404 protein-coding genes, 1 tRNA gene, 4 pseudogenes and 2 riboswitches (1 of these 411 only partly in view) are annotated in these 461,373 nt (G+C 45.6%); of the genes and pseudogenes, 214 read left to right on the top strand and 195 right to left on the bottom strand.

Going from position 1 to position 461,373, the window contains the following annotated elements; translation table 11 throughout:
• Nucleotides 1-456, bottom strand: the 5' portion of a protein-coding gene (locus ACF8EG_RS04545; protein ID WP_005481513.1) for a VirK/YbjX family protein. 453 nt of this gene lie to the left of the window's left edge; 456 of the gene's 909 nt are visible here — the first part of the coding sequence; it begins with the start codon at nt 454-456; the stop codon falls past the left edge of the window.
• 425 nt (nt 457-881) lie between these two features.
• Between ACF8EG_RS04545 and ACF8EG_RS04540 the strand changes: the two genes are divergently transcribed.
• The 6 genes from ACF8EG_RS04540 to ACF8EG_RS04515 all read left to right on the top strand — a co-directional run bounded on the left by ACF8EG_RS04540 (nt 882) and on the right by ACF8EG_RS04515 (nt 7,561).
• Nucleotides 882-1,241 (top strand): DUF3316 domain-containing protein, encoded by a 360-nt coding sequence (locus ACF8EG_RS04540; protein WP_020841762.1) that lies wholly within the window; start codon nt 882-884, stop codon nt 1,239-1,241.
• 233 nt (nt 1,242-1,474) lie between these two features.
• Complete coding sequence (locus ACF8EG_RS04535) at nt 1,475-2,875, top strand: FAD-dependent oxidoreductase (RefSeq protein WP_069504951.1); 1,401 nt, start codon at nt 1,475-1,477, stop codon at nt 2,873-2,875.
• 113 nt (nt 2,876-2,988) lie between these two features.
• Nucleotides 2,989-4,113 (top strand): M14-type cytosolic carboxypeptidase, encoded by a 1,125-nt coding sequence (locus ACF8EG_RS04530; protein ID WP_025535929.1) that lies wholly within the window; start codon nt 2,989-2,991, stop codon nt 4,111-4,113.
• A gap of 454 nt (nt 4,114-4,567) precedes the next feature.
• Nucleotides 4,568-5,545 (top strand): OmpA family protein, encoded by a 978-nt coding sequence (locus tag ACF8EG_RS04525; RefSeq protein ID WP_065764459.1) that lies wholly within the window; start codon nt 4,568-4,570, stop codon nt 5,543-5,545.
• Nucleotides 5,546-5,746: 201 nt separating this feature from the next.
• Complete coding sequence (locus ACF8EG_RS04520) at nt 5,747-6,616, top strand: LysR substrate-binding domain-containing protein (protein WP_065764458.1); 870 nt, start codon at nt 5,747-5,749, stop codon at nt 6,614-6,616.
• 165 nt (nt 6,617-6,781) lie between these two features.
• Nucleotides 6,782-7,561, top strand: a complete 780-nt coding sequence (locus ACF8EG_RS04515; RefSeq protein ID WP_065969861.1) for a phosphotransferase enzyme family protein — start codon at nt 6,782-6,784, stop codon at nt 7,559-7,561.
• Here ACF8EG_RS04515 and ACF8EG_RS04510 read toward each other — a convergent pair.
• The gene (locus tag ACF8EG_RS04510) at nt 7,558-8,433 is read right to left on the bottom strand and encodes a LysR family transcriptional regulator (protein ID WP_020841765.1); all 876 of its coding nucleotides are present in this window, start codon (nt 8,431-8,433) and stop codon (nt 7,558-7,560) included. The genes ACF8EG_RS04515 and ACF8EG_RS04510 overlap by 4 nt on opposite strands.
• Nucleotides 8,434-8,640: 207 nt before the next feature.
• On the opposite strand from ACF8EG_RS04510, the gene ACF8EG_RS04505 reads away from it, so the two are divergent.
• Complete coding sequence (locus tag ACF8EG_RS04505) at nt 8,641-8,877, top strand: hypothetical protein (protein ID WP_005464033.1); 237 nt, start codon at nt 8,641-8,643, stop codon at nt 8,875-8,877.
• Between the two features lie 93 nt (nt 8,878-8,970).
• Here the strand turns inward: ACF8EG_RS04505 and ACF8EG_RS04500 are convergent, their stop codons facing one another.
• Both ACF8EG_RS04500 and ACF8EG_RS04495 read right to left on the bottom strand, forming a co-directional pair.
• Entirely contained in the window at nt 8,971-10,467 is a 1,497-nt protein-coding gene (locus tag ACF8EG_RS04500) for a peptide MFS transporter (protein ID WP_069504949.1), read from the bottom strand.
• A 460-nt stretch (nt 10,468-10,927) separates the two neighbouring features.
• Nucleotides 10,928-11,179, bottom strand: a complete 252-nt coding sequence (locus ACF8EG_RS04495) for a hypothetical protein (protein ID WP_206926005.1) — start codon at nt 11,177-11,179, stop codon at nt 10,928-10,930.
• 238 nt (nt 11,180-11,417) lie between these two features.
• Here ACF8EG_RS04495 and ACF8EG_RS04490 point away from each other — a divergent pair, with 238 nt between their 5' ends.
• Nucleotides 11,418-12,980, top strand: coding sequence for a hypothetical protein (locus ACF8EG_RS04490; protein WP_206974077.1), 1,563 nt, complete (start codon nt 11,418-11,420; stop codon nt 12,978-12,980).
• Nucleotides 12,981-13,140: 160 nt separating this feature from the next.
• On the opposite strand, the gene ACF8EG_RS04485 is transcribed toward ACF8EG_RS04490, so the two are convergent.
• Both ACF8EG_RS04485 and ACF8EG_RS04480 read right to left on the bottom strand, forming a co-directional pair.
• A complete protein-coding gene (locus ACF8EG_RS04485) occupies nt 13,141-13,707 on the bottom strand; it encodes a BRCT domain-containing protein (protein WP_206926008.1) in 567 nt (188 codons plus the stop codon).
• Nucleotides 13,708-13,709: 2 nt separating this feature from the next.
• Complete coding sequence (locus tag ACF8EG_RS04480; protein ID WP_206926009.1) at nt 13,710-14,207, bottom strand: hypothetical protein; 498 nt, start codon at nt 14,205-14,207, stop codon at nt 13,710-13,712.
• A gap of 1,069 nt (nt 14,208-15,276) precedes the next feature.
• Between ACF8EG_RS04480 and ACF8EG_RS04475 the strand changes: the two genes are divergently transcribed.
• Entirely contained in the window at nt 15,277-15,579 is a 303-nt protein-coding gene (locus ACF8EG_RS04475; RefSeq protein WP_053542281.1) for a hypothetical protein, read from the top strand.
• Nucleotides 15,580-15,721: 142 nt separating this feature from the next.
• Here ACF8EG_RS04475 and ACF8EG_RS04470 read toward each other — a convergent pair whose 3' ends face one another.
• Both ACF8EG_RS04470 and ACF8EG_RS04465 read right to left on the bottom strand, forming a co-directional pair.
• Nucleotides 15,722-17,521: a recombinase family protein gene (locus ACF8EG_RS04470; RefSeq protein ID WP_206948633.1), complete on the bottom strand. Its 1,800-nt coding sequence runs from the start codon at nt 17,519-17,521 to the stop codon at nt 15,722-15,724.
• A 33-nt stretch (nt 17,522-17,554) separates the two neighbouring features.
• Complete coding sequence (locus ACF8EG_RS04465; RefSeq protein WP_206926011.1) at nt 17,555-18,913, bottom strand: L-serine ammonia-lyase; 1,359 nt, start codon at nt 18,911-18,913, stop codon at nt 17,555-17,557.
• A gap of 158 nt (nt 18,914-19,071) precedes the next feature.
• Between ACF8EG_RS04465 and ACF8EG_RS04460 the strand changes: the two genes are divergently transcribed.
• Nucleotides 19,072-19,914: a YdcF family protein gene (locus ACF8EG_RS04460; protein WP_045546300.1), complete on the top strand. Its 843-nt coding sequence runs from the start codon at nt 19,072-19,074 to the stop codon at nt 19,912-19,914.
• On the opposite strand, the gene ACF8EG_RS04455 is transcribed toward ACF8EG_RS04460, so the two are convergent.
• Entirely contained in the window at nt 19,904-20,560 is a 657-nt protein-coding gene (locus tag ACF8EG_RS04455) for a hypothetical protein (protein WP_025794648.1), read from the bottom strand. The genes ACF8EG_RS04460 and ACF8EG_RS04455 overlap by 11 nt on opposite strands.
• Nucleotides 20,561-20,811: 251 nt before the next feature.
• Nucleotides 20,812-21,072 carry a DUF333 domain-containing protein gene (locus ACF8EG_RS04450; RefSeq protein ID WP_005463993.1) on the bottom strand — a complete coding sequence of 87 codons (261 nt, stop codon included), beginning with the start codon at nt 21,070-21,072 and terminating at the stop codon, nt 20,812-20,814.
• Between the two features lie 334 nt (nt 21,073-21,406).
• Between ACF8EG_RS04450 and ACF8EG_RS04445 the strand changes: the two genes are divergently transcribed.
• The gene (locus tag ACF8EG_RS04445; RefSeq protein WP_005497962.1) at nt 21,407-21,925 is read left to right on the top strand and encodes an NUDIX hydrolase; all 519 of its coding nucleotides are present in this window, start codon (nt 21,407-21,409) and stop codon (nt 21,923-21,925) included.
• 501 nt (nt 21,926-22,426) lie between these two features.
• Here the strand turns inward: ACF8EG_RS04445 and ACF8EG_RS04440 are convergent.
• From ACF8EG_RS04440 to flgA, 4 genes are all read right to left on the bottom strand, one after another.
• Nucleotides 22,427-23,173 carry a lytic transglycosylase domain-containing protein gene (locus ACF8EG_RS04440; protein WP_005481481.1) on the bottom strand — a complete coding sequence of 249 codons (747 nt, stop codon included), beginning with the start codon at nt 23,171-23,173 and terminating at the stop codon, nt 22,427-22,429.
• On the bottom strand, nt 23,154-23,591 hold the full coding sequence (gene flgN, locus ACF8EG_RS04435) for a flagellar export chaperone FlgN (RefSeq protein WP_005463929.1): 438 nt from the start codon (nt 23,589-23,591) through the stop codon (nt 23,154-23,156). The genes ACF8EG_RS04440 and flgN overlap by 20 nt, the downstream gene beginning before the upstream one ends.
• Before the next feature lie 23 nt (nt 23,592-23,614).
• Complete coding sequence (gene flgM, locus ACF8EG_RS04430; protein ID WP_069504947.1) at nt 23,615-23,896, bottom strand: flagellar biosynthesis anti-sigma factor FlgM; 282 nt, start codon at nt 23,894-23,896, stop codon at nt 23,615-23,617.
• A 135-nt stretch (nt 23,897-24,031) separates the two neighbouring features.
• On the bottom strand, nt 24,032-24,829 hold the full coding sequence (flgA, locus tag ACF8EG_RS04425) for a flagellar basal body P-ring formation chaperone FlgA (protein WP_079855986.1): 798 nt from the start codon (nt 24,827-24,829) through the stop codon (nt 24,032-24,034).
• Between the two features lie 78 nt (nt 24,830-24,907).
• Between flgA and flgB the strand changes: the two genes are divergently transcribed.
• Genes flgB through ACF8EG_RS04365 form a run of 12 tightly spaced genes read left to right on the top strand, consistent with a single transcriptional unit; the run spans nt 24,908 to nt 34,886 of the window.
• The gene (flgB, locus tag ACF8EG_RS04420; protein ID WP_025526793.1) at nt 24,908-25,270 is read left to right on the top strand and encodes a flagellar basal body rod protein FlgB; all 363 of its coding nucleotides are present in this window, start codon (nt 24,908-24,910) and stop codon (nt 25,268-25,270) included.
• Nucleotides 25,271-25,272: 2 nt separating this feature from the next.
• Complete coding sequence (gene flgC / locus ACF8EG_RS04415; RefSeq protein ID WP_005464013.1) at nt 25,273-25,707, top strand: flagellar basal body rod protein FlgC; 435 nt, start codon at nt 25,273-25,275, stop codon at nt 25,705-25,707.
• Entirely contained in the window at nt 25,707-26,390 is a 684-nt protein-coding gene (gene flgD / locus ACF8EG_RS04410) for a flagellar hook assembly protein FlgD (RefSeq protein ID WP_005463939.1), read from the top strand. Before flgC ends, flgD begins: the two co-directional genes overlap by 1 nt.
• 26 nt (nt 26,391-26,416) lie before the next feature.
• The gene (gene flgE / locus ACF8EG_RS04405; RefSeq protein WP_005463978.1) at nt 26,417-27,613 is read left to right on the top strand and encodes a flagellar hook protein FlgE; all 1,197 of its coding nucleotides are present in this window, start codon (nt 26,417-26,419) and stop codon (nt 27,611-27,613) included.
• Nucleotides 27,614-27,625: 12 nt separating this feature from the next.
• On the top strand, nt 27,626-28,357 hold the full coding sequence (locus ACF8EG_RS04400; RefSeq protein WP_005464045.1) for a flagellar basal body rod protein FlgF: 732 nt from the start codon (nt 27,626-27,628) through the stop codon (nt 28,355-28,357).
• Between the two features lie 25 nt (nt 28,358-28,382).
• The gene (gene flgG / locus ACF8EG_RS04395; protein WP_025794653.1) at nt 28,383-29,168 is read left to right on the top strand and encodes a flagellar basal-body rod protein FlgG; all 786 of its coding nucleotides are present in this window, start codon (nt 28,383-28,385) and stop codon (nt 29,166-29,168) included.
• A gap of 32 nt (nt 29,169-29,200) precedes the next feature.
• Nucleotides 29,201-29,872 (top strand): flagellar basal body L-ring protein FlgH, encoded by a 672-nt coding sequence (flgH, locus tag ACF8EG_RS04390; RefSeq protein ID WP_011106240.1) that lies wholly within the window; start codon nt 29,201-29,203, stop codon nt 29,870-29,872.
• On the top strand, nt 29,872-30,993 hold the full coding sequence (locus ACF8EG_RS04385) for a flagellar basal body P-ring protein FlgI (RefSeq protein WP_029862961.1): 1,122 nt from the start codon (nt 29,872-29,874) through the stop codon (nt 30,991-30,993). Before flgH ends, ACF8EG_RS04385 begins: the two co-directional genes overlap by 1 nt.
• A gap of 10 nt (nt 30,994-31,003) precedes the next feature.
• The gene (locus ACF8EG_RS04380) at nt 31,004-31,543 is read left to right on the top strand and encodes a rod-binding protein (protein ID WP_025545871.1); all 540 of its coding nucleotides are present in this window, start codon (nt 31,004-31,006) and stop codon (nt 31,541-31,543) included.
• Entirely contained in the window at nt 31,544-32,917 is a 1,374-nt protein-coding gene (flgK, locus tag ACF8EG_RS04375; RefSeq protein WP_005497979.1) for a flagellar hook-associated protein FlgK, read from the top strand.
• 11 nt (nt 32,918-32,928) lie between these two features.
• Entirely contained in the window at nt 32,929-33,828 is a 900-nt protein-coding gene (gene flgL, locus ACF8EG_RS04370) for a flagellar hook-associated protein FlgL (protein WP_005497981.1), read from the top strand.
• A 17-nt stretch (nt 33,829-33,845) separates the two neighbouring features.
• Nucleotides 33,846-34,886, top strand: a complete 1,041-nt coding sequence (locus tag ACF8EG_RS04365) for a flagellin (RefSeq protein WP_005497983.1) — start codon at nt 33,846-33,848, stop codon at nt 34,884-34,886.
• 124 nt (nt 34,887-35,010) lie between these two features.
• Here the strand turns inward: ACF8EG_RS04365 and ACF8EG_RS04360 are convergent, their stop codons facing one another.
• Nucleotides 35,011-37,725 carry a DUF2339 domain-containing protein gene (locus ACF8EG_RS04360; RefSeq protein ID WP_069504944.1) on the bottom strand — a complete coding sequence of 905 codons (2,715 nt, stop codon included), beginning with the start codon at nt 37,723-37,725 and terminating at the stop codon, nt 35,011-35,013.
• Nucleotides 37,726-38,039: 314 nt separating this feature from the next.
• Here ACF8EG_RS04360 and ACF8EG_RS04355 point away from each other — a divergent pair, with 314 nt between their 5' ends.
• The 4 genes from ACF8EG_RS04355 (at nt 38,040) to ACF8EG_RS04340 (ending at nt 42,160) form a co-directional block, all read left to right on the top strand.
• A complete protein-coding gene (locus ACF8EG_RS04355; protein ID WP_031850123.1) occupies nt 38,040-39,839 on the top strand; it encodes a sodium:proton antiporter in 1,800 nt (599 codons plus the stop codon).
• A gap of 243 nt (nt 39,840-40,082) precedes the next feature.
• The gene (gene fni / locus ACF8EG_RS04350) at nt 40,083-41,102 is read left to right on the top strand and encodes a type 2 isopentenyl-diphosphate Delta-isomerase (RefSeq protein ID WP_069504942.1); all 1,020 of its coding nucleotides are present in this window, start codon (nt 40,083-40,085) and stop codon (nt 41,100-41,102) included.
• A 160-nt stretch (nt 41,103-41,262) separates the two neighbouring features.
• The gene (locus tag ACF8EG_RS04345) at nt 41,263-41,526 is read left to right on the top strand and encodes a DUF3012 domain-containing protein (RefSeq protein ID WP_005481466.1); all 264 of its coding nucleotides are present in this window, start codon (nt 41,263-41,265) and stop codon (nt 41,524-41,526) included.
• A 235-nt stretch (nt 41,527-41,761) separates the two neighbouring features.
• Nucleotides 41,762-42,160 carry a GFA family protein gene (locus ACF8EG_RS04340; RefSeq protein ID WP_031817484.1) on the top strand — a complete coding sequence of 133 codons (399 nt, stop codon included), beginning with the start codon at nt 41,762-41,764 and terminating at the stop codon, nt 42,158-42,160.
• Between the two features lie 108 nt (nt 42,161-42,268).
• Here the strand turns inward: ACF8EG_RS04340 and ACF8EG_RS04335 are convergent, their stop codons facing one another.
• On the bottom strand, nt 42,269-42,619 hold the full coding sequence (locus ACF8EG_RS04335) for a rhodanese-like domain-containing protein (protein WP_025508552.1): 351 nt from the start codon (nt 42,617-42,619) through the stop codon (nt 42,269-42,271).
• Between the two features lie 258 nt (nt 42,620-42,877).
• Here ACF8EG_RS04335 and ACF8EG_RS04330 point away from each other — a divergent pair, with 258 nt between their 5' ends.
• From ACF8EG_RS04330 to ACF8EG_RS04315, 4 genes are all read left to right on the top strand, one after another.
• On the top strand, nt 42,878-43,168 hold the full coding sequence (locus ACF8EG_RS04330; protein WP_025508554.1) for a co-chaperone GroES: 291 nt from the start codon (nt 42,878-42,880) through the stop codon (nt 43,166-43,168).
• Nucleotides 43,169-43,201: 33 nt separating this feature from the next.
• Nucleotides 43,202-44,800, top strand: a complete 1,599-nt coding sequence (groL, locus tag ACF8EG_RS04325; RefSeq protein ID WP_005463958.1) for a chaperonin GroEL — start codon at nt 43,202-43,204, stop codon at nt 44,798-44,800.
• 105 nt (nt 44,801-44,905) lie between these two features.
• Nucleotides 44,906-45,115, top strand: coding sequence for a hypothetical protein (locus ACF8EG_RS04320; protein ID WP_005464025.1), 210 nt, complete (start codon nt 44,906-44,908; stop codon nt 45,113-45,115).
• Between the two features lie 155 nt (nt 45,116-45,270).
• Nucleotides 45,271-46,242, top strand: coding sequence for a hemolysin (locus ACF8EG_RS04315; protein ID WP_069504940.1), 972 nt, complete (start codon nt 45,271-45,273; stop codon nt 46,240-46,242).
• 89 nt (nt 46,243-46,331) lie between these two features.
• Here ACF8EG_RS04315 and ACF8EG_RS04310 read toward each other — a convergent pair whose 3' ends face one another.
• Complete coding sequence (locus tag ACF8EG_RS04310; protein ID WP_005463897.1) at nt 46,332-46,943, bottom strand: LysE family translocator; 612 nt, start codon at nt 46,941-46,943, stop codon at nt 46,332-46,334.
• A gap of 109 nt (nt 46,944-47,052) precedes the next feature.
• Between ACF8EG_RS04310 and ACF8EG_RS04305 the strand changes: the two genes are divergently transcribed.
• Nucleotides 47,053-47,943: a LysR family transcriptional regulator gene (locus tag ACF8EG_RS04305; RefSeq protein WP_069504938.1), complete on the top strand. Its 891-nt coding sequence runs from the start codon at nt 47,053-47,055 to the stop codon at nt 47,941-47,943.
• A 59-nt stretch (nt 47,944-48,002) separates the two neighbouring features.
• Nucleotides 48,003-48,374, top strand: a complete 372-nt coding sequence (locus ACF8EG_RS04300) for a VOC family protein (RefSeq protein ID WP_005395273.1) — start codon at nt 48,003-48,005, stop codon at nt 48,372-48,374.
• A gap of 101 nt (nt 48,375-48,475) precedes the next feature.
• On the opposite strand, the gene ACF8EG_RS04295 is transcribed toward ACF8EG_RS04300, so the two are convergent.
• A complete protein-coding gene (locus ACF8EG_RS04295; RefSeq protein ID WP_005481464.1) occupies nt 48,476-48,697 on the bottom strand; it encodes a hypothetical protein in 222 nt (73 codons plus the stop codon).
• Between the two features lie 125 nt (nt 48,698-48,822).
• Here ACF8EG_RS04295 and ACF8EG_RS04290 point away from each other — a divergent pair, with 125 nt between their 5' ends.
• Entirely contained in the window at nt 48,823-49,359 is a 537-nt protein-coding gene (locus ACF8EG_RS04290; RefSeq protein ID WP_065764454.1) for a TetR/AcrR family transcriptional regulator, read from the top strand.
• Between the two features lie 73 nt (nt 49,360-49,432).
• Here ACF8EG_RS04290 and ACF8EG_RS04285 read toward each other — a convergent pair whose 3' ends face one another.
• Both ACF8EG_RS04285 and ACF8EG_RS04280 read right to left on the bottom strand, forming a co-directional pair.
• Nucleotides 49,433-49,801: a hypothetical protein gene (locus ACF8EG_RS04285; protein WP_175423246.1), complete on the bottom strand. Its 369-nt coding sequence runs from the start codon at nt 49,799-49,801 to the stop codon at nt 49,433-49,435.
• Nucleotides 49,802-50,674: 873 nt separating this feature from the next.
• Nucleotides 50,675-51,052, bottom strand: a pseudogene (locus tag ACF8EG_RS04280) (metallophosphoesterase); the annotation flags it as partial.
• Nucleotides 51,053-51,330: 278 nt separating this feature from the next.
• On the opposite strand from ACF8EG_RS04280, the gene ACF8EG_RS04275 reads away from it, so the two are divergent.
• Complete coding sequence (locus ACF8EG_RS04275) at nt 51,331-52,401, top strand: nitronate monooxygenase family protein (RefSeq protein WP_069504936.1); 1,071 nt, start codon at nt 51,331-51,333, stop codon at nt 52,399-52,401.
• Between the two features lie 31 nt (nt 52,402-52,432).
• On the opposite strand, the gene ACF8EG_RS04270 is transcribed toward ACF8EG_RS04275, so the two are convergent.
• From ACF8EG_RS04270 to ACF8EG_RS04235, 8 genes are all read right to left on the bottom strand, one after another.
• Entirely contained in the window at nt 52,433-54,913 is a 2,481-nt protein-coding gene (locus ACF8EG_RS04270) for a GH92 family glycosyl hydrolase (protein WP_069504934.1), read from the bottom strand.
• A gap of 89 nt (nt 54,914-55,002) precedes the next feature.
• A complete protein-coding gene (locus tag ACF8EG_RS04265) occupies nt 55,003-57,459 on the bottom strand; it encodes a GH92 family glycosyl hydrolase (RefSeq protein ID WP_069504932.1) in 2,457 nt (818 codons plus the stop codon).
• Between the two features lie 72 nt (nt 57,460-57,531).
• Nucleotides 57,532-60,237: a GH92 family glycosyl hydrolase gene (locus tag ACF8EG_RS04260; protein WP_069504927.1), complete on the bottom strand. Its 2,706-nt coding sequence runs from the start codon at nt 60,235-60,237 to the stop codon at nt 57,532-57,534.
• A 47-nt stretch (nt 60,238-60,284) separates the two neighbouring features.
• Entirely contained in the window at nt 60,285-62,705 is a 2,421-nt protein-coding gene (locus tag ACF8EG_RS04255; RefSeq protein WP_069504924.1) for a GH92 family glycosyl hydrolase, read from the bottom strand.
• A 133-nt stretch (nt 62,706-62,838) separates the two neighbouring features.
• On the bottom strand, nt 62,839-65,670 hold the full coding sequence (locus ACF8EG_RS04250; protein WP_025526150.1) for a GH92 family glycosyl hydrolase: 2,832 nt from the start codon (nt 65,668-65,670) through the stop codon (nt 62,839-62,841).
• A gap of 121 nt (nt 65,671-65,791) precedes the next feature.
• Complete coding sequence (locus ACF8EG_RS04245) at nt 65,792-67,189, bottom strand: fructose-specific PTS transporter subunit EIIC (RefSeq protein ID WP_069504922.1); 1,398 nt, start codon at nt 67,187-67,189, stop codon at nt 65,792-65,794.
• Nucleotides 67,190-67,200: 11 nt separating this feature from the next.
• Nucleotides 67,201-67,641 carry a PTS sugar transporter subunit IIA gene (locus ACF8EG_RS04240; RefSeq protein WP_069504920.1) on the bottom strand — a complete coding sequence of 147 codons (441 nt, stop codon included), beginning with the start codon at nt 67,639-67,641 and terminating at the stop codon, nt 67,201-67,203.
• A gap of 552 nt (nt 67,642-68,193) precedes the next feature.
• Entirely contained in the window at nt 68,194-68,673 is a 480-nt protein-coding gene (locus ACF8EG_RS04235) for a peptide-methionine (S)-S-oxide reductase (RefSeq protein ID WP_043038581.1), read from the bottom strand.
• 181 nt (nt 68,674-68,854) lie between these two features.
• On the opposite strand from ACF8EG_RS04235, the gene ACF8EG_RS04230 reads away from it, so the two are divergent.
• Nucleotides 68,855-69,244 carry a VOC family protein gene (locus ACF8EG_RS04230; RefSeq protein WP_069504918.1) on the top strand — a complete coding sequence of 130 codons (390 nt, stop codon included), beginning with the start codon at nt 68,855-68,857 and terminating at the stop codon, nt 69,242-69,244.
• 91 nt (nt 69,245-69,335) lie between these two features.
• A complete protein-coding gene (locus ACF8EG_RS04225) occupies nt 69,336-70,076 on the top strand; it encodes a DNA-binding transcriptional regulator YciT (RefSeq protein WP_005463954.1) in 741 nt (246 codons plus the stop codon).
• Nucleotides 70,077-70,094: 18 nt separating this feature from the next.
• Here ACF8EG_RS04225 and ACF8EG_RS04220 read toward each other — a convergent pair whose 3' ends face one another.
• On the bottom strand, nt 70,095-70,451 hold the full coding sequence (locus tag ACF8EG_RS04220) for a VOC family protein (protein WP_005463914.1): 357 nt from the start codon (nt 70,449-70,451) through the stop codon (nt 70,095-70,097).
• Between the two features lie 256 nt (nt 70,452-70,707).
• Here ACF8EG_RS04220 and ACF8EG_RS04215 point away from each other — a divergent pair, with 256 nt between their 5' ends.
• Both ACF8EG_RS04215 and ACF8EG_RS04210 read left to right on the top strand, forming a co-directional pair.
• Nucleotides 70,708-72,222, top strand: coding sequence for a catalase (locus ACF8EG_RS04215; protein WP_069504916.1), 1,515 nt, complete (start codon nt 70,708-70,710; stop codon nt 72,220-72,222).
• Nucleotides 72,223-72,323: 101 nt separating this feature from the next.
• Nucleotides 72,324-72,791: an ankyrin repeat domain-containing protein gene (locus ACF8EG_RS04210; RefSeq protein WP_005490844.1), complete on the top strand. Its 468-nt coding sequence runs from the start codon at nt 72,324-72,326 to the stop codon at nt 72,789-72,791.
• A 118-nt stretch (nt 72,792-72,909) separates the two neighbouring features.
• Here the strand turns inward: ACF8EG_RS04210 and ACF8EG_RS04205 are convergent, their stop codons facing one another.
• Together ACF8EG_RS04205 and ACF8EG_RS04200 are read right to left on the bottom strand one after the other, a co-directional pair.
• A complete protein-coding gene (locus ACF8EG_RS04205) occupies nt 72,910-73,563 on the bottom strand; it encodes a nicotinamidase (protein WP_025527183.1) in 654 nt (217 codons plus the stop codon).
• A gap of 32 nt (nt 73,564-73,595) precedes the next feature.
• On the bottom strand, nt 73,596-74,321 hold the full coding sequence (locus ACF8EG_RS04200) for an NUDIX domain-containing protein (protein ID WP_005463941.1): 726 nt from the start codon (nt 74,319-74,321) through the stop codon (nt 73,596-73,598).
• A gap of 299 nt (nt 74,322-74,620) precedes the next feature.
• Between ACF8EG_RS04200 and pncB the strand changes: the two genes are divergently transcribed.
• The 4 genes from pncB (at nt 74,621) to ACF8EG_RS04180 (ending at nt 78,305) form a co-directional block, all read left to right on the top strand.
• Nucleotides 74,621-75,931: a nicotinate phosphoribosyltransferase gene (gene pncB / locus ACF8EG_RS04195; RefSeq protein WP_069504914.1), complete on the top strand. Its 1,311-nt coding sequence runs from the start codon at nt 74,621-74,623 to the stop codon at nt 75,929-75,931.
• A gap of 293 nt (nt 75,932-76,224) precedes the next feature.
• Complete coding sequence (locus ACF8EG_RS04190) at nt 76,225-76,584, top strand: hypothetical protein (protein WP_005479882.1); 360 nt, start codon at nt 76,225-76,227, stop codon at nt 76,582-76,584.
• A gap of 252 nt (nt 76,585-76,836) precedes the next feature.
• The gene (locus ACF8EG_RS04185) at nt 76,837-77,355 is read left to right on the top strand and encodes a glycine zipper 2TM domain-containing protein (RefSeq protein WP_069504912.1); all 519 of its coding nucleotides are present in this window, start codon (nt 76,837-76,839) and stop codon (nt 77,353-77,355) included.
• A gap of 170 nt (nt 77,356-77,525) precedes the next feature.
• Nucleotides 77,526-78,305: a methyltransferase domain-containing protein gene (locus ACF8EG_RS04180; RefSeq protein WP_069504910.1), complete on the top strand. Its 780-nt coding sequence runs from the start codon at nt 77,526-77,528 to the stop codon at nt 78,303-78,305.
• A 72-nt stretch (nt 78,306-78,377) separates the two neighbouring features.
• Here ACF8EG_RS04180 and ACF8EG_RS04175 read toward each other — a convergent pair whose 3' ends face one another.
• Complete coding sequence (locus ACF8EG_RS04175; RefSeq protein ID WP_017447972.1) at nt 78,378-79,286, bottom strand: DMT family transporter; 909 nt, start codon at nt 79,284-79,286, stop codon at nt 78,378-78,380.
• A 91-nt stretch (nt 79,287-79,377) separates the two neighbouring features.
• On the opposite strand from ACF8EG_RS04175, the gene ACF8EG_RS04170 reads away from it, so the two are divergent.
• The 3 genes from ACF8EG_RS04170 to ACF8EG_RS04160 all read left to right on the top strand — a co-directional run bounded on the left by ACF8EG_RS04170 (nt 79,378) and on the right by ACF8EG_RS04160 (nt 82,876).
• Nucleotides 79,378-80,262, top strand: coding sequence for a LysR family transcriptional regulator (locus ACF8EG_RS04170; RefSeq protein ID WP_005464181.1), 885 nt, complete (start codon nt 79,378-79,380; stop codon nt 80,260-80,262).
• A gap of 182 nt (nt 80,263-80,444) precedes the next feature.
• The gene (locus ACF8EG_RS04165; protein WP_005464189.1) at nt 80,445-81,059 is read left to right on the top strand and encodes an outer membrane beta-barrel protein; all 615 of its coding nucleotides are present in this window, start codon (nt 80,445-80,447) and stop codon (nt 81,057-81,059) included.
• Nucleotides 81,060-81,217: 158 nt separating this feature from the next.
• Nucleotides 81,218-82,876 carry an ABC transporter substrate-binding protein gene (locus ACF8EG_RS04160; protein ID WP_031851125.1) on the top strand — a complete coding sequence of 553 codons (1,659 nt, stop codon included), beginning with the start codon at nt 81,218-81,220 and terminating at the stop codon, nt 82,874-82,876.
• An 89-nt stretch (nt 82,877-82,965) separates the two neighbouring features.
• On the opposite strand, the gene ompV is transcribed toward ACF8EG_RS04160, so the two are convergent.
• Together ompV and ACF8EG_RS04150 are read right to left on the bottom strand one after the other, a co-directional pair.
• Complete coding sequence (gene ompV / locus ACF8EG_RS04155; protein ID WP_005464165.1) at nt 82,966-83,742, bottom strand: outer membrane protein OmpV; 777 nt, start codon at nt 83,740-83,742, stop codon at nt 82,966-82,968.
• Between the two features lie 216 nt (nt 83,743-83,958).
• The gene (locus ACF8EG_RS04150) at nt 83,959-84,483 is read right to left on the bottom strand and encodes a copper resistance protein NlpE (RefSeq protein ID WP_020834930.1); all 525 of its coding nucleotides are present in this window, start codon (nt 84,481-84,483) and stop codon (nt 83,959-83,961) included.
• A gap of 376 nt (nt 84,484-84,859) precedes the next feature.
• Between ACF8EG_RS04150 and ACF8EG_RS04145 the strand changes: the two genes are divergently transcribed.
• Genes ACF8EG_RS04145 through nqrM form a run of 3 tightly spaced genes read left to right on the top strand, consistent with a single transcriptional unit; the run spans nt 84,860 to nt 85,858 of the window.
• Nucleotides 84,860-85,150: a DUF134 domain-containing protein gene (locus ACF8EG_RS04145; RefSeq protein WP_005464150.1), complete on the top strand. Its 291-nt coding sequence runs from the start codon at nt 84,860-84,862 to the stop codon at nt 85,148-85,150.
• Nucleotides 85,147-85,647 (top strand): NifB/NifX family molybdenum-iron cluster-binding protein, encoded by a 501-nt coding sequence (locus ACF8EG_RS04140; RefSeq protein WP_005479888.1) that lies wholly within the window; start codon nt 85,147-85,149, stop codon nt 85,645-85,647. Before ACF8EG_RS04145 ends, ACF8EG_RS04140 begins: the two co-directional genes overlap by 4 nt.
• 1 nt (nt 85,648) lies before the next feature.
• Nucleotides 85,649-85,858, top strand: coding sequence for a (Na+)-NQR maturation NqrM (nqrM, locus tag ACF8EG_RS04135; RefSeq protein WP_005464141.1), 210 nt, complete (start codon nt 85,649-85,651; stop codon nt 85,856-85,858).
• Here the strand turns inward: nqrM and ACF8EG_RS04130 are convergent.
• Nucleotides 85,836-86,648 (bottom strand): aminoglycoside phosphotransferase family protein, encoded by an 813-nt coding sequence (locus tag ACF8EG_RS04130; RefSeq protein ID WP_069504908.1) that lies wholly within the window; start codon nt 86,646-86,648, stop codon nt 85,836-85,838. The genes nqrM and ACF8EG_RS04130 overlap by 23 nt on opposite strands.
• 187 nt (nt 86,649-86,835) lie before the next feature.
• Here ACF8EG_RS04130 and ACF8EG_RS04125 point away from each other — a divergent pair, with 187 nt between their 5' ends.
• Nucleotides 86,836-87,030, top strand: a complete 195-nt coding sequence (locus ACF8EG_RS04125) for a hypothetical protein (protein ID WP_005373920.1) — start codon at nt 86,836-86,838, stop codon at nt 87,028-87,030.
• Between the two features lie 75 nt (nt 87,031-87,105).
• On the opposite strand, the gene fusA is transcribed toward ACF8EG_RS04125, so the two are convergent.
• From fusA to ACF8EG_RS04100, 5 genes are all read right to left on the bottom strand, one after another.
• The gene (gene fusA, locus ACF8EG_RS04120) at nt 87,106-89,130 is read right to left on the bottom strand and encodes an elongation factor G (RefSeq protein ID WP_069504906.1); all 2,025 of its coding nucleotides are present in this window, start codon (nt 89,128-89,130) and stop codon (nt 87,106-87,108) included.
• A 293-nt stretch (nt 89,131-89,423) separates the two neighbouring features.
• Nucleotides 89,424-90,416, bottom strand: a complete 993-nt coding sequence (gene dgcA, locus ACF8EG_RS04115) for an N-acetyl-D-Glu racemase DgcA (protein ID WP_069504904.1) — start codon at nt 90,414-90,416, stop codon at nt 89,424-89,426.
• Between the two features lie 50 nt (nt 90,417-90,466).
• Nucleotides 90,467-91,471, bottom strand: coding sequence for an N-acetyltransferase DgcN (gene dgcN, locus ACF8EG_RS04110; RefSeq protein ID WP_069504996.1), 1,005 nt, complete (start codon nt 91,469-91,471; stop codon nt 90,467-90,469).
• Nucleotides 91,472-91,572: 101 nt separating this feature from the next.
• Entirely contained in the window at nt 91,573-92,454 is an 882-nt protein-coding gene (locus ACF8EG_RS04105; protein ID WP_069504902.1) for a LysR family transcriptional regulator, read from the bottom strand.
• Nucleotides 92,455-92,608: 154 nt separating this feature from the next.
• Entirely contained in the window at nt 92,609-93,817 is a 1,209-nt protein-coding gene (locus ACF8EG_RS04100; RefSeq protein ID WP_069504900.1) for an MFS transporter, read from the bottom strand.
• Nucleotides 93,818-94,017: 200 nt separating this feature from the next.
• Between ACF8EG_RS04100 and soxR the strand changes: the two genes are divergently transcribed.
• Complete coding sequence (gene soxR, locus ACF8EG_RS04095) at nt 94,018-94,449, top strand: redox-sensitive transcriptional activator SoxR (protein ID WP_006741357.1); 432 nt, start codon at nt 94,018-94,020, stop codon at nt 94,447-94,449.
• 9 nt (nt 94,450-94,458) lie between these two features.
• On the opposite strand, the gene ACF8EG_RS04090 is transcribed toward soxR, so the two are convergent.
• Both ACF8EG_RS04090 and ACF8EG_RS04085 read right to left on the bottom strand, forming a co-directional pair.
• On the bottom strand, nt 94,459-94,854 hold the full coding sequence (locus tag ACF8EG_RS04090) for a DUF2391 family protein (RefSeq protein ID WP_005464146.1): 396 nt from the start codon (nt 94,852-94,854) through the stop codon (nt 94,459-94,461).
• A 13-nt stretch (nt 94,855-94,867) separates the two neighbouring features.
• Entirely contained in the window at nt 94,868-95,719 is an 852-nt protein-coding gene (locus tag ACF8EG_RS04085) for a tetratricopeptide repeat protein (protein WP_069504898.1), read from the bottom strand.
• Nucleotides 95,720-95,957: 238 nt separating this feature from the next.
• Here ACF8EG_RS04085 and ACF8EG_RS04080 point away from each other — a divergent pair, with 238 nt between their 5' ends.
• Entirely contained in the window at nt 95,958-96,428 is a 471-nt protein-coding gene (locus ACF8EG_RS04080) for an ASCH domain-containing protein (RefSeq protein ID WP_069504896.1), read from the top strand.
• 68 nt (nt 96,429-96,496) lie between these two features.
• On the opposite strand, the gene ACF8EG_RS04075 is transcribed toward ACF8EG_RS04080, so the two are convergent.
• Nucleotides 96,497-97,084 carry a trans-aconitate 2-methyltransferase gene (locus tag ACF8EG_RS04075; protein ID WP_069504894.1) on the bottom strand — a complete coding sequence of 196 codons (588 nt, stop codon included), beginning with the start codon at nt 97,082-97,084 and terminating at the stop codon, nt 96,497-96,499.
• Nucleotides 97,085-97,207: 123 nt separating this feature from the next.
• The gene (locus tag ACF8EG_RS04070; protein WP_024103818.1) at nt 97,208-98,725 is read right to left on the bottom strand and encodes a phospholipase D family protein; all 1,518 of its coding nucleotides are present in this window, start codon (nt 98,723-98,725) and stop codon (nt 97,208-97,210) included.
• 741 nt (nt 98,726-99,466) lie between these two features.
• Between ACF8EG_RS04070 and ACF8EG_RS04065 the strand changes: the two genes are divergently transcribed.
• The 3 genes from ACF8EG_RS04065 to ACF8EG_RS04055 all read left to right on the top strand — a co-directional run bounded on the left by ACF8EG_RS04065 (nt 99,467) and on the right by ACF8EG_RS04055 (nt 104,399).
• The gene (locus tag ACF8EG_RS04065; RefSeq protein ID WP_053319468.1) at nt 99,467-100,624 is read left to right on the top strand and encodes an efflux RND transporter periplasmic adaptor subunit; all 1,158 of its coding nucleotides are present in this window, start codon (nt 99,467-99,469) and stop codon (nt 100,622-100,624) included.
• A 13-nt stretch (nt 100,625-100,637) separates the two neighbouring features.
• Nucleotides 100,638-103,796: an efflux RND transporter permease subunit gene (locus ACF8EG_RS04060; protein ID WP_025505147.1), complete on the top strand. Its 3,159-nt coding sequence runs from the start codon at nt 100,638-100,640 to the stop codon at nt 103,794-103,796.
• A 336-nt stretch (nt 103,797-104,132) separates the two neighbouring features.
• Nucleotides 104,133-104,399: a hypothetical protein gene (locus ACF8EG_RS04055; RefSeq protein WP_069504892.1), complete on the top strand. Its 267-nt coding sequence runs from the start codon at nt 104,133-104,135 to the stop codon at nt 104,397-104,399.
• A gap of 26 nt (nt 104,400-104,425) precedes the next feature.
• Here the strand turns inward: ACF8EG_RS04055 and ACF8EG_RS04050 are convergent, their stop codons facing one another.
• The 7 genes from ACF8EG_RS04050 to ACF8EG_RS04020 all read right to left on the bottom strand — a co-directional run bounded on the left by ACF8EG_RS04050 (nt 104,426) and on the right by ACF8EG_RS04020 (nt 110,397).
• Complete coding sequence (locus ACF8EG_RS04050; RefSeq protein WP_005464162.1) at nt 104,426-104,569, bottom strand: hypothetical protein; 144 nt, start codon at nt 104,567-104,569, stop codon at nt 104,426-104,428.
• Nucleotides 104,570-105,094: 525 nt separating this feature from the next.
• Entirely contained in the window at nt 105,095-105,754 is a 660-nt protein-coding gene (locus tag ACF8EG_RS04045) for an HAD family phosphatase (RefSeq protein ID WP_069504890.1), read from the bottom strand.
• A gap of 1 nt (nt 105,755) precedes the next feature.
• Entirely contained in the window at nt 105,756-106,775 is a 1,020-nt protein-coding gene (locus ACF8EG_RS04040) for an ABC transporter ATP-binding protein (RefSeq protein ID WP_069504888.1), read from the bottom strand.
• Nucleotides 106,775-107,560: an ABC transporter permease gene (locus tag ACF8EG_RS04035; protein ID WP_069504886.1), complete on the bottom strand. Its 786-nt coding sequence runs from the start codon at nt 107,558-107,560 to the stop codon at nt 106,775-106,777. The genes ACF8EG_RS04040 and ACF8EG_RS04035 overlap by 1 nt, the downstream gene beginning before the upstream one ends.
• A gap of 3 nt (nt 107,561-107,563) precedes the next feature.
• On the bottom strand, nt 107,564-108,463 hold the full coding sequence (locus tag ACF8EG_RS04030; RefSeq protein WP_031850913.1) for an ABC transporter permease subunit: 900 nt from the start codon (nt 108,461-108,463) through the stop codon (nt 107,564-107,566).
• A complete protein-coding gene (locus tag ACF8EG_RS04025; protein ID WP_069494287.1) occupies nt 108,460-109,284 on the bottom strand; it encodes an alkaline phosphatase family protein in 825 nt (274 codons plus the stop codon). The genes ACF8EG_RS04030 and ACF8EG_RS04025 overlap by 4 nt, the downstream gene beginning before the upstream one ends.
• Nucleotides 109,285-109,314: 30 nt before the next feature.
• Entirely contained in the window at nt 109,315-110,397 is a 1,083-nt protein-coding gene (locus tag ACF8EG_RS04020; protein WP_005464148.1) for an ABC transporter substrate-binding protein, read from the bottom strand.
• 209 nt (nt 110,398-110,606) lie between these two features.
• On the opposite strand from ACF8EG_RS04020, the gene ACF8EG_RS04015 reads away from it, so the two are divergent.
• Nucleotides 110,607-111,335, top strand: coding sequence for a UTRA domain-containing protein (locus tag ACF8EG_RS04015; RefSeq protein WP_069504884.1), 729 nt, complete (start codon nt 110,607-110,609; stop codon nt 111,333-111,335).
• Between the two features lie 69 nt (nt 111,336-111,404).
• On the opposite strand, the gene ACF8EG_RS04010 is transcribed toward ACF8EG_RS04015, so the two are convergent.
• Complete coding sequence (locus tag ACF8EG_RS04010) at nt 111,405-112,988, bottom strand: BCCT family transporter (protein ID WP_005483978.1); 1,584 nt, start codon at nt 112,986-112,988, stop codon at nt 111,405-111,407.
• 303 nt (nt 112,989-113,291) lie between these two features.
• Between ACF8EG_RS04010 and ACF8EG_RS04005 the strand changes: the two genes are divergently transcribed.
• Nucleotides 113,292-115,700: a glycoside hydrolase family 2 protein gene (locus tag ACF8EG_RS04005; protein ID WP_069504883.1), complete on the top strand. Its 2,409-nt coding sequence runs from the start codon at nt 113,292-113,294 to the stop codon at nt 115,698-115,700.
• A gap of 52 nt (nt 115,701-115,752) precedes the next feature.
• On the opposite strand, the gene ACF8EG_RS04000 is transcribed toward ACF8EG_RS04005, so the two are convergent.
• From ACF8EG_RS04000 to ACF8EG_RS03965, 8 genes are all read right to left on the bottom strand, one after another.
• Nucleotides 115,753-116,406, bottom strand: coding sequence for a LuxR C-terminal-related transcriptional regulator (locus ACF8EG_RS04000; RefSeq protein ID WP_069504881.1), 654 nt, complete (start codon nt 116,404-116,406; stop codon nt 115,753-115,755).
• Complete coding sequence (locus ACF8EG_RS03995) at nt 116,406-117,221, bottom strand: helix-turn-helix domain-containing protein (RefSeq protein ID WP_005479824.1); 816 nt, start codon at nt 117,219-117,221, stop codon at nt 116,406-116,408. The genes ACF8EG_RS04000 and ACF8EG_RS03995 overlap by 1 nt, the downstream gene beginning before the upstream one ends.
• A 65-nt stretch (nt 117,222-117,286) precedes the next feature.
• Nucleotides 117,287-118,303, bottom strand: a complete 1,017-nt coding sequence (locus tag ACF8EG_RS03990) for a GGDEF domain-containing protein (protein ID WP_017447948.1) — start codon at nt 118,301-118,303, stop codon at nt 117,287-117,289.
• A 371-nt stretch (nt 118,304-118,674) separates the two neighbouring features.
• Nucleotides 118,675-118,929 carry a hypothetical protein gene (locus tag ACF8EG_RS03985; protein ID WP_011106259.1) on the bottom strand — a complete coding sequence of 85 codons (255 nt, stop codon included), beginning with the start codon at nt 118,927-118,929 and terminating at the stop codon, nt 118,675-118,677.
• A gap of 173 nt (nt 118,930-119,102) precedes the next feature.
• A complete protein-coding gene (locus ACF8EG_RS03980) occupies nt 119,103-120,605 on the bottom strand; it encodes an efflux transporter outer membrane subunit (RefSeq protein WP_069504879.1) in 1,503 nt (500 codons plus the stop codon).
• Nucleotides 120,587-123,664 (bottom strand): efflux RND transporter permease subunit, encoded by a 3,078-nt coding sequence (locus ACF8EG_RS03975; protein ID WP_069504877.1) that lies wholly within the window; start codon nt 123,662-123,664, stop codon nt 120,587-120,589. Before ACF8EG_RS03975 ends, ACF8EG_RS03980 begins: the two co-directional genes overlap by 19 nt.
• 10 nt (nt 123,665-123,674) lie before the next feature.
• Nucleotides 123,675-124,757 carry an efflux RND transporter periplasmic adaptor subunit gene (locus tag ACF8EG_RS03970; protein WP_005464114.1) on the bottom strand — a complete coding sequence of 361 codons (1,083 nt, stop codon included), beginning with the start codon at nt 124,755-124,757 and terminating at the stop codon, nt 123,675-123,677.
• A gap of 104 nt (nt 124,758-124,861) precedes the next feature.
• Nucleotides 124,862-125,743 carry a LysR family transcriptional regulator gene (locus ACF8EG_RS03965; RefSeq protein ID WP_025577376.1) on the bottom strand — a complete coding sequence of 294 codons (882 nt, stop codon included), beginning with the start codon at nt 125,741-125,743 and terminating at the stop codon, nt 124,862-124,864.
• A gap of 112 nt (nt 125,744-125,855) precedes the next feature.
• Here ACF8EG_RS03965 and ACF8EG_RS03960 point away from each other — a divergent pair, with 112 nt between their 5' ends.
• Entirely contained in the window at nt 125,856-126,215 is a 360-nt protein-coding gene (locus tag ACF8EG_RS03960; protein ID WP_025554572.1) for a DUF6559 family protein, read from the top strand.
• Between the two features lie 137 nt (nt 126,216-126,352).
• Complete coding sequence (locus tag ACF8EG_RS03955) at nt 126,353-127,387, top strand: PotD/PotF family extracellular solute-binding protein (RefSeq protein ID WP_065764427.1); 1,035 nt, start codon at nt 126,353-126,355, stop codon at nt 127,385-127,387.
• 105 nt (nt 127,388-127,492) lie between these two features.
• Here the strand turns inward: ACF8EG_RS03955 and tyrS are convergent, their stop codons facing one another.
• The 4 genes from tyrS to ppsA all read right to left on the bottom strand — a co-directional run bounded on the left by tyrS (nt 127,493) and on the right by ppsA (nt 133,234).
• Nucleotides 127,493-128,752 carry a tyrosine--tRNA ligase gene (gene tyrS / locus ACF8EG_RS03950; protein WP_069504875.1) on the bottom strand — a complete coding sequence of 420 codons (1,260 nt, stop codon included), beginning with the start codon at nt 128,750-128,752 and terminating at the stop codon, nt 127,493-127,495.
• 82 nt (nt 128,753-128,834) lie between these two features.
• The gene (locus tag ACF8EG_RS03945; protein WP_005498115.1) at nt 128,835-129,641 is read right to left on the bottom strand and encodes a helix-turn-helix transcriptional regulator; all 807 of its coding nucleotides are present in this window, start codon (nt 129,639-129,641) and stop codon (nt 128,835-128,837) included.
• A 224-nt stretch (nt 129,642-129,865) separates the two neighbouring features.
• Nucleotides 129,866-130,645, bottom strand: a complete 780-nt coding sequence (locus ACF8EG_RS03940; protein WP_005464130.1) for a hypothetical protein — start codon at nt 130,643-130,645, stop codon at nt 129,866-129,868.
• 219 nt (nt 130,646-130,864) lie between these two features.
• The gene (gene ppsA, locus ACF8EG_RS03935) at nt 130,865-133,234 is read right to left on the bottom strand and encodes a phosphoenolpyruvate synthase (RefSeq protein ID WP_005479906.1); all 2,370 of its coding nucleotides are present in this window, start codon (nt 133,232-133,234) and stop codon (nt 130,865-130,867) included.
• 216 nt (nt 133,235-133,450) lie between these two features.
• On the opposite strand from ppsA, the gene ACF8EG_RS03930 reads away from it, so the two are divergent.
• On the top strand, nt 133,451-134,287 hold the full coding sequence (locus ACF8EG_RS03930) for a pyruvate, water dikinase regulatory protein (RefSeq protein ID WP_069504873.1): 837 nt from the start codon (nt 133,451-133,453) through the stop codon (nt 134,285-134,287).
• Between the two features lie 81 nt (nt 134,288-134,368).
• Here the strand turns inward: ACF8EG_RS03930 and ansB are convergent, their stop codons facing one another.
• Both ansB and ACF8EG_RS03920 read right to left on the bottom strand, forming a co-directional pair.
• Nucleotides 134,369-135,433 (bottom strand): L-asparaginase 2, encoded by a 1,065-nt coding sequence (gene ansB / locus ACF8EG_RS03925; protein WP_005479812.1) that lies wholly within the window; start codon nt 135,431-135,433, stop codon nt 134,369-134,371.
• A 413-nt stretch (nt 135,434-135,846) separates the two neighbouring features.
• Nucleotides 135,847-137,103 (bottom strand): adenylosuccinate synthase, encoded by a 1,257-nt coding sequence (locus ACF8EG_RS03920; RefSeq protein ID WP_392419347.1) that lies wholly within the window; start codon nt 137,101-137,103, stop codon nt 135,847-135,849.
• Between the two features lie 105 nt (nt 137,104-137,208).
• On the opposite strand from ACF8EG_RS03920, the gene ACF8EG_RS03915 reads away from it, so the two are divergent.
• From ACF8EG_RS03915 to ACF8EG_RS03905, 3 genes are all read left to right on the top strand, one after another.
• Complete coding sequence (locus ACF8EG_RS03915) at nt 137,209-138,078, top strand: LysR family transcriptional regulator (RefSeq protein ID WP_005373812.1); 870 nt, start codon at nt 137,209-137,211, stop codon at nt 138,076-138,078.
• A 4-nt stretch (nt 138,079-138,082) separates the two neighbouring features.
• Nucleotides 138,083-138,490: a ribosome recycling factor family protein gene (locus tag ACF8EG_RS03910; RefSeq protein WP_242536672.1), complete on the top strand. Its 408-nt coding sequence runs from the start codon at nt 138,083-138,085 to the stop codon at nt 138,488-138,490.
• A 77-nt stretch (nt 138,491-138,567) separates the two neighbouring features.
• Nucleotides 138,568-139,182 (top strand): LysE family translocator, encoded by a 615-nt coding sequence (locus ACF8EG_RS03905; protein WP_069504871.1) that lies wholly within the window; start codon nt 138,568-138,570, stop codon nt 139,180-139,182.
• A 98-nt stretch (nt 139,183-139,280) separates the two neighbouring features.
• Here ACF8EG_RS03905 and ACF8EG_RS03900 read toward each other — a convergent pair whose 3' ends face one another.
• The gene (locus tag ACF8EG_RS03900; RefSeq protein WP_069504869.1) at nt 139,281-139,802 is read right to left on the bottom strand and encodes a DUF2058 domain-containing protein; all 522 of its coding nucleotides are present in this window, start codon (nt 139,800-139,802) and stop codon (nt 139,281-139,283) included.
• Nucleotides 139,803-139,937: 135 nt separating this feature from the next.
• Nucleotides 139,938-140,942, bottom strand: coding sequence for an AraC family transcriptional regulator (locus ACF8EG_RS03895; RefSeq protein WP_029840355.1), 1,005 nt, complete (start codon nt 140,940-140,942; stop codon nt 139,938-139,940).
• 131 nt (nt 140,943-141,073) lie between these two features.
• Between ACF8EG_RS03895 and ACF8EG_RS03890 the strand changes: the two genes are divergently transcribed.
• From ACF8EG_RS03890 to ACF8EG_RS03880, 3 genes are read left to right on the top strand one after another with little or no spacing between them, the layout of a single operon-like run.
• A complete protein-coding gene (locus tag ACF8EG_RS03890) occupies nt 141,074-141,835 on the top strand; it encodes an SDR family NAD(P)-dependent oxidoreductase (RefSeq protein WP_392419346.1) in 762 nt (253 codons plus the stop codon).
• Between the two features lie 40 nt (nt 141,836-141,875).
• Nucleotides 141,876-142,388, top strand: coding sequence for a 2,4'-dihydroxyacetophenone dioxygenase family protein (locus ACF8EG_RS03885; RefSeq protein WP_031813273.1), 513 nt, complete (start codon nt 141,876-141,878; stop codon nt 142,386-142,388).
• 4 nt (nt 142,389-142,392) lie between these two features.
• The gene (locus tag ACF8EG_RS03880; RefSeq protein ID WP_069504867.1) at nt 142,393-143,451 is read left to right on the top strand and encodes a zinc-binding dehydrogenase; all 1,059 of its coding nucleotides are present in this window, start codon (nt 142,393-142,395) and stop codon (nt 143,449-143,451) included.
• 83 nt (nt 143,452-143,534) lie between these two features.
• Here the strand turns inward: ACF8EG_RS03880 and ACF8EG_RS03875 are convergent, their stop codons facing one another.
• Nucleotides 143,535-144,659, bottom strand: coding sequence for an alkene reductase (locus ACF8EG_RS03875; RefSeq protein WP_005387029.1), 1,125 nt, complete (start codon nt 144,657-144,659; stop codon nt 143,535-143,537).
• 10 nt (nt 144,660-144,669) lie between these two features.
• Entirely contained in the window at nt 144,670-145,299 is a 630-nt protein-coding gene (gene grxB, locus ACF8EG_RS03870; RefSeq protein WP_069504865.1) for a glutaredoxin 2, read from the bottom strand.
• 199 nt (nt 145,300-145,498) lie between these two features.
• On the opposite strand from grxB, the gene ACF8EG_RS03865 reads away from it, so the two are divergent.
• Nucleotides 145,499-146,434: a LysR family transcriptional regulator gene (locus ACF8EG_RS03865; RefSeq protein WP_069504863.1), complete on the top strand. Its 936-nt coding sequence runs from the start codon at nt 145,499-145,501 to the stop codon at nt 146,432-146,434.
• Here the strand turns inward: ACF8EG_RS03865 and ACF8EG_RS03860 are convergent.
• Nucleotides 146,387-147,298, bottom strand: a complete 912-nt coding sequence (locus tag ACF8EG_RS03860) for a LysR family transcriptional regulator (protein ID WP_069504861.1) — start codon at nt 147,296-147,298, stop codon at nt 146,387-146,389. The genes ACF8EG_RS03865 and ACF8EG_RS03860 overlap by 48 nt on opposite strands.
• Before the next feature lie 220 nt (nt 147,299-147,518).
• Between ACF8EG_RS03860 and ACF8EG_RS03855 the strand changes: the two genes are divergently transcribed.
• Nucleotides 147,519-150,398, top strand: a complete 2,880-nt coding sequence (locus tag ACF8EG_RS03855; RefSeq protein ID WP_069504859.1) for an amylo-alpha-1,6-glucosidase — start codon at nt 147,519-147,521, stop codon at nt 150,396-150,398.
• Nucleotides 150,399-150,504: 106 nt separating this feature from the next.
• Here ACF8EG_RS03855 and ACF8EG_RS03850 read toward each other — a convergent pair whose 3' ends face one another.
• Nucleotides 150,505-152,073 carry a DEAD/DEAH box helicase gene (locus ACF8EG_RS03850; protein WP_069504857.1) on the bottom strand — a complete coding sequence of 523 codons (1,569 nt, stop codon included), beginning with the start codon at nt 152,071-152,073 and terminating at the stop codon, nt 150,505-150,507.
• Between the two features lie 233 nt (nt 152,074-152,306).
• Here ACF8EG_RS03850 and ACF8EG_RS03845 point away from each other — a divergent pair, with 233 nt between their 5' ends.
• Nucleotides 152,307-152,735, top strand: a complete 429-nt coding sequence (locus ACF8EG_RS03845) for a VOC family protein (RefSeq protein WP_021484233.1) — start codon at nt 152,307-152,309, stop codon at nt 152,733-152,735.
• Between the two features lie 41 nt (nt 152,736-152,776).
• Here the strand turns inward: ACF8EG_RS03845 and ACF8EG_RS03840 are convergent, their stop codons facing one another.
• On the bottom strand, nt 152,777-153,487 hold the full coding sequence (locus tag ACF8EG_RS03840) for a lipoate--protein ligase (protein ID WP_069504855.1): 711 nt from the start codon (nt 153,485-153,487) through the stop codon (nt 152,777-152,779).
• A 224-nt stretch (nt 153,488-153,711) separates the two neighbouring features.
• Here ACF8EG_RS03840 and ACF8EG_RS03835 point away from each other — a divergent pair, with 224 nt between their 5' ends.
• Complete coding sequence (locus tag ACF8EG_RS03835) at nt 153,712-154,038, top strand: DUF4156 domain-containing protein (RefSeq protein WP_017447924.1); 327 nt, start codon at nt 153,712-153,714, stop codon at nt 154,036-154,038.
• A gap of 95 nt (nt 154,039-154,133) precedes the next feature.
• Here ACF8EG_RS03835 and ACF8EG_RS03830 read toward each other — a convergent pair whose 3' ends face one another.
• On the bottom strand, nt 154,134-155,162 hold the full coding sequence (locus tag ACF8EG_RS03830; RefSeq protein WP_069504853.1) for a hypothetical protein: 1,029 nt from the start codon (nt 155,160-155,162) through the stop codon (nt 154,134-154,136).
• A 414-nt stretch (nt 155,163-155,576) separates the two neighbouring features.
• Complete coding sequence (locus ACF8EG_RS03825) at nt 155,577-156,725, bottom strand: PLP-dependent aminotransferase family protein (protein ID WP_006741414.1); 1,149 nt, start codon at nt 156,723-156,725, stop codon at nt 155,577-155,579.
• Between the two features lie 125 nt (nt 156,726-156,850).
• Here ACF8EG_RS03825 and ACF8EG_RS03820 point away from each other — a divergent pair, with 125 nt between their 5' ends.
• Nucleotides 156,851-157,720: a GyrI-like domain-containing protein gene (locus ACF8EG_RS03820; protein WP_021484368.1), complete on the top strand. Its 870-nt coding sequence runs from the start codon at nt 156,851-156,853 to the stop codon at nt 157,718-157,720.
• 107 nt (nt 157,721-157,827) lie between these two features.
• Here the strand turns inward: ACF8EG_RS03820 and ACF8EG_RS03815 are convergent, their stop codons facing one another.
• Nucleotides 157,828-158,865, bottom strand: coding sequence for a DUF4382 domain-containing protein (locus tag ACF8EG_RS03815; protein ID WP_069504852.1), 1,038 nt, complete (start codon nt 158,863-158,865; stop codon nt 157,828-157,830).
• Nucleotides 158,866-159,097: 232 nt separating this feature from the next.
• Between ACF8EG_RS03815 and ACF8EG_RS03810 the strand changes: the two genes are divergently transcribed.
• Complete coding sequence (locus ACF8EG_RS03810; protein WP_005479911.1) at nt 159,098-159,337, top strand: YdcH family protein; 240 nt, start codon at nt 159,098-159,100, stop codon at nt 159,335-159,337.
• A gap of 77 nt (nt 159,338-159,414) precedes the next feature.
• Here the strand turns inward: ACF8EG_RS03810 and ACF8EG_RS03805 are convergent, their stop codons facing one another.
• Complete coding sequence (locus ACF8EG_RS03805; protein ID WP_025525337.1) at nt 159,415-160,071, bottom strand: cupin domain-containing protein; 657 nt, start codon at nt 160,069-160,071, stop codon at nt 159,415-159,417.
• 206 nt (nt 160,072-160,277) lie between these two features.
• On the opposite strand from ACF8EG_RS03805, the gene ACF8EG_RS03800 reads away from it, so the two are divergent.
• The 6 genes from ACF8EG_RS03800 to ACF8EG_RS03775 all read left to right on the top strand — a co-directional run bounded on the left by ACF8EG_RS03800 (nt 160,278) and on the right by ACF8EG_RS03775 (nt 167,068).
• The gene (locus ACF8EG_RS03800; protein ID WP_069504851.1) at nt 160,278-161,420 is read left to right on the top strand and encodes a hypothetical protein; all 1,143 of its coding nucleotides are present in this window, start codon (nt 160,278-160,280) and stop codon (nt 161,418-161,420) included.
• A complete protein-coding gene (locus ACF8EG_RS03795; RefSeq protein WP_069504849.1) occupies nt 161,410-162,339 on the top strand; it encodes a metal ABC transporter solute-binding protein, Zn/Mn family in 930 nt (309 codons plus the stop codon). The genes ACF8EG_RS03800 and ACF8EG_RS03795 overlap by 11 nt, the downstream gene beginning before the upstream one ends.
• Nucleotides 162,340-162,341: 2 nt before the next feature.
• Complete coding sequence (locus ACF8EG_RS03790; RefSeq protein ID WP_069504847.1) at nt 162,342-163,145, top strand: metal ABC transporter permease; 804 nt, start codon at nt 162,342-162,344, stop codon at nt 163,143-163,145.
• A 267-nt stretch (nt 163,146-163,412) separates the two neighbouring features.
• Complete coding sequence (locus ACF8EG_RS03785; RefSeq protein ID WP_069504845.1) at nt 163,413-164,132, top strand: beta-ketoacyl-ACP reductase; 720 nt, start codon at nt 163,413-163,415, stop codon at nt 164,130-164,132.
• A 296-nt stretch (nt 164,133-164,428) separates the two neighbouring features.
• Nucleotides 164,429-165,160, top strand: a complete 732-nt coding sequence (locus tag ACF8EG_RS03780; protein ID WP_025796074.1) for a hypothetical protein — start codon at nt 164,429-164,431, stop codon at nt 165,158-165,160.
• A 534-nt stretch (nt 165,161-165,694) separates the two neighbouring features.
• Entirely contained in the window at nt 165,695-167,068 is a 1,374-nt protein-coding gene (locus ACF8EG_RS03775; RefSeq protein ID WP_069504842.1) for a carbohydrate porin, read from the top strand.
• A 63-nt stretch (nt 167,069-167,131) separates the two neighbouring features.
• Here ACF8EG_RS03775 and ACF8EG_RS03770 read toward each other — a convergent pair whose 3' ends face one another.
• Nucleotides 167,132-168,118 carry a LacI family DNA-binding transcriptional regulator gene (locus ACF8EG_RS03770; RefSeq protein ID WP_045546242.1) on the bottom strand — a complete coding sequence of 329 codons (987 nt, stop codon included), beginning with the start codon at nt 168,116-168,118 and terminating at the stop codon, nt 167,132-167,134.
• Between the two features lie 235 nt (nt 168,119-168,353).
• Between ACF8EG_RS03770 and ACF8EG_RS03765 the strand changes: the two genes are divergently transcribed.
• The 3 genes from ACF8EG_RS03765 (at nt 168,354) to ACF8EG_RS03755 (ending at nt 172,368) form a co-directional block, all read left to right on the top strand.
• Nucleotides 168,354-169,793, top strand: coding sequence for a sucrose-specific PTS transporter subunit IIBC (locus tag ACF8EG_RS03765; RefSeq protein ID WP_025796071.1), 1,440 nt, complete (start codon nt 168,354-168,356; stop codon nt 169,791-169,793).
• Between the two features lie 165 nt (nt 169,794-169,958).
• A complete protein-coding gene (locus tag ACF8EG_RS03760) occupies nt 169,959-170,882 on the top strand; it encodes an aminoimidazole riboside kinase (RefSeq protein ID WP_069504840.1) in 924 nt (307 codons plus the stop codon).
• Nucleotides 170,883-170,913: 31 nt separating this feature from the next.
• A complete protein-coding gene (locus ACF8EG_RS03755) occupies nt 170,914-172,368 on the top strand; it encodes a sucrose-6-phosphate hydrolase (protein WP_045546239.1) in 1,455 nt (484 codons plus the stop codon).
• Nucleotides 172,369-172,447: 79 nt separating this feature from the next.
• Here the strand turns inward: ACF8EG_RS03755 and ACF8EG_RS03750 are convergent.
• Nucleotides 172,448-172,558, bottom strand: a pseudogene (locus ACF8EG_RS03750) (dihydrofolate reductase); the annotation flags it as partial.
• A 252-nt stretch (nt 172,559-172,810) separates the two neighbouring features.
• Between ACF8EG_RS03750 and yghU the strand changes: the two are divergent.
• From yghU to ACF8EG_RS03735, 3 genes are all read left to right on the top strand, one after another.
• The gene (gene yghU, locus ACF8EG_RS03745; protein WP_045546238.1) at nt 172,811-173,668 is read left to right on the top strand and encodes a glutathione-dependent disulfide-bond oxidoreductase; all 858 of its coding nucleotides are present in this window, start codon (nt 172,811-172,813) and stop codon (nt 173,666-173,668) included.
• Between the two features lie 1,427 nt (nt 173,669-175,095).
• Nucleotides 175,096-176,265 (top strand): D-alanyl-D-alanine carboxypeptidase family protein, encoded by a 1,170-nt coding sequence (locus ACF8EG_RS03740; protein ID WP_005463363.1) that lies wholly within the window; start codon nt 175,096-175,098, stop codon nt 176,263-176,265.
• 286 nt (nt 176,266-176,551) lie between these two features.
• Entirely contained in the window at nt 176,552-176,956 is a 405-nt protein-coding gene (locus ACF8EG_RS03735) for an SPOR domain-containing protein (protein ID WP_069504838.1), read from the top strand.
• A 44-nt stretch (nt 176,957-177,000) separates the two neighbouring features.
• On the opposite strand, the gene ACF8EG_RS03730 is transcribed toward ACF8EG_RS03735, so the two are convergent.
• From ACF8EG_RS03730 to ACF8EG_RS03710, 5 genes are all read right to left on the bottom strand, one after another.
• Complete coding sequence (locus ACF8EG_RS03730) at nt 177,001-177,474, bottom strand: peroxiredoxin (RefSeq protein ID WP_005477269.1); 474 nt, start codon at nt 177,472-177,474, stop codon at nt 177,001-177,003.
• A 94-nt stretch (nt 177,475-177,568) separates the two neighbouring features.
• Complete coding sequence (locus ACF8EG_RS03725) at nt 177,569-178,582, bottom strand: adenosine deaminase (protein ID WP_069504836.1); 1,014 nt, start codon at nt 178,580-178,582, stop codon at nt 177,569-177,571.
• A gap of 89 nt (nt 178,583-178,671) precedes the next feature.
• Nucleotides 178,672-178,771, bottom strand: a riboswitch (purine riboswitch).
• Nucleotides 178,772-179,067: 296 nt separating this feature from the next.
• Nucleotides 179,068-179,208 carry a PA3496 family putative envelope integrity protein gene (locus tag ACF8EG_RS03720; RefSeq protein WP_005463370.1) on the bottom strand — a complete coding sequence of 47 codons (141 nt, stop codon included), beginning with the start codon at nt 179,206-179,208 and terminating at the stop codon, nt 179,068-179,070.
• 50 nt (nt 179,209-179,258) lie between these two features.
• Nucleotides 179,259-179,468: a hypothetical protein gene (locus ACF8EG_RS03715; protein ID WP_021484467.1), complete on the bottom strand. Its 210-nt coding sequence runs from the start codon at nt 179,466-179,468 to the stop codon at nt 179,259-179,261.
• A 241-nt stretch (nt 179,469-179,709) separates the two neighbouring features.
• Complete coding sequence (locus ACF8EG_RS03710; RefSeq protein ID WP_069504832.1) at nt 179,710-179,922, bottom strand: cold-shock protein; 213 nt, start codon at nt 179,920-179,922, stop codon at nt 179,710-179,712.
• A 460-nt stretch (nt 179,923-180,382) separates the two neighbouring features.
• On the opposite strand from ACF8EG_RS03710, the gene ACF8EG_RS03705 reads away from it, so the two are divergent.
• On the top strand, nt 180,383-181,231 hold the full coding sequence (locus ACF8EG_RS03705; protein ID WP_005463372.1) for a pirin family protein: 849 nt from the start codon (nt 180,383-180,385) through the stop codon (nt 181,229-181,231).
• A 166-nt stretch (nt 181,232-181,397) separates the two neighbouring features.
• Here the strand turns inward: ACF8EG_RS03705 and ACF8EG_RS03700 are convergent, their stop codons facing one another.
• The gene (locus ACF8EG_RS03700) at nt 181,398-182,246 is read right to left on the bottom strand and encodes a patatin family protein (RefSeq protein ID WP_069504831.1); all 849 of its coding nucleotides are present in this window, start codon (nt 182,244-182,246) and stop codon (nt 181,398-181,400) included.
• A 235-nt stretch (nt 182,247-182,481) separates the two neighbouring features.
• Between ACF8EG_RS03700 and dmeF the strand changes: the two genes are divergently transcribed.
• Both dmeF and ACF8EG_RS03690 read left to right on the top strand, forming a co-directional pair.
• Nucleotides 182,482-183,390 carry a CDF family Co(II)/Ni(II) efflux transporter DmeF gene (gene dmeF, locus ACF8EG_RS03695; RefSeq protein WP_069504830.1) on the top strand — a complete coding sequence of 303 codons (909 nt, stop codon included), beginning with the start codon at nt 182,482-182,484 and terminating at the stop codon, nt 183,388-183,390.
• A 2-nt stretch (nt 183,391-183,392) separates the two neighbouring features.
• Complete coding sequence (locus tag ACF8EG_RS03690) at nt 183,393-183,809, top strand: MarR family winged helix-turn-helix transcriptional regulator (protein ID WP_005463375.1); 417 nt, start codon at nt 183,393-183,395, stop codon at nt 183,807-183,809.
• 69 nt (nt 183,810-183,878) lie between these two features.
• On the opposite strand, the gene ACF8EG_RS03685 is transcribed toward ACF8EG_RS03690, so the two are convergent.
• The 13 genes from ACF8EG_RS03685 to ACF8EG_RS03625 all read right to left on the bottom strand — a co-directional run bounded on the left by ACF8EG_RS03685 (nt 183,879) and on the right by ACF8EG_RS03625 (nt 194,445).
• On the bottom strand, nt 183,879-184,007 hold the full coding sequence (locus tag ACF8EG_RS03685) for a hypothetical protein (RefSeq protein WP_276427408.1): 129 nt from the start codon (nt 184,005-184,007) through the stop codon (nt 183,879-183,881).
• A 36-nt stretch (nt 184,008-184,043) separates the two neighbouring features.
• A complete protein-coding gene (locus ACF8EG_RS03680; protein ID WP_005485142.1) occupies nt 184,044-184,385 on the bottom strand; it encodes a hypothetical protein in 342 nt (113 codons plus the stop codon).
• 648 nt (nt 184,386-185,033) lie between these two features.
• On the bottom strand, nt 185,034-185,465 hold the full coding sequence (locus tag ACF8EG_RS03675) for a YccF domain-containing protein (RefSeq protein WP_005485025.1): 432 nt from the start codon (nt 185,463-185,465) through the stop codon (nt 185,034-185,036).
• 186 nt (nt 185,466-185,651) lie between these two features.
• Nucleotides 185,652-186,866, bottom strand: a complete 1,215-nt coding sequence (locus ACF8EG_RS03670) for an MFS transporter (protein WP_069504828.1) — start codon at nt 186,864-186,866, stop codon at nt 185,652-185,654.
• Nucleotides 186,867-186,878: 12 nt separating this feature from the next.
• Nucleotides 186,879-187,028 carry a hypothetical protein gene (locus tag ACF8EG_RS03665; RefSeq protein WP_175423247.1) on the bottom strand — a complete coding sequence of 50 codons (150 nt, stop codon included), beginning with the start codon at nt 187,026-187,028 and terminating at the stop codon, nt 186,879-186,881.
• A gap of 154 nt (nt 187,029-187,182) precedes the next feature.
• Entirely contained in the window at nt 187,183-188,118 is a 936-nt protein-coding gene (locus ACF8EG_RS03660) for a Gfo/Idh/MocA family protein (protein WP_069504826.1), read from the bottom strand.
• 121 nt (nt 188,119-188,239) lie between these two features.
• Nucleotides 188,240-189,895: a phosphoethanolamine transferase gene (locus ACF8EG_RS03655; protein ID WP_005463391.1), complete on the bottom strand. Its 1,656-nt coding sequence runs from the start codon at nt 189,893-189,895 to the stop codon at nt 188,240-188,242.
• 21 nt (nt 189,896-189,916) lie between these two features.
• Nucleotides 189,917-190,273 carry a diacylglycerol kinase gene (locus ACF8EG_RS03650; protein WP_005463392.1) on the bottom strand — a complete coding sequence of 119 codons (357 nt, stop codon included), beginning with the start codon at nt 190,271-190,273 and terminating at the stop codon, nt 189,917-189,919.
• Nucleotides 190,274-190,450: 177 nt separating this feature from the next.
• Nucleotides 190,451-190,840: a hypothetical protein gene (locus tag ACF8EG_RS03645; protein ID WP_031851054.1), complete on the bottom strand. Its 390-nt coding sequence runs from the start codon at nt 190,838-190,840 to the stop codon at nt 190,451-190,453.
• Between the two features lie 172 nt (nt 190,841-191,012).
• Complete coding sequence (locus tag ACF8EG_RS03640; RefSeq protein WP_053319445.1) at nt 191,013-192,299, bottom strand: ATP-binding protein; 1,287 nt, start codon at nt 192,297-192,299, stop codon at nt 191,013-191,015.
• A complete protein-coding gene (locus tag ACF8EG_RS03635; protein WP_005463399.1) occupies nt 192,300-193,013 on the bottom strand; it encodes a response regulator in 714 nt (237 codons plus the stop codon).
• A gap of 176 nt (nt 193,014-193,189) precedes the next feature.
• Nucleotides 193,190-193,909 (bottom strand): SDR family oxidoreductase, encoded by a 720-nt coding sequence (locus tag ACF8EG_RS03630; RefSeq protein ID WP_005485124.1) that lies wholly within the window; start codon nt 193,907-193,909, stop codon nt 193,190-193,192.
• Between the two features lie 239 nt (nt 193,910-194,148).
• Complete coding sequence (locus ACF8EG_RS03625) at nt 194,149-194,445, bottom strand: isoamylase early set domain-containing protein (RefSeq protein ID WP_005477072.1); 297 nt, start codon at nt 194,443-194,445, stop codon at nt 194,149-194,151.
• A gap of 182 nt (nt 194,446-194,627) precedes the next feature.
• Between ACF8EG_RS03625 and ACF8EG_RS03620 the strand changes: the two genes are divergently transcribed.
• Both ACF8EG_RS03620 and ACF8EG_RS03615 read left to right on the top strand, forming a co-directional pair.
• Nucleotides 194,628-195,002, top strand: coding sequence for a hypothetical protein (locus ACF8EG_RS03620; RefSeq protein WP_015313451.1), 375 nt, complete (start codon nt 194,628-194,630; stop codon nt 195,000-195,002).
• Between the two features lie 82 nt (nt 195,003-195,084).
• A complete protein-coding gene (locus tag ACF8EG_RS03615; protein ID WP_020841867.1) occupies nt 195,085-195,684 on the top strand; it encodes a thiol:disulfide interchange protein DsbA/DsbL in 600 nt (199 codons plus the stop codon).
• Nucleotides 195,685-195,736: 52 nt separating this feature from the next.
• Here the strand turns inward: ACF8EG_RS03615 and ACF8EG_RS03610 are convergent, their stop codons facing one another.
• From ACF8EG_RS03610 to ACF8EG_RS03575, 8 genes are all read right to left on the bottom strand, one after another.
• Nucleotides 195,737-195,982, bottom strand: a complete 246-nt coding sequence (locus ACF8EG_RS03610) for a hypothetical protein (RefSeq protein ID WP_005463406.1) — start codon at nt 195,980-195,982, stop codon at nt 195,737-195,739.
• Between the two features lie 153 nt (nt 195,983-196,135).
• A complete protein-coding gene (locus ACF8EG_RS03605; protein WP_069490569.1) occupies nt 196,136-196,582 on the bottom strand; it encodes a DUF3429 domain-containing protein in 447 nt (148 codons plus the stop codon).
• A gap of 10 nt (nt 196,583-196,592) precedes the next feature.
• The gene (locus ACF8EG_RS03600; RefSeq protein ID WP_069490567.1) at nt 196,593-197,138 is read right to left on the bottom strand and encodes a glutathione peroxidase; all 546 of its coding nucleotides are present in this window, start codon (nt 197,136-197,138) and stop codon (nt 196,593-196,595) included.
• A 105-nt stretch (nt 197,139-197,243) separates the two neighbouring features.
• Entirely contained in the window at nt 197,244-197,900 is a 657-nt protein-coding gene (gene ribB, locus ACF8EG_RS03595) for a 3,4-dihydroxy-2-butanone-4-phosphate synthase (RefSeq protein ID WP_005463409.1), read from the bottom strand.
• A 113-nt stretch (nt 197,901-198,013) separates the two neighbouring features.
• Nucleotides 198,014-198,154, bottom strand: a riboswitch (FMN riboswitch).
• Nucleotides 198,155-198,257: 103 nt separating this feature from the next.
• Nucleotides 198,258-198,875, bottom strand: coding sequence for a hypothetical protein (locus ACF8EG_RS03590; protein WP_015313450.1), 618 nt, complete (start codon nt 198,873-198,875; stop codon nt 198,258-198,260).
• 117 nt (nt 198,876-198,992) lie between these two features.
• Nucleotides 198,993-200,846 (bottom strand): MFS transporter, encoded by a 1,854-nt coding sequence (locus tag ACF8EG_RS03585; protein ID WP_062854632.1) that lies wholly within the window; start codon nt 200,844-200,846, stop codon nt 198,993-198,995.
• Nucleotides 200,847-200,992: 146 nt separating this feature from the next.
• On the bottom strand, nt 200,993-201,751 hold the full coding sequence (locus ACF8EG_RS03580) for a helix-turn-helix transcriptional regulator (protein WP_021484176.1): 759 nt from the start codon (nt 201,749-201,751) through the stop codon (nt 200,993-200,995).
• A complete protein-coding gene (locus tag ACF8EG_RS03575) occupies nt 201,752-202,390 on the bottom strand; it encodes an HD domain-containing protein (RefSeq protein ID WP_021449427.1) in 639 nt (212 codons plus the stop codon).
• A 433-nt stretch (nt 202,391-202,823) separates the two neighbouring features.
• On the opposite strand from ACF8EG_RS03575, the gene ACF8EG_RS03570 reads away from it, so the two are divergent.
• Complete coding sequence (locus tag ACF8EG_RS03570; RefSeq protein ID WP_005463425.1) at nt 202,824-203,006, top strand: hypothetical protein; 183 nt, start codon at nt 202,824-202,826, stop codon at nt 203,004-203,006.
• 59 nt (nt 203,007-203,065) lie between these two features.
• Here the strand turns inward: ACF8EG_RS03570 and ACF8EG_RS03565 are convergent, their stop codons facing one another.
• The 5 genes from ACF8EG_RS03565 to ACF8EG_RS03545 all read right to left on the bottom strand — a co-directional run bounded on the left by ACF8EG_RS03565 (nt 203,066) and on the right by ACF8EG_RS03545 (nt 210,085).
• On the bottom strand, nt 203,066-204,343 hold the full coding sequence (locus ACF8EG_RS03565) for a cytosine deaminase (RefSeq protein WP_069504824.1): 1,278 nt from the start codon (nt 204,341-204,343) through the stop codon (nt 203,066-203,068).
• Between the two features lie 9 nt (nt 204,344-204,352).
• On the bottom strand, nt 204,353-205,591 hold the full coding sequence (codB, locus tag ACF8EG_RS03560) for a cytosine permease (protein ID WP_069504823.1): 1,239 nt from the start codon (nt 205,589-205,591) through the stop codon (nt 204,353-204,355).
• 807 nt (nt 205,592-206,398) lie between these two features.
• Complete coding sequence (locus ACF8EG_RS03555; RefSeq protein WP_005477172.1) at nt 206,399-207,745, bottom strand: magnesium transporter; 1,347 nt, start codon at nt 207,743-207,745, stop codon at nt 206,399-206,401.
• Nucleotides 207,746-207,931: 186 nt separating this feature from the next.
• Nucleotides 207,932-209,254, bottom strand: a complete 1,323-nt coding sequence (locus ACF8EG_RS03550; protein ID WP_069504821.1) for an AarF/ABC1/UbiB kinase family protein — start codon at nt 209,252-209,254, stop codon at nt 207,932-207,934.
• 159 nt (nt 209,255-209,413) lie between these two features.
• A complete protein-coding gene (locus ACF8EG_RS03545) occupies nt 209,414-210,085 on the bottom strand; it encodes a pyridoxamine 5'-phosphate oxidase family protein (RefSeq protein WP_069504819.1) in 672 nt (223 codons plus the stop codon).
• Nucleotides 210,086-210,195: 110 nt separating this feature from the next.
• Here ACF8EG_RS03545 and ACF8EG_RS03540 point away from each other — a divergent pair, with 110 nt between their 5' ends.
• A complete protein-coding gene (locus ACF8EG_RS03540; RefSeq protein ID WP_069504817.1) occupies nt 210,196-211,632 on the top strand; it encodes a PLP-dependent aminotransferase family protein in 1,437 nt (478 codons plus the stop codon).
• Nucleotides 211,633-211,634: 2 nt separating this feature from the next.
• Here ACF8EG_RS03540 and yjeH read toward each other — a convergent pair whose 3' ends face one another.
• Entirely contained in the window at nt 211,635-212,897 is a 1,263-nt protein-coding gene (gene yjeH, locus ACF8EG_RS03535; protein ID WP_046268770.1) for an L-methionine/branched-chain amino acid transporter, read from the bottom strand.
• A gap of 212 nt (nt 212,898-213,109) precedes the next feature.
• Between yjeH and ACF8EG_RS03530 the strand changes: the two genes are divergently transcribed.
• From ACF8EG_RS03530 to ACF8EG_RS03515, 4 genes are all read left to right on the top strand, one after another.
• Nucleotides 213,110-213,565, top strand: coding sequence for an Lrp/AsnC family transcriptional regulator (locus ACF8EG_RS03530; RefSeq protein WP_005463448.1), 456 nt, complete (start codon nt 213,110-213,112; stop codon nt 213,563-213,565).
• 19 nt (nt 213,566-213,584) lie between these two features.
• Nucleotides 213,585-214,499 (top strand): LysR family transcriptional regulator, encoded by a 915-nt coding sequence (locus ACF8EG_RS03525; protein WP_024700036.1) that lies wholly within the window; start codon nt 213,585-213,587, stop codon nt 214,497-214,499.
• A 93-nt stretch (nt 214,500-214,592) separates the two neighbouring features.
• Nucleotides 214,593-215,207 (top strand): LysE family translocator, encoded by a 615-nt coding sequence (locus ACF8EG_RS03520; protein ID WP_005463452.1) that lies wholly within the window; start codon nt 214,593-214,595, stop codon nt 215,205-215,207.
• A 347-nt stretch (nt 215,208-215,554) separates the two neighbouring features.
• Nucleotides 215,555-215,896, top strand: coding sequence for a hypothetical protein (locus ACF8EG_RS03515; protein ID WP_049877971.1), 342 nt, complete (start codon nt 215,555-215,557; stop codon nt 215,894-215,896).
• Between the two features lie 119 nt (nt 215,897-216,015).
• Here the strand turns inward: ACF8EG_RS03515 and ACF8EG_RS03510 are convergent, their stop codons facing one another.
• Together ACF8EG_RS03510 and ACF8EG_RS03505 are read right to left on the bottom strand one after the other, a co-directional pair.
• Complete coding sequence (locus ACF8EG_RS03510; protein ID WP_029559601.1) at nt 216,016-216,243, bottom strand: hypothetical protein; 228 nt, start codon at nt 216,241-216,243, stop codon at nt 216,016-216,018.
• A gap of 235 nt (nt 216,244-216,478) precedes the next feature.
• The gene (locus ACF8EG_RS03505) at nt 216,479-217,912 is read right to left on the bottom strand and encodes a glyceraldehyde-3-phosphate dehydrogenase (protein WP_069494249.1); all 1,434 of its coding nucleotides are present in this window, start codon (nt 217,910-217,912) and stop codon (nt 216,479-216,481) included.
• A gap of 613 nt (nt 217,913-218,525) precedes the next feature.
• Here ACF8EG_RS03505 and ACF8EG_RS03500 point away from each other — a divergent pair.
• Nucleotides 218,526-221,162, top strand: coding sequence for an ATP-binding protein (locus ACF8EG_RS03500; protein ID WP_069504814.1), 2,637 nt, complete (start codon nt 218,526-218,528; stop codon nt 221,160-221,162).
• A 58-nt stretch (nt 221,163-221,220) separates the two neighbouring features.
• Nucleotides 221,221-222,198, top strand: a complete 978-nt coding sequence (locus tag ACF8EG_RS03495; RefSeq protein WP_069504812.1) for a Gfo/Idh/MocA family protein — start codon at nt 221,221-221,223, stop codon at nt 222,196-222,198.
• Nucleotides 222,199-222,271: 73 nt separating this feature from the next.
• Here the strand turns inward: ACF8EG_RS03495 and ACF8EG_RS03490 are convergent, their stop codons facing one another.
• Both ACF8EG_RS03490 and ACF8EG_RS03485 read right to left on the bottom strand, forming a co-directional pair.
• A complete protein-coding gene (locus ACF8EG_RS03490) occupies nt 222,272-223,609 on the bottom strand; it encodes an MATE family efflux transporter (RefSeq protein ID WP_025524743.1) in 1,338 nt (445 codons plus the stop codon).
• Nucleotides 223,610-223,731: 122 nt separating this feature from the next.
• On the bottom strand, nt 223,732-224,046 hold the full coding sequence (locus tag ACF8EG_RS03485; RefSeq protein WP_005453573.1) for a DUF496 family protein: 315 nt from the start codon (nt 224,044-224,046) through the stop codon (nt 223,732-223,734).
• 326 nt (nt 224,047-224,372) lie between these two features.
• Here ACF8EG_RS03485 and ACF8EG_RS03480 point away from each other — a divergent pair, with 326 nt between their 5' ends.
• The 8 genes from ACF8EG_RS03480 (at nt 224,373) to ACF8EG_RS03445 (ending at nt 232,567) form a co-directional block, all read left to right on the top strand.
• Nucleotides 224,373-224,588, top strand: coding sequence for a hypothetical protein (locus ACF8EG_RS03480; protein ID WP_005477197.1), 216 nt, complete (start codon nt 224,373-224,375; stop codon nt 224,586-224,588).
• A gap of 176 nt (nt 224,589-224,764) precedes the next feature.
• On the top strand, nt 224,765-225,415 hold the full coding sequence (locus tag ACF8EG_RS03475; RefSeq protein ID WP_045606632.1) for a YceH family protein: 651 nt from the start codon (nt 224,765-224,767) through the stop codon (nt 225,413-225,415).
• A complete protein-coding gene (locus ACF8EG_RS03470; protein WP_005463466.1) occupies nt 225,412-225,732 on the top strand; it encodes a GIY-YIG nuclease family protein in 321 nt (106 codons plus the stop codon). Before ACF8EG_RS03475 ends, ACF8EG_RS03470 begins: the two co-directional genes overlap by 4 nt.
• A gap of 351 nt (nt 225,733-226,083) precedes the next feature.
• Nucleotides 226,084-227,181, top strand: coding sequence for an autoinducer 2-binding periplasmic protein LuxP (locus ACF8EG_RS03465; RefSeq protein WP_005463467.1), 1,098 nt, complete (start codon nt 226,084-226,086; stop codon nt 227,179-227,181).
• Nucleotides 227,181-229,757, top strand: coding sequence for a quorum-sensing autoinducer 2 sensor kinase/phosphatase LuxQ (gene luxQ / locus ACF8EG_RS03460; protein WP_069504810.1), 2,577 nt, complete (start codon nt 227,181-227,183; stop codon nt 229,755-229,757). Before ACF8EG_RS03465 ends, luxQ begins: the two co-directional genes overlap by 1 nt.
• Nucleotides 229,758-229,968: 211 nt before the next feature.
• Nucleotides 229,969-230,424 (top strand): MarR family transcriptional regulator, encoded by a 456-nt coding sequence (locus ACF8EG_RS03455; protein WP_005477342.1) that lies wholly within the window; start codon nt 229,969-229,971, stop codon nt 230,422-230,424.
• Nucleotides 230,425-230,461: 37 nt separating this feature from the next.
• Nucleotides 230,462-231,517: an HlyD family secretion protein gene (locus ACF8EG_RS03450; protein ID WP_069504808.1), complete on the top strand. Its 1,056-nt coding sequence runs from the start codon at nt 230,462-230,464 to the stop codon at nt 231,515-231,517.
• Nucleotides 231,518-231,529: 12 nt separating this feature from the next.
• The gene (locus tag ACF8EG_RS03445; protein ID WP_069504806.1) at nt 231,530-232,567 is read left to right on the top strand and encodes a DUF2955 domain-containing protein; all 1,038 of its coding nucleotides are present in this window, start codon (nt 231,530-231,532) and stop codon (nt 232,565-232,567) included.
• Between the two features lie 25 nt (nt 232,568-232,592).
• Here the strand turns inward: ACF8EG_RS03445 and ACF8EG_RS03440 are convergent, their stop codons facing one another.
• A complete protein-coding gene (locus ACF8EG_RS03440) occupies nt 232,593-233,255 on the bottom strand; it encodes a flagellar brake protein (protein WP_029822301.1) in 663 nt (220 codons plus the stop codon).
• A gap of 95 nt (nt 233,256-233,350) precedes the next feature.
• On the bottom strand, nt 233,351-234,277 hold the full coding sequence (locus tag ACF8EG_RS03435; protein ID WP_024700028.1) for a DMT family transporter: 927 nt from the start codon (nt 234,275-234,277) through the stop codon (nt 233,351-233,353).
• A 149-nt stretch (nt 234,278-234,426) separates the two neighbouring features.
• Between ACF8EG_RS03435 and ACF8EG_RS03430 the strand changes: the two genes are divergently transcribed.
• A complete protein-coding gene (locus ACF8EG_RS03430) occupies nt 234,427-234,876 on the top strand; it encodes an Lrp/AsnC family transcriptional regulator (RefSeq protein WP_005485150.1) in 450 nt (149 codons plus the stop codon).
• 39 nt (nt 234,877-234,915) lie between these two features.
• Nucleotides 234,916-235,539, top strand: coding sequence for a bifunctional 2-polyprenyl-6-hydroxyphenol methylase/3-demethylubiquinol 3-O-methyltransferase UbiG (locus ACF8EG_RS03425; RefSeq protein WP_065969250.1), 624 nt, complete (start codon nt 234,916-234,918; stop codon nt 235,537-235,539).
• A gap of 24 nt (nt 235,540-235,563) precedes the next feature.
• Here ACF8EG_RS03425 and ACF8EG_RS03420 read toward each other — a convergent pair whose 3' ends face one another.
• Nucleotides 235,564-235,794, bottom strand: coding sequence for a hypothetical protein (locus ACF8EG_RS03420; protein WP_025621960.1), 231 nt, complete (start codon nt 235,792-235,794; stop codon nt 235,564-235,566).
• 176 nt (nt 235,795-235,970) lie between these two features.
• The gene (locus ACF8EG_RS03415) at nt 235,971-236,519 is read right to left on the bottom strand and encodes a hypothetical protein (protein ID WP_015313424.1); all 549 of its coding nucleotides are present in this window, start codon (nt 236,517-236,519) and stop codon (nt 235,971-235,973) included.
• Nucleotides 236,520-236,595: 76 nt separating this feature from the next.
• Between ACF8EG_RS03415 and ACF8EG_RS03410 the strand changes: the two genes are divergently transcribed.
• The 4 genes from ACF8EG_RS03410 to secF all read left to right on the top strand — a co-directional run bounded on the left by ACF8EG_RS03410 (nt 236,596) and on the right by secF (nt 240,823).
• The gene (locus ACF8EG_RS03410) at nt 236,596-237,267 is read left to right on the top strand and encodes an SH3 domain-containing protein (protein WP_005477076.1); all 672 of its coding nucleotides are present in this window, start codon (nt 236,596-236,598) and stop codon (nt 237,265-237,267) included.
• Between the two features lie 168 nt (nt 237,268-237,435).
• A complete protein-coding gene (locus tag ACF8EG_RS03405) occupies nt 237,436-237,915 on the top strand; it encodes a hypothetical protein (protein WP_065764397.1) in 480 nt (159 codons plus the stop codon).
• A gap of 164 nt (nt 237,916-238,079) precedes the next feature.
• Nucleotides 238,080-239,918 carry a protein translocase subunit SecD gene (gene secD, locus ACF8EG_RS03400; RefSeq protein ID WP_065969252.1) on the top strand — a complete coding sequence of 613 codons (1,839 nt, stop codon included), beginning with the start codon at nt 238,080-238,082 and terminating at the stop codon, nt 239,916-239,918.
• A gap of 2 nt (nt 239,919-239,920) precedes the next feature.
• Nucleotides 239,921-240,823, top strand: a complete 903-nt coding sequence (gene secF / locus ACF8EG_RS03395; RefSeq protein WP_005463489.1) for a protein translocase subunit SecF — start codon at nt 239,921-239,923, stop codon at nt 240,821-240,823.
• 61 nt (nt 240,824-240,884) lie between these two features.
• On the opposite strand, the gene ACF8EG_RS03390 is transcribed toward secF, so the two are convergent.
• Nucleotides 240,885-241,151: a hypothetical protein gene (locus ACF8EG_RS03390; protein WP_005485023.1), complete on the bottom strand. Its 267-nt coding sequence runs from the start codon at nt 241,149-241,151 to the stop codon at nt 240,885-240,887.
• A 16-nt stretch (nt 241,152-241,167) separates the two neighbouring features.
• A complete protein-coding gene (locus ACF8EG_RS03385) occupies nt 241,168-241,788 on the bottom strand; it encodes a LysE family translocator (protein WP_057653132.1) in 621 nt (206 codons plus the stop codon).
• A 739-nt stretch (nt 241,789-242,527) separates the two neighbouring features.
• On the opposite strand from ACF8EG_RS03385, the gene ACF8EG_RS03380 reads away from it, so the two are divergent.
• From ACF8EG_RS03380 to phaC, 4 genes are all read left to right on the top strand, one after another.
• Nucleotides 242,528-243,268 carry an SDR family oxidoreductase gene (locus ACF8EG_RS03380; protein WP_005477336.1) on the top strand — a complete coding sequence of 247 codons (741 nt, stop codon included), beginning with the start codon at nt 242,528-242,530 and terminating at the stop codon, nt 243,266-243,268.
• A 12-nt stretch (nt 243,269-243,280) separates the two neighbouring features.
• On the top strand, nt 243,281-244,489 hold the full coding sequence (locus tag ACF8EG_RS03375) for an acetyl-CoA C-acetyltransferase (RefSeq protein ID WP_011106441.1): 1,209 nt from the start codon (nt 243,281-243,283) through the stop codon (nt 244,487-244,489).
• A 44-nt stretch (nt 244,490-244,533) separates the two neighbouring features.
• On the top strand, nt 244,534-244,881 hold the full coding sequence (locus ACF8EG_RS03370) for a phasin family protein (RefSeq protein WP_005398278.1): 348 nt from the start codon (nt 244,534-244,536) through the stop codon (nt 244,879-244,881).
• Between the two features lie 66 nt (nt 244,882-244,947).
• Nucleotides 244,948-246,723 (top strand): class I poly(R)-hydroxyalkanoic acid synthase, encoded by a 1,776-nt coding sequence (gene phaC, locus ACF8EG_RS03365; protein WP_069504804.1) that lies wholly within the window; start codon nt 244,948-244,950, stop codon nt 246,721-246,723.
• A 167-nt stretch (nt 246,724-246,890) separates the two neighbouring features.
• Here phaC and ACF8EG_RS03360 read toward each other — a convergent pair whose 3' ends face one another.
• The 6 genes from ACF8EG_RS03360 to napF form a co-directional block, all read right to left on the bottom strand.
• Nucleotides 246,891-247,025: a TIGR02808 family protein gene (locus tag ACF8EG_RS03360; RefSeq protein ID WP_005463497.1), complete on the bottom strand. Its 135-nt coding sequence runs from the start codon at nt 247,023-247,025 to the stop codon at nt 246,891-246,893.
• 11 nt (nt 247,026-247,036) lie between these two features.
• Nucleotides 247,037-247,615, bottom strand: a complete 579-nt coding sequence (locus ACF8EG_RS03355) for a NapC/NirT family cytochrome c (protein WP_005463498.1) — start codon at nt 247,613-247,615, stop codon at nt 247,037-247,039.
• 28 nt (nt 247,616-247,643) lie between these two features.
• Nucleotides 247,644-248,099, bottom strand: a complete 456-nt coding sequence (locus ACF8EG_RS03350) for a nitrate reductase cytochrome c-type subunit (RefSeq protein WP_011106440.1) — start codon at nt 248,097-248,099, stop codon at nt 247,644-247,646.
• A 78-nt stretch (nt 248,100-248,177) separates the two neighbouring features.
• Nucleotides 248,178-250,667: a periplasmic nitrate reductase subunit alpha gene (gene napA, locus ACF8EG_RS03345; protein WP_069504802.1), complete on the bottom strand. Its 2,490-nt coding sequence runs from the start codon at nt 250,665-250,667 to the stop codon at nt 248,178-248,180.
• The gene (locus tag ACF8EG_RS03340) at nt 250,664-250,972 is read right to left on the bottom strand and encodes a chaperone NapD (protein ID WP_005463501.1); all 309 of its coding nucleotides are present in this window, start codon (nt 250,970-250,972) and stop codon (nt 250,664-250,666) included. Before ACF8EG_RS03340 ends, napA begins: the two co-directional genes overlap by 4 nt.
• 39 nt (nt 250,973-251,011) lie before the next feature.
• Nucleotides 251,012-251,497: a ferredoxin-type protein NapF gene (napF, locus tag ACF8EG_RS03335; protein ID WP_005499272.1), complete on the bottom strand. Its 486-nt coding sequence runs from the start codon at nt 251,495-251,497 to the stop codon at nt 251,012-251,014.
• A gap of 247 nt (nt 251,498-251,744) precedes the next feature.
• On the opposite strand from napF, the gene narQ reads away from it, so the two are divergent.
• Together narQ and ACF8EG_RS03325 are read left to right on the top strand one after the other, a co-directional pair.
• Nucleotides 251,745-253,481 (top strand): nitrate/nitrite two-component system sensor histidine kinase NarQ, encoded by a 1,737-nt coding sequence (gene narQ / locus ACF8EG_RS03330; RefSeq protein ID WP_069504800.1) that lies wholly within the window; start codon nt 251,745-251,747, stop codon nt 253,479-253,481.
• On the top strand, nt 253,468-254,106 hold the full coding sequence (locus ACF8EG_RS03325; RefSeq protein ID WP_005463504.1) for a response regulator: 639 nt from the start codon (nt 253,468-253,470) through the stop codon (nt 254,104-254,106). The genes narQ and ACF8EG_RS03325 overlap by 14 nt, the downstream gene beginning before the upstream one ends.
• A 95-nt stretch (nt 254,107-254,201) precedes the next feature.
• Here ACF8EG_RS03325 and ACF8EG_RS03320 read toward each other — a convergent pair whose 3' ends face one another.
• Nucleotides 254,202-254,375: a hypothetical protein gene (locus ACF8EG_RS03320; RefSeq protein ID WP_005463506.1), complete on the bottom strand. Its 174-nt coding sequence runs from the start codon at nt 254,373-254,375 to the stop codon at nt 254,202-254,204.
• Between the two features lie 261 nt (nt 254,376-254,636).
• Between ACF8EG_RS03320 and ACF8EG_RS03315 the strand changes: the two genes are divergently transcribed.
• Both ACF8EG_RS03315 and pepT read left to right on the top strand, forming a co-directional pair.
• Nucleotides 254,637-255,500 (top strand): DUF6279 family lipoprotein, encoded by an 864-nt coding sequence (locus tag ACF8EG_RS03315; protein ID WP_078534111.1) that lies wholly within the window; start codon nt 254,637-254,639, stop codon nt 255,498-255,500.
• Nucleotides 255,501-255,791: 291 nt separating this feature from the next.
• Nucleotides 255,792-257,021: a peptidase T gene (pepT, locus tag ACF8EG_RS03310; RefSeq protein ID WP_020841896.1), complete on the top strand. Its 1,230-nt coding sequence runs from the start codon at nt 255,792-255,794 to the stop codon at nt 257,019-257,021.
• Nucleotides 257,022-257,124: 103 nt separating this feature from the next.
• Here the strand turns inward: pepT and ACF8EG_RS03305 are convergent, their stop codons facing one another.
• Nucleotides 257,125-257,589 (bottom strand): dCMP deaminase family protein, encoded by a 465-nt coding sequence (locus ACF8EG_RS03305; RefSeq protein WP_005485131.1) that lies wholly within the window; start codon nt 257,587-257,589, stop codon nt 257,125-257,127.
• 404 nt (nt 257,590-257,993) lie between these two features.
• On the opposite strand from ACF8EG_RS03305, the gene vmeY reads away from it, so the two are divergent.
• Together vmeY and vmeZ are read left to right on the top strand one after the other, a co-directional pair.
• Complete coding sequence (vmeY, locus tag ACF8EG_RS03300; RefSeq protein WP_005485167.1) at nt 257,994-259,121, top strand: multidrug efflux RND transporter periplasmic adaptor subunit VmeY; 1,128 nt, start codon at nt 257,994-257,996, stop codon at nt 259,119-259,121.
• A gap of 8 nt (nt 259,122-259,129) precedes the next feature.
• Nucleotides 259,130-262,282, top strand: coding sequence for a multidrug efflux RND transporter permease subunit VmeZ (gene vmeZ, locus ACF8EG_RS03295; protein ID WP_069504798.1), 3,153 nt, complete (start codon nt 259,130-259,132; stop codon nt 262,280-262,282).
• 111 nt (nt 262,283-262,393) lie between these two features.
• Here vmeZ and ACF8EG_RS03290 read toward each other — a convergent pair whose 3' ends face one another.
• Together ACF8EG_RS03290 and arfB are read right to left on the bottom strand one after the other, a co-directional pair.
• On the bottom strand, nt 262,394-264,163 hold the full coding sequence (locus ACF8EG_RS03290; RefSeq protein WP_031854565.1) for a methyl-accepting chemotaxis protein: 1,770 nt from the start codon (nt 264,161-264,163) through the stop codon (nt 262,394-262,396).
• Nucleotides 264,164-264,264: 101 nt separating this feature from the next.
• A complete protein-coding gene (arfB, locus tag ACF8EG_RS03285) occupies nt 264,265-264,678 on the bottom strand; it encodes an alternative ribosome rescue aminoacyl-tRNA hydrolase ArfB (protein WP_005463517.1) in 414 nt (137 codons plus the stop codon).
• A 76-nt stretch (nt 264,679-264,754) separates the two neighbouring features.
• Between arfB and ACF8EG_RS03280 the strand changes: the two genes are divergently transcribed.
• Entirely contained in the window at nt 264,755-265,357 is a 603-nt protein-coding gene (locus ACF8EG_RS03280) for a beta-phosphoglucomutase family hydrolase (protein WP_025522855.1), read from the top strand.
• Nucleotides 265,358-265,490: 133 nt separating this feature from the next.
• On the opposite strand, the gene ACF8EG_RS03275 is transcribed toward ACF8EG_RS03280, so the two are convergent.
• Nucleotides 265,491-266,480 carry an OmpA family protein gene (locus ACF8EG_RS03275; protein ID WP_005463527.1) on the bottom strand — a complete coding sequence of 330 codons (990 nt, stop codon included), beginning with the start codon at nt 266,478-266,480 and terminating at the stop codon, nt 265,491-265,493.
• Nucleotides 266,481-266,941: 461 nt separating this feature from the next.
• On the opposite strand from ACF8EG_RS03275, the gene aroG reads away from it, so the two are divergent.
• The 3 genes from aroG (at nt 266,942) to ACF8EG_RS03260 (ending at nt 271,108) form a co-directional block, all read left to right on the top strand.
• On the top strand, nt 266,942-267,994 hold the full coding sequence (gene aroG, locus ACF8EG_RS03270; RefSeq protein WP_005463529.1) for a 3-deoxy-7-phosphoheptulonate synthase AroG: 1,053 nt from the start codon (nt 266,942-266,944) through the stop codon (nt 267,992-267,994).
• Nucleotides 267,995-268,148: 154 nt separating this feature from the next.
• Nucleotides 268,149-269,321: an MFS transporter gene (locus ACF8EG_RS03265; RefSeq protein ID WP_025505912.1), complete on the top strand. Its 1,173-nt coding sequence runs from the start codon at nt 268,149-268,151 to the stop codon at nt 269,319-269,321.
• Between the two features lie 218 nt (nt 269,322-269,539).
• On the top strand, nt 269,540-271,108 hold the full coding sequence (locus ACF8EG_RS03260) for a PAS domain-containing methyl-accepting chemotaxis protein (protein WP_031853686.1): 1,569 nt from the start codon (nt 269,540-269,542) through the stop codon (nt 271,106-271,108).
• 125 nt (nt 271,109-271,233) lie between these two features.
• Here ACF8EG_RS03260 and tkt read toward each other — a convergent pair whose 3' ends face one another.
• Both tkt and tal read right to left on the bottom strand, forming a co-directional pair.
• A complete protein-coding gene (gene tkt, locus ACF8EG_RS03255; protein WP_015313413.1) occupies nt 271,234-273,225 on the bottom strand; it encodes a transketolase in 1,992 nt (663 codons plus the stop codon).
• 123 nt (nt 273,226-273,348) lie between these two features.
• Nucleotides 273,349-274,299, bottom strand: a complete 951-nt coding sequence (gene tal / locus ACF8EG_RS03250) for a transaldolase (protein ID WP_005463537.1) — start codon at nt 274,297-274,299, stop codon at nt 273,349-273,351.
• Nucleotides 274,300-274,765: 466 nt separating this feature from the next.
• On the opposite strand from tal, the gene ACF8EG_RS03245 reads away from it, so the two are divergent.
• Nucleotides 274,766-275,767, top strand: coding sequence for a sugar-binding transcriptional regulator (locus ACF8EG_RS03245; protein WP_005463541.1), 1,002 nt, complete (start codon nt 274,766-274,768; stop codon nt 275,765-275,767).
• A 131-nt stretch (nt 275,768-275,898) separates the two neighbouring features.
• Nucleotides 275,899-277,191 (top strand): glycoside hydrolase family 18 protein, encoded by a 1,293-nt coding sequence (locus ACF8EG_RS03240; protein ID WP_031853991.1) that lies wholly within the window; start codon nt 275,899-275,901, stop codon nt 277,189-277,191.
• A 41-nt stretch (nt 277,192-277,232) separates the two neighbouring features.
• Here the strand turns inward: ACF8EG_RS03240 and ACF8EG_RS03235 are convergent, their stop codons facing one another.
• The 7 genes from ACF8EG_RS03235 to moeA form a co-directional block, all read right to left on the bottom strand.
• Nucleotides 277,233-279,524, bottom strand: a complete 2,292-nt coding sequence (locus tag ACF8EG_RS03235; RefSeq protein ID WP_069506237.1) for an EAL domain-containing protein — start codon at nt 279,522-279,524, stop codon at nt 277,233-277,235.
• Nucleotides 279,525-279,545: 21 nt separating this feature from the next.
• Complete coding sequence (locus ACF8EG_RS03230) at nt 279,546-280,376, bottom strand: sulfurtransferase (protein WP_020841903.1); 831 nt, start codon at nt 280,374-280,376, stop codon at nt 279,546-279,548.
• 36 nt (nt 280,377-280,412) lie between these two features.
• A complete protein-coding gene (locus ACF8EG_RS03225; RefSeq protein WP_031853989.1) occupies nt 280,413-280,709 on the bottom strand; it encodes a hypothetical protein in 297 nt (98 codons plus the stop codon).
• Nucleotides 280,710-280,850: 141 nt separating this feature from the next.
• Nucleotides 280,851-281,303: a hypothetical protein gene (locus ACF8EG_RS03220; RefSeq protein WP_017447385.1), complete on the bottom strand. Its 453-nt coding sequence runs from the start codon at nt 281,301-281,303 to the stop codon at nt 280,851-280,853.
• A gap of 11 nt (nt 281,304-281,314) precedes the next feature.
• Nucleotides 281,315-283,426 (bottom strand): LruC domain-containing protein, encoded by a 2,112-nt coding sequence (locus ACF8EG_RS03215; RefSeq protein ID WP_069506236.1) that lies wholly within the window; start codon nt 283,424-283,426, stop codon nt 281,315-281,317.
• Nucleotides 283,427-283,613: 187 nt separating this feature from the next.
• Complete coding sequence (gene moeB, locus ACF8EG_RS03210) at nt 283,614-284,363, bottom strand: molybdopterin-synthase adenylyltransferase MoeB (protein WP_025632481.1); 750 nt, start codon at nt 284,361-284,363, stop codon at nt 283,614-283,616.
• 9 nt (nt 284,364-284,372) lie between these two features.
• Complete coding sequence (gene moeA, locus ACF8EG_RS03205) at nt 284,373-285,608, bottom strand: molybdopterin molybdotransferase MoeA (RefSeq protein ID WP_065764387.1); 1,236 nt, start codon at nt 285,606-285,608, stop codon at nt 284,373-284,375.
• Nucleotides 285,609-285,896: 288 nt separating this feature from the next.
• On the opposite strand from moeA, the gene folE reads away from it, so the two are divergent.
• Both folE and ACF8EG_RS03195 read left to right on the top strand, forming a co-directional pair.
• The gene (gene folE, locus ACF8EG_RS03200; RefSeq protein ID WP_005477356.1) at nt 285,897-286,550 is read left to right on the top strand and encodes a GTP cyclohydrolase I FolE; all 654 of its coding nucleotides are present in this window, start codon (nt 285,897-285,899) and stop codon (nt 286,548-286,550) included.
• Nucleotides 286,551-286,817: 267 nt separating this feature from the next.
• Nucleotides 286,818-288,056 (top strand): NRAMP family divalent metal transporter, encoded by a 1,239-nt coding sequence (locus tag ACF8EG_RS03195; RefSeq protein ID WP_021821828.1) that lies wholly within the window; start codon nt 286,818-286,820, stop codon nt 288,054-288,056.
• Nucleotides 288,057-288,103: 47 nt separating this feature from the next.
• Here the strand turns inward: ACF8EG_RS03195 and ACF8EG_RS03190 are convergent, their stop codons facing one another.
• Entirely contained in the window at nt 288,104-289,051 is a 948-nt protein-coding gene (locus ACF8EG_RS03190) for a TDT family transporter (RefSeq protein ID WP_005499251.1), read from the bottom strand.
• Nucleotides 289,052-289,494: 443 nt separating this feature from the next.
• Nucleotides 289,495-290,898: a H(+)/Cl(-) exchange transporter ClcA gene (clcA, locus tag ACF8EG_RS03185; RefSeq protein ID WP_005463563.1), complete on the bottom strand. Its 1,404-nt coding sequence runs from the start codon at nt 290,896-290,898 to the stop codon at nt 289,495-289,497.
• A gap of 502 nt (nt 290,899-291,400) precedes the next feature.
• Between clcA and ACF8EG_RS03180 the strand changes: the two genes are divergently transcribed.
• Entirely contained in the window at nt 291,401-291,979 is a 579-nt protein-coding gene (locus tag ACF8EG_RS03180; protein WP_069506232.1) for a hypothetical protein, read from the top strand.
• Here the strand turns inward: ACF8EG_RS03180 and ACF8EG_RS03175 are convergent.
• Entirely contained in the window at nt 291,966-292,373 is a 408-nt protein-coding gene (locus ACF8EG_RS03175; RefSeq protein WP_023584812.1) for a helix-turn-helix transcriptional regulator, read from the bottom strand. The two genes, ACF8EG_RS03180 and ACF8EG_RS03175, sit on opposite strands and share 14 nt — an antisense overlap.
• 95 nt (nt 292,374-292,468) lie before the next feature.
• Here ACF8EG_RS03175 and ACF8EG_RS03170 point away from each other — a divergent pair, with 95 nt between their 5' ends.
• The 5 genes from ACF8EG_RS03170 to ACF8EG_RS03150 all read left to right on the top strand — a co-directional run bounded on the left by ACF8EG_RS03170 (nt 292,469) and on the right by ACF8EG_RS03150 (nt 298,284).
• Nucleotides 292,469-293,377 (top strand): aldo/keto reductase family oxidoreductase, encoded by a 909-nt coding sequence (locus tag ACF8EG_RS03170; protein WP_025817402.1) that lies wholly within the window; start codon nt 292,469-292,471, stop codon nt 293,375-293,377.
• 354 nt (nt 293,378-293,731) lie between these two features.
• A complete protein-coding gene (locus ACF8EG_RS03165) occupies nt 293,732-294,736 on the top strand; it encodes a response regulator (protein ID WP_005463571.1) in 1,005 nt (334 codons plus the stop codon).
• A complete protein-coding gene (locus tag ACF8EG_RS03160) occupies nt 294,736-295,173 on the top strand; it encodes a PAS domain-containing protein (protein ID WP_005463573.1) in 438 nt (145 codons plus the stop codon). The genes ACF8EG_RS03165 and ACF8EG_RS03160 overlap by 1 nt, the downstream gene beginning before the upstream one ends.
• Before the next feature lie 89 nt (nt 295,174-295,262).
• Nucleotides 295,263-296,804, top strand: coding sequence for a bifunctional ADP-dependent NAD(P)H-hydrate dehydratase/NAD(P)H-hydrate epimerase (locus ACF8EG_RS03155; protein WP_069506229.1), 1,542 nt, complete (start codon nt 295,263-295,265; stop codon nt 296,802-296,804).
• Between the two features lie 433 nt (nt 296,805-297,237).
• Entirely contained in the window at nt 297,238-298,284 is a 1,047-nt protein-coding gene (locus ACF8EG_RS03150) for a GMP reductase (protein WP_015313401.1), read from the top strand.
• Between the two features lie 52 nt (nt 298,285-298,336).
• Here ACF8EG_RS03150 and ACF8EG_RS03145 read toward each other — a convergent pair whose 3' ends face one another.
• The 3 genes from ACF8EG_RS03145 to ACF8EG_RS03135 all read right to left on the bottom strand — a co-directional run bounded on the left by ACF8EG_RS03145 (nt 298,337) and on the right by ACF8EG_RS03135 (nt 302,129).
• Nucleotides 298,337-300,370 (bottom strand): acetoacetate--CoA ligase, encoded by a 2,034-nt coding sequence (locus tag ACF8EG_RS03145; RefSeq protein WP_069506226.1) that lies wholly within the window; start codon nt 300,368-300,370, stop codon nt 298,337-298,339.
• Nucleotides 300,371-300,453: 83 nt separating this feature from the next.
• Complete coding sequence (locus ACF8EG_RS03140) at nt 300,454-301,380, bottom strand: electron transfer flavoprotein subunit alpha/FixB family protein (protein WP_029837244.1); 927 nt, start codon at nt 301,378-301,380, stop codon at nt 300,454-300,456.
• A complete protein-coding gene (locus ACF8EG_RS03135) occupies nt 301,377-302,129 on the bottom strand; it encodes an electron transfer flavoprotein subunit beta/FixA family protein (RefSeq protein WP_017447395.1) in 753 nt (250 codons plus the stop codon). The genes ACF8EG_RS03140 and ACF8EG_RS03135 overlap by 4 nt, the downstream gene beginning before the upstream one ends.
• Before the next feature lie 138 nt (nt 302,130-302,267).
• Between ACF8EG_RS03135 and ACF8EG_RS03130 the strand changes: the two genes are divergently transcribed.
• The 9 genes from ACF8EG_RS03130 to ACF8EG_RS03090 all read left to right on the top strand — a co-directional run bounded on the left by ACF8EG_RS03130 (nt 302,268) and on the right by ACF8EG_RS03090 (nt 312,994).
• Nucleotides 302,268-303,905: an electron transfer flavoprotein-ubiquinone oxidoreductase gene (locus tag ACF8EG_RS03130; protein WP_029837243.1), complete on the top strand. Its 1,638-nt coding sequence runs from the start codon at nt 302,268-302,270 to the stop codon at nt 303,903-303,905.
• A 242-nt stretch (nt 303,906-304,147) separates the two neighbouring features.
• Nucleotides 304,148-304,948, top strand: coding sequence for an ABC transporter ATP-binding protein (locus ACF8EG_RS03125; protein ID WP_005463591.1), 801 nt, complete (start codon nt 304,148-304,150; stop codon nt 304,946-304,948).
• Nucleotides 304,948-306,900, top strand: a complete 1,953-nt coding sequence (locus ACF8EG_RS03120) for a long-chain fatty acid--CoA ligase (protein ID WP_069506223.1) — start codon at nt 304,948-304,950, stop codon at nt 306,898-306,900. Before ACF8EG_RS03125 ends, ACF8EG_RS03120 begins: the two co-directional genes overlap by 1 nt.
• Nucleotides 306,900-307,793 (top strand): branched-chain amino acid ABC transporter permease, encoded by an 894-nt coding sequence (locus ACF8EG_RS03115; protein WP_005463595.1) that lies wholly within the window; start codon nt 306,900-306,902, stop codon nt 307,791-307,793. The genes ACF8EG_RS03120 and ACF8EG_RS03115 overlap by 1 nt, the downstream gene beginning before the upstream one ends.
• Nucleotides 307,794-307,804: 11 nt before the next feature.
• Nucleotides 307,805-308,872 (top strand): branched-chain amino acid ABC transporter permease, encoded by a 1,068-nt coding sequence (locus tag ACF8EG_RS03110; RefSeq protein WP_005463596.1) that lies wholly within the window; start codon nt 307,805-307,807, stop codon nt 308,870-308,872.
• A gap of 54 nt (nt 308,873-308,926) precedes the next feature.
• Nucleotides 308,927-310,171: an ABC transporter substrate-binding protein gene (locus ACF8EG_RS03105; protein WP_005499215.1), complete on the top strand. Its 1,245-nt coding sequence runs from the start codon at nt 308,927-308,929 to the stop codon at nt 310,169-310,171.
• Between the two features lie 68 nt (nt 310,172-310,239).
• The gene (locus ACF8EG_RS03100; protein ID WP_392419345.1) at nt 310,240-311,061 is read left to right on the top strand and encodes an ABC transporter ATP-binding protein; all 822 of its coding nucleotides are present in this window, start codon (nt 310,240-310,242) and stop codon (nt 311,059-311,061) included.
• Between the two features lie 9 nt (nt 311,062-311,070).
• The gene (locus ACF8EG_RS03095) at nt 311,071-312,273 is read left to right on the top strand and encodes a phenylacetate--CoA ligase family protein (protein ID WP_069506217.1); all 1,203 of its coding nucleotides are present in this window, start codon (nt 311,071-311,073) and stop codon (nt 312,271-312,273) included.
• A 124-nt stretch (nt 312,274-312,397) separates the two neighbouring features.
• Nucleotides 312,398-312,994: a methyltransferase domain-containing protein gene (locus tag ACF8EG_RS03090; RefSeq protein WP_025500951.1), complete on the top strand. Its 597-nt coding sequence runs from the start codon at nt 312,398-312,400 to the stop codon at nt 312,992-312,994.
• Here the strand turns inward: ACF8EG_RS03090 and ACF8EG_RS03085 are convergent.
• From ACF8EG_RS03085 to ACF8EG_RS03075, 3 genes are all read right to left on the bottom strand, one after another.
• A complete protein-coding gene (locus ACF8EG_RS03085) occupies nt 312,991-313,473 on the bottom strand; it encodes a hypothetical protein (RefSeq protein WP_025500950.1) in 483 nt (160 codons plus the stop codon). The two genes, ACF8EG_RS03090 and ACF8EG_RS03085, sit on opposite strands and share 4 nt — an antisense overlap.
• Before the next feature lie 130 nt (nt 313,474-313,603).
• Entirely contained in the window at nt 313,604-314,266 is a 663-nt protein-coding gene (locus ACF8EG_RS03080; protein WP_069506214.1) for a c-type cytochrome, read from the bottom strand.
• A gap of 43 nt (nt 314,267-314,309) precedes the next feature.
• On the bottom strand, nt 314,310-315,623 hold the full coding sequence (locus ACF8EG_RS03075; protein WP_029837233.1) for a molybdopterin-dependent oxidoreductase: 1,314 nt from the start codon (nt 315,621-315,623) through the stop codon (nt 314,310-314,312).
• Between the two features lie 234 nt (nt 315,624-315,857).
• Here ACF8EG_RS03075 and ACF8EG_RS03070 point away from each other — a divergent pair, with 234 nt between their 5' ends.
• The 3 genes and pseudogenes from ACF8EG_RS03070 to ACF8EG_RS03060 all read left to right on the top strand — a co-directional run.
• Nucleotides 315,858-316,214 (top strand): MerR family transcriptional regulator, encoded by a 357-nt coding sequence (locus ACF8EG_RS03070; protein ID WP_017447404.1) that lies wholly within the window; start codon nt 315,858-315,860, stop codon nt 316,212-316,214.
• Nucleotides 316,215-316,272: 58 nt separating this feature from the next.
• Nucleotides 316,273-316,650, top strand: coding sequence for a carboxymuconolactone decarboxylase family protein (locus tag ACF8EG_RS03065; protein ID WP_005463606.1), 378 nt, complete (start codon nt 316,273-316,275; stop codon nt 316,648-316,650).
• A 13-nt stretch (nt 316,651-316,663) separates the two neighbouring features.
• A pseudogene (locus tag ACF8EG_RS03060) lies at nt 316,664-316,831 on the top strand (PhzF family phenazine biosynthesis protein); the annotation flags it as partial.
• A 68-nt stretch (nt 316,832-316,899) separates the two neighbouring features.
• On the opposite strand, the gene ACF8EG_RS03055 reads toward ACF8EG_RS03060, so the two are convergent.
• The 3 genes from ACF8EG_RS03055 to ACF8EG_RS03045 are packed head-to-tail and all read right to left on the bottom strand — an operon-like array spanning nt 316,900 to nt 319,449.
• The gene (locus ACF8EG_RS03055; protein ID WP_079749834.1) at nt 316,900-317,028 is read right to left on the bottom strand and encodes a DUF2474 domain-containing protein; all 129 of its coding nucleotides are present in this window, start codon (nt 317,026-317,028) and stop codon (nt 316,900-316,902) included.
• A 20-nt stretch (nt 317,029-317,048) separates the two neighbouring features.
• Nucleotides 317,049-318,056 carry a cytochrome d ubiquinol oxidase subunit II gene (gene cydB, locus ACF8EG_RS03050; protein ID WP_069506212.1) on the bottom strand — a complete coding sequence of 336 codons (1,008 nt, stop codon included), beginning with the start codon at nt 318,054-318,056 and terminating at the stop codon, nt 317,049-317,051.
• A gap of 28 nt (nt 318,057-318,084) precedes the next feature.
• Nucleotides 318,085-319,449 (bottom strand): cytochrome ubiquinol oxidase subunit I, encoded by a 1,365-nt coding sequence (locus tag ACF8EG_RS03045; RefSeq protein WP_069506207.1) that lies wholly within the window; start codon nt 319,447-319,449, stop codon nt 318,085-318,087.
• Nucleotides 319,450-319,603: 154 nt separating this feature from the next.
• Here ACF8EG_RS03045 and ACF8EG_RS03040 point away from each other — a divergent pair, with 154 nt between their 5' ends.
• A complete protein-coding gene (locus ACF8EG_RS03040) occupies nt 319,604-321,019 on the top strand; it encodes a PLP-dependent aminotransferase family protein (protein WP_041170781.1) in 1,416 nt (471 codons plus the stop codon).
• Nucleotides 321,020-321,028: 9 nt separating this feature from the next.
• Here the strand turns inward: ACF8EG_RS03040 and ACF8EG_RS03035 are convergent, their stop codons facing one another.
• Nucleotides 321,029-321,577 carry a sugar O-acetyltransferase gene (locus ACF8EG_RS03035; protein WP_020841928.1) on the bottom strand — a complete coding sequence of 183 codons (549 nt, stop codon included), beginning with the start codon at nt 321,575-321,577 and terminating at the stop codon, nt 321,029-321,031.
• Nucleotides 321,578-321,820: 243 nt separating this feature from the next.
• Nucleotides 321,821-322,141, bottom strand: coding sequence for a DUF1840 domain-containing protein (locus ACF8EG_RS03030; RefSeq protein WP_005392576.1), 321 nt, complete (start codon nt 322,139-322,141; stop codon nt 321,821-321,823).
• A gap of 132 nt (nt 322,142-322,273) precedes the next feature.
• Between ACF8EG_RS03030 and ACF8EG_RS03025 the strand changes: the two genes are divergently transcribed.
• Nucleotides 322,274-323,110 carry a phosphate/phosphite/phosphonate ABC transporter substrate-binding protein gene (locus ACF8EG_RS03025; protein WP_175423235.1) on the top strand — a complete coding sequence of 279 codons (837 nt, stop codon included), beginning with the start codon at nt 322,274-322,276 and terminating at the stop codon, nt 323,108-323,110.
• 11 nt (nt 323,111-323,121) lie between these two features.
• Complete coding sequence (locus ACF8EG_RS03020) at nt 323,122-325,743, top strand: ATP-binding protein (RefSeq protein WP_069506201.1); 2,622 nt, start codon at nt 323,122-323,124, stop codon at nt 325,741-325,743.
• Nucleotides 325,744-325,837: 94 nt separating this feature from the next.
• On the opposite strand, the gene ACF8EG_RS03015 is transcribed toward ACF8EG_RS03020, so the two are convergent.
• The 6 genes from ACF8EG_RS03015 to ACF8EG_RS02990 all read right to left on the bottom strand — a co-directional run bounded on the left by ACF8EG_RS03015 (nt 325,838) and on the right by ACF8EG_RS02990 (nt 332,957).
• Nucleotides 325,838-326,740 (bottom strand): hydroxymethylglutaryl-CoA lyase, encoded by a 903-nt coding sequence (locus tag ACF8EG_RS03015; RefSeq protein WP_069506198.1) that lies wholly within the window; start codon nt 326,738-326,740, stop codon nt 325,838-325,840.
• Entirely contained in the window at nt 326,721-328,769 is a 2,049-nt protein-coding gene (locus ACF8EG_RS03010; RefSeq protein WP_065764377.1) for an acetyl/propionyl/methylcrotonyl-CoA carboxylase subunit alpha, read from the bottom strand. The genes ACF8EG_RS03015 and ACF8EG_RS03010 overlap by 20 nt, the downstream gene beginning before the upstream one ends.
• Nucleotides 328,762-329,544, bottom strand: a complete 783-nt coding sequence (locus ACF8EG_RS03005; RefSeq protein ID WP_069506188.1) for an enoyl-CoA hydratase-related protein — start codon at nt 329,542-329,544, stop codon at nt 328,762-328,764. The genes ACF8EG_RS03010 and ACF8EG_RS03005 overlap by 8 nt, the downstream gene beginning before the upstream one ends.
• Before the next feature lie 105 nt (nt 329,545-329,649).
• Nucleotides 329,650-331,257, bottom strand: a complete 1,608-nt coding sequence (locus tag ACF8EG_RS03000) for a carboxyl transferase domain-containing protein (protein WP_069506167.1) — start codon at nt 331,255-331,257, stop codon at nt 329,650-329,652.
• Between the two features lie 98 nt (nt 331,258-331,355).
• Nucleotides 331,356-332,525 carry an isovaleryl-CoA dehydrogenase gene (locus ACF8EG_RS02995; protein ID WP_069506155.1) on the bottom strand — a complete coding sequence of 390 codons (1,170 nt, stop codon included), beginning with the start codon at nt 332,523-332,525 and terminating at the stop codon, nt 331,356-331,358.
• A 45-nt stretch (nt 332,526-332,570) separates the two neighbouring features.
• A complete protein-coding gene (locus tag ACF8EG_RS02990; RefSeq protein WP_005373242.1) occupies nt 332,571-332,957 on the bottom strand; it encodes a MerR family DNA-binding transcriptional regulator in 387 nt (128 codons plus the stop codon).
• Nucleotides 332,958-333,166: 209 nt separating this feature from the next.
• On the opposite strand from ACF8EG_RS02990, the gene ACF8EG_RS02985 reads away from it, so the two are divergent.
• The 14 genes from ACF8EG_RS02985 to choV all read left to right on the top strand — a co-directional run bounded on the left by ACF8EG_RS02985 (nt 333,167) and on the right by choV (nt 350,806).
• A complete protein-coding gene (locus ACF8EG_RS02985; protein ID WP_069506140.1) occupies nt 333,167-334,345 on the top strand; it encodes a thiolase family protein in 1,179 nt (392 codons plus the stop codon).
• A gap of 63 nt (nt 334,346-334,408) precedes the next feature.
• Nucleotides 334,409-335,902: a CoA-acylating methylmalonate-semialdehyde dehydrogenase gene (locus tag ACF8EG_RS02980; RefSeq protein WP_069506137.1), complete on the top strand. Its 1,494-nt coding sequence runs from the start codon at nt 334,409-334,411 to the stop codon at nt 335,900-335,902.
• Between the two features lie 88 nt (nt 335,903-335,990).
• Nucleotides 335,991-337,145 (top strand): acyl-CoA dehydrogenase family protein, encoded by a 1,155-nt coding sequence (locus tag ACF8EG_RS02975; RefSeq protein ID WP_065764372.1) that lies wholly within the window; start codon nt 335,991-335,993, stop codon nt 337,143-337,145.
• Nucleotides 337,146-337,194: 49 nt separating this feature from the next.
• Entirely contained in the window at nt 337,195-337,971 is a 777-nt protein-coding gene (locus ACF8EG_RS02970; protein ID WP_069506131.1) for an enoyl-CoA hydratase, read from the top strand.
• 10 nt (nt 337,972-337,981) lie between these two features.
• Entirely contained in the window at nt 337,982-339,112 is a 1,131-nt protein-coding gene (locus tag ACF8EG_RS02965; protein ID WP_025631014.1) for an enoyl-CoA hydratase/isomerase family protein, read from the top strand.
• A gap of 18 nt (nt 339,113-339,130) precedes the next feature.
• Entirely contained in the window at nt 339,131-340,027 is an 897-nt protein-coding gene (mmsB, locus tag ACF8EG_RS02960) for a 3-hydroxyisobutyrate dehydrogenase (RefSeq protein WP_069506128.1), read from the top strand.
• Nucleotides 340,028-340,036: 9 nt separating this feature from the next.
• Nucleotides 340,037-340,795, top strand: a complete 759-nt coding sequence (locus ACF8EG_RS02955; protein WP_069506125.1) for an SDR family oxidoreductase — start codon at nt 340,037-340,039, stop codon at nt 340,793-340,795.
• Between the two features lie 454 nt (nt 340,796-341,249).
• A complete protein-coding gene (locus ACF8EG_RS02950; RefSeq protein WP_069506122.1) occupies nt 341,250-343,298 on the top strand; it encodes a GGDEF domain-containing protein in 2,049 nt (682 codons plus the stop codon).
• A 592-nt stretch (nt 343,299-343,890) separates the two neighbouring features.
• Complete coding sequence (gene betI / locus ACF8EG_RS02945; protein WP_020841944.1) at nt 343,891-344,490, top strand: transcriptional regulator BetI; 600 nt, start codon at nt 343,891-343,893, stop codon at nt 344,488-344,490.
• A gap of 18 nt (nt 344,491-344,508) precedes the next feature.
• A complete protein-coding gene (gene betB, locus ACF8EG_RS02940) occupies nt 344,509-345,969 on the top strand; it encodes a betaine-aldehyde dehydrogenase (RefSeq protein WP_020841945.1) in 1,461 nt (486 codons plus the stop codon).
• 20 nt (nt 345,970-345,989) lie between these two features.
• Nucleotides 345,990-347,735 carry a choline dehydrogenase gene (gene betA, locus ACF8EG_RS02935; RefSeq protein ID WP_069506119.1) on the top strand — a complete coding sequence of 582 codons (1,746 nt, stop codon included), beginning with the start codon at nt 345,990-345,992 and terminating at the stop codon, nt 347,733-347,735.
• Between the two features lie 48 nt (nt 347,736-347,783).
• The gene (locus tag ACF8EG_RS02930) at nt 347,784-348,722 is read left to right on the top strand and encodes a choline ABC transporter substrate-binding protein (protein WP_029828612.1); all 939 of its coding nucleotides are present in this window, start codon (nt 347,784-347,786) and stop codon (nt 348,720-348,722) included.
• A gap of 54 nt (nt 348,723-348,776) precedes the next feature.
• A complete protein-coding gene (gene choW / locus ACF8EG_RS02925; RefSeq protein ID WP_005487988.1) occupies nt 348,777-349,619 on the top strand; it encodes a choline ABC transporter permease subunit in 843 nt (280 codons plus the stop codon).
• A gap of 2 nt (nt 349,620-349,621) precedes the next feature.
• Nucleotides 349,622-350,806, top strand: a complete 1,185-nt coding sequence (gene choV / locus ACF8EG_RS02920) for a choline ABC transporter ATP-binding protein (protein ID WP_069506116.1) — start codon at nt 349,622-349,624, stop codon at nt 350,804-350,806.
• 114 nt (nt 350,807-350,920) lie between these two features.
• On the opposite strand, the gene ACF8EG_RS02915 is transcribed toward choV, so the two are convergent.
• Entirely contained in the window at nt 350,921-351,577 is a 657-nt protein-coding gene (locus ACF8EG_RS02915) for an NAD(P)H-dependent oxidoreductase (protein ID WP_005499154.1), read from the bottom strand.
• Nucleotides 351,578-351,891: 314 nt separating this feature from the next.
• Here ACF8EG_RS02915 and ACF8EG_RS02910 point away from each other — a divergent pair, with 314 nt between their 5' ends.
• Complete coding sequence (locus ACF8EG_RS02910; RefSeq protein WP_029844176.1) at nt 351,892-352,320, top strand: globin; 429 nt, start codon at nt 351,892-351,894, stop codon at nt 352,318-352,320.
• A gap of 127 nt (nt 352,321-352,447) precedes the next feature.
• Here ACF8EG_RS02910 and ACF8EG_RS02905 read toward each other — a convergent pair whose 3' ends face one another.
• From ACF8EG_RS02905 to ACF8EG_RS02895, 3 genes are all read right to left on the bottom strand, one after another.
• Nucleotides 352,448-353,233 (bottom strand): slipin family protein, encoded by a 786-nt coding sequence (locus ACF8EG_RS02905; RefSeq protein ID WP_005463674.1) that lies wholly within the window; start codon nt 353,231-353,233, stop codon nt 352,448-352,450.
• Between the two features lie 9 nt (nt 353,234-353,242).
• Complete coding sequence (locus ACF8EG_RS02900) at nt 353,243-354,622, bottom strand: nodulation protein NfeD (protein ID WP_069506113.1); 1,380 nt, start codon at nt 354,620-354,622, stop codon at nt 353,243-353,245.
• Nucleotides 354,623-354,821: 199 nt separating this feature from the next.
• Nucleotides 354,822-357,545 carry an EAL domain-containing protein gene (locus ACF8EG_RS02895; RefSeq protein ID WP_069506111.1) on the bottom strand — a complete coding sequence of 908 codons (2,724 nt, stop codon included), beginning with the start codon at nt 357,543-357,545 and terminating at the stop codon, nt 354,822-354,824.
• A 319-nt stretch (nt 357,546-357,864) separates the two neighbouring features.
• Here ACF8EG_RS02895 and ACF8EG_RS02890 point away from each other — a divergent pair, with 319 nt between their 5' ends.
• The 6 genes from ACF8EG_RS02890 to ACF8EG_RS02865 all read left to right on the top strand — a co-directional run bounded on the left by ACF8EG_RS02890 (nt 357,865) and on the right by ACF8EG_RS02865 (nt 364,102).
• Nucleotides 357,865-357,987 (top strand): hypothetical protein, encoded by a 123-nt coding sequence (locus ACF8EG_RS02890; protein WP_017447435.1) that lies wholly within the window; start codon nt 357,865-357,867, stop codon nt 357,985-357,987.
• Between the two features lie 183 nt (nt 357,988-358,170).
• Entirely contained in the window at nt 358,171-359,133 is a 963-nt protein-coding gene (locus ACF8EG_RS02885; RefSeq protein ID WP_029865317.1) for a cytochrome-c peroxidase, read from the top strand.
• Complete coding sequence (locus tag ACF8EG_RS02880) at nt 359,126-361,483, top strand: ATP-binding protein (RefSeq protein WP_069506108.1); 2,358 nt, start codon at nt 359,126-359,128, stop codon at nt 361,481-361,483. Before ACF8EG_RS02885 ends, ACF8EG_RS02880 begins: the two co-directional genes overlap by 8 nt.
• 89 nt (nt 361,484-361,572) lie before the next feature.
• Nucleotides 361,573-362,046 (top strand): OsmC family protein, encoded by a 474-nt coding sequence (locus ACF8EG_RS02875; RefSeq protein ID WP_024702041.1) that lies wholly within the window; start codon nt 361,573-361,575, stop codon nt 362,044-362,046.
• 179 nt (nt 362,047-362,225) lie between these two features.
• Nucleotides 362,226-363,236, top strand: a complete 1,011-nt coding sequence (locus tag ACF8EG_RS02870; RefSeq protein ID WP_025794452.1) for a DUF2804 domain-containing protein — start codon at nt 362,226-362,228, stop codon at nt 363,234-363,236.
• Nucleotides 363,237-363,244: 8 nt separating this feature from the next.
• Nucleotides 363,245-364,102 (top strand): sterol desaturase family protein, encoded by an 858-nt coding sequence (locus ACF8EG_RS02865; RefSeq protein WP_069506278.1) that lies wholly within the window; start codon nt 363,245-363,247, stop codon nt 364,100-364,102.
• Between the two features lie 30 nt (nt 364,103-364,132).
• On the opposite strand, the gene ACF8EG_RS02860 is transcribed toward ACF8EG_RS02865, so the two are convergent.
• Nucleotides 364,133-364,207: transfer RNA gene (locus ACF8EG_RS02860), tRNA-Gly, on the bottom strand.
• Nucleotides 364,208-364,521: 314 nt separating this feature from the next.
• On the opposite strand from ACF8EG_RS02860, the gene ACF8EG_RS02855 reads away from it, so the two are divergent.
• The 3 genes from ACF8EG_RS02855 to ACF8EG_RS02845 all read left to right on the top strand — a co-directional run bounded on the left by ACF8EG_RS02855 (nt 364,522) and on the right by ACF8EG_RS02845 (nt 366,294).
• A complete protein-coding gene (locus ACF8EG_RS02855) occupies nt 364,522-365,040 on the top strand; it encodes a DUF4136 domain-containing protein (protein ID WP_053339828.1) in 519 nt (172 codons plus the stop codon).
• A 110-nt stretch (nt 365,041-365,150) separates the two neighbouring features.
• Nucleotides 365,151-365,567, top strand: a complete 417-nt coding sequence (locus tag ACF8EG_RS02850; protein WP_069506105.1) for a hypothetical protein — start codon at nt 365,151-365,153, stop codon at nt 365,565-365,567.
• 49 nt (nt 365,568-365,616) lie between these two features.
• The gene (locus ACF8EG_RS02845) at nt 365,617-366,294 is read left to right on the top strand and encodes a DedA family protein (RefSeq protein WP_025586989.1); all 678 of its coding nucleotides are present in this window, start codon (nt 365,617-365,619) and stop codon (nt 366,292-366,294) included.
• A gap of 113 nt (nt 366,295-366,407) precedes the next feature.
• On the opposite strand, the gene ACF8EG_RS02840 is transcribed toward ACF8EG_RS02845, so the two are convergent.
• The 3 genes from ACF8EG_RS02840 to ACF8EG_RS02830 form a co-directional block, all read right to left on the bottom strand.
• Nucleotides 366,408-366,731 carry a hypothetical protein gene (locus ACF8EG_RS02840; RefSeq protein ID WP_025509265.1) on the bottom strand — a complete coding sequence of 108 codons (324 nt, stop codon included), beginning with the start codon at nt 366,729-366,731 and terminating at the stop codon, nt 366,408-366,410.
• Nucleotides 366,732-366,812: 81 nt separating this feature from the next.
• Nucleotides 366,813-367,283, bottom strand: coding sequence for a hypothetical protein (locus ACF8EG_RS02835; RefSeq protein ID WP_017447441.1), 471 nt, complete (start codon nt 367,281-367,283; stop codon nt 366,813-366,815).
• A gap of 285 nt (nt 367,284-367,568) precedes the next feature.
• Nucleotides 367,569-368,210, bottom strand: a complete 642-nt coding sequence (locus ACF8EG_RS02830) for a murein L,D-transpeptidase catalytic domain family protein (protein WP_005499139.1) — start codon at nt 368,208-368,210, stop codon at nt 367,569-367,571.
• Nucleotides 368,211-369,492: 1,282 nt separating this feature from the next.
• On the opposite strand from ACF8EG_RS02830, the gene ACF8EG_RS02825 reads away from it, so the two are divergent.
• Nucleotides 369,493-370,251 (top strand): 5'-methylthioadenosine/adenosylhomocysteine nucleosidase, encoded by a 759-nt coding sequence (locus ACF8EG_RS02825; protein WP_025794441.1) that lies wholly within the window; start codon nt 369,493-369,495, stop codon nt 370,249-370,251.
• Between the two features lie 79 nt (nt 370,252-370,330).
• Here the strand turns inward: ACF8EG_RS02825 and ACF8EG_RS02820 are convergent, their stop codons facing one another.
• A complete protein-coding gene (locus ACF8EG_RS02820; RefSeq protein WP_069506102.1) occupies nt 370,331-372,694 on the bottom strand; it encodes an EAL domain-containing protein in 2,364 nt (787 codons plus the stop codon).
• 475 nt (nt 372,695-373,169) lie between these two features.
• On the opposite strand from ACF8EG_RS02820, the gene rbsD reads away from it, so the two are divergent.
• The 14 genes from rbsD (at nt 373,170) to vctC (ending at nt 385,873) form a co-directional block, all read left to right on the top strand.
• Entirely contained in the window at nt 373,170-373,589 is a 420-nt protein-coding gene (gene rbsD / locus ACF8EG_RS02815) for a D-ribose pyranase (protein WP_015313345.1), read from the top strand.
• A 22-nt stretch (nt 373,590-373,611) separates the two neighbouring features.
• On the top strand, nt 373,612-375,117 hold the full coding sequence (gene rbsA, locus ACF8EG_RS02810; protein WP_021449517.1) for a ribose ABC transporter ATP-binding protein RbsA: 1,506 nt from the start codon (nt 373,612-373,614) through the stop codon (nt 375,115-375,117).
• A complete protein-coding gene (gene rbsC, locus ACF8EG_RS02805) occupies nt 375,114-376,097 on the top strand; it encodes a ribose ABC transporter permease (RefSeq protein WP_065787799.1) in 984 nt (327 codons plus the stop codon). The genes rbsA and rbsC overlap by 4 nt, the downstream gene beginning before the upstream one ends.
• Before the next feature lie 85 nt (nt 376,098-376,182).
• The gene (gene rbsB, locus ACF8EG_RS02800) at nt 376,183-377,061 is read left to right on the top strand and encodes a ribose ABC transporter substrate-binding protein RbsB (protein ID WP_005463703.1); all 879 of its coding nucleotides are present in this window, start codon (nt 376,183-376,185) and stop codon (nt 377,059-377,061) included.
• A gap of 228 nt (nt 377,062-377,289) precedes the next feature.
• Entirely contained in the window at nt 377,290-378,207 is a 918-nt protein-coding gene (rbsK, locus tag ACF8EG_RS02795; protein WP_069506099.1) for a ribokinase, read from the top strand.
• Between the two features lie 35 nt (nt 378,208-378,242).
• Nucleotides 378,243-379,253, top strand: coding sequence for a substrate-binding domain-containing protein (locus ACF8EG_RS02790; protein WP_069506096.1), 1,011 nt, complete (start codon nt 378,243-378,245; stop codon nt 379,251-379,253).
• A 152-nt stretch (nt 379,254-379,405) separates the two neighbouring features.
• Nucleotides 379,406-379,624, top strand: a complete 219-nt coding sequence (locus tag ACF8EG_RS02785) for a hypothetical protein (RefSeq protein ID WP_025794438.1) — start codon at nt 379,406-379,408, stop codon at nt 379,622-379,624.
• Between the two features lie 160 nt (nt 379,625-379,784).
• Nucleotides 379,785-380,516, top strand: coding sequence for a nicotinamide riboside transporter PnuC (gene pnuC, locus ACF8EG_RS02780; protein ID WP_024702031.1), 732 nt, complete (start codon nt 379,785-379,787; stop codon nt 380,514-380,516).
• Nucleotides 380,517-380,527: 11 nt separating this feature from the next.
• A complete protein-coding gene (locus ACF8EG_RS02775; RefSeq protein ID WP_029851891.1) occupies nt 380,528-381,259 on the top strand; it encodes a nucleoside phosphorylase in 732 nt (243 codons plus the stop codon).
• 202 nt (nt 381,260-381,461) lie between these two features.
• Nucleotides 381,462-382,142: a Crp/Fnr family transcriptional regulator gene (locus ACF8EG_RS02770; protein WP_005489362.1), complete on the top strand. Its 681-nt coding sequence runs from the start codon at nt 381,462-381,464 to the stop codon at nt 382,140-382,142.
• Nucleotides 382,143-382,305: 163 nt separating this feature from the next.
• A complete protein-coding gene (locus ACF8EG_RS02765; RefSeq protein WP_025591285.1) occupies nt 382,306-383,214 on the top strand; it encodes a siderophore ABC transporter substrate-binding protein in 909 nt (302 codons plus the stop codon).
• A gap of 22 nt (nt 383,215-383,236) precedes the next feature.
• The gene (gene vctD, locus ACF8EG_RS02760; RefSeq protein ID WP_065769200.1) at nt 383,237-384,172 is read left to right on the top strand and encodes an iron chelate uptake ABC transporter permease subunit VctD; all 936 of its coding nucleotides are present in this window, start codon (nt 383,237-383,239) and stop codon (nt 384,170-384,172) included.
• Nucleotides 384,165-385,115, top strand: a complete 951-nt coding sequence (gene vctG, locus ACF8EG_RS02755; protein ID WP_005482136.1) for an iron chelate uptake ABC transporter permease subunit VctG — start codon at nt 384,165-384,167, stop codon at nt 385,113-385,115. The genes vctD and vctG overlap by 8 nt, the downstream gene beginning before the upstream one ends.
• A gap of 2 nt (nt 385,116-385,117) precedes the next feature.
• A complete protein-coding gene (gene vctC / locus ACF8EG_RS02750; protein WP_015313103.1) occupies nt 385,118-385,873 on the top strand; it encodes an iron chelate ABC transporter ATP-binding protein VctC in 756 nt (251 codons plus the stop codon).
• Nucleotides 385,874-385,920: 47 nt separating this feature from the next.
• Here vctC and cueR read toward each other — a convergent pair whose 3' ends face one another.
• The gene (cueR, locus tag ACF8EG_RS02745) at nt 385,921-386,307 is read right to left on the bottom strand and encodes a Cu(I)-responsive transcriptional regulator (protein ID WP_005486235.1); all 387 of its coding nucleotides are present in this window, start codon (nt 386,305-386,307) and stop codon (nt 385,921-385,923) included.
• A gap of 207 nt (nt 386,308-386,514) precedes the next feature.
• Nucleotides 386,515-387,501, bottom strand: coding sequence for a helix-turn-helix domain-containing protein (locus ACF8EG_RS02740; protein ID WP_069506093.1), 987 nt, complete (start codon nt 387,499-387,501; stop codon nt 386,515-386,517).
• A 116-nt stretch (nt 387,502-387,617) separates the two neighbouring features.
• Between ACF8EG_RS02740 and ACF8EG_RS02735 the strand changes: the two genes are divergently transcribed.
• Both ACF8EG_RS02735 and ACF8EG_RS02730 read left to right on the top strand, forming a co-directional pair.
• On the top strand, nt 387,618-389,624 hold the full coding sequence (locus ACF8EG_RS02735; protein WP_069506090.1) for a TonB-dependent siderophore receptor: 2,007 nt from the start codon (nt 387,618-387,620) through the stop codon (nt 389,622-389,624).
• Nucleotides 389,625-389,683: 59 nt separating this feature from the next.
• The gene (locus tag ACF8EG_RS02730; RefSeq protein WP_069506074.1) at nt 389,684-389,965 is read left to right on the top strand and encodes a DUF2218 domain-containing protein; all 282 of its coding nucleotides are present in this window, start codon (nt 389,684-389,686) and stop codon (nt 389,963-389,965) included.
• 65 nt (nt 389,966-390,030) lie between these two features.
• Here ACF8EG_RS02730 and ACF8EG_RS02725 read toward each other — a convergent pair whose 3' ends face one another.
• Nucleotides 390,031-390,282 (bottom strand): YgjV family protein, encoded by a 252-nt coding sequence (locus ACF8EG_RS02725; RefSeq protein WP_005454365.1) that lies wholly within the window; start codon nt 390,280-390,282, stop codon nt 390,031-390,033.
• A gap of 867 nt (nt 390,283-391,149) precedes the next feature.
• Between ACF8EG_RS02725 and ACF8EG_RS02720 the strand changes: the two genes are divergently transcribed.
• Complete coding sequence (locus tag ACF8EG_RS02720; RefSeq protein WP_392419344.1) at nt 391,150-406,833, top strand: retention module-containing protein; 15,684 nt, start codon at nt 391,150-391,152, stop codon at nt 406,831-406,833.
• A 115-nt stretch (nt 406,834-406,948) separates the two neighbouring features.
• On the opposite strand, the gene ACF8EG_RS02715 is transcribed toward ACF8EG_RS02720, so the two are convergent.
• The 3 genes from ACF8EG_RS02715 to yccS form a co-directional block, all read right to left on the bottom strand.
• On the bottom strand, nt 406,949-407,248 hold the full coding sequence (locus ACF8EG_RS02715; protein WP_069506070.1) for a hypothetical protein: 300 nt from the start codon (nt 407,246-407,248) through the stop codon (nt 406,949-406,951).
• Between the two features lie 81 nt (nt 407,249-407,329).
• Nucleotides 407,330-407,527, bottom strand: coding sequence for a hypothetical protein (locus ACF8EG_RS02710; protein ID WP_045626526.1), 198 nt, complete (start codon nt 407,525-407,527; stop codon nt 407,330-407,332).
• Between the two features lie 253 nt (nt 407,528-407,780).
• Entirely contained in the window at nt 407,781-409,934 is a 2,154-nt protein-coding gene (yccS, locus tag ACF8EG_RS02705) for a YccS family putative transporter (protein WP_005454352.1), read from the bottom strand.
• A 458-nt stretch (nt 409,935-410,392) separates the two neighbouring features.
• Between yccS and helD the strand changes: the two genes are divergently transcribed.
• Nucleotides 410,393-412,462 carry a DNA helicase IV gene (gene helD / locus ACF8EG_RS02700; protein ID WP_015313109.1) on the top strand — a complete coding sequence of 690 codons (2,070 nt, stop codon included), beginning with the start codon at nt 410,393-410,395 and terminating at the stop codon, nt 412,460-412,462.
• 78 nt (nt 412,463-412,540) lie between these two features.
• Here the strand turns inward: helD and ACF8EG_RS02695 are convergent, their stop codons facing one another.
• Nucleotides 412,541-412,996 carry a methylglyoxal synthase gene (locus ACF8EG_RS02695; RefSeq protein WP_005454351.1) on the bottom strand — a complete coding sequence of 152 codons (456 nt, stop codon included), beginning with the start codon at nt 412,994-412,996 and terminating at the stop codon, nt 412,541-412,543.
• A 63-nt stretch (nt 412,997-413,059) separates the two neighbouring features.
• Nucleotides 413,060-414,109: a TMAO reductase system periplasmic protein TorT gene (gene torT / locus ACF8EG_RS02690; RefSeq protein ID WP_228750870.1), complete on the bottom strand. Its 1,050-nt coding sequence runs from the start codon at nt 414,107-414,109 to the stop codon at nt 413,060-413,062.
• Nucleotides 414,110-414,152: 43 nt separating this feature from the next.
• Here torT and torS point away from each other — a divergent pair, with 43 nt between their 5' ends.
• Complete coding sequence (gene torS, locus ACF8EG_RS02685) at nt 414,153-417,119, top strand: TMAO reductase system sensor histidine kinase/response regulator TorS (protein ID WP_069506067.1); 2,967 nt, start codon at nt 414,153-414,155, stop codon at nt 417,117-417,119.
• A 68-nt stretch (nt 417,120-417,187) separates the two neighbouring features.
• On the opposite strand, the gene ACF8EG_RS02680 is transcribed toward torS, so the two are convergent.
• The 3 genes from ACF8EG_RS02680 to ACF8EG_RS02670 form a co-directional block, all read right to left on the bottom strand.
• Nucleotides 417,188-417,379 carry a hypothetical protein gene (locus ACF8EG_RS02680; RefSeq protein ID WP_005454225.1) on the bottom strand — a complete coding sequence of 64 codons (192 nt, stop codon included), beginning with the start codon at nt 417,377-417,379 and terminating at the stop codon, nt 417,188-417,190.
• An 18-nt stretch (nt 417,380-417,397) separates the two neighbouring features.
• The gene (locus tag ACF8EG_RS02675) at nt 417,398-419,752 is read right to left on the bottom strand and encodes a fatty acid cis/trans isomerase (protein WP_206926021.1); all 2,355 of its coding nucleotides are present in this window, start codon (nt 419,750-419,752) and stop codon (nt 417,398-417,400) included.
• An 89-nt stretch (nt 419,753-419,841) separates the two neighbouring features.
• Complete coding sequence (locus ACF8EG_RS02670; RefSeq protein WP_079400723.1) at nt 419,842-420,228, bottom strand: winged helix-turn-helix domain-containing protein; 387 nt, start codon at nt 420,226-420,228, stop codon at nt 419,842-419,844.
• A gap of 280 nt (nt 420,229-420,508) precedes the next feature.
• Between ACF8EG_RS02670 and ACF8EG_RS02665 the strand changes: the two genes are divergently transcribed.
• The 3 genes from ACF8EG_RS02665 (at nt 420,509) to ACF8EG_RS02655 (ending at nt 426,355) form a co-directional block, all read left to right on the top strand.
• Nucleotides 420,509-422,023 carry an arylsulfatase gene (locus ACF8EG_RS02665; RefSeq protein ID WP_069512066.1) on the top strand — a complete coding sequence of 505 codons (1,515 nt, stop codon included), beginning with the start codon at nt 420,509-420,511 and terminating at the stop codon, nt 422,021-422,023.
• Nucleotides 422,024-422,332: 309 nt separating this feature from the next.
• Nucleotides 422,333-423,880: an arylsulfatase gene (locus ACF8EG_RS02660; RefSeq protein ID WP_025794426.1), complete on the top strand. Its 1,548-nt coding sequence runs from the start codon at nt 422,333-422,335 to the stop codon at nt 423,878-423,880.
• A 159-nt stretch (nt 423,881-424,039) separates the two neighbouring features.
• Entirely contained in the window at nt 424,040-426,355 is a 2,316-nt protein-coding gene (locus ACF8EG_RS02655; RefSeq protein WP_069506064.1) for a tetratricopeptide repeat protein, read from the top strand.
• Here ACF8EG_RS02655 and ACF8EG_RS02650 read toward each other — a convergent pair.
• On the bottom strand, nt 426,342-427,199 hold the full coding sequence (locus tag ACF8EG_RS02650; RefSeq protein ID WP_392419343.1) for a LysR family transcriptional regulator: 858 nt from the start codon (nt 427,197-427,199) through the stop codon (nt 426,342-426,344). The two genes, ACF8EG_RS02655 and ACF8EG_RS02650, sit on opposite strands and share 14 nt — an antisense overlap.
• Nucleotides 427,200-427,340: 141 nt before the next feature.
• Here ACF8EG_RS02650 and ACF8EG_RS02645 point away from each other — a divergent pair, with 141 nt between their 5' ends.
• The 11 genes from ACF8EG_RS02645 to yegS all read left to right on the top strand — a co-directional run bounded on the left by ACF8EG_RS02645 (nt 427,341) and on the right by yegS (nt 439,468).
• Nucleotides 427,341-428,867 (top strand): arylsulfatase, encoded by a 1,527-nt coding sequence (locus ACF8EG_RS02645; protein WP_069506060.1) that lies wholly within the window; start codon nt 427,341-427,343, stop codon nt 428,865-428,867.
• A 114-nt stretch (nt 428,868-428,981) separates the two neighbouring features.
• Complete coding sequence (locus ACF8EG_RS02640) at nt 428,982-430,283, top strand: anaerobic sulfatase maturase (protein ID WP_053318799.1); 1,302 nt, start codon at nt 428,982-428,984, stop codon at nt 430,281-430,283.
• 85 nt (nt 430,284-430,368) lie between these two features.
• On the top strand, nt 430,369-431,352 hold the full coding sequence (locus ACF8EG_RS02635; protein WP_005376549.1) for a MoxR family ATPase: 984 nt from the start codon (nt 430,369-430,371) through the stop codon (nt 431,350-431,352).
• A gap of 12 nt (nt 431,353-431,364) precedes the next feature.
• Nucleotides 431,365-432,327, top strand: coding sequence for a DUF58 domain-containing protein (locus tag ACF8EG_RS02630; RefSeq protein WP_015313118.1), 963 nt, complete (start codon nt 431,365-431,367; stop codon nt 432,325-432,327).
• On the top strand, nt 432,328-432,906 hold the full coding sequence (locus ACF8EG_RS02625) for a DUF4381 domain-containing protein (RefSeq protein WP_069506057.1): 579 nt from the start codon (nt 432,328-432,330) through the stop codon (nt 432,904-432,906).
• Complete coding sequence (locus ACF8EG_RS02620) at nt 432,899-433,969, top strand: VWA domain-containing protein (protein WP_069492152.1); 1,071 nt, start codon at nt 432,899-432,901, stop codon at nt 433,967-433,969. Before ACF8EG_RS02625 ends, ACF8EG_RS02620 begins: the two co-directional genes overlap by 8 nt.
• Complete coding sequence (locus ACF8EG_RS02615; protein WP_206926022.1) at nt 433,962-435,692, top strand: VWA domain-containing protein; 1,731 nt, start codon at nt 433,962-433,964, stop codon at nt 435,690-435,692. The genes ACF8EG_RS02620 and ACF8EG_RS02615 overlap by 8 nt, the downstream gene beginning before the upstream one ends.
• Entirely contained in the window at nt 435,689-437,005 is a 1,317-nt protein-coding gene (locus ACF8EG_RS02610; protein ID WP_079858918.1) for a BatD family protein, read from the top strand. The genes ACF8EG_RS02615 and ACF8EG_RS02610 overlap by 4 nt, the downstream gene beginning before the upstream one ends.
• Nucleotides 437,006-437,054: 49 nt before the next feature.
• Nucleotides 437,055-437,480 (top strand): bifunctional diaminohydroxyphosphoribosylaminopyrimidine deaminase/5-amino-6-(5-phosphoribosylamino)uracil reductase RibD, encoded by a 426-nt coding sequence (locus tag ACF8EG_RS02605; RefSeq protein WP_005454234.1) that lies wholly within the window; start codon nt 437,055-437,057, stop codon nt 437,478-437,480.
• A 173-nt stretch (nt 437,481-437,653) separates the two neighbouring features.
• Complete coding sequence (locus ACF8EG_RS02600) at nt 437,654-438,559, top strand: LysR family transcriptional regulator (RefSeq protein ID WP_025794418.1); 906 nt, start codon at nt 437,654-437,656, stop codon at nt 438,557-438,559.
• 9 nt (nt 438,560-438,568) lie between these two features.
• Nucleotides 438,569-439,468, top strand: a complete 900-nt coding sequence (gene yegS, locus ACF8EG_RS02595) for a lipid kinase YegS (RefSeq protein ID WP_005454287.1) — start codon at nt 438,569-438,571, stop codon at nt 439,466-439,468.
• 120 nt (nt 439,469-439,588) lie between these two features.
• On the opposite strand, the gene ACF8EG_RS02590 is transcribed toward yegS, so the two are convergent.
• From ACF8EG_RS02590 to ACF8EG_RS02580, 3 genes are all read right to left on the bottom strand, one after another.
• Nucleotides 439,589-439,924: a YgiW/YdeI family stress tolerance OB fold protein gene (locus ACF8EG_RS02590; protein ID WP_031817320.1), complete on the bottom strand. Its 336-nt coding sequence runs from the start codon at nt 439,922-439,924 to the stop codon at nt 439,589-439,591.
• Nucleotides 439,925-439,939: 15 nt separating this feature from the next.
• The gene (locus ACF8EG_RS02585) at nt 439,940-440,587 is read right to left on the bottom strand and encodes an AcfA family outer membrane beta-barrel protein (protein ID WP_069506050.1); all 648 of its coding nucleotides are present in this window, start codon (nt 440,585-440,587) and stop codon (nt 439,940-439,942) included.
• A 177-nt stretch (nt 440,588-440,764) separates the two neighbouring features.
• Nucleotides 440,765-441,748: an HAD family phosphatase gene (locus tag ACF8EG_RS02580; RefSeq protein WP_031817321.1), complete on the bottom strand. Its 984-nt coding sequence runs from the start codon at nt 441,746-441,748 to the stop codon at nt 440,765-440,767.
• Nucleotides 441,749-442,126: 378 nt separating this feature from the next.
• On the opposite strand from ACF8EG_RS02580, the gene ACF8EG_RS02575 reads away from it, so the two are divergent.
• Together ACF8EG_RS02575 and ACF8EG_RS02570 are read left to right on the top strand one after the other, a co-directional pair.
• Nucleotides 442,127-443,449: an anaerobic sulfatase maturase gene (locus ACF8EG_RS02575; RefSeq protein WP_029799185.1), complete on the top strand. Its 1,323-nt coding sequence runs from the start codon at nt 442,127-442,129 to the stop codon at nt 443,447-443,449.
• Between the two features lie 9 nt (nt 443,450-443,458).
• Entirely contained in the window at nt 443,459-444,586 is a 1,128-nt protein-coding gene (locus ACF8EG_RS02570; RefSeq protein ID WP_079858917.1) for a tetratricopeptide repeat protein, read from the top strand.
• Here ACF8EG_RS02570 and ACF8EG_RS02565 read toward each other — a convergent pair.
• Nucleotides 444,583-446,220 carry a VRR-NUC domain-containing protein gene (locus ACF8EG_RS02565; protein WP_069506047.1) on the bottom strand — a complete coding sequence of 546 codons (1,638 nt, stop codon included), beginning with the start codon at nt 446,218-446,220 and terminating at the stop codon, nt 444,583-444,585. The two genes, ACF8EG_RS02570 and ACF8EG_RS02565, sit on opposite strands and share 4 nt — an antisense overlap.
• Nucleotides 446,221-446,287: 67 nt before the next feature.
• Entirely contained in the window at nt 446,288-447,520 is a 1,233-nt protein-coding gene (locus tag ACF8EG_RS02560) for an OFA family MFS transporter (protein ID WP_069506044.1), read from the bottom strand.
• A gap of 575 nt (nt 447,521-448,095) precedes the next feature.
• On the opposite strand from ACF8EG_RS02560, the gene ACF8EG_RS02555 reads away from it, so the two are divergent.
• Nucleotides 448,096-448,452 carry an NADH:ubiquinone oxidoreductase gene (locus ACF8EG_RS02555; protein WP_069506041.1) on the top strand — a complete coding sequence of 119 codons (357 nt, stop codon included), beginning with the start codon at nt 448,096-448,098 and terminating at the stop codon, nt 448,450-448,452.
• A 154-nt stretch (nt 448,453-448,606) separates the two neighbouring features.
• Here ACF8EG_RS02555 and ACF8EG_RS02550 read toward each other — a convergent pair whose 3' ends face one another.
• From ACF8EG_RS02550 to ACF8EG_RS02535, 4 genes are all read right to left on the bottom strand, one after another.
• Complete coding sequence (locus tag ACF8EG_RS02550) at nt 448,607-450,460, bottom strand: M48 family metallopeptidase (protein ID WP_069506037.1); 1,854 nt, start codon at nt 450,458-450,460, stop codon at nt 448,607-448,609.
• On the bottom strand, nt 450,460-451,050 hold the full coding sequence (locus ACF8EG_RS02545) for a LemA family protein (protein WP_005486526.1): 591 nt from the start codon (nt 451,048-451,050) through the stop codon (nt 450,460-450,462). The genes ACF8EG_RS02550 and ACF8EG_RS02545 overlap by 1 nt, the downstream gene beginning before the upstream one ends.
• Before the next feature lie 229 nt (nt 451,051-451,279).
• The gene (gene dcuC, locus ACF8EG_RS02540; protein ID WP_069506034.1) at nt 451,280-452,647 is read right to left on the bottom strand and encodes an anaerobic C4-dicarboxylate transporter DcuC; all 1,368 of its coding nucleotides are present in this window, start codon (nt 452,645-452,647) and stop codon (nt 451,280-451,282) included.
• Between the two features lie 353 nt (nt 452,648-453,000).
• Nucleotides 453,001-454,125 (bottom strand): fatty acid desaturase, encoded by a 1,125-nt coding sequence (locus ACF8EG_RS02535; RefSeq protein ID WP_025540548.1) that lies wholly within the window; start codon nt 454,123-454,125, stop codon nt 453,001-453,003.
• A 271-nt stretch (nt 454,126-454,396) separates the two neighbouring features.
• Here ACF8EG_RS02535 and ACF8EG_RS02530 point away from each other — a divergent pair, with 271 nt between their 5' ends.
• Nucleotides 454,397-454,945 (top strand): GNAT family N-acetyltransferase, encoded by a 549-nt coding sequence (locus tag ACF8EG_RS02530; RefSeq protein ID WP_005481267.1) that lies wholly within the window; start codon nt 454,397-454,399, stop codon nt 454,943-454,945.
• A gap of 86 nt (nt 454,946-455,031) precedes the next feature.
• Here ACF8EG_RS02530 and ACF8EG_RS02525 read toward each other — a convergent pair whose 3' ends face one another.
• A complete protein-coding gene (locus tag ACF8EG_RS02525; RefSeq protein WP_025632561.1) occupies nt 455,032-455,649 on the bottom strand; it encodes an HAD family phosphatase in 618 nt (205 codons plus the stop codon).
• A 319-nt stretch (nt 455,650-455,968) separates the two neighbouring features.
• Between ACF8EG_RS02525 and ACF8EG_RS02520 the strand changes: the two genes are divergently transcribed.
• A complete protein-coding gene (locus ACF8EG_RS02520) occupies nt 455,969-458,017 on the top strand; it encodes a response regulator (protein WP_069506031.1) in 2,049 nt (682 codons plus the stop codon).
• 76 nt (nt 458,018-458,093) lie between these two features.
• Here ACF8EG_RS02520 and cqsA read toward each other — a convergent pair whose 3' ends face one another.
• A complete protein-coding gene (gene cqsA, locus ACF8EG_RS02515) occupies nt 458,094-459,275 on the bottom strand; it encodes an alpha-hydroxyketone-type quorum-sensing autoinducer synthase (protein ID WP_069506028.1) in 1,182 nt (393 codons plus the stop codon).
• A gap of 355 nt (nt 459,276-459,630) precedes the next feature.
• Complete coding sequence (gene ylqF, locus ACF8EG_RS02510) at nt 459,631-460,575, bottom strand: ribosome biogenesis GTPase YlqF (protein WP_017448150.1); 945 nt, start codon at nt 460,573-460,575, stop codon at nt 459,631-459,633.
• 259 nt (nt 460,576-460,834) lie between these two features.
• Here ylqF and ACF8EG_RS02505 point away from each other — a divergent pair.
• Nucleotides 460,835-461,373 (top strand): annotated as a pseudogene (locus ACF8EG_RS02505) (transposase); the annotation flags it as partial.

Here is a 461,373-nt window from a genome sequence, read left to right as displayed (position 1 = left end):
CCCGTCTTCAGCGCTGTGCAGCACAAGGCTCATGTCGCCTTCTTTTTGGTAACGCGCTTCGTAAACCAATCGAACCGAGTACTCGATGTCATCGATTTCAAATGAGGTCAGCGTTAAGCCTTTTGAATCGGTGTAAATCTCGGCAATGGTCTCTTTAGAAAGCAGTTCTGAAATCGTTTTGTAGTGATCAACCACCAAGTTGGAGCGATCAAAAGCAGAGTTATTCTTAATGATGTACGGGCGAAACGGTTTTTCTAGGAATCGGTGTGTACGCGTACAAAGCATGTCTAACAAAGACGATTCAATGTTGTTCGCAAGGTGTTTGAATGCTCGTTTGTAGTAAAGCGCACGCATGATGAACTTCATTCTATATACCCAAATAGGGTTATAGGTGTTGGCGTACTCATCAGCATAGATCACTTTGGTATGATCAAAAATGGATTTATTTGCAGTCATTTTCACTCCCGACTCACTTAAGAGCTTGTCTTAACTGGGGTTCTGTTTTAACAGCACGAGAAATAACAGCGAGGAACACGAAAATGGAGAGATGCACAAGGCATAAATAGGAGGTGTGTTCTTGCTGATTCCAACGTACTCAACATTAATTTTGAACAGTGTTCGTTTGTTCGGAATTCTAAGAGAAAAACCGCGGCAGGTATTGTATGAGTGAGTAAGGAAGTGTCAGGGATAGGTCTTTGCTAGAGCATATTTCAAGTTTGAAAAAGATCGAATTGGGTCATAAACAAAAGCATGCACAGAACCAAATTGAACAAAAAATGAACATAATTTGAAATTAATTTGACGTGCTACAGGTCTTTATACGTAACTTATAGGTATCGAACCAATGCAGGTTCGATAGTAAGGAAGTAAAGGAGAGGTTTATGAAACGCTTAATTACTTTAGCAAGTCTTCTCGCTCTGACTACTGCACCTTCTGTTGTATTTGCTGGTGGCTATCAGTGGACGAACAATACGCAAACTATTCACGGTGCTGTCGTGGATAGTAAAGAAGCGGCTTACGATATGGGGCGAGTTATGCTCCAAGATTACCAGAACAAATCGTCTGGCCAGCTTAGAGACGAATTTACTCGTAAGTCTGAGTTTGTGGATCGTCAGTCATTTTCGATTACCGATTCAAAAGTGACGGTCGATGAATTTATGGAAAGTAATGGTCAGGTGACTTACCAGCCAGTAGTAAATGTTACATACGAATACCGTATGCGCGAGCCTGGTAGGTACTAACTGACGCTATTCCCCTTAATCTATCCCTAATAGTTAATATCATTGCATTTTTTGGAGGAGCCACGCTCCTCCTTTTTTGTGCTTTTCGGTTCTTTAAAATCTCCCGTCACTTTGCCGCGTGGCGTCATTTTTTCTTACGCGCAGCGATAGTTTTTCTTGCTCGTTGAAACCGTGCATCGTTTGTACAGTGAGCTTCTCGAAAACAAGTTCATGAATGACACGAAGGAAAAACAATGGCACACCTATCTTACTGGTTTAAGCAAGCGCTTGAACTTGAACGACCTCAGCCGGCTAAGCCACTGAATGAAGATATCAACGCTGATGTCGCGATTATTGGTGGTGGTTACACCGGACTTTGGACCGCCATTATGATCAAACAGCAAGCACCGAAAAAGCATGTTGTTGTGATAGAAAAGGGGCTGTGCGGTAGTGGCGCGTCTGGAGCGAATGGTGGTTGCATGCTGACTTGGTCGACAAAGTTTCCGACCTTAAAACGTTTGTTTGGTGAAGCTCAGGCTGCTTGGTTAGTCAAAGAGTCCGAACAAGCCGTGCTTGAAATTGACGCGTTTTGTAAACAGCACCATATTGATGCTCAGTTGTCGCTTAAAGGCGTGTATTACACGGCAACAAATCACGCGCAAGCGGGCTGCATGCAACCTGTCGTCGATGAGCTTTCACGTTTAGGCGTCAATAGTTGGCGTCGCTGCAAAGAAGATGAGCTGCACGCAAATACAGGCTCGCCCCGTCATCTTGAAGGTTTCCATTCTTCGGTTGCTGCTAGCGTCCAGCCCGCCTTGTTGGCTAGAGGTTTGCGCCGAGTCGCATTAGAAATGGGGATCGAAATCTTCGAAAACACACCAATGACCAAATTGGATTTTGGCCAACCAGCTACCGTGTACACTCCTGACGCACAAATACAAGCAAAGCAGGTTGTGCTGGCATTAAACGCATGGATGGTGGAGCACTTTACACAGTTCAAAAACAGTATCGTGGTGGTTTCTTCCGACATGGTCATCACCAAACCGCTTGGTGAGTCGTTACGAAAAACGGGCTGGCAAGCGGGAACGAGCGTGTTAGATTCGCGTATTTTTGTTCATTATTACCGCGATACGCCAGATGGTCGCCTCATGTTAGGCAAGGGAGGCAATCAGTTCTCTTTCAACAACCAAGTGGACGTGATGTTCAATAAACCAACTCGTTATCAAAATCTTCTAAGGAAGTCATTCGATAAACTTTTCCCGAGTTTGAAAGAGGCGGAGTTTGAATACTCATGGACAGGAGGATCCGATCGCTCAACCTCCGGCTTTCCATTTTTTGGGAAGTTGAACGAGCAACGTAATGTCTTTTATGGTTTTGGCTATTCAGGTAATGGTGTTGCGCAGACTCGCATGGGCGGAAAAATCCTCTCTTCTATGGTGTTAGGGTTGGATAACGAATGGACTCGAAGTGGCTTAGTCAAAGGACCATTGGGGCATTTCCCTCCAGAGCCGTTTCGCTGGATTGGCGCAATGACGGTGCGTAATGCGGTACGCCGAAAAGAAGAGGCAGAAGATTGTGGTCAAAAGCCATTTATCTGGGATAAGTGGCTGGCAAAACTTGCAGGGCCAGCAGGCAAAGCGGATAAGCTCGACTAAACTGAAGACTTTAGCCACAAACGAGACAGTTTGCAGTGAAAGTCGTTGGGGCGGACTTTCGCCTTGTGTTAGCCTCTCTCTTTCAAGCTCAGATTCAAAAGGTGAGTAACAGAATGAAAATATTCAGCAACTTCGACAGCGGTAGCATCCATGTCGTTAAAGCGGATGATAAAAATGACATCCAACTGAAAATCCCTAACGACAACATGTCGGAATTCTACCAATGGTTCCACTTCCGCTTAGAAACTGAAGCAGAGCAGTCACACACCATCAAACTGCTCGATCTAGCGAAGTCAGCATACCCTGAAGGTTGGCAAGGTTACGACGTTGTTGCGTCTTATGACCGTGAAGAATGGTTCCGTATTCCTGCTGAATTTGATGGTGACACATTAACGTTTACTGTGATCCCAGAGCGCAGCTCTATCTATTTCGCATACTTTGCACCGTACACTTATGATCGCCATCTCGATCTACTGCACATGGCGCAAAGCGCGCACCACTGCAAGCTAGATACACTGGGTCATACCCTAGATGGTAACGACATGAGCCTACTGACTTTTGGTGAGCCAGAAGAAGGCAAAAAGAAAATCTGGATGATCGCGCGTCAGCATCCGGGCGAAACCATGGCCGAGTGGTTTATGGAAGGTATGATTCAGCGTCTGCTGGATGAAAACGATACGGTTGCCCGTGCATTACTTGAGAAAGCAGTGCTTTACGTTGTACCTAACATGAACCCAGATGGTGGTATTCGTGGTCACCTACGCACGAATGCGGTTGGTGTAAACCTAAACCGTGAATGGCAAACGCCTTCAATGGAGAAAAGCCCAGAGGTGTTCCTTGTTCGTGAACGCATGCTCGAAACGGGCGTGGATATGTTCTTAGATGTTCATGGTGATGAAGCGATCCCATACAACTTTGTTGCAGGCTCTGAAGGCATCCCATCGTACGATGAAAACTTAGCGGCGCTGGAAGATGCATTCAAACAAGCACTGTTGACAATTACGCCAGAGTTCCAAGATGAAATTGGCTACGACAAAGACGAACCAGGCAAGGCAAACCTGACGGTTGGTTCAAACTGGGTTGCCGAGCAATTTAAGTGCTTATCGTACACAATTGAGATGCCATTCAAAGACAATAACAACCACCCTGATCCGTTGTACGGTTGGTCTCCTGAGCGCAGCGTGATGTTTGGGCAAGATGTGCTTGCAGCAACACTTGCGGTGACTGACAAAATTTAAATGCAATAGTTCCACAGCATTGATTCATTACCGAACAGCTCATCTTTGATGGGCTGTTTTCTTTCCTGTTATTCGCATTTCTTATTGTAAAAATTAGTTGCCATTCATCCATTTACTGAGTTCTTCTCAAGTTTGAGAAACTGCAAAAATAGGGTGATTTGCATCACAGAAAAGTGCTAAGAGTGTGATATTCTCCGCAACGAATTGACTATGGCTAAACCAATGTCGTTGGATTTTCTCCTCAAATGAGAGCCCACGTTTAGATAATTAACGTGTGATCGAGAGGTGGTGTTATCCGTGTTACATCATTGGCGTTCGAATATCATTTTTTGATTCCTTCCTACGAAATTTAGCTGTTTCTATTCAACTAAAAAGAGAAAGTTGCGGCTTCACATGATAAGCAGCGACTTGCTTAATTTGTGTTGCTTTGTGTACAAGAAAAAGGAAAAAAATAATGAAAAAAATCGCTATTGCAGTGGCTACTGTACTTGCTGGTGGTGTGATCTCTAACGTTGCACTTGCTGACACTTACATTGGCGGTAAAGTAGGTTACAACGCTCTAAACGATGCATGTTACCTAAACGAACCTTGTGACGACGACAGCTTTGCAGCTGGTATGCACATTGGTTACAACTTCAACGAATACGTTGCTGCAGAATACGGTGTTGATTACCTAGGTGATTTCACGGCTAACTTCAAAAAGCCTGGTCTAAACACAGTTGATGGTGACCTTTGGGCGTTGACTCTAGCTCCTAAATTCAACCTACCTCTAACAGATTCTTGGAACCTGTTCGCTAAAGTAGGTGCGGCATACATGATGGCTGGTGACGAGAAAGACTTCGTTCCAACTGGCTCTCTAGGTGCTGAGTACAAAATCAACTACAACTGGAGCCTACGTGCTGAATACCAACGTTACCAAGACATGTCTGACGACATCATTGATGACATGGATTCTGACTTCTTCGGTATCGGCTTCAACTATAAGTTTGGTTCTGAGCCAGTGGTTCAAGAAGAAGCAGTTGAAGAAGTGGTAGAAACACGTCCATCTACTCGTATCGTTGAGCACGTGTACCCAGCTCAAACAGCAACAGTACAATTCGGCCTAGAAAGCGCAGAAGTGAAAGATGCATCAGCACTTTCTGGTACAGTTGATCTAATGAACACTTACCCACAAGCTAAAGTTGAGATCACTGGTTACAGTGACACAACGGGTTCTGCTCAGTACAACCAACAGCTAACTGAAAAACGTGCTAAAGCGGTTGCTAATGAGTTTGAAGCGAAAGGTATCGCTGCTGACCGTATGACAGTTAAAGGCATGGGTGAAGCAAACCCAGTTGCTAGCAACGAAACTCGTCAAGGTCGCGAAGCGAACCGTCGTGTGGAAGTGGTTGTTCCTGCGTTTGAATACCAAACGACTGAACAAGCTCAATAATTTGTTGCTATAGCCAACAAAGCAAAAAGCCAGCGTTTATCGCTGGCTTTTTTGATCTTGTCTTCAAACTTATGCTTGGATGGAACCGAGACGGTTGTTGGGCTGTATATTGAAATGACGGCGGCGTGCGCTTTGCTTGTTGTTCATCATTCTGTCATCACAGATTCATAATATCGTTGCTCCGTTTAGTAGGAGAGCATGATGCAAAACCTCCCTCCACTTAATGCCCTGAAAGCCTTTGAAGCAACAGCCCGTTTGCGAAGCTTTACAAAAGCTGCAAAAGAGCTAAATGTCACTCGCGCGGCGGTTAGTCAGCAAGTTAAATCGTTGGAACTTCAGTTAAACGCGATACTTTTTGAGCGCAATGGTGCGCAGCTTTTGTTAACACAAGCTGCCCAAGCCTACTTGCCTGTTGTTAGCCAGACTTTGCAGATGCTATCTGTAGCAACTCAACACCTTTTTGCTCGCCAGAAAAACACTCAACTGACGCTTCATGTCGCTCACAGCTTTTGTTCTCAATGGTTAATGCCGCGCTTGGCTGATTTTCATCGTCAGCACCCTGATGTCGTGATAAAAATTTCAACGACTGCCAACACGGTGCCGAATGCTAGTGCCATTGCGGATGTGGAGATCATCAACGGTTATGGAGAGTGGCAATCAGAACAGGCTGTTCAACTTACCCAAGAAAACTGGATAGTAGTGGCGAGTCCTGGTTTTTTAAATCTTAATTCGGTCATTCATCTTACCGATATCGCGCTAGCGCCAAAACTGTGCACGGGCGGATACCATGAATCGTGGCAAGCTTGGCTGCGTTTTCAGGGCTATGAAGGCAAAGTGAGTAAACCTATCGCCGAGTTTGAACATTCCTTACTAGCCATTCAAGCGGCGGTGAATCAGTTAGGTATACTGCTTGTTAGGGACTTTTTAGTGGAGGATGAGCTACAACAAGGACTTTTGATTCCGATTGGTGGATGGTCAATGCCAAGCGCCAGCGCGCATCATATGGTGGTAAGGGAAAGCGATAAATCGCAAGTTGAGGCTTTTACTCATTGGGTCATGCAAAGTCTATAAGCTTAAAAGTCCAGCATCTTCGAATAAGTGAAAGTGGTTTCCTGCGATTGAGCTAACAAAGTTGGGTGCTTTTTGGTCGGTAGTTAAAACAAGATTCGTTACTTAAGGTATAAAATGACGCTTGTTTCAATCGTCGCCCCAAATCTGATCGAACAAGGAAAAGTCATGGAAATGCTACAAGGTGGTCGGGATAATGCCATTTATCGTACTGGTGATCGCGTTAGTCGTCCGGCAAGCTCTTGGACGATGACCGTCCACCAGTTGTTAAATCACCTTCATTCCAATGGATTCACGCAATGCCCCAAAGTGATTGGGATTGAGGGTGGTAAAGAGTGGTTGAGCTTTGTGGAAGGAGATACCTTCAACTATCCACTGCAAGGTTCTATTGCTTCTGTTACTGCACTTTTATCCGCGGCCAAAATGTTGCGTAGAATGCATGATGCTTCAGAAGATTTTCTCATTTCACATCAAAGCGAAGTGTGTCATTGGATGTTACCTGATCGAGTCCCCCAAGAGGTGATTTGTCATGGGGATTTTATGCCATACAATGTTGCACTAAATGGTGAAACCGTGGTTGGTGTATTCGATTTTGATACCGCACATCCTGCTCCTCGTTTATGGGACGTTGCTTTTTCCATTTACGGTTGGGCTCCTTTTAAAACGGATGAAAATGACCGAATGGGCAACTTGGAACAGCAAATTCAACGCGCCAAGCTGTTTTGTGACGCGTATGGCTGCTCGAAATTAGAGCGAGAAAATCTGGTGGATGTGATGACGTTAAGGCTCACGGCTTTGGTTGATTACATGAGACTGATGGCAAGCTGTAGGGATGAGAGATTTCAAGCTAATTTGGAAGAGGAACATCACATCGCGTATTTGCAAGATATCGATTATCTGCGTCAACATCACCAAGCGATTACTTTGGGCATACTAAAAGAACGTTAGTTTGCAATCACGTGTTTAATCTTATCAAATAACCATAGATTTAATGGTGCGTGTTGCTGTGAACGCCGACAACTCATCACGTAGCTGACATTCAATTCTAAGCGGTTCGGTAGTGCGATACTTCTGCATCCCTGCGGGACATGGTCACTCATCGTGATACCGAAATGATCGGTTTGAAGGATGATTTTGTGGATCATCGCAGGGTGTTCTATTTCCACTTTTGGCGATGCATTAAAGCCAATGTTCTTCAAGCGTTCCAACAGAGGGTATCGGTAGTCATTCCATCCTGGTGTTTTGAAGAGTAAAAAGGGGTAGAGCTGCAAGTCATCAAAATCTTGCGCTGGATGCTCTTTGCGAACAAAAAAGACGGCCTTTCCTTTTCCCAACTCTTTTTGTGCGACCGATTGAGGTAAGTCCTCATCAAAGTAGTGGATTGCGACCGCATTTTCACCATCTATTAAACGGTTTTTAGCTTCGTTTCCCCAGCGCAGAAACGAAAATTTGGCTCGAGGTGCTTGTTTTAGCAGGCTCAGGTAAAGCTCATCGCCGAAGTAATCCCAAAATAGCGTGTTGGCATAAATCGACAGTTGCCCATCAAAGCTCTCTGGGGAAAAGTTTTGCGGCTTAATGGAGTCCACACTCATCAGAATCTGTTCGAAGTGTGCCATGTTTGTTTCGACAAACGTCGTCGGCTCAAAGCCATGTTTTGTTTGCACAAACAGAGGATCATCGAACTGGGTTTTCATCTTGGTGAGGTTTTTACTGATGGCTCCGGATGTTTTTCCTAACGACTCTGCGACTAACCGAACATTGCGCAGCTCATACATGCGCTTCAGCACAAGAATGTTTTGAATATCCAGATTAATCGCCATTCTTTACTCCAACAATTCGGCTCGCTTCACATCATAGCGTTGAGCTGATCATCCAAAGACAGCAAACGGTCAATTTTCTTGAGGCATCTATCGGAGGTGAAGAAAGGGGATTTCCATTTGGTAAATCAGGAGTTTCCTCGTCTCATCCCCTTTGCGTTGATACAGTTTCTACATCGACACAGGTACAGACAATAACAGAGGTGATGTATGAAAAAACTAATCGCATTAGGCTTGATGGTTTGCTCAGCGAATGTGGCATTTGCTGCGGATGGTTCATACACAGGTACCATTGACATGACAATGAGTAATACGAACCAAGTGGATGTTGAACGCGCAAACTCGCAACTTACGTTGAAAGGCCGTAATGAAGCGATGTACGGTGGCGTGATGATTCAAACCGATGCATCTACCCAACCCATTGAACTTCGTGGCCGCCGCGATTAATCGGTCACGTTGTCATTACGAAAATGCCGCGATGAATTCGCGGCATTTTTGTTTGTTGATTGCGTATGTAATCAAGTGGCGGTGCGAAAGCGATTAGCTCTGTACCTCGACACCCGCTTCAATCTCGACAGGTTGCGCTTGTGCTTCGCTTTCTTTTGCCGCATCCAGCATTTTGCGAATAACAACCGATGTTGCCATAGCAATCGCCACCATCACAACCGCTAGTACAGTAAGCAGTTGGAAGTAATCACCGTATACCGTTTGTACGATTTCTTGAGTGATCTCTTGGCCTTTTTCCATCGCAATTGACGTTGAGAAAGCGGCGCCAACGATACCACTCAGTGCGATAGCAACGGAGAATAGACTAACCGAGAAGTTCTCGATATGTTTTGGTGCTACAGACAGAATGAATGCTACTACCATTGAGCCAACGATAACTTCCGCAATGGCTTGGAAGAAGTGAATCGCCAAGAAGATTTCAGGCATGATCACCACATCTTTACCAACGGTTGTGACTGCAAACGTTAGGATGCCAAATGCAATTGCAGTGAGTACAAACGCCATCGCGATTTTAGTTGCTGTCGAAAGGTGGACGTCGCGTTTTTCAAGCATACCGAAGAAGCCCGCAACAATAGGGCCACCAACCATACACCAAAGTGGGTTCATTGCCATTGCTGCTTCTGGCTCAAGTGGGATAAAGCCAAACAGTGAGCCTTTCAAAGTATTGATTGCCACCATGTTCATTGACGTCATCATTTGTCCGTAGTAGACGAAGAAACACGTAGTCAAGAAGGTCACAATGAGGATGGTGCCCATCTTCAATGACTCAGCTTTGCTGGCTTTCAGCATTAAAGAGACGAAGTAAAGAATCGCAGCGCCACCGATGGCATAAACGATGTTTTGACCAATATCCATGTTTGAGAACATGAAGAACACCAACGCGATCATGGCGACGGAAATCAGTGCGAAGAATACCCAGTTTTTCAAGCTTACCGCTTTTTGGTCAAGTTCAGCAGCTACACCAGTTAGGCCCTTTCTGAACATCAATAACATCACAAGTGCAGCGCCTGCCATGACGGCAGAGATGGTAAAGCCGCCGTTAAAGCCAATTACCAGCACGATCATCGGGAACAGGTACTGGCCTAAAAAAGCGCCGACATTGTTCACTGAATAGTTGATTGGGTAACCTTTTTCGAAATCTTCTTGTGATTTAAAAGTGCGTTTGTAAAGACTTGGGTAAGAAGGTGACATCAAACCACGGCCGTAGCTTGCTAGAGCGATACCACACATCGATAAAGGAACGTTTGTCGCCGAAGCACCAAGTACCAGCAAAACGTAACCCGCAGCGAACGCCAGAAAGGCGATGGACAGAGAGCGGTAAGCTCCTAAAAACTTATCCGCAATAAATCCGCCAGCGATGGCAAACAATGGCCCAATGGCAGAAAAAGCGCCCACGATCATCATCGTATCGGCTTCGTTGTAATTTAGATCTTCTAGAAAAAAGCGAGTTAAGCTCACTAGCACGCCATAAAATGATAAGCCAAACATCATTTGGCAGAACATCATAGATTTGTTTAGTTTATTCCACATAATTTTGTACTCACATTAGCGGAGAAAGATAGTGATTATTTCTGTTAAATGTTACTTAAACGAGATATTGAGTATTGAAATAATTGTCGCATAACTAACAAAATGCGCACTATATTTTCTAATGTGAAGTTTGTTATTTGCTTATCCGTTGTTCTAGATCAAGTTGAAAAATGCAGTTATAAAAACCAATTTATAAATTTTTATCAAAATAAAATGCTAATAACGAATTTAATGTATTGAAAAATAAATGATGGAAAGCAGACGAGTATTGATACAAGGAAGGGAAGAAATCGCACTGTTGATGCTGAGTGCCACCAACAATGCGATGTGTAAAGAAAGATGCAAATTATGCGTACTTATTATTCACATGGTGGTGCCATATGGATAAACTTGTGTCAATAACACTACTATAGATTTGAGAACAAAAAAGAGACACTCTACAGTGTCTCTGTCTTCCCTATCAGTAATGTGATTTCCTCTCCTTTCTCAATCCAACCAGCAGCTTTCTTAGCGAACGACAAAAATTTGGATAGCTTTGTGAGAAAGCATAACCTTTCGCTATCTCATCATAGTTTGTAGCGTTGACTAACACAGAACTCTTGTTTTGTTTTTTAACATGGTCAACAAGTATTATGTAGGCTTCCAAATCTTTCTTTGTAATTTTTGAACAAATGTAATTTACGATAATTTTATTTGCATCATAACAAATCATTTTTTTCTCCTTGTTTATTGTCATTGTTGATAATTTTCCATTTAAATTAAAGTTGTCAACTTTGACAATAACGAAACTTAAGTTATAACTTTTTAATAAAGCGAACGAAGTGAGTTTATTACAATAACCATTTATAGTCCTTGACCCCGATTTTTGTCCTTCGGCCAAATAATCGTATTCAAGGTAAATGGTAAACTTGCAGTTTAATCGCTAAAAGACAAAAACGGAGAATAATAAAATGTCTACCTTACTATTTAAAAATAACAGAATAAGAGCAAAGCACACAACTCGTTTGAAAAATCTAATTAGGCATCTAATTAGAAATTACAAACCTGAAACACGACAAGCAAAAGAAGATTTCAATCTGAATGAAATCCACAATAATTTTATCATTGATGCAGATTTCAAACTGTCAAAATTTGGACCTGACTGGCTTGATGGAAAGGTGGCAGATGAGAAGAACCTTATCAACTCTCTGATTGAAAATGTTGTTTCGAAGTCGAACGAACACATTCAAACAGAGCTTGAAAAAGCTGATATCCTCACAGTTAAAGAAAAAAAAGCTGTTAGAAAATCAATCGATTACTACGCAAGGATTAATCCTGAATCGATGAGCGACAAGGAAAGAAATGCACTGCAGCCGTTAATTGAAGAATGTAAAACCATCAAAGAGCAAGGCAAGTCAAACAAAAACTATGACATATCAGAACAGGCGATCGTTAGGGCGAAATTATTCTTTGATGAATTAACTCCTGATACAAAAGTTAAATCGTTAAACGCTAAGAAAAACAATCTTATGAAAATTAAAGATGGCATTTCTGGTATGCAGTTAAATACCAATAATATAAAAAATACTGAATTAAAACCTAATTCAATTATCGTAGAAGAAAGGCTATTTAAAATCCCTAAACACAATAAAAAAGGCTTAACTCCTGAAATTATGACAGAAATTATGCAGAGTTTTCACGAGGAATACTTCAGTGATTACGATGTTTTGAGAGGATATATTCATCTGGATGAGCGAACATCAAAAGGAAATGAAGTAGATGATCACGTTCATTTTATAGTTAGTGGATATAATAATGAAACTAAAAAGTTTGATATTACTGAACGCAGTCATAATCTTGGATTAAAAATAGCACAAAAGACTCATCTAAAAAAAGATAGATCTGGCGTTAAAATTGATGTTGAAGAAGCATTAAAGAAGCCTTACAACAAAGCAACAGATGAAGAACGAACACTTTCTGGTGAAATGATACAAGAAGCTTTTTACAGAAAAGCAAATAAGATTTTGAAAAAACACAACATCGATATTAAGTTTGAAAAAAAAGAACTTACAGATGAAGAGAAAGAATTGAGAACATTTTTAGCAAGTCAAAGTAATTTACCAAAGACTGAAAGAGTTGGAAATATGGTTAATTACATGTCGGAGAAATCCAAGAAAACAGCTAAAAAAATAAATGATTATAAAGAAAAAAATAAGGGATTAATCAAAGAAAGAAATGATCTAATTGTTGAAAAAGGAAAATTGGAAGTAGAAGTTGAAGAACTTCAAGAAAATATGAAAACTTTATCACAAAGATTTAAGGATTTTATAAATCAAGCTTGGGAATGGATAAACAACAATAAAAAGGAAAGCTTGAAAAATGCAGCGGTTGCGTACAATGATATTGAAGATATTGGTGATGAGTATGCCACTCAACAGGCATACGAAATCAAGGAGTCTATCAAGGGTGATGATCAGGCTATCGATACAGAAATCAAAAAAGAAAGAAGAAAGCGTAGTGGTTTGAGGCGTTAACAGATTTAGATACATTAAACAATGAAGATGTCAAAGTTCAATTACTTTTATAAAGGTTCGTTTTTTCTGTCGTTTTATCTAAGTATATGAAGAAACAATTAATAAATTTAATACCATTAAACGACAGAATTTTTTAATGTTGTTATTAAAAGTGATGTATTTATAAAGTTATTATTTTTACACCTAAGTCATGAGCTTTTTGCATTTTACTTGTTATCTCATACTTACCTGTATTTCCCATAAACAAAAATGAAGTATTTCGGCTTACAGAGCCTACAACGGTTGCACCTTTACTTTCAAGTAACGCTCTTACTTCACTACGTGGCAGTGGAAGAGTTCCAGTTATAGCAACTTTTAAATTACTAACGTTGATTGAATCCAAGACTTCATTTATTGTAGCGTACTCTCGTTCAATATCTTCAAGATTTATATTTTCCTTAGCTTCTTTTTGTATGTCTTTCCGTGAGTTCCACTCATTAATTTTCTTGGATATATATGGAATATCTTGAAGGGATATTATTTCGCCATTAGACATAAAAATATCCCAATCACCACCAACGTAGCGAATATCACCATAGCGGCAGTCTATAGATCGGATAGAAATACCATTTCGAGATAAAGACAGTGGAATAACTTCTCTCGGACCATTACCTGACCATGGGTTATCAACAGTTATAGCATCACCAGAATTAATACCTAAAAGCTCAAAAACTGAAATATCCTCCATAGTTATCCCTCGATTAGTAATTTTAAAAAGTCTAATTGTGTTAAGCTTTTAGTTTCAGATATACCTGTTGATGAATCTACATCGATAAAAGTAACACTACCGTAAAACATTTCCTGCTTGGCTTCATCCCAACCCATAGGCGATGCATACTTCACTTGTACATATCGCTTCCCATCCTTAGAGTTAATAAGATCACCTTCCTGAAAAGATAGAATGCAGCCTTGAGTCCATAAGTTGACTTTCCTTTTGTCCCTGGTTCTTTCCATAAAAATGAGATCAAGCGCTTCTCTAAAGGCATAGCCAACTTTAAAGTACCAGTGTTCATTGTTCAACGAGCCAACTCTATTAGTGTTATCCCATGTTACAGAGGGCACAACGAAAGGGACGTTTTTGTCTTCATCCAAACGTTGAAAAGTTGACTTCCCACTCTGAATCCGTGTATCAACTATGTACTGAATGGCGTCCACACCTGCACCATAACATTGCTTTTCTAACAGCATTTATTACTTTTTAACCTAATACTCGTTTAACTTAATGACAATATATGCAAACTAAAGAGAAAAACCAATAGTCGATATGTGATCCAAGTCAAAACCCAAATTAATGACAATTCTGTTATTAATTTACCTCGTATTATTAAAAATATTCACAATTAAAAATAAGAATATTGATATATGAGTGGAAAAAAGTGAGTTAATATTTTTATTAAACATAAATCACCATTAATTATTCAACTTCAACTAATTGACAATTAAAATATACATGATAGCCTTATTATTAGAAGTAAAAAGGGCTTCGAAATAAACGAAGCCCTTTTTAAGATTGTTGAATGTTTGGCGACAGCTCGATAATCTCATTTATTGTTTTACCACGTCTCTCAAAACTTGCAAGACACAATAGTAAAAAAATGAGATTATTTATAAATCTGGCCAGCATAATTCAACAAGAGTTATGCTTTTTTTGTTTTAACTCTTGTAAAAATCAGCAATACGGTTCATTTTGGAAATAAAGATGTTTTGGGATGAACTGCTTTAGTCTATAACAAGGATTACCGTCAATAGACAACCTACGAGGACACTCGTTTTAATTAGAAAAAAGCAAAGAGGCGAGAGGTGTACTACCCAGATGCTCGACTTTAAAAGTAGTCATAAACAGGGTTAATTAAAACAATATGAGTGGTTGGAAAGGGTGCGGTGGCAGACAAAGCTAAGTCTGAATAGTTTCCAATGTTTTAACGTTTAGCAAATGATTAAGACCTGCGAAGGGCCCAAGAGTGACCTGAAGCTGCAATCCGACATGTGCAAATCACTACTAAAATTATATATTTTTTTAGTGAAATGCATAGGGACTCGGTTTGCTGCATCGGGTCCCCAATAGAATGCTAAAGCATTCCCTTAAATATAAATCTTAAGATCTTTTCTTATAATACTGTAGTTCAATTATATTATAGAAAAAATCACTTACACAGATGCTTGTTATCAATTTTGGTCCGTTCGAACCTTTTTTTGTTATCTATATTGATAACTTATTTTTTTGTGTTATATTATTCTCATAGACAAAGGAGAAAATATGCAAAATCAAAATATACAAATAGAAGATTTATTAGGCATGATGGAAGAGTTTTTTATGTGTGATATTTCAAAAAGTGATTTATTTGTTTATTACACATTGTTAAAACAAAAAGAAGAATACAGCAATAGCGTATCTTTCACCAAATATTCAGATATTGAGCATCTATTTAACGGAATGAATAAAACAAATTTTTCACGATGCTTAAAAAAACTCAAAGAAGCGAAGTTTGTTGATTTCGAAAGGAAGACAAAAGAAACTAATAAGACGAAAATAACATTCTTGCCATTAGCTCCCTTTTAAGTTGTCATTTTTGATAACTTAATTTAAAGAAATAAAGACAATAATATATGTTACATTGTTTTCTAACAACGTCCTACAAGGTTTTCGAAGGTTCTTGCGGGACAGGTGCGGGGATTTTTAAAAAGACAACTAATTAAAGTTGTCAATTTTGATAACTTTTTTCAATCGAGGTATTCAAAAAAGAATTAAACTCAGATATTAGCTCTTTATTTTTATTATCCATAATAAACTTACTCATCAATAGACTTATTTTCCTTATTATTTTATTTAGTTCCTCATTTTCCTCATCAATACCATTGATAAAATCAATTGCATTACCAAACATTTTCCAAATCATTTCATCAATAGCCTCTATTTCTTCACCATTTAGCCTTATTAGCTTGTCTTTTTCATTAGGCAAGGAACAGCCCCCAAAATTATAACGCTCGTCTAAAACAAGCACATGGACGCTCTTGTTATTCATTTTAAACGCTATACAAGGAAATAAACCAATTGAATACAGGTAAGCACTATCTATTTTTTTTCGTAGATAGCTATTAAACATGGATCTATTTGAGAATTTTTTGAGTAGATCGCTTTCTAAAACAGCGTCATGATACAGATCTTCATATGTATAATCAGGCTTTATAGATAGTAATTTATCTTCAATTTCAGCTATTTGATAACTATATTGTTCTACATCATTTGTTAATTCTTCGATTTTTTCCAGTATGATAGGTGCAGTAAAGTTTTTTTCAAGCAGCACAGAAAGCTTTTCATTTGCTTGTTCTTTCTTTTCTTTTATGATTTCTAATTGTTGTTCTAAATCACTTGGTTTTTCAGGTTTTGGAAGGAAACCGTTAGCGGTAGATAAATGAATTAACATATGCTCTAACGGCAAATAACGATAGTGCTTTGAGTGATTACAGTCACCGCCACGCTTTGCATTACTACAAGTCAAATACAGCGTAGAGGCTTGTTTAGCGGCTTTGTTGACATATTCAACAGGCGAATCACAATGACCACAACGTAAAAAACCACGAAAAATATTTGAAAAAGAATCCGCTTTTACTTTTCCCGCTCCGATCTTTCGTGATTTTAGTGAAATTTGCGCATTAACAAACGTCTTTTCGTCAATGACTTGTGGAAAATAGTCTTTGATCGGCTCTCCAACAGGCTCACGCTTGGCGTGATGCCCCTTGTAAAGTTGGTGTTCCCCTAATAATCGTCGATCAGACAACAACCGTTTTACGGTTGATCTAACCCAAAACTCTTTTTTTTGTGATGGTGGTGGGTATCTCTCAATATTTTGGTTCAAAGTACGGACTATTTGAGTAGCCCCAAGTCCGTTTATGCACATATCAAGCATATCTTTGATGATTTGCGCCCGATCTTCTTTGACGAAAAACTCGGTTTTATCGTCAGATCTCACTAACCAATGAGGATAACAACCGCTCATTTTGACTTTATGAGCGTTTTTTCTTTGGTTTGCCCAAGATTCTTTTAATCTTTTTTGCTTTGTAAGGCTTTCTTCGTGCGCGCGCGACATGATGATAAGGCTTGTCATTATGTCTAATAGTTGGTTTTCACTATCTCGCCCGTCATTGTTCGAATAGTGCTTCTTGTCTTGTAAGGTGTAAATATCAACGTATTCGAGAAGACTCAGAAATTGTCGCATAGCGACATTAATCGCTTGTCGAGAAAGCCGATCAAGGTTTTCGACTACAAGCAAGCTCCCTTTCTTAACCTTTCCCGTTTCACAATCATTGATAAATTGCTTTAAATGCTCTTGGTCGCCCTTGAATCCACTTACACCAAGTTCTTTGTAAATGGATAGCTCAGTATCAAGCTCGTAGCCATTGGCATCACAATAGGCTTGTGTAGCCGCCAGTTGGCGGCGATAGCTATCACCGCTTGCTTGTTGAGGGGAAGAGTAACGTATGTATGAGTATGCTTTTTTCATATCACTACCATAAAATCCATTTGAGTAGTGATATTAACATATGTTTATGATTGCCAAACCACCTAGAGATGTCTCGCGATATTTCTTATTCATATCTTTACCAGTTTGGTACATGGTTTCGATAACTTTATCTAATGAAATAAGACATTTGCTAGTGCGCTTTAGTGCCATTCGTGATGCGTTAATCGCTTTTACTGCGCCCATCGCATTGCGTTCAATACAAGGCACTTGAACCAGTCCCCCTATTGGGTCGCAGGTCATACCGAGAGAGTGTTCCATTGCAATTTCAGCTGCGATACAAATTTGCTCGTTGCTGCCTCCTCGCAAGGCGGTTAGGCCAGCCGCAGCCATAGAAGAGGAAACTCCCACCTCACCTTGACAGCCGACTTCCGCCCCAGAAATGGACGCGTTGGTTTTGTATAAAATACCAATCGCTCCAGCAACGGCGAGAAAGTCTTTTAGTTGCTTAAGGTCCAGCTCTTTGATGAATCGATGGTAGTACATCAATACTGCTGGGATAACACCTGCGGCACCGTTAGTTGGTGATGTGACGACTTGCCCGCCTGCCGCGTTCTCTTCGCTGACCGCAAAGGCAAACAAGTTAATCCAGTCCATGATCTCCATTGGATCATTTTCTACTGCTGCATTCGCTTCTAGTTTTTTCAACAGATTCGGAGCTCGGCGAGTGACGTTCAAGCCCCCTTCAAGGATCCCTTCAGTATCGAAACCACGCTGCATACACAGTGACATCACTTTCCAAATTTGTTCAGCTCTTTGGTCAATTTCTTCTTGCTCTCGAAATGCCAGCTCATTTTGCAGGATCATGCCACCAAGGCTGAGGCCATTTTTCTCTGCTTTTTCCAACATTTCGTCTGCGGATGAAAAAGGGAAAGGTACTTCTGCGCTGGCTTGTTGGCCGCCATGTTCGAGCTCTGCCGCTGTCGCAATAAAACCACCACCGATAGAGTAGTACGTCTCAAAGGCGACTTGAGCTCCTGCGGCATCGAGCGCGGTGATCGTCATACCATTTTCATGCAGCGGCAGGTTGTCGCTGTGAAATACAATGTCGTGGTCGTAGCTAAACTCAATTTGATGAGAGCCAGCTAACGATAATGTATGGTTTTCGATGGTGTGTTGCAGTGCACTTTTGGCACTGGTCATTTTGATGGTATCGGGCTTATTGCCCATCAACCCTAGCACCGTGGCTCGGTCGGTGTGGTGTCCTCTACCAGTCAGTGATAAAGAGCCATATAAGTCAACTTGCACCCGACGTACTTTCGCCATAGAGTCGCTAAGTAGTTGAGTGAAATGGAATCCGGCGAGCATAGGACCGTTAGTGTGGGAGCTGGATGGCCCAACACCGACCTTAAAAATATCGAAAATCGACAGCATAATTGACTTCCTTCAGCAATGAACCTTTCATAGGTCTCTAGAACAATATTGTTAACTAGATGTTAATGCCAGTAAGGCGGTTGGCAAAGAAGATTTTTGTAACTATGCCAAAGACCACACAACAGTGACTTTGTCGCAGGGGAAATTGAGAGAGAAGTATGAAGTTAGGTAACGTGGTCATCGTACTAGGTAAGCGATTGGTTAATAACCAATTGAGTGCCGAAGGCATCTCGAGAGTCGAAGCACTAGCCGCTAAGATCCTCGAAATGCCAATGGAGAATACTGCTCTTGTATTTTGTGGTGGAAAAACGCAAGGACAAAGCATTTCGGAAGCAGACGCTATGTATGCATATTTTCAGACCCTGAATACGTCGCTGGCCAAGCCTTTTCCGACAAGCCAAATTCTGCTTGAAAATCGCTCTTTGAATACGTTTGAAAACATGCGAAATGCAGCGAAAGTTCTGTGTGAAAGCGGTTTATTTCCGTTACCGTCCCAAGCGGCAGTTGAGGTCATTTTGCTATCAAACGCCTATCATCTTGAGCGCATATTAGAAATTCAAACGCTAATGGATGAGCAAGGCTTACTGCGCGTGCTCAAATCTCAATGCACGTCCGTGGGTTTAGACTTACACATTTCTCTAGATATTCAGAAGCACATTAGCGTGCCATACCCACATCAAGGACCACAGGCAGAAGCGTTTCTTTTACTTGATGAACTGACGACGTATCGAGTGTATCTGGAGGGCGTTAAAAGTGGGGCATTTCAACGAGATTTAACTAGCGTTCGAGCGCAGCCTTTGCTGCGGGCTAAACAAGCAATAAATCAACTTCGCGCTTTACCGTTAGAAATGGATGTTTTGCAGCAAATTGCGGAAATGAAAAAGGCCATCGAAATGACGGCCTTTGATGAGTCGGTTGCAACAGCAGAGCGAGCATTGGAAGTGTTTCATCCCATTTTAACTGCGCTCAATCGCCGTTTAGATCCCGAGTCTATTCAGTGATTTCGCGTCGCATACGAACAGCACTCAACGCAATCAGACAGTAGCAAAGCAGCTCCATGCCTTCTTCCGAAATGTTCTTAACATCGCGGATGTAGCTTTCATTCATGACTTGCTGCCAGAAGCTTCCCATGCCGTAAAGGCGAGAGAAAACAAGCAGTAGAACGACGGCACCAATCAAGAGCTTCATGTGCGGAACTTGTAGAATACGTGCCATTTCGTTCACTGTACCTTTACCACCTTGGTAAGCTTTTGCGCAAGCCAGAGCAGTGATGGTTAACGCAGGGAATACCCACGATCCGTGACGGATCATATCCATCCAGTAGTCCAGTTCGCGAATGATCAACACAGCGAAGAAGCCGGAAATCAAAATAGCGGCGTGTTTAACTTGTTCTTCTTGCTTAGAAAGCTGGAAGAACGACCATGAAGCAATCGCCAGCATGATCACCTGTAAGGTTTCAGTGATAGAGACTTCACCCAAACTTGATCCCAATACTACGTAATCAAGACGAATACTCAGATTGACGAGAATACTGATCGCAACAATCATCAATGCGCTTAAACACGATTTGTAGATGATGCGTTTTGACTCATCAGTAATCACGTTGTTTTGTGCCGTTTCGGCTTGTTTAACTATTTGTGTTTTCATCCTGACCACCTGTTTCCAGAAAAATGTGGAAGAAATGTGAATTTGTGTGATGTTTGGCATGATTTTATTGACCAAGTGGAAAGTATTGTCAGAGAAATGTCAGGAATAGAACGCTGTTCGATATTATATTTGCATACGGTAAAGTCAGAGTAGTGTGAAGTTCATGTAGGAAAATGCGGATACCAAAGAACAAAAAGGAGCCGATTGGCTCCTTAGTTATTGAATAATATTACTATTTATTAGATTCGAGTTTATTGCTCGTCACTCTCTTTGTGGTTGTTACGGTAGTATTCCCACTGTTCAACACGTTCATCGTCAGAAAGCACACAGTAAGTTACACGCTCACCATTCTCTGACACAGTGTCCAGTTCGCCACCTTGTTGTACACAGTAAACGGCCGCCGGATTGGCAACAGAGGTGTACTCTGTTGAGCGAGTTGCGCCGTCATAGGTTGAACAACCAGCAAGTACCATTGTCCCTGCCATAGCCATCATTAAACTTGTTTTTTTCATCTTTATCTCCGCATGGGATAGGCGAGTATTGCCTTGATTATAGGCAACTTTCGTCAATTATTGTCTTATCGATGTTAAAAGTAAGAAGGGCGTAGACATATTTAGAAGAATTTTAGACATTTCTCATAAAGAGCTTGCTAGTACGTCACATCTGTTGCGGATACATGGTGAATGTACCGAGCGTAAGCCGCTCAACAAAACGCGATCTCGTGAACGGTTTAGTACACTTTAATTGGGTTAGGTATCGCTACTTTGGCTTGCTTATTAACACAACGATGATTTAAAGAGTGAACTCCGGTAGTATGCGCGCATCATATTTACGGCGGTATTTTCGATGAGACATTTACAATCGACCATTCATCCAGAACTCGACCATCTGGACGATAAAATTATCTTTCAGCGTAATGCAGCGCGTGCCATTGTACTTGATGGTGAAGATGTGTTGTTGCTCTACACAGAGCGTTATCACGATTACACGCTACCTGGTGGCGGAATTGATGAAGGTGAGGATGTGATTGCAGGGCTAGTCCGTGAACTCGAAGAAGAAACGGGGGCGCAAAATATTCATAGCATCAAACCATTCGGCATTTTTGAAGAGTTTCGTCCTTGGTACAAAGACGATGCCGACGTGATGCACATGATTTCGTTCTGTTACACATGCAAAATCGATCGTGAGCTGGGCGAGACAGCGTATGAAGATTACGAAGTGAAGAATGGCATGCGTCCAGTTTGGATGAATGTCCATGAAGCGATAGCACATAACGAAAAGACGATGGCAGAAAGCCCGAAGAAAGGAATGAGTATCGAACGTGAAACGTTCTTACTTCACCTGATCGCTAAAGAGTTGCTTTAGCTGTCACCAGAGTGCCGAAGACTGAGCTCATACCTATTGAATGGGAATGAGCTTCAGTAAGCGTTGTTTAGAAGTGGTTAGGAAGATGTGTTTAGGGATTTCATCATTCACTTCTTTACGCAATTAAGCGCAATAAAAAAGTCCGAGCTCCCCCCCGGAACCCGGACTTATTCCAGACGCGCAAGCGAAGCGTCATCTCGATATTCTGAGTTTTGTTTCAAACTATGAAAACAATAGCCGTTTTATATTTAGTGTGTAAATAATTAATAGGTCCAACCATTGGTTTTCATCTTTTTTGCACACGTAATGTGATGCATATCTATCCAATAAACAAGTGCAAATTGGACTATTATCAGTAAACCACTGCTCTTTCTTATTCTTGAGATACATTACCTTAACTTTTTTGCACACGTTTGCATCGAGATCACGAGTTTTTAAATTAGCAGAACAGGATCTTGTAATTTTACGTTCTTCTGACATTCGTTGTTTTGGTGATTATTATCACAAATTAACGAGTGGAGGAAGTCGACTAAAGTCGATCAGAGGCTGTGATGGTGCCGCAGATTCAGCAGCAAATAGAAGCAATGGCTGAAAAGAAGAGTGTTGTAACTGCCCGATATCTATCAGTTTTTCCAAGGCGAAGAAACGACTGACGTACTGATGTGTTTCTTTTGGCAGAGTGAGCTGTTGGAAGTCATCGGTGCCCGCTTTCTTTATAGCGCGAGCAATTCGGCCTTCTCCTGCATTATAGGCCGCCAGCGTTAATGCGAGGTTTTGATCAAACTTGTTGTATAAAAACGCCAGATAGTCCAATGCAGCTTTCGTGCTGGCTTGGGTATCGAAACGCTCATCCACATTCGAATCAACCGTTAAACCAAAGCGCATCGCTGTTGCAGGAATCAATTGCCATAATCCCGCGGCGTTGGCGTGAGAAACGGCTTTTGCGTTGTAAGAAGATTCTAGCATTGGCACCAAAACGAGACTTTTGGGCAGTGACTTGCTTTTGAGTTGCTTAAAGATGTGGTCGAGAAGTGGATTGACGGAAGTGAGACGTTGGTCGATTTGTAATTTGTAAGGCGCGAGAACCTGATACTGCTGCTCTATATCAGTAGTATTGGGTTTTGCCTGGCAAAGAAAAGAAGTACTGAACAACAAACAGGCAGAAATAAAAAGGCCTACAGTATCCAGCCGAGATGGCGGCTGAATCTGTAGGCAAGACGACCATCGTTTAAAACGATTTATCTTCATAAGTGTGTTGCACAGGTTGTTTGAGTTGACTGACTAACTCATGGAACGCAGCAGAGCTTTGGCCATTGCTCTGGTTGTATTGTTGGCACTGCTTGATGAGTGTCTCCAATAACGTCCACTGTTTTCTCGCTTGCGCACCAATCTTGGCAGGCAAAGCGTTGAAAATTCTTGTTACGCTGGAGTCATTACACGGTAACCCCAGCTCACGCATGCATTGGCTTCTTTCATTGGAAGAGCGGCTCAGTTTATTGAGTATTGGTGTTTGTTGTTGAACGTTGGTGTTCAGTGCTTCACCATCAAACTTCAAATACAACGCCTTTTGTTGTTGAAGTAGGGTCAATAATTGCTGATACAGTTTGATGTCTTCAGAAATTGAACGAACAAAATACTGAATTCGCTGCGATGCCGCGCTTGCCATGGTGTATTCCTAATGCTGTGCTTTTACTCGTGACCAGTATGGAATTGCATAATTGCCTTAGATAGCGCTTTTGTATCTAGGCTCAATTCGCCGCGTGCTAGCGCGTTACGAACTTGCTCAACTTTTTCCATATCGACGTCTGGTAGCGATTTCATTTCTGCTTGGGCACGATCAATTGCTGCTGTGTTTACTTGAAACGCAGGCTCGCTTACTTTGGTTTGTTCCATTGTTTCAACAGGCTTTTTGCTTGCTTGTTGGAAATTTGTTTGTGGGACATGACCGCCCGCGACTTTGTCGATTTTCATGCTGTGGTCCTCATCATCATGTTCTAAATCCAATAGGCGACAAGGATGTGGTGAACATTAAATTTTATTTTTGTACTCGATACTCACGTGATGTGACGAGAGGCAAAATTGAAAAATGTTACGTTGAGTCCAAAATCAAAACTGAGTATGAACTTGGTTTCTTCCTGTCACAACCGCTCGAATGACTCTTCCAGAACTGAGGTTTTCTACCTCAATCTGTTGGCCTTGCGCTCCATCTTCTAAGGCGACACCTTTGGTGCTTGCACTAAATCCATCTTTGCTAGCAATGATGATGATTTCATTGCCTTTCTCAATCAAAGCGGGGGCACTTAAGTTGGTTGGATCGACGACTTGTCCGGCGCGGAGTCGACGCGTGGTTTCCAAGCCGATGGCGCGTTTAGGATCGGTGTAGAAATCGTCTGAGCGCGAAATGGTTCGAGTTTCCAATTTCAGATGATTGGCTGTCACCACTTCACTGCGACCTACAGTCGTCGCCGCAACCACCACTGGCAGTGTGACCGAGGATTTGATCGTGACATTGATTCGCCAAGGAGCAGTAAGGTCTTCGCAACTGACGGAACGCTTTAAGTTACCGACTGGCAAAGGTTGGTTATCGCGACCCGTGATCACCAATTTGGCATCGCATTTGGGTAAATGGTTGGCAGAACCTGGCACCCACAAATCGTACTCCAGTTGATACTCGCCCCACTGGTTAGACTTGGCTACGCGGTCTACTTCTTGTTCAAAATGTTTCGCGACAACGGCCTTTAGCTCCTCCGATGAGAAGGTGGTTTGGTCCGGACTGGCGAAAGTTTGTCCTGTCGAAAGAATTCCTAATAACAGTATCCACTTTGAGGAAATTAGAGTTTTCCCCCTAATTTTTTTGCTTTCCGTAAACCGGAAGTTTGGTTTCCACTCTTGCTTGTAAGTCATTGATAAATATAAATAAATTTTATGGCACGTATCTTGTTTGTATCTTGGCGTATTCGAGCCGACTGTAAGGAAAGATGCATGGCGATCACATTTGAAAATGCTTTAGGTGTACATCCAGATGCACTCAATTTTCGCGTTCAGCGTACCAAAGTCCTCGCCAGTAACCTAGCAAATGTTGACACCCCTGGGTACTTGGCGAAAGACCTAAGTTTCACCACTGTTATGAACCAGATGTCGACAAACGGTGTGAGTAATTCTGTACCTAAGCTGCAGGTTCAGGCCCAGTATTCGGTGCCGTACCAAAACAGTAAAGATGGCAACACTGTGGAACTTGGTGTTGAACAAGCGAAATTCACCCAAAACAACATGGACTTTCAAACCAGCCTGACGTTTCTGAACATGAAATTTAACGGCTTGGCGAAAGCGATTGAGGGACGTTAATTATGTCATTCACTGATATTTATTCGATTACTGGCTCTGCGATGACGGCACAAACCGTTCGCCTAAACACGGTTGCCAGTAACCTTGCGAACGCGGATGCGGTGTCTGCAAACCCAGATGATGCTTACAAAGCACTTAAACCTGTGTTCGCTACCGTGTATCAAAAAACGCAAATGACGACAGAAAACGGCATTTACCCAAATGCTGAAGTGCGTATTGTCGATGTGGTGCAAAACAAAGGTCAGGCGGAAAAACGCTTTGAGCCAAATAACCCACTCGCTAACGGCGAAGGTTATGTTTACTACCCAGACATCGACGTGGTTGCGGAAATGGCGGACATGATGTCAGCGACTCGCAGCTTCGAAACGAACGTGGAAGTGTTGGCAAATGTGAAAAGCATGCAGCAAGGCTTGCTTCGTTTAGGGCAGGGTAGCTAATGAGTCTTGCACAGTACACGGCATTATCGTCGGACGCTCCAGTTAAAGCGGCAGCAAAAGAAAACAGTGGCATTGCGCCAAACCCAACGGATAAGAACAGCGCGTCTTCACTTCAAAATGAGTTCATCTCTTTGATGGTGGCGCAAATTCAAAACCAAGATCCGTTAAACCCGTTAGATGGCACAGAGTACGTCGGTCAGTTGGCGCAGTTCTCTCAAGTTCAAAGTACCGAGAACATGTCGAAGGTCATGCAAAACAGCATGGTGCTACTCGACAACATGCAAGTGCTATCGACCGCCGGTTTGGTTGGTCAAACGGTTTACGTGAATTCAAAAGAATTCGAACTGGGTGATGGTGCGCAAAACGGCAAAATCGAACTGAGTCATGGTTCAAACCAAGTGACTTTAGTTGTGAAAGATCAGTTCGGTCAGAAGACGAACGTACCACTTGGCGCTCACGGCGCTGGTGACGTTGAGTTCTCAATCAATCCAGAAGAGCTTGGCTTAAAGCCGGGCAAATACACGGTATCTGTAGAAGTTCAAGAAGGCCAAGCGAGCCCGAATGTTCTACTGGCTGGCACTGTTGAACAGGTTCGTATTCCGAGTTCAGGTGGCGCAGCATTGGTCAATGTTAATGGCGTTGGCAACGTTCCTTTCTATCAAATCACTCAGTTTGGTGCTTAACCAAATAAGCAAATCAGAGGTCTTTTATGAGTTTTAACATCGCACTTAGTGGTCTGGACGCGACCAACACAGAGCTAAACACGATCAGCCACAACATTGCCAACGCTTCAACGTATGGTTTTAAAGGTGCGCGCACAGAGTTCGCAGCGGTATACAACGGCATGCAACCTGGCGGCGTAGAAGTTGCGTCTATTTCGCAAAACTTCGATAAAAACGGTTCAATCACGGGTACTGGTCGTTCAATGGACTTGGCGATCAACGGCAGCGGCTTCTTTGTGACAAAAGATCACATGGGTCAAACGCTTTACACTCGTTCTGGCGTATTTGGTACGGATAAGAGCAACTTTGTAACAGCGAACAATGGCGCGAAGTTGCAAGGTTACAGCGTAGATAGCAACAACAACTTGATGACGGGTTCTGTAGGTAACATCCAAGTATCAACATCGTCACTCAACGCGAAAGCGACAGATAAGCTTGATTTTGTTGCGAACTTCGATGCAAGTGCAAAAGCGATTGATAAAGCGGTAACGCCGTTCGATCCAGCGGATCCAACCTCGTTCAACTCTTCTTACACGACACAGGTGTACGATTCACTTGGCAACTCTCACACCGTGACGCAGTACTTCACTAAAACGGCAGACAACGCATGGGAAGTGAACGTGCAAGTCGACGGTGGTAAAACTCCTGTTTCAACCATTCCAGTGACGTTTAATAAAGACGGTACGTTAGCGGCGCCAACAGGCTCTTTCAATGTGGCATTCCCAGCTGCGGGCGCAAACGCAATGAGCGTTGATATCAACCTAAAAGGTAGCACGCAATTTGGTGCCGCGTTTGGTGTGAGCACAAACAGCCCAAACGGTTACACATCTGGTGAGCTTGCAGGTGTGCGCGTAGAAGACAACGGCATGGTTTACGCAACTTACACTAACGGTCAATCACAGCTTCAAGGCCAAGTGGTTCTGGCTGATTTTGCTAATACGCAAGGTCTCGCAAAAGTGAGCGGCACTGCTTGGACACAAAGCTTTAGCTCTGGTGCGCCGATCATGGGCGTTCCGGGTTCTGGCACGCTGGGTAACTTGACTCCAGGTGCATTAGAGGGCTCAAACGTCGACCTAACCAGTGAGCTTGTGGCACTGATGACAGCACAACGTAACTACCAAGCGAACGCAAAAACGATTTCGACCAGCGACAAGCTCACTCAAGCCTTGTTCAACGCGGTGTAATAGGAGTTCTGCATGGATAGCTTGTTATTTACAGCAACCTCCGGTGCAAGCCGAGTTCTTAAAGCGCAACACGTTCGTTCGAATAACTTGTCGAACGCGGATACCGCAGGTTTCCGTGCGGATATGGAACGTGTTCGTAGCGTGGAGTTACAAGGCCCGGGCTTTGATGGCCGAACCATGGTGGTCACAAACTCTGCATCAACGCGTTTTGATTCTGGCGACGTTGTGAAAACAGGTCGTGCGCTCGACGTTGCCGTCATGGGTGAAGGTTATCTTGCGGTAGAAACGCCAGCGGGTAACGAGGCTTACACGCGTGCCGGTAACATTCAAATCGATACCTTTGGCGCAATGTCTATCAACGGATTCCCGGTTGTGGGTGAAAACGGTCCGTTGGTGGTGCCTGATTATCAAAAAATCGAAATCAGTGAGCGTGGCCTTGTCTCGGTCATTCCACCTGGTGGCGGTGCAGAAATCGCAGTCGGCACATTGAAACTGGTGAAGCCAGAAATCAATCAGCTGCAAAAAGAGAGCGACAGCTTGCTTCACAGTGTTGATGGTGTGCCATTCGCAGCGGATGAAACCGTGCAATTGGCACCAGAACACATCGAAGGCAGTAACGTATCGGCGATCGATGAGCTGATCGGCGTGATGTCGCTAACGCGTAACTTCGAGATGCAAGTACGCATGATGAAAACTGCAGAAACGTTGGCGCAAGCCGGTAACAAATTAATGGCGGCGAGATAAGTCTCGCCCCAAAAGGAGATAACCAATGCATTCGGCATTATGGGTAAGTAAGACAGGTATGGCAGCGCAGGACACGAAGATGACTGCCATTTCCAACAACTTAGCAAACGTAAACACCGTCGGCTTTAAGCGCGACCGCGTTGTATTTGAAGACTTGTTCTACAGCATTCAGCGTCAGCCTGGTGCACAGGTGGATCAGGTAAACGAGCTGCCTAGCGGTGTTCAACTGGGTAGTGGTGTGCGCGTTGTCGGCACGCAAAAAGTGTTCACGCAAGGTAACACACAAAACACGACTCAAGACCTAGATCTAGCGGTAATGGGGCAAGGCTTCTTCCAGATTGAAAACTCTGACGGTCAGATTATGTACACGCGTAATGGTCAGTTCCACATCAACTCAGAAGGTTTGATGGTGAACAGTCAAGGTCTACCGCTTGAGCCACAAATTCAAATTCCTGACAACGCGATCTCTTTCTCGGTTGGCGTAGATGGCACAGTGACAACAACAACGGCAGACGATCCAACACCTCAGCAGCTTGGTCAAATCACACTAGCAAAATTCATCAACCCAGCCGGTCTTGAAGCCGTTGGCGGTAACTTGTTCCGCGAGACGGAAGCGAGTGGCCCAGCCGATGAGCTGATTGCTGGCGCAGATGGTGCAGGCAGTATCAAGCAAGGCGCGCTAGAAGGCTCTAACGTGCAAGTTGTGGAAGAAATGGTCGACATGATCACGACTCAACGTGCTTACGAGATGAATGCCAAAGTCGTATCAGCAGCAGATGACATGCTGAAGTTTGTCTCGCAATCGATGTAATGATGAAGTTGGTGATGATGAAGGAAAAAGCAATGAAATGGCTTTCTAAGAGTTGGGCAGTAGCCGTCGTGTTGCTGGTGGGATGTGCCGGACGTCAGGAGTTTATTCCGCCTCAGCCAAATGCTGAGGAGTATGCGCCGCCGAAGTTGGATTACACCTTACCAGACGCTCAATCTGGTAGCCTTTATCGTCACCAATACACGATGACTTTGTTCCAAGATCGTCGTGCGTACCGAGTCGGTGATGTGCTAACCGTGGTGCTTTCTGAAGAGACTTCTTCAAGCAAAAAAGCCGGAACCAAATTTGGTAAGAGCTCAGCGGTGAACTTTGCTGCGCCAACCATCGGCACTAAAAAGTTTGATGAACTTGGTGTGAGCATTGACGGCAGCCGAAATTTCGATGGCAGCGCGTCTAGCTCGCAAGGCAACAAGCTCCAAGGTGCTATCACGGTCACGGTGCATGACGTGTTGCCAAATGGCGTATTGCGCATCAGTGGCGAAAAGTGGCTGCGCCTAAATCAAGGTGATGAATTCATCCGTTTGACGGGCATTGTTCGCGTCGATGACATCACTCGCAATAACCAAGTTTCTTCTCAACGAATTGCGGATGCTCGCATCACTTACGCTGGTCGTGGCGCGTTGGCAGACAGCAACGCTGCTGGGTGGCTGACTCAGTTCTTTAACAGCCCATGGGTACCATTCTAATGAAGCCAATCAATACCTTATTTTCGTCTTTCCTACTGGCATTGACCTTAGGGCTTCCTGCGACTTCACAGGCTGAAGTGGAAATTCCTATTATGGATTTGGTGGATGTTCGAGGCATCCGCGAAAATCAATTAGTCGGTTACGGTTTGGTGGTTGGTCTTGCCGGCCAAGGTGACCGCAACCAAGTAAAATTTACCTCACAATCCATCACCAACATGTTGCGCCAATTTGGTGTTCAGATTGATGACAGCATGGACCCTAAACTGCGTAACGTAGCATCGGTAAGCGTGACGGCATCGGTAGACCCTATGGCAGGGCCGGGCCAAACCTTAGATGTGGTCGTGTCATCCATTGGTGATGCGAAAAGCTTGCGCGGCGGTACGCTGCTTCTTACGCCGCTACGCGGTATCGATGGTGAAGTGTACGCCATCGCGCAAGGTAGCGTTGTTGTGGGCGGTTTATCTGCTGAAGGTAAAAGTGGTTCGAAAGTCGAAGTGAATACGCCAACAGCGGGTCGTGTGCCGAATGGTGCGACGCTAGAGCGCGAAATCAAAACAGACTTCAACCAGCGCGATGAAATCACGCTGAACTTGCGCAAACCAAGTTTCACCACTGCAAAAAACATCGCACGTGAGATCAACAATACGTTTGGTCCGAACGTGGCTGTTGCGATCAACAAAGCACGCGTGGATATGCGAGCGCCGAAAGACACGCAACAACGCGTGATCATGATGTCGATGCTGGAAGAGATGAGCGTCGTGGAAGGTCGTAAGCCTGCACGTATCGTCTTTAACTCCCGTACAGGCACCGTGGTGATTGGCAAGAATGTCAAAGTTGGCGAAGCGGCAGTAAGCCACGGCAACTTGACGGTGCGAATTTCAGAATCAGAAAAAGTCAGCCAACCGAATGCGTTTGCTGATGGCGAGACAAAAGTCGTGAATCAAACGGATATTGATGTAAACGAAGAGCTCGCTCAAATGGTGATTTGGCCTCCGGGCACTGAGCTCAATACCATTGTCGATGCGGTCAACAGCTTAGGCGCAACCCCAACCGATTTGATGTCTATTCTTCAGGCACTAAATGAAGCGGGCGCGTTGAATGCTGAACTGGTCGTGATTTAAGGAGTGAACGATGAAACTAGACGGTAGCAGCGATCAAGCTCAATTGAACTCAATGCTTTATCACGACAACAGTGCGTTGGCGAACATCAAGCACAGTCGTGATCAAGAAGGCGCGCTCGAAATGGTGGCGGGTCAGTTTGAAGCTATGTTCTTACAACTGGTGCTGCGTCAAATGCGCAGTAGCAGCGACGTGTTAGCGGACAAAGACAGCCCATTTTCAAGCAAACAACAAGGCGTTTTTCGCGACATGTACGATGGCCAGTTGGCGATGGAGTTGGCGAAAAAACAAAGCTCTGGCATCGCCAATATGCTGATTCAGCAGTTGAGCCCTTCAATGCGCGAAGTGGCCTTCGATTCGGCGCGCAATGTGTCTTCTGCAAATGACGGTAAACCGGTCGATTCTGAATCGATATCACAGCTTGAACTCGAAGAAATTGCCGACCCATTTAACTCAACGGCTCAAGCGGTCGCCTCAGTTAAACAAGTGCTTGGAGAAGCCGGCATGACGACCGCTTTTTCTCAGCCGCTGATCAGGAAAATGGAGCTGTAAATGAACCTAGTTAATATCGCCCTCTCAGGTTTAAACGCAAACCGCGTTGCACTTGACGTGACGGCGCAAAACGTTGCGAGCGTCAATACGCCAGGATACAGCCGTCAACAAGCGTTGATGGCGACAGTTGGTGATGGTAAGTCCAACCGCTTAAGCTCTGGTATGGGTGTGGAAGTGACCAGCATCCGCCGTGTAACTGATCAGTTCTTGGTTAAACAAACTTGGTCTACCAATAGTTTGGCGGCTTACGCGGCTGGTTACACCAGCAGCATGAGCCAACTAGAAAACACCCTGGGTGCAGACGGATTTAGTATCTCTGCTGGCTTAGATTCGCTTAACGCCGCGCTTAACGACGCGACAGTGAAGCCAGAATCGATGCCTTACCGCCAGCAAATCATCAATGAATCAGAAGCGTTGGCTCGACGCTTCAACACACTAACTCAGTCTTTGCACAACCAACATAAAGACATGAATGATCAGCGCAGTGCTGCGCTGACTCATGCAAACAGTCTGATGTCGAACATCGCTCACGTGAACAAGCAAATCGTTGAAATGCAAGGTACAGGCGGTAACCCTGCTCAATTGATGGACAAGCGTGAAAATCTGATCGGTGAGCTGTCACAAGTGATCGAAGTGAAAACAACCGATCAACCGGATGGCAGCATGCAGGTGACGTTGGTTTCTGGTCAGCCGTTAGTCATGGGCTCGGACTTTGGTCAACTGTCTGCGATTCCTGATCCAAGCGATCCGTATCTTGCGGATCTGCACGTGAATTTTGCTAATCAAAGCTTCGCTATTGGCGATTCGGTCGGGGGTAAGTTGGGTGCCATCAACGATTACCAAACCGACGTTCTAAAGCCAAACCAAGTGGCGCTTGATGACATGGCAAAAGCTCTGGCAGATGAGTACAACGCGGTACTTGCTACAGGTAAAGACTTGAAAGGCAATGCTGGCAAACCACTGTTTAACTACGACCCTGACAACCCAGCGGCAAGTTTAACCATCACAGATTTGAGCGCGGAAGAATTGGCGTTTTCAAGCGATGGTACGCCGGGTAACGCGAATGTTCTTAAATCTCTGATTGATTTGAGTAACAAACCGGTTGCGGTAACGGGCTACGGCTCAGTGAGCTTGAACGATGCCTTTACTTCAATGGTTGGCCAAACGGCGATCAAGGCGCGTCAGGCCGATGCGGATTACCAAGCAAAACTGGCAATGAGTAAGCAAGCGCATACCGCTCGCGACAATGTAAGTGCAGTGAACAGCGATGAAGAAGCCGCGAACTTGATGACGTTTGCTAACGCGCACAATGCCAACATGAAAGTGATCAGTACGGCGAACCAGCTGTTCGACTCTGTATTGCAGTTATTCTAGAGGAAACCCAGATGCGAATCAGTGATAACCAATTCAGCCAAATGATGCTGCAAAGCCTGCAGAGCAACAGCGCAGGCCTTGGGAAAGTACTTCAACAAATGTCGACACGTGAGCGACTGACTAAGCTGTCTGATGATCCAATGGCGTCTATCAAGCTGCTTAACTTGGAACGCGAAAACAGCGCGATTGCTCAATACCAAAGCAACATCGCAAACCTGAAAACAACGCTTTCAAGCCAAGAGACACACCTAGACTCAGTGAGCGAAAGTTTGAAAAGCATGCGTGACATTGTTCTTTGGGGCGCGAACGGTTCGTTAACGGATCAAGACCGTAGCGGCATGATCACCGAACTGAAAAGCTACCGTGACTCCATCGAATCGTCTTTCAATGCGCAAGATGAAGAAGGCCACTTTCTGTTTTCGGGCACAAAAACCGATACCGCGGCTCTGAATAAATCAAGTGGCGCTTATGTGGTCGAAGGCAACAGCGATGTTCGTGTGGTGACGGTGGCAAAAGGCGTGACCATGGATTCGAACATGACCGCACAAGAGATCCTAGATATTGGTGGCGGCAAGAACGTTCTTAACCAAATTGATGCTTTGATTGCAGAATTTGAGAAGCCGAGTCCGAATTTTCAAGCCGAAGTGGACGCTAGCCTAAACGCCATCGATGATACGATGGCAAACGTACTAGGCGCGATGACGGAAATCGGTGGTCGCCATAACAACCTAGATTTGATGGATGGCGCACACAGCGAAAATAAGTTGTTTGTCGACAAAGTCTCTGGTGACTTATCTGCATTGGACTACGGTGAAGCTTCGGTACGTTTAAGCAACTACATGGCTGCTCTGCAAGCTACGCAGGCGAGCTACGTGAAGATCAACGATCTTTCATTGTTTGACCGTATTTAAGGTTAGGAAGTTCTTTTATGGTAATGAGTACAGTAGAGGTTAGAGCTCATAGCATACGCTTGGGTGGCCAAGAACAAGCCTCTATCATGCCAACCCGCTCTGCGGATTCAAGCAGTACGATCAAACCGCGTCCAATTCAAGTTCAGGCTGACACCGCGTCAGCCTATTCTGTTTCAGGCATTCAACTGACTCAGGGACAGCAACAAGCAACAGCGGTCCAAATTGCTTCAAAATCACTGCAAACCATTGGTAAAGAGTTAACGCACATTAAGCGTGGGTTAACTCAAGCCGTTACGCAAGGCACACAAAATGTGCCGGGGTTGCAAGATACGCTTGTGCGCTCTAAAGCGAACATTCAACGTGTTGTGGAACAAGCACGCTTTGATGGCCAGAAGGTGATTGATAACGAGTTGCATCTCAAGTTGGATAAGGCCGATATTCGTCGCTTCTCTATCCCAGGTTTGAATGTGCATCGTCTCAGTGACCGAGCGGAACAAATTCGTTTGGATTTCCCTCAGGGCCAAGCGGTGATGATTCAGTTTGACGGTCAATCGGACGGCGCACGCACGGTGAAAATGCTCGACCGCAGTTTAATTGCAATGGGCATGCGCGCATCATTGGCTGAAGACGGCACCATTTTGTTTGAAGCGCGCGATAACGCTTATCAACAAATGCAGCAGAAGGTTTTGGTCACGGGCGAAGGGCATCGCTTCCCAGCTGGCCAGCCAAATGTGCTGAACTTGAAATCTGAGCCGGACGGCATTGCAGAGCTGAGTTTTGATTTAGGCTCTCGTGATGGCATCAAACAGACCATCTCGAAAGTCAATCAGCACTTAAGACAAGTGCAAACCAGCTTAGAAGAAGCGAAAGCTTTTCATGGCGAGTTGAACACGCAGATGCGCTCAATCCAAAGCAAAAGTCATCAACTTTCGGTAGATGAAGTGAACGCAAAACTGGATGGTTTTATGGAGACGTCTGGTCAGTTTACCTCGACGTTCCAAGCGTTAAATGCGCAAGCGAATGTTCGTCGCCATACGGTGGTTGCATTGTTGAAATAACGCCGTTTCAAAGAACACTCCAATGATTCCCGGCTTTACATTTTTGCTGCCCCCCAATAACGGCGAAAATGCATTGTCGGGAATCTCTCTTTTCCGCTTATCTTTTTGTGTTGAAGAACGTCGATTATGGCTCAGAGGTCTGAGTGACTGAGCGATGCAGTTTTTGAAAGAGCCACCCCAAAGCAATAAGTGATGCCCCCAAGCCTAAGAAGCTGATGGCGCGCCAGAACCCGTCCAAAGAGCTTACATCCCACAAGAAGACTTTCAATGCCACAAAGGCCAATATAATTAAGCCGATGCGTTGCATCATCATTGCCTTGTGAGTGACGCCACGCCAAGTTAAAGCGCCACCAACCATTAATCCTGCCACTGAGTAGCTAAACAATTCCGCCATACTGGTCGGCTGAAACAGCGTCATTGACGTGGTTTGCCAGAACTGTCGAATCGACATCCCTAGCCAAATGGCCGCTAATGCAAAGCCAAGACATGCGACCGCTAATCGGTGTACACGCAGCGTATTCCAGCGTCTAACGACCGCAGCAATGAGAATGCACGCTGGCAGAAGCCAACCTAAACTCAGCATGTTGAACACAGGCATGGCTAGTGCCGATATGTTGTTGCTGATGAGTGGCGATTCAACGCTGTTCAGCCATACCGTCAATAGCGCGAATACGCCCCACAATAAGTAGCTGTAGGCTTGATAAACAAGGGTGAGCTGTTGAGCAAATTGGCTGCGATAACTGTAAACCAAGCCCATAACCAGTGCTTGGTTGGCAAAGACCACGGCACTTGTGAAATCGATGTGCCCCAAATAGCCGTATTGTCCTGTTAACCAGTAGTTGGTTTGGGTGAACAACGCCATTAAGAACACATGCAAAAACGCCCCTTCGAACCAGTTGGTCAGTTCGGAATCTTGTTTCGCTAGCACGCCTCGGGCATAGGCTAAGATAGCCAATGACGGCACGTAACTAAGAATGACCCAAGCCCAATGCCCACTCTCAACCGGCTGCCATTGTGGAATAAATGGCAGCAACGTGAGACGAACCACCAAAATACCCATCACGATTTTGACCGCCCAACTTGCTGGGCGAAAGAACCCGGCTTGGATTTGCAGTGCCATCACCGCGACTTGTATCGAAATGGCAGTGGTGAGCCAAGTGTCGCTTAACCAAACGAAAGCGACGCCAGAAATCAGAGCGTGAACGACCGCTGAACATTCAAGTGCAAGAGAGCGAAGGCGCTGGCTAAGGAACGCATAATAGGCTGCGATGAGCGCGCAGAACAACGTCCAGTACAGGGCGTAACCGTGCATGAATTCGTCAGCATAAAACAACGTGACCAAACCCATCGTTGGTGCTAGCACCAACAAAAGCACGTTGCTGATTTGCGAACGGTCACTCAAAGATTGGCAATAGGCTCTAAAGCCAATCAGTGCAATACTCACCGCCAATGCGAATAGGATGCTGGCTTCTCTGTCTAACATATACAGCGCATCAAACGCGATGGTGAGAACAATCAGCGCGGTTGCCGAGACGAGTATGGATGGCAAAAATACACGTAACGACCAGCCTGTACGCAGTGCAGGTAGCCAGATGATCGCCAAAAGCAGCGTATAACAGTACGCCATTTGTAGAGTGTTCAGTTCCGGCATTCTGGTGATAGCAGAAAAGGTCAATAACGCTACTGCAAGAGAGGTCGCGGTTGGTTGATTTGTCCACTTGCTTTGATAGTGGCGAAAACGAGGATTGAGCATCCAACCCATTCTCGGAACCGCGAAAATGAGATACAAAGTGATGGAGAGATAAATCGCGAGCCACGAGAACAGCAGTTCAGTTGGAATACTCTCAATCAACAGCAGCATCCAAATGACATGCGGAACGGCGATGCTTGGCGCAATCCATGCCCGATGCACTTTTTGCATCAATAAGGTCGCCGCGAACGAAATCGCGCAGATGTATCCGGCTAACAAAAAGTAGTTCGGTTCATTACCTCCAATCCAAAGTGGAGCTGTGTAGCCACCGATTAAACCGAGCACCGCCATTAACGGCCCTTGTCGCAATGACAACGCTAAACTGCAAAATGCCGCCGCAGCCAAGATGATCAACGAGACACTTGGCGTCAGCATTTGATAAACCACAAAAGCAAAAATGACGGTGCAGTAAATGCCCGTTAGCCCCGTTCCGGTGACAGCAGCAGGCACATAGGTAAAGCCTTGAGCGCGTGCGGCGCGATCCGGGTTGTTTTGCTCTTTTCGATGGAACCACTCGCCAGCGAGTACCATAAGTAACGAGAGTGAAAAGGCAAAAGAAACACGCATAAGTGGCGAAAACTCAATATGGCTACCAATCACTTGTACCAGATAGCCGCCACCGATCAACATGGCTAATGCGCCGACCCAAACTAGCCAGTTCTCTTGGAAGTTAGCAATGAGTTTTTGCGCGTGCTTCTGGATTAGTGGGTCTTCTTGCTCAGTAAACGTCGCCAACTGAACTTGTGTTTGCTGGCTTTGGTTGAGTTCGGTTTGCTCTTGCTCGCTATGGTGCTGCTGAGTTGCAAGGTATGAAGGCTCAAATTCAGGCTCGATATTGCTTGGAGCGCTTAACGCCGAGTCGCCAGAATCTGAACGCATCGAAGAGGCCGCTCCAAGGCTGGATTCCGATGTGTCAGGCTCTGGTTGGGAGGCTTCGAGTTTCGAATCGCGACGCGTGCTGACGCGAAGAGAGGCAACTTCTTTCTGTAATTTCGACAGCTCTTTTTCCAGCAACGATATCCGACTGGCGGCTTTCAAACCGATCAATATGGCAAAAAAAGCCGTGATCAGTGCAAGTGTCGTAAACAATCTATTTCTCCCTATCCTTGGTCGTTTGTCTCACACGATAGATGATTCTTAACTTTGAGCACGTACACTAAAGCTTAGTTCATGCTCTATGCCTGAGCGTTTTATGATGCTAGGTTCCGCGTGAAATTTTGTACCCACTTTACCTTGCTCTGAGGGGAACTGCGAGAATGACGCAAGTCTTGATGCAGTTTCTGGACGACTTTTCGGCACACATCGCCGCTAAGTCACTGGGTATAAACTATATTCATAATTCTAAGGGTCAACGCATCCTAGCGCTGTGACGCTAAAACAACGATAAAAATAGGTGACGATAGATGCAAGTGGGTAATGAAGCGCTGGTGCTGTCAGCGGTAGGGGTCATTGGTTTGGGCTGTCAGTGGTTAGCTTGGCGGCTGCGCTTGCCAGCCATTTTGTTTTTGCTGTTGGCTGGCCTCATCGTCGGGCCATTTATGCAATGGCTCAAACCCGATGAAATTTTGGGAAATTTGCTCTTTCCGTTGGTCTCATTAGCGGTGGCAGTCATTTTATTTGAAGGCAGTTTGACCTTAAATTTTAAAGAAATTCGTGGCGTGAGTGGGTCGGTATGGAGCATTGTTTCCATCGGGGCGATCATCTCGTGGGCGGCAACCAGTGTTGCGACACACTATTTCCTTGGTTTTACTTGGGAGCTCGCCATGTTGTTCGGCAGCTTAACCGTCGTCACGGGGCCGACAGTTATCGTGCCGCTGCTTCGGACGGTAAGGCCTAACAGTACACTTGCCAATATTTTGCGCTGGGAAGGGATCTTAATCGACCCTCTTGGTGCGCTATTTGTGGTGATGGTGTATGAGTTTATCGTGTCACACAGCGCCGTAAACAGCATGGAAGTCTTTGGCACCATCATTGCCGTAGGTGTCATTTTAGGTGTGGCGTCTGGTGCAGCAGTGGCGACGGTATTGCGTCGAGCGTGGTTGCCGGAATACTTGCAGCCTTTTGCGGTTTTAATGGTGGTACTGGGCGTATTTTCGGTCTCTAACCACATCGAATCAGAAGCAGGGTTATTAACCGTTACTGTGATGGGCATGTGGCTTGCCAACGCGAAAGACATCAACATTCAGCAAATTCTGCATTTTAAAGAGCACTTGACCATTTTGTTGATCACTGGCTTGTTCATCTTCCTTGCGGCTCGAATCAGCTTGGATGATTTTGCAGCGCTGGGTAGTGGTGCATTGCTGCTGTTTGTCTTTATGCAGTTGGTGTCGCGCCCGTTATCGATTTTTCTTTCTACGATGCGCAGCAACTTGAACCTTAAAGACAAGCTCTTTTTGTCTTGGGTTGCACCACGCGGTATTGTTGCTGCGTCGATTTCGTCTCTGTTTGCGATTAAGTTGACCGAATACGGAGTTGACGGAGCAAGCTTGCTGGTACCAATGACCTTTATGGTGATCATCGGTACGGTGGTATTACAAAGTGCCACTGCTCGGCCTATGGCGATTGCATTGGGTGTCGCTGAACCTGCGCCGAGAGGCTTCCTACTTATTGGGGCGAACCGAGTCGCACGTGAAATTGGCCAAGCGTTAGCGCGTTATGATCGACGTGTATTGATGACGGACTCGAACTGGGAGTACATCAGCCAAGTTCGTATGATGGGCCTGGATTATTATTACGGTAACCCAATTTCTAGCCATGCGGATGACAACCTGAACATGATTGGCATTGGTCAAGTGGTCGCACTCACGCCAGATCAACACTTCAACATCATGGCTTGTATGCAATTTGTCGACGAGTTCGGCGAAGATAAAGTACATTGTCTGCAAAAAGCGAAGACGAATGGAAACGGCAGTGAGAAGCACTCTGTTGCTCAGGAGTATCACGGCAAGCTGTTGATGGGGGGCAATGTTAGTTACACCCAGTTAGCGAGCCTGTTAAGCCGAGGCGCGGAAATCAAGCACACTAAACTGAGTGAGAACTTCACTTACCAAGATTATTTGGAACATCACAAGACCAATTTGGTGATCCCGCTGTTTAATGTCGAAGACAAAGGCAAAATCCAATTCTGTGATGATCCGGATCAGTTTGTGCCAAGTACGACAAGTACTATTGTGTCGCTAATTCTGCCTGAAAGCGCACAATAGAACGTAAAACATCTATTTCACCGCCTTTAAGTTGGCATCCTGTCCGTTTGTTTTCCAAGCTTAGGGAGCAACTCGCCGTTATCGTTTTAAACGAGAGGGTGGGTTTCTCTTCCTATAATTTCAGAGTAAATAACGATTCATTGCTGGTTTCGGAAATGCAATGCGCCTATTTCAGAAAATTCGCATTGACGTTACTGATAAGGATGGCAATACTGCGCGACTGTTTTACTTTAGGGTGACATTATGGCTCCGCAAACTAACCGAAAAGACTTACATTTAGACGCTGTTTTACATCATGACATGAGCATGAAAAAGAAAACGGTGGGTTTTGAGTCTGTCGAGTTTGAACATTGTGCGCTGCCAGAATGTGACTTCAACACTATCGATTTATCGACTGAGTTTCTTGGCCATCGATTGGCGCTGCCGTTTTTGATCAGCTCCATGACGGGGGGAGCGAGAGACGCCGAAACGATCAACTGCCGCTTAGCTGAAGCCGCAAGCGAGTTAGGTATCGCGATGGGTGTGGGCTCTCAGCGGATCAGCTTAGAAGAAAGCCAGCACTCTGGCTTGGGTAAAACCATCCGTGAACTCGCAAAAGGTGTGCCGCTGTACTCAAACTTAGGAGCTGCTCAACTGCGTGACAAAGGCAAATTGGATAACGCGCAACGTGCGGTTGAGGCGATTCAAGCAGATGCCTTGTTTGTGCACGTTAATCCGATGCAAGAAGCGTTTCAGAAAAACGGCGATCACAATTGGATTGGTGTATTGCACGCTATTGAGCAACTAAAGCCGCGCGTTAACGTGCCTATCATCATCAAAGAAGTGGGTTTTGGTATTAGCGGTGACGTGGCGCAGCGACTGGTTGATGCGGGCGTGGACGCGATTGACGTCGCGGGCGCTGGTGGCACAAGTTGGAGTGCGGTTGAAGGGTATTGCCAAGACAACCCTCACATGCAGCGTGCAGCCGAGCTTTTCCGTGATTGGGGTATTCCGACGGCAACGTGTTTGGCTCAAATACGTGCGCAGCATCCTAAATTGCCTTTGATCGCCTCTGGTGGTATCCACAATGGACTTGAGGCGGCGAAAGCGATTCATTTAGGCGCGAACCTCGTAGGTCAAGCTGGTGCAGTATTGAAAGCCGCAACCATCAGCACGCAGTTGGTGGTCGATCATTTTGAACAAATGGCGTTAGAGCTGCGTTTGGCCTGCTTTGGCACTGGATCGGCGAAGGTGAACGCGTTAACTAAAGCACGTCGTCTGTAAGACCAGATATGGTGTGATTATCACAGCGTCGCTCAATAAATTTTCGGTGTCTTAACACGTAGACTGATAATTTCGTTATAGTTGATACAAAAGTCACTTTGATGAACAACGCTTGTTGAAGTGATGGGTATTTAATTGTTTGCAACTGGAACCTGAATTTATGAAAAAACTAGTCATGCTGATGTTAGCTGTGTCTGCTTTAACTGCTTGTAGCGATGAAGTGGGCACCGAAGGCTGGTGTAACGACATGCGCGATAAGCCAAAAACAGAATGGACAGCAGACAATGCCGTCGATTTTGCAAAGCACTGTGTTCTTCAAGATGGTGTTGGCAGCGAGCAATGGTGTGAGAGCTTGAAAGACAAGCCAAAAGGTGACTGGACAGCAAACGAAGCAACCAGCTTTACTAAGCACTGCATTTTCTAAGCACTGAACTTGCTTAACACGATGTCTCTTATAAAGAGCGATGGCGTGGTTAAACAAAATATTAAGAAAACACCAAGCATCTTGCTTGGTGTTTTTGTATCCGAAAAGCCCGTTTTACATTTTCGTTTCATTTTTGAAAACCTGCGTTACCCGTCTTTAATTTGTCGTCTTGTGGTGGCATGGTGAAGAGACCATCACCAACCTCACGTAGGTTCATAATAAAAAAGGGACTCAAATGGAAGTACTCAAAGGCTCATGTCTGTGTGGCAAGGTAAAACTCGAAGTGGCGGATGAATTCAAATACATGGGCAACTGCCATTGCTCTGAATGTCGAAAATTTACTGGCTCTGACTATTCATCGGCGGGCGGCATTGCTCTGGATAAGTTGCTTGTTATCCAAGGGAAAGAGGATATTCAAACTTATCAGAAAAGTGAAAATACCGAGCTATGTTTTTGTCGCCATTGCGGCTCAAGTTTGTATTCGAAAAAGAATAACGGAATCGTCAATATTCGCTTAGGTGTGTTGGATGATGCCCCATCTCACAAACCAAGTTTTCATATTTTCGTGGCGTCAAAAGCGCCGTGGTTAGAAATAACCGACAACCTGACCCAGTTTGAGGCAGGGCCAAAGTAGTGATGTGACAGAAGTTAAGTATTAAACAGTAGAGCACGTTGCCGCTAATCAGCAACGCGCTCTGTTTTTCCAGATGAAAAACGAGTCATGTAGTAACAAAACGAGGGATTATTGGGCGTTTTGCAACTCTTCCAGGCCGCCTGCATTGTGCAGATTTGTGAACCCTTGCGATTGCAAATATTGATAGGCTTGGCCCGAGCGGTTACCACTGCGACAATACAGCACAATCAATTGATCTTTTTTGACGTCTTTAAAATGTTTATCAAGCTCAGATAGAGGGAAATTCACCGCATTGTCTAAATGCCCCTCAGAGAACTCTTGCGGAGTGCGCACATCGACGAGCATTGCGCCTTGCTCTATCAGTTGCCATCCTTGTTCCGCGCGTTCAGAAGCCGCTACATTAGGAGCGAGCAACCCTAAGCTCAGCGTTGCAAGAAACAGAGAAATTGCCTTTTTCATTCTTTCGTCATCCTTATCAAACTATGTGTACCACTGCGTAAAATAGCCTCCATCATAGACTCATTATGACGGATGGTGAATGAGAATGTTTGATAGAGAATTTTATTTAGTTCGATAAAAAATTTTTATTAAATTTCCCCCTTGAACTCCAATTTTTCGACCTTATTATTTTCATCGAAACGAGCAGACGACTCGTTAATCCATCTTTATGTTCAAACTATGTCTTTTATTTTTGGTTCTAAGTAGGAGGCACTTCAAATGAAAATTCGTCCTTTAAATGACAAGCTAATTGTTGAAAGACAAGAGGTGGAAAATAAATCTGAAGGGGGAATCGTTTTAACTTCTCAGTCGGTTAAAAAATCAAACCGCGGGAAAGTCATTGCTGTTGGTTTAGGTAAACGCCTTGAAAATGGCGAACGCGCTGCGATGGAAGTCCAAGTGGGCGACCAAATCATTTTCAATGACGGTTACGGCGTGAAAACCGAGAAAATTGACGGCGCAGAATACTTGATTCTGTCCGAATCTGATGTGTTAGCAATCGTTGAGTAATTATTTTTGTAGTAGTTTTTTGAGGAGATAATTATGGCTGCAAAAGACGTATTATTTGCTAATGACGCACGTCAAAAAATGCTGAAAGGTGTGAACTTACTGGCGGACGCAGTAAAAGTGACACTAGGCCCTAAAGGCCGCAACGTTGTGCTTGATAAATCTTACGGCGCGCCAACGATCACTAAAGATGGTGTGTCTGTAGCGAAAGAAATCGAACTGAAAGACAAGTTCGAAAACATGGGCGCACAAATGGTGAAACAAGTGGCGTCCAAAGCGAATGATGAAGCGGGTGACGGTACAACGACGGCTACTGTACTGGCACAATCTTTCATCAATGAAGGTCTTAAAGCGGTAGCTTCTGGCATGAACCCAATGGACCTAAAACGTGGTATCGACAAAGCCACTGAAGCGGCGGTTGAGAAACTACGTGAAATGTCTAAGCCATGCAGCGACAAAGAATCCATCACCCAAGTGGGTAGCATTTCTGCAAACAGCGATCGCGCGATCGGTGAAATTATTGCAGAAGCGATGGAAAAAGTGGGTCGCAATGGCGTGATTACGGTGGAAGAAGGCCAAGGTCTAGACAACGAATTGTCTGTGGTTGAAGGTATGCAATTCGACCGCGGTTACTTGTCGCCATACTTCATCACTAACCAAGAAAATGGCAGCGTAGAGCTAGACAACCCTTACATCCTATTGGTGGACAAAAAAGTCAGCAGCATCCGCGAGCTATTGCCAGTGCTAGAAGAAGTGGCGAAATCTTCTCGCTCGCTATTGATCATTGCTGAAGACATCGAAGGTGAAGCGCTAGCGACATTGGTTGTGAACAACATGCGCGGCATCGTGCGTGCGACGGCGGTGAAAGCACCTGGTTTTGGTGACAACCGTAAAGCGATGATGGAAGACATTGCGGTACTAACCGCAGGTACGGTCATCTCTGAAGAAATCGGCCTAGAGCTTGAAAAAGCAACGCTAGAGCAACTAGGTAGTGCGAAGAAAGTGACCATCACCAAAGACACAACAACCATCGTGGGTGGTGCAGCAGAAGCAAGCGCGATTGCTGATCGTGTGGCTTCGATTGAAAAACAAATCGAAACAACCACTTCTCAATACGATAAAGACAAGCTTCAACAACGTGTTGCGAAGCTTTCTGGCGGCGTAGCGGTGATCAAGATCGGCGCTGCAACCGAAGTTGAGATGAAAGAGAAGAAAGACCGCGTGGACGATGCGCTACACGCTACACGCGCCGCGGTTGAAGAAGGTATTGTCGCTGGTGGTGGTGTTGCCCTAACTAAGATCGCGAAAGAATTAGCGGATCTAAAAGGTGACAACGATGACCAAAACGTGGGTATCCGAGTTGCGCTACGTGCAATGGAAGAGCCTCTTCGTCAAATCGCAACCAACGCAGGTGACGAAGCTTCAGTTGTGGCGAATGCTGTCAAAGCGGGTGATGCCGATTACGGTTACAACGCTGCGACAGGTGAATACGGCAACATGATCGAAATGGGTATCTTGGACCCTGCGAAAGTAACACGCTCAGCGCTTCAATTCGCAGCGTCTGTTGCTGGCTTGATGATCACCACTGAAGCGATGATCACCAACCACGTTGAAGACAAAGAACTTGATATCTAACGTTATCAATCGTTAGTGATTAAGTAAGCGTTAAAACAACAATAACATTGCAAAACCTAAGCGGGCTCGCTTGAGCCCGCGAATCAGTCATTTGAGGTAAGTGTTATGACCCGTTTGCCTGCGTTTTCTTTCTCAATATCTGAGCCGGGCGGTAATGAAGCTTCGTCAACGTGGCCGACTGCTATTCACTTCCCCCTCGTTCCAGCTGGGCCAGAGTTTTCGATCGAAAATGCTCTGCCTAAACGTCCGACAGTGACGATATTCACTATCGATCTGTCTCAGTTACTTAAAGGGGACGCTCGGGTCATTCATTAACTGCATCGAAACAGCCAGCGTAAGTTGGCTGTTTTTTTTTCATTTCTGAGTGTAGATCAAACTATTGATAATGTGAATCGTTTTCGTCACGTTGATGCAGTGTATTCAATATGTTAGCTTGATTTGGGACTGTTCCCAAGTAAGGTAATAAAATAATGAATAAGAAAATACTGCTTCCCCTAATGTTAGGGATTTCCGCTACTGCTGCTGCTTCTGATAACAAGGTTGTAGAAAGTGTCTTGATTGATAACATCGCGCTAGAAGGTTACGTGAAGAAAAGTTATGAGGTCGTGATGCAAAGCGAGCCTGAGCTTTTCCCGTACGAGTTTCGTGGTAGCCGTGTGCAGATGAAGTTACTGGTTGAGTTATTCCATAACTCAAAGAATGACAAAAAAGCGGCTCGCGTGATCACTCTAGGGAATGGTTATGTACCAGGTAAGCCGGGTGTAAAACACACTTTTGATGCAGCGATTGTTGACCGTTTTACTCAAAACTACCCAGTTGCGTTCGATTACAGCATCTATCAAGCTGGTGGCACGCCTGTATTTAGTGAGGATTACTCACCGCAAAACGAAGCCAATGATGTTTCGATATCGACAACCACGGTTGCACCGTCTATCGGCTTAACCGCGACTGCAACACCGGGCTCGGCACCAAGTTTTTCTGGCTCGTTGACGACCGACCTAGGTGTGGCTTATACGTCTCGTTACTCGAGTAAGGATTACGTCACCGCAGCCAAGCCAAAAGCTTCCATGGAACGCGGTATGGGCGTTAAGTGGACCACCTCTCTTAGCCAAATTTACACCAACGACTACCAGTATTACGGTAAATGGGCGGGTGTTTACCACTACACAGGTTGTTCAAACGAAAACCTATTACCAGAAGAGAACTTGCCGCGTTTGATCTACGGTTTCAAACCGAAATTCCAGTACGTGTTCACACCAGAATTTGAGCGCGGAGAAGAGCCCAAAACGGAGATGATTGCACGAGCGGGCATGAAAGAAGTTGACGAAGGTTTCTCTCGCAATGCGTGTAACTGGTACGATCAAGGCACAACGAGCCATTACACTGAAGCGCAAATTCGCTTCACGATTGATTGGGATAAGCTCACCGTTATCACTCAATAAACGTTTCACTTACCAGACCTAAGGTTTGTGGATTGTAATGCGGCTCCAGTAGCCGCATTTTCTGTGTTCAAAATCTGACCGCAAACGTATTAAGCCTTTAAGCCCAGCATCGCGCCGAAAATGACCAAACCCGCTCCACATGCTTGATTGAGTCGATGCTTAATCTTCAACAAGAAGGCTTGTAATTGGGGGGACGTGAATAAAACAGCAACGATAGAAAACCAAATACCGTGCAGCGCAATCATATAAATCCCGTAAAACAAGGCGATATGTTGCTGACTAGAATCGGGAGAAATCACTTGGCTAAAAATACTCAGAAAAAACAGCATCGTCTTAGGATTGAGTAAATTACACAGAAATCCCTGCATGAAAAATCGCCACATTGAATACTCGCTCTGTTGAATGGTTTCTGAGTTTGACGCAGGCTGCGAGGAGAATATTCCTTTAATCCCAAGGTAGACAAGATAAGCAGCCCCAAGATAGCGCACGAGATTAAACAACCATTCATTTTGTGAAATTAAGTAACTGATCCCCAGCATGGAGTAAGCGATGTGGATGCTTATCGCCATGCTGATACCAATCGCACTGTACACGCCAGCTTCTCGTCCTTGATTTAAGCTGTTTCTTAATACCAAAACAAAGTCTGCGCCAGGGCTAATAACAATAAGTACCCCCAATAGCGCAAGAGTTACAAATTCCATATCGGTTTCCTGTTTGAATGATGAAGTCTGTGATGTAGCGGAATTGTAAGCGTCTTTGTTACTGACTATAATCGAAAAATATTCCCATATTTGTGAGAAAAACTCACAAATGCGTCACCTAAAATCTTTCTATGTCTTCCACGTTGCGGCGAGCTCTTCAAGCTACACTGAAGCGGCTGACAAACTGAATATCACCCACGGAGCCGTGAGTAAGCAGATCAAGCAACTTGAGCAATATCTGTCGCAACCTTTGTTTTTGAAAGAGGGCAGGAAATCCGTGTTGACGGCAGAAGGTGAATTACTCAAGACATACACAAAAACGGCATTCCAAACGCTAGAAACAGGCGTGAATACACTCATTCAAGAAAAACATCAGCATCTTGAAGTGTCTTGTGAACCGACATTAACCATGCGTTGGTTGATGCCAAGGCTTGCTGCGTTTAATGATGAACACCGTGCTGATGTTCGTTTGTCGACGGCGGGAGGCCCGGTAACATTAGGATCAACAGGGCTTTCGATGGCGGTTCGTCGAGACGATTTTGCTCAGCAGCACGATTACAACAAAACCATTCTTGTTGAAGAGTGGGTGGGGCCAGTATTTTCTCCTGAGTATTGGCAATCCATTCAAGACGATTTGGATGCAGTTCGATTGTTGAATAGCCAAACTAGACCGCATGCTTGGGCGGATTGGCAGCTATCAACACGTTGTGAAACCTTCAACGGCAACACTCAGCAATCATTTGCGCATTTTTATTTTTGCATACAAGCCGCGGTGGATGGCTTAGGCGCGGCGATGGGATCGTATCCTTTTGTTATGGACGATATTAAGCGCGGTAATTTGGTCGCGCCATTTGGTTTTGTGCTATCAGGTTGCAATTATGTTTTATTGAGCCAAGATAAAAAGCGTACAGAACTCGAACATAAATTCATCACGTGGTTACAAACGCAAATGGTAGAGTGTGTTCCACTACCATCGCAGCAAAATACGCAAGGCGAATAGAAGGCGTAGAGCGTGATTACGTCAGTCAGTTTGATGGAAAAGGGCTTAGGAAATTGGAAATGGAAAACCTCAATATTGTTGAAATCAAATCATTTGTTCCAGCGAAAGATTACGCGCTCTCAAAACGTTTTTATGAGGCGATAGGCTTTGATATGGCGTCAGACTTCGGTGATGTGGCGTACTTCTCTCAAGGCAGTTGCGCGTTTCTTTTACAGAATTTTTATGAGCCAGAACACGGCAACAACTTCATGATGCACTTGCTCGTAGAAGACGCAGAAAGCTGGCATCAGCACTTGTCCAAAGTGGGTCATGAAGAATTTGGTTCGCGTTTAACTGAGCTGGTCGAGCAACCTTGGGGTATGCGCGAATGTTGTTTGTTTGACCCTAGTGGCGTTTTATGGCGAATCGGTCAGAACATGAATACTGATTAACGCCAGTCCTCTTTTCACCACATTTATATCGCGCAGGTATTGAGATCTCGATACTTGCGCGTTTTGTTTTTTGCTTAACCTTGCCAACGTTTCTCGCGCACTCACGCCTTTTTCGAGGTGGTGTGTGATGGACTGACCCCAAAAAGCTCCTCAAGCAACATGGCTTTGAGTTCTGCTCTGACTTCTGCCCCACCGATTAACGCCAAAAGTGCGAGTCCACCTGGTATGAGAATCACCATCAATATTGGTCTTAAAATATAAGAAAAGCAGAATATGGTCGGCAAGAAAATCAATCCTTGGCCTAGTTTGTTTAATACGTACATGAGCGATTCCTTTTGTTTTTATATAAAAATTGAGCGTGCTCATTTTTTATAATTGAGCGCGCTCAATTTGTCAATGTCAGCCGCTCAAGGTATGATCCTTTCAGGCTCATTAAGCAGATACATCAATGACGAAGCGACAACAAACCAGAGACAAAATCCTAAAAGCCGCGTGGGCATCTTTTGCTCAGAATGGCTATGACATGACGACCACAAGGCAGATTGCGAGAGAAGCAGGAGTCGCCGATGGTACGGTGTTCAGCCACTTCCCGACCAAACTGTCGATTTTGCGCGAAGGGATGCTGACGCAACTGCAACAGATCAGCCAAGAGACGCTAGTCAGTGTGGAAGGTAAGACAGATATAGACATTGGTTTGGCGCTGACGGAGAAATACTATCGCTACTATTTTGCGAACGTCGAGTTGAGCCGAGCCTTGTTGAAAGAGGTGATTTGGGATTTGGATTATTACCAGTCGTTTAACCAAGCTTTGTTTCAATCTGCGAGCGTAAGTTCTGTTCTTGAAGACAAAATGCCGTTGATTTTTGACTGCTACTTCATGACGCTAATCGCACATTTAAGCCGAGCAGAACCAGATGTTGAAGCTGCGCTTACAGATCTTCATGCTAAGTTTCAGCAAATCATTCCCATTAAATCACTTGGCTAATGGCTAAAAGTCGAATCTTAGATCCAGCATTTCAAACAATATCGGTTTTGATGAAGCCTTCTTGTTCGAGCGTTCAAAGGTGTACAGGAGCGTTTACCGAGCGGTTGATTGATTCGGCTATGCTATCGACGCGAGACAGGTCGATCTCATCCACCCCAACTTTTGGTGGTGACTGCATGGCTGAGTAGTTATAGAGAAATCGATAAATCGCTTGCCACTGTTTGATGCGCTGCAAACTCAAGTGGGCAGCGTAGCTTGGTGGTAACCATTGGGTATAACGGTTCCAAAACTCGCTGTTCCAATTCGGGTGTGTCGGGATTAATTCGTCTATCGATTCCGATGGTCTTGCGCTTTTTGGAGTCAGCCAACCCATCCCCACTTGCCAACTCCCATATTGATTTTGGATGTTTCCACGACGCCACGTTTCATCCCACCAACTCATCTTTTACTTTGCATGATTTAAGCTCAGGTTTTCCTCACTTTGTCCAATATGGCAATAACAGAGTTGCGTCGTGCCCCGCTTAATGGCGGAGGTAAAAGCGGTGATCGTTGCCCCTCGTAAAAAGCTTTCATGTTCGAGGACAAAGCGTTTCGGCACTTTGTTAGCAAAGTATTTCGCCAAGTTTTGCATGTGCGCGTGTGCGGCAAAAACAGGGCGAGTGAGTAGCACTTCTTTTGATTTCGCGTGCGAACCATCGCAGTAAGCGAGTTGGTCAAATTGGCTGCGGCTAAGAATTTTGTCGTAAGTGCGCTGTGCTTGGAGAAATACATCTGATTCGTTTGGCATTTCTTCTTGCTGCGTTAATTGGTAACGGCTTTGCTCCCAAAGCGGTTGAGGAATGATGTGCTCTGACATCTCTGTCTGAGGAAACCAAGCGTTGTCACTGAGCAAAAGCACGTAACCCTTTTGGGCATCGGCGCTGCATAGTGTCCAAACATGCGCTGCACGTTGTTCTCGGCCATGGTGGCGAAAACCAGAGCGCGCCACTTGAACAAAGGAGCGAGTTTGGATATTCGAGAACGATAAGTGACGTTCGTATAAGCGACTAAAAGTGTCCAGCATACTTGCTAAACGCTCAAGAGATTGTGAAAAACGGCGATGATTTAAGCCCAGTTTATACTGTAAATCTTTAGGTGAAACCTCGGCCAATAGAGCATCAAGCAGTGGTTGGAGTGAGTGGGATTCTTTGTTCGGGTTCAGCAGCGTTGCGGTTTTTTGACAGCAGCGACACTTTACTCTTGGGCTACCGACGGCGGTTCTCCCGTAACGTTGCCAAGCAGGTAATCGGCATTCGCAATGAGGCAATAGCTTCAACTCAAAGGTTTGCCAGCCGTATTCAAATTCGTGGTTACCGAGCGTTATCGCGTCGTAGCCCATCGCGCTGTACAAATCGAAAGAGAGCTTGCCTTGCGTTTTTTTCGCGAGTGACCCAGTGAAAATGTCCCCCGCATCGAACAAGAAACTGGTCTCCTCTTGCGCGCGGGTTTGTTTGATCAGTGTGGCAAGGTAAGGAATACCGCCAATGCGGCAAATGTCTGGATTCCAAAATGCGTCAACGGGCTCATAAACGCTTTCAATGTCATTGGTGTGCAGCAACGTGACGTTGCGAATTTCCGCAAAGGAAGAAAATGACACGCCGATAGAGAACGCCGCTAACGCATACAGCAACGGCTTTTTAGAAAATGTCTTCATAGTTGATCCGGTAAAAGTTGAGTAAGAAGTAAGGTTTCGCGAAACAGAGCAACTTTAAAAAAGCACGTAACTCAGGCGATTGAATTGGATCACATAAATTCATGTCAGTAATCGCTAATTGACGCGGAATGTCATTTTGAGTGGGCGTTGAGTGCACAGAAATAACAACGCAGTTGGGTGAAAATTAGCCGATATGAGATAGTGGACATATTGATGCGTATCAGTGAAAACGCGCATAAAACAACAAAAACTCAGTTGGATGAACTCAAGGAAGAACGATGAAAAACAACGCATTTAATGCACTTTTGGGGACAGAGTTACCGATTATTCAAGCCCCAATGGCTGGCGTGCAAGATAGCCAAATGGCCATTGCTGTGAGTAATGTTGGCGGGCTTGGCTCGTTACCTTGTGGAATGCTGAATAAAGACGCCATCGTTAAAGAACTTCAACTTATTCAACAGGCGACCAATCGACCGTTCAACCTCAACTTCTTTTGCCATGAAATGCCGAAATACGACGCTAACAAGCACGAAGAGTGGCAACAAACGCTGCAACCGTATTTTGCTGAAGTTGGTGCAACCGTACAGGCTCAGCCAAACGCTCCGACAAGGATGCCTTTCAATCATGATATTGCTGACGCGATTGAACCATTTGCACCGCCAGTGATCAGTTTCCACTTTGGTTTGCCTACCGATGACTTGTTAGCGCGAATTAGAGGCTGGGGAGGGAAGATCCTTTCGACAGCGACCACTGTGGATGAAGCTCTGTGGCTGGAAGCAAAAGGCGTTGACGGCATTATTGCTCAAGGCTTGGAGGCTGGTGGACACCGAGGCATGTTTTTATCGGATGATTTATCTACTCAATTAGGCTTGATGGCGTTGTTACCGCAAATCGTCAAGCGCGTGAATTTACCTGTTATTGCAGCAGGAGGAGTTGCCGATAGAAACGGTGTTGAAGCCGCACTGAAGTTAGGAGCAAGTGCCGTGCAGGTTGGCAGCGCCTATTTGTTGTGTGATGAGGCAAAAACCTCGTCTTTACATCGATATGCGATTGCCAGTGAGCGCGCGCAGCATACGGCGGTGACTAATGTTTTCTCGGGCAGGCCAGCACGAGGCATTGTGAATCGCGCGATGTCGGAGCTAGGCTACATCTGTGAGTCTGCGCCGAAATTCCCATATGCTTCCATTGAAATGACTCAGTTAAGAGCGCTTATGGAGAAGCAAAACCGAGATGAATTTACGCCGTTGTGGTGCGGACAAAATTCGTCGGGTTGCAAAGAAGTTTCGGCAGCAGAAATGACACTGTCATTAGTGGAAGGGATTGATTTGAGTTTATGTTCCTCAGACTGATTTGGCCTGAGGAACACATTTCAAGTGAAGGTTATTGAGGCGCTTTCATCGCTTCTGATTGATCGCCCGTCATCACGAAGTGCAACTCACCACCCGGTTTGAACTCGGAATGGTCGAAGAAGAAACCGTTATCCAAAGCTTTGCCATTGATGGTGACAGACTTGATGTACATGTTGTCATCGGCGTTGTTCTCTGTGGTTATGGTGAACGTGCCGCCTTTCACCGGAATCACCGCTTTGTCGAATAGCGGACGACCCACAGTGTAAATAGGTTCTGCTGCGTTCACTTGGTAGAAGCCTAATGCAGACATCACATACCAAGCGGACATTGCGCCCACGTCTTCGTTACCAACTACGCCTTCTGGGGCAGCGAAATACATGTCATCAAGAATGTGGTCGACGACTTGTTGCGTCTTCCATGGTTCTGCGGTCCAGTTGAATAGGTAAGGAATGTGGTGTGAAGGCTCGTTACCAAACGCAACTTGACCAATCAAACCAGACATATCCGGTGTTTCAGTGCCTTGGCTTTCTGCGGTGAAGGTTGCTTCTAGGTTCTTCTGGAACTCAGCATCGCCACCCATGATGGTCTTCAAGCCCGCGATGTCGTGCGGTACAAACCAAGTCCACTGCCACGCGTTACCTTCGGTGTAGTTGCCTGTCTCGTGTTCTGTGCCGTATGGGTCGAATGGCGTCATGAAGGTTTCATCAATCATCACTGGGCGCATAAAGCCCGTCACACCATGCTCTGCGTATTCCGTTGGGTTGTAATCGAAGTACTTTTTGTAGCCTTTCGAGCGTTCAAGGTATTGTTCTTCCGCTTGAGTATCACCGGCTGCTTTGGCGATTTGCGCGATAGCCCAATCGTAGAACGCGTTTTCCAGACCGTAAGAAACAGACTCAACCGTGTAGTCTTCAAATACTGGTTCACCATCGACACGTTGGATGGCAGGCGTGAAGCCGTTTTTCTCAATGTAATCGATGTGCTTGGTTAAAGTGCGATCCAATACGCCTTGATCCCAATCGGCTTGCAGTGCCGGGTAGTTGTCGTAAGTCGAAGAGTCGATCGCGGCTTTCAGCGCCAGCTCTTTCTCTTGTTGAGTAAACTCTTCTGGGAATTTGGTCATCGCATCCGCAATCACTGCTGCCGCTGGGTAGCCAACCATGGTGCCTGTTTCGTCACCTAAGTGCTCCCATTTCGGCAGCAAGCCGCTTTCAGTGTACTTCTGAACTAGGTTCTTCGCGTACTGCACCGCGCGGGTTGGCTCTGTGATGGTTTTTAGTGGGTGCAACGCACGTTGGGTATCCCATAGAGAGTAAACCGAGAAGTTTGGCTGTTCTTCCGTTGCTTGACCGTAAGCGATGGAGTATTCCCCTTCGCCTTCACGAATTGAGCCTTTGCCCATGCCACGGAATCGACCGTCTACATCTTGATGCACCATAGGTGCAATTTTGGTGTGGTAAAGCGCAGTGTAGAAGATCTCTTTCTGATCTTCTGTGCCCCCTTCAATTGAGAAGTTGAGTGCTTTTGCCCATTTCTCACGCGCGTTGTTGCGCGCAGTATCGAAAGAGACATTCGCTTCGGCATCGTAGTTGTTTTCTGCACCTTGAGGGTCAACCGCAGATAACGCCACTTGCGCATTCAACTCTTGTGAGCCTTCATCTTCAAATTCGATGTAGGCAGTGACGTCCGCTTTGACACGTTTGATAGCATTGCCTTGGTCATCGTAAATCAATTCAGAAACGTGCTCTGCCGTTAGGCCGTCAACAGGCTCACCATTGGCAAGGATGTAGACGTCTTTGATCTTCTTATCGAAAGTCGCATAGAAGAAGATTTTTTGGTTTTTTGCCCAGCCAGAGAAGTGTGCTGCATCGCGCTCGCCCGTGATGGTATGACCGTCTTCGCTAACCGTCAGTTTGTTGCGCAGAGAGGTCGAACCCCAGTCGCTGTTAAGGATGGAGTTGAGGTCAATCTTCAAACGTTGTGGTTGACCTTGCGGGTAGGTGTAACGATGGAACCCGACACGTTCAGAAGCCGTAAGCTCAGCTTTGATACCGTTCTCTGCAATTTTCACCGAGTAGTAACCCGCTTCTGCCACTTCTGAGGTTTTGTCCATCTTGACCGAAATCGCTTCGCGGTAGTCGTCGCTGTCTTCGATGTATTTAGCTTTATCTTCGGTAAACGGCAGGAACAGAATGTCACCTAAACCGCCCATGCCCGTGCCAGAAAGGTGAGTGTGGGAGAAGCCAAATAGGGTCTTTTTATCGAAGTGGTAACCTGATGAAGAGTGCCAGCCGATCAGCTCGGTATCTGGAGAAAGTTGCACCATGCCTTCTGGCACAACAGGACCCGGGAAGGTGTGTCCGTTAAAGCCGGTACCAATGAATGGGTCGACGTATTTTAGGTTGGAAGTATCGACGCTTGGTGAGGTGTTATCGTCGTCATCGTTGCAGCCAGCCAAACCAATAACACTTGCAATCACAGCGGTGGCGATAGCGGTTTTCGTAAAGTTCATAATCTTGATTCCTTAGGCAGGAAGCGCGTCACTTCCTGCCACTGAGTTAATCTATCTGCTTATTCTTTAAACACGAATTACATAAAACGTTACTGAGCTTGAAGCGCTTCTTGCTTGTCACCCGTCATGACGAAGTGAAGCTCACCGCCCGCTTTGATTTCGCTGTGTTTGAAGGTGAAGTTGGCATCTAGCGGTTTGCCGTTGATGGTTACGGACTTCACGTACTTGTTGTGTGGGCTGTTGTTGTCTGCGATGACTGTGAACTCGCCGCCTTCCACTGGAATGGTGATTTCATCAAACATAGGACGACCGATGGTGTAGACCGGATCCGCAGGCGTCACTTGGTAGAAGCCCATTGCCGACATCAAGTACCAAGAGCTCATCTGACCCACGTCTTCGTTGCCAATCAAGCCAGTTGGCTCGCTGGTGTACATCTCTGACATGATGCGGTCTAGGTACTCTTGCGCTTTCCATGGCTCATCCGTTAGCGCATATAGGTAAGGAATGTGGTGCGATGGCTCGTTACCGTGCATGTACTGACCGATGTAACCCGTTAGGTCTGGTAGCTCTTCGCCTGTGTTTGAAGAACGCGCATTGAATAGCTCGTCCAAGTCTTCACGGAAGGCTTTCTCTGGCGTGGTGTCTTTGCCTTGCGCCAAGTCTGCTTGGTAGATTTCTTGTTTCAGGCGATTGAAATCGTGCATTGGTTGGAACTTCCATTGCCACGCGTTCCCTTCGGTGTAGGCAAACTCGTCCACGTAGTAAGGGTCGAATGGTAGCAGTGGGCATTTCTCTTTCATCACACCTGAGCCTTCAGGCCATTCAACCATTTCACACTCATCCAAACGCTCTTCATCAATCGGTTGGTTGAACTCCAAAGGCGGTTTGTTTGGTGATGAGCTCAGCGGGTGGTTTTTCGGGCGTAAAAAGCCCGTCTCTGCATCCCAATGGTTAAGCCAGTTGTCGGCACGAGTCATAAATTCTTCTTGCAGTTTTACATCGCCAGCCATGCGCGCGATTTCTGCCATTGCCCAATCGCCATATGCAAACTCAAGCGTGTAAGACGCACTGTTCCAGTAGCCGTGATGAACAAAGCCGTTTTCTTCGTACACCTTCACTTGCACAACGTTTGCGGCGCCGATGTTGTTGTCTTCCGTCCAATCTGGGAACTCAGAAGCCTCGTGGTAGCGCACCGTAAACTCAGCCGCGTCTTTGGCAAGTTGTGGGTCGATGTCTAAGCCTTTCGCCATCGCGTCAGCAATGATAGAGACAGCAGGGAAGCCGATCATAGTGCCCGTGTAATGGCTGTGCAGTTCCCATTTCGGCAAGATGCCACCGTCTTCGTATTTACGAATTAAGTCGTTGGCAAACTCTTCGGCACGTTCTGGGTCGATGATGGTTTTCAGTGGATGCGCAGCGCGGAAAGTATCCCACATGGAATACACGGAGTAGTTTGGTGTGTCGCCCGCGTCTTTTTGAATGCGAGTACGCATCGCTGGGTATTGACCGTCGACATCTTGGAAAATCATTGGCGCGATAGAAGCGTGGTAAAGCGCGGTGTAGAAGATCTCTTTTTGATCTTCCGTGCCGCCAGATACCATCATGCGGCTGAGCTCTTGGTGCCATGCATCGTTGGCTTGAGCGCGCGCAGTATCAAATGACACACCTTTCGCTTCTGCTTCTAAGTTCTTCTCCGCACCTTCTGTGCCTGTTGGTGACAAGCCTACTTGGATTTCTAGCGGTGTTGATGATGGTGCGAATTCTAGGTAAGCGATGGTTTTCACTGCGTCGATGTTGTCGTTGTTTACATCGATTTCCGTTTCTGCGCCGTCAACTAGAGCAATGGCTTTGACGATAGGTTGGTTGAAGGTGGCGTAGAAGTACACGTGTTGGTTGTTCGCCCAGCCGTTTGAGCTACGTAAACCGCGGATGGTGTAAGCGTCGATGAACTCCAAATCGCCCTTCATGGTGCGGTTGTTGAAGTGACCTTTGTTGAGGGTGTGGTCTAAATCGAACTTGATGTGTGGCGTTGTGCCTTCTTTGAAGGTGTAGCGGTGGAAGCCAACACGTTGCGTGGTGGTTAGCTCGGCTTTGATTTCGCCTTTGTTCAGTTCAACCGCGTAGTAGCCCGCTTCTGCAGTTTCGTTGTCTTTATCGAACGTGTTGAAAACGGCGTTTTCTTTCTTCGTAAAAGGCAGAACTAAGATGTCACCAAGGTCAGTAATGCCTGTGCCAGAAAGGTGAGTGTGGGAGAAGCCATACACTGGGATTTCAGTCAGCTTGCCGTGGTCGAAGTAACCGGCGGCAGAGCCCCAGCCTTCCATTTCGGTATCAGGAGAAAGTTGTACCAAACCGTAAGGCACAACCGCCCCTGGGAAGGTGTGACCATCTGCGCCTGTACCAATCAATGGATTGACGTATTGAGTTAGTGTGGTGTCGAGGGATGGAGTGCCAGAGTTGCTGTTGTCGTCATCGCTGTTACAACCAGCAAGACCAAACATGGCAGCGAGTATAGCGGTAGAGATAAGGGTTCTTTTTAGTTTCATTTTTATGGTTCCACTGAAGTGAAGTTTTTTAGGGGGCTAGGTGCCCCCTTTCGTTATTTGGATAGGTATCGGTTACTGCGCTTTCATCGCTTCAGATTTGTCTGAAGTCATAACGAAATGCAGCTCACCACCGTCTTTCAAATCGCTGTGCGCGAAGCTGAAGTGGTCACTCAATTGTTTGCCGTTGATGGTCACCGACTTCACGTAGATGCTCTCTTGGCTGTTGTTTTCTGAGGTGATGGTGAATTTACCGTCCGCGACTGGAATCACGGCTTTGTCGAACAGAGGACGACCGATGGTGTAACTTGCTTCGCCCGGTGTGACTTGGTAGAAGCCCAATGCAGACATCACGTACCACGCAGACATTTGACCGACGTCTTCGTTACCAATCAGACCTTCATGCGTTGGGTGGTAGAACTCGTTCATCGCTTGGTCGACAATTTCTTGTGTCTTCCAAGGTTCCGCCGTCCAGTTGTATAGGTAAGGAACGTGGTGATCAGGCTCGTTACCCATCACGAATTGACCGATGTAGCCAGACATGTCGTGTGATTGGCTCGTATCGGCGTTGGAGTCCGCATTAAACAGCGCATTCAAGTTAGCGAGGAATGCCGCTTTGCCTTGTTCGGTTATGTCTTCAGGAAGAGAAAAGTCAGTGCGGTCGATGTGCTCGCCACCCATCACGTTAGCCAGACCGTTCAAGTTGTGCGGTGCAAACCATGTCCATTGCCATGTATTGCCTTCGGTGAAGTCTTCACCACGGTGCTCGGCGCGGTAAGGCCAGAACACGTCACTTTCGTTGAGTGCTTTGCGGTCTTTACACGCGTTGTAGTCCATACCGTCTGGGATAGACAGCGCCATGTTCTCGTCCAAACATTCGGCTTTCAGGTTGTTCGCCCAAACCTTGCTGCCGCTGTTCATGTAAGCCGGACGCATAAAGCCCGTCGCACCCAATGCGTTGCCTTTGGTGTCTTGCAACTTGCCGTATTGCTCTGGGTTGTAATCGAAGTAGTTCTTGAACGATTCAGAACGTGCCATGTAGCGGTCGTACTGCTGGTCGTTGCCCGCAAGTTTAGCGATCTGAGCGATACACCAGTCGTAGTAAGCGTTCTCAAGACCGTAAGACACCGACTCGTTCACGAGCTCGTCGTACTTATCGACTTTCAAGCCTTCTACGTAACCCGGTTTGTCACCAGAATCCGGCGCCCATTTGGTGTTAGCTGGAATAAAGCCGACGTCTTCTTGGTAGTCGTTGTGACGCGTCATGATCGTGAAGCGTTTGTCACCGTTCCAAGCATCTTGGTAAGGCACCCAGCTCTCTGTTTTATCAAGGTTGAAGTTGACTGTTTCGTCAGCAGCTTTTAACGCCAAATCAAACTCAGCGGCAGTAAAGGCTTCTGGGTGTTTAACCATGATATCGGCGATAACCGAGACCGCAGGATGACCGACCATTTCACCGGTGTAATCCGAGTGCAGTTCCCATTTTGGCAACACGCCGCCCGTTTGGTATTTGTTCAATAGATCGCGTGCGTGTTCAATCGCGCGGTCTTTATCGATGATGGTTTTCAGTGGGTGTGCGGCGCGGAAGGTATCCCACATTGAGTACACAGAGTAGTTCACTAAGCCATCTTCTGCTTGGTGCACTTTGCCATCCATGCCACGGTATTTGCCATCCACGTCTTGGTATAGGAATGGGGCAACAAACGTACGGTAGAGCGAGGTGTAGAACATGGTTTTGTCAGCTTTGTTGCCGCCTTCCAGTTCAAACTCGCCAAGGATGTTTTCCCAAGCCACGCGGTTTTGTTGTACGACGTTGTCGAAATCCCAGCCGTTGGTGTCTGCTTCTAGGTTTTTCAGTGCGCCGTCAACGCCAGTGCCAGAAATCGCTACTTTGACCACCAATGGCTCATCGCTCTTACCAAAGTTCAAATGCGTCAGGACATCGTTTGCGCGTTTTGCCAAACGTTCTGGGTCAGGTTCTGGTTCGCCTGGCATTGGTTTGTGCTCTGCGTAACCACGGTAATCTTCCAAGCCGACTTCCGTAGCGTCGGTTGGAGTCAGTTTGCTTTCAGAAGCCAGCTTGGTGTACAAGTTCTCTTCAATGATTGGATCAGAGAATTCTGCCGCGAAGAACACGGTTTGCCATTGACCCCATTCGTTTGAGGTACGCGCGCCTACGACTGTAGTGTCGTTAACGCGTTTGTAGTAAATGCTGCGAGAGTGGTTGCCGTATTGCTCCAACAGTTCGTGTTGCAGGTCGATACGTACTTTGCGGTCTTCACCCGGTTTGAAGGTGTAACGTTGGAACGCCACGCGGTCGGTTGCAGACAGTTCAGCTTTTACGCCAGTTTCCACCAAGTCAACCGAGTAGTAACCAACCTCCGCGACTTCCGAGCTTTTATCCATGGTCACGGCATCGGTATTGAAGCCTGTGTATGGCAAGAAAGCGAAGTCGTTTAAATCGCCTTTACCTGCGCCAGAGATATGGGTCATTGAGAAGCCAGAAAGCAGGCTGTGCACAGGATCGTATTCGACAGGTGAGCCTTTGCCATTCCAACCGTTTGGATCGAAGTTATCTGGTGAAGGTTGAATCATACCTTCTGGCATAACTGGAGATGGGTTTACGTTGCCAAGACCTTTAGTGCCGATCAAGGTATCAACGAATTCCAAAGTAGGGGTAGAGATAACCGGAGTTTCTGGGTCAGAGTCGCTGCCACAACCAGCAAGACCAAGCATGGCGGTTAACACTGCGGTAGAGAGTAGGGTTCTTTTTAGTTTCATTGTTTTTATTCCACGAGAAAAGGGGACACGAGGTCCCCTCAAAATCATTATTCGCCAAGGTTGGCTTGCATTGCTTCAGACTTGTCAGCTGTCATCACGAAGTGCAGTTCGCCGCCTGCTTTGAATTCGCTGTGCTGGAAGGTGTTGTACACATCCAGAGGCTTACCGTTGATGGTCACTTCTTTGATGTACATGTTGTCTGGACCGTTGTTTTCAGCCGTTACCGTGAAGGTGCCAGAGCCAATGTCTACCGTCGCTTTGTCGAAGATTGGACGACCGATGCTGTAGGTTGGATCGGTTGGCGAAATTTGGTAGAAGCCCAGTGCTGACATCAAGTACCACGCGGACATTTGACCTACGTCTTCGTTACCGATGATGCCGTCTGGCGTCGGTTTGTAGAACTGGTCGTAAACTTGGTCTAGGTATTCCTGCGCCTTGTAAGACTCTTCAGTACGGTTGTACAAGTAGATGACGTGGTGCGAAGGCTCGTTACCATGAATGTACTGACCTATGTAACCTGTCATGTCTTGGTGCGCTTCGCCGCCATTTGGATCGGCAGTAAATAGGTTGTTCAGCTTGTCGTTCAGACCTTGCGTGCCGCCCATGATTTCAGTCAGCTTGTCTAAGTCTTGCATGAACGCCCATTGCCATTGCCACGCGTTACCTTCTGTGTAGTAGAACGCGTCAGACTTGTAAGGGTCGAAGTCAGTTGAAGCGTATTTCAGTGCACATGGGTCACCTTCTTTCAGTTCGGTCGGTACAAAGAAGCCCGTGCCGTCTGCGTTGCCTGCTTTCGCATCCCAGTGTTTCAATGAGTTGTAAGAACGGGCTTTGAACTCTTCATACGCGTCCATATCACCAGCGGCTTTTGCCATTTCTGCGATCGTCCAATCGTAGAATGAGAATTCCAACGAGTACGACACTGAGTTCCAGTTCGGGTAACGAACACACTGTTCTTTCTCGTGGTAGTTCAACTGACCTGCCATGAGTGAGCTTAGGATGTCGTCATGAATCTGTGGGTATTCATGCGGTGTGTAGCGAGCTGATTTCACTGATGCGGTGTAAGCCTGCTCGGCATCAATCAAGCCTTTGGTTACCGCATCGCCTAGAATCGCTGCCGATGGGTAGCCGATCATGGTGCCGGTTTCTGAGCCATGTCCTTCCCATTTCGGCAATAAACCAAACTCGTCGTTAGATTTACGAATCAAGTCTTTAACGTATAGCGTTGCTTGATCTGGGTCGATGATGGTCCACATTGGGTGAACCGCGCGGAACGTATCCCACGTTGAGTAAATCGAGTAGTTTGGTGTGTCGCCATCTTTCAGTGTGCGCACTGTGCCAAGCATATCCACGTATTGACCATCCACATCATAGAACTCGATTGGCGCGATCATCATGTGGTACATGCCAGTGTAGAAGTTGGTTTTCTCTGCGTTTGTGCCGCCTTCGACTTTGATTTTTGCTAGCTTTTCAGCCCATGCGTATTCCGCGTCTTCTTTCACTTGTGCTAGGTCGAAACTTGGTGCTTCCGCTTCTAAGTTTTTCTGTGCACCTTGCCAGCTAACTGGAGAGATACCGACGCGGATTTCAATTGGCTCTTCGCCTGTGCCGAAATTTAAGTAAGCGGTAAGATCATCGCCTGAGTAAACCGCACCATTACGCATTTCGCGCGTTGGTTCTAGGTCTTGTTCACCCAAAAGTGCTTTGGCGATTGGTTGGTTGAATTTCGCGTAGAAGAAGATGTCTTGACCTTGGTGATCTTGTCCTTGGAACCAGCCTGTTGATGTTTTACGACCGCGAATGGTGTATTCGTCCACCACTTCTACTTTGTTCTTCAAAGATTTGCCGTTGTTGTTCATTAGGGTATGACCCAAATCGAACTTCACGTTACGGTCCGCGCCATCAGCAAAGGTGTATTTGTGCAAACCAACGCGTTTGGTCGCGCTCAGTTCTACTTCGATTTGACCTTGGTTTAGTTTGGTTTTGTAGTAGCCTGCACTTGCTTCTTCATTGGCTTTGTCGAAAGAGTTCAGTTGTGTGTTCGCCATGTCTGCGTATGGCAGAACCAAGATGTCGCCTAAGTCCGTTGCGCCTGTACCTGAAAGGTGAGTATGTGAGAAGCCGTACAGCGGAACGTCAGTGTTAACCACTTCGCCAGTTTCGTAGTTGGATGAATCCCAGTAGCCAGATGCCGAGTGCCAAGGGTTAAGTCCTGATTCATGGTCTGTGTTAGAACCGATGAAAGTATCTGGAGACAGTTGAACCATACCTGCCGGTACCGTCGCGCCCGGGAATGTATGACCAGAAGCTGCTGTGCCGATCATAGGATCGACGTATTTCAACACCGCAAGATCAACAATTGGATCGCCCGGCAGTGAAGAGGAAGAATCGTTGTCGCTGTTACAGCCAGCCAAGCCACCCGTCAGACCAACCAGGATAGCCAAAGAGATAAGATTACGTTTAAACATGTGCATACCGTTTTGTCGTTATTCGTATATAAAAAGTGTTTATAAGAGACTGTTTATAAAGGACTGCTTATAAAATTTGCTTGTAGGGATAGCCGGGAGATGCGCTCCCCCGGCTGAGTTGTCACTATTGGGATTAACGAGAACCTGCTGGCATCTCGTCTTCATGCAAGAACTCACCGATGCCTTGTGCTGGTGGAAGATCTTGCTCTAAAGAACCCCAACGTTGATTTGGTTTGTCGCCCATCACGAACTCCAATTCACCGCCGTACATGATTTCGTCATGAGTCAAGTAAGTACGGTTGAAGTCTTTGCCGTTGTAGCGAGCCGATTGAATGAAGATGTTTTCGCGGCTAACGTTCTTCGCGGTCACCGTGAACTTCTGGTTGTTGCCGACATCGATAGACGCGCTTTCAAACAGCGGAGTACCGATTTCGTAGATGCCAGAAGAAGCATTCACTGGGTAGAAGCCAAGCGCACGGAACACGAACCACGCAGAGAGCGTACCGAAGTCGTCGTTACCACAAATGCCGTCAGCGGTGTTCTTGTAGCAAATGTTGGTTGCTGCGGCGATAGCTGCCTGACCTTTCCAAGGTTGACCTACGTAGTTGTACAAGTAAGGCACGTGGATATCTGGTTCGTTGCCTTGAACGTGCTGACCAACGTTACCTGTGTTGAACACTGGGAATTGGTTGTCGCCTGCATTGCGGTCTGGGTAGGTTGACCAGTACTCATCCAAGCGCGCTGCGAACAAGTCACCGCGTTCTGCTTCAGGGTTTTGTGTCTTGTCGAAGCGTGTCATCAGGTCAATCAAGCCATGAATGTCGTGCTGAACACTGAACGAGTATTGCCAGCCGTTCGACTCAGAGAATGACCAGTTGAACATGTCTGGACGCCAGTCTTTACCCACCGCGCGACCGGTGATTGGGTCTACCCAACCTGCATCGATAAACTCGCCATCGTAGTCACGGGCTTTGAACCAACCTTGGTATTGCTTACCACCGAAGTCGAATTGCGCTTGCCAGTTTTTAGAACGGTTAGCGAACTCGGTGTAGCGTGGATCTTCTTCACCAAATACTTCTTTGATCGATTGTGCGATTGCCCAGTCGTTCATTGAGTATTCAAGCGAGTAAGATGCTGTCCAAGAGTCTTTAAATGGTGAGTGACCGCCGTAAGAATCTGGTGGAGTGTCGTGCAATTGCGCTGGCACGTAACCTTGTTCTTCGTACTCTTTGATCCATGCTACGCCTTGGCTCGTTGCAGCGCGCGCGTCAGTGATCATTGCTTCAACTAAGCGTTCTTTAACGTCTTTGCGCTCTGCTTCTGTGAAGCCAAGGTCGATCATGCGTTTTTCTAGTGAGCCTTTCGACAACACATCATGAATCACAGGCGTTGAGTGCATGCCCATCATCATGCCTGTTTCGTTGCCTTTGAATGTCCACTCAGGCAGACGACCTTTGCGCACGTTGCCTTTGTCATCCACCCATTCTTCTTCTGCGTAAGACAACATAGACAGCACCACGTCGGCTAAGCGGTCTGGCTCAAGAATCGAAGACAGCGGTTGAACTGCGCGGTAGGTATCCCACAAAGAGAAAGTGTCGTAGCGCGTGAAGTCTGCTTTGCCATCTTTGTTAGCATCGGCTGTGCGGATTGACTCTTTTAGCGTATCAATCTTATCGCCCCAAGGGGTGTTGCCATCTGGGTAAGCGTTGCGACCTTGGTGAACTTGGCGGTAGCGACCATCTAAGTCAGAGTGAATGGTTTGACCTAGGTACGAGTGGTACATCGCGGTGTAGAACGTCTGTTTGTAATCTTCGTCGCCAGAGACTTGGATCTTGCCGAGTTCGTCTTCCCATTTCTTCGTTGCCGCTTCGCGTACTTGGTCGAAGTTCATGCCAGCAACTTCTGTCATGTTAAGAGAAGCACCTGATTTACCGTTCTCGCCAATCTCAACGTTTGATAGCGCCAATTTTGCTTCAACCGTTAAGCCGTCCTTTGAGGTGTCGAACTCAACGTAAGCGCGCGCGTATTGGTACTTGCCGCGTGTTTCGTTACCGATTTCTGTAATGCCTTCTGGCACGTCCATGTAACGACCTTGCTCTTTATCGTAGTAAGCAAAGCGAACGTTTTTGATTGGTTGGTCGAATTCCATCACGAAGAATTCTTTTTGGCTTGGTGCCCAACCATCAGAGAAACGGTGACCTTCAAGACGGTTATTGTCTTTGTCCCATTTCAAGTAAGAATCTGAGGTGTAGTCCCAGTTAATTTTGAAGCCAGTGTTCACGATGATTTCTGACTTCTCATCACGAGGGAAGGTGTAGCGGTGTACACCAACGCGATCAGACGCCGTCAACTCGGCTTTGATGTCGTAATCCAATAGATCGACTTTGTAGTAGCCTGCCGTCGCTTGCTCGTCACGATGTTGGAAGCGAGACGCTTCTAGGTTTAGCGTTGCCGAACCTTCATCAATCATGTAGTCCGAACGCGAGTTGATTGGCATGACGAGAATGTCGTTCAAGTCGCCAGCACCTGCTCCGGAAAGGTGGGTATGAGAGAAACCGGAAGTACGTGCGTCGTGGTAGTAGTAGCCTGAAATGTATTCCCAGCCGTTAGAACCGTTGTTTGGAGAAAGCTGCACCATGCCGTGTGGTGTGGTTGCACCAGGGTAGGTGTTGCCTAGGTTACCTGTGCCGATGAATGGGTTGACGTAGCGTGTTACGTCCATATCGGCGAAATCTACCGGGATATGAACGCCCATGTCGATTTCAGGTGTTTCTGGGTTTGGCTTGTCATCACAGTCGCCATCGCCAACTGGAGGACATACTGGCTTGCCGCCGTCAGGAATATCCGGTAGTGCAGGGTTGGTATCACCGCCTTCATAAATGTTGGTTGTGTCGTCGTTACAGCCAGTCAGACCGACTAGACCACTGAGAACTGCGCAAGCGAGTAGGGAAGGTTTGAATTTCATTTTTAAAGCCTTGTAAATTGTAGGGTAATATAGTTAAAAAAATCAGGGGTATTACTAAAACTTAAAAACTTGAAATAGAGCCCTTTGGGGGAAAGGGCTCTTAGGGGGAGGAGCTTAAGGTTTAAGCTTTCACAAGAGTCGCTGCGTTACGCATCGCTTCTTTCGTTGAACACTCAACAACGTTTGCTTTTGCAAAGCGGTGAGCGTCTTTTACTTGGATATCGTGAGCTAGAATAACCAGCTTCGCGTTTGCTACATCTAGGTCAGTGATGCGGTTCTGGATACCGTTTTGACCTTGAGTTTCTACTTTGATTTTCAGACCAGCTGCTGCACCTGCTTTCTCTAGTGCTTTCGCTGCCATGAATGTGTGTGCTACGCCAGATGGGCAACATGTTACTGCTACGATGTCGTACTCGCCTTCGCCTGCTGCTGGAGTCGCTTGAGCTTGTGCAGGTGCTGCTTCAACGATTTCGTCTTCTTCTTCTTCAGCAACTGGTTTCCAGAAGCCAACGATAACTGCTGTTGTTAGTGAGCCTAGTGCGATACCTACAACGTACATTGGGATGTTGCTTGATACAGGTGCTGTGATTAGACCGCCCCATGGTGCGTGTAGTAGTACGTCTGTTAGGAAGCCGAACACACAGCCAACGATACCACCAGCAACGATTGAAGGAAGAACGCGTACAGGGTCGTTTGCTGCGAATGGGATAGCACCTTCAGAGATACCGATAGAACCCATGATTGCTGCTGCTTTACCTGCTTCTTGCTCTTGCTTAGTGAACTTCTTCTTGAATAGGAATGTTGCTAGTGCCATACCTAGAGGAGGCGTACAGATTGCAATACCAACACCACCCATTAGCCATGGTTGTGTATCAACTTGAGTTTGAGCGAATAGCGTTGCTACTTTGTTGATTGGACCGCCCATATCGAATGCCGTCATACCACCAAGAATCGTACCTAGAACCACTTTAGAAGCGCCAGCCATAGAAGCTAGGAATTCGTTCATAGAAGCCATGAAGATCTTGATTGGCTCACCGATACCCCATAGAACGATACCTGCAGAGATAAGCGTACCAACAAGTGGGTAGATGAAGTAAGCGCCCAACGCAGTCATGTTAGCAGAAAGAGGGATCTTCTTAAGTTGGAATACCACACCACCAGCGATGAAGCCCGCTACGATACAACCAAGGAAGCCGCCGCCCATGTCAGCCATGATGCCAGAAGAGATCATCGCTGGAGCAAGTGCCGGTTTGTCTGCAATTGAATAACCAATGAAGCCACCAAGAATAATTGGGAACAGCACCAGACCTTTAATACCGATATTAGAAATATCCGCCAATAAACCGTCCGCAGGAACCGCACCTTTACCTGATGCCATTACCGCCAGCGCCAGTAGTACACCACCCGCAACGATAAATGGAAGCATGTGAGAAGTACCGAATAAAAGGTGACCTTTCATGGTACTGAGTAGTTTTTTGAAATCGCTATTATTAGTAGCTTGAGCTGTGATTGTACTCATAATTTCACGCCTTATGAATTAATTAAAATATTTAGTATTTGGTTTTCGTCTTTTGCGTTATGAATATCTTCAATAAACTCTTCGCTAAATTTTCCGAATAATTCTTGAAGAACATAAATATGGTGGTCGGCACCGTTATCTGGTGAAGCAATCATGAAGAATACGGTCGGTTTGACTCCCTCTTCGTCGCCATACTCGATGCCTTCGCGCTTTACGCCAACAGCGATTGCAGGCTCTGTGACCGCTTTGCTTTTTGCGTGTGGGTAGGCGATGCCGTCCATTGAAGTCACGCTTAATGTTTCACGTGCTTCTATGTCGGTTAAAAAAGCCTCTTTGCTGCTGATTCGATTATTTTCGAATAGCATTTGCACTAGCTCTTCAAAGACTTCTTTTTTATTATTTGCTTGAAGGTTGCCTTTAATTAAATTGACGTTTGTTAGTTCTGTAATCATTTTGTGACTCATTGGTACTGAAGTAATGAGTCAAATTTAATTAATGAAGTGGTTTTGGGAAATAGTAAAAAAAATACAATAACTATACTTTTGTATCACCCAAGCTTAAGTGTGATTGCCGTCATTAATAACGCTGAATATTATAAAATTTATTATGTGATTTATATTCCAGTTATTTTGAAATTAATAATGAAGCTTGAAAATAAACGAGAAGGGAATCAAATATGATTCAATTTTGCTATAAAAAAGAGGCTTTGTGCTAAATCTCCTCCAATAACCCTTTTAATAGCTCTATTTTCTATCTCTTTAAGAAAAGACATAAAGCGAGCAGCACTCTTGTTTTGAGCGCTTGTCGGGTTCAATGGTACAGGTTGCTCGTTGGCAATAGATTTATCACCACGCTCTTTCGTCGCGGAGCGGAGTGATGGCTTAGGAGAACTGATAGTGAACTCAGCTAGTTCCTCCCCTTGATACACATTGGTTAATGTAAGCTCCGAACTAGAAGCCAAGGGGAGGTTAGGGAGGGTTGTTACGCTGAATTTGATTAATCCATTAAGACGGATTTTTGTACTTATGCAGCAAATCTAACGGGATGTGGCAGTAATCGTTTGGGAAACGAGTGAGCCTATCTTGATGCTCTTCGTCGCTTGGAACGTAGTTTTTTAGTGGTAAGACTTCAACCGCAATCTTATCGGCATCGTATCTTGTTGCTATAAACGATTTGGCGATTTCAAGGTGCTTGGTATCACGGCTGTATACGCCGGTACGGTACTTTTCACCAACATCGTCCCCTTGCTTGTTGATGCTATATGGGTCGATGATTTCAAAGAAATAGCCCATTAAGGTTTCAAGCGACACTTGGCTTGGATCAAACTCGGTGCGAACGCATTCTGCGTAGCCATCGTATTCAGATTGAGTGTTATCCGTCTTGCCATTTGCGCGTCCAGCTTCGGTGCTGATTACGCCCGGCAGGTGGCGCATAAATTCTTGAACACCCCAAAGGCAGCCGCCTGCGAAGTACATCTCTTCCATCATTTTATCCTGTAAAACTTTGCGCCATTATGGACAACACCGTCATGCAAACACAACTCCTACCATAAAACAGGAACAAGGTTGCAGTGATTTGCTCTCTTTTTCATTCAAGTCGTCCTCGTTAGATTTGATGCCAATGCCAGCAATTATTGAATCACAAATACTTACGAAGAGAGCCAATATGAAAATTGAACATATCGCGATTTGGACAGAGCGTTTGGAAGAGCTAAAAGGCTTTTATGAGAAATATTTTAACGCCGTATCCAACGATAAATACCACAATCCAAAGAGGCACTTTTCGTCTTACTTTCTTTCGTTTGAAAGTGGTGCTCGATTGGAGTTGATGTCGATGGAGGGTGTGACCGCTTGTGAAAACTTTCACTCGATGCAGGTAACAGGGTTGGCACACTTTGCCTTCGCATTAGGATCAGAGCAGGCAGTTGACCAAATAACCAAAACCTTGGTGGAAGATGGTTATCGAAGGATTGACGGGCCGAGATACACTGGCGATGGTTATTACGAGAGCTGCGTATTAGATCCAGATGGCAACCGTATTGAGCTTACCGTTTAACGCGACTTAGCTTATTGACCCTGTTCACAGGCTGCTTTCATATGAAAGTGTTCGGGCGTATACTGCAAGCTCATCAATAAGGAGTGAGCCTGTGAACCCAAGACAAAATGAAATCCTGCAATTAGTGAATGACCGTAAACGCGTTCAAGTCACGGAGCTTTCTGACATCATCGGCGTGTCGGGCGTGACCATCAGGCAGGATTTGAATTTTCTTGAGCAACAGGGCTACTTAAAGCGTGTTCACGGCGCTGCTACCGCACTGCAAAGTGATGATATAGATACCCGCTTAGAAGTGCGTTTTGATATTAAACAAACACTTGCTAACAAAGCCGCGGATTTGGTCGCACCGAATGAGACGGTGCTGATTGAAGGTGGCAGTGCAAATGCGCTATTGGCTCGTACGTTAGCCGAGCGTGGCGACGTGACCATCATTACGCCATCGGCCTATATTGCGCATCTTATCCGCAATACATCGGCCAACATTATCTTGTTGGGTGGCGTGTATCAGCACCAAGGCGAAAGCCTCGTTGGCCCGCTCACCAAACTCTGTATTGAAAACATTCATTTCAGCACGGCTTTCTTAGGCATTGATGGATTTCACCAAGACACAGGTTTTACTAGCCGAGACATGATGCGTGCCGACATTGCAGAGGCCATTCTGGCAAAGAAAAGACGCAATATCGTACTGACGGATTCCAGCAAATTTGGTCAGATTTATCCTTCGTCGATTGGCAAGACAAACGAAATCTCAGTGTTGTTAACTGACAAAGCCGCTCCGAAAAGCGACCTCGAACAGTTGAAAAAACTCGGCGTTGAAGTGGTGTTGGGTTAACAACACAATACCGCTGAATCAGTGACTCTCTGACCACACTGCAAACTCGTTTCCGCTTGGCTCAGTGAAGTGGAAACGACATCCGCCCGGAAACTCGAAAATAGGGCGGATGATTTGTCCGCCAAACTTCGCTACTTTTTCTAACGTGGCATGAATATCAGAGCTATAGAACACCAATAGTGCTGCGCCGTTTGAGGTTTGACTGACTTGTTCTGCCGAATAAAATCCACCATCCAAACCTTGGCCAGAAAAGGCCGCGTAGTCAGGGCCGTAGTCGACAAATTGCCAACCAAAAACGTGCTCAAAAAACGCCTTAGTGGCACCGATGTTGGGCGTACCAAATTCAACGTAGTTCAATTTTTCATGTTGATGCATGCGATATCCTTTCTGCTTGGTGATGTTTATTCAGTGTAATCACTCTCGCCACGAGATTCTCATGCTTTTGGTTTGTTTTTTAATCTAAATAGATGAAAAACGAAAACTTTCATCGTTTATCCCTATCAAATCTATCGCCAATTCCCATTAAACAAATGGAATCTTTGAAGATATATTCTTCGTGGGCAGAAAAGAGCTTTTGAATATCCATTTACCACTCGTGGACTAAATGGTTAGCACGCATTGGAGAGCAACCATGCAGATGTCAAAAAGCTTTTTATTAATTACAGTTGGCTTAGCCAGCACATCTCTACAGGCGCAACCCCTGACAAGAGATAACGGTGCACCAGTCGGTGACAACCAAAATTCAATCACAGCAGGTGAAAACGGCAGCGTATTGCTGCAAGACGTTCACCTGATCCAAAAATTGCAACGTTTTGCCAGAGAACGTATTCCTGAGCGAGTTGTACACGCTCGTGGCACGGGTGCGCACGGTGAATTTGTTGCGTCTGGCGATTTTAGTGATTTAACGGTATCCGCTCCTTTCACTGAAAAGGGAAAGGTGACTCCTGTTTTCGTTCGTTTTTCGACCGTTATTCACTCAAAAGGATCGCCAGAGACGCTGCGTGATCCACGAGGTTTTGCAACTAAATTTTATACTGAACAGGGTAACTGGGATCTGGTAGGGAACAACCTGCCTGTGTTCTTCATCCGTGATTCGATCAAGTTTCCGGATATGGTGCACTCTCTAAAACCATCTCCTGTTACCAACGTTCAGGATCCAAACCGATTCTTTGACTTTTTTAGTCATGAACCAAGTGCGACTCACATGCTGACTTGGGTGTACAGCAATCTTGGCACGCCAGCGAGCTATCGCACAATGGATGGCTTTGGCGTTCACGCTTACAAGTGGATCAACCAACAAGGTGATGTGAACTATGTGAAGTTCCAATGGAAGAGCCAACAAGGCATTAAGAGTCTTCGTCCTAATGAAGTGACGGAAATGCAGGGTAAAGACTTCAATCACCTTACGAATGATTTGTATGCCGAAATTGGTCGCGGAAACTACCCTAAGTGGGATCTGTACGTGAAGGTGTTATCGCCAGAAGCGTTAAGCAAGTTGGATTACAACGGCCTTGATGCAACCAAAGTGTGGTTGAATGTACCGGATCGTAAAGTGGGCACCATGACGCTTAATCGTCTGCCGGAAAACTTCTTTTTAGACACCGAACAGTCGGCATTCGCACCTTCAAACCTGATCCCAGGTATTGAGCCATCGGAAGACCGTTTGTTGCAAGGCCGTGTGTTTGCTTACGCCGATACTCAGCTTTACCGCTTAGGCGCGAACTTGTTCCAGCTGCCAGTGAATCGTCCGTTAACGTCTGTTAGTAATCACAATCAAAATGGTTTGAGCAATAACGCGCAGCTGAGCAATGGGGACGTAAATTATGAACCAAGCCGCAAGCTTAACTTGGCTGAAGACAATCAGTTTAAAGCGGTAGAAACCAAGCTCGTCGGTACGGTTCAGCAAAAAGCGATCAGTAAACCACGAGATTTCTACCAAGCTGGCGTGTTGTACCGCAGCATGAATGAACAAGACAGAAGCGATCTGATTGCTAACCTAGCGGGCGACCTGAATAAGGTAATGGATAAAGACATCAAAGCGACGATGGTGATCTATTTCTATCGTGCCGACAAAGAATACGGTTCGCGTCTTGCTGAAGCGACCGATACCAATCTCTCGCAAGTGAAAAACAAAGCGATGATGTAAGGCGTAAAGTTTTGGCCTGCGGGAGAAGTATCTGCTCTTTTCTGCCCGAAAATCAGGGCTCCCGTAGGCCATTTTCTGTCATTTTTAATGAGGATGGGTGAATGAAAAACGTATTCTTGCTCAGCTCTGTACTATTTTCTTTGGGTTTATCTTTTAGCTTGTTTGCCTCTCAAGACAAACTAGAAACTCAATATCAATCCTTAGTAGAGCTCTTTTTTGATGCTGCGCGCATTGGTAACAATGAAGTGGTTGAAACCTTTGTATCGCAAGGTTTCCCGATTGATCAGCGCAACAACGAAAGTTACACCGCGCTAATGGTGGCGGCATATCAGGGTAATAAAGACACGGTACGGTTACTGCTCGACTCTGGAGCGAATGCCTGTTTACAAGACAAGCGTGGTAACACGGCCCTGATGGGGGCGCTGATTAAGCGCGAAATTAGTATAGCGAAAGACTTGTATCAAGCGGAATGTTCGCCCGATTTGCGCAACAAAGCCGGACTCGACTTGAAGACGTTTGCAGAGATTTATGGCCAGTCGGAAGTGTTGAAATCTCTTCAGAATAAATAGAGCAAAAACAGATCAAGAAAAACCAAGCAAGCAAATGATGAGTAAGACGCGATCCCAAAATAAGCAAATAAAAACGGCTCAGAAATCTGGGCCGTTTTTACACAAGGAAAGCAGTTAATTACGCGAAGCGCTCAACAATAATTTCATCGGCATTTGCAACAAACAGTGCGCCTTTTTCTTTCATCTCTGCGATCACGCTGTCGACCGTATCTGGCAGAACGGCGCGAGTTGCAGCTAGATTCACAATCACCTTAAAGCCGAGATCTAACGCTTGCATAACGGATTTCTTGACGCAGAAATCGAGCGCTAGTCCACCAACTACGACGGTATCTATTTTATTGCATTTCAGAAACTCATTTGCGCCCGTAGTTTTGGTGTCAGCCACGTCATGGAAGAAGATACCGTAAGGATGCGCGTCCGGATCCATCCCTTTATTGACTTGGAAATCGTAGTCAAGCACTGGAGGTAACCCATCCAGAAGCTCTACGCCTGTTGTGCCAAGCACACAGTGGCGATTCCATTTTACGTCGACATTTGGCAAGCCAACGGGCTCTAGCATGTTCGCGGGCGTTTCTGCATCCCAAGCGGCTTTTGGTGGGTGCAAGTCACGGCTTACTAGCTTCAAGCGACCTTTCGCATGGTTTTTTAGTAGCTCCGGCACGATGTCCAATGCGCCTGCTACAGGTAATTCATCTGGACAAAGCTCACTAAAGCCTTTCTCTGGATCAACGTCGATCACGGCTGTAGTTTGATAGTTAACTCGAACAGTCATGGCAGACTCCTTGCCTGTCTGATTGTTTGCGTTTAGCCACGCAAACAGTTTTGAAAAAAGGTCACTTCATCGCTTGTCAGCGTGTACACCATGGCTGGCTTACCGCCTTTGCCTTTGTTGGTGGACGCGACTTTGTTGGTCGGCTTCAACACACCTGAGTCGATCAAACGGCGTTTAATGGTCATGCGGCTGATGTCGATACCAAATTCTTGATATGCAGAAATGATGTCTGCGACCAAAAATTCTTTATCGAGTGCGAACAGCAGCACTGATGTGTACTCAATCGAAGCACGCAGTTTCTGCCATGCTTTTTCGATGGTTTTTTGGTGGTCAAATGCTAGGGTTTCTTCTCCATTGAGGATCGCCTGCAATGGGAACCATTTGAGCTGACACTCGGGCACGCCAGCATTGTTGATTTGCTCGACGTTGTTGCGGTCAACTAATGCGTAATGGGTGATGTTTAAGCTCCAATCTTCTGGATCGCGCTTAGGATCACCGTCGATAAACGCTTCGCTGAAGTGACGAGGATAGGTATGAATCTTCTCGCGGCAAATGCGTCGGCGCGCCGCTTCAAAGTTTTCATCTGCCGGACGCCCGCCTTCGCTGGTCAAGTCTTTATCAAAGACAAACCCGCCCGGTAATGCCCAGACACCATGGTAAGGCCGATTCGGATTTGAACGTTTAATCAGCAACACTTCCAATCCTTTATCGGCACAGCCAGATAGCCTGAATGGAATAATGTCGACAGTTACGATCATGGTTGGGTCCTAATATTGATTTGTAAGTAATCTAGCGCATAACAAGTGGTCAATCAATGGGTAAGTAACGAGTTGTTAGAAACATTGTCGACGCTGTTAACGAAATCGATTGAGCATAACAATGCGTATAAATCTGACTTATTCACAATCAATGCTGAATTTTTAAACGGAAAAACCATATAAAAAAGAGTGGTTAGTAACAAAAGTTGACAAACTAAAGATGGGTGTTTATTGTTTACGCAAATTAGTTAGTAACAAAAAGTTATATACCCACGGAAGGGCATGTAGAAGGGCTCCGAATGACGACCACACTATTTTCTTCTCGCATCATTCAAAGTGCATTGGACTTTGATGTGTACAAAGTAAACATGATGAGTGCAGTTGCCGCACTTTATCCTGATGCGATGGTGTCATACAAATTCATCGTGCGTAGCGAAGAAGATCTGTCGGAATTGCTGCCAGAGGTAAAGGCAGAAGTTCTTAAACTTCAAGATGTTCGCTTTACTGAAGATGAAATTGCGTACATGAAGCGCGTTGCGCCGTACCTAAAGCCCGAGTTTGTCGAAGCGTTACGTCACTTCCGTTTTAACCCGCAAAGCGATGTCTCTTTCCATAACAAAACCATGTCGGATGGCTCAAGCCAGTTACGCATTACAATCAATGGCTTGTGGAAGGAAACCATTCTGTACGAAACCATCATCATGAGCATTGTGTCGGAAGTTCGCAGCCGTCAACGTTGGTCAGATATCCCGTTCGAGCAGTTCCAAACCGTATTGGAAGACAAAGTTTGCTATTTGAAAGCCGAACTAGAACGTCGCAACATTACTAACTTCAAATTCGCAGATATGTCGACGCGTCGCCGTTTCTCTTTTCAAGCGCAGCGCACCATGTTGGAGTACTTAAGCAAGGAATTGCCACAATGCTTGACGGGAACCAGTAACTACCATTTGGCGAGAGAGTTAGATCTTACCCCAATTGGCACGGTTGCTCACGAGTGGTTTATGGGCCATCAAGCGTTAGTAAACGTGCGTGATTCGCAGAAAATTGCCCTGCAACGTTGGCAAAAAATGTTTAATGGCGCACTGGGTATCGCACTGACGGATACCATCGGAATCGATGCATTTCTCAAAGACTTCGATGAAGAGTTGAGTCATGCGTACGTTGGCGTTCGTCACGACAGCGGTTGCCCATTCACTTGGGGCGAAAAGATGATTGCGCACTATGAGTCGCTTGGCATCGACCCGATGACGAAGACGCTAGTCTTTACGGATGGTTTGAACTTCGAGCAAGCGCTAGACATTTGTGAGCATTTCCAAGGCCGTGTGCAAGTGAGCTTCGGTATCGGTACGTCGCTGGCAAATGACATGGGCAATTACGTTAACGATCAAGGCGAGGCGTATCAGCCGCTTTCCATCGTGATTAAAATGGTGACCTGTAATGGCTCTCCAGTCGCTAAAATCAGTGACGAGCCAGAAAAGGCAATGTGTGAAGACATTTTCTTTTTGATGAATCTTAAACGTCGTTTTGAACAACCGCTTGATTTAAATGAATGTCGTAAGCTTATTGATCGCCTCGAAAGCGAAGGGCAGAACTACCTTATTGATGCGTAAATACCGCTCTTTTTAGCTCCTTTCTTGATAATCACCCTCTATCGTTTCGATAAATTTATATCGGTAAACGAAGAGGGTGATTTCGTTATAGTAAGTCTTATATCAATCTTTGCTCCCTTGCGTTTTTTGACTCGCTAGAGACTATGATTGATAGATACTCCCAACGTTGCGGCATTGTGGAAAGTGTTCTTTCGCAGAGCACTCACTTAGCCTGATCACATAGTTTATCTATGCGTTTATCTGCTTTTTCATGACTTTGGGCTTCACGTAATAGCTTGAATCAGGAGTCAAAAATGAATTTAGTTGTACATTTGCAAAAGAAAGCGATAAGAAAACACGGCTATGAGATGGCAACACGCCAAGCCTGGAAATGCGGTATAAAAGCGAACCTCGTGCGACGTGTCATTGGCTTGTTTAAAGGCCAAATCGTCTGTGTGGTAGAAGGGTGCCGCGCCGAGTTATCTTCAGTTGTTAACAATCAACTGCATGATGAAGAGAAGCAAGGCCGCTACGTATTTGTCGGCGGTGTGTGCTGGGAACCAAACAACATCATCGCCCCTGGTTTTCCGGATTTTATGTTCATGCATGTTCGCAATTTGAGTCATCGTCATAAGTACCTCACAGACGACGAGCTGTTTTTGAGTTTGGCGTAACTCAAATGTCTTTAGTGATGGTTTTGCCCAAGTGCAAACCATCACCTCCCACAGTGAATAGCGCAAAACAATAAACTTCAGTGATGTGAATTGGCCTCAATTAACCTCTCGCTGAGATTGTTCTGATGCTCTCTTTATAAAACACCGTTTTTTTACTCCGTAATGACAGAGGCTTTGTTTTCGCCTGATGTGAATTTCTCTTCGCGATTTACTATACCGTTCATCAAAGCAAACCATACTGGGATGTAAATCATGAATATGAAATCTATCGCAATTGCAACGGCAGTTGTTGCTGTACTAGCTGGCTGTAGAGACAAAACGCCACCAGCGCCAACTCAAGCAAACATTACTTTGGTGGAAGCGGTCACTGAAACTGTGAAAAATCCTCACCAAGTATGTAAAGACGTGGTAGTGACTCAGCAAGTTGAGCCAACAGATGACAACAAAATCATCGGTACGGTAGGCGGCGCGGCAGCTGGTGCAGCACTAGGCAACCAAATTGGTGGTGGCTCTGGTAAAGTCATCGCAACCGCAGCAGGCACGATCGCAGGTGCATTGACGGGTCGTAAGATTCAAGAAAATGTGCAGAAGGGCGATGTGATTACGACCACGAAGAAGCAGTGTCACACCGAATACACGACTTCTGAGAAGGTGGTAGGTTACGACGTAACGTATGAAGTGGCTGGTGCACCAACCACAATTCGTATGGCAAGCAAACCTGCGACGAAAACTTTCCCAATTCAAGATGGCAAAGTGGTTCTGCCACAATAATCTACGCTTGAATTGAGTGATAAAGACAAGCCCTTTGGTCTGATAGACGAAAGGGCTTTTTTGCATTCATCGTATTTTCATTTTTTTGCTCGCAAGAATGTGTAGCTAGAACCCGCTTAAATTTCTCTGCTCGATACAATAGAACCTTTGAAAATACACACGGAATCAGCATGGAAGATTTTTACCTAAACAGTCGAGGTTTGGCGGGTTATTTTGAGGCACAATGGTTCGATAAATTTGTGGAAGATAAGCAGATTGATGCGATCACCAGTGAGTCGAAACTTGTTCCACTTTCTTTTGCTAAATCATCCCATTGTTCGCAAGTGGCGGATTTTATTACTCAAGCGGTATCGAAGAATGGAAAACCGCCTCATGCTTTGCTTGAGGTTGGCGCTGCGTTAGGTAGAAACTATTATGAGTTAGTTCAGCGATTAGATAGCCTAAAACAAGCAACGCTTGTTGAGCCGTCAGGTATGTTGTTGAATGGATTGAAACAGTTGTTGGTGGAAGAACAACAGGTCGAGCTGACTTATATTCATGGGCTCAACACGTTCAAAACTGTTGAGGTAGATAATCGAGAGTTAGTGCAAAATTGCGCGCACGTCGATTTAGAGTTGATTAATCAACCGTTAGAGAAAGACACAGTCTCTAAGTTTTACGACTTGGTGGTGTGTTTAAACGTGCTGGATCAGTGTGAATCGCCATTAAGACTTATTAACGCGTTGAAACAAGCGACGCAAATCGGTGGCGTACTTGTTGTTTCCTGCACATATCAATGGAATGCTAAGCATATTAAGGATCGGGCAGAAGCAGTCGATGACATCAAAGCGTATTTTGGTGAAGACTGGCGTTTTGTTTCTGAAGCCGAGCACGAATATAGAATGCGATTCAATGAACGTTATGCCATGCAGTTTTTATCTCACGTGGTTGCCTACGTAAGAACAACCTAGCGGCTTATTCGATTCTCGATACCAACAAAAAAACCGAGCACAGAAAGCTCGGTTTTTGTTTTGTAGGCTTTATTAAGCAACGTGTGCTTGTTGCTGCTCGTGCTCCTTTTGAGCCTGAAGCTGAGCATGTTCTTTCTGCTTGCGACGCTCGCGTTTCGATAGCCAGATCAGTGGCACCACGATCATCACCGTACCGATGGCCATGAAAATATCTGGTATTTCACCAAACCAAATAAAGCCAACGACAACCGCACCAATCAAACCGCTGTATTCTGCACTCGCGATTTTGTTGCTATCGATAGAACGGTACGCCAGCACACAAGTCGCCGCATAGATCATAATGAACAAACTTGACCCTGCCGCGACAGGAAACGCGTCCCATTGCCAAGGTTGATCCTCTATGAGCACCAACAGCAACGCAACCGGAATACCGGCCAAGTTGGTCATCAGCAAGGTTTGCATCACTGATTGGTTTTTTGGCAACTTACGAATCAACAGATTGTTAATGGCTAACGTTAACGCGACTACAAACGCTGAGATTGCTGCCCAATCAATTTGATCTGGGCGAATAATCACCAAAACCCCTGCAAATCCCATTACCGCCGCTGCGACCGATTGTTTAGATAGCTGTTCACCGAAAAAAATCGCAGCGAGAGGGAGCATGATTAATGGCGCGGCATAAAAGATCGCGTTCGCAGTTGCGAGCGGCAAAGATGAGATCGCCATGACCATAAATACCGCGCCCAACAGCCACACGTGAGCACGAACCGCATGCCATTTAAATCCTTCCATAAAGTTGGTTTGTTTTGCTAACAAACAGACAGGAAGGAGAAACATAACCGCTGATATTTGTCGAAAAAAGACAAACTGAAACATCGGCACTTCATTCGCGACACTTTTGATCAAAGAGTCCGAAAGCACCGCAATAAGATTCCCGACAATTAATAGCAGCATTGCTGCCCCGACAGATGTGACTTTCACATTTTTCTCCTCATTCTTTGCCAAAGATTAGGTGATGTCATAGGATGAAGTGAAGTGATATTTATTAGTTTAAGTATGAGATTTTTAGATAATGAAATTGCCACCATTGCGAGCGGTTCACTGTTTTGAAGTTGTTGCGAGAAATCTGAGTTTCTCCCTTGCTGCCGAGGAGCTTAATGTGACGCAAAGTGCGGTGAGCCATCAGATTCGTTTACTTGAAGATTATTTGGGCGAATCGCTTTTTATTCGCCAAGGTCGCAAGCTTTCACTATCGGATACGGGCGCGCGGTATTTAGAAGACATCAGCCCGGCTATTAGTTCAATTGCTATGGCGAGCCAAAAGGTGCGAGAAGGGGATAAAGGCAGTATTCGCCTAGCGATTTACAGCTCGTTGGCGGTGAAGTGGTTGATCCCACGTTTGGCAGACTTTAAGCGCTTGTATCCTGAAATCGACCTCACACTCAATATGGTCGCGGGCGATCCAGAGCAAACGGACAGCGTGGGCGACTGCTTTATTACTGTGCAAAAACCGAAACGAAACTATATGGCGGTTAAGCTTTATGCTGAAACGCTGTACCCAGTTTGTAGCCATAAAATTTGGAAAGAAATCCAAGACCAATCTATCCCCGACGCACTGTGGCAATATCCCATTCTCTCTACAGATTCTATCTATCGTGAACGAGGGAAAGATTGGGCCGAATGGTGCAAAGCAGGTGGTTACACGTTACCAAATGATGTCGATGTTCAGCATTTTAGCCACATGCTCTTGGCGATCGAGGCTGCAAGGTACGATCAAGGCATCGCGTTTGCCAATGACTTCATGTTGAACGAGCGAGATAAAGCACAAGACTTGGTTTACATCCCATCTCATGGTTTAGAAACCGGCGACAGTTTTTATTTTGTGCACAAGAAGAACCGAGCAAAGCAGGCCGAGATCGTCAAACTGACCAACTGGTTAAAGCAGCAGTGTCTGTAATTAAGACTAAATATTCTTAATTAAGAAGGAAAATAGAAAAGTTGCGTCTAATTATTACGTGTTTTATTGAGTTTTTATTCACTAACATCTCGCTCGGTTTAACGCCAAGCGAGATGGATAACGCGACATGCTTAAGGAAGGGCGATACACAAACTCAATAATAAAACAGGCAGTGAAATACAATGTTAAAGAAAACATGGCTAACAGCAGCCCTTCTAGCAACTTGTTCTATGGCAAACGCCGCTCCTTACATTGGTGCATCGATCGGTAAAGCAACGTTTGATGATATCAGTGGTTCAATCAAATCAAATACCTACAACGCAAGCGAGAAACTTGAAGTTAAAGACAACGAAAGTCTGTCTGGCAAAGTTTTTGGTGGTTACACATTCAACGAGTATATCTCTCTTGAAGGTGCGATCGGTGGTTACGACGCTCTAGACGGCTCTGTCGTTACCGTTGGTGACATGAAGTTTTTGGCTATCCAACCTAAATTAACGCTGCCAATCGGTGACCGTTTCAATCTTTTCGCGAAAGCGGGTCTTTCTTACTTCAACGCGGAATTTAAAGTAAGCAATTCTGTGCTAACTGGTGACGAAGGCCACACGACGTTTTCTGAAACGACAGTAACCGGACTTTACGGCTTAGGTGCTGAGTTCGCGATCACAAAAAATCTAGCACTACAGGTTGAATGGGAATACATGAAACCTGAGTTAGACGTAGCGAAACTCGGCAGTGAAAAAGTCACCGTTGAAGCAGAAATCAGCGCGTTCTCTGTTGGTATGAGCTACCGTTTCTAAGCATTTTTATTCAAGTTCTTTGGGCTTAACCCAAGCGGTGTGCTGTTGTTTGTTCAGTTAAGCCCTCAGTTTGAATTCATATAGATATGACACAGGAAGTTTGGTCACTAAGCTTCCTGTGTTATTTTTGGTTTTTAGAAAAACGCTCAGGAAGCACTGTGAACGATGTAAATCTTAGATATTTAGATTTTCTGCTCAAACATTTTGAACCGCATAAGCATCATTTAGTGACGCTTAGCGAACTCGAATCTGTGATTTGCACGTCCAGACGTAACGTTTCCATTGTGATGAAAAAGCTGGCGGCTTACGGTTGGGTGGATTGGCAACCGGCGATTGGGCGAAGCAACCCAAGCCGCTTGAGTATCACCATTACTTTGCAACAAGCGATGACCGAGTTTTTGGTGGAAGAGCTTGCTAGGGGCAGAATGAATTCGATAACAAAGCTTATCGATTGGTTCGGCCAAACGGCGGTTCGTTCGCTTACGATTGCATCGGAAAAAGTGAACGAGCTGAATGAGTCTAAAAACGCCATTCTTATTTCTTCTTATCCCTGGGTTTCAAATATCGATCCCGCAGAGACCTTCCGTCATACCGAATTACACGTAGTCAAAAGTGTTTATGATGGGCTGCTAACACAAAACTCCAATGGTGGCATTGAGCCCGCTTTAGCGCATGAATGGAAAATGGAAGAAAACGTCATGACGTTATGGTTAAGGCCGGGCATTTTTCGTCATGATGGTGAGCTTCTGAGTATAGACGACGTGGTTTGGAGTTTAGAAAGACTCAAGCAAATTAAAGGGCCGGTTCATGAGCTTTGGCAATGCATTGAAACCGTCACAGCCGAAACTCCGAACTGCTTGAAGATAGTGCTCAAACGCGCAAACCAATTCTTTCCATACATGTTAGCCACGCCACATGCCTCAATATTGTGTCGAGACACGGCCTCTTTTGGCTCGGGTTATTCATATCATATCGGTACTGGGCCATTTCGAATCAGCAGTTGGAACAAAGAGAGCATCACGCTGCAAGCGCACAAAGAGTATTTTTCTGCACGCGCGCTTTTGGATCAAATTACGCTTTCTCACGGCGATGTTCAAAACTTGAATATGCTGAGTTTCAATCAAGTCTCAGACCATGTTGAGATTGAAAAAATCAGCGCACTTTCCTATCTCACCTATCGTGAGAGGCGAGATTCGCAACTGACGAAACAAGAGTGGCGCCAGCTTGCCAACTATATTAATCAGCAGAAGCGGCACCATGAGCCACAAAGTGCCGTCGACAGTATTCAGTTATCGCCTCTTGAGCCAGGTTGTAGCGCTGAGACAGCGCCAACGCTACAAGGCAAAGTCGTGCTTGCTGAACCGATATGGACTATCCCGAACTTGATGCGACATTCTGAATGGTTGCATGAGGTGATTCGTAGCACGGGGCTAGAGTTAGAGGTCATCAAAGTGGAAGACATTAGTTTTCCCGAGTCAGTTTCACACTTGGCGGATTTATTGTTCATTGAAGAGGTCATGGAAGCGCCATTTGAATATGGGGTATTTGAATGGCTATCGGTGGCGACTGGCTTACGTTTTAGTTTCGAACAAAACCAGATGGAGCGTCACCGCGAGCAGCTTCAAGAAGCCATTGCCTATGAACAACCGATTTCTCATTTGCTGGGTATTGAAGAAGCGCTGCGCGCGCAATATGTCTATTTGCCTTTGTTCATTGGCTACGAAGAAGTGACAAAAACTCAACAAGTTCGGGGCGTGCAAGTTAAGAATACAGGCTATAGCGACTTACACCGACTTTGGCTTGCTCACAGTAGTTAGCCCGTTTGATGCCAATCGCATCATCATATCCTAGAAAGAAAAAAGCCATCAGTACGATGGCTTTTTTAGATTTTAAATTAAAATCTGAGTTAGAAGTTGTAAGACACGCTTGCGCCAACAACCCATTGGTTTGCGCTATCTACAACAGATGAATCACTGATACCACTGCCTAGACGAGTGTATTGAGTTGTTTGGTTAATTTGCCAGTTGTCATTAATTGGCATAACCAGCTTGTAGCCCAGACCGTAGCTTACCGTTGCATCACCTTTGTATGCTTTGCGGTTTGCCGTCGCTTCACGATCTTTGATGCCAAAGTAGTAATCTACGTAGTCTTCACTTTGATAAGTTAGGTTAGCAAAAGGAACAAAATCAACACTACCGAAGTTCATGATGTGGAAGTACGTTGCGCCCGCTAAGTAACCTTTGTATGCGCCGCTGATGTCGTGTTGTAGGTATGTCGAGATGACGTTGTGCTCATCTAGAGTGAAATCGGTATTTAGACCTAAATCAACCGCTAAACGACGTTTTTGTGTGCCTTTCAAGCTCTTTGCTACATCGCCATCACGAATAATGCCGCTGCCTACCACGTATGCGCTCATGTTGATCAGATCGTTGGTTTCACCCAAGAAGCGGTAGTTGATGCCGCCCAAATCTGCGTTGAAGTCTTCACCGTGGTAACCACCGTTTAGAATTGGTGCAGTATTGTGTTTTTGATCTTTAAATAGGTCACTACCTTGAGCTACGCCCACTTCCGCAACCCAACCACCTTGGTTGTTGTAGATGTTGCCGTTACGGATGTATGTGTCACCTGCCGTTGCGGTGCCAGCTGCTGCCAAAGTTAGTAGTGCGATAAGTGTCTTGTTCATTTGTATTTCCTGTACCGTTTATTTTATTTTGAACAGCGTACAAAATGGTGTTGTAAGCCTCTATCAGCAAAGCGTATGGAAATGTATGGCTTTCGGTGATTTCGCTTTTTGCGTAATGACAAAACAGTATGGTTGGGGGAAGGGAAGATTAGGGAAGACAAAAAAACCGAGCTTGGGGAGGCTCGGTTTTCAACATCTATCAGGTCAGAGTGACGATTATTGTTGCTTTGTTAGGTTGTAAAACGAAGCTAATTCGCCAGTTGCTTTCTCACCGTTCATGTCTAGCATCATAAGCATGTTCTCGCCTACGAAGTATTGGTTTGGTGCGTCTTCGTCGGTCAGCGTTACGATGCTGCCGTTTTCATCCCAAGTGAAGTGCCCTTCTGATTTGAACTTGCCATCTTCTTTGTCTTGGTAGTTTTGCTCAAGCACGTAGCTGCCATCTTGATTTAGCGTCAGAGTCACGTCGATGCCCGCGCAATCAGCACATGGTAGTGTGCCTTTGTAAACGCCATTCCAATCTAGCGCGTTTTTCGCGTTGTGCTCTGAGTCTACAAACGTTTCTGTGGTGATCACTTGTTCTTCTTCCACAGGTACTGCATCGACAGGCAATTCAGTGTCAGTGACTTCCATTTCTACTGCTTGAGGAGCTTCAACTGCACTTGTTTCTACTGGTTTCTCGTCTTGACAGCCTGCAAGAATAATTACCGCACCAGTTAACGCCAACATTGTCTTTTTCATTTTATCCCTCTTTAAATCAAGATTTTGTATGCCGTTAATATTAGCCCTGTTTCCGACGTTTACGTCATAACAAAGCAATAGAATGATCTATCTGTGTCAATAAAACCGGTGTTTTTGGCGCTATCCAAGCGTCGCGCCATGACTTGGAGACAAAGTAGTCAGAATCATCAAACGCATGTAAATGCTTGAATTGTAGGACTGAGTATTGAGCTGGCTTTAAGCAAGTGGCTATTGAAGATGCGTTGTGGTGTGAAAACAGTCAGCATCTTATTAAATACGATTTTTGCAAACTTAGATTATTAGCATATGCCAAAAATGTTATTGGCATATGCCATAATTTGGGCGTAACGTAGCACAGTGTTTGAGAGGGACGATAATGGCAAGACCAAAAATAGAAAGAAGAATATGCGGCCGTGCAGCGCACCATTGTTTCAAGCCCAATGGCGTGCCATTCCATCAGTTGGAGCAAGTCGCCATATTGCCAGAAGAACTTGAAGCACTGCGCTTGGCTGATTTAGAGGGACTCAGCCAACAACAAGCCGCAGATCAAATGGGCATATCTAGACAAACTTTTGGCAACACAGTAAAAAGTGCGCGGTTCAAGGTCGCAAAAAGTTTAGTTGAAGGTCATGCATTAGTTTTTCCGAATGAGGAGTCAAACTTATGATTTATGCTATTCCTAATGATGGTGAGCGGGTGGCAAACCATTTTGTCAAAGCGCCTTACATCGCTATTTATTCTGATACTGACGGAATGCTTAAAAACCTAGCAAACATCGCTGCAATGCCCCAAGCTGGCTGCAAAGCGAAGTCCCAGCTTATCCAATCTTTACAAGACTACAATGTAGAAGCTGTGCTGGTGCGCAACATCGGCGAGCGCGCATTAGAAAAGCTTTTGCACAGTGGCAAACAAGTGTTCAGACTTTCAACGCGCAGCTCATTGGAAGATGTACTTGCCGTTCCGAGAGAGCCACTGACAGACGCATCGCAAGGTCGTCCATCAACCAATCATCAGAAAAAAGGTGGGTGCGGATCATGTGGCTGCGGCGGTAAAAAAGCCAAACCTTCGTTGCTAGCACGTCCTAAACAGGCTGCTGCATTATTCGCCGCAAAATCGAGCCCAGCTATACTTAGCGTAAAGGCGTCGATTAAAAAGGCAGGTTAGTATGGTTTGGTTGTTTACCTTTCTTGGTTTTCTCGCGATTATTTTGTTGATGTCGCTTGGGGTTATCTTTCATAACAAGCGTATTCAAGGAAGTTGCGGCGGTTTAAACAACGTCGGTGTCGACAAAGTATGCAACTGCGAAACCACATGCGCAGAGCCTGAGCGTCACTTGTATCAAATCTCAGAGCCTAACTCATCACCTGAGCGCTAAGGTTTTTGGCCCATTGCGGCAAGGTTTGTCGAAACCAGTCCAAATATTTGCTGGTCTGCGGATTTTTTCTGGAGACCAGTATGTTGACTACCTCGACGACGATCCACGCTTTTGCTATCCCGATATCGCGCGCCAATTCTGTTGTTTCACCTTTCTCGGCGAACTTTATATATCTGCCTGCCACCTTCAAGTAATCATCAAATGTGCCCATGCCTTCGATGAGCGGCGCTAAATCTATCGCGACATGCCCTGTAGAAAAGCGTTCCCAGTCGAACAGCACTAGCTCACCATTTTCGCGCTGTCCCCAGTTTCCTGCATTCGAGTCTCCGGAGATCAAGTTCTGCCCATCGAAAAGGTGCGCCGATCGTTGTTGGAGGTTGTGGAAGAACTGTTCTGTCTCTGAGCCCAGTTTAAGTGTAGTGAGTGCTTGTTGGGTCGCTTGTGGTGTCCACTGATGGCGGTGATAAACACCATCTGATGTTGGTGGAAGTTGGTGCAGTTTGACGAGTTGTTCAATGACTCGACCATCTTCAAGTAAGAATGCTTGCTCGACTGCGTGGGGAACGTATTCAATGTGCAGAACGTTTTTCTGGTCGTCTAATTGAATCAAGCGCGGTACGTGTATTCCAAGCGCGTTAAACTGTTCGGCATAGCGTTGATAAAACGCCACTTCTATTTGAGTAGGGTTACGTTTTTCTATTACTTGGACTCCATCTTTTTCGATGAGAAAAACTTTGGCACTGCCCATTTGGTTGAGTTCTTGTTGCGACACCGGACTTCCTGTCTTCATGTAGAGAAATCTCACCTTAATCGCTGTACTCACGTTTGCCAATAGCCACGACAAAGTGCCTCAAAAATATTAAATGCAACTGTTTAAATATGATTTTGTCGTTGGTGTCTAAATTTTACACAGTTACGCCTGTACTCCGATAAATTCGTTCTACGCTTACTATTCGTCTTAATAAAGGAGAACCAAAATGGCTGTAATGAAGCAGGATATTCCAAATCGTGTAACGGTTTACCATGACAATATCGACCAAGAACAAGAGCTGAAAAATGCGATGCTGCCAGAGAAACCGCGCTACTTTAACGGTGCTCCGACTTACAAAGCGAACAGCATCGAAGAGTTTGAAAGCAAAATCAGTCAGATAGGTTTGTCTCTCGATAAATAATTTTTCTTTTACCTAAAAGCGCCCTCAAAATGAGGGCGCTTTTTTATTTATATGATTGATTTGAATCGTAAGGAATTAACCTTGTTGTGTACTGCCTTGGCAGACTTGTTTCTGCACTGCTGGTGGCGCGGGCTCGTAATGGCTTAAGGTCATACTAAAGCTGCCTTCACCACCAGTGATGGAGCGTAATCGACGAGCGTAATCTTGCAGCTCATTTACTGGTGACTTGGCTCTGAGTAAGGTGAAGCTGCTGTCGATTGGCTCGGTGCCTTCGATCAAGCCTCGGTTTCCAGATAAATCACCAGAAACATCGCCAACGTTCGCGGTTGGGATGTGCAGTTCCATCTGGACAATGGGTTCTAGCACAATAGGATCTGCGTTGTTAATCGCATCTAAAAAGGCTTTCTTACCTGCGATGACAAACGCAATTTCTTTCGAATCGACGGAGTGATATTTACCGTCATAAACGGTGACTTCCACATCCTTAATTGGGTTGCCAGAAATCGCGCCTTCCTCTAACGCTTGCAAAATACCTTTTTCTACAGCAGGAATGAGCGCGGTTGGAATGGCGCCACCCACCACTTTGTTGATGAACTTAAATCCGGCACCACGTTCGAGTGGACGAACTTTCAATTGCACTTCACCAAACTGGCCTGCACCGCCACTTTGTTTTTTGTGTCGATAATGCCCTTCGGCAGGTTTGGTGATGGTTTCAAAGTATTCGACGCTTGGTTGGCAGGTTTCGACGTCCAGTTTGTACACGTTCGCCATCTTTTCTAATGCGACTTTGAGGTGAAACTCCCCTTGGCCGCTGATGATGGTTTCGTTGGTGCGAGCGCGATGTTCGATGCGCAGCGAAGGATCTTCACTGGCAATTTTATTCAGCACATCTCCTAATTTTTGCTCATCTCCACGCTTAAGAGGCTTCAAGCACAAAGAATACATGGAGTCAGGAAGGTCCAACGTTTTGAGTTGAACACCATCTTCTTCGTGAGAGTCATGAACGATTGAATCGAATTCGAGATCATCCACTTTGGCTAAAACGCAGAAGTCGCCCGCAAGCGCACGAGGGATCTCGGTTCTATCTTTGCCCTGCAGTTGATATAAGTGCCCAACTTTAAATGCCTTGTTGCTTTCGCCAATATAAAGCTGGCTGCCCGCATTGATTTCACCCTGATACACACGTAAGTAGGCAAGTTTTCCCATATATGGGTCGACGCTGACTTTGTACACGTGTGCGACGGTGTGCTCTAAGGTTTCGCAATTTACTTTGATTTTTTTGCCGTTCTTTTCCAGTAGAGGAGGGTTACCCTCGTTTGGCATGGGCATGATCTCCGCCAAGGTTCGTAGCAGCAGCTCGACGCCCGCACCGGTTTGTGCTGAGACAAAACAGACCGGAATCACATGTCCAGTTCTCAGTGCTTCTTCAAACGGATCATGCAGTTGCTCTGCGGTGAGTTCGGAGCCTTGTTCCAGATACAGTTCCATCAGTTCTTCATCGACTTCGATAACTTGGTCAATTAAGGTCTCATGAGTTTCATCTACCGTCGAAAGTAAGGTTTCTCGTCCCAATTCTGGTTCGAAATAGCAGTCAACTACAGATTCCCCGTCAGCCGAAGGTAAGTTGATCGGCAAGCAGTGGTCCCCAAAATGCTCAACGATGTTCTCCATCAATCTTTCTAACTGATTACCGTGGTTATCGAGCTTATTGATGATGATCATCTGACATTTTTGCTGCTCTTTTGCAAAGGTGAATAAGCGATCGGAAGTTTGGTTAAGTGGGGTTTGAGGGTCGATGACAAGGGCGGATGTTTCAACGGCAGGAAAAACGCTGATCGTACGGCCAAGTAACTCGTTTTGTCCCGGAGTGTCGATGATATTGAGCCGGTGTTTATTCCAGCGCAGTGCGACTGGCGTTGCTTCAATACTGTGTTGATATTGGATGGATTGAGGGTCGAAGTCGGTAACGGTATCGCCTTTTTCTACGCTGCCTAAATGGTGCGTGGCATCGCAGGTGAAGAGCAGTTTTTCTATCAGCGTGGTTTTACCGGTCCCGGTTTGGCCGACAAAAGCGATATTGCGTATTTTGTTTATAGGCATAGAGCCTCCTTGCAAGATGGCGTGAAAAACCTACGAATTGCTAGGAAGTGGGTCGCTATAGAAACCCACGCACTGCATTGGAGTAGGGCGGGATTACCGCCTATTCGTCTTCCATGTCATTTTCCGGATGACTCGATGCATAAGACCACCTTCTTGGACTACTGTAATCTTAGCATGCCGTAATAACCGTATAATTTATGTGACTTATTTCATGATGGGGCTGATTGTTTTTTAATCGAGATCATAAACTCAGAGGTTCTGACTTTTCGATCAAAACCTCGGGATTGTTTAGGCTACTTGGAAAGAACGATTTCGCCGTCGCTATAAACTAAGCTAGGCGTTACATCTTGTCCGAGCAACACCGGGCCATCAAGATCGACAACGCTTGCCTGAGCAGCAATGGGTAACGCAGCACGCATCGCAAGCGACGTCCCCAACATACAACCGGACATGAGGCTAAAACCGAGTTTTTTTGCATCGTCGGCCAGCAATAATGCTTCACTGAGCCCGCCCGTTTTATCTAGCTTAATATTCACCATCTCGTATTTTCCAAGCAGTTGATGCAATTGCTCTCTGGTGTGACAACTTTCATCGGCGCAAAGTGGAATGGGGTGCGGAATGCTGGCGAGTACGTCATCACAGCCTTGTGGCAACGGTTGCTCGATCATGCTGATATTAAACGGTTCGAGTTGATCAAATACCGTCGCGAGATCGAGGTTTTGCCATGCTTCATTCGCATCTAAGACAATTTGCGCGTGCGGCGCGGCATCGCGTACTGCTGCAACGCGCTCAATCACGTTTTCACCATCCAGTTTTACCTTTAGCAGTTTTACGCCTTGGCTAAGGTAAGCTTGCGCCTGTTTGGCCATTGCTTGCGGCGTGTCGATAGAAACCGTCATCGCCGTCACAATCGCCTCGGGTAACGTAAAGAGGTCGTGAACCTGCTGCTTGTGGCTCAAAAGCGCGCGAAGATGCCAAAGGGCGCAATCCAATGCATTTCTTGCCGCCCCTGCGGGCAATAACGATTGAAGCTGGCTTTTGAGAGCCATCACATCCGCATCACCTTTGGCATACAAACTTTGCAGTTCATGCGCGGCGTGAGAAATCGCCTTAATCACCGATTCAACCGATTCACCATAACGTGGGTATGGTGTGCATTCTCCTTGGGCGATCATGCCTAGATGTTCAATTGTCACGCGGACTACGTGGCACTCTGTCCGACTGCCGCGAGAGATGCGAAATGGTGTCGCCATAGCAATCGTGACAGGTTCTACATGAATTTTCATCTCACTAGTTTTCCCTAAACCGCAGTTATTTTCTAAACCGTAAATGTTTCCTAAATCGTAAGAAGCCTGTCTGCAACCGCATCAACGCCAAAACGCACAGGGTCGGTGACGGGCACCTGATATTTGTCGCTCCAATCCTGGCATAACTGGGCAGCATCTTCTTCGCTGATCGCCGAAGTGTTTAAGCAAATACCCACTAATTGAGCTTTTGGATTTGTTAGGCGAGCAGCGGCCAGATTTGCTTCTATCGTTTGTTCAATGGTTGGCAAGCTCGCATGTGGTAAGTTGCGGATGTGCGGGCGACCAATCTCATGGCACAGTACCAGAGCGTCCGCTTGTGCGCCGTGAAGTAAGCCCAAACTTACGCCAGCAAACGAAGGGTTAAATAACGAACCTTGCCCTTCGATGATGTCCCAATCGTGGTCAGTGAAGTCGGGGCTGATCGTTTCTACTGCGCCGGAGATAAAATCGGCAACTACGGCATCAATTGAAATGCCACTGCCTGCGATGAGAATTCCAGTTTGACCCGTTGCTTTGAACTTTGCGCGACAGTTTTTACGCTTTAATGCATGCTCAATGGCAAGGGCAGAGTACATTTTGCCAACGGAGCAATCTGTTCCTACAGTAAGTACTCGCTTGCCTGCGCGTGCTTTGCCATTGCCGACCTTGAGCGGGGCCTCATAATGGCGAACATCATACAGTTTGGTTAATCCGCGTTGTTCTAGATCGGCAAGAGGAGCAAATTCCGACAGACGTTGGTGCATGCCCGATGCAATTTCAAATCCCATTTCTGCCGCTTCAAGTAAGGTTGCTTGCCAAGCTTCGGGAATGATGCCTCCTGGATTTGCTGTGCCAAGCACCAACGTTTTTGCTCCTTGCTGCTGCGCTTGTTGTAGTGTCATGTCGGTTAAACCAAGCGAGACGGTTTCTGGCGTCAGGCGGATTTGGCCAAGACAAATCTCAGGTCGCCATTGATAAATGCCACGCGCAGTTTTTGCTGCGAGTGGATCGGTTACATAGCCAAGAAAGAGTAGGTAAGGTTGAGCAATTTGCATGATGGTTCCCTTCGTCATCGTTATTGCTCATTAATGTAGCCAGACTGATTTAGGAAACCGAATGCTTATTTGTTAGGCAGGTATAACTTCAAGTTATACCTTTAAACCATCTGTTGTTTTAGGGCGGTGATAAATTGCTTTGTCGCAATGGATTGAGGCGTGTGCTCTGCGAATAAAATAGAGACAGAGAAGGACATGTTTGGCTCCAAAGCATGCACGGAGACGGCATTATCTTGGCGATATTGTTTTGCAGTCCATGGGTCTACAATGGCGAACCCTGCTTGGTGTTTCACCAGTTCAGCCGCTGCAGAGTAGCTGCGCACGGTGATGGCATGTTGATAATGCTCGTCACGCGCCGATAAGGTTTGATGCAGCAATAAGCCCAGAGGGTCTCGGCTATCTAAACCGATAATGGATAAATCGTCACTGATGAGTTCTTCTAAAATGACGGTTTTTTCTGCGGGTATCGCTGCGCTTTTAGGAGCGATCAGTGCTAAGTTTTCTTTCAATAACACGTGCCCCATGATCGCTGGTGGTGTTTCTTCACCGAACGCAATGGCGAGATCCAATTCATGTTTCAGTAATCCTGAGCACAGCTCATCGCGATTGGCCGTTAAGAGCTCAAAGGAGATGCCGTGCTCTTTCGACAACAACGCGACAGTCGGTGCTAACAAGTGTACGGCCAAAACAGGCGGGGCACCGACTCGTAAATGTTGAGTTCCCTGTTTGACTTTGTTGGTCAGGGAACGAAATTGTCCGAGTTGTTGATAGACCTTTTCTGCCTCTGGCAATAAGGCTTTGGCTTCTTGAGTGGGAACGAGACGCCCCTTTACACGCTCAAATAAAGCGAAGCTCAGTTGTTGTTCTGTATGGGCGAGAACTCGAGTGACATTGGGCTGGGAAACGTGCAGTAAGCGAGCAGCACCAGACACCGTTCCAGCTTGCATAATGGCGTAAAAGACTTCCAATTGTCTTAAGTTCACTGCGATTTCCCTCTGCTCATGTTGGTCTCCTCAGAATACCCAACCTTGCTGATGAGCGATAGAGGCAAAAGTGCTGGTGTAAAAAATAGGAAGACGATGTTGGTTGCCTTCCTATCTCGCTTTTTCAATTTCTCAACTTCTCAATTTCTATGCTTCACTTTGCTGCTGCATGAAGGGGCAGGTCGTTAAACGGCTCGACGTCTCGGCTGAGTAATCCCATCAAAACCACTGCTAACACCATGACAACAGCTGCTATTGCAAAACCGTATTGTGTTAGCTCGTAATGACTCAACATCGCGATTAACACGTAACTGAGAGATTGAATGGTGGTGGCAAACATGCTGATGCCGCCATCGACGCGACCTCGTTGATGAACCGTTACGGTGTGATGCATCCAGTTGACTCTCGCAATGCGATTTAGCGCGTTAAACACACCAAACAGCGCCGTAAACAATAAGATGGTCAGCGGGCTTATCGCAAAACTCATTCCGATAAACGCTAGAGATACCATGACCATCGAAGCAAACATAATGTGGCTATGGGAGGCGCGACTCAGCACTTTGGTGACAATGAAACCTGTTAGTAACGAGCCGAGACCAAAACTGATGTTGAACCCTGCAAACCAATCGCCAGAGATGCCTTGTTCAGAAAACCAAATCGGCACCAATTTGCTCAAATACGTCAATGCAGGATAAGAGAGGCAAGAGAGCAGAATAAAGCCATAAAAGCGGGGTTCGAGACGGAATATTTGTTTGCTCTCTTTGAGCTGTGCGATGAAAGCAACGGACTTTGATACCCTCAATTGTTGGGTGTACGGCGTCAGAATATAGAACATCGCCGCTAAAGCGGATGCGCTGGCCGCAAACAAAGCAAACTCTTTCATGCCCCACATTTCAAGCAAAACAATACCCAACGCTCCAGCGCCGAGGGTCGTGGATTGCATTACAATTTCTTGCTGCCCCGAAATTTTTGCGTATTCGTGATGCTGATAATTTTCTTGAGTGAAGGCGTTGTTGGTCGTCCATGCAAAGTTACTCGAAACCCAATACACCAATTGCGCAAAAGCCAACAGCCAGTGGGACTCAAACCCTAACCAATAAGCAATGAACACCACCAAAGCCATGCCCGATTGAATCCATTGATTGAGCACGAGGAGTGCTTTTCGTGAGTGTCGGTCCACTAAAGTGGAAAAGAAAGGCGTTGTCAGAAAAGAAATCGCGGTGCAGCTCAGAGAAACTAAAGCGACGAATGTGCCCATTTTGGGCTCGGAAAGCATGACCCATGGCTGTGCCATCATGAACAAGCCAGAGGATATACTGTCGAAGAAGCGGCCTGCTAAGTACGGCTGAGTTTTATTTTTCATTATGTTTGCCTCAAATTCCCAATGGATTTCAAAACGTTGGCTTCTAGCGGTGCTGTGTTTGTCAACCAAGTTATGCGTCCTGAACGCAATATTTCGAGACCGTCTGGGTTTAGCGTTATTTAAGATGGTGTAACTTTAGAGCCTCAAGTAAACTTGAGGTAAAGCTTTTTTTAACAAAATAGAAACACGGGAAGTCAAGGATGGAAATCAGCGTAGGAGAAGTGGCAAAACGTTCCGGAGTGAAAGTCTCTGCCCTGCATTTTTATGAACAAAAAGGACTGATTTCGAGTTGGAGAAATCAAGGCAATCAGCGCCGCTACCACCGTAGCGTTTTGCGCCGTGTCGCGGTGATTAAAGCGGCTCAGCAAGTTGGGTTATCGTTAGAAGAAATCAAACATGCGCTAGATGAGCTGCCGAAACACCAAGCTCCGAACAAAGATCAATGGGAAGTCATGGCGAGCCATTGGCATGAACAGTTAGAACAAAAGATTCAAAAACTCAAAGCCTTACAAAACGATTTGGGTGGATGCATTGGCTGCGGATGTTTGTCGTTAGAAACCTGCGCACTGCGAAACCCAGAAGATGTGTTGGGCAAAGATCATTCAGGTTCGAATTTAACCTTAGAAGAATAGGCGTAAGCGTTATTCTTTGTCGAAACTGTCCACCACAATCGCGCCCATCGACGCTGGCATTGTGATGACGATAACGCGTTTTATCGCAACGATCGGGTCAGTAAATAGCGGCAACTTGTCGAGACAAAATAGCACCAAAGCCACCACGATAGCGGCGATGGAATAGGCGATCACAACGCGAAACACAAAGATGGGAATACGCTTTCTAATGTGGCTTTGAAATACGCTTTGATAAGCGAAAAAGCTGAGAAAAATCACAGAAAGGCTTAACAACATGAGTAGGTTTATCATGGGTAAGCTTTCACCCAATCGCCATGCTTCTTCTGAAAAAGAGATAGGCACAGCAAGGGCAAAAGCGCCAACTAACACTTGGCTGGCATCTTCGAGATTAAAGTGGCTGCTCATGTTGTAGGTTCCGTTATTCGTTGTTATTGCTCAGCTGCAACAGCTTCTCGAATCGCTCGTTACCGTGCAGCAATTCAAGATCGCGTTCTTCTGCCAACAAATCGCGAATTGAAGGGCTGTAGTCAATGGCGCGTTCCAGATCTTCAATCGCTTGTTCCTCAATCCCTAATCGAGAGTACGCACAAGCGCGTTGGTAAAGCGCAGGGCCATTGGTGTAATCTACTTCGAGCACTCGGTTACATATGCTTAGCGCCCAATGGTATTCGTTTATTTCCATGGCCGCATCGGCTTTGTAAGTCAATGCTTCAAGGTCACCAGGTCGAATTACCAAGATTTCGTCATAAATCTCAATACGTTGTTCCGGCGTTTGCGAACTTTGAGCACGTAACCACAAGTTGTGGATTTCGTTGATCTTTTCAATCTCTTTGTTGTTTTCACTGATGATGCGAGTTTTGCGTTTTAAATCTCGCTCCAGCGCAACAAATTTCTTTTCATATTCTTGAGCGATTTTTTCCAATCGCTTGTCCGCCATTTCTTTTGTGTTGTGTTTAAACTCGCGCAGCGACTGCCAACCTACAAAGGCGATCAATGATGCCACGCCCGCGATGATGTAGAAGAAGTACGTTACCGTCACATTTGCGTAGTTCAGCGATTTATCCGCCACCGTTAATTCACGATCGGTGATTTCGGTGATCATTTGCTTTTCAAGGCTTTGGTAATCCTGACGTAAGGATTTAAGTTCATCTAAAATATAGCGTTCCATTAACGGTCTATCTAATAGATCTGATTCAGAATATTTTTCTTCGGATGCCAGAGTCGGGAGAGAAAGAATCAGGGAGAAGAAGAGGGCAATAAATAAGCGCATAAAACGTCCTTTTGCGTGAAGAGTACAGATAGACCCTGCAACCATAGCAAATCGAACAAACGTTTAGCAAAGTTATTACAAAAGAAATGCTTGTCACGCTTTTGCGCAACTTTTATGGCTCAAGACAAAAGTGGAAGCAGAAAGACGGGTTTGTGAACGGTAAATTCTTTGGTCAGTTGTTCTTTGTTTTACAACTGGTTATGCTCGTCCTTAATTCTTTCTCAAGTGTGATAAGTGCATGGACGCAAAAGCAAAAAACTACTTAAATCGGTATCTTGATTCGCTCTCCCCAGAGCAGAAAAGTGCTATTCCATCAGTCAGTGCTGACTACTATTGTGCCGATGAATACAACGCGAATGTGTGCGCCGAACTCGTTCGTATTGGGCAGAAAACGGCATCGTGCAGTATGGAGTTGTGGTACAGCGAGCACGGGGAGCCGATGCCAGAGGTCGGGCATTTGCAAGTCGTCACCAATTGGGACGGTGAGCCTGTTTGTGTAATTCAAATGACGGACGTGAGCACTTGTCGATATGATGAAGTCTCCGCAGAGTTTGCCTACGCAGAAGGCGAAGGTGATAGAACCTTGAACTGGTGGCGTGACGCACATGCTGCATTTTTTAAAGCCGAGTGCGATGAGTTGAACATCGATTGGCATGAGCAACGTTTGCTGGTTCTAGAACGCTTTAAAGTGGTGTATCCATTTGAATAATCAGCGTTGAGTGACTAAAAAACAGCACCGAGTTTGGTGCTGTTTTTGTTTTTATTCCTGCGCTCAGATTAACGTTTCACTGCCGTGACGCTGAATACATGCCAATGTTTAGGCGTCCCGACTATGGTGGTGCCATCTTCATCTCTTTCATGCATGGAGACGATGTCATAGCCTTCAAAACATTGCTCGACTTGCTGGCGAGTGAGTGAGGTTAGATGAGCATGCGAGTTTGAATTGACCCAAGAGTCGTTCACGCCTAAAAAGTCTCCGCAGAAAACACCACCTGATGGCAAAGAAGAATCGATTTGATTCCACACGTTTTCAAAGTGCGCTTTTGGACAAAAGAACAGGCTGGCGCTAGCAATAAATAGGGTGCACTTAGGGTAATCAAAATCGCTGAAACACGCTTGCGAGATGGAGAAATTCGACTGTTCAGAAAAACGCGTCTCACAGGTTTTTATTGCATCAGAGTTGTTGTCGAATGCGTGAACACGAAAGCCTTGTGCGAGAAGAAAATTGGAGTCTCTCCCTGTACCGCAGCCAGCGTCAACGGCAATTTTCTCTGCTAATGTGTGAAATTGTAGGGCTTTCTCTACATTGATCCTGTGTGGTTGTTGAGCGACTTTTTGATAGTACGGATCCCATGAAACTGACATTGAATTTCCTTTTCGTTATAAAAAACGCCATTCAAATTTGAATAGCGTTTTTGCTGTCCTTGAAGCTAGCCTACACAACTCTATTTTTTGCGGCGCTAACGAAATGCAGAGAATGTGACCAAGTTAAAGTTGATCTTCTATTGGTAAAATGCCGGAGAACCAAGCGCCTAATCGGCGAAAAACGCCTGCTTCGGGTTCCGAATCATATTCTTCACCAGTTTTGGTGTTTGTCCAAACAATGTCTCCGTCACGTAGAGTGAGTCGATAAGCGTTGTCTTTCAGTTGGCTGGGTAATTTTGCCAAAAACGTTTGCACGTATTCCGGTTGTTCAATCACAACGGCCATTTCGGTATTCAAAGCCGCAGATCGAGGATCCCAGTTCATAGAGCCGACGAACAGTGTTTTGTCATCAATCGTCATTGCCTTTGCGTGCAAGCTCGCACGGCTACTGCCCGTTAAGCTCCATTTACTCTTGAGCTTCGCGCTGGATTTCACTTCCCAAAGTTTGATGCCGGATTCGAGCAAATCTTCACGATATTTGGCGTACCAGCCATGAACGGCAAAGACGTCATTCGACGCAAGGCTGTTGGTTACGATGGTGATGTCGACACCTCGCTTAGCTGCATTCGTCAGAGCTTTTGTGCCAGCTTCTGTTGGGATGAAATAAGGCGAGATGAGCACGAAAGAGTGCTCAACACTTTTTAGTAGCTCGGTTAAGTTTCCGACTAATTGGCTATCGTGTGTCGTGACTTTATCTGGCAAATCGAACCAAACTTGTCCATCACCCCAGTACAAGTTCAGTTTGCCTTGTTTGAGGTCTTGATACATATCCAAGGCGGTAAAATCGTATCGGCCAGAAGAGAATTTCTCTTGCAAGTTCAGTTTGGTGACTTGTTTTTGAATCGCGGCATCGGAGACGCTTTGAGATTCTGGCGATATCCACTCCATCGGCACGGCGTGTACGCTGTTCCAATAAAGATCAAACTGATCCGCCGTTTGCTGCACGGCTTCCCCGTAGAGCAGTAAATCGAAGTCGCCGAACTCTACTTCTGATTCAAAAGAGAAATACTCGTTACCAATATTTCGTCCACCGACAATCGCAGAGACACTGTCAGCAATCAGCGATTTATTGTGCATTCGGCGGTTCAGACGTTCGAAGTCACTGGTTAACGCAAAGATTCGTGCAGAGCGGTATTGATGAGGATTGAACAGGCGTATTTCAATATTGGGGTGCGCATTTAGAGCTGCCATGACGTTGTCGTTACGTTTTTGCATGTCATCAAGCAGCAGTCGGATTCTGACGCCTCGTTTGGCTGCTTCGTACAAACGCCAAGTGATCAGCTGGCTGGTTTCGTCACCGCGATAAATATAGTACTGAAGATCCAAGCTTTTTTGTGCGGACTCGATGAGAGAAGTACGAGCAAGAAGGGCATCGTGTCCTTGGTTGAGCGGGTAAAAGCCAGTGATGGTTTTAGGATCTTCGCCATAAGCTTCAAAGTAATGAGCCAGAACCGAATCTTGTTGATAGCCGAAATGGAAAGTGGTGGATTTCTCACTTGGCTGATTTGATTCGATTGATGAGCATGCCGAGAGCACTGAGAACATGGATGCGAAAATGAATTTGGAGAGCGTATGTAACAATGCACATTTCCTTGTCTTACAAAACCTTACTGTATTGAAGTATAGACATAAGTGCTTTCAACGTGCAGTTATCGCGGCTAAAGAACGAGTGTTTAGTCAAGTAAATCCATGAAGTGAGATCATACTGCGGGAAGAAAGCGGTATTGGGCGCGTTTTTCTCCTAATTTCAGTTTATTTTTATGGCGCACAAAATCATTTATTTTACTTATGTTTCTTGTTGTATTGGTCATTATCACTAATATCTGGCGATAATAACCAATAGCGCTCTGTAATAAATCAATTGAAATATATAACCATATGAATTTATTGAGGTAAATGTTTGGCACAGCGTTTGCCTAGAGACAAAAGAAGTAAGTCAGCATAACTTGCGGATCTGGTTAATTTTTTGTTAATTTTATTAACTTTGAATAGATAGTTATTTGTGGCTAGTCACCACAGAAAAACGCAGCTCTCTTACTTTACTTGAAATTGGCCTCAGCAAGCAGGCAACGAACACGGGTTCCTAGCCTTGAACTGCATGATTTCGTTTCAAGTTAGTTGAATGATGTAACGGCCACACACCATGTTGTTAGTCGCTACAGAAGTACAAATATCTTCGTCTATTTCAGATGCAATGAACTCACCGATTGCTCATAGGGAGTACTTGCTAACTCATTGAGCATTATGCTTTTTGATGTCGCATTTAGGTTGAAAAACCAACACGAGCATTCGGCTGAATACAACAATAAAAAAGGATTTTTGATGTTAGCAAAACCCATAGTACGTTGGCTTTTACCTTTCGTTGTCGTCGGCGGATCTTACGCTGGATATGCTGCGATTGCAGCGACAGCACCGGAGAAAGAGTCAACAAAAGAAACCATAACCGAACCCACAGTTCGAGCCTCTTCTCTTTTCCCTACTGACCATAAAGTCGTGATTACCAGCCATGGCGAATTGGTTCCATTTGAAAAAACACACCTTTCTGCTCAAGTCAGCGGTGAAGTGATCAGTTGGCACCCTAATTTTGTAACCGGTGGCATCGTGAAGCGTGGGGAAGTGCTATTTACGATAGAAAGCGATAATTATGAAGCGGCCGTACTTCAAGCTGAAGCGGGTCTGGCTAGCGCTCGTGCATCGTTAATTGAAGAACAAGCAAAAGCGGAAGTGGCGAAACGCCAAGCGAAGAAACTTAGCGACAAGCAAGTTACCGATCTGTACTTGCGTAAACCTCAGTTGCTTAGCGCGCAAGCGCAAGTGAAGTCTGCTCAAGCCGCTCTCAAACGTGCAAATCGCGACTTGGAAAACTGCCGAGTGGTTGCGCCATACGATGCTTTAGTGGTCGAGCGTGATGTCGGTGTGGGTCAGTTTGTGACGTCGGGATCTCGTGTCGCAACTTTGAATAACATCGAAGTGGCGGAAGTGCATGTTCCAATTGCTGGTTTTGATAGTGCGTTTTTGCCGGAGTCAATCAAAGAGCTGACAGCAACCGTAACTCAGCAAGGCATTCTCTCGACCACACGTGAAGGTAAAGTCGTTCGCGATTTGGGAATGATTGATAGCGCCACACGCATGATCAATATGGTGATTCAGGTTGAAGACCCTTATGGCATCGATAACCAGCAACCGCCAATCAAATTTGGTTCTTACGTAGAAGTCAGCTTTACGGGCAAAGAGCTCAAGCACATCTATCGTCTTCCACAAGAATTAGTGAAAAACCGCACGGTTTGGGTCGTCAACGATGAAAATCAACTTCAGCCTCGCACTGTCACAGTGTTAAGAGCGGAGGGAGAATTCATGTTGGTAGGTGAAGGTTTGGAACAAAGTGACCAATTGGTTCTGACTCTTCCTGAATACCCGCAAAAAGGCATGGCGGTTCAAATTGCAAAAAAGAATGACGACTCCGAAACCGTCGTACAGTAAGTAGGAGTTTGTCATGGAAGATACGAATCAAAAGGGCATCATTGCCTATTTTGCCAATAATCCTGTGGCTGCCAACCTGTTGATGGTGTTTATCATCATCATGGGTATCGTGAGTTACATGTTTATCCAGCGTCAGATGTTCCCGAATATCGAAGTGAACTACATCGACGTTCGCGCGACTTATCCAGGTGCCTCTCCTCAAGAAATTGAAGAGAGTATTTTGGTCAAAGTGGAAGAGTCGATCAAAGACGTTACTGGCATTAAAAAAGTGGTGTCACGAGCTTCTCGTGGCAGTGCATATATTTCTATCGAAGTTGATGTCAACGCGGATATCAAGCGAGTGCTTGATGATGTGAATCAGCGCATCGATACTATTTCTAACCTGCCTCTTGGCATGGAGCCCATCAATGTCTATCAGGTTGAATGGCGACAAGACGTGATAGAAATGGGGCTGGTGGGGGACAGGCCTCTTGAAGAGCTTAAGCCGATTGCGAAGCAGATTGAAGATGAGCTTCTGCAGCTTAATAACGTCATGTTGGTGTATTTAAGTGCGCCAGAGGAAGAGATTGCGATTGAAGTCGATCCCCTCGTGTTGCGTAAGTATGACCTAACGTTGAATGACGTAAGCAATGCCATTCGTCGTTACTCGGCAAACTTCTCGGCGGGCGAAGTCAAAACAAACTCTGGGATGATTGCGGTTCGAATTGAGAACCAATATTACCGTGGAGATGAGTTTAGAAATATTCCCGTGAAGCTAGGTGCCAATGGTGCCAAGGTATTGTTGCAAGACATTGCTACCATCAAAGATGGCTTTACCGAAGAAGAGCGCTACTTCGAGTATTCAGGTCAAAATGCTATCTACATGTCAGTCGAAGCGACGCGCGATCAAAACATCATTCCGGTTGCTCAGTCAGTTCGTGACTACATCGAAGCCAAAAACAAAACCTTGCCGAGCGATGTTCAGCTAAAAATTCTGGTCGACATGACGTACTACCTAAATGGTCGTCTCGACATGATGCTGAAAAACTTGCTGCAAGGCGCGGTGCTTGTTGCGATCATGTTGACGATTTTCCTACGTTTCCGTTTGGCGATGTGGGTAATGATCGGCTTACCAGTGTGTTTCCTTGGTGCGGTGATGATGATGCCAGCTTTGGGTATTACAGTGAACATCGTCTCGCTGTTCGCTTTCATCATGGTGCTCGGAATTGTGGTGGATGACGCCATCGTCATGGGAGAAAGTGCGTACAGTGAAATCGAAGAAAAGGGCGGCGGTGTCGAGAACGTGGTACGCGGTGTCAAACGCGTTGCTACGCCAGCGACATTTGGTGTTCTGACAACGATTGCTGTATTCGCACCATTCTTGCTTTCGAGTGGTATTGATAGTGCTTTCTTTTACGGCATTGCCGGTGTCGTGATTCTGTGTTTGATCTTCAGTTTGATTGAATCAAAGTTAATCCTACCAGCGCACTTGGCGCATACCCATTTTAAACCAGTCAAACCTGGTGGATGGCGAGATCGTTTCAACCAACGTTTCTTCGGCTTTGTAAACGGCACTTATCGTAACTTCGTGAAAGCCTGTACGCATTGGCGTTGGACTGTATTTGCTGTGTTCTGTGGTTTATTGCTGATCAGTGCTGCATTGGTTAAATCCAACTATGTGCGTGTTATCCCTAACCCGAAAGTACCGACGGATTACCCTGCGATTACTATCGAGATGAATGACACGGTTTCCAGTGAGCAAACCATTGAAGCGTTAAAAACCATCGAGCGTGTCATGCAAGAGGTCGAGTCTCAAACTATTGCTGATCATGGGCAAGGTATGATTCGCGATGTGCTTTCTTACAATAGAAGCCGCACCGAAGGACGAGTGTTAGTGCCGCTTGTCGATGAGGAAATTCGTCCGTTCAATACCTTTGAACTTGCTCGACGCTGGCGTGAGGCGATGCCTGTTATTCCGGGGATGAAGAGTATCAAGATCCGCGAACAAAGTGCCGGTGGTGGCGATCGTGATGAGTTTGGTTACTTACTGTTTGGCTCCAACATCAATGAACTTAATCAAGCAGGACGTTACTTGATTGAACGTTTGCAGCAAGAAGAAGGGTTGTACGATATCTCGTCATCCATTGATTCAGGCAGCAAAGAAGTGCTTCTTTCTCTTGCGCCTGTTGCGTACGATCTCGGTCTTGACTTGACCATGATTGCGCAACAAGTCGGCGGCAGTTTTTACGGTGGAGAAGCACAGCGTTTGATTCGCGACGGTGAAGAGATCAAAGTCATGGTTCGCTATCCTCAACTGACTCGTGAAGCGTTTTCTTCATTACGTTACGCCGTCATTACTACGCCAGCAGGCAAGAAAGTGATGCTGGGCGATGTAGTGAATATCAGTGAGCAGCCTGGGGTTAGCACAATTCGTCGTGAAGGTGGTTATCAAACCGTTTATGTGTACGGCTCTATTGATGAAGAACTCGTTGAGCCACAAGAAATTGTGAAAATCATCGACGATAGTATTTTGCCTGATATGAAGAAGCTGCACCCAAGTGTTAAAACAGAGCTGGGTGGTGACATCGAAGAGCAAGCCGCGCAACGCAACGAACAAATCATGTTCTTTGTGGCAGGGATGATCATTGTTTATATCTTGCTTGCCGTACCATTGAAGAGCTATACCCAGCCTCTTATCGTGATGTCTGTTATCCCGTTTAGTTTAACAGGGGCGATTTGGGGACATTTCTGGTTGGGGCTAGACATTAGCATGATGTCGACATTCGGTTTGATCGCAGCCGCAGGTGTGGTGATCAACGACTCGTTGGTGATGACAGATTATGTGAACCAAGTCCGAGAGAAAGGAATGAGCATCAAGCAGGCGGTGGTTGAGGCTGGTTGCGCGCGTTTCCGAGCGATTACGCTGACATCCATCACGACCTTTGCGGGTGTATTGCCTATTATGTTCGAAACCAGTCTACAAGCACGTTTCGTAATACCAATGGCCGTCGCTTTGGGCTTTGCTGTGCTGTATGCCACAGTCCTGACGTTGGTGTTAGTACCTTGTCTGTATCTAATGCTTGAAGATATTAAAAACATCTTTCGAGCGATTAAGCGCTTCTTCCAGCGTGTCATTGGTCGTTTTAGAAAATCGTCAGTATCTTCAGATATTTCTGCGAATACATCGAACTAGCATCTCTTGTCTTAATAAAAAAGCAGCCTTCGGGCTGCTTTTTTTATGCCGAGGATTTAGGCCTGAATGACTTTAGATGAATGTTTGAGGCGCACGTTTTGAGCCGATAACTGTGAGGAGAAATGGCGCTCTATACTATAGATTAACTGAATGAAATTGGCTGTTGGATTTGCTTGGTTAATTTAACACTTGGGGTGCGAAATTTACCATGCTGATATAAATATAAAAACGAACGTTTAATTAAGTTGTTGAATTTAAAGGATTAAAAAGTTGGCATCGTATGTGCAATATATAAATTGTAACCAAAATGAACTGCTAATCCTCAAGGAGCTTATTATGAAAAGCGTAATTCTATCTACTCTAGGTCTTATTGTTGTAACTTCATCGCCAATCGCTGCTGCTAACACTTTAGACAGAGAAGAGTGGAGCTCAGATTTACGTCAGGACTTTTCTGAAATGAAGCATGAAGCTGTAGCAGATATTCAGCAAATGAACATAGACGCAATTGATGCGCGTGATGCTCGAATCGTGAAAAACATCAAAGATGAGCAGGCTCAGCTGGTAAAGGTGAAGTGCCGCAAAGGCGAAGCGAGCAAGTCATAACCTCCGATTGTGAACAATCAATAAAATTAAAATGATGTATCCAATACGAGTTCGACGCTAGTTAGCAGTAGGCGTTGACCTTGTTGCTCTACTTGCCAGCCTTTCAGGCTGGCCTTTTTGTATTTACCGCCTAATAAATGGCCGCCAGACAGAAAGAAAAAAGCCCGCAAAGAATTTCCTCTGCGGGCGTAAAAAGGGCACCAAATTGGGTGTCTATTCATTTTGGAGGTGGTCGAACGTCCATATAAAACTGACAATAGGCTTGGTGAAAGGCTTACCACCAGCGCGACCAACGGAGCTAAAGTTAACATTGTTGTAATCATTGTTAAAATGTTAATTCTTCAATCAATGATTTCATTATCGTTAGTCTGGATTGTGAATATGTTGTTCGACTGTACGCGCAGTGTGCATAAACTCAGTTTTTGATAACCAATTGACTCATAAATTGAGTTTTGCTTATTTGTTTTTGTTATATAAATTCGCTCTCAGTATGTTCTCAATCTTTCATATCTCAGATTAAGGTGACATAAAGTCCTTGCGTTTGTTAATGATGTGTTTTGTTTTTGCGCGAGAGCAGCAGCGTGTTTGAGTGGTAGGTTATGCTCTTAGGTGCGATGGAAATTAAAGCCAAGAAAGTAAAAGAGCAGCCTATTTCGCTCTTTTACTTTGTTAAGATTCGCTTGAGATGTTGATGGCTAATCCCAAGACAAAACCGTCCAATTGGCGTTATCTGCGCGTGCTTTTAATTGAGGGCATGGATTCACCAAATATGCGTAATCTGCGTATTCGCATAAAGGTAAATCATTGATGGAGTCGGTGTAAAAATGGACTTCAGAATAAGATTCTGGCTGAGAATCTAACCATGCTTTCAAGCGTATAACTTTGCCTTCTCGATAACTCGGAACGCCTGCAATTTCAGCGCTGTAGCTGCCGTGCTTCTCAACCAAATCAATTCCTAATGCGACGGGAATTCCTAATCGACGGCTGACCGCTTCGACTAAGAATGTCACGCTCGCAGAGATGATAACCATATCGATGTCATCGCGATCCAACTGTGCTATCAACGTTTTGGATTGCTCAAACTGCTTAGGCAGGATGTGGTGCTCTACACACTCTTCTACCAACGTATGGACGTGTGCAACGGGCATGTCAGCCAATGGCGCCATACAGAATTCTAGGTAGTCCTCCATGTCCATTTTGCCTTCTGCGTACAAGGCCATTAAACGCTGATCTTCCTCTATGAAGTTTGATTGCGTTGCTATGCCTTTTTCAACCAAAAACACATTCCAAATCATCGCACAGTCGGCGTTGATTAGAGTTTCGTCCATATCAAAGACGTACAAAGGTTTGGACATGTTAGGCTCTCACTGGTTGAATTTCATTAAGGTTAAACAGCAGCTCTAGTTGACTGCCGTTAGCTAGCAAGCGTTCGGATGAACGGTTGAGCAAATCGACCGTAAGATCGCACTCTTCGACGCACACTTGGTAGCGAATTACATTACCAAGCAGTTGGTGGTTTTTGATGGTTACCATCTGCGGTGCAGAAATATGGTTTCCGTATTGGCGACCATGCTCTTTCACGTAGATGGACTCTGGACGAATTGCCACCTTCCATTCGGTATCGATATTAAAGAGTTGTTTGGCTTTGTTAGCATCGACCAAATTGTAATGCCCCATAAACCCAGCCACAAATTCATTGGCTGGGTGAGTGTAGATCGCTTCTGGTGTGCCGGCTTGAACAATTTCCCCTTTGTTCATCAAAAAGATTCGATCAGACATGATCATCGCTTCTTCTTGGTCATGAGTCACAAAGATGGTAGTTAGGTTCATCTCTTTTTGTATATCGCGGATCTGTTGGCGAAGATGCTTACGGATCTTTGCATCCAGTGCCGAAAGCGGCTCATCAAGTAAAAGAATACGAGGTTTAACCACGAGCGCTCGGGCTAACGCCACACGCTGACGTTGGCCTCCAGAAAGTTGGTGGGGGTAGTATTTTTCTTTGCCTTTTAAGTCAACTAACGCTATGACTTTTGTCACTTCGCGTTGAATTTCATCAGAGGCGAGTTTCTTCATTTTCAAGCCAAAGGCGATGTTGCCCTCAACCGTCATGTTTGGAAAGAGCGCGTAAGACTGAAAAACCATACCGATGCCTCTTTCTTGTGGCACTTGGTGGGTGATCTCTTCGCCATTTACCCAAATTTCACCACCATCAACCGGATTTAAACCCGCAAGACTGCGAAGTAGGGTGGATTTACCACAGCCGCTAGGCCCTAAAAGCGTGATGAACTCGCCTTGTTCGGTAGCGAATTGAATGTCTTCAAATACCGTATTGTCACCAAAACGTTTGGTAAGGTTTTTTGCGGTTACGTAACTCATTATTTGACTCCTCGGCTGAAACGACTTGCCAACCAAGTCAGTAAGAAAATAAACAGGAAATAGGTCATCACGAGCGCAGATGTGAAGTGGCCGCTGGTTTGACGCATGTTGTACAAGTAGATTTGTAGGGTTTCGTAGCGAGTGCCAACCAAAATATTGGCGAACACGAACTCTCCTAGTAAGAATGAGAAGGAGAGGAACAACGATGCCATTAAACCTTTCTTTAAATTGGGCAAAATGATCAACAAAAAAGCTTTGGTCGTACTTGCGCCAAGCAAGTGCGCGGCGTCCATCAAATCATGTAAATTGATGGCTTCAAAGCTGTTGGAAATGGCGCGATACATAAATGGCAATGCGATGGTGAAGTAAGTGCCCACTAAAATCCAAGGTGTGCCTATGAGGGAGATTTCACTGTCGGCATAGAGTTGAAGAAGGCCCACAGACGAAACCACAGGTGGTACTGCAAATGGCAGCAAAATCAGGATATTCATCAGCTTGTCGAGTTTCGGAAAGTAGTAAAACACCACGAAAATCGCAGGCAGTATGAGAACAACACTCAGTGCTAGTGCTGAAAGGCCAATAAAGAGCGAGCGACCAAACGCCTGTAAGAAGCGAGGATCCGTAAGCAGTTTAATGTACCAGTCAAAAGTGAAACCATCAGGCAGAATCGTTGCGCCCCAGCGAGAAGAAATCGAGTAAATGAACGTCGCTAGAATCGGGATCAGCATGATTACGACGATGGTGTAAACGACGCTTTTATGGAATCGAGAATTTACGTCTTGCATGGTTTACTTCCTGCTTTTCTTAGCTGCGTAACTTTTGGCAATCAGCCACTGGTTAATCACCGTAATAAACGCCAACAGCGCCATTAAGATGACCGAGATGGCGGCTGCTAAATTTGGCTCTAGGAACAAATCACCAGACACCAAACTAGCTATACGAATGGTAATGACGTTGTAGTTACCAGAAGTGAGCGCATAAACGCTGGCATACGCACCGATCGCATTGGCGATCAAAATAATGAAAGTGCCAAACAGGGCAGGAGAAAGCACAGGCAAAGCCACTTTCGCCCAATATTGCGCAGTTCTTGCCCCCAACAGTGCAGCCGCCGCTTGCCAATCATCGCTCAGCGCATCAAAAGCGGGATAAAGCAGTAAAACCGCCAGTGGGATTTGGAAGTAGATGTAAATCGCCAGCAAGCCCCATTTGCCGTACAAGTCAAAATCACCGAGCAAACCATATTGTTTGAGCAACAACGTAATCGCGCCGTTTGTGCCTAAGATGATGATGAAGGCAAACGACAGAGGTACGCCTGCAAAGTTGCTGCTCATGTTGGTGAAGGCAATCACGGCGTCTCTTAGCTTACTGTTTACTCGGCGTAAGGAAGAAACCAACAGCATCGCAATGGCGAGCCCGAAAATGCTCGACCAAACGGACAGCCATAAACTGTTTCCGAATGCTTGCAGCATGAACGCAGAATCGAGTACTTCGATGTAGTTATCGAGAGCGCACTCTCCATCGTAGATAAAGCTGTTAAACAGCACCCACATCATGGGCGCGAGTTGAAATAGGTAGAAAAAAAGCGCAAAGGGAACCAGCCAGATTGCGGGTTTGATGCGCTTGAGCCAAACGCTTGTCGTTGGTTTCGCCGCGCGGCTCGCGCTTGGTGATAAAACAGAACTGCTCATAGTGCTAACAACGCTTGCGTGTAAGGTTTATTGTGGTCAAGGTTTAACAACTGACAAACCGTGCCACAAATCTCGGTTTGTTTAACGTGACACTCTTGATGTGTGAACTTGTCGCCAATCACAAACATCGGGACTTCACGCTCTTCAGGGAGAATACCGCCGTGAGAAAGATCGTTGTTCATGCCATGGTCACTGGTGACGATGATCTGATAGCCATCGGCCAACCATTGCACGATGTAATTGGAGAGAATGATGTCTGCACCACGTGCTGAGTTGCGGTATTGGCGAGAATCCAATCCGTGCTTGTGACCCATGTCATCAATGTTCATTGGGTGGATTAGTAAAAAATCAGGCTGGTGAGTGCGACGCAAATGTTCCGCGTCTATGAAAAGCGCTTCATCAGGATAATGATCCCAATGATAGAAACAGCCGTGCTGAATATTCATTGTTTCATCGTTCGTAAAACGATCGCGAATCGGCTCAAATGGGGCGCGGTTATAGAGCTCGCTCACCCAGTGGTAAGCCGCCGCCGCCGTCACTTTGCCTTGCGATTTTGCCAAACTAAAGATGGAATCATGATTCGACAGACGAACGATATTGTTGTTCACAATGCCGCTTTCTACGGGGCGAACCCCAGTTAAAATGCACTCATACAGTGGGCGCGACATTGAAGGGAGTTCACATTGCACGGAGTAAAGCGTGGCGCGCATTTCTGGTCGTGAGTGACCATGTTCTAGTAGACCGTTTAGGTAGCCCATACAATTGAGGGCTACCTGATAGTTCAGTCCATCTAGAACAACAAGGATAACCTTATTGCTCATGATAAATTCTCAATACTTCTTGGAGGGAGGTTACTGTTGGTGAATCAACACACTTTCTTGCCATTGACGCGGCAGCTTACGTGCTGATTTTTCCCATGCAGAGAAGTCGGTCACTGGGTGAACGTTGCTGTACTGGTCATTTGCAATCAGCTTGTCTTGCACAGATTTTGGCAGAGTAATACTGGTGCGAATTGGACGTGCGTAACCTTCTGCTAGGTTGATTTGGCCTTGGTCACTAAAGATGTACTCACGAGCCAATTTGGCTGCGTTTGGATTTTTCGCGTATTTGTTGATGATGGTTGTGTAACCAGAAATCACGGAACCATCTTGTGGAATCGTGACAGTAAAGCGCTCGCGGTCAATCTTGTCGCGGTAGTTCAGCGCGTTGAAGTCCCACATGATCGCCACTTCAACTTCGCCTTTTTCTAGGTTGGCGATGTTCGGATCGGTAAACGACAAGCGACCTTGTTTCGCCAGTTCAGCAAAGAACTTGATTGCTGGTTTAAGGTTCGATTCGTCACCACCGTTGGCAAAAGCGGCTGCCAAAACCGCGTTGTTCGCTTGCGCCGCAACGCCTACGTCTCCAACCGTCACTTTGTAGTCACCTTTGAGTAAGTCACCCCAAGTTTTTGGTGCGTCTTTGACTAGGTTGTTGTTTGAGATAAAAGAGATAGTGCCGGTGTATGCCAGCGCCCAGTGGCCATCTTTATCTTTCGCCCAATCGGGAATGTCATTCCAAGTGGTCGGTTTATACGGTTGAGTTACGCCTTTTTTCACGGCAACTCGCGCAAATGCAAAACCGACGTCACCGATATCTGCGGTTGCATTTTTCTTCTCTGCTTCGAATTTCGCGATTTCTTGTGCAGAGCTCATGTCAGTATCTTGATGTTTCAAACCGTAGTTTGATTGCAAATCAGCCCACGTGTCTTTCCAGTTTGCCCAACTGTCTGGCATGCCCACACTGTAAACCGAGCCTTCTTTTTGAGCGGCTTTTACTAGGGATTCTACATTGGCATCCGCTGAAAAAGCAGGCGCCGATAATGTTGCTGTAATTGCGGTGGCTGCAAGCAGTTTGGCAGGCACGGCAGTGGAACGGCTAAGCAAAGTTTTCATTGTCTCTATCCTTCTGGACTAGGTCAGTAAGTTCGCTTTTTATCCTATGGGTGGAATGTGACGGTTTGGTGCAGATAATTTGACAGTTATGATTCACTTCTGTGGCGTTTGTATTTCATTTGATGAAGAAGTGAGCAGTTTGACTTGTCATATTTCTGTTACTTAAGCCTCTTATCTTGTTGAGAAAATATCTATTGGACTAGGTCAGAATGAAAACAACAGGTGCGGGCCAGTTAGGGACGCAGTTAGGAAAAATTAAAACCAGCTTGAGACAGCAAATTCACACTGGCGTGGTTTCTCAAGGGCAAAAACTGCCTTCAGAAAGAGAGTTAAGTGAGCTGTTTTCTACCACCCGAATCACGATTAAAGATGCGTTAGTCTCGTTGGAAACTGAAGGGCTGATTTATCGAGAAGAACGCCGTGGTTGGTACGTGTCTCCTGAGCGAATCTGCTACAACCCGTTGTCGCGTTCTCACTTTCATCAAATGATTCGTGAGCAGCATCGGATTGCAGCCACCCAACTGGTCAGTGTGCGCAGTGAAATGGCGGCAGGGGATTACGCCAAAGCGCTTGATATTGAGCAGATGACGCCAATCCACATCATTGAGCGTTTGCGTTGTATTGATGGACGAGCCGTGCTGTTTGTTGAAAACGTTCTAAAAGCGAGTTTGTTCGATGGTATTTTGGCAGAGAATCTGACTATGTCGCTGACGGGCATTTTCCGTGAGAAATATGGCTACGAGACAATGCGCTCTCGATTCGATGTCATTCCAACTTCAGCGCCCGCACATGTGGCGAAAGCATTGAATCTGGCTGAAGGACAACCTGTACTGAAAATTTGTCGCGTGAACTACAAGCAAGATGGCGAGCTAATGGATTGCGAGTTGGAATACTGGCGACCTGACGCGGTGATGATTCGCATAGACAGCGTGGGATAAACAGCAGAATTAAAAAGAGCCCAATTAAGGGCTCTTTGCATTTTATGGGGTTGGATATCTAAACCAGACTTAAACCAAACCTTGATCCTTCGCCATTTGATTGGCAATGCCCGGTGCTTTCAAAATACTAGGTAGCAAAATGAAAGATACAGGAACTGCGGTAATCACAATGAAGGATTGCAGCGCAGTGATGCCGCCAGAACCCATAGAAATCAGCGCGATAGCCACAACGCCCATCATCAATCCCCAAAACGAGCGAATCACTGCGTTTGGCTCGGCAGAACCTGTCATTACCACACTGATGGTGTAGGTCATCGAGTCACCAGTCGTAACGATGAAGGTGGTGGTCAAAATCAAGAACAGCACCGAAATGATCATTGGAAATGGCAGTTCACCAGTGATTGCAAGCAATACGGCTGGAAGGTTGAAGCCTTCAAAAGCGGAAGAGATCAATCCCGGATTAGCGAGCTCGAAAGCTAAACCGCTACCGCCCACGATGCTGAACCAAAAACAGGTGATCAGCGGTGCAGCAATACTGATGGACAAAATCAATTGGCGAATTGTACGGCCACGCGAAATACGTGCGATGAAGATTGCCATCATTGGCCCGTAACCAATAAACCAACCCCAGAAGAACACCGTCCACCAGCTTAACCAGCCAGTGTCACCGCGATAAAGCGCCATCGGGAAAAAGTTATCAACCATGCGGCCTACGCCTTGCACATAGCCATCAATAATAAAGCTCGTTGGGCCAAAGAACAGGATGTAACCGATCAGCAGTACCGACAGGATGATGTTGTAACGGCTCACAAGTTGGATGCCTTTGCTTACGCCACTTAGCGCCGAAAGCGTGTACATCACGATGGCAGCGACAATCACCATGCTTTGGGTGATGAAGTTATCTGGGAAACCAAATAATGAGTTCAGCGCGTAGCTGATTTGCAAACCAAGAAAGCCAATAGGGCCGATAGTACCAGCGGCAACGGCGATGATGCTGCACGCATCCGCCAGGTTACCAATCCAGCCATGAATCGCTTTGTCGCCAAAGATTGGGTAAAGCAACGTGCGTGGTTTAAGTGGCAAGCCTTTGTCGTAGTGCAGGTGCATCAAGACGATGGATGAAAGGCAACCGAGAATCGCCCAAGCCAAAAATCCCCAGTGCATAAACGACTGAGATAACGCATTGATTGCAGAAGTTTTTGGTGAAGCTTCACCATACAAAGGTGGCGCTGTAACAAAGTGAGCAATTGGCTCGGCAGCAGCCCAAAAAACACCACCACCAGCGAGTAGGGTGCACAGTACAATCGACAGCCATTTAAATGTGTCGATGTCTGGTTTCGCTAAGCCGCCCAAACGTACATACCCTGTACGACCAAACGCGAGAGCCAAACCGATAAGGAAATTGAGAAGAAGCAATACTTGCCAGTAAGCTCCGAAATATTTTGTCGCAAACCCAAAGCCTGCGTTAACCATTGCGGTTAGAGATTCGGTGTTCGTCAATGCAAGCAGAACGAACAAACTGAGGAAGCTACCACTCAACCAGAATACTGGATTGGTGAGTTCGAGGCGTTTCAGTAGGGAAGGGGGATGAATGGCAGAATAGTCTGCTTCCTGAATAGGAGTATGGGGGGCGGCATTCGTCATATTTGACATAATTACTTCGCTTTTTAGGGCTCGGAAGCCGTGCATTTCCCCTCACATCAAGTCGATGAAAAGTGTGAGGATGTTCAAAAAGCCGCTGATGGTAACATGTCGAGATAGCGAATATAACCGTAGATTTAGATTAATTTTTAACACTTTAGCCAAGCCTCTGATTTTTTGCAGAGATTTTGACTGAAATTTTAGCGTGAAGTGCGCCGCATTTCGTTTGTAAATGACATTCCCCTTATTCTTGTAGGGACTCATCAGAATTACATTGAGCCAACCTGTTCTAATAAAAATTAAAGGTCTTACCCTATGGCTCAAATTGAACTCAACGGGACGTGGCAACTTACCTCACCACAGCGTCCAGATATCGATATTCCTATGAATTTGCCCGGCGATAATGTCTCGGCATTATTGCAAGCAGAGCTCATTCCCAATCCTTATTTTGCTGATAACGAAGCCAAAGTCCGCTGGATCGAAGCGTGTGATTGGCATATTGAACGACAGTTTGAAGTGGGCGACTCCACGCTGTGCGCTTCTCATATTTGGATGACGCTGACTCGCGTTGACACTTTGGCTCAGTTCTTTATCAATGGTGAGCGAGTACTAACTAGCAGCAATATGTTTGCCCAGCAACGTGTAGATATTAACCCGTATTTAAAACAAGGTACTAACACAATTCGGGTTGAGTTTGCGCGGGTGGATTTAGAAGGTATCACAAGAGCAAAAAAACTGCCATTTCCTATTCCATCGGCAATGGGCAACAACCAAATTCCACACATGAATTTGATCCGCAAAACACAATGCCATTCCGGATGGGATTGGGGCATTTGTTTGATGGTATCGGGTATTTACGACCCAATCCAAATCGATGTAGTGACCGACATTTGGTTAAAAAATGTCTCAACCGAGCAGCAATGGCAAGCCGATGGCAGTGTGATTTTAGACGTGCTGGTGGAAGTGCAAACCGACAATCAAAGCCATCATGTTGTCGTCGAATTTGATGGCGAAGTTCAATTCATTCAAACCGAAGGAAGTGGTCACTATCACTGCCAGTTCCATGTTCAAAAGCCGCAACTCTGGTGGCCAGCAGGTTACGGCGACGCGCATCTGTACACCATTTCGGTTGGTTGTCGTGAGCAAACGCTGTCGCGCAAGATTGGACTTCGTCAGTTGAGCTTAAATAGTCAGGCAGATGAACATGGCTCTGCGATGGAATTTATCGTCAATGGCACGCCTATTAATGCCAAAGGTGCGAACTGGATTCCTGTCGATGCGATGCCGGGGCGAGAATGTGAACGCCGTTATCGAGACCTACTGCAAAGTGCGGTTGATGTCAACATGAACATGATTCGCGTGTGGGGCGGCGGTCAGTACGAGAGTGAAACCTTTTATAACCTTTGCGATGAACTCGGTTTGCTGGTGTGGCAAGACATGATGTTCGCCTGCTCGTTGTACCCATCAAACGACGAGTTTTTAAAAGACGTAGAAGAAGAACTTCGATTCCAAATTCCGCGCCTTAAAGCGCATCCTTCCATTGCACTTTGGTGTGGCGATAACGAAGTGATTGGTGCCATTGGTTGGTATGACGAATCTAAGCACAACAAAGTGAAATACACCGTCAATTATGACCGCCTCAATCGCATGATTGAACAAGTGATTACTCAGCAAGATGATTCGCGCCGCTTTTGGCCGAGCTCTCCCTGCAATGGCGAGTTGGATTTTGGTGACGCATGGCACGATGATAGCAAAGGCGACATGCACTTTTGGGATGTATGGCATTCGGGTAAATCATTTAGCGCGTATCTAAACATTAATCCTCGTTTTTGCTCTGAATTTGGCTTCCAATCTTGGCCGTCTTTTGCGGAGGTGAAGCAGTTTGTACCCGAGCGAGACTGGAACATCACTTCACCAACGTTCGAGCAACACCAAAAGAATCCTCGTGGTAACAGCATCATCACTGAGATGTTTACTCGTTACTTCCGTTTTCCATCGGGCTTTGAGCAGATGTTGTATTTGAGCCAGGTGCAACAAGCGATCGCCATCAAAACCGCGTGTGATCACTGGCGCGCGATTTCTCCAATTTGTCGAGGCATGCTGTATTGGCAGCTCAATGACAACTGGCCCGTCAGTTCTTGGTCAAGCTTGGAGTACAGTGGCCGTTGGAAGCAGTTGCACTACCATGCGAAGCGATTTTTTGCGCCGCAGTATTTGGTATTTTCCGAGCATACAGGCAAGTTGAGCCTGCATTTACTCAATGATGCCAAAGAGCCAGCAAGCGTCAATGCTCAGCTCAAGTGGGTAGATTGGCAAGGGGAAGAAAAGCAATGTTGGCGCTTAGAACAAACGGTCATAGCAGACAGTAATACGATTTTGTGGCAATTGGATGAATCGTTTGAGAAGGATGAACTTACGTCAGGCTTCTTCTATGTTGAAGCGCAAATCGGTGAAGACAGAATAAGCAACACATGGTTTTGCACTCATGAGCTGAAAACGTTGCCGATGGCGAAAGCCAATATTGATGTCTCGATTGAGGGCAGCCAAATTACATTGGTTGCGGGTAAGCCTGCTTTCTTTGTGCATGTAGAGTGTGATACCCAAGGTCGTTTTAGTGATTCCAGCCTCACTCTTCTGGCGAACCAGCCTGTAACGATTGAGTTTTTGGGAGACGATCTGGCCGCGATGTCGGCATCATTACGGGTTTACCATTTGATGCAGTAAACACAAACTCAACGTTGTAAGGGGGCTTCCATGCTCCCTTTGTTGTTTCACACTAGAGCAAATTACGTTTTGCCCACGTGATGGCCTGCATGCGGTTTTTGACTTCGAGCTTACGGAAAATACTATAGAGGTGCGACTTTACCGTGTGCTCACTGACAAAGAGCGAGTCGGCAATATCAAGGTTTGAGCCACCCTGACACAGTGCGGAGAGCACTTGCAGCTCACGACGGGTCAGTTCCATTTCGAGTTTCGTTTCTAGCTCACCGACGGTATTATTTAGGCTCAATAGGTAGCCAATCAGTTGATTGAGAATATCGCGAGAGAGCCAATTCTCTCCGTTCAAAATGCCTTTTAGCCCCATCATTACCTTGTCGAAATCATCCTCAAAATAGAACAAACCTTTCAAGTTTGACCAAGTGAGTAAGCTCTCGATCCGCAGATTCGGTTCTGCGTTGACCAATACGGTCGCATCTACGTGCTCTAACTCACTGAGTGTTTGTTTGACCTCCGGCAATTCAGGGAGAGAGCTATCGACTATCGCTACATAGTGTTCATCGCGGGTGCTAGGTAAATTGACGTCAGCGCCTCGGGTTAAAAGTACGGGTTTTTCTAGGTTCTGTTCAATAGCGGTTTGCAAGCCGCGACCTTGAATGTTGTTGAAGGTGAACAATAAGACGGTGTTGTTGGTTGTGTTGGTATTCATCATCAATGAACCTCCTGTCGAGACTGCATAAACTCATTTCCTACTTGATGAAAGCGATAGAGCACCAGGTCTAACAGCCCATCAAAGCAATATTTCACCATGGGGTTTCCGAAGATTTGTGTGGCGGGGGCTCTAAAGAACGTAACTCGCCGATGTTGATAGAAGTCCCGAATAAAAATGTCGAAGAGAAGTTGTTTAATCACGGGCTCATGAACCGGGAAATGGATGATCGTATTTCCCATGACTTGGAGAATGTCGGTGACTAAGTACTTCAGTATCGAGCGCCCTAAATGCCAAAAGCTGAGAATCCTAAATTCAGACCTCAGCTCTTGATAAATCAAATGGCCAACCAACATGCCTTCACAGTAGTAGAGGCGGGCCTTGCTGGGGGATTCATTGAATTGATTGAGCGTGTCTTCTATTCCGCCGGGCGTGATCAGTTGTTTGTGCACGGCGTTAATTTGCTCATACTCCGTCAAACTGATTTGGCTAAGGGCGCAATTTTTCACATCGGTTACACGGTATTCGTAAACAATGTCTTTAAAGCTCAAATAGATGCTTTTGCTTTGTGAAGCTTTGACCCGTTTGTATTCGCTGGAGGTGTATTGATACTGCTTGCCGATGTAGTGAGCGAAAGCAAGCCGCTTGAGCAAACTGGGCGTTACTTTACCGCTTTCCCACTGGCTTAGTGTGGGTTGATTTAAGCTTTCAAAAGCGCTGTAACTTCGGGCTAGCTCATCCGCTAATTGGCCTTGAGTTAACCCCCTTTCCTTTCGAATAGCAGCCACTGCATGCGAAAATTCTAACTTACTAACCATATATCTACGTCCTGAAATTATTATATTTTTGAGTGCTTCTCAGCGGCTCGGACCGAGCCAAAACTTTATGTTCTTGATCTTTTAGTGAGGTACATCATTTGGTCAGCATGTTGAATTAAGGAATCGCTACAGCTTCCTTCATGAGGAAAGCGAGCCATACCAACACTTAAACCGATGTGAACGTTTTGAAAATGGATAAAAATGGGTGCACTGCATGCGTGATGCAGCAAAGACTGAAATTGTTCTAACTCCTTGGTGTCTTCGATGTTTGGCAGGCACAGAATAAACTCATCGCCTCCGATGCGTGTCGCGAACTGGCCGTCGTCTAACAGATGCAAAATACGTTGGGCGGTGATCTGCAACACCTTATCTCCGGCGTCGTGACCAAATTCATCATTCACGGCTTTAAAGCCATCAAGATCGATGTACAACAGAGTAAACGGTTGGGCACGTTGAATCTGTTGTTCGATCAGTTGATTGCCTTTAAAGCGGGAATAGCACCCAGTGAGCTCGTCGATTTCGAGCAATCGTTCAAGCTTTTCCACCTGTTCATATTGTGTTTGCCAAATGCCATGCCAATAACACTCGATAGAGCGTAGCCCTTTGTAAATAAACAGGTTGAACAAAAATAAAAACGTACTTTGAATGAAAAATTCTTTTAAAGCGTGGAGTTTAAAAGGGTCATTCCCTGCCGTTATCAAATCAATGTAAAAGCAAAAAGTCATTGATAAGGCGTAGGTAAAGAACGACCAAAAAACACCGAACTCAACCATGGTCAAAAGTAGGTTGATTGTCACCAACGACGAAAAAAGAAAATGCCCGCCTAAGAAAAAGTACAGGTAAAAAGTGAGGGTGTAACCGAGGATTAGGGCAATGACGACAGATTGATGTTTTTGCTCGAGCGTGAAAGTTCGACTTGCCCAAAGGTAAGTAAAACAAGTGCTCGCGGATAACACGTAAGGAAGGTATACAACAAGATTAACCCCTCTGATTGCACAAGCGAATAGGGTAAAAATAATCCCCAAACTTGTAGAGCGCATGTAGTAGCGCGTAAAAATTTTGGTGAACTGCGTTCTGTCCATCGTTATGTCTCTTAGGAACAGCAAATAATGAGCAGTCAGGGAGAGAAGTCTGTATGGACTGAGTGTGAATGGAGGACGGGAGAAACACAGAAAGTGCGCCGCTTAGGTTGGGAAATGCTGGGCGCATATGCTTTCTCGGGCGTTGTTCTCGTCTGCATGCGACACTGCATTTCATAAAGTTGCTCGATACCTACTGCCGTTTTTATAAACTATTCTATGAGGCAGCATGGCATAAAACTATACGGTTTTCGGGAAAATGCTCCGATCTCAATATGTCCGCATAAAAAGTAGGTTAAAAGCCAATTTATTGAATAAAAGCTAAAACTTAAGTGTTAGGTGGGTTGAGATAAATGGTTTTAAAGTTAAGGTTTCTACCTAAGCTTTTGATGAACGCGGTAGCCAACAACATAGCCAATGTAGAATAACGCAGCGAGCGTAATGAATGCTGTGACGTAGGCAAAAATGCTATTCAGCCCTAGCCCGAAAGCCAGTGTAAATGCGATGCCGTTCACTGCTTCTGCAGGCATCATGTACCAATCAGCATGAACGGAAGATCCGAATAGGAGAAATGTGCAAAGTAAAACGATCGTGCCGCCGAGCAAGCCGACCCATCTGCTGTTGTTCATGTTGTAATCTCAGGGGTTACCGAAGTAACGTAACAAAATATTTCAGAGCCGGCATTATACAACCGAGAGAGGGTATAGGTGGTAGAAATATTTGCCTCACAAACTAAGTGGCCTCTTTTTAACCGATTTAACGGCATCCGTTATGATGCAAAGGTGTGAGGCTTGTAAGAAACCTAACCTTTGGCATTCGTTTCGGGTTGTGCTTCTGGTTGTAGCGTCCAATCACCACCAAGTGATTTGTAGAGCGCAATCGTAGCTTGTGCGGTTTGTAACTTTGCCGCGACTTGCTGATCTTGCATCATGCGTTGCTGACGTTGCGCATCTAAAACTGATAAGTGATCAATCAAGCCTGCTCGGTACAGTGACTTGGCTTTGTTGACGGCGTTATTGGTGGCTTTCAATGCATCATCGATTCGGCGCTGATTTTCTTGGCTGCGACCATAAGCAAACAGCGAGGATTCGGTTTCTGCCAAAGCCGCCTCGACCGTATGTTGATAAGACAATGTCGCCGAATCAAAACGCGCTTGGTTGATGGCTTCAATTGCCTCGCCACGACCCCCATCGAACAAGTTCCAGCTTACGCCTGCCGCGCCCATCCAACCGAAAGAATCGCTACTGAAAAGATCGTCAAAGCTTGACGCAGACAACCCCGGAGCGCCCGTCAAAAAGAACTTCGGATATTGATCAGCAACGCTTGCTGCTAACTCTTCATTGAGCGCGGCCATTTCGCGCTCTGCTAAGCGAATATCGGTACGACGTTTCAACAGATCGGAAGGTAAACCGACCGGCACCATGTCCTGCATGACAGGTACACTATGCTGCTTAGACAGGCGAATTTCGACTTGCGTTAGCGGCTCGCCAAGCAGCACCGCTAAACGATGTTTGTGCGCTTGTTGGGCAATCTCTAACTGCGGAACGAGCGATTCCATCGCCGCAAGCGTGGCCTTTGCTTGGGCTAAATCGAGATCAGAACCGTAGCCGCTACGCACGACTTTTCCGACGAGGTCGAGTGTGCGTCGTTGATCTTCTAAGTTCGACTTTGCCAATTCAAGGCGCTCACTCGCGCCTTGGTATTGCAAGTAGTTGTGAATCAAATCCGCTGTGATCACCGTGTTCAAGCCGCTTTGATAGATCTGAGCTTGTTCGAGACGAATTTGCGCCGCGTTCGCTTGGCGGTCGATGCGCCCAAACAGATCAGCCTCCCAAGCTATACTCGCGCCTGCAAATACGCCATCGTGCTGATTATCCATTAGGGTGACGTTACCAATTTGAGGTGGCAGACCCGACACGGAATCACTGAGTGGATTCAATATCGGACCGAGTGAAGAGTCATTTTTACTGAACTGATAGTTCATGTAACCCGCACCGAGATTAATTGTCGGTACCTTGAATGACTCCACCATGGTTTTATAGTTGTTGGCCATTTTCACCCGCTCGGCCGCCACTTTCAGCGGAATGTTTTGGCTCTGCATGTCTTGAACCATTTGATTCAACACCGGATCGTGAAACTTAGTCCACCAAAACTCAACGGGTTGTGAATCGGTACTCAACCCTGCATTTTCGGCGTTCAAGTAGGTTTCTGCCATGCTGGTGGTCGGTGCTTGGTAGTCGGGGCCCACTGCACAACCTGCTAAACTTAGGGCTAGAACGACAGGCGTTAGAATGAATTTTTCCACGATGACGCCTCCTCTAGCTCAGCGTTGGTTTGTGTGGACGGTGCTTTTTCTTTATAAGCAAGGCGATACAGCGCAGGCATGACAAACAGTGACAATATGGTTGCGGCCGCCAAGCCTCCGATGATGGTTGCCGCCATTTGGTCAAACAGCAGATCTGACAGCAGCGGGATCATGCCGAGCGCAGTCGTTAACGCACCCATAGAAATGGCCATAGTACGGTTGACCGTGGCTTCTTTGATCGCGTCAGACAAGCTCTTGCCATTTGCGCGTTCGAGCTCAATTTGATCCATTAGTACGATGCCATTTTTGATGATCATCCCGGTTAGTGTGATAGCTCCGATCAGCGCCATAAAGCCAAATGGTTTATCGAATCCAAGCAGAGCAAACACAGCCCCTGATGCTGCCAGTGGTAGCGTTGCGAGGATGATGATTGGTTGCTTAAAGCCGTTGAACATCGCGACTAAAATGATCACCATGATCAGCATTGCTTTTGGTTGCTGCTTCATGATGTCGGTGACCGCTTTGTCTTCATCGTAATATTCGCCTCCCCATTCCATGCTGTAACCCGCCGGAAGTTGGATAGCTTCAACCTGATCTTTAATGGCATTTCTTACATTCGCTGGTGTGGAGTCTCGGCTCACACCCGCTTGAACCGTGATGGTTTTCACGCGGTCTCGTCGCCAAATCATGCTCTCTTCGGTGACCAGTTCGAATCCATCCACCACTTGACCAAGTGGAACGCTGTTAAAGCCAAGTAGAGAGCGCACAGGTAGCGTTTCTAGTGACGCCATGTTTTGTGATGTGCCACGTAACTGAATTGGAATCAGCTCATCATTCAGGTTCATTTGTCCGAGCGGCATGCCGTCTGATGCGCGTTTTAGCGCGAAAGCGACATCGGCGCGGTTAATTCCTGCTTGACGCATTTTGTCTTGGTTTAGAATCGGCTTGAGCACTTTGCTTTCTTGGCGCCAATCATCGCGAATGTATTTTGCATCAGGGTTTGAAGCAAAAATCGTTTTCGCTTCCGCCGCTAGTTGATGTAATACGGTTTCATCCGGACCAGAAAAACGCACCTCAACCGCGAACTTATCTTTGGTTGCCAGCTTCAGCGCTCGAAAGCGAGGTTCGGCATCCGGAAACGCCTCTTTCAGCCAATCATCACCACGCGTCACCAAGTAACTAATGCTCTCGTAGTCTTTGGTGTTGATCAGAATCTGCCCGTAGGCAGGGTCGAGCGGCTCAGGCTCTACCGTTACCGAGAAGCGAGGTGCACTGGTGCCGACATAGCTAGAGATACTTTCCACTTCTGGTTGTGCGACCAACCATTCTTCAACTTTGCGCATGTCTGCCGAGGTTTGTTCAATCTTGGCACCATTGGGTAGCCAGTAATCGAGAAACACAATTGAGCGATCCGACTGAGGAATAAAGTTCACGGCCACATACGGGATTGCCACGGCGGTGACTAAAATCAACGGAACCAAAGCGGCTAATGCTTTACGCGGGTTGTCCACCGTCCAGAATACCAACTGTTTATAACGGCTCGGTTTAGTCTCTTCGTTGTTAGCTTTTGGCTTGATGAACATCCACGCCATTAATACCGTAAACGTCATCGCGACGATCCATGAAAGCAACAGTGACGATGCCACAATGTAGAACACAGAGCTCGCAAACTCGGCGGAGTCGGTTTTGGAGAACAACACTGGGCTTGCGCCCATAATCGCGATGACAGTTGCGCCTAAAAGTGGCACAGCGGTTTCTTTGACGGAATCAATCGCGGCGCGAGTTCGCTCGATACCTTTGTTGAGCTTAGCGATCATCATATCGGTGATCACAATGGCGTTATCCACCAACATGCCCAGTGCGAGAATAAACGTACCTAGCGAGACACGGTGCAAATCGATGCTGGCGATGTTCATGTATACAAGCGTGAGCAAAATCGTCAGGAGCAAGCTTGCGCCAACGATGGTTGCACTCTTAAAACCCATGAAGACCAACAACACCACAAAAACAATCGCGACACTTTCAAGCAGGTTGCCAACAAAGTCGTCGATAGACTTTTGTACTTCTTCAGGTTGATAAGCAACGGTCGAGATGTCGACACCCAGCGGCAGCGTTGCCTGGTAGTTAGCGATGATGTCTTGAATCGTATCGCCAAGTGACACCACGTTAATGCCTTGAACTGGGCTCACAGCCAAGGTGACAGCGGGCTCTCCGTTGTAGCGGTTTTCTGCCAATGCTGGTGTTTGATAACCCATGGTGATGTCGGCGATGTCACCAAGACGAATCAACCCCGAGCCAAACTCGCCGGTGCCACCATTGATGATTAAATTGCGAATGTCTTCTAGAGACTGAAACTCACTGGTTTGCGCAATACGAATACGCTCTGTACCCGCATCGAATTTTCCCGCTTCGAACGTGCTGTTTTGTGTGCTCAGTTGGTTCCAAACTTGTGCGATCGACAAACCATATTGAGCCAAGCGCTCGTCTGGCATATCGATATGTACAACGCGAGGTTGAATGCCGTGTAGCTCGATCTTTTTGATGCCGTCGACGGCTTTGATTTGGCGTTGCAGCTCTTCGGCGTAGCGACGCAACTCTTCTGGCGCAGCATCTGTGCTGTGGATAGAGAAAAGCATACCGTAGACTTCAGAGAACTCGTCTTGTACTACGCTGATCTGCGCGCTGGAAGGTAGCTGCAGTTTTACATCGTCCACTTTGCGTCTCAATAAGTCCCATTCCTGCGGAAGTGCTTTGGAGTTAAGGCTCTCTTTGAGGTCAACAAAGACCATAGACAAACCTGGGCGAGACAATGAGCGCAAGCGATCCAACTCCGCCATTTCCTGCAATTTGGTTTCCACGGTATCGGTGACTTGGTGCTCGACTTCTTCGGCAGATGCACCCGGATAAAGGGTCACGACTACCGCAGTTTTTACTGTAAAGCTCGGGTCTTCCAACTTGCCTAAGTCGAAGTAAGAATAGATGCCAGCGATCACGCTCAATACGATAAAGAACAGAACGAACTTACGTTGGCGAATCGCGAATTCAGCTAAATTGATCATGGATTCGCACCTACAACGTCTTGATGGTCAGGTTTGGGGCGGCATCACCCTCGCTCAGATAATGGCTACCGCTGATCACCACATAATCGCCTTGCTCAAAACTTCCGGTCACACACGCTTGGTATGCGTCGATAGAGTCAAGATTGACCGGCTCTGAATGAATAACCGCATCACGAACCACATTCACGTGCAGAGTTTGTTTCTCCCCCAAAATTGCAGAGTAAGGAAAGCAATGGCTTGAGTGACTGGTGTTGAGCGCGGTATTTACTGTGACGGCTTTACCGTTGAATAGCGCACTGGAAATCGAATCGATGTCTAGCGTGACGGTATAGGTTTGTTTGAGCAGGTGCTTCTTCGGCGCGATTTCTGCCACGGTTGCTCGGTAGGATTGCTCCGAATCATACCAAGTCAACGATGCTGGCTGACCTAGTGCGAATTGCGCAATCATATTTTCCGGCACGTCGATGTCCACTTCCCAGCTGCCTTCTTGCTGAATTGACACAACACTGCCGCCCGGCAAGGTTTGTTCATGTGGATCAACAGAAACGTCGGCAACAATGCCAGTGAATGGTGCACGTAGAGTGGTGTAACGTAGGGCATCTTTTGCACGTTGGATGTTTTTCTCAACCACTTTGACGGCAGAGAGGCTACGTTCGTAGCTGCTGATGGCTCGGTCTAAGTTTACGCTGGCAATGGCATCATCAGAAGTTGCTTGTTTTACGCGCTTTAACTCGGCTTTCGCGAGTTTGTGGGCTGATTGCGCTTCTAACATGCGCGCTTGTAATTCTTCTAGTGAGACTTGGTAGTCGTGCTTGTCCAGCGTGGCAATGACTTGGCCTTTTTCTACCACGCTGCCTTTATTTACGAACACGCTTTCCACGGTGCCGGGTACACGAAAAGAGAGTGAGGCGGTTTCTTTTGCTTTTACGATCCCGCTGAATGATTTATTGAGTTCTTCATTCCTTTCATTGACTTCAATCACTTGAACGGGTCTGGATGCGCTTGGCTCCTCAACCTGAGGTTGAGCTTGATTACAGCCGAGTAGAGAGAGCGCGATAGTGCTCAGCGCAGCGGTTTTGATTTGATGATTCATAAGATGGCTCCATAATTTCGGCGCCATCTTATAATTCACAGATGTTCAGATAATCATGCGTGCGCATGATTCAATGTCACAAATTTTATGACAATAAATGCAAACTACAAAAGTTTTGGGATTTTATTGCACAAATGTTCAATAAGTAACCGGCTGGCTTGGTTCAGCGTTTTCGGTTGAGGATAGAGCAACCACCCCGTTTCTTCTGTGACAGCATATTGAGACAATACTTGCACCAATGCACCGGATTCGAGCTCATTTTTTACCAACAGTTTTGGGATATAACTGATGCCGCGGTCAAGCACTGTGGAGCTTTTAATAAAGCCGATGTTGTTGGAAATGAGTTTCGGTTTGAGCGCTACGTTTTGTTCCTGAAAATGCCAAAGGTTGTCGACATTGCCATTTGGCCAACGAAAACAAATGCACTGATGATCGCTCAACTCTTCTAATGTGGCGGGCGTGCCGTGAGTTTGAAGATAGTTCGGTGAGGCAACGACACATCGGTCTAGCGTTAAGATCTTTCTCGCGACAATGTCTGAATCAAACAGCATGCCGCCGTGCAGTGCGATGTCCAACCCCTGCTGAAACATATCAATAAAGCCATTGTTGATATTGCGAATGTCGAGTTCAACCTGCGGGTATTGATCCTGAAATTCAAACAAAATGGGTTGAAGAGGTTCATAGGTTTCTGGCAGAAGGCCAAGTTTGATTTTTCCTCTGACCTCGATGCTTTCGTTACTGGCTTGCTGGTTTGCCGAATCAAGCAAGGTGAGTACTTTTTGTAGATCTTGGTAGTAGGCATCGCCTTTGTTTGTCAACGAAAGGCTGCGAGTGGTGCGGTGAAAAAGTTGCGTTCCGAGGTAACGTTCTAGTTCTCCAATGCGTCGACTTACATTTGCTCGTGGCAAGTCCAAAGCATTGGCTGCCGCTGTAAAGCTGCCAAGTTGGACGACTTTGGTGAACAGTTTTAGATCGTCAATTTTCACTCTTGAACTCCATACTCTTTGAGTGCCGTGCTAAACCCTGACACTCTAGAGTATTGATGTGTGGTATACAAAACTTATTATTAATTATCGAAATATAAATAAGGACTTCAACATGTTGAGATTTATACAACGTCGCCGCATTAAGAAAGTGATTAAGCTTATGAGTACCAGATTGATGGTGGGATACGGCAGTCGTGAGTACTTTTCCGTCGGTCAGGTAAAGACGAGCACCAGCGAGTTAAGCACGTGCCAACAAAAAATTGCGTTGGCGTTGTATGCGAATCCGCAAGATCTTGATTTGGAAAACCAGCCAGAGTTGCAAGCCATCCGCTCTGATGTGGCGCATGACTTCTTTGCTGGTGTCGATTATACCGCTCAGGATGTGCTTCATTTATTCGGGGCTGGTGGCTGGAAAGGCGGTAGAATGGAAGATGGAATGTCTCATCATTTTGGTATGCACAGTCGCTATTAAAAACGCGCATTAATTTTATAAATTCGATAAATATTTTTGCTGTTAAAGATTAATTAAATTTTCTTTCAATTGGGTAACAATTACCTAATTATGCACCCGAATCCCAGCGCGTCGCTGGACTGGTTGGATCGCATACCATGAAATTAATCATCAAAGGATTGGGGCTGAGTGCTCTTGTGCTCAGCATGTTTGCTCATGCAGATAGCAAAACGTTGAACGTTTATGCATGGGGTGGCTATTTGCCGGAAGCATCGTTAAAAGCGTTTGAAAAACAAGAAGGCGTTACGATTAATTATTCTACCTTTGAGAATAATGAATCAATGTACACCAAGCTAAAATTGCTAAAAGGTTCTGGTTACGATGTGGTTTTTGCTTCTGCGTACTTCATTGAAAAAATGGGTCGAGAAGGGCTGCTTTCGAAAATAGATCACGCTCAAGTGCCAAACATGCAAGACACAATGGACGGCTTACTCGGCCAAGCGCACGATCCGAAAAATGATTACTCTTTGCCTTATATTTGGGGCATTACCGGGATCAGCTACAACGAATCCATGGTTGAGCAACCAGTGACAAAATGGGCTGACTTATGGGAGTCGCAATACGAACAACAAGTCATGTTGATTGATGACGTTCGCGATGTGTTCGGTATGGCGCTGAAGAAAAATGGCCATAGTGTGAACACCAAAGATGAAGCAGAAATCAAACAGGCTTTCGATTCTTTAGTGGCACTGAAAAATAACGTATTGCTGTACAACTCAGATGCACCTCAAGTCCCTTACGTGTCCGGTGAAACATCGGTCGGCATGCAATGGAACGGCAACGCATTCCAAGGGCAGGTTGAAATGCCTGAGCTGAAGTTCGTGATGCCGGAAGAGGGCGCGGTATTGTGGATGGACAACTTCACTATTCCGTCTGGCAGTAAAAACAAAGCATTGGCGCATAAATTTATTAACTTTATGTACCAATCAGAGAACCAAGCGGAAATCGTGACCAGTTTGGGTTATGCGTCGGCAACGAACGCTGGGCGTGACAAATTGCCAGAAGATTTGAAAAACAACCGTACTATTTTCCCTTCATCAGAAGACATGAAAAAAGGCGAGTTTATTAATGATGTTGGCGCAGAAACGTTAGCGATTTACGAAAAGTACTGGCAACGTTTAAGAACGCAATAAGCAACGTCTTTGCCTATTGTTAGGCTTAAAATCGTTCAAATTTGGATTCCCCTCATCACGAAAGTAGTGAGGGGAATTTTTATAGGCTTTGTACTGCGAGTGTTGCTACGCGGCACGCTTTACGAGGCAGAAGTGCTTTTTACCGCGTTGCAGTAACCAGTATTGATCGAACAGTGGGAAGCTCAAACTCGGGTTATCAGCCGACACTTTTTCTCCGTTTACACTGATGGCGTTGTTGCTGATGTGTTCGCGTGCAACACGCTTCGAACTTGCTAAGCCCGACTCAATCAACAGCTCAACCAAATCTTGTTGTGCGCTCTCAATGCTTGGTAAACCATCCAACTCCAATTGTTTTAATTCACCCAAACTCAGTTGTTGCACATTACCGCTGAATAAAGCTTGAGTGATGCGCTCGGCGCTAGCTAGGCCTTCTTCGCCATGAACAAATCGCGTCATTTCCTCAGCGAGAATACGTTGTGCTTGCGGTTTACCTTGGCTTGCTTGGTCTTGCGCTTCAATGCTGGCAATTTCTTCGCAGCTCAAGAATGTGTAGTAACGCAAGAAGTGGTAAACGTCGGCGTCTTCTGCGCCAAGCCAGAACTGGTAGAACGCGTAAGGAGAGGTCTTGCTAGGATCTAGCCATACTGCACCACCTTCAGTTTTGCCAAATTTGGTGCCATCGGATTTGGTGATCAGCGGCAGAGTTAAGCCAAATACTTGCTCACCATTTTGACGACGAGTTAAATCGATCCCACTAACGATGTTCCCCCATTGGTCATTGCCACCGATTTGCAAACGGCAACCGTATTGACGGTTTAGCTCGGCAAAATCGTACGATTGCAGCAGAGCGTAGCTAAATTCGGTGAAGGAGATACCTTGGTCAGGGCGTTGCAGGCGTTGTTTTACCGATTCTCGGTTGATCATAGTATTGATCGAGAAGTGCTTACCCACATCGCGGAAGAAGTCGATCACATTGATTGCTCTCATCCAGTCAGCGTTGTTCACCATGATCATTGGCTTGCTCAATTGGTGATTCATCAACTGTTGAATTTGGTTTGAGAGATCGTTAACCCAGCCTGAGACGATTTCCGCTGAGTTCAGACTGCGCTCAGTCGCTTTAAAGCTTGGGTCGCCAATCATGCCCGTTGCACCACCGATCAGGGCAACGGCTTGGTGTCCGGCATCTTGAAAGCGCTTAAGCATAATCAAAGGCACGAGGTGGCCGATGTGCAAGCTGCCTGCAGTAGGATCGAAGCCGCAGTAAACGGTTTGAGGTTGTGAGAGAAGTGTCTGAATTTCTTCCAAATCGCTGGCTTGTGCAATCAAACTACGATCTTGTAAATCTTGCAGTAATGGTGTCGTCATTCTTTTTGTCTGTTTTAGTGGTTGTTGTATTCAGACTAAAACGCGACACCTTTTGTCGATATATCCCTAAAGGGATGGTTTTCTATTTTGAGTGCATGATCAGGTGGTTGAGGAACAATTGAAACAGCTCACTCAACGATGAAACATTAAGCTGAGAATAGATGCGCTTTCGATGGTTTTTTACTGTGCCTTGAACAAGATGAAGATGCGCAGAAATTTCTTTAGTATCAAACCCTTGAGCAAGGAGGGAGGCGACTTCCTGCTCCCGTCGAGTCAGTGACTCTATGCCAAATGAGCTTAACGCCTGCTCAATGGCAACCTTCATATTGCCTGTGTAGGCGTCTGGGCGAACTACGGGCTCTGATAAGTTAAACTCGGCTTGTTTCCAATGCTGTTGGCACAGCGATTGAAGAACAGAAAAATGCGAGCGCAAGCTGTTGATTTGCGCGGCAGAGAAGCGTTTACCTTCACGCAAGCAGCCAAAATAGAGAATTACCCAACGACCGGATTCGATTTCTACCAGCATGCTGAGTTCATCTTTCCAACCTGTTTGATCGTAAAACTGCTTTCGATACGTTTGATATTCGATGCCTTTTTTCGCCACATCTTTTAGGGTGAAGATGCCTTGTTGCTTGTGCTGGTTGAGGTTTTGGAAAAACGGATCGTTTTGAAATGAGTTGGTCAGGTAACGTTGAAATAGCAACTCACGTTCATTTTCAATCGAGTCATAAAGATAGATCGGATGTTTGCCTTCTCGGTAACCAAGAATGATCGCGCAATCAAAATCGAAAATTGAGTGAATCACGCTCATCAATTTTGGGGTGAAGTTAGGCGTGTTTAAAGCAGAAATTGCTTCTGCGAGTTGCGCGTTAAAGTTTTGGTTAGGCATGCGATCATCGAGTTGACATGATTTAATTTTGCGCAAGCATAACCAAAAGCAATCCAACGAGAAAGGGAAGTCACCATCTTCTCGTGACTTCCCCCTAAAAAGTTGCTCAGGTACTCAGTTTTGCGTTCTCGATTGTTAATTCTATGATTGTTAATTCTCAGATTTTTATCAATTCCTGTGAAACCATTCGTTGTTGTGAAGTGTTTTCAATCAGAGCAGGTCAATTACTGGGCGTTGGTGAGCTCTTCATTTACCCAGTATTTTGAACCAGATACGTTTGCATCGATAAGTAAGCCTTTTGAGTTGAGCTGATAAACGGCAACGCCGCTGTTGAACTGCGCGGAGAACTCTTCGGCATCTTCGCCTGCAACTGCTGAAGCTTCGCTGGTGGCTTCCCAGCCTTCGTTGACGAACGTATCGAAGTCCTGTTTGCTTTCAAACAAAACCACTTGCTGATAAAACTTGCCCCCGAGGCCTAGCGCAACCCCCATACCAAACATGTTCATGTAGGTGCGTTTTTCGGTGGTCTTATCTACCGCCACACCAGATCCTGAATTAGTGTGGAAAAGCAAAGAGAGCTTGCGAGAATCAAAAACGGCGTAGCCGTAAGCTTTATCGTAAATCGCTTTCGCTTCTGGTTTTTCATTAAAGAGTTTGAGTAAGGTGCTATCGGCCATCAAATCAATCGCTTGACGCGCTTCTTCTGGCGTGTCGCCTTCCATCAACTCATCAATTTTTTTGTCTGCGGCATCTATCCATTCTTTGCTTTTTTCGATACTGGCATCTGTCCATTCGCCAGCCGTATTGATTGCTTCTTCGGACCAATTCGTGAAATCTTGCCACGCTTGTTTTGAAAAGGCTTTAGTGTCGTCCCAAACATCTTGCGCAGTATCCGAAACCGCTTCGCCTAGCTCAGACATTTTGTTGGATATCTCGTCCCAATCTGCATGAGCAGGAGAGGTGAGTAACATAAGTGTGGTTAAGATAACGATCGGCTTTTTCATTAGAGCTCGTCCTAAACGTGGTCGGTTTTATTTCATTTTAGGTGAAATTTGGGATAGGGAAAATTGACGATGATTCTAGGTTGGGATTGACGTCACGAACTCACGTACCCTTGACAAGGGCGTGATATAAGCCCAACAAAAAAGCCCTCAAACCGCAGCTTGAGGGCTTTGTCTCATTGGTTTAGGAGCACTTGTGTTAAGTGGCTTCCTTTCGGCAAATTACTTGCTAACTTTACCTAGTTGTAACCAAGTGTCGATAACGGTGTCTGGGTTGAGTGAAACAGAGCTAATTCCTTGCTCCATCAACCATTCCGCCAAATCTTCATGATCTGATGGGCCTTGACCACAAATACCTACGTACTTGCCAGCTTTGGTTGCAGCATCAATCGCCATTTTCAGCATGATTTTCACCGCTGCGTTACGCTCATCAAATAGGTGAGCCACATCGCCAGAGTCACGGTCTAGACCAAGCGTTAGCTGAGTCATGTCGTTTGAACCGATAGAGAAGCCGTCGAAGTACTTCAAGAACTCATCGGCAAGCACTGCGTTTGATGGCAGTTCGCACATCATGATGACTTTCAGACCTTGGTCACCACGGCGCAGATCAAACTTCGCTAGCAAATCGATAACCGATGCGGCTTCGCTTGGCGTACGCACAAATGGGATCATGATTTCAACGTTCTTCAGGCCCATTTCGTTACGAACGCGTTTGATGGCTTGCGTTTCTAGCTCGAAACAGTCTTCAAACACTGGAGAAATGTAACGAGACGCGCCACGGAAGCCTAGCATTGGGTTTTCTTCATGCGGTTCGTACGCTTTACCACCAACCAAGTTGCTGTATTCGTTCGACTTAAAGTCAGACATACGAACGATGACGCGTTTTGGCCAGAAAGCAGAAGCGATGGTCGCAATGCCTTCCGTCAGTTTACTTACGTAGAAATCGATAGGATCTTTGTAACCACGAATGCGCTGTTTGATTTCCGCTTTCAGCTCATCGCTTTGAGCGTCAAAGTTCAATAGTGCTTTAGGGTGAATGCCGATCATCTTGTTGATGATGAATTCAAGACGAGCAAGACCAACGCCTTCGTTTGGAATTTGTGCGAAGTCGAACGCGCGATCAGGGTTACCCACGTTCATCATCACTTTTGTTGGCAACAGTGGCAGTTCATCAACAGAAGAGCGTTTTACTTCAAAATCCAAGTCGCCTTGGTAAACGTAACCTGTTTCACCTTCTGAACAGGAGACGGTTACGGTTGCGCCATCGGTCAGTTTGCTCGTCGCGTCGCCACAACCAACGATAGCAGGAATACCTAATTCACGAGCGATGATTGCTGCGTGACACGTACGTCCACCACGGTTAGTTACGATTGCCGATGCTTTCTTCATCACTGGTTCCCAGTCTGGGTCAGTCATGTCTGTGACAAGCACATCGCCTTCTTGAACCAGTGACATTTGGTCTAGAGAATCAACCAAACGTACTGGGCCTTTACCGATGCGTTGACCGATAGCACGGCCTTCGACAAGCACATCGGCTTTGTTGTTCAGTTCGTAACGTTCAATCACGTTTTGTTCTGTTTGAGAACATACGGTTTCTGGACGTGCTTGAACGATGTACAACTTGCCGTCGATACCATCTTTTGCCCATTCAATGTCCATTGGACGTTGGTAGTGCTTCTCGATGATCATCGCTTGTTTAGCCAGCTCTTTGATCTCTTCTTCGTTTAGAGAGAAGGTGTTGCGCTCTTCTTCTGACGTATCGATGATATCAACTTGCTTGCCGATCTCTTGGTTGTTTGAGTAGATCATTTTGATCAATTTCGAACCAAAAGTTTTCTTAACGATCGGGTGCTCACCCGCTTCAAGCATTGGCTTGTGAACGTAGAACTCGTCTGGGTTTACCGCACCTTGAACGACCATTTCACCTAGGCCCCAAGACGATGTAATGAACACGACTTGGTCAAAGCCAGATTCAGTGTCTAGCGTAAACATAACACCAGAAGAGGCTTTGTCTGAACGAACCATGCGTTGGATACCCGCAGATAGCGAGATACCACGGTGGTCGAAACCTTGGTGTACACGGTAAGAGATCGCACGGTCGTTAAATAGAGAAGCGTAAACGTGCTTTGTGGCTTCTAGTACTGCGTCGATGCCTTTCACGTTCAAGAACGTTTCTTGCTGACCAGCAAAAGAGGCGTCTGGTAGGTCTTCCGCTGTTGCAGAAGAGCGAACCGCTACCGAAAGCTCAGTGTTGCCTTCGATAAGTTCTTCATAATTATTGCGAATTTCTTGTTCAAGATCCGCAGGGAAAGGGGCTTGTAATACCCATTGACGGATGGTAGCGCCTGTCTTACGCAGAGCTTCAACATCGTCAACGTCCAGTTCGTCAAGTAATTGGTGAATACGCTCATCCAAACCTTCGTGGTCAAGGAATTGGTTAAACGCGTATGAGGTTGTCGCAAAGCCATTTGGTACTGATACGCCAACATTAGCAAGGTTAGAAACCATTTCGCCAAGTGAAGCATTTTTACCGCCGACTTTGTCGACATCATCCATGGATAGGCCATTGAACCAGAGGGTGTTCTTTTGCATGTCTTTCTCCAGAAACATTGCAGCTTAGTAGGGGGACTTAAATCAATCCAAACAAAGTATTTGTCTCAATTGATGTCAAAGGCAAACGATTACGTTCTGGCTCAAAAAAATTCTGACGAATTTTAAAAGCTGTGGGGAACCTAACTGAAAGCCAAACTGGTTTATTAATATTATGTTTACCATCCTACTCAAAAGATTTTGAAAAATTAAACAGAAATGCAAATAAATAACCAAAGTCGTGATGTGTTCTATGTTTCTGACGGTACGGCGATAACATGTGAGACATTGGGCCATGTTGTTCTTGGTCAATTTCCTTTCATTCCTAATGAAAAAACCTTTCCTTTTGTAGAAAGCCAAGACAAAGTTGCGGATGTTGTTAAAGAAATTGAAACATCCTACCAACGCAACGGCGTTAAACCGTTGGTGTTTTTCTCGATTGTGGTGCCTGGTGTGCGCGAAATGCTGCTAGAAGCTCCGGCATACAGCTACGATGTGCTTGAAAGCATTGTACAAAAGGTGCAAGACGACATTCAGATGGCTCCCGCCCCGAAGTTGCAGCGCTCTCGCAGTGTAGGGAAAGATTCCGATACCTATTTTGACCGTATTGCGGCGATCGAATACACCTTGGCTCACGACGATGGCATTACACTGAAAGGCTTGGAACAGGCGGATATCATTCTGCTTGGTGTATCGCGCAGCGGCAAAACACCAACCAGTTTGTACATGGCGATGCAGTTTGGCTTGCGCGTGGTGAACTACCCGTTTATTGCCGAAGACGTCAAGATGATGCGTTTGTTGCCAGAGTTCGAGGTGCATCGCCACAAACTGTTTGGCTTAACCATTACGCCTGAACGTTTGAATAAGATTCGTGAGAATCGCCTGTCGGGCAGCGACTATGCCAGTGAAGAGCAATGCAAGTTGGAGTTGGACACGGTTGAAGCTTTATTCAGAAGAGAAGCGATTCCTTACATCAACACGTCGTCATTGTCGGTAGAAGAAATTTCAACGCGCATTCTTGAGAGAGCTGGAATGAAACGCCGTTTGTTCGGCTAGTCACTTGGAGGATAGGAGGTTGCTATCAACCTCCTCTTTACGTATTACTGGTTATCAATTATCAGCTTATATGGTTGTTCCTTAGTAGTACTGGAACATCTTCTGAACGTCTTGATAGTTCTTCGTTTGCGTGAGTGACAACATCAGCAAAATACGTGCTTTTTGTGGGTTTAGTGTGCCTGATGCAACAAAGCCGTATTTATCATCATCAATTTCTGCGTCCAAAGTCGTTGAGCCAGTTGGCGTGCGAGAGCTTCTGACGACAACAATACCATCTTTGCTCGCTTTTTCTAGCTCATCAAAGACCGTGTGGTACAAGTTACCATTACCCACACCAGCACTCACAATACCGTCAAACTTGGCATCAACCAAGGCTTTGACTGGCAAGCTCGACGCATTTGCATAGTTATAAACAATGCCTACTTTAGGTAGTGTGTTGAGTTTTGATACATCGAATGGGGTTTCTGTGGTGTGTTTACGTTCAGGGCTTCTTTGGTACTTTGCATCGCTGTTGTGAATGTAGCCAAGAGGGCCGAAGTTTGGAGATTGGAACGTACTTACCGAGGTGGTGTTGGTCTTCGTTACATCTCGCGCATCGAAAATGGTGTCATTCATTGCCACTAGTACGCCGCGGCCTTTTGAGTCCTCATCGGTTGCAGTAACAACAGCATTGTATAAATTGACCGGGCCATCGGCACTCATGGCAGTAGATGGTCGCATCGCGCCTACGATCACAACGGGCTTGTCGCTCTTCACCGTTAAATCAAGGAAGTATGCGGTTTCTTCCAACGTATCCGTACCGTGGGTGATGACGATACCGTCAACATCATCTTGAGCGAGCAGCTCGTTAACCCTTTTCGCTAACTTCAGCCATACCTCATCGTTCATGTCTTGAGAGCCGATGCTGACGACTTGCTCACCAGAAATATCCGCAATGTTGGTCATGCTCGGCACAGCAGAAATTAATGATTCGACGCCAACTTTACCTGCGGTGTAGTTCGACTCAGTGGCAGATTGACCTGCGCCAGCGATGGTGCCGCCAGTCGCGAGGATTTTGATATTAGGAAGATCGGATTGGGCGAACGACAAAGAACTGAGGCACAAACCAAGGGTAATCGTACTGAGGCGGAAAAGATTTTTTGTCATGGGAATCACCTGCTTTTAGGTTAGATGTTGGTTGGGGAACAACCTCTATCCTAAAAACAGAACGGGAGAATTTTTGAGCACAAGCTCAACAAATTGCAGATGAAAATCGTGATCAACTAATCACTTAAAGAATATCAAATCAACCAGTTAACCTAATTAACGTGCTTCTTTAACAAGTGAGATGTACCAGCAACCTGTTCAACATTGAACGAAATACCAGTGATGGATCTGTAAGTAAGAAGTGAGGGCGTGTTTTGCTAAGAGATGTAAAGGGAAGGAGGATAGGAGTTAAGCTTTTAGAAGATTAAATGGCCTGCAAACATAGCGCAAAAAAAAAGCGGCTTTACCCCGGAACAGATAAGCCGCTTGCCAATGATGTGCGATACCAGTCAGAGTTGGTATCGTTTCACATCTTATCGCATAATCATTTGTTCACGACCTGGACCAACAGAGACCATTTTTACTGGTACGCCCATCAGTTCTTCAATGCGTAGAACGTATTTCTGTGCTGCTACTGGTAGCTCTTCAAACTTACGACAACCTGTGATGTCTTCGCTCCAGCTTTCCATTTTCTCGTAGATTGGTGCTAGTGCTGCAGTTTGAGGCCAGATTGGGTTTTCGCTGTGGTCGCCTTCGTAGCCAACACAGATTTTTAGATCGTTAAGGCCTGTCAAACAGTCTACTTTCGTTAGCGCAATTTCAGTTGCTGCTTGCAGTTCAACACCGTTCTTCGTAGCGACTGCGTCGAAGTAACCCATATCGCGTGGACGACCCGTAGTTGCACCGAACTCGGCTGCAAGTTCGCGGAAAGCATCTTGCTCTTCCATTGCAGTGATCAACGTACCAGTACCTACTGATGAGCTGAATGCTTTTGCAACCGCAATAACGCGTTCAGGACGAAGTGCCGGAAGGCCACTACCGATACCCGCGTACATTGATACAACGTTAGAAGATGTTGTCCAAGGGTACTCACCGTAAACAAGGTCACGACCCGCGCCAAGCTGTGCTTCGAACAATAGTGTTTTGTCTTTTGCTTGTAGCTCTTTTAGAGGAAGCGTTACGTTGCAAATTGAATCGCGCCAAGGTGCAGACACTTCTAGCAACCAGTTCGCCATTTCTTCAGCGGTTTGTTCGAACTCGAACGTCGGGTAAAGCGCACGCAGTTGTGGCAGTTTCCAATCCATCATGAATTGAAGGCGTTCAACTAATACTTCTGGTTGCTTCAACCAACCAACTAGGATGCCTTTCTTCATTACGCGGTCACCGTACGCAGGTGCAATACCTTGACGAGTTGAGCCGTATGCTTTGTCGCCTAAACGCTGTTCTTCTAGCGTATCTTCTAGTGCGTGTAGAGGTAGACACAGTGTCGCGCGATCAGAGATGCACATATTCACTTTTACGCCCGCTTCTTCAACTTCCGCAATCTCCTGAGACAGCAACGCAGGGCTGATAACCATACCCGGACCTAACACTGCCAAACAGTCAGGGTTGAATACGCCACTTGGTAGCTGGTGCAGCTTGAACGTACCTAGGTCGTTAACCACGGTGTGACCCGCGTTGTTACCACCTTGGAAACGAATGCTCGCAGAAGCTTGCTCTGCCAAAAAGTCAACGATGCGGCCTTTGCCTTCATCACCCCAGTTTGCACCCACAACAACGATAGACGACATAATTTAATCTCCAAAAACAGATGCAAAAATCTTAAGGTGTTCGCCATAATAAGAGAAATTAATTATACTCATTAACTTGATAAGAATCTCATATCGGAATTGGCAATGTTAGATTTGAACTGGCTGCGAACCTTCGTAACTCTTGCAGAGGTAAAACATTTCGGCAAAACAGCGACGGAACTGCACATGACGCAACCGAACGTAAGTTTGCATATCAAGCAGTTGGAGCAGGCTACGCGTACCAAATTGATTGAACGAAATCCTGTGCAGCTGACGCAAGCGGGGAAGCGTTTGTTAGCTACGGCGCAGCGGATGCTTAATGAGCTGCAAATTTGTCAGTCGGATCTCAATGCCATCAACGATCTTACGCAGGGGACGCTTTCTATTGCGGCGAGCGATATCGTTTCACGTTTACTGCTTATCAAACCATTTCAGCAATTCAAAAGTGAATACCCGGGTATCGATTTGGCATTGTTCAATACCACGTCTTCTCAAGCGGTGGATTTGGTGAAAAGTGCGCGTGCCGATATCGGCTTTGTTATCGCACAAAAAGAGAGTCAACCGCTGCATTTTACACCTCTCACGCAGATTCACTGGTGTGCGTTTGGCGATAACATTTTTGAGTGGCAGGACAATCGAAAAGAGAGCCAGACGCTGATTCTGCTAGGGCACGATACTCGAACCCGAGAGTTGATTGATGCGTCTTTACCTGAGTTAAATCTGCCTAAGCATCGCGTGATGGAAGTGGGCAGTGTGGAAGCTCAAATTGACTGGGCTGAAGCGGGGTTTGGGACTGCTATTGTGCCGGATTTCTCGCTCGATCCGAGATTAAAGCTTTCCCGAGAAGTTACGCCTTTGCCAAGTTTTCCAAACACTGATTTCGGCTACATCGTGCGTCAAAATCAAGTGTTATCCAAAGCGGCAAAACAATTGTTGGCTTGGGTTGGCGAGAATGTGTCGGTGGTTGAGGGCTAAGACGATGAAAGAAAAGGCGGTGAAAGAGACGAAGATTACGATTTCGCTCCCATCCTTGATTCACCGTATTGGTGGCGACCATGCTAAGCGAGCGAAAACACTCGCAGCAGAAAAACAGTGTGATCTTAAGCGAATTAGGCGATCTCGTAACTGGCAGATCTCAGGAGAGGCTTTGGATGTAAAAGCGTTTTTAGATCATCTTAAAAGCGAAGAGGCAGAGGTGATGCGCTTTGCGATCAACAAGATCGAGCAAGCTCTACTCGCTCACCAAGACAAGTTGGAACCTTTGGACGTGAAGTTGATACGTTTGGTGAGACAAAACCCAAACATCACCTTAGCGGAGTTGATGGCAGAAACGAACTGCACGTTGGTTCAAGCTCGCACGGCACGATTTGAGGCTGAGTTGCTTTAAGATTGGTTTGTGGTTTACTCACTTTAATGGCAGATGTTAGGGTACTAACCAAAATAACTCACTAAGACCATTTTATTATGGATATTTGGAAGCTTCTCCTTTTTATTCCTGCTTGCTTCGCTCTCAATATGGCTCCAGGCCCAAACAATTTATTGGCAATGAACAACGCCCGCTGCTATGGATTTAGGGCCGCATTTGTAGCCAGTTTAGGCAGAATTGCCGCTTTTTCAGCAATGATTGCGTTGTCGGCATCTGGCTTGGCCGTGATTTTGTATACGTCAGAAATGTTATTTTTGGCAATAAAGCTGGTAGGGGCGCTGTATCTACTTTGGATTGCATTTAACCTTTGGCGTTCAGAGTCTAGTCCGATCTCTGATTTGGACAACTCGCGCAACTACGCAGGGCTTGCGAAGCAAGAACTTACGCTTGCCGCTGGCAACCCGAAAGCGATTCTTATCTTTACTGCTTTCTTGCCGCAATTTGTTGATGCTAATGCCAACGTTCAAGAGCAGTTCTTTGCACTTGGCTCAACGTTTTTGATTTTAGAAATGGTCGCCATTTCAATCTATGCCATCTTTGGTTTGTACTTAAGACACTGGTTTTCAAACCCGAAAATGGCGAAACGTTTCAATCGCGGGTGTTCACTCTTTTTGACTGTCTCTGGCGTGAACTTGCTGATAAGTAAGCAATAACGACGTACATTGTTTCTGTCACACATTCTTTCTATAAAAAAGAGCCGCTTGATGTTAAATCAGCGGCTCTTTTCTTTAGTTTATGTGTTGCTGGTTGTTTACCACATCAAATCATCTGGAACGACGAAATCTGCGTATGGATCGTCTTCTGCCGGAATATCAGATTTTGCTTCTTTCTGTTCGATGATGACGGATTCATCACGTTGAGCAATTTTATTCGCTACTCCGCGCGGAATGACAACGTAGCTTTCACCGACAATAGCAATAGCCAAAATGCCTTTGATCAACTGTTCGCGGATAAGTGAATCTACATAAAGTGATTTCACTAGTGTACCGTGTGTGAAGTTGTATTTGATGTCGCCATCTTTTAGCTCGATCTTGTTCATCTCAATCAGTTGATTGATTTGCGCTTTGATCTCTTTGCTTAGACGCTCTGCGTTTTGTTGTTGGCTTAGCTGTTTGTCTCGCTCTACCTGCTGGCGTTTACTCTCTTCAACCGCCGCTTTAACTTCGCGTGCTTGAACGCGTGATTTCTTTGAGCCTTTTTTCGCTTTCTTTAGTTTTTTCTCGTTAACTAAGCCCGCTTTTAGCATTTGTTCTTGAAGGGTAAGTTTCGCCATGTTTAATCCAGTTAGTGCGCAATTTTCTGCATTTTAACCAGTCATTCTCTGCAAAGAAAGGGGAGTGGCTTTTTAAGCGAGAAAAGCCTCAAGAATTGCCAACAAAACATGGTCTGCTCACCCGTTTAACTCTGCTTATCTAGCCGCTATTTTATCTAACCGCCATTGCCTTGGCGATTTTCCCGTCCAGCGACGAAAGTGGCGGCTGAAGACCGCAGTTTCTGCATAGCCCAGTTGCAACGCGATATCGGTAATACTCTGAATATTCTCACTTAAACGCTGCTCAGCGAAATCCTGACGCACTTGCTGCAATAGCTGTCGATAACTTGTGCCCTGCTGTTTCAGCTTGCTTTGCAGTATTCTCGGATGCAGGTCCAATGCTCTTGCAACGCGCTCAACGCTGCATTCTCCGGTTGAGAGCAAACGACCAATCATGTTTGCCGCTTGGTCACTGAGATTGTTGGGGTAACGGGTTTGCAGCTCTTTGAGGTGCTGTTGAAAATGGCGCTCTAGTGCGTCTTCATCTTGGTGGTTCTTAGCGTTGAGCAGAGTCGCTTTAAGTAGGATACCGTCAAACTTATCACCGAAACGCAGTTTGTTCTGCTGGGCAAATTCGCTCTGTTCTGCCTCGAAGCTTGCGTGTTGGGTGAGGTGTAAAGAGAAGTGGCTCGCTTCAATATCAAGCAGACTGGCAATAAACATCGCCAGATGCGATACACTCAACTGCATCAACTGTGCGATACCGCGTTCGCTGTGCACATCAATACTGAGCGACAACCGTACCCAATCATCTTGTGGCGTCATGTTGAGAGTGACCCCTGACGAATGCAGATAGAGAAAATCATTCACCCGCGCCAAGGCATCACCGACCGTTTCTGCGCGAGAAACCAACATCGGCAAATCGCCCAAACTTTGCAGGTTTTGGCGCTCGGCGAGTAACGCACCAAACAGCGGTTGTTGACAACGAGCAGCCGCTTCCTCCAGCAATTCAGCCAACCTTGGATAAGCGAGATAGGTATCGGGGTCGCGAAATTGCGCTGCAGACAGCCCGACGGCAGCCATAATCTCAACCGGATTCTGCCCTAGTTCGGAAACCAAGCTATCAAATTTATCGGCGGCGCCACTTCGTACGATATACATGTCTCGATTTTCAAATGTTAACAACTTGTAAATCGCAATATATCAAATTTACTTCGCAAAAGGTCAAGTGAGTGTCAATGAGTTGATCTAAGTTACATTTTGATAACAACAACACATGGACGAGAAGCCGTATGGAACTTATCAATAAAACCGCGATTGTCACCGGCGCTGCGGGTGGAATTGGCCAAGCCATTATTCACAAACTGCTGGAACAAGGCGCGAAAGTACTTGCTGTCGACATTTCCCCTCAATCACTGAATGTGTATCAAGACTTCGATGCAGAGCAGCTACGAACATTTGTTGCAGACGTCACCGACTACCAAGAAGTGGAAGCCATGGTCAAGCATGCAGCCGAACAGTTTGGCTCGCTCGATATCATGATCAACAACGCGGGCATCGGCGCACCGAAACCTCTGCTTGACCACGACCCAATTGCCGATTTTGAGCCGATCTCAAAGGTCAACCAAAACGGTGTCTACTACGGCATTCTCGCCGCTGGGCGACAATTCCAAGCACAAGGCACACCGGGCGTAATTCTTAATACATCGTCTGTTTACGCGCAAATGGCGTCTGAGATGACTTTTACCTACAACGTCAGCAAAGCAGCGGTCGACATGATGACCAAATGCGCTGCATTAGAACTGGCACCATTGGGTATTCGTGTTTGCGCCGTCGCTCCGGGACGAGTTGATACTCCGATGTTAAGGCAATACGAAGAGATTGGCCTATGGAACCACATCCGCAAAGAGCAGATGCGTCAAAACTTCACACAACCAGAAGAGATTGCTGATGTGGTGGTGTTTCTGGTCAGTGAGAAAGCCAACTGTATCAACGGTTGTACCATCAGCGCATCTGACGGTTTCGAGAATTTTAAGTACCCACTTATGGGATAGGCGAGTACGCCACATTACAGCAATAGCGAGGATGTAAGTTATGTCATTACCAGAAGTTATTCAGCACCAAGATTTCTTATTAACTCTTAATACTAATGAAGAGTCGATCATCAAAGACGCGCTACCGGGTGTGGATGTTTACCCGTTGTTTCTTGATCCAGAAAACGGGACTTGGGTGGTTCGCGCCAAATTCAAACCAGGTATCACTCTGCCTAAGCACTACCACACTGGTGTGGTGCATTTCTATACCCTGAGTGGCGCTTGGCACTACATTGAGTACCCAGATCAAGTCCAAACCGCTGGCAGCTACTTATATGAGCCGGGCGGTTCGATTCATACCTTCCACTGCCCTGAAAGCTCAGGCGGTGCCGACGGTTTTATGGTGATCCAAGGCGCGAACATTAACTTTGACGACGAGGGTAACTTCATCAACATCATGGATGCAGGTTGGATTGAGCAAGTTGTTATTGCAACAGCGAAAGCACAAGGCTTTACCGCGCGCTACATCAAACCGGGTGCCATTGCTGGTCTCAGCGATGAGCTAGCGGAGTAACCCCATGCAACAGATGAACAGTATCGTAATGCAAGATGGTAGTGTCCGCCTGAAACAAGTCGAAATCCCCAAACCCGCAGGGGGACAAGTGTTGGTTCGTAGTCTAGCTTGTGGCATTTGTGGCTCCGACCTTCACATTACTCGACACGCGGATGAGGTATTTGATGTATTCCACCAGCTCGGGTTGATGCCTGATGAAGCCGGTGAGCACGCTCAAGTGATGTTGGGGCATGAGTTCTGTGCGGAAGTTGTCGAATACGGCGCCGATACGCAACAAACGCTACCCGTTGGTAGCCGAGTCACCTCAGTGCCGATGTTGCTCAGTCAAAATGGCGCGGGCGTTGGTGTTACTCCGGGTACTTATGGCGCTTACTCTGAGTACTTCCTGCTTGATGAAGCGTTATTGCTACCTGTCCCAGACGGAATGCCGTCTGAGGCGGCGGCATTGACCGAACCACTGGCGGTCGGTTTGCACGCGGTCAATCGCAGTGAAATCGAAACGGAAGAAACAGCGCTGGTTGTCGGTTGCGGTCCTATAGGGCTGGCGGTGATTGCTGCACTGAAACAACGTGGCGTCAGCAATATTCTTGCGGTCGATCTTCAGGAAGAGAAACTGCTACTTGCTAGTGAGTTTGGCGCAAATCGATTGATCAACCCGACCAAGGAAGACGAGTTCGCCGTTGGTGAGCAGTACGCGATGAACTCACGTCTGGTCATTTATGAATGTGTGGGCAAACATACTTTAATTGATGACTTCATGCGCCGTGCTCCTGCCCGATCTCGAATCGTTGTATCAGGCATTCATACGGCTCCAGCGACCATTAACTACGCGTACGCGACGGTAAAAGAGCTCGATTTGAGATTCTCTTACTACTACCAACCGCACGAGTTTGAGCAATGCCTACAAGCGATTGCCGAACACACGTTGCCTTGGCAGAAAATGCTCACCGCCAAAGTGGGAATCGACGGTGTCGAAGACGCATTTACACAGTTAATGACGCCAAATGATCACATCAAAGTGGTGATCGAACCTTGGCGCAGCGGCGCGTTAGAAGTGATTTAACTCTTAGCCAGCTTAAGCCAGCCAAAACTAATTTTAGTTTGGTGACAGCCCCAACCGTAGCAGCTAGGTTGGGGCTTTTTTTGTTAGGCCTGTTCTGCGCATTCCTGTTGCAGAGCAGGGTAATCGGTGTAGCCTCGTTCGTTTCCGCCAAACAACGTTGAGCCATCGAGTTCTGCCAACGGATGGTGATGTTGCAAGCGAGAGACTAAGTCTGGGTTTGCTACGAATGGTCGTCCGAATGCGACAAGATCCGCGTAGCCTTTCTCTAACACTTCGTTTGCTCGCTGAGGATTGTAGCGACCTGCGACAATGATAGCGTTGCGAAAGCGCTTTCTAAGTTCGATTCGAAACGTCTCGGGAATCGTTGGTGCATCGGCCCAATCGGCCTCGGACAAGTGCAAGTAGGCAATGTCGCGCTCCTGTAGCTGTTTTGATGCCTCTAAGATCGTTGGCACGATATCTGGGCAGTCCATATCTTTAAACGTAATGAATGGTGCCAATCTCACTCCAACTCGATGCGCACCAACAGCGGCGATAACTGCATCCACTACTTCGATAAGAAAACGGATACGATTTTCTCGTGAACCACCGTAGTTGTCTGTTCGATGGTTTGAGTTGGTTCTTAAGAACTGATCGATCAGATACCCATTCCCGCCGTGGATTTCTACACCATCAAAACCCGATTCAATGGCGCGCTTGGCTGCGTTCGCGAAATCACCGACAACTCGGTTGATATCCGCTTGTGTCATTGCGCGAGGCTCAACACAATCGACCATATTGCCGTTGCCTTGTTCATCTGCAATCCAAACTTGCGTCTCTACCGGAGCGAGCGCAGATGGTGCGATAGGCTGTTCACCATTTTGGAATGTTGGGTGAGACACTCTGCCCACATGCCATAGCTGACAAAACATCGCTGCGCCTTGTAATTTGACCGCTTGGGTCACACCTTGCCAGCCCGCCACTTGCGCATCGGTGTAAACGCCAGGGGTGAACGAGTAGCCTTGAGAATCGTCCGAAATTTGTGTGGCTTCGGAAATGATCAGCCCGGCAGAAGCGCGCTGTTGATAATACGTTGCCATCATCTCATTCGGGATGTTGCCCGGCTGAGTGGTGCGTGCGCGAGTCATTGGTGCCATGACAATACGGTTTTGTAGTGACAACGCTTTCAGTTGAGCTGGTTCAAACAGCTTATTTGTTCTTTGTTTCATGTTGCGCTCCTCAGATAAGTACTGGCACGTTGGTCGCTTTACGAGCGGTTGCCATCCAATGAAGTACGGCTGGATCCCATTGCACTTCGGGCGCACTGAAAAAGCCGCGTAGAATGGAAAACATAATGGCTTGATCAACCAGTGACGTTCGCTTTTCTGAACTTAGGTTGAGCAAGGGTTTAGTTTGTTCTATTAAAGCGGCGACTTCTTTCGCAATCGCAGGTGTATCGTTAATCAAAGCTTCAAAATTTAACGCTTCGGTTTCTTTTTTTTCACGCCATGCTTGTTTAGCGGTTTCTGTTGCAAATTCCGGTAACGTCATGTTTGACCAACGCGGATACCCGACTTTTTGTAGCGGTAAAAACGCTTGTTTTTGCCAGTCTAAAACCGGTTTGGAGGGTTGGCTGTTTTCGCTGGAAGATGCCAATTCAAGGAAGTAGTTGATGATGTCTAAGCTTTCCGCCATGGCTTCACCATCGTCTTTGATCAAAAGAGGAACTTGTTTTGCGCCGATGAGGTTTGTGGTGGTGCTCTCGTCGTCATAAGCAATGTTGATGACGTCGAGTTGAATATTCAGCATGCCTGCAACAAAACGGACGCGGGCGCTAAAGGGGCAATGTTCATAAATGTACAGTTTCATTTTTTGTTTCCTATCTCTTGGCTGGGCAGGGCGTGTTGTTGTGCGTTGAACAGCGTTACGGCGTTTAACTTTGCCCTGTCACATAATGTTCTGGGTCTAAACAATGTCGATAGGGTCAGTATATGGATTCGACTTAATTTGATAATTGGGTAATATCTGAATTGATTATTCAGTTTTTCCAAACAATAAGGGCGCGAAGATGGATAGGTTTTCGGATATGACGTTGTTTGTCAGCATCGTTAAACATCAAGGTCTGGCAGCGGCGGGAAGGGAGTTAGGTTTGTCTCCGGCGACGGTAACGGCAAGGCTGCAAGCGATAGAAGAACGCTATGGCGTAAAGCTGCTCAACCGAAGCACACGCCACGTATCACTCACGGACGCAGGGGCAATGTACCATCAAGCTTGTCTGAACATCATTGATAGCGTGAAAGAGACGGAAAACTTACTGCAAACGGGTATTTCGGAAGTGCGCGGAACGTTGAAAATTTCAGCTCCACGAGATATTGGCAAACAAATTATTTCGCCGATGGTGTCGGCTTTTTCTGTGCAATATCCGGATGTGACGCCTTATCTTTATCTTAATGACAATTTATCGAACTTGGCTGAATCGGGGCTCGATTTAGTGATTCGTTACGGTGAGTTAGCGGACAGCAATCTCATTTCGCGCAAGCTGGCGTCGAGTCAACGTGTGCTGTGCGCGTCACCTGATTATTTGTCGAAGCAAGGTATCCCAAACTGCCCACAAGATCTCGCGGATCATCGCTGCTTAGCCATGGTGCGCAGCAATGAAGAATTAAAAACGTGGCACTTTAAAGATGAAGAGTCTCATCAAACGATCACGGTCACGCCGAAGCGCTTTTCTGATGATGGTGAAGTGATTCGACAATGGGCGTTGGACGGTGCGGGGATTGCGTTGAAATCGATTTTAGATATTCAGCAAGACCTAAAACAACAACGTTTAGTAACGGTTTTGGATGGGTATATGAAAAACTTCAGCGCCTTTTCGCAAGGCGCTGAAGCGGATCTGCATGTCATTTATCAGAGCCGCCAATATCAACCGAAAAGAGTTCGCCTGTTTTTGGACTTTCTAGTTGAGCAATTTAGCGCGCTGAGTGATACCAGCAATCAGATCTAGATGCGATTCCGAGGTTTCTCGGCGGTGGCGATAAATCCCGACGGTGCCAGGGTTTGGTTCGTTTTCCATGGTTAAGCATCGTAAGCCAAAGGATTCCAAATACGATTGCAGATGGCGGGTATAAGACATCACCGCGACGCTTTCTTTCAGTACATCAATACTGGCGAGCAGAGAATCCACTTCGTAAGTCGGTCTGTCATCCAGTTGCTGCCTTTCGCGTTCATTTTGTTTTGGGATTGGGTTATCGATGACGTGAGCGAATTTCTTAGCGTCATAAGTGACCGAAAGAGCTGGGTATTCGTGCAGCATATCTTCGGTGACGGTTTTCCCTAGAAGTGGGTGGTTTGGGGAAACAAAATAGGCATCAACCGTTTGAAATAGTGGAATAAACGTAACATCGCATTTAGACGACAAGCCGACAATCTCGTGGCCGATGAAGAATTCAATCTGTTCGTTGATTAATGAATCCATCAAACCTAAGTGGTTGCCAAATTCGACGTGCGTAGATGCCGAAGGCTGCTTGGTCAGATGTTCATTGAGTGCTTGTTTGACGAATAGCGGCCACCACGCATCGCCAGTACCCATTTTAATTTTTCCGACTTGGTACTGTTTCCGTTCATCAATGCTTTGCATCATTTGGTTGTATTCATGCTGCATCGCGTTGCTATGGCGATAGAGGATGCGTCCGTATTCGGTCAACACCATGCCATTAGGATGGCGTTCAAACAGCGTTACGCCGAGATTCTCTTCCAGCTTCTTTAAATTGCTTGTTACCGTTGGCTGGCTTAACCCTGCCATTCTTGCCGCAGCGCTGATGCTTTGGCAGCGTGCAACCAGTAAAAATTGCTGCAGAGATTTGTCCATTTTCTTTCCCCTCTAAGAATGAGGGGTATTTTGCACAATTTCATTTATAAATCACAAATCTGTAATCTCATTTGATTGAAATTATGCGCATTTCATAGATCTACATCACTGTTGGGGTCTGACGTATAGATGTTATCTATAGCTCGCTCCTGACTTCCTATTTTCCCCTCAAAAAGGTGTTCTTTAGACTGTCGCCAAAACAACAATCTAAGGGATGAACATGAAACCGAGTTTTATTGCGCTTGCTGTCGCGTCTTGTATTGGTCTTGCTGGATGTGGGTCAGATTCCTCTGATGCGCCTGTGCCGGTCGACAAACCAATTATTTCAGCCGACTTGTATTTACGTGGTTTAAATGGGGATTGGGGCACGGCAGAGCACGCCAAGCTAAACTATTTGGGTAATAATGAGTACGAAACCGTACTGCGCGTCGCTCGAGGTAGCAATCAGTTCAAGATTGCTGATCCGGGTTGGCAGATCCAATACACCTATTTTGAGGAGCCCGCGGCGTTCGATAAAGCTCAGGAGTACCTGCCAAAACCGGACACGAATGAAGCGTGTATGAACGATGATTGCAACTCTGAGATCACGTTTGAAGACAAAGGGTATTACAAGTTTTCTGTGAGCTTTGCCGATGAAAGTCGCGCGACAATGACTGTGACGAAAGCAACGCAAGAAGAAGCGGAAAAATACTACTCTGATGCGATTCTCGACCCTGCAATGGTGCATCAAGGGCATCAGAGTAAAGAAGTGAAACTGTTCGCCAATTACGATGACTCGAGTGATACCGTGATTTTCTCGGTGAAAGATCCTAAAGCTGAGCTGCGTGAATTTGGTATTTCAACGACGACAGAATTGCGTGATGCGCTCGACCAAGGCTTAGTGATTAATGAGCAAACAGGGCCGCGAGTGGTGTCGGGTGATGTCGCGTTTGATGCGTTGTTTGCGTTGACGATGAAAGAGCTAGACCAGCTTGCCGTTTCTGAAATCAAAGACGGCAATTACAACTACAACAACCCAATCAAAGCGGAAGTTTTTGAGACGGGCGCGAAGTGGCATTACGTGTGGACGCGTGATTTGGCGTACGCAGCAGACCTTTCGCTTGCATTGATGAATCCAACTCGCGTGCGAAATGGTTTGAATTTCAAATTGTCTGCTTTCCGCGACACGACCGATCAGCAATACGATGGCGAGCAGATTGTGCAAGATACGGGCACTGGCGGCAGCTGGCCAATTAGTACCGACCGCACGACTTGGGCGCTTGGTGCAGAACGCTTACTTTCGGCATTGGATGGGGAAGAGTACAACCAGTTTGCTGAGCGCGCATATAACGCTATCAGTAATACACTTGAAGCCGATCGCCTGGCGGCTTTTGATGCGAAATCCGGTTTATACACTGGTGAACAATCCTTCCTCGATTGGCGTGAGCAAACTTACTCAACGTGGACGCCAAACGATGTCAATGCGATTGGTAGCAGCAAAGCGTTATCGACAAACGTGGTTCACTACCGCGCAATTCAGCTCGCGGCTAAGTTGGCAGAGAAGTACGACTCAACCAACGCGGTCAAATACACTGAATGGGCTGCGCAGTTAAAAAACGCTATCAACGAGCAGTTTTGGAATGCCGAACGCGGTATGTACGTAAGTTATTTGTTTGATAATGGCAAAGACATCGCGGTCGACAAATACGACATGTTGGGCGAAGCACTGGCGATCATCAGTGGTGTGGCAAGTGATGCGCAGGCGAAACAAATCATGGCCAATTACCCACACAGTGAGTTTGGCGTGCCGGTTTATTTCCCTCAACAACCAGACGTGCCTGTGTACCATAACCGCGCAATTTGGCCATTTGTTACCGCGTACAGCTTGCGCGCCGCGCATCAAACACAAAACGTGGCTGCGGCGAACAATGCGATTCAATCGTTGGTTCGTGGTACGGCAACCAACTTATCCAACATGGAGAACTTAGAGTGGCTTTCTGGTAAGTCATTCATCATCCATAGTGATCATGGCGAAGATCCGAGCTTGGATGGCCCAGTGATTAACTCTCAGCGTCAGCTTTGGTCTGTGGGTGGCTACTTGAACATGGTGGTAGAGACCCTATTCGGCATCCATACCGAAACGGGTAAGTTGGAAGTGAAGCCGTTTATCACAAGTTGGGTTCGCAATAACTTGTTGGCTCAGTCTGAACAAATTACGTTGGAAAACTTTGCCTTCAAAGGAAAGAACTACTCGGTAACCATTGATTTGCCTGAAGTAAGCAAAGACGAAACAGGTTACTATCCAGTTGAAAATGTCACGATGGACGAAGAGGGGCATTTCCACGTGACACTGGGCGCGCTTGTGAATGTAGATAGCAGCATTACTTTAGTTTCTGGGGTGAAACCGTATGTGAGTGAAGACAGTCGCGTTTATTCTCCGCAAGAGCCAACATTGGTGGTAAAAAGCGTTGAGAATTCGGTTTCGATTGACGTGACGAGCAAGTACAACGTGAACTTGTATCGCAATGGCGAGCTGATTCAAAAGGACGTGATTGCTCAATCTTATTCCGATACGCCAACAGGTTTTGCTTGTTATTTGGCTGAAAGCATTAACGATAAAGGCTTCCGTTCTAACCCAAGCCAACCAGTTTGTGTCGGTGAAGAGATCCGCATCAAACTTGATGGTGAATATCAGCCACTCAAAGACAATGTCTCAGTGGTTACGGTGAGCAAAGACAGTGGCATCGTAAAAGGTGCAGAGTCGTTTACAGCTCCTGTAACGAGCACTTACCAGTTCGATGCTTGGTACAACAATAACCTAGGGCAACTTAATACTGGCATCACGAACACCGTGAAATTGTTAGAGGTATTGGATGATGCAGGTAAGGTGGTTGGTCAAGGTTACTTGCAGATGGGCCATATTGGTGAAAACCAAGGTATGCGTTACTCAACGCCAATTGAAGTGGCGTTGGAGCAGGGGAAAACCTATCAGATCGCGCTGAAGGACCACTTCAATATGAGTTACCTCACATCGAATGAAACCTACATCTACGCTGGTGGTATTGAGGGTGAAAAGAACGAAGCACAAATCGCAGATATTCGAATCACACCTTTAATGTAGGCTGTTTTAACAAAGCTGTGTTTTAGAAAACTGTGTTCTAAGAAAGACAAAGCCGCTGAGATTATAAGCGGCTTTGTTGTATTTGCTATCGGTGGCCGTTTACAGATTAGTTTGCAGCCTGCGGACGAGGTTTACGGCGCTGACTTGACGGTTTGTTTCCTGCAGGCTTAGCATTGTTTGGCTTGCGGTTACCAGACGGTTTACCAGCGTTGCCACTCTTATTACCGTTTGGTTTATTTCCACTCGGTTTATTGCCATTTGGCTTGTTGCCGTTAGGTTTACGGTCATCTGGTTTGCTGTGTGCACGACCTTGGCCTTCACGGTTACCTTTAGGCTTGCCCGCACCACCTTGATTGGTGCTGTTTTTGTTGCCGTTGTTACCACCGTTGAAGCGACGTTTAGGTTTGTTTGCACCATTGCCTGCTTTCTTTTCGGTTGCTGGAGCGTTTTCACCCGCAGCATTTGGCGCTTTTGGTTTTTTCGGCTTCTTAGGTTTTTTCGGTTTGATTGGGCGAGTATCCAGTTTAGATTCTGGCACCACATTGGTTGGCGCAAAACCTTCCAACTCTTTACGTGGTAGTACTTCTTGAATTAAACGTTCAATCGCAAACAACTCAGATGCTTCTAGCGCGCACACGAGTGAAATCGCTTTACCTACTTCGCCCGCGCGGCCAGTACGACCAATGCGGTGAACGTAGTCTTCTGCCACTTTAGGTAGCTCAAAGTTCACCACTTGCGGTAATTGAGGAATATCGATACCGCGTGCAGCAATGTCCGTCGCGACCAACACACGAATTTCACCCGATTTAAAATCCGCCAGTGCTTTGGTACGCGCACCTTGGCTCTTGTTGCCGTGGATGGCAGCAGCCGGTAGGTTTTGTTCTATAAGGAACTTCGCCAGGCGGTTTGCGCCGTGTTTCGTTTTCGTAAACACCAGCACTTGCTTCCAATCGCCGTCTTTGATCAATTTAACCAACATCGGAGCTTTCTTCTTCACGTCTGCTGGGTAGATGCTTTGCTCAACTGTTCTCGCCGTCGAGTTTACCGGGTTCACTGAAATCTCAACCGGGTTGTTCACCAAGCCTTTCGCAAGGTCGCGGATTTCATCCGAGAAAGTCGCAGAGAAAAGTAGGTTCTGACGTTGTTTTGGTAGCAGAGCTAGGATCTTACGAATGTCACGGATAAAGCCCATATCCAACATGCGATCTGCTTCATCTAGTACCAGAACTTCTAGTTGGTCGAACTTCACCGCATTTTGGTTGTACAAATCCATCAGGCGGCCTGGTGTCGCAACCAACACATCCGCACCTTTGCGAAGACGCAGCATTTGCGGGTTGATCTTCACACCACCAAAAACAACCGCACTGCTTAGTGGAAGATGACGGCCGTACATAAACACGTTTTCTTGCACCTGAGCCGCAAGTTCACGCGTTGGCGTCAGGATAAGTGCACGAACTTGGTTAGCACGAACGCGAGGGCCGTTCGATAAACGCTCAAGAATCGGTAGCGTAAAGCCTGCAGTTTTACCTGTACCAGTCTGCGCTGCTGCCATTACGTCTTTCCCTTCCAAAATAGCAGGAATTGCTTTTGCCTGAATTGGCGAGGGAGTGTCGTAGCCCTTCTCTTGAATAGCTTTAAGGATTGGAGCAGATAGACCTAACGAGGTAAAACCCATATGTATGATTCTCAATTGTAGAGTTAGATAACAACGCGCCGAAAACAAATCGGTGCGAAAAGTGCGACATTCTGAGGCTTTTACGCGCAGGCTTCAACTAATTCCGTCATGGATAAATATTTGAACTGGATCTCATTTATTTTTGGCAGGCAAAAATAGGTTCTTTACCTAAACTTAGCTTGAGGTTCTAGAGTTGCATTAACAACAAAAAACAAGAACCCAAAGGAAAACACATGAGCAGTTATGTAGAACATGCCAATATCTCAGTCGTTGACGCACAAAAGATGATCCAATTTTTGACCGCCGCTATCCCTGAATGGAAAGTGCGCGGCGGCGGAAAAATAGATAATTGGTTTGGCCGACCAATTGAATGGTTTCACGTAGGTGATGATCATTCTTATATTGCCATCTCGTCGGGAGGAAAAGGCGACGCTACTCATTGGACATCACACTTCACAGGTTTTAAACACATAGGGATTGTGGTTCCGGATGTAGAAGCCCTCATCGAAAGGTTAAGCAAAGCAGGTTATGAGCTCGACCACCGAGGCGACGAACACCCATTTAGAAAGAACGTCTACTATCTAGAAGACCACGGTATGCTGTTTGAGTTTATCGAGTACTTCTCGGAGAAAGGCAGCGAACGAAATGACTATATCCAATAGCTAGAAGCTGTTCGGAGCAAGGGTGAGGCTCGCTCCTTTCATTACTCAGCTTTTGCATGCGTTAAAAACGCACTCGTCAATTGCTGAAAGAGTGAATCTACCGATGGGCGGTCGGATATATGATGGAAGAGCGGTGTGTGGACATCACCACGAATATCATCGTCATGACCACAAAGGTGATTACATAATCGTACTGGTTCGACAATCTTCTCGACGTCGGCATCAATCAGAATGCATGCTTGTGACAATACCACTTGTCCGCCGCTTTTTTTAAGCAAAACACGCTGCGCGGTTCCCACGACTTTTTGCCCGCCAATGTTGAGGTTATACTCGCCATCGCAGTAGGAATAAGGCGTAGCATGAACATCCACTTTCACGCCTAGCTGTTCAAAGAAAACCGTTAATATCGCACATAAATCGAGATACGCTTTTTTGATGTTGTAAGGCTCACCTTCTGGCCAGTGATAGATATGGGATAGATTAATAATACCCGGTACCTGAGGGACTGGTGCACCACCGGTTTTACGAGAAAAGAGCTTCCAGCCAGACGTATTTAACGCATGTTCCAATTCATTAGACACTGGCCATTTCTTGCCCGCGGGAAGCACGAGCGTCGGGCTTTTTACTTGCCAAAGTAATAGCACTTGCGAGAGTTGGTTGGATTGAACTTGTTTAATGAGCTCATCTTCTTTTTCAAATGCATCAGCGACTTCCGTAGCTGTGTAGCGAATTAGCTTATTCTTAGCAACCAAAACTCTATCCCTCGTGTGTATTTAATCGTTACTGTTTTATCTCAGATACGGTTTTATTGCTAGGTCTGTGATTGCGAGGTTTTTACTCGTTAGCTGCGTGGCCACTTTTTGGTTTTTCCGTTGTCCATTAGTTCTACTTGAACGCGCGATAGAAATATTTTGTTGGTCATCGCATAAGCAACTCATAAAATCCGCCATCTATAAAATTTTTTGGCGATATGAATATGAAAAAGCGAGTGATGTGTCTCGCGTTAGCGGTATCATTAACGGGGTGTGTGACGTTCCCAACTCAAGAATCTGAGCAAGTACAGGTGCTTTGGGATAATGTGAATGCGATTGAAAACTGTGAACTAATGGGTACCGTGATCGGCTCAGAAGGGCATTTTTACGACTACTGGCTTCACGCAGATAAAGACATGGTTTGGGGTACACTAAACCAAATGCGCATCAAGGCGGCAGATTTAGGCGCAGATACCTTGTATTTATACCAACCGTTAAGCTTTTCTACGTCAGTGACGATGTTTGCAAACGCTTACAAGTGCAAACAGTAGCGATTTGCTTGCTCATAACTGAAAGACAGGCGTTGCTCGCCTGTCTTTGACACGCTCAACAAACATGGGTTTGTTCGTTATGTTCTCTCTCGCCGTTAATTCACATTGGCTGTTGCTACCGCGATAGAGTCGGAAAACGACAGCGTGAAATCTTGCTCTGTATTGAGTACTTTGGCCGGAAACTCTAAGCTTAATTGCGCGTGTGGCGCGACTTTTGAAGCAATACTGGTGACGAATTTTCGAGTTTCTCCTGGAGAGATCGACAAGCTGTTTCCACCTTTGGATGAAAGCTCGGCAATGCCCATAGTTTGCAGCGTGTTGCCTGCCGTATCAGCCAGATGCAGTAAAGATTCTGACTTATAGACCAACTCTCCACTGTCGGTGCGATAGGCACTAAATGTGTTGAAGTTTGGCTGCAATGAACCTTGAGAACCTACGTTGGTGACGGAAAACATCACGTTAGAACCATCAAAATTCTCGACTTTCACCAACACGTTACCGTCTTGGTAACGAGCGGCTGCCGCAGCACTTGCTTGCTGTTTCTGCCTCTGTTTTTCTTTTTCAATGTTGCTCAATTGGTTTTGCTCGTTTGCTAGGCGGTTTTCAGCCATCGCGTACGATTGATCCACCATTGCCAACAGCGCTGGGATTGAATACAGCGTTAGACCTTCCAAATGGTCAAAGTCGATTTTGGCATGCTGAGTAAGTTCGTGATTCGAGAACTGGCAGTAGCCATCAATCAAGCTAACGAACGCGACTTCAAAAGTGCCCTGTAATCGGCTTACTTCGTGTGCGGCTTTTTCTAAATCTGAGCGTACTTTTCTGATCTCTTCCAAAGTCTTTTGTGGCAGACGTCCATTGGGCGACACGTCATTGGACACCGAGACCAGTTCTTCGGTCACAAATGGATTGTTTTGGGCGGGAATCACTGTGGTGATGCGGTTGGATTTGGTGATGTCTTCGCCCAATAAGACCATCATTTTTTGCGATACGGCGGTTGTGTTGCCCGCTAATACGTCACTACAGTTTGGAGACGTACTCGCATACGCGGCGAATGCGGTAAAAAGTGAAAAGATAACGGACCAGCCAGTGGCGACGAGTCCTGTCGTGGTTCGAGTGTTCATCCTGATAACCCCTCTGTCATTTGGTGCGATTCACTGACGTAATTGCCAATCAAGCGACTGGTTCGCGACATTCAGAATGGTTTTGGTCAATCCTTCGTAGTGGGCATGCCCGCAGATGCTTTCTAGTCGTTTTCTCAATCGCTAAGCCACGACTGAGTAAAGTGTCTGAAATTGAGAGCATTAATGCTGCGAAGTTGATGTCTTTTGTCTGAAAGATAGACGTAACTTTTCTAACCATCAAATACGTGATTAGGTTCTCATTTTTATATGAGAGAGAGGATCAAGAGAAAACAGGCACTTACTGTAGAGAGTTGATTTGAAGGAAAAATATAAATTTTTTTGGGGAACTTTTTTGATGCTGCCTTTGAGACTTTTTTCGAATCTCAAAGGCAGGTTCTAATGCGCGGTACTCAATTACAAAGCGTTAAGTACATCCGCAAGTCGAGTGACAGCCGTCGTCAGTTCTTCTGGTGTGGCATTGGTAAAGTTAAGACGCAGAGCGGCTTTTACCTTGGAACCTTCCGGATAGAATACCGGGCTTGGCACCACAGCAACCCAGTTTGCGAGTAGAGTTTTCGCAAGTTCGAACGTGTCGCATTCTGGAATTTCGACCCAGACAAACATGCCACCATCGACAGGTTTGAGTACGCAACTTTCTGGCAGCTGCTTTTGCAGCTCAGCAAACATGACATCGTAACGCGATTTGTAAAGGGCGCAGATGGTTGAAATGTGTGTTTCGAAGTTGTCATGTTGAAGTAGACCATGCAGCAATGCTTGCATAGGAATACTAGAGTGCAGATCTGCTCCTTGTTTGATTTTGATGAGTGGCTCAAGGTAACTGCGTTTGCCGGTTACCACACCAATACGCAAGCCTGGTGAGGCGATTTTGGAGAATGAACGCAATACGATGGAGTGCTGCGGGCAGAAATCCGAAACCAGCGGCAGAGCTTCACCAGAAAAACGCAGCTCGCGGTATGGTGCGTCTTCAATGAATGCAACGTCGTATTGGATACAAAGCTCGGCAACTTTTTGGCGAGTCTCTAGCGCCCAGCATACGCCCGTTGGGTTGTGAAAATCGGGCACGGCGTAGAACATTTTTGGTTGCTGCGTAGCAAAGCATTGCTCAAGTTCTTCAAGGTTTGGGCCACACTCGGTTTGTGAAACGGTCACGATGTTGGCTTGCACTAAACCGAATACTTGCATAGCACCAAGGTAGCTTGGTGCTTCCATCACCACTTTATCGCCCGGATTCACGTACGCACGCGCGATCAAATCTAGCCCTTGCTGAGAACCCGTTGTGATCATCGCCAAATGAGATTCTGGCAGTTGGTAATAATCGGTCAAAAAGTTAAGTAGCGGTGCGTAGCCTGCTGTTGCGCCGTATTGAAATACCTCTGGCATGTTCGCGAGGTTTTCGAGCGTCGGTTTCATTAAGTCGATCGGGAAGGTTTTTTCGTCCGGTAAGCCACCCGCAAGAGAAATGACGTTCTTATCGCTCGCTGCTGCGAGGATCTCTCGAATGTAGGATGACTTAGTTTGTTGTAATGACTGTGCGATTTCCATGTGCTGTGCTTCTCGTAATTGTCTTTTTTTATGTCAGAAATAGTATAGGTAAATTGCCAAGCTTGGTGTGTCCATTTATGCTGTTAAACATGTCCATTTATGCTATTTGAGCGAAAGTTTACTCCGTGAGCCATCAACAAGTTTCCAGAATCAATGACGTGCTGTTTTACATTCACCAGGACATTAGCAGAGATTTATCAGCTAAAGAGCTAGCAGATGTAGCAGCCTATTCTGAACAACACTTCCATCGTATTTTTAAAGATGTCGTGGGGGAATCCATCCATCAATATATCCGCCGTACCAGAATGGAATACGCCGCCAATCAACTGATGTTTGATACCGGCTCATCGGTGCTAGACATTGCTAACAAGTGCGGCTTTAACTCGGTATCTTCTTTTAGCCGAGCGTTTAAAGCGACGTTCGCTATGTCACCTGGTGCGTGGCGAAAGCATGATTTACAAGTCGCAGAAAAACCGTATTTGAAGGATCCGGAAGTGGCGGCGGGTTATCATCGGGTTGCGAAACGCGAGTTGCCAGAACCAAAAATTATGGAGGTCCCACAACGCTTTGCGGCGTATGTTCGACATGAGGGCTATAACCGTTCCATTCGCAATGCGTGGTTGATTTTGAAAGCGTGGGCAAGTTCTGAGAATCGGGACTTTTCGGTTCAATATGGTTTGCATCACTCCAACCCTGCTTGGGTTGAGCTCGACAAGTGTCGTTATGTGGCTTGTATGGCGATTGATAAGCCGCTCAAAGTACGCGGTGTCGTGAATCAAATGACGATTCCGGGTGGTTTACATGCTGTTTTTCGCTTAACGGGAGTATATGGTGAGCTTCTTCCTCAACTGAGTATGGTATTAGAGAAGTGGTTGCCTAACTCAGGCTTTAAGCAACGTTCCACGCCCGCTTATGTTCATTATCATAAAAACCATTTCCTCAGCCATGATGAGGCGTTTGAGCTGGATTTCTATCTACCCATCAGTTTTTTCTAAGCATCAGAAACACGCGGCTTGGCGAAAAGAATGCAGTCGCATGGAACGAAAAGGCAGAGCCCAAAACAAGCGCTGCCTTATTTTTAGAATCTCTTGATAGGTGGTGGCTAGAAATTGGCATCCGTATCGGCCCCAGCCGATACCGCTAACCCACTTGTTGCTTGATAAATACTGAAGGTTTCTCCGGCGACAATACCTTCTTCAGAGTCATCATTTGCAGTGCAGGTATAGCCAACCGAGTAGGTGCCGGGTTCTACAAAACCAAACTCGTATTCGTAATTGACTTGCTCAATATCTGGAACCACGTTGGCTGCTGCAATTGGCGTGGCTTTCCCGTCTTCGCCAGCAAATGGCCCCATGTCCTCTTTGGCGACGCTGCCTTCATATAAGTAAACGGCGTGCGCATAGTCGTTTGCACTGGACGTATCAATTTCGCAATCTGCATAGGTTTGTGCGGCGACATCGCCCTGAATTTCACCTGTCGTAACGGTGTTGATCAAGGTCACCGAAGTGCGTTGAATACTGTACCCTTCATTTTGACCCGTTCCGTCTTTTAAGCCTCGACGCAGATCAAACTCGACCACGAATTCATTGTTATCAGGATTAACCGCAAAGGTGTTGTTAAAGAACAATACCCCAGAGTTAGGCTCTTTACCCACGCCTTGAGGACAAGCACCATCGCCTTTGACGGTCAGTGGGATTTGATTTCCTGTCGCTTCGTCAATCACATACGATGGGTAGTCGGGGTGATCGCCATCATTGGCAAACACACACAACTTGTAGTTGCCAGAAGGAATCACTTCATCTTCAACCAGCTCTTGAACATCACTGCCTTGATAGTTGAGCAAGTTAACACTCAACGGCAGAGGATCTTCACCATCAGGAATTAGATTGCCGTTTTCATCCACGTAATTGCCTTCTTCATCGGTTTTATACACCTCAAAAATTTGTGGTGATCCGCCATCAAGAGGAAGGAAAGCAACTTTGCTGTAAGTGATGACCACTTCGGAAACGTCGTCTATCGGCGCATCAGAGACGGATAGAGTCACAGGAGTTGTCGTGGTGATGGTATTACTGTCAGAGTTACAGCCAAAGAGTGCGACTACCACCGCTGCACCAACTAGGCTGAATTTTATGGTGTTCATTGGGGTTACCTTCTTAGTGGGAAGTCTATTAAATGTAGTAGAAAATGATAAGATTTTGCGCAGGAGACGGGGGCTTTTGAATACCAAATAGTTAAGATATTGTAAATTAAATACGTTACGTAAAAGTGTGGTCAACTCGACGATATCACCCCGAATGAAGTGCTATGGTTAATGTTGAATTGCTTAAAAAACAAGCAAGACAAACATCAATAACGCCACTCAAGAGGTCTCTATGTTAGGTGAAAATCACTCATTAACCCATGAATTCCCAGAACATTTGGATACCATCACTCAGCTTAGTCAAAACGATGCATCATTTGCTGAAAACGTTAAAAACTATAACGCACTCGATAAAGAGATTCGTGTATTAGAGCTGCAAGGCAGCCCGATAGACGACCACGCCATGAATGTGCTCAAACATAATCGAGCGGAGCTAAAAGACTGGCTGCACTCCCGAATTATGGGTTCTTAACCAAGCAATGAGTATCGGCTCGTATTAACGAGCCGATTTTACTTGTTTGTTATGCCCTTAAAGTTTCGCATTTCCATTTAACTTCCGAGCGGCAAATGTCCTGTTTTCACCCAAATTACCGTTTCTTCTTCTACAAAAGGGAAGTGCTCACTCATATGAGGCGAGCGCAACCAAGTATGTGTTGGGTATATACCTAGTTCATCCCTAAACTCGCCAGATAACACAAAAATTTCTTCTCCACCAAAGTGTCTGTGAGGTTGAAACTTTTCTCCTTTGGGCCACTTCACCAACGCAACATGCTCGTGCTTAAAATCATGTAACGGCATCACTTGTAGTCCGCCAATACCAGGCAACCATTCTGTTTCTCGAGTATTGATTCGAACAGTTTTAAGATCATTCGGATCAAATTGATTGAGCTTGACCAAAATGACACAACCTTTCTCGCTAAACGGCGCGTGCTGACTGCCGGGTGGGTTACGAAGATAAGAACCTGCGGGATAGTCGCCATTTTCGTCAGAGAAGACACCATCGAGCACAAAAATTTCTTCTCCGTAAGGGTGAAGGTGAGGAGAAAAACGCGATCCTGCTTCGTACTTCACTACACTGGTTACGTGACCAGATTCTTTTGCCTCTCGCTCCAATGGCTTACGCCACACTCCTTGAGAGGGGCTAGCAACCCAATTTTGGCTGCCTGTTTCGATGACGACCCTTTGAGAAAAATCCATATTCAACATACTGAAATACCGTTACTTATTTTGTCGGTTCTTGCTCCAATTATACGTTTAAAAACGTAATTTGATGCAATGGTTGGTTAAGCAATGTTCAACGGTTTTCTGAATACAAATGGGTTCTATTTTCAATTATTCCTTGTGTAATGATAATTGTTATATTATAACAACTTAAAAATCATATGTTATAACATAACAATAAGGAAAAAGTAGTGAATAAAAAATTGGTTTCTCTAGTCATCGGTAGCATTTTTGCATCCCCTGTTTTTGCCGATACGTTGTCGAATCCACAAATTGGTGTCGTTTTGGACGGATATTACCAAGATGGACAGCGTCATAACTCAGAGCGAGAGGAAGGGTTTGGCTTGGGACATACCGAGCTTAGTTTGTCTGCAAACATTGACGATAAATTCCATGGCGCTTTGACGACAGTGCTGGAAAGCCATGCTGACGACACCGAACTGATGTTGGAAGAAGCGTTTATCGAAACCTTGGCTTTGCCTTACGGCTTTAATGTCCGAGCGGGGCGTTTTCTTTCCGATTTTGGTTACTTGAACAACCAACACATGCATACCGATAGTTTTGTTGAGCGTCCATTAGCGTACCGAATGTTTCTTGGTTCGCATTACTATGATGATGGCGTGAGAGCGAGCCTTGTTCTTCCGAAAGATCTGTTTGTGCAATTTGGTGTTGAGGCGCTAAGTGGCAGCAAGATGTCGGCAGTGGATAAGGGTTCTGACGTTGGTGTATTTACCTCAACATTAAAACTAGGTAGCGACATTTCAGATTCTTCTAGTTGGCAATTTGGCTTGAGTTACCTGCGAAACAAGAACGGCAAGGTGGAAGAATTTGCTGACCATGATCATCATGCTGATACCGGTCATGACCATGAACATAGCCACACTGCTGCGATTACTGGCGCGAATCTTTATGGTGCTGATTTTGTTTGGAAATGGGCCCCGGATGGTAACTACAAGTACCGCAACTTTACGTTTTCTGCCGAGTACATGTTGTTGGATGGTGTGGTCGACAGCAAATTTAAAGATGAAGCTGAATCCCCTGATAACTTAACAGCATACTACGTTTCGGGTGTATACCGATTTAACCCTAGCTGGTCTGCTGGCGTTCGTTACGGCGAAGCGGAAAGCTACGATGGTCATGCTCATGGTGACCACATGCATTTCACTGCGCTAAATGATAAAGAAGTCGATGCGATGATTGCGTGGGATTCCTCGCACTTTGGTACTGTTCGTGCGCAGTACACGCGTGCAGAAAACCAAGACAAAGAAAAAGAGAACGTCTTTACATTGCAATACGTCATGACTTTTGGGGCGCACGGTGCTCATGCGTTCTAAGTCATTAACCTTTATCTCTAAAGGTTTAGGCACAATGGCAGCGATTGCTGCCATTGTTTCTTCTCCAACATGGGCTTTGGATATTTTTGTTTGTGAGCCGGAATGGAAAGCTTTATTGCAACGCCACGCTCCGGAAGCAAATATCTATTCTGCTACTACCGATAAACAAGATCCACATTACGTGCAAGCTCGCCCTTCGTTGATTGCGAAAATGCGTCAAGCCGATTTGGCTATGTGTTCTGGAGCAGAGCTAGAAGTAGGGTGGTTGCCTATGCTACAGGCACGAAGCTCAAATGCTGCGGTGCAAAATGGGGCAAAAAGCATGATTTACGCTGCCAGTTTTGTACGTATGCTGGATACACATCAACATGTGGATCGCAGTATGGGTGACATTCATGCGCATGGTAATCCGCACGTGCAGTTTGCTGCGAATGACATGATTACGCTTTCGCGCGTTGTGACTCAGCGTTTGCAAGCGGTTGATCCTGAGAATGCGCCAACCTACCAGCTCAATGGGATGAAGTTTCGTGCGCATTGGCGAAAAAAACTCAACGAATGGGAAGCAAAAGCTCAACCATTACAGGGGAAACGGATCGTTGGATATCACTCCACTTACCGATACTTGTTCGATTGGCTAGGTATGGTTCAAGTCGCGGATCTTGAACCGAAACCAGGGGTATCGCCGACGACCTCTCATCTGCAATCACTGACAAAGTTGGACGCAAGTTCGTTTGATGTGATTGTGTATTCATCTCACCAAGATCAACGCCCCGCAATGTGGTTGCAACAACGAACAAACAAACCTGTCGTCCAATTGCCTTTGACGGTGTCAAAAGAGCAGAACTTAGATGAGCTGTACGATGAAGTGATTGCTGAATTACTCGATGTGTTTGTTTCTCCTAGTGCTGTGAAGTTTTGATCATGACTGAATACACATGGTTAGCGCCGGCTATTTTGTGCGGCGTGATTGCGCTAATTGGTAACGTCGTACTGGGCCAGCAAGTATTAAAGCGGCAGATCATTTTCATCGACCTTGCGGTGGCTCAAGTCGCAGCATTGGGGGCGGCGCTTAGTCATTATTGGCTAAACTCATCTACTTTGTACGTGAGGATTCCTTGGTTATCGGAATCTTGGCTTGGTGCAATGCTTGGCCCTTGGATAATGTCGTTATTGTTATGCGGATTGATTGCTGCATTAGAAAAGCGAAATCATCCGCATCTTGAGCCGATGATTGGCAGCTTGTTTGTGGTATCTGCCTCTTTAGCGGTGTTGCTTGTTAGCAAAGACTCACATGGTGCTGACTTCATTCAAGGGATTTTGAATGGTCAGCTACTGTGGTCGACATGGCAAGATGTTTGGCCGTTGACGGTAATCACTTGTGCGATGTTGTTGCTAGTACGCACAAAGCCCGAATTTATGCGTGGTAGCGGTTTTTATCTCATCTTCGCTATCTTGATGCCGATCACGGTCAAACTGACGGGTATTTACCTAGAGTTTGCTTTGTTGGTGATTCCCGCTTTATGCGCTGCGAGCCTTAAAGGTAGACGTTTTTTAACCGCCAGTTTAGGTATCGGAACTATTGGTATTTTGTTGGGGATAGCAGCTTCTGCAAAGTATGATTTGCCTAGTGGTGCAACGATTGTTATTACGCTGTTTATGATGGGTTTAGTTTTTAATATCTTCTCACCGCTGAGAAAAATCGTGTTGTTACAGATGAAGAGTTAATACAGAGCACCATTGGCGGTAATGGTGCTTTTTTGCGTTTATTCAATGGGTTAGTGTCTTGCCCCATTTCTATGTTTTAGTATTCAACTTGAGAACCGCCAGAAACATCATCAAGTTGTCTTGATTCGTTCACATCAGACTTCCAGAATATTCCTATAGTTTCATTAACGAAATAAAATCCTTTGCGTATGAGAAGCACAAACCTACATAACGATAAGCGCCTAGGATCAAGCAAGTTTGTAATCTCAACATTTAAGGAAGACCAAGATGAAACCGGAAAAAGTAGCAGTAGTCACTGGTGCGGCACGTGGTATTGGCCAAGCTATTTGTGAGCAATTACTGGAGGATGGATTCCACGTCGTCGGGCTAGACATATCGCCTTTGGAATGGAGCCAGTCGGCGCAGCTAAGCAGTTATCAAGTCAATTTGTGCGATGCCGCTGCTGTTAGCGAAGTGGTAGACAGTATTGTAGAGCAGCATGGAAGAATCGATGCGCTGGTTAATAACGCGGGTATTACTCGCGATGCATTGCTGCCAGACATGCTAGAACAAGATTGGGACAGCGTAATCGATGTGAACTTAAAGGCTGTGTTCTTACTTACTCAACGCGTCGCGCCAGTAATGCTAGAGCAGGGCACAGGTAGCATTGTCAGCATTTCTTCTATCGTGGGTACGGATGGCAACATTGGGCAAAGTAACTACGGCGCGAGTAAAGGTGGCGTGATCGCGATGAGCAAAGGTTGGGCGAAAGAGCTATCGAGAAAAGGCGCTCAAATCCGAGTGAACTGTGTTGCCCCTGGTTTTATCACCACCGACATGACCAAGAACCTGCCAGAAAAAGTCATTCAAATGATGGAAAGTAAAACGCCCCTAGGACGCATGGGCTCGGTGCAAGATATCGCCAATGGCGTTGCGTTTCTAGCGTCTGATAAAAGTGCGTTTATAACCGGACAAGTGCTCAAGATTGATGGTGGGTTGGTGTTATAGCTCGCTAATCAAAATCTCAAATAACAAACGCCCTTTACTTATGTGAAGGGCGTTTTTGTTGGGTAACGCTATTCGGGCTTTTGACACGTTCACTTTATTCGTTTCGTACTGCCGGATTTGTATGATTAAGTATAGAGTTAGAACACGTAATTCATTCTGGCATCGTTCTCTGTTATTAACCTAGCAATGTAGCTAATCAAAAATATTAACTTCAAAATAGAATAACTATTGAGGTATTAAAGTATGATTTTATTGCCCATGATATTGTTTTAAATAATTAACTTTGAATACTCACTATGTACTTAAAAACTGTACTGTTTAGCGCGTCAACTCTTCTTATTTTGGGCTGTAACTCCGAATCAACTAACCCATCTACTGAAGAAAGCGGATGGATAGTTGTAAGCTCTCACTCCGAGCCAAGAAAACATCAGGTAATTTACGAAAAACATAGCAGGAAAGGTCTAAGTCTTGCCACTAACGTTCCGGATCTTGACCTGCCTTTAACTTACCAATTGGCGAACCAAATTATTGAGGTCAAAGAAGAGCTTACATTTGGTGAAAATATTGATGGGAACCGCCTAACTTGGAAAGCTATTGGCAATTCTAAACGTAGAGAAAACCAAGTCCACTACGGAGTTAATAAAGATTACTCAGCTTCTAATGAAGGTATTGCTATCGGCTATGTTAACTTTGAGTCGAGGTTTGAGGCTGAAGGAAAGCTTGGAATCGAAAAGTTATTCATTGCGATGTATGACGATGTCAAGAGTGTCAAATTTTACTCTGGATGGGATAGTTCTAAAATATCTTGTTACCAAAATACGTTTGATGAAGACTTAGCTTGTTACGGTGAAATTTTAATTAACGACGATATAGTTCATGTTTTTGATAAATATCTGCCGTATGAATATGTAAACATGGTTTACGACACCGTTATGTCCAAAGGTCGAGAAGAGATCATTGAGGCAGATTTTCAACATCAAATTAAATACTTACTAGTCGCCAAAGAGAATAACGTTGAGATGCATTAGACTGCATTAGCTTGATTACTTTTTGGTAATGAGTGGCTTTTCGAAACCGATGTGACCATGAGCAAGATTATTGGATTTTACAAAACTCATTTATGTTCAAAAAATGAGTTTTGTAGATATTAAAATGCATGGAGCCAAATGCTCTCACTGATTCTATGAAGTTTTTTGTGCGCTCTAACCACAAGACAATCTATAAAAGACGTTGAGCCAACGTCTCTGCCACAATGCCACCTGTTAATAAGGCTGAATTTCAATGCCTGTTTCTCATTACCATTCAAATGTGCGCTGGTTAATGATTTTTCTGTAAGTAACACAATTGAACGTGATAGAAGTAACAAAATCGCTTCCTTACGGTAACGTTCCCGAAAATTTTATATATTATCGCCTTCATTGATACAAGTGGTAGAGACGCTCTGAGTCTGAGCGCTCTGAAATTCAGACTTTAGATGGGTATTTAAAGTCACCATAAGTTTGCAATTTTACTTGGGAACGTTTGCAAACAACCTAAGTATAAGTTTACGTGAGACTATGGAAATGAAACTACACACTTTGACGATGGCAGTAGCGCTTGGGCTGGTTACTGCACCTGCATTCGCAACAACAGATGTTGACGCTCTTGAAAAGCGAATTAATGAATTAGAACAGAGACTTGAACAGACAGAAAAAGTATCCACAGAAGCAAATGAGAAAGCCTCAAGCTTTGAGTTTCATGGCTACGCTCGTTCCGGGCTGCTCATTAATGATGATCTGAATGGTGCAGTGGGTACTGGTCCTTACATGACGGCAGCTGGTGCTATTGGCGCTCCAATTGGACGATTAGGGGTTGAGGATGATCATTATGTGGAAGCAAACCTTATTCACAAACGCTTTGCAGGTGATGGTTCCAGCGCATTGTTCCGAATCATGCTGGCAGATAGTACGGAAACCAATAACGAATGGACAGCGAGTGAGAGTCAATTAAACGTTCGTCAGGTATATGCTGAGCTAAACAAGTTGAGAATGTTCTCTGAATCAAGTGCGTTTGCTGACGCAACGTTTTGGGCAGGTAAACGATTTGACCGTGATAACTTTGACATTCACTTCTTTGACTCGGATATCGTTTTCCTATCTGGTACTGGTGCAGGTGTGTATGACATCCAAATGAGCGATTCGTGGAAAGTAAACTTCTCGATCTATGGTCGTGATTTTGGTGAGATTGATAGCTCGTCAACGGATGTTGAAAACTATATCGCGACAATGAACAACCGCTTTGGTAATTGGCAATTGATGCTGAGCGGCATGACGTCTGCTGATAACAATGATCGAGCAGAAGGCTCAGCGGACAAAGGTTTACATGCGATGTTTGCCTACCATGGCGATACCTTCTTTGGCATGAGTGAAGGCTTCTCTAAAACTGGTATTTTGATGGGTGATGGACTGGGGGCGGAACTTAAAGGCATAGGTTCAAACGGTGATTTGCTAGAAGACGCAAAAGCCGTACGCTTGTTCAGCTATGGTGTAACACGCATCGGCGACAATTGGCGTGTAGCACCTGCGTTGTTAGCAGAGCACAGCCAAGATCGCTTTGCCAAAAATGATGAATTTACGTGGGCATCGTTCAACATCCGCTTAGCGCAAGAGTTTACACAAAACTTTGAGATGGTTTATGAAGGCTCATACCAATACATGGACCTAGACAATGCGATTGATAAAGCAAGTGGCAGTTTTTACAAAGCGACAATTGCACCAACGCTTAAGATGTCTACCGCAGCAGGTTTCTTTGACCGTCCGGAGCTACGTTTTGCTGTTAGCTACGTTGATTGGAGCGAAGACTTGAATGGCTACTCGATTAGCCAGGATACGGGCGCTGCAACGATGGGGGATGGTGGTGAAGTTCTGTTTGCACTGCAAATGGAAACTTGGTTCTAAAGGGCTCTAACCGACAAAAAGTAATAAGAAAAGCGCCAACTGATTTCATTTGGCGCTTTTTCATTAACAGGACTGACGCTCAATTGTTTTGAAGGTTAGCACCATCTTACTCATTTCAAAACTTCTGTTGGCAATTCTATCTAGCAACAGTTTCGCACCATTTTCACCTGCTTTATCAAATGCATAGTTAAATGTTGATAAGGTTGGGGTGCACACTGATGCGAGCTCATCATCACCAACTCCTAGCACTAAAACGTCTTTACCCGGTGTTAACCCGATCTCTTGAATCGCTCTCATCGCACCGATAGCAATACGGTCTGTCGCACAGAACAAGCCATCTAGCTTACGGTTCTCTGTTAAGTGTTGTTTTGCCAATGAATAGCCAGAGTCGATGGTAAAGTCACCACGAGCATGGAAGGCGAGCTCAAAACCATGGTGTTGCAGCGCTTGAACAAACCCTTCAGAGCGTTGCTTATCTACCGCGATATCGTCACCTTGTACGCCAATAAAGCCCATGGTTTGGCAACCTTTTGCAACCAGTCTATTTCCCGCTTCAAACCCTACTCGTGAGTCATCATGAATGATGCTTGGAATATTAAACATGGAACCATCTTGACCGACGAGCACAACTGGGACCGCTGAGTTTTGAATTGCTTTTACCAGCTTGGAATCGAGGTGGGTCGCGTAAAGAATGATCCCTTCAACCCGTTTTTGGTTAAAGATCTGAATATATTCTAGTTCTTTTTCGTGGACTTGGTGAGTGCTAGCAAGTAAAACATGTTTCCCCGCTTTTTCAAGGACCTCGGTTAATCCATCGACGCCTTGGGATGTGGCATGAGAGGAAACCCGAGGAACAATGACACCAACCAGATTGGTCTTTTGAGATTTTAGATCTTTAGCGACTTGGTTTGGCACATAGCCACACTCAGCTACTGCTTGGCGGACTTTCTGTTTTGTCGCTTCTTTTACGCCATACTCATCGTTTATAACCCGTGACACTGTTGATTTTGATACGCCAGCCAGACGGGCGACATCATGCAGACTCGCCATTGTTCATATCCATTCTGTTTTTCGTTTTTGGGATTGTTTGCAAAGAGAAGATGAAAAGCTCTTTGATAAGTAGCGATTCTAACCTCCTATACTGCTGTTAGGGAGAGAATTTGACGATCATTCTCACATTCTCTCTGCTTTATCTTTGATCATTTGGTTTTATTGAGCAAAAATCTGTTTTGCAAACGTTCCCGAAAATTTCGCAAGCTCAGATAATAATCCAATGGGGTATGAAATGAATTATCCGGCAGTAGCAAAAGAGTTGTTAACTCTATTAGGTGGTAAAAGCAACATCACCGCACTTGCACATTGTGCGACACGCTTACGCCTTGCCGTTGCAGATGAGCAAAAAATAGATGAACAAGCGATTGATAACCTTGAAGGGGTAAAAGGGCAGTTCAAAGTTGCGGGTCAGTACCAAATCATTTTTGGATCAGGCATCGTAAACCAAGTTTATGCAGAAATGGCGAAGTTGACGGGTATGAGTGAAATGTCCACCAACGACGTTGCGTCTGCTGGCGCAGAGAAACAAAACATCGTTCAGCGCGCAGTGAAGGGGCTGTCTGATATTTTCGTCCCAATCATTCCAGCAATCGTCGCTGGCGGTTTGTTGATGGGTATTTACAACCTACTGACTGCCCAAGGCTTGTTTATTGATGGTAATTCCTTGATTGAGGCCAATCCAGGACTGACAGACTTGGCGAACATGATCAACACGTTTGCAAACGCGCCGTTTGTTTACCTGCCTATTCTGCTGGCATTTTCAGCCAGCAAGAAGTTTGGCGGCAACCCATATTTAGGGGCAGCGCTAGGTATGTTGATGGTTCACCCTGACTTGCTGAATGGTTGGGGATTCGGCGGCGCATCTGTGTCTGGCAACATTCCGGTTTGGAATATTCTTGGTTTTGAAATCCAAAAAGTGGGTTACCAAGGTTCAGTGTTACCGGTTTTGGTATCGGCATTCATTCTTGCGAAGGTTGAGCTAGGCTTACGTAAAGTCATACCTTCTGTTTTAGACAACCTTTTAACGCCATTACTGGCGATTTTCATAGCGGGTTTGCTGACGTTTACTGTCGTCGGTCCGTTCACGCGTGATATCGGTTTCCTATTGGGTGATGGTCTGAACTGGCTATACAACACAGCTGGCTTTGTTGGTGGTGCGGTATTTGGTCTTATCTATGCTCCGTTTGTTATTACTGGTATGCATCACAGCTTCATTGCGATTGAAACGCAACTTCTTGCGGATATTGCGACGACAGGCGGCACCTTTATCTTTCCTATTGCGGCGATGTCTAACGTTTCTCAAGGTGCTGCAGCGTTGGCGGTGGGCATAATGAGTAAAGATAAGAAGATGAAAGGTATTGCGATTCCATCGGGTGTCACGGGTTTGCTGGGTATTACAGAACCAGCCATGTTTGGTGTTAACTTAAAACTACGTTACCCATTTATCGCGGCAGTTTGCGCTGCGGCGTTATCGAGCGCGTTCATTACAATGTTTAATGTGAAAGCTCAGGCATTGGGTGCAGCAGGTCTTCCAGGCATCATTTCCATCACGCCAGATAAGATTGGTTACTACATCGCGGGTATGGTGATCGCGTTCTTGACCGCATTTGTTCTCACCATTGTTCTTGGTATGCGTGACCGCGCTAAAGTCGGTAAAAAAGCAGCGGCTTAATCTGAACTCCTTAAGGGTGGAGTCCCCCAAAATCCACTTCTTTTCCTAAATGTTTGGGGTGCTAGCCAAGCACTAATGGCTTGGCTAGCCTTTTTCAATTTTTACTTGGTAGTGAAGGTGTTCAACACGTTGGACTATCAGGGCTTTAATTTTAAGGTAAGCAAGATGAATCAAGTGTGGGTAACTGGTGATGCTGTTGTCGATCTAATACCGGAATCTGAGACTTCTTTACTCAAATGTCCCGGTGGTGCACCAGCGAATGTCGCCGTAGCAATTGCTCGTCTATCTGGTAAGAGTGCGTTTTTTGGACGTGTGGGTGATGACCCATTTGGTCGCTTCATGCAATCAACGCTGGATCAAGAGGGCGTGTGCACGGAGTTTCTCGTTAAAGATCCTGAGCAAAGAACATCAACAGTGGTGGTGGATTTAGACGATCAAGGTGAACGCAGCTTTACGTTTATGGTAAAACCGAGCGCTGATCAGTTTATGTCTGTTGAAGATATTCCTAACTTTAAGCAAGGTGACTGGCTGCATGTTTGCTCGATTTCACTGGCAAATGAGCCAAGTCGAAGTAGCACATTTGAGGCGATCAAAAGAGTAAAAGCCGCTGGTGGTTTCATTAGCTTTGACCCTAACTTGCGTGATGAAGTGTGGCAAGAACAATCAGAAATCCAAGCTGTCGTAATGAAGGCTGTAGCGATGGCTGATGTGGTTAAGTTCTCTGAAGAAGAGCTTTTGTTCTTAACTGACTCAACATCGATAGCGCAAGGTTTAAAACAAATAGCCGCTATGAATATTGCTTTGGTCTTGGTGACACAAGGTGCGAAAGGCGTTTGGCGCGTCTTTGAAAGCCAGAGTGAGCTGATCACTGGTCAAGTCGTTAGTCCGGTTGATACTACAGGGGCTGGTGATGCTTTTGTCGGAGGGCTACTGGCATGTCTGTCTCAACATGACGATTGGAAAAATCATCTTATTGTTAGCTCTGCGATTCAATGGGCAAATGGCTGTGGTGCATTAGCGACGACGCAAAAAGGCGCAATGACTGCGCTTCCGACCCAGACAGAGTTGCTGCAATTTATTGGGCAATGATCTTCAGATCCAATTTCAGTTGAGAAAAATTATGAGCTTAAACAACCGTTGGACTGTAGAGCAAAGGTATCGCCGACTTGAGCAAATCCCTCAGTGTGATATCGAAGAAATGACACTTTCACGTCAGCAAGATAAAGGCTTTCCTAGTTTTCATATCGCCCCTAGATTTGGGCTGTTAAATGACCCAAATGGGTTGTGCTATTTCAATGGTGAGCACCACATCTTTTACCAGTGGACGCCAGTGGGACCAGTCCATGGAATGAAGTATTGGTACCACCTTTCTACTAAAGACTTCATCCATTTTACTGATCATGGTGTTGGTCTTCATCCCGACCAAGACTACGATTCACATGGTGTTTATTCGGGTGGCGCTTTGGTGGAAAACAACAAGGCTTTGCTGTTTTTTACTGGCAACAAGCGTGACCAAAACTGGAACCGAATTCCAACACAGTGCTTTGCCACCATGGATTCAGACGGCAACATTGAAAAGCATGGTGTGGTCATTGAGAACGAACATTACACGGAGCACTTTCGTGACCCAAAAGTTTGGAAGAAAGGCGACGATTATCTGATGGTGGTGGGTGCTCAAACCAAAACTGAGCATGGTTCAATGGCGCTCTATCAAAGCAAAGATTTGAAAACGTGGCAGCATAAAGGTCCTATCAAGACCAAGTTTTCTGACCTTGGGTACATGTGGGAGTGTCCTGATTTCTTTGAGATTAATGGTCAATCGGTGATGCTGTTTTCTCCACAGGGTGTGAGCAGTAGTAATCCTTATGATTTCAAAAACATCTATTCTGTCGCGTATATCGTGGGTGATCAGTTGAACCTAGAGTCGATGATTTTAGAAAACCACCAAGATATTTTGCAGCCAGATTATGGGTTTGATTTCTACGCCCCACAAACCTATTTAGATGAGAATGGGCGTCGCATTCTTATTGCATGGATAGGGTTGCCAGAAATCGACACACCATCGGTCACACACCAGTGGGCAGGAATGTTGTCTCTTCCTAGAGAACTAACGTTGAAAGATGGTTTTCTTGTTCAAACTCCACTCCCTGAGCTGAAGAGTTTAAGAAAAGAAGAGGTGGTCTTTGCACAATCCCATACACTGGAAAGCACCAGTTGTTTGATACAATTAGACCTTGAGGGCGATGGCTTTGAACTTGAGCTGAGTAACCTCAAAGGTGACAACATCGTCTTTAGTGCGACAGAGCACGAGTTTATGCTGGACCGTCGTCATATGTCTCATTTATACGCAGAAGAATTTGGTAGCATTCGAAAAGCACCAAGATTGGACGCTAAGCAGAAGATTGAGATATATATCGACAATTCTGTCATCGAGATTTTCATTAATGGTGGCAAACACACGATAACCAGTCGTTTCTTTATTGATGACTTAAATACGGTAACGTTGAGAGGGTTGGAGCAAGCAAGGCTTTTCCCTTTGAAAGGCATCACTGGTTTGTTTGAATCAGCTAAGTAACGGTTTCGATTACAAAGATATTAAAACGCCCTTCATTGATTCAGTGAAGGGCGCTTTTCTTTTTAACTATCTAACCTAACTATCTTTCACGTACGTAAGTATTCTGAACCAAAGTATCTAACACTACTTCGCTCTTAGTGACTGTAAAGTTAAGCGGTTGTTCTAAATCACCAAACAGAGATGTGCCGCCGAGTTGGGCTTACTCATTATTGTTAGCATCTCGAACCTAACTCACATTAACACAACGTTTTTCCTTATAGCGTGAAAGAAAATCCCATAACCAAAGGTTCTAATTAAGTGAAAGGTCAGGACTTTTATTTGAAGATTCCGACCTAATATCTTGATTATGCCCTGCCAATTTAAGGTGGGGATTTTTAAGCATTGCTGCTGGTAACGATTTGAACCAGCCTACAGGTGCATTCAAACACGATAAGGAATAACAATGGCTAACGAATACACACCACCAAGAGTTTGGACTAACGACAGTGAAAATGGCGGCCAATGGGCAAGCATTAATCGTCCCGACTCTGGCGCACGTCACGAGCAAGAGTTGCCAGTTGGAGAGCATCCATTCCAGCTTTACTCAATGGGGACTCCTAATGGTCAGAAAGTGACGATCATGTTTGAGGAGCTTTTGGCGGCAGGCGTAACAGAAGCAGAATACGACGCGTATTTGATCAAGATTGGCGATGGTGACCAATTTGGTTCTGGCTTTGTAGCAGTAAACCCAAACTCTAAAATTCCGGCGCTGGTTGATCGCTCAGGTGATGAACTTATCAACGTGTTTGAATCGGGTAACATTCTTTTCTACTTGGCAGAAAAGTTTGGTCACTTCTTACCAACAGAAGGCGCGAAGCGTGCCGACGTAATGAACTGGCTATTTTGGCTGCAAGGTTCTGCACCATACTTAGGAGGCGGTTTCGGTCACTTCTACGCGTACGCGCCAGAGAAATTCGAGTACCCAATCAACCGCTTTACGATGGAAGTTAAGCGTCAACTGGATGTACTGGACAAACGTCTGGCAAACAACGCCTTTTTAGGTGGTGATGAGTACAGCATTGCCGATATCGCAACTTGGCCGTGGTACGGTAACTTAGTGCTGGGCCGCGCATACGATGCAGCCGAGTTTTTAGATGTGGAGGGCTACAAAAACGTTGTGCGTTGGGCGAAAGCGATTGATGAGCGAGAAGGTGTTAAACGTGGTCGTATTGTTAACCGCTCTTGGGGTGAAGAGTGGGAGCAACTAGCTGAGCGCCACAGTGCTGCAGACATTGATAATGTTTTGAAGCTGAAACCTTAAACGAAAAGATGTTAAGCGCACCATTAAAGGTGCGCTTTTTCGTTCCTCAATATTCTCTACTAAGACCTAAATATCATTAATAGATAGGTCGTATGTTTATTGATTATGTATTTTTCAATAATAGTAAACTGCGTATATTGATATCATCTAAATCTATAAATGGTAAAGTCGATATTATTTATTTTTGTCTTTATTGATAATAGCCAGTTATGAATTTTAGTTTTTAGTTTTATAACTGATTAATTGCTAATTAACCTTTGACATATCCTTTGTTTTTGTATGGAATATGCACAATTTCGTCTTACGCTTTTCTAATTAATAGTCATAAAGTGTTAACTATATGCATCTCAATACATTATGAGATGAAAGCGTATTTCTTAAATGAAAAAGAGCCAAACCATATCTAAGTAGGGGCTATTAATTCCTTTCATTAATTTTTATATGGAATAATGACCTGCTTCGTCATGACGGAATAAAGCTCAAGTGTATGTTATTCATGTCATTAAAGAGGGTATTTATGATGTCGTCGTTTAAGGCGTATTGGGTAGGAGTACGCGATCGAATTGCCACCCAAATTAAGGATAACCATTGTTTGGAATCCCTAGTGGTAAAGAAACAGCGTATCAATCTAAACAATAGTGGTTTATCGTTTAGAGCGAAAAGTGGGTGTTTAGTCCCTCATTGCTATACTCAATTTATTGATCCAGAAAATAAAAGTTCCAAAAAAATACGTAAGACATCATTGAGTTTTAAGAAAGGGAAGTTGTACTTTTCTTCGCTTTCTGACTGAATGAAAGAAAATGAAAATTAAAAATTTCACGATGTTTATTTAAGGTAAAAATATCCGAAATCATAAATTTTATTTAGGGTTATTATAAATATAATTAACCAGTGCCTAGTTTTATCTTCGATATTTTTTATTTTATTTGTCGTCAATAAAATAAATCCCAATTTTTGTGTATCACGTCTCTATTACTCTGGTATTGACGCGAAGCTAACAAGATAAAACGCAAGGTGAGTAATATAAGCGCAACTGAAGATCTTGGATTATCCGATTTTCATTACCCCTAGTTTTTCAGCTCTGTAATTATTGGGTTGAATTGTCCTTTTAAGCCCGCACAGGTACTCTCCCTGACATCACCGTTTGTGCGGGGGCTTTTTCATATTTTGAACGATTTGTTTTAGATGATCTGCTTATCTGTATCTAGAAATGTGAGTTCTCGCTGTCATTGACGTGGGGCCGTTCTTTCGTGATCTCGTTTGGGTATCACATGTGTGGGCGGAAAATTTCTACTCATATCTCATTCTTCTCGACAAACATTGAGTAAAGGTAACGAATCGTAACATTGCTGCTGTAACTGTATGGCGTTTCAATATACTCGACTTAGTTTGTAAGCCACAGATTGCTAATAAGATTAGATGTCACTATGAGAAAAATTACCTTATTCAACACGACTTTCCTTACCGGCCTTGCTACCTTCTCTCACTTTGCCTTTGCTGCACCTACTGTTGTCCCTAATGCACCTGAACTAAGCTCCCGCGGTTATGTACTGATGGACTATCACACAGGTAAAGTGTTGGTAGAGCGCGATGCAGACAAGCGATTAAACCCAGCGAGCTTAACTAAGCTGATGACTGCTTATGTTGCAGGACAAGAAGTAAACGCTGGCAATATCAGTCTCGATGATCAAGTTGTCATTAGTCGCAACGCTTGGGCGAAAAACTTCCCAGATTCTTCCAAAATGTTCATCGAAGTAAACACATCTGTGTCTCTGTCTGATTTATATCGAGGATTGGTGGTTCAGTCAGGAAACGATGCTAGTGTTGCCATTGCAGAGCACGTCGCTGGCAGCGAAGCAGGCTTTGTTAGCTTAATGAATAGTTGGGCGAGTCAACTTGGTTTGACGAATTCCTCATTTACTAACCCTCACGGTTTAGATAGCGATGGTTTGTATTCAACACCGCATGATATAGCTAAGTTGGGTCAAGCAATCATTCGTGATCTGCCAGATATTTATCCGATGTACAGTGAAACGTCTTTTACGTACAACGGTATTACTCAATATAACCGGAATGGTTTACTTCGTGATCGCAGCATGAACGTTGACGGGATGAAAACGGGCTATACCAGTGGTGCAGGTTACAGTTTGGCTACGTCAGCCACCAATGGCGACATGCGCCTTATCGCAGTTGTCATGGGGGCGAAGAGCCAAAGTGTGCGTGAATCAGAAAGTAAGCAACTTCTTAGCTACGGTTTTCGATTCTACGATACTTTGATGCCAACGGCCGCAGGAACTGATATCGCAAACGCTCGCGTTTGGATGGGGCAAAAGGATGAGTTAAAAGTTGGTGTGAACCGCGATGTTTATCTCACTCTGCCTAAAGGTGACGTAAACAAACTTAAAGCGGAAGTGGAATACAACGGTGATTTACTTGCGCCAATTGCTCAAGATCAGGTAGTTGGTACTTTGCTATACAAAGTGGATGGAAAAGTCGTGAAAGAGACCGAGCTAGTTGCACTCGAACCAGTGGAAGAAGGTGGGATTTTTAAACGTATTATGGATTGGTTTAAGCGACTGGTAGCAAGCTGGTTTTAAAGGTTTTTTATAAAATCAATTTACTAAGGCGGCCTAAATGGTCGCCTTAGTTTTTTGAACAACTCGTAATGTCCAAAGAAGCTAAAACGTGTTGTTATTCTTGCTCTCCCATCGCTTTTTATTAAAAACGACGTCAAAGAATAACGATGCCGTAGCTTTCGATATTGGATGTGATCCCAATCCTCACAAATCGTTGTTAGTCCAAGCCTTCAGTGATGTTTTTGCACAACCATTTGTGCGTGATGGGTATGAGAGAAAACAAACCAGAACAAAAATGGAGTGACACGTGCACAAGATTTTATCTTTGACATTGATTTTTTCGCTCATGGGCTGCGCTATGCCTCATCAACCTGTCGATAATGGGCAGTGTGTGGGTGTGATGTCGTCTCAAGATGCATACGGCTACCTGAATCCCAACCACTACACCATGCAGGTACTAGCACTGAAGAAAGAAAAAGATGTGAAAGAATACATTCGCTATATCGACCCTAAACACCCTGTATGGGTTAACTGGAAAAATAGCCGAGGTACACGTTGGTATACGGTGACAGCTGGTGATTTTAAATCGAAGCAAGAAGCCTACAATGCGCTTTCGTCGCTGCCAAGCCACGTGAAGCAGTCATCTCCGTTTGTACTGACTTTTGCAGAGATGCAACGTAAGCAACAAACTAGTGTCGTGAGAATGCGCTAATCGCCTGAAAAAAACGGAAGCTTGAGCTTCCGTTTTGTGTTTTCTTAAAGTGCTGCAAGAATGGTTTCTGCATTACTTACTTCAAATTCACTTGGCTTTTCAACGTTAAGTGTTGTTACTACGCCGTTTTCAATGATCATTGCGTAACGTTGTGAGCGAACGCCGCCAAAGCCGCCAGTATCCATTTCCAAGCCTAGCGCTTTAGTAAAGCTAGCATCACCGTCACCTAGCATCAAAATCTCAGAAGCGTTTTGAGCTTCACCCCATGCGTTCATTACGAATGCATCGTTCACCGCCACACAAGCAATTAAATCAACGCCTTTTGCTTTTAATTGATCTGCGAGTACTACGTAGCCTGGTAGGTGAGCTTCTGAGCAAGTTGGAGTGAATGCGCCAGGAACCGCGAATAACACCACTTTCTTGTTCGCGAACAGTTCGGTCACATCGTGGTTGACCATGCCATCGGCAGTCAGTTCACTTACGGTTGCAGAAGGTAGTGCTTGGCCTTGTTGAATCATGATTTTCTTCCTTTATTAAGTGCTTTGTTGAGCTTTTTCAGTCTAGCGCTTAAGTCCCGTTTTAACCACAGAGGGTTTGTAAGGGTATACCGCATTACATCGATGAATGTTGTGCAACATATTGTTCGACTTTATGACGATATTGAGCCTTCAACTCGTTGTCGATGAAGCTTGCATCGATAGCGTTGAGCGTGAATTTCGCCAGTTCTTCTTTGCTCATGGGATGTGCTTGATTCACTGCAAGGAAGTTATCGGTCATGTAGCCACCAAAGTAAACGGGGTCATCAGAGTTAATGGTTACCGCCACGCCTTTACGCAGAAGTTCTACGATGTTGTGTTGTCCCATTTCATCAAACACGCAAAGTTTGATGTTAGACAGCGGGCAAACGGTCAGTGGCATTTTGGTTTCAATTAGAGATCCCACTAGAGCTTCATCTTCTACGCAGCGAACGCCGTGATCAACGCGGCTCACTTCCAACATTTCAATCGCGTCGGTAATATTTTGCGCTGGTCCTTCTTCTCCGGCATGTGCCACGGTAAGCAAGCCTGCCTCTTTCGCTTGCTGGAAGACACGTAAAAACTTAGCTGGTGGATGGCCTTTTTCTGATGAATCTAGCCCCACACCAATGATTTTATCGCGATGCTTTAAAACAGATTGCAGTGTTTCCATCGCGCTTTCTTCTGACAAATGACGAAGGAAACAAGCGATGATTTGCGATGTGATGCCTAATTTTTCGCGGCCATCTGTCAGCGCTCTAGAAATGCCGTTGAGTACGGTGTCGAAGTCAATGCCACGTTCAGTGTGAGTTTGCGGGTCGAAGAATATCTCGGTATGAATCACATTGTCTGCTTTGCAATGCTCCAAGTATTCCCACGTTAGGTCATAAAAATCTTGCTCTGTGCGTAAAACATTTGCGCCTTGATAATAGAGGTCGAGAAAAGATTGCAGATCTTCAAATTGGTATGCCTCTCTCAATTCGATTGGTGACGAATAAGGAATATCTATGCCATTGCGCTTGGCAAGTTTAAACATGAGTTCTGGTTCGAGTGAACCTTCGATATGTAAGTGCAGCTCTACTTTTGGAAGACCTTGAATAAATGCGTTCATATTCCACCTTATGTGTATTGTGGATGCAGTTACTCTAAGAATAGGTATAGATAGGAATAAATCGAACGCTATCACAAAGAGTAAGATCCACAGTGATCTCAACTCTTCGTAATCAGCACTTTGCGGGAACTGGTAGAGACCCCCAAACCATATCATTGGGGTTATACGAAGCAAACGCTTGCGATTATACGTAAATTTATCAATATATCTAGACCCGTCAGAAAATGAGAGTGCGATACGTTTTTAGAGCTTGATAGATATCGAGTGGATGTTCGAATTTGGATTGTTTTTCAGCGCACACTAAAGTTGGCTTACAGTGATGAAGCAAAGCGTGAAGCTTAAGATGAAGAAAAATTTGGGTGTGGAAAAGGTTATTTTAAGAAGTGTATTTTTGGCTAAGAGATAGCAAACTGATTGGAAAGCGGAGTGGAAAGGTAGGTGGCGGTTACCTTTGCACAACAAGCTTGAAGAGGTAGGAATCAGAGTTAAAGATCAAACATTTTATCAAACGCTCTTTGCTCCATAATATCTTCGATACGGCGGCGCGTTCGTTGTTTTACAGCGGCAGCATTTTCCTCAGATTCTTTCTTTTCCTTATCAATTTGCTTTTTACTTTTTCTAGCCATTGGATATCTTCCAAAATATTGATGAGAATTATTAATGCCTTAAAAAAGCATTATTTGATAATAAAACTTCCTAACTTTGAACCTGAGTCACATAGAATAGTGCCTGAGCAGGTTTTTTCACAATATTGGAAGTCAATCAGATGACTACGATATTGAAGTTTTGGCAATATATGTCGCTTCAGTATATCGCTATTCAATTGATATATTTTAGCTCTCCAAGTGGTTTTAGGTTGATGTAAATTAAATTCAATTTCTAACATTTATTCTCCTGTTTTTTGACGATTTTTTCTTTGTTAAGTAATTGATACCAATGCCTTTGACGGCCTGTTCTTCTTGAGGACATGATTTTTCCTTTAAATAATAAGTTAAGCGGTACTGACCCATTTATTTTGGGTAGCACTAAGCAATGCCTGAAATTAGGCTGAGTTTATGTTGAGAGGATATTTTTTGAAGGAGAGAGATTTGGTGCAGCATGGACATGCTGCACCAAGAAAAGCAGTCTTATAGAGGAGTAACTTCAGTCGCTTGAGGACCTTTTTTACCTTGCTCTACGTTGAAGCTTACTTTCTGACCTTCATTCAGTGTTTTGAAACCGTCAGCAACGATAGCGTTGAAGTGTACGAATACATCTTGGCCGCCGTTGTCTTGAGATAGGAAACCAAAACCTTTAGTTTCGTTGAACCATTTTACTGAACCAGTTACTTTAGCAGACATAAAAACCTCTGAATTAAAAACATTAATGATAAATTATTGGTGGATCTTTTTTTAAGCTATTGAATGTCAATCAAGAGGAAGTTGTACGCAGGTGTCTGAATGGGGATTCAAGATTTTACTGAGAAGGAACTTAAACTAAATGTAGCATTAACAGCTCTCTTCGAAGAGCCAAGCGCCACTATACACCTTGTTTAAGAAATAGCTACATTTATTTTCAAATAAATTCAAAAACGTTTATGTGATAAGAGCGAACTTATCATCAATCGTCGAGGATTTGGTCTGGATGAAAAATGACCAATGGTGTTTGTTACTGATTTCCTATTGTTCGAAAAACTTGAATAAGTAGCTCGAATCGCTCTGCTCATGATTATTTTTCTCCAAACTAAAATAAAACCATGTCGATAGCCTGAGCTGAAACGCGATTTGCAGACAGCTACCAAGGCGAACGAGGAGAAGAAGTATGAGCACATTCAGAGAAATTCGTCAGTTGATTCCATCGCAACCTACCGCTGACGGTGATGGTGTTAAAATTCGTCGAGTTGCAGGTTTTAACAACACGAGCTTTTCACCATTTTTAATGATGGATGAGCTGAAATCCGATCAACGTTCTGACTACATTGGTGGCTTTCCTCCTCATCCTCATCGTGGGATTGAAACGCTGACTTATATGCTGAAAGGTCATTTTCAACATCGTGACCACATGAACAATGTCGGCGAATTGCGTTCTGGTGGCGCACAATGGATGGCGGCAGGTCGTGGAGTAATACACAGTGAAATGCCAATTATGCAAGACGGTGAGCTGCATGGTTTTCAGATATGGATTAATCAACCAGCCAAAGACAAAATGAAACCCGCTCAATACCACGATTTTCAACCAGAGACGATCACGGAATTTGACACTGCAAAGACAGGGCTTGTTCGTGTCATTGCTGGTGAGTTGATGATTGCGGGAGAACGAATTGTTGGGCCGTTGACTCAAACTGGTGTTGTGGCAACTGTTGCTGATTGGCGGCCTCATAGAGGAGCCACGCTTGAGCTAGCTTTGGACGCTGACCATAACATGATGATTTATGCGTACCAAGGCAGTGTCGAGATAAATCAACGCACTGTAAAGCAAGGTGAGATGGCGCTGTTATCAAAAGGAGAGGCCGCAAAGTTTACTGCGGCAGACAACAGTGGGGTCCTGCTCTTTATAGGTGAGCCAATCAATGAGCCGGTGGTTCACTATGGCCCATTTGTCATGAACAGTATTGAAGAAATTGAACAAGCGATTCAAGACTACAACTCAGGGCTGTTCGAAACCTATTAAAGCGAACGACAGCGAACAGCCAATTTTGACCGATGTCTTAGTATTACGCTGAATGTATTTGAGCCTACTTATTGGGCTCGTAGCGAAGCAAATCGATAATCCACTGCCATCGAGTTTGCGTTAGCCACCTAGATTAACTTGCGTTTAATCGAGGTGGCTTTTTTCTTTACACTGAATTCCAACGTTCTATGGCTTGTTTGCCAGCCTCAATTCCCAGTTCATAAGCTTCTCGCAAAGGTTCTGGTGAGCGGCTTAAGCGTTTTAACTTAAACGTTTCTGGTGGGCACACTTGGATTATCTCAACGCCTGATGGCGGGTTGTTTATCAGTTCCAATGTTTGGTTGTAACGAACGTCACGTGTCAGCATAGGCTCAATCAGAGCTGGCGTTTCCTTCAGCATACGTTTTGTGATGGCACTGAACTTTGATCTTGGTTTTCGGTAACTGGCGATCTGGCTGCGCAGGACCATGATTTTCGTCGCTCCTCTCTTGATGGCTTCGGCAATTGGCAGGGCATCTGCAACGCCGCCATCCACATATCGAGTGCCATTAAGAAGTACGCCATTACGATAGAGTACGGGCAGGGCGCTGCTGGCCTTCATGGTCTCCGCTAACATATCGATGTCCGGAGTGAGGTATTCTGCCTGTCCAGTATCTTGACGAGTGACGACAAGGAAAAAAGGACGCGGATCTGCAGCGAGCACTTCTTTATCAATGCCTAACTCTTCAAGTGTCACTTGCCACATCCAATCCAAATCCATGACATCACCACCGCGTATGAGCTGGCTGGGGGTGATGAACTCATTTCTTAGGCTGTAATCGAGATAGATTTTTAGGTTTCTGTCTGGCATTTTTGCCAAATAGGCGGCAAGATTACTTGCGCCAGCCGATACGCCCCAAAAGCTGTCGAAGGGAGAAAAGTCCGCAGCTAAAAAATGGTCGAGTATTCCGCAAGAAAACACCCCTCGCATTGCGCCGCCTTCAACAATCAGTGCACGAGAACCTACATGTTCCATCTGCTTATCCGCTTTCTATCTTTTGGTTGAGTAACAGCAGCTTAACGTATAAGCGGCTGATTCCCAAACAACGCCGCGTATGTTCACGCAGGGACTCGTCAGATTGGTCAATCTTGAGTGCAGTGATGAACGCCTTTCTTAGTTTTCTATGTTGACTTTGTTTGATGGTCAAACTAAATTTAAATCAAATATTTTGACTATCAAACAAACTAAGCAATAGGGATATGATTTATCTATGGCAATAGCACAACACACGCACGATTTTGTTTCTCATAACCATAAAGGTGAAAAGCGAACTTTTTATGTTCTGATTCTGACGCTTGTCACTATGGTGGTTGAGATTGCTGCGGGCACGCTTTTTGGCTCTATGGCCTTACTCGCCGATGGATGGCACATGGGCACTCATGCTGCGGCATTTTGCATCACCTTGTTCGCTTATCGCTATGCTAAGCAAAATGCGAACAATGAGCGTTTTTCGTTTGGTACCGGGAAGGTCAGTGTTTTAGGTGGTTTTACGAGCGCGATTGCTTTGGGCATGGTGGCGCTAATGATGATGGTGGAATCCGTTCACCGTTTGTTTAACCCTGAGAGTATTCAATTCAACGAAGCGATTATGGTCGCAGTGATTGGTTTGGTGGTTAACTTAGCAAGTATGTTGCTACTGCATGCTCACCATCATCATGACCACTCACACGATCATGACCAATCGCATGGACACTCGCACGAGCACCACGACCACAATCTTGCCGCCGCGTATTTTCATGTCTTGGCAGATACCTTAACGTCACTGTTGGCGATCGTCGCACTTATTATCGGTAAGTTTTACGGATGGATTTGGTTAGATGCCATTATGGGGATCGTTGGTGCTTTGGTGATTGGTAAATGGACTCTCGGTTTGATGAAGCAAACCGCACCAGTCTTATTAGATGAGAATATTAATCACGAGTACCTACAGGCAATCAGAGAGACGCTTCAGCCATACGCAGACGTGCTAGATCTGCATGTTTGGAAGGTGAGCGGACATCATTACTCGGCTGCGATTGTGTTACATAATCGCAGTGATAAAACGTTGAGTGAATTTAAGCAATTACTGAGTAAGTTTGATAAGATTCATCACCTTACTCTAGAGTTACAAAATAGCTGACGATGAGCGAACTAGAAAAGTTGAATCAAATGCTGACCGAGTTCTATGACAAGATGTCTTCTTGGGAACAGTCAGTCGTAAAAGAAACCGGCTACTCTTTGGCCCAAGTCCATACCATTGAAGTGCTGGGCGGCCATGGTGCGCTGCGCATGAAAGAACTGGCGGAAAAGTTAGGCATCACGACCGGAACGTTAACGGTACAAATCGAAAAGTTAGTGAACGCGAACTTGATAGAACGTTGCCCTCATCCGGAAGATCGCCGTGCTATCGTTGTGAGGCTTACACCAGAAGGTGAGAAAATTCATCGCCATCATAACCAGTTGCACCTTGATCTTGTGCGTGATCTTACTCGTCATATTGAGCCAGAGCAGCAATCAACCTTTCTATCGTGTTTGGAAAAAATGAACCGGGAATTCTAGGTTTCATCCGAGTTACGGCCAAATAAACAATGAAAAGCAGAACTCCCATCGAGTTCTGCTTTTTTGTATTTATGGGTTTAGAAACCAGCTTTCAAACGGTAACTGAGTAAATGCGTAAGTCACACCAACACAAAATGCAGCGCCCGTAATGCCAATACCAATTGTAGTGGCCAGCAGAAGTAACGTTATCTTAGGCATGATGATTCTCATCCCTCTTGGAGTGTATTTGCGTGCTTAGTTCGATACAGAGCACACAAACACAATCCAAGCGGTGGCAAGCATAATTAATGGCGTAAAGACTTTTTGAATGGCTGCGCCATCGGTCAAGTTATAGATCTCGATGGATTCGTTGTAGAAGGCGCGTTTGAAGGCTTTAAACGAAATGTCGTTTTTTACATTGGATTGCTCGTAACGCTGACGCGCAGCATCGGCCATCTGATATTCAAGATCTTGAAGTTCAAACTCTTGGTTAAAAAACGAATCCCAAGCGCAAAGGCGAGCTATTGCCTTAGGTGAACTGTTATCACTTTTTAGTTTTGAGAGACGCTTTGCGTAAGCCGCTTGATATTTATCCACGATATATTCCTGCATGAATAGATGCTGAGTCATTGAATGACTCAGAACGTTCTGGTCGGTTGTAAAAGCAAAATTGTGGGATGAAAAGGCGTACTTTTACGTCTGTGCAGAACTACAAATAAAAATATCAAAGAGCGTTTGTGGTGGGGATGATATGGGGTGGTAGGGGAAGACGACAAACAAAATAAATTAGTCTACGTCACAATCAATGTTTGTTGATTTATTCAATCCTTAGTGTTCTTTGCCTTTTGATGTGCACATTTTGTGGTTAAAAAAAGATACGACCATAAGTTGTTCTTGGGCCTGAAAAAGTAAGATTCCTGACCAATATTCTTCCGTTTACCGCGTAGATCTCTCCTCAAAGTCGATTACTTTTGGCTATGCTTATAGTTCGGCTTTAAAAATTTTTAAGAGGGAAGTTGAGTTGAGATGTTTGTAGTTGAAGTGTTGAACAACTCAAGTGATGGGCTACAAATATAATTGATTATAAAGGATAAATTGGAAGCAGTGCAGAGTTAGGTAAGATATAAACCTAAAGGTGACGGTATGAGCATACAATCAACCATTATCGAATACGCTGTAGCAATAATAGGCTTACTTTTAACAGGCGTTGCCCTCTGAGCCCGAAAGCTCAGAGGATACATAACCTTAACGATTAATGTTGTAACGAGCGATTGCCGCTTCTTCTGACGTTACAACAGTTTTACCGATAGGCGCGAGGGAAATTACGGCCAGTTTCAGGTGCTGAAGTGCAAACGGAATACCAATAATGGTAACGAAACACGCTGCGGCGGATAGGATATGACCGATTGCCAGCCACAAACCTGCAAACACAAACCAAAGTACGTTGCCGATGACGCCTAGCGGACTCGTGCCAATATCCATTTCATTGGTTAGTTCATCACGCGAAACAGCTTCTTTGCCGAATGGGAAAAACGAAAAGTTACCCATGACGAAACAAGCTCGCCCCCACGGAATCCCGATGATGCTGATGAACGCAAGAATACCGAATAGCCACCACAGCAATCCCATGAATACGCCACCGAATAAAAACCAGATGATGTTGCCAAGTGTTCTCATCTAAAACCCTTTTTGATTTATAACTTTCTACAAAGTATGTCACACAAATCTTAACAGAGGATGAATGGGTGTGCTTTATCTTAAATAAGAAATCATTGATGAGAATACTCATTTGATAAAGGAAAGCGGAGATCATTGGGCTGCTGAAAAAAGGCTCGCAACGGTAGACGTTAAGAGCCTTTCTGGCTAGGCGGTTGCCAAATTCAAGCGCGATACTGGCTTGTCATTGATCGGTAAGTGAATCAAAGCGGCGAGGAGTGCCAGAACGACGGTTGACCACCAGATTGGATCGTATGAACCGTAGTAATCGTAGATGCGACCACCGACCCAAGCTCCCAAGAAGCTTCCTACTTGGTGAGTAAAGAACACCAAGCCATAAAGTGTTGATAGGTAACGAGCACCAAAAATCTGGCGGACTAATCCAGATGTGAGAGGTACGGTGCCTAACCAACAGAATCCGATTGCACCACCAAAGATGACTGCGGTGTGCTCGGTGACAGGTAGAGTCACAAAAGCACCAATCACTACCGTGCGGATTAAATACAGTGCAGACATAACATGGCGTTTATTGAAGCGGTCCGCCATAACACCCCAGAAGTACGAACCAAAAATGTTGAAGATGCCAACATACGCCAGTGCCATTGCGGCGGTTGAGGCTGGTAAATCTTTATCTGCCAGATAACTTGGTAAGTGAGTTGCAATGAACATCACGTGAAAGCCGCACACAAAGAAACCTGCATGAATCAGCCAATAACCTCTGTGAGAGAAAGCTTCTTTTAATGCTTCTTTTAGGGTTTGTGTGTCTTCCTGAACATTTGCAGGGTTACTTGCTTGTGGCTTCGCAGTTCTCATGAACAATGCAAATATCACCATAAAGCTACACAGTACAGCGAATGCTTGAAGTGCGCCTTGCCAGCCAAAATCACTCAAAAGCACTTGTGCTCCAGGGATCATGGCGAACATACCGAACGATCCCGCAGCGGTAGTTAAACCAAATGCTTTAGCTGCATGTTGTGCAGGGACAACCTTTGCGACCGCCCCTAACACAATGACGTAGCTGGTTGCGCTCAAACCAAAACCGACCAAAACGCCAAGCGATAGATACATCATGATTGGCTCAATGGCGATAGAAGTAAGGTAAAGACCTAAAGCGTAAGAAAAGGCACCTAAAATGATAATACGCTTCGCGCCCCAACGGTCTGACGCCATGCCGACAAAAGGTTGGAATACGCCAAACAACAAGTTTTGCAAGGCAATAGCAAAGCTAAAGAACTCGCGCCCGGTCTGAAAGTAGTCTGAAATTGGCATCATAAAAATACCGAAAGATTGTCTGATCCCTAGACAAATAATCAAAATCCCTATTCCAAGCCAAACAAGAACTGGAAATCGGAAAATACTCATAGTTTGCTCTTATTAATGATGGTGGTGATGAGAATGATCATGGTGTTCGTTGTCTCCCGTTGTTTGGTGACAACCGCTGTTGATGGCTTGTTCTGCTAATATTTCCAGCAACTTCGGAGAGTTATGGACGATGATTAGAGATACCCCCAACATGATGGACATTCTCAACACCTGAGCGAAAATGGATTGAGAAAAAAGCATGCATTGTGCGCTCATGTAGAAAAATGAGCGCGAAGTTTAGTGACGATTAGTCAATGAAACAAATGACAAAAAGTGAACTAATGTATGCGTTTCATGCATAGATTGGTTCTAGGGATTAATTGCAATGCACGGCTTGTTCTATGCGTTGACAGATCTGCTCTGCAAGCTGGTGGCTCGCTATGTTGCGTTCCACTGTGCTTGTAGCCAGCTTGCCTGATTCAACAACCTTAAACCAATCGAATAGCATAGCGTGAAAACCTTTACTCGTGAGCATTGGTGTCCAATCTTTTAAGTTCAACTTACGTTCTTGATTGTCCTGCCACAATTTACCTTCCACGAACGATTCAAACTCAAATGCTTGGTTGGCATAACATGCCTGAACGCGTTCGTTTGTGATGCCAAAATGACGATTCATTGAAGCGTGTAGTAGGGTATCACCGTGTTGCCATTGCACATCCAGACGTGCGAGTTGTTGGCCGTCAAATTGGTGAGTGATGTAGACGTTTTGCAAATCGGCTTTTGCTACAACATTTACGCTGTCTAGCGGGTGAATAAAATCGTCAAAGATGAACGTACGGAGTTCTCCCAGCAGATTGTGGCGATTTTTCTCCCAACGCAGTGACTTCAAATTAGCGACATCGCCTTTTTGTACGTTTGGCAAATAGTCGTTGTAGAGCGGAATGTGTCGGCGATTAAAGCCAACATAAAGTGGTTGATTGGCGATAGCTGCAATCTCATAGAGTTGCTCTACCTGTTGGGCACTGTCCGCCAGAGGTTTGTCGACAAAAGTGGGAATGCTTTGTTTTAGAAAATATTCAGCGATTTGAAAGTGAACATGAGTTGCGGCATGAATCATCACCGCATCTACACCAAACGCAGGAAGCTGTCGGTAGTCCTGACAGCTTTCCTTAATGCGATATTGCTGAGCTAGTGAAGAGAGGGTTTTGGCGTCTCGGGTACAAAAGACCAGCTCAACATTAGGAAGTTGAGTAATGACAGGAAGGTAAGCCTTTTGTGCAATGTCGCCTAAGCCAATAATACCGATTTTCATGTTGTTCGCTCTGTTTCGATTTCATTAGGCGTTGATTATAACGAGCGAAAAAGAGGTTGGCAGAAACGGCTTGTCATAAAAAAGCCTGACTCACATTTTGAATCAGGCTTTCTCTAACTACTTAGGATACGGTTCGACAGGTTTTGAAGATGTCTAACTGACCGTCGTAGGCTTGGGTTTTTACATCCATAATACCAAGCAAAGAGTGGAACACATTGTCATGCGAGTACTTACCTGCATTTTGTGCTTCTTTGGACAAACAATCCGTGTTGATGTGTTTTGCTTGCTTAAAGCTTGGCGACATCCACATGATAAGCGGTACTCGTTTTTGGAAATCCGGAGCAAGTCCGTAAGGCATACCATGCAAGAACATGCCGCTTTCACCAAGCGATTCACCGTGGTCAGAAACATAAATCAACGCAGTGTTATATTTGTCTTCTAACGTCTTAAGTTTGTTGATGGTTTGTTCCAAGACAAAGTCTGTGTAACGAATGGTATTGTCGTAGGTATTTACGATCTCTTCGACGCTACAGTTTTCAATGTCTGCACGTGGGCAATCTGGTTGGAAAAACGCTTTCTCTTTCGGGTAACGTTGGAAGTAAGTTGGGCCATGGCTGCCAATAAGGTGCATGGCTACAACTCGGTTACCGTTCATGTTCGACACTTCTTGGTCAAAGTCACTCAGTAGTGCCATGTCGTAACAAGTTTGACCGTTGCACAGTGCGTTTTGTTGCTTTCTGTCTACTTCGATTTTTTTGATCTTATGCGCGACTTCTTTATCGCCACCGTCGTTTTCTTTCCACAGTAGGTCGATACCTGCACGTTGCATGATATCTAACGCGTTGTCTTGGTTATCTGCTTGTTTACGGTCAAATTGATTGCGCGTTAACTGAGAAAACATGCATGGTACAGATACCGCTGTCGCAGTGCCGCATGACGCCACATCTTTAAAAGAAATCACATCTAATTGGCTGGTGTAGGGGTTAGTTTCACGCTCGTAACCATTCAGTTGATAGTTTTGAGTACGTGCGGTTTCACCTACCACAAAAACGAGTAACGTCGGTTTGTCCTGCGCTTGCTGTAAAGCGGTCGAGGATTGCTGTGCATCAGTACCGATTTCACGATATGGCTGTGGCGTAGTTAAGTAATTTTCTTTTACGTAACTTGTCGCGCTGTAGACATATTGCGTTGGGATGATCATTTTCTTCAGGTAGCTGTTGTTGCGACCCACAGATGCGTAATCTTGATAGTACAACCCCGCAATCACGGCAATAACTGCTAACGAAGCGAGCATCGCGACCAGTTTTGTAAGCACAAAGCGTAGCCATTGTCCGCGTTGTGGTTGCAGCTTTACTTTGAACACAATCAGGGCAGGAATCACACCCATTAACGTCGTCCAAACGACCGAATACGTGCTGAGATAAGAGCTTGCTTCACTCGAGTCGGTCTCGACGATGTTGGCGATCATACCAGAGTCAAACAGTGTTCCGTAGTTATAGCCTGCGTAGCTTACTAAGCTAGAGACTACGAGCAGCAAGATAAAGAACGGCTTTCCAACCCATGGCCAGCTAAATAGGTTGAATAAGAAATTAAGCGCGGCAAAAAAGAAAATCGGAATAGTGATAATGAAACCGATTTTGACTTCGTCTAACTTAGAGAAAATCCCAATGAGTTCTTTATAGATTGGGATGTTCACCACGAGAGCGAAATACAGCGCGAGTAGAACAGTAAAGGCAACGTATGGGATACCTTTCTTTGGAGAATCAACAGTCTTCATAAGTTACTTTCTTGAATAAAACTAAAGCAAGAACGACGCCCAAACAAATAGGGCAAGAAATAGCGCAACAAATACTGCTGCAGAGCCAATGTCTTTGGCTCGACCACTGAGTTCATGCCAGTCATCGCTGACACGGTCGACAACCGCTTCTACGGCGGAATTAATAAGTTCGACGATTAAAATCAGCAATAGGCTGCTGATCATCAATACACGTTCAAGCGTGGTCACTGGCAGAAAAAATGCGCTGATAGAAAGAACCAAAGTCAGTACGAGTTCTTGTCTGAAAGCGGCTTCATGAGTCCACGCGGCTTTTAGTCCTTTAATTGAGTAACCGGTCGCATCCATGACTCGGCGAATTCCTGTTTTACCTGGCTTCAAAATTGGGCCTTAATTCTTATTATTGGTTGATTGATGTGTGTTAGTACCGAAATGCACCAAATTGCGATCTGAGACTAATCGGTTAGACGTGAAACATTTGTGAATATGGGTGCAAGCAAAAAACGTCACGTTTGATTTGATGAGTAAGTACTTTGGTTGTGTGGTTTAGACTAATGCTTAATCAAGGTCGTAAACGGTGTAACCTTTATTTTGTAGGCATTTGCGTAGCACGAGAGCTTGTGTTTTGGTGGAATCATTCGCGCCACCTAAAGCGCCTGCACCAGCACCGACTGCACTGCCAGCTACTGCGCCAACTGCTGCACCGCCAATACCATCTTCAAGAGCACCAGCCGCGGCACCGATTAATGCGCCAGTCATTGCACCATTGGTTGCATCAGATTCAGCGGCTTCTGTTTTGTCGACTTTCTCTGCGTAACCTTGGCAGTAGGCAAAATCTTGTTCGTATTGCGCTTGGTCAACATTCGTCATGTCTACAACAGGCTTTTGGTTGTATGCACATGCTGCAAGTGAGGAAGAAAGGACAACGAGTAAAAGTGGTTTATACATGGGGTGAATCCATTATCTCTGTGAATTGATGGATTAAATGTACACTGTTTTATTACTTGTCTCTGTCTATGGATTGTATCGAAATGTCGTCTTATGTAATAAGAGCGGATGAGGAAGAAGATAGCGCAGAAACTAAGCGAACTGCGCTTTAACTTTTATCGTTGTTCGCCTGTTATTTAGGCAGAGATACGGTGAAGCAGGCGCCACCAAGAGGACTGTGTGAAATAGAAACATCGCCGCGTTGCAATTCCATAATTTGTCTTACAATGGCAAGTCCTAAACCAAAGCCGCTGGTGCTTTTATTACGAGATTTGTCGGCGCTGTAAAATGCCTCAAACAGGTGAGGCCAGTCTTTTTCATCAATGCCGTTTCCATCATCATGAATACTTATCATGCAGTGTTCTTCATCTTCGGTCACTTCTAACATGATTTGGCTATCGGCATAACGCATGGCATTGCGAAGTAGGTTGTCTAACGCGCGCTTGAGCAGTTTGGGGTCGGTCTTAATTGGGGCTTCTTTGCAATCCGTATCTTTAACGGTGATTGGCAATGGCGTCTCTTGCTGCCATTTGTCTTTTAGGTCAAAAAGCAGGGAGTTAAGCTCAAGACTTTCGGTCCGAAGCTCTGTTTCTGGGCGTTCCATTTTCGCATAGTAAAGGAGTTCTTCGACCATTTCTTCCATCTCATCAATGTCTTCAACGATGCTATTTACGTACTTTGTCTGTTGTTCATTTAGAGAGGAGTCGGCGAGTAAATCAGCCTGCCATTGCAAGCGAAAAATTGGTGTGCGTAGCTCGTGAGCAACCGCATTGGTGAGCATTTTATTGCTGGTAATGAGTCGAGAGACTTTATCGGCCATGTTATTGAAGCTTTTGTTCAATGTGCCAACCGATTTGGCGCTGGCCGTGCTTGCGCGTGCTTTGAAATTACCAGACGCAAATTCGACGGTGACTCTTTCTAGTTCACGAATTCTGCGGCTTAAAAACCAGATCAGCAAAACACAGTAAAGCGCGAAACCAGCGATGAAGAATATCCACACCATGTTGTCGTCGAAATTGACGGCTTGAATGATAGGACTATTCGGGTTATCGCTAATTTTGAAAAAGGGAGTGCTCTCGTCGAAGCGAAACCAAAAATCCCGTTCATCATCAAAGGCGATGTTAGCGGTAGGATCTTCATCGAACACTTCCTTCACCTCGGGTGGGAGCTCATCCATGGTGTGAGGTTGCAACAATCGATGGCTTGCCGTGGCAAACTTTTCTAGCTCGCTTTTGGTGTATTCAAGCCCTTTTTCTTCATAGATAGGAGAGAGTAAATCGTAGAAAGCTTGCGAACTGTGTTCTTGAAGTAGGTAGTCATAATCAGTATTGAGCTCATACACGATGAGCTCATAACCTTTCAGACTGGCGAGAAAAAGAATGATCAGACCTAAAAAGCTCTCTAGATATATCCTTCTCATTTATGCGTTCCATGCATCCGGCATTAGTAGGTAGCCTTTGCCGCGTACCGTAATGATTTTTTGAGGTGAGCAAGACGCGTCACCCAATTTCTTTCTAAGTGTTACGATGCGGTTGTCAATGGTTCTATCTGTACCGTCGTACTCAATCCCGCGTAACGTTTTGGTGAGCCATTCACGCGACAAGGTTTTCTCGGCATGAGTGGCGAGTACCCACAGCAAGTCAAACTCACCGTCGGTTAATGCGACAGGTTGTTGGTTCATAGTACAAGATTTACGTAGTCGGTTTAAACACAACACGCCGATTTGTAAGCCGTTTTCTGGCGCTGGAGCGGCGCTTTCTTTCCTGCGCAATAACATACGGATACGAGCAAGTAACACACGCGGTTTGATAGGTTTCGTGACAAAGTCATCGGCGCCAATTTCAAGCGCAGCGACGTGATCAAAATCGTCATCGCTTGCGGTAAGCATCAGAACTTTGCCTTTGTAACATTCGCGGATTTGACGACAAACGCTCAAACCGTCTTGGCCCGGCAGCATCAAATCTAACAAAACTAAATCGGGTTGAGTGTCTAAAATGGCGTTCGGCGCGTCGGTGCCGTTATCAATACAGCGGACGTCGAAGCCTTGTTCTACAAAGTACTCACCGAGCATATCTTGTAGTTTTGGATCGTCTTCGACAATGATAAGGGATGGCTTGATTTCTTGTTCGTTCATGTAAGTGATGTGTGCTGTATTTGATATCACTGAAAGTTAAACAAATTTGCGAGTTATTTCAAATAAAGCTTGTAAAGAATAAGGTTATCCGATGAGTTAATAATATAAAAAAAGCAAACGTTTTGATGTAGAACAAATCGTTTGCTTAGTATATGGGAAATTAAGTTGTCACCAGATTATGGTTGCTGCTTGGTCGGCGCGAGCGCAATTTCTCGGATACAGACATTTTGTGGTTGTTGGTAAGCGAACATTACTGCACGCGCGACATCGTCTGCGGCGAGTACACCACCCATATCCACTTTCCAAGCATCGTATCCATCTTTAATGTCTTGGGAGGTGGTGTGAGAAAGCAGTTCCGTCTCTACTGCGCCCGGTGCAATAGTTGTAACACGCACATTTGATGCGGCCACTTCTTCGCGCACATTTTCTGAAATTGCATGAACTGCGAACTTCGTACCACAATATGCCGCGTGGTCAGGGAACGTCTTTTTACCTGCAATAGAGCTGATGTTGATTATTGTGCCACTATTGCGCGCTTTCATTGATGCAAGTACGGAGTGCATACCATTAAGCAAACCAAGCACGTTAACGTCGAACATACGCTTCCATTCAGCGGCGTCCTGCGTGTCGATCTGACCAAGCAACATTACACCCGCATTGTTGACTAGCACGTCAGCTGGACCAAATTGAGCTTCTGCTTTTTCAATCGCTGTTATCAAACTCGCTTGGTCAGTGACATCGACTTTTTCACATAAGGTGTTTGGTAAATTTAGTGCTTCTAAACGTTCTACGCGACGAGCCACAAGAAGGAGAGGGTGGCCTTCTTCACTAAAACGACGTGCGATAGCTTCACCAATACCTGAACTTGCACCAGTAATAACAACCAGTTTTTTCATTTGTTACTTCCTCAGTTTTCGTTGAAAGCAGCGGTCTGCTGCGATGAACTCATACTAAGGAAATAACTTTTGTTGATATATATCACTTTAGGTAAAACACTGTTGTTCACTAGCAACAATAATTGCTGCTTGAGTTTGTCTTATTGGTAGGAAAAAGGCGCAACTCGTGCGCCTTAAGTGAAAAGAATGTATTGTTACTACGGTGAAATCCGCACTAATCAACCCATCAAAGTTACCACTTATTCAACGGTGCAAACAACGCTGTTGTCGCTACCAAAGCCATTTGGAACGTAAGCATCTGCTTGAGGATCGTTCTCCCATTCAACTTCATCGAGGAGATAACGAAATTGGATGTGTTGCTCTTTGGGTAGACGTGTTTTGAACTTAAATTGGCCGCTTTTTTTCACCAGTTTCATTGGCTCTGGTTGCCAGTCATTAAAATCTCCAGCGATTTTAATGGATTCCCATTGGTTTTTATCGAGTTCAAAAGTGACTTCAACTTCATCTTTAGTTTTGAAAAATCTCTTTTTAAGCATGAATCTTTCCTTTTTAGTACAAAAACTGCTCTAACTATTACTCGTGTTTCATAAGTATTTCAAGCGTTATCGGATTCATGCTGGTATAGCTCGTGAAATAACCGTGAACTGTTCGTGCTTCAAACTTGTATGAATATGATCTTTCTGTATGATGAAAATCAGTGTGTTGTGAAGAAATTGATATGTTGAAGTTGAATCGTACATTGATGACTACTCTGGTTTGTTTGGTGGCTATGCTGCTAACCAGTGTTTCATCGAGCGTTCAAGCATCGACAGCATCAATAGAAGCACAAAGCTTTCCCATGCAGCAAACTGCACTTCAAGAAAAACTCGGCGTAAATACAGATTGTGTTGAGCCGCACCACAAAGAACACATGATGGAAAAAGGGCAAAAGTCGCACACCAGTTGCAGCTCTTCTTGCATTGTGAAAATTCCCACGACTTTGTCGCAAAATGGCTTGATGCTACTGCCTTATAGCTTGGCGCTTATTGATAAGCTTCCTACTGAAAAAGCCGTGGTTGTGATTTATAAACCTTACCGACCTCCGATTGTTTGATTTCTTCTTTATTTATCTCCAGCACTAGCTGGCTCTTAGCTATATTTAAAACGGCACTGTTGTGCCCGAAGGAAAACAAACAATGAAGAAATTACTTGCACTATGCAGCACACTTTTACTGGCTTTCAGCGCTCACGCTGCTCAATTTGAAGAAGGTAAACACTACAAAGTGTTGGACGTTGAGAAAGCGACTAAACCAACCGTTACAGAGTTTTTTTCGTTTTACTGCCCACACTGTTATAAGTTTGAATCTGTGATTGAAAACTTAAAACCGGCTTTGCCAAAAGAAGCACGCTTTGAAAAAGTGCACGTGGCGTTTATGGGCGCAGACATGGCAGTGCCAATGGCAAAATCTTACGCAACCATGGTATCGCTAGGTGTTGAAGATAAAATGGTGCCTGCGATGTTCGCGCAAATTCATCAAAAGCGCCAAGCACCGAAAAACGAAGACGAGTTAAAGAAAGTCTTCACGGACAACGGTGTCGATGGCAACAAATTTGACGCGGCGTACAACAGCTTTGCGGTTAGTTCGATGCAAAAGCGTTTCGATAAGCAGTTCAAAGAGAGCACTCTGACCGGCGTTCCTGGCGTCGTTGTGAATAACAAGTACATCGTTATTCCTAATGAAGTCCGTAGCTATGCCGAGTACAGCGAATTGGTGAACTATCTGCTAACGCTATAAATTAAAAGAAATGAAAAATGGCGGCCAAGTGGTCGCCATTTTTTTGAATTCGTTATCTCAGTACGGTTGTACAAGCTTGAGTTGGTACGCTAGTCATGAATATCGCGTGCGGATAAAACAAGCTAGCAACGGTGATAGCGACATTGCACGGTTGTGCGATGGTGTTTTTCACCACATTGGTGAGAACAATGCCCGTGTTGTTTACTGTTTGAGTGGCAGCTTGTTGCGCTTGGTAAGAAACGCAGCCAGAAGTCGCATTGATAATTGCAGTACTAAACAGTAGTTTGCGGAAAAACATATTCATATCCTTTGTGAATGTTTACGGACATATATATGTAGGTTTGCGCTACTTTAAAACAAAACGGTGTTCAAAATGTATGTGTATTCACGAAATGAACAATGTTTTATATGGGTTGATTGGTTTTGTGATCTGAGTACTGGACAGACCAGGTTATGCCATCAAAACCAATCCATGCATCAAAATGACGCCACAAGTGAGCTTATTCCTCATGCCTTGATAGCCTTTGGGATCAACTTCCAGTTCGACATTCCGTATCAGCTTTTCTGCATACCAAATGGCAGCGTATCCGGTTGCGAGCAACAATATTGCCGCGATGTAATGTGTATTCCCTTGTAACAAGGCACCCCACGCAAGCAAAACAAACAAATTACTGAGAACTAGGATATTACGGCTCAAGCGGTGGTAGTAATGGTCGATACCATTTCCCCAGAGCACTCCCGATAGAAAACTCAAGATAACGGCGCTGTAGGCAATAAAAAATTGTTGGCCGCTTAGGTTAAACAAGGTGGTGTCAGACACGATAAGCAGCAAGCTGAACAGAAAAGGCACTAAGCCCAAGTACCCAAGGCGTAACATGGTTAAACGTGTCGTGACCATAACTGCACTCCTACAGTTGTTGCTCAATCATATTAGTAAGCGTAGTACTCGTCGGGGAGGTTGAGCTTGGAAATGTGGCGATGACTTTGCCTTCTTTACTGATGAGAAACTTGTAAAAGTTCCACTTCGGTGTCACACCGGCTTGAGTGCTGATTTCAGAAAAGACAGGGTTGGCCTCGTTGCCCAACACAGAGCTTCGAGCCATCATAGGAAACGTCACGCCGTAGTCGAGATAGCAGATCTTTGCGGTATTTTCTTCGCTTCCTTTGTCTTGTCGAAAATCGTTACTGGGAAAACCGATGACTGCAAAGTTTTTATCTTTGTAAGTTTGGTATAGCGTTTCTAGTTGCTCATATTGAGGTGTAAAACCGCATTGGCTGGCAGTGTTTACGACGAGCAATGTTTTCCCTTTGAATACTTCACAAAGCTCAATTTCTTCTGTTGAATTTAACATGCGCTGTTTGCCTTGCAGAATGTCGGGGCACTCAGACGCAAGAGCAAACGAACTCATGGAGATAAAGCCAAGGTACGCGGCGAGTTTCAGTAATCTTTTCATGATGTCGTTCCTTTTGTTTTGAAGTAAGTATAACTACTCAAACGTAAAGGGAATCGATCAAAAAAAGCCGCACAAATGCGCGGCTTTTTAATGTGCTTTGAATTTTTATGCCAGCTTCAAATCGAACTGATTACGATACGCGACCATGTCTTCGATAGTCAGTACAGGCATGTTGTGCAGGCGACCAAATGCAACGATCTCCGGTGCTTTTGCCATCGTACCATCTGGATTGGTCACTTCACACAGTACGCCAGCAGGTTGAAGCCCTGCCATTTGCATCAGATCAATCGTACCTTCCGTATGGCCACGGCGAGTCATTACACCACCTGGACGTGCACGAAGAGGGAATACGTGACCCGGGCGAGCAAGATCTTCAGGTTTCGCATGCGGGTTTGCCGCCGTTTTAATGGTCGTCACGCGATCTGCTGCTGAAACCCCCGTTGTTACGCCAACTTTCGCTTCAATAGAAACCGTAAATGCAGTTTGGTTCGCGCTGTTGTTGTTTACCACCATTGGAGGCAGTTCCAGTTTGTCTGCTTGAGCGTCTGTTAAACATAAACAAACGATGCCGCTACATTCGCGGATCATCAACGCCATTTGCTCGTTGGTGAGGTGCTCGACTGAATAAATGATATCGCCTTCGTTTTCGCGATCTTCATCATCAAGAAGAAGTACGCCACGGCCTTCTTTTAGAGCGATAAGTGCGTTTTCAACGCGAGTAATTGGGTCGCCGAATTCGGCAAGTAGTGATGACTGATTCATGGTTAACTCCTAAATATCACCAGAATCAGGGCGGTATGAGAGATCGTCGTAAAATACGATCAAAAAGAAGCGCACCAGCATTCAACGCAATCTTACTCGCGATGCGGGTGTATTCTTATTCTCTTTCATCCGGACTATAACCGTCGGCTCTGGCATCTCACCAGATCTGCTGACCTCGACGAATCGAGCGCTCGCGGGCTCACTTGAAAAAGTATACCGCCGGTGGGGAATTTCGCCCCGCCCTGAGAACAATTAAAATGTGCCACTTCACTCTAGTCGTGAGGAAGTGGAGCTAGGATAGTACTGCGAACTGAATAGCTTGGAAAGTCGATTCCATCTGTATGATGGAAAAGTGTGTTATCGACGGAAATAATCTGTGCGAATAAAGTGATCAATCTGCTGCGGCACGAAGGTGTTGTAAATCAGGCTCGTATGCGTTTGCTTCACTTCGATATGATCTTGCATACCGTCCAGTCTTGTCTCTTCTACGGTAACCGTACCGTCCGACATGGTGTTGTCATTACGGATCAACAATGGGCGGGCACCAATCGGTACCGTTCCTGCGATACTGCCCAGTTTTTGCGGAAAAGCCCACGCATCATCATGTTTGTTTAATCCGTGGTGTGGCGAATTGCCTAAAATTGCACCCAACCCGAGATCTTGAATCCGACCTACTATGGACGCGCCTTTAAGAGGTGAACCGATAGCGACAACATGAGAGATTAAGCTGGTGGTTGGCTTTCTGTTGGCGAGATAGCGCTTAATCATCAAGCCTCCCAAGCTGTGCCCCACGAGCACGTTTGCGGTCAGTGGATTAAGTGAATGGTCAATAGAATCAAATAGTGAAGACTCATCGATAGCAACAGTGTTATAGCTGAGCACTTGCGTTTCGTATCCGAGCTTTCGCAGCTTTTGGCTAAGAGGCTGCATGACCAGCCCATGCATATAAAGACCATGTAAGATGATGATTTTCATAATACCTCCTAGATTTATGACGTCGTAGATATCCTACTCTAATTAACAAAGAACTACTTGTGCTTTGTGGTGCATATTTACGTTTTGCTGCAAAGTTTGATCGGTATAGCAAGCGTATCAGCCCAGTAAATCCTGTACTTGTTGTTGCAATTGATGACGATTTAAAGGAGCTGGGCTTAACACTTCACCGATTACAACATCCACTTTTGACCAAAAACGAGTCGGTCGTTTTGTGAGAGCATGTCCGCCTTTGTGGCTGAAAAAAGAACCCCAAAGCCCTTTTAGTGCCATAGGGATGACAGGAACAGGATTACGTTCAAGGATTTTTTCCACACCAGGGCGAAACTCACCCAATTCACCGTTAGACGTTAAACGACCCTCAGGGAAGATACAGACAACCTCACCGTCGTTAAGCGCTTGTTCAATCTGTTCAAATGCTCGACGGTAAGTGTCGGCACACTTACGTGGAGAACAGATCGGGATAACACCGGCATGACGGAAAACATATTTAAGAACAGGCAGTTCGCTGATGGATTTGTCCATCACAAAACGAACCGGGCGAGTAGAGGTTCCCATCAAAATCAACGCATCGACATAGCTAACATGGTTAGCCACGATTAACGCAGCACCTTGTTCAGGAATATGTTGGCGCCCCTTTACTGACACTCGATACATACAATGGCTGAGTAAATAACTGATAAAGCGTTGTGTAAATTCCGGTACTTGACGATAGACATAGATTGCCACGAAGAAGTTACCTATTGCCATCATGGCAAACAGTTCCACAATAGAAAGCTCTAGTACGCTGAGTACAACGATCGAAACCAAAGCAGACACCACCATAAACAACGCATTCATGATGTTATTAGCAGCAATGGCACGTGCACATTCCCCTTTGTTTGAACGCGATTGGATGAACGCATAAAGAGGAACAATAAAGACACCTCCACTGACACCAACAAGGAACAGGTCAATCATGACGCGCAGATGTTTGGATTCAGCAACGAAGCTTTGCACATCATAAAAGTGCACCGGAAGTGATGGATAACTTGGGACTGCCCATAGCAAGTCGACGCCAAAGACTGTCAGACCAAGGATACCGAATGGCAAAATACCAAGCTCAACGTGGTTGAAAGAGAGCTTTTCACACAACCAAGAGCCTGTCGCGATACCAATGGAAAATAATGCCAACAGTAAAGAAACGACAGTGCTGTCTGCAAACAAATGTTCACGCGCAAAGTTAGGGAATTGAGTCAGGTAAGTCGCACCCATGAACCAAAACCAACTGATGGCTAGAACAGACATCCAAATGCCTCTCTGTTTTTTTGCCACTTTTAACGTGTTCTTTAAACCAGAAATCGGTTCAAATTTCGCTTTGTCATTCGATTGGCTAGGCATCGTTGGAATATTCACACTGCTCATAACACCAAGCAAAGACAAGGCAATCACGACACAAGAAGCAATCAAGGTACCATTAGGAATGGCTAACAGCAGGCCTGCGCTAAGCGTACCTATAAGAATCGAAAGGAACGTGCCCATTTCAACCCAAGCATTTCCTTTAACAAGCTCATTTGGTTTGAGCGCTTGTGGTAGCAAGGCGTATTTTACGGGACCAAAATAGGCCGATTGAGTGCCTGTCATAAACAGCAGAACCAGCATCAGCATAGCACTTTGGGTAGCAATAGCGGTTGCTGCGCAAGACATGATAGCCAGCTCGATGAGCTTTAGACGTCGGATTAATTTGGCTTTGTCCATGCTGTCAGCGACGGCACCAGCATGCGCAGAGAATAGAAAGAAAGGTAGGATAAATAAGCCTGCCGCCAAATTAACAAATAGATTAACGGATATTGGTAAGTTATCAATTTGGCTGTATGTCACCATCAATAACAGAACGTTTTTGTAGATGTTGTCATTGAGTGCGCCAAGACACTGCGTCACAAAGTAAGGAAAAAAGCGTTTTGAGAAAAACATGCTGGCTCCGATTAAACAAAGTCGAATGAGATGGGAGCACTTTATGCTCAATGAACGATTAAACCAGCTTTCTCTTTCAAGTGACGTTGCATGCCACCAAAAGTAACGAAATTCGTTACTTTCATTTTCATTTGTTTATTGAGTTACTAATTTCGAGACTTCTGTGTAGGTTTTCTTTCCCATGGTTCAAACAGAGGGAACGTCCAACGACGCATCGCAATAATCAGAGAGGTGCCGTGCTTTTCGTCCATATCGAGAGAGCTATCACTTTGGCAAGCCTGATAAAACTCATCGATGACCTTTTGCAGTTTCTGTTGCAGCTTCTTGTTGGTTGGTACGCTCATCAATCCTGTTGCCATGGACAACTGTTCATCTTCACCCGAAAAGTAGCTTTGGAAAAAGGCGTCTTGAACTTGCTGTTGGAAGAACCGTTGAATAGGGCCGCCCATCTGCCACTTAAATGTCGGAGATATACGCAAACGAATTTTGTTATTTGGCTGCAAGTCGATGATGTTCAGCCGATCCAAATGAGCAAGCTTTTGCACCAGTTCCAACTCATTGAAGGTATATTGCTGAACGATTTGTTCAAACTGATAGCCATTTACAACACAGATCGCCACGAGCAGCAGGGCTTTATCGTCAACTAGCTGCTTTTCTTGCTCTAACGTTAGCGACTCTAAACCTTTATTGTGCGCAGCCGCGAGCTTAAACAGTTCCGCCATTTCTAAACCAATCAATTGGCAAATTCGTTCTAAGCGCTCAAGGCTAATGTGCTGACCTTCAGCAAGCAAACGTTTGACGCTTCCTTCACTTAAATTAAGGTGTTGTGCAACATCGACATAATGCAGCCCAGCTGACTTTAGCTGGCGTTTAAGCTCTTTAATTAACGTATAGCTTTCAGACATTTACGCGGTTACCTCATCGTGTAACTGTTTTAGGTACGTTTGCATAAAGGCTTTACGTTTATTGGCTTCAAGTTTTGCAGACTCCGTGTTCATGGTGTCGACAATTTTAAACAACTTGGTTTGGAAATGATCTACGGTGAATTGCTTGTCGTTGAGTTCGCGCTCTTTAGCAAACATGTCGTTATCGTTGTAAAGCTGAGCGTTGAAATGAGTGCTGACTTGAATGCATCGCGTAACACCAATGGCGCCTAAAGCGTCCAGACGGTCAGCATCTTGGACGATTTGTGCTTCCAACGTGTTTGGCCTGATGTTGGCGCTAAAGCTGTGCGCCTCTATCGCATGAGCGATGGCATCATGGTAGTGCTGAGGGTATTGAATACTCTCTAAATACGCGATGGCTTTTTTGGCTGCAATTGCAGAGCTTTGCTTGCGATTTGGATGATCTTTCGGGTAGGTGAAACAGTCATGCAAATAAGCTGCTGGTAACACAATGGCTATGTCTGCATTTTCTTCGTCGCAGAGCTGTTTCGCTGTTTTGACCACGCGTTTTACGTGTTCAATATCATGGGCCGCATCAACTTGCATCTCTTGCTGCATAAATTCCAAAAACAGCGGCTCAAACTGGCTTAATGACGTCATGGTTAATATCTACAACTAAAATGAAGCCAGAAGTATGCCCAACGCTAAGAATAATTTCCAAGTGCGATGGTGTAATTGAGAATTAGCCACCAGATTGTTGAATACCTGAGTGATGTCAAGAAGTGGGATTAAGAGCGCTGTCACTGATTCCATTTGAAAGGTTAATACGCAGTGAAATGACTGAACTTTTCGAAGGTTTCTCTCCAGACAAGACTATTTCAAACAGACATTTTTATCAGTGTTTCTATGAGTCATTAATTTTATAAATGTGACTCAGTAGCACAGAAAACTTGGGTCTATAGATTGCATTTTTGAGTGATCTCAATTCCATTTTTATAGTTGTTTAGTGTAGTTTTTGTGATCTTGATCATGATATTTTTGCTTTCAGAGCGATAGGATTCCGCGCAAATGGTGAGTTAACTGAGTCGATGATATGCAGGATTTATATGAGCTAGAGCGTAAACTGGTCGAAAATGGCGCAGATATGAAAGGCTTAAAAGTGGTACCCGCGGTCGTTGATGAAGAAGGGCATGTTGTTTATCTGGGTAATAGTCCATCCATGATCAGAAACATCATTAGTTGTCGAAGACAATTAACGCAACGTACTAAAAAATAGTAAAAGGGTCTGACTAAATAGTCAGACCCTTTTCGTTTCGGTTGGTCTTTTTAAGAACTTTAGCGCTTGAACGCCACTTGTTCTGATTGCTCAAGATGAATACGAGTTGTCGCAGGTTGTGTTTCTGCAATGACTTTACCGTGACGAACCGAGTAACGAACAGGTACTTGGCGACGCACTGCATCAAAGCCATTTTCAGCAGGAAGAATCAGCAGGTTACCTGGTTTGCCTTCTTCAATTCCGTACTTGTCTTGAATGTTCAATGTACGCGCTGAGTTGGTGCTGATGAGATCTAGTGAGTGATTAATTTGTTCGTAACCCATGACCTGACATACATGCAGGCCCATGTGCAGCACTTGCAGCATATTTGCTGTACCAAGTGGATACCATGGGTCGAATACGTCATCGTGTCCAAAGCAAACGTTAATGTTTGCATTTAGCATCTCTTTCACTCGTGTTACGCCGCGACGTTTTGGGTAATCATCAAAGCGGCCTTGTAAGTGAATGTTCACCAATGGGTTTGCCACGAAGTTGATACCGGACATGCGTAATAAACGGAACAGGCGAGATGCATACGCACCGTTGTAGGAACCCATTGCCGTTGTGTGGCTTGCCGTGACTTTATTCCCTATATCAAACTTGTGCGCTAATGCTGCCAGTGTTTCAACGAAGCGAGATTGCTCGTCATCGATTTCATCACAATGTACGTCGATCAGACGGTCGTATTTTTGCGCTAATTCGAACACGTAGTGCAGCGATTCAATGCCATATTCGCGTGTGAATTCAAAGTGGGGAATCGCGCCAATCACGTCCGCCCCCAATTTGACGGCTTCTTCTAGCAGCTCTTTGCCATTTGGGTAAGAGAGAATGCCTTCCTGCGGGAAGGCGACGATTTGGATGTCTACCCATTCTTTCATCTCTTCACGTACTTCTAGCATCGCTTTGAGAGCGATAAGCGTTGGATCAGAAACATCGACGTGAGTACGAACGTGTTGTACGCCGTTTGCGATCTGCCATTTTAAGGTTTGTTTTGCGCGCGCTTTCACGTCTTCAATCGACAGCATTTCTTTGCGCTCAGCCCAACGTTCAATACCCTCAAACAATGTGCCAGAGATGTTCCAGCTTGGCTCGCCAGCGGTTTGCGTTGTATCTAGGTGAATGTGTGGCTCGCAGAAAGGCGCAACCGCCATACCGCCTTCAGCATCGATGGTGTCACCGTTGTGATTAAGCTCCACATCGTTTCTTTCAATGCGCTTGAATTGACCATCTTCAATCAAAATTTGCTGCAGACCTTCTTGTCCTTTTAGCGTTACGTTTTTGATCAGTAGTGTTGTCATGATGGTTCCTTACGCTGGCTGTGAAGCCAGTGCTTTTTTGTTGAGAATAGGATTAAGAATTAGGAAGCTAATTGCGCCGCCAAGTACAGCGTTAATCGGTACTACGCCAGGAAGGAAGTGTCCTGCACCAACGCCAATCGCTACAGCGATAATGCCAGCCCAGTTTACGCTTTGGAACTGGGCGGCTTCAAAGTTTGCGTAGCGTTTACGGTTCGTGAAGAAGTCAGCGATGATCACGCCGCCAATTGGTGGAATTGCCAACGATAAGAAGGTCAGCCAGCCTACAAAGTTATTGTAGAGCCAGAGAGCGCAAAGTGTGCCAACAAGACCGTTCGCCATCGAGATGTATTTACTTGGTAAGCCAGTGATGTTGGAAAATCCAAGACCTGATGCGTAGAGCGCGTTGTCGTTGGTCGTCCAAATGTTTAACCCAAGTACGATGATGGCAGGAATCAATAAACCTTGTGCAATCATCACTTCAGAGATGTCTGATTGACCAGTCACCGACGCACCTGCCGCGCCAAAGATAAACATTAACGAGTTACCGATGAAAAATGCCACCATGGTGATCATCACGGCGCTGCGCGGCTTTTTACCAAAGCGTACGAAATCTGCCGTTAATGTGCCTGCACTGACAAAAGAGCCTACAACCATCGCGAGAGCCATTGAAAAGTCGAGTGGTTCGGTTGGTTGAACTTGTTGTAGTTCGCTAATACCGCCAACGCTATTTACTGCTTCTACGACAGAGTAACCGCCAAGTAGCGCAATGGCAGGAACGGCGATTGCTGACAGCACCATCAGTGCTGAGATTCCAAAGTAAACGGTCGCGGTCATGAGCAAACCGGAGACAAGGATCAAAGTATTGGTATCGATGCCCGTTGCTTTATGCACCGGAATCGCAAACATCGCGACACCAACTCCAAACCACCCAACTTGAGTACCGCCAAGAAGAGCAGAAGGAAGCCAAGAGCCTTTAGAACCAAAAGAGAAACGAGCAAGAAGGTGAGTAGAGAGACCAGTAGAAGCGCCGATGTAACCGAGGAAAGAAGTGTAAATACCGAGGATTAGGTTACCGATGAGAACAGCGAGGAAAAAATCATTAAAGGAGAGCCCAGTACCGAGAGAACCACCTGTCCACATACTTGCGGAGAAAAAAGTGAGTCCTAACATCACCATGGTTAGTGACGCCACGCCTTTTCTGGCCGTGTTGGGAACTGGTCCAAGACTGTAGTTATTGTCTCCAGCCATTATTACCTCCGCAAAGTAAAAGATTAAATTATAGCACCTGATTTTCAGGTAAACGGCGCGTATTATCGTGATGTAAATTCGATAGTCAATGATAAAATTGAAATTTAAACGTTTACTTGGTTTTGTTTGTATTTTTTATTGTTAAATAACAATAAGTTGAATGAGTTGTTCTAAAAATGAAAAATGTATTTTTACGTGTGTTTTTATGATTTCTTGATGAGTTTTCTGTGTAAAATGAATGTTTTTTACTACTATTTGTGCTTATGGATAAAATTTATCTATAACTCTAGATTGTTCAGTCGATTTCTATGAAAAGAAAACGATTTCATGATGAGTGTTTTGGTTTGGGCGTTATTTGTTCTTTTTTTGGTGTGTTTTCTTGGTTTTATTTGGGTTAGGTAGTTTGTTTTTGTTGAAATCGGTATTTTTGAAGGGTTAGTGAGGGGGTATTTTAACTTTTATTAACAGTAAACAGTCGGTTGAGGGCAAGACAAGTACAATAGAGCTCTGTCAGAGGATAAAGGAGAGCAGTAGCCGCATAAAAAAATAGCCAACCGCAAAGAGTGCGATTGGCTTATATACATGTGAACAAAATCAAGTTCACTAACAACGTCAGTTGGCTAGGTGACCCTCGGCTTAAGAAGGGTCAATTTATATAATGCAGTTACTGTGCCAACTTTTATATGCCCGAAAATCGTGGTTTCTGTGACATATGTTGCTTAAACTTTGAATGTTTTTGCAATTTGCAAGTGCGTTATGCAATTTGTCTCTATTATGCTAATGATTGATTAATAAACAGTGGACTTTTTAGAGCATGACTAAACTCGCCGTTCCCAAAAAGGCGAAAAAACCAACCACATCTGTCACTGTCGTTAGAATAACCGAGCCTGCTAAGGCTGGATCCAATTTGAACTTATCCAGAATAATGGGTATCAACACGCCAAACAAAGCAGCGGTAATAATGTTGACGATAATGGCCAGTGCGATGGTTCCGCCTAAAACTGGCGATTGGAACCACAATCCGGCTAACCCGCCGATAATCAGTGCCCAAGCAATGCCGTTCAGAGAGCCAATACCCAGTTCATTTTTCAATAGCTTGAAACGGTTACCTGGAGTGATCTGATTAAGCGCCATCGCACGAACCATCAGAGTGAGCGTTTGGCTGCCCGCGATGCCACCCATCGATGCAACGATTGGCATGAGCACGGCCAAAGCCACCACTTGAGCAATCACATCTTCAAATAGTCCGATAGTGACAGAGGCTAAAATTGCAGTCAGCAAATTGATGCCCAACCACACGCCACGTTTTTGTGAGCTTTTTAGTACTGGCGCAAATAAGTCATCGCCTTCATCCATACCAGTACCGGCCATTAAGCGCGCTTCGTAGATTTCTCGTTGAGTACTTAATGCAAATTGCCAATCGACCTCACCAATGAGAGTTTGGTCAGCATCTGTTACGGGGAGCGCGGGTAGGGCGCTATGCTCTAACGCCTCTACCGCCTCTGGCAGTGTCATTTTGCTGTCCAACACGGTAACGGTTTCAATCTCAAGTGTTTTCAAACGCACGCCTGAATCACTTCTTAAGATCTCGTAATAGTTTACTGCGCCACGGAACTGTTTGTTTCGGTTAATCAGGTACACTTGCTGCGGCGTATCGTAGCTGTAGCGTTCCATCAACTGCTTTGCGGTTCCGACCGTAATATTGAACGGCAGCGTAATGATTTTACGCTCCGCCCAGCGACCTAGCTCATCGTCTTCATATTCATTTGCTTGGTCGTACAGTTCAAGCTCGTCTTTTTCAATTAAAGCGAGCGCTTCATTGATGATGGATTCTGGTAACGAGTCTGCCCATTCGATCAACGATAAGTTGTCGAGTTTAGCGAGGGTGAGTTTGAGTTCGACTTCAGATAACGCATTGATGATAGAGAAACGTACATCGGCACGCATCTCTGTCAAAACGTCGATATGAAGTTCTAACGGCAATGCTCTCCATAACCGAACCCGGTCTTCGATAGGGAAAGCTTCGAGGATAAGCGCAACCGCGCCGGGTTCGAGACCCGCTTCGATAGATTCATTGAGCGTTGCGACTTGATCCGATTCTTCGGCTTGGCCAATTTGTTGGATTAGAGTGGAGAGATCTTGAAACTTGCTCACCGAGCCCCCGATAGTTAATTCGTTTTCATGGATAAAGTTGTGGCGTTATACGTGACACATCAGCCAGCTAACTTTGCTTATTGACCTTATGTTCATTAACCATAGTCAATAAATCTCAATAAAGTGGGCTGTTGATAACGCAGAATAACTGCTCAAGGTACTTGAAAGTGACAGAAAAACAATAGGCTATCCACTATTGATCTTGAGATATGGCTGTACTAATCGACGAATGTTTACTTTTGCACCGATTCGAGCGGCGAGCAAATACATGCCACCAATTTTTCGGTGCAAGAATATGGCATCGGCTGGTGGGGTATGCCAATAATCTTGCTCCATACTCAGAATTGTTCCAGCTTCTCGCAGTTTTTGCGCCAGTCCGCTGGCTTTAAAGTCATAAGCTTCATCAATTAGCATGGGTTCGCATGCCATTTTGACCAAATCTAAAATCGCCATTCTCTGTTCTGGTTTGATGCTTTGGGCGAAAAAGCCTATTTGCTCTAAAGCATCGTTGAGCCCTTGTTCGTCATCGTTCACGACAGATGAAAAGGCTTGGCGATAACCGGAACTAAAACGTTCACTGTATTCGCGAGTTGCGCCAAAATCTAACAGCCCGATTTGTTTACTTTGTTCAAGATAGAGGTAGTTTGCGAAGTTTGGATCGGTTTGCACCATCTTGAATTCAAACAGTTCTTTAAACAGCAGTTCCAACAAATTGTGCATTACAAAGTCGCGAGTTTCTTGGTCGTAGTTTGCGATTTTCTCTATGGGCGTCCCTTGAATGAACGCCATAGCCAGAACGGATTGGGATGAAATTTCCGGGTAGATTTTTGGTACCACAAAATGCGGATGGCCTTGTAGAGCCTCGTGATATCTACAGGCAAACTGAGCTTCTCGCTCATAATTGGCTTCGTCGTGCAGCTGTTTTTTCGCCTCTTCCAACAGTCCTTTATAGTCAACAGACTCAGGGATAAGGCCAACAATTTTCAAAAGCGTACCGACATTATCGACGTCGCTGTCGATGCTTTTTCTGATACCGGGATATTGCACTTTAACTGCCAAATTATCGCCAGCATCGCTGTAGGCTTGGTGAACTTGCCCTATGGATGCACTCGCAATAGGTTTGAAGTTGAAAGCAAGAAACGCAGATTTCCACTGTTCACCAAGTGCATTTACCATCACGCTGTTGAGCTGCTTTGATGGCATTGGATCGGCATTCGAACGTAATCTGGCCAAAATCTCGGCCAACTCCGGTTCTAGAATGTCTCCCGCATCCATCGACAGCATTTGACCAAGTTTCATCGCTGCGCCGCGTAAGTGCGCCAGTTGAACGGTCAGCCGTGCAATATTTTGAGGGGTGAGCAAAAGGTCTTTCGCTTTCGGTCGGTTGCCTTTGGCGATTTGCTTGGTGCCTTCAGCAATAACATTGCCCGCAACTCTTGTTGCAAGCGAGGCAAATTTGCTGAATCTAGAAATACGGTGTGTTGGTAGGTTTCTTTCCTTTCCCGACATAACTCTCTCCTATTGCTCATGGTTTGTTATACGGGAAATTGAAGCCTTTGGATACAAAGTTACGAGCACCGCTGGCAGGACCAGCGGTGATTTAGGAGATTGGATGAAAGTTGCTATTGAGAGCGTTAGCAAAAGTGAGAGGGTTAGCAACAGGAGCTCTTAGCTGAGTTTCTCCGAAGCGTACCAGCGGTTAGGATAGGCGCTGCTGTAATCGGGTTCTTCGATGCCTTCATACAAATCCGAACATGGTTCAAGAGGCCCCACGACGGTTCGATATGGCAGTACCCCCGCCCAAACCGGAATATCCATATCTTGCGCGTCGTCGTTGACACCAAAACGACTGATTTTTACCGATACTTCCTCTAAAGAAATACGCAGAAGCATGGTGGCGCTGAGCTCTTTCTCGTTACTCAAACGGACATGCTTTGTTCTTCCCGGCGCGATTTGTTCGAGAAAGTGATTCAGTAAACGATCTTTTTCCTGATTGTCTTCAACAGTTTCAAACTGACCAAACACAACCGCACTGCGATAATGCGCGCTGTGGTGAAATGCGGAACGCGCCAATACCCAACCATCAAACAAGGTGAAGGTGAGACATGTCGGTTGGCCTTGTTTGAGGGCGCGTAACAGTCGGCTGTTATTTGCGCCGTGGATGTATACAAAATCATCGACGCGCCAAGCTAACATAGGGATAACCACTGGCCCTGACTCGTTGGTGATTGCAATATGGGCAATTAGGCTTTCATCAATAATCGTGTGCAGCTTTTCAACTTCAGTCACCGCTTTATGAGCGCCTTTTTTGATTTCTGTTCTTTTTGTATTCGATAGCATGGTGGTCTCCCTAACCAACTCACAGTAATGAGAAATAGTCATTTTTTTCCTAAGCGTGTCGTTGCAATGTAGCGTTTAACTGGTAGCTTAGAGAGAGCCACTTTTAAACTATGGATGGATCCAATTTGTCGTTAATCGATGTGGGTGATTTGTGCGTAAAAACAGGCAGCGGTACGCGCCAGCAGTCTGTATTTTTTGCAATAAGGGATAAGATTGTTCGAGGGCTTTGGCCCAAGAACGGCAAGCTACCGTCGACTCGTAAACTGGCACAAGAGTTGAACCTTAGCCGCAACACGGTGATTTCTGCCTACGAACAGTTAGTTGCTGAAGGGTACTTGGTCAGCCAGCGTGGTTCAGGCTTTTTTGTTGCTGTTGAGTTGCCAGAACAATACTTGCCTGAAAAGTTGCCAACTCAAGCTGCCAACCTTCCGCCAGCAGCGTTGGATGTGAATGCCAGTTTCGCGCCCGGTGTACCCGATTTATCGCTTTTTCCAACCGCTTTGTGGCAAAAATATCTCAATCGTCACTTATCCCGTACGTGTCTGCTAGGCAATCAAGACATTCAAGGTAGCTGGGAGCTTCGATGCGCTTTATCGGATTACTTAGCGTCGAGCCGTTCAGTGAACTGCACGCCTAGTCGAATCATCATCACGTCAGGCGCGCAGCAAGCGTTGTGTATCGCCACCATGGCAACATTAACGGCAGGAAGTAGAGTGATCATGGAACAGCCAGGTTATGCGCAGATGCGCAAGTTGATCCTGTTTCAGCAATATCAATTTGAACCGTTGTTCGTAAGACAAAAAGTGGGTTTTGATATAGATTCCGTCACGCAAAGTACTGCAGATGCGCTCTATATCACGCCAAGTAACCAATATCCGATGGGGACGACTTTAAACACTGAGCAGCGAGCACAAATCATTGAGTGGGCATCGAACCAAGAGGCTTGGATTCTTGAAGATGACTACGACAGTGAATTCCAATTTGCACATCGTCCATACACCAGTTTACAAGGGTTAGCCGCACAAATGGGCCGAGACGAGCGAGTGTTATACATCGGCTCTTTTAGTAAAGTCATGTTTAATGGTTTGAGGCTTGGCTATCTCGTTGTGCCTGAATCGCTGGTAGATAAATGTTTGATGGTGAAAGACGCACTTAGTGGTGACACACCAAGTCATATTCAAGCAGCGATGGCGGACTTTATCTCAGAGGGAAGCTTGCTGCGACATATTCGTAAAATGAGGCGAGTGTACAAGTCGAAGCACGAACAAGTCTGTTTCTCTATTCAGCATTATTTTGGTGACAAAGTTCGAGTTATTAGCCAAGCGGCGGGGTTGCACGTTACGTTGAGCTGGCAACAAGGGATTGATGAAAACACGTGGACGCAACGAGCCAAAAAGGCGGGCATCGTGATGCGCCCAGTCAGTTTTTATGAGCATCCCGATTTTAAAGCACGAGATTGGCAGGGCGTCGTGATCGGATATGGGAATGTTCGTCTTGACAACATTGACCCGTTGATTAAACGCCTCTTTGATCTATTTGACGTCTGAAGTTATTCGACAATGCTCGAGTGTCGTTTTTGTCGCCATTGTTTCCACGGCAGAGAGAGCAGCGCAAAAATGCCAAGGGCGTAAAGCATAGACCAACCTAAACAGATGAACACGCCTGTACATAACACTAAAGAAATTGCCGCGAGGGCTTTTCCTAGTCCGTGCAGCAATTTGTATGCAGCTAGCATTGCCAATAGATAAACCAAAACAAAAATACTGTTGGCCAGCTTTAGGAAAAACTCTAAATCGAGCTTGGATAACGACCCAATCACACAAGACGCAAGTAGCACCGCACCGACTAAAACCGTTGCAGATGAAGGTACGCCTCTACGCGAAATTTTAGCCAGTGGACTGGTTGGACGATGTTCGCGCGCTTGAGCCCAAACCATTCTTGATAGGCTTTGGGTATATAAGTTAACGCTGGCAAAGCACGCAGAAAATCCAATGATACTGATGAGCCACTTTGCGCTATCTCCCAATAAATGGGCGCTTAACCAAGGGATGGAAGCATTATCGAATTGTGCGCTGCCATAAGCACCAAACTTTAAGATGACAACAGAACAAGCCCAGTAAGTTGCACCAGCAACAAAACAGCCGACGATAATCGCGATCGGGAAGTCCCGTTGCGTATTCTTGAACTCTTCCCCCATGTGAGCAAAGGCTTCGATGCCAACAAAGCACCAGAACATCACACCAAGTGCCGCGGTGATAGACCAAATGGACTCTGTTGTGAGAGTCGGCATTGAAAGATCTGCGCTATTGATTTCGCCTTTAAACAAAAATGCACCAACCAAAGCAAAAACACTCAATGCGATGATGGTTTGCAAGCGCCCTGATGATTTGGTGCCCAATAGGTTGACCAAGATGAGCAGAAAAACCGTCAATACTTGCGCAAATAAGTGGTTGTTGATTGGAGTAGGAAGCAGTTGTTGAAGAAAACCTGCTGCAAGAGCAATCGCGGCAGGTACGCCAACGGGAATCACACTGACAAATAGCCAAGCGACGCTGCTTTCCAATCTCGAGTTAAAAGCTTGACGCACAAAGAATGCCGTGCCGCCAGCATTCGGGTAGCGCTTACCAAGTTGGGCAAAAGTCAGCGCGATTGGACAAATCGCGATGAATAAAAGGACCCAAGCCCACAAAGAAAAATGGCCAGCGATTCCTGCCGCGATAGCGGGAATCATAAACAAGCCTGTTCCCATCAAGGTTGTGGACAACTGGGCGATACCGGAGATAAGAGAGATGTCTTTTTTTAGCTGTTCCATGCGTTTCTCGGACGTTTTATTTAAGTGCGCGTTCCATGCTGCGCCTTAATTGGACTTTGGGTTGAAGATAGAATATCTGAACTCCAAAAAACAAAATGCGCTTGTTCACCGTCAATATGACGGTTGTTTTAAATAAATCCAACAAAATGTTGGTTTCTTATGCATTTAGAATCGGTATAGAATAAGAAAATTAAGGGACGCTTGGTATATTTATGGACAAATTTGATCACAAGATCATTGATATCCTCCGGCATAACGCGCGGTTGTCGGTCACCGAGATTGCGGAGAAGGTCAATTTATCTCGCTCAGCTGTCACGGCTCGTATTCGCAAGTTAGAAAATGACAAAGTCATCTTAGGTTATCACGCTGAAATTGCGCCTCCAGAGGGGGATTCGATCTGTGCCTACTTCGCATTGAAATTCGACACATCCATATCATCTTACTACTGTGAATCCTATGCTGATGAGTTATATAAAATTGATGGTGTGAAATGGTGCCATGCAATCAGCGGCGAAACTGACATGATGGTATTTGTGGAAGTCCCTAACATGAATCGGCTCAATGAAATTCGAGACCAAATTCAACGCTTTCCAGAACTGCGTCATTTGATGACGCATACGGTTCTGACCGAGTTTTTTAATACGACCGGAAACAAGTTCGTAAAGTGAAGCATCAAGTGGGTCGAGAATGTTAAACAACATCAATTTAAATCTGCTGAGATCATTGCATGTGCTGCTTGAGGAGTGTCATGTAAGTCGCACTGCCGAGCGCTTGCACGTAACTCAATCTGCGGTCAGCCGCCAATTAGCCCAGCTTAGAGAGCTTTGTGGCGATCCGTTGCTTGTCCGTCAGGGGAACTTGCTCATACCCACACCTCGAGCGTTAGCGTTAAAAGCTAAACTTGATGATTTGCTGTCTGAGTTTGATCATCTGCTTGATGATAAACCGTTCGAACCGGCAGATTGGCAAGGTGAGTTAGTTGTCGCGTCTAGTGACTATGTTGCTCAGTACGTTCTTCCAGATATCGCTTCCCATTTAAGCCAACTCGCGCCGCAACTGGATATGGCTTATCGCTTATGGCAACCAGATTTTCTCGATAAGTTGCATGAACTGGGTATCCACATCGCATCGTCCATGTACCCTTCAAAACCAGAAGGCGTTTCAAGCGTGAACATTGGTTCTGATACCTCGGTGTGTTTGATGAAAGCGTCACACCCGCTAGCGAGTTATAAAGAGCTGACGGTGGATGCTTTACTCAGTTATTCGCACATAAAAGTTACGGGTGGCGGCGATAAAGATTCAAGCACCGACACGGTTTTAAAAGAGATGGGGTTGGCGCGACATATCACATTTAAAGTCCCATTTTTCTCGGCGGCGGTTAATCGCCTAGTCTCAAGTGAACATTTGATGGTCGTCCCTGAGCATATCGCGGTGAACCTCGCTAAGCATTGGAGTTTGGCACATAAACCTCTGCCATTTGATACTCAAATCCATCAATACTGGCTGATGTGGCATCCAAAGTACGATAACGATCCTGCGCATCGTTGGATACGGGAAACGATGCAAAGCGTTATGCAGCAATCAGAATACTCTATTCACTAGACTATGAGTTTCAATCATGACTTTCATGATTAACTTTGATTTCAGTTTATATCACCTCTATTGATAAATTAACGTCAAAGAGGGGAAATTTTTATGACACTAACAGTTTGGTTATCACTTTTTACAGTCTGTTTATTAGGGGCTATGTCGCCAGGGCCTAGCTTAGCGATCGTTGCTAAACATGCTTTGGCTGGTGGACGAATGAATGGTTTGGCAACGGCATGGGCGCATGCTTTTGGGATCGGGATTTATGCGTTTATCACGTTGATCGGTCTTGCGGTTGTGCTGCAGCAGAGCCCAATGCTGTTCAAAACCATCAGTCTAGCGGGCGCAGCTTATTTGGCTTACTTAGGTTTTAACGCGCTGCGATCCAAAGGTGGAGTGGCCGCCAAGTTGGAATCTGGTGAGGAAACGACCGTACTTCAATCTGCTAGAGAAGGTTTCCTTATCTCTATTCTAAGTCCTAAAATCGCACTGTTCTTTATTGCTTTGTTTAGCCAGTTTGTCGCGCTTGGAAATGATCTGAGTAACCAAATGATCATTGTTGCGACACCTTTTGTTGTCGATGGCTTGTGGTACACCTTTATCACGTTGGTGTTATCAAGCTCCAGAGTGGTCGATAAAATTCGCTCCAAAGCAGTTCTCATTGACCGGCTATCTGGCGTTGTTCTTATGCTCTTAGCACTAAGAGTGGTGGTTACGGTTTAGGACTCTCAAGACGCTCGATATAACAAACCCAAAGGCAGCCAATGAGCTGCCTTTTTGTTATCTCAAGTGTTGTTTATGAGACATTTACTTATAGTAAATGTGGCTTATAATTAAAAATTATTTTTATCAATAAATGTTACTTTGGTTCATTTTAAAGTAAACAAAACGTCAATTGCAGTTATGACTTGGAAGTCATAAGTTATAATCAAAGCAAGAGCTCACTTAACACTTATTGCGAATCAGTCGCTTATTAAGGTGAGAAAACTTGTTTAAATAAACGGATTTTCCTCTTACTTATCCCTACTTGGGATAGATATTTTACAATTGTTGAAGAAAGTGAGAGAAAAGTGCAAAAAGTAACTAGCTTGATTCCGATCGTTGTTTTACTTGGCCTATTTAGTGCTGGGTGGATATTTTTAACTGGAAAAAGTGCATTTGAGTTCTTCACTCTTCTCGCATTTATATTAGCTGGTATAGGGCTTCTGGCTATGGTTTTGCTGAGAGTGGATCCTAAGCACTTCAATTTCGTTCTAGATAAAGTGAGCGAGATTAAAAATGAAGGTAGAGACGCTTTTTTAGAAGGACGCTCTAAAGAGTCCAACCCGTACGCTGGAGTCGATAGAGAGCTTTGGGATACTGGCTATGATGAGATGAGTAGACGTGCTTCTGGCGAGAAAAAATCTAATTAACTGTGTACTGAGAAAATACGCCTGAAAAAAATAAAAAAACACCCAGCTTGTGGGGCAAGTCTGGGTGTAAGCAAGAAGTTTCTCAGGAACATTGGGGGAAGAGAAACACAGTAATTTCGTTATCGGCGAACCTCTTCAAATTCACCTTCGATGGCATCGGCTTTGCCAGTATTAAACTCATACTCTTCATGCATTTCTTTTTGCATTTTCCGTACGCGTTTTTCAATTCGTTTGCCTGTGATCAGGGCTGCGATGGTCAATGGAATCGCCATGATTAGGCTAAATACTAATGCGAAAAAGCCAGTAATCAATGCCAGTGCAGTAACAATAATTCGATTCATAATCATGACCTCTTTTCAATCTATGTGTTCAGATTAACGCTGCGAACATGAACAAAACATGAATGGTTCTGTTTGCTTTGTCCGGAGATTGTCAAATGATACGAACGAAAAAGCGCCTGAGGGTCATCCGGCGCATAAACGGGGAATCAATATTAGTACTGCGCAAAGCGCTTATTATCAGAACAAATGTTGGGTTATTGCTCGTTACCCATTGTGGTTAACGTTGTGGAGCAAAGTTCACCTATCGAGGGAATGTTTGGTAACGAACGCCCATCATTTGTTCCATACAGTGCACAACTTGGCAGCTGTATCCGAATTCGTTGTCGTACCAAATGTACAGTACGCAACGCTTGTCTTGTGCGATAGTCGCTTGACCATCTACAACGCCAGCATGGCGAGAGCCCACTAAGTCTGTTGAAACGATTTCAGTTGAATCTGTGTAATCAATCTGCGCTGAAAGCTCAGAGTTGAGTGCCATTTCGCGTAGGTAATCGTTCAGAGAGTCGCGATCAACATCTGTGCTTAGGTTAAGGTTTGCAACCGCCATTGATACGTTTGGCGTAGGTACACGAATTGCGTTCCCTGTTAGTTTACCAGCTAGCTCTGGCAGTGCTTTTGCTACTGCTTTAGCTGCGCCAGTTGAAGTTAGAACCATATTCAAAGATGCACTGCGACCGCGACGGTCACCTGAGTGGAAGTTATCGATCAGGTTTTGGTCATTCGTGTAAGAGTGAACGGTTTCAATATGGCCCGAAAGTACGCCGTATTTGTCGTTCAATGCTTTTAGAACTGGTGTGATTGCGTTGGTGGTACAGCTCGCTGCAGAGATGATGGTGTCATCTTCTTGAATCACAGATTCGTTAACGCCGAATACAACGTTCTTGATGTCGCCTTTGCCCGGAGCCGTTAGCAGTACTTTCTCTGCGCCTTTACACGCTAAATGTTGGCTCAGACCTTCATAATCACGCCACACACCTGTGTTATCAACAACAAGTGCATTGTTGATGCCGTACACAGAGTAATCTACATCACTAGGATTGTTTGCGTAGATGATTTGAATGTAGTTGCCGTTAACGATAAGCGCTTTGCGCTCTTCATCAATCACGATGCTGCCGTTAAATTGACCGTGTACAGAATCACGACGAAGTAGGCTAGCTCGTTTTTCTAAATCACCTTTCTTACCGCCACGAACAACAATTGCGCGCAGTCGAAGAGGGTAACCTGGGCCACTCTTTTCAATAAGAAGACGAGTCAGTAGGCGACCAATACGACCAAAACCGTAAAGCACAACATCGCGAGCGGCTAGAGAAGAGTCGGCATCACGCGCGCCTTGAAGTGCAGTTTGTAGGAAATCGTTTAGTGCTGCTGTATCTTCGTGCTCATTCCAATACTTAGTTGCCAGTTGACCAACATCAACGCGGCATGAAGAAATGCTCATTTCGCACAATGCTTGGATGATCGGCATTGTGTGCTCTAGAGAAAGAGGGCTTCCAGTGTATCGTCTTGCTACGCGGTGAGTTTTGAGAATGTCGATAGTAGTGGCGTTGATAAGCGTCTTACCAAACAGAACCACTTCGATTCCTTTTTGACGATATAGCTTACCAATAAGAGGGGAGATAGATTCAGCAATCGTTTGGCTCGTTTGCCAGTCTTGGAGATATTTCTCTGGACTCATTGTTGTATTGGACCTTTCACGTTTTGAGGGCTAACCATACTCACTACTGTTACCTCAACGGTAGAGTGTGGAGTTTGGTGGGTTATGTAATCGGGTTGTAATAATTATGTGTGCGGATTCTAAGGTGAGAGTTCTTATTCTGCTAGGAAAATTAATACCAGTTAAAACTGCTAAGTAGGGCATTATTTCTGGTTGATTAATGTGACTAAAGCGGGGTGTTTGTACTATTGACTTTTAATAACTTGCTGACTTTTTTTGTAACGATAACGAATAGCTTCAAAATCTAAATGTAAATAGCCTCGATTCTTTTCTAGATTAATGTGATCTCACTCGATAAGACAACGGGAGTGGTAAACATTCAAATGATAAATGTCTGTTTTACATTTTGCTGCTTAGGTATGACTTGGATTTGAGCGTTTAGGGCATTTTTTGATGATCAAAAAACTTGCTTTGAATCACAGTTTAAAACAGGCACCTAAACCCGCCGTAACCCTATATCCCTAGTGTTACTAGGTGAAATGAGGGTGTTTTTTAACTCATCAATATCCATTATTAATGTGTGAAACTAGTCTAGTATTAAATCAGTAGGCGTTCGTAACACATGGAAAGATGGATGCTGAGATTATCAATCAAAACACGTTTAGCGTTGTTAGCGTTATTACCCGCAGTGGTGATCGTTGCTTTTGCGATCCACCAGTTTTATGCCAATTCGGTGCGAGTCGATCACCTCAATCAAACCGTAAGCAACATACAGGGATTCCAGCTGATATCTCAGGCTTCGCACTTTATCTACAGCATGGAAAAAGACAGACGCCAATACGGTCAGGAAACGCCTTTAAGCATCGAAGTGGATGTCCAAAATAATGTGGTGCTCTCCATGCATCATAAATTTTCCACTAATCCACACACTTCCGAGTACGCCGATGATTTAAAAGAGGCGATGCTTGGTATGGTGTCTGGGGATCTTACCAACACAGATGAAGTGGGTGATTGGGCGTTTCAGTTGTTGCAAGAAATGTCGCTTTCCTTGCTACAAAACTATCAGCTGTATGGAAATAGCGATGGGCACGCCATGCAGAACTTTATTGCTTACCTTGCTCAATTATCTTATTGGACGCAAAAAGAGGCTTGGCTGACCTACCGTTTAGTGATGGATCCAGATGCGAAGCTGAACCAAAGCGTTTTTTTTCAAACCATTGATCGTCAGCAGCAAAATCTAGATGCATTTTTGCATTTGGGGGCATCTTATGCGCATGTCGATAAACTGCTTGGCCTTTTCAGCTCCCCCCGCTATCAACGTAATTTGGAATCAAGATCGAGGCTGATGAATGGCGACATGCCACGCAGCGATTATGCGGCTTACCTTGACGAACTCGATTTTCGGGTTCAGCGATTGCAAATGATGATTGAAGGATTTACTCGTCAAGCTGAGCAATCCCTACTTACTCAAGTCAATGAGCAAAAACGAAATGTATTGCTCATTACCTGTGGTGTTGCGGTAGTTCTTCTCTTGCTTGGCTGGTTGGGGTTTGCCACTTGGTATCGTGTTAACAGTAAGATTGGCGCAATCATTCATGCTCTTAATGCTCTTGTTAATGAGGAAGAAAAAGAGAAAAAAGTCGCAGTCGATGGTAGTGACGAGTTCACTCTCTTTGCGCAGCAAGTCAATCGTGTGGTGGAAGAAAAGCAAAGGCAAACTCACGAAATACTGCACGCCAAAGAGTCAGCAGTGGCAGCCAATAGAGCAAAATCTGTATTTCTTGCCAATATGTCCCATGAGATCCGAACGCCGTTGAATGGCATCATGGGGATGACTGAAATTTTGTCGCAAAGTGAGCTATCACCTCATCAACAAGAAGTCGTGGATGACATCGATACCTCTTCCCACACTTTGCTTGCATTGCTAAACGATATTCTAGATTTGTCTAAGATCGAGTCGGGGCGCCTCGAATTGTCGTTGGTTGAAGCTGACATTCGCGAAGTCGTTTATCAATCGGTGATTTTGTTTCAATCTAAAGCCACGTCTAAACAGCTTGAACTCGATATTTCATTGGATGAAAACATTCCGGCTCGCGTGATGGTCGATGATCATCGCATCAAACAGATCATTACTAATCTGGTTTCCAATGCCGTTAAGTTTACTGAACAAGGCTATATCTCAGTCGACGTGAGCTACGAAGAAGCGTTAGAGCAAGGGCGAGGTTCGCTCACATTCCTTATCAAGGATTCGGGCATCGGCATTGAAAGGGACAAACTGGCGACCATTTTTGAGCCGTTTACTCAAGAAGACGAAGGTGTTTCGAGACAGTTTGGCGGGACAGGGCTAGGGCTTGCGATTTGTCGCCAATTAGTGTCAATGATGGGAGGCAAGCTAGTGGCAACCTCGACCAAGGGGGTGGGTACATGCTTTGGTTTTTCAATAGAAGTAGAGGCGTTACCTCTCTTTGGTTGGCATTCCGATGTGGTCAAAAGAGGGCTCTTTATATGTGATAACTATGCTTATGCAGAACAAATTGTCCAAGAATGTCGTTTGGCTCAAATTGAGCTGGTAGGCGTTAACTCACTTTCGGAAGCAAAAGCGCTAGATGAAGATTTCGATGTCATTTTCTTATGTAATGACGGTCAGATGGATATCGATAGCTGTCTGAGTGAACTGACTGAAGTTTATGATGTTCGTCGAGTAGTAGTGTGCCAGCACCATTTGACGAGCTCTTACACGAACGCGGAAAACGTGCATGCCGTGTTGACTCAACCATTTTTGGGTAATCGATTCAAACATGCCATCGAGGAGCTAGCTAAGCTCGAGAAGAATACATTGCGTGACAATGTCACAAATATTGCATCTCGCGCTGAATCTAAAATATCTCGAACTCATCGAAGAATACTGATTGCTGAAGACAATCTAATGAACCAAAAAATCGCGAGCTTTTTCTTAGATAAAGCAGGGTACGACTACTTAATTACGAGTAACGGGCAAGAAGCGCTGGATGCCATCACCAAAGGTGAGCAGTTTGACGCCATTTTGATGGATTGTATGATGCCGGTGATGGACGGACTAACCGCGACAAAAGAGATTCGCCGTTGGGAAAAGAAAGTGGGCTGCAAGAAAACAACCATCATTGCTTTGACCGCGAGTGTGTTGGAAGAGGACATTCACAATTGTTTTGCTGCGGGTATGGATGCGTATTTGCCAAAACCGTATAAATCTAACCAGTTATTTGAGTTGTTTAATGAACTAAAGCTTGCTTAAATCACACTGATAAGCCGAATTCATTACGGCTTTTTAGAACGAATATAAAGGAAGTGACATGTTTAAACTCGCTGTTATCGGGACTAACTGGATTTCGCAACAATTTGTTGAAGCGGCAATCCAAACCAAGCAGTTTTGCCTTAAAGCTGTGTATTCGAGAGATATAGAAAAAGCGCGTTTGTTTGGCACGCCTTACGATGCAGATACTTATTACGACAGCCTAGAAACATTAGGTCAGGATGCAGACATTGATGCGGTGTACATCGCCAGTCCGAATTCGCTTCATGCTCCTCAAGCCATTCAAATGTTAAAAGCGGGCAAACACGTCATTTGTGAAAAGCCAATGGCTTCAAACTACGCATTGGCACAACAGATGTTTGCCTGTGCTGAGGAAAACAGCGTTGTGTTGTTTGAAGCGTTTATGTCGCCTTACACACCAAACTTCCAAGTATTGAAAGAGAGCTTACCGTTTATCGCTCCGTTACGACATGCGACGATCAGCTATTGCCAGTATTCATCGAGATACCAAAAATACCTAAATGGAGAAAATCCAAACACATTCAATCCTGCGTTTTCCAATGGCTCCATCATGGACATCGGTTATTACTGCGTGGGTTCTGCGATTGAGTTGTTTGGTGAGCCGAACTCTGTTCAAGCCAGTGCGCATGTGCTTCCATCAGGCGTTGACGGATGCGGCAGCGTAACGCTGGCGTATGATGGCTTTAACGTAAATCTTCTGCACTCGAAAGTCAGTGATTCTCTTATCCCAAGCGAGTTTCAAGGTGAGCAAGGCAGTGTGTTGGTCGATATGATCGCCACAGGTCGTGGTGTAGAGCGTATTCTTCGTGGTGAAGAAAAAGAGACCCTAACTTTGCCTCAAACCGAGAATCATATGTTCTACGAAGCAGAAGCATTTGCGAAGCAGTTAAAGCTTGGTGTGATTGATGAACAAATGAAACAACGTTCGTTGACCGTTGCAAAAGTATTGACTGAAGTACGCAAACAAACTGGCGTAGTATTCCCTGCTGACCAGTAAACTTGTGCATGGTATAGCCAAAAGTTGATAGTAAGAAGCCCTCAGTTGAGGGCTTCTTTGTTAATACTAAAACTTAGGCTGTAGCTTGCTTTATCGCAAGTTTGTGTATGGTTTTACGGTAAGTAAGGTAAGCAGAAATACCCGCCATAATATTACCCACACACGCACCAAACAGCAGACCTCTGATACCGCCCAGTTGCGCACCCAGCCATAGGCAAGGTAGGAAGAAAACAAACAAGCGCAATGCCGAAATGGTTAATGCTGTGTACGATTTCCCTAGCGCATTGCAAATCGACACCATCAGCATACAAACGCCAAGAGAGCCCAAACTTATCGGCACAATCATTAGATGCATGTGGAGCACTTGTTCTACTTGGGTATCACTTGTCATTAACAACGCGAGCGGGTTTGCAAGCAAGAAGGTAATCGCCGCAATCAAAAGCTGGAAGCCAAGAATGAACTTAACCGCTATTCCAACCAGAGATTGAATGTCTCGATAGTTCTTTGCGCCTAACAAACGCCCCACCATTGGAGGCATCGACATGGTCAGTGCCAATACAGACACAATGGCAAAAAACTCGTAACGTGAGCCTAGCGCCCAAGCAGCGACTGCGGCAGTTCCAAAGCTGGCAAGCAACTTGGTCGCTAACATTGAAGAGAGCGGCGGTAGCAATTGACTGACCATGGCTGGCCCCATGATGTTACCTATCGAAGTGACGCTTTTCATCACATTCAGATCTTGCCATTGCGTTGTAGCCCAGTGGTTGCGCTTCACTCTTGGCGCAACGACAAGGATACCAAACCCAAATGCAACTAAAGTTGCCAACGCAGCACCATTAATGCCGAGATCGAGCGTGAAAATGAACAGCGGGTCTAATACCAAGTTCACACCACTTGTCACCATCATCATCGTGCCCGGAAGCATAGTGTTGCCATTGGCACGACAAATACTGTAGTAAAAATAAAGGACTGCACCAGCCCATGAGCTCAGCAGCCACCAAGGCCAGTAACTATCTATGATAGGCATAACAGTTTCTGGTGCGCTGAGCAGAGATAAAATCGGGTAACGCAGCAGCCAAATTAAGAGGCCGAATACCGCAACACCAATTGAACCAATCATTAAAACCAATCCGCCAAGTTGTTTGGCATAGCGAGCATCATTCGCGCCCAAGGCTTTAGAGATCACTGCGGTAGTCGCGATGCCTAAGCCTACTTGAATGCCGATGATGACCATTTGAAGCGGTAGGGTGAAACCTTGAGCGGCAAGCGGTAAAACGCCAAGCTGACCGATAAATGCACTGTCGACAAGTTGAAAACTCATTAAAGACAACACACCAAACAGCATTGGCCATGTCATCGTAAACAGTTGTTTTGCTAACGTAGGTTGTGCGTTAGTAGAAGTTGAAGGCATAGAAATTAGAGTGTGTTGGGATTCGAGAATGGTTTTATTGTACACACTGGACTACAAAGTGACAAAAAGAAACCCCGAGTAAGGAATGCTCACTCGGGGTTTGAAACTTGAACTAATCGGGCTTATTTTTTGCCGCTAGTTTGCTTGTCTTCTTCAGTCAGTTCGCGAATGCGACGGCTGATGTCACGACGTGCTTTAGAAATCTCTGCACTTTTGATGATGTGATCATCAACGCGGTCTTCGTAGTCAGCTTTCATGTTTTTGATGATAGCGACGATTTCATCGTGAGACATTTCTGGTTTGATGTAGTCTAGTAGGTTTTCTAGAAGGTCTACACGTTTACGGTTATCACGAACTTTCTTTTCGTTATCAAGTAGCTCACGTTTTAGTTTGTTTTTACGACGAGCTTGGTTAACGATTTCAAATACGCTACTCATGGTTCCCTTTCCTAATTTGTGAATATCTGCCTCGATTAAAGCACAACATCCCGTGGCATAACAGTCTTTAGATCAATCACAATGCAGAGTTGACCAAATCTCAACCAATTCTCATATCTCGCTGACAAACTGCCCTTTGGTGGGAGCATTAGAGGGGAACGAAGATGAAAAATTTGCACCATGAACGGGTTATTGAGGGGGTACGGATGCGTCTTTCTGCGACGGTTATTGTCGATAAGTGGATAGCATTTTGCATTTATGAACAAATCGATACGTTGTCATGGCGAGACCTTCGCTATATCATCAGCGTCATTAAATGAAAAATGATGAAACTTGATATGGACTCTGGTAACACTGCGGAGCAAGCCGACAGTCAAGAGAATGAGAAAGTCACCAGCTCTTTGGCTGAAAAGTTAAAAGCGGCGTACATTGAAGAGAGAAGCCAACTTGAAATCACGGAAGTCGAACTGAATCGTTCGAAAATCATGATGATTGATGAAGACGGCAATATGAGAAAAGTGCCGATTCTCTCGGAGCATTGAGACCGACCCCGATTCGCGATGGGTGCCAGGTCTTTGCGCTATGCTTTAGCCTGACACCTATACCTAAACCGCTTCAAGTCGTGCAGCGTTTTGAATCGACGGTGCAAAGTAGACATAAAAGACTTAGATGCGGTTTAGGTATAAATTCAAATGCAAAAATAATAAGGAAATGCATTATGAAAGTTGAGCTAACGGCAATTGAAGCACGAGTAATTGGTTGCTTGATTGAAAAAGAAGTGACCACCCCCGACCAATATCCCCTCAGTTTGAACGCGTTGACCAACGCATGTAACCAAAAAAGCAACCGTGAGCCTGTGATGGCACTGTCAGAATCTGACGTCCTTGATGCTGTTGATGCGTTGATTGAGCGTCGACTTGTCAGCGATGAGAGCGCTTTCAATAGCCGTGTTAGCAAGTACCAACATCGTTTTTGCAACACCGAGTTTGGCGATCTTAAATTGTCGGAGCAAGAGAAGGGCATCATCTGTTGCATGTTACTGCGCGGAGCGCAAACGCCAGGCGAGATCCGCACTCGAACCAACCGCCTTGCCACTTTCCACGATGTAAAAGAAGTAGAAGCTGTACTTGAGCATCTTGCTAGCGAAGAGAAAGGCCCACTTGTGGTGAAGTTACCTCGTGAAGCTGGTAAACGTGAATCTCGTTACATGCACTTGTTCTGTGGTGAAGTCGATGTGTCAGCAATGGATACGGCAGTTCCGGCTACTTCATCAAGCTCAGAACGTGTCGCTCAGTTAGAGCAAGAAGTTGCCGAGTTAAGAGAAGAACTCGATGCATTGAAAGCGCAGGTAGAATCTCTACTTTCATGAGTGAAAGCGTTGAGCAGCACTGGAGCGTTTATCTGATCCGCAATAACCGTAATGCACTGTATTGCGGTGTTACCAATGACATCGAAAGGCGATTTAAACAGCACCAACTTGGCAAAGGCGCAAAAGCGCTCAAGGGTAAAGGGCCTCTTGTTTTAGAGTGGTCGACTAGCTTCGACTCAAAAGTAACAGCAATGCGCGCTGAATATTTCATCAAACAACTAACCAAGAGTAAGAAAGAGCAGTTGGTTGAACTCAAAGCTTTGATTGCCGTGGATGACAATCAGCAAGTGATGTTTGAGTCTTGCTCTCAAAGTTAACGGTTCATCGTGACCGTTTGAGTGCCTGTTTTTCGGATTCTTAAATTTCAATTGTCTTTTATAAGCCGCCAACATTGGCGGCTTATTTATATTTATTGATACAGCCGACTAATACGGCCGAGCCCGATACATCCGAGCTTCTTGAGATAAAAGCAGAATACCATATGGACTTTGGGTATATCATGTATGGCTATTCTGACGCATAATGGCCCGATGTTCTGTTCCAAGTAGACAAATTTACTATTGAAACAAACACTCAGTGGAAGGTAGATTACAAGAGTAAAGGATGACTCGGCTAGGTCAAAAACAGAGCTGAAGTAGGCTCAATAAAAAAAGCTAAAAGAGCAATAAATGAATAAAGCGTTAGTATTGTCCCTGATTTCAATTGCCGGCATGTCTCCGGCTTCACAAGCCTCTCAGGTTCTTAACGGCTACTGGGCGTATCAAGAATTCTTAAATGAATTCCCAGAACAGAAACACTTAACGGATGCTCTGGCTGCGGCCGTGAGAGACGATCCTGTACCTATTGCCCCTGAAAAAAGACACCCATTAAAAATCTCCGTTGTTTATCCAGGGCAGCAGATTTCTGATTACTGGATAAGAAACATCGACGCGTTTGAGAAGCGCTTAGATAAACTCAATATTGATTACCAAATCAATCAAGTGTTTACGCGACCGAACGCCGATATCAAACAACAAAGCCTTTCTTTGATGGAAGCACTAAAAAGCAATTCCGACTACTTAATTTTTACACTCGATACGACCCGACATCGTAAGTTTGTCGAACATGTTTTAGATTCCACCAAAACCAAACTTATCTTGCAAAATATCACGACGCCAGTCCGTGAATGGGAAACTCGACAGCCTTTTATGTACGTCGGTTTCGATCACGCTGAAGGCAGTCGAGAACTCGCTGTGGAGTTTGGCAAGCAGTTCCCGAAAAATACCCATTACAGCGTTTTGTATTTCTCTGAAGGCTACATTAGCGATATCCGTGGTAACACATTCATTCACCAAGTGAACCAAGACAGTCAGTTTGAACTACAATCTGCTTACTATACAAAAGCGACAAAACAGTCCGGGTATGAAGCTGCAAAAGCCAGCTTGAAAAAGTACCCAGATGTCGAGTTCATTTATGCTTGTTCTACCGACGTTGCGTTAGGTGCCGTCGAAGCACTGTCTGAACTTGGCCGTGAAGACGTAATGATTAATGGCTGGGGCGGTGGTTCTGCTGAGCTAGACGCTATCTTAAAAGGGGAGTTAGACATCACCGTCATGCGTATGAATGATGATACTGGCATTGCGATGGCAGAGGCGATCAAATGGGATTTGGAAGGTAAACCTGTACCAACGGTGTACTCTGGGGACTTCGAAGTTGTGACCAAATCAGACTCCCCTGAGCGAATTGAAGCTCTCAGAAAACGTGCATTTAGATACTCAGACAATTGATGACAATTACATCAAAGCTAAAAAAGCGTCGCTCGCTGTCGACGCTTATAACTAAAATTATTATTCTCGTTCTTGCTCCGATCATTTTAGGCATTTTCGTTCAGAGTTATTACTTCTCCAAACAGATCATTTGGCAGGAGGTCGACCGAACCAAGCAGCAAACGTCTGCGTTGATTCTGAACATTTTTGAAAGTCATTTTGCAGCGATTCAGATCCATCACGACAGCAATTCGAAAAGTGATGTGATTTTGGATTTTTACTCAGAGCGAAATGAAGAAGCCTTAAATTACTTCTTTCTCAGCATTGATCAGAGTGATCCTTCGCACACACCTGAATTTCGTTTTCTCACCGACCATCAAGGTATTATTTGGGACGATGGGAACGCGCATTTTTATGGTATCAACGATTCAATGCTGGACGGCCTGACTAGCAAAGTCACGTTCAGTAATAATTGGTATTACGTCACGTCAATCACGTCAATGGGGGCTCGTCACTTGTTGCTACGCCGTGTTCCTGTGTTAGAGCCGAAAACGGGCGAAGTAATGGGGTATTCGTACAATGCGGTCGTCTTGGATAATAACTTCGCCTTGATGGAGAAGTTAAAAAACGAAGGCAACGTCGACAATGTTGTGCTGGTGGCGAACGACATTCCTGTAGCAAGTTCACTAGCAGGGGATGAGTCATACAAAATCTTCGATGTGTTGAAACGCAAAGAGACCCAGAAGAAGTTAGATCAGTTATTGATCATCCAAACGCCGATTGAAGTGAACGCGGCCATCACCAACTTGAAGTTACTTACCGTGCAAGACAACCAGAGTGTTGTTACGCTGCAAATTCAACATTTTTTGGCGATGTTAGCGTCTGTTATTGGCATGATTATGATTGCGCTGATGACCAAAGAGTGGATTGAAAACCGAGTTGTGGAAGAGCTGGGGTCGCTCATGTCTTACACGCGTTCTGCTCGGGAAGAAAAAGGCTTTGAGCGTTTTGGTGGGTCGGATATTGAAGAGTTTGACCACATTGGTTCGACGCTGGAAAGCACGTTTGAGGAATTAGAAGCTCAGAAGCGATCGTTTAGAGACCTGTTTAACTTCGCGTTATCGCCAATCATGGTTTGGTCAGAAGCGGGCGTGCTGATCCAAATCAATCCCGCAGCTCGCAAAGAACTGGTTATCGAAAATGACATCGAAACCATGCATCCTGTATTTAAAGGATTTAAAGACAAACTGGTACCACATTTAAGAATGGCAGCGCAGGGCGCGACACTGACGGGAGTGAACGTGCCGATTGGTGACAAAGTCTTTCGTTGGAACTTATCGCCAATTCGTGTCGATGGTGATATCAGCGGCATCATTGTTCAAGGGCAAGATATTACAACGCTGATCGAAGCTGAAAAGCAAAGTAACTTAGCACGCAGAGAAGCCGAAAAGTCCGCGCAAGCGCGAGCTGACTTCTTGGCTAAAATGAGCCATGAAATTCGCACACCAATTAATGGTATTTTGGGTGTTGCTCAGCTACTCAAAGATTCCGTGGAAGCGGAAGAGCAGAAGAACCAAATCGATGTTCTTCGCCACAGTGGTGAGCACTTACTTGCTGTATTGAATGATATTTTGGACTTCTCAAAGATTGAACAAGGCAAGTTCAATATCCAAAAACATCCTTTCTCCTTCGCTGATACCATGCGAACGCTAGAAAACATCTATCGCCCTATTTGTGAAAACAAAGGGGTTGAACTTGTCATTGAAAACCGGCTTGATGGCAATGTAGAGATTTTCACCGACCAAGTTCGCCTGAATCAAATTCTGTTTAATTTAGTCAGTAACGCGGTGAAGTTCACGCCATCGGGCTGCGTGCGTTTACATGCCGAGTTAGAGCAGTTTTATGGCGCAGACAATAGTGTGCTAGTGGTTGAAATCAGCGATACGGGTATCGGTATTGAGTCCGACAAGTTGGATGAAATGTTCGAACCTTTTGTTCAAGAAGAAGCGACCACAACTCGCGAATACGGTGGCAGTGGCCTTGGTTTGACCATCGTGAAAAACTTGGTCGATATGCTCGACGGGGATGTACAAGTTCGCAGTCAAAAAGGGCAAGGAACCACATTTGTTGTTACGCTGCCAGTAAAGGATCGTGAGCGAGTTCTGGCTCCGTTGGATTCGAGCCAACGCGTAAAACCTGCAGAGTTGTTTGATGAAAGTCTGAAAGTGTTGCTGGTGGAAGATAACCATACTAACGCCTTTATTCTTAAAGCGTTTTGTACCAAATACAAGATGCAGGTTGATTGGGCGAAAGATGGGCTAGAAGCCATGGAGTTCTTAAAAGAGCACTCTTATGATTTGATTTTGATGGATAACCAACTTCCGCATCTTGGTGGCATCGAAACCACGAAAGAGATTCGTCAAAACTTGAAATTGGGGACGCCAATTTACGCCTGCACCGCCGACACTGCGCAAGAAACCAGTGATGCATTTATGGAAGCAGGCGCGAACTATGTTTTGCTGAAACCCATTAAAGAAAATGCACTCCACGAGGCTTTTGTTGACTTCAAGCAGCGCTTCTTGATTGAACGGACATAGTTTGCTGCCACATTTACGGTAGTTTCTTTGTTTATCTAGCTCAACTTAGCTTTTCTGAGTTGGGCTTTTTCTTTCCTGCAATCCGAATATCTTAATTCTTCACAACCTTTTAAATGTGCAAAAATTCATTGTGATTTAAATCACAAAAACATTTACTTAGCGTGCTAACTAAATTATATTACTTAGCACGCTAAGTAATTGAGTGCATCTTATGATCCAAGACATCAACATTTTGAGAGATCTGTCCCTTGCCGAAAAACTGTCTCGTGTCGCTCGTTTATGGAAGATGGTTGCCGACCGTGAGCTCGAACCGTTAAACCTAACTTACCCGCGCTGGACGGCGCTTTGGAAGCTGTATCGAATGGGCGACAACATCAGTCAAAAGCAACTTGCGGAAGCGCTTGAGATTGAGCTTGCCTCGTTGATGCGCACGCTAAAACTACTCGAAGAGCAATCGCTCGTTACGCGACGTTGTTGTGAGCATGACAAGCGAGCACGAATTGTCAGCTTAACGGACGAGGGCAAAGAGCTGTTGATACAAATGGAAGAACGCATCTTGCAGGTTCGTCGAAAACTGCTCTCAGAAATCAATGACCAAGAGCTAAAGAAATTGGGCTTGATCCTAGAGCAAATTGCTCACAATGCGCTCGATTCACTTGGCGAATAAAGTCAGAAATCCTAATAAAAAAGAGAAGTAAACGCCTATGACTCCAGACCAAAAGTTCGCGCGTTGGATCAAATATTCTTGCGTCGCGTTTGTCCTTGTCTTTGCCTATTTTCTTGTTGCTGATTTAGCAATGCCGTTAACTCCTCAGGCGATGGCTACCCGAGTGGTAACTAAGGTCGCCCCCCGTGTTAATGGACAAATCACCCATCTTTATGTGGCAAATAACCAAGAAATTCAAAAAGGCGACTTGTTGTTCCAAATCGATCCGCAGCCATACAAGTTAGCGGTAGAAAAAGCGCAATTAAACTTACAACAAGTGATCCAAAACAATGAGCAGTTGGATGCCTCTATCACGGCAGCCAAAGCGGATGTGGAAGCGAGTAAAATCGTCGCTGAGCAAAAAATCCGTGAAGCCAATCGACTGAATACATTGTTCAGCCGAAACGGTACGTCTCAACAACAACGAGATGATGCGCAGAGTAGCGCAACAGCGGCAAAAGCGAATTTGCTAGCAGCAAAAGCCCGCCTGAAAGAGCTAGAAGTAAGCCGCGGCGAGCTCGGCGAAGCTAACGTCAACGTGCGTGTTGCTCAGAACCAGCTAAAACAAGCGGAGCTTAACCTTTCTTACACTCAAGTAAGTGCCGAGCACGATGGTGTTATCACGAACTTGCAGTTAGAGACAGGTGCTTACGCCGCTGCGGGGACGCCACTTATCGCACTGGTTTCGGATCAAGTTGATGTTATTGCGGACTTTCGCGAGAAAAGTTTGCGTCATTTTAACCGAGATAGTCGAGCACTGGTGGCCTTCGATAGTTTGCCAGGAGAGGTTTTTGAAGCCCGCATTACCAGTTTGGATGCCGGGGTAAGCTCGGGGCAATTTGATGCAGACGGCCGCCTCGCGACACCAACAGATTCCAACCGCTGGGTGAGGGATGCTCAGCGTTTGAGATTGCATTTGTCTATCAACGAACAGCCACAAGCTTTCCCGGCGGGTGCTCGTGCGACGGTACAACTATTACCTGATAACATGATTTCAGGTTGGCTGGCTCGTCTGCAAATTCGTTTTTTGAGTACTTTGCATTACATCTATTAATTGGGAGGTGGTATGAAATTATGGGACCACCCCATGTCTGAGAACGATTTCAGACAATGCCTACGCATAGCAACTGGCGCAACCATCGGCTTTACACTGTGTAAGCTGTTTGGCTGGAACTACGGTGTGTTTTTCACCGTAACACCCATGCTTTTGCTCGGTATGGTACCAGTAGTGAACTTGCATGCATCAAGACAGTTAATCTTCTCCGCTGTTGTTTGTGGGCTAGAGGTTGGCATTTTGGGGGGCTTGTTTGGTAGTCATCCGGTGTTGATGACCTTGATTGCATTCTGCTTGTTTCTTTACAAGTTTGCTTGTATGTCAAAAGGGAGTTTGTTTCTATTTGGCGCGAACAGTGTGCTTAGTTTGAGTATCATGCTGCACTTTGCTAGTTACCCGACAACGGATCTGAATGATCTTATTTTTAGTAACTTACAGGCGAACGTTTTGTCCATTATTGTGGCGTATTTAGTGACGTTTTTGATTCCAGATGCGGAACCTCGTCAACCGCTGCCAAAGCCTTCACAAGCCAAACAAAGCCATCGGATGCGACATGAGGCCCTTATGGGGGCGAGTATTGCAACCATGTCCTTTTTGGTGTTTCAGAGCTTTAATTTGAACGATTCCATGTCAGCGCAGGCGACAACCTTGTTGCTCCTGTTTCCAATGCATTGGAATGGCGCTTTAGGTTACGCTCGTAAACGGGCGATGGGGACATTGCTAGGCGTGACTTTTGGTATCGTCGGGCAGCTCATTTTGTACGATTGGTCAGATACTTTGCTGTTTATTGTGCCGTTACTTTGGATTGGCGCGATGATATTCAGTTACATGCATGTGAAAGAATCCAGTGGTTCAGGTGCTGGCTTTGGCGGCCTCACTACTTTAGGGATCTTATTCGGACAGTATCTCACGCCCGATGGTGACCTGATTTTTAGTGCTTTGTATCGAGTCAGCAGCATACTGTTTGCCATCGTGGTCACTTTGCTTGTTACTTATGCCGTGCATCGGTTACTCAACAGCTTTGCCGCCACGCGCTTTAGCCAATCATAGCCTTGACGCGCCTAAGTTTACTAAATCATACGTTGCTGGTCAGAAAGGACTGTTCCAGCAACTTGGTTTTCAAATTTTCAGTCATAGTAATGGGTTGCTCGAATCGAATGCCTATCACCCAGCCTTTGGGTTGCTTCTTTATATTGGCGATCAAGCAAGGATTTTCCTCTCCTATATGAATGCTAAGAGGTGATACCACCGAAACTCGGTCTCCAACCTTAAACTCAGGTTCAATAAAGGTCTGAACACCGACGCCTGCCAGTGAAAAATCAACCAAACTGCCGTCATAAATATTGCCGCTGTGATCGATGGTACAGTCCATTTGTAGCTTGTAACGCTCGTGCTCTCTAACAGGCTTAGTTGCAAACGTACCGGGTATGCGAATAAAGAGCAGAGGGGAAGGACGAACGGCTGTCATTAGTACACTGGATTTAAAAGCCAACACGTGACCAAGCTCAGTGTCGGAAACGCCGCGCACAATCACATCGGCGTTATGCAGTTTTCTCATCACTTGATCTTCGAGCAATCGCATCGGAATATCGAGGATCAAATAAGAATTTTCTTTTATTCCTAAATAAACGGTTGAGTAGCTGAATTTATCTTTTGGCCCAAATTCGAAGTTAATCGAGAGTTTCATCCCTGGTTTGAGGAATTTATGCAGTACATCTTTCGTATGAGTTGCTGGCATAAGATCTGAGGTTCCAATTTCTGATTGAAAAGAGGCTACCAAAACGCCGTTTTACTCATCAAGTGTGGTTTATAAAAGTTTTTGTCAATTAATCGCTATCTGTGAAGTGGTGGGCGATAAGTTTGAGTAAGTTCATGCTTCATAAAGATTTGGCTGGCGACTACGCTACCGCAAGTGACCAGAATTAACGCGATCCAAGTTAGCGAATCCGGTTGTTCGCCAAAGATTGGAACGGCAAGCAACGTTGCGACAACGGGAGTGAGAGACCCAAATGCGGCGCTGGCTTCGGCGCCAATGATTTTTATGGCATAGATAAACGTAAACGATGCGATAAGCCCAGCGCCGACACCTTGTAACATTGCATGGCTAAACAGCTCCTCCCAAGGCCAACTGGAGATAGGCGTTACCGCTAAATAACTGTCTATCCAACCGAACCCGACTGCGATGATAAGCATAAGTAACGAGACAATGGCGACAAAACCTGCGCATACATAAGCGTTGAGGTTAGCTACGCGTGCGCTGATAGTAAAAACCGCCCACATCAAGCTGCCAACTAAAAACATCGCGTGCCCTTGAAGTTGAGACCAGTTGTATTCCTCCCCGATATTAGATAGCAGAAACACAAAAATACCCAGCAGTACGGTGGAAAGACCAATAATGCGGTGATGACTCAGCGATTGTTGATAGAACAAGACTGCAATGGCAGAAACAAACAAAGGCAACGTGCCAGGTATTAAGGCGCTACCATGCGCGACGGGAGCGAAATGCATGGCAGTGCCCGCTACAAGTAAATAAGGTAAACCGCTACCCAAGACAATACCAGTAAGGTATTTGTTGGGAACGGCTTTTAGGGCGGCTTTATGTTTCATTACAAAAGGCAACAAGATTAGGCTAGGAACGAGAAAGCGCACCAAAGCAATATCAGCAGGTTGTAGTGCCGAAATTGCCCCACCTTTGAGCGAAATGAAAAAGCCAGACCAAAGCAGTACGGTCACTAAAATTGCAGCGTATCCCAAAATCATCGTTGTCGCGTCCATGTGTAAAGTTCGCTGTAATTATTGAACGAAACTGACGCATCATGTTGGCAAAATGTGACGTACTTTGTTTCAGTATTGGTGTTAAACTGCGTTTGATTAATTAAATTTAGTGATTTTTGGCAAAGGGAGTTGGCATGGACAAAATTGATAGGCAGTTACTTCATCTCATACAGAAAGACGCCACATTAACGACAGCGGAGCTCGCTGACCAAGTAGGGCTCTCTGCTTCACCATGTGCGAGGCGCTTAAAACGTCTTGAACAAGAAGGGGTTATCAGCGGATATCGAGCAATGATCTCACGTGGCGCAGTAGGCATTGCGATGACGGTGTTCGTTGAAGTGAGTTTGAATAATCACCAAGCGTCGTCAATCGATGAGTTTGAAACCGCAATCGTCGATATGGATGAGGTGATTTCTTGTCACGTTGTATCTGGCGCTTACGATTATTTATTGGAAGTGGTAAGTAAAGATCTTCCCGGATACGAAAGCTTCACGAGAAAGCTGCAAAGGTTAGAAAACGTCAAAGACATCCACACACACCTTGCTATTCGGCAGGTAAAAGGAAATGGCTGTTTACCCATTTAATTTGATCATTGTGCCTGTAGTGAGCAAGAGGGGAGATAAATGAAGTGGTTCGATAGATTGAAGATTGCCAACTACCACCGCAAGCGTTACAAACAATTTGGTAATGATAAAGCGCGTACGCTGGGTTGGCAGGACGAATATAGCCAAATCAGCCGATTTGAAGCGCTGACTCGTAGCCTTTGTTTAGAGGCAGTTAGTATTCTCGATATTGGCTGTGGCTTTGGTGATCTGCTTGAATATATTGAGAGCCAGAATCAATATCCAGCGCGCTATGTCGGCATTGATCAGCAGAAGCAGTTCATCACAAAGGCCAGAAAGAGAGCCTTTAAAACGCCTGTTAATTTCATTTGTGGCGACTTTTCTAAGCTTGTTCTTCCTCAAAGTGATTATGTGTTTGCGTCAGGTTCATTAAACTACAAATCGAGCAATGCCAATCATACGATTGAAATGATTGAGAAGATGTATCGAGCGGCTCGAATAGGCTGTGTGTTTAACTTACTCGATGAAGAAAAGCTGCCGAGTATGAGAATGCTAGAATCGCATAACAAAGTGGGGGTGTTGCGCTATTGTCGATGGCTATGCCCAGATGCACAATTAATCGAGGGTTACTCCGACCACGACTTCACGATTGTCATGATCAAAAAAGCGGAGCCAGTTTCCTAACTCCGCTTCATAAACTTTTAAGCCTTATTGGTGTTTGTACTGTGAGATCTTACAGTCACCAGTTTGTCTATCAACCTTAAATGAGAACGCGGCTGAATGGTATTCCCTTCCATCACTCCAAATTGTTTCTCCGAAGATTTTACATAGGTCCAAATCGCTAATTGAACCGAACTCTTTTACGTGCCTAACTACTGACAAAAACTTGGCTTTGGTAGCATTAGGACAATCCCTGTTACTTAATCGATTGATAACCATTTTTGTAGCATCATCTCCAGCCAAATGTGACTTTTTATTAAATTTTGTTAATGGGTAAATTAACCAAAAAATGCGCGTAAGTAAAGCATTATTGTGACGTATGTCTCTATAAAATGGCTGGTTTGGTTATTGGTTAATCAATTTTATTAAGGGGAACAGTCCCATTTTGTAACAGTTTAATGGCGAGAGCCTTGGGCGTATTTTAATGCACTCGCTTCTTTGTCATAAAGATGGGCTAATCCCAGAAATTGCGAGGAGAGGGTCGTATAGTCTTTAGCCAGTTGTTGAGCGTTTTCTCGATACCATTCTGCACTGATTTGGTTCGCTGTTTCATTATTATGTCTGCAACTTTGAGCGAGCTTTTCCCAGCCATTCGCTGCCCACTGCGACTCGGTACTAAGCTTGATAAGCTCATTTGCTTTTTGCGTTAACTCTTCTTTGTACTGAACCGAGGCTTTTAGCTGATTTTGGAACAGGTTTTGATTGTACTTAGCGCGCCATAACAAACTGAGTTCATCTGTGGAAAAAGTTTGCGAAAGCAATTGGCGCTGCTTGTGTTCACTTAACAAGGTATTGAACACCTTAACATGCTGATTGTAGTTGGACTCTAAACGGTTGAATTGGGTAAGATTGTCATCCCAAGAAGATGGATTACATTGAACATTGGCGAACCCTAGCAAAGGGAACAAGATAAGTATCAGCATCCAGTAGTGTTTGTTGATCATGATTGCTCACGTAAGTTAACCGTCTCTAAACAGTATAGATGGCGAGATAAGCACAAAGAATAAAAAGGAAAAGAACATGAAAAAAGTTCTCATCGCAGTGTTGATTCTTTTGCTGCTGGGTGGCGCGGGTGCTGGTTACTATTTCTTTTTTATGCAAAAAGACGAACCTGAAAAGCCTGTTGCGGCTAAAACGGAAAAGGCGCCTGTAGATAAAGGGGATGCCTCCAAACCCATCATGGATTTAGAAGCGCCAGCTCCTGAAATCACGGAATATTACGTTATCGAGCGTCGCGTTAACGTTTACAACAAGCCTGATGATAAGTCTTTGATAGTTGATGCGCTTTACAAAGGCGAAAAAGTGTCTGTGCTGGAAAAGGTCGAGGGTTGGTTTCGTCTATCTGACTACATCGTTTACGAAGATGGTGGAGAAGAGACTGCGGAATGGGTCAACTCGAAAGGTCTCTCTGACGCTGAGCCTGTCATCAAAGAGCAAGAGCGATTAGAGATCTTGGATGGTTACCTGCAAAAATCAGACGATTTGAAGGAGCATTTAGATATGTTCCGAAACAAAACCCAGCAATTGCTGAAAGATGAAACGTGTGATCCTAGTGATTTTGAAGAGCTCGGTGGTTGGGTTCGTTCTGTGACGTTCAAAAAGCGCAATGTTTACTTCATCTATTGCGGCGGTTTGGAGCAAGAGAACAAGATCTACTTAGATGTCGATAAGGGTGAGCTTTTTTATCGGTAACTTACGACCGATTACATTGGTTCTCTAAAGACGTTTTGATAAAAGCAATGACGATACAAACCTGAAATCAGAGATTTATAACTTTTTAGTTGTGAACCATAATCAATAGGAATACTATCATTAAGCCAAGTGACCTAACTTGGCTCTTTGTGTTTTTAGTGAGTTTCTATGCCTTGGATTTACCTTAGAAAATTGATTTTGCTGCTATTTGCAATGGTATTGCTACCAGTGCATGTATCTGCTGCGCAAATCGATCACAAGGCTCACGTACCGCACTTTTCTAAGCTACAACCTTTTGTAGTTGCAAGTGTATCGCCAAACTCTTCCGTCGATTTCTCTGAAGTTTCAGAAGAAAGTTCTCAATCTCCAGTATCTGAAGGTCATGCAAGTCTTGATTCCCTTGCTTTGTTTAACTCTCAACGCTGGACGTCTTACTTACGAGAAGGGCTTGATGACGAGCACGTAGATTTTGTCGGCGATCTCACGACTCCGTTTTACGCTGATGCGGGTTACGCATACAGCTTGATGGACATTAACTGGCGTCACAACCAGTCCACATTTTATCATTTCACAAGCGATCATCGCATTTCTGGTTGGAAAGAGACCAATGCCATGTACGTCGCACTCAATAGTCAGTTCTCTGCCTAAACACCATCTATTAGCACCATTGTGCACTCTTAACACGACGATTGTATTCGACAGGGCGCGAGCGTTCTGAGCATTTCATACCCTGAATTTATTCTGGGAGCATCTGTCGTGTGTTAAGCCTTGTTATTAAAAGCTTCACTTCATCGTGAAGGGATGATGTTTACATGAAAAAAACACCAAAGCAGCAAAAGAATAGAAAGCTGATGAATCACTACTCAGCTTGGAAATATGTCGTATTAATCACGACGGTCATTATCTTAACCTTAAGTGCGATCCCAACTTGGTTTGGCGAACAGCCTTCTATCCAGTTGACGTTTGCGGATCAAAACAACAGTGAAATGTCGGTTGTTCATCTGAATCAACTGCTAAAAACCAACCATATTTCAGCCGACAAAATCATCGAAAAAGACGGCAAAACAACCATTGTATTCGATGGTGAAGATGCGCAAAGTAAAGCTCGTGCGTTGTTAAACAAAGAGCTAAATAAAGACGACAGCATCACTTTCTCATACGTATCGGTTGCGCCAGAATGGTTGAATGAGATGGGCTTTAGCCCAATTAAACTCGGTCTTGACCTTCGTGGTGGCGTTCAGTTCTTGTTGAATGTTGATGTGAATAAAGCGTTTGAAGAGCAACGTGATGCGTTGATTGATGAAATCAAAGCGAATCTACGTGATCAGCGTGTTCGTGGTGTGCAAGTTCGAGCAGAAAGCGGCAACCGAATTACGGTAAACAGTGACAGCGAGCAAGCATTGTCGGAAGTGAACAAGTTCTTGCGTCAAAACTACCCTGGCTGGATTTCAAAAAGTTCATCTCGTGGCTTTGTGCTTGAACCGAGTGAACAAAATATCCAAGAATTTCAATCCTCGACTCTTCAACAAAACCTGAAGATCATGCGTGGTCGTATTGAAGAACTTGGTATCACAGAAGCACTAGTGCAACGCCAAGGTAAAGAGAGCATTCGAATTGAACTCCCTGGTGTACAAGATCCTGCTCAAGCGAAAAACGTTATTGGTGCAACAGCAAGCTTGGCGTTTTATGAAGTGAAAGATGCGAGCCAAGCACACAGCAGCCAAGATCTTGTTCTTCAAGACAATGACGGCCGTACGGTGATTTTGGCAAAACGACCAGTCCTAACGGGTGAGCACATCGTAAACGCTCGTGCTGGTGTCGACAAAATGGGTATGTCAGAAGTAAATATTTCTCTTGACCACGCTGGTGGTAAGAAAATGAGCGACTTCTCAGCAACTCACATCGGCAAGCCAATGGCGACCGTTTACCGAGAGTACAAGACAAACGATCGCGGTGTAACCGAGCGTAGTGAGCGCGTTATCAGCGTCGCGACTATTCAATCTCAACTTAGTAGCCAGTTCCGCATTACCGGAGCAGGTAGCATGGACGATGCGCAGCAGTTAGCGCTATTGCTTCGTGCGGGTTCACTAACCGCGCCGGTTACTATTGTGGAAGAGCGTACTATCGGTGCTTCTCTGGGTGCAGAAAACATTGAAAACGGTTTTGCAGCACTGGCTTTAGGTATGGGTTTAACACTGACCTTTATGGCACTTTGGTATCGCCGCTTAGGTTGGGTAGCAAACGTGGCGCTTTGTGCCAACATGCTTTGTCTGCTTGGCCTAATTGCCTTGTTACCAGGTGCGGTGCTAACGCTTCCTGGCATTGCAGGTTTAGTGTTAACCGTCGGTATGGCAGTGGACACCAACGTTATTATTTTCGAACGTATTAAGGACAAAATGCGTGAAGGTCGCAGCTTCGCTCAAGCGATTGATCTGGGCTTTGACAGCGCGTTCTCGACCATCCTTGATGCCAACATTACTACTATGATCACCGCCGTGATTTTGTACGCCATTGGTAATGGCCCAATCCAAGGCTTTGCCTTAACACTCGGATTAGGTTTGTTAACCAGTATGTTTACAGGCGTATTTGCCTCTCGAGCAATGATCAATTTAATTTGGGGCCGCGATGCCCGTCGTGATGTGAGGGTTTAATCATGGTCGAAATGCTAAAACAAAATATTCGTAAAATTCGCTACTTTACTACGCTAGTTTCCATCATTTTGACGGTGATCGCGTTAGTCGCTCTAGGCTTTAAAGGGTTGAACCTTGGCTTGGATTTCACTGGTGGTATGGTGACAGAAGTAAAGGTAGATAAGCAGCTAACTAACCATGATCTGCTTGACGTACTGCAACCAAAACTTGGTGAGTCAACGTCAGTAACACGTTCTGGTGAAGATGGCCGTTGGGTGATCCGTTACTCTGCGCCGGAAGAAGGGCAGACATTACCAAGCGTGGCAGATGTACTTAAGCCAATCTCTCACCAAGTTGATGTTGTCAGCAACAGTATTGTTGGTGCTCAAGTTGGCCAAGACTTGTTTGAACAAGGTGGCTTAGCATTGTTGATTTGTGTGCTGAGTATTCTCGGTTACTTGTGTTTCCGTTTTGAGTGGCGTTTGGCAAGCGGTTCACTGTTTGCTTTGGCTCATGATGTGATTTTAGTGCTTGGTTTCTTTGCAATTACTCAAATGGAGTTCAACTTAACCGTTTTTGCTGCTGTGCTGGCGATTTTAGGTTACTCATTGAATGACTCGATCATCATTGCAGATCGAATCCGTGAGCTGTTGATTGCGAAGCAGAGTTGGAAAACAGAAGACATCAATGACCAAGCTGTTATCGCGACGTTTTCACGCACCATGGTGACATCTGGTACAACACTGATCACCGTTGGAGCATTGTGGATTATGGGAGGAGCGCCTTTGGCTGGTTTCTCAACCGCGATGTTTATCGGAGTTCTGTCTGGTACATGGTCATCGATTTCGATTGGTACCGTGCTGCCAGAGTGGTTGAAACTGGAGCCGAAACATTATCTGCCTGTTGAGATCGACGCTGCGCCATAGCATCGTTCTTTTAAGGTAAAAGTGCTTGCGCCACTCATTTTGAGTGGCGCTTTTTTTGTGCTTATTTCACACGCATCAGACGATGTTTTACTCGTCCCAAATCGAACTCTAAGATCTGTGAGCGCTTCATTGCTTCGACTTTATTCAACATCGACTCTTGGTAGCCTTTTTTCTTCATCCACTGAAGAGGCTCAGAGAAAGCATCTTCATTAACGACATAAGACTCGCCTTTATGCTCTCCTGCATAGACGTTCACAACCCAAACTCGGGCCTGAAAATCTAGTACTTCACTCATCACTTGCGTGAACTTTTGAAAGAGGTTTTTCATTACTTTTAGTTCCGCTCTAACTCACAAACAGCCAAACACCAACGCCCATCATCAACGTGCCTGCGAAACGGTTCATCAAACGCACATTTTTTGATTGGCCTAAAACACGTTTAAGTCCTTTACCGCCTGTCGCGTAAAGTGACATACAGATGAACTCGAACAGCAGAATGATCGAGACTAAAACCATGAGCTGTGGCGCCAAGGCTTTGCTTTGGTCGATGAATGGAGGCAAAAGTGAGATCATAAACGCCCAACCTTTAGGGTTCGCGATGGCGGTAATGAAGCCCTGTAGAACCAAATTCCAGTTACCTTTAGGTTGTGAAGTTGAGTTCTCCAAATTGATCGCGAGTTTGCCTCGAGATCGCCACATTTCGATACCTAAATAGAGCAAGTACGCACCGCCAGCAAATTTGAGGACGGTAAACAGCCACGGATAATTGAGCATAACTGCGGCGATGCCGAGTACAGCAGAGATGGAAACCAGAGCGACTCCAGCGAGTTCCCCAATCATCATCCATAGTGTCCGGCGATAGCCGACACTCATTCCCAATGTGAGTGCCAAGGTCATGCACATTCCTGGAGTAATCGAGACGAAAAAGAAAGTAGGGATGAACATACTGAGTAATGCAATATTCATATCTGTTGATGACTTAGTTATTAAAGAGAAGCCACAAAGATAGTGCAAAGCGGGAAAGGATGCTACTACAAAGCGAGCGGCTGCTTTTTGTGCTAGTTAGCTGATGTTATTCGGATATTTAAAATTAAAATGAAATTATATTTTAATCTCTGCGTCATAATAGTGCGTATTGCACCAGTATGAGACAAACTCTTATATCGTTATTCGATTAAATATATTTAATTGTTTATATTTTTTCGTTGTTTATTTTCATTGTTTTAAATAGCCATATTGATAACTAAATTGTCATTAAATGCAGTAATTAAATGATATGTTTGATAATTGTCTTTACTGATATTTGAATTATTATTCTAATCTTGTTTTTGCCATAATCATTTAGACTTAAAATTCAGATCTTAAATCATGACATAATGTAACGTCTGCTGTTCTGTATGTAATTATATGATATGTAAGGATTATTTTGCTGTATTGATAGGCTGGCGTTTCAGGTAAGTACTATTAAAAACAATGAGTTATGAAGAGTTAACTATTTTATAACATTTCATGTGTAATGAGATCTAAATCAATCTTATGCAAATGGATTAGTTTTTTATTTGAAATGTAATATTTCTAGGTTAACTTAAAATAAAAGGCAGCACAGGATTGGTTGTCAAAAGAATAAATAAACATGTCAGTTGGTGAACTATTTCATCAGTGTATTAAGTTTGCTTTTTAAATGCCGTTAAGAATGGAGTCTTCAATGAAGAAAGTCGCTTTGATCACTGGATCAAAAGGCGGAATTGGTTCTGCTATTTCCTCTCAATTAGTCAATGACGGTTACCGTGTAATCGCTACTTATTTCACAGGTAACTACGAATGTGCGCTGGAGTGGTTCAACAGTAAAGGGTTTACCAAAGATCAGGTTCGCCTTTTTGAGTTGGACGTAACAAACACCGCTGAGTGTGCAGAGAAGTTAGCGCAATTGCTTGAGGAAGAAGGAACCATTGATGTTGTTGTCAACAACGCAGGTATCACACGCGATGGCGTGTTTAAAAAGATGACTGCGCAAGCTTGGAATGATGTCATCAATACCAACCTCAATAGTCTATTCAACGTTACGCAACCCCTATTCGCAGCAATGTGCGAAAAAGGTGGTGGTCGTGTCATCAATATCTCTTCAGTCAATGGTCTAAAAGGGCAGTTTGGTCAAGCAAACTACTCGGCGGCGAAAGCTGGGATGATCGGTTTCTCTAAAGCCTTGGCATACGAAGGCGCTCGCTCGGGTGTGACGGTCAATGTTATCGCTCCGGGGTACACAGGTACGCCAATGGTTGAGCAAATGAAGCCAGAAGTGTTGGAATCCATCACGAACCAAATCCCAATGAAACGCCTTGCGACACCAGAAGAAATTGCAGCATCAGTGAGCTTCTTGGTCAGCGATGCCGGCGCCTATATCACCGGTGAGACTTTGTCGGTGAACGGCGGCCTATACATGCACTAAGGAGATAAGATGATGGAAAAAGTATTTATCGTAGCGGCGAAGCGTACCCCAATCGGCGCTTTTGGTGGCAGCCTGAAAAATACCTCAGCTGGCGATCTGGCAGCAGTAGCGATTAAGGGCGCGTTAGAAGCAGCAAAGTTGGCTGGCGACAAGGTTGACGAAGTGATTGTCGGCAATGTTGTTGGTGCAGGTCAAGGCATGGGTGTTGGCCGCCAAGCGGCATTGTTTGCTGGGATTCCCGAATCTGTTCCTGCATACGGCGTAAACATGGTTTGCGGTAGCGGTATGAAAACGGTCATGGACGCAGTTTCTCATATCCGTAGTGGCGATGCAGAGATCGTGGTTGCGGCGGGTGTTGAGGTCATGTCTCAGATTCCGTTTGCCGCACCAAGCAGCATTCGTGATGGCAACAAAATGGGCAATCTGGAGCTGAAAGATCTGCTCGTAGCGGACGGCTTAACTGACGTTTACAACCAATATCACATGGGTGTGACGGCAGAAAACGTAGCAAAAGAAATCGGCCTAACTCGTCAACAGCAAGACGAATATGCGTTGTCTAGCCAACAAAAAGCGGTAGCCGCTATTGAAGCAGGTAAATTCAAAGACGAAATTGTGCCAGTGGAAGTGCAACAGCGTCGAGAAACCGTACTGTTCGATACCGATGAATACCCAAAAGCGAACGCAACAATGGAAGCTTTAAGCAAGCTGCGTCCTGCTTTTGACCGCGAAGGCACAGTGACTGCGGGTAATGCGTCGGGCATTAACGATGGCGCGAGTGCGATTATCGTTGCGTCTGAAAGCGCAGTTAAAGCGCACGGATTAACGCCGCTTGCTGAGATCGTAAGCTACGCGCAATCGGGTCTTGATCCGAAAATCATGGGCTTAGGTCCAGTTGAGTCGGTCAATAAAGCACTCGCAAAAGCGGAACTCACGGTAAACGATATCGACGTTTACGAGTTAAACGAAGCATTTGCAGCGCAAGCACTTGGCGTGATTCATCAGTTGGCGGAAACTAACCAAGTTCCAGTTAATGCGATTCAAGATAAAGCGAACTTTAACGGCGGTGCTATCGCGCTAGGCCACCCGCTTGGTGCATCGGGCAACCGAATTTTAGTGACGCTTGTTCACGAGCTTCATAAGCAAAATGGTCAATATGGTGTTGCTTCACTTTGTGTGGGCGGCGGCATGGGCACGGCTGTGGTTGTAAAAGCAGTTAAGTAATTATTTAAACGGACATTTTTAATTCTTTCTCTAGGAGATAAACCATGTACACTGATTTTTTCAAAACATTTAGCGATCAAACTGAAAAAAATCTAGAACCTTACTTGAAGTTCAACAAGCTAGTGACAAAAAACGTAGAAGTGTTGACTGAGCTTCAACTGAACGCAATTCGCACTTACAGTGAAGTGGGTCTAAACCAGATGAAAGCAGCGTCAGAAATCAAAGACGTGACATCACTAACTGCTTTCAACAGCCAACAACTAAGCGTGCTTACTAAGCTTTCTCAGCAAATGATGGATGACAGCAACAAGCTTCAAGCCATTGCAAAAGAGTTCAAAGAAGACGTTGAGAAGATGACTTCGGAAAATCTAAAGACTGTTACTCCTGCGTAATTTGTCCGATTCTCGCCGCCCCTAGATTTGGGCGGCGTTGTTTTTTCCGAATATAGGAGTAAGACTATGTTTCAACACTTCTTTTCGGACTATCTTGTGAAGCTTCAGGAAACCAATCATCAGTGGTGGCATGATTTCGAAGTGAACAAGGCAGTCGTGAACTCTCCTTTAAACAAGGCCATGCAAGAAGTGAACTTTGAGGATACTGCCAAACTGTTCGAACAAGCTGCGAATCAGCCTGCTGCGATTTTAAAGCTGCAAGCACAGTGGTGGGAACAGCAACTGCAAATTTGGCAGAATGTTGCATTGGCGGGGAATCAAGCACAAATCATTGAAGCTGAAAAAGGGGATAAGCGTTTCTCAAACGAAGCGTGGCAAAATGAAGCCATGTATAGCTTCATCAAACAATCCTACCTTTTATTCAGTAAGACCTATCTTGATACCATCGAGTCTTTGGAAGGCTTAGACGAAAAGACGAAAGAACGTATTATTTTCTTCTCTCGCCAAGCCATTAACGCCCTTTCTCCTTCCAACTTCATCGCAACTAACCCAGAGCTTTTGAAGCTGACACTTGAGCAAAACGGTCAAAATCTACTGGCTGGCTTAGAGCAGTTGAAAGAAGACGTTGAGTCGAGCGCAGACATTTTAAAAGTGCGTATGACGAACAACAACGCTTTCCGAGTGGGTGAAGACGTTGCGACAACCGCTGGTGATGTGGTGTTTCAGAATGAGTTGTTTGAGCTTATTCAATATCGTCCGTTAACAGAAAAAGTCAACGCGACACCACTGCTAATCGTTCCGCCTTTCATCAACAAATACTACATTCTTGACCTCACTGCGAAGAACTCGATGGTTCGCTGGTTGCTTGAACAAGGCCACAGTGTGTTCATGATTTCTTGGCGTAATCCAGGTAAAGCGCAAGCGCATGTTGAATTTGGTGATTACGTTACTGAAGGCATTGTGAAAGCGGTTTCCGCGATTGAAGAAATCACAGGGCAAGAGCAAATCAACGCGGCAGGTTACTGCATTGGTGGTACGGTTTTAGCGAGCACTGTTGCATACTATGCCGCAAAACGTATGAAGAAGCGCATCAAATCGGCGACGTTCTTCACCACGCTTTTGGATTTCTCTCAACCGGGCGAAGTCGGCGCGTACATTAACGACACAATCATTAGCGCTATCGAGACGCAGAACAACGCAAAAGGTTACATGGATGGTCGTTCACTGAGCGTAACATTCAGCTTGTTGCGTGAAAACAGCTTGTACTGGAACTACTACGTCGACAATTACTTGAAAGGTAACAGTCCGGTTGATTTCGACTTGTTGTACTGGAACAGCGATAGCACCAACGTTAGTGCCGCGTCTCATAATTTCTTGCTTCGCGAGCTCTATCTAGAGAACAAACTCGTGCAAGACAAAGGCGTTAAAATTGGCGGAGTGTGGATTGATCTAAACAAGATCAAAATTCCTAGTTATTTTGTGTCGACGAAAGAAGATCACATCGCGCTTTGGCAAGGCACATACCGAGGTGCATTGCACACTGGCGGCAATAAGACCTTTGTATTAGGCGAATCGGGCCATATTGCTGGTATTGTTAACCATCCTGCTAAAAACAAATATGGCTACTGGTTAAATGACACTCTTGATGACTCAGCTGATGAGTGGTTGAGCAATGCAGAACACAAAGAAGGTTCTTGGTGGACGCATTGGAACGAATGGTTATTGCAATACAACCCGCAAGAGCAGGTTGAGCCATTCCCTGTGGGCTCAGAAAATTACCCAGTGATTGATGAAGCGCCAGGACAATACGTTAAGCAAGTTCTGCCAGTGAAAGAGTCTTAAAACTCCCTATAGCAGTAATCTTTAGCGGCCTACATGGTCGCTTTTTTATGGTCGGATAAGCTGCCATTACACTATAAACAAAAAAGCGCCGAGCATTTGCTCGGCGCTTAGTGTCAACAAAATAGGCAATAAAAAGTTGACGGGGTAGAGATGAACTAACCTTGCGGTTAAACCTCTTTATCCTTACCTAGTGAGAGTAGCCATAAAGAGACTGCTGCTACTCCTACAAAGCCGGAAAGAATAATCACTGGCATTGCGCTGTATCCAAGGATATGCCAAATCACAGATTCTAAAGTACTCATGGTTTGTCTCCTTATTGCCAGCCTTCAACGCCACTCATGTCAGGCAGCTTGTGAGCAATACCTTTGTGACAATCTACACAGGTCTTGTCGCCAGAAGCTAACGCTGTTGAGTGTTGAGCCGCAGCACGCGAGCCCTGCTGTGAGTAGTCCATGTAATCAAACTCGTGACAGTTACGACACTCTAGAGAGTCATTCTTCTTCATACGAGCCCATTCGCGCTCGGCTAGATGACCACGACGAGCTTGGAACTTCTCTGGTGTATCAATGGTGCCAAGAACGTAGTGCGCAAACAGTTCTTTTGACGCTTGAACTTTACGTACGATCTTATCTGTCCATTCATGTGGTACGTGACAGTCAGAACAGATTGCACGAACGCCTGAACGGTTAGAGTAGTGGATCGTCTCTTGGATTTCTTTCACGATAGGTGCGTGACACCCAGAACAGAATTCTTCCGTGTTCGTTGCTTCCATACCCGTGTTGAATGCGCCCCAAAACAGAAGACCACCGGCAAAGCCTAAGAATAAAACCACACCAGCGGCAGCTTTACTTGGGTTCTTCAGTCTCTTCCAAAACGCTTTAAGTATTTTCATAAATGACCTCTTAGTACTTGCGTTTCAACTACTGAAGTGAATCAACTGACTGGAATTCATTTTCCACTAGCGGTTTCGCATTGGTTTGTGGAACGTGACATTGCAGACAGAAGTAACGACGAGGAGAGACATCAGCAAGTACTGCATCTTGGCGATTTACATAGTGCGTTACACTGATTTTTGTTGCGCCAGACTCTTTCGCATTTTTCCAGCTATGACATGCAAGACACTTGTTTGCGTTCAGTGACACTTCGTAGCTACGGATGCTATGTGGAATTAACGGTGGCTGATAAACAAAGCTGTCTTCAACGATTTGGTCTTTCGGAAAATCTTTAAATTCGTCTGCAGGGCGAGTGTCTTCCAGCTGAGTCATTCCGCGTAGCGACTCAAGGCCACCTGTGCCTCCTGGATTGTCCAACTCTGCTTGCGCAATGCCTGTTACTAATGCACCTACAGATAAAAGTGCGACAAGTAATTTTTTCATCATTTCATCTCCGCCTATATGGCTTAAATTCTTTATGAGGCCGCCGCTATGACGGCCTTTACGTTCGTGATTTGACGGTTAAGCAACCTTAGTGATTTTGACTGGACACTTCTTAAAGTCTGTCTGTTTAGACAGCGGGTCAGTCGCATCAAGGATTAGCTTGTTGATCAAAATACGAGCATCAAAGAACGGTACGAATACCAAGCCTTTTGGCGGACGGTTACGACCGCGCGTTTCAACGCGAACGCGTACTTCGCCACGTTTGTTCGCGATAACCACTTCTTCACCGCGACGTACGTTGCGCGCTTTCGCATCTTCTGGGTGCATGTAACAAACCGCATCCGGTACTGCTTTGTACAGCTCAGGTACACGACGAGTCATGGTACCAGTGTGCCAGTGCTCAAGAACACGGCCTGTACATAGCCATAGGTCGAATTCTGAATCTGGCACTTCTGGTGGCGCTTCGTACGGTGCAGAGATGATCTTCGCTTTACCGTCCGCATTGCCGTAGAAATCCCAACCAGAACCCGCTTTCGCGTATGGGTCCGAGCCTTCTTTAAAGCGCCACTGTGTTTCTTTACCATCAACGACTGGCCAACGTAGACCGCGTACTGTGTGGTACACATCGTATGGTGCTAAGTCATGACCATGGCCGCGGCCGAACGTTGCGTATTCTTCAAACAGACCTTTTTGAACGTAGAAACCGAAGTGGTGCGAATCGTCGTTCAGTTCGCGAGCCTCTTCAAGCGGGAACTTGTCAACTTGGCCGTTTTTGAACAGCATGTCGTACATAGTTTTGCCACGGTACTGAGGCGCTTTCGCTAGCAGTTCTTCTGGCCACACTTCTTCCATCTTGAAGCGTTTAGAGAACTCCATTACCTGCCATAGGTCAGACTTAGCGTCGCCTACCGTGCCTACTTGTTGGTACCAAGCTTGAGTACGACGTTCTGCGTTACCGTAAGCGCCTTCTTTTTCAATCCACATCGCTGTTGGAAGGATAAGGTCAGCCGCTTGAGCGGTAGCCGTTGGGTATGGGTCAGAAACAACGATGAAGTTTTCTGGGTTACGGTAGCCAGGCAGACGTTCAGTGTTGATGTTCGGACCAGCTTGCATGTTGTTGTTACATTGAACCCAGTAACAGTTCAGTACGCCATCGTTCAGCATACGGTCTTGAAGTACCGCGTGGAAACCTGGTTTTGGTGGAATCGTGCCTTCAGGCAGTTTCCAGATTTTTTCTGCGATTTGGCGGTGTTTAGGGTTAGCAACCACCATGTCCGCAGGTAGACGGTGAGCAAACGTACCAACTTCACGAGCTGTACCACACGCCGATGGCTGACCAGTTAGTGAGAATGGGCTATTCCCCGGAGTAGCGATTTTACCGGTTAGAAGGTGGATGTTGTAAACCAAGTTGTTCATCCACACGCCGCGAGTATGTTGGTTCATACCCATTGTCCAAAGTGACATTACTTTCGTGTTTGGATCGGCGTATTGCTTCGCAAGCTCAATCAGTTTTTCTTTCTCAACACCCGAGATCTCAGACGCTTTCTCAACCGTGTATGGCGCTACAGACTTCTTGTACTCTTCGAAAGAGATTGACGTCAGTTTGCCTGAGTTAGGGTTTTTCGCAGCTTTTTGTAGCGGGTCGTCGTCACGCAGACCGTAACCGATGTCGGTGTCTGCTTGAGTAAAGTTCGTGTGTTTGTTCACGAAATCCCAGTTGACTGCATCGTTTTTGATGATGTAGTTCGCGATAAAGTTAGCAATCGCAAGGTCAGACTGTGGGTTAAAAATGTAGCCATGATCTGCCAACTCGAATGAACGGTGGTAGTAAGTTGAAAGTACGTTTACGCGAACATGAGGGTGGCTAAGGCGACGGTCAGTAATACGAGTCCATAGTACTGGGTGCATTTCTGCCATGTTCGAACCCCAAAGCACGAATGCATCAGCATTCTCGAAGTCATCGTAACAGCCCATAGGTTCATCGATACCGAAAGCACGCATGAAACCTACTACCGCAGACGCCATACAGTGACGCGCGTTAGGATCAATGTTGTTAGAACGGAAACCGGCTTTCATCATTTTCGCCGCCGCGTAGCCTTCCATTACAGTCCATTGGCCAGAGCCAAACATACCAACGCTAGTTGGGCCTTTTTTCTCTAGGGATGCTTTCCATTTTTCTGCCATCGTATCGAATGCGACGTCCCACGAAACCGGCGTAAACTCGCCATCTTTGTGGTATTTGCCGTCTTTCATACGAAGAAGAGGTTGAGTCAGACGGTCTTGACCGTACATGATCTTAGAAAGGAAGTAGCCTTTGATACAGTTTAGGCCTTTGTTTACTGGTGCTTCTGGGTCACCCTGAGTAGCAACGACTTTACCGTTTTGAGTACCAACAAGAACAGAACAGCCTGTACCACAAAAACGACAAGGCGCTTTGTCCCATGTGATTTTGGTTTGATCAGAGCTTGCAATCAGGTTCGCTGCAGATGCTGGTAGTGTAATACCTGCGACAGCAGCAGCTGATGCAGCCGCGTTTGCTTTCACAAACGCACGTCTTGTCATTTTCATACTTCACCCTCGATTTGGGAATGTTGTGTTCCAGTGTCTTCTTCATCCGTTTCTTCAAGCGCAGTTTCGATTTGGTGATAAACCAACACTGTGCTCAAAACATTCGGTAAATTGTTAATGGCATCGATAGTGTCTGTGATGAAACCTTGGTTTTCGGTTTCAAGCACCACAACGATTTTGCCTTCTGGACTGTCTCCGTAAATTTCCGCGTTTTCATACGTTTCAATTTGCGTCTTAATTTCATCCAGATGCTCAGGCAGCACGTGCACTACCAAACTTGAAATATGCACTTCATTTAGTGACATATAGTTCTCTCATTTATTGCCGTTTACCGTATATACGGCTTAGGCTGTTATATTGCTCACATTGATGGATGAAGTCGGGCACACAGAAACACATGCGCCGCAGCCGTTGCATTCATCAAGGTTTAAATTGGGTTGTGCTACTTTTCCCAGTTCTAACTTGAACTGGATTGCCATTGGGTCGCACATGTCCCCACAGCTTCTGCATTCGACATTTTGCTTTGCTAAACAGCTATCACTAATTACTGCTTTTGCGTGCCAAGGTTGCTCGGTTTCTGTTAAAAAGAGCGGCTCTGGACAAACATCTGCGCATTGATAGCAAAACGTACATTCATCAATAGAAAAATCGACTGAAGGGAATCCGCCGTCACTTTTGGTTATAATTTTCGTTTCGCAGGCGTCAATGCACTTTCCGCAACGAGTACAACCATCCGTGAACTGTTCTGGTCGGGCTAACCAAGGTAGGCGAACGGCGTTATCGGTATGCATTTTTCTTGCAAAGAGTCTTCTTCTGGAAAGGTCTACCACTTAGTCACCTCGAAACTTGGAACCCAAACTAAGCATAGTCCACAATTTTCATTAATAAACTGTCATTAAAGCTAACGAAATTGTAGTTTTTGACATATTTGTATAAATACCTCTTAGGAGGTAATTGGGATGCAATATTGTTTTGGATCAATAAATTCCATCGCAGGTGATCACATATTGATAAAGTTGAAAGTCAATGGGTTCATTGTGTGTACAAGTTGGACAATAAATAGGCGAGGAACTCTGATTGTTTAAAAATGTGAAAAAGTCAGTAACGCGCACAATTGCGTCCGCGATGCTTCTGATTTTGTTGTTATCAGTAGCAACGACTGGCTTTGCTATTTTTACCCTTGCGTCAAGCCTAAATGACGCAGAAGCCGTCAACGTGGCGGGGTCGATGCGCATGCAAAGTTATCGTTTAGCACACGACATTCAGATTCGATCTGTTGATTATTCTTCACATATTGACGCATTTGAGCACTCTATTTACTCGCCTTCGATGAAAGCACTTCAGCATTGGTCTGTGCCGGAAGACATCACTCACGATTACTATCGCTTAATCATGCGATGGCACGAGTTAAAATCGGTGTTGAGAGGGGAGAACCCAAGCCAATATCAACTCTTGGTCGCGGGCTTTGTTCAGCAGATCGACGACTTTGTGTTTAAGCTGCAAAACTTTTCTGAGCAGAAGCTCATCAACTTAGCTTGGATTGGCGGGTTAGGGCTGGGCGGCATTCTTTGCGCCAGTATGTTTGTTGTCCACTTTATCCGTTTGGAAGTCGTGAGGCCGCTGCGTGCACTAGTATTTGCAAGTGAACGAATTAAAAATCGCTCTTTTGATATCAATTTAGCGGTGTCAAGTGACAACGAAATGGGCATACTCACGCGCACCTTCAATCGGATGGCGACAGACCTCGGTAAGCTCTATCGTGGATTGGAACAGGCGGTAGACGAGAAAACTCGCAAGTTGCAACATGCGAATCAGTCTTTAGAAGTGCTTTATGATTCCTCAAAAGAACTCACAGCATCGCGCATTAATCAGGATAATTTCCAGGCGATTTTGAAGCACATTGCGAGCTTAGAAGGCATTAAAGCGGTAAAGCTTGAAATTGAACAGTTGGGAGAGCCTAATTGGATCCTTACGGAAGGGGAAGAGTGCTGCCATGATTGTGATGATGAATGTCATGCAGAACCTTTAACGTTAGATGGCGAACATCTCGGTTCTCTATATTGGAAAGCAGGCTTACCGTGCCCGAACGAGACGCTAATTGACAACTTTGTACAAATTCTCTCGCGAGCGGTGTACTACAATCGCGCACAGCGTCAAGCAGAGCAAATTTTGTTGATGGAAGAGCGCGCGACCATTGCTCGCGAACTTCACGACTCTTTGGCTCAAGCGTTATCCTATTTGAAAATTCAGGTCGCTTTATTAAAGAGAAGCGTGAAAAATCTTCCTGACGAAAAGGCTATCGCTCAAGCCAATCAAGTGATTGCGGAGCTGGATACGGGCTTGTCGGCTGCTTATACCCAGTTACGTGAGCTGTTAACGACATTCCGCCTGACGATCAAAGAAGGCAGTTTTGGCCAAGCGCTGCAAGAGATGGTCGAAACGCTTAATGAGCAAACAACGGCAGAAATTACGTTGAAAAATAGACTTTCATCAACGGAATTAGATGCGCATCAACAAGTCCATTTACTACAGTTGATCAGAGAGGCGGCACTGAATGCGATTAAGCATGCGCAAGCTGACCATATACATATTCAATGTCTTGATTGTGATGGGAAAGTCACAGTAACCGTCTCCGATGACGGAGTAGGCTTTGAACATCAGGACGAAAAAATTAATCATTACGGTATGACGATCATGCAAGAGCGAGCAGCGAGACTGCACGCCGATCTACAGATTGAAGCATCAATAAACAAAGGGTGCACCGTAAAACTCGAATTCCAACACAGTAAGGAAGTAAACTTTGACAGTGTGTAAAGTAATGCTGGTGGATGATCATCCACTGATGCGACGTGGTATCCATCAACTCCTGAGCTTTGAGCCAGAGTTTGAAGTCGTTGCAGAAGCAAGCAATGGCGCAGATGCAGTCGCAAAAGCGCATGAGCTTGAGCTTGAGCTCGATTTGGTACTGCTAGACCTCAACATGAAAGGCATGTCTGGGCTGGATACGTTAAAAGCGCTGCGAGCAGATGGCTGTGAGGCGAGGATTGTTATTCTGACCGTTTCAGACAGCCCTGCGGATATTGAAGCGATTGTACGCAGTGGCGCGGATGGCTACTTGTTAAAAGATACAGAGCCGGATGAGCTTGTTGAGCTACTCAAACAGGCCCATCAGGGTGACAAGGCATACAGTCAAGAGGTTGCCAAGTATTTGAGTGAACGCTCTGATCATGAAGATGTTTTTGATTCGCTAACGGATCGCGAAACGCAAATCCTGCGAGAGGTGGCAAGAGGCTTCCGTAATAAGCAGATTGCCGATCGTTTGTTTATTTCTGAATCGACGGTAAAAGTACACATGAAGAGCCTACTTAAGAAGCTTCAAGTACCTTCTCGCACGGCGGCAACGGTACTTTACTTAGAGCGCTTCGGAGATATCAAATAATCACGCTGTCATCGCTGTGTTGCGACCTTATCTTTTGATTATTAAAGATTTTTATAAAATCAGAAATGAAAAAACCGCCATTAAAGGCGGTTTTTTCATTTGTCTGGGCGAATAGAATACAAGTCACTGTTGTGCTTGCCGCACTCCAGATAATACTGATGCGCCACCTTTTTATTTTCGGCGACGACGATCATACTGTGCATTTTCCCCTGTTCGAAATATCGAATTTCATATTCTACACTGGTATCAAGTTGCTCAGCGGCTGCCATACTTCGCCTCCATAACCTATCCTAAAATCATCCATGCAAATAATATGCCGTTATAGGGAGCGCTGTTCGGTACAAAAATTGACCGATAAATGCGCTTTAACTCACTTTTTTGCGGATAGTTGTGATCAAAAAGTTAATTTCAAACTCTATATACTATGAGGGTGGCAATGAGCAATTGTCACACTGGCGTAAGTTTGCCGCAATATTAAGTGATACAAGTTGAGTATAGAACTTAATCAATAGAAAAGGGAATACGAATAAGTGATTAAATTATCGAGTTTATCCAATAAAGTTCTTCAATACGGATTCGTGTTCTTGTTGGTTATTTTACTGGCCGGATGTGCGAAAAAGTTTCTATATAGCAACATCGATTGGTTTGTTATTGAATATTTAGATGACTACGTATCGCTTAACGATGAACAAGAAACGTTGTTAGAAGAGCGACTATTGCTATTAGCAGATTGGCATAAGAAAGAAGAATTACCGTTATATATCGATCACTTAAAAGAGCTTGAGAATATTAATGCAAACAATATTACTCTTGCGTTTTTGCAGCAAAACCGAGAAAAAATGAAAGCGCACTATGACCGTATAGTGTCGAGATCGGCGCCAGATTTGTTCTCTTTGAGCTTACAACTGACGCCAAAGCAACAACAAGAGTTTTTGCAAAACGTGAGAAAGGACTATCAAGAAAGAAACGCAAAATATGCGGATAAAACCGAAGCAGAGATCAGAGAGATTATTTTAGAGAATACTGAGGAGTGGATGGAAGAATGGATTGGGGAATTGAATAGCGATCAAAAACGGTACGCAAAACAAATTTCCCAGCAAACGATTTTGAATAGTCCACTTTGGCGAAATTATCGCGCTTCAATATATCAAGAGTTGGAATACCTTTTTGAAAATCAGTCCAACAGTGTTGTCTATCAACAAGTATTTATGCAGTTATTGTTCGAGCCGGAAAGCTATTATAGCGAGCAACTATCCGAGAATATCGATCACAACCTTGGGTTAGTGGATCAATTGATGTTAAACGTAGCGAAGTCCATGACCGATAAACAGTGGTTCCACTTCCGCAATAAAGTCAAAGAATGGCGAGTGTTAGCAGAAGAACTCCAAGATTAAATATATTGAAAACAAATGGTTATCGTTATGTATGCCAGGCTGAACTGAGACTTTCTGATGAAAAAATGATTCAAAGCAAATTCTTATTGAACTAAGAGCGTAACATGGAGTGAGGTTTATTACGGGCACTAGGCGGCCTCGCATTTAAATAACATTAGGTAGCTGAACTCATCCAGAGTAATTGGAGTTCATTCGTCAGAGCTACCTATGTTCGGCAAACCTTAGTATTGCCGGTTTGTTTGAGTGCGATGCGTAGTCTGGTGTTCATCGCTTAGAACAATGAGAATAAATATGAAGCATTTAGTTGAAAGATTCCTTCGCTACGTCACGTTTGACACCCAATCAAATCCCCATGTTGCCCAATGCCCAAGCTCACCTGGCCAACTCGTTTTTGCAGAGTTGTTGAAACAAGAGATGTTAGATCTTGGCTTGAGCGATGTGACTTTAGATGAACACGGTTACTTGATGGCAAAACTGCCGTCGAATGTTGATTACGATGTTCCACCAATCGGCTTTATCGCCCACATGGATACTGCACCAGATGCGTCTGGTAAGAATGTAAATCCGCAATTTGTTGAAGACTATCAAGGTGGTGATATTGCACTTGGGTTGGGAGACGAAGTGTTGTCTCCGGTTCAGTACCCAGACTTGCACAACTTACACGGCCACAATTTAATTACCACCGATGGCACAACGTTGCTTGGCGCGGACAACAAAGCGGGCATCGCAGAAATTTTGTCTGCGATCGCGATGTTGATTGAGAATCCAGACATTCCTCATGGTGACATTTGTATCGGTTTTACGCCGGATGAAGAAATCGGTCGTGGTGCGGATTTGTTTGATGTTGAGAAGTTTGGCGCGAAATGGGCATACACTATCGATGGTGGCCCGCAAGGCGAACTTGAATATGAGAACTTCAATGCGGCAAGCGCCGATGTGATTTTCCATGGCGTAAGCGTTCATCCAGGTACGGCTAAAGGAAAAATGGTTAATGCGATGAATTTAGCGGCGCAATTCCAAGTTAAAATGCCAGCAGACCAAACCCCTGAAACCACCGAAGGGTATGAGGGTTTCTTCCATCTGAAATCGGGAGAATTGGGTATCGCCCGCAGTGAGCTTGGTTACATCATTCGCGATTTTGATCGTGAAGGGTTAGAAGAGCGTAAGGCGCTAATGCAAAAACTTGTCGATGAAATGAACGCAGGTCTGAAACACGGTTCTGTCGAACTTAAGATTACCGACAGTTACTACAACATGCGCGAAATGGTTGAGCCGTACCCTCACATTATCGAATTAGCGAAACAGGCAATGGAAGCGTGTGATGTTGAACCGTTGATCAAACCGATTCGTGGTGGTACGGATGGCGCGCGGTTATCCTTTATGGGATTGCCTTGCCCTAACATCTTCACCGGTGGTTTCAACTTTCATGGTATCCATGAATTTATCTCTGTAGAGATGATGGAAAAATCTGTCCTTGTGATTGTAAAAATAGCTGAACTTACCGCTAAAAAACACGGTTGATGGAACGTTCACCCACTCAATTCAATTGAATGGGTGACGGGTGACATCGATACAAAAAAGCCCAGACAATTTGTGCGTCTGGGCTTTGTAGTTTTGGGAAGGACTAACGAACGTCTTTATCCTCGAAATTGATGTCGTCTAGCGGTAGCCAATCTACCTCAACACCCGCCTGATCAAACATATCTTGGCTCACTTGGATTTTATCTCCCCAGCGAGATAGAAAGTCTTCAGACTGTTCTGGGCAATGAACGCGCGAAATACCTGTTTGAATGATCTTTGCCGCGCAATTGGGGCACGGGAAGTGCGTTACCCAAATGTCACAACCATCCAAATCGCGTTTTGAAAAGAGAATTGCGTTCTCTTCTGCATGCAGAGTTTTTAAGTACTTCAGTTCACGTTCGTCGGTGTCTACGCTGTCCGAAACACCGTGTGGATAACCGTTAAAGCCAACAGAAACAATGCGGTTCTGTTTAGTGATCACCGCACCTACCTGCGTTGAAGGGTCTTTACTCCAAGACGCTACCAGTTCAGCCATTTGGTAAAAGCGTTTCGCCCATTTAGAAATCATGCTCATCCTCTCGGTCGAAGGCTTTGAATTATCTGAATGATAACCCATTTTTTTAAAAAAAATAGTCGAAATACGAGCATTACAGTGAAAGCGATTCGTTTTCATGGTTAATCGGGGAGAGTTTGTTCAGCTCTAAGCAACAATTCCGCCTTTATTGATGAGTTTATTGGTCAAAATTGGCAAACGAATGAGTCATACATCACATTGATAATTAGAGGTTGCTTATATTGTGGGGTGAATGAAGATCTGAAAATGATTTCAAATGCATCAACTTTATTTCGGTTCGTTTCAATTAGTTACATTTAGAAACATTTTACACAATTTATGTAGGAGAATTCGGAATCTACTGTCTGTAAGGTTAGTGTGTTTTCAACAATATCCTGTTCCATAAAGACGGTAAATACATGCAAAAGAAACCACTTGTCGCATTAATGGCGGCTACAGCTATCCTTGCAGGATGCGGAGAAGCGAATAATGCCCAAAGAGAGAGCCAAGCGCCTCTTGTCGTAACTCAGGATGTCACGGTAATCGACTACCAACCGAGTAAATCATATATCGGTCGCATTGAAGCGGTAGAAGATACCAATATCACAGCACAGATTTCAGGCTATTTACAAGCTCGTCATTTTGAAGAAGGACAAATGGTAGAAAAAGGTCAGCTTCTTTATTCTATTGAACCTTCTTCTTTTGAAGCACAAGTGGCAAGTGCGAAAGCAGCGTTAGCACAAGCAAAAGCTTCGCTTAAAAAGGCAGAGCTTGATCACCAACGCGGTAAAAACCTGCTTCCTCGTGGCAGCATCTCCCAATCGGAATTTGATGCGTTGACAGCAACATTGCTAGGCGCGCGTGCAGAACTAGAAGCCGCGAATGCACAGCTTAAACTTGCAGAAGTCAACCTTTCGTACACGCAAATCCGAGCGCCGTTTAGTGGTCGTATTAGCGACACAAAAGTGAGTACTGGTGATCTGGTTTCTCCATCTTCAGGTGTGCTGACGACGCTCGTGAGCCTAGATCCTGTGCACACTTCGTTTAGCGTCAGTGAACGTGAGCGTTTAGCGATGGGCATGGATCGAATTAAAGGCGATGGTTCGGCCGAGTCGAACGGTGTGGAAGTGCAACTAGAGCTAGAAAACGGCCAGTTTTTCGAACATCTAGGTCAGCTTGATTTCTTGGGTAACCGTATTGATACCAAAACGGGCACGATTGCTATGCGTGCGTTGGTGCCAAACCCAGAACACAAACTGCTTCCTGGCCAGCACATCAAAGTCAACTTACGTGATAAGAACACGCGAGATGTCATCGTCGTGCCTCGTCGTGCGGTGCAAACTGACCTAGAAGGTGACTTCGTGATGGTGACAACGGAAGGCAACGTCGCTGAACGTCGCAATGTAGAACTTGGCCCGCAAGTCGAGCAGGGCATTATCATTCGCGAAGGTCTTGAGAAAGGTGAAGCTGTTATCACACAAGGTCTACAGCGTGTTCGTAATGGCGTAGAAGTGCGTGTTCAAACTCCAACTGAAGACAAACAGTAGGAGGTCGCATGTTAAGTCGTTTCTTTATACAAAGACCTAAGTTCGCGCTGGTCATTTCGATCATCCTGACGTTGGCTGGTGCCATTTCGCTAGCGATTTTGCCAGTGGCTGAATATCCGCAAATTAGTCCACCGTCGGTTAGCGTAACGGCGTACTACACTGGCGCAAGTGCCGAAGTGGTTGAACAGGCCATCGCCGATCCGATAGAGACATCGGTGAACGGCGTAGAAAACATGATTTACATGTCTTCGAAAAGTGCTAACGATGGTTCGTACAGCTTAAACGTTACGTTTGATGTTGGTACCGACCCAGATATGGCGCAGGTGAACGTGCAAAACCGAGTGTCACAGATTGAGTCAAAACTGCCTCAGGAAGTACGCATGGTCGGCGTGACGGTGAAAAAGCGTTCTCCTGACCTATTGATGGTTCTGAACTTCTATTCACCAGACGGCAAGTATGATGACCAATTCTTAATTAACTACATCAACTTGAACGTAAAAGATCAGTTGGCGCGTGCGAAAGGCATCAGTGAAGTAAATGTAATTGGTGGTGGTGAATACGCGATGCGCGTGTGGTTGGACCCAGAAAAAATGGCCAACCTCAAGCTAACGACATCGGATGTATATGCTGCTTTAGCGGAGCAAAACGTTCAGGTTGCTGCTGGCCGTGTTGGTGCCGCGCCTTACAATAACCCGCAAGAAGTGCAGTTCAACCTAGTGACGAAAGGCCGCTTAGAAAGTGTGAGCGAGTTTGAAAACGTTGTTCTTCGTGCCAATCCAAATGGCTCTACGGTTTATCTAAAAGACGTTGCTCGTGTTGAACTGGGTAAGAAGTTCTACGATGGTAACGGTAAGTTCCGTGGGCAAGATGCTTCGATTGTCGCTCTGTCACTTCAGTCTGATGCAAACGCATTAGAAAGTGGTAAAGCAGTAATGGAACTGCTTGAACGCTTGAGCGAAAACTTCCCTGAAGGTATGACTTACGAAACCAGCTACGACACGACTGTGTTCGTCGCTGAGTCGATCAAAGGCGTGGTAAAAACACTTGTCGAAGCGATTCTACTGGTTATTGCCGTAACCTACCTATTCTTGGGCAGTGCGCGAGCAACGTTAATTCCTGTGGTCGCGATTCCAGTTTCGTTGATTGGTACGTTTGCCATCATGCAAGCGACTGGATTCACCATCAACACGGTAACCTTGTTCGGTTTGATTCTCGCGATTGGTATCGTGGTGGATGACGCGATTCTGGTTATCGAAAACGTTGATACCACGATGGCGAAAGATCCAACCATTTCACCTCGTAAAGCAACGTTGCTAGCGATGAAAGAGGTGACTGGGCCAATCATTACCTCAACGTTGGTTCTGTTGGCGGTATTCCTACCTGTTGCGATGCTTCCGGGTATTACTGGCATTATGTATCGTCAGTTCGCATTGACGATCTGTATTTCGGTTGTGATTTCGTCAATCAACGCGCTAACGCTGTCACCGGCTCTTTGTTCATTGGTATTAAAACAAGGTGGCGGCAACACGGCTAACTGGTTCCAAGCATTCAACCGTGGTCTAGAGCGTGTTACTACGCGTTACGGCCAAGTTGCAGGATTCCTTGTTAAGAAATCTCTGTTATTGGTTACGTTCTTCATCGTTGCGGTTGCTGCGGTGTCTTTCTTCGCGAAGACGACATCAACGGCATTCGTTCCTCAAGAAGATAAAGGCATTTTGTTGGTCAACGTTCAGTTGCCTGATTCTGCTTCTCTGTCTCGTACAGAAGAGGTGACGAGCGACTTGATGAAAATGATCGAGGAAGAAACCGGTGTAGATGGCGTAACGGTTGCAAACGGCTTTTCGTTTATGACTGGTGCTGCGGCGTCAAACGGTGCTTCGCTGTTCATCAAGTTGCACGATTGGGAAACGCGTAACTCGCTAGGGGGTGAACATTCTGCCAACGCGATAGCAGCTCGCATCAATGGTCGAGCTGCAATGGAATTGCCTCAAGCTGTTGTGTTTGCGATGGGGCCGCCAGCCGTTCCGGGTATGGGCGCTGCTTCCGGTTTTGAATTTGTATTGGAAGATACGCTAGGTCGTAGCCGCACTGACTTGTCGATGGTGATGGGGGAGATGATTCAGGCAGCAAACCAAGCTCCTGAGATCGCGTACACCTTTAGTACATTCCGCGCGAACGTACCGCATTACTATGTGGATATGGACCGCGAGAAAGCGCAACAACTTGGCATTTCGCTGTCGTCTATCTTCCAAACTTTGCAAGGCAACTTAGGTTCGCTTTACGTGAATGACTTCACCATGTTTGGTAAGAACTTCCGCGTAACCATGCAAGCGGACAGTCAACACCGTAGTGGCATGCAAGATTTGGAACGTTTCCATGTTCGCTCTTCGATGGGGGAAATGGTGCCATTAAGCACGCTAGTCAGCTACGAGCAAGTATTCGAACCTGATGTGGCATGGCGATACAACATGTACCGTAGTGCCATCATTCAAGGCCAACCAGCTCCGGGTTACTCAAGTGGTGATGCAATTGCAGCGATGGAACGCGTTGCTGCTGAAGTTCTACCACAGGGCTATACCTACGAATGGACAGGCATGGCGTACCAAGAAGTGCTTGCTGGTAACCAAGCCATTTACGCATTTGCGTTAGCGTTGATCTTCATTTACTTGTTCATGGTGGCGCAGTACGAAAGTTGGAGTATTCCTCTGGCGATCATTTTGGTGGTACCTGTTGCAACGCTAGGCTCTTTCCTCGCGCTGAACTTAACGGGCACACCATTAAACTTGTACGCTCAGATTGGTCTCGTTCTCCTTATAGCCTTGGCTGCGAAAAACGCTATTTTGATTGTGGAGTTCGCGAAGCAAGAACGTGAAGAGAAAGATGTTTCCATCGATGACGCAGCCGTAAAAGGCGGTACGCTACGTTTCCGTGCGGTGAACATGACGTCTTGGTCGTTTATCTTGGGGATTTTCCCGTTGATCTTCGCCGCTGGCGCGGGTCATGTGAGCCAAAACTCGCTCGGAGTGTCTCTGATTGGTGGTCTATTGTGTGTGCTTCTTGCGGGTACGTTCTTGATTCCGGGCTTCTACGCCCTGGTACAGAGACAACGTGAGAAGATTCATGGCGGCAATACAAAGCTTGTGCCGCTTGATGATGAATAACTACCGACACGATTTGGGCTGAGCTGATACTGAGCCTAAATAGAAAACAAAAAGCCCGAAGCATTCATTCGCTTCGGGCTTTCTTATTGGATTAACGAATCTACTAGTAGATTACTTTAAGCGAGTCTTAAACTCGGCTACCGCTTCATCCATATCGTGTGCTTGAGCCGACACTGAGTTCACTTCATGCAAACATTCTTGCGCGGAGTGCATGTTGTTTTCAGAGATGACGTTCAGCTCAGTGATTGAGTCGCTAACTTGGTTCATCACAATGCCTTGCTCTTCAATCGCAGAAGCAATGCGCTCTGAGTTGCCTTGAATCGCGTGCATGTCCGTGATGATTTGCTGGAGGCTTGCGTCTAATTGTTCAGATGCACTCAGGGTTTGCTGACCTTGTTCGTTACATTGATCAATATCGGAAACCACCATCGACATCTGCGCTTGGATGTCCATCACCACTCGCGTGATCTCTTCCGTTGATTGATGTGTACGGCTCGCAAGAGCGCGAACTTCATCTGCAACCACGGCAAATCCACGTCCTTGCTCACCCGCACGAGCCGCTTCGATAGCCGCGTTAAGTGCAAGTAAGTTCGTTTGTTCAGCAATGTCTTGAATGATGTTCACCGCACCGCCAATTTTATCGACGTGTTGGTTCAATGAGCCAATAGACTGTTGGCTGTTCGAGAGGATACCCGTCAGCTGACCAACATTCGTCACGGTCATTTCTACGACAGAGCGACCTTGTTCGGCGTTAGTCGCGGCTTGGTGAACACCTTCAACCGCAACCGATGTACTTTCAGAAATTTCACCGATAGTGGCAACCATCTGCTGCACGGCCGTCGCCATAGAGGCGGTGTGATCAGTCTGTGCGTGGAACTGTTCCATAACACCTTCAAGCTCACGATGCATGTTGTCCGTGCTCGCTGTTAACTGCATCGATTTTTCTTGTGTGTTGTGGATCAAACGCTCTAGCTTTTCGAGCAGATCGTTGAGATGGTGGCTGATATCAAATAGTTCATCCTTACCTGCAAGATCAGAGCGTAAGCCCATGTTATTGCTTTCGCTGATGTTCTTAATCGTTGCTAGTAAGCTACCAACACGAACGTTGATAGAGCGAGAAATTTGCCAAATCAGCGCAAAAATCACTACTAAGATGAACGCCGTAATGGCTTGCTTGATGCTTGCCATTTTTTCATCGCGTTGGGTTGCGGCAGAATCAATCGATGATGAGAAAGCTTCAAACTGCTCTTCCACGGCGTGAGATAGCGCGCGAGTTTCGCCCAGTAAACCTTTGTTGTACGCCACACCAATGACTTGTTTTTGAGCTGCAAGTTGTTTCGCTGACTCTAACAGTTCTGGAACGTATAGGTCAGACAGTTTCCTTGCGTCAAATTCGCCCACTTTCACCGCATTATCAAACTGGATAAGAGAAAGGATTTGCTGATGGTCGGCGCTTTTCTTTGCTTCAAGTAGAAGGTTTTCGTAACGCGCAAGAATGCCACTTTCTTTGTCTAGTCCATACTTTTGAGAAGCGGAAACTAATGCTTGGAAACCTTTTTGATAAGCGAGTAAATCCTGCTTGAAACGCTGACTTGAGGGTAGTTCGTATCGGTTTAGGATTTGAGCGAGCTCTTTCTCGGTGCTTAAAAACTTATCAACATTGCTATCAAATTTATCTAAGTATTTGACATTGCTGCGAAGTAAAAAGTCTTTCTCATTACGTCGCAAGTTGAGTAAGCGTATTTCTAAATCGCCGACAAGTTTTACTGCGTGGTTGAGTTCATTGCTCTGATTTGCGAAATGAGATGAGGTACCCAAAAGGGTCACAATGCCTAAAATGGCGATAACTCCGAGGAAGTAGAGTTTTTGCCTAATAGTCATATTGTTGTTTCCTGAATAAGTGACTAAAAAAGAGAAATCCAATCAGATTTCCAAGGGCTAGCAAACGTTGTTCAACTAACATGTCGTGAAAATGACATGCCTTAATACAGCACTTTTTTACGTTGCTGTTTTTTTGCCCCCTGCTTGTTTTTACTGTCAAGTCTGCGGCGTTGTGAAGCGCGGGTTGGTTTTGTTTTAATGCGCTTCTTATCTTGTAAGGCGGCAGCTTTAATCAACTCTTGTAGGCGATTTAGCGCATCCTCTTTGTTTTTTTCTTGTGTGCGAAACTGTTGCGCTTTAATGATCACCACACCATCTTTAGTGATACGGCTATCAGAAAGTGCAAGTAATCGCTCTTTGTAGAATTCCGGTAAACTTGAATGGTGTATATCGAAGCGCAGATGTATGGCAGTCGCTACCTTGTTAACGTTCTGTCCGCCATTTCCTTGAGCTCTAATGGGCGTTAATTGTATTTCCCATTCTTGAAGTGTGACGGAGTTCGAAATTTTGAGCATGATAAGCAAATGCCGATAAGGACGATTGAAAGAGCTGATAAATTAACACTACAGATGTACAAATAGAAGAAAAGACATGAGCACGATTGATTTTAGGCCATACGAAGGATTCATCTTCGATATGGATGGTACCTTGATTGATACCATGCCTGCCCACCTTGCGGCTTGGCAAGCAACGGCTGACCGATTTGATTTTCCCTTTTGTCAGGAGTGGCTACACAGCTTAGGTGGAATGCCGAGTTTTAAAATTGTTGCTGAGTTGAATCGTCATTATGGGTTATCTCTAGATCCTCAAACGGTTTCGAAATTCAAAATGGAGACGTTTGCCGCGATGGAATTGCAGGGCGAGGTCATCCAGTGCACTGGCATTGTTCTTGACGAATATTTAGGCCAAAAGAAAATTGCGGTCGGAACGGGAAGTCAGCGAGAAAGTGCGATGCGTCTGCTCAGTCATGCAGGGTTGATCGACAAGCTTGATGCCGTTGTTACGGCTAGTGATGTCGAAAATCACAAACCTTGTCCGGATACTTTTCTATTAGCCGCAGATAGATTAGGGATTGACGTGCAAAACTGTCTGGTTTTTGAAGATACAGAATTGGGTAAACGTGCAGCTCATTCTGCTGGGATGGACTGTGTCATGGTCGAAGGAAATAATCTCGTTTTTTATCCGAAGAGATAAGTGCTTACTATCGATGGACGATGCTTGAATCTTCATTTCTTGATTTCATTTCCTTTATAAAAATCCAAAAATCACTGAAAGTGAAAAGGGGTGCAAGCGCACCCCTTTTGATGAGAATGTGTGAACATTCAGATTATGGTTGAACCATCTCTTGGTATTCGAACGAAGGAACCACAACTTCTACGCGACGGTTTTTCTCACGACCTTCACGAGTGCTGTTGTCAGCTACTGGATTCTCTTCACCCATACCTTTCACTGTCAGGCGATCAGCATCGATACCAGCGCCAGTGATGTAATCTGCCACAGCTTGAGCACGACGCTCAGACAGTTTTTGGTTGTAAGCAGCAGGACCTGAGCTATCAGTGTAACCTGTGATTTCAACTTGAGCTTGTGGGTATTCGTTTAGGAATGAAACAAAGTTGTCTAGACGTTCAGAAACAGACTCAGTAAGTTTCGCACTGTCGAACTCAAACGTGCCTGTACCGTACTCTTCTTTGTGAACTTTGCTCATTAGTACTGGTTCTGGATCTGGCTCAACTACTTCTTCTGTTACAACAGCAGCAACCACTGGCGCAGCTGCGAATTTGTAGTTAACGCCGATACCGAAGAAGTTTGCGTCCATATCGTCCCAAACGTCATCCGACATATCTTGGTAACGTTGGTACTCAGCGCGAACACTCCAGTTTCTATCAATCGAATATTCAGCACCTAGTGAGCCTGTTGCAACGAAATCTTTTTCGTCTTCGGACATCATGTACGCACCACCGATCTTAGCGAATAAGTTCCAAGAATCGTTTAGATGCCAGTTGAATTTAGGTGCAAGTGTTAAAGCCGTTAAATTGCCGTCGATCGTATCAACTGTACTAGCTCCTGACTTAAAGTTCGCTTTGTAGTCGCCTAAGAAATCGACACCGTACTCTAGACCAATGAAATCGGTAAAGTCATAACCGATATGTAGTCCGGCACCAAAAGCTTCATCATCACAAGGGCTATTTAGATAGCAAGCATCGTCAAGTGTAGTCATGCCCACTTTGCCCCCGATATACATTTCAGCTTGAGCAGAGTTTAAAAGCGCGCTACTACCAGCTACCACTGCTGCTACTGCAATTGCTACTTTGTTCATAATGTTTCCTTGTATTGATTGCATATTAACTTCTACTTTGTTTTATCAAAAATTTAGAAAAAACCAGTGTTTATAAGAAATTAGTTCAATATTCTAATGATTTCACATCAAGCAACAATATCTTTGAACTTGATCAACATTTATTACCCAACAACACCTCACAAACTTCTGATATTTCTTACATTGTAGTAAAGATTTTTAGTGTCATAAGAAAATTGATGATTATTTTGAACTTTTTCGTGTAAATATTATTTTACGATGTGCGAGATAGTTAACGGTTGTAATTTGTTTGCATTTATTTGCAAAAAGTGATTGCAAGTCTATGGGGAAGCCGATAAGTTAATTGGAACGATAGACAGATAATCACCGGAGCCCTTGTTGCTGCTCGCTTTGTGAACAATGTTGCAATGAGTACAGTTGGCAAAAATTGGGTCGGAAATAACAACCAGGAAGTAGAAGTAATGTTTCAAACTGATGATGTAAGAATTAATAGAGTAAAAGAGTTATTGCCCCCTGTTGCAGTTCTAGAGAAGTTCCCAGCGACCGAAACCGCTTCTTCGACCACTTTTGATTGCCGTAATGCCATTCACAATATTCTTGAAGGAAAAGATGATCGTTTACTTGTGATCGTTGGTCCTTGTTCTATCCATGACCCTGCAGCTGCAGTTGAATACGGCAAAAAGCTGAAAGTGTTGCGTGATGAACTTGGTGAGCAACTGGAAGTTGTGATGCGAGTTTACTTTGAAAAACCACGTACGACAGTAGGCTGGAAAGGTTTGATCAACGACCCATACCTGAACGACACATTTAAGCTAAATGACGGTCTGCGTATTGGACGTAAGCTGCTTTTGGATCTCACTGACATGGGCCTACCAACAGCGAGTGAATTCCTAGACATGATCACGCCTCAATACGTTGCGGATTTGATCAGCTGGGGCGCGATTGGTGCTCGCACGACGGAATCGCAAGTTCACCGCGAACTCGCTTCTGGTCTTTCTTGCCCGGTTGGTTTCAAAAACGGTACTGACGGTAACATTAAAATCGCGAGTGATGCTATTCGTTCTGCAAGCGCTTCTCACCATTTCCTATCGGTAACGAAGTACGGTCATTCAGCGATTGTTGAAACCGCAGGTAACCCAGACTGCCACATCATTTTACGTGGTGGTAAAGAACCAAACTACAGTGCAGCACACGTTGCTCAAATCAAAGACGAGTTGGACGCGGCAGGTCTACCGAAGAAAGTGATGATCGATTTTAGCCACGCGAACAGCTCTAAGCAGTTCAAACGTCAAATGCTAGTGTCTGATGATGTATCAGAGCAAATCGCTGGTGGTGAAGATGCAATCTTTGGCGTGATGATCGAGTCTCATTTGGTTGAAGGCCGCCAAGATTTAGTGGATGGTAAAGTGGCAACTTACGGTCAGTCGATTACTGATGCATGTATCGGTTGGGACGATACGGAAACGGTACTTCGTCAGCTTTCTGAAGCAGTAAAAGCGCGCCGTAGCAAATAAGCTCAGCAGCAAGAACATTTTTAACAAGCGAGTACTTAAAGAGCCAGAGGCACTATGTCTCTGGCTCTTTTTATTGAGAATTAATCGCATCTCTTTCTATTACGCGGTCTTTCCTATATGTTGTTTGAAGGAATTTTAACCAAAGGAAATGGATTTGAATCGTAACGTATGGTTGTTATCGTTGTGCCAAGCACTCTTGATGACAGGAAACATTCTCTTGATCTCGGTGATCGCGCTCATTGGCAAAACACTTGCCCCGTCACCGAGCTTTATTACTTTGCCTGTCGCACTGCAGTTTCTCGGTTTAATGGCGGCAACGATACCTGCATCATTGATTATGGGGAAACTCGGTCGTCGTTTGGGCTTTAGCCTAGGTAACCTCATCGGCATCGTGGGCGCAAGTTTGGCGACGTACGCGTTAAGCCAACAAACTTTTTATCTATTCTGTTTTTCTACGTTCTTGCTCGGTGTCGGAATCGGCTTTGGCACGCTCTATCGCTTTGCTGCAATAGAAGTGTGTGAAGAATCGGCAAGACACAGAGCAATTTCAATATCTATGGCGGGTGGGGTATTAGCGGCTATTCTCGGTCCGAACTTAGCGGTGTATTCGCAACAATGGTCAGACGATGGTTTATATACGAGTGCTTTTTCTGTCCTGATTGTTCTCTACATCACCGCGCTTGTATTGCTTCAAACGATTCGGTTCCCGCCAGCGCATACTCAGCTATCGCATGTTAAAGTCGATACTATTAGTGACATCATAAGACGCCCGAACTTTATGATTGCTGTGTTAGCGGCAATGGTGGCTTATGCGGTGATGAATATTCTAATGACAGCGACGCCTTTGGCGATGATTGGTTGTGGTTTCGATTTTGACAAAGCCGCAGGTGTGATTGAGTGGCATGTGCTCGGCATGTTCGCTCCAGCCTTTATTACTGGTCGATTAATTGAGCAGTTCGGCGCAAAGAAAATGATCCTAGCGGGAGGTGTGCTGTTTATTGCTTGTATAGGGATTAACATTCATGGTGTGTCCATTTGGCACTTTAGCCTTGCCTTAGTTTTGTTGGGCGTAGGTTGGAACTTCATGTTTATCGCTGCAACGGGGCTGTTTAGCCAAAGTTACGAAGCGAAAAACCGCAGCAAAGCGCAGGCGTTTAATGAGTTCTTCGTGTTCAGCTGTGTCACCATTACTGCCTTACTTTCCGGCTGGCTTGAATCGACAGTTGGTTGGCAAAACCTGAACTTGTATGTTCTTCCGTTCGTATTGCTCGTGATTGTGATCTTTGCGATGAAAACGGATAACAAAACAGAATCCCAAATAGCCTAACTTTCAACCTGTCACAGAAAAACTCAGCATCTGAACGCTGAGTTTTTTGTTTATTAGCTCAAATTTTGACTGGTGACGCGCAAATTTCTGCCAGTGATGATAATTCCCACACTAAAAATGTCGTATTGATAATACTTTTTATCTAACATTTTGTAATAAAAACAATAATCCTGTATACATCTCGCCGAAAACTAATAAAAATTATAGAAGTATCGTCTATGTCAGCCAATTTTTCTCAGAAAGCTCAAGAAACCCTCGTCGGAGAACTTGAAGAACTCGTTTCGACCACTAACTTAAAAGGTGTTATTACTTATTGTAATGACGCGTTTTGTCGCGTTGCAGAATACACGCACGAGGAGTTAGTCGGTCAGAATCATAATATCGTCCGTCATAGTGACATGCCTAAAGCCGCTTTTGGTGATATGTGGGCACGCCTTAAAGAAGGCAAAGCGTGGCGAGGTATGGTTAAAAACAGCACCAAATCTGGCGGTTATTACTGGGTAGATGCCTACGTAACGCCTATCTATGAAAAAAACCAAGTTGTCGGTTATCAATCTGTGCGCGTTAAGCCTAAGCGTGAATGGGTGGATATTGCTGCAAAAGCTTACAAGGGGATGCTAGCCGCCGAGAAAGCGGGTAGAACCTGGTCGTTAAAAATTAACGAAACGGTTCGCTATGCGATTCTACTGGGTGCATTAACTGCACCTGCCGCAGCGTACGCACTATCTGTTGAAGGTCCGCTTGCTTGGCTTGCAAGTGCATTACCAGCGAGCGTATTAGCGTTATTGTTCCGCCAAGAGTTGATTGACACGCCGCAACAGCTCAAAAAGCTGCAAAAACAGTATGACAGCGTGAGCCGTTTGATCTATTCAGGCAATAGCGCATTTTCGATTGCTGATTTCCATATCAAAATGTTGTCTGCAAGGATTCGAACCGTCTTGGGAAGAATGACCGACTCGGCGCTACCACTGCAAAATTGCGCTGAAGAACTCAGTCAAACAACGGCCGAGGTTTCAGCCGCATTGAACCAACAAAACAGTGATATTCGACGCGTGCGAGATGCGACGCAAGAAGTGGAATCTTCAGCGAACTCGGTATCTTCAAGCACTAACGATGCGCATATGCTGATTGATGACACCTTGAAGTCATGCATGATGGCCAAAGAGACGATCGATCAAACGCATACCAACCTAGCTCAATTGAGTCTTCAAGCTGAAAAAGCAACGGAAACGACGTATCAACTGAGCGATCAGGCACAGAAAGTGAATCATTTGATGGTTGAAATCGGTGGTATTGCAGAGCAGACCAACTTGCTGGCGCTGAACGCGGCGATCGAAGCAGCAAGGGCAGGTGAGCAAGGTCGTGGTTTTGCTGTTGTTGCTGATGAAGTTCGCGCACTGTCTGGACGTACGTCGAATGCGACGGAGCAAATTCAAGCGTCTATCTCTGCTATGCTTTCGACGATAGAAGGTTGGCAGAAAGATATTTTCGCAAACAAAGAGCAAACCGATGCCTGTTCTCAAGTTGCTGAGCAAAGCGCGCTGCGTTTGTCTGAAGTTGAACAGATGATGCAAAGCATGAGTGGCTTGATGGTTGATGTGGCAGAAGCGGCGAACAACCAGTTAAAGCTATCTAGCGATGTAAACCAGCACATTCATTCTATTGCGTCGACCGCAGAGCAAAACTTAGCAGCTACGCATTCTGTTGAGCAAAACAGCCGTCAGTTGAAAGAACAAGTACAAGATTTCTATCAGCTTGCGATTCGATTTGAAGATAAGCAGTCGTAAAGCTGCCTTTTAGCGACGCCAAATATCTCAAACAAATTCGAGATAAAATAAAGCCCCGCCATTTCTGGCGGGGCTTTTCAGTTTTCAAATTCGCAATAGAGAAAACTGATTATCTTTTAACGCGATTACGCTAGCAGTTCTTTTGCTGTGTTCACTACGTTTTCTACAGTGAAACCAAACATTTCGAACAACTGGTCAGCAGGTGCAGATTCACCGAAGGTTGTCATACCGATGATGCGACCGTCGAAACCAACGTACTTGTACCAGAAGTCTGCGATGCCCGCTTCAATAGCGATACGTGCTGTTACGTCTGATGGTAGCACTGCTTCACGGTAAGCTGCGTCTTGTTTGTCGAATGCATCTGTTGATGGCATTGAAACAACGCGTACTTTCTTACCTTCTGCGGTTAGTTGCTCAGCGGCTTTCACTGCTAGCTCAACTTCAGAACCTGTTGCGATTAGGATTAGCTCAGGTTTGCCATCACTGTCTTTCAGGATGTAGCCACCTTTCGCGATGTCTGCAACTTGCTCAGCGCTACGTGGTTGTTGCGCTAGGTTTTGACGAGAGAAGATCAGTGCTGTTGGTGCATCTTTACGTTCAATCGCTAGTTTCCATGCTACAGCAGACTCAACTTGGTCACATGGACGCCATGTGTTCATGTTTGGAGTCAAACGTAGAGAAGCGATTTGCTCAACTGGTTGGTGAGTTGGGCCGTCTTCGCCAAGACCGATAGAATCGTGTGTGTACACTTGAATGTTCTGAATTTTCATCAGAGCAGCCATACGCATTGCGTTGCGAGCGTATTCCATGAACATTAGGAATGTTGCGCCGTAAGGAACGAAACCGCCGTGTAGTGCGATACCGTTCATAATAGCAGTCATACCAAATTCACGTACACCGTAGTGGATGTAGTTACCAGAGAAGTCGTTCGCTTCTAGAGACTTAGAACCAGACCACATGGTTAGGTTAGAAGGCGCTAGGTCAGCAGAGCCACCCATGAATTCAGGTAGTAGAGCACCAAATGCCTCTAGAGCGTTTTGAGATGCTTTACGTGACGCAATGTTTGCTGGGTTTGCTTGAAGATCTGCAATGATTTGGCTTGCTTTCTCTTCCCACTCAGCTGGAAGTTCACCGTTTACGCGGCGTTTAAATTCAGCTGCCAGCTCAGGGTACGCTGCTTCATAAGCTGCAAATTTCTCGTTCCACGCTGCTTCCTTAGCTGCGCCTGTTTCTTTCGCTGACCATTCTGCGTAGACTTCCTGCGGAATTTCAAAAGGACCGTGCTCCCAACCTAGTTCTTTACGTGTTGCTGCAATTTCTTCAGCGCCTAGTGGTGCACCGTGACAGTCGTGTGAACCCGATTTGTTTGGAGAACCAAAACCGATGATAGTCTTAGTACAAATTAGCGTAGGACGAGGGTCTGCTTTTGCAGCTTCAATCGCTGCGTTGATTGCGTCAGCATCGTGACCGTCTACTGCTGGGATTACGTGCCAGCCGTACGCTTCGAAACGCTTAGGTGTATCGTCAGAGAACCAACCTTCAACGTGACCGTCGATAGAGATGCCGTTGTCATCCCAGAATGCGATCAGTTTGCCTAGGCCTAGCGTACCAGCAAGAGAGCAAGCCTCGTGCGAGATACCTTCCATTAGACAGCCGTCGCCCATGAACACGTAAGTGAAGTGGTCAACGATGTCGTGGCCTTCTTTGTTGAATTGCGCTGCTAGCGCTTTCTCAGCCATTGCCATACCAACAGCGTTGGTGATGCCTTGGCCTAGAGGGCCCGTTGTTGTCTCGATACCAGGAGCGTAGCCGTACTCTGGGTGACCTGGAGTCTTAGAGTGAAGCTGACGGAAGTTTTTCAGATCATCGATAGATAGCTCGTAACCGCTCAAGTGCAGTAGAGAGTAAATTAGCATTGAGCCGTGGCCGTTAGACAGTACGAAACGGTCGCGGTCTGCCCATTCAGGGTTTGATGGGTTGTGGTTTAGGTGAGAACGCCAAAGAACTTCAGCGATATCAGCCATACCCATAGGTGCGCCTGGGTGGCCAGAGTTAGCTTGTTGAACACCGTCCATGCTTAGCGCACGGATTGCATTTGCTAGGTATTTACGATCCATAGTGATTACTTCTCGATAAGTGTTTAAATAGAGGGAACTCGTCTAAACAAGTTCAAATAGAAAATTTTGAATGAGCGTTGATGCTAAAAGCGAGTAGACGGGCTACTCGCTCTTGGTAAGCAATTAAAGCTTAGCTTCGATCATCGCTTCTAGTTTGCCTTGGTCAACTGCGAAGTTGCGGATGCCTTCTGCCAGTTTCTCAACAGCCATTGGGTCTTGGTTGTGTTCCCATAGGAACTCAGCATGAGTCATTGGTGCTGGACGCTCAGCTGCGCCTTTAGAATCAACTAGCTTCTCAACCACTTCACCTTCTGCAGCTTCTAGTTCTGCAAGTAGAGCAGGAGCGATAGTTAGACGGTCACAACCAGCAAGTTCTAGGATCTCACCGATGTTACGGAAGCTTGCGCCCATTACTACCGTTTTGTAGCCGTACTCTTTGTAGTAGTTGTAGATCTTAGTTACAGACAGTACGCCTGGATCTTCTGATGCTTCAAAGTCGCGGCCTTCTTTCGCTTTGTACCAGTCCATAATACGGCCAACGAATGGAGAGATTAGGAATACGCCCGCTTCTGCACAAGCACGCGCTTGAGCGAATGAGAATAGAAGAGTCAGGTTACAGTTGATGCCTTCTTTCTCTAGGATTTCAGCTGCGCGGATACCTTCCCAAGTAGACGCCAGTTTGATAAGGATGCGGTCGTTAGTGATGCCAGCATCGTTGTACATTTTCACTAGTTGGCGTGCTTTCGCTACGCTGCCTTCCATATCGTAAGATAGGCGAGCATCAACTTCTGTAGAGATACGACCTGGGATAGTTTTTAGGATTTCTTTACCGATGTTTACTGCAAGCATGTCACAAGTGTCTTGAACTTGTTGAGCTTTATCGTTGCTCTGTGCTTTAGCGTATTCGATTGAAGCATCGATTAGAGGTGCGTACTCTGCGATTTGAGCTGCTTTTAGGATAAGAGAAGGGTTAGTTGTTGCGTCTTCTGGCTGGTACTTTTTGATTGCATCAATTTCACCAGTGTCTGCTACTACAGTCGTTAGTTTACGAAGTTGCTCTAACTTGTTGCTCATAATCGATCATCCTATATAAATGGGCTTAAGCGTGGTTTTTGTTGCCACAGCTTGTGCATTTGCAAGCGAGTTAGCTAATCGTCTCATCGCGTTTAATGAGACATCTGCTCAGCCAACTACGGAAAATTTCGTTACCGAACAAATGCTATGAACATTTGATCGATAGCTGAGTAAATGATGTGTTCATATTTATCCTATCTATGCCGAAAGTCAATCGGTGAAATCGACTTATAGTGAACTTCATCAACGTTTTTTTACTGTGTGTTTAGCGGTTAACCCAAATAAACGTTTGCCCTTATTGCTCAATGCTTGAGCGTTGTTAGAAATAGCAAAAAATCGCACTGAGAAAATGTTATTGCAGTGAGCAAATGTTGCGTTTAAATTGATGGAGAACATATGCTAAGTCAATGAGCAGATGCTCACTTATTGCATACAATGTCGGGCCTCTTAAACGACGAGAGTAAACATGAGCAGTTCTAACCAAGATATTTCCATTGAAAACACGGATTTGTTGACAGAGATCTCCGTTGCCTACTATCAGGACGGTGCGACTCAGGAAGAGATATCGAGAAAATTTGCCATTTCACGCGCGAAGGTAGGGCGAATGCTCAAACAAGCGCGTGATGAAGGCATCGTTGAAATCACCGTTAAATATCACCCGGTATTCAGCGCCAAGATTGAGCAACGTTTGATCGAGCGATTTGGCGTAAAGCGCGCGCTTGTCGCTCTTGACCAGCCGAATGAAGAAGCGCAGCGACTGCAGGTATCGGGATTAGTATCCAATTATCTCACCAGTACGCTTAAAAACGGCATGGTGGTGACCGTTGGACAAGGGCGTAACGTCTCTTCTGTTGCTCATCATATTGGGGTGATCACCCCACGAGACTGCAAATTTGTGTGTGGTATCGGCGGTATTCATCCACGTGGTGGTATGTACAATGCTGACCACATTTGTCGTCAGTTAGCGAAAAAGTACGGCGGAACGTCCGAAACGCTTTACGCGCCGGCTTATGCAGAAAACCGCGAGCAAAAAATGGCGTTCATGCAGAATGCGACCGTCAAACAAACGCTCGATTTGGCACGTAAAGCCGATGTCGCTTTAGTCGGTATTGGTGATATGAGCGAAAACAGCTATATGGTCGATCTAGGGTGGTTTACACCAGATGAAGTGGTTCAATCTCGACTAAAACAAGGCGTAGTAGGGGACTTTGCGGGTTATGACTTCTTTGATATTCACGGTAACGTTGCCAACACCGTAATGAGTGACCGTGTCATTGGCCTTGGAATTGAAGAGTTTCGGCCAATCGCAGAAGTGATTGCTATCGCTGCTGAAAACAGTAAACCGCTTGCATTACTTGGTGCGTTACGTACCGGTGCAATAGACGTGATTGCTACCAGTGTAAGCAACGCTTTGACAGTATTGAACTTGGATGAGCAGATGCACGGCAACGCGGCATCTGAGAGTTAGCACAAATAATATGCAACTTATGTAATCAGGCTGCGAGGATTTATAAATGACTCGCAGCCTGATTTCGTTTTCAAGTTAAAAATATTCTCTAGGAGTAGCTTTAAATTTGTACACCTACTCTGGAGAAAACAATGAAAAAGACACTTCTTGCTGCACTAATTATGGGGATAACTGGTGCGGCGCACGCCGAGCAAAAAGTCGTAGCGGGTTACTTTGCGGATTGGCAGTACGCGAATGCAGAAAACCCATACACGGTGAAAGATATTCCCGCCGATAAACTGACGCATGTGATTTACGCGTTTCTCAGTATGTGCGGTCCTCATACCGGTGCCTCTGAAACGGTGCAAAACCTAGTAGCTAAACAATGCGAAGGAAAAGATCCCTATACGGCGATCATTGTCGATACCGAAGCGGCACTGGAAAAGAACTTTGGCGCTGTCTCAGTTAAGGTGCCATACAAAGGTCACTTCGCTCAACTTGCCGAAATGAAGAAACAACATCCTGATCTCAAAATTCTTCCTTCTTTTGGTGGTTGGACAATGTCTGAACCGTTCCATGCTATGGCGAAAAACAAACAAGCGATGGATCAATTCTCAAAAAGTGCCGTTGAGTTGATTGCTCAATATGATTTCTTTGATGGCATTGATTTGGATTGGGAATACCCAGGCGGTGGCGGTTTAACAACGTCGCCTTGGAACCCAGATACCAAGCTTTCTGATGAACAAAAAGCGTCTGAGCGTGAGGCGTTTACCTACTTGGTGAAAACCATGCGTGCAGAGTTAGATGAACTCACAAATCAAACCAAACGTGAATACGAGCTTTCTACGGCGGTAGGCGTTGGTCCAAAAGCGGCAGGTATTGATTGGAAAGCAGCAGAACCGTACCTAACCAACATGTTTGCGATGACATATGACTTCCTTGGTGGGTGGGGGCAACAAACTGGCCATACTACCAACTTGCACGCGACAGAGCGAAGCTGGTGGGGCATGGGCGCAGACGTGTTCATCAACCAAATGATCGAGCTGGGTATTCCAAGTGAAAAACTGGTGATTGGCGCTGCATTTTATGGGCGTGGCTGGCAAGGTACTAAAGATTTTTCGGGTGGCTTACCAACGCAAGATCTCGTATCCGAGCAAGGAGCGCAGTTTGGTACGGGTGAGAACGGCTATTTCATGTTCTGGGATTTAGTGAAGAACTATGGAGCGAAGCAGGGCTACGAGTACAACTATGATGAGCAATCCCAAGCGCCGTACTTGTGGAATCCTGAAAAGAAAGTTTTTATCTCTTACGAAGATCAACGCTCGATCAAAGCCAAAGCAAATTGGGCGAAACAGGCGAACTTAGGTGGCATTTTTACTTGGGAATTGTCGGGCGACCCGAAAGGCGAGCTTGTTGAGGTGATGTACCAAGAAATGCGGAAATAAACGGAAATCGTGGTTTAAAACCGACATCACTAAAGCCATCGTTAATCTATGATGGCTTTTTCTTCTTTATTGTCTTTCACAAAGCTAACAAGTTGGTCAAAAGAGAGTGGCTTGGAGTATAAATAACCTTGAATCAAATCACAGCCACACGCTTCTAGTTGGTCGCGTTGGCGTTGCGTTTCGACCCCTTCAGCTAAGACTTTCATTTCGAAGTTTTTGCCAATAGCGATGATGTTTTTCACCATATTCAGCGCTTTTTTATCGTGCTCAATATTGTCGACAAAGCTCTTGTCAATTTTAACTTCATCAATCGGCAATGTTCTCAACATGCTTAGTGACGAGTAGCCCGTTCCGAAATCATCCAATGAAATCTTAAAGCCCAAAGCGTGCAAGCGCTCGCAAGTCGGAGAGAACTTTTCTAGATCTTCGATAAACAAGTTCTCGGTAATTTCTAACGTGATTCTATTGCAATCAAGATGGTATTTGTCCATCGCCGCCATCAAGCGCTCTATAAATTTGGCGTGCAGGAACTGCTTGACGGAAATATTGATCGACATCTGAATTGGGGTGGCAAGATGGGTTGTCAGTAAGCCCATATCTTCAAGGCTCTTTTCGATGATCAACTCACCCAATCGCACCATCAAACCTGAGCTTTCAGCGACAGGAACAAACTCGTTAGGTGGCACTTTGCCCAGTTCTTCGTCTTCCCAACGAACAAGCGCCTCAACACCATAAATCTTGCCATTGATGTTTAACTGCGGTTGATAGGCCATAAACAGCGTTTGCTTCTCAATCGCAAGCCTCAGACGTTGCTCGACTTTCATCTTGTGCAGATGACTTGCTTGCATCTCCTGATTAAACAGACTGTACGCATTACGCTGTTTCTTCGCTTGATACATGGCGATATCTGCAGAAAGCAGCAGCGCGTCTAAGTTGTCGCCGTGCATTGGGTAGAACGCAATCCCAATGCTGCAACTGAGCAGAAACTGGTTATCGCTAACGTTATATGGTTTGGAAAGCGTTTGAATCAGCTCGGTTGCTAGATCTTTGATGGTCTCTTCATCAGTTCGATTAACGATAAAGATGAACTCGTCGCTTGCCTCACGGACGATCAAACGACCTTCGCCCGAAAAGTGGTTAAGGCGAGTCGAGATCTGTTTTAGAACTTCGTCACCAAATTCGTGGCCGTGTGTGTCATTGACCGATTTGAAGTTATCGATATCAATGAACATTAAGGTGAACGGGTTACTGCTGCCACACATCCAACGTTGAATGTTGGAACGTAAATACTCACGATTAGGTAGGCGAGTTAGATGATCATGACAAGCTTGGTAAAGCAAACGCTCTTTGGTTTCGTGTTCATTGTTAGCGATTGAGCGAAACAGCGCATAAAACGCTGCTTGAACGATCAGAAAGACGATGCAGTAAAACGCAAATTGGCTGTAAAAGCCGCGCTTGATGAAGCCCAAATCGGTCGACGACGCCGCCCATAAGCCATAATCAGGAAGGTATTTGAGTGTGATTAATTCATTCAAACGTTGGGTATCGACGACGACATTGATTGCTCGGGTTAGCTGTTTTACTTGGTCGGCATCCCAGCCGTAGTCTTGCTGGATTTGATCCAATAAGGCTTGTTTATTTAAATCATCGGCGGGCTTTTGATAGTCCTTGATCGTGGTGTCTTCAGATGAGCTAAACGTAAGGTAGCCGTCGTTTCTAATTAGGGACACGCGATTGTGTTCATTAGCATGAATGTCGTTACGAAACACTGACGACGTATTCATGTTAAAGCCAGCCGTCATTACCGCTTGTACTACGCCATTTTTATCTGGAATCGCTTTGCGAATAGGAATAACTAACGAATCTTGCGCTTCCATAAAGTAGGTTCTGCCGATCACCATGCGATCGGAGTTCAACGCTTCAAAGAAGGTCTCTCTGGTCAGCGGATCTTGCTTGAGATTGTGTAGCTTTTCCAAAATCAAGTTCGAGCTAACGGAAATGTAGTCACCGTTGGGATTGGTCAAGCCAAAACCGATGATCGCCGGATGAATGTTGAGAAGTTTATCTAACATTGGGCGAGTTTGAATGGCCGCGGTACGAGTGAAGCTATTTTGCTCCACCAGTTGATGACCAACGACTTCTAGCAGCGATTCTTGCCCTTTTAAAAGTGACTCAACGGAGGAAGCAAACAGCTCCAATTGTAGGAGCTGTTTGTCTTTGTATTTGTCTAACGTTGCTTGGTAGTGGTAATAGCCGAATAGCGAAAATGTCACGATACTGACGGTGAGCAGCATCATGTAAAGAGTCCAAATGTTCTTCTTTAATCCGACCATATTGTTTTGATAACCCCTAGCTTAACGCGTAATTGGCAGTGAGCAGTCTGCACCCCATTCTGTCCATGAACCGTCATAAACAGATAAGTTGCGTAAGCCTAGTTGATGAGCTGCCAACAATAAAATACAGGCAGTCACACCTGAGCCACAGCTGAAAATGATTGAATTGTCATTATATAGCGACAGTTCGCTAAATGCTTGTTTCAATTCTGAGTTCGGTTTGATGTAACCGTTATCCAGCAGTTCTTGAAAAGGCAGGCACAACGAGTTTGGAATATGGCCACTGCGCAATCCTTCTCTTGGCTCAGGCACTTCACCAAAAAAGCGCGCTCGTGAGCGAGCATCAACAATATGCGCACTGCAATTGTTTGAGTACTCTAATACTGCATTTGCGTCCAAAAATGCATTTTTATTTAATTTTCCCGAAAAATTTCCTAATTGTTCAGGTTTTGCGAGCGAATCTACGACGGGCAATCCCGCTTCTATCCAAGCTGGAAGTCCACCATTAAGTACTTTGACGTTCTCGTGTCCCATCGCTTTGAGCATCCACCATGCGCGTGGTGAAGCAAGCGTACCTGAGTTGTCATAAACGATGATCAAGTCCTCGTTATTTAGCCCAAGCTTTTGCGCGCTTGCATTAAATCCTGCTTCGGTTGGCATCATGTGCGGCAAAGAGGTATCAGGCAGACAAAAGTCATTGTCGTAATCAAAACGGTAAGTGTTTGGAATCCATTTATCGGTGATTTTTTTGCTTTCAGAAGGAATTTGAAAGCTAATGCTTGCGTCTAAAAGCTTTACATTTGGTTGGTCGAGTAGGGCATGGAGTTCTTTTGCACTGATCAATGCTTGCATTGCTAAATCCTTCTTGTCGTGGGAGTGACCACTGTTCTAGTTACAGCTGACGAATGAAAGTGATGGTTCAAAAGTTGAGCTTGTCGCTTGCCTAAATGTGGCTGTCGAACCGATCGCACAATCAGTTGTTATCGGAACGGCGACGCGTTGTTGTTCGATATCAGGAGCATCTATCGTCAGGTAACGTCGTTGCCCGTCTAAAGACTGAGTCAAAGTGTTGTTGATGATGGTCGCTGATAAGGTTTTTTCGCTGGTGGGTGAGCCCCACAAAAGTAAAAGGAGCAGAGCAATCGAACCGATGAGGACCAAACTGTAAGTTTTGGGGTTATCCAAGTTGAGTTCCACCCGTTTAGGCTAGCGTAAGCCTATTGTTTTACAATAAAAAAATCGCATGTTCAAAGAACGATGCGATTTTTGCTGATATTTAACATCTCTAAGAGGTTTAGGTTTGTTTGCTATTCATGACATTAATGCTTACAGGCGCCAAGATGAATCTTCTGCTGATATCACGTGCTGCACGGGGTCTGAACCGTCATAAAACCAAACTTCGACTAATAGATTTCCTTGGCTATCGGAGACCGGAAAATTCATTTCGGCTTTTCCGTTGATGAGTGCTTCAGAAGCTACTTTGCTTGCGTATTTCGCTTGATAGGTACCTGAAGTCATCTCTTGATACTCTTTATAGACACTAAGGTGCGCGCGTTGTGAAGAGTAGCCACTAATGTCAACAGATAGAGCACGAGCGACGATCGGATCGTAGTCGTAGCCATCTGGTACGTTCAGCGTTTGCATGCTTGGTTCTTCGACCACGATGGTGGTCTGAGTTGGTGGAGGCGTTGAGCTGTCACCGCTTTTATCACCGCCGCCACCTCCACCGCCGCAGGCTGTTAACGCTAATCCCATGATGATTGTGATTAAATTTTTCATAATGTGGTCTCCTATGGAATGTAGCATTTGTTTGCTTTTGGTGAGGCATGCCAGTTAGCATTTTGACTGCCGACTGATTCAGCGTAAGTGGCAAATTGTGGATACGCGTCAACCAAGTCTACGTTTTCCAATGGCCACTCCCAGTCCTCAACAATCAGCAGAGCCCAAGGTAGGTTGTTGCTGGTTTTGAAGTAAGTACCTTGTACAGGATCACTTGCATCAACCCCGAGTCCATATAAGTTGGTATCATCAAACTGCTCGGTTGGCGCTTGATCCGGTAGGTGTACTTCCCATTTTCGGCCTGGTTGGAAGGTAATACCGTCACCGTGGTAAGTGTTTGGTGTTGCAAAGATAAATGGGTCGTAAGGCATGGCTTGTAAGCCAGAGCGGTCGGAGCCTTCCTTAAAATAAACCGTCAACGTAAAAGAGAAAGCAACGTTGTCATCACATCCTGATTGAGTTCGGAAGTAGGTACAATTGCTTTGCGTGTATTGGCTGAGATCATCGCTGATGATGAAAATGGCCTCTTCCGAGATAGTTTCCAATCCATTGCTTGCTTGTTGAACGCCGTTAAACGACAGGGTAGTTAAGCCATTCTCGATGCTTGCTTTTGCTATGCCCGGTAAACGAATAGCAAAGCCATTTTTGTATCCTGCACCGTAAGCGGCGAGGTCACCGGTGATTTGAATGTTCTCGACCACACCTTCCATACGCGTTTCTGTGATTCGGAACTGAATGACGACGTCGTTCATGTCGTAGTCTGCGGTGTATGGCCAGTTATCCTCAAACGCTACCGTTGCGTAGCCTTCTGCACTTGGGAAATGCTGAACAGATACGCCATTTTCGGTGATAGTGATTGGATGATCTTCCACTTCGCCGGAGGTTGAGCCGCCATCGTATTTGAGCCCTGTTTGTTGACTAAAGCGGAATCGGCTCCAACTTGGTCCTGCGGTTGCCAATTCAGAGACGATAAATGGAAGTGTGTTGTTTCCTGCTGCGAGTAACTGGTCTGTAAATACTTGTTCACCTTCATCTGCAAAATCACCGTCTCGGTTCCAGTCAAACCAAGCGGATAAGTAGCCAGAAGTAGACGCTGTCACATTCACCAGTGAACTCAAACCTGGATCGAGTGCGGCAACAAAGCCAACACCATCTTCGTCTGCGGTACCAACTTTATTGTCGCCAGAAGGTGCGATTTGTCCATCTGAATCGCCATCAGGCGCAATGACACCAAGCCATGTCACACCATCGATTTCGTGTCGTGGACCGTTTGAGGAAAGAAGCGTGTGGTAACTGTCTGGAGCATCGCCAAAATCGATTGGGTCATCTTCATCAATAACTGGCGCGTTGGCGCAGCGTGCACCGTCATTTTGGCTTGAACTCGGGCCGTTCGAGACAAACTCAACCGCTGGGACAATGCCCGCGTTGATGTTTGAAGCGTTGTCCGCTGACAAATTAATACGGTAGATTTTTCCGTCTTGATTGCGGGAAACGTAGTAATTGCCGTTGACGTCAAAATAGCCCGCACCAAAGGTACCGGTTTCGCCCGTATCTCCAATCATAGTGGCTTGGCCGTTTGCAGTATTGAATTTGTAGAGAATGCCGGAGTTGTTGTCGATTCCGTAAAGCGAACCGTCGCCAGGATGAAAGGCAAAATCCGTCAAGTTGACGTTTGCGGTCGCGGTAATTTGCGTAAGTGTTAGCGTCGCATTTGGATCGGTATCTAACGGTGATAAATCAATGGAAAATAATCCTTTTCCTTTGCGATATAAGTAGTAAACGTGATTATAAACATCGCCAACAAAAAACGTATGGCTAGGCAAACCAGCGACATTCAGTGTTTCTGCTTGAAAGTCTTTCCCTAAACGGACGATTTTCAAGTTGGTTGTATCGTAGCCATAAATGTATCTGTCGGTGAAGTTGAACCCGACGGCATTGATCCCTGATGCCAAACCCACATCGTCAGCTAATAAAGTTGTGGAACCCGTAACCAGATTGACGCCATAAACTTGAACGGGGGTCGATTGGAATAAATACGCTTTGCTCGGACAAGTGTCGAAAGGCGCCGCATTCGCATAAGCGCTTACGAACAGTGATCCGAGTATTAGTGATGTTCTTTTCATGATTCGCCCTCTCATTGATTTGTTTTATATGCAATGAAAGGAGCGTGCCAATTCTTAAGTGTCTGTTTTTGATGGGTATTGACAGCTAAAAGTTCGAGGTTTTAATTTTGAATCTCAGAATAAGAAAAAAGCCCAACGTTGCGTTGAGCTTTTTGAGAATCGATTGACACGGGAGCGAATGCGTTACTTAACCACAAACAGGGCAGGTCGGCATTTTCATCAAGTTCATTTCTCGCCACGACATGCTGAGCGCATCGAGAATAAGGATTTTCCCTTTCTTTGGCTGGCCGTAATTTGCGATCACCTTAATGGTTTCCATCGCTTGTACAGCGCCCACAATCCCGACCACTGGTGCCATTACACCAGCTTCAACGCAGCTTAGTGCACCGCTACCAAATAGTGCGCTCAAGCACTGGTAACAAGGTTGAGTTGGATCGTCGTACGTAAACACACTCACTTGACCTTCCATACGAATTGCCGCACCAGAGATAAGTGGAGTTTTCGTTGCAAAGCAGAGGCGGTTCAGTTGGTTACGAGTGTCGACGTTATCAGACGCATCAACTACCACAGTGTGTTGTTCAATCAAAGCTTGAAGTTGAGCATCATCGAGACGTTTGGCAACGGTGTTTACCTCGATGTGGGGGTTAAGTTCTCGCAGCGCATCGGCGGCAGAATCCACCTTTTTGCGGCCGATATCTGTGTCGTGGTGTAATACTTGGCGCTGCAAATTAGAGAGCTCTACAATGTCGTCATCGATGAGCGTAATACGGCCGACACCTGCTGTGGCGAGGTATTGGCTAGAAGCACAGCCTAAACCGCCCGCACCCAAAATAAGCACGGAGCTTTGTTTGAGCGCTTCTTGCCCTTCGAAATCGAACTGGCGAAGAATGATCTGGCGGTTATAGCGCAGCATCTCCTGATCGGAAAGAATATCCACGGCACGTTCCTAGTATAACGTTGAGTTAAACAGTTGGATTTGAACCGTTTCACCAACTTCTACGCGGCCACGCTCACGTTCCAACACCACAAAGCAGTTTGCCAAACTCATTGAGCGGAAGGCACCAGAACTTTGGTTGCCAGTAGTTTCAACGACAAATTTGCCATCTTCTAGCGTGTAGATGCCACGTTGGTAGTCCGTGCGGCCCGGCGCTTTCTTAAATGCAGTTTTTGTCGTAGCAGGGATAGACTCTGGTGCTTTCCATTCAGTATGGCCAGCCAATTTCGCCAACATTGGTTGAACAAGTACGTACATGGTTAGCACAGCAGATACAGGGTTACCCGGTAGACCGCAGAACCAAGCTGTACTTAACTTACCAAATGCGAAAGGTTTACCCGGCTTGATTGCCAGTTTCCAGAAACCGATTTCCCCAAGTTGTTCTAGAATGTCCTTGGTGTAGTCTGCTTCGCCAACACTGACGCCGCCAGAGGTGACAACTACATCTGCGAGCGTTTGTGCTTTTTCAAACGTCGCTTTTAATGTTTCTGGGCAGTCAGGGATAATGCCAAGATCAATCGCTTCACAGCCAAAGTTTTCGATAAGCGGTTTAATGCCGTAACGGTTGCTGTCGTAGATTTGACCTGCTTCGAGTGGATCACCTAATGGTTTAAGTTCATCACCTGTCGAGAAAAATGCCACCTTCGGTTTACGCACAACAGTGACATGGCTTACGCCAAGAGAAGCAATCATTGGAATATCGCGTGGTGTTAGGCGCGCGCCTTTTGCTAATACGATATCGCCTTGCTTGATGTCGTCACCAGTTGGGCGGATGTTATTTTGAGGCTTCACATCCGTTTGGTTGAACTGGATACCCGCTTCGGTCACGGTCGTGTTTTCTTGCATGATAACGGCGTCGCAACCTTCCGGAATTTTCGCGCCAGTCATGATTCGAACACAAGTGCCTGTTGGCCATTCACCTTCAAAAGGTTGGCCCGCAAAGGATTTGCCCACCATCGGCAATACAGTCGACGCTTCTAAATCTTGAATACGGATTGCATAACCGTCCATTGCTGAGTTGTCAAAAGGCGGTACGTGAATTGGCGATAAAACGTCTTCGGCCAGTACAAAACCCAGAGCATCAGCAAGAGGAAGAGAAAGTGTCGTTTGGATAGGTTTGATGCGCGATAACATTTTGTCCATCGCTTCTTCAATTGGCATCAAGCCAGGTGCGTCGCAGCAGCCCATTGAGATAATCCTATGTTCTTTTGTTTTGTGGCAACTCTACCATAAAATCGGACTTGGTAAGAATGTCCACCTATAAAATATGGGTGTAATTATTCAAAAATCCGAGTATCCTTGTCACCCATCCGAAAGGGGTAAACGCCTATCGGAACTAAAGAAAACGGCTCAGTGTATTCTTGTTATGTGCCTTGGCGATATGAACATCTAACTGAGCAACTTAGACACTAACGGGATGAAAACACTGCAATTGTATTTCACACCGAGAGTGGTAGTTACAAAAGAGGAAGTGGAATGTCAGGTCTTAGCGAGTCAGCGAAGTTAGTAAAAGAAGCGCTAGAGCAACGCGGTTTAGAAACACCAATGCGTCCTAATGCCGTGAGCCGTGAAGAGAAGAAAGAAAAGATCGAGCACCACATGCGTGAGATCCTAACCCTGCTTCAACTCGACCTTACGGATGACAGCCTAGAAGAGACGCCACATCGCATTGCAAAAATGTACGTGGACGAGATTTTCTCTGGTTTGGATTACTCCAACTTCCCAAAAATCACGGTTATTGAAAACAAGATGAACGTAAGTGAAATGGTTCGCGTGAAAGACATCACCGTAACCAGCACGTGTGAACACCATCTTGTCACGATCGACGGCAAAGCGGCCGTTGCGTATATCCCTCGTGGTAAAATTATTGGTCTCTCTAAGATCAACCGCATTGTCCGTTTCTTCGCGCAACGTCCTCAAGTTCAAGAGCGTATGACACAGCAAATCCTAGTTGCTTTGCAAACATTGCTTGAGTCTGACGATGTGGCCGTGACTATCGACGCGACGCATTACTGCGTGAAATCACGTGGTGTTATGGATGCAACCAGCGAAACGACAACCACTGCATTAGGTGGTATTTTTAAGAGCAACCCAGCCACTCGCGCTGAGTTTCTGCATGGTTTACGCTAGTCAAAGCGAAGTATAGATTTGAGAGAGGATGGCAACGTGCCATCCTTTTTTATACCTGAATCATGGGTAAGTGAGTCGCAATAAATAATATTTATGCAATTGTGTGTTGACAGTCACATTCGTTGCTCTTAGTATATGCGCCCAATGAACGGCTACAACGTGTAATCGTTTGTTTTGAAAAGAGATATCTCTCTAAGTTCAGCTGATCTCGGTCAGTTGTCTTTCTTTTTTTCTAATAATAGAAAGACAACAAATTTGAGACTTGGCATGACTACACAAAGCACTATCAGCACCTCTTCCATTTCCGCTCCTGTAACAGAAACCAGTTGGCAAAAGAAAGCCATGCTAAGTGTCGCGTTTTTGATGGCGACGACCTCTGTTGGCCCAGGCTTTTTGACTCAAACTGCTGTCTTCACGAACATCTACAAAGTCGACATGGCGTTTCCAGTATTGGCTTCGATCTTTATCACGTTTGGTATCGTGATGAACTTGTGGCGCATTGTGGGCGTTTCTGGCATGCGAATCCAAGACATTGCGAACAAAGTGGCGCCGGGTATGGGTTATGGTGTCGGTATTCTCCTTGCGCTTGGAGCTGTGGCGTTTAACTTTGGCAACGTAAGTGGCGCGGCGTTAGGCATTAATGTGTTAACGGGCGTGGACACGACTTGGGGTGCGCTGTTTACTGGTGTGGTCGGCTGTTTGCTGTTTGTGGTTCATAACGCCTCCAAACGAATGGACCAAATGGCTCGCTACCTTGGCTTGTTCATGATTGTTCTGATCGCATACGTGGCAATGACGAGCTTACCTCCGATGGGAGAGACACTAAGTGCAGCGGTGATGCCTATGGATGTTGGAAGCTTGCTTCTGCCTACATTGACTATCGTTGGCGGCGCAGTTGGCGGCTACTACACGGGTGCACAACGCCTAGTGGACATCGGCTTGAAAGGTAAAGAGAACGTACCTTCCATCACTTCAACGGCGTGGGCTGGTATCTCTATTGCGGTGATTATTCGCGTCTTACTGTTTTTAGCTGTATTTGGTGTTATCGCGACAGGCGCAACGTTGGATTCAGCTAACCCGGCAGCCGACGCTTTCCGTCAAGGTGCTGGCCAGCTTGGTTACTTCATCTTTGGCTTAGTACTGTTTGTGGCTTCCATCACGTCGGTGGTGGGTAACTCTTACATGGCTATCTCATTAATTAAGACGCTTTTCCCCGTTGTAGCGCGAAATGAAAAAGCGTGGTGTGTCGGTTTCATTATCCTAACCTCGCTAGGCACGGTTACCATGGACATGCCAATTCTTTTACTTATGCTCGCGGGTTTAGTGAACAGTATTATCCTTCCTATCGTTTTGGGTACCGTCTTAGTTGCGACAAAACGCAAAGATATCGTCGGTGACTACCAACACCCAATGTACTTAACGCTAACTGGAGCAGCGATTGTTATCGTGATGGCTGCATCGAGTTTGACTAACGTCGGTAACTTCATGGCGAAGTTTACGGGTTAATACTTTGTTGATAGTGATAAAAAACGGCCTCTTAGTGAGGCCGTTTTTTATGCTTGTTTGGTCGGGGTTCTTACAATTTCTGGCCAGTACATTTTCACATAACCTGCCGATACCCAAACGACCAATACGGTCGCGATACTGAGTTCTAAAAAGCCGAAATCGTGTAACCAATGCCATTGAGGATGAGATTGTGCGAAAAAAGAGGTTAATCGGTGCATCGCAATGGCGCTGATGACTGAAGGAAAAGTCACCGCTGCAATCGAGGGTTGGAACTTCAATCGAAGTAAGCGGAAATAACATAAGTAGATCAGTAGCGTCATTGTGATCGCGATTCCCGCCAACGCGCCCGTCAGAATAGGGTCGGGTTGGGGAAAATTCACTAAATAAGCTGCCAGTGACAAGTTAACTGGCGCGGCCATAATTGCGAGTGTTGGTCTTGCTCGTCTTGGCAGCGAGCCAAAAAACACCAAGCGATACAACACCAGTGGCAGCATAAAGAAGTAAATGCCGATACACATGATCGCGAGGGTTTCGGAAAATAGATTATGACCGAATTGCGAACCAGCCAATGAGCTACTGATTAATCCAACAGGGTAGAGGAACCAGCTCGGGACGATGTTCGACATTTTGAAGTTCATGAGCTGGAAGCCAAAAAACAGCACCATCATTGTAAAATGCAGCAGCACAGCTAAACACCAAAGGGGATAGGCAATGAGTGGTGAAACCGACGCGAGATAATCGGTCAGGATCAATAATGCCATACTCATTGGTGCCATTAAGCTACCACTTAACGGGTGCTTAATATCCGCCATAAATAGGCGAGGATTGGTGGCGTACTTAATCAGAACGGGAGCGAGCAATAACGCGCCAAATGAAGCCAGAAAAGGACGAATTGGCGTACCAATATCGGGAACATAGAGCGCCCACGCTTGGCCAAGCCCGATCATACCCAGTGCCAGCGCCGCTTGAGAAGGCGGGACACTATAAAACTGCACAAGTCTTTTCCAGTTCAAATCTACTCCGAATTGATTTTGCCCGAATGAAACGAAAAGTGATGTTTAAAACCAAATTATCTTTGGCTGCTTTGCGTGTGAAAATCGCGAACGGCGTGGAATCAGATCGTTGATTCTCTTCATCTTAGTCTGCTGCTGCCTTGCATTGCGAAACGCAAATTTTCAACGCATGTTTTACGCAATTGTTGACTCATTTTGGCCTGTAATGGGCGGATTTGAGTGGAACAATTGCTCTATTTTATGGCGCGAATATTAACAAGTTTAACAGGCGATGACGCCTAAACATGATGGGTAAATATCAGAGAATGAGAATTTTGTGAGTTTGGTATCGAATATTTGCGAACCGTTGCAAAATTATAGAAATGCAGGCTCCAAACATTCGTGATACTTACAAGTAGGTTTGGAGCCTGAGTGCTTTAAGTTGCCTAGGAGGCCTGATTTTCAGGGAGATCTTGTTGACGTAGCTTGTCATTTTTAAGCGTACGATGCAGCAACTGGCTGTAAATAGGTTGTCCACCAAGCAACTGTGCGACAATCACCGCTCCTAGACAGGTAATGATTAGCGGAAGAATCAGATAGTAGTTGTTGGTCATTTCGATCACCAACAAAATACCAGTGATAGGCGCGCGAACTGTCGCAGCGAACAGAGCTCCCATTCCTGCAATCGCAAAGACGCCAGGTTCTATATCAAGCGTTGGCAATAGAACATCTGCGCTTGCGCCAAATGCGTATCCAAATAGTGTGCCCAGCGCGAGCATTGGCGCGAAAATACCGCCTGGTGCGCCAGAGCCAAAGCAAAGCAAAGTTGTGACCACGCGACCAATAAACAGCAGCACTAAAATAGAGATTGAGTAGTTACCTGTTGTGACATCGGGAATAAGTGCAATACCCCCGCCCGTTAATTGAGGTACGTAAAGCAACAGCAGGCCAAATACGCCGCCCAAAATAGAGCCCGTGATCAGGTAACGTTTACGGTCGTTTTTATGAATAGCAACAAAGCTGTCTTGCGCCACTGTAATCAGTTTGTTGAAAATCACGCCAAACACGCCAAACAGTGCGCCAAGTAATAGGAACAACCACAACGTTTGTAGCGCTGGGGATTGATATTGCGGCATGGTGATTACGGCGTCTTGACCATTGATGGCGCGGAACACAATGTTCGCCATAATGGCAGAAATGATCACGGCACGAATCGAGATGAGCGAGTAGCGAAACTGAGGTCGCATTTCCTCAACTACGAACATGATCCCCGCAAGCGGTGCATTAAAAGCCGCAGCCAAACCGCCAGCAGCACCAGAAGCGAGTAGGGAATGGCGAGTATCGTCATCTTTAACGCGGAAAATATCGGTCACCATTCGACCGACAGCACCGCCCATTTGCACCGTTGGGCCTTCACGACCGAGCACCATACCAGAGCCAAGTGCGCCCATGCCGCCGAAGAATTTTACCGGCAGGACTCGCCACCAACGCACAGGGCGAATGTTGTCCATCGCGCCTTCAATTTCAGGGATACCTGAGCCCGCCGCCTCAGGGGCAAAGCGGTGAACAAGAAAGTAGCCAATAAAAGCAAGCAACGCGCTGATCAGCACCGCAGCAAGCCAAAGAGGAAGTACGCTACCGATTTCGCTTCTCAGCCATTCGGTACGGGTTTCAGAAACAAAATGAACCGCAAGTTCGAAGTAAGTACCGACGAAACCAGCTAATGTGCCGACGATGGCGGCCATAATCAGGACAGAAAATGGTGTGGACCCTCGAGAGACAAACTGGTTAATCGCATCTTTCGGTACGTGCGCTAACACAGATTTCACAATTCTCTCTCGTTTGGTCATTAACAAATTCTCCTGAAGCTTGTGGAAAGGAAGAACGAAAGTATACGCTTCGGAGAGTCTAGACCTAATCAGTAAAGATGCAATTTAGCTTTCCACTATTGAGTGTTCGAAGAATCTCGACGACAACCATTATTTAGGATTGTGCTATTGCTCTCATATTTGGCGGTTTTTTGATATAAAAAAACTTGTTTTCTGAGCAAAATGAACCATGCTTTAAGTGTAAAGCAACATGACTGCTTCAGAAGGAGGGATGTGAGGTTTTACACACAATTTGGATGGATTCAAACCCTACAGCAAGTCCTCGTTTTATGTTCGGGATGCATCAATAGACATCATCGATTCGCAAACTCACGATTGAGTAACGAGGTAGAGGCGCACGCAAGAGTGCGCCTTCTTAATGTCTGCTAGATAACATTTTCGTACTCGCCTCTAAATTATTCTCTTTGATAAATCCAAGCCTAGCGTTAAGGTCGTTGTTTTACGTTTTAACTTTAAACACACCATGCGATTTGCTTCTCGAACTTTGCTATTTTCCTGCTGTGTCGCGGCATCCTTTTCTTCATTGGCTTCGCAACGCTGGTGGCAAGAAGTCTTGTCTTCTACGCCGTACCAGAAACTGAGTGAACAGATTCAATATGATGGGAACTGGTATCCGTGTGATGTGCAGATTGGCGAGACAGAAAATCTCGGCCGTTCTTTCTGTTTAGATGAGTTTTCCTACTATCAGCAGACGCTATACGGCGAGGTGGTATTCGAAGAAAAGAAAGCGCAATTCTCCTTTTTAACCGAGTATCAGAGACAAACGCTGAGTGAGCTCATTCTTCATCTAAGAAAAGATGGTTTGGTGATGCGAAGCTTAGCAATCGGCAACGATCGATACGATATCGCAGCGTCGCTGAAAAACAAATCTGCAGGAGAGGTCGACAAAGAAGTGGTGTTGCTGATAAATCGCTACCCGCCAGAGATTGAGAGGTCGATGGTTTGGGTAAAAGCAGATGAGTTTACAGAGCCATCACCGCACGTAGTCATTACTTTACGCAGTGATGGCGAAATGATCGAGTTGCGACTTACTCGGCTTTAGTCTCTTTATGCAAAGCAAGAAATGTCGCCATGGCGGATTCATCTAAAAATCCGTCTGCCTTTTTATGTGCGCGCAGGTATTGGTACCCTGCAATGAGCTTTCGATGAAGCTCTTCTTTATCTTCTGTCAGCTCTTCATTCATCACGTGTTGGAAAGCCAATTTATAGGCATCCATATCCACTACTTCAGCTCGGCGGTAGAGATAACCGCAACCCGTCGCTAACCATTCAAGAGAGCAGTTTGCCCGCATCGCAATCTGATTGGCTTTGGTTAGGCTAGGTTCGCTGCCTTTTAGGTACTTTCGGATGAGCGATTCCGACACATCAACGCGTCGCGCAAATCCGCTGATGCTTTCTTCGCCAATCAAAGTGGCTAAACGTTGGGCAAAAGACATATTTCGTACTCCAGTTCGAATTGCGAAAGTTTACCCGTTGAGACGATGTGAAAACAAGACTAGGATGAATGCAGTTCAATTGAAGGAGAAAACCCATGGTTGCAAAAGTTGTGACTGCACCAAATGGCCCTGAATTTTCAGAGCTAGTTCAAGGATATTGGCGTGCGGCAGATTGGGGAATGACGGCTCAAGAGCGTTTGTCATTTCTTAAGCAACATATTGAGTTAGGGATCACTACGGTCGATCACGCAGACATTTACGGTAACTACGAATGTGAAGCGTTGTTTGGTGAAGCGTTAGCCTTGGATAAAAGTGTTCGCGACCAAATCCAGATCGTGACCAAATGTGACATTAATTTGTGTGGTGACAAAACACCTGAACGCAAAATTAATCACTACGACACAAGTTCTGCACACATTTACCAATCAGTGAACAACTCACTTGAGCGCTTAAATGTGGATGAAATCGATGTGCTATTGATCCATCGTCCAGATGTATTGATGGATGCTGATGAAGTTGCGGAAGCATTCACGGAGCTGCACAAAGTAGGCAAAGTGAAGCACTTTGGTGTGTCCAACTTTACGCCGCGTCAGTTCGAATTGCTGCAATCGCGCCTTGGTAAACCTCTTGTGACTAACCAAGTGGAAATCAACCCGCTTAATTTTGAGGTTGCGCACGATGGAACGCTGGACCAAATGCAAATGTTGCGAACGCGTCCAATGGCTTGGTCTTGCTTAGGTGGCGGCTCAATCTTCAGTGGGGAAAGCGAGCAAGCGATTCGCGTTCGTAACGAGCTAGAAGCGATTCGTGAAGAAGTGGGTGCGACCAGCTTTGACCAAGTTATTTACGCTTGGGTACGTCGCTTGCCATCTAAGCCAATTCCAATCATTGGTTCAGGGAAAATTGAGCGTGTGCAAACGGCCGTGAATGCACTGAATATCGAATTGACTCGCGAGCAATGGTATCGAGTTTGGGTTGCTTCGAAAGGTCACGGTGTGCCATAGAAAGCGCATTAGCATCGTGATTTTACTTAAGGCATCTTATTAGATGCCTTTTTTGATGTTTCCTCTTTCCTTCACTTTAGCAAGTAGCGAACTTTTTCTCGGTTTTCTGGAGCTTAGATAAACGCAACCCTATGCGTATCAAGGTCTGAGAATGGTCAGTAGGCTTTGTTCGATGTCACTAAATCGACAGTGAAATGCGTTGTTTCTTGTTGGCTAGGTTCACTCATCTATTGATCTTGCGTATGCTTACTGCATAAACAAAAAATACAAATTCCTCGTCAGTTTTCTCGTACTATATGCGGTAACAATCTGGTAGACTCCAGCGCAGATTGTTGAATATAAAAAGGTGATTGAATGTCTTTTCCTGTACTCATCTGTGATGATTCAGCGTTAGCACGCAAGCAGATGGCTAGATCACTGCCAGCAACATTGAATCCGGATATTACGTTTGCTATCCATGGAAAAAATGCGCTTGAAGAATTAGCGCAAAAAGAATTTAAACTGATGTTTCTTGACCTCACCATGCCAGAAATGGACGGTTTTGAAACCTTAGAAAACATGCAGCGTTTAGGAAATAAAACGCCAGTTGTGGTTGTGTCGGGGGATATTCAACCCAAAGCCAAAGAGCGCGTTTTCGCGTTAGGTGCCAAAGCATTTATTCAAAAGCCCATCGCAAAGGATGAGCTAAAAAACGCCCTCAAAGAGCTGATTGAGCCAGAGCCTCGACCGCTTATCATCACACCAAGCGTGATTGAGCTGCCAATTCTCCGCCGACGCGATATTTACATGGAAGTGGCGAACGTTTCTATCGGCCGAGCTGCCGACGCGTTAGCTCGCCATTTTGATGTATTTGTTCAACTGCCTTTACCAAACGTGAATATCTTTGAAGTGAGCGAGCTTCACATGGCGCTGCGTGACTTGGCATCGCACGATAACGTCTCAGGCGTTTGTCAGGGTTTTTGTGGCGAAGGCATTGCTGGGGAAGCATTGGTCATTTTGAGTGACTCTAGCGTATCGGATCTGAAAAAGCTGATGAAAGTGCCAGCCGACAGTGAAGAGCTTGAAGAACTCGAGTTGTTGATGGATATCTCTAACATCTTGGTTGGCTCGTTCCTAAATGGTTTAGGTGAGCAATCAGAAGTGCGCTTCTTCCAAAGTCCGCCGGTATTGCTTGGTCAGCACATTTCGATTGATTCCATTATTGAGTCCACAACGGGCGCATTCAAACGCACAATGACGTTTGAAGTGAGCTACAACATCGAAGGCACATCGATTCGCTGTGATTTGCTGTTTATGTTTGTTGATGAATCGCTGCCATTGCTTGACAACAAACTCGCATACTTAATGGAGGAGTTCTAATGTTGAATATGCCAGCAGAGTTTGAACAATTCCATTGGATGGTCGACATGGTACAGAACGTCGACATGGGTTTGGTGGTGATTGATCGAGATTACAATGTTCAAGTTTGGAACGGCTTTATGACGCACCACAGCGGTTTGCAATCGCATGAGGCAATTGGCCGTTCGATCTTCGATATCTTCCCAGAAATCCCGCCGGAATGGTTTAAGTTGAAGACGAAACCCGTATACGACTTGGGTTGCAGAAGCTTTATTACGTGGCGTCAACGTCCGTATTTGTTCCGCTGCCGCAACGTACGCCCTGTTACACAACAGGCGGAGTTTATGTACCAGAACGTAACGCTCAACCCAATGCGAACGCCAACTGGAAAAATCAACTCACTGTTTTTGTCTATCCAAGACGCGACAGCAGAAGCCTTGATGTCACAACATAAATAGCGATTGAAATTTATTCGTTAAAAGCCAAGGGGAACCTTGGCTTTTTTGTATACTTATAATTGTGTTTCCCCAATGCGCAGAACGTAAATATGGACTTTAATCTCGCCTTAAAACTCTACACCGCCGAGCAAGTCAAAAACGGAGAAGTGGTTGCCGCCCACATGGCAGGCGTTTCTATGTATAGCTTAATGCAGCGTGCTGGCATGGCTGTTTATGAACGATTTCTTCATTTATACCCAAGAGCGAAAAACGTTCTTGTCGTTTGTGGCAAAGGCAACAACGGCGGCGATGGCTACGTGTTTGCATCCCTTGCAAAACAAGCTCAGCTGAATGTTCAAGTTTTTCAAATTGGTGATGTAACGCAGCTTCAGGGCGATGCTTTGCGTGCGTATCAAGACTGGCAAACCGTTGATGGTAAAAACAGCAGTTGGGATGATTGGAATACTGCGTTACTTGAAGCGGAAGTGATCATCGACGCTATGTTAGGCACGGGGCTAAAGGGCGAAGTCCGAACTGAATATCGTCGCTACATAGAGCAGATCAACCAAATTCAGTGTCCTGTTATTGCGGTCGATATCCCGTCCGGCTTGTGCGCTAACACTGGCTCAGTTTTAGGTGACGCAATCCAAGCTGACCATACAGTTACCTTCATCGGCGTTAAGCAAGGGTTATGTACCGCTCAAGCGAGAGACCGAATTGGCGAGCTGCACTTTTGTGGTTTGGGCGTCAACGTGGAATTCGATGCCATAGAAGAAGAAAGCGCACTGGGTATTGACCATAAAGTCATCCCTCGTTTGCTCCCAAAGCCAAAAGCGACCGCTCACAAAGGCGATAACGGTAAATTACTTTGCGTCGGCGGGAATCAAGGTATGTCTGGCGCAATCCGTTTGTGCGCGTCTGCGGCGGTTCGAAGCGGGGCAGGGTTAACAGCAAGTATTACGCACCCAGATAGTTTCATCCCTCTGCAGGTCAGTTGCCCAGAAGTGATGAGTCAAAGCATAACCACGGATTTACTCAGAGATACGGAAAACGAGCTCACTAAGCGTATTCGCTGGGCGGATGTTTTGGTGTTTGGCCCCGGTTTTGGCGACGATGAGTGGGCGTATCAAGCTTATCAATACCTATCTCAAGAACAAAAGCCGAAAGTTGTGGATGCGGATGGTCTAAATATTCTGGCAATGTTAAGTCAACGATGTGATGGCACATTGGTGTGTGACAACCAACGCGTCATCACTCCTCATCCGGGAGAAGCCGCTCGTTTGTTAAATGTGACCACTAAACAGATTGAAAGTGATCGATATTCCGCAGCACGCCAACTGCAAGAACGCTATGGTGGCGTAGTGGTGTTAAAAGGTGCAGGAACGCTGGTTTTTGATGGTGTCAGAATGTATGTGTGCCTCGCAGGTAATCCGGGCATGGCGACGGGCGGAATGGGTGACGTACTTTCTGGTGTGATTGGTGCACTGCTTGCCAAAGGTTTACCGATCTCTATCGCAGCGCGATTAGGAGTCATGATTCATAGCCACGCAGCCGATCTCAATGCAGAAAAACATGGAGAAGTGGGATTATTAGCCACAGATGTCGTGGAGACTCTTCGCGCTGCGACTCATATTCAGCGAGCGAAAAACTGAATCTCGGGCGAAAATTTGACTTTAAAAGTGAAATTTCTTTAATGATCTTTGAGATGTATACGCGAGATTGAAGGTTAAACGATTGAGTTTTAATCAGGTTTGAGAGGTATATCGGCCAAGATAAAAGTGAATGACGCAAAGGTTTGCGCAATGGATTAGCTTTTAGGTTTTCTTAAGTTGTTGAATTTGTTAATTAAGAAGAAAAAAGAGTGTCTTGAAAGGGATTTTTGATATGCGATTTTCAAGATGGTAACACAAAAAAAATGCAAATATCAGACTTGTAGGAAAGAAATCACAGCCTATAATGCTGAAAACCGGAGCGTCTGCCAACGCTCCGGTTTTTTTGTGTCCGAAGAACAGTGAACCCGTCTGCCAACGGTTTCACTACGCACTCTGAGATGACACATATACATATGAATCAAGGAATTACACAATGCGTATCGAACAAGAACTTAAGTTAGGTTTTAAAGATGTACTGTTTCGCCCGAAACGTTCTACCCTGAAAAGCCGTTCTCAAGTAAATTTAACCCGCGATTTTACATTCAAGCATAGTGGTCGTCAATGGTCTGGTGTGCCTGTAATCGCAGCGAACATGGATTCAGTTGGTAGCTTTGAAATGGCTAAAGCACTGGCTGAGCATGGTGTAATGACAGCCGTTCACAAACACTACACAGTGAACGACTGGGCAGACTTCGTAAAATCTGCTGACAACGCAACGCTAAAAAACGTGATGGTGTCTACGGGAACTTCTGACGCAGATTTCCAAAAAACAAAAGACATCATGGCACTTTCTGACGAGCTCATCTTTATCTGTGTTGATATCGCGAACGGCTACTCAGAGCATTTAGTTGAGTACGTAGAGCGTGTACGTGCAGAGTTTCCAGACAAAGTGATTTCTGCGGGTAACGTGGTTACTGGTGATATGTGTGAAGAGCTTATTCTTGCTGGCGCAGACATCGTAAAAGTGGGCATTGGCCCAGGTTCAGTATGTACTACTCGTGTCAAAACGGGTGTGGGTTATCCTCAGCTTTCTGCAATCATTGAGTGTGGAGATGCGGCGCACGGCCTGGGTGGTATGATCATCGGTGACGGTGGTTGTTCATGCGCGGGTGACGTATCAAAAGCGTTTGGCGGCGGTGCAGACTTCGTGATGCTTGGCGGTATGTTAGCGGGTCACGAAGAGTCAGGCGGCGAGATCATCGAGAAAGATGGTGAGACTTTCATGAAGTTCTACGGCATGTCTTCTCAGTCGGCAATGGACAAGCATTCAGGTGGCGTGGCTAAGTACCGTGCCGCTGAAGGTAAAACCGTACTATTGCCATATCGTGGCAGTGTTCACGGCACGATCTCAGATATCCTTGGTGGTGTGCGTTCAACTTGTACCTACGTAGGCGCAGCGAAGCTGAAAGAACTAACGAAGCGTACGACTTTCATCCGTGTACAAGAGCAAGAGAACAACGTATTTGGTAAAGAGAAGTAATTTAAAACTTCGAATAAATTGAAATAGTAAGAGCCGCAATAGCGGCTCTTTTTTATAGCGCATTGGTCAGTGCGGGCTGTGTTTCAACGGCAATTGCCGCTATCGCTTCCAAAACCTCTGGATTCGCAATTGCGCCGATATTTTTAACTGTCTGACCATTCACGACCTGCTTTACTGCCAGTTCAACCGTTTTGCCGGAACGCGTTCGTGGAATATCACTGAGTGCGAAGATCTTGCGCGGGACATGTCGCGGTGAGCAGTTCGCTTTCAACGTTTGGCGGATCAAGTCACTCAGTTGTGGCGTTAACTCAACACTTTGGCTTAATTTGACGAATAACCAGATCTCTTCAGATTGCTGGCTCAACTTACCGACGGCAATCGAATCTTCGATACCCGATAGCGCGTTCACTTGTTGATAGATTTCTGCTGTGCCAATACGTACTCCGCCGGGATTGAGCGTTGCGTCACTTCGGCCGTAGAAGATAAAGCCGTCGTTTTCGGTTTGCATGACGTCATCACCGTGGTGCCAAGTATCCGCAAATTTGCTCCAGTAAGCATCGTGATAACGTTCGCCATTGTCATGCCAAAAGCCGATAGGAAAGTTTGGCAGCGAGTTGTTACATGTCAGTTCTCCGCGTTGTGAAACTACTTCGCGTCCTGCGTCATCAAGCACTTTTACCTTGTTGCCGAGCCCCGCACCTTGGCATTCCCCTTTGTAGACGGGAGAGATCGGGTTACCAAGAACAAAGCAGCCACAAATGTCGGTTCCGCCAGCGATGGAAGCTAAGTGTAAATCCTGTTTGATATGTTGATAAACGTAACTGAACTGCTCTGGATAGAGCACGGAACCTGTAGAGCATAAGGTCTTCAGCGAATCCAAATTATGTTCTGACCGAGGCGAATAATTGGCTTGCTCAAGCGCTTCGAGATACTTTGCAGAGGTGCCAAACAGTGACACCGACTGTTCTTCCGCCAAGCGCCAAAGCACAGAATGGTCGGGGGACACGGGGCTACCGTCGTAAATCACCAACGTGGCTCCGCTCGCGAGTGCGGAAACATGCCAGTTCCACATCATCCAACCACAAGTGGTGTAGTAGAAAACCTTGTCGAGTGGTTTAACATCGCAGTGCAGCTGATGTTCTTTCAAATGATTGAGTAAGGTTCCACCTACGGAATGGACAATGCACTTAGGCTGCCCTGTGGTTCCTGACGAATATAAAATGAATAACGGGTCATTAAACAGTACTGGTTGGTAGCGAATAGCTTGTGGAGCAATGTGTTCAGACAACTCGTTCCATGTGACGAAGTCGGAGTCGGATCGTTCGTCTCTTGGTTTTAATTCGCTGCTTGGCGTTAAATAGTCAATTTGGCAAACGCTGATGGTGTTTCCGAGTTTGCTGCTAATCGCTCGGTTTTTTTGCGTCATATCGAAGATCTTGCCGCCAAATTGGTAGCCATTACAACAAAACAATACTTTGGGGGCCACTTGGCCGAAACGCTCTAACACGCTGTCGACGCCAAAGTCTGGAGAGGTCGATGTCCAAATAGCACCGAGACTGGTGGTCGCAAGCATCGCGATTACGGTCTCAGGAAGGTAGGGCAAGTAGGCCGCCACGACATCTCCTTTGCCGACACCATTTGCAATCAACCATTGTTGGACGATGGACACTTGCTCAATCAACTGTTGACCAGAGAGCTGTTTTTGCTCGCCACTTTCATTGCTGAAAACAATCAATTGTCGCTCTGGTGATTGCTCAGCGTGTACAAGTAAATTCTGAGCGTAGTTAAGGGTTGTATCGCAGAACCAAACCGTATCTCTGTTGATATTTGGTGAGTTTGAATCGCTCCATTTTGGCTCGCCTAAACTTTTGACTTGTGAACCTAACTTGCCAACGACTTTACAAAATTGCCAAGTGTGTTGCCAAAATGCGTCATTGTGTTCAATAGACCAGCGGTGTAATGACGCATAATCGCTAATATCATTACTTGTGCTGCTTCGTACATTAGTGCTCTCGATAAATCGAAGCAGGTTACTGTCTCTGACTCGCTCAGCAGATGGCGACCAAATAGGAGTTTGGCTTGGCATAGTTCCCTCTATATTCAATCCATTGTTAACTTACGTTGATCAAAAAGGGCGAGCATCATCATGCTCGCCCTTAGTCGGTTTATTTATAGCTGTTCAGCGAGCTGAGGCAATATCTCAAACAGATCGCCGACTAACCCATAATCTGCCACTTCGAAGATAGGGGAGTCCGGATCTTTGTTGATCGCAACAATCACTTTCGACTCTTTCATGCCGGCAAGGTGTTGGATTGCACCAGAGATCCCGACGGCAATGTAAAGCTTAGGCGCGACGATTTTGCCGGTTTGACCGACTTGTAAGTCGTTAGCGACAAAACCTGCATCGACAGCAGCGCGAGACGCGCCAATCGCTGCGCCGAGTTTGTCGGCGACTTTTTCGATAAGTTCGAAGTTCTCTTTGCTGCCCACACCACGACCGCCAGAAATCACGATTTCCGCAGCGGTGAGTTCAGGGCGCTCAGAAACGGTCTTGTCGATAGCAACTAACTCTACAACGGGAGATTGAGCCGAGGTTTGCTGATGTTCAATATCGACTTGGCTGTTGCAAGCAACAGGATCAAAAGCAGATGCGCGCACGGTGACCACACGTAATTTGTCATTTGAAGTCACTTTAGCGAAAGCGTTGCCCGCATAAATTGGGCGTATAAACGTTTTGTCATCCACCACTTGAACGATGTCAGAGATTTGCCCAACACCACATTTAGCGGCGATACGTGGCGCAAGATCTTTGCCTTTGGATGATGAGTTAGCCCAAATGCCATCAAAGCTGTCGGCAAGTCCTACAACAACTGGTGCGATATTTTCCGCGAATTGGTGCACCAGCGATTCGTCGTCAATGCAAATCACTTTTGCAATACCATTGACGCGGCTCGCTTGCTGAGCGACTTCTTCACATTGATAACCAATCACGAGCAATGTGTTATCTTGGCCCGCTTGACTTGCGGCATTCACGACTTTCAACGTATCGGCGTGCAGTTGGTTGTTGTCATGTTCTGCAATAATTAGATTCTTCATGAAATCACCTTCGCTTCGTTACGTAGCTTATCGAGAAGTTCTGAAACAGACTCCACTTTGATACCGGCTTTTCTTTGCGCTGGTGGGGTAACTTCCGTGATGGTTTGGCTAAACACAACTTCAACGCCCAAGCTCTCTGGTGTGATCGTGTCGAGGGGCTTACGTTTGGCCTTCATGATATTAGGTAGGGAAGCGAAGCGAGGTTCGTTTAAACGCAAATCAGTGCTGATCACCGCTGGCAAGTTCATTGCTACCGTCATCAATCCACCATCAACTTCTCGCACAACTTGCACTTTTTGGTCTTCAATTTTTACATCTGATGCAAAAGTAGCCTGAGGCCAGTCAAGCAAAGCGGCCAGCATCTGCGCGACTTGGTTGTTGTCCGTATCGATCGATTGTTTGCCGGTGATCACCAGTTGGGCTTGCTCTTGTTCAACAATCGCTTTGAGCAACTTGGACACCACGAGCGGCTCAATCTTGTCCGCCGTGTCGATATGAATCGCGCGATCTGCTCCTAGTGCTAGGGCCGTGCGCAATTGTTCCTGACATTGTGTGCCGCCAGCACTCACAACGATGACTTCTTCTGCAATCCCTTGCTCTTTTAGTCGCACCGCTTCTTCAACGGCGATTTCGCAAAACGGGTTGATAGTCATCTTGACGTTATTGGTTTCAACATCGCTGTTGTCCGGTTTAACACGGACCTTAATGTAGGGATCAATGACCCTTTTAATTGGCACTAGTATTTTCACGTTAGATTCCTTTTTACAGTGAAGACTATGTGTTGACGTCTTTAAATTGATGTTAATTTACCTTTACGTTTGCGTCAACTTTAAATATATTGTTGATTAACAAGTTGGCAACATGCAAAGAAAGAAGGGAATACAACCATGGAAAGAGACTGCATGGAGTTTGATGTTCTGATTGTTGGTGCGGGCCCGGCGGGCTTGTCTGCTGCCTGTCGCGTCAAACAGTTGGCAATGGAAAAAGACCAAGAAATCTCAGTTTGTGTTGTAGAGAAAGGTTCGGAAGTGGGGGCGCACATTCTCTCTGGCGCGGTGTTTGAAACGCGCAGTTTGGATGAGTTGTTTCCGGATTGGAAAGAAAAGGACGCGCCGCTCAATACCAAAGTCAATCAAGATAAAACTTACTATTTAAGTAACGAACTTAATGGCCATGAACTGCCAACGTGGGCGGTGCCGAATACGCTGCATAACGATGGTAATTACATCATCAGTTTAGGTAATTTGTGCCGTTGGATGGCATCGCAAGCAGAAAACCTAGGCGTAGAAATCTACCCTGGCTTTAGTGCTAACCGAGCCATTATTGATGAACAAAACCGTGTTTGTGGCGTGATCACAGGAGATATGGGGCTCGACAAAAACGGCGAGCAAAAAGCCAATTTCGAGCCGGGTATCGAACTTCGAGCTAAGTTTACTCTGTTTGCTGAAGGGGCTCGTGGCCATATTGGTAAGCAATTGATTAACAAATTTAATCTCGCTGAAGATAAAACGCCACAGCACTATGCGATTGGCTTTAAAGAGCTGTGGGAAATACCTGCAGAGCAACATCAGCAAGGATTGGTTGTTCATGGATTAGGTTGGCCGTTGGCAAACGAAGCCAGTGGTGGCAGTTATCTTTATCATCTTGAGGGCAACCAAGTCGCAGTTGGCCTGATTGTTGACCTTAATTACGAAAATCCCCACCTGAGTCCGTTTGACGAATTTCAACGTTTTAAACATCACCCGATGATTGAACAGTACCTAAAAAATGGTAAACGCATCAGCTATGGTGCGAGAGCCATTACCAAAGGTGGTTTTCACTCCCTTCCTACACAACAATTTGCGGGTGGACTATTGATTGGCTGTGATGCTGGCACGCTCAATAGCGCGAAAATCAAAGGCACGCATACCGCGATGAAGTCGGGAATACTCGCCGCTGAAGCCGTTTTTGAAGCGGTTTCAAATCAATCGGTTATTGCCGACTACCAAAGCCATTTCAAACAGTCATGGCTATATGAAGAGCTTTATCAAGCACGCAACTTCTCTAGCGGAATACACCGTTTTGGCTCTTGGTTAGGTGGTGGTTTAGCGATGTTGGAACACAACGTGTTAAAAGGCAAAGCAAAGTGGAATGTCCGTTGTGAACATCCCGATCATCAGTCTTTGATTCTGGCGGCAAACAGCCACGAGATTGTCTACCCAAAACCTGATGGCGTGTTGAGTTTCGACCGTCTTTCTTCCGTCTATTTATCCAATATTTTCCATGAAGAAGACCAACCGTGTCATTTGCAGCTTGCCAGCCAGCGCATTCCTATCGAACAGAACTTGGCGCTCTATGCCGAGCCCGCTCAACGCTACTGTCCTGCTGGGGTGTATGAAATTGTAGAAGGTGCAGAGCAAGCCGAATTACAGATTAATGCGGCGAACTGTATTCACTGTAAAACCTGCGATATCAAAGACCCAAGTCAAAACATCACCTGGACGCCTCCTGAAGGTGGTGGTGGTCCCAACTACCCAAATATGTAGTGGTCTGAGAATAATTTTTATTAACAACTTATTTACTTAAAGTTTGCGTCAGTTCAAATCTTTATCGGTGAACTCGATTGCAACTTAATCTTCAAGGCACTATTCTGATTTTAAATTGACGTTTACGTAAACTGAATGAAAAGTTGATGCATAGGTGTAGAAGCGGTTACCAGTATCAAAGTGAAGTTTGATATCGAAATAGTGCTCAAGGAAACGCACTCAAAATGAAAGGGAGATCAACTATGGTATCGGAAACACCTCTTTTGCAGGTAAACGATATTTCATTGGCCTTTGGTGGGGTGAAAGCGTTAACCGACGTGAGCTTCCATGTGAACGAGAAGGAAATTTTCTCAATCATCGGTCCCAATGGTGCAGGTAAAACTTCGATGCTCAACTGCATCTCTGGCCGATACACTCCGAACAAAGGGTCGGTCATCTTTGCTGGAAACGACGTAACCAAACGTACCCCGAGCCAACGCGCTGAGTTAGGTCTGGGCAGAACCTTCCAAAACTTAGCCCTCTTTTCACACATGTCTGTGCTCGACAACATCATGGTTGGCCGACACCACCTGTTGAAAAACAACTTCGTGACAGGCCCGCTTTACTGGTTCTCTAACGCGCAAAAAGAAGAGATGGCGCACCGCAAATACGTGGAAGATGTCATCGATTTTCTTGAAATCCAACACATCCGCAAAGCCACCGCTGGCACGCTTTCTTACGGTTTACGTAAACGTGTCGAGCTTGCGCGCGCAATAGCGTTAAGACCAAAACTTCTTTTACTCGATGAGCCGATGGCCGGTATGAACCTTGAAGAAAAGGAAGACATGGCACGTTACATCATGGATCTGAATGAAGAACTCGACATCACCATCATCATGATCGAACACGACATGGGAGTGGTGATGGATATCTCCAATCGCGTGTTGGTTTTGGATTTTGGTAAACACATTGCAATGGGCGAACCGGAAGAAGTGATGGCGAACCCACACGTGAAACAGGCTTATTTGGGTGAAGAACTACCGACATTAGAGGAGAGTGCATAATGGCACAGCAACATAATGATTGGGCAGATATAACCAGCTTAGATACCTTTCCAAAAGTGTTGCAGCACAATGCCAAGCACTGGCCAGAGCAAGTGGCAATGCGTGAGAAAGAGTTCGGTATTTGGCGAGAGTTTACTTGGCAGGATTACGAAAACCGAGTCAAGTGGATGGCATTATCGCTACAAGATTTAGGCATCGGCGAGCAAGATGTGGTTGGCCTGTTAGGTGACAACCGACCTGAATGGGTGTGGGGTGAACTGGCTGCGCACGCGATCAAAGGCTATTCACTGGGTATCTATCAAGATTCCATGCATGAGGAAGTGGCGTACTTAATCAATTACGCGAAAGCGAAAGTTGTGATTGCCGAAGATGAAGAGCAATGCGACAAATTGCTTGAGCTAGGCGATGAAATTCCAAGTGTGGAATACATCATTTACTGCGATCCACGCGGGATGCGCAAATACGATGATCCGCGACTGATTGATGTTGAGCAGGTTTACAAAAAAGGGCAGCTGATCGATAAAGCTAACCCAGATAAGTATCTCAATATGGTTGCCGCAACCAAAGGCAGTGATCTCTCGATTCTTTGTACCACTTCGGGTACGACGTCCAAACCGAAATTGGCGCAACTTCACAGCGGCACGTTCTTAGATCACTGTGCGGCTTACTTGCGTGCGGACCCACGCTCTCCGGGTGACAACTACGTTTCTGTACTGCCTCTTCCTTGGATCATGGAGCAGGTGTATGTGGTTGGTCAGGCGTTGATTTCGCGTCAAATCGTCAACTTTGTTGAAGAGCAAGAAACCATGATGTCGGACTTACGCGAGATTGGCCCGAACTTTGTGTTACTGGCACCGCGCGTGTGGGAAAACATTGTGGCTGATGTGTCTGCACGCATGATGGATTCCACACCGTTCAAGCAGAAGATGTACAAACTCGGTATGAGCTTAGCGAACAAAGCGCTGGATCAAGGCAAACGCTCTAAGCTGGCGGAATGGATTCTTCTGCGCGCTCTACGCGACCGTTTAGGTTTCTCGAATCTGTCTTCTGCGGCTACCGGTGGTGCGGCAATGGGGCCAGATACGTTCCGTTACCTGCAAGCGATCGGTGTGCCACTCAAACAGCTTTATGGTCAGACCGAAATGTGTGGCGCGTACACCGTACACCAATCCGATGACGTGGATTACGATTCAGTCGGCGTTGCGTTTGACAATGCAGACGTGAAAGTCATCAACCCAGACAGCAACGGGGTGGGTGAGATCATCGCGAAAAGTACCGGCATGTTTACCGGCTATCTCAATAACCAAGCGGCGTACGATGAAGATGTTCAAGATGGTTGGATGCACACAGGCGATGCGGGCTACTTTAAAGATTCTGGTCACTTAGTCGTTATCGACCGTTTGAAAGACATGTCGGAAACCAGCCACGGCGACCGTTACTCTCCGCAGTTTATTGAAAACAAACTCAAGTTCTCGCCATTTATCGCAGAAGCGGTGGTGGTGGGCAAAGGCCGACCTTGGCTCTCTGCAATTATCTGTATCCGTTACGCGATCGTCGCCAAGTGGGCAGAGCAAAAAGGGATTGCATTCACCAACTACACCAACCTTTCTTCGCAACCTGAAGTCTATAAAGCGATTCGTGAAGAAGTGCTGAAAGTGAATGAATCACTGCCAGACGCGCAGAAAATCAGCAAATTCATTCTGCTTTATAAAGAGCTGGACGCCGATGACGGCGAGTTGACTCGTACACGTAAAGTGCGTCGTGGTGTGGTTGCCGAGAAATACGGTGACATCATCGAAACCATTTACAGCGCTGCGCCGACTGTGGACGTCGATACGGTGATCACTTATCAGGATGGAACCAATACACGCATTCAAACGTCGCTGGTGATAGAAACGCTTATTCAACATGAGCTGACACTGGTGGATAGCGAACAACGGAGGATCGCATAGTGAATACGGATTTATTACTGCAACTCGTCATTAATGGCGTGATCGTCGGCATGTTGTATGGCGTGGTCGCCATGTGCTTTGTACTGATTTACAAATCAACTCAGGTGGTGAACTTTGCTCAGGGTGAGTTTCTACTGATCGGCGCGTGGGTGTGTTGGGCAGCATTGGTGCATCTACAACTGCCGTTTTTCGTCGGCTTTTTACTCACGCTCGCCTTTATGATGGTGTTTGGTATTGCGGTGCAAACCATTGTGCTCAGGCCGTTGATTGGTGAGCCGATCATCTCGGTGATTATGGTGACGATTGGTTTGTCGATGTTCTTCCAAGCACTGATGAAATGGATGTTTGGTGTGTCTGCGGTGTCGTACCCACAGGTATTCGAAACTAACGTCGTCAATATTGGTGGTTTGAACGTTGAATTTGCTTACATCCTCAGTTTGATCTTTTCGATGATCATCATGGGCGCGTTCTACTGGTTCTTCAAATTCAGCAAAATGGGTTTGGCGATGCGAGCGACGGCATTTAACCAGCAGGTCGCCCAGAGTCTTGGCATTTCCATCAAGAAAGTGTTCGCCATCAGTTGGGCTATTTCGGCGATGGTATCCGCGACAGCAGGGATTGTTATCGGGATTGTAAACGGTGTTTCTGACGCGCTATCTATCATCGGCATCAAAGTGTTCCCAGCGGTTATTTTAGGTGGCTTGGATTCCGTGGTTGGCGCAATCGTCGGTGGTATCACCATCGGGGTGCTGGAAAACTTAGCTGAGTTCTTTGATAGCCAATACCTGCAAGTGGGTAACCTTTACAACATCGCACCTTTCTATGTGCTGTTAATCATTCTTGCCTTCAAGCCATACGGCCTGTTTGGTACCAAAGATATTGAGCGTATTTAAGGAGAAATACTATGGCTCAACTTAGCATGCGCCCATGTGGGGATTTTCGAACCACATACAAAAGTGATACGCCAATTTTTGAAACCAAAACCATAAGAAGCCTTGCGATAGCGGGTGTTATCGCCATGCTGGCAGCGCCGCTGGTACTGGATATTTACTTCCTCAACCTGTTTATTCAGATTGCGTACCTCGGTATTGCGGCCCTTGGTTTGAACATTTTGGTCGGCTTTACCGGACAAATCTCTCTAGGTCACGGTGCGTTCTTTGGCTTTGGCGCATTTGCATCGGCTTGGCTGAACAACCAGTTCAACATTCCAGTGGTATTTGCCATTCCGCTCGCGGGTTACTTGACCATGATCGTCGGGATGCTCTTTGGCTTGCCAGCCGCGCGAATCAAAGGTTTGTACCTTGCGATTGCAACTTTAGCCGCGCAGTTCATTTTGGAAGACTTCTTTGCTCGCGCGGAGTGGTTCAGTGGTGGTTCGTACGGTGCGAGTGCCAGCCCAATCAACCTGTTTGGCTTCGAGTTCTCGACCGATGAAAGCTTCTTCTATGTTGCACTGTTTGCGCTGATTTTTATGTATCTATGGGCTTCGAACCTCATCCGTTCGCGTGATGGCCGTGCGTTTGTTTCGGTACGCGATCATTACCTATCGGCTGAAATAATGGGTATCAACCTGACCAAATATCGTCTGCTATCTTTTGGTGTGTGTGCGTTTTATGCAGGCATTGGCGGCGCACTTTACGGGCATTACTTAGGGTTCGTTTCTGCCGAAGGCTTCACCATCATGATGTCTATTCAGTTCCTCGCGATGATCATCATCGGTGGTCTGGGATCGGTGAAAGGTACATTGATGGGTACGATCTTCATCGTATTGCTACCAGAGGTTTTAGAGTTTGGTGTGACGGGGCTGGCTGCGTTTAGCGATAACACGTCGTTCATTGATGGGCTTGCTTACTTCAAAGAAATGGCGATTGGTTTAGTCATCATGCTGTTCCTGATTTTTGAACCACAAGGCTTGTCGCATCGCTGGCAACAAATTCGAGCATATTGGAAACACTATCCGTTTTCTTATTAATCGGTACGTCGTGTACTTAAGTGGAATATACCTAAATAACAAGGACAACGAGTTATGAACAAAGGACATTTAGCGACAACGTTGGTGCTATCTTCGGCGCTGTTTACTACTGCATCTTGGGCAAAAGATTCTGTATTTGTCGGGCATCTGGTGGACTTCTCTGGTCCTACTGCTTATGTGAGCAAGCCTTACGGCTCTGGCGTGCGAGATGCGTTGCAGTGGATAAACCAAAATGGTGGCATCAACGGTACTGAGCTGGAATTTGAAACGGTGGACATGGCGTACAAAGTGCCAGTGGCGATTTCTAACTACAAACGTTGGGTTGCGCGTAAAAATATGGTGGCGATGCAAGGTTGGGGCACGGCGGATACCGAAGCACTGATTTCATTCGTCACCAAAGACAAAGTGCCAGTATTCTCGGCATCTTACTCGGGTCACTTAACAGACCCTACGGGCAAAAACCCGAAAACAGCCAAGCCTGCTCCCTACAACTTTTTCTATGGCGCTTCTTACTCAGATGCCTGTCGTGCATTGGTGAAATGGGCGAAAGAGGATTGGGAATCAAAAGGCAATACCACGGCACCTAAATTTACTCACATTGGTGATAACCATCCGTTCCCGAATGCACCAAAAGACGCGTGTGCGGAATACGCCAAAGAGCTGGGCTTTGAAGTGCAAAACCCAGTGGTTGTCTCACTCAAACCGGGTGATTTCAAAGCGCAATGTTTGTCGCTAAAAGAATCCGGCACCAACTACGGTTACATCGCGAACCTAGGTGGCTCAGTCATTTCACTAGTGAAGTCGTGTAACACGGTTGGCACGGAATTCCAGTACATGGCGAATATCTGGGGTGGTGATAAACCCGTAATTGAAGCGGCAGGTGACGGTCTGAAAGATTATGTCTTCCCAGGTATGACGGCATTCTGGGGCGACGATAGCGAAGGCATGAAGCTGGTTCAGCAAATCTCCAAACTGTCTGAATCTGAGCCGGGCGAGTTCCGAACTCACCATTACATTCGCGGCGTTTGCTCAGCGTTTTACATGAAAGAAGCGATGGAATGGGCGAAGGACAATGGCGGCATTACGGGTGAAAACATCAAGAAAGGCATGTACGTTCACAAAAACTGGGTTCCAAAAGGTCTAGAGGGCGTGTGTATTCCTGCTAACTGGCAACCAGAAGATCACCGCGGCACTACCACCGTAAACGTGTTTATGGGTAACAACCAAGGCGGTGCAGTAGACATCAAGAAAGTGTCTCAGGTGACATTGTCACGCCGTGACGATTGGCTAGGTTACTAACAACAAAACAAGAACAGGTGAGGGGATGCGATATACATCATCCCTTCTCCTGAACAAGGAGTGGCTTGATGAGTGAATTAGCAAGGGATATAGAACCAGCGGAGATTTTACTCTCGGTAAACAACATCGAAGTGGTCTACGACGAAGTTATTTTGGTTCTGCGTGGCGTGAGCCTTGAAGTACCTAAAGGTCAAATCGTGACGCTGTTAGGCGCGAACGGGGCAGGTAAATCGACCACACTAAAAGCCATTTCGGGTTTGTTAAAAACCGAAGATGGTGAAGTGACTCGCGGTGAAATTACCTTCATGGGCGAGCGTATCGACAACAAGAGCCCGGAAGAAATTGTCCGTTCGGGCATTTTCCAAGTGATGGAAGGGCGTCGAATTGTTGAAGACATGACGGTTATTGAAAACCTTCGTTTAGGTGCGTTTACCCGCAACGATAACGAGGTCGAGAAAGACATCGAAATGGTGTTTGACTACTTCCCTCGACTCAAAGAACGTACTGGTCTCGCGGGCTACTTGTCGGGCGGCGAGCAGCAGATGCTGGCAATCGGCCGGGCATTGATGGCGCGCCCGAAAATGATCTTACTTGATGAGCCGTCGATGGGGCTTTCGCCACTACTGGTGAAAGAGGTGTCCAGCATCATTGAAAAGATCAACAAAGACCAAGGCATTACGATGTTGCTGGTGGAACAGAACGCAAACTTTGCGCTTCATGCGGCCGACTATGGCTACATCATGGAGTCAGGCAAGATTGTGCTCGATGGCAGTCAGCACGAGCTGCTTAATAACGAAGACGTGAAAGAGTTCTATCTGGGTGGTGGCGACGAAGAGCGTAAGAGCTTCAAGAATCTTAAGTCTTACAAACGTCGTAAGCGTTGGTTGTAAGGAGTGGTTATGAACGAATTATTCGATGCAAAAGAGTCTTTGTCTCCTGCTGAGAGAGAGGAATCGTTGTTTCAACGCTTGCCGACACTGATTGAAAGCGCAAAGGCGAACAGCGAGCACTACGGTAACATCTTCGCAGATATCGATGCGTCAAAAGCAAGTAATCGTGAAGGACTCGTCCAGTTTCCGATCACTCGCAAATTCAATATCCCAAGCCAGCAGCAACTCAAGCCGCCGTTTGGTGGTTTAAACAGCGTTGCAATCGGCCAGATGGCGCGTGTGTTTCAATCTCCGGGACCGTTGTATGAGGCACAAACGGATGAATCGGACTTCTGGCGTATGGGACGCGCGTTTCATGCCGCAGGATTTCGCCGTGGTGATTTAGTCCACAACACGCTCTCTTATCACTTCTCTCCGGGTGGATTCATTATGGATGGCGGTGCTAGAGCGTGTGGTTGCGCGGTATTTCCGGCAGGTGTTGGCAATACTGAAGCACAGATTGAAGCGATTAAACAGCTTCAGCCGACGGGTTACACGGGAACGCCATCTTATTTGTTGACGTTGTTACAGAAATACCAAGAGCAATACGGCGAGTTACCTAGCTTTACCAAAGCGTTGGTTTCTGGTGAAGCCGTCACCGTAGACATGCAACAAGCGTTTACGGACAAAGGGATTGCTGTATTTCAAGCCTACGCGAGTGCCGAGCTTGGTTTGATTGCGTATCAAGTTGCTGGCGAGCAAGGCTTAGTGATTGCCGAAGATATTATTGTTGAAATCGTTGATCCCGACGGTATGCCAGTCCCGCTGGGTGAGGTCGGAGAGGTGGTCGTTACATCGCTTGATGACAAGTTTCCGCTGATTCGGTACGCAACGGGAGATTTATCGGCTTATTTAGACTCAGACTCCGATTTGCCACGCACAAATGCGCGAATAAAGGGTTGGATGGGGCGTGCGGACTCGGCGGTGAAAGTCAAAGGGCTGTTTGTTTATCCGCATCAAATCCAAGAAGTGTGTTGTCGCCACGATATTAAAGGCTCCTTGAAGATTGAGCGTGAAGGCTTCAGCGATACCATCACATTCTGTTGTCATGATGTACATGTATCGGCAGAGGACATTCAAGCGACACTTCAATCCGTCACCAAACTGAAAGGCAATGTTCAGTTTGTGCCCAATCAGACCGAACAGCCGTTAATCAATGACTTGCGAAGTTAATCCGTTATTGTAAACCGCTGCTATAAAAAGCTAACAACGTAAAAATCAAAGGCTAGGAGAGGAGATACCACATTGTACTGCGTATCCCTTTCTTTTAGTGCCAGTACAATCAGGAGGGCGATAAATGAAACAGGCACCGGCCATCAATCAACAGTTTTGGGATAATTTGTTTACCCAAGGCACCATGCCGTGGGATGCCAAAACCACACCTCAAGAGCTAAAAGCTTACCTAGAAAACGCGCTTCATAGCGGTCAGTCTGTATTTATCCCTGGCTGTGGTGCTGCTTATGAACTCAGCTCTTTTATTCAATATGGGCATGATGTGATCGCGATGGATTACAGCCAAGAAGCGGTAAAAATGGCGCAATCGACGTTAGGCAAGCACAAAGATAAAGTCGTGCTAGGGGATGTATTTAACGCTGACTCTACGCACTCATTTGATTTGATTTACGAGCGTGCCTTTCTCGCTGCACTACCGAGAGACCAGTGGCCAGATTACTTTGCTATGGTGGATAAATTACTGCCAAGAGACGGTTTGTTAATTGGTTATTTCGTTATAGATGATGATTACCGTTCTCGTTTCCCACCATTTTGTTTGCGAAGTGGGGAGTTGGCGCAACATCTTGAACCAACGTTTACACTTATTGAATCTTCACCCGTTACAAATAGTGTGGATGTATTTAAAGGTAAGGAGTATTGGATGGTGTGGCAGAAGTGTTAGTCGCTTTTAATCTTTTTGAAGAAGTATTCGCGGAAACTTTCTGGCTCTTTTTTAATCGCTGAAAAGTAAGTCACAAATGTATGATATTTGGTCGATGCCATGAGCCAGAGGGCGATAATAGGAAAAAGTACAAAACTAACAAAAAAAAGTTTATGTTCATCTTCAAGAAGGAATAGGCCAAGAGCGTAAACAAGGAACTGAAAGTAAATATTGATTAAGTTGATTTCTGCCGCTTTAGGTTTGCCTCTAACAATCATCATGTTTGGGATAACAAGCAGTAGAGTCATGATCCCAGCAAAGGAAAAGTTTAGAGCCAAGAAAGTATCAGTTGTTAAGTGCTCAGACGACTGGTCAATCAATATTGCCAGCAACGTTACTGCCATGCCGCCTCCCATCATAATCAAGGTAATGACTGCCACGCCAACAAGAAAAACCCAAATAGAAAGGTAATGGTTGTCAAAAAACTCTTCTGCCTTCAATCTCTTAAACCTCATCGATACGTGCGGTGAAATAACAGAGGTTATTTCACTCTATTCCTGTTGAGGGGATGCTCACATAGAAAGAATACGTATGTAAAGTATCAATAAGCGTTGGTTTTAAAGGCGGGAGTTACCCTCCATAATAGGTAGAAAGGTATTCCAGAATGGCTTCTCGGTCGTCGCCTGATAAATCTTCCATACCTTGCTCTTCAATCATCCAGTCGAGGGTTTCATCCCATCTTTGGCGGCTTAGTCCTTGTTGTGTGACCATGTGTAACGAATGACAGGCTGAGCAGACTGCTGCGACGAGCTCCATATTCTCTCCCGGCGTTAATATCCCATCACCTGGCGACTTAACCTCCAATCCTGATGACGTCATATTCCAATTGGGTGGTGTCGGGTTTTTCGTTGCAAGCCATGCAATGATAGCCGCGCGCGCACCGGGATCTGTTACGCCAGGGAAGACCATGTTGGTTCCTGGCGCGAAGTCATTCGGAGCGGATAAAAATGCGTCCAACTTTTCAGCGTCCCACTTTCCTTGATGTTGTCTAATTCTGTCGCTGTAATTGAAGCCCTCAAAACTGGCGATATTGCGCTCCGCTAGCCCCCATAAGGGCGGGCCAACCAGCGTTACGCCATTCGGCTCAAATTGATGGCAGGCTTTACAAACCATGGCTTGCTTCTCGCCTGCTGCAATCAACTCGTCGTTACTCGCAAGGACAGGGGCGCTCAACAAAGCCAAAAGGGTGAAAGCGAGCGGGAGTACCCGCTCTGATGGTTGTTTTGTTCTCACCGTGTCATGTCCCCTAAGTGCTCACCATTCTGCTATTGCCTCTCTAGCTTCGTACAATCAATGCGATGCGGTGGAAAGTGTTGTTGAGGTAACCTTTCGGATTCCATGCGATGGCAAAAGGCTGGCTGACGCCTTGATCGTCAGTCGCTTTCGCCCACACTTCGTAGTAACCCGCTTGAGGGAACTTCACCTTAGCATTGAACGTTTGCCAAGCACCGTCATTGGCAGGAGCTGCGAGGTCGGCATCCATCCATGTTGCGCCAAAATCAATCGAAATCTGCACTTTGGTCACTTTTCGGTCGCCAGACCAAGCATGTCCGCGAATGGCGATTTCATTGCCATTGACCTCTGTGTTGGTTTGCGGAGAGGTGATGAGCGATTTTACTGGCATGCGCTCTATGATTTCGAAATCCTCTTTCGCCACGTTTTCTCCCGGGGCGACAGGTCGGTTAGGGACTCGATAGGAAGTGCCTGTCATCTTTGGTCCATCGTGTATTTGATCGCGAATTTGAATGCGAGTGAGCCATTTTTGCGAACAAGAACCCGGCCAACCTGGAACCACCAAACGCAATGGTGCGCCATTCATAGGGTGAAGCGCTTCGCCGTTTTGAGCAAAGGCGATGAGATTTTCACTGCCCATGGCTTTAGCAATGGGGACGCCACGAGAAATTGGCAACTTGCCTTCTTTGCCTGAAAGGTGCTTGTCGGCACCATAGTGCGCGGTGTAAACGGCTCCGTCTTTTACGCCTGCGGCTTTGAGCACGTCGGCCAAGCGAACGCCTGTCCAACTGGAGCAAGCCACAGCGCCGTAAGTCCATTGATTACCGGATGCTTTGGGATCAAAGAAAGCACGGCCGTTACCGCCACATTCAACGACCAGTTGTTGTTCTACGACATCGAAGTTCTTTTTGAGATCGGCAATCGACAGCGACATTGGTTTGTCGACCAATCCATCAATGGTCAACGTCCAAGTTTCAGGGTTCACGTCTGCTGGTGGAATACCGTTGTTGCGAATGAAATGGCGTCGAGTTGGGGTTACGTCGTCATTCAACAAATGGGGTGGGGTTTCTGCATTCATCGGTCTGTCGTTGAGGACTGTTAAACCGTCTTTACCTTCGATCATGACGTCATCAAGACCCTCTGCAAAAGCTGCGGGGATGATGCCAGCCGGCATATTGCGATGGAATGGGATAAATCCACCAAGCGCGGCGGCCATGGTCGCTAAACCCGCGCCTTTTAGAAAACCGCGCCTGTCTGGGTAGCTGACTCGTCCAAAGACGTTCTCATCCGCAGATTTGGGATTGTTTTCATAATATTTATAGATCCCTTGCGGTTTGTTTTTCTCGTTCTCACTCATGATGTGTTCCTTTGTCGGCACACGCCCAAGAACTGCTACGTCATTCTCGTCCCTTAGTTCGTATCGCCGATCTCTACAGTTGCCCTACTAAAGAGTTTACATCATTAAAAGTAGACGACTATTTATAGTCTTAACAACATCGGTAAGAAACTAGACTGCTTGCTTTGCAAAGGTTATCCATAGTGTGGTTACATTACTTGTGGTCACAGGAAGGGATAATCTTCGGTAAAAATAATGAATATGAAAGAGTTTTCCAGCGCAGTTGGGTTGTCGTCTTACACGCTTCGATACTATGAAAAAATTGGCTTACTGAAACATGTCCACCGAAATAGCAGTGGGCACCGTGTCTACACCCATCGAGATATTGATTGGGTCAACTTCATCAAGCGGCTGAAAGAGACGGGAATGCCGTTAGAAGAGATTCAAGAATATGCCTCCTTGAGGGAGCTAGGCTCGCAAACGACTGCTGACAGACAAAAGCTTTTGGAAGTTCATCGAGATAATTTAATCGAACATATCCGACAACAAAATGAGCATCTGAAACGATTAGAAGAAAAAATAAATCTGTATAAAAGCGGAAAAGTACGTTGACTTAGAGTTCACTCTAACTTGTAAGGTGTGCGGGTATTCACTCAAAGGAGCACACAAAATGGAAAATACGCGATTTCAAACAGGGTTAGAGCAGTTATCAAAAATCGATGGAGAGGCTGGCCAAAAAGTTATCGAAAGCCTGAACGACATTTGCCCTGATTTAGCAAAGTTCACGATTGAGTACCCGTTTGGCGACATCTACACCCGTGAAGGGCTAGATCTAAAATCGCGAGAGATCGCTACGGTGTCCGCATTGACGGCGATGGGGAACTGTACTCCGCAGCTTAAAGTGCATTTACACGCTGCGCTAAATGTTGGTTGCACGGAAGAAGAGATCAAAGAAGTGATCATACAAATGTCTGTTTACGCAGGATTTCCAGCTGCATTAAATGGCATGTTTGCCTTTAAAGAAGTACTCTCGGAAAGGCAGGTTTAGCTGCCTGCAAGCTCTTGCCACAGGTTCGGCTCAGTGCTCATTAGCGCCTTATTGGTTTGAAAAGCTGGGCAAAGAAAAATTGACGGCTCGTCAGCTATCTCGTGCTGGTGGTTATTTTGAAGTGGCTCGTGGTTCAGCATCTACTATCGTATTGTCTGCACACGTAAAAAGTCGGACTTGAATGTAAACGCCTCTAGCTCTTACACAAGCTCTAGAGGCATCCATTTTTTATGACTTAAAAGTGCCGAGCTAAGATTTTAACCCTGCAGCGGTCATCATGATGCGAAACAGCATTGATACGAACCCCAGAGCTAGCACACTGGCCGCCCAGATCCCAACCATCCAAGCCCATTGGCGACACCAATTTTGGATTTTCATACTCACTCCTCATTAACTCGTTAATGGTACGCTTCGCCTTCTTTCACTTTTCCGGAGAAGACGTAGTAACTCCAAAAGGTGTAAGCCAGAATGATCGGGATGATGATCACCGCTCCAACGAGCATAAAGCGCTGACTGCTTGCAGGAGCCGCTGCTTCCCATATCGATATGCTAGGAGGAATGATATTTGGCCAGATACTGATGCCAAGCCCAGTGAACCCGAGAATCACGATCACCAATGCCATCACGAAAGGGCTGCGCTCTTTTCGCTTTTTTACGGAGTCGGCAATCTTCAAACAGACCAACCCAGTAATGACAGGTACGGGCAATAAGTAGAACAAATTGGGCAGAGAAAACCATCTTTCCGCAATGGCAGGGTAAGCAAGTGGAGTCCAAGCGCTCACAATGACTAATGCGGAGATCATTGCCAGTAGTGTTTTGTTAGTGAAGCGGTACATCGTGTTTTGCAGTGAACCTTCCGTTTTCATGATGAGCCATGTACTACCAAGCAGCGCGTACGTTGCGACTAAACCCAAACCACAAAAGATGGGAAAAGGGGTGAGCCAGTCTAATTGGCTACCTACGAAGACGCGGTTTTCCACCGCAAAGCCCTGAATTACCGCGCCAACGACGATGCCTTGGAAAAACGTGGTTAAAATCGAGCCGACCATAAAAGAGCGGTCCCAGAACTTTAAGTGGTTTTCCAATGCTTTAAAGCGAAACTCAAACGCTACGCCACGAAAGATCAAAGCAATCAACATCAACGTTAAAGGGATGGTTAGCGCTTCAATAATCACCGCGTAAGCCATCGGAAAAGCGCCAAATAGAGATGCGCCTCCAAGCACAATCCAAGTTTCGTTACCGTCCCAAACTGGCGCGACACTGTTGACCATGACGTCTTTTTGTTTTTCATCCTTGATGAAGGGCATCAGTATTCCAATACCCAAATCGAAGCCATCCATGATGATGTACATCAAAGTGGCAAAAACGATGATCGCGAACCAAATCACGGATAAATCAAAATGCATATTCTCTACCTTAACTTTGTGACAAATTCTAAATGCGGCCTGAAACGGTCGTCATGTCGTGCTCATCGTGCTCGATTGCATCGGGGCCTTTCTTGATTTGGTGGATCATGTAGTAATAACCAAAACCAAACACCAAGCTGTACACAACAAGGAAACACAGCAGGCTGATGCTCATTTGTAGGTCTCCGTGTGCAGAAACCGCATCACGCGTTTTTTGTTCGCCATACACGACCCAAGGTTGCCGACCAACCTCTGTCGTAAACCAGCCAGCGAGTATTGCGATAAGACCAGATGGCCCCATAAATAATGAAAACTTGAGGAACCAACGCGAGGTATAAAGCGTGTTCTTTTTTCGTAACAACATGCTGTAGAAGCTTTGAAAAATCATAAGAAGTCCTAACCCGACCATGATTCGAAATGACCAAAAGACGATAAGTGAGTTCGGTCGTTCCTCTTTCGGGAAGTCTTTCAGCGCCGGGATTGGCTCAGTTAAACTGTGGCGTAGGATCAAACTTCCTAGAACAGGAATTTCTAAGGCATAGTCTGTGCGTTCTTGTTCCATGTTTGGCATGCCGAACAAAATCAATGGGGTTGGTTTGCCATCGCTGTTATCCCAATGTCCTTCGATGGCGGCGATTTTGGCGGGCTGATATTCTAAGGTGTTTAGCCCGTGCACATCTCCAATCACGGCTTGGAGTGGCGCAAGGAACACTAAGATCCCGAGCGACATTGAAAACATCGTTTTTACCGCAGTCGTTTGATTTCCTCTCAATAAATGCCAAGCGGCTGACGCGCCTACAAAGAGTGCTGAACTGACGAAAGCCGCGACGCTCATGTGCGCCAAACGATAAGGAAATGAAGGATTGAAAACGATAGCAAACCAGTCGGTTGGCACCACGCGTCCGTCGACAATTTCATAGCCTTGTGGCGTTTGCATCCAACTGTTGGAGGCGAGAATCCAGAAGGTCGAAATGATCGTGCCTAACGCCACCATCGAGGTTGCAAAAAAGTGCAGCTTTTCGCCGACGCGACGCCAACCAAACAGCATCACGCCAAGAAATCCAGCTTCGAGAAAGAAAGCCGTTAACACTTCATAAGTCAGTAATGGGCCCGTGATAGAACCAGCGAAGTCGGAGAAACCACTCCAGTTGGTGCCGAATTGATAGGCCATGACAAGACCAGATACAACGCCCATTCCAAAGTTAACCGCAAAAATTTTCGACCAGAAGTGATAGAGCTTTTGGTAATCGGGATTACGTGTTTTTAGCCATAAGCCTTCCAGCACGGCGAGATAGGTGGCCAAACCTATGGTGATAGCGGGGAAAATAATATGAAAGGATACGGTAAAGGCGAACTGTATCCGTGCAAGCATAAATGCGTCGAGGCCAAACATTAAACTTCCTTTGATCTTTTAAGTTTTATGAGAGAGCTATTTTAAAAGGAGCGGAATGAGGGAAGTAGGTACAGACAGTGACTATAAATCTATAACAGATTAAATATTGAAGTGTTATTATTTTGAATTCGGCTTTAGGGAAGGGGATTTGCGTTTGGCGAAGTATCAAGAGTTAGTGGAACAGCTTAAAAGGCAGATAAAATCGGGGATATGGCATCCGGGTGACAAGCTGCCTTCGCTGCGTCGCCAATCTGAACACTCGGGTTTAAGCTTGATGACGGTGTTGCATGCCTATCAAATTCTGGAATCTCAAGGCTGGGTGACGTCACAGCCGCGCTCTGGTTATCGAGTCGCTCCCAATATTAAGAGTTCAAATGAACCCCAAGCGCCAGCCGCGGTTTCGTGGACAGAGCAGGTAGACATCAATGAGTTTATCTTTGATGTGCTGCAGGCGAGTAAAAATCCATCCATGATCAATTTTGGCTTTGCCTATCCAGATCCAAGTTTGTACCCACGCTATCACGTGAATCGAGCGATGAGCGCAGCCGCTCGCAATATGCCGATTTCTACCGCCTTTGATAACTTACCGCCGGGAAACGAACAATTACGTACCATCATCGCGAAGCGTTATGCTGCGAAAGGTATTGAAATTTCACCCGATGAAATTGTCATTACGGCAGGCGCACTGGAGGCGTTAACGCTCAGTTTGCAAGCTTGTACAAGACCGGGAGATTGGGTGGTTGTGGAGTCGCCTGCATTCTATGGCGCATTGCAATCCTTAGAGCGGTTAGGTTTGAAAGCGCTCTCAGTAAGAACAGACCCAGTCACGGGCATTGACCTAGATTCATTGGAACGAGCGCTGCAAACACACGATGTGAAAGCATGTTGGCTGATGTCGAACTTCCAAAACCCTCTGGGTTTTACGCTCACCAACGAGAAAAAACAAAAGCTGATTGAGCTGACACAGCGATATAACGTGCCAGTGATTGAAGATGATGTGTACAGCGAACTGCATGCCGAGAATGACTCGGTTTACCCATTAAGAATGTTTGATGACACGGGCAATACCATGTTGTGCTCCTCGTTTTCAAAATCATTAATCGCAGGGCTACGTATTGGTTGGGTTGCGGCGGGAAAGCGGGCGCTAGAGGTACAAAAGTTACAGCTAATGAGTACATTAGCGACGAGTGCACCAGTGCAAATGACATTGGTGCACTATTTAACAAGCCGCAATTACGAATCGCATTTGAAGCAGTTACGGAAAAAGCTGTTTGAACGTAAAAGTAAGATGACGGATCTGCTTAATGAGCTGTTACCTGAAGAAGTCAAAGTGTTAAGCCAAAGCGGCGGATACTTTATTTGGTTAGAGCTTCCCAAGCATATCGACGCCTTGCAGATATATCGAGAAGCGCTAAAAGATAATATCAGCATCGCACCGGGAAAGATGTTCAGCCTGACAGAACAATACGATCACTGTATTCGTCTTAACGCTTCTTTTGAGCTTAATGACAAATACGTCCATGCTCTCAATTTGCTTGCCAACATTATTCGCTGTCATTTGGCGAAATAGCGACTTTCTTCAGTTTTTTGGTTTAATGGAGCGCGCCGGATTTCCGGCAACTCGATCGCCCGGCGCAACGTCTTTGGTTATGACAGAGCCAGCGCCGACGACGGCCTCATCGCCAATGGTCACGCCTGGCAGTATGATTGCGCCCCCACCAATCCAAACGTTATTGCCGATTTTTACCGGTTTGGCGATCTCATCTCCAGCTAAGCGTCTTTGTGTATCGAGTGAATGAGCGGCTGTGTAAATTTGCACTCTAGGCCCAATCATGACGTTCGCGCCAATCTCAACCTGCCCATTGTCCAGAATAATGGCATCCCAGTTGATGTAGGTGTTTTCCCCGATGGACAAGTGGCAACCGTAGGTAAGTTGAAGCGGTGGCTCTATACAGGCGCTGTTTTCTATACGGACGCCCATTTCCGCCAGCAGTTGTCTACGGATATCTGGGTTTGGCTCGTGGTTAAATTGGAAGACAAGCTGCGCGGTTTTGGCGCGCATTAGCTTTAGTTCTTCATCCAGGCAATTATAGGTTTCTCCAGAGCGCATCCGAGTCAGTTCTGACATAACAATCATTCCATTAATGGTTTGCAGTTGAGGCCACAATGATAAGTGAGTGTTTCAGTCAATAGGATATTTTTATTGTGAAATCAGATGCTTATCACTGATTTATATTCAATAGGTTAGTTTTGAGTAAGCACTCGTTAAGAGTCATTCAAATAGAGAAGTGAATTGGGTAAGTTCCTTTTAGCAGGGGAGGAAAGTATAGATTGGATGTTGCTTTCCTCTCCACAGCTTGATTTGGAGCATTTATTGGCTGTCCCACATCACTTCGCACTCTTCTTTAATAGCCGATTTTAAAAGCTCAATAAGTGGAAATGCTCTGCGTCCTAAACTGACCGTTTGTTCCTCTTGCTCCTCATCTTCTTCCATTGCTTGACTGTTGTTCTTCTCTATCGCTTCTTGTGCTGCGAGAGCGGAGGTCAATCTAGATAGAGCATCAGGGATGTCTTGAGCGGAAATTGACCCTGGTACTGAGCCACTATGCCCCATCATTTTGATCATCTTTATCGCAATATCGCCAAACATAGTGACGTTCGAGTGGCTATGGCAACGAAATGTAATAAGCATTTACCTGCTCCTGTTGTAGGTGTTCATTTGAGTATAAATGGTATCTGAGACACGAGGCAATTTAATCCGGTAATTCGCAATCTTTCATATAGCTATCTATCTTTAACGAAAGACAAACCTAAGGAGATGATTTTGTTGAACTCCCAATTAAAGACGTTGATTTGGCGGCTTCACAAGCGAATATTTACGTTGCTTATGGTGTTATGCACATGTTCACCTTCTGTCGTTGCTCAACCTTCCATTGTTTTTGGTGTGGTGCCACAACAATCGGCCACCAAATTAGTTCAACAATGGCAACCATTACTGCAACGTTGGGGCGAGCTTGCCGGAGTTGAAATCAAATTTGCTACTGCGCGTGATATTCCTACTTTTGAAGCCCGTTTAATGGCTGGAGAATATGACATCGCGTACATGAATCCTTATCACTTTACGTTGGTGAATCAAACTCCGGGTTATACGGCGTTAGCAAGAGCGAAGAACAAGCGTATTACAGGGATTATTGTAGCGAGAAAAGGGCAGTCAGTTACTCTTGATGATCTGCAAGAAGAGACGATTGCTTTTCCGGCTCCGCGCGCGTTTGCGGCTTCCATCATCACGCAATCTGAACTAGAACAGAAAGGCATCAAATTTACGCCCAAATATGTGGGCTCGCACGATTCGGTCTATTTAGGTGTTCTGAAAGGTTTGTATGTCGCTGGTGGTGGCGTGAAGCGTACCTTTGAGAGCTTGCCGAGTGAAACCAAAGAACAACTGAGCGTGATTTGTACAACCGCAGGTTATACCCCTCATGCCATTGCAGTCTCGAATGAGGTAGATGAAGAGATGGCTTTGGCATTGCGAGCGGCGATCTCACAACTCAATGAGGATCCCAAAGCACAGGAGAGCTTCGCTTTACTCAATATTGATGGATTGCAATTGGCGCAAGACCAAGATTGGCAAGACGTCGTCCAATTGGGCATTTCGAGATAAGTGGGCGCTTTATGACGCTGCGTTCAAAAACGATAATCGGCATTGCACTCATCGAAGCACTCGCGCTCGGTGTACTTATCATCAGCGGCCTCAACTGGTTTAAAAGCTCGAACGAGACCAGTCTCGAAGTTGGTAGCCAGAATTTGGTGAGTGTGTTTGCTCAAGCTTCGAGAGACGCGGTAATCGCAACGGATCTGGCGTACTTAGACAGCTTTGCACGCTCTGTCGTAAGTGAACACAAGTTGGCTTACATCCGTATCGTCAATCAAGATGGCATCGAACTTACGCTTCAAGGTGATTACACAGGCGTTGACACCAATGTTCGTCCTTTCGATGCAAGCGACGGTGTTTATGACGTGGCGAAAGCAATTACGTTAGGCGATCAGACTTTTGGCGTGGTAGAAATGGGTGTTCACGTCGAGCATGTTCATCAAATGCTTTCGTTTGCGACTCATGCGAGTTTGGTGATTGCCTTTGTCGAAATGTCGTTGGTGGCGCTATTTTCATTTGCGTTAGGCAGCTACTTGATGAAGCGTCTGGATCTTCTCCGCACTGGGGTAATCAAGGTTTCACAGCAAGGGCCGGGTTCGCAAATTTCTATTTCAGGCAATGATGAAGTCACGCGCGTTGGAGAGGCGTTTAACCAAATGTCGCGCTCTTTAGCGCTGGCGCAAAACAAACTTCAGCAAGAACATCAAACCCAACAGCAGTTATCCGCCAAAATATCGCAGCTTGCCGAGGTGGCGGAACACGCTCGCGATACGATCATAATTACGCATCCTGACGGCACGATTGCTTGGGTAAACTCTGCGTTTGAGCAGTTAACCGAATATTCTTTAGAGGAAGTGGTTGGCAAATCACCGGGCGAACTGCTGCAAGGTGAAGACACCGATGCAAATACTGTCGCGCTGCTCTCACAAAGTGTTCGCAGCCATTCCCCTGTTAGGGTTGAGATACTCAATTACACCAAGTCGCAGCGCCCATATTGGGTCGAGTTAGAGCTGTCTCCGGTGTTTGATGAAAATGGCGAGCTACTGCGTTTTATTGCGGTAGAACGTGACATCACTGATAGACGCGAGATGGAGAAGCGTTTGTCGTCTGCATTGGATAAATCGAAAAAAGCCACGCAAGCCAAGTCGGAATTTCTGGCGAACATGAGCCATGAGATTCGCACTCCAATGAACGCGATCATGGGGATCAGCGAGATATTGCTTGAGAACGAAAACCGCCGAGAGCCAAGGGAGTTATTGCTCCTGCTGCACAAATCTGCCAATAACCTTGTGACCATCATTAACGACATCCTCGATTACAGCAAAGTCGAAGCAGGCAAGTTGACGCTTGTTGAAGAGGAGTTTGATTTGCGCTCGTTAATAGAGAGTTGCACGGCATTGTGTGCGTATCAAGCGGATAAAAAGAACCTTAAGTTATTGGTTGATATGCCATTAGCCATGAATACGGTCGTGGTCGGTGATAAAGGTCGGATTAATCAAATCTTACTTAACTTGATCGGCAATGCAGTGAAATTCACGGATGAAGGTCATGTGCAGCTGAAAGTAAGAGAAAGTGAGCACGGTTTTGATTTTTCAGTGACCGATACAGGCATTGGAATTCCTGAAGACAGGCTAACTCATATTATGGATAAATTTGAGCAGGTCGATACCTCCGCGACAAGGCGACATGAAGGAACGGGCTTGGGGTTGGCAATCTCCAAACGATTGATCAGCATGTACAACGGTGAGCTTTGTGTGCGCTCGGATTTTGGCAAAGGATCGTGTTTTAGCTTTAGTTTGCAGTTGCCTAAACGAAGTCAGCCTCATCCTGAACTAGTAGAACTGAATGCAAATCGACTATTGTTGATTGATGATTATCTACCGCGCGTGGAACACTTGATGCGTTTAGCTAAAGAGATTGGCATAGAGGTGACTCATCGCAACGATTGGTCTGCGGCGCAATCTTTGGGCAGAGATTTGGACGACTTTGACCGCATCATGGCGAGCGTGAATAATGCTCAGGATAGAGATGCGCTCTATGAGCTTGATGCGACAGAATCAGCCGCCAAACGGGTACTGTTTCTCGCCCCTTGTGTGATGGAGGAAGGGCAGGCATGGTCGTGCGAGCGGGATCGTTTACTGCCGCAACCTGTCACGCAGCATAAACTGCAAACTCTGCTTTCTAGCAAAATACAAAAGCGTCGAGCGCTTTCCTCACAAGACAATCCGGATTTTTCTAATTTGCACCTTTTGGTTGCAGAAGACAGCCATATCAATCGAATATTGATTGAAAAAATGTTGCAAGACACCGGTGTGAAACTGACGTTGGCGGAAGATGGTGTCGAGGCCGTTGAACTCTACAAGCAGCTTTCCCCTGATTTGGTGATTACCGATATTTCTATGCCAAACAAAGATGGTTTTGGTGTGACAAAAGACATTCGTGAGTTACAGGAAAACGGTGAGTTTCCTTGGTGTCCAATCGTGGCGTTTTCTGCTCACGCGATGCAAGAAGAGCAGCAAAAAAGTATTGCACTAGGGATGAATGATTACCTGACGAAGCCAGTTCAGAAAAGCGATTTACTCGATATGATTGCGAAGTGGGGACGGCATACTCAAATGGCTGAAAAGCACGCCTCTGGTTAGTGCTTTTGTGAATCGTATTTGGCCCTAATAAAACGGGCATGTTGTTACGCATGCCCGTTTGTATTTATTGGTTGCTTATCGCGGATGGAGTCTTTTACAAGCTGTGCGGATCACCCAGAGCGAGTGCTACTTTGGAAGACGGACGTTTACCTAACGCACGGCAAATTTGCCAACCCGCTTCATTGATAATGTTGAGATCAATCCCCGTTTCAATGCCAAGCTGTTCACACAGATAAAGTACATCTTCCGTTGCGACATTACCACTGGCTCCTTTCGCGTAAGGACAGCCGCCCAAACCAGATACAGCGCTGTCTATGGTGTTGATGCCCATTAACAAGGCTTGGTAGATATTAGCCAACGCCTGCCCGTAAGTATCATGAAAATGTACCGCGAGCGCGTCTTTGGGTAGTTGTGTTAACAGCGAATCCAGCATGGCAATGACGCGATTAGGTGTCGCTTTACCGACAGTGTCACCGAGCGAAATCTCATAACATCCCATATCAAACAGCGTATTTGCGACCTCGGTAGTTTGCTCTGGCATGATGTCCCCCTCATATGGACACACCATGGTGCAAGACAAGTACCCGCGCACAGGTATGTTGTGCTGCTTTGCTAGTTCGAGCACGGGCTCAAAACGAGAGAGGCTTTCGGCAATGCTGCAGTTGATGTTTTTCTGGCTGAACGCTTCTGAAGCGGAGCCAAATACCGCAATTTGCTTTACACCGCTTTCCAGTGCACGTTCTAACCCTGCGAGATTTGGTGTGAGCGCACTGTAAACCACGTTAGGCTTTTGCATGATCCCCGCAAACACCTGATCGGAATCGGCCATTTGAGGTACCCATTTCGGCGAGACAAAAGAGCCCGCTTCAATGTGCTTTAAGCCACTAGTGCTTAGCTGATTTATCAAACGGATTTTATCAATCAGCGTCACTGCCGTTTCATTCTGCAAGCCATCACGCGCACCAACTTCGACGATATTAACCTTCGCTGGTAGCATATTCGTGCTCCTTATCTTCACAGACATTATCGGGTGCAGAAATTAAATGCAGCAGAATGGAACCGTGCTGTACTTGGTCTCCATGTTGATAAAACACTTCATCAACGGTCGCTGCTACCGGAGCGGTAATGGTGTATTCCATCTTCATCGCTTCGAGCACTAACAACGGATCACCAGCCGCTACTTTGTCTCCCTTATTCACCATGACCGCAGAGATAACGCCGTTCAGTGGTGCGGTTGGACTAAGTTCGTCGTCTTTTCCTTTTGGTGATTCAAAACTTGGTTGATGAGTGAACGTACGTTGCTGACCAAGATAAAACACGGTTGTCTTTTGCTCGTCGTTGAGTGCGTTAAAGGTGTAACGCACATTATCAATATCGGCGATAAACTGGTTGCCACTTTCAAGCAGAGTTACCTGATGCAACTCCTCACCACATCCGACAGTGAAGTGAGCCTCTGTATCTTGCGATGATTGTTGCAAACGTACTTGATGGTTGGCATTGGCATCCGTGAAGTTAAATCGATAAACATTGTTAACCGAGAGTCTAAAACCTTGTTTGGTTGGCGCGGGTAACGTTGAGTTGCCTGATTTTGAAGTGAGATCATTCCAGCGAGCAACCGACGCTAACGTTAACCAGATCGAATCCGACACACTTTGCTGCTCATTTATACTTTGTTGATGTGTGACGAGGAAACCTGTATCAAGCTTAATGTCAGCAAAGGCTGGCTGCGAAATAATGCTGTGCAGATAACCGATGTTTGTCGTTACTCCACGCACGTGATATTGAGTTAACGCCTGTTTAAGCTGTTTTAAGGCGATATCACGAGTTTGCCCCCAGACGATCAGTTTGCTGATCATCGGATCGTAGTATTCGCTAATGGTATCGCCTTGGGTAACACCGCTATCAACACGCACACAAGCTAGTCGAACATTGCTGTCTGAGATGGGTTCTTGTAAATAATCAATGCGTCCAGTCGATGGCATAAAGTCATTGTCCGCATCTTCGGCGTAAATTCGCAGCTCGATTGAGTGACCGTTATGATTGATTTCGTATTGCGAGATCGGTAAATGCTCACCAGCCGCAATTTTGAATTGCCATTCAACTAAATCAACGCCAGTGATCAATTCAGTGACAGGGTGCTCAACTTGCAGACGAGTATTCATTTCCATGAAGTAAAACTCACCGCGGCTATCGAGCAAGAATTCAACCGTACCAGCGCCAACATAATCGATCGCTTGAGCGGCCTGAACTGCGGCTTCACCCATTTGTTTACGCAGTTCATCCCCAAGACCGGGTGCAGGTGCTTCTTCGACCACCTTTTGGTGACGACGTTGAATAGAGCAATCGCGATCAGACAGATAAACACAGTTGCCATGTTGGTCAGCAAAGACCTGAACTTCAACGTGGCGAGGCTGCAATATGCATTTTTCGATTAGAAGCTGCTTATCGCCAAAGCTTGAAAGCGCTTCACGCTGCGCACCGTCGATGGCCAACGGCATTTCGGCTGCACTGTTGACCACTCGCATGCCTTTACCGCCGCCACCTTGGGTTGCTTTAAGCATCACTGGGTAACCAATCTTTTCCGCTTCCGCTAATAAGTGCTCAACGCTGTTGTCTGTGTCGTGATAGCCCGGAACGAGAGGTACGTTCGCCTCTGACATAATGGCTTTGGCTTGCGACTTCGAACCCATTGCCTCAATTGCGCTGGTGGAAGGGCCAATGAAGACGATGCCATTTTCATTACACGCTTTGGCTAATTTCGGGTTCTCAGAGAGAAAACCATACCCAGGGTGGATTGCATCGGCTTGCCATTTTTTCGCTGCGCCGATAATCGCATCGATATCGAGATACGACTCACTCGCCGGAGCAGGGCCAATAAACTCTGCGAAATCCGCGTGCTTAACATGTAAGCTGCTGCGATCCGCTTCGGAATAGACGGCAACCGTCTCGATAGCCATGCTTTTTGCGGTTTTAATGATTCGGCAGGCAATTTCACCGCGGTTTGCGATCAGTATTCTTTTAAACATGATTCCTCCAATTGGCGGCGCGCTTTTCAAAAAATGCACTCAGTCCTTCTTGTCCTTCACTGGACACGCGGGCGGTTGCAATGGCTTGGCTGGTGTATTCAATTAATGAGTGATCGATAGGGTGGTTGTCACAACGCAAACAAAGTGCTTTTGCAGCCTGCATGGCTTGCGAGCCATTATTAAGCAGGTGCTCAACCATACGGTTGACCGACTCTTTTGGCTGGGGATCGATTTGGTGAAGAATATTGATCGAAAGCGCAGTCTCGGCATTAATCAGTTCCGCGGTTAAAAAGTAGCGTCGGCTTTGTCGTTGTCCAATCGCTCGAATGACGTAGGGTCCGATTGTCGCGGGTAACAAACCGAGTTTCACTTCACTCAAACAGAAGCGGCTTTCAGGTGTGCCAATAGCGATATCACAGCAGCAGATAAGCCCAAGCGCACCACCAAATGCTGCGCCGTGCACCATAGCAATGGTTGGTTTGCTAAAGGTATCCAGTTTATGCAGGAGCATCGCCAATTGCTGTGCATCTTGCAGGTTTTCATTCTCGGTTTTGGTGGCCATTGACTGCATCCAGCCAAGATCCGCACCCGCAGAAAAGTGTTTCCCTTGCGCAGTGAGTACCAACGCGCGTAGAGAGTCGTCTTGCTCAAGTTGTTCCAAAGTTTCGATAAGAGAAGCAATTAATTCATCATTAAACGCGTTGTGTTTCTCTGGTCGATTCAGGCTCAACCAGGCAACGCCATTGCTGTCTTTTTCAAGCAGTAGTCCGGTCATGTGACTTCCTTTGTCTGACATTTCAGTCTCTATTCCAATGCTCGCTAACCGTTACTTGTATAAACATCGGTATTCGCGAGGAGTTAAGGTTTGCCTTGCATCCGACTACATACGGAAGATGCCAAATTTGCTGTCTGGTATTGGTGCATTAAGCGCAGCAGACAGAGCAATGCCGACAACATCACGTGTTTTTGCAGGATCAATAATGCCGTCGTCCCACAAACGGGCACTGGCGTAATAAGCGTGGCTTTGGACTTGATATTGCTCCGCAATTGGACGTTTGAACGCTTCCTCTTCTTCAGTGCTCCAGCTTTCACCTTTGCGCGTTTTGATATCGCGGGTCACTTGCGCCATCACGCCAGCCGCTTGCTCTCCACCCATGACGGAGATGCGCGCGTTTGGCCACATCCACATCATGGTTGGATCATAGGCGCGGCCACACATACCGTAGTTACCTGCGCCATACGAGCCACCAATCACTACGGTAAACTTCGGTACGTCTGCACACGCCACAGCGGTTACCATTTTCGCGCCATGTTTGGCGATGCCTTCTGCTTCATATTTTTGGCCGACCATAAAGCCCGTTATGTTCTGCAAGAAAAGTAGAGGAATTTTGCGTTGTGCACACAGCTCAATAAAATGCGCGCCTTTTTGTGCGGATTCTGAAAATAGAATGCCGTTGTTAGCGACAATGCCAATCGGCATACCGTGAATATGGGCAAAGCCACAGACTAAAGTTTCACCAAACAGCGCTTTAAATTCATCGAACTGCGAATCATCAACAATTCGGGCAATCACTTCTTTTACATCAAACGGCTTTTTAAGATCGGTTCCGACGATGCCGTACAGCTCTCGCGCAGGAAAGCGTGGTTCCTGTGGTGCTTTTTGCTTGAGTTGAACGGGTTTCAAGTGGTTGATTTGTGAAACCGCTTGTCTTGCCAACTCTAACGCGTGGTGATCGTTTTCTGCATAATAATCGGCCACGCCAGAAGTGCGACAGTGAACGTCTGCACCGCCAAGATCTTCCGCGCTGACTTCTTCACCTGTCGCCGCTTTAACGAGTGGTGGACCTGCCAAGAAAATCGTGCCTTGCTCTTTTACGATGATCGAAACGTCACACATGGCAGGAACGTAAGCGCCGCCAGCGGTACATAGCCCCATGACCACAGCAATTTGTGGGATGCCCTTGGCCGACATACGTGCTTGGTTATAGAAAATACGGCCAAAATGGTCTTTGTCTGGGAAGACTTCATCTTGGCGGGGGAGGTTAGCACCGCCAGAGTCGACTAAGTAAACACACGGCAGTTGGCATTTTTCTGCAATTTCCTGTGCGCGTAAGTGTTTTTTAACCGTAAGTGGGTAGTAACTGCCGCCTTTTACCGTCACGTCGTTGGCGACGATCATGCACTCAGTGCCGTCAATCACACCAACACCCGCTACTACGCCCGCGCATGGAACGTAATCTGGATACACATCCCAGCCAGCAAACTGACCGATTTCTAAAAAAGATGAGCCGGGGTCGAGTAGGGCAAGAATACGCTCACGTACCGGAAGTTTGCCTTTCTTCTGCTGATGCTCGCGGGCTTTTTCGCCGCCGCCATCTTCGATTTGCGCAGTCACGGTATAGAGTTGATCCACGAGCGACGTCATAGAGCGGTAGTTTTCCTGATACTGCTCGGAATGGGTATTAATATTGGTCGTCAAACAAGCCATAAATAGCCGATCTCCATTCGGTAGACGGGTGACAAACCCCGTCTTTATTTAGGTTGAATAAGGAAGTTGTTTCGAGTTAGAACGCCTAGGTATGATGATTAGGCGCTTTCGTTGAACAATTCGCGACCAATAAGCATGCGGCGAATTTCTGAAGTGCCCGCACCAATTTCATACAGCTTGGCATCTCGTAGCAAACGACCGGTATCAAACTCATTGATATAGCCGTTACCACCGAGTAGCTGAATGGCATCTAATGCCATTTTGGTTGCCAGCTCTGCGCTGTAGAGGATCGCACCAGCAGAATCTTTACGTGTGGTTTCACCACGATCACAAGCGGCAGCGACGGCGTAAACGTAGGCTTTTGCGGCATTCATTTGCGTGTACATATCGGCGATTTTTGCTTGAACAAGCTGGAATTCACCGATGGATTTACCGAACTGTTTGCGGTCGTGAATGTAAGGCACAACGATGTCCATACATGCTTGCATAATGCCAAGCGGGCCACCGGCAAGTACCACGCGTTCGTAGTCCAAACCGCTCATCAACACTTTTACGCCTTGGTTTTCTTCACCGAGAATGTTTTCTGCAGGGACTTCGCAGTTTTGGAAGACCAACTCACACGTATTCGAGCCGCGCATACCCAACTTGTCGAGTTTTTGTGCTTGAGTGAATCCAGGAAAGTCGCGTTCTACAATAAATGCCGTGATGCCTTTGGAGTGCTGGTTTGGGTCTGTTTTGGCGTAGACAACATAGGTGTGTGCATCTGGGCCATTGGTGATCCACATTTTGTTGCCGTTTAGCAGGAAAATATCGCCTTTACGTTCCGCTTTAAGCTGCATAGAGACCACATCAGAGCCAGCGCCGGGTTCACTCATGGCTAGCGCACCAATATGTTCACCGGAGATGAGTTTAGGTAGGTATTTCTCTTTTTGCGCTTGTGTGCCATTGCGGTGGATTTGGTTGACACAAAGGTTGGAGTGAGCGCCGTAACTTAATGCAACCGAAGCGGAAGCTCGGCTGATCTCTTCCATAGCGACAACGTGGGCAAGATAGCCCATGCCTGCACCACCAAACTCTTCGCTGGTGGTCACGCCTAAAAGCCCCATTTCACCTAATTTGGACCAAAGATGGTTTGGAAAGTCGTTAGATTGGTCGATAGATTGCGCTAGCGGCGCAATTTCTCTTGCAGCAAAACTATTGATTTGCTCGCGAAGCAAATCGGTATTTTCGTCATAAACAAAGTTCAGGGAAGAGTAGGTAGATTTCATTGCGTGTCCTTGCCTTTACGTCACCTACATCCCAGTGCTGAGGTGTCAGGTGACTTTTTCGCCTTTCATGGATCTCAGTGTGTTTTGGCATCGCAACTGTGCCGCGTTTAACTCCATCATTACCGCTTGAATGTCGTTTGCTTGCTGTTGCAATGCTGCCTTCTTCTCTTCGATCAACCGAATCATATAGTTCAACTGCTCAGTACTTTGATCGGTATCGTAGAGTTCAAATAACTCTTTGATATCTGCAAGAGAAAAGCCCAATCGCTTACCTCGCAAAATCAGTTTTAGTCGAATTCGATCGCGACCATTGTAGATTCGAGTGTTGCCTTTACGTTCTGGAGTTAGGAGACCTAAATCTTCGTAGAAGCGAATACTTCGGGTAGTAATGTCGAACTCTTTCGCGAGCTCGCTGATCTTAAATGTGTTCATTCCTTAACCTTACGACTTTCGTATAACATTCATACGAATATACAATTCGTTAACGTTAAAGTAAATAAACAACATCCACTCTTGAGCCTTGATATCACTCGCATTTACTCGAAATAAAAGAATCACTCGAACAAACAACAACCGCAAACTTGACGTTAACGTAAATGTTAGTATAGTTATGACGTAAACGTCAACAAAAGGTTAATGGAATGAAAAATGAAACATGGATTGTTGCCGCCAAGCGAACGCCTATCGGCTCTTTTCAAGGTGCATTAGCTTCAACAGATGTCACGGAACTCGGTGCGAAGGCCATCCAAGGGGCACTAGCCGAAAGCCAACTCGATGTGCAAAAAATAGACGAAGTGTTAATGGGATGCGTTTTACCCGCTGGCGTGGGGCAAGCGCCAGCAAGACAAGCAAGTCTTAAAGCAGAAATGCCACAATCGATCGGTTGTACGACACTGAATAAAGTCTGTGGTTCGGGTATGAAAACCGTCATGCTGGCACATGATCTTATTCAATCTGGTAACGCGCACGCGGTTATCGCTGGTGGTATGGAAAACATGTCGTCTTCTCCTTATCTACTTAAGAAAGCGCGTGATGGTTTCCGTTTAGGTCACGAGCAAGTGCTTGATCACATGTTTTATGACGGTTTGCAGGATGCCTACCAAGGCGAATTGATGGGTGTCTTTGCCGAACAAACCGCGCAAAAGTATCAGTTCAACCGCGAAAGCATGGATGCATGGGCACAACAATCGGTGACTCGTGCTCAGCAAGCGATTGAGCAAGGCTTGTTCAAAGAAGAGATCGTGCCTGTTAACGTAAAAAGTCGACGTGGTGACACCTTGGTTGTAGACGATGAGCAACCGAGTAAACTCGACGTCACTAAAATTCCTACCTTACGCCCTGCGTTTGCTAAAGATGGCGGCGTAACGGCAGCCAACTCAAGTTCTATTTCTGATGGTGCATCGGCAATGGTATTGGTCGATAGTGAATTTGGCCGTCAGGAAAACCTTCAACCTCTAGCCAAAATTGTCGCGTACAGCACGCATGCAAGACAGCCTGATGAGTTCACCATCGCCCCCGTCTTCGCGATTGAAACGCTGTTGGAAAAAACGGGCTGGGACAAATCAGACGTGGACCTTTGGGAAATCAATGAAGCTTTTGCCGTTGTCACTCAATACGCGGTGAAAGCACTCGAATTGGACGAGAGCAGAGTTAACCCTCGCGGCGGCGCTTGTGCGTTGGGGCATCCCATTGGTGCGAGTGGCAACCGAATCCTCGTCACTTTGATTCACGCTCTTAAACAAACAGGCGGTAAACGTGGCGTTGCATCGCTTTGTATTGGTGGCGGCGAGGCTACCGCAATCGCGATTGAAATCTGCTAAATCATTCTCAACTCAATTACTCACAGTAGTCAGTGAAACGCTGAAAAATACAAGGATGTCATCATGACAGAACAAGTAAAGCAGTATATCGGTGGTGAATTTGCCATCTCCGACTCAAAACAATGGCTAGATGTAACCAACCCGGCAACCAACGAAGTGATTGCGCAAGTACCTTGTGCCACGGAATCGGAAATGAATGCGGCGATCGCCAGCGCAACAGAAACATTCAAGCGTTGGAAAGAAGTTGCAGCGCCGGAGCGTGCGAGATTGATGCTGCGTTACCAACACCTGCTAAAAGAGCAACACGATGAGTTGGCGATACTGCTTTCAAGTGAGACAGGCAAAACTCTAGCGGATGCAAAAGGTGATGTTTGGCGCGGGATTGAAGTGGTAGAACAAGCGGCGAACATTTGTAGCTCAATGATGGGCGAAACGGTGGAAAACGTTGCGACCAATATTGATGGTTACTCTTACATTCAACCGCTCGGTGTTTGTGCGGGTATCACTCCGTTTAACTTCCCAGCGATGATTCCGTTGTGGATGTTCCCTATGGCGATTGCGTGTGGCAACACCTTTATTTTGAAACCGTCGGAACAAGTTCCGCTGACTGCAATGAAATTGGCAGAGCTGTTTGAACAAGCAGGTGCACCAAAAGGCGTATTACAAATTGTTCACGGCACCAAAGAGCAAGTCGACCGCATTCTGACTGATCCAGTCGTTCGTGCGATCTCTTTTGTCGGCTCTGTGCCTGTTGGTGAGTACATCTACAAAACGGGTACGGACAACCTAAAACGCGTGCAGTCATTTGCGGGTGCGAAGAATCACATGGTCATCATGCCAGATGCAAACAAACAGCAAGTGATTAATAACTTGGTTGGCGCGTCCGTCGGTGCCGCAGGTCAGCGTTGTATGGCGATTTCGGTGGCAGTATTTGTCGGCGAAACTAAAGAATGGATTCCAGAGCTTAAAGAGGCGTTAGCTCAAGTACAGCCTGGCGCGTGGGATGATGAAACTGCCGGTTATGGTCCACTGATTAGCCCTCAAGCGAAGCAGCGCGTGGTGAATCTGATTAATGAAGGCAAAACGTCTGGCGCGAACTGTGTTCTGGATGGGACAGATTGCCAAGTACCTGGCTTCCCGAACGGTAACTGGGTGGGACCAACACTGTTTACCAACGTGACCACTGACATGTCGATTTATCAGGAAGAGATTTTCGGCCCAGTGCTGCTCACCACGGAAGTGGATGATTTAGATGAAGCGATTGAGCTGATCAACGCGAACCGCTTTGGTAATGGTACGTCCATTTTCACAGCGAATGGCGCAGCTGCGAGAAAGTATCAGCACAATATCGAAGTGGGTAACGTAGGTATTAACGTGCCGATTCCGGTGCCATTGCCGTTCTTCTCATTTACGGGTTGGAAAGGCAGCTTCTACGGCGATCTTCATGCTTACGGCAAACAAGCGGTTCGCTTCTACACCGAGACGAAAACTGTCACTGCGCGTTGGTTTGAAGATGACATTCCAAGCGGTCCAAACATGACCATTCAACTTAGCTAATTACTGGATTGGCGATACCTCTAGCCAAGCGCCACGGTTTAAGTGGGCTTGGCTTCAAATGCAACGAATTAGACCTTAGGACTTCAAGATGGATTTTGAATTAAACGAAGATCAACTCGCGTTTGCCGAAGTAGCAAAGCAGTTTGCAGACCAAATGTTAGCGCCACACGCGGCCGAGTGGGATGAAAACCATCACTTCCCTAAAGATGTATTGCGTCAGGCGGGTGAGCTTGGCTTTTTGAGCATTTACACACCGCCAGAGCACGGTGGCTTGGGGTTATCTCGTTTGGATGCAGCGATCATTTTTGAGCAGTTGGCTATGGGTTGTACCGCTACTACAGCGTTTATGACAATCCATAACATGGCAACTTGGATGATCACCAGCTTTGCCAAAACCGAAGTGGCGCAGCAATTTAGCGCGGATTTAATTTCGGGTGAAAAGCTCGCTTCCTACTGTTTAACCGAGCCAAACGCAGGCTCTGACGCCGCTTCGCTGACGACAAGTGCGGTACGTGACGGTGACGAGTTTGTCTTGAATGGCGCAAAAGTGTTTATCTCTGGCGCGGGTGATACAGATGTTCTCGTCGTGATGGCGCGTTCGTGCGGTGAAGGGGCGGGTGGCGTTTCTGCGTTCGTCGTTCCTGCTGACATCGAAGGCATTAGCTATGGCAAGAAAGAAGCCAAAATGGGTTGGAATTGCCAGCCAACGCGCATGATCACCTTCGAAAATGTCCGTATTCCAGCTGACTATCTGTTGGGTGAAGAGGGCGAAGGTTTTAAGTTTGCCATGCTTGGTCTGGATGGTGGGCGAATCAATATCGCTACTTGTTCCGTCGGCACAGCACAACAAGCACTGAATGAAGCCAAGCAATACATGACCGAGCGTAAACAATTCGGACGTTCACTAGCGCAATTCCAAGCACTGCAATTCAAGTTGGCTGATATGGCGACTGAGCTGGTTGCCGCGCGTCAAATGGTGCGACTCGCTGCCGCCAAACTTGATGCCCAACATGTAGAAAAAAGCGCGTACTGTGCAATGGCGAAACGCTTTGCTACTGATGTGGGCTTTAAAGTCTGCGATCAGGCGCTGCAAATTCACGGTGGCTATGGCTACATCAAAGAATATCCGGTCGAGCGCCATTTCCGAGACGTTCGTGTTCACCAAATTCTTGAAGGTACCAACGAAATCATGCGTCTGATCATTTCTAGACGTTTACTCACGGAAGGCGTTGAACTGCTTTAGTCAGCGAGACACAGCCTTACCTCAAGGAAAAACAAAGGACTGAAAGATTATGACGGCACAAATCAAACTAGAGCGTGAAGCGCACATTGCCAAGCTCACGATTAGTAACCCGCCAGCAAACACTTGGACGCTTGAATCTTTGAATCAGCTAAAAGAGTTGGCGATTGAACTCAGTAATGAACGCTCCATTTATGCGTTGGTATTAACAGGCGAAGGCGAGAAGTTCTTCTCTGCTGGAGCAGATCTTAATAACTTTGCATCCGGCGATAAATCGCAAGCCGCAGATATGGCGTTCGCATTTGGTGAAGCCTTTGAAGCGCTGTCTGCGTTCGATGGTGTTTCCATCGCGGCAATTAATGGTTACGCGATGGGTGGCGGTTTGGAAGTGGCAATGGCGTGCGACATTCGCATCGCAGAAGAACAAGTACAAATGGCACTTCCTGAAGCATCGGTAGGTTTGTTGCCGTGTGCGGGCGGGACGCAAAACCTGACCGCGTTGGTAGGTGAAGGTTGGGCGAAGCGTATGATCTTGTGTGGTGAGCGTGTGACGGCCGAGCGAGCGGAAAAAATTGGTTTAGTCGAAGAAGTGGTGGCGAAAGGCCAAGCACTGGAAGCGGCTATGGAACTTGCACAGCGTGTTGCGAGCCAATCGCCGAAATCCGTGTCTGCATGCAAAACGCTTATTCAAGGGCGACGCAGCCAAACTCACGCGGCCGGATTAGTCTTGGAGCGTGAACTGTTCTTACAGCTGTTCAATACACAAGATCAGACTGAGGGTGTGAATGCCTTCTTGCAGAAGCGTAAGCCACAATGGACAAACAGCTAGCGGAGGCCAAATGATAGGTACAGTAAATGTTTCACAGATAGAATGTGCTGACGGCTATGCCATTGGTGTGTTGGAGCTTGATAATCCAGCCGCCCTCAACGCACTTAGCTATGTGATGATCGAGCAGCTCTATAACCAACTGGTAGAGTGGCAATCGAACGACAGCATCGTCGCGGTATTCTTGCATGCTCAAGGTGAAAAAGCGTTTTGTGCTGGTGGCGATATTCAAGCGATCTACCGTGCACTTGAAAACAAAGAGCAAGACTTTGATTCTGCATTTTCAGCGATGGAAACCTTCTTTGACCTCGAATATCGCTGTGACCATCTTATTCACACTTATCCAAAACCGATCATTGCGTGGGGACATGGTTATTTGATGGGCGGCGGTGTGGGTTTGTTTATGGGCGCTAGCCATCGCGTTGCAGAAACTACCACACGCTTTGCAATGCCAGAGATTAAAATTGGCCTTTACCCAGACGTAGGCGCGACCTACTTCCTAAATCAGTTGCCAAAACATTTGGCACTGTTCTTAAGTTTGACGGCTTGCCAAATTAACGCGACAGACATGAAAGCGTTGGGATTAAGCCAATGGATTGCAAAGCCAGAAAGCAAACAAGCACTGTTGGATCTGCTTGCATCGGTAAGTTGGAAAGGTGAAGCGAACATCAACGAAAAAATCGCCACTACGCTGCGTTCGGTGCAAGTGGACGAGCCAAGCGAAGGGATGTTGATGCTATATGCGGGATTGATTGAGCAGCTTTGTTCGGGTGATTTAGATTCGATTGTTCGCGCAATCAGCAGTGCTGACGTTGATGACAAGTGGTTCGTCAATGCACAAAAAGCATTGAGCTACGGAAGCCCACTGTCGCTCAATATCACTTATCAGCAGTTAACGCAGTATCAAAACCTCTCTTTGAAAGCGTGTTTTGATATGGAATTTAACCTGACGCTACGTTGTGGCTTAGAAGGTGATTTTAGAGAAGGGGTTCGTGCGCTGATTATCGATAAAACCAATCAACCGAGTTGGCAACATCGCACGGTTTCTGACGTAACGCCACAAGCTTTGGAACGCTTCTTCGCGCCAATTGACTCAGCAGAATACCCACTGACCGCATCGTCGGTTGCCACTGCGGTACTTTAGACAAGGAAGAAATACGACATGGACAAAATTGCATTTATTGGCCTTGGTAATATGGGCGCGCCTATGGCTAAGAACCTACTCAAAGCGGGCTTGAACGTTGAAGTGTTTGATTTGACCCCGAACGCAGTAGAGGAACTTACCGCACTAGGTGCTTCAAGTGCCGATTCGGTTCAGCAGGCAGTACAAGGTGCGGACGTGGTCGTTACCATGTTGCCTGCTAGCCAACACGTTCAAAGTGTTTATCTTGGTCGAGATGGCATTTTAAATAGCGTCGAATCGGGCACCTTGCTGATTGATTCTTCGACCATCGATCCGGCGACTGCTCGTTTGGTCGGCGAAAAGGCGCAGCAACTTGGCATCAACTTTGTTGATGCACCGGTGTCTGGCGGGGTTGCGGGCGCAGCAGCAGGTACGTTGACTTTCATTGTTGGCGGCTCACAAGAGAACTTTGTTCAAGCCAAAGCGGTGCTTAACCACATGGGCAAAAACATCTTCCATGCGGGAGATGCCGGAGCTGGTCAGGTGGCGAAAATCTGCAATAACATGATGTTGGGTATTTTGATGAGCGGCACCTGTGAGGCTCTCAACTTAGGCATGGAAAACGGACTCGATCCCAAAGTGTTGTCTGACATCATGCTACAAAGCTCAGGCCGTAACTGGGCGCTAGAGCTTTACAACCCTTGTCCGGGCGTGATGGAAAACACACCTGCAAGCAATGGTTATCAGGGCGGTTTTATGAGCCAGTTAATGGCTAAAGATCTCGGTCTTGCGATGGAAGCGGCGGTTGCCAGTCAAACATCAACGCCAATGGGCAGTTTGGCTCGTAATCTGTTTAATTTTCACAACGGTCAGGGCAACGGGCAAAAAGATTTCTCAAGCTTGTTTGAGTTCTACCAAAAGCAAAATCAGGCCTAAGGAGCGCTTATGGAGTTAGCAAATAAGGTCATTGCAATCACGGGGGCAGGACAGGGGCTGGGTAAACAAATGGCGCTGTCTTTGGCGGAAAGTGGCGTTTATCTTGCGCTAATCGACCTCAATTCAGACCAACTGGCTGAAACGAAAGCGGAGTGTGAATCTCTCGGTGTTACCGCTCGTTTTTATGTGGCGAACGTGACCGACGAGCTGCAGGTGTGCGCTGCTTTTACGCAAATTGAAGCGGATTTCAAACAGCTCAATGGCGTGATCAACAACGCGGGCATTATGCGCGATGGCATGTTCATTAAAGTAAAAGATGGTCAGGTTAACGCGATGTCGCTAGAGCAGTTTCAGTCCGTTCTGGATGTGAATGTAACAGGCACTTTCCTGTGTGGCCGTGAAGCGAGCAAGGTAATGCTGAACACCGACAGCAAAGGCGTGTTGATCAACATATCCAGCGTTGCGCGTGCCGGTAACATTGGTCAAACCAACTACTCCGCATCCAAAGCGGCCGTAGCTACCATGGCGACGGTGTGGGCGAAAGAGTTAGGGCGTTTTGGCATTCGTTCAGTGGCGATTGCACCGGGCGTTATCAAAACAGCAATGACCGATCAAATAAAACCTGAAGCGATGGAACGCTTGGTTAATATGATTCCAGTGGGACGCTTAGGGCTTGCGGACGAAATTTCATCGACCATCAAATATGTGTTAACCAACGAGTTCGTCACCGGGAGGGTACTAGAAGTCGATGGTGGAATGCGAATGTAATCTTAATAAGAGGACCAGCGATAACAGTGTTGCTGGTTCTTCCGTATTATTCTAGTGATCATTAAAGCGCCACTTTAGTTTCACGTAATGTCCTCTTCCAACAGCGTTTATACGCTAGTTTTCATAACACACCATGCTCAGTGACACGACGCAATTTCTTTTTTATCCAGAATTGTGATGTTTTCGCGTGAAATAACCACAAAATCTATTGTTGCGTCAAAACTGAAATTATTCATTTGTCTCTTAAATGAGAAATTCCCTTTTATGGTTGAAAATTATTCTCTTTGTCTTTTTTGTGGGACGAAATCGTTTCTACATCGAAAGTTGGTGATTTATTATTCACTACAGAATGCATGGGAAAGCATGCGCGGTGTGACCATTGTCATTCACGTGCAAAATAATAATCAAAACTTCCCACCACACTGAAGTAACTACCCATCAGGGAATAATAATAATGTCGCAATTTTATAAGCTCAGAGCGTTGTCGCTTGTGTTTTGGTTCGTGTTTTTGACGACCAAAGTCTACGCACAAAGCCCTGAGCCAAAAGATAAGTTTCTGCAATCTCTTGAAGGGATTGAGAGCCAAATTTACGCGCTGCCACAAAGTTCACTAGCACAAATCGAATCATTAGAAGAAGACTCTCTACTGCAAAACCAGCCCAAGGATCTGTTGATTCGTTATTGGCTGGCGAAGTCGACCGTTCTTGAGTTGTTAGGGCGCGATAAAGAGAGCTTAGCAGTGGTAGATAAAGGGCTGAGTTTGACACCAGAGCAAAGCCAAGAGCACTTGCTGTTCAAGCTGATCCAAATTCGAGCCATGATGGGCAATCGAGATATCGATACCGCGCTCTCGTCGTTGGATGCTTTGCTTGAAACATCACGAGAAAAAGGTGACAAAAAATTGGAATCGGAAGTTCTGTTGCTCAAAGGTCGTTACTACGATGAGCAAGGGGACTATAAGAAATCGTACGCGGCGTTGATGTCTTCGATGGAAGCGGCGGAGTCATCGGGTGCGCAGGGCTTAGTCGAACGAGCAGCGCTAGAGCTCGGTGATGTATTGGTAAAAATTCAAGGCTATGACCGCTCTGAAGTCGTGCTGAAGCAGGCGTATCGTTATTTTAAAGACCGCCGCATGTCGTTTAATGAGTTGCTTAGCGTCCTAACTATTGCAAAGCTACACAAAGCTCAGTTCCAATACGATGAAGCCATCAAATCTTATCAAGCAGCTTTAAAGCTTGCGCAGATTATTGGTGACGGACGTTTTCGCTTTCGGGTGAACTTGGAGCTTGCGTCTCTGTATCGCGAAACCAACAACGAAAAAAACATGCTGCGTCATCTCAAGCTTGCCGAAAACTTGCAGTATCGTGAAACCTCGAATGCGTACTTGGCAACATTTAAGTTGTTGCAAGCTGAGTACATGCTAGAGCGTAAGCAGTATCAAGCTTTGTTAACGATGATTACGCCTTTACTTTCTGAGATCATCGAGAGTCGCTACATCAAACAGCAGCAAATGGAGCTGTTAAAAGTCGCTGCTATGGCTTACGCCGGAGATCAAAACTTCGAATTGGCCTATCAAACCTACGGTCAATATCATGAAAAATTCATTCAATTTAGTAATCAGCGTGAAGTCGAGAACTTAGAGCGACAACAAACCTTGTTTGAGCTAGAGCGATTAGAGTACGAGAACGAAAACCTCAACTGGAACAATGTATTACAGCGTCTAGAGCTGGAGAATAATCGCCGAACATTCTACCTGTTGGGTGAAGTGTTATTGGTAATGATTGGTATTTTATTGCTTATGGCGTTGGTATTTTTGTACGTGAACCGTTCGCGTTTGCGTATGCGTCGTTTGGCGAAAACCGACATGTTAACGGGCCTATTTAACCGCCGATTCTTGGAAGAATGGTTTGCGAAACCTGCAGAGCAAAAGCCTAAGCTGATTGAAAAGCCAATTCCAGAAACGAAGAAAGGTCAGTTGGTTCACAAGCTAAATAAGCAAGTCATGCGTGTTCAATACGGCTATTTGGCGCTCAATCATTGGGTTGAAAGAAAGCTTGATAAGCAGAAAATGGTAGCGAAAAAGCCGGAAACAGGGCCGATCACGCTGGTTATGATGGATGTCGACCACTTCAAACAAGTCAACGATACCTATGGCCATGTGTTTGGTGACGTCGTATTAACTGGCGTAGCCAAAGTGCTCGATTCGTCGGTGCGTGAGAGTGATATTGTTGCTCGTCTTGGTGGGGAAGAGTTCGTTATCGTTCTTCCTAATACCGATCTTGAAGAAGCAACCGCGCTGGCTGAACGACTGCGTATTGCGCTTTCTCAACGTGGCTTTGTAACGGAGAACAATCAAGCCGTGAATGTCACTTGTAGTTTTGGTGTGATCACTTCGGATGACGTCGACGTTGCATTTGAAGCGCTTTGTAGCCAAGCAGATAAGTTGTTGTACGAAGCCAAATCCAGTGGACGAAACTGTGTGAAAGCAATGTCGTTTAGCTGATCATTGCACAATAAGAGTCGCGCAACGCGGCTCTTTTTTTGCCAGTTTTATGTGCTCACCACTCCCTTCTTAAGTTCTGGCAGAACTCGACGTACTTATCTATCTGAATCTTATCAATATGCTTCCTGCAAGTGCAGCACTTGGATATGCGTCCATTTTGCCAGGTGCTCCCACCTTTCATTTAAATCTTCCAATTTACGTAGTTGTAGTTGGTAACAAGTCAGCAACGCACGGGACTGGGCAGTCAATTGGAATTACCTGCTCATCATTCAGAAACAACACAACACAAATAATTAGTGTTCGATGTAAATTTTTTATAAGGCTTCTACATTGCTTTATTCGCTGCGTTGATGCTTAAGTTGAGTTTAATTTAGGATCTTGATTAAACTATTGAAAATAAATGTATTAACTTGTTTTGTTTGTTGTTTCTGGGTGGTTGTTTGAATAGATAATGGGGTTGGGTTTGTCTTGGTATAGTGTGTATTTAAATCTCATTATCACTACTTTTAATAATAAATAGTTTGAGTTCGAACTAATTTTTTGGCATTTTATATTTAACTAACCGTTCAATTAAAAATAACAAGGACGCAAAATGCCAAAGGTGGGGATGCCTGAAATCAGAAAACCGCAGCTTGTAAAAGCGACCATGTCAGTGATTGACAGAGTCGGTTTACATGCTGCGAGCATCTCGTTGATCAGTAAAGAGGCTGGAGTATCAACGGGGATAATTAATCACTACTTCGGTGGTAAACACGGATTGTTGGAAGAAACGATGCGCGAGATCCTTCGTCAGCTTTCTTCAACAATCACTGGGAAGCTTCGTGTGTTGCCAGCAGATGCTCATCATCAGCGTATCAACGCCATTATTGACGGCAACTTTGTTGGTTATCAGGCAGAAAACAAAGTGGCTAAAACGTGGTTGGCTTTCTGGTCTTACTCTATGCATGACGAGCAACTTAAGCGTTTGCAACGAGTGAATGAACGACGTCTGTTGTCCCATCTAAGAAGAGAACTAAAAGCACTATTAAGTGCGGAGCAAGCAGAGTTGGTTGCTCACGGGATAGCGTCACTGATTGACGGTATATGGCTACGCGGCACGCTCAACCCACAAGGCATCGATGCTGATAAAGCGAGGATCATCATCAACGATTATCTCGAAAAGCAGCTAACGTTTTACTCTCATAAAATATAAAAGTCACAGGTCTTCACTATGGAAATGAAAACACATTACATCGATGGTGCAATGTATATCGGATGTTCTGAAGAGCATTTCACCACTTACAATCCGGCAAATGGTGAGCCATTGGCCAATGTTAAACAAGCAGCCCAGAGCGATATGGAAGCCGCTATTGAATCTGCAAAGCGCGGTTTTGAGGTTTGGTCTGCAATGACGGCCATTGAACGTAGCCGGATTCTCAACAAAGCGGTAGCGATTCTGCGTGAACGAAATGACGAGTTAGCCGCTTTAGAAGTGGCGGACACGGGTAAGCCAATTCAAGAAGCGATCGCTGTTGATATTACGACAGGCGCAGACGTTATCGAATATTACGCCGGTCTTGCACCAAGTTTGCAGGGTGAGCAACAACCACTCAATGAAAACCAGTTTTTCTATACGCGCCGAGAGCCGTTAGGTATTTGCGCAGGTATTGGTGCCTGGAACTACCCGATTCAAATCGCAATGTGGAAATCTGCACCGGCATTGGCTGCCGGTAACGCAATGATCTTTAAGCCGTCGGAAGAAACTCCGCTTACCGCTCTTAAGCTTGCGGAAATTTATTCTGAAGCGGGTCTTCCTGATGGTGTGTTTAACGTCGTGCAGGGTGACTACCGCGTAGGGCAGATGCTAACTGCGCATCCGGATATTGCTAAAGTATCGTTCACTGGCGAATCAGGTACTGGCAAAGTTGTTATGGGTGACAGTGCAAAAACGCTTAAGCAAGTCACAATGGAACTTGGTGGTAAGTCTCCTCTGATCGTATTCGACGATGCAAAGCTGGACGATGCGGTATCCGCAGCAATGGTTGCTAACTTCTACACTCAGGGTGAGGTATGTACCAACGGTACCCGTGTATTTGTCCATGAATCTATCTACGACGACTTTGTTGCACAGCTTAAAACTCGCACTGAGAAACTGGTTGTCGGCGACCCTCTTGATGAAAATACGCAAATCGGTGCCTTAATTTCAAAAGAACATGAAAGCAAAGTGCTGTCAGCGATTGAGAGCGCAAAAGCGAGCGGTGCCACTCTGCTGACCGGCGGTTACAAAGTAACAGATAATGGCCTGCAAAATGGTAACTTCGTCGCTCCAACCGTATTTATCGACTGTGACGACAGCATGAGCCATGTACAGCAAGAGATCTTTGGTCCTGTCATGTCCGTGCTTAAATTCAGCGACGAAGCTGAAGTTATCGAACGCGCTAATGATACGGATTATGGCCTAGCTGCTGGTGTCTTCACTCAGAATCTCTCTCGCGCTCATCGCGTTATTCACAAAATTCAGGCAGGTATCTGCTGGGTTAATGCTTGGGGTGACTCTCCGGCAGAAATGCCAGTTGGTGGCTACAAGCAATCCGGTATTGGCCGTGAGAACGGTGTCGAAACACTGAAGCACTACACGCAAACTAAGAGCGTGTTGGTTCAGCTTAGCGACTTCGAAAGCCCTTATCTCTAAACACTCCTAGGAGAAACAAAATGAAACAACACTACGATTATATTATCGTCGGTGCGGGTTCGGCCGGCTGTGTGTTAGCGGATCGTTTGAGTGAGAGTGGTCAGCACTCAGTATTATTGCTGGAAGCGGGTGGTACGGATAAGAGTATTTTTATCCAAATGCCAACAGCACTTTCGTACCCAATGAATACTGAAAAATACGCTTGGCAGTTCGAGACCGTACAAGAAGATGGTCTTGACGGACGCCAGCTTCACTGTCCTCGCGGTAAAGTTCTTGGTGGTAGCTCTTCTATCAACGGCATGGTTTACGTACGTGGCCATGCTTGTGACTTCGACCAGTGGGAGGAAGAGGGAGCAAAAGGCTGGAATTACCAGGCGTGCTTGCCGTACTTCCGCAAAGCTGAATCTTGGGTCGGTGGTGCTGATGAGTACCGCGGTGACAGCGGTCCGCTGGGCACATGTAGCGGCAATGACATGAAGCTGAACCCGTTGTATGAAGCCTTTATTGAGGCTGGTAAAGAGGCGGGCTATCCAGAAACTGACGATTACAACGGTTTTCAGCAAGAAGGCTTCGGTCCAATGCACATGACGGTTGATAAAGGCGTACGTGCTTCAACCTCTAATGCATACTTAAGCCGTGCTAAAAAGCGCAAAAATTTCACGCTCATGAAGCGAGTGACTGTGCGTCGTGTATTACTTGAAGAAACAAGGCTTGAAGAAAAAGGGCTTGAAGAGACAGGACAACAAGGCAAGAAAGCGGTCGGCGTTGAATTTGAGAAAGCAGGTTCAATTCAGCAGTGTTTCGCGAAAAATGAAGTCATTTCTAGTGCAGGCTCAATCGGCTCGGTACAGCTACTCCAACTTTCCGGTATTGGTCCTAAAGATGTACTGGAAAAAGCGGGCATCGAGTTGAAACACCAGTTGGAAGGGGTAGGTAAAAACCTGCAAGACCATCTGGAAGTGTACTTCCAATACCACTGTAAGCAGCCAATCACACTGAACAGTAAACTAGGCTTGGTGAGCAAAGGGCTAATCGGTACCGAGTGGATTCTTACTAGAAAAGGCCTAGGCGCAACCAACCATTTTGAATCGTGTGCGTTTATTCGCTCGCGTGAAGGGCTGAAGTGGCCAAATATTCAATATCACTTCTTACCAGCTGCGATGCGTTATGACGGTCAGGCGGCCTTTGATGGTCATGGTTTCCAGGTACACGTCGGCCCTAATAAACCAGAGAGCCGTGGCACTGTAGAGGTGGTTTCTTCTAACCCGAATGATAAGCCAAAGATTGAGTTTAACTACATCTCGACCGAGCAAGATAAAAAGGACTGGCGTGACTGTATTCGTCTGACGCGCGAAATTCTCAATCAACCTGCGATGGATGAGTTCCGTGGCGATGAGATCCAGCCCGGTCTCAATATCACTACCGACGAGCAAATTGATGAGTGGGTTAAGCAAAATGTTGAGAGTGCTTATCATCCTTCATGTAGCTGCAAAATGGGTGCAGACGATGATCCGCTAGCCGTACTGGATGAGCAGTGTCAGGTGCGCGGCATCCAGGGTTTGCGTGTTGTGGACTCGTCGATTTTCCCAACCATTCCAAATGGCAACCTGAATGCGCCAACCATCATGGTTGCAGAACGGGCTGCGGACATGATCTTGGGTAACGCACTAGAAAAAGCAAATAACACTCCGGTTTGGATTGCACCGAACTGGCAAGAGATGCAGCGAATGCATCCACCGAAAAGAGACTTGGAATCGATCTCTTAATCTTTAAAAACTGAGAATAAAGTCAGAAATTATTAAAAGGAATTCAACATGTCTAAGATGACGAAAATACTATCGACTATCGCGTTAAGTTCTTTAGCTACCAGCGCTTACGCAAACCAATGTGAAACCGTGCGCTTTGCCGATGTCGGCTGGACAGACATTACCGCAACCACGGCTGTAACCACAGAGCTACTGAAAGGCTTGGGTTACAAAACTAAGACGGATCTGCTGTCTGTACCAGTAACTTATTCTTCTATGGCGAACGGCGACATTGATATCTTCCTTGGTAACTGGATGCCAACGATGGAAGGTGACATTGCTAAGTACCGAGATGCTGGCACTGTCGAAACAGTAAAAGCGAATCTTGTCGGCGCGAAATACACCTTAGCCGTACCAAAATACGTTTATGACGTAGGTGTGAAGAGCTTTGCTGACCTGGAAAAACATGCCGACAAATTTAAAAACCGCATTTACGGCATCGAACCAGGTAACGATGGTAACCGCCTGATTCAATCCATGATCGACAGCAACGCATTTGGTTTAAAAGACTTCAGCCTGGTTGAATCAAGTGAAGCGGGCATGGTGTCACAAGTATCACGTGCGGTACGTCGTAATCAGTGGATCGTTTACCTTGGCTGGGCACCACATCCAATGAATAACAATGTTGAAATGGAATACCTTGCGGGTGGTGATGATTTCTTCGGCCCAAATTACGGCGGTGCAAACGTTTATACAAACGTACGTCAAAACTACCTATCTGAGTGTCCGAATGTGGGTCAACTAGTGAAAAACCTAGAGTTCAGCCTAGAAATGGAAAACGAGCTGATGGAAGCGATTCTCAACCAGAAGCAAAAGCCATCTAAAGCGGCACAGGCATGGTTAAACGCGAACGCAGATAAAATCGAAGCTTGGCTGAAAGACGTGAAAACCGTCGATGGCCAAGACGCTCAGTCGGCAATTGCTCGTTACCTTAAAGACAACGCTTAATTGATTTTTCTTAGTGGGCAGCAATGCCCACATCATCAACACAAAGGTTTTATTGTGAATTTTATTACGGACAACAAACTACCGTTGGGCCAATGGATGGAAACGGGCGTCGATTGGTTAACCATCAATGCATCCGGCTTTTTCGATGCAATCTCTATTACCCTAGAAACCATCATCATGTTTGTGGTGGATATCTTTAAATGGATGCCGCCAGCCGCTCCTATCATTATGACTGCAGCGTTAGCGTGGTTTTTGCACCGCAGTCTCCCGTTGGTCGTATTTATTGTATTGGCTCTGTTGGCAATTCTTAACCTTGGCTACTGGCAAGAAATGCTGGAAACCTTTGTTCTCGTGTTTGCAGCGACAACGATTTCCGTATTAATTGGCGTGCCACTTGGGATCATGGCAGCGCATCGCCCTTGGTTATACACGTTACTCCGACCTATTTTGGATCTGATGCAAACCGTACCGACATTCGTCTACTTGATCCCGACGTTAGTTTTGTTTGGTTTAGGCATTGTACCGGGACTGATTTCAACCATCATTTTTGCCATTGCAGCACCAATTCGATTGACGTATTTGGGCATCATCAAAGTGCCAGAAGAGCTACTGGAAGCGGGTAAAGCATTTGGTGCAAGCCGTATGAAGTTACTGTTTAAGGTGGAGTTACCTGCGGCATTACCTAGCATCATGGCGGGGGTTACTCAATGTATTATGCTATCTCTTTCGATGGTGGTCATTGCCGCACTAGTAGGTGCAGATGGTTTAGGTAAGCCTGTGGTACGCGCACTGAATACGGTAAATATCTCACAAGGTTTTGAAGCTGGTTTAGCGATTGTTCTTGTTGCCATCATTCTTGATCGCTTATGCAAAGCGCCAAACCAGAAGGAGGCTTAATCATGGACGCAATTACTATTGAAAATCTTGATGTAGTGTTTGGTCAGCAGCAATCACAAGCTTTGGCTTTGCTGGACCAGGGTAAGTCTCGCCAGGAGATCATCGACGAAACCGGTCAAGTAGTTGGTGTTGATAATGTATCTCTGACGGTCAAACGCGGTGAGATTTGTGTGTTGATGGGTTTGTCTGGTTCTGGCAAATCCAGCTTGCTTCGTACAGTAAACGGACTCAACGATATTTCTCGTGGCTCTCTGAAAATCCAAGACGGCGATGATATGGTGGAGCTCGCTAACTGTAATGAGCAAACGCTTCGTCATTTACGTACTCATCGAGTGTCGATGGTGTTCCAGAAGTTTGCTCTGATGCCTTGGCTAACGGTACTAGATAACGTTGCCTTTGGCCTGGAAATGCAAGGTATAGGTAAAGCAGAGCGCCGTGCAAAAGCACGTGAACAGTTAGAAATGGTAGGCTTGTCAGAATGGGAGAGTAAGCTCCCGCATGAACTTTCTGGTGGTATGCAGCAGCGCGTGGGCTTGGCTCGAGCGTTTGCGATGGATACGGACATTCTTCTCATGGATGAACCGTTTTCAGCACTTGACCCACTGATCCGAGCGCAGCTGCAAGATGAACTGATTCTGCTGCAAGAAAAGCTGAACAAAACGATTTTGTTCGTGAGTCATGATTTAGATGAAGCGCTTAAAATTGGTAACAACATTGCCATTATGGAGTCGGGTAAACTGATTCAGCATGGCAAACCAGAGCAAATCATACTGGCACCAGAAAATGATTATGTAGCGGACTTTGTTGCCCACACGAATCCTCTGAATGTGCTTAAAGGTCGTTCGTTAATGAAGTCGAGTGATGCTTTGGTACGTGAAGAAGAGCGTGTGCTTATTTGTCCTGATAAAGAAATTTGGGTGACGCAAGAGCCTAAAGGCCTGAGTTTGTCGGACTCTGAACAGTCACTGATTCAGTGGGTGAGCGAATCATCGAACCTCGATGATGTTGAAGCCAACTCACTGGTACAGGTTAATCCGAACATCAGCATGCGCGAAGCGATAGAGCTTAAGCAGCGCAGTAATCAACCACTCTTGATGGTGGAAGACAATAAGTTAGTCGGTGTGTTGAGTGATCACGAGCTGTATGATGCGTTGCTTGGTAACTTTAAATCCGAGCAAGTGGCTTAGTCGATATAAACGTCTGAACTGAAAGCGATACTCAACTCAAATTACACTCAAAACAAACAAGCCGCACATCAATGTGCGGCTTGTTCATTCAACAATGATGATTTCAATCAGCTTTTATAGCGTGGTGATAACATCATCCAATGCCATACGCGCTTTAGGTAGACCGTGATTGTAGTCTTCACCATCTTTGTGGTAACCGATCGCGAGCGCAACTTCACAAACGTGGCCTTCCAACTCGTCTTTAAATTCTTCGCCAATCAGCTCAGGATCAACGCCTTCCATTGGAGTGGAGTCAATACCAAGGCGCGCTAATGTGTGCAGTAGGTTACCCAGTGCGATGTAAACTTGCGCCTTAGTCCAATGACCGTTGAAGCCATTTTCATCGGTGTTCGCTTCGGCAAATGCGTATGCGCCCATAAAGGTGTTGTACATATCTGCTGGTAGGTGACCTGAAGTGACTTCGGCATCCACGCGTTTTGCAAACTTCTCTTTTGTGAACTTAGGATCGTAAGCAAGAAGGATAGTGTGCGACGCCGTGGTTGCGTGGGGTTGGTTAAATTGGTGTTTGTTCGCGAACGTGCTGTGGAAGCGTTGTTTCGCTTCATCACTTTCAATCACGATGAATTTCCATGGTTGCGAGTTGATTGACGATGCAGACAGACGAATGGCTTCTTTGATGATGGCCATATCTTCTTGAGAAATGCGTTTTTCTGCGTCGTATTTTTTCGCTGTGTAGCGGCTGTTTAGATCTTTAATGATTTGATGAGACACGTTTTTATCCTCGTTATTCAGTTTTATATCGGCCGCTTTTAGCTTCGACAACCACGCGTACCTCGAAAGTGAGTTCATAGTACCGAATAACCAGCAATTGATAAGATGGCTTTTATTTAAATCACTTTTAACTTTTTGTTGAAAATCGAACAGAGAACTTGGGAGTGATGTTTCAAACTCTGCGTAGAGAACGTGGTCTTTGCTGTTTCTTGGCAAAAATTACAAGCTTTGAGATATTCGCTTGCCCCTTGTTTGAGATATTAAATTACACTCATAAAATATGAGTTGTACTCTGGTTTTCGTTTGGAGTTGTCATGAATGTGATTGAGGTTTTCAACGACAGTTACGAGCGTTGTGTTCTCAGTGAGTACTTTTTCGAGCGGTTTTATGCCAAGTTTTGGTCAAAAGGAGAGAGCTTTCGGCAGAAATTTGAAGGCGTAGATATGCAAAAGCAAGTTCGTATGCTCAAAGGTTCGATCGTCTTTTTTATGATGACAGACACGTCTTCTGATGCGCGAAAAATGATGGAAAAGTATGGCAAAAAGCACGGTATCGGAAACATTGGTATCAAACCCGAAGACATTGATATTTGGTTTGAAAGCTTATTGGAAACAGTACGAGAGTGTGATTATGAGTACAACTCCGACGTTGAAAAGGCGTGGCGCGCTTGTTTTAAATCGGGTCTGGAAATCATGAAACGCGAATGTGGTACGCCGCCAAGTAAATCCGACACGGGTCAGTGATCGAAAGGTTTGTGATATCTAATATGAAGAAGCGGCCTTACTGTTTACACCAAACTCAACGAGACCAAACTAAGTCCGCTCAAGTTAAACCAAAGCCGCTTCCGCCCTTACTTGAAAATTAATGTGGCTATTCTTCTTTATCCTGCCCCTGATTCTTTTTAACGGCGTTGGCAATGTCCGTCACCGCTTCGACCAAATTAATTGGCATTGGGAAGATGATGGTTGAGGTTTTGTCCGTCGTAATTTCGGTTAATGTCTGCATATAGCGTAATTGCAGCGCGTTTGGCGCTTCGTTTAGCATTTCTGCGGCTTCTTTCAGCTTGTTTGACGCTTCTAATTCACCCGTTGCGTGAATCACTTTCGCTCGGCGGTTACGTTCTGCCTCGGCTTGGCGAGCCAGCGCGCGAACCATGCTGTCGTTCAAATCGACGTGTTTGACTTCGACGGTGGAGATTTTAATACCCCAATCGTCGGTTTGTTGATCGAGAATGGACTGTAAATCCTTGTTGAGTCGTTCTCGCTCGGATAGCAGTTCATCCAACTCGTGTTGGCCCAGCACCGAGCGCAGCGTCGTTTGTGCTAACTGGCTGGTGGCATCGCTGTAACTTTCAATATTGTTGATTGCCATTTGTGGGTCAACCACACGAAAATACACCACCGCGTTAACGCGCACAGAGACGTTATCTTTGGTGATCAAATCTTGTGTTGGCACATCCAGCACAATGGTTCGTAAATCAACACGCACCATTTGTTGGATGAAAGGAATCAAAATGATCAAGCCCGGGCCTTTTACTTCTTGAAATCGCCCCAGAAAGAACACTACGCCTCGTTCGTACTCGCGCAGAACCTTAAACATTTGTGTCGCTAATGCGAACAGCAGCACCACGATCACAGCAACAGTGTAGAGCATCATAAACGCCTCCTATTCTTTAGGGCGGTCATTGGGCTTCACCGTTAAGGTTAGCCCTTTAACATGAACAATGGTGACCGATTCACCTTGTTTGAGTTCTTGATCTTGTTCGGTTTTCGCTTGCCAAAAAGCACCTTCAAACTGCACGCGGCCTTGTCCGTCGATGAAGTCGTCACTCACAATGGCATGTTTACCAGGGTAGGTCTCTAAACCTGTGATGACGCCTTTTCCTCGAATCCTGAGTAAGAAACCAATAGTAAGAAGAATCAACGCGATAGAAAAAATGGCGATACCGAAAATCAACGGTAGGGCAATTTGGAAGCCCGGGAGCTCGCTGTCCATCAGGAATATTGAACCAAGCACAAATGCTACTACGCCGCCCAAGCCTAAAATGCCAAAGCTCGGGCTAAAGGCTTCGGCAATCATGAGCGCGATACCGAGCAGTAGCAGCCCCAAACCTGCGTAGTTGACGGGCATCATTTGCAGTGCGTACATCGCAAGCAGTAAGCAGATGCCGCCAAGCACACCGGGTAAACCCACTCCGGGGTTATAAAACTCGAGTAATAGGCCGTAAATGCCGATGAGCATTAGAATGTAGGCGACATTAGGATTGGTGATCACCGCAAGCATTTCTGCGCGCCAGTCCGGTGTTCTTTCAACCCAAATGGGATTGTCGAGTGACAATGTCACGGGGAGATTGTTCACCTTGACGGATTTACCGTTTATCGCGGTGACCAACTCTTCTGGCGAGTTGGCGATGACATCAATGACATTGAGTTCTAAGGCTTCTTCCGCGTCTAAACTGGCGGCTTCACTGACGGCTTTTTCTGCCCATTGTGCATTGCGGTCATGTAATTTTGCGAGCCCTTTAATGTAGGCTTTTGCGTCATTGATGACCTTTTTCTCCATGGCGGTTTTAGCCGGAACTTGATCGCCGCTTTTTTCTGCATTGGGTTTGTTTTCATCCGAGGATTCGTTGTCTTTGCCGTCATCAGAAGAGGGCGCTTGTGGTGCACCACCTATGGCCACAGGGGTTGCTGCGCCTAGGTTGGTCGCTTCTGCCATTGCCGCAACGTGGCTGGCAAGCAGAATGTAGGTGCCCGCGCTCGCTGCTCTTGAGCCTGAAGGCCCAACCCAAGTCGCAATCGGTGTGGTCGAGGTTGTGATGGCGTGAATAATGTCTCTCATCGCGCTATCTAGCCCGCCAGGGGTATCCATTTTGAGAATCACTAGGCTCACGCCGTTGATTTGAGCTTGTTCAATTTCCCTAGTGAGGTAGTCACTGTTGGCTGGGCCAATTGCCCCTTTTACGGGCACAATCCAAACCGTATTTGCCAGTGTTTGGCCAGCAAATAGAAGCAGCGGTAGCAGCCATATCCATGTCCGTTTCATGCAGTCCTCCTTGTCCGGTGACAGGGACTTATTGAAAACCTTGTTTAAAGTATATACGCAGACATTTATATCGGGTTGAAACCGTGTTCGATCATCAGTGCGATGCAATACTTAACCTTGCTGGGTAAGAAGAGGAGAGATTGGGGAACAAAAAAGGCAAAGCGACAGAGGCCGCTTTGCCTTGGGAGGGGGAGCTAGACTAACAGTGGGGCAAGCCAGAAAACTGAGCGAATGCGTCTTCTCGAGTCATCGGTTTATAGAAGTAGAAACCTTGTAACTCATCTATATTCCACACTTTTAGTTTGCGGACTTGGCTGGCCGTCTCGACGCCTTCTGCGACGATGGTTAATCCCAACTCTTGCGACATATTGGCAATGTTTCGCACGAGCGTTTTGGCTCGGTCGTTGGTTTCAATTTCATCCACGTACGATTTGTCGAGTTTGACGATGTCTAGCGGGAAGTTGCACACGCTGCTAAATGATGCGTAGCCTGTACCGAAATCGTCCAACGCCAGTTGTACGCCCAGTTGTTTGATTTCGTTGATGCAGTGGATGGATTCCGTTTCGCCGCCCATCAGCATACTTTCGGTGATTTCTAGCACCAAATGACCAGCAGAGATGTTGTGCTCTTCAATCATGGATTGCAGGAATGAAATCAGCCGTGAATGGTAGAAATGCTGCGCACTCAGGTTGACGTGCACCGTTAGTGGCGGCAAGCCTTGGCTGTGTCTCTTTGTGTTCAGTTTGCCGATAAAATCGCAAGACTGATTGAGGATGGACTCTCCAAGCTCTACAATCAGTTTCCCTTGCTCTGCAAGCGGAATAAAGATCAACGGCGAGATAATGCCGAGCGTTGGATGCGGCCATCGAGCCAATGCTTCAAAGCCAATGATTTCACCTGATTTCGCGTTCACGATTGGTTGAAAATAAGGAATGATGTTGTCTTGTCGAATCGCTACTTCTAAGTCGCGATTGATGATCATCGACGTTTCTGCTTGCTCAGATAATTCACCATCAGCGACCAACACTTCATGCATGTGACGACCGCTCATTGACTGCGCTGAGTAACGAGCAACAAGCAATAGGTGCTCAAGGGATTGGTGGGTGATTTTAGGGTCAACCATCACGGCTTTGCTGTCGAGCGACAACATAATCCCAGAGAGTTCGATTTTGTAAGAGAGCTGATTTAACAGTCGGTTTGCCGCTTCCAATGCGTCGCTGTGACCGCTTGCGTTGGGAAGAATGACGATGAACTCATGCTCACTAATCCTACCAATTTGGTGAGTGCCCAAATGGTCGCGCAACAAAGTCGAGATGTACTGGATCGCCTCATCAAAGATCAGGTGTCCGTACACTTCAGCGATTTGCTTGAGGCTCTTACTAGTGATGTAGATGAACGAGAAGTGATTCGGTTGGTGTTTCACCAACTCTTCAAGTGCGCCTAAGATTACCGGGCGATTACAAAAGCCAGACACAGGATCAAAATCGGTCAGCTTTTGAATCATCTCTGCTTGTTGTTTGTTTTCACTCAAATCTTGCAACAGCAGCATCAAGGCGGTGTGCCCGTTGTGCTGAATCAGTGTTGCTTCTATTAAACAATCGATGGTTTCGCCGTGGCTGTCTAGCATCTGTGCTTCAAACTGATTGCGGCCATGTTGAAGCTCTCGATACATTGCATCAACACGACACTCATCAGCAGTCGTAGGGCAGAGCGTGTCTAATGACTGCTCAAGAAGCTCGGACTTTTTATAACTCAGTAGTTCAAGCGCTCGATGGTTGGCGTCGACGATTTCACGTTCAATAACGATCAGCATGCCCAACGATGAGCTGTGGTAAAGTGCGCCGAATTTCTCCATGGAGTCTTTCAGCTGTAACTGAGTCATAGACGTGTTTTCAGAGAGCTTTTGCACAAGCTTTGTCGCGAGTTCTAATTCATCGAACTTTACGGACTGCAAACCTTCAAGCTGATATTGGGAGGCGATTTCGTTAATGCCTTCTGCAAAGTGGCTAAAGCGTGTTGCCACCTTTCTTTTGAAGATGAAAAACGTGCTGGTAGCAATGACTGACGCTACCACCCCAACCGTCGCAAAGAGGTAAATAAAGAGCGTATTACCTTTTGAATAGTGTTCGCGTTTGGTTTGTGTTTTCAACCACGCAATCGGCTCACCCGCGAGATCGCTGATTGGGGTCCATTTGATGATGGACTCTGAGGTTTTATCGATGCTTTTAGTTTTTGCATGATCCACAGGATTAAACGACTTGGTCACGAGCGTATTGTTGGCAGACATCATCGCTTTAAAGTCGCCAGGGAAACGCTCAGACAGATTGCGTCCCCACAGCATCCAGCCGTTCGAAGGACGATCTCCTTCGCTGTTGCGAACCGGCGCTAAGCTCAACCCCCAAATGTTGTCATTGATCTTAAATATGCCCGCCAAACTTTCGCGGTGAACATCAAGCTTACTGTTCATCGCCAAAATATGCTGTTGGAGGAGTGGCACGGACACGACTTTATTGTTTAGTGAGGATGAAGACTCTGGTGTGCTTTCACGACTCAATGACACTAAGGACTGACCATCCAGTGTGATAAACGACATCAAATCGAGGTTCAGCGCATCAAGGGTTTCGACATATAAGTTGCGTTCGCTGTAACCTGCGATGTCACGGTGTGCGAAAAGGTCATAGGTCTCATCCCAGTAAGCCCAATCATAGGAACTTCCTTCTTGCTGAGTCACCATCATGTCAATTACGGCGATAGCTTGCTGACTTGAGTGGTCAATTTCCATGTTTTCCAACTCATCTAAGCTGTAAAGGAAAAAGTATCGGCTGATAAAAAGGAAACTAATTATCATCCCGAGCAGACCGAGCGAGAAATACAAGGCAGTCTTGTAGCGAAGATTTAAGTTAAACAAGCGAGGTGTTTGCATTAAAAAATAGTTATAAGTATTAGTTTTAAAAAAGTGTACGACATATCATATTTGAAATAGTTGATGCTCGTCCAACTTGTCGACATCCATTTTCGCTCGCTTATCTAGGTTATATAGTGAGTTAACCGATTGCTTTTTAAGCAAAGCGAGCAGTAAGTTAATAAAAAAGTAGATAGTACAATCGCTTAGATAACAGCGCTTCTAGCACGTCATTTTTTGCAAAAAATTTTGTTGATTGTTTAACACGCCTTGATACAAGCATCCGTTTTTCATTCGCCTGTTGACGTAGTAAACTGCGAAAAAACAACAGGAAATTGTGATGTTTATAGTTCAACGCTTGGTCAAATTGGCCATCATCTGTGTCATCTTCTTCACCATCTTTGATTTGATTGCTTACGGTGAAGTCACTTGGTTTTATCGCCTGCTTGCCTTCATCAACTAGCCACGCTCTATTGCCTTCCTGACGCGAGTTCGAATTCTATTGGACTCGCTCTGTCTGTTTTTATCTCTCTCCCTCTTGAGCTTTATACGAAACAAAATCATACCTTTTACTCTCGCCTGAAAATGGCAAAAAATCGCATTCGCAACTAGGTTCATAATTAGGGCGTTCTAGGAAGTTCAAGTTATGAGGCTGAGTACAGCTATCAAATGGGGTGCCGCCGTGCTATTCGTTTGTACCGCATCATCCGTCAGTGTTGCAAAAGCAGAAGTCGAACTTGTTTTGCCTATCGAGGGCGATCCGGTCGTCGACGTTAAGTTAGCGCGGATTGGTTGGCATTTATTTAGAGATCCCAACTTGTCATCGAATGGTAAAGTCAGTTGTGAAAGTTGCCACAATCTACAAACGAATGGCGCGCAAAACACAGCCTTAGCAGCAGGTGTAAAAGGGGCAGGAATACGAAACGCGATCACGGTTTTTAATGCGTCACTGAATTACCGACTGTTATGGGATGGCTCGTCGAATACGTTAGTCTCTCAAATGGATGGCCCAATTCACGACCCGTTAGAAATGGATTCCAACTGGCCGAAGATTGAAAGCTACGTTCAAAACAACGAGCAATATCAAGCGCTGTTTAAACGCGCTGGAAACCTGCCAATTTCTATCGACAACATCAAAGCGTCCATTGTTGAGTTTGTGAGAGGGCTTGAAACTCCCGGCGCGCCGTTTGATGCCTACTTATTGGGTTACACGCATGTTTTGAGTGAGAAAGCGAAACGCGGTTGGAAAACCTTCCAGAAAGCTGGGTGCGTACAATGTCATCAAGGGAAAAATGTTGGCGGCGCGATGATTCAACGCTTCGCTTACTTTGAGCACAAACCCGTGCAGAAAGACACAGGTCGCCATTTACTCACAACGGAAGGGGATGAGGGGTATTATTTCCGTGTTGCCAGTTTAAGAAACGTCGCATTAACGGGGCCGTATTTTCATAACGGGCAAGTGACCACCCTTGCTGAGGCCATTCAAATCATGGCACAAACGCAGCTTGGTATTACGATGAGTGATAGTAATATCGAAGACATCGAAGCGTTCTTGACGTCACTCAGCGCCCCAAGGCCAGTAATTTTAGAGGTGCTGGAAAATGAATAAGTTTAGGTTGGTCAATTCATGCTTATTTATTGCGATGCTGGTGGCGTGCACCTTTGCCTACATGGCTCACATTAACTCCAAGAGTACGCAACAACTTCATAGCGCGCTTTCTGAGGTCGGCCATCAGCTGATTGAAGAACGCGATGTGATTGTGAATCAGTATGCCATCAAGGAGCGAAAGAACTTCGAGCTCACTAAATCGTTGGTTGATATTGAAGTTGAAGCGGAAAAATTGGCTGATACCTTCGATAACGCCGTTTGGTTTCCCATCTCACCCAACCGCCAGAAAATACAACAGACGTTAGCCAAGTTTGAGCAACGGGTTATTCAAACCACTTCGCAATTAGACATGTTGATTGGGGTACAAGTCGAAAATCAATACGCTTTGCTGATGCTGTTGGACATCTATGAAGAGGAGTTTTCGACGCACATTGGTGAAACGCAATTAGATAAACATTACGTCGAGTTTTTTAGCCGCGACTTAGTGAATCAAAGTGGGGAGCAAAGCGAAAGTGGCGCGAACTTTTTGGGGCGCTTACATGAAAGCGATAAAAAAATCGAGCTGTTGACCAATGAGCTACTGGATCACAATTACTTTGTGTTTGTGGAAGAGGCCGAGCACTCACTTCTTGATCTCGCCCAAAATGAGGCGCGCTTCACTTGGCTGTTTGTGTTTGTCGCAGTGATGTTGTTAGTCGGGTCGTTCTTGTATCAACTGCAATACCGAATGCACAACTTGAAGCAGCTTAACTCGGAGTTGGAAGCCGAGACGGACAAAGCAGAGCGAGCCGCGAAGGCTAAATCCAGCTTTCTTGCTGCTATGAGTCACGAATTAAGAACGCCAATGAATGGTGTGCTCGGGATTTCTCAGTTGATTGCAGAGGAAACCAAAGAGCCCGTCACCAAGGAGCACATTAAGGTGATTCTGGATTCAGGGCAGCATTTAATGACTATCCTCAACGACATCTTGGACTTTTCTAAAGTTGAGGAAAACAAGCTAGAACTGGAAGAGGCCCCGTTTCATCTTGAGCAAGTCTTAACTCCGGTTTGCAGCGCCATACAACCGTTAATTGATGAAAAAAGCATTGAGCTGATTGTTGAGAACGACGTTCCGAACAACACCGAGTTCACAGGAGATTGTGCTCGACTTCGCCAAATTCTGTTTAATTTGGCGGGTAACGCCGTGAAGTTTACCAATGAAGGGCACATACTGATTCGTACCGAGTTAAATGGTGAAGACAAACAGCTGTTGATCATCGTCAGTGATACGGGGATCGGTATCGCGCCCGATAAACAAGGGCGAGTATTTAACTCCTTCGAGCAAGCAGATTCTTCAACTACAAGAAGGTTTGGAGGAACGGGTTTAGGGTTGGCCATCGTTAAAAAGCTCACTGAGCTTATGGGTGGTTCTATTACCTTAAAGAGCGTAGAAGGGGTCGGCACGCAGTTTATTGTCACTTTGCCGATACCATGGAATGAGAGCGAAAAACCTAGCCCGCAGCATACGCCAGTTCAAACCCGAAGCACTCAGAACTTGCGCATTTTGTTGGCAGAAGATAACCGCGTAAATGCTTTGGTGGCGAAAGGCTTTTGCGAAAAGTTAGGGCACGCAGTGGATGTCGCAGAAAACGGGCTGGTTGCTGTAGAAAAGGCACGCGACAACGATTATGACCTTATCTTGATGGATAATCACATGCCAGAGATGAATGGTGTCGAAGCGACTCGTTTTATTCGCGAAAAGCTAGGGGTAAAGACGTTGCTGTTTGCCTATACTGCGGATGTCTTTCGTGAGGCCCATGACCACTTTATCGCGGCAGGTGCCGATCATGTCCTAACCAAGCCTCTGCAAAGGGAAAGTTTTGCTGACGCTTTGAAGCAATTCAGTGCGAGGCTCAAAGTGAAACAAACTGAAGAGGTATCGCCAGCGAGCAATGTATTGCAACTGCAACGTAAGCCGATTGAAAACTTGAGGCTGACGGAAGAGGAACTGTCGAACTCCGAAATGTTGGCGTCCCTCAAAGAACATCCGAATGAGTTACTTGATCTGCTCAACAGCATCATCACCGATTTTGAACTGGCGGTTGATGACCTGATTGAAAACTTTATGCAGAGCGATTTCAACTCTCTCAAATTGACGATGCATACGACCAAGGGAATGGCGCTGAATTTAGGGCTGAAGATACTGGCTAGCCAAGCGCTGGAACTCGAAACACAGTTAAAAATGAACCAAGTGCCAGCGATTGAACAGCTACAGATGTTGATCAATCGCCTCCAAGTGAATATTCATCAAGGACACCGTTTGAGAGATGAGTTAGTAAAAGCGCAACAAAACTCAGAACAGGTGCTTTGAAGAGGCTTTTCGCTCATTTCACTCAGTGTCTGTTTTCTTTCCGTATTGAGCTGTGATTTACTACACCACTCAACAATCAGGGAATGAGTATGAGTAAGCACACGGCATTAATAACGTGGCAACGCCAGGCCAATGAAATCTTTAGCGATAATCAATACAGTAGAGCGCACACTTGGCGCTTTGATGGCGGTTTGTTAGTTCCTGCTTCGCCATCTCCTCATGTTGTTCCGTTGCCGCTGTCGGTAGAAGAAAACGTCGATCCCGAAGAGGCGTTTGTTGCGGCACTTTCTAGTTGCCATATGTTGGTTTTCCTTTCGATTGCAGCAAAGCGTCGTTATGTGATCGACTCTTATGTTGATGCAGCTGAAGGGGAGTTGACCGTTGGTGAAAATGGGAAAGAGTGGGTTTCGAGAGTGGTGTTAAATCCGACAGTTGTATTTTCTGGTGATAAGCAGCCAAGCTATGAGCAATTGGAAAAAATGCACCACATGGCGCATGAAAACTGTTTTATCGCGAATTCGGTGAAAACGGAGATCGTGACCAATATTCTTTATTCTGATTAGTGCTCCACAGCCAAGCTAAAACTCTAAATCGCAGCGATAGTGATGAGATACGAGTGACCTGTTTCACACTATTGCTTCGTTGCCTGCATTAAATGCGTGATTGTTGTGCAGTCGCGCAACTCGTTTGTTGTTAAATTAATGTTAACCTTGTGCCATGTGTGATTAGTAAAGTCAGAATCATGGACGTAATTAAGCCTTTGGACTCATTTATTCAGCAAGATGGTATGCCGGTTTTTGGGCACTTGTCGGCGATTCCAAGATCACTCGATTTAGAGTCATTTCAATATCTCAATGAGATGGACAATCCTGTATCGAAGTGGCGAAAACATTTCGATTATAAGCAGTTCCAGTTCGTGTCTCTCGTGACCCCTGACTATGTCGTCGGGATTGCTATTGCCGATATTCGCTATTTGGCCTCCGGATTTTGTTATTTGTTCGATATTAAGCGCAATGCACTCACCGAGCAGCAATGGCTTAAACCTTGTCAGCTTGGTTATCAGACTCAGCCATCGAGCTGGTTGAGCAAAGCACATCTCGCGAACAATACAATTCAGTTCTCTATTGAGGAGGGGCAGTGGCATGTTCAGTTTGTGACGCCTTCCGTTAACGCCAACATTACACTGCATCCACAGCCACAAAGTTTGCCTCTTATGCTCTCTACGCCAACGGGTTACTCCGGATGGACGTATACGCAAAAACACAACGCGCTGACGGTAACAGGGAATCTATTTATTCTGGGTGAAGAGCAAGATCTGTCACAGGTTGCTGCGGGTTATGATTTCTCGGCGGGTTACATGCGAAGGGAAACGAGCTGGCGCTGGGCGAGTGTCAACCATAAAGACGGCGACAAAAGCTTCGGTCTCAACCTCGCCGCTGGCGTAAACGAAACCGGGTTTTGTGAAAATGTAATGTGGGTGGATGGTGAAAGGCATTTGCTTAATCCGGTGCAGTTTCAATTTTCACGTCAGAATCCACGTACTGATTGGCGCATCACCTCCGAAGATGGTTGCGTAGACTTAGTGTTTGAGCCTATCAATCAACGTTCTGAGAAAAAGAACTTCTGGTTTTTGAAAAGTAACTTTCGTCAATATATCGGTCACTTTTCAGGGTTTGTTGTGCATGGCAATGGCAGTAAGCACGAACTAGACGGTGTTGTGGGTTTAACGGAAGATCACTACGCAAAATGGTAGATAAGACAATGGATTGGTCACAAATCATGGAACGACCGGAGCTCTTGCTTATGGCTTTGGCCCCTATCTTTTTTCTCTGCATCGCCGCGGAATACGGTTTGGGACAGCGTCGAGGTAAACTGCCTGACAGCGCACAATATTATTTGCCGGAAGTGGCGTGTAACTTTGTGTTGGCAGGATTACATCAAGCTGCTGATATTTTAACGGGGTTGCTGATTGCGCATTTCTACTTGTGGATATTTGATTGGCGATTATTTGATATCGAAATGAGTGTATCGGCCTTCTTGCTTCTTATGTTGCTGCAAGACTTTTTCTATTACTGGTTCCACCGTGCTAGCCATCGTATTCGTTGGATGTGGGCGGCACATGTAGTGCATCACAGTTCAGAAAGAATGAATTTTAGTACGGCGTTTCGCCAAAGCTTGATGTACCCATTGGCGGGGATGTGGCTGTTCTGGCTACCTTTGGTCATTATTGGTTTTGACCCTAAATGGGTAGTATTCGTGGTGTTGTTGAATCTAGGTTTGCAGTTCTTTGTGCACACGCAGTCGATTCGGTCACTTGGCCCACTGGAGTGGGTATTCAACACGCCGTCTCACCACCGAGTGCATCACGGGATCAATCGTCAATATATTGATAAAAATTACGCAGGTGTTTTGATTATCTGGGATCGAATGTTTGGCACTTTTGAACCAGAAATAGAAACGGTTCGTTATGGCATTTCTAAACCGGTAAACAGCTTCAACCCAATCAAGGTGACGTTTTCAGAATGGAAAGATATGTTCAACGAGGTACGTCGACCAAATTTAACGTGGCAACAACGTTGGCGCTGTTTGTTTGCTCCGCCTTCGGATTCAACTGAGTAACTTAGAAAAGAATTTCTTGGGAGTAGATATTGGAGCGGGCAGCGGGAATCGAACCCGCATCATCAGCTTGGAAGGCTGAGGTAATAGCCATTATACGATGCCCGCGCATCGATAGGACTCAGCTAATATGCCACATTGATTTCAAAAGAAAAGTCTTTTTTCATCAGTCGCTTGTCAGTTGTATAAAAAACTGTCTTCTTGGTGAAAAAATACGCTTTCGATGAACGTAAATGGCTTCCTGATGATGCTCGACGAAAATGACACCGTTATGTGACAGAGCTGGCTCATTAATCGTCAATCCACTTGATGGTTTAATCATCACCTGACATTGAACACTTATCATTCATGGTCAAGACTCAATATTGAAATGACACAACCTTATTGTCAGCCGTATAAGTAAAAAAACGAGGAGAGCGCGTATGTGGAAAACAGTAACAATTGGGGCGATGGCGCTTTTGATGGCTGCTTGTACGACAGTAACAACAGACGTGGATAAACAAGCGGACTTCGCTTCTTACAAAACGTTTGATTTTGGTACTCAAAATGATGCCCCAGCAAGTATCGATGGACGCCGTATAGAACAAGGTTTGGCTGTTCAACTGGAATCGAAAGGGCTTTCTAGAGTTGCAAGTGGTGGTGATTTATACGTTCATCACGATATCGTTGAGGAGTCGGAGTTGGTATCGTCTGGTTCTTCTTTTAGCGTCGGTTATGGATGGAACAGCTTTGGTGTGATTACATCAAGCCCTGAACGATATAAAGAACGCAAATACGGGAAGTTAGTGGTAGAGCTGGTGGATAGTAAGGCGAACCAAGTTGTGTGGAAAGGCGTTTCAAGCCGCAAGTTAACCGAATCAATGAGTACTGAGAAAAGGGAAAATTTGATCACAGAAGAAGTGGCGAAAATGTTCGAAAACTACCCATACGGCAAGAACTAAGTCCTCAGTTATATCAAACTGAGTGGCTAAAACCACGAGGCGAGAATTTCGATTGCAAATTCTCGCCCTCAGAGTTAAAAGTACGTATTACTGTGATGTAGGTGAACGTTGTGCGTGCTCTTCTTATTAGCTTTTTCGGGCTATTTCTGAGCTTATTGGCGGTTTCTGTCGGCCAAGAGTCAACGTCGCCTGAAACTGTTCACCACTACACCGTCGGCAGTGTGTTTTATGATGAAGACGCACAAGTTTCCGAAACGCCACTAGCACCACCTTTTCATTCGTTGGCTAGCCTGTTAAATCGCAATGCACTGCGAGTTCATGATTCAAAATCAGAGCTTGATGAGCTCGATATCGGTTGGTTCGAAACGTTGGCTCCTCATTGGAACCGCGCCTTATCAGAAACGCCATATTTGAACGCGGGTCTGACGGCTTTTCTTGGGCTTGCGAAAGACTTCTCTCATTCAAAATACCAAATTGGAGATGGGTTAGGCTCTAATCTTATCTATCGGTTTATTCACGCTCGATAGTCCTAAGCATCTACCTTGTTGTTATTTAGTGATGTTTAGGAGCTTTTTTATGTTTGATTCAATGATGGACGTCTTGCTTGCCTTTTGGCATCAAGACTTTTCTGCACTTATGGCGCCAGGAAGTGCAGGGATTATCTATATTGTCGTGGCGACATTAATCTTTTTGGAAAGTGGTTTTATTCCTGCTGCGCCATTTCCGTGCGATAGTGTGGTGGTGTTGTCTGGCACACTTGCGGCGGTAGGCGTGCTTGATCCAATTGCCATCATGTTGGTGATTATTGTGAGTGCGGGCTTAGGAAGTTGGGCGGCTTACTTGCAAGGAAAATGGCTAAACCGCCTACCTAAAGTTCAAGGCTGGGTGAATGCTGTCCCACAGAAAAGACTCGAACAAGTCGATGTTCTTTTGGGGAAACATGGCTTAATTGCATTGTTTTGCGCGCGTTTCATTCCGGTGGTGCGCTCGCTTTTGCCATTGATGATGGGATTACGTGTGAAACGCGTGTCGAAGTTCCATTACTTTGCATGGCTGAGCGCCATATTGTGGACGTTATTACTGTGCGGCTTTGGCATGCTCCTACCTTTGCTTCCGGAGAATATCAGCAAGATGGTGACGATGGGGTTAATGGCTGCGCCAGTGATTACTCTTACTATTGCTGTGATGAGTTTTGTGATCCTCAAGGTGCGCAAAGCGCGGTTTAAATCTAAGGCTGCGTCTCAGCTCTCTTAACAATGGTTCACTCATGTGTAACTAGGATATTGATATAAGCAAAAGGCGCAGAGAATGCGCCTTTTGTTTTTGGAACTGTTGACCCTTTACCGAGTTCTTCATTCTCGCTGGTGTCAGTAGCCCACGCGGTAGAGCTGCTCACCAACTTCTTTACACTGTGTTTGATAGAACTGTTCTATCTCAGAATCGTTGTTGTCTTGTGCTTTAAACTCGGTTTCGGTGGAAGAGAGTTGGCTAAAGCTGTAACCACGTTCAGACATCAAGTAGTGACGAAAAACGGCTCGGTGCTCTGGTATCGCGTTACGAGCATTGGAAGCATTTGCGCATTCCAATAGCGTTTCGTTTGTCATTTTGTCCGCGTTTGTGTCTGTATTTGCAAATGTTGGTACTGCAGTGAAAAGTAGGGCCGTTAACGCTGCTGCTGTGAATTTTTTCATAAATAGACCTCGAATCAGATCAGATAAATTTGAGGACATCCATGCCTGGTGTGACATGCTTCCTTGTTTTTCTTTGTGGTATCAAACTGTGATGATCGATTCGCGACCGTGTTTAAACACGTACAGTAAATTCGCCTCTTTCCGCCCTGATAAACGATAGAGAGAACGTTGGTTTTTTAACATGCCATAGCTATCAGTAGGCAACGGAATAGTTTGCCACGCTAACTCTTTTAATGGGGGAGGCAAAAACGCGACAAGCAGATGGTATTCAGATTCAAAGCTAAGGGAGAGCGAGCCGTCATCAGTAGACGTTCGGCGGTAACTCACCAGAGCGAACAAGTCTCGCTTGATGTGGCGCTCAAACCCATCAGAACCCCAATAGTGTTGTTGTGCTTCTGAGTGTGGGGCGTTGACTACGGATTGAAAATCAGATTGCACGAGTTTGTCGAGGCGTTCTGACGTCACGTGATTTGTATTGTGGTGCGCTGCATGCAAATGCCCAGAGAGCATGGACAGTGTCAGCACAAATAAAATACGAAGAAGATAACGCAAAAAAACAATCCTAAACGTCAGTGGGTATAGATTTGGGCAATACATTAGTCGGTAAGTGACCAATTGTGCGTATACTAACGAGACGAAACAGGAATGAACAGTATTTTAAGCGAATCTAACCAACACCTGAAAAAGCGCTAATAGATTCATGACGTGATTGACTCTCCAAGAGCACACAAATATTGGCGTTGTTCTGCTCGACATGTGATTTTATTTGCGACTTGTAAGAACATCAGGCAACAAAAAAGGGAGCTAGGCTCCCTTAGTATTGGTGTGCAGCGTGGTTTACGCGCTGGCGTAGATCACGCTACCACCTTTAATCGTGTCAATGATTTCGCGTGACAGCTTTTGAGGTAACGCTGGGCAACCCCAACTGCGTCCCAAGTAACCATTCTTTTTAATGAAAGAAGGATTCGCATAGTCTGCGCCGTGTACAACGATGTAGCGCTCGCGAGCTTTGTCATTAAGGCCAGAGCTAAGACCATCTAGTCGCAGCGAATAGCCGTTAGAACCGTAGTATGTTGTGTCTGTCAAAAACGTGCCAAGTGATGTTTTGCGAGAATTCACGACATTCGAAAACTGTGTTGCTGTTTTCTTTCCGCTATTCACACCATGAGCCACGTAAGTGTTATAGATCAGCTTCTTTTTGTTTACGTCCACAACATAAAAACGTTTTTCGGTCGATGGTTTGCTGTAATCAATAATGGTTAGTATCGACTTCTTTCTATCTGGTGTTTTTTGGTAAGCGATGAAGGCATCGCGAAACAGTTTAAAGTCGATGACGCCATTGAGTTTGGCTTCTTTATATGTTTTTTCAATAACTTGTTGGGATACGCGGTTCTCTGCCTTGCTATTTGGGTGTTGCGCCATTGCAAAAGGAGAAACCGACAAACATGTCCATATCAACAATAAAAATAACTTTTTCATTTTGATTAAATAAAAACTCTTTGGTGTTACAAATTTATCGATTGCTTCATGCACTCGTTAAAACAACTTGCACATCAATATAATTATATTCCCAATGTTTCTTATTATGCACAAAAGCACGTAATGTTGGGATTCCATTAAGTTTCAAGGGTTCTGTCTAACCAATTGAAACTGCTTAATATTAATAAGTTAATCGTTGCTTTTGAAAAACTTCGACGTAAATACTAGCCGATTTCTCTAATTAATAAAACTGTGTTTAGCAATATTTTTGATAGAGTAAAGTTAAAAAACAATGTTTAATTAAATGGATGTGGAAAATATCTTTTAATTTCAAAGTATTTATTAGAACCATGAGCGAAGGACAAAAAGTTTACTCTGTGATCCAGCTCGAAACGTCGCGTTACTTAAGGGGCAGTCTCTGAACGTTGTGATTAAGGTTTTATAAGTAGAATAAAGGATGTAGAACGGAAAGATAGATAAACAGCTCTTCATATGAGCGTTTCACTCCAACTGAAAAAGTGAAAAAAATGTGATGATGAGTTTTATAAGGTACGGATATGGAACGAATGGAAACTCTAAATAAGGCATTTCTATATAAGGAAAAACGAAAGTGATGGGTATCCATTATTTTTATATTTGCTTTGTATGAACTGAATAGGTAATTAGACTTTTCTTATAAACAAATTAACGACCGATTAAGACAAGTTAAAACGGAATTAGTTTCATTTTTTAAAATAGTTCTTATTCGATAAATAAAAATTGTGGTCTGGATAAAATATTATTTTGTCTTTTCTGAATTTGTTTCTTAAGTTTTTTGAGCAAAGTACGGTTATAAGTCAAATCTTCACTCAGAACATCGTGTTAGTTTCTAAACACTAATTTGGCTAGTTGAGGTCGTTATCGCGTTATAGAATTACGCTTAACGACCGCTTGCTTATCAATAAGATCATTTTCAGGGAGAAGAATTAATGACGAATAAATGTGGTCAATGCCGACAATTCACGAGAGTGAAATCAAGCGATCAGGATATATGTGGCGCTTGGGGACATCCTACCTGCGCAACTAGGATAGCTTGCGAATTTTTTATGCCTACTATTTCAGCGAAACTGCGTGTCCCGACAAGTCAAGAACCCAAAAGCTGAGGTTGTAGAGAAGCTCTCCTTGCCTCATTGCTGATTGTTTTGACTGATAGCGTACGGAATATTCCCCCTTTAAATTTCAAGGGTATATAATGTGTGGCGCGTCGCAAAAGGGCGGCGCATTGCTACACTTCAGGACTCGTATGTTTAAGAAATCTCTTGTTTTCATTCTTGCCGCGTTTTCACTTCCTACTTTTGCTGCATCAACGATAGGTATTGTTGGCGCGATGGATGTAGAGGTTGAAGCTCTGCTGCCAAAAATTCAGAATCAACAAATCAAAAAAGTTGCGAACCACACTTTTTATATCGGTGAGCTTGAGGGCAAATCCGTCGTGGTAACGCAATCTGGTGTTGGCAAAGTCAATGCTGCGATGACGACCACTTTGCTGATTGAATCTTTTGGTGTGAACCAACTGATTTTTACTGGTATAGCAGGAGCAAGTGACCCGAAACTTGATCCATTGGACGTGGTTATTTCTACTCGTACTGTACATCATGACGTTGATTTAACCGCATTCAACAAACCGAAAGGGTTATTACCGGACTATCAAGAGCGTTACTTTTACGCCGACAAAGCGCTACAAAATTACGCGTATGAAGCAGCGGTGGAGACGTTAGGCAAAGAAAGTGTGTTCCGAGGCATCATTGCTTCTGGTGATCAATTTATCGCCAGTAAAGTAAAGGTCACGGGCATCTACCAAGAGTTCAACGCGATGGCCGTCGAAATGGAAGGTGCAGCATTGGGACAAGTTGCAACCGCCTTTAAGGTTCCGTACGTTGTCATCCGCACGATTTCCGACAAAGCGGATGGTTCTGCTGATGTGGTTTATTCTGAGCTGAAAAAAGCGACGGCAGATAACTCAGTAACCATTACGCTCAACATGCTTAAGCGCATGCAATAGGGTGAGAATACGAAAAGCAGCACATTAAGTGCTGCTTTTTTATGAGTTCGTCAAAGTAAACATTATCGATTCTTTACCTTCAAATTCCACCCTCAGCCGCGAGTTTGGTTGTAAGCGGCTGAGAGAATCGATTGTCATCGTTGGCCGATTTCCACCACAAGCTAAGTTGCTCTTTGTCCATTGGCTTTCCGAACAAGTATCCTTGCATGAAATCACATCGATAAGCGGACAACCATTTGTGCATAACGTCGTGTTCAATGCCTTCGGCGGTCACGGTTTTGTTTTGAGCATGGCACAGCTCAATGATCGGTTTGATCACGTGTCCATTATTGGTATTCATCAACGTCAGTAGAAATTCTCGGTCAAACTTAATCTTTTGTACTGGGTATTGAACAAGCTGAGTGAGCGACGTGTAGCCAGAGCCGAAATCATCAATAGCAAGTCGATAACCCAGTTTCGAAAGCTCATCAAGCAATGCCGTGCCTTGCTGTTCCGCGGCAAACGTCTCGGTAATTTCTAGTTCGATACATTCTGGTTTGATGCCATTTCTCGTTACGTGTTTATGAATAAATTGCGCCATTTCTAACGAGTTTAATTCGGCCGATGAAAGGTTGATGGACAGGACAATGTCTTTGCCGAAAATGCTTCTCAAATGATGGTATTCATCGGTTGCATTGGCAAACACCCAACGGTCTATTTTGTCAAACAACCCAGCTTGCTCGGCGATTGGAATAAATTCGGTCGGTGGCACTGGCCCCAAGCCTTCTGCGTCCCAACGTAGAAGCACTTCCAAGCCTTCAATTTCGTTGTCTTTGTTATTCATGTAAGGCTGAAACACAAGCCTAAACTCATCTTCAACGTTGCTTTTACGCAGTGCACGTTCGATCTGACTGCGTCGCTGAGATTCCAAATTTAGCTCTGCTGAGTAGTACGCGTACTGATTTTTTCCAGCACGTTTGGCTTGGTACATTGCTGCGTCTGCATTGGACAACAGTTTCGCGATGTCTTGCCCATCTTGCGGGTACTGAGCGATGCCAACACTGGCGGTCACCGGGAAGGCGTTCGCCCAAGTTTGGCTTAGGTTGCTAATTGGTTTTAATAGTTCTTTGGCGAGTAAATCTGGGATGCTGCCCACGTCATGGTTGGAGCTGAGTAGGATGGCGAACTCATCACCAGATAAACGCGCGCCAAAACAAGGGCCGTCGTACTGCTGAGAGAACTTTTGACAGGCGTTTTTAATGTGAGTCGAGAAGACCTTTAGCAGGTTGTCGCCAAGTTCATGGCCATATTTATCGTTTACGTACTTGAAGTTATCCAGATCGACATAAATCACCCACAAATGAGAAGGTGGCGAGGCTAGTTCACGCGTGGCAAGTTGGTGGAATCGATGACGGTTAGCCAACTGAGTAAGGTGATCAGTTTCTGCGAGACGTTTGGTCTTTTTGTAAATGACGTTGAGCTCTTCGTACATATCAAAAAAGCGTGATGAAAGACGGCCAATTTCATCATTGGTTCCGAGCTTTTCGATGTTGTCTCGCTGATTCGATTCTAGCTCGCTGAGTTGTTTATCGAGGCGAGAGACTGGATGCAAAACGTAACGATAGAGCACTAAGACGATCAGCGTGATGGTACAAAATGCAGCGATACCAAAAGAAAGTGCAAGCTCTAGCCATACTTTGTCCACTTTGTTCCACATCAGATACTCCGCAGGGGAGAGCACCGCATAAAAGTGGGGCAGAAGTTCAATGGTTTGCGCAAGAGGGATGTCTAGATAAATGGGTTTATCGGCAAACGTAATCACACTATGAGTATCAAATTCGACGTCGTGTTTGATGTCGTTAAACACTTCTAAAGATACGGACACGACAACAAAAAACACGTTGCTAGGATCGAAGCTAACTGGCGGTACGCCCGTTCGTTTGTCAATGAGTTCGTATCGCAACAAGATGCTTTGGCCACTGGAGTTATAAATGAACCCTGTGTGACTGTATTCACCACGAGCCGCGAAGCTGGTTGCTATGTACTCCAGCACCTTTGGGTCAACAACGCCGGACGATTCATAATATTGGTTTTCGGTGTAATAAAGCAGATTTTGCTTGCCGTCGAGGATCGCCATGCTCGCATCCCCTTTATAGCCATGACTCAGGACATCAGCGGTTTCATCCAAGCGGCTAAAAAGCACTCGCTCACGGTAGGGATTGTCGTGATTGATAAAATAGTCCTGCAGCACATCACTTTTACTCAGCGTGTACGCATAGCTGTTAAGAAAAATATTGGCTTGTCGAAATTGCCCCGCCAGTTTTTCCATCTGAAGTTGTATGTAGCTATCTTCGCGCTTGATGAGTGTTACTTTTTGAATGCTATAGATGATGTAACTCGATACCAGCGCACTCAAAATGATCACGGGTGCGACAAGCAAGATAACTCGATTGCTTAATTTCATTATGGTTCTTCGACTTCCGTTTGTGTCCCTACAAACGTTGCTTACCTAAACGGTACTGAACGGATGATATATTTTTTGCAAATTGTAACCAGATTGTAAGGTGGGTGTTCTCGAAAATCAGACAACCATTTTAGAAATGTGATGATGTGGCAGATTTCCTTCCCGTTAACTAGAGGCTTTCTCAGTAATTGGACGTATTTCTGCTTTAGCGGGCACAAACCTTAGGGTTTTTGTGGGCTTTAAAAATGCCTATCGAAACGTTTCGATGGGCAAAGTGTGACTTGGCCGGCCTTTTCTTTCTCTTAGTTGGAAAAATCACGGATCATTCTCACACCTTGCCGATCGGTGACTGGTGAAATCTCGCAAGCGTCTTATTATTGCATCGAAACGTTTCGATGAGTTTTCTGTTAATAATGAAAATTTCCTAAAACAGGCACTCATTGTTGTATGAACGTGTAACCGAAAGGTCGATGAGATGAAAAAAAGTACCCTTATTAACTCAGATATTTCTTACTTAGTGGCAACGCTAGGCCACACCGATGAAATCACGATTTGTGACGCGGGGCTGCCGATTCCTGATCATGTTCAGCGCATCGATTTGGCGCTAACGCATGGGGTACCAAGTTTTCTTGATACCGTTCGCGTGATTTTGTCTGAGTCACAGATTGAAGGGGTCATCATTGCAGAAGAATTTTCCGATGTCAGTCCTGTTCTTCATGAAGCACTGCTTAAAGAATTGAGCAAAGAGAGTGAGGAAACGGGCAAATCGATTGAAATCAAATACGTTTCGCACGAGGCCTTTAAAGCACGCACCGAGCAAAGTCGCGCAGTGGTTCGAACCGGTGAATGCACACCGTACGCGAACGTGATTTTCCAAGCAGGCGTAGTTTTTTAAGCCTGAGAATTGAGGACAGATTATGACTCAAGCCATTCTACAACTGAGCGAAATTGAAAAAGCGTTCCCAGGTGTAAAGGCGCTAGATAAAGCGAGCCTGAATGTATACCCAGGTCGTGTTATGGCGCTCATGGGCGAAAATGGGGCAGGCAAGTCAACTTTGATGAAAGTGCTGACCGGTATTTACCATATGGATGCAGGTAGCATTCAGTATCAGGGTCAACCTGCTGCATTTAAAGGTCCGCGAGATTCTCAAGAAGCGGGCATCAGCATTATTCACCAAGAGTTGAACTTAATTCCTGAACTGACAATCGCTGAGAACATTTTTCTCGGTCGTGAATTTACCGGTTCTATGGGGCGCATTCAGTGGAGCAAAATGTACGCGGAAGCGGACAGACTTCTACAACGTTTGAACGTGAAACACAGCTCGAAAACCTTGCTTGGTGATCTAAGTTTGGGTGAGCAACAAATGGTAGAAATTGCCAAAGCGCTCTCGTTTGAATCGAAAGTCATCATCATGGATGAACCAACCGATGCGCTTACTGATACAGAAACCGAATCTCTGTTCAAAGTGATTAATGAGCTTCGTGAGCAAGGCTGCGGCATTGTATATATCTCACACCGCCTGAAAGAAATCTTTGAAATCTGTGACGACATTACGGTGCTTCGTGACGGTAAATTTATCGGTGAATGCCGAGTAGCAGACACGGATGAAGACGGCTTAATCGAAATGATGGTTGGCCGTAAATTAGAAGAGCAATACCCACGTATTGATGTAAAGCACGGCGAGACATGCCTTGAAGTGATTGGCTTGACAGGTTCTGGCGTTCACGATGTGAGCTTCACACTTAAACGCGGTGAGATTTTGGGTATCTCTGGTTTGATGGGCGCAGGCCGCACCGAGTTAATGAAAGTGATTTACGGCGCGCTGCCAAGCGAGCATGGCGTTATCAATCTCGATAACAAAACCATTAATCCGGTTAGCCCGCAAGATGGCTTGGCAAATGGCATCGCTTATATCTCGGAAGACCGCAAAGGGGATGGTCTGGTGCTGGGCTTATCCGTGAAAGAGAACATGTCTCTGTGTGCATTGGATAAGCTAACTAAAGGTGTGCAAATCCAGCACGGCGAAGAAGTCATTGCGGTGGAAGATTTCATCAAGTTATTCAACATTAAAACACCAACTCGCGACCAAATTATTGGCAACCTTTCTGGTGGTAACCAACAGAAAGTAGCGATTGCGAAAGGGTTAATGACCAAGCCTAAAGTTCTGATTTTGGATGAACCAACGCGTGGTGTTGACGTTGGTGCTAAGAAAGAAATCTACCAACTCATCAACAAATTTAAAGCCGACGGCATGAGCATCATCTTGGTTTCTTCTGAGATGCCAGAAGTGCTAGGCATGAGCGATCGCATTCTTGTCATGCATGAAGGTCGCATTACTGGCGAATTTGATGCGAAAGACGCCGATCAAGAAAAATTACTCGCCTGTGCCGTAGGCAAAAAGATCAATGAGGAAGCAGCATGAGTACCAAGACCATGAGCAAACCGACCGAAACAAGCAGCAAAAAGCTGTTTACTAAAGAGTGGTTGATTGAACAAAAATCACTGATTGCACTGTTATTTTTGATTGTTGTGGTGTCTTTTTTAAACCCGAACTTTTTTACGGTAGACAACATTCTTAACATCCTTCGTCAAACCTCAGTCAACGCGATCATCGCCGTAGGTATGACTCTGGTTATCTTAACTGCTGGTATCGACTTGAGTGTCGGTTCTGTCCTTGCGCTTTGTGGTGCATTTGCCGCGAGCCTAATCGCGATGGAAGTGCCAGTTTTAATTGCGGTTCCAACGGCTCTATTAGCTGGTGCGGCACTGGGCGCAATCAGTGGCATCATCATCGCTAAAGGCAAGGTACAAGCCTTCATCGCGACGCTGGTCACCATGACATTACTGCGCGGTGTGACCATGGTTTACACCGACGGTCGACCAATTTCTACTGGCTTCACAGACACGGCAGACGCATTCGCATGGTTTGGTACAGGCTACGCGTTAGGCATTCCAGTGCCAGTTTGGTTGATGGTTGTTGTATTCGCAGCGGCTTGGTACCTACTTAATCACACTCGCTTTGGTCGCTATGTTTACGCACTAGGCGGCAATGAGTCTGCGACTCGCTTGTCTGGTATTAACGTAGACCGAGTGAAGATTGGTGTGTACGCCATCTGCGGTATGTTAGCTGCACTTGCGGGCATCATCGTGACTTCTCGTCTGTCTTCTGCTCAGCCAACGGCGGGTATGGGATACGAATTGGATGCGATTGCTGCCGTGGTTCTTGGCGGTACGAGCTTGATGGGCGGTAAAGGCCGTATCATGGGGACATTGATTGGTGCGCTGATCATCGGCTTCTTGAACAATGCGCTTAACCTACTGGACGTTTCTTCTTACTACCAAATGATTGCAAAAGCAGTGGTTATCTTGCTGGCGGTATTGGTAGACAACAAAAACAAGTAATTCATAACAATCTACATATCAATATGTGAATACAAACCGAGCCAGTAGGCGTGTGCTGGCTCACCCTACACAAAGGACTAGAACGATGAAAAAACTTGCAACTCTTATCTCTGCTGCACTTCTTTCTTCCACTGTATCAGTAGCGGCGCAAGCCCAAGATACGATGGCGATTGTGGTTTCGACGCTAAACAACCCGTTCTTCGTAACGATGAAAGATGGTGCGGAAGCTAAAGCGAAAGAACTGGGATACGATTTGATTGTACTGGACTCGCAAAATGACCCGAGCAAAGAACTGTCAAACATCGAAGACCTAACCATTCGCGGTGTAAAAGCGATTTTGATTAACCCAACGGATTCTGACGCAGTGTCTAACGCTATTCGTATGGCAAACCGTTCTAACATCCCTGTGTTAACGCTAGACCGTGGTGCAAGCCGTGGTGAAGTAGTGAGCCACATCGCATCTGACAACGTTGTAGGCGGCGAGATGGCTGGCCACTACATCATGGAAAAAGTCGGCGAGAAAGCAAAAGTGATTCAGCTGGAAGGTATTGCTGGTACGTCTGCGGCTCGTGAGCGTGGTGAAGGCTTCATGACCGCTGTGAAGGGTAGCGATATGGAGCTTCTGGCTAGCCAACCAGCTGACTTTGACCGCACGAAAGGTCTAAACGTAATGGAAAACCTACTGGCTGCTAACCCGGATGTTCAAGCGGTGTTTGCGCAGAATGATGAGATGGCTCTAGGTGCACTACGCGCGGTTCAAGCGTCTGGTAAAAACGTCATGATCGTTGGTTTTGACGGCACAGAAGACGGCATCGCAGCGGTTAACCGTGGCAAGCTAGCAGCGACCATCGCGCAGCAACCTGATCTTATCGGCGCGTTAGGCGTTGAAACGGCTGACAAAGTACTGAAAGGCGAGAAAGTGGATGAGTACATCCCAGTTCCTCTAAAAGTGGTAACAAAATAAGCCTGACGTGCGATAAAGCGTCCTAATTTCCTTGCTCTCTCCTCTGTTTATATCTGTCGTTTAGGGGGAGAGGGCAAGGTTTATCTAAGCAGCCATGCATCTTGAGGTTGCTTGGGTATAGATGCCTTTGACTTTTTATAGCGACTCAAACGAGAAGTTAAAGTCATCTAAGTATTTTCCAAAAACAGTTTTTCAAAAAAGGGTTCATTCAGAACCGAGGATAACCGTATGAATAAGTTAGTGGTGTTAGGTAGTGTAAACGCTGACCATGTTCTTCAAGTGCCTTCTTTCCCTCGCCCTGGCGAGACGCTGCATGGTCGCAACTATCAAGTTATCCCAGGTGGCAAAGGTGCCAACCAAGCCGTCGCGGCGGCGCGATTAAATGCAGACATTGGTTTTATTGCTTGTGTAGGCGATGACTCTTTCGGCATCAACATTCGTGAAAACTTCAAAATGGACGGCATCGATATCACTGGTGTTAAGATGCAACCAAACTGCCCGACAGGCATCGCGATGATTCAAGTGTCGGACAGTGGTGAAAACAGCATTTGTATATCAGCAGAAGCGAACGCCAAACTGACAGCAGAAGCGATTGAGCCAGATTTAGAGCGTATTCGCCAAGCTGATTACTTGCTAATGCAATTGGAAACGCCGATGTGCGGCATTGAGAAAGCCGCGCGTGTGGCAAAAGATGCAAAAACCAACGTAATTTTAAACCCAGCTCCAGCTCGTGAATTGTCAGATGAACTACTTGCTTGTATTGACGTGATCACGCCAAATGAAACGGAAGCTGAAGTGCTGACAGGTATTACTGTAACAGACAACGAAAGCGCGCAAGAAGCGGCGAATGTGCTACATGGTAAAGGTATTGAAATTGTCATGATCACTCTCGGTGCAAAAGGCGTTTGGTTGAGCCAAAATGGTCGAGGTGAAATTATCCCCGGTTTCCGTGTCGAAGCGACCGATACCACTGCGGCAGGTGATACGTTTAATGGGGCATTCGTCACTGGTCTCTTAGAAGATTTACCTTTAGAATCAGCGATTAAGTTTGCACATGCGGCGGCTGCAATTTCTGTGACCCGCTTTGGCGCGCAAACGTCGATTCCAACCCGCGAAGAGGTGGACGCGTTTCTCGCTGAACAATAAGGCGCACAACGCCTCATAAAAATAGGAGTAATAACATGGCGACGATGAAAGACATCGCAAAACTGGCAAGGGTTTCCACTTCAACAGTGAGCCATGTTATTAACAAGACGCGTTTTGTGAGCGAAGAAATCTCTGAACGTGTTAACAATGCAGCAAAAGAACTCAACTACTACGCGCCATCTGCTTTGGCGCGTAGCCTTAAAGTCAATCGTACCAAAACCATTGGTATGCTAGTGACAACCTCTACCAACCCATTCTTTGGCGAAGTCGTAAAAGGCGTGGAACGCAGCTGTTACCACAAAGGTTATAGTCTCATTCTATGTAACACCGAAGGCGACAACGAACGCATGCGCCAGTCCATTAATACGCTTTTGCAAAAGCGTGTCGATGGTTTGATCTTGATGTGCTCGTCGTTAGAAGGGGAGCGTATCGATGTATTTGAGCGTTATCCAGATATCCCTGTCGTGGTGATGGACTGGGGGCCGATGCTGTTTACAAGCGATAAAATTCAAGATAACTCACTTCGTGGCGGTTACTTAGCGGCGAAATACCTGATTGATTGCGGCCACACTGAAATCGGATGTATCACCGGCCCTTTGATTAAACACCAAGCGCAAATGCGATACGAAGGTTACAAGCGAGCGATGAACGAAGCAGGCTTGGAATTTAATGCCAATTGGATCATTGAGTCGGACTTCGAATGTGAGGGTGGGTATCAAGCGTTCAAGAAAATGGCTGAACGAGGTACGTTACCCAGCTCGATTTTTGTCTCTAACGATATGATGGCGATGGGTGTGATTAACGCCGCAAATGAGCTCGGTATTAAAGTGCCAGATGATCTTTCCATTATTGGCTACGATGACATTCATATCGCGAAATTTATGTCGCCTTCCTTAACGACCATCCACCAACCAAAATATCGACTCGGCCAAGCCGCCGTCGAAACTCTTGTCCGAAGACTGGACGACAAATCTAACGAAGCTCAAGTCGTTCAACTGGAACCAACATTGGTTGTACGCAACAGTGTGAAATTGCTAAATTGTTGAACTCATTGTGCAAACGGATATCACATAACCACAAATTACGTGTGATATTGAGCTAGAAAATTAAAAAAGACATTTCTCTTGAAACGATAAAAGCTTATTATCATCGTTGCTTATAAATAAAAATGTTAATTGTTGTCTAGCGGATTAGTTAAATGTTATCCAAAGGTTATGCGAAGTTCTCGGTCAAACATCCTTGGTTTCACCGAGCGAATGTTCTCGCAGTAGTGATCACTTTTCTCGTGAGCTGTTACCAGCTATTAGTGAATGAAGCTTTTGAATACGTGATTGGCTTTGTTGTTACGCTATTGGCATCGGTGCTATTTGCGTCAGCTTCCGCTTTCAAAAAGCGCTACCTAGGACACGAGTCCTAGTTCATTTAGAATGAATGGTTGATATAAATAGGCGCTTTCAAGTAAGTAATGATCTGATTTATGATCGAGTGCATCAAGAGGAGGACAAATGTCCTCCTTTTTGTTTGTTGCTGCACCCTAATATGGGTGTATTCCAAACAAAATAATAAAGGACATCACCATGGACCTATTCGCCTTACTCGATATCAACAATACCCTCGTTACCATTCCGATTGGAGACGGCTACGCAATGAGCTGGATCGAAGCATTCGGAACCGTCTTTGGTCTGCTTTGCATTTGGTTTGCGAGCCAAGAGAAGACCATCAACTACGTATTCGGCTTACTGAATGTCACGCTTTTTGCTGTTATCTTTTTCCAAATTCAGTTGTACGGATTGCTACTTCTTCAACTGTTTTTCTTCTGCGCCAATATTTACGGTTGGTACGCATGGACTCGACCAAATGCACAAGGTGAAACGTTGGAAGTTCGTTGGCTTAGCAAGCAAAAGCTGATGGCGACTGCGGTTGTTTGTGTGGTCTCGATTGCATTGTTGACCATCTACATTGACCCATTCTTCTTCGCGCTAGCAAACATTGCTGTTGATAGCCTAAACATTTTCGGTGCAGGCCTGTCTGAGCCAGTTCTTGAGCCTGATGCGTTCCCGTTCTGGGATGCAACCATGACGGTACTTTCTGTTGTTGCACAAATTCTGATGACACGTAAATACGTCGAAAACTGGATTCTATGGGTTGTGATCAACATCATCAGTGTGGGTATCTACGCGACGCAAGGTGTTTATGCTATGTCTGTTCAGTACGCGATTCTTATGTTCATTGCTGCCAATGGTACGCGTGAGTGGGCTCGTAGTGCCAAGCGCAATGGCGATAAAACCTTAGCTCAAGCAGCAGCGTAAGGAACAAGCAAATGGCTAAACAACCTCATATCGGTGTTGATGAAACACAAGTCGCTCCTCTTGTTATTGTATGTGGCGAGCCAGATCGAGCGAATCGTATCGCGGCATTATTTGATGATGCAGAAATGGTGTCGGAAAACCGTGAGTACCGCGTGTTTACCGGCAACTACAAAGGTCAGGCTGTTTCTGTATGCAGCACAGGCATCGGCGCACCATCGATGATCATTGCGGTAGAAGAGCTCAAACAGTGCGGCGTAACTCATGTGGTACGTGTTGGATCTGCGGGTGCTATGCAATCGGGGGTTCAGCTTGGAGAATTGATTGTTGCTGAAGGTGCAGTAAGAGACGAAGGTGGTTCCAAATCGTACGTCGATTCGGCTTATCCGGCGTACGCAAGCTTTACTCTACTGAAAGAAGTCGAGCGTTATTTGTCGACGCAAACGACGCCATATCATTTCGGCGTAGTACGTTCTCACGATAGTTTCTATACCGATGACGAAGAGGCCATTTGTCAGTACTGGAATAAGAAAGGCATCTTAGGTGCAGACATGGAAACCTCGGCGCTGTTTACGGTCGGTCGATTACGAGGCCTTCATGTGGCTTCGATTTTAAACAATGTCGTACTCTACCAACAAGATGTGAAGGAAGGAGTAGGTCAGTACGTAGATGAAGCTAAAGTGATGATGGAAGGTGAAAAGCTTGCATCTTTCACGGCTTTAGAAGCGTTGATTGCCCAAGCATAGCGTCATCTCTTTCTAAGATTAATATCAAAAGCGGCACATGGTTGTCGCTTTTTTTATTTGGTTTCATCGTCTTAATGGAAGGGGTACAATCCATCTGAGATTGTTATCAATAGTAATTGTCTGGATGAATAAGCAAACTGGCTTAGTCTTTGAGTTGCTCATTTGTCCGGATTCGCATCCTTCCTAGCGCAGAGAAAAACGCATGAAAATCAGCCCTTATCCGACTGGTCGCTTCAAAAACTATCTAGAACAGAAAAGTGCCGCGTTTCGTGATCTCATCTATCAGTGCCAAGTAAATACTCGTTATTTTGATGCTGGCGAAGCCATTTTGCGCCAAGGCGAGCAACTTCAGTACCTGTATATCGTGCCTGTTGGACGTGTTTCTATGAGCATTTTGGCCGCCAATGGGCGACGTTTCCAACTAGGGGAGGCGAACTGCGATTACCACATTTATGGCGAAATGGAGTACTTTACTCAAACCCCTTGCCAGTGGAATGTGGTGGCTGATGAGCACATGCAAGTCGATGTCATTTGCATTCAAAAACTGACCGAAGCACTACAGCAGCACCCTGAGATGATGGTGTTTTTTGCCTCTGCACTGGCAGAAGACTATCAGGACTCAATGGATATCTATACTAACCGTTTGCTGCATCCCATCACTTACAACATTGCCTATGATCTTCTCGTCCGTAATCAGACGGATACGCTGCTTGGTGGCTTTGACAAAGTGAACCAAGAGGCGGAACGATTTGGTACGTCAGGCCGTGTTTATCGACGTGCGGTCAAAGATCTTATCGATAAAGGACTCATTGCAAAAACCGACAATGGCTTAGTGATCCTTGATGAAATGGCGTTAAAAGCGTTCATTGATTCGCACGAATAATTCAATTCGGGATTGCAATGATTGCCATTCATAAGTGCTTGAAATGGTTTAATCTAAAATCACTGTAATGAATGTAAAGTCGTATAAATCTTGTTGAATGCTTTTGAGAGTAACGCTATATTGCGAACGCGCATGATAATAGATCTCATTAAGGCTCAACAAAATGAAAAAACTCGTCAGTGCGGCTGTTTTCTCGCTGCTAACCATTTCTCCATCTTTTGCTGCTAACGTTGTTATTGACCATTACATGGGAAAAACCGAGCTAGAACAATCACCTAAGCGGGTGGTTGTAATTGGTTTTGGTCCTTTAGATGCTTTGGATAACTTCGGGATTGACCCTGTAGCTGTGTCAAACGCATCTCATCTTCCGAGCTATCTTTCTAAGTACAGCAAAGAGAATTACACATCAGCAGGCAGTTTGTTTGAGCCTGACTTCGAAGCTGTTTATATGCAAAAACCAGATCTGATCTTGGTTGGCCCGCGTGGCTCTGCGAAATATGAAGAGCTAAGTGAAATTGCCCCAACGGTTGTGTTTGCAGCTAAAGAAGGCGAAGGCTACTGGGAAGGCACGCAGGCTCAATGGCGTAACATTGGAAAAATCTTCAACATTGAAGACAAAGTCGAGCAAAAGATTGAAACATTGGATGCTCAATTTAAAGCGATTCGCGACTACAACCAAACGAACAATAACGATGCACTAACGATTTTGAGCATCGGTGACAACATCAGTGCCTTTGGTGCGAAGTCCCGCTTCGGTGCGATTTACAATGACTTTGGTTTCATTGAAACGGTAAAAAACATCAAGACTGGTACACACGGTGACGTGATTTCTTACGAGTTTATCCGCGAAGCTGATCCGAAAAACATTTTGGTTATCGACCGTAACTCGCTGCATGCGAAGCCAAGCCAAGACCTTCGTAAATCGATGGACAATGATTTGGTGAAAGCGACGACGGCATACAAGAACCAAAAAATTACGTTCTTGGATGTTGATGCGTGGTACTTGGCTATGTCAGGCGTGACTGCGACAGAAAAAATGGTCAACGAGATCAAAAACACCGTCGATCTTTAAGCCCGGCTAGCAGAGGTTAACTTTGAAAAAGTTATTGCTAACCCTTGTGGTTTTAAGCACGGTTTCGTTGTTTGTTGGGGTGGCTGATATGACGCCCCAACAATTGTTTTCAGGCGATGCAAAAGCGTTAGAGCTTTTCTTTACTAGCCGTATTCCTCGTTTGTTCGCGATTTTGCTTGCTGGGGCAGGGCTTAGTATCGCTGGCCTTGTGATGCAGCAGATCAGCCAAAACCGTTTTGCTGCGCCTTCGACCACGGGGACAATCGAGTGTGCCATGTTGGGCTACGTAATGAGCGTGGTGTTCTTTGGCGATGGAGATCATCTTTGGTTGGTGTTTGGTATCTCTGTGCTCGGAACGCTCACGTTTGTACATTTCATCCAACGTATCCAATTCAAAAGTGTGGTGTTTGTACCGCTTGTCGGGATCATTTTCGGTAACGTTATTGAATCGATGACCACGTTCATCGCTTACAAGTACGATGCGCTCCAAAGCTTGAGTGCTTGGTCGGTCGCTAACTTCGCCAACATTTTGCGGGGGGATTTTGAACTGCTTTACATTGCGGTTCCGATGGTGGTTCTCAGTTACTTGTTTGCCGCAAGAATCTCTGCGGTCGGTATTGGTAAAGACTTTGCCGTGAACTTGGGTTTGAACTATCAGCAAGTGGTTACTATTGGCATGCTGTTAGTGTCTATCATGTCCGCAAGTGTGGTGATGATAGTTGGTCAGCTGCCGTTTCTTGGCCTTATTGTGCCGAACCTTGTCAGTCATTTTTACGGTGATAACCTGAAGAAGAACATTCCTTTAACCGCCATGTATGGTGCCATATTGGTTCTCGGCTGTGATTTGGTGAGTCGTTTGATCATCTTCCCTCATGAAATGCCAATTTCCATTGTGATCAGCATTTTAGGTGGCGTGGTATTCATTGCGATGTTGCTAAGAGGTAAGCAGCATGCGTGATTCAACCAAAATCGTTTTGCTTGGTGTTATCGCTCTGGTGTTTGCCTTTTTGTTTATCGGCATTGGCTTGAACGCAGACAACTACCAGTACTTTCTTTCGCGACGCGTACCCAAAGTGTTGGCGATTGTATTAGCTGGCGTGGCGATTGCTCAGTCATCTATGGTGTTTCAAACCATTACGCATAACCGAATATTGACGCCAAGCATTATGGGCTTTGATGCTTTGTACGTGCTCACGCAAGTGTTGATCGTATTGTTGTTTGGTGGATTGAGCACATTAGTGTTGAATATCTACGTCAACTTCACCATTGCGGCATGCATCATGGTGGCGTTTTCTCTGCTTTTGTTTGGCTTCTATTTCTCCAAAGGCAGCCGAAATTTGATCACCTTATTGCTGGTCGGTTTGATATTTGGTCAGCTATTTTCCAATGTTGCGTCTTTTTTCTCGCTATTGATGGATCCCAATACGTTCGCTTTCGTGCAGTCCAAACTGTATGCAAGCTTTAACAACGTAAAGGTTAATCTCGTGTACTTCAGTGCGCCGATGTTGATATTGGCTTGCTGGTTATTGTTTCGTATGCATCGCACATTGGATGTGTTCTGGTTAGATCAAGACAACGCGAAAAGCTTGGGTGTTGATGTGCCGAAAGTGACGCGCAACGTCTTCATCCTTTCTGCGGTTTTGATTGCAATTTCTACCGCTTTGGTTGGCCCAATTATGTTCTTTGGTTTGCTTGTGACCAACTTGAGCCGCGAGATGTTTCATTCCTATCAACATAAAACATTGTTGATAGGCTGTTCGCTGTTGGCCATTAGCTCCTTGCTTTCAGGGCAGTGGATCATTGAAAACGTATTTAATTTTGAGACAACGCTAAGCGTGGTCATTAACTTCCTTGGCGGCATTTATTTCTTGTATCTGCTGTTGAAAAACAAAGTCGTATAAACATGATAGTCATAGAGAAACTAACCAAAGCATTTGGTTCGAGTAAAGTCGTTGATAGCGCGGATACTCAGTTCGAAAAAGGCAAAGTCACGTCGATCATTGGCCCAAATGGAGCAGGCAAGAGTACCTTACTTTCCATGGCTTCTCGCCTAACAGAGCGAGACGGTGGTAGCGTCATCATCGACTGTAAAGAGATCGCTGAGTGGGATACCAAAGAGCTGGCGAAAAAGCTTGCTGTGTTGCGCCAAGCGAACTCAATCACGATGCGATTTACCGTGAAAGAACTGGTCTCTTTTGGTCGCTTCCCTTATTCAAAAGGCAATCTTACCAAAGACGATCATGCGGTCATTGCACAAGCCATTGATTACTTAGACCTGCAAGACATTCAAGATAAATACTTGGATGAGTTGAGTGGTGGTCAGCGCCAGTTGGCGTTTATCGCCATGGTGATTGCTCAGGATACGGACTATGTTTTCTTAGATGAACCGCTGAACAACTTGGATATCAAGCACTCATTGCAGATCATGAAGGTGATTCAAAGGCTTGCTCATGACATGAACAAAGCAATGGTGGTTGTGATTCACGATATCAACTTCGCGGCGTGCTATTCCGATGTCATTCTGGCGCTTAAACAAGGCAAAGTGGTGGCAAGTGGCGCGGTTGAAGAGGTGATTCAGGCAACAACATTGGAAGACATCTACGAAACGCCATTTAACATCATTGAGTTAAATGGCAAGCGCATGTGCACTTACCATTAATCTGAACCAACTTGTTGCCTTTAACGAACTGCAATAGACAGGCGAGCTTACTTAGTGAGCTCGTCTATGATTGGACAGCGACTTTTTGCATCGCCGGGACAAGCCGATACCCAACCTTCCAACTGCTTTTTGATTTCCATCAGGTGAGCAATTTTCTCTTCTACTTCGCGCAGTTTATCCATCGTTCTTTCTTTCACTTCGCTGCTTTTACGGTTTGGATTATGCGCAAGCTGGACGAATTCTTTACATTCTTGAAGTGAAAATCCTGCGTTTTTTGCTCGTGAAACTAAGTTAAGTTCTTGAATATGATTATCTGAATACTCGCGATAGCCAGAATCACTGCGTGCTGGTGGAGAGATGATCCCTTTGTCTTCATACAAACGAATCGACTTTGATGACAGTCCAGTTAGCTTCGCGACAGCGCCAATATTCATGTTTAACCTCCACATTCGAGATAACGCCGATGCCGTTAATTGTCTCGCGTATCAGTGCGTTAAACATATTGGTTTCTACGCAGCGTTTGATTTGCAACCTAATGGCATTGGCTTGATGTTTAACGCGAGTATATACCCATGTCGTTGACGATATATACCCCAAAAGTGCGTAAGTAGGTTGGATAGACGCATTGTTGAGCGTTCCCGTCACTCTTTTACGATCTCATGGGGAGGCACTCCGAACACTTTTTTAAACGCATTAGTGAAATTAGAAGGATGGTGATAGCCCGCTTCGTACGCGGCTTCAGTGATCGACACTAAACCACGCTCCAAATGTACTCTTGCGATCTCAAGACGACGATAACGGATATAACCATTCACCGTCATATTGAGTGACTGTTTAAAGCGGCGTTGTAGGTTTGACACACTCATCGAGAATACCTCTGCAATGTGTTCGAGGCTCAACTCTTGTTCAAGGTGCGTTTCGATATAGCTGACAATGTTTTCCACGCGTGAATCACTATGACGTTCGGTGATTTTATCTCGGTAACTGTTGGTGTTTTGAGGGCAAAAATCCTGTGGCATTTGTTGTGTTGCGTGAAACAGAATTTGATAAATCAAACTTTCGATTTCGAGCTTGTCTTGGAAACGATGCGGTGTATCCCAGTTGGTGAGTTCGGTGGCAAGAATAGTTAACGCCTGATTAAGCTCTAGGTGGTAAAAGGCTTGGTGCGTTTCAAAGAAGGCAGTACTGCAACACGATTCTTCCGAGCGGGACTCTAACCATTGCGGCTTTACAAGAATATTAATCTTGTTGATCTGATTGTTTTCAATAAGCGAACGACGAAAGTTCGCAGGATGAATGAGATTCACCACCACGCCTTGAGGTGTATCACTGGCATCGAGATCGAACTGTAAATCGTCGTAACCGAAAGAGAGCTTTCCTTCTAGAAGAATGGTGATCAACAACGAAGCGTGCGCGGTGGAGACGATATTGGAGTCGACCAATTCAATGCAGCGCCCGCCATGCACAAAAATCTGGTCATTGTACTGATAAGACAAAAACTTCCCTTCGGCCAGTTGGGTCTGGCATGGTTGCCCTTGCGTCACAATTAACTGTTTTTCCGTGGCTTCCAGTTTTTGGGTCATGGCTATTTTGCCAAGTTTAGTTCGTTTGGCGGTGACTTCCTGCATTTGACGTTTCCTCATAACACTTGTGCGATTTCGCATAACTGAATCGCCTTTGTATTTATAAAACACCTGCTTATTATACCTGAGAATTATTATCATTAATATTTAGGAATGTACTTATGGAAAGCCCAGCTTGCTCATCAATCAAGCTTTCAAGCCTTTGCCTTGCAGTGGGAATGGCATTGGCAAATCCCGTTTTAGCTCAAGAACCTGACTCTCATTTCGAAGAAGTCGTGGTATGGGGAACGAAAGTTTCCAGCAATACCGAATCGATGTTCGCGGACGATATGTCATTAAAGCAGGCCGATCATATGTCGGATCTACTGCGTGATATTCCGGGCGTTGATGTGGGTGGTACTCACTCAGTCAACCAACGCATCACGATTCGCGGCTTGGGTGAGACTGACTTGGATATCCGTCTGGATGGCGCGTCACAACACGCGAGTATGTTCCACCACATCGGTAACTTGACGCTGAACCCCGATATTCTAAAGTCGGCAGATATCCAAGTGGGTAACAACTCAGTGACGCAAAATGGGTTGGGTGGTTCGGTGTATTTTGAAACCAAAGACGCACGTGATTTGCTTCGTTACGATGAAACTTTTGGCGCGCGTGTATACGGTGGTTTTGCATCTAACGACAATCAACAAGGCTCATTAACGTTATACGGTTTGCTGTCAGAAAACATAGATGCAATGGTTTATGGCCACTATGTTACGCGTGACGATTTCAAAGATGGAAACGGCGACAAGACGTTCGGCTCGGCAGGGGACGTTTACAACATTCTTGCGAAGCTTGGTTACGAGTTTAATGACATTCACCGCTTCGAACTTTCCTACGATATGTACCGTGACAGCGGCGATTACAGTCCTCGCCCTGATATGGCAGGTAGTGCAAACAATGGCTTGTCGAGCAAGTTGCTGATCCCAACGGATTACGATCGCGATACCGTCACGCTCAGTTACGAGCTAAGAGGGGAGCAGCACCAAGGTAACGTGACGCTTTACAACACCGAAACCGAAATCAAACGTGATGAAACGGTTATGGCACCGCGTTGGCCTTCGAACCGCTTGTCAAAGAACACGGCTAAGAACCAAAACCTCGGCTTAAATGCGAAATTCCAATCGGATTTTGCTCTCGCTCAGTTTGATAACCGAGTGACTTATGGCTTTGACTACATGGATAAGACGTCATCTAGTTACTACGGCAGTAGCAAGTTTATGGATGAATCGGCTGTTTCAACGGCGCTGTTTGTTGAAGATCAGTTCTTCTTTTCGGATGCCTTCTTTATTACTGCGGGTCTGCGTTTTGATGATTACAAACGTAAAGCGGAAACAGGCACAAGCAATTTTGATGACGTGACTTGGGCATTGGCTGCCGAGTGGGCGGTGACACAAGACTGGACGCTGTTTGCGAGCTCGCGTTCACTGTTTAAGGGCCCTGAGTTGATGGAAACGTTCATCGCGTATCAAGACGTTGCGTACCTTGATGAAGGCATGAAGGCGGAAACGGGCCAAAACACCCAAGGAGGTCTGCGTTTCAACAAGACGTTGGATAAACACTTCTTCGGTGCCAATGTGACGGTTTTCCAAACAAATATTGATGATTACATTGCTGATAAATACCAAGATGCGACTCAAACCTACCTGATTTACAACATCGGTGACGTTGAGATCAAAGGCTTTGAAGCCAGTGCGTCCTACGGGTATGACAAATTCAACAGTAAGCTTTCTTACTCGCGGTCTGATACCAAAAACAAGAACACTGGCGGCCCAGTCGCAGGTGGAAATGGTCGCAGTATCGACATGGGTGACAGCATTGCGTTAACGCTGGATTACCAATCTAATTCGCTAGAAACCATCTTTGGTTGGACATCCATGTTTGTACTTGAAGAAGACAATGTGTTTGATGGTCAGCCTGCTAAAGATAGCTACGATGTGCATAATCTGTACGCTCAGTGGGTGCCGTCGAACGTTGATGGCTTATCGGTAACGTTCGGTATCGATAATGTCTTCGATGAGGTTTACACATCACATGCGTCACGTTCGGGCACGGTACGCGGCTTCACGCTAGATGATTACGAACCAGGTCGTAACTTCAAGCTTTCAGCGGCTTACCAATTCTAAAACCTACTCATAAGGCTCTCGAAAGAGGGCCTTTTTACACGAATAAGCAAAGTGACAATATGATCAAAGAAACTACCCAGATTGAAAGTGAACACGCGAGCAAATACTTAGTGACGCTATGCCGACATTTCGCACGTAAAGTGTCTGCAACGTGGGATGAACAAAGTGGCTTGGTAACATTCCCTGCTGGAAAGGCAGAATTCAGTTTGAATGGGCTGTGCCTCATTATTGCGTGTGAAGCGGATTCTGAAAAGCAGTTGGAGCAAGTGAAGGGCATTATCGAATCGCATGTCGAAATGTTTTCACGTAGAGAGACGCTCGAGCTTGATTGGATTCGATAAAAACGAATTTTAGACAATAAAAAAGCCCGCAGTGTATGACTTGCGGGCCTTTCAAAATACGAGTTTTATTGGGCTTTTTCAGGCTCTAGGCTTTTTTTTTCCTGCTGCATTTTAGCTAGGAAGTACACGTTAACACATGCAATAAAGCCGTTTGTTAGTACTACTGGCCACGAATCAATCATCAGTCCGTAAGCAGTGAACAGTGCACAGCCGATAAAGTTAAGGATACGAAGCTTAACAATATCTTTCATAGTTAGCGAAATTGCGACCATGATTGAAGCTGCGTAGCCTAAAATCTCAACCATATTCATTTCCATTATTTGACCCTCTTTAAATCTGCCGAATTTGTCGGTACCAATTCTTCTCATCTTGAGATTAGCGAGGAAGCTCCATGCCTCGAATGGTCTTTATTTTTGTATTGGCCGTACTATATCAATGGAAAAACCGTGATGAAAGCCTCAAATCAAGGTTAAGAGAAGGTTAGCGATTACGCAAACGTTTAGGGAGAAAATTACTGATAACTTTACTTATTATGTTGATTGATAATAACGATGGGATTGATAGCTCAAACTCAGTTGAATATATGGGCATATTCTCCTAATATTTCAAATGAGAATTATTTTTATTTGTGTCGTTTTTATGATGTATTTTTCTGCTAGTTTGGTTGTTTTATGCGCTGTTGCGCTTCGGACAAAACCTAATTCATGGTGTGTAGGTTTGCACATGGCTTTACACATGATGTTAGCCCTGTTTTTCCAACCTATTTATCTTGTTCAGTATTTAATTGTGACGTTCTTTTCTTCTCCTTTACTAATAAAGTTATCAACTCGCTCAAGTCTCTACAGTATGTTGTTTGCGTTTTTACCGCTTTTGATCGCAACTGGCAGTATCGCTTTTAGTTAAGTGACTTTGATAACTCCGTTTTTTATCAGACCGACTACACTTGTTTAGAAATAAGTGACGCATTTCATATAATTACTTGATATTGCGCCGCTAGGATATGTGTCCCATTTTTGTGACAGATAGTAACTTTAACTTGTTTTGGGATGTGGAACGCAATAAGTCGATTGTTTAATGAGTTGATAGTTAGTTTAATCAACCAACGATGTGCAAAACGCCACATATATTCAACTAAAAACTATGCAATAGGTTAATGGGAAACGTTGGCTATTAGCGGAGGTCAGATGAGTACGCAAACCGTGCCGCAAAACGCGATTGTAAATGCTGTCAAAGGGGAAGTTTTGGTATTGGATCTTACCGGTAAGATCCGAGTGGTAAGCGCCGGAGATGCGTTAAATTCAGGGGATGTCATTGTCACAGAAAACAATGCGTCTTTGGATGTTCTAATCAATAACGAGCTCTATCTTGTCGACCAAAACTGTGTCGCGTGTCTTCCTGAGCCTTCATCAGAACAACCGGAAACTTTGGTTCAAACCTCGGTTGATGGTCAAATTGCTTTCGACCCGACGGTGATTGATGGTGCTAATTTTGACGCAAATGATGTTGCTGCTATCCAACAAGCGATTTTGGAAGGTGCCGACCCGACGGCAATTCTTGAAGCAACGGCCGCTGGTGGCGATGCGTCTGGTTCGGCAAATGCTGGCTATGTGACGGTTGAATACAACAACCCAGAAATGCTTGCCTCGACGTTTTTCGAAACCTCTGCAATACGCACTGGCGTGCAAGATCGTGAAGAAACCGATGACATCAACGTCACGATTTTTGCTGATGGTGGACAATCTCTTGAATCGGAAGTAACCGAAGGTTCGATTTCCCTTACGACTTATCCTCAATCTATTGCAACCAGCGTATCCGTTGAGGCGGGCGATCTCCCGCTTGACCCTAGCTCATTTGTTCCATCTGCTGCTTCACTAGAGTCGCTACTGGCCGAGTTGAACACCGATATTCAATCTGGTGGTAAAGCTGTCGAGTTCTCATACGACGAAGCGCAAAATGCCATCATTGGTGTTCAAGATGGCAATGAAGTCCTACGTATTGAAATTGAAGCGACTTCGCTAGGTCGTGATATCGAGTTGGAGGTGACGACCACCATAAGCCAAGGCATTGATCATGTTGCGTCTGTAGATGACGGGCAGGTGTCGATTGTTGGTGACCGCATCAGTATTGAGTTTGAGATGACGGGTACTGATATTGGTGGTAACAGCATTCGTACGCCAATTGATTTTGTCACGACGATTATCGATGGTGATAATCCAGCGCCGCAAGACATCTCGTTTGAGAACGAAGAATCTTCATCGACGCCAATCACGGGGACGTTTGTCGAAATTGGCAGTGACCAGTTGGCTTCTGTCACCTTTAATCAGGAAAGTTTGTCGCAATTTGATGGTTTGTTAACTGACAACCAAGCGACGGTTGCGACCTTGTCTGAAGATGGCAGTAACATCACGTTAACCGTAGCTGGCACAGGAGAGGTGGTATTAAGTATCACTTTAAACACCAACGGCACGTACCAATTTGAACAGTTCAAACCGCTTGAGCAGACGAATGATAGCGATACGATAGTGCTTTCCCTTCCAACGACGATCGTGGATTTCGACCAAGATACGGTCAGCAATACCTTTGTGATTACAATTGCTGATGGCGATAACCCAGTCATTAACAATGTCACAAGCTTGTCTTTGGATGAGTCTGGCGTCGAGCAAGGTTCTCTACAAGGCATCGCGATTACTAGCGGTACCGGATCAATTTCGGCAGCTGCAGGCAGCGATATTATTGACCACTTCGAAGTAGAACCAACGGAATTTAATGTCTCTGGCGAGTTGCAATCGCAAGGACAAACTGTACTTCTTGAACTCACTTCTGATGTCAATGGTGTTCGTACTTACGAAGGCTACATTGAGTTTGATGGTGTGCGCATTACGGTATTCGACATCAGTATCGACTCTCCGTCTCAAGGCGAATATCAGTTCAACCTCTATGAACAGCTGGATCATACTGGCGCAAACGACGAATCGTTAACGTTCACCATTCCAGTTTATGCCGTTGATGCCGACGGAGACCGCTCTTCTTTGACGCTCGGTTCGAACGATGCCAAAGCCGCAGAAATCGTTATAGAAGTTAAAGATGATGCGCCTTCTATTGATGGTGTAGAAGCTTTAACGGTGGATGAAGACGACTTTGCGAGCATCGGCTCGGATCAAAATGATTCTGTTTCGGTTGACGGCAAGTTCACCACGACAGAAGGTTCCGACCGAGTGGTGAGTTATCAACTCGACGCATCGACCAATCCAATTGATGGCTTGACTTCACATGGTGAAGCCGTTGAACTGGTAGAAACCGCAAATGCCGACGGCAGCTTCACTTACACCGCGACAGCAAACGGCAACTCAGTATTTACGCTAGTGGTGAATGTTGATGGTTCATACAACTTTACGTTAGAAGGCACAATCGATCACGCTAGTGGTAGTGATGCGTTAACACTGAGTTTCCCTATTACAGCGACGGATTTTGATGGCGATACCAGCACCATGGTTTTGCCTGTCACCATTCAAGATGACGTTCCTACGATTGAGAATGTCGAGCCTCTCACTGTAGATGAAAATGACTTAATTACGAATGGTGGACAATCAAACGCACTGTTGGTTGAAGGGCAGTTCACGACCACACAAGGCTCAGATGGTGTGGTTCAGTACCAGCTTGAAACAGGTTCAGACCCGCTAAACGGTTTGACCTCCAACGGTCAAGTTATCACGTTGGCCGAAGTCAGTAATGCCGACGGTAGCTTTACCTACACGGCGACGGCAAACGGCAATCCGGTATTTACGTTACAGGTAAACAGTGACGGGAGTTACTCGTTTGAACTGCAAGGGGCTGTTGATCATGCTCCAAATAGTGACACCTTAACGTTGGACTTTTCCATCATCGCGACGGATTTTGATGGCGACACGAGCAAAATTACGTTGCCAGTCACTATCGTTGACTCATTGCCAGTTGTAACGGATTTTGAAGCGATCAGTGTTGATGAAGACGATCTGGCTGGTATCGGTTCAGACCAAAACGACCCAGTTTCAATTGATGGCCAGTTTACGACCACTGAAGGTGCAGACAGAGTTGTGAGTTACCAGCTTGACTCGAATGCGACACCTGTTGATGGATTAACCTCACAAGGCGTAGCCGTCACAATGACGGAAACTGCCAATTTTGATGGCAGCTTCACCTATACGGCAACGGCAGGGACAAATCCGGTATTTACATTAACAGTCAATCCCGACGGCAGCTACAACTTTACCCTTGAAGGCGCGATTGACCACGCAGCAAACAGTGACAGCTTAACGTTCAACTTCCCGATCACAGTGACCGATTTTGATGGAGACACGACTTCCGCCGTTATTCCTGTCACGATTACCGATGACCAACCGACTATCACAAATGTTGAAGCCATCAGTGTTGATGAAGACGACTTAGCGAACATCGGTTCGGACCAAAATGATTCACTTTCGATTGATGGTCAGTTCACGACAACGCAAGGTTCTGACCGTGTGGTGAGTTACCAGTTAGATACCTCTGTAGATGTGGTTGCAGGGCTCACCTCGCAAGGCAATCCGGTGACGTTGATAGAGACTGCAAATCCTGATGGCAGCTTCAGCTACGTTGCGACCGCTGATGGCAACCCTGTCTTTACGTTGGTAGTGAAAACGGATGGCAGTTATAACTTCACGCTGGAAGGCCCAATAGATCACGCTATTAATAGCGACGAGCTAACGCTGAACTTCCCAATTATTGCGACTGACTTTGATGGCGATACAACTTCTGCCACCATCCCAGTGACTATCGTCGACGATAAACCAGTCATCACGAATGTGGATGCAATCCAAGTTGATGAAGATGACTTGACGGGGATTGGCTCAGACCAAAATGATGCACTTTCCATTAACGGCCAATTTGCAACAACGCAAGGTTCTGATGGTGTCGTTAGTTATCAATTGGATGTTTCTGCCGACCCTGTCGCAGGGCTGACGTCTCAAGGCGTTGCGGTAACGATTACTGAAACGGCCAACCCAGACGGCAGTTTTACTTATCAAGCCACCGCAGGTGGTAACGTCGTCTTTACCTTGATTGTTAACGTAGATGGTTCTTATAACTTTACGCTAGAAGGCCCAATCGACCATGCCAATGGTAGTGACGATTTAACGCTGAACTTCCCGATTATTGCGACCGATTTTGATGGTGACACCAGCTCCGCGGTGATCCCAGTGACCATCGTCGATGACCAACCGACCATCACAAACGTCGATGCCATTATGGTTGATGAAGACGATTTATCGGGCGTTGGTTCTGCTCAAGATGGTGTCGTTTCTATTGACGGTAAATTCACCACAACAGAAGGCTCTGATCGCGTGGTGAGCTATCAACTTGATTCCTCGACGGATCCTGTTGCTGGCCTTACCTCACATGGCGAAGCGATTGTACTCGTAGAAACGGCAAATGCTGACGGCAGCTTCACTTACAGTGCGACGGCAGATGGCAATCCAGTATTTACGTTGGTAGTGAATACCGATGGTTCATACAACTTCACGTTGGAAGGCCCAATCGATCACGCTATTAATAGCGACGAGCTAACGCTGAACTTCCCAATCATCGCAACGGACTTTGATGGTGACACCAGCTCTGCGGTGCTCCCAGTGACTATCGTCGATGACCAACCGACCATCACAAACGTCGATGCCATTACAGTGGATGAAGACGATTTAACGATTATTGGCTCTGCTCAAGATGGCGTTGTTTCTATTGATGGCAAGTTCACCACTACGGAAGGTTCTGACCGAGTGGTGAGTTATCAACTCGACGGCTCGACGAACCCTGTAGCAGGGGTAACGTCGCGCGGCGAAGTTGTTGATTTGGTTGAAACAGCGAATGCAGATGGCAGCTTCACTTACACTGCGACCGCTGACGGCAACCCTGTATTTACGTTGGTGGTGAACACCGATGGTTCATACAACTTTACGTTGGAAGGCCCAATCGATCACGCGACTGGTAGTGATGAACTGACGCTGAATTTTCCAATCATCGCGACCGATTTTGATGGAGATACGTCATCGGCAACCATCCCTGTAACCATTGTTGATGACCAGCCAACAATTAACAATGTTCAAGCGATCACCGTTGATGAAGATGACCTCGCGCAGATTGGCTCGGCTCAAGACGGTTTTGTATCGATTGACGGACACTTCACCACCAATCAAGGTTCTGATGGCGTAGTGAGTTACCAATTGGATGCCAGTGCGACGCCTGTTGATGGGCTTACTTCGCAAGGTGTTGCGGTGACATTGAGTGAAACGGCAAATCCAGATGGTAGTTTCACTTATACGGCAACCGCAGGAACCAATCCTGTCTTTACGTTAACAGTCAATCCAGATGGTAGTTACAACTTTACACTCGAAGGCCCAATTGACCACGCGAGTAACAGTGACGAACTGACGCTGAATTTCCCAATCATCGCGACGGATTTTGATGGTGACACCACTTCTGCCACGATTCCTGTGACTATTGTTGATGACCAACCAGTGAGCACAAATGTTGAGCCAATCACGGTCGATGAAGATGACTTGATCAACATTGGTTCTGATCAAAAAGATGCGCTTTCCATAGACGGTAAATTCACTACGACTCAAGGCTCGGATAGTGTCGTCAGTTATCAGCTCGATGCGAGCGCGATGCCCGTTAATGGGCTTACTTCGCAAGGTGTTGCCGTAACCATGACTGAAACTGCAAACGCAGATGGCAATTTTACTTACACAGCAACCGCGGGTGCGAATGCTGTGTTTACGCTCGTTGTAAAACCGGATGGCAGTTATAATTTTACCCTTGAAGGGACACTTGACCATCCAATCGGTGCAGATGAGCTAACGCTGAATTTCCCTATTATCGCGACCGATTTTGATGGCGACACCACGAGCGCGACTATTCCAGTCACGATTGTTGATGATCGACCAACACTCGATGGTATTGGCGCAAACAGCGTACTAACAGTCGACGAAGATGATTTGCCAACCGTGGGTTCTAATGGCAATGAACCAACGAGTATTATTGGTAAGTTTGTCGCGACAGAAGGTGCGGACCGTATCGTCGAGTACCATATCGTTGACTTGAACACGCCAGTTCAAGGCTTAACGTCTGGTGGGCAATCACTGACTCTCGTTGAAGTTTCTAATTCAGGTGGCGTATCCGTTTATGAAGCCGTTATTGATGGAACAACAACACCTGGTTTTCGAGTGACGTTGGATGTTTCTGATGGCAGCTACAAGTTTGAACTACTTGAGCCACTCGATCATCCAACCGCGAATGGTCAAAACGACATCGTCATCAACCTTCCTATCGCAGCGACGGATTTTGATGGTGATGTTTCGAATACTCTCACGTTGCCGATCACTGTTGTGGATGACGTACCAACCATCGACGGTTTGGCTCAGGGTAGTGAACAGACCGTCGATGAGGATGACCTACCGCAGGGTACTGACCGTACTCAAGACACCATCATCGGTGGTACCTTCGATGTAACAGAAGGGGCAGACCAAGTCACCTCGATTCAACTGAGTGATTTGACGACGCCAGTTAGTGCATTGATGTCTGGCGGAGAGGCAGTCACCTTAGTCTTAACGTCCAGTACTGGCGGGGTGAATGTTTATCAAGGTATCACGGTTAATTCTCAAGAAGTGGTGTTTGAGTTAACTCTGAATGCGTCAAATAGCTCCTATGAGTTTGATCTTAGAAAACCACTTGATCATCCTGATGGCAATCAGCAAAACAACATTATAATCGAACTGCCAATCACTGTGACTGACGGTGATGGCGATGTATCACCAGTGTTCACGTTACCGATTACGGTGGTAGATGATGTACCCGTGGTAACGAATATAGACAGGTTACAAGTGCATGAAGATGATTTGCCGCTGGGCTCAGACGAGACCAAGGAGCCTCTAACGGTTTCTGGTCAGTTTGAAGTGACCAGCGCGGATGGTATCGACTCATTTGTTCTGGATCTCAATTCCAATCTACTGCCTGCACTTACTTCTGGCGGCGAGAGCATCGCGATTACTCAAGACGCTACAGCGTCAACGAGTGATGCTTTGGTTTATGTCGGAAAAACCGTTGGTGGCGACACCATTTTCACGCTGACATTGCATCAAGACGGACGCTACGATTTTGAATTGTCTGGCGCGCTCGATCATGCGACGAATTCTGATGACCTGACCATCAATCTGCCGATTGTGATTACCGACGGCGATAACGACTTCGTTAACGCGACGTTGCCAGTCACTATTTTGGATGATAAGCCGACGATTGAAGCTATTCGTCCAGGAAGTCTCTTGTCCATTGATGAGGATGACATTCCGAACAAAGGGTCGGATGGTCAAGGTGATCATATTATCGGCGGGCATTTTGATGTCGTTGACGGTGCAGATTCTATCGTTAGTTTCCAATTGGAGGATCTTGTCTCACCTGTTGCTGGGTTAACGTCAGCAGGTCAGCCACTAGAGCTTATTGAATACTCAAACGCGAATGGCGTGATTGAGTACCGTGCGTACGTGCAAGGCACTACCGATATCGTGTTTAAACTTACGTTAAATGCTGGAGAAGATAGGTATCAATTTGAATTATTTGCTCAACTAGACCATCCAAATGGCAATGGTGAAAACGAGCTAGTGATTGATTTTCCAGTGAATGCCACGGATTTTGATGGCGATGTGTCGAACACGATTAGTTTGCCAATTACCGTTGTTGATGATGTGCCGTCTATCACTGGGGTGGATAACAGTAGCCAGTTGACGATTGACGAAGATGATTTACCTGCTGGCTCTGATACTTCTGGCTTACGAGTGTTAGATGGACACTTTAACGTTGTTGCTGGCGCTGATGAAATCGTCAGTTATCATGTTTCTGACTTAGCTGGCGCGGTCGCTGGTTTGCAGTCAAATGGTCAAGATGTGGAACTAAGACTGGTCTCTGAAGCCGACGGTGTAAGCACCTATGAAGCGGTGGTTGTTGGCACGAACACGCAGATTTTCACCCTAACGTTGGATGCAAAAGACAATAGCTACCAATTTGAGTTAGTGGGTCCTGTGGATCATCCTGCTGGCGCGGGCGAAAACAGCCTAACGTTAGATATTCCTATTTCTGTTACTGACTTCGATGGTGATACATCGGCATCTGTGAACTTGCCAATCTCCATCGTGGATGACGTGCCGGAAATCAAAACGGCGACGCCGTTGTTCTTAGATGAAGATGACTTGCCTTCAGGCTCAGAGCTGAGCAAAGACAGCCTAGAGGCAAGCGGCAGCTTTGATAGCGTAGAAGGTGCGGATACGATAGTTTCTTACCAGTTAGATTTGTCTGGTAACCCAATCAGCGGGGTAACGTCAGGCGGCCAAGTGGTCACGCTCGTACAAACTGGTGTGAATAACAACAACTACACTTACCAAGGTCAAACGCCAGATGGAAAATCGGTATTTACTCTGGTGTTAAATGCTGACGGAACATACAAATTCACGCTAGAAGGCGTACTGGATCATGGTGTTCAGGGCGAAGATTTACTGACGCTCAATCTGCCTGTGTTTGCTACGGATGTGGATGGCGATACCGCTGGTATCAATCTTCCTGTGACGATCACAGATGATGTTCCAACGATTTACGATAGTTCCATCACTCGTGTTGAAGGACAGGGAACGCGAACCGTTCAACTGTTCCAAGACCCTGTAGAAGGCGACTTAAATTATGGTGCAGATGGCAGTGAGCTGACCTCATTTAGCGCAGACGATTCAGGTATCTATTTCAAACAGAATGGAATAGATATGACAACCGTTGATCTTAACGGCAGCAATCAAACGGTTTTTGTACATAAAACCTTAAACGGCGTTGACACTGAAATTGGGCGTTTGATTGTTCGAACTGATGGCTCTATTAGCTTTAGACCAAATGACGATCTTGATCATACCGATGCGGCTTCAATCGATTTCACGGTTCATGTTACGGCTACCGATGGTGACGGAGATACGAGTACCGCCGATCTCGACATCTCCGTGACAGACAGAAATGCACAAATCGATACCTCATCGGTGTTGTCTTTCGAAGATAAAGGCCGTGACGGCTCTATCCTTGGTACTGATAATGCCAATACGCAAGATAACTTATCTGGTCTAGATACTACGCCAGCGAAAGTCGATCTAGTGATTAACTTGCACGACCTCGATAGAAATGAAAGCCTAGGCGATATCACGATTCGCGATGCGAGTACGCACAACGGCACGTTCTATTATCGAAATGCCAATGGTGAGTACATTGAACTTACGCCAGTCAATGGCTCTGTTGTGTTGGACGGTTCGAATGTCATTCAATCATTCAATGGTGAGTTCGTTACGCTTGAGAACCTCTATTTTGTGCCTGACCGCCATTTTGCGACGGGCGATAGTGGCATAGATCCACGTATCCGAGTTGAGATCCTTAATAACGGTGTGTTTGACCACATCATCAATGGCAGGCTTAACATTCAAGTGGAAAGCGTTGCAGACATCGCGACTTGGACGGCAAACAGTACCTTTAACTACACGGTTGATGAAGATGGTAACAACGTTTCTCTGAACATCAGCGCGCAAACACAAGACAGCAGTAACCCAGAAAGCATCGTGTACGAACTTGTCTTTACTCAAGGTGAGGGCAACGCAACGCTAGTTTACTCAGATGGCAGTGCCATCACGCAAACGGGTGGGGTATACCTTGTTGATGCAAGTCGAATTGGCGATGTGCAAGTCGATCCAATTGATAACTTCTCGGGTGAAATAAAAATTGATGTCACTGCGATCACCACGGAGAGCGTGAATCCACTGACAGGTAAAGAAATGGCTCGCTCAGAAACGGAAACCATCGTCATTGATGTCACTCCGGTCGCTGATGCTGGCAGCTTTACCGTGAATCGCATCAATATTTTCGAGGACAACGCTCGCACTCAAGATACGGTCGATCCGGTTACTGACCACGACCCACTTCAATTAAGCGAAGTGATTTCAATGAAACCATCCGCGGATATGGATGGTTCAGAAGAGCTGTTTGTTCGCATCTCGAATTTCTCTATCGACGGCGTGACGCTTGTTTGGCTCGATGGCGCGAATCCTTCACAGATTGTTGAAGTGACGGATGGCAACGGCAATGTGCTGTATTACGAAATTCCTGAGTCACAGCTGACGAATGTAGAAGTGCTGCCACCACTGCACAGTAACGACGATTTCACCTTCAACGTAGAAGGCATCGTAAAAGACAGCGCTTCGCTTTCAACAGGCTCTGCGCAAGATGTACTTTCACTCGGGAACAAAACCGTCATTGTTGATGTGAAAGGCGTAGCGGATATTCCAATCGTTGAACTCAATGATAAATCAGGCATTTGGCAAGAGTTTGATGATGGCAACGTACGTGGCGTTCAAACATTTGTGGATGAAAATGGCCAAGTTGATATTTCGTTCAGCATTCTTTCTGGAGAAGTCAAAGACAACCCGAACGACCACTCTGAAACGGTAACTGTACTACTTTCCAACATTCCTGATGGCGTTGAGATATTTGATAATGATGGCAACTCGGTCGATTTAACGTTCGTTGGGTACGATGGTAATAACCAGCCAATCTATGAAGCGAATATTACGCAAGCAAATATCAACTCGGGCATTGTGATTAAACCGGAAGCATCGTCTACCGAGAATATTCACATCACAGCAACCACGATCGTTACTGAAAACGATGGTCATACGCGCACCTCAACTGGGGAAATTCGTGTGATTGTTGGCCCTGTGATTGACGCAAGAAATAACTATACCGTGGTTTCGGAAGGTGACGAAGATTCGCGCTTCAACATCGACTGGAAACCAACGACCAGCCAAAGTCCAGATGCCGATGAGTTCTTCTCAGAAGTGACGATTTCTGGCTTCCCTCCGAGTTGTACCGTGTTCGTGGATGGTGTAGCGCAAACGCTCGTCGCTGGTACGTTAACATTAACGCCACAAGCCAATGAATCGGAGCAAGACTTCTCTGCTCGCGTTACTCAGAGTGGTTATGTTCAAGTTGAGTTGGAACAAGATTCCAGTACCGACTTTGATTTGAGCACAACGTTGACTGTGAAAGAGATTGACCATGAGTACGTTGATGCGGCAAATCCAGGACAAGGGATTGCAGAAGCGGTGATAACTGGTTCGGTTCACGTTCAAGTGAATCCAGTTGTTGAACCAGAAGATACCTCTGGTGCGATAGGCGATCAAACGCACTTGCTGGTCACAGAAAGTAATGGTACTGCGATAGACGTTGTTAAATCGGATGCGCAAGGTGCAATCGACTTTACAATCAACACCTCGGCGGGGGGGCAAGCTGGTGCAAACATCATTAAATACCAAGAGTTTGATGCTTCTTCGGATGAGGTGGTGACTGAACTGGTTGTACAGCTGCACACGACCGATCCTGCCATTCTTAACCAGCTAGTTATTATCGGAGCACTGAATGAAGGTGACGGCCGTTGGACTATCATTGATGAGGAGAATTTCTGCATCAAAGCGCCATCTGGCCTTGATTTGACGCCGAACGACGACACTGACAATGGTGATAACGGCGGTTTATCGCAAATTGGTTTGACGATTTACGCGCGCGTAAATGACTTAGGTGAAGATTCGGTTGAAAAAGACGCGACTGAAATAAGACAAACTAACGTGATGTTGGAGTTCCCAACGGTTCTTACTCCGCAAACCAGTGTCGCGGCCGAAATTGATGTGACCGATGACGTACAAATTGAAGGCTCAGAAGACAACTTTGTCGATCTTGGTGCTCAGCTTACTTCCAAGACTGATGTGATCAATCCTGATGGTGTGGAAGACATATTGACCATCATCATTGACCCATCTTCACCTGGTATTCCGCCGGGCCTAATCATTACGGGTACGGACGTTGATTTCATCAACGGCAAATACGTATTCCAAGCGGATATCGACGCAAGCGGAAACATTGTTGGCCTTGAAGGCTTAACGATGCGCGTGGCTGAAGATTATGCTGGCGACTTCGTGTTACCTGTGAGATTTGTGACTAAAGATACGGGCTCAGCAGATGAAAAATCGTCCATAGAACTGATTCCGGTGCAAATTCTGCCAGTTGCTGACGTGCCAAGCTCGGCAGGCGACCAGCCGTTGGATCGCAACATCACGCCAGATGTCACAGTAGATATTACTGGAACACTTGGTCTTGATGCGAACAAGCAGCCTGTTGATGACCTCAATAACGATGTTCCAACCGCTGATGGTATTGGTTACGAAGATGGATTAATTCAGCTTAACTTGAACGTCGATTTTGCAGATGGCTTCAACAACACATTAGGCGGTAGAGAAACGTTAACCAACATCAAGTTGACGCTTGATGACACGACACAGGGTGAGTTTGTCGATAGCAATGGCAACAGTTTGGGCACGAGTATCGAATTTAATGAAGCCGATATTTTAGCGGGAGCGTTGGATAACGTTCTGTTCAAACCGAGTGAAAACTACCCGGTTGGTGGTGGTCAAAATACGGTGAAAATTAACATCGAAGGCGAAATCACAGACGTTGCCGTGTTTGACCAATCGACATTGATCAATCCGGGCGATAACGTAGATGTACGCACCTTTACCGACGACGTGACATTTGAAGTCACGCCTGTCGTGGATGACATCGTGATTACGGGAACCGATCCAAGTCAGCCTATCGTCGTGACGGGTGATGAAGATACGTTGATTTCACTCAACCAGTCAGGTACTGGCGTTACGATCAGTCTGACCGACGATGATGGCTCTGAAAGCTTTGTTTCACTTAAGCTGACTGGTATTCCGAATGACTTTGTTGTTGAGTCTAATTCATCCGATTACATTGTGAAAAACGCAGGCAATGGCGAGTGGAGCATTCAAGTTAAAGACTTGACGCAAACTTCCATCGACTTGAGTGATATTCAAATTAAGCCGCCAAAACACTTTAGTGGTGAAGTTGAAATCGGTATCTCTGTCTTCATTCAAGAAGAACTGTTGAAAGTGCCTACCGAGCGAAACAGCAACTTTACGTTAGTCGTTAACCCGATTGGCGACGACGTGGATGTTAACCCTGATACCCAAGTCTCAGGCAACGAAGGTGAAGACATTACCATCAACGTGAATGCGCTGGTGGTGGATAACAAAGAGTCGATTGGCGACGGTGCAAATTATCAAGAGAATGATCCAGAAACATTGAGGGTTGAGATTTCAAACGTACCAGATGGTGCGAGCTTGTCACTTCCAGATGGAACGACATTTGTTGATCAAGGTAGTGGTGTTTTTGTCCTTGAAATCAATGCACAAGACCTAGATCAAATCGTCTTTAACTCTGGTGATAGAAACGACAATTCTTGGGCTGGCTCGCTTCATTTTAAAGTGCAAGCGGTCGATACTGGCCTAGACGGTAGCCAAAGCTTGGGAAATGCGGAAGAGTTTGATGTGTCTGTCGATGTTACAGCGGTAAACGACAGACCTGATTTCGTTAATGTTGTCGATGTGGAAACACCTGAAGACAATGCCTTATTGCTAAATAGCTTCGGTATCTCTGATGTCGATGCGGTACTTGATAACCCGAATGCAGAGTATGTTCTTAATGTAGTGGTAGATAGCGGGTATCTCGCATTGAACGCTAACGTTATCTCGAAATATGGTTTGACGGTTCAGGGTGACGGTACAGGAGCGGTTGAGCTAAAAGGTTCAGTCGCAGATCTCAATGCCGCCATTGCAGAAGGATTGATTGAGTTCAACCCTGATCTCAACTTCTTCGGCGATGTTACCGTGAACATTACAGTCGATGACCAAGGTAACGAAGGCATTGTTATTAGTGGTGTTGATGACACTTTAAACACCAACAGCAGCAGTTTTGTGATTGATGTTACAGCCGTGAACGATGCGCCTGAAACGTCGCCAGTTACCTTGACCAGTATTGGTGAAGACAGTGGTGTATTTGCAATTTCTACATCAGATTTGCTTGTGAATGCCACTGATGTGGAAAACGACAACTTGACGGTGAGTAACGTTCAACTTGTGGACCCTAGTTCTGGCTCTTTGGCGTTTAACTCAGCCACAGGGAATTGGGAATTTACGCCAGCGCCGGGTTACAACGGCCCTGTAGAGCTGACTTACGATATTACGGACGATGGCACAACAAATGGTGTATCCGATCCTAAGACAGTATCGGGTTCTGCATCTTTTGAAGTGTTCGATGTAAACGATGCGCCTCAAACATCGAAAGTGACGCTTTCTTCGATAGAAGAAGACAGCGGCGCTGTAAGCATTACTGCCTCAGAACTATTGGCAAATGCAACTGATCCGGAAAACGATAACTTGACGGTCAGCAACGTCATGCTTGCGGATCCATCGGCGGGAACGATCACGCAGATTAGCGCGACGGAATGGCGCTTTGAGCCATCAGAAAACTTCAACGGCGACGTGAGTTTTGTCTATGACATTACTGATGATGGCACAACCAATGGAGCACCGGATCCAATCACAATCAGTGGCTCTGCGGTCATGAACGTTCAAGCGGTTAATGATGCTCCAGAGATTGATGGCTCATTAGTAACCAGCACGATCTTCGAATCGGCAGGTCAAAAAATATCAGGCATTACGATAGCGGATGTGGATTTCACTGGTATCCATGAGAACGAGATCATGACGATTTCGCTCAGTACGAGTGAAGGTGATGTCAGTGTTATCGCGCCATCCGGCAGTGGTGTTACGCAAGGTGTTGGTTTAGCGGGTGAAACCGTGTTGATGGGAACGTTGTCCCAACTTAATGCGGTGTTGACTTCGACAGATCCAAATGTCGGTGTTTTTGTCGATGCAAGTGACGTAAACAGTTCAGCGATTTCATTGACGGTTATAGCGGACGATAATGGAATTTACTATGAGAATTCCACAGGAACGTCGCTGCAAACCACCGAAACATTTGATATTAACGTGACACCAGTGGCAGACAAACCGACGCTTGCCTTTGACGCAAACTTTAATTACATCCAGCGCATTACTGCTAGCCAAAGTGCGAGTTTTCAGGGCGTAGCGTTAGTCGGCATTATTGCTGCACTGACGGATTTGGATGAAGTCTTAGCGTTAGAGGTGACAGGCGTTCCAATAGGCGCCACGCTAACGAGTGATGCAACCACATCGAGCATCAGTTTTGATAGCGCGACTTCGACTTGGACAGTGCCTGCTGATGAAATTGATACGCTTCACATCGATAACGTGCGCCAAGGTGATCACGATATCACGCTGACTGCGGTTTCAACGGAATCGAATGGCGATCAAGCGTTCTCAGACCCAATCGATATCAGCATCAATGTTACGTCCAACAGCCGTGACATCGATGTTTCTTCTGAAACGGAAGATAATCTGTTACTTGGTAGTGATCGCGGAATTTCCCTCATCGGCGGCGCGGGTGATGACCGCATTATCGGTGGTGACGGCGATGATATTCTCATCGGTGGTCTGGGTTCGGACATCCTAACGGGTGGCGGTGGTAACGATATCTTTAAATGGACTCAAGATACCGTTGACGAAGGTGCAGTGGATACCATCACCGACTTTACGCTTAATGAAGACACGATCGATCTTAAAGACGTGATTGCGGATTTAAATGACCCAATGGCAGGAATTGATGAGTTACTTGCGCATATTCAAGCGGACTACGATGCCACGACAGACAATGTGTCTTTGAGCATTACTACTGATGCTAACGTTCATCAGACCATTGTGGTTGAGAACTTAGGTCAGGCAATAGACTTTAATGGATTAAGCTCAAACGAGATTGTTGAATCGCTTCTTAATCGAGGTGTTATTGATAACGGATAAAGTGATTTGAGAAATGAAAAGTGCGGCGGTTAGATTTGACCGCTGCGCTTATTAGCGTTTGGTGCTCTTGAATATCTGGAAAGGGAGTTAGGTATAATTTTTGAACTTGGTTTCTTTAGACGTGAATGTCGAGAAGGCTGCCAATTACCTCGTTATTTTTTTCCACAACGGACGCACCAATACGGTTGTAACTTGCGGCTTGAGTAACTTCGATAAGAGGTTCGATAACAGTGGCATGTGCGGCTAGGGAAGGGGTCGCGGCGAAAGCCACGTTTTTAGCGAGTTCGACTTTATTGAATGATAAGTCTTCACCGCCTTTTACGAAGGTTTGTTGAATCTCATGTGCAGCTTTATCCGCCATCTTGTGCGATAACTGCATGATTTGTTGACCGGATTGAATCCCTGAAACTGGCATGATTATAATTCCACTTATTATGCTGCTGTTAGCATAGGAAGTGTTTATAAAACGTGCAAGTGATTTATATCAATAACTTAATCAAACAAACAGTTTAGATAACATTTCACGCTCTTCAGTGGAGAGCAATGGCTTTTCCTTTTTGTTCAGCGTCATGCTGATTTCGCCTTGCAATGTTTTTAACTGACTTGCCGTCAGGTCTCCAAGCTTCTTTTTTAGCTCTTTAAATTGTTGCGCTTTCATCTCTGTATCCTCGCTGTACTCAGTTTTATCCTTCATGTCCTGTCTAACGGCCTCCGTGGCCACACAACATACTTATTCAATAGAATTAGATTAGAATTTGATCGATGGTTTTTTGTCCGAGTATTGTCAAGGTGCGTTAAGTGATACGTAAGACTTTTCCTATGAAAGGTAATTTTACCTACTTCGGGTTATCTAAAATTAAAAAAGGGAAGCAAAAGTGCTTCCCTAATTGCATAAAGAACGCGCGTTAAGTCACATGCACCTTTAAGTTAGTCTCTCTAAGGTCGAGTTAGTTCACACGAACGGCAAATTTGCTCGCCAGCGAGTGAAGCTCAGGCAACATGCGATAAATAAGGTGGAGTTGCTGAAGCACCATACGCGCCGAGCTGTCATCCTCATCGCGCCATTCGTTCAAACGCTGCTCAAGTCCCGCATCGTCAATGTTGGATAAATCGCACTCTTCGCAATGTTGGTGTAATTGTTGATGCAACACATCCAAATGCTGGTGGATACAACGGTGAGCATCCAGAACCAGTTTATGAATGGATTCATCTTCGATGCGAGTACGATGGGCACCTAAAGCAGAGATGTAGCTGAGCATGGCGTGGTTGAGCGTCAGAAAGCGGAAGCTCTCATCGACGGCTGCGCGATACTTACCTGGTTCAGCAAGCATTGTGCTGATTGCTGACGTCAATGTCGCATCATTATTGTGAGCCTGACGACGAGCAATGCGGTAGCTCAGGTTGTCTTTCTTACCGATACGATATTGGCCGATGATCTGATCCAAATACTGTTTATTCGCATCTATCGCATCAGACATCACTTTATGCAGTCTTCTCGATTGCCAGTCAGGTAAAATGAACATCACAGCCGCGACGGCTAGCGCGCAACCAATCAGTGTATCGGCAAGCCGAGGAAGCACCACTGCGTAGCCTTCACCTAACTGGTTGAACAGGAACAAGACTAACAAGGTGATAAATCCGGTCGCGTAGCCGTAGTTGTTCATCCTAAATGCAAAGAACATCACGCCCGAAACAACGATAAACACCAACTGACTTTCTTGAGAAGGGAAGAACGTTAGCAGCGGTACGCCAATCAATAACCCCGCTAAAGTACCGATCACACGAGCCGTAAGTTTTTGGCGCGTTGCACTGTAGTTCGGCTGACACACAAACAGCGTTGTAAGCAAAATCCAATAACCACGGTCAATATCAAACAGCTGAATGATGCCGTACCCAATAGTAAGCGCAATTGACATACGCAACGCATGTCGAAATAGCATCGAATCTTTATGAAGGTTAGCCGAAATGCGTTGCCACATCGCTTTCAACGTATGTGGGTTAGTATCGGCAAGCGTGTCTTCTTCTAGGCGTTCGGCATCCGGGTTATTGATGTTGTTTAGCTGCTTTTCAACCGTAGCGAGGTTGTTGAACAGGTAAGTTAGCTGCATTAACAAACGCTTCCAATGACCTTGTTGCTGCTCTTCCAAATACGCCAGTGAATTTTGTAGTTCTGCCAGAGCCAGAATCGACTCATCGGTGTGAGTGTATTCGTTGCCGAGTTGAATAGCTTGAGCAATATCTCGGCAAGCTTGCGCTTGTGTCTCAAGAAGATATTTAAAGCGGAACAGTACGTCTGAACGCTCGAACTCCGTTGCCAAATCTTGGTAGCGGTAGTGGCTCGAACTCACGCGTTCGTGAATGTCTTGCGCGATAAAATAGATATTCAAGAATCGGTCACTTGGGCCGTCTACATGACCACGCTTGGAACGGGTGAGTAGCGTTGCTTTACACGCATTGAGTGCGGTGACCGTTGCAGCATTAAGGCGAGCCGCTTCAATACGCATTGGTTGCGGTGCAAGGTTCGTGACTGGGTGGAAAAGCTTGGCTTTGGCATCGAGATAATTAGCAAGCGCAAGAAACACGTTCGCGAGGCTTAATTGCACCGGCTGCAACGGCCAGAACATTTGCCAGATCATCGACATAAAGTAATACCAAGCGGCACCAGTTAGCAGTAACAACGGCTGGAACCAAATGTTCGTGCTTTCGTGCGCGCCGAGCATGGTGTAAATGGCGATCAGCAACGAACCAAATGCGATACTGGCATATTTCGGCCCAATTGCGCCAAGCATGATAAAGCCAAACGTGGAAATAAACAGACCCGTGGCAAACAGCCAAGGGGTGTGAAACAGTATTTCAATAGAGAAGGCCGCAACCGCGAAACAGATAAACGTGAGAATCAGAGCTTTGATTCGTCCCATAAAGCTGTCATCACTTTCCGCTAGTGCAGCGGCAATCACACCTAGTATGAGAGGTGTGATCAAGGTGTTTTGTCCGAAGTACCAAGCAGGAATAACGACACCCAACAGGGTGATCAATATAAGAATGCTGTAGTTTATGGTTTTATTTGCCCAATAGAGGCGAAATTTAGAAGCTGCTTGCACAATGCGCCTTACTTTTCCGATAAAAACGGAGAAAAATTTCCAATTTCACTCAAGGATGACGGCGTTAGAAAGTTGACGTTCTCACGGTTAACGCTCACCAATTGAGCCTTAAAACAAACGGCTTTCACGGGCGCTATCATCTTGAAGTTGTTTGGATATGTTACCAAGCTCACTATAGCGTGTTTATGATTTAATTTAAGAAAAAATCGCGCTTGGTTATGAAATCGACAGAAATGTCATTGACTTAAGAATGCAGAGCAGTTTTTCGGATGCGAAAACCGTCTAGAGTTTGGGTTTATGGCGTTGAAGTAATGACAATTATGTTCACAAAATCAGCAGTAATGTGAATTTTATTAAAGAATCAAGGAAGATGCGTATTTAGGTGGCGGTCGCTGCTACAATTTGAAGCCCTAAAATGATATAAATCGACAACTTCTCACTTAAAAGGCGCACGTTTCATGCAGCTTACTGCCACCAGCAAAGCACAGTTTTTTATTCAAAATGAGTATTATCATGTCGAAATAAAAGAGAACAGTGTTTTATTAAGCTCAATTGGCAGTGAAGAGCATATTCCTTTCACCGTCTGGAACGGTAAAGTCAACGTGAAACGCGGCCTGTTTTGGAGCTCGCTTCAGTTCTTCGCTCACGAGCAAGATGGCAAGCAACAAAGTTGGTTAGTACAAGGTTTACCTTGGCCTCAATGCCGTAAGTTTGCGTTAGAAGCTGTGCGTCAATATCAAGAGTGGCACAACACTCAGTGCCGAAAACTGGCGGAGTACCTTCCTAAATGGGAAGAAGAGTTGTACCAGCTCAAACACCTTCCTGCCTATCTTTCTCATTCTCAAGTTATGGCGTGGGTAGAGAAACTCAATCAAGAACTCGCAGAAATCAAGACCAGCCTAGACGAAGCTAAAATGCGCATGCCTAATCGCATGGGTGAAATTGAGCCTTGGTTGGTTGACACCTCTCATACGCTGGGAGAACGCAATCACGAATGGCTGGAGAACGAACGTCCTAATTGGGAAGTCTTGTTCAACCGTATTGAGTCATCTCCGCTGAACTTGTCGCAACAATACGCAGTGTTGCTCAATGATGATCACAACCTTGTTTTGGCTGGGGCAGGCTCGGGCAAAACCAGCGTATTGACTGCAAGAGTGGCTTACTTACTTCAAAGCCATCAAGCTCAAGCGGAAGAACTTTTGATGCTTGCGTTTGGCCGAGATGCCGCGAAAGAAATGAAAGAGCGTTTGGTTGATAAAGTCGGCTTGGCGGCAGAAGGCGTAAGAGTCAATACCTTTCATCAACTCGGCTTGTACATTCTTAATCAAGTCGAGCAGCAGCCTGTCGAAATTAGCCCTCTTGCATTAGACGATAACCAACGCACGGCTTGGTGTGTCGACTGGTTGAAAAAGCACTGGATGACACCAACAAATTTCAAACGTTGGCAAAAGCATTTAGATAAATGGCCTATTGCTTATCTGAAAGGTGATGATGAGCTGGGTAGCCATTCGGAAAATCCGAAGCTAATTGCTTGGTTGGATTCTCAATTGTCGCATTTAGCTGCTGTTGGTTTAACGAAAAAGCAAGTGCAAGAGAAGTTGGTGGATCACCAAGACTATACGCGCCTCAATAGCGAATTAGCACTGTGTTGGCCGTGTTTTTCTGCATGGCAAAAAATGCTCAAAGAGAGCAATCAAGTCGATTTCCCAACCATGATAAGTCGAGCAACGGATTACGTGAATAAAGGGAAGTTCGTATCGCCTTGGCGTTTTGTTATGGTCGATGAGTATCAAGACATCTCTCCAGATCGTTTGGCGTTGATCGAAGCGTTATGTGAATCAACGGAGAAGCAGCCTGGCGCAACCTTGTTTGCCGTGGGCGATGACTGGCAAGCGATTTATCAGTTTGCGGGCGCAGATGTGGACTTGATTACTGGGTTTAAAGAGCGATTCGCTCACTCTACGGTACATCACCTAGACACGACCTATCGTTTCAATAATCAAATTGGCGATGTGGCGAATACGTTCGTGCAGCAAAACCCATCACAATTACCGAAGACGCTCAACAGCCACAAACAACGCAAGCAAAAGAGCGTGCACACAGCGCCAAGCAACCAAGTTGAGAAAATCCTCGATCAATTGAATCAACAAGCGAAACAAACTAAGTCTGTATTGCTGCTTGGCCGTAACCATTACCATAAACCCGATTTGTATGATGACTGGTTAAGACGATTCCCGAATCTCGATATTCGTTTTATGACTTGTCATGCGAGTAAAGGTCGAGAAGCCGATTTTGTGATTATTTTGGCTGTGGATGAAGGGCAGTTCCCAGCGAAGAAGAAGCAGATTCACATCGACGGTGCGTTGACCGAGTCCAAAGACAAATTCCCGTATGCCGAAGAGCGCCGACTGTTCTATGTCGCAATTACTCGTGCAAAAGAGAAAGTGTGGATCACGCATACGGGGGCAGGTTCTGCATTTGTGCAAGAACTCGTAAGTGGCGACTACCCAATCGTTACCTCACGCTAAACGCACTTTTTCAACCGTTAAAAACAACAAAGGCGATACTCAGTATCGCCTTTGTTTTATCTATTCGATTACGTCGATTTACATGCGTTCTGCAAGGTAAGCTTCGTAATCTGGCACTTCGATGTCGACTTCTTGTTCTAAAAGAGGAGAGTCGAAGAGGAATTTTGCCGTTGCACGGTTAGTCGCAACTGGGATGTTCCAAACACTTGCGATACGAAGTAGGGCTTTCACATCAGGGTCGTGAGGTACGGCGTTTAGTGGATCCCAGAAGAAGACCAACACATCGATTTTACCTTCCGAAATCAATGCTCCGAGTTGTTGGTCGCCACCCATCGGGCCGCTGATCATACTCTTAATTGCTAAGCCAGTTTCTTTGCTCAGCATGTGGCCAGTTGTGCCTGTAGCGTACAAGAAATGGCGTTGCAGCTTTTCTTTATTCTCTTTTACCCAGCGAAGTAGCTCAGGTTTGCAATTGTCGTGGGCAACCAATGCCACGTGTTTATGCGCAGGCATGGTACGAGTCGTTTTTTGCATCAAGTTATTCCGATTTTATGATTATGAACTGGTTATCTATCAATAAAACACTTTTTTAGCGCATCAATCAACAGCCTTTATGCTGAATGTCGGCCTATATTCTGACGGAGATAACGATTCTTCAATTGTGTCATCGTGAAGCGTCTTTGGCGTCAGTGGTTTGATGATTGGCGATGCCTGTTTTTCATACGGTTGATGGCGTAAATAGTGCGCCGCTTGCATGACAGACAGGCGGCCTTGCTGCACCATTTTGTCTGTCGGAGCAAAAAGCACTTTATTGCGCAGAAGACCACGATACACACCGTGACTCAAATACACCGATACCAAACCAATATCATGGGTTTTATCTGCGCTGCGCAATTCACTGATGGCTGCTTCTATGGCGACCGCACTGCCGACGATGTAATCAATGTTCCCCATATCAATCACGCGTTGCACTAGGTTACGCTGTAACTCTTTGTCGTTGTCTGCCCAAAAGGAGTCAACGATGTGGATGTCGCTGTTTTTGATAGCTTCATAAAACCCTGTTGTGACAGGCTTAGTGCCACCACGAGTACGCGGGCCAAGCAGTAGGGCAATATTGGTTTTACCTGAGCCTTTTGGATGGCGCTCGGCTAAGTACTTACCGGCCTCGTAACCCATCCAATACCAATCGACACCGACTTCGCCTTTGAGCAGTGTGCTCTGTTCTTCATCAAGATCGAGTTGGTTGACTGTTGCAAATACGGGCGTGTTGCCGACCCAACTTTTTAAGTTGTGTTCATAGGCGTGAGGATCAACCGTGCCTAAAATAATGGCATCCGCACCCCATTGGGTGCACAGCGCAAGTTGCTGCTCTTGACGACTTTTATTTGGGTAGCCACCTGCTTCTAATACGCGCAGATTGACGCCTTGTTTCTCTGCTTCAGAGACCATTCCATAGTTTACTGATAACCAGTAAGAATCCTTTAAATGAGGGTAGATCGCACAGATCTTTTCAGCGGCCACAGAAGGTAGTGAAGCGCAAAGTGACGCTGCCAAGACTGAATGCTTGAAAATTGTACGAATTGAGCGTTGATTTATAACCATGAAATGAAGTTCGTTGGCATAGATTAAGTAAACACTGCAAAATATAACGTAATATGTCGCCGAACACGAACATTAAGGTCATGAAAATATGTTGCTAGCAACCGCAAGCATCGGTCGTAAACTTCTGTTGTCATTCATCGCGATGGCAATGCTGGTCATGTTATCAGCATTGATTGGCGTATCCGGCTTTTCGCTGGTGGCAAAAACAGAAAGGAACGTGGTAGATGCCGCGATCCCCGCCATGATAGAAGCGCGACAAGTCTCGGAATTGAGTACTCGAATCATTTCATCGGTGCAAATGCTCTCTAATGCGCAAAATGAGCAAGAGAGGAAAGAAGCCGGGCGAGTGTTGTTCGAACAACTTGAATCGTTGTTGACGCACATTAAAGAGCTAGGCGGTGAGTCGTTTGATTCAAAACTGCTCGATGCACTTGAAAGCAATGTTCAGAATGTGATCAATAACCTCGCGGAGCTTGGTGTCACGGTTGAAAGAAAGTTGTGGCTCGCGAAAGAAATTGATACTCGTGTTGAAGAAATGCGCCTGCTGAGTGAAGAGTTGGAACAGCTCACTCGCACTCAAGTTCAAAACACCAGCACGATTGCGGTTGCTAACGTAACCCATATTTATGACCTGTTAGAAGCGAACAAAAAAGACCAAGTCTATCAAGCGCTCGATGCCTTAGTTGAAGTCGATCTTGACCTAACCGAGCGTCTGCACGAGCTGCATCTTCTCGCTTTTAAAATGCTTAATCAAATTGAAGAAGCACGCACTCTGACCAACGTTGATCGTATCCAACAAATCCAGACGGCGTTTGAAAACAATCTTAAGATCATGAAACGCCGCGTCTTAGCGGTCGAAGACCCAACACGTTCAAAACAGATGAGCCAATTGCTCACCGAGCTCGGTAAGCGCCAAGTGGTATTTACCATTTTGCTGCAACAATACGAAAACAACGAGCAATCTCAACAGTTGATGCAGAAAACGCTGGAGCTGTTTTCTGAATTGAACAGCACCGTGAACAAGCTGGTGGACGATTCCAACAAAACCACCACGTTTGCCGTTGACCAGCTGACCAATACGCTGAAATTTGCCCAATGGTCGCTAACGGTGATCTCGATTGTCGGCTTGATTGTGGTTGTGCTTATCCTTTGGCGCGTGGTGTACGTGTCGGTAGTGAAACGTCTGGCGGAATACTCTGCTGCGCTGCTTTCTGTTGCTCAAGGTAACTTGGCTGTTGAACTAGAAGTTAAAGGCAAAGACGAACTCGCGCACATGGGGCAAGCTATCATCACCGCCCGCAATACCGCCCAAGCGCTCAAAGTGGTGGCAGAAGGGGAGGCAAAAGCCAAACGAGAGCTGGAAGAGCACAAAGAACACCTGGAAGAATTGATTGAGCAGCGTACTTCGCAGTTGAGACAAGCAAACCTGCGCTTGAATGAAGAGGTCGTGAACCACGCTCAGGCGCGTAATGAAGCCGAGCAGGCGAGCCGTGCGAAATCGGCCTTCTTAGCGACAATGAGCCATGAAATTCGAACGCCGATGAACGGCGTGCTCGGTACTGCTCGTTTGTTAATGGATTCTGGTTTAAACCCAATTCAAAAGCGTTACGCGGAGATCATCAACCGCAGTGGTAAAACCTTGCTTGCCATCTTAAATGACGTTCTGGATTACTCGAAAATTGAAGCCGGCCATCTTGAGATTCGCCGCTTGGGCTTCGATCTACATCAAATGGTTGAAGACACGTTCCAACTGATGAACAGCCGAGCGCAAGAGAAACAACTATTGTTCTCTTACCACATTGAAAGTGACGTCAGCCGATACTGGAAAGGGGATGTAACGCGCATTAGCCAAGTGCTGAACAATCTAGTGGGTAACGCGATCAAATTCACTGAGGACGGTGAAATTGATATTTACGTCAGCCTGAATCCAGAAGACGAATCGCAAGTGCTATTTGAAGTCTCAGATACAGGTATCGGCATTTCGAAAAAAGATCAGGAAACTCTGTTTGATGCCTTCACGCAAGCAGAAGGTGGTCTGAACCAAATCGGTGGTACAGGGCTTGGTTTGGCGATCAGCAAACGCATCGTAGAAGCCATGGGCGGCGTGCTAGAAGTCGACTCAGAAGAGGGCGAAGGCAGCCGTTTCTGGTTCTCCATCCCACTTGAAGAAAGCGAGCCTGTGGAAGTCGGTGTTGTGGCGAGCGCTCGCTGCAAGGTGAAAGCCAAAGTGCTGTTGGTCGAAGACAATGAAGTAAACCGCGTAGTGGCGGAAGGTTTCCTCCAGAGCATGGGGCACCAAGTTGTGATGGCGGAAGATGGCCTGCAAGCTGAACGAATCATTGATAAACAAGATTTTGACATCGCGCTTGTTGACATCAATTTACCTGATTGCGACGGCACGGATTTGATTCAACGCTTAAAACGCATCGAACGTAACAAGTCAGGTGACAAAGCGCTGTCACCGACACCTATGATTGCGGTGTCTGCTCATGTTTTTGCGGAAGAAGTGGAACGCTACTTGGCAGCGGGTTTTGATGGTTACTTGCCAAAACCGGTTGAGAAAGAAGCCCTTGCTACGTTGATTCAGGATGTTCTGGATGGCAAACAATTACTGCTTCCGCAAAGTGGAGAATGCTTACCTCTGAACGAAACGAGCGATACCAATCTAACTATTGAAAATCAGGTCGAACAAGACCACCAACAACGAGAGGAACCAGAAATGGTCATCATTAATCCAAGCGTGATCCAGTCCGACATGAAGATTTTAGGCAGAGAAAAAATGCTGCATATCATCGACTTGTTCAGAAATACCAGTGCGGATGTACTTGGACAGTTGGTTGTGTCAGCAGAAAAAAATGACAGCCTAGCAGTGAAAAATCTCGCTCATAAACTAAAAGGCAGTGCGGGGAGTTTAGGTCTTACTGCGTTAATGAACACTTGCCAAAGTATCGAGATTGCTGCTGAACCGCTAGATACATACAACGCTCAGCAAGGTTTATTGGACGAGCAAGTCGCTGCGTCAGTTAATGCACTTGATGAGCTGATGGCAGAGTAAAGCTCTGCTTTTTAAACCTAAACCTAAACCTAAAAACAAAAACCTCCGGTAAATGCCGGAGGTTTTTTCTATTTGGTCATGTCATCTTCCCACTCGAATCGAGTGTCTAAGGCATAAGGGTCATCATCTAATGGATGTTCCACTTTGCCACGCAAGTATTCGAGTTGATGCTCAAGCATGTTGACCGTCTCGTAGTCTCCCTCTGAACAAGCAACGTAAATTTGTTGCTCCAGAGCGGCAATGTTGTCTCGGATACCCATGAGAACCCCCTTAAATCATCATCGATTCTCAAAACGATTATAGTCAAGTAATCCAAATTCGATCGGTTGATTTGTACGGTACCAATTGTGGATACGATCGCTAAACGGCCAGAATTTTTCCGAGCTACGGCGAATCGCAAAATTATCCAACAACTTAACGTAATCGGCTTCGTTTTGAATCGCGCTAAACTGATCGACAAATTCTTTTACTTGGTTTTCTTTAAGGGAGAAAAATGCTGCTGGGTAGCTCCCGACAACACCACGCACGATGGTCATATCGTCGTTGGCGAAGTCTCGGTTGCTTTCTTCATCAAACAAACTCGAAATATTAGTGTGCGCATTGTTGTGAATTAGGGTGAACAGTTCGTCCTTACCTGACTTACTACGCACCATCAGCATCGTGATTTGTGGGACGGTTTGTAGCCCTTCACCACGCACTTGACCGATGCGTTTTAGCTCTTTTTCCGTTTTATCTGAAAGCGCAGTATCGGTAATCTCATAACGCGGCAACAGCACTGGCGATAGGCGTTTGCGCATCATGTTCAGTAGCTCGGTTTTTGGATCGTCCGTTTTGTAAACAACGCTGGTCGGTTGATTAAAAGGCTTCACGTTACGTTGCAAAAAGTCACTAAGCTGAGGGCTTTGATCTTGATACCAGCTCGATTGAAGCTGGTGACGCATATCCGCAGGCAGCAAGGTGACAAAGTTACTCTCGCCTTCAAGACGTAAGAAGTCCATGAACATACGCGTCATCAACTGGTGACCAAAGTTACCGTATACGTCAAACCCTGCTACCAATAGGTAGTGAATACGCTCCAGCAAAGCGTAATCTAAGATCCAGACTGTTTTGGGCTGCTCGCCAACCAACCCTTGAACTACAGATGCACTGTCGAAATGACGGAATACTGTTAATGCTGCATTTGGGTTGGTACCGTTACCGTCCCAAATGACGTCAGTCGATAGGTTTTCGCCATGCTTAAACCAATTGTTCGTGAACTCAGATTTCGCCTCAAGATAACGCGCTTGTTGGCGTGCGTACTTAACCCAGTTTGTGACTGGAAGCGTATTACTTTCTTGTTCGGCTGGCAGTTTTAAGTTATCTGCTTGTGAACGGTAGAACTCGTTAACCTCAGGAATGTCAGCTTTGTCTGGGTCTAAGAAGAATACCCAGAAGCGATCATTTATGACGTTAAGTGCAAGCTGACCACGACAAACAGGGCCTTTAATGTACGCCATTATGGTGTTTTGCGCGTTATCAAGCATGAATTTGAAGCGAGACTTCACTGGCATATCAATGAATGCCGTCATCGGGTTAGCTGCAACTTCTGGCTCGTAGCTAGGTAGCTGAGTAACGGAGTAATCCGCTTCAATAAACCACTTTTTCCAGTTGCTGATGCGCTGTTTGTTGAGCGCAAATGGCATGTGCGTTTTGTCAACAATAGTGCTTTGTTCTGGAATGATTCGGTAGTAAACGCGTTCAACGCCCGGATCGTCGTAAGGGCGGCGAGTGGAAATGCGTTTTACTGGCTGTCCTGGTGGCGTTGCGGAGCGAACGAGGGTAAAGAAGCGCGGTTTTTCGCTCAACTCAGAAAAGTACAGGTGCGACAGGAACAAGTGCTCGTAAATATAACGCGACATCAACTGGTTCTTGAAGTCTGAATGGTTGAGCAGTGTTTCGTATTGATTGATTTGCGCCTGCTCTTGGTCACTGATTGGCGTGTGCATATTCATGATCGCGCCGTTTTCTAGCCAAGTCATCAGCGTGTGGTATTCGCTGTTGGTTAGATTCGGCATACCAAATGGCATCCCCCAGTTTGGGTTGTCTTTTTCGTACTGTTCGTACTCTTCAATTGTCGGGCAGGTTTGCTCACGATCAATCGAAAAATCAAAACCTTCTAATTGCACTTGGTCTGGCAAGGGATGGCGCTCTTTCTGTTGCAATAAACGAGCGATAAGGCCAGCTTCAAGGTTTGCTGCCATGCTTTGGTCGCGTTCATTCAAAACAGGGTGGAAGCCAGCGTCGCGCCATTCTTGGGTGGTTTCTGCATCTTCAAACAAGCGAGTAGGCGCAGCAGCTGTCAGGCGAGTGCCTTCATAAACCAATGCTTTCGATGCTCCGCGGTCGATCCCTTCTACCGATGAGAGTTTTAGCTGACATGGCGCATCGTAGCAGGCGTGGCAAACCACGCAGCGGTTATCGACGATAGGTTTTACCTCGCGTTGGAAGAAATCTGCCTGTGGCGTTTCAACGCTGGCAGTACGCTCACGAACCAACTGAGGGCCGAACAGTTGGTCAAAGTTCAGGCCAGCATAAGTAGCACAACCAGCAAACAGACTGGCAATGCAGAGTATAAAAATTAGACGCAAATTCATTGAGTTATTTTGAGTAAATTGAATTTTCATTAATTAAAGCAAAATAAGTGACGAAATACCAAAAATCGAGACAAATAGCCGCGCTTTCTTTACCTATTTATGGATTTAAATAGATAACCCTTACGGTGAATTGTCTGAATTTGATCTGGTGGCATGCCTTCGGCAATCAAGCGTTTTCGCATTCGACTGATGTGCATATCCAGCGCTCGGTCATGCTCAGTGAACGGACGTTGCAAAACGGTTTGATAGAGGAAAGGTTTGGTCAGTACTTTATCTTGATGCTGAATGAGCGTGCGCAGCAGTTCAAACTGAATGGGCGTGAGTTGGATATCCGTCTTCTTTGGTTGGCTTTGAATCGTAACAGACTGCGTGTACTTATCGAGCGTAAGTACATGATTTGCTGAAGAAGAGTGACCACAATCTTGGCTATCAGACGTTAAGGTTGGCAAAACTGACAAGGTTGCTTGATCGCTCACGTTGATATCCAGATTAATAATGAAATTGCGAACCATTATCATTAATGGCCAATCAAAAATCAATGCAATATATAAAGAAGATATTCAAATCGATGAAGACAAGTGGTCAGCAAATGTGCTCATTGTCCGGCCTGTTATTGCAATGCTATGCCAGTTGAGATGAGATTTGTTATATCTTGTATAACTTCAATCGTTTTTTCAGCAGGCATACCATAAAGGAAGTTTTTAACGTGAAGGAATAAAAAACGTGAACTTTCGCAAAAATACTCTAGTACTCACGATGCTTGCAACGGCAGCTCCGATTGCCGCACAAGCAGCTTCTAAACCCAACATGCTGGTTATCATGGGTGATGACATCGGCTACGGTAACATCTCTGCTTACAACCAAGGCATGCTTGGCTACAACACACCAAACATCGACAGAATTGCGCAAGAAGGTGCGCTTTTCACTGCGTACTACGCGCAGCAATCTTGTACTGCGGGTCGTAGTACTTTCATTACCGGTCAAATGCCAATCCGTACCGGTTTGACGAAAGTAGGCCTACCGGGTGCAGAACAAGGTCTTCAACCGCAAGACATTACAATGGCGACGGCACTTAAAGATATGGGCTACGCGACAGGCCAATTTGGTAAAAACCACCTTGGTGACAAAGATGAAATGTTGCCAACAAACCACGGTTTTGATGAGTTCATGGGTAACCTTTACCACTTGAACGCGGAAGAAGAGCCTGAAAACCCTGATTACCCGAAAGATCCTGCGTTCCGCAAAAACTTTGGCCCACGTGGTGTAATCCATTCTTATGCCGATGGCAAAATTGAAGATACGGGTCCTTTGACACGTAAGCGCATGGAAACGGTCGACCAAGAAACGCTAGACGCGGCAATGAACTTCATGGAGCGTCAGGTTAAAGCGAACAAGCCGTTCTTCTTGTGGTACAACGCAACGCGCATGCACGTTTGGACGCATGTGAAAGAAGAAAACCGTACAACAGGTTTGGGTGAATACGCAGATGGTATGGTAGAGCACGACAACATGGTTGGTGAGTTGCTAGATAAACTGGATGATCTGAAAGTTGCCGACAACACCATCGTGATTTACACCACCGATAATGGCCCGATGAACGCGACCTGGCCTGATGCGGCATTTGGTCCTTTCCGTGGTGAGAAAAACACTGGTTGGGAAGGAGGCTTCCGCGTGCCAGCAATGGTTCGTTGGCCTGGACACATTGCACCAAATACGAAATTAAACGACATTTTTGCGGGTGAAGACTGGTTCCCAACACTGCTTTCTGCGGCGGGTAACAACACCATCAAGCAAGACTTGCTGAAAGGTTACAAATCATCGTCTGCTGATCGCACATACAAAAACCATTTAGATGGTTACAACCAAATGAATTACTTGATGGGTAAAGACAAAGAGTCTGCTCGTGATGAGTTCTTCTACTGGTCAGACGATGGCGATTTGCTAGCAATGCGTGACAAGCGCTTCAAGCTTCACTTCAAGATCCAAGAGCATGAAGGTTGGGATGTTTGGACGAAAGAGTTCACAAACCTACGTCTACCAATGATCTTCGACCTTAAAGTTGACCCACTAGAGAAGGGTGACCAAGGCTTCGGTTACGAAACATGGCAGTTCAACCACATATTCTTGCTTGTTCCTGCTCAAGCGAAAGTAGCGAAAGTTCTGAAATCATTTAAAGAGTTCCCACCACGTCAAGAGATCCCAAGCTTCTCGGTTGATAAAGTGATGGAACAAATGAAGAACCTAAGTAAAGTTCAACAAGCGAAAGGTTAATCCTAAGCGTATTTGAACCCCAAACGGTTCGCAGTGATGATCTATCTTGGTTGTCGGCGCGAACCGTTTTTTATTTTATCTATTTCGCAATCCTCTAATCCTTTGTTATCTCTTCCTGCCATTCCTTGTGTTAGCGAATCTTCTCTTATCTAAACGCCTTCAGATCTTTGTTGTCGCCGTGTGAACATGTTCGCGGAAATTATTAAACCCCATTGCCTTTATTCTCATTTTGAATATTCGCAAATCCGGAGGTTGTGAACTATACATTCTGTTGCAGGAAGCACTTTTCTAATACACACAGAGGTTTATATGACAGCGAAATATGGCGTTAAACGCCGATTAGCGATTCTTGCCGCGGCTTTAATTGGCGCGACAAGCAGCAGTATCGCGGCAGAAAAACCTAACATTCTCGTCATCTGGGGTGATGATATTGGCCAGTCCAATCTCAGTGCGTACACCTTTGGCTTGATGGGATACAAAACACCAAACATCGACAGCATCGCGAAAGAGGGCATGATGTTCACAGATTACTACGGTGAACAATCATGTACTGCAGGTCGCTCCACCTTTATTACCGGCCAGACTGTGCTCAGAACGGGTTTAAGTAAAGTCGGGCTTCCTGGTGCTGACCTAGGTTTGAAAGCGGAAGACGCAACTATTGCGGAAATGCTTAAACCAATGGGTTACATGACTGGTCAGTTTGGTAAAAACCACTTAGGGGATAAAGACGAACATCTTCCTACTAACCACGGCTTCGATGAATTTTTTGGCAACCTTTACCACCTGAACGCCGAGGAAGAACCGGAGAACGTCGATTACCCTAAAGATCCTGAGTTCCGTAAGAAGTTTGGCCCACGCGGTGTGATTCGTTCGTACGCTGACGGCAAAATTGAAGATACAGGGCCTCTGACTCGTAAGCGTATGGAAACTGTGGACGAAGAGACGTTAGATGCGGCACTCGACTTCATGGATCGTGCCGTGAAAGCGAAAAAACCATTCTTCGTTTGGTGGAACGCAACCCGCATGCACTTCCGTACTCACGTGAAGCCAGATAACCAAGGCAAAACCGGCATCAGTACTTATGCTGATGGTATGGTAGAGCACGACAACCATGTTGGTCAGCTGCTGAAAAAAGTGGATGACTTAGGCATTAAAGACAACACCATTGTCTTCTACTCAACCGATAATGGCCCACACATGAACTCGTGGCCAGATGCGGGTACAACGCCATTCCGTGGCGAGAAAAATACCAACTGGGAAGGTGCGTACCGTGTTCCTGCAATGGTACGTTGGCCAGGTAAAATTAAAGCGGGTTCTGTCTCGAATGACATCATGCACCACATGGACTGGATGCCTACATTTGTAGCCGCCGCTGGTGACGACAAAATCAAAGAGAAACTGCTCAAAGGCTACAGCGCGGGTGATAAGAAATTCAAAGTTCACCTAGACGGTTATAACTTCCTGCCATACCTCACTGGTAAAGAAGAGAAAGCACCGCGTGAAGAGATTTTCTACTTCTCGGACGATGGCGATTTAACTGCGCTTCGTTACAACAAGTGGAAACTGGTCTTCATGGAACAACGTGCCAAAGGTACGTTGCGTATTTGGGCTGAACCATTCACCAAATTACGTCTGCCGAAGATCTTCAACTTGCGCATGGACCCTTATGAAGTTGCGGATGTTACCTCCAACACGTACTACGATTGGATGCTTGATCGCGCCTACATGTTGGTGCCAGCACAAACGTATGTTGGTCGATTCCTAGAAACCTTCAAAGAGTTCCCGCCAAGGCAAAAAGCCGCAAGTTTCTCGCTTGATCAAGTGATGGAGAAACTGCAAGAGAACCCGAACAAGTAGGTTTGTTGCACGATCAAAACTCCAAATCGAGAGGCTCTGAGGAGCCTCTTTTTTTGCGCACTGTTTAAGTTTTTCTTAAAACTCATGTAATTACTTGTCCAAAAAGAAAAAGTCATCCTACAGTTGATGAAGAACAAAATTAGAATAACAAGGATCGTTATGACTCAGTGGGCAAGTTGGAAGCAGGCAATAGTGAGCCTTGCTATGCTCGTCAGTTTTTCTCTGTTTGGGCAGCAAAACGCCCAAACTCCACCAGAAGTTGTTCAAGCTCAGTTTATTGGTAATGAAACGTGCATCGATTGTCACCAAGTCGAAGTGGAAGCGTGGCAAGGCTCGCACCATGATATGGCGATGCGCCATGCTGATTCAGAATCCGTACTGGGTAACTTCGACAATCAAGCCGTTGAACATCAGGACAAGGCAAACCGTTTTTATCGCAAAGGCGATGAATATTGGGTCAACATCCAAGGGCCAGATGGACAGTGGCACGATTACAAAATCAGCTATACGTTTGGTTGGGTGCCATTACAACAGTACATGGTGGAATTTGATGATGGACGCATACAACTGATTCCTTTTGCTTGGGACTCGAGAAGTGTGGAACAAGGCGGGCAACGTTGGTTTCATTTATATCCAGACACGACCACAACCGATGAGTTTTACTGGACCAATACAGGGCAAAACTGGAACTTCATGTGCGCTGATTGCCACTCGACCAACTTGAAGAAAAACTACGACGCTCAAAGCAATACGTATCAAACAACGTGGTCGGAAATCAATGTCAGCTGCGAAGCGTGTCATGGCCCGGCAAGTCTGCATGTGCAAATGGCGAAACAGGCCAAGCAAAATGGAATGCCAATTGCCACCGCGAATCATTATGGTTTTTCTCGCGATCTTTCAGCCGCAGTCAAAGAGTGGGTCTACAAAGAAGGGCACAGTACGCTTCAGCCAAAAGACATTGTGCCAACCAACCAAGTTCAAACTTGCGCTCAGTGCCACAGTCGACGTACCCAGTTGAATGAAGAAGCGGATCACGTCAAAGGCACGTTTCTTGATAAGTACCGTCTGAGTTTAATTACCTCTGAGCTCTATTATCACGATGGCCAAATTTACGATGAGGACTATGTCTACGGCTCGTTTTTGCAATCGGCCATGGCAGAGAAAGGCGTAACGTGCACAAATTGTCACGATCCACATACCGCCCAACTCAAAATCCCAGAAGAAGCAGTATGTGCGCAATGCCATGTAGCGTCAGATTATCTGCCAGAAAACCACACCTTTCATCAAGCGAACACCGAAGCATCAAAATGCACAACGTGTCACATGCCGGAGACGACCTATATGCAGGTAGACCCGCGCAGAGACCACAGTTGGCACGTTCCGCGCCCAGATTTAAGCAAGCATATTAATACGCCCAATGTTTGTACTGCTTGTCATGATGATAAAGATGCGAAGTGGGCCGATGATCAGATTGGTCAATGGTTCCCAAAATCAAAGTATCGCAACACTCAGCACTTTTCGGTCGCATTTTATGCAGACGCGATAGGTCACCGAGGTGGTTCAGATGCCTTGGCTTATACGGCTCAAGATTCTTCTATCAGTGACATCATTCGCGCATCGGCTTTAGAGCGAATGGCAGGCAATACTGGCCAGAATACGTTGGTTGCGCTTGCGCGCGCCGTGAAACATGAGAACGAGATGATTCGACTGGGTGCTGTTGCTGGCTCGGCAGGGTATGACTTTAGTGACCGTTGGCAGATTTTACAGCCGTTGCTGAGTGACCCGGTGTTGTCGGTGCGAACCGAAGCGGCGGCTGCGCTAGTCAGTCATTATGGGGAAATGAATCCGCTACAAAGAGAGCGCATTCAAAAACCGTTAGATGAATACATGGACATTCAACGCTTTAATGCCGATCGCGGATTTGGGCGAACTAACTTAGCCAATGTATATCGCAGTTTGGGAGAGGCTAATAAAGCGATCGAACTGTATCAACAAGCTATCGACATCGAACCTTATTTCGAAAATAGCTACGTCAATTTAGCGGACATGTATCGCCGACAAGGTGATGAAGCCAAAGCGGTACAAATTCTGCGTGCGGGAATGAAAGCGCAGCCGAAATCAAGTTCGCTGCCTTACAGTGCAGGGCTTGCGCTGTTAAGACAAGGCAACAGCAAACAAGCTAATCAGTATTTAAAACAGGCAGCAGAAAGCGCGAAAGATAACGCTCAGTATTGGTATGTGTACGGTTTAGCGTTGGAGAAATCCGACGTATTAGAAGCGAGTAAGGCGTTAAACAAGGCGTTTGACGTTGGTGGCGACCCACGGCATCTTTATGCCCAGTGCGAAGTGTTGGCGAGAAACTATCGACAAGGCGGCGTTGCATTTGCCTTTGAACAGTGCACCAAGCAGCTTGGTGCACATGCTCCTGAGGAAGTTATTCAACAGCTCAAAGCGACCGTGACTACAGAGAAATAGGTTCGTAATGCGCAGCGGTTAGGTGCGTTTTGATCTTCTCGCGAAGTACAATATGAGCAGGGTTGTTTAATTCGCGCTTATGGTAAACAAACTTGTAAGGGACAGTGCGTATAGAAATGGGGCAAGGCAGAATTTGAAGCTTAAGGGCTTTGCTCCATTTGTTTGCAAAAGATTGAGACACTAGACCTAAACAATCTCGTTGTGCGACGTACAACGCCATACCAGCGATCGAAGATGTAACGAGTTCGACTTTCCTTTCTAGAATGGTTTCATGAGCGAGTTGCTCAAAACCCGACATGTTGTTCCATTTACCTGAAAACAAACAGTGAGTTTCATCATAAAATTGCTCTTTACTCAAAGAGCCTTGGATTCGAGGATGTTGCTCTCGACAAATGATGACGGCTTTTTCTTCATATGCCTCCTCCATGACAAACGCCGCATCTTTTGTGATCACTGTATCAATTACAAGATCTGCTTTTTGTTGTCTTAAAAGCTCAAATAAGATGTGTTTTTCGGGAGGTGATTCGTAAAAAATTGTATTTTTTATTGGGTCCATAATGTGCAGTAGAATCTCGGAACAGTACACCTCAAAGTGTTTCTTCTCCGTGATAGCATTATCAATAATACTCACCGCTTGCTCGAACTGAGGCAGTAGTTGATACGCCGCGGATGTCAGCGTAATTCCCCGTCCTTTTTTCACAAATAATTGCTTATCTACGACTTGCTCTAAACGCTTTATTGCAGCGCTCACAGCAGGTTGCGTAAGCCCCAATTGTTCCGCGGCTTTTGTATAAGATTGGAACTCCGCGACAACAAGAAAAGTTTGGATCAAATTCAAGTCCATAACGTTACTCATAAATTTAATTTATAGGTTAATTAATTTTGACTGCATTTATCGCCTGAAATTAGTGCTTTATCTTATATCAACAATGGTATTGAAAAGCGAATACCATTTTTTACGCACTAGCGAACTCTTGGAGATAATATGAAAAATGCGACCAAAACGAGCAGTAAAAAACTCGTACTTAACGCATGTACGTTAGCATTAGGCGCTGCATCTGCAGTTGCACACGCAGCGGACAAACCCAACATTCTTGTCATCTTTGGTGATGATGTTGGTTACTGGAACCTTAGTACCTACAACCAAGGCATGATGGCGTACAACACGCCAAACATCGATAGCATTGCTAAAGAAGGTGCGAAGTTCACTAACTTCTACGCACAGCAAAGTTCGACAGCAGGCCGTTCTGCATTCATCACAGGTCAAATGCCAAAACGTACTGGTCTATCAAAAGTGGGCTTACCAGGCGCTCCGGAAGGTATCTCGGAAAAAGATCCAACGATTGCAACCGTGCTTAAGCAAATGGGTTACGCAACCGGACAATTTGGTAAGAACCATTTAGGTGACCGAGACGAGCACCTTCCGACCAACCACGGTTTTGATGAATTCTTCGGCAACCTATACCACTTGAACGCGGAAGAAGAGCCAGAGAACGTGGATTACCCTAAAGATCCAGAGTTCAAGAAGAAATTTGGCCCTCGCGGCGTTATCCATTCTTACGCTGACGGCAAAATTGAAGATACCGGCCCTCTAACTCGCAAACGTATGGAAACAGTAGACGGTGAGTTCCTAGAAGCGGCTGAAACGTTTATCGACAAGCAAGTTAAGGCAGACAAGCCATTCTTCGTTTGGTTTAACACCACTCGCATGCACAACTTCACGCACGTTCCTGAAGAGTACCAAGGTAAAACTGGTGCTGGTTTCTACGCTGACGGTGTGAAACAGCACGATGACCAAATCGGCGAACTACTTAAAAAAGTGAAAGATCTTGGTGTTGATGACAACACAATCATCGTTTACACCACAGACAACGGCCCGATGGTTGACCTATGGCCAGACGCAGGTATGACGCCATTCCGTAGTGAGAAGAATACAGGTTGGGAAGGTAGCTTCCGTGTTCCTGCTCTTATCAAATGGCCTGGTCACATCAAAGCTGGCGAAACCTTTAACGGCATGATGTCTCTTGAAGACTTCTTCCCAACATTGGTTGCAGCAGCAGGTGACACTAAAGTTAAAGACGAGCTACTGAAAGGTAAGAACGTTGGCAAGATGAACTACAAAGTTCATCTAGATGGTTACAACCAATTGCCGTACCTAACAGGTAAAACTGACAAGTCTGCTCGTAACGAATTCGTTTACTGGAGTGATGATGGTGACTTGCTTGCACTACGTTACGGTAAATACAAATACCACTTCATGATCCAAGAAAATGAAACGGGTATGGATGTATGGCGTAAACCATTCACTAAACTTCGTGTTCCATTGATCTTCGACTTGAGCATCGACCCATTCGAACGTGGTGACCAAGGTATGGGCTACTCTCGTTGGATGTACGAGCGTTCATTCCTAATGATGCCAGCGGTAGAGAAAGTGAAAGAGGTAATGGGTACGTTTAAAGAGTTCCCACCTCGCATGGAAGCAGGTTCATTCGTACCTAAGTCTTCTAAGTAATAAAAAACATCGATAATCCATAGCGCTCTTCGGAGCGCTATATACCCAAATAGCTTCCCGTTTACTGCACTACGCTTACGAGGTTATTTGGGTATATTTAATAGTGAGAAACGTATGAGTAAGATTTCCCCTCGCCATTCTACTACCATGTCTATTGTTCCTCTTAAAACGGCTTCTAAAGCACCAGTTTCGGGCGCGTATGACCGTCGATTCCATGTGATGGCAAAGCCGGGCGGAGCAAAATGCAACATCGATTGTCAGTACTGCTTTTATCTGCATAAAGAAAATCTACTGCACCAAGAAAAGCAGCCAAAAATGGACGACGCAACATTGGAAGCGTTCGTGAAAAGCTACATCGAAAGTCAGGATGGCGAAGAAATTGTATTCTCATGGCAGGGTGGGGAGCCAACGCTGCTTGGGCTGGACTATTTCCGCAATGTCGTAGCTTTGCAAAAGAAACATCAGCCGAAAGGCGTTCGCATTGAAAACGACCTTCAGACCAACGGCATTTTGCTGAACGATGAGTGGTGTACGTTTTTAAAAGAGCACAACTTCCTAGTTGGCTTGTCGATTGATGGGCCACGAGAGCTGCACGACAAATATCGCAAAACACGCAGCGGTAAGCCGACGTTTGATCTGGTGATGAAAGCGGTAGATAAGCTCAAAGCGCATGGCGTGAAATTCAACGCGTTGGTGACGGTGAATCGACACAATGCGAAATACCCGCTCGAAGTGTATCGATTTTTAACCCAAGAATTGGGTGTGACATACATTCAGTTTGCACCAGTGGTTGAAGCGAACGACTTCCAAACAACCGCACCGCAGTTTTGGAACGAACAGATGATCCCAACCAAAGGCAGTGATCTGGCGAAACCGGGTCATCCAATGTCTGTTGTGACGGATTGGTCGGTCGATCCTGAAGACTGGGGACGCTTTTTAATGGCGACCTTTGAAGAGTGGGTGAATAACGATCTTGGCCGTGTACTGGTTAACCTGTTTGAAACCGCGGTAGCGCAAGTAATGGGGAAACCGTCTCAGCTTTGCGTGACGGCTGAGTTTTGTGGAAAAGGCTTGGCGATTGAGCACAATGGCGACGTGTTCAGTTGCGACCACTATGTATACCCAGAATACAAACTCGCCAACATTCATGAACACTCATTGAATGACATGGCCTTCTCTACTCGACAATATACCTTTGGCATGGCAAAGCGCGAATCTTTGCCGACGTATTGTAAGCAGTGTCCCTACTTGCCTTATTGCTGGGGCGAGTGTCCGAAAAACCGTCTGATCAAAACGCCGAATGGCGAGGCTGGACTAAACTATCTGTGTTCGGGAATCAAAATGTTCTTTGATTATGCGTTACCGATGTTGGTTGGTCTTGCACAGCTTCTCCAATCTGAAGAACCGCAAAGATAACATAGTGAATATAACCTTAAGTTATTTCATTTGTTCTTATACTTAACTATTGAAAAGACGGCTTAAACCACTGAAAAGGTACCCTATGAACCACGCACAACAAGCGATAAAAGAACTCATCGAACAAACAGAAAAAAGCGTCATTGGACAAAGCCACGTGGTTCGAGCTTTAGTCATCGGGTTATTAACGAACGGGCACATTCTTCTAGAGGGTTTGCCGGGAACGGCAAAAACACGTTCTGTAAAATCGTTGGCCAACTTGTTAAACACCAGTTTTGGTCGAATTCAGTTTACGCCAGATCTTTTGCCATCGGACGTGACGGGAACCGAGGTTTATCAAGAGTTGGATGGCAAGCCGCAACTTCATTTTCAACCAGGGCCAATTTTTAACAGCATAGTGCTTGCCGATGAGGTCAACCGTGCGCCAGCCAAAGTACAAGCCGCACTGCTTGAAGCCATGGCTGAAGGCACAATCACGGTAGGCGATAAAACTCACGTATTGCCAGACTTGTTTATGGTGCTTGCAACGCAAAACCCAGTAGAACAAGAGGGCACGTACCCGCTGCCAGAAGCGCAAATGGACCGTTTTATCATGAAGGTTACCGTCGATTACCCAGAAGACGACGCTGAACGTGACATCATCCGTTTGGTGCGCAGTGAAGAATTAGGTGCGGAAACCAGCAGCGAAATTATTACGCCAAAACACATCGAGCCAGACGTGGTGCTAGAAGCGCGCCGTCAGTTACCAAACATCGTGGTATCAGACCTAGTGGAGAACTACATTGTCGCGTTGGTGATGGCGACTCGTAAGCCAGAGCGTTATGCCGATTCAAACTTAGCAAAATGGATTGAGATTGGCTCTAGTCCCCGTGCCTCCATCGCACTAGACAAATGCGCTCGTGCGTATGCGTGGATGCAAGGACGTGACCATGTCACTCCTGACGATGTGCGAGCCATGGTTCCGTCCGTACTGGGCCACCGTTTTTCTTTGACCTACGATGCACTAGCAGACGGAGTCGATCACCAACGCGTCGTGCAAGAGCTGCTAGATTGTGTAGAAATTGGATAAGCGGGAGGCATTATGGCTAAGCCAACTCTTGCGCCAAAATCACAGGGGATGGATCCCCGTTTGTACTGCGATTACGCTCGTTTAGTACGTTTGCAAGCACAAGCAGAATCATTCAGTTTACTTCCTCATCTAAAAGCGGGCAGCGTACTCTCAGGCCGCCACAATTCGCTGTTTCGCGGTCGTGGATTGAACTTCGAAGAGCTGCGCCATTATCAATTGGGTGACGACATTCGTAACCTGGATTGGAAAGTCACGATGCGCACAGGCAAGCCGCACGTGCGCAGCTACACCGAAGAAAAAGATCGCAACGTGATCGTGTGTGTCGACCAGCGCAGCGCAATGTTTTTTGCTTCGACGCAAGTAATGAAATCGGTTGTCGCGGCAGAAATCGCGGCCATGTGCGGGTGGCGTGTGTTAAAAGATGGCGACCGAGTTGGTTTTGTCATCGCATCCCAACAGGCGCTGTTTCACAGCAAGGCGCAGCGTTCGCAAAACGATCTTCTGGCTCAACTTAAGCGTCTCGCTAAAGCCAATCAATCGCTCAATGTGGACTCCCGCAATTCCGAAAAAGTGACGTTCAGTCAATGGATTGAGCTCATTAAACGCATGAAGCTCAAACAATCCACATTGATTTTTATCAGCGACTGGAGCGACTGCGAGGAGCACCACCTTGATCACCTTAAACAGCTACAACAGCACAACGATGTTCTCGCAGTGATGGTCAGTGACCCATTAGAACAAGCGCTACCAGACGATTTGGCAAAATCGAAATGGGTGGTTGGTGATGGGCAGTATCAACTCAATTTAGACAGCAAAGCAAAGGTAGAAGCCGCGAGCGCAAAGCTTGAGGCTCGAACTAGCTTACAGCGTCAATCACTCTCTCAACTTATGGCGATGAAACACCTTCCGCACATCGAACTCGATACGACAGGCGAGCACATTAAACAATTTCAAAAACTGGTAGGGGGGCGTTAAATGAGTGGTCTTCCTACGCCTCCGAGTACCTACATACTCAGAGAGCTACATGATGTGGCCGTGCCACCAAGCGTGAGTTGGTATCCGCAAACTATTGGCTGGAAAATTTTAGCTGCGGTTGCGCTCATTACACTGGTGTATGTCGCGTATCGTTTGACTCAACAGTGGTGGTGTAACCGCTACCGAAAAGAAGCTCTGTTGACGATTTCGCAAATCAAACCGAGCGACAAAGGCATGCCTAAAGCATTGTTCTCTGTGCTTAAAATTGTGTTGATTCATGTTGATAGCCGTAACGCGAAATTGTTTGATACCGCCTTTTTGCGCAAGCTCGATGCGCTATATCCGCAAACCGGAGATTCTCTAGCAAACTCGCAAGTGGTCTTTAACGATGAGCTTTCAAAGCGCTGGCTACAAAGTATTGTTGACCCAAGCGTTATGCTAACCAACGAAGAGCGAGTAACGCTTATTGCTCGTGCGAAAAACTGGGTGAGTGAACACCGTTGTGATGCTAAAAAAAGCGCGGCAAAGAAATCTCCATTATTGAAACGCAAAGCAAATCAGGGCGGTCAACATGAATGATCTTCTTGCATCGCTAACTGGTTTGTCTGGTTTTGAATTTGCTCACCCAATGTGGTTTCTGATTTTGCCGCTGCCATTGGTGGTGTACTACTTGGTGCCTGCATATCGCACTAAGCAAATGGCGATCAAAGTGCCGTTTTTTAGTCAGTTGGTGGAAGCGATTGGCGAGACGCCATCAGAAGGTGCAAGTCAGTTAACCCCAAGCTGGTGGCAACGAGCAACGTTAATTCTCTCATGGCTTTTGGTGGTGTGTGCGATGGCCAAACCCACCGTGTTAGGCGAGCCTCAAGTTCGCGAGAGTTTAGGGCGCGATGTGATGGTGGTGGTGGATCTTTCGGGTTCCATGGCTGAGCCTGATTTCACCTCTCGTACGGGCGAAAAAATTTCTCGCCTGGATGCGGCGAAAGAAGTGCTGACGGAGTTTGTTCAGTCTCGTAAAGGTGACCGATTAGGCTTGGTACTTTTTGGTGATGCCGCTTTTGTACAAACGCCATTTACCGCAGACCAAAAAGTGTGGCTCGAACTGCTTAACCAAACCGATGTGGCGATGGCAGGGCAGAGTACCCATCTTGGTGATGCGATTGGCTTAGCGATTAAAGTTTTTGAGCAAAGCGATAAGTCGCGTGGTGCTTTAGAACAAGCTCAAAACCGTGAAAAAGTCGCGATTGTATTAACCGATGGTAACGACACGGGCAGCTTTGTCGAACCGATTGATGCGGCGAAAGTTGCGAAAGCCAAAGGCGTGCGAGTGCACGTGATTGCGATGGGTGATCCGGAAACGATAGGTGAAACCGCGTTGGATATGGACACGATTCATCGCATTGCAAAAGAATCCGGCGGTGAAGCGTTTGAAGCACTCAACCGTGATGAACTGTCGGCTGCCTACGACGAGATTGGCAAACTGGAACCTCAACTTTACGAAAGCACCACATACCGCCCAAAACAAAGTCTTCACCATTACTTGATGGCGTTAGTGGTCATCATGCATTTACTCGCGTTCAGCGTCGCGACACTCAAAAGAAGGGCTGCAACACGATCATCATTAGGAGAGAGCGATGTTTGATTCTCTTAGTTGGACGCAATTCTTTACGCAGTTTCATTTTATCCGACCGCTGTGGTTACTGGCTTTGATCCCTATGTTTTTCTTGGTGTGGTTGCGCTGGCGAGAAGAAAGCAAACCAAGCTGGAAGGATATTCTGCCCGAACATTTACGCAATGCTTTGACGATAGGCGAGCGAGGTTGGCGCAAGCAACTGCCGCTTAAGATCTTGATGCTGATTGTGCTAATCGCCATTGTGATTTGTGCTGGCCCAACATGGCAACGTGAATCTTCTCCCTTTGGTGAAGATAAAGCCTCTCTGCTTGTGGTGCTTGATAATAGCGACTCGATGCTGCAAAAAGATCTCCCACCAAGCCGCCTTGAGCGTTCCAAACAGAAAGTACGCGATTTATTAGCCGCTCGAAAAGGCGGAAAAACGGGTTTAGTCGTGTTTGCGGGCAGTGCTCATGTGGCGATGCCTGTGACTCAAGACAGCAAAGTATTTGACCCATTCTTGGCGGCCATTACGCCAGAAATCATGCCCGTGCAAGGTAAGCTTGCTGAAAAAGCCTTGCCGTTAATTGATCAACAATTGCAAGGTCAACCAGGCTCCACCGTTTTGTTGGTGAGCGACGGCGTGAACCCGGCCACGATTAAGCAATACCAAGCGTATTTTGCAGGCAAACCTTATCAACTGTTAATTCTTGCTGCGGGGAATACAGACATCGTGAGTAACAACCCGATGGATTTGGATTCTCTGCAAAAACTGGCCAGCCAGACCAACGGTCGATTGGTGGAAGTGACGGTCGATAACAGTGATATCGAACAACTGAATCGATATGTTGAGCGCAATATGCAGCTTAATGGCGAATCTTCAATGCCTTGGAAAGACATGGGTTATCAACTGCTGTTCCCAATCGCGTTCATCATGATGCTGTGGTTTAGAAAAGGGTGGTTAGTGCAGTGGTGCGTGATTGCAATGGTGAGCGGTACACTGTTGATGCCGACCAGTGCAATGGCGGAGAACATTTCTGTTAAAGCCGAACAGCCACAAGTTGTGCAAAAAGTGACGACCTTCGACAAGGTGGCGCAATGGTGGTGGGATTTGTGGCTGACGCCAGACCAACAAGGACAGCGTTTGTTCAACCAACAAGCGTATTTAGAAGCTGCGAAACACTTTGTCGATCCATTACGCAAAGGCACGGCGTACTACTATGCTAGCGAGTTTGAGCTCGCGCACAGTGCGTTTTTGGAAATGCAAAACGACCCGTCCGAAGAGGTTCGAGATTACGGTCTTTACAATGCGGCGAGCGCATTGGCGCGCCAACGTGAATATTTGGCTGCTCGCGACTTGTTAAAATCCTTAGCCAGCAAGCCAACGTTGAGCGAGTCGTTAAAACCTGATGTTGAGCACAACTTGAAAGTGATTGCTGGCATCGTCGATGAGATAAATCAGATGAGTGAAAGTCAAGCCGGAACAGAGCAAGAGGCGTCAACCGAGCTAGGCGACAACCCTCAAACCGCAGAAGGAGCGGATGAACAAACGTCAGCAGAGTTGATGATTAAAGAGACGTTAAGCGCAGACGACATCTTAGGTAGCCAAGAATTAGCCGATAAGTGGCTAAAGCGAATCGAAGCGGATCCGAAGTATTTCTTACGCGCTAAATTTCAAATTCAATTACGCTCGCCAACAACGGGTAGCTCAACTACGACAACGGAAAACAATACAGAGGAGGCGGCCCAATGATGATGAATGTCCATCGCGTTACCTCTTTTGCACTTCCTGCAAGGATAGTGGCATGGTTAGTGGTTTGTTTGAGTCTGTTCGTAAGTCGTCACGTTTTCGCTCAGGACATTTACGATCTTCAACGCAATCATGGTGTTGAGTTGCAAGCGTGGGTTGGTCAACAACCAACGGCTGGAGAAAAGCGTAAAACGCCAAGTTTTAGTGTCAACGAGCAAGTCATTTTAACCATCGAAGTGGCAACGCCGCGCTGGTTTACGGGTGGGACGCGAATTGGCAGTATTGAAATGCCCAATGTTATCGCCAAACAGCGTAATCAGTTAGCCACTAACTTCACGGAGCACAAGGGCGGACAAACTTGGTCGCGTCAACGCTGGGAAGTGACTTTGTATCCACAAGCATCTGGTGATTTTGTGATTCCACCTGTCGCTGTGGGCGTTCAGGTGTCAGCACCGGACGGCGAGAAGGTGTCTGGCACACTATACACGCAGCCGATTAAGTTCAAAACTGTCTTGCCATCGGGATTGTTGAGCGCTGACACGCCTTGGTTTTCTGCAACGCACGTAGACGTAAAACAAGAGTGGGAAACCTCCACTGAGACACTCAAAGTTGGGGATGCAATCACGCGTAAAATCACCATTTCAGCTCAAGATTCACTATCTGTGTTGTTACCAGACTTGCTGAAAGGAGAATCAACAACCCGTTACCAAGCGTATCCTCAACCGCACCGTCTTACGGATACGCAAACTCGTGGTGATTACCAGTCAACACGCACAGAAGAGAGCGTGTACGTGATTCAACAAGGTGGTGAATTAACCCTGCCAGATTATGAGTTCCGTTGGTGGAATAGTAAGACTCAACAAGTGGAAACGGTGGTGTTAGAGGGCAAAACATTTGCCGCGAAGCACACGTTGAAATCCTTCATCAAAACGTACTTTGCATGGATTGTATCCACGCTTGTATTTCTGGGTTTTGTGACTGTTTCATTGGTAGCCATTAAACGTTACTACCGCAACAAACCGACACCAGCATGGTTGACGTTCCACCGTTTGTTAAAGGCTAAACGTTGGTCTGAAGCAAGGACCGTATTGTACAAACAATTGCGTTTAAATACGGCAGAGCTGGAAATGACCAAAGCCGATTCGAGTGAATCGTGGCAAAAAAGTGCGTCGCGAATGCAAAATGGTGAAAATAGCGCTCATTTAATGAAGTCGATGTGGCGCAAGATCCAGACCAAACAACAACGCTTTAAATTCCGTATACCGCGAGCGTTACCAGAACTGGACAAAGTCATTGGAAGAGATGGCAATGAATAAAACGGGGCGCTAATATAGCGCCTCGTTTTTATTAGAGAATAGAGTTCAAATGAGCCAAGAGTTTATGCGCCGCGCATTGGAAGTGTCCAAAAATGCGCTTCCTGAATGTCAACCCAACCCGCCGGTTGGCTGCGTGTTAGTGAAAGACAATCAAATCGTTTCAGAAGGTCATACTCAAGCTATTGGTGGCAACCACGCGGAAGTAGAAGCGCTGAATGCATATCAAGGCTCGTTAGAATCGGTGACGGCATACGTTACGCTCGAACCGTGTTCGTTTGTAGGTCGCACGCCAGCTTGCGCGGTGACATTAGTGAAATCCGGTATTGGCAAAGTCGTCGTAGCCATGTTGGATCCAGATCCGCGCAACAGTGGTCGAGGTATCGAGATTCTAAAACAAGCCGGTATTGAGGTAGAAATTGGTTTATGCGGCAAGGAAGTCAGCGAGTTTCTTACCCCATATTTAGGCAAATCTTAATGTAAGCTTTGGCCTGCACGTTAGCAGCCCACTTATGCGGTGAATGGAGTACGTCAAAATTGAGTTAAAACTCATTAAAACAGGTCGTACCGCCCATTTCTTGTACTTAGCTACGTTAACTATCATGCTGTTAGATTAAAATAGAAAAAGTGATTTTCGAAAAATTTAATAGCATGAAACCGACCGATCTTAATCTCATCCCCATTTTTATCGCCATCTACGAAGAGCGTAATTTGTCTCGGGCGGCGGCACGTTTAGACATCACCCAACCCGCGGTGAGTAAAGCGCTAGCTAGATTGCGCGATATCTACGACGAACCATTGTTTCACCGCAGTTCTTCTGGTGTTGAACCAACATCGTTTGCTGTCGATATTTATCCGGCTATGGTTGCAGCGATAAAGAACTTTACCTCGACACTGTCGGCATCGGTTGAGTTTGATCCTAAAGTTTCCAATCGCATTTTCTCTATCGCTTGCGTGTCGATTTTAAGCTACGAGTTACTGCCACAGTTGATGAAGCAGATTCACGAGTTAGCGCCGAATATCGCTTTGGAAGTGCACCCACTGTTTACTGAGGATTACGAAAGTGATCTACGCTTACAACGCTATGATTTGATTATCGATTTAGCGCCACGCGGGAGAACGGTCTTGAAAGTTGAACCCGTGATCACTGAGCGTTTGATGGTGGTGTGTAACAAAGATCACCCTCGCATCGCTGAGAGTATTTCTCAAGAGCAGTTTTTTGAAGAAGAGCACGTGGCAATATCGCAGTGGCAAAGCCGAAAAAGCATGCTGAGTGCAGAAGACATTGTTGATTTGGACAAACGCAAAATCATGTATCGAGCCGCAGGAGCACTGGAAATGTTGCCGGTTATCTGCGGTAGCGAATACATTGGTTTGATGCCAGAATCGATGATTAAGTTGTTCAGTAATACCTATCATGTGAAAGCACTGCCGTTTCCATTTGATGTGACAACTTACGATCTTTGCACCATTTGGCACCCTAGTCGCACTAATGAAAGTGCCCATCAGTGGTTGCGCGCGCAAATCAAACACGCAGGGAAAGTCATCAAGAAATAGGAAGTCCATATGAAGACAATACGAGCGATTCTAAACGGCAAAAAAGCCGGTAATCCTGAGCTAAGAGACGCCATCATGAAAATGAGAGACAGGGGCGTAGATGTGCAAGTTCGCGTCACTTGGGAATCGCAAGATATGCCGCGTCTCGTGAAAGAAGCGGTAACGGATGGTATTGAGCGTATTGTTGTTGCGGGTGGCGATGGCACTGTCAATGAGGCTGCTTCGGCACTTATCCACATTGATCATGAAAGTCGCCCTGAACTTGCCATTATTCCGCTTGGTACGGCCAATGATTTTGCGACCGCGAATCATATTCCAGATTCGATTGCTGATGCATTAACGTTAGCAGTGGAGGGGCAAGCGCTGTCTGTTGATTGCGTTAAGGCGAACGATCGTTGCTTTATCAATGTTGCGGCGGCAGGCTTTGGCGCAGAAGTGACGGCAGAAACGCCAGTTGAGTTAAAAAACTTTCTCGGTGGTGGTGCTTACACACTGACTGGCGTTGTGAAGGCGCTCGGCTTCAAACCTTATGATGGCAGCATCATTATTGAAGGGGGCCGCTACGATGGCGAAATGTTGTTAGGGGCATTTTGCAACAGCCGCTTAGCTGGTGGCGGTCAACAGCTCGCTCCCCATGCGATGATTGATGATGGTTTGATGGACTTAACGCTGGTTCGTCCGTTTTTACCGCATGAATTGCCCAAAGTCATTGAAGAGATTAACAACCCATCCGAGAAAGGCGAGTTTGTGAAACACACCCGAGCCAGTTGGTTGGAGATCGATTTTCCGAATCCTCTACCACTTAACTTGGATGGCGAACCGTATCACTCCCGTAAAATTCGATTTGAAGTGCAGCCAAAGAGTTTGAAGTTGGTGCTACCTAAAGATTGCCCGTGCGTGACGCACTAAGTCTAACCTTATGAGATGAGCAAAAACAAAGCCACCGATGGGTGGCTTTGTTTTATCACAATTTTTTACTGTTTCAACGAATAGCTCCTTGGCTAGAGGACTTTCGTTGTTAGGACTCGTTTATAGCTTTTGGATGGTATCTACGTCGATTTGCATGGTGGTCCATTCTGAATCGATTTCGCCACGAATTGCCACTTTGTCGTTTGGTGTCACGTCTAAGCCCATCCATTCTTCGTTGTCGATCTCTACTTCGATTTCGCCAGTGCTGTCTTTGAACAAGTAAGTCTCGTTACCTAGTGATTGAATGATGTGCCCAGTGAGCATTACGGCGCTGTCTTCGGTTGCGTTTTGCGCATCTTTCACTGTGTTGATTACGCTTATTTCTGGGCCATTAAAAGCGGCGAAAGCCGAGCTTGAAAGTAGGGCAACCATGGATGCCAAGATCATTTTTTTCATTATCGTTTCCTTAAATTAAAAGTAGTAAGTTGTGCCTACGTTAAAGGATGCTGTGTTTGCGTAGCTGTCTAGTTGGTATTTTGCGTTTGCGCCAATGGTGAGCTTTGGGAACACTTGGTATGCCGCCCCCACAGAGAACATTGCGCCGAACTCGTTATTTTTCTCCGCGCTATGGAAAAGCGTGTTGGTCATTTCCACATCGTCGTTCGCGACAAGCTCGTATTCTTGATGTTTAGAAACCTTGGTGTCGTATTGTGTGTAAGTTAGACCCGCTTTGAATTTGGTTGTCCATTTATCACTTAATGCGTAACTAAACACTGGAGCCAACGACACTTGTTTGGCTTTGATTGACGCATCCCAATCCATTTCATGATGGTAATCTTTGCCATCGATTGGCTTGATACCTAGGTTTTTTGAACGACTATCATCAAGGTCAAACTGGCTGTAACCCAGTTCCAATGCCCAGTTGTCATTAAATGCGTAACCGACAAAGCCTGAGAAAATACCATCTTCAAGTTCAGGGTTGAGTGTTACGTTGTCAGCTGAAAAGTGAGGTTCCAAATCATGGTCAGTGGTGCCTAATCCATATTCCAGACCTACATAAGGAGCCGCAGATACCGAAACTGAGCAGGTAACAAGTAACGCAAGAAGTGTTTTGTTCATTCTAATTTTGCCTCTTCAAATCAACTTAGTGAGTAGAAGCGCATTTTGTGTGATGAAGCGTGAAGTGATCGTGAAGAAATACAAGAATTTGGCATGCAAATAGAAAAATTCCCCAAAGCGTGGGGAATTTTTCGGTCTTGGTTCGTAAATTGATTGGGCTTCGAACAGCACTCCTGTTTAATAAACAGCGCACCAATCGTTTTTCATGTCGATAAGCTGCCAGTTGTCACGCGCATTGGCTTCGTCTAACGCTTTATCTAAGCGGCCAACGTCCGATTGACGGTCGTATTTCCACTCGCGCGCTTCGTCAGTGTGATGCACAATCATCGCCATAGAATTTGGTTGGCTTGTCGCCCACTGCATCATCGCTTGGTCTCCGTCCGAGTTACCAACGGCGAGCACTGGTTTCTTACCAATAATGTACTGGATGTTTTCGACTTTCACTTCTTTATCATCGAGCGTTAACAGTTCGCCCAACTTCATCACTTTAGGCTGACCATCATTAAAGCTGTATTCGTATTTCAACGCACTGCCGATGATTTGTTCTTCAGGAATGTTGTAAGCCTCTGACGCCCACACGCGCATAAAGTCCACGCCACCACCTGAAACAATGTAGGTTTTGAAGTTGTTCTCTTGCAGGTAAGTAAGCATTTCGCGCATCGGCTTAAAGGTGAGGTCGTTGTAGGCTTTACCGAAGCGCTTGTCTTTCGCCACCGCAAGCCATTGCTCAACGGATTGTTGGTATTCTTCAACGGTCATGCCGCTGTGGGTGACTTTCATGATTTGGAGTAACGATTCTTTGCCGCCAGCAAAGACTTTCTCTAAGTCGTTTTCAATGACGGATTTAAAAGGTTCCTGCGTTTTCCATTCTGGATGCGTTTTCGCAAGGGCTTTGATTTGATCTAACGCGAACGCAATTTGGAAATAAATCGGCTTTTCTGACCAAAGTGTACCGTCGTTGTCGAACACGGCAATGCGGTCAGAAACGGGAATAAATGTTGCCTTTGAACTGTCGGTAGATTGATCGACAAAATTCACAATGGCGGTTTTGCTGTCGCTGTCTTTCCAAGAAGGGAGCAAGTTGGCATCGCAATCTTTCGCGAGGCTGGAAAAAGATAAGCTAGTTAAGACGGCAAGAGTACAGAGATGGATTTTGTTCATTATTTACCTCGATTGATTTCACTAGGTTGTGATCCCTAAAAAGGGCAATGAGGGCGGATAACCTTAAACGACTACTTACACGTTGTACTCATTTCATTTTCTCGCCCACGCGTTAGCGTTGAAAATTCGCCTTCATCATAAGCAAGCGTAGTCGCATTCCTTGGTTGTGCACGAAATGAATAGCGTAATGCTTCTAAAACGCCGCATACGGGTTATCTCAAACTGCCCAAAGTAGAGTAACAACAAGCGCCATGAAAATAGGTTATAAGCGGTATAACAAGCCTGCGGTATTAATGAAATTTATGATTGGGTCATCAAGGTGAATCGCGGGCAAATATCCGGATCACGCCTTCAAATTCGCAACAGCAAAGGTGACTCATGCAAATTACTCAAAGTCCTCAGTTCAACGGCAAAGCGTCTAAGCGTTTACATGTTATGGCAAAGCCCATTGGTGCTGCCTGTAACATTGACTGTACTTACTGCTACTACCTCAGCAAACAGGACTTACTTGAGTATAAAAAAGGATGTTCACCAATGATGGATGAAGCCACGTTGGAGGCTTACATCAAACAGTATATTGAAGGGCAAAACACACCTGAGATCGTCTTCTCTTGGCAGGGCGGTGAGCCAACGATGTTGGGCTTGGATTACTTCAAGAAAATTGTCGAGTTTCAAGCGAAGTACCAACCCGCAGGCGTGAAGATCTCTAACGATCTGCAAACAAACGGCACGTTATTGAATGACGAATGGTGCGAATTTTTAAGCGAGAACCATTTCTTGGTGGGCTTGAGTATTGATGGCCCTGAAATGCTGCACAACGCGTATCGAACCAACCGAGCCGGTCGGGGTACATTCAAACAAGTCATGAATGCGGTGGAGTTGCTGCATAAACATCAGGTGAACTTTGCCACGCTTACCTGTGTGAACAACCTGACGAGCCGAAATCCGCTAGAAGTATACCGTTTTCTGCGAGATGAGGTCCGCTCGCCACAAATGCAGTTTATTCCTATTGTTGAACAGAAAACGTTCCGCACCACTGCGCCTCAAAAATGGCAACCGCAAGAACAGCTTAAACAAGGAGACAAGCGTTTGATTCCGGGTCACAAAGATTCTGTCATGGAACCTTGGTGTGTTGCTGATGAAGCTTGGGGTAACTTCCTGATTGCGGTTTTTGATGAATGGATTAAGAACGATATCGGCAAAGTGTTTGTGCAATATTTTGAAGCCAGTGTAGAGGCTTGGATGGGGCGCGCTAATCCACTTTGTACGCTGGGTGAGGTGTGCGGTAAGGGGTTAGCGATGGAGCCAAATGGCGATGTGTTTGCGTGCGATCATTACGTTTATCCGGAGTATAAAATTGGCAATATTCATCATGACAAGCTGGATGAACTGGCCTACAGCAAAGAGCAACAGAAGTTCGGTTTTGCAAAATCTCGCTTGTTAACGCAGCAATGTCGAGACTGTGAGTATCAGTTTGCATGCTACGGTGAATGCCCGAAAAACCGTTTCATTCGTACTCGTGATGGTGAGCCGGGACTTAACTATTTATGTGCAGGATGGAAGAAATTCTTTGCACATGCTGACAAAGCGATGGCATACATTTTACGCGCAACGGGTAACGTGGTGGCTCATGGCAAATACAGCGATTCAGTCGTGCGCCAAGAGAGTGAACAACGCCCAGTATTCGAAACAAAATTTTGAGGAATTGGTATGTCATTGTCTACAGAAGCCCCCCTGTTAAAGACACCGTGTTTGGCACCGCGCAAACGTCGATCGAACAAAGTGAAGATGCTTTCTAAGTCGTTATTGGCGGTCACGTTAGGCGCGGTCATTAATCATTCTGTTATGGCGCAAACGCCGACGGAACAAACGCAAGTTCAGCCGACTGCGGCAGAGCAAGTGCAACAACCAACGCCGCAGCAAGTGATTTCTAAGCTCGCTTATCAAGCTCAAGACCAAAAGTTGCCGACCGAACAACGTGTTCAAGCGCTGCGCGAACTGGGTAATTACCCAAACCAGAATGCTCTGGTGGCTGTTGCTCGAGGTTTACAAGATAAAGAAGCGGCAATTCGCGAAGCTGCGATAGTCGGCGCGCAACCTTACGCGATCGAAAACCGCTGGCGCATGGTGGAACCACTACTTAAAGATGAATCCTCTTCCGTGCGTATTGCGGCAGCACTGAACTTAGTGCGTGACTATTCTGTTTTGACAGAAGCGCAAAGACCAGCGATAGAAAAGCCTGTGGACGAGCTTTTAGCGAGTTTAAAGAGCGGCACGGATAACAACACCCAATTGCTGTTAGCCGATGTGTATCGCTGGCATGAAAACTGGAAACAAGCGGACGATATCTATCAAGCATTGTTATCCAAAATGCCGGAAAACCCAGATGTTTGGCTGAACTTAGCCGACAATTACCGCGCGCAGCAACGTGAGCAAGAAGCGATTGATACATTGGATAAAGCGATTGAACGCCTTCCAGACAATGCCGCCCTGCATTATTCGAAATCTTTGACGCTCGTTCGTTTAAACGACAAAGAGCAAGCCGCAAATGAAATCGAAAAAGCGGCTAACATGGCGAAAAACAATAGTTATTTTTGGTATTTGAATGGTGTGCTACAAGAAGAGTTCAGTGTCGATAAGGCTGTGAAATCTTTTGAACAGGCTTACTTGATTTCAGGCGCGCCAGAGCAGCTGTACGCGGTTTGTGATATCTATATTCGTTACGATAATCCGAAAACGGATGAATGCTTGGCGGAACTAGAAAAAGTCGCACCAAGCTATGTGATTGACCAGCTCAAACAGAAAAGAGCGCTGACTTCTGCAAAGCCTAAAAGCTAGTCAATCCGCATTTCATCTTCTTTTCGCGCGGTGACGTAACACACTGCAAATGGCACATTAAGGCGAGAAAACTCTTTGATCCAACGCCATTGGTTATCTTGGAGTTTATCGCCGGGCCCTTTTACTTCAATCCACTCGAACTCGTTGTCTCTAAAAGCAATCAGATCCGGCATCCCATTGCGGTAAAGCTTAAGATCGCTTAACTGAACCTTAAATAGTTCGAGTAATGTGTGGGTAGGAATGGTGTTGAGTGACTGTTCTAGCAACTCCTTGCCTATTAAGCTCCATTGAACAAACGGATTGCTGATACCAAACTTTTCATCGTATTTCGCTAAAATCGCTTGTGTATTACCCAATTCTAACTGTGCGAAAGCTTCATCAATCAGTGCTTGGCGCTTTGCTACAAAATCGGAATGGTACAAATCCAGAGGACGGTGTTGATAGGCATTGATGAATGCCCCTTCAATGGGAGCGAAAATCGCATCCCAAAAAGTGAGTCCAAGTAATGCATTCAGCAGTGCATTTTCGGCGTAAAATACACTCCAACCTAAAGATTCAAAGTGCGCTTTGCTGGCGAGTTCGACTCTCTGTTGAGATAAATCCAGTTCAACTCGGTACTCCATACAGGTTGGCTTTGTCACTCTTGGCACTTTCTCACCTTGTTTTCGTTTCAGCCGCTGCTCAAGTTTTTGTGCGACTTCGAGCTCAGACACATCGATCGGTGAGTGAAGTATCTCTGTGACAATGTCACTAAATAAATCATCATGGTTCAGTTTGTCATATATACGTGCGCGTCGTTCTCGGCTTGGCGTAAGCTGAGTTTGGCCAAATAGAGATAGGGCTGTCTCTAGCTCATCAATCCGTTCGTAATCACGTGCTATGTCATTCAACATGTGCTCTCGTTTACGATCCACATAAGGATGATGAACAGGGTGAGGCATCGCCTCAATAAGAAGGTCGAGATTGGCTTTGTCTTTTCGGTCAAATTGCCAGTACAGGTTGGCCAGTTGGCTCAGTTCAATTAAGCGGTCTATTTGCTCACGTGAATCAAAGAAGCGGCGCACTTTACTCAATTGATATTGCTCGAACTGGTGTAGACCTAAGTCATCAAGCACAAACTGACTTAAGTCTTGATGGGTGTTGGCAAAAAACAGAGTGAGCAACACGTCGATCATGTGGGCGGAATTGAGTCTGACGATCGTAAACTCAAGTTGCTCTACGCGATCAAATTCCGTATTACCCAAACGTTCGACAAGGGCGTCTTTCTTGAGGGATTTCGGCAGTTCGGGATAAAGCGCGGAGATCTCTGGTTTGGTCAGTAAGTTAGCCGCCAACTCTTGATGAGAAAGTGGTGGGGATAGTGAGATGAAATCTTGTCCGCCTAATTCCGCCAGCGCAGCATCGATTAATGGAATTTCTTGATAATTGAGTTTATCGCTTCGAAACCAACATCCTTTTCGGCTGTATAAACGCACCAAAAGGCACTGGGCGTGTTTGTTCAAGGAATCAAACGAACAAAGCCAGGCGTGTTCTTCCTCGGTCAGTAAATCGCTGTACCACGTTACTGCGTGGTGAGTCAGCTTAAAGAAGTTCTCTAGATAGTAGTCTGGCGCGAGTTCGATTGGGCTTTCCATAAACGACCGATAACAAAAAAGGCTTAACCCATAGGTTAAGCCTTTTCTCTATCAAATCAATTCGCAATTATGCGTTTTTTAGCTGTGCTACTTTCGCTTCAGACAGTGGCTTAGTGATGAACGCAAGTACGATACATACAGCCATCATTGCTGAAGAAATAGTGTAAGCCAAGGTGTAGCCGTCGCCATTTGTCATCGAGAAACCAACAACTGCTGCGCCGATTGCACCACCGATACCCCATGCAGTGTAAAGCACACCGTAGTTAGTACCGTAGTTTTTCAGACCGTAGAACTCAGCCGTTAGAGTAGGGAACACCGCAAGAAGCGTACCGTAGCCTACCGCTGCGATTGCTGTACCGATGATGAGAGTAAACTCAGAATCGAACGTTGCGAACAACACCATGTTTACGCCTTGTAGAACGAACGCGAGTAGAAGCGTACGAACACCGCCGATTTTATCTGCAAGCATACCCGCAGCAACACGACCGCCAGAGTTGAATACAGCAAGAATGGACGCTAGGTAAACCGCGTTTGGCAAGTTTGCTTGAACGCTTGCGATTGTCGTGATGTTACCGATGATCATTAGACCAACAGAAGCTGCGAACGCGTACATGATCCATAGAGAGTAGAACTGTGGCGTTTTCAACATTGCTTTCCAAGTCAGGTCATCTGACTTTTTCACCGCTTTAGGTGCTTGGCCTTCTTTTACTTTCGGCTCAGCAGGTGTGTAGTCTGCTGGTGGGTTGTTGATGGTTGCTGCAAGAGGAACCGCAATCGCTAGAATACCAAAACCAAGAACCATAAAGCTGGTTTGAATACCCATGCTGTCGATAAGCGCAGACGTTACTGGCGCAAGGTAGATAGCCGCTAGACCAAAACCTGCCGCAATAATGCCGTTAACCATACCTTTCTTCGAAGCGTGGAACCACTTCATCGCAGAAGGTGACAGACATGCATAACCAAAACCGATACCTGCACCTGTGATTACACCAAACGTAATGTTCAGCATTAGTGGAGAATCAACAAAGCCAGATGCGATCATACCTAGACCTGTAAGAACAGTACCTAGGATAAGGATCATACGCGGACCCATACGGTCTTGAAGGATACCTGCAACAAGAAGACAGATAGAGAAGGTGATCGTTGCAGTTGCGTAAGGTGCAGAAGCTTCTGCAGCACTCCAGCCTGATTCAGTCACCAATGCCTTGTTGAATACACTCCAAGCATACAGGATGCCAAGACAAAGGTTGATACAGAACCCTGCAAGCAGGATGCGCATAGCTTTATCAATCTTGCTCATTTTCATTCTCAGTTTTACCTCTTGCTACAACGCAAAGAGGTGTTGGTTTAAAGATGTTTTTTCTCAAAATTAGTTTGCGTTTTTCAACGTTTAACGCAATGAGCGCGGATTATAACCAATAAAGATGTGATTGGAATCTCTTTTTACTTACAGATCTAAAAATAATTTGAAAATATAAAATCAATTGTTAATTGATGGTTTTGTATATAGGAAAAATGTTGATCTAACGTAATGTGCTTTGTTTTCAATCCTGTAAAGCTAAGTGCAACTGAGTGAATTCAGAACGACTCGACGTTTAGCTCACATTTCCTGTAAATAGTTTCAAAATGTTTTTGAGTTAATTTTTTGTAACAAAAGTGCTCAAAATAAGTGCTAAGCAGCCGAAGTGCCGAATTTAAAGGCTTTATAAAATTCTGCTTGTTAACTTTATGTAAAGTGCGCGCTCTGAGTTGTCAGCAAGGACGAAAGTGAATAAAAAATGTGCTTGATATTGCGATCTAGATAAGCAAAATGGAGCGCAAAATGAGTTTTCATTTATGAAGGGATGCTTTTTTAGACTTGTTGTGAGGTGACTTATGAAATTGTTCCTATTACTCATGGCTTCTGTTTCTGCTGGTGTAGCATCTGCAGATCACATCCATTCATTTATGTTAGGTTTATCTATTGCTTCTCTGGCAGTGGGTAGCTGTTATTTCTTTGCATTCCGTAGCTCGCGTTTTCCGCAGTTAGCGCTGTTTTTATTGATTTGCGGCATGTTATCTAAACTGACTATTACGGTTGTAGGTGTTATGTGGGGTATGTCTGCGCAATTGATTACTTCACCAATCGTGTTTGCGTTGTCCTATCTTTTCTTTGCACTTGCTGTTACGTACTTGTGGTTCAGCTATCGTGAAAGCATCACGCAAATTCCAGAGCGATTTAAAGCAGCTTAATTTAGCGCTTTGATATCGACAAATATGAAAACGCCAGCGATTAACGCTGGCGTTTTTGTTTTGGTGATACTTCGCTATTTGGCGTGAAGTTTCTTCTTAAGTTGAAGTAAATAACCTTCGTTTAGAGCGAAAGTCTTAGAAAGATACGTTTTAGCTAACCCGAGACGGTAAGTGGTGGTTCCGGTACTTCAAGGAAGCAAGCAATGACGCGATAGAGTTCTCCTTCCGCAACGGTAATTTCCCCATCTGATTCAATCGCGATTCGACAAGCTTTGACGAACATTCGTCTGTCTTTGGGTTTCAGTTGCAGCAACAACTCTAATGCGGCGCGGCTTAAATGCCAATTGCTGTTAGCTGGTTCTAACTTCACTTCAGGAAAGCCTAAATGGGCGAGGGCACAATGGTAGGCGCGCTGAGCTTTGTCTGCTTGAGAGTGGCTGACCCATGCCAGTTCTCGCAATAGCCAAAACACACTTTCCTCTAATTGCTTCAACGTCTTGTGTTGTTTGATGAATCCAAAAGAGGCGAGTAGCTGCTTTTCTAGTAAGTTGATGACACACCATTCGGCTAGCGAGTATTGATTATCCGTCTCTGAGAGCTCACGTAGCACTTTACATAAGCTGATTTTCTGGGCTTCACTCAGCGATTTAAGTGCCGGCAGAGCGAGTTCGAGTAACGGGAAACGCAGATGAAGTGGTAAGTCGTAATCTAACCAGGGAAGCAATGTAGATTGCGATGCGAGTGGAACGTACGACTTAATCATTTCGCGCTGAATATCGCTGCCATCAAAAATGAGGGCGAATGCGATAAATCGGGCGCTATATGGTTCACGTGCGATATCAACTAACTCTGGTGGTAATTGACTGATCAACTGTTGGCCTGTCTCACTCAATTGCTCCGATGGTGAGGCAGATTGCGAAGCAGGAGAGCCGCCACCTACGGCAAAGCCACTGACTTGTTCGTTATCAAACGCCGTGCTTTGAGCATGAGAATGTTGAGCGTAGATTCCGTCCCAATTGGGTTCGATTCTTCGAATTCTTTCGTCCAATGGTGGGTGTGTCGCGAACAAACTAGAGAAACCGGACAATTTACTCTGTCCAAACATCATGTGGCTCATTTCATCACTGGCTTTCGTGTTTAAGGTAGAGCCTTGAACGTTGCTGCCAATCTTCTTTAACGCTCCCGCAATCCCTTGATCGTTGCGAGTGAACTGCACGGCACTGGCGTCAGCTAAAAACTCGCGTTGGCGCGAAATCGCTGCTTTGATCATATTGCCGAACAAGGTTCCTAACCAACCCAGCACCAAGCAGACAATCGCAATCAGTATGATGACAGCGAAGCCTTTGTTTGAATCAGAAGAACTGCGTGATACGTGACGAGTGCTGTTCGAGTTATCCAAGATCAGATGACCAAAATGAGCAATGCAGGTAATGCCAAATAACGCACCAATCATACGAGTATTCAACCGCATATCACCATTTAAGATGTGGCTGAACTCATGGGCAATTACACCTTGAAGTTCGTCACGGCTAAACGCATTTAGTGCTCCTTGCGTTACCCCGATGACGGCATCATCAATGCTCATGCCTGCAGCAAACGCGTTGATGCCGTGCTCTTCCGCCATCACATAAACTGGTGGCACTGGAATCCCCGACGCGATGGACATTTCTTCCACAACATTGAGTAACTGGCGGTGTTTCGCATTTGACGTGTCTGTCGAAATCAACTTGCCGCCGATACTTTCTGCAACGCCACGTCCACCATTGGCGTTTAGCTCACTAAGACGAATGAATGAGCTGATGCTAACAACCAATAGCACGCCCACAAAGCTCAACAAACAATAACTGATGATGGATTGAGTGGTGAACGGTTCGCCAGTGAAATAAAAGTAGATGCCAATCGAAATGACACTCACTAGCCCTGTGATGGCTAAAACGGCCAAAGTGAATAGCATCACCAAAAGTCCAGTTCGCTGGCGCGCAGTATCTTGATGATGAAAAAAGTCCATTAGAACGCAACCTTCGGCGCTTCTTGGATTGCTTCTGTGTCTGCAAACTCAAGTAACTTACCGTCTTGGAAACCAAATGTGTTCGCGAAGATAACGGGTGGGAATGTTTGCTTGTAAGTGTTGTAGCTGGTCACGGCATCATTAAATGCTTGGCGGGCAAACGCGACTTTGTTTTCGGTACTGGTTAGCTCTTCTTGGAGTTGGCTCATCGTCTCGTTTGCTTTCAATTCAGGGTAGGCTTCTACCACAACGTTCAGTTTGCCGAGAGCGTTTTGTAACATGCCTTCTGCTTGGCTAAGCTGGCTAATTGCAGCATCACTATCTGGCGCATCACTGGCGGCTTTTAAACCTGCTATTGCTTGGTTACGAGCTTGGATCACGCGTTCAAACGTTTCCTTCTCATGATCCATGTAACCTTTAGCGGTGTTTACTAAATTCGGAATTAGGTCGTATCGACGTTTCAGTTGAACTTCGATTTGAGCGAAGCTGTTTTTAAAGCGATTTCGTAGAGTAACGAGCTTGTTGTAAATACTGATTGCGTAAACCACAACCAGCAGAACAATAACAATAAAGACAATCAGTGCAGTCATAGTGAGTTCCATTTTGTGAATGTATCAGTGTTTTATATAAGTAGTTGAGATATTAAGCAAATTAGACTTACTTATAATGTGGGGTATTTTTAAATATGGCACGCATTGCGTAAGAAATATGAGAGCCATTTGGGATAAGAACGAAGGGAAAGGATTCTCAAGGAGAGCAAAATAAAAAGGCCCGGCGTGAAAGCCGAGCCTTGTGGAATATTCGAATTTTAATCCGCGATTAAGTTGTCATCGGAACAAGTACCATAGTACCGATGATTACCGTCAATAGGCCAGCAAGCACAGGCACTGAAGTGCGTTTTACAACTTCAAATGGGCTGATGTTCGCCATACCTGATGTCGCAACGATTACGCCAGATACCGGCGAGATGGTACGACCTAGGTTTGATGCTTGAAGCATAGGGATGATTAGGAACGCTGGGTTGATGCCCATTTTCGCCGCTAGAGAAGGTGCAAGTTCTACAAACGCATAGAAAGGCGCGTTACCAGAACCAGTAGCAATAGCCGCTGCAACGGTTAGACCTGTTAAGATCAGCATTAGTGCAACGCCACCCGCACCTGCGTTATCGGCAAGGTGAAGTAGGTTGTCGATAGCACCAATAGACATCAGACCTTGTGCAAATACGCCTGCGGCAACCAATAGCATCACAACGCCTTTAAATGCATCGGCCATGCCTGCGTAGCATGAGTCTAAATCTTCAAGCGCTTTTTTGCCGTCGAATTTGTTCACGACATAATGGATAAGTGCGCCAAGGAAAATAGAACCCACAACGATGGTGTAGATATCTAGACTAAGACCAGGAATCGTACGTCCATTAAATAGGAACACACCGATGATTGGTAAGAATGGTAGTGCTGCGTAAAACGCTGGTGCATCTGCTTTAATTTCTGATACGTCGATTTTTTCCATCGGCGTATTTTCTTTCTTATCTAGGTATTTGTTCCAGAAGAAAGCTGCTGCCGCCATTACGACGATTGCACAAATCGAAACAGGAAGAACAGTTTGTACCGCAAACACATCTAGCGCCAAGCCAGACTTTTCTGCAGCAATAACAACGTCACCTGAAGTAGGAGAAAGAATAATAGCAGCAGGAGATGCACACACTGCCACAGCCGCAGGACGAGAGATTCCCATCGCAACCATCATTGGGAATAGGGTTGCCATCAATAGAACGCCAAGACCTGTTGCAGAGCTCACCGCTAGAGACATCAAACACGCCACAATGTAAGCCGCTACCAAAAGGACATAAGGAGACTTGATAACAGAAAGCGGTTTAGAGAACTGTTTCACGACAACGTTGTTCGCGCCGATGTGAGTCATGTAAGAAGCGAAACCACATAGCAACATGATTTGCATACCAAGGCCGCCGCCACGGTATTGCAGCATGTATTTCACGTATTCTAGCGAGTCTGTCACCATGTTACCGGTTGAGGTGATGCTTGATGGCAGAACGTCATGGCCCAAAAAGCCAGTCATAAGAAGCAAACTGATACCAGCGGTTAAAAGTACGCCAGCTGCCTTGTAACCTTTGACAATGAAATAGCCCACCGCAATGGTTACTACCAAGCCAATTAAGAGCTCTAGCATAGGGGTCTCCAGATGTTATGAAAAAAAGAAAGATTCTGTTTCAATTTATGACAAGGAATTTACAGAATTCTTAACTGTGGCACGAGGCTAATCTGGGACTTGCATGATCTAAAACAAATAATAATTTAATAATTAAATCCGACAGATTCTCTTGTTTCAATTTCGTTTTGTAGGTGTTATGTGCTGGTTTTTTGGGTTTTAATGGAAAGAAAATATAAGCAGATTGGTGAATGAAATGCAGATGAAATAATTAAAAGTAATCGAAAAACATTATTCGAGTTAGATCACATTTGTAACGGCTAAAATAAACAAAAAGCCCCGACTAAGCGGGGCTTATTCAGCAACTTAATGCATTATGCGTAACGACGGATCATCAAGTTCCAACTACGTTGTTGACGCTCAAACTCAGTTTTAAGTTGTTGATACTTCAATTTCGATACAGAGCACTCGTATTTCTTCACTACGTTCGCAGTTTTTTCACCGAGCAACTCTTTGCGTGCTTCGTAGTATTCCTGCATATGGTGAACCAATGCATCAAACTCTTGCTGAAGTTGATCGAGAACTGTTTGCGCATTGGGTTTGGACTCCAGTTTCTCTTTCGCTTTCTTCAACAACTGGGTTGCTCGCGCTTTTTCAATTCGGAAAGTTGATGTAGTGCGAAGCTTGGACGTCAGCCCCAACCAAGAACATGACTTGATCAGCCATTTAGTTGGATCGTAGTGCCACCAATAAACACCATTGCGGTAGTCATTCTCAAAGATGTGGTGAAAATTGTGGTAACCCTCGCCAAAGGTAAAGAAGGCTAAGACACCGTTATCGCGGGCCGTATTTTTGTCCGTAAAAGTTTGCTTGCCCCAAACATGCGCCAAAGAGTTAATAAAGAAGGTTGTGTGATGGCTCAAGAACAGGCGAGCTGCGCCAACAACCAGCAGCATTCCCCAAACATCCCCATAGATAAGACCCAAAGCTACAGGGAAACCGATATTAGTCAGCAAAGCTAACGGCACGTAGTACTTGTGTTGCCACATCACAATGCTATCGCGTTTTAGATCGCGGCAATTGGTGTACTCATTTTCTTTAGACTTATTGTAGTCGCGCAACATCCAGCCAATATGTGAATACCAAAAGCCACGTTTGGCGGAGTAGGGATCTTTGTCATTGTTATCGACATGTTTGTGATGCACTCGGTGATCAGAAGACCAGTGTAATGCACTGTTTTGGAGAGAAAAAGCGCCGCCAATCGCGAAAATTGCACGTAATACAGGATGAGCTTCGTAAGTTTTATGGCTCCAAAGGCGATGATATCCCGCAGTAATCGACAGGTTAGTGAAACTGAATGCAAGGATACCCCAAATCAAGTGCTCCCAGCCCAGTCCATAATGATATGCGTACCAAGGCATTACAATAAACGTTAGAACAAAACTGGCTGAAAAAATCAATATATTCAACCAGATAAATGGTGGTTTGTTTTGATTCACGGAGGTATTCCTAACTTTGAGCTAACAACTGTTCGCCAGAATATCAGCGAACACGTGTAAGTCAAATTAAAGTTAGATAAATGTGACTATTCTTGTTGAGCTGAGCCGGAATTCTAACTGGGATATTTTGCTTTTAATTTAATAATGAGTAGTATTAAAAAATGAGCTATGGCTTGAGGCGTATGAAATCTGCCAAGTAATTGGCTTTATAAAGGTGGAATATGCCAAGGCTCTGTGGAAAAGCAAAAATGTAAGAAAATAGGAATACGTAATGGAATTACGATTAGCGGAATATAAGGACTATGAACGCATTGCTCAATTGCATGCGGACAGTTGGAAACGTCACTACCGAGGCATTTTAACGAACACTTACCTGGACAGCGAAGCCATCGACGACAAATTGTTGATTTGGCAGACTCGCTTAACCAATCCTCCATTTAACCAACATATCGTTCTTGCAGAAGAGGGGGGCTTGTTACTCGGCTTTGTCTGTGTTTTCGGCAACCATGACTTTGAGCGCGGTACATTCATTGACGCTCTGCATGTTGATGATAGCTATCGTGGTCGTGGTATCGGCAAACAACTCTTGCTTGCCGTTGCAGAGTGGCAACAGCAATACTTCAAAGATTCAGGATTGTATCTAGAAGTTGTCTCGCAAAACACATCAGCGATTTCGTTCTATCAACATATTGGTGGACAAGAATGCCAAGAGCGTACGTGGCGTGCTCCGGGCGGAACAGAAGTAATGGAAAAAGTGTTCCGTTGGTCTAACGCGCAAGCGCTGGTAAGTGGCATTGAGGAAAACGTCATCTATTCATAACACTTTCTAAGCGAAAGAACGGAGACGATAAGAGCAGCACTGACGCTGCTCTTTTTTGTTTGCGGGATAGTTAACAATCTGGCGAGTTAAAAAGACAGGCCCATTTCCTTTAACTCACTTTCACATTGGCTCGCGTTTTCAAACTGAATAGCAGCCATACCCACCTGTTTAGCCCCTTCGACGTTGTAAGGCATATCATCCAGAAAAACGGTTTCTGATGGGTTTAAGTCGTAGCGGGAGAGAAGCGCTTGATAAATTTCCGGTTGAGGTTTTAAAAGCGCGACTTCGGCAGACACAATCGCGCCATCAAAAAGTGGCCAAAAATCGTACGTTGATTTTAAGTGTTCGACAATTTCTACAACATTATCAGTTAGTGCGTAGACACCGTAACCCGCTTGCTTCACCTTTTGTAAAAGCTCAACACTGCCGAACAGTTGAATCTGAGTCTGTTTTACGTAGTAGAAGAAACAGCAACATTCTTCAGCCGTTAAGTCGAGTTCTTGTTGATAACGGTGTATTGCTTCTTCTTCGCTGATCAAACCTTTGTTGAGGTCTAGCCAAATCTTGTTTGAGAACAGTCTTTTCGCCATTTGTTCTGCATCTACGGAATGACCAAATGTTAAGCGTACAATCTCTGGTGGTGACCAACGAACCAGTACGTTGCCGACATCGAAAACAACATTTTTAATTTGAGAGCTTTCCATAGAACACCTTTGATTTGTGAGTTGGGCAGAGTAATCAAACGAAGATGAGTGAGAACAACATTCGCGTTGCCCTCGCATAAGTTGATTCTACTTGAATCACAATAAAATAATATGCAATTGAACTCGTTACCAAAAAATTCGTGAGATCAAGCTGAACTTAGATAAAAGACTGAATTTAAAGACAAGCATCGCGAATAAATTGACGGATTTCGCGCTGCTTATATTTGGCAAGTAATATATAATTACAAAACAACGTGATTATAAAAAAGATAGCAAGTCACAACTTTGAACGTCAGGCGGAGTAGACAAATTAGATAGTATGGATTCGATACGTAAGGTATATGAGTACGCAGAGCCCAATTTAACATTAGTTGGTTGGATGGGATTTATTGGCTTCCCGCTCTACTACTTCGTTTGGGACTTCATGTTCCCGCAATCCTATGAAAACTTGCCGCTACGTTTGTTCTGTTCCGCACTGTTTTTTGGCATCATTTTTCGTAACCGTTTGTCGTCATCCTGGCGAAAGTACGTGCACGTCTATTATCAAATAACGATTACGACCTGTTTACCTTTCTTCTTTTTTTATATGTTGCTCATGAATGATTGGTCCAATGTTTGGGTGATGTCATTCATGTCGGCTATTTTCCTGCATATTTTATTGGTTCATGTCACAAGGGTCATGTTTGCTCAGACGTTCGCTGGTATTGGTCTAGCGACGTTTTTTGCGTGGATCGCGAAAGGCTTTCATCTCGATATCACAATGGATTGGACGCATGTGCCGATATTTTTGTTTATTTATGTGTTTGGCAACATGTTCTATTTCCGAAATCAGGTCGAGCATGAAGCAAAAGTATCGCTCGCTAAGTCGTTTGGCGCTGGTATTGCTCATGAAATGCGTAATCCACTCAGTGGCTTATGTACGTCGATAGATGTTATTCAGTCTGTCTTGCCTAACAAAAAGGCGATGGGCGAAAAAGATCAGTATGTGATGAGTGGTGAAGATGTAACCTTGCTCCGTGAAGTGAGCGAAGATGCGATGAACATTATTCATTCAGGCAACGAGACAATCGATTTATTGCTCACATCGATTGATGAAAACCGCGTATCTCGCTCTTCCTTCAAAAGATATTCTGCTCAATCGGTGGTTGAAAAAGCCATTGAGAGTTTCAGTTATAAACGTTCGACAGACAGGTTCGCGATCTCATTCGATGCAAGAAGTGAGTTTGACTTTTTGGGTAGCGATACATTGTTAAAGTACGTCATGTATAACTTGTTTAAGAACGCATTTCATCATCGCAGTTCAGACGAGTTTCATATTCATGTGAGTATGCAAAGTAATGACACGGCCAACCAAATTGTAGTGACGGACAACGGCTCAGGTATCGCGTCAGATGTGATTCGACATATCTTTCAGGACTTCTATACCACAGGTAAATCGGGCAGTTATGGCCTTGGACTACCGTTCTGTAAGAAAGTCATGCGTTCATTTGGCGGTAATATTAAGTGCATTTCCCAGCCGGGAGAGTGGTCACAGTTTACGTTGACTTTTCCGCCTATCACATCAGATACGGTAACAGAAATTAAAGATGAGCTGACCAAAATGAAATCGATTTTATTGGTCAGTAATCAAGACATTATCGTGCAAAAAATGGTAGATATTAGTCGCTTCATGGGATTTGATGTCACCGTTTTAGATGTAAAAAGCGTCTTTAAAAAGAAAGAATACGAGTTTGAATTTGACCTGATATTTGTCGATGTGGAAAGCCTTGATGTTTTAGAAAACCAATTAGACAGAATCGAATCGTTACTTTCATTTACTGAAGCGCGTGTGGTGTATCTTTTTGAACACAAACCTGCACAACGAGCTAAAAAAGCTGGCCATGACCCGATTTGGGTAGAGACTCAAGCGTGGCTGCTAAACACCAAAGCTACGATTGAACGTTTGCTTTACGATTCCACTTATATCTCGTCAACGCTGCCATCTGCGCCTTTAGATAAATCCATCAAGCGAACCATCATGGTTGTGGATGATAACGAGTCTCTGCGTAAGTTTACGGCGATGTTACTAGAGAAGCAGGGATTTGAAGTGGTACAAAAGGAAGATGGTCAGCAAGCATTGGACACTCTTGAAAAAGAAAATATCGATCTGATTTTAATGGATATTGAGATGCCAATCATGGACGGAGTAGAAGCGTCGCGACGTATCCGTAACTCAGAAAAGCCGTATGCGTCTGTGCCGATTATTGCGCATACGGGAGACAGTTCTCCTGTGACGCTAGATAAAATAGGCTCGTCCGGCATGTCCGACTTTATCGTTAAACCCGCTGATAAGAATCGCCTTTTCGATAAAATTGCTAACTGGATTTAAACAGAGCTCAGGATCGAACTGAGCTCTGATCTTTCACTGGAGCCAAGCGTAGGCTCAGCGTCCACTACGAATCAACTTACACAAATTCTAAGTCGGGATGGTCAAATGCCTCCTGACAAGCCGATAAGACGTGATCCACTTGTTGAGCTGTCATGTCGGCATTGACAGAAAATCGAATGATGTTCTTGTTTCTGCCCGTGGCAGGTCGGCAAAACACCGCACCGAAAACGTCTCTTTCTTCAAGGAAATCGCGTACTCGTTCAGTGTTTCTCTCACTTCCACACTCAAGAGCAATAATCTGCGATTCGCTGCGAATGTTAAACCCAATACGTTTTAATCCGATCGCGAGTTCTTTGGCTCGCTTGAATAAACATTCACGTTTGTCGTCAGCCGCTTTAATTACCTCAAGTGTTTTTTCTAGACGCACGACTTCTTGCGGCAAAACCGTTGAGCTAAAAATCGCAGGATAGGCCACGAAGGGCAGCGATTGTGCTAGCTTGTTCGGGCCTAAAATCGCACCAGCGCGGTAGGCGAACGTTTTCGCCAAACTTACGGTAACGAAATCCACCATCTGTATTAGTCCCAGTTCTTGTAATAATCCAGACCCCTTTGGTCCGTGTGTGCCTAATGAATGAGATTCATCTACCACTAAGCCACAATCAAACTCCTTCGCCATTTCGTAGATGGCACGTAACGGGGAGATTGTGCCAATCGTGCTATACACCGAATCGACAACGATGATTCCCGCACCGTGGCGTTGGATCTGCTTGCGCAGATGATTCATGTTGTTGTGCATGAAAGGATGAATCTGCGCTCCAGCGGTGCGTGCTCCTTCCCACAACGACATATGAGCGAAAAAGTCGATGTATACGGGGACGTTTGGCGCGCAGATGGTTTGCAGTAAACCAATATTGGCTGCCCATCCTGATTGTGACAACAAACAACTTTCCATGCCGACAAACGTCGCCAGCTGGTGCTCAAAGGCGGGTTTTGATTGGTCATCTTGTAAGAAGATTGCCGACATCACGACATTGTCATCTCGTTCAGAAATTGCATCTCGATGCGCTTTCTGAACGAGCTCATTGTGAGAGAGGGAAAGGTAATCATTGCTTTGCATTACCACGGCATTTTCGGACGGTCGTTTGCCAAGAACGAGGTGCTTTTGATTTTCATTAGATTTAATTAAATCTTGAATATGGAAATTAAGGCGTTCCTCGATAAAAGAGGGCAGTGGTTTAGTTTCGTTTTTAGTACACATAATAAATCTCTTTGTGATTTGGAAAAACGCCAGCGCTGACCTTATTTATATTGAAGATTTTGGGGAGAGTGTCACTAATCAAGTTGCATAACTTTGCTAGCGCTTGCAAACTCGATATTTAAGGGTTGGATGGTGGCTGTAACTCCTTAGGTTACGGGGGTCTAAACTAGTTTGTGTTCAATAAATAAACATGTTTTTTTGTGCTTGTATGCCGTAAAAAATGTGGTACAAAATTACACGTAAATACGACAAAAAGTGGTTACGTTGATGAGGCGGGGTTATCTAGTTGGGTGTAAAAGTGGCGGACAAAAAAAGGCGCGAAAATCGCGCCTAGGAATAGAGTGAGAAAAAGAACTTAGCGTTTGTTACGTAAGTAACGTTTACGACGTTCTTCCTTACGTTTCGCTTTCTCTTCTTCTTTGCGAGCCGTTTCTATTTCGACTTCGATCAGTTCTTGAGTAATCATCTCAGGAAGCTCAAGAGTAATTTGTCCTAGTGTACCTTGTCGAAGCTCGTGAAGTAGAATCTCAGATACTTTATGAAGATCCACTCGGCCACCTGCTCGTAGCGCGCCGCGACGACGGCCAATTTCTTCCATGATCTCAATGTCAGACTCTGGCAGCTCTTCGATTTGGTAACGTTCTTTTAGACGTTCTGGGTAATGCGCTGCTAGATACTCAACAGTGTAAAACGCAACTTCGTCGTACTCCATTGCCGTATCTTTTACGGCACCCGTTGCCGCTAAACGGAAACCACTATGTGGGTTTTCCACTTTTGGCCAAAGAATCCCAGGTGTGTCAGACAGGACAATGCCGTTTTGTAAATTAATGCGTTGTTGGCGACGCGTTACCGCTGGTTGGTTACCCGTTACTGCGATAGTGCGACCAGCCAGTGTGTTGATGATGGTCGATTTACCCACGTTTGGGATGCCCATGATCATGGTACGAATGTTTTTACCAACTTCTTCACGGTGTGGCGCAAGCTTACGACAAAGCTCCATAATTTTATGTACTTCTTGAGGCTCAGAAGTCGTAATTGCCATTGCTTTTACGTTTTGTTCTTTCTCAAGATGGTCAATCCACAGTTGCGTCAGCTCTGGATCAGCCAAATCGCGCTTGTTTAGCACTTTTACAACAGGCTTTTCACCGCGGATTTTTGAAATCATAGGGTTTTCGCTACTGAAAGGAATACGAGCATCCAGTACTTCGATGATCACATCCACCTGCGGGATGGCTTCTTCGATCTCTTTACGCGCTTTGTGCATGTGGCCAGGAAACCATTGGATATTGTTGTTAACCATTTGAAAAATATACCTTTAGTTTTTATGGTTAAGCTGGTGGGGTATCAAGTGGGGTACCAAAAGAACTTATTGTATTTTGGGGTATCAAAGATATTTCGAACATCACTTACAACCACTGCAGCATTGATGTGAGCATCTTAACATTTTATTGTTGGTACTAAACTAAAATGTGATTACATAAGAGTAAACCCTAAATTTGATCCGCACCACCAGTTTTGGACACCGAGTTAAGTGAGTACAATCACTAACGAGGTGGACCATGACAAACAAAAAGAAACGTATTATCCATTCTCCTGAATTTAAAGCCGAAGCCCTGAAGCTAGCAGAGAAAGTGGGAGTGGCTGCGGCAGTAAGACAGCTCTCCTTGCATGAATCTCAGATCTACGGTTGGCGTAAGGCTGTAAAGAAAGACACCACGACCAGTCAGCGAGAGCAAGAGCTAGCCGCTGAAGTAGCCAAGCTCAAAAGGCAGTTAGCAGAACAAGCAGAAGAGCTAGATATCGTAAAAAAGGCCGCCACCTACTTCGCGAAAAATCTAAAGTAGATTGCTATGAATTCATGCTTGAACACCTGCTGTGCTTCAGTGTTGTCCGCATGGTTAAGGTATTCAAGGTTTCTCGAAGTGGGTTTTATTATTGGATTAAGCATCGCCACAAGGGTATTCAACGCGAAGCAACTCGCCAAGAGTTTGATGCAAAGGTTAAAGATGCTTTTGACAACAGTAAGGGGCGAGATGGTTCAAGATGTATCCAGAAAGAACTCGCTGAGAACGGTAATAGCCATAATGTTAAAACCATT

This window comes from Vibrio sp. YQ_11 (assembly GCF_043103065.1).
GTDB lineage: Bacteria > Pseudomonadota > Gammaproteobacteria > Enterobacterales > Vibrionaceae > Vibrio > Vibrio parahaemolyticus.
The sequence above is the reverse complement of the archived record's forward strand: the minus strand, read 5'-3'. Positions and strand labels throughout refer to the sequence as shown.

Bases quoted from the DNA above. Each gene is read 5' to 3' on its own strand.
- ACF8EG_RS04035 (WP_069504886.1), bottom strand. From the start codon at position 107,560: ATGCAAGACGTAAATTCTCGATTCCATAAAAGCGTCGTTTACACCATC.
- ACF8EG_RS04140 (WP_005479888.1), top strand. From the start codon at position 85,147: ATGATTTATGCTATTCCTAATGATGGTGAGCGGGTGGCAAACCATTTT.
- ACF8EG_RS04255 (WP_069504924.1), bottom strand. From the start codon at position 62,705: ATGTTTAAACGTAATCTTATCTCTTTGGCTATCCTGGTTGGTCTGACG.
- ACF8EG_RS03195 (WP_021821828.1), top strand. From the start codon at position 286,818: ATGACTACACAAAGCACTATCAGCACCTCTTCCATTTCCGCTCCTGTA.
- ACF8EG_RS04260 (WP_069504927.1), bottom strand. From the start codon at position 60,237: ATGAAACTAAAAAGAACCCTACTCTCTACCGCAGTGTTAACCGCCATG.
- betB (WP_020841945.1), top strand. From the start codon at position 344,509: ATGGAAATGAAAACACATTACATCGATGGTGCAATGTATATCGGATGT.
- ACF8EG_RS03930 (WP_069504873.1), top strand. From the start codon at position 133,451: ATGCAAATAAATAACCAAAGTCGTGATGTGTTCTATGTTTCTGACGGT.
- ACF8EG_RS02615 (WP_206926022.1), top strand. From the start codon at position 433,962: ATGTTTGATTCTCTTAGTTGGACGCAATTCTTTACGCAGTTTCATTTT.
- ACF8EG_RS03260 (WP_031853686.1), top strand. From the start codon at position 269,540: ATGTCAGCCAATTTTTCTCAGAAAGCTCAAGAAACCCTCGTCGGAGAA.
- ACF8EG_RS02565 (WP_069506047.1), bottom strand. From the start codon at position 446,220: ATGGAAAGCCCAATCGAACTCGCGCCAGACTACTATCTAGAGAACTTC.
- ACF8EG_RS02875 (WP_024702041.1), top strand. From the start codon at position 361,573: ATGAGTAAGCACACGGCATTAATAACGTGGCAACGCCAGGCCAATGAA.
- ACF8EG_RS02525 (WP_025632561.1), bottom strand. From the start codon at position 455,649: ATGGAAAGCTCTCAAATTAAAAATGTTGTTTTCGATGTCGGCAACGTA.
- dcuC (WP_069506034.1), bottom strand. From the start codon at position 452,647: ATGCTAGAGCTCTTAATTGGCTTGGTAGTAACCATTGCGGTGGGCTAT.
- ACF8EG_RS02770 (WP_005489362.1), top strand. From the start codon at position 381,462: ATGAAAATCAGCCCTTATCCGACTGGTCGCTTCAAAAACTATCTAGAA.
- ACF8EG_RS02880 (WP_069506108.1), top strand. From the start codon at position 359,126: ATGAATAAGTTTAGGTTGGTCAATTCATGCTTATTTATTGCGATGCTG.
- ACF8EG_RS03720 (WP_005463370.1), bottom strand. From the start codon at position 179,208: ATGGCTAGAAAAAGTAAAAAGCAAATTGATAAGGAAAAGAAAGAATCT.
- ACF8EG_RS03910 (WP_242536672.1), top strand. From the start codon at position 138,083: ATGAAAGAAAAGGCGGTGAAAGAGACGAAGATTACGATTTCGCTCCCA.
- vctG (WP_005482136.1), top strand. From the start codon at position 384,165: ATGCGTGATTCAACCAAAATCGTTTTGCTTGGTGTTATCGCTCTGGTG.
- ACF8EG_RS02560 (WP_069506044.1), bottom strand. From the start codon at position 447,520: ATGAGCAAGATTGATAAAGCTATGCGCATCCTGCTTGCAGGGTTCTGT.
- ACF8EG_RS03020 (WP_069506201.1), top strand. From the start codon at position 323,122: ATGACGCTGCGTTCAAAAACGATAATCGGCATTGCACTCATCGAAGCA.
- betI (WP_020841944.1), top strand. From the start codon at position 343,891: ATGCCAAAGGTGGGGATGCCTGAAATCAGAAAACCGCAGCTTGTAAAA.
- ACF8EG_RS03885 (WP_031813273.1), top strand. From the start codon at position 141,876: ATGTCATTACCAGAAGTTATTCAGCACCAAGATTTCTTATTAACTCTT.
- ansB (WP_005479812.1), bottom strand. From the start codon at position 135,433: ATGACAAAAAATCTTTTCCGCCTCAGTACGATTACCCTTGGTTTGTGC.
- flgC (WP_005464013.1), top strand. From the start codon at position 25,273: ATGTCATTCACTGATATTTATTCGATTACTGGCTCTGCGATGACGGCA.
- flgA (WP_079855986.1), bottom strand. From the start codon at position 24,829: ATGACTTACAAGCAAGAGTGGAAACCAAACTTCCGGTTTACGGAAAGC.
- ACF8EG_RS02820 (WP_069506102.1), bottom strand. From the start codon at position 372,694: ATGAAATTAAGCAATCGAGTTATCTTGCTTGTCGCACCCGTGATCATT.
- ACF8EG_RS03455 (WP_005477342.1), top strand. From the start codon at position 229,969: ATGATCCAAGACATCAACATTTTGAGAGATCTGTCCCTTGCCGAAAAA.
- ACF8EG_RS02585 (WP_069506050.1), bottom strand. From the start codon at position 440,587: ATGAACAAAACACTTCTTGCGTTACTTGTTACCTGCTCAGTTTCGGTA.
- clcA (WP_005463563.1), bottom strand. From the start codon at position 290,898: ATGACCAAACGAGAGAGAATTGTGAAATCTGTGTTAGCGCACGTACCG.
- ACF8EG_RS02900 (WP_069506113.1), bottom strand. From the start codon at position 354,622: ATGAAACGGACATGGATATGGCTGCTACCGCTGCTTCTATTTGCTGGC.
- betA (WP_069506119.1), top strand. From the start codon at position 345,990: ATGAAACAACACTACGATTATATTATCGTCGGTGCGGGTTCGGCCGGC.
- ACF8EG_RS02990 (WP_005373242.1), bottom strand. From the start codon at position 332,957: ATGAACACATTTAAGATCAGCGAGCTCGCGAAAGAGTTCGACATTACT.
- ACF8EG_RS03425 (WP_065969250.1), top strand. From the start codon at position 234,916: ATGAAGTGGTTCGATAGATTGAAGATTGCCAACTACCACCGCAAGCGT.
- ACF8EG_RS03430 (WP_005485150.1), top strand. From the start codon at position 234,427: ATGGACAAAATTGATAGGCAGTTACTTCATCTCATACAGAAAGACGCC.
- ACF8EG_RS02680 (WP_005454225.1), bottom strand. From the start codon at position 417,379: ATGGGTATCCGAGACAACATTGCCGCTCTGGAGCAACAAATTTACGTT.
- ACF8EG_RS04065 (WP_053319468.1), top strand. From the start codon at position 99,467: ATGTTAGCAAAACCCATAGTACGTTGGCTTTTACCTTTCGTTGTCGTC.
- ACF8EG_RS03525 (WP_024700036.1), top strand. From the start codon at position 213,585: ATGTTAAACAACATCAATTTAAATCTGCTGAGATCATTGCATGTGCTG.
- ACF8EG_RS03005 (WP_069506188.1), bottom strand. From the start codon at position 329,544: ATGACCGGACTACTGCTTGAAAAAGACAGCAATGGCGTTGCCTGGTTG.
- ACF8EG_RS03715 (WP_021484467.1), bottom strand. From the start codon at position 179,468: ATGTTAGAAATTGAATTTAATTTACATCAACCTAAAACCACTTGGAGA.
- ACF8EG_RS04085 (WP_069504898.1), bottom strand. From the start codon at position 95,719: ATGCGCTTATTTATTGCCCTCTTCTTCTCCCTGATTCTTTCTCTCCCG.
- ACF8EG_RS04125 (WP_005373920.1), top strand. From the start codon at position 86,836: ATGGCTGTAATGAAGCAGGATATTCCAAATCGTGTAACGGTTTACCAT.
- ACF8EG_RS03805 (WP_025525337.1), bottom strand. From the start codon at position 160,071: ATGTTGAATATGGATTTTTCTCAAAGGGTCGTCATCGAAACAGGCAGC.
- ACF8EG_RS02975 (WP_065764372.1), top strand. From the start codon at position 335,991: ATGGATTTTGAATTAAACGAAGATCAACTCGCGTTTGCCGAAGTAGCA.
- ACF8EG_RS03760 (WP_069504840.1), top strand. From the start codon at position 169,959: ATGAATCAAGTGTGGGTAACTGGTGATGCTGTTGTCGATCTAATACCG.
- ACF8EG_RS03415 (WP_015313424.1), bottom strand. From the start codon at position 236,519: ATGATCAACAAACACTACTGGATGCTGATACTTATCTTGTTCCCTTTG.
- ACF8EG_RS04330 (WP_025508554.1), top strand. From the start codon at position 42,878: ATGAAAATTCGTCCTTTAAATGACAAGCTAATTGTTGAAAGACAAGAG.
- ACF8EG_RS04055 (WP_069504892.1), top strand. From the start codon at position 104,133: ATGAAAAGCGTAATTCTATCTACTCTAGGTCTTATTGTTGTAACTTCA.
- ACF8EG_RS02895 (WP_069506111.1), bottom strand. From the start codon at position 357,545: ATGCAAACACCTCGCTTGTTTAACTTAAATCTTCGCTACAAGACTGCC.
- ACF8EG_RS03960 (WP_025554572.1), top strand. From the start codon at position 125,856: ATGTTGAGATTTATACAACGTCGCCGCATTAAGAAAGTGATTAAGCTT.
- ppsA (WP_005479906.1), bottom strand. From the start codon at position 133,234: ATGCAAAAGAACACCCTCTGGTTCAATGGCCTATCCATGGATGATGTC.
- ACF8EG_RS02995 (WP_069506155.1), bottom strand. From the start codon at position 332,525: ATGAAATCTACCTACTCTTCCCTGAACTTTGTTTATGACGAAAATACC.
- ACF8EG_RS03385 (WP_057653132.1), bottom strand. From the start codon at position 241,788: ATGAATATTGCATTACTCAGTATGTTCATCCCTACTTTCTTTTTCGTC.
- ACF8EG_RS03380 (WP_005477336.1), top strand. From the start codon at position 242,528: ATGAAGAAAGTCGCTTTGATCACTGGATCAAAAGGCGGAATTGGTTCT.
- ACF8EG_RS03725 (WP_069504836.1), bottom strand. From the start codon at position 178,582: ATGAACGCATTTATTCAAGGTCTTCCAAAAGTAGAGCTGCACTTACAT.
- tkt (WP_015313413.1), bottom strand. From the start codon at position 273,225: ATGGATCGTAAATACCTAGCAAATGCAATCCGTGCGCTAAGCATGGAC.
- ACF8EG_RS02970 (WP_069506131.1), top strand. From the start codon at position 337,195: ATGACGGCACAAATCAAACTAGAGCGTGAAGCGCACATTGCCAAGCTC.
- fusA (WP_069504906.1), bottom strand. From the start codon at position 89,130: ATGCCTATAAACAAAATACGCAATATCGCTTTTGTCGGCCAAACCGGG.
- ACF8EG_RS03615 (WP_020841867.1), top strand. From the start codon at position 195,085: ATGAAGAAATTACTTGCACTATGCAGCACACTTTTACTGGCTTTCAGC.
- vmeZ (WP_069504798.1), top strand. From the start codon at position 259,130: ATGTTAAGTCGTTTCTTTATACAAAGACCTAAGTTCGCGCTGGTCATT.
- ACF8EG_RS04480 (WP_206926009.1), bottom strand. From the start codon at position 14,207: ATGCTGTTAGAAAAGCAATGTTATGGTGCAGGTGTGGACGCCATTCAG.
- ACF8EG_RS04320 (WP_005464025.1), top strand. From the start codon at position 44,906: ATGACCCGTTTGCCTGCGTTTTCTTTCTCAATATCTGAGCCGGGCGGT.
- ACF8EG_RS03570 (WP_005463425.1), top strand. From the start codon at position 202,824: ATGCAGGATTTATATGAGCTAGAGCGTAAACTGGTCGAAAATGGCGCA.
- ACF8EG_RS04145 (WP_005464150.1), top strand. From the start codon at position 84,860: ATGGCAAGACCAAAAATAGAAAGAAGAATATGCGGCCGTGCAGCGCAC.
- arfB (WP_005463517.1), bottom strand. From the start codon at position 264,678: ATGCTCAAAATTTCGAACTCCGTCACACTTCAAGAATGGGAAATACAA.
- ACF8EG_RS03145 (WP_069506226.1), bottom strand. From the start codon at position 300,370: ATGCCAAGCCAAACTCCTATTTGGTCGCCATCTGCTGAGCGAGTCAGA.
- ACF8EG_RS03290 (WP_031854565.1), bottom strand. From the start codon at position 264,163: ATGACTATTAGGCAAAAACTCTACTTCCTCGGAGTTATCGCCATTTTA.
- rbsD (WP_015313345.1), top strand. From the start codon at position 373,170: ATGAAAAAAAGTACCCTTATTAACTCAGATATTTCTTACTTAGTGGCA.
- ACF8EG_RS04520 (WP_065764458.1), top strand. From the start codon at position 5,747: ATGCAAAACCTCCCTCCACTTAATGCCCTGAAAGCCTTTGAAGCAACA.
- ACF8EG_RS04245 (WP_069504922.1), bottom strand. From the start codon at position 67,189: ATGAGTACAATCACAGCTCAAGCTACTAATAATAGCGATTTCAAAAAA.
- ACF8EG_RS03875 (WP_005387029.1), bottom strand. From the start codon at position 144,659: ATGAAACAAAGAACAAATAAGCTGTTTGAACCAGCTCAACTGAAAGCG.
- ACF8EG_RS03575 (WP_021449427.1), bottom strand. From the start codon at position 202,390: ATGACGTCATTAAGCCAGTTTGAGCCGCTGTTTTTGGAATTTATGCAG.
- ACF8EG_RS03905 (WP_069504871.1), top strand. From the start codon at position 138,568: ATGGATATTTGGAAGCTTCTCCTTTTTATTCCTGCTTGCTTCGCTCTC.
- ACF8EG_RS04535 (WP_069504951.1), top strand. From the start codon at position 1,475: ATGGCACACCTATCTTACTGGTTTAAGCAAGCGCTTGAACTTGAACGA.
- ACF8EG_RS03350 (WP_011106440.1), bottom strand. From the start codon at position 248,099: ATGAAAAAATTACTTGTCGCACTTTTATCTGTAGGTGCATTAGTAACA.
- ACF8EG_RS04235 (WP_043038581.1), bottom strand. From the start codon at position 68,673: ATGGAAGAGATGTACTTCGCAGGCGGCTGCCTTTGGGGTGTTCAAGAA.
- ACF8EG_RS03275 (WP_005463527.1), bottom strand. From the start codon at position 266,480: ATGAACAAAGTAGCAATTGCAGTAGCAGCAGTGGTAGCTGGTAGTAGC.
- ACF8EG_RS03360 (WP_005463497.1), bottom strand. From the start codon at position 247,025: ATGAGTACTTTAGAATCTGTGATTTGGCATATCCTTGGATACAGCGCA.
- tal (WP_005463537.1), bottom strand. From the start codon at position 274,299: ATGAGCAACAAGTTAGAGCAACTTCGTAAACTAACGACTGTAGTAGCA.
- ACF8EG_RS03585 (WP_062854632.1), bottom strand. From the start codon at position 200,846: ATGTTTTTCTCAAAACGCTTTTTTCCTTACTTTGTGACGCAGTGTCTT.
- codB (WP_069504823.1), bottom strand. From the start codon at position 205,591: ATGGCTGGAGACAATAACTACAGTCTTGGACCAGTTCCCAACACGGCC.
- ACF8EG_RS02785 (WP_025794438.1), top strand. From the start codon at position 379,406: ATGTTATCCAAAGGTTATGCGAAGTTCTCGGTCAAACATCCTTGGTTT.
- rbsB (WP_005463703.1), top strand. From the start codon at position 376,183: ATGAAAAAACTTGCAACTCTTATCTCTGCTGCACTTCTTTCTTCCACT.
- ACF8EG_RS04265 (WP_069504932.1), bottom strand. From the start codon at position 57,459: ATGAAACTAAAAAGAACCCTTATCTCTACCGCTATACTCGCTGCCATG.
- ACF8EG_RS04060 (WP_025505147.1), top strand. From the start codon at position 100,638: ATGGAAGATACGAATCAAAAGGGCATCATTGCCTATTTTGCCAATAAT.
- ACF8EG_RS02790 (WP_069506096.1), top strand. From the start codon at position 378,243: ATGGCGACGATGAAAGACATCGCAAAACTGGCAAGGGTTTCCACTTCA.
- ACF8EG_RS03755 (WP_045546239.1), top strand. From the start codon at position 170,914: ATGAGCTTAAACAACCGTTGGACTGTAGAGCAAAGGTATCGCCGACTT.
- ACF8EG_RS03710 (WP_069504832.1), bottom strand. From the start codon at position 179,922: ATGTCTGCTAAAGTAACTGGTTCAGTAAAATGGTTCAACGAAACTAAA.
- ACF8EG_RS02735 (WP_069506090.1), top strand. From the start codon at position 387,618: ATGGAAAGCCCAGCTTGCTCATCAATCAAGCTTTCAAGCCTTTGCCTT.
- ACF8EG_RS03825 (WP_006741414.1), bottom strand. From the start codon at position 156,725: ATGGAAATCGCACAGTCATTACAACAAACTAAGTCATCCTACATTCGA.
- ACF8EG_RS03440 (WP_029822301.1), bottom strand. From the start codon at position 233,255: ATGCCAGCAACTCATACGAAAGATGTACTGCATAAATTCCTCAAACCA.
- ACF8EG_RS03355 (WP_005463498.1), bottom strand. From the start codon at position 247,615: ATGAAAATACTTAAAGCGTTTTGGAAGAGACTGAAGAACCCAAGTAAA.
- ACF8EG_RS03500 (WP_069504814.1), top strand. From the start codon at position 218,526: ATGCTGAGATTATCAATCAAAACACGTTTAGCGTTGTTAGCGTTATTA.
- ACF8EG_RS03480 (WP_005477197.1), top strand. From the start codon at position 224,373: ATGAAACTTGATATGGACTCTGGTAACACTGCGGAGCAAGCCGACAGT.
- ACF8EG_RS03815 (WP_069504852.1), bottom strand. From the start codon at position 158,865: ATGAACACCATAAAATTCAGCCTAGTTGGTGCAGCGGTGGTAGTCGCA.
- ACF8EG_RS03105 (WP_005499215.1), top strand. From the start codon at position 308,927: ATGAACAAAGGACATTTAGCGACAACGTTGGTGCTATCTTCGGCGCTG.
- flgN (WP_005463929.1), bottom strand. From the start codon at position 23,591: ATGGCAAGCGCGGCATCGCAGCGAATTCAGTATTTTGTTCGTTCAATT.
- ACF8EG_RS04210 (WP_005490844.1), top strand. From the start codon at position 72,324: ATGAAAAACGTATTCTTGCTCAGCTCTGTACTATTTTCTTTGGGTTTA.
- secD (WP_065969252.1), top strand. From the start codon at position 238,080: ATGAAAAAAACACCAAAGCAGCAAAAGAATAGAAAGCTGATGAATCAC.
- ACF8EG_RS03520 (WP_005463452.1), top strand. From the start codon at position 214,593: ATGACACTAACAGTTTGGTTATCACTTTTTACAGTCTGTTTATTAGGG.
- dmeF (WP_069504830.1), top strand. From the start codon at position 182,482: ATGGCAATAGCACAACACACGCACGATTTTGTTTCTCATAACCATAAA.
- ACF8EG_RS03375 (WP_011106441.1), top strand. From the start codon at position 243,281: ATGGAAAAAGTATTTATCGTAGCGGCGAAGCGTACCCCAATCGGCGCT.
- ACF8EG_RS04100 (WP_069504900.1), bottom strand. From the start codon at position 93,817: ATGAAAAATAAAACTCAGCCGTACTTAGCAGGCCGCTTCTTCGACAGT.
- ACF8EG_RS02590 (WP_031817320.1), bottom strand. From the start codon at position 439,924: ATGAAAAAAATGATCTTGGCATCCATGGTTGCCCTACTTTCAAGCTCG.
- ACF8EG_RS02620 (WP_069492152.1), top strand. From the start codon at position 432,899: ATGAATGATCTTCTTGCATCGCTAACTGGTTTGTCTGGTTTTGAATTT.
- ACF8EG_RS04505 (WP_005464033.1), top strand. From the start codon at position 8,641: ATGAAAAAACTAATCGCATTAGGCTTGATGGTTTGCTCAGCGAATGTG.
- ACF8EG_RS03155 (WP_069506229.1), top strand. From the start codon at position 295,263: ATGGACTTTAATCTCGCCTTAAAACTCTACACCGCCGAGCAAGTCAAA.
- ACF8EG_RS03170 (WP_025817402.1), top strand. From the start codon at position 292,469: ATGGTTGCAAAAGTTGTGACTGCACCAAATGGCCCTGAATTTTCAGAG.
- ACF8EG_RS03100 (WP_392419345.1), top strand. From the start codon at position 310,240: ATGAGTGAATTAGCAAGGGATATAGAACCAGCGGAGATTTTACTCTCG.
- ACF8EG_RS03095 (WP_069506217.1), top strand. From the start codon at position 311,071: ATGAACGAATTATTCGATGCAAAAGAGTCTTTGTCTCCTGCTGAGAGA.
- ACF8EG_RS04500 (WP_069504949.1), bottom strand. From the start codon at position 10,467: ATGTGGAATAAACTAAACAAATCTATGATGTTCTGCCAAATGATGTTT.
- ACF8EG_RS03445 (WP_069504806.1), top strand. From the start codon at position 231,530: ATGAAATTATGGGACCACCCCATGTCTGAGAACGATTTCAGACAATGC.
- ACF8EG_RS04240 (WP_069504920.1), bottom strand. From the start codon at position 67,641: ATGATTACAGAACTAACAAACGTCAATTTAATTAAAGGCAACCTTCAA.
- ACF8EG_RS03945 (WP_005498115.1), bottom strand. From the start codon at position 129,641: ATGCCTAACCAAAACTTTAACGCGCAACTCGCAGAAGCAATTTCTGCT.
- ACF8EG_RS02730 (WP_069506074.1), top strand. From the start codon at position 389,684: ATGATCAAAGAAACTACCCAGATTGAAAGTGAACACGCGAGCAAATAC.
- vctC (WP_015313103.1), top strand. From the start codon at position 385,118: ATGATAGTCATAGAGAAACTAACCAAAGCATTTGGTTCGAGTAAAGTC.
- dgcN (WP_069504996.1), bottom strand. From the start codon at position 91,471: ATGCAAATTGCTCAACCTTACCTACTCTTTCTTGGCTATGTAACCGAT.
- ACF8EG_RS03940 (WP_005464130.1), bottom strand. From the start codon at position 130,645: ATGAAAAAGCCGATCGTTATCTTAACCACACTTATGTTACTCACCTCT.
- ACF8EG_RS04230 (WP_069504918.1), top strand. From the start codon at position 68,855: ATGAAAATTGAACATATCGCGATTTGGACAGAGCGTTTGGAAGAGCTA.
- ACF8EG_RS04215 (WP_069504916.1), top strand. From the start codon at position 70,708: ATGCAGATGTCAAAAAGCTTTTTATTAATTACAGTTGGCTTAGCCAGC.
- ACF8EG_RS02890 (WP_017447435.1), top strand. From the start codon at position 357,865: ATGTTTATAGTTCAACGCTTGGTCAAATTGGCCATCATCTGTGTCATC.
- ACF8EG_RS02635 (WP_005376549.1), top strand. From the start codon at position 430,369: ATGAACCACGCACAACAAGCGATAAAAGAACTCATCGAACAAACAGAA.
- ACF8EG_RS03215 (WP_069506236.1), bottom strand. From the start codon at position 283,426: ATGAAAAGAACATCACTAATACTCGGATCACTGTTCGTAAGCGCTTAT.
- ACF8EG_RS04075 (WP_069504894.1), bottom strand. From the start codon at position 97,084: ATGTCAGTTTCATGGGATCCGTACTATCAAAAAGTCGCTCAACAACCA.
- ACF8EG_RS03990 (WP_017447948.1), bottom strand. From the start codon at position 118,303: ATGGACAGAACGCAGTTCACCAAAATTTTTACGCGCTACTACATGCGC.
- ACF8EG_RS03640 (WP_053319445.1), bottom strand. From the start codon at position 192,299: ATGAGAAGGATATATCTAGAGAGCTTTTTAGGTCTGATCATTCTTTTT.
- ACF8EG_RS02555 (WP_069506041.1), top strand. From the start codon at position 448,096: ATGAAATTGTTCCTATTACTCATGGCTTCTGTTTCTGCTGGTGTAGCA.
- ACF8EG_RS03220 (WP_017447385.1), bottom strand. From the start codon at position 281,303: ATGAAAAATTTAATCACAATCATCATGGGATTAGCGTTAACAGCCTGC.
- ACF8EG_RS03740 (WP_005463363.1), top strand. From the start codon at position 175,096: ATGAGAAAAATTACCTTATTCAACACGACTTTCCTTACCGGCCTTGCT.
- ACF8EG_RS04540 (WP_020841762.1), top strand. From the start codon at position 882: ATGAAACGCTTAATTACTTTAGCAAGTCTTCTCGCTCTGACTACTGCA.
- ACF8EG_RS03505 (WP_069494249.1), bottom strand. From the start codon at position 217,912: ATGAGTCCAGAGAAATATCTCCAAGACTGGCAAACGAGCCAAACGATT.
- ACF8EG_RS04310 (WP_005463897.1), bottom strand. From the start codon at position 46,943: ATGGAATTTGTAACTCTTGCGCTATTGGGGGTACTTATTGTTATTAGC.
- ACF8EG_RS02720 (WP_392419344.1), top strand. From the start codon at position 391,150: ATGAGTACGCAAACCGTGCCGCAAAACGCGATTGTAAATGCTGTCAAA.
- ACF8EG_RS03485 (WP_005453573.1), bottom strand. From the start codon at position 224,046: ATGAGTAGCGTATTTGAAATCGTTAACCAAGCTCGTCGTAAAAACAAA.
- ACF8EG_RS03240 (WP_031853991.1), top strand. From the start codon at position 275,899: ATGAAAAAGACACTTCTTGCTGCACTAATTATGGGGATAACTGGTGCG.
- ACF8EG_RS03550 (WP_069504821.1), bottom strand. From the start codon at position 209,254: ATGTCGGGAAAGGAAAGAAACCTACCAACACACCGTATTTCTAGATTC.
- fni (WP_069504942.1), top strand. From the start codon at position 40,083: ATGGCTCCGCAAACTAACCGAAAAGACTTACATTTAGACGCTGTTTTA.
- ACF8EG_RS02855 (WP_053339828.1), top strand. From the start codon at position 364,522: ATGTGGAAAACAGTAACAATTGGGGCGATGGCGCTTTTGATGGCTGCT.
- ACF8EG_RS02840 (WP_025509265.1), bottom strand. From the start codon at position 366,731: ATGAAAAAATTCACAGCAGCAGCGTTAACGGCCCTACTTTTCACTGCA.
- rbsA (WP_021449517.1), top strand. From the start codon at position 373,612: ATGACTCAAGCCATTCTACAACTGAGCGAAATTGAAAAAGCGTTCCCA.
- ACF8EG_RS02645 (WP_069506060.1), top strand. From the start codon at position 427,341: ATGAAAAATGCGACCAAAACGAGCAGTAAAAAACTCGTACTTAACGCA.
- ACF8EG_RS03630 (WP_005485124.1), bottom strand. From the start codon at position 193,909: ATGAAAAAACTGGTTGTTATTACTGGTGCAAGTTCAGGTATTGGTGAA.
- ACF8EG_RS03130 (WP_029837243.1), top strand. From the start codon at position 302,268: ATGGAAAGAGACTGCATGGAGTTTGATGTTCTGATTGTTGGTGCGGGC.
- ACF8EG_RS02575 (WP_029799185.1), top strand. From the start codon at position 442,127: ATGCAAATTACTCAAAGTCCTCAGTTCAACGGCAAAGCGTCTAAGCGT.
- ACF8EG_RS04380 (WP_025545871.1), top strand. From the start codon at position 31,004: ATGAAACTAGACGGTAGCAGCGATCAAGCTCAATTGAACTCAATGCTT.
- soxR (WP_006741357.1), top strand. From the start codon at position 94,018: ATGGAAATCAGCGTAGGAGAAGTGGCAAAACGTTCCGGAGTGAAAGTC.
- ACF8EG_RS04525 (WP_065764459.1), top strand. From the start codon at position 4,568: ATGAAAAAAATCGCTATTGCAGTGGCTACTGTACTTGCTGGTGGTGTG.
- ACF8EG_RS04300 (WP_005395273.1), top strand. From the start codon at position 48,003: ATGGAAAACCTCAATATTGTTGAAATCAAATCATTTGTTCCAGCGAAA.
- ACF8EG_RS03785 (WP_069504845.1), top strand. From the start codon at position 163,413: ATGAAACCGGAAAAAGTAGCAGTAGTCACTGGTGCGGCACGTGGTATT.
- ACF8EG_RS03090 (WP_025500951.1), top strand. From the start codon at position 312,398: ATGAAACAGGCACCGGCCATCAATCAACAGTTTTGGGATAATTTGTTT.
- ACF8EG_RS04130 (WP_069504908.1), bottom strand. From the start codon at position 86,648: ATGAAGACAGGAAGTCCGGTGTCGCAACAAGAACTCAACCAAATGGGC.
- ACF8EG_RS04335 (WP_025508552.1), bottom strand. From the start codon at position 42,619: ATGAAAAAGGCAATTTCTCTGTTTCTTGCAACGCTGAGCTTAGGGTTG.
- ACF8EG_RS04345 (WP_005481466.1), top strand. From the start codon at position 41,263: ATGAAAAAACTAGTCATGCTGATGTTAGCTGTGTCTGCTTTAACTGCT.
- ACF8EG_RS03605 (WP_069490569.1), bottom strand. From the start codon at position 196,582: ATGGTCACGACACGTTTAACCATGTTACGCCTTGGGTACTTGGGCTTA.
- ACF8EG_RS03245 (WP_005463541.1), top strand. From the start codon at position 274,766: ATGAGCAGTTCTAACCAAGATATTTCCATTGAAAACACGGATTTGTTG.
- ACF8EG_RS03065 (WP_005463606.1), top strand. From the start codon at position 316,273: ATGGAAAATACGCGATTTCAAACAGGGTTAGAGCAGTTATCAAAAATC.
- ACF8EG_RS03780 (WP_025796074.1), top strand. From the start codon at position 164,429: ATGTACTTAAAAACTGTACTGTTTAGCGCGTCAACTCTTCTTATTTTG.
- ACF8EG_RS03915 (WP_005373812.1), top strand. From the start codon at position 137,209: ATGTTAGATTTGAACTGGCTGCGAACCTTCGTAACTCTTGCAGAGGTA.
- ACF8EG_RS03590 (WP_015313450.1), bottom strand. From the start codon at position 198,875: ATGAAAATCATCATCTTACATGGTCTTTATATGCATGGGCTGGTCATG.
- ACF8EG_RS02625 (WP_069506057.1), top strand. From the start codon at position 432,328: ATGAGTGGTCTTCCTACGCCTCCGAGTACCTACATACTCAGAGAGCTA.
- ACF8EG_RS04485 (WP_206926008.1), bottom strand. From the start codon at position 13,707: ATGGAGGATATTTCAGTTTTTGAGCTTTTAGGTATTAATTCTGGTGAT.
- pncB (WP_069504914.1), top strand. From the start codon at position 74,621: ATGACGACCACACTATTTTCTTCTCGCATCATTCAAAGTGCATTGGAC.
- moeA (WP_065764387.1), bottom strand. From the start codon at position 285,608: ATGGGCTGCTGCGACGCACCTGGCTTGATGCCAATTGAAGAAGCGATG.
- ACF8EG_RS04270 (WP_069504934.1), bottom strand. From the start codon at position 54,913: ATGAACTTTACGAAAACCGCTATCGCCACCGCTGTGATTGCAAGTGTT.
- flgE (WP_005463978.1), top strand. From the start codon at position 26,417: ATGAGTTTTAACATCGCACTTAGTGGTCTGGACGCGACCAACACAGAG.
- flgL (WP_005497981.1), top strand. From the start codon at position 32,929: ATGCGAATCAGTGATAACCAATTCAGCCAAATGATGCTGCAAAGCCTG.
- ACF8EG_RS03790 (WP_069504847.1), top strand. From the start codon at position 162,342: ATGACTGAATACACATGGTTAGCGCCGGCTATTTTGTGCGGCGTGATT.
- ACF8EG_RS03795 (WP_069504849.1), top strand. From the start codon at position 161,410: ATGCGTTCTAAGTCATTAACCTTTATCTCTAAAGGTTTAGGCACAATG.
- ACF8EG_RS02520 (WP_069506031.1), top strand. From the start codon at position 455,969: ATGGATTCGATACGTAAGGTATATGAGTACGCAGAGCCCAATTTAACA.
- ACF8EG_RS04445 (WP_005497962.1), top strand. From the start codon at position 21,407: ATGAGACATTTACAATCGACCATTCATCCAGAACTCGACCATCTGGAC.
- ACF8EG_RS04385 (WP_029862961.1), top strand. From the start codon at position 29,872: ATGAAGCCAATCAATACCTTATTTTCGTCTTTCCTACTGGCATTGACC.
- ACF8EG_RS02715 (WP_069506070.1), bottom strand. From the start codon at position 407,248: ATGCCAGTTTCAGGGATTCAATCCGGTCAACAAATCATGCAGTTATCG.
- ACF8EG_RS03770 (WP_045546242.1), bottom strand. From the start codon at position 168,118: ATGGCGAGTCTGCATGATGTCGCCCGTCTGGCTGGCGTATCAAAATCA.
- ACF8EG_RS02930 (WP_029828612.1), top strand. From the start codon at position 347,784: ATGTCTAAGATGACGAAAATACTATCGACTATCGCGTTAAGTTCTTTA.
- luxQ (WP_069504810.1), top strand. From the start codon at position 227,181: ATGACAATTACATCAAAGCTAAAAAAGCGTCGCTCGCTGTCGACGCTT.
- ACF8EG_RS03470 (WP_005463466.1), top strand. From the start codon at position 225,412: ATGAGTGAAAGCGTTGAGCAGCACTGGAGCGTTTATCTGATCCGCAAT.
- ACF8EG_RS03120 (WP_069506223.1), top strand. From the start codon at position 304,948: ATGGCACAGCAACATAATGATTGGGCAGATATAACCAGCTTAGATACC.
- ACF8EG_RS04475 (WP_053542281.1), top strand. From the start codon at position 15,277: ATGCAAAATCAAAATATACAAATAGAAGATTTATTAGGCATGATGGAA.
- ACF8EG_RS02675 (WP_206926021.1), bottom strand. From the start codon at position 419,752: ATGAATTTGCGTCTAATTTTTATACTCTGCATTGCCAGTCTGTTTGCT.
- ACF8EG_RS03495 (WP_069504812.1), top strand. From the start codon at position 221,221: ATGTTTAAACTCGCTGTTATCGGGACTAACTGGATTTCGCAACAATTT.
- ACF8EG_RS03230 (WP_020841903.1), bottom strand. From the start codon at position 280,376: ATGCAAGCATTGATCAGTGCAAAAGAACTCCATGCCCTACTCGACCAA.
- ACF8EG_RS02965 (WP_025631014.1), top strand. From the start codon at position 337,982: ATGATAGGTACAGTAAATGTTTCACAGATAGAATGTGCTGACGGCTAT.
- ACF8EG_RS03030 (WP_005392576.1), bottom strand. From the start codon at position 322,141: ATGCTTATTACATTTCGTTGCCATAGCCACTCGAACGTCACTATGTTT.
- ACF8EG_RS04020 (WP_005464148.1), bottom strand. From the start codon at position 110,397: ATGAAAACTTTGCTTAGCCGTTCCACTGCCGTGCCTGCCAAACTGCTT.
- ACF8EG_RS03410 (WP_005477076.1), top strand. From the start codon at position 236,596: ATGAAAAAAGTTCTCATCGCAGTGTTGATTCTTTTGCTGCTGGGTGGC.
- ACF8EG_RS03165 (WP_005463571.1), top strand. From the start codon at position 293,732: ATGTCTTTTCCTGTACTCATCTGTGATGATTCAGCGTTAGCACGCAAG.
- ACF8EG_RS02830 (WP_005499139.1), bottom strand. From the start codon at position 368,210: ATGAAAAAGTTATTTTTATTGTTGATATGGACATGTTTGTCGGTTTCT.
- cqsA (WP_069506028.1), bottom strand. From the start codon at position 459,275: ATGTGTACTAAAAACGAAACTAAACCACTGCCCTCTTTTATCGAGGAA.
- rbsC (WP_065787799.1), top strand. From the start codon at position 375,114: ATGAGTACCAAGACCATGAGCAAACCGACCGAAACAAGCAGCAAAAAG.
- ACF8EG_RS03530 (WP_005463448.1), top strand. From the start codon at position 213,110: ATGGACAAATTTGATCACAAGATCATTGATATCCTCCGGCATAACGCG.
- ACF8EG_RS03920 (WP_392419347.1), bottom strand. From the start codon at position 137,103: ATGTCGTCTATCGTTGTTGTGGGTGCAAACTGGGGTGATGAAGGCAAA.
- secF (WP_005463489.1), top strand. From the start codon at position 239,921: ATGGTCGAAATGCTAAAACAAAATATTCGTAAAATTCGCTACTTTACT.
- ACF8EG_RS03775 (WP_069504842.1), top strand. From the start codon at position 165,695: ATGAAACTACACACTTTGACGATGGCAGTAGCGCTTGGGCTGGTTACT.
- ACF8EG_RS03830 (WP_069504853.1), bottom strand. From the start codon at position 155,162: ATGAACACTCGAACCACGACAGGACTCGTCGCCACTGGCTGGTCCGTT.
- ACF8EG_RS03995 (WP_005479824.1), bottom strand. From the start codon at position 117,221: ATGGTTAGTAAGTTAGAATTTTCGCATGCAGTGGCTGCTATTCGAAAG.
- ACF8EG_RS04220 (WP_005463914.1), bottom strand. From the start codon at position 70,451: ATGCATCAACATGAAAAATTGAACTACGTTGAATTTGGTACGCCCAAC.
- ACF8EG_RS03900 (WP_069504869.1), bottom strand. From the start codon at position 139,802: ATGGCGAAACTTACCCTTCAAGAACAAATGCTAAAAGCGGGCTTAGTT.
- tyrS (WP_069504875.1), bottom strand. From the start codon at position 128,752: ATGACGACACCATTACTGCAAGATTTACAAGATCGTAGTTTGATTGCA.
- ACF8EG_RS03305 (WP_005485131.1), bottom strand. From the start codon at position 257,589: ATGATTTCTAAATGGGCGAAACGCTTTTACCAAATGGCTGAACTGGTA.
- ACF8EG_RS03010 (WP_065764377.1), bottom strand. From the start codon at position 328,769: ATGTTTAAAAGAATACTGATCGCAAACCGCGGTGAAATTGCCTGCCGA.
- flgG (WP_025794653.1), top strand. From the start codon at position 28,383: ATGCATTCGGCATTATGGGTAAGTAAGACAGGTATGGCAGCGCAGGAC.
- ACF8EG_RS02775 (WP_029851891.1), top strand. From the start codon at position 380,528: ATGGCTAAACAACCTCATATCGGTGTTGATGAAACACAAGTCGCTCCT.
- ACF8EG_RS03665 (WP_175423247.1), bottom strand. From the start codon at position 187,028: ATGTCCATCATGTTGGGGGTATCTCTAATCATCGTCCATAACTCTCCG.
- groL (WP_005463958.1), top strand. From the start codon at position 43,202: ATGGCTGCAAAAGACGTATTATTTGCTAATGACGCACGTCAAAAAATG.
- ACF8EG_RS03855 (WP_069504859.1), top strand. From the start codon at position 147,519: ATGAAACCGAGTTTTATTGCGCTTGCTGTCGCGTCTTGTATTGGTCTT.
- ACF8EG_RS03600 (WP_069490567.1), bottom strand. From the start codon at position 197,138: ATGAAAAGATTACTGAAACTCGCCGCGTACCTTGGCTTTATCTCCATG.
- yegS (WP_005454287.1), top strand. From the start codon at position 438,569: ATGAAGACAATACGAGCGATTCTAAACGGCAAAAAAGCCGGTAATCCT.
- ACF8EG_RS03655 (WP_005463391.1), bottom strand. From the start codon at position 189,895: ATGAAGACTGTTGATTCTCCAAAGAAAGGTATCCCATACGTTGCCTTT.
- ACF8EG_RS04365 (WP_005497983.1), top strand. From the start codon at position 33,846: ATGGTAATGAGTACAGTAGAGGTTAGAGCTCATAGCATACGCTTGGGT.
- ACF8EG_RS02905 (WP_005463674.1), bottom strand. From the start codon at position 353,233: ATGATGCTCTACACTGTTGCTGTGATCGTGGTGCTGCTGTTCGCATTA.
- ACF8EG_RS02885 (WP_029865317.1), top strand. From the start codon at position 358,171: ATGAGGCTGAGTACAGCTATCAAATGGGGTGCCGCCGTGCTATTCGTT.
- ACF8EG_RS02985 (WP_069506140.1), top strand. From the start codon at position 333,167: ATGAAAAATGAAACATGGATTGTTGCCGCCAAGCGAACGCCTATCGGC.
- ACF8EG_RS03645 (WP_031851054.1), bottom strand. From the start codon at position 190,840: ATGTATAAACCACTTTTACTCGTTGTCCTTTCTTCCTCACTTGCAGCA.
- ACF8EG_RS03975 (WP_069504877.1), bottom strand. From the start codon at position 123,664: ATGATCAATTTAGCTGAATTCGCGATTCGCCAACGTAAGTTCGTTCTG.
- ACF8EG_RS04170 (WP_005464181.1), top strand. From the start codon at position 79,378: ATGAAATTGCCACCATTGCGAGCGGTTCACTGTTTTGAAGTTGTTGCG.
- ACF8EG_RS03625 (WP_005477072.1), bottom strand. From the start codon at position 194,445: ATGCTTAAAAAGAGATTTTTCAAAACTAAAGATGAAGTTGAAGTCACT.
- ACF8EG_RS04275 (WP_069504936.1), top strand. From the start codon at position 51,331: ATGAAAAACAACGCATTTAATGCACTTTTGGGGACAGAGTTACCGATT.
- flgH (WP_011106240.1), top strand. From the start codon at position 29,201: ATGAAATGGCTTTCTAAGAGTTGGGCAGTAGCCGTCGTGTTGCTGGTG.
- ACF8EG_RS04400 (WP_005464045.1), top strand. From the start codon at position 27,626: ATGGATAGCTTGTTATTTACAGCAACCTCCGGTGCAAGCCGAGTTCTT.
- ACF8EG_RS03565 (WP_069504824.1), bottom strand. From the start codon at position 204,343: ATGACAACACTACTGATCAAAAACGTAACGCTAAAAGGACAAGAAGGT.
- ACF8EG_RS03985 (WP_011106259.1), bottom strand. From the start codon at position 118,929: ATGAACAACAGCAGATGGGTCGGCTTGCTCGGCGGCACGATCGTTTTA.
- ACF8EG_RS02825 (WP_025794441.1), top strand. From the start codon at position 369,493: ATGTTTAAGAAATCTCTTGTTTTCATTCTTGCCGCGTTTTCACTTCCT.
- flgM (WP_069504947.1), bottom strand. From the start codon at position 23,896: ATGAAAATCGACAAAGTCGCGGGCGGTCATGTCCCACAAACAAATTTC.
- ACF8EG_RS03510 (WP_029559601.1), bottom strand. From the start codon at position 216,243: ATGATTATGAATCGAATTATTGTTACTGCACTGGCATTGATTACTGGC.
- ACF8EG_RS03180 (WP_069506232.1), top strand. From the start codon at position 291,401: ATGCGATTTGCTTCTCGAACTTTGCTATTTTCCTGCTGTGTCGCGGCA.
- ACF8EG_RS03860 (WP_069504861.1), bottom strand. From the start codon at position 147,298: ATGGACAAATCTCTGCAGCAATTTTTACTGGTTGCACGCTGCCAAAGC.
- ACF8EG_RS04015 (WP_069504884.1), top strand. From the start codon at position 110,607: ATGAAAACAACAGGTGCGGGCCAGTTAGGGACGCAGTTAGGAAAAATT.
- ACF8EG_RS02650 (WP_392419343.1), bottom strand. From the start codon at position 427,199: ATGGACTTGAATTTGATCCAAACTTTTCTTGTTGTCGCGGAGTTCCAA.
- ACF8EG_RS03150 (WP_015313401.1), top strand. From the start codon at position 297,238: ATGCGTATCGAACAAGAACTTAAGTTAGGTTTTAAAGATGTACTGTTT.
- ACF8EG_RS02570 (WP_079858917.1), top strand. From the start codon at position 443,459: ATGTCATTGTCTACAGAAGCCCCCCTGTTAAAGACACCGTGTTTGGCA.
- ylqF (WP_017448150.1), bottom strand. From the start codon at position 460,575: ATGGTTAACAACAATATCCAATGGTTTCCTGGCCACATGCACAAAGCG.
- ACF8EG_RS03670 (WP_069504828.1), bottom strand. From the start codon at position 186,866: ATGAGTATTTTCCGATTTCCAGTTCTTGTTTGGCTTGGAATAGGGATT.
- ACF8EG_RS03765 (WP_025796071.1), top strand. From the start codon at position 168,354: ATGAATTATCCGGCAGTAGCAAAAGAGTTGTTAACTCTATTAGGTGGT.
- ACF8EG_RS03055 (WP_079749834.1), bottom strand. From the start codon at position 317,028: ATGAAAATCCAAAATTGGTGTCGCCAATGGGCTTGGATGGTTGGGATC.
- ACF8EG_RS04165 (WP_005464189.1), top strand. From the start codon at position 80,445: ATGTTAAAGAAAACATGGCTAACAGCAGCCCTTCTAGCAACTTGTTCT.
- ACF8EG_RS04530 (WP_025535929.1), top strand. From the start codon at position 2,989: ATGAAAATATTCAGCAACTTCGACAGCGGTAGCATCCATGTCGTTAAA.
- ACF8EG_RS03895 (WP_029840355.1), bottom strand. From the start codon at position 140,942: ATGTATATCGTACGAAGTGGCGCCGCCGATAAATTTGATAGCTTGGTT.
- ACF8EG_RS02765 (WP_025591285.1), top strand. From the start codon at position 382,306: ATGAAAAAACTCGTCAGTGCGGCTGTTTTCTCGCTGCTAACCATTTCT.
- ACF8EG_RS03865 (WP_069504863.1), top strand. From the start codon at position 145,499: ATGGATAGGTTTTCGGATATGACGTTGTTTGTCAGCATCGTTAAACAT.
- ACF8EG_RS03125 (WP_005463591.1), top strand. From the start codon at position 304,148: ATGGTATCGGAAACACCTCTTTTGCAGGTAAACGATATTTCATTGGCC.
- ACF8EG_RS02655 (WP_069506064.1), top strand. From the start codon at position 424,040: ATGACTCAGTGGGCAAGTTGGAAGCAGGCAATAGTGAGCCTTGCTATG.
- helD (WP_015313109.1), top strand. From the start codon at position 410,393: ATGCAGCTTACTGCCACCAGCAAAGCACAGTTTTTTATTCAAAATGAG.
- aroG (WP_005463529.1), top strand. From the start codon at position 266,942: ATGTTTCAAACTGATGATGTAAGAATTAATAGAGTAAAAGAGTTATTG.
- ACF8EG_RS02530 (WP_005481267.1), top strand. From the start codon at position 454,397: ATGGAATTACGATTAGCGGAATATAAGGACTATGAACGCATTGCTCAA.
- choV (WP_069506116.1), top strand. From the start codon at position 349,622: ATGGACGCAATTACTATTGAAAATCTTGATGTAGTGTTTGGTCAGCAG.
- ACF8EG_RS04450 (WP_005463993.1), bottom strand. From the start codon at position 21,072: ATGAAAAAAACAAGTTTAATGATGGCTATGGCAGGGACAATGGTACTT.
- ACF8EG_RS02845 (WP_025586989.1), top strand. From the start codon at position 365,617: ATGTTTGATTCAATGATGGACGTCTTGCTTGCCTTTTGGCATCAAGAC.
- ACF8EG_RS03015 (WP_069506198.1), bottom strand. From the start codon at position 326,740: ATGCTACCAGCGAAGGTTAATATCGTCGAAGTTGGTGCGCGTGATGGC.
- ACF8EG_RS04080 (WP_069504896.1), top strand. From the start codon at position 95,958: ATGGACGCAAAAGCAAAAAACTACTTAAATCGGTATCTTGATTCGCTC.
- ACF8EG_RS03850 (WP_069504857.1), bottom strand. From the start codon at position 152,073: ATGGGTTTTACCTCGTTAGGTCTATCTGCTCCAATCCTTAAAGCTATT.
- ACF8EG_RS03045 (WP_069506207.1), bottom strand. From the start codon at position 319,449: ATGTTTGGCCTCGACGCATTTATGCTTGCACGGATACAGTTCGCCTTT.
- napA (WP_069504802.1), bottom strand. From the start codon at position 250,667: ATGAAAATGACAAGACGTGCGTTTGTGAAAGCAAACGCGGCTGCATCA.
- ACF8EG_RS04495 (WP_206926005.1), bottom strand. From the start codon at position 11,179: ATGATTTGTTATGATGCAAATAAAATTATCGTAAATTACATTTGTTCA.
- cueR (WP_005486235.1), bottom strand. From the start codon at position 386,307: ATGAATATTGGCGCTGTCGCGAAGCTAACTGGACTGTCATCAAAGTCG.
- ACF8EG_RS02580 (WP_031817321.1), bottom strand. From the start codon at position 441,748: ATGAACAAAATCCATCTCTGTACTCTTGCCGTCTTAACTAGCTTATCT.
- ACF8EG_RS04010 (WP_005483978.1), bottom strand. From the start codon at position 112,988: ATGTCAAATATGACGAATGCCGCCCCCCATACTCCTATTCAGGAAGCA.
- ACF8EG_RS02630 (WP_015313118.1), top strand. From the start codon at position 431,365: ATGGCTAAGCCAACTCTTGCGCCAAAATCACAGGGGATGGATCCCCGT.
- ACF8EG_RS04355 (WP_031850123.1), top strand. From the start codon at position 38,040: ATGCAAGTGGGTAATGAAGCGCTGGTGCTGTCAGCGGTAGGGGTCATT.
- ACF8EG_RS02740 (WP_069506093.1), bottom strand. From the start codon at position 387,501: ATGCAGGAAGTCACCGCCAAACGAACTAAACTTGGCAAAATAGCCATG.
- flgD (WP_005463939.1), top strand. From the start codon at position 25,707: ATGAGTCTTGCACAGTACACGGCATTATCGTCGGACGCTCCAGTTAAA.
- ACF8EG_RS02605 (WP_005454234.1), top strand. From the start codon at position 437,055: ATGAGCCAAGAGTTTATGCGCCGCGCATTGGAAGTGTCCAAAAATGCG.
- ACF8EG_RS03635 (WP_005463399.1), bottom strand. From the start codon at position 193,013: ATGAACGAACAAGAAATCAAGCCATCCCTTATCATTGTCGAAGACGAT.
- ACF8EG_RS03845 (WP_021484233.1), top strand. From the start codon at position 152,307: ATGAGCAGTTATGTAGAACATGCCAATATCTCAGTCGTTGACGCACAA.
- ACF8EG_RS03000 (WP_069506167.1), bottom strand. From the start codon at position 331,257: ATGGCTTGTTTGACGACCAATATTAATACCCATTCCGAGCAGTATCAG.
- ACF8EG_RS03340 (WP_005463501.1), bottom strand. From the start codon at position 250,972: ATGTCACTAAATGAAGTGCATATTTCAAGTTTGGTAGTGCACGTGCTG.
- pepT (WP_020841896.1), top strand. From the start codon at position 255,792: ATGAAGCATTTAGTTGAAAGATTCCTTCGCTACGTCACGTTTGACACC.
- ACF8EG_RS03465 (WP_005463467.1), top strand. From the start codon at position 226,084: ATGAATAAAGCGTTAGTATTGTCCCTGATTTCAATTGCCGGCATGTCT.
- ACF8EG_RS04490 (WP_206974077.1), top strand. From the start codon at position 11,418: ATGTCTACCTTACTATTTAAAAATAACAGAATAAGAGCAAAGCACACA.
- ACF8EG_RS02910 (WP_029844176.1), top strand. From the start codon at position 351,892: ATGAATGTGATTGAGGTTTTCAACGACAGTTACGAGCGTTGTGTTCTC.
- ACF8EG_RS04460 (WP_045546300.1), top strand. From the start codon at position 19,072: ATGAAGTTAGGTAACGTGGTCATCGTACTAGGTAAGCGATTGGTTAAT.
- ACF8EG_RS03540 (WP_069504817.1), top strand. From the start codon at position 210,196: ATGGATGGATCCAATTTGTCGTTAATCGATGTGGGTGATTTGTGCGTA.
- ACF8EG_RS03320 (WP_005463506.1), bottom strand. From the start codon at position 254,375: ATGGCAGCCGCTGAGCAACTTGATACCAGTGTAGAATATGAAATTCGA.
- ACF8EG_RS02550 (WP_069506037.1), bottom strand. From the start codon at position 450,460: ATGGACTTTTTTCATCATCAAGATACTGCGCGCCAGCGAACTGGACTT.
- ACF8EG_RS03970 (WP_005464114.1), bottom strand. From the start codon at position 124,757: ATGAATCATCAAATCAAAACCGCTGCGCTGAGCACTATCGCGCTCTCT.
- ACF8EG_RS04200 (WP_005463941.1), bottom strand. From the start codon at position 74,321: ATGATCGTAACTGTCGACATTATTCCATTCAGGCTATCTGGCTGTGCC.
- ACF8EG_RS03370 (WP_005398278.1), top strand. From the start codon at position 244,534: ATGTACACTGATTTTTTCAAAACATTTAGCGATCAAACTGAAAAAAAT.
- ACF8EG_RS04090 (WP_005464146.1), bottom strand. From the start codon at position 94,854: ATGAGCAGCCACTTTAATCTCGAAGATGCCAGCCAAGTGTTAGTTGGC.
- ACF8EG_RS03580 (WP_021484176.1), bottom strand. From the start codon at position 201,751: ATGTCTGAAAGCTATACGTTAATTAAAGAGCTTAAACGCCAGCTAAAG.
- ACF8EG_RS02870 (WP_025794452.1), top strand. From the start codon at position 362,226: ATGGACGTAATTAAGCCTTTGGACTCATTTATTCAGCAAGATGGTATG.
- ACF8EG_RS04290 (WP_065764454.1), top strand. From the start codon at position 48,823: ATGACGAAGCGACAACAAACCAGAGACAAAATCCTAAAAGCCGCGTGG.
- flgK (WP_005497979.1), top strand. From the start codon at position 31,544: ATGAACCTAGTTAATATCGCCCTCTCAGGTTTAAACGCAAACCGCGTT.
- folE (WP_005477356.1), top strand. From the start codon at position 285,897: ATGTCAGGTCTTAGCGAGTCAGCGAAGTTAGTAAAAGAAGCGCTAGAG.
- ACF8EG_RS02600 (WP_025794418.1), top strand. From the start codon at position 437,654: ATGAAACCGACCGATCTTAATCTCATCCCCATTTTTATCGCCATCTAC.
- ACF8EG_RS04510 (WP_020841765.1), bottom strand. From the start codon at position 8,433: ATGGCGATTAATCTGGATATTCAAAACATTCTTGTGCTGAAGCGCATG.
- dgcA (WP_069504904.1), bottom strand. From the start codon at position 90,416: ATGAAAATTCATGTAGAACCTGTCACGATTGCTATGGCGACACCATTT.
- ACF8EG_RS03700 (WP_069504831.1), bottom strand. From the start codon at position 182,246: ATGGAACATGTAGGTTCTCGTGCACTGATTGTTGAAGGCGGCGCAATG.
- ACF8EG_RS04250 (WP_025526150.1), bottom strand. From the start codon at position 65,670: ATGAAATTCAAACCTTCCCTACTCGCTTGCGCAGTTCTCAGTGGTCTA.
- ACF8EG_RS02665 (WP_069512066.1), top strand. From the start codon at position 420,509: ATGCTTGCAACGGCAGCTCCGATTGCCGCACAAGCAGCTTCTAAACCC.
- ACF8EG_RS02610 (WP_079858918.1), top strand. From the start codon at position 435,689: ATGATGATGAATGTCCATCGCGTTACCTCTTTTGCACTTCCTGCAAGG.
- ACF8EG_RS03475 (WP_045606632.1), top strand. From the start codon at position 224,765: ATGAAAGTTGAGCTAACGGCAATTGAAGCACGAGTAATTGGTTGCTTG.
- ACF8EG_RS04000 (WP_069504881.1), bottom strand. From the start codon at position 116,406: ATGATGAATACCAACACAACCAACAACACCGTCTTATTGTTCACCTTC.
- ACF8EG_RS04315 (WP_069504940.1), top strand. From the start codon at position 45,271: ATGAATAAGAAAATACTGCTTCCCCTAATGTTAGGGATTTCCGCTACT.
- ACF8EG_RS04005 (WP_069504883.1), top strand. From the start codon at position 113,292: ATGGCTCAAATTGAACTCAACGGGACGTGGCAACTTACCTCACCACAG.
- ACF8EG_RS04190 (WP_005479882.1), top strand. From the start codon at position 76,225: ATGAATTTAGTTGTACATTTGCAAAAGAAAGCGATAAGAAAACACGGC.
- grxB (WP_069504865.1), bottom strand. From the start codon at position 145,299: ATGAAACTGTACATTTATGAACATTGCCCCTTTAGCGCCCGCGTCCGT.
- ACF8EG_RS03835 (WP_017447924.1), top strand. From the start codon at position 153,712: ATGAAAAAGCGAGTGATGTGTCTCGCGTTAGCGGTATCATTAACGGGG.
- ACF8EG_RS04205 (WP_025527183.1), bottom strand. From the start codon at position 73,563: ATGACTGTTCGAGTTAACTATCAAACTACAGCCGTGATCGACGTTGAT.
- ompV (WP_005464165.1), bottom strand. From the start codon at position 83,742: ATGAACAAGACACTTATCGCACTACTAACTTTGGCAGCAGCTGGCACC.
- ACF8EG_RS03435 (WP_024700028.1), bottom strand. From the start codon at position 234,277: ATGATTTTGGGATACGCTGCAATTTTAGTGACCGTACTGCTTTGGTCT.
- ACF8EG_RS04305 (WP_069504938.1), top strand. From the start codon at position 47,053: ATGCGTCACCTAAAATCTTTCTATGTCTTCCACGTTGCGGCGAGCTCT.
- ACF8EG_RS03390 (WP_005485023.1), bottom strand. From the start codon at position 241,151: ATGAAAAACCTCTTTCAAAAGTTCACGCAAGTGATGAGTGAAGTACTA.
- vmeY (WP_005485167.1), top strand. From the start codon at position 257,994: ATGCAAAAGAAACCACTTGTCGCATTAATGGCGGCTACAGCTATCCTT.
- ACF8EG_RS03405 (WP_065764397.1), top strand. From the start codon at position 237,436: ATGCCTTGGATTTACCTTAGAAAATTGATTTTGCTGCTATTTGCAATG.
- ACF8EG_RS04180 (WP_069504910.1), top strand. From the start codon at position 77,526: ATGGAAGATTTTTACCTAAACAGTCGAGGTTTGGCGGGTTATTTTGAG.
- ACF8EG_RS03955 (WP_065764427.1), top strand. From the start codon at position 126,353: ATGAAATTAATCATCAAAGGATTGGGGCTGAGTGCTCTTGTGCTCAGC.
- ACF8EG_RS04440 (WP_005481481.1), bottom strand. From the start codon at position 23,173: ATGAAGATAAATCGTTTTAAACGATGGTCGTCTTGCCTACAGATTCAG.
- ACF8EG_RS03690 (WP_005463375.1), top strand. From the start codon at position 183,393: ATGAGCGAACTAGAAAAGTTGAATCAAATGCTGACCGAGTTCTATGAC.
- ACF8EG_RS03685 (WP_276427408.1), bottom strand. From the start codon at position 184,007: ATGCCTAAGATAACGTTACTTCTGCTGGCCACTACAATTGGTATTGGC.
- ACF8EG_RS03420 (WP_025621960.1), bottom strand. From the start codon at position 235,794: ATGGTTATCAATCGATTAAGTAACAGGGATTGTCCTAATGCTACCAAA.
- ACF8EG_RS03075 (WP_029837233.1), bottom strand. From the start codon at position 315,623: ATGAGTGAGAACGAGAAAAACAAACCGCAAGGGATCTATAAATATTAT.
- ACF8EG_RS02980 (WP_069506137.1), top strand. From the start codon at position 334,409: ATGACAGAACAAGTAAAGCAGTATATCGGTGGTGAATTTGCCATCTCC.
- ACF8EG_RS04465 (WP_206926011.1), bottom strand. From the start codon at position 18,913: ATGCTGTCGATTTTCGATATTTTTAAGGTCGGTGTTGGGCCATCCAGC.
- flgB (WP_025526793.1), top strand. From the start codon at position 24,908: ATGGCGATCACATTTGAAAATGCTTTAGGTGTACATCCAGATGCACTC.
- ACF8EG_RS03140 (WP_029837244.1), bottom strand. From the start codon at position 301,380: ATGAAGAATCTAATTATTGCAGAACATGACAACAACCAACTGCACGCC.
- ACF8EG_RS03490 (WP_025524743.1), bottom strand. From the start codon at position 223,609: ATGCCTTCAACTTCTACTAACGCACAACCTACGTTAGCAAAACAACTG.
- nqrM (WP_005464141.1), top strand. From the start codon at position 85,649: ATGGTTTGGTTGTTTACCTTTCTTGGTTTTCTCGCGATTATTTTGTTG.
- ACF8EG_RS04185 (WP_069504912.1), top strand. From the start codon at position 76,837: ATGAATATGAAATCTATCGCAATTGCAACGGCAGTTGTTGCTGTACTA.
- cydB (WP_069506212.1), bottom strand. From the start codon at position 318,056: ATGCATTTTGATTTATCCGTGATTTGGTTCGCGATCATCGTTTTTGCC.
- ACF8EG_RS03620 (WP_015313451.1), top strand. From the start codon at position 194,628: ATGTTGAAGTTGAATCGTACATTGATGACTACTCTGGTTTGTTTGGTG.
- ACF8EG_RS03070 (WP_017447404.1), top strand. From the start codon at position 315,858: ATGAATATGAAAGAGTTTTCCAGCGCAGTTGGGTTGTCGTCTTACACG.
- ACF8EG_RS02545 (WP_005486526.1), bottom strand. From the start codon at position 451,050: ATGACTGCACTGATTGTCTTTATTGTTATTGTTCTGCTGGTTGTGGTT.
- ribB (WP_005463409.1), bottom strand. From the start codon at position 197,900: ATGAATCAGTCATCACTACTTGCCGAATTCGGCGACCCAATTACTCGC.
- ACF8EG_RS03235 (WP_069506237.1), bottom strand. From the start codon at position 279,524: ATGGTCGGATTAAAGAAGAACATTTGGACTCTTTACATGATGCTGCTC.
- ACF8EG_RS02955 (WP_069506125.1), top strand. From the start codon at position 340,037: ATGGAGTTAGCAAATAAGGTCATTGCAATCACGGGGGCAGGACAGGGG.
- phaC (WP_069504804.1), top strand. From the start codon at position 244,948: ATGTTTCAACACTTCTTTTCGGACTATCTTGTGAAGCTTCAGGAAACC.
- ACF8EG_RS02660 (WP_025794426.1), top strand. From the start codon at position 422,333: ATGACAGCGAAATATGGCGTTAAACGCCGATTAGCGATTCTTGCCGCG.
- ACF8EG_RS04515 (WP_065969861.1), top strand. From the start codon at position 6,782: ATGGAAATGCTACAAGGTGGTCGGGATAATGCCATTTATCGTACTGGT.
- ACF8EG_RS04150 (WP_020834930.1), bottom strand. From the start codon at position 84,483: ATGAAAAAGACAATGTTGGCGTTAACTGGTGCGGTAATTATTCTTGCA.
- ACF8EG_RS04455 (WP_025794648.1), bottom strand. From the start codon at position 20,560: ATGAAAACACAAATAGTTAAACAAGCCGAAACGGCACAAAACAACGTG.
- ACF8EG_RS02725 (WP_005454365.1), bottom strand. From the start codon at position 390,282: ATGGAAATGAATATGGTTGAGATTTTAGGCTACGCAGCTTCAATCATG.
- ACF8EG_RS03175 (WP_023584812.1), bottom strand. From the start codon at position 292,373: ATGTCTTTTGCCCAACGTTTAGCCACTTTGATTGGCGAAGAAAGCATC.
- ACF8EG_RS04025 (WP_069494287.1), bottom strand. From the start codon at position 109,284: ATGAGCAATAAGGTTATCCTTGTTGTTCTAGATGGACTGAACTATCAG.
- ACF8EG_RS04340 (WP_031817484.1), top strand. From the start codon at position 41,762: ATGGAAGTACTCAAAGGCTCATGTCTGTGTGGCAAGGTAAAACTCGAA.
- ACF8EG_RS03610 (WP_005463406.1), bottom strand. From the start codon at position 195,982: ATGTTTTTCCGCAAACTACTGTTTAGTACTGCAATTATCAATGCGACT.
- ACF8EG_RS03660 (WP_069504826.1), bottom strand. From the start codon at position 188,118: ATGAAAATCGGTATTATTGGCTTAGGCGACATTGCACAAAAGGCTTAC.
- ACF8EG_RS03110 (WP_005463596.1), top strand. From the start codon at position 307,805: ATGGCTCAACTTAGCATGCGCCCATGTGGGGATTTTCGAACCACATAC.
- ACF8EG_RS04030 (WP_031850913.1), bottom strand. From the start codon at position 108,463: ATGAGCAGTTCTGTTTTATCACCAAGCGCGAGCCGCGCGGCGAAACCA.
- yjeH (WP_046268770.1), bottom strand. From the start codon at position 212,897: ATGGAACAGCTAAAAAAAGACATCTCTCTTATCTCCGGTATCGCCCAG.
- ACF8EG_RS03810 (WP_005479911.1), top strand. From the start codon at position 159,098: ATGTTAGGTGAAAATCACTCATTAACCCATGAATTCCCAGAACATTTG.
- pnuC (WP_024702031.1), top strand. From the start codon at position 379,785: ATGGACCTATTCGCCTTACTCGATATCAACAATACCCTCGTTACCATT.
- ACF8EG_RS03545 (WP_069504819.1), bottom strand. From the start codon at position 210,085: ATGCTATCGAATACAAAAAGAACAGAAATCAAAAAAGGCGCTCATAAA.
- ACF8EG_RS03675 (WP_005485025.1), bottom strand. From the start codon at position 185,465: ATGAGAACACTTGGCAACATCATCTGGTTTTTATTCGGTGGCGTATTC.
- ACF8EG_RS04045 (WP_069504890.1), bottom strand. From the start codon at position 105,754: ATGTCCAAACCTTTGTACGTCTTTGATATGGACGAAACTCTAATCAAC.
- rbsK (WP_069506099.1), top strand. From the start codon at position 377,290: ATGAATAAGTTAGTGGTGTTAGGTAGTGTAAACGCTGACCATGTTCTT.
- ACF8EG_RS04285 (WP_175423246.1), bottom strand. From the start codon at position 49,801: ATGAGTTGGTGGGATGAAACGTGGCGTCGTGGAAACATCCAAAATCAA.
- ACF8EG_RS02640 (WP_053318799.1), top strand. From the start codon at position 428,982: ATGAGTAAGATTTCCCCTCGCCATTCTACTACCATGTCTATTGTTCCT.
- ACF8EG_RS04470 (WP_206948633.1), bottom strand. From the start codon at position 17,521: ATGAAAAAAGCATACTCATACATACGTTACTCTTCCCCTCAACAAGCA.
- ACF8EG_RS03880 (WP_069504867.1), top strand. From the start codon at position 142,393: ATGCAACAGATGAACAGTATCGTAATGCAAGATGGTAGTGTCCGCCTG.
- ACF8EG_RS02710 (WP_045626526.1), bottom strand. From the start codon at position 407,527: ATGAAGGATAAAACTGAGTACAGCGAGGATACAGAGATGAAAGCGCAA.
- ACF8EG_RS02695 (WP_005454351.1), bottom strand. From the start codon at position 412,996: ATGCAAAAAACGACTCGTACCATGCCTGCGCATAAACACGTGGCATTG.
- torS (WP_069506067.1), top strand. From the start codon at position 414,153: ATGTTGCTAGCAACCGCAAGCATCGGTCGTAAACTTCTGTTGTCATTC.
- ACF8EG_RS03705 (WP_005463372.1), top strand. From the start codon at position 180,383: ATGAGCACATTCAGAGAAATTCGTCAGTTGATTCCATCGCAACCTACC.
- ACF8EG_RS02865 (WP_069506278.1), top strand. From the start codon at position 363,245: ATGGATTGGTCACAAATCATGGAACGACCGGAGCTCTTGCTTATGGCT.
- ACF8EG_RS02950 (WP_069506122.1), top strand. From the start codon at position 341,250: ATGTCGCAATTTTATAAGCTCAGAGCGTTGTCGCTTGTGTTTTGGTTC.
- ACF8EG_RS03035 (WP_020841928.1), bottom strand. From the start codon at position 321,577: ATGTCAGAACTGACTCGGATGCGCTCTGGAGAAACCTATAATTGCCTG.
- mmsB (WP_069506128.1), top strand. From the start codon at position 339,131: ATGGACAAAATTGCATTTATTGGCCTTGGTAATATGGGCGCGCCTATG.
- ACF8EG_RS04040 (WP_069504888.1), bottom strand. From the start codon at position 106,775: ATGAGTTACGTAACCGCAAAAAACCTTACCAAACGTTTTGGTGACAAT.
- ACF8EG_RS03450 (WP_069504808.1), top strand. From the start codon at position 230,462: ATGACTCCAGACCAAAAGTTCGCGCGTTGGATCAAATATTCTTGCGTC.
- ACF8EG_RS03890 (WP_392419346.1), top strand. From the start codon at position 141,074: ATGGAACTTATCAATAAAACCGCGATTGTCACCGGCGCTGCGGGTGGA.
- ACF8EG_RS03730 (WP_005477269.1), bottom strand. From the start codon at position 177,474: ATGATTCAACAAGGCCAAGCACTACCTTCTGCAACCGTAAGTGAACTG.
- ACF8EG_RS03280 (WP_025522855.1), top strand. From the start codon at position 264,755: ATGAGCACGATTGATTTTAGGCCATACGAAGGATTCATCTTCGATATG.
- yghU (WP_045546238.1), top strand. From the start codon at position 172,811: ATGGCTAACGAATACACACCACCAAGAGTTTGGACTAACGACAGTGAA.
- ACF8EG_RS03160 (WP_005463573.1), top strand. From the start codon at position 294,736: ATGTTGAATATGCCAGCAGAGTTTGAACAATTCCATTGGATGGTCGAC.
- ACF8EG_RS04295 (WP_005481464.1), bottom strand. From the start codon at position 48,697: ATGTACGTATTAAACAAACTAGGCCAAGGATTGATTTTCTTGCCGACC.